333 protein-coding genes, 5 tRNA genes and 2 pseudogenes are annotated in these 336,915 nt (G+C 69.9%); 158 read left to right on the top strand and 182 right to left on the bottom strand.

Annotation, left to right across the window (positions count from 1 at the left end):
- The 5 genes from FJM51_RS06205 to bhcA form a co-directional block, all read right to left on the bottom strand.
- On the bottom strand, positions 1 to 876 hold an 876-nt coding region (locus FJM51_RS06205; RefSeq protein ID WP_140453244.1), incomplete at its 3' end, for an AMP-binding protein.
- Positions 877 to 1,094: 218 nt separating this feature from the next.
- Positions 1,095 to 2,060 (bottom strand): iminosuccinate reductase BhcD, encoded by a 966-nt coding sequence (gene bhcD / locus FJM51_RS06200; protein ID WP_140453243.1) that lies wholly within the window; start codon positions 2,058 to 2,060, stop codon positions 1,095 to 1,097.
- Positions 2,061 to 2,286: 226 nt separating this feature from the next.
- Positions 2,287 to 3,450: a 3-hydroxy-D-aspartate aldolase BhcC gene (gene bhcC, locus FJM51_RS06195; protein ID WP_140453242.1), complete on the bottom strand. Its 1,164-nt coding sequence runs from the start codon at positions 3,448 to 3,450 to the stop codon at positions 2,287 to 2,289.
- 11 nt (positions 3,451 to 3,461) lie between these two features.
- Entirely contained in the window at positions 3,462 to 4,412 is a 951-nt protein-coding gene (gene bhcB / locus FJM51_RS06190) for a beta-hydroxyaspartate dehydratase BhcB (protein ID WP_140453241.1), read from the bottom strand.
- A gap of 9 nt (positions 4,413 to 4,421) precedes the next feature.
- Complete coding sequence (gene bhcA / locus FJM51_RS06185) at positions 4,422 to 5,618, bottom strand: L-aspartate--glyoxylate aminotransferase BhcA (RefSeq protein ID WP_140453240.1); 1,197 nt, start codon at positions 5,616 to 5,618, stop codon at positions 4,422 to 4,424.
- A 148-nt stretch (positions 5,619 to 5,766) separates the two neighbouring features.
- Between bhcA and bhcR the strand changes: the two genes are divergently transcribed.
- Entirely contained in the window at positions 5,767 to 6,597 is an 831-nt protein-coding gene (gene bhcR, locus FJM51_RS06180; RefSeq protein WP_140453239.1) for an HTH-type transcriptional regulator BhcR, read from the top strand.
- A 2-nt stretch (positions 6,598 to 6,599) separates the two neighbouring features.
- Here bhcR and FJM51_RS06175 read toward each other — a convergent pair whose 3' ends face one another.
- Positions 6,600 to 6,971, bottom strand: a complete 372-nt coding sequence (locus FJM51_RS06175) for a cupin domain-containing protein (protein WP_140453238.1) — start codon at positions 6,969 to 6,971, stop codon at positions 6,600 to 6,602.
- Between the two features lie 117 nt (positions 6,972 to 7,088).
- Here FJM51_RS06175 and FJM51_RS06170 point away from each other — a divergent pair, with 117 nt between their 5' ends.
- From FJM51_RS06170 to FJM51_RS06160, 3 genes are all read left to right on the top strand, one after another.
- On the top strand, positions 7,089 to 8,426 hold the full coding sequence (locus FJM51_RS06170) for an amidohydrolase (protein ID WP_140453237.1): 1,338 nt from the start codon (positions 7,089 to 7,091) through the stop codon (positions 8,424 to 8,426).
- A complete protein-coding gene (locus tag FJM51_RS06165; protein WP_140453236.1) occupies positions 8,423 to 9,244 on the top strand; it encodes a purine-nucleoside phosphorylase in 822 nt (273 codons plus the stop codon). Before FJM51_RS06170 ends, FJM51_RS06165 begins: the two co-directional genes overlap by 4 nt.
- 266 nt (positions 9,245 to 9,510) lie before the next feature.
- Complete coding sequence (locus FJM51_RS06160; RefSeq protein WP_140453235.1) at positions 9,511 to 9,726, top strand: hypothetical protein; 216 nt, start codon at positions 9,511 to 9,513, stop codon at positions 9,724 to 9,726.
- Between the two features lie 43 nt (positions 9,727 to 9,769).
- Here FJM51_RS06160 and hslU read toward each other — a convergent pair whose 3' ends face one another.
- The gene (hslU, locus tag FJM51_RS06155; protein WP_140453234.1) at positions 9,770 to 11,077 is read right to left on the bottom strand and encodes an ATP-dependent protease ATPase subunit HslU; all 1,308 of its coding nucleotides are present in this window, start codon (positions 11,075 to 11,077) and stop codon (positions 9,770 to 9,772) included.
- A gap of 11 nt (positions 11,078 to 11,088) precedes the next feature.
- Positions 11,089 to 11,649 (bottom strand): ATP-dependent protease subunit HslV, encoded by a 561-nt coding sequence (hslV, locus tag FJM51_RS06150; protein ID WP_140453233.1) that lies wholly within the window; start codon positions 11,647 to 11,649, stop codon positions 11,089 to 11,091.
- Between the two features lie 144 nt (positions 11,650 to 11,793).
- On the opposite strand from hslV, the gene FJM51_RS06145 reads away from it, so the two are divergent.
- Both FJM51_RS06145 and FJM51_RS06140 read left to right on the top strand, forming a co-directional pair.
- Positions 11,794 to 12,510 (top strand): hypothetical protein, encoded by a 717-nt coding sequence (locus FJM51_RS06145; protein WP_140453232.1) that lies wholly within the window; start codon positions 11,794 to 11,796, stop codon positions 12,508 to 12,510.
- A complete protein-coding gene (locus FJM51_RS06140) occupies positions 12,494 to 13,708 on the top strand; it encodes a GSCFA domain-containing protein (protein WP_140453231.1) in 1,215 nt (404 codons plus the stop codon). Before FJM51_RS06145 ends, FJM51_RS06140 begins: the two co-directional genes overlap by 17 nt.
- Positions 13,709 to 13,714: 6 nt before the next feature.
- On the opposite strand, the gene FJM51_RS06135 is transcribed toward FJM51_RS06140, so the two are convergent.
- From FJM51_RS06135 to rimP, 6 genes are all read right to left on the bottom strand, one after another.
- Complete coding sequence (locus tag FJM51_RS06135; protein ID WP_140453230.1) at positions 13,715 to 14,644, bottom strand: 1-phosphofructokinase family hexose kinase; 930 nt, start codon at positions 14,642 to 14,644, stop codon at positions 13,715 to 13,717.
- Positions 14,645 to 14,730: 86 nt separating this feature from the next.
- Positions 14,731 to 15,924 (bottom strand): Shedu immune nuclease family protein, encoded by a 1,194-nt coding sequence (locus FJM51_RS06130; RefSeq protein WP_140453229.1) that lies wholly within the window; start codon positions 15,922 to 15,924, stop codon positions 14,731 to 14,733.
- Between the two features lie 181 nt (positions 15,925 to 16,105).
- The gene (infB, locus tag FJM51_RS06125) at positions 16,106 to 18,631 is read right to left on the bottom strand and encodes a translation initiation factor IF-2 (RefSeq protein ID WP_140453262.1); all 2,526 of its coding nucleotides are present in this window, start codon (positions 18,629 to 18,631) and stop codon (positions 16,106 to 16,108) included.
- Between the two features lie 63 nt (positions 18,632 to 18,694).
- The gene (locus FJM51_RS06120) at positions 18,695 to 19,342 is read right to left on the bottom strand and encodes an RNA-binding protein (protein WP_140453228.1); all 648 of its coding nucleotides are present in this window, start codon (positions 19,340 to 19,342) and stop codon (positions 18,695 to 18,697) included.
- Positions 19,343 to 19,352: 10 nt separating this feature from the next.
- Positions 19,353 to 20,963, bottom strand: coding sequence for a transcription termination factor NusA (nusA, locus tag FJM51_RS06115; RefSeq protein WP_140453227.1), 1,611 nt, complete (start codon positions 20,961 to 20,963; stop codon positions 19,353 to 19,355).
- Positions 20,960 to 21,598 carry a ribosome maturation factor RimP gene (gene rimP / locus FJM51_RS06110; protein ID WP_233712992.1) on the bottom strand — a complete coding sequence of 213 codons (639 nt, stop codon included), beginning with the start codon at positions 21,596 to 21,598 and terminating at the stop codon, positions 20,960 to 20,962. Before rimP ends, nusA begins: the two co-directional genes overlap by 4 nt.
- A gap of 285 nt (positions 21,599 to 21,883) precedes the next feature.
- On the opposite strand from rimP, the gene FJM51_RS06105 reads away from it, so the two are divergent.
- The gene (locus FJM51_RS06105) at positions 21,884 to 23,923 is read left to right on the top strand and encodes an acyltransferase family protein (protein WP_181164466.1); all 2,040 of its coding nucleotides are present in this window, start codon (positions 21,884 to 21,886) and stop codon (positions 23,921 to 23,923) included.
- On the opposite strand, the gene FJM51_RS06100 is transcribed toward FJM51_RS06105, so the two are convergent.
- Entirely contained in the window at positions 23,920 to 24,465 is a 546-nt protein-coding gene (locus FJM51_RS06100; RefSeq protein ID WP_140453261.1) for an ActR/PrrA/RegA family redox response regulator transcription factor, read from the bottom strand. The two genes, FJM51_RS06105 and FJM51_RS06100, sit on opposite strands and share 4 nt — an antisense overlap.
- A gap of 62 nt (positions 24,466 to 24,527) precedes the next feature.
- On the bottom strand, positions 24,528 to 25,163 hold the full coding sequence (locus tag FJM51_RS06095) for an SCO family protein (RefSeq protein ID WP_140453224.1): 636 nt from the start codon (positions 25,161 to 25,163) through the stop codon (positions 24,528 to 24,530).
- A 119-nt stretch (positions 25,164 to 25,282) separates the two neighbouring features.
- Between FJM51_RS06095 and regB the strand changes: the two genes are divergently transcribed.
- The 8 genes from regB to trxA all read left to right on the top strand — a co-directional run bounded on the left by regB (position 25,283) and on the right by trxA (position 37,913).
- The gene (gene regB, locus FJM51_RS06090) at positions 25,283 to 26,692 is read left to right on the top strand and encodes a sensor histidine kinase RegB (protein ID WP_140453223.1); all 1,410 of its coding nucleotides are present in this window, start codon (positions 25,283 to 25,285) and stop codon (positions 26,690 to 26,692) included.
- Positions 26,693 to 26,749: 57 nt separating this feature from the next.
- The gene (locus FJM51_RS06085) at positions 26,750 to 28,939 is read left to right on the top strand and encodes a PAS-domain containing protein (RefSeq protein ID WP_140453222.1); all 2,190 of its coding nucleotides are present in this window, start codon (positions 26,750 to 26,752) and stop codon (positions 28,937 to 28,939) included.
- Positions 28,940 to 29,034: 95 nt separating this feature from the next.
- A complete protein-coding gene (gene tsaE, locus FJM51_RS06080) occupies positions 29,035 to 29,517 on the top strand; it encodes a tRNA (adenosine(37)-N6)-threonylcarbamoyltransferase complex ATPase subunit type 1 TsaE (RefSeq protein WP_181164465.1) in 483 nt (160 codons plus the stop codon).
- A complete protein-coding gene (locus FJM51_RS06075) occupies positions 29,514 to 30,530 on the top strand; it encodes an aminoglycoside phosphotransferase family protein (protein ID WP_140453220.1) in 1,017 nt (338 codons plus the stop codon). The genes tsaE and FJM51_RS06075 overlap by 4 nt, the downstream gene beginning before the upstream one ends.
- Positions 30,527 to 31,222: a nucleotidyltransferase family protein gene (locus FJM51_RS06070; protein ID WP_140453219.1), complete on the top strand. Its 696-nt coding sequence runs from the start codon at positions 30,527 to 30,529 to the stop codon at positions 31,220 to 31,222. The genes FJM51_RS06075 and FJM51_RS06070 overlap by 4 nt, the downstream gene beginning before the upstream one ends.
- Positions 31,219 to 34,143, top strand: a complete 2,925-nt coding sequence (addB, locus tag FJM51_RS06065) for a double-strand break repair protein AddB (RefSeq protein WP_140453218.1) — start codon at positions 31,219 to 31,221, stop codon at positions 34,141 to 34,143. Before FJM51_RS06070 ends, addB begins: the two co-directional genes overlap by 4 nt.
- On the top strand, positions 34,140 to 37,517 hold the full coding sequence (addA, locus tag FJM51_RS06060) for a double-strand break repair helicase AddA (RefSeq protein WP_233712990.1): 3,378 nt from the start codon (positions 34,140 to 34,142) through the stop codon (positions 37,515 to 37,517). Before addB ends, addA begins: the two co-directional genes overlap by 4 nt.
- Before the next feature lie 75 nt (positions 37,518 to 37,592).
- Positions 37,593 to 37,913, top strand: a complete 321-nt coding sequence (gene trxA / locus FJM51_RS06055; RefSeq protein WP_140453216.1) for a thioredoxin — start codon at positions 37,593 to 37,595, stop codon at positions 37,911 to 37,913.
- Positions 37,914 to 38,034: 121 nt separating this feature from the next.
- Here trxA and FJM51_RS06050 read toward each other — a convergent pair whose 3' ends face one another.
- Both FJM51_RS06050 and accD read right to left on the bottom strand, forming a co-directional pair.
- Positions 38,035 to 39,324: a bifunctional folylpolyglutamate synthase/dihydrofolate synthase gene (locus FJM51_RS06050; RefSeq protein ID WP_140453215.1), complete on the bottom strand. Its 1,290-nt coding sequence runs from the start codon at positions 39,322 to 39,324 to the stop codon at positions 38,035 to 38,037.
- 10 nt (positions 39,325 to 39,334) lie between these two features.
- Positions 39,335 to 40,243, bottom strand: a complete 909-nt coding sequence (accD, locus tag FJM51_RS06045) for an acetyl-CoA carboxylase, carboxyltransferase subunit beta (protein WP_140453214.1) — start codon at positions 40,241 to 40,243, stop codon at positions 39,335 to 39,337.
- 240 nt (positions 40,244 to 40,483) lie between these two features.
- Here accD and FJM51_RS06040 point away from each other — a divergent pair, with 240 nt between their 5' ends.
- A complete protein-coding gene (locus tag FJM51_RS06040) occupies positions 40,484 to 41,437 on the top strand; it encodes a sulfotransferase (RefSeq protein WP_181164464.1) in 954 nt (317 codons plus the stop codon).
- Here FJM51_RS06040 and FJM51_RS06035 read toward each other — a convergent pair.
- Entirely contained in the window at positions 41,384 to 42,262 is an 879-nt protein-coding gene (locus FJM51_RS06035) for a CPBP family intramembrane glutamic endopeptidase (protein ID WP_140453212.1), read from the bottom strand. The two genes, FJM51_RS06040 and FJM51_RS06035, sit on opposite strands and share 54 nt — an antisense overlap.
- A gap of 190 nt (positions 42,263 to 42,452) precedes the next feature.
- Between FJM51_RS06035 and FJM51_RS06030 the strand changes: the two genes are divergently transcribed.
- A complete protein-coding gene (locus FJM51_RS06030) occupies positions 42,453 to 43,181 on the top strand; it encodes a hypothetical protein (protein ID WP_140453211.1) in 729 nt (242 codons plus the stop codon).
- Between the two features lie 10 nt (positions 43,182 to 43,191).
- Here FJM51_RS06030 and pip read toward each other — a convergent pair whose 3' ends face one another.
- Positions 43,192 to 44,181: a prolyl aminopeptidase gene (pip, locus tag FJM51_RS06025; protein ID WP_140453210.1), complete on the bottom strand. Its 990-nt coding sequence runs from the start codon at positions 44,179 to 44,181 to the stop codon at positions 43,192 to 43,194.
- A gap of 52 nt (positions 44,182 to 44,233) precedes the next feature.
- On the opposite strand from pip, the gene ubiG reads away from it, so the two are divergent.
- Entirely contained in the window at positions 44,234 to 44,995 is a 762-nt protein-coding gene (ubiG, locus tag FJM51_RS06020; protein ID WP_140453209.1) for a bifunctional 2-polyprenyl-6-hydroxyphenol methylase/3-demethylubiquinol 3-O-methyltransferase UbiG, read from the top strand.
- Positions 44,996 to 45,021: 26 nt separating this feature from the next.
- Here the strand turns inward: ubiG and FJM51_RS06015 are convergent.
- A tRNA-Leu gene (locus FJM51_RS06015) sits at positions 45,022 to 45,105 on the bottom strand.
- A 177-nt stretch (positions 45,106 to 45,282) separates the two neighbouring features.
- On the opposite strand from FJM51_RS06015, the gene FJM51_RS06010 reads away from it, so the two are divergent.
- Positions 45,283 to 48,231, top strand: coding sequence for a hypothetical protein (locus FJM51_RS06010; protein WP_140453208.1), 2,949 nt, complete (start codon positions 45,283 to 45,285; stop codon positions 48,229 to 48,231).
- A gap of 52 nt (positions 48,232 to 48,283) precedes the next feature.
- Here the strand turns inward: FJM51_RS06010 and gap are convergent, their stop codons facing one another.
- Both gap and glpK read right to left on the bottom strand, forming a co-directional pair.
- Complete coding sequence (gene gap / locus FJM51_RS06005) at positions 48,284 to 49,285, bottom strand: type I glyceraldehyde-3-phosphate dehydrogenase (protein WP_140453207.1); 1,002 nt, start codon at positions 49,283 to 49,285, stop codon at positions 48,284 to 48,286.
- The gene (gene glpK, locus FJM51_RS06000) at positions 49,282 to 50,805 is read right to left on the bottom strand and encodes a glycerol kinase GlpK (protein ID WP_140453206.1); all 1,524 of its coding nucleotides are present in this window, start codon (positions 50,803 to 50,805) and stop codon (positions 49,282 to 49,284) included. The genes gap and glpK overlap by 4 nt, the downstream gene beginning before the upstream one ends.
- 263 nt (positions 50,806 to 51,068) lie before the next feature.
- Here glpK and FJM51_RS05995 point away from each other — a divergent pair, with 263 nt between their 5' ends.
- The 3 genes from FJM51_RS05995 to FJM51_RS05985 all read left to right on the top strand — a co-directional run bounded on the left by FJM51_RS05995 (position 51,069) and on the right by FJM51_RS05985 (position 53,531).
- Complete coding sequence (locus FJM51_RS05995; protein WP_140453205.1) at positions 51,069 to 51,848, top strand: DeoR/GlpR family DNA-binding transcription regulator; 780 nt, start codon at positions 51,069 to 51,071, stop codon at positions 51,846 to 51,848.
- A gap of 96 nt (positions 51,849 to 51,944) precedes the next feature.
- Positions 51,945 to 52,757, top strand: a complete 813-nt coding sequence (locus FJM51_RS05990; RefSeq protein ID WP_140453204.1) for an NAD-dependent epimerase/dehydratase family protein — start codon at positions 51,945 to 51,947, stop codon at positions 52,755 to 52,757.
- Positions 52,758 to 52,835: 78 nt separating this feature from the next.
- The gene (locus FJM51_RS05985; protein WP_140453203.1) at positions 52,836 to 53,531 is read left to right on the top strand and encodes a GNAT family N-acetyltransferase; all 696 of its coding nucleotides are present in this window, start codon (positions 52,836 to 52,838) and stop codon (positions 53,529 to 53,531) included.
- 1 nt (position 53,532) lies between these two features.
- Here FJM51_RS05985 and FJM51_RS05980 read toward each other — a convergent pair whose 3' ends face one another.
- From FJM51_RS05980 to FJM51_RS05970, 3 genes are all read right to left on the bottom strand, one after another.
- The gene (locus FJM51_RS05980) at positions 53,533 to 54,444 is read right to left on the bottom strand and encodes a LysR family transcriptional regulator (RefSeq protein ID WP_140453202.1); all 912 of its coding nucleotides are present in this window, start codon (positions 54,442 to 54,444) and stop codon (positions 53,533 to 53,535) included.
- A gap of 71 nt (positions 54,445 to 54,515) precedes the next feature.
- Positions 54,516 to 55,097 (bottom strand): transglycosylase SLT domain-containing protein, encoded by a 582-nt coding sequence (locus tag FJM51_RS05975; protein WP_140453201.1) that lies wholly within the window; start codon positions 55,095 to 55,097, stop codon positions 54,516 to 54,518.
- Between the two features lie 109 nt (positions 55,098 to 55,206).
- Positions 55,207 to 56,088, bottom strand: coding sequence for an AEC family transporter (locus FJM51_RS05970; RefSeq protein ID WP_140453200.1), 882 nt, complete (start codon positions 56,086 to 56,088; stop codon positions 55,207 to 55,209).
- A gap of 135 nt (positions 56,089 to 56,223) precedes the next feature.
- On the opposite strand from FJM51_RS05970, the gene hspQ reads away from it, so the two are divergent.
- Positions 56,224 to 56,553, top strand: a complete 330-nt coding sequence (hspQ, locus tag FJM51_RS05965) for a heat shock protein HspQ (protein ID WP_140453199.1) — start codon at positions 56,224 to 56,226, stop codon at positions 56,551 to 56,553.
- 335 nt (positions 56,554 to 56,888) lie between these two features.
- Here hspQ and FJM51_RS05960 read toward each other — a convergent pair whose 3' ends face one another.
- Entirely contained in the window at positions 56,889 to 58,013 is a 1,125-nt protein-coding gene (locus FJM51_RS05960; protein ID WP_140453198.1) for an alanine racemase, read from the bottom strand.
- Positions 58,014 to 58,024: 11 nt separating this feature from the next.
- Entirely contained in the window at positions 58,025 to 59,632 is a 1,608-nt protein-coding gene (locus FJM51_RS05955) for a gamma-glutamyltransferase family protein (RefSeq protein WP_140453197.1), read from the bottom strand.
- Between the two features lie 151 nt (positions 59,633 to 59,783).
- On the opposite strand from FJM51_RS05955, the gene FJM51_RS05950 reads away from it, so the two are divergent.
- Positions 59,784 to 60,134, top strand: coding sequence for a DUF2794 domain-containing protein (locus FJM51_RS05950; protein ID WP_140453196.1), 351 nt, complete (start codon positions 59,784 to 59,786; stop codon positions 60,132 to 60,134).
- 229 nt (positions 60,135 to 60,363) lie between these two features.
- Complete coding sequence (locus FJM51_RS05945) at positions 60,364 to 60,816, top strand: hypothetical protein (RefSeq protein WP_140453195.1); 453 nt, start codon at positions 60,364 to 60,366, stop codon at positions 60,814 to 60,816.
- A gap of 294 nt (positions 60,817 to 61,110) precedes the next feature.
- Here the strand turns inward: FJM51_RS05945 and FJM51_RS05940 are convergent, their stop codons facing one another.
- Genes FJM51_RS05940 through FJM51_RS05915 form a run of 6 tightly spaced genes read right to left on the bottom strand, consistent with a single transcriptional unit; the run spans position 61,111 to position 66,932 of the window.
- A complete protein-coding gene (locus tag FJM51_RS05940) occupies positions 61,111 to 61,512 on the bottom strand; it encodes a F0F1 ATP synthase subunit epsilon (RefSeq protein ID WP_181164463.1) in 402 nt (133 codons plus the stop codon).
- Positions 61,513 to 61,528: 16 nt separating this feature from the next.
- Entirely contained in the window at positions 61,529 to 62,953 is a 1,425-nt protein-coding gene (gene atpD / locus FJM51_RS05935; protein WP_140453194.1) for a F0F1 ATP synthase subunit beta, read from the bottom strand.
- A 27-nt stretch (positions 62,954 to 62,980) separates the two neighbouring features.
- Positions 62,981 to 63,859, bottom strand: a complete 879-nt coding sequence (locus tag FJM51_RS05930; protein WP_140453193.1) for a F0F1 ATP synthase subunit gamma — start codon at positions 63,857 to 63,859, stop codon at positions 62,981 to 62,983.
- 27 nt (positions 63,860 to 63,886) lie between these two features.
- Positions 63,887 to 65,425: a F0F1 ATP synthase subunit alpha gene (gene atpA, locus FJM51_RS05925; RefSeq protein ID WP_140453192.1), complete on the bottom strand. Its 1,539-nt coding sequence runs from the start codon at positions 65,423 to 65,425 to the stop codon at positions 63,887 to 63,889.
- The gene (locus FJM51_RS05920; RefSeq protein WP_140453191.1) at positions 65,425 to 65,985 is read right to left on the bottom strand and encodes a F0F1 ATP synthase subunit delta; all 561 of its coding nucleotides are present in this window, start codon (positions 65,983 to 65,985) and stop codon (positions 65,425 to 65,427) included. The genes atpA and FJM51_RS05920 overlap by 1 nt, the downstream gene beginning before the upstream one ends.
- Entirely contained in the window at positions 65,964 to 66,932 is a 969-nt protein-coding gene (locus tag FJM51_RS05915; RefSeq protein WP_140453190.1) for a class I SAM-dependent methyltransferase, read from the bottom strand. Before FJM51_RS05915 ends, FJM51_RS05920 begins: the two co-directional genes overlap by 22 nt.
- 54 nt (positions 66,933 to 66,986) lie before the next feature.
- On the opposite strand from FJM51_RS05915, the gene gloB reads away from it, so the two are divergent.
- A complete protein-coding gene (gloB, locus tag FJM51_RS05910) occupies positions 66,987 to 67,754 on the top strand; it encodes a hydroxyacylglutathione hydrolase (protein WP_140453189.1) in 768 nt (255 codons plus the stop codon).
- A 194-nt stretch (positions 67,755 to 67,948) separates the two neighbouring features.
- The gene (gene clpA, locus FJM51_RS05905; RefSeq protein ID WP_140453188.1) at positions 67,949 to 70,273 is read left to right on the top strand and encodes an ATP-dependent Clp protease ATP-binding subunit ClpA; all 2,325 of its coding nucleotides are present in this window, start codon (positions 67,949 to 67,951) and stop codon (positions 70,271 to 70,273) included.
- Positions 70,274 to 70,351: 78 nt separating this feature from the next.
- On the opposite strand, the gene FJM51_RS05900 is transcribed toward clpA, so the two are convergent.
- Positions 70,352 to 70,615, bottom strand: coding sequence for a hypothetical protein (locus FJM51_RS05900; RefSeq protein ID WP_140453187.1), 264 nt, complete (start codon positions 70,613 to 70,615; stop codon positions 70,352 to 70,354).
- Positions 70,616 to 70,744: 129 nt separating this feature from the next.
- Between FJM51_RS05900 and FJM51_RS05895 the strand changes: the two genes are divergently transcribed.
- Positions 70,745 to 72,586, top strand: coding sequence for a glycoside hydrolase family 15 protein (locus FJM51_RS05895; protein WP_140453186.1), 1,842 nt, complete (start codon positions 70,745 to 70,747; stop codon positions 72,584 to 72,586).
- A gap of 24 nt (positions 72,587 to 72,610) precedes the next feature.
- On the opposite strand, the gene FJM51_RS05890 is transcribed toward FJM51_RS05895, so the two are convergent.
- Positions 72,611 to 73,831, bottom strand: a complete 1,221-nt coding sequence (locus FJM51_RS05890; protein ID WP_140453185.1) for a urate hydroxylase PuuD — start codon at positions 73,829 to 73,831, stop codon at positions 72,611 to 72,613.
- Positions 73,832 to 74,086: 255 nt separating this feature from the next.
- On the opposite strand from FJM51_RS05890, the gene FJM51_RS05885 reads away from it, so the two are divergent.
- The gene (locus FJM51_RS05885; protein ID WP_140453184.1) at positions 74,087 to 75,001 is read left to right on the top strand and encodes a LysR family transcriptional regulator; all 915 of its coding nucleotides are present in this window, start codon (positions 74,087 to 74,089) and stop codon (positions 74,999 to 75,001) included.
- A gap of 73 nt (positions 75,002 to 75,074) precedes the next feature.
- Here FJM51_RS05885 and uraH read toward each other — a convergent pair whose 3' ends face one another.
- Positions 75,075 to 75,440 (bottom strand): hydroxyisourate hydrolase, encoded by a 366-nt coding sequence (uraH, locus tag FJM51_RS05880; protein WP_140453183.1) that lies wholly within the window; start codon positions 75,438 to 75,440, stop codon positions 75,075 to 75,077.
- Positions 75,441 to 75,592: 152 nt separating this feature from the next.
- Here uraH and puuE point away from each other — a divergent pair, with 152 nt between their 5' ends.
- Genes puuE through FJM51_RS05865 form a run of 3 tightly spaced genes read left to right on the top strand, consistent with a single transcriptional unit; the run spans position 75,593 to position 78,359 of the window.
- The gene (gene puuE, locus FJM51_RS05875) at positions 75,593 to 77,008 is read left to right on the top strand and encodes an allantoinase PuuE (protein ID WP_140453182.1); all 1,416 of its coding nucleotides are present in this window, start codon (positions 75,593 to 75,595) and stop codon (positions 77,006 to 77,008) included.
- The gene (locus FJM51_RS05870) at positions 77,005 to 77,865 is read left to right on the top strand and encodes a bifunctional allantoicase/(S)-ureidoglycine aminohydrolase (RefSeq protein WP_140453181.1); all 861 of its coding nucleotides are present in this window, start codon (positions 77,005 to 77,007) and stop codon (positions 77,863 to 77,865) included. Before puuE ends, FJM51_RS05870 begins: the two co-directional genes overlap by 4 nt.
- On the top strand, positions 77,862 to 78,359 hold the full coding sequence (locus FJM51_RS05865; protein ID WP_140453180.1) for an ureidoglycolate lyase: 498 nt from the start codon (positions 77,862 to 77,864) through the stop codon (positions 78,357 to 78,359). Before FJM51_RS05870 ends, FJM51_RS05865 begins: the two co-directional genes overlap by 4 nt.
- 353 nt (positions 78,360 to 78,712) lie before the next feature.
- Here the strand turns inward: FJM51_RS05865 and FJM51_RS05860 are convergent, their stop codons facing one another.
- Entirely contained in the window at positions 78,713 to 80,119 is a 1,407-nt protein-coding gene (locus tag FJM51_RS05860; protein WP_140453179.1) for a helix-turn-helix domain-containing protein, read from the bottom strand.
- A gap of 167 nt (positions 80,120 to 80,286) precedes the next feature.
- Here FJM51_RS05860 and FJM51_RS05855 point away from each other — a divergent pair, with 167 nt between their 5' ends.
- The 4 genes from FJM51_RS05855 to FJM51_RS05840 all read left to right on the top strand — a co-directional run bounded on the left by FJM51_RS05855 (position 80,287) and on the right by FJM51_RS05840 (position 84,752).
- Positions 80,287 to 81,486 (top strand): pyridoxal-phosphate-dependent aminotransferase family protein, encoded by a 1,200-nt coding sequence (locus tag FJM51_RS05855; protein WP_140453178.1) that lies wholly within the window; start codon positions 80,287 to 80,289, stop codon positions 81,484 to 81,486.
- 38 nt (positions 81,487 to 81,524) lie between these two features.
- On the top strand, positions 81,525 to 82,700 hold the full coding sequence (locus FJM51_RS05850; RefSeq protein ID WP_140453177.1) for a malate--CoA ligase subunit beta: 1,176 nt from the start codon (positions 81,525 to 81,527) through the stop codon (positions 82,698 to 82,700).
- Positions 82,701 to 82,718: 18 nt separating this feature from the next.
- Entirely contained in the window at positions 82,719 to 83,615 is an 897-nt protein-coding gene (gene sucD, locus FJM51_RS05845; protein ID WP_140453176.1) for a succinate--CoA ligase subunit alpha, read from the top strand.
- A 195-nt stretch (positions 83,616 to 83,810) separates the two neighbouring features.
- Complete coding sequence (locus FJM51_RS05840; RefSeq protein WP_140453175.1) at positions 83,811 to 84,752, top strand: sugar ABC transporter substrate-binding protein; 942 nt, start codon at positions 83,811 to 83,813, stop codon at positions 84,750 to 84,752.
- A gap of 49 nt (positions 84,753 to 84,801) precedes the next feature.
- On the opposite strand, the gene FJM51_RS05835 is transcribed toward FJM51_RS05840, so the two are convergent.
- Both FJM51_RS05835 and FJM51_RS05830 read right to left on the bottom strand, forming a co-directional pair.
- Entirely contained in the window at positions 84,802 to 85,407 is a 606-nt protein-coding gene (locus FJM51_RS05835; RefSeq protein ID WP_140453174.1) for a glutathione S-transferase, read from the bottom strand.
- Between the two features lie 19 nt (positions 85,408 to 85,426).
- The gene (locus tag FJM51_RS05830) at positions 85,427 to 85,723 is read right to left on the bottom strand and encodes a hypothetical protein (RefSeq protein WP_140453173.1); all 297 of its coding nucleotides are present in this window, start codon (positions 85,721 to 85,723) and stop codon (positions 85,427 to 85,429) included.
- Between the two features lie 196 nt (positions 85,724 to 85,919).
- Between FJM51_RS05830 and FJM51_RS05825 the strand changes: the two genes are divergently transcribed.
- A complete protein-coding gene (locus tag FJM51_RS05825) occupies positions 85,920 to 86,063 on the top strand; it encodes an entericidin A/B family lipoprotein (RefSeq protein WP_140453172.1) in 144 nt (47 codons plus the stop codon).
- A gap of 27 nt (positions 86,064 to 86,090) precedes the next feature.
- Here the strand turns inward: FJM51_RS05825 and mtaB are convergent, their stop codons facing one another.
- Together mtaB and dapF are read right to left on the bottom strand one after the other, a co-directional pair.
- Positions 86,091 to 87,365 carry a tRNA (N(6)-L-threonylcarbamoyladenosine(37)-C(2))-methylthiotransferase MtaB gene (gene mtaB / locus FJM51_RS05820; protein ID WP_267901376.1) on the bottom strand — a complete coding sequence of 425 codons (1,275 nt, stop codon included), beginning with the start codon at positions 87,363 to 87,365 and terminating at the stop codon, positions 86,091 to 86,093.
- Positions 87,362 to 88,216, bottom strand: coding sequence for a diaminopimelate epimerase (gene dapF / locus FJM51_RS05815; RefSeq protein WP_140453171.1), 855 nt, complete (start codon positions 88,214 to 88,216; stop codon positions 87,362 to 87,364). The genes mtaB and dapF overlap by 4 nt, the downstream gene beginning before the upstream one ends.
- 107 nt (positions 88,217 to 88,323) lie before the next feature.
- Here dapF and FJM51_RS05810 point away from each other — a divergent pair.
- Positions 88,324 to 88,399 (top strand) — tRNA-Lys (locus FJM51_RS05810).
- 18 nt (positions 88,400 to 88,417) lie between these two features.
- Positions 88,418 to 88,492, top strand: a tRNA-Lys gene (locus FJM51_RS05805).
- A gap of 265 nt (positions 88,493 to 88,757) precedes the next feature.
- Here the strand turns inward: FJM51_RS05805 and FJM51_RS05800 are convergent.
- The 3 genes from FJM51_RS05800 to FJM51_RS05790 are packed head-to-tail and all read right to left on the bottom strand — an operon-like array spanning position 88,758 to position 91,559.
- Positions 88,758 to 90,443 (bottom strand): recombinase family protein, encoded by a 1,686-nt coding sequence (locus FJM51_RS05800; RefSeq protein WP_140453170.1) that lies wholly within the window; start codon positions 90,441 to 90,443, stop codon positions 88,758 to 88,760.
- Complete coding sequence (locus FJM51_RS05795; protein WP_140453169.1) at positions 90,443 to 90,955, bottom strand: DUF2924 domain-containing protein; 513 nt, start codon at positions 90,953 to 90,955, stop codon at positions 90,443 to 90,445. The genes FJM51_RS05800 and FJM51_RS05795 overlap by 1 nt, the downstream gene beginning before the upstream one ends.
- 4 nt (positions 90,956 to 90,959) lie before the next feature.
- Complete coding sequence (locus tag FJM51_RS05790; protein WP_181164462.1) at positions 90,960 to 91,559, bottom strand: DUF3489 domain-containing protein; 600 nt, start codon at positions 91,557 to 91,559, stop codon at positions 90,960 to 90,962.
- Between the two features lie 397 nt (positions 91,560 to 91,956).
- Between FJM51_RS05790 and FJM51_RS26020 the strand changes: the two are divergent.
- Positions 91,957 to 93,366 (top strand): annotated as a pseudogene (locus FJM51_RS26020) (Y4lR C-terminal helical domain-containing protein); the annotation flags it as partial.
- A gap of 7 nt (positions 93,367 to 93,373) precedes the next feature.
- Positions 93,374 to 93,931, top strand: coding sequence for a UPF0149 family protein (locus FJM51_RS24870; protein ID WP_140453166.1), 558 nt, complete (start codon positions 93,374 to 93,376; stop codon positions 93,929 to 93,931).
- A 326-nt stretch (positions 93,932 to 94,257) separates the two neighbouring features.
- On the opposite strand, the gene FJM51_RS05775 is transcribed toward FJM51_RS24870, so the two are convergent.
- Both FJM51_RS05775 and FJM51_RS05770 read right to left on the bottom strand, forming a co-directional pair.
- On the bottom strand, positions 94,258 to 96,078 hold the full coding sequence (locus FJM51_RS05775; RefSeq protein ID WP_140453165.1) for a S8/S53 family peptidase: 1,821 nt from the start codon (positions 96,076 to 96,078) through the stop codon (positions 94,258 to 94,260).
- Positions 96,075 to 97,139, bottom strand: a complete 1,065-nt coding sequence (locus FJM51_RS05770) for a phosphatase PAP2 family protein (RefSeq protein WP_181164459.1) — start codon at positions 97,137 to 97,139, stop codon at positions 96,075 to 96,077. The genes FJM51_RS05775 and FJM51_RS05770 overlap by 4 nt, the downstream gene beginning before the upstream one ends.
- A gap of 197 nt (positions 97,140 to 97,336) precedes the next feature.
- On the opposite strand from FJM51_RS05770, the gene FJM51_RS05765 reads away from it, so the two are divergent.
- Positions 97,337 to 98,848, top strand: a complete 1,512-nt coding sequence (locus tag FJM51_RS05765) for a tetratricopeptide repeat protein (RefSeq protein WP_140453163.1) — start codon at positions 97,337 to 97,339, stop codon at positions 98,846 to 98,848.
- A 114-nt stretch (positions 98,849 to 98,962) separates the two neighbouring features.
- Here the strand turns inward: FJM51_RS05765 and FJM51_RS05760 are convergent, their stop codons facing one another.
- Complete coding sequence (locus tag FJM51_RS05760) at positions 98,963 to 100,186, bottom strand: alpha/beta hydrolase (RefSeq protein ID WP_140453162.1); 1,224 nt, start codon at positions 100,184 to 100,186, stop codon at positions 98,963 to 98,965.
- A gap of 352 nt (positions 100,187 to 100,538) precedes the next feature.
- On the opposite strand from FJM51_RS05760, the gene FJM51_RS05755 reads away from it, so the two are divergent.
- From FJM51_RS05755 to FJM51_RS24315, 7 genes and pseudogenes are all read left to right on the top strand, one after another.
- Positions 100,539 to 101,105 (top strand): OsmC family protein, encoded by a 567-nt coding sequence (locus FJM51_RS05755; protein WP_210240214.1) that lies wholly within the window; start codon positions 100,539 to 100,541, stop codon positions 101,103 to 101,105.
- A gap of 32 nt (positions 101,106 to 101,137) precedes the next feature.
- Positions 101,138 to 101,353, top strand: coding sequence for a hypothetical protein (locus tag FJM51_RS05750; protein WP_140453161.1), 216 nt, complete (start codon positions 101,138 to 101,140; stop codon positions 101,351 to 101,353).
- A gap of 96 nt (positions 101,354 to 101,449) precedes the next feature.
- Complete coding sequence (locus tag FJM51_RS05745) at positions 101,450 to 102,685, top strand: FAD-dependent oxidoreductase (protein ID WP_140453160.1); 1,236 nt, start codon at positions 101,450 to 101,452, stop codon at positions 102,683 to 102,685.
- Between the two features lie 16 nt (positions 102,686 to 102,701).
- On the top strand, positions 102,702 to 103,925 hold the full coding sequence (locus FJM51_RS05740; RefSeq protein WP_140453159.1) for an NAD(P)/FAD-dependent oxidoreductase: 1,224 nt from the start codon (positions 102,702 to 102,704) through the stop codon (positions 103,923 to 103,925).
- A gap of 2 nt (positions 103,926 to 103,927) precedes the next feature.
- On the top strand, positions 103,928 to 104,842 hold the full coding sequence (locus FJM51_RS05735) for a DMT family transporter (protein WP_140453158.1): 915 nt from the start codon (positions 103,928 to 103,930) through the stop codon (positions 104,840 to 104,842).
- Between the two features lie 41 nt (positions 104,843 to 104,883).
- A pseudogene (locus FJM51_RS05730) lies at positions 104,884 to 105,912 on the top strand (PLP-dependent cysteine synthase family protein); the annotation flags it as partial.
- Between the two features lie 126 nt (positions 105,913 to 106,038).
- Entirely contained in the window at positions 106,039 to 106,383 is a 345-nt protein-coding gene (locus FJM51_RS24315; protein ID WP_233712996.1) for a glutaredoxin family protein, read from the top strand.
- A 10-nt stretch (positions 106,384 to 106,393) separates the two neighbouring features.
- Here FJM51_RS24315 and FJM51_RS05725 read toward each other — a convergent pair whose 3' ends face one another.
- Positions 106,394 to 108,142, bottom strand: coding sequence for a winged helix-turn-helix domain-containing protein (locus FJM51_RS05725; protein ID WP_181164458.1), 1,749 nt, complete (start codon positions 108,140 to 108,142; stop codon positions 106,394 to 106,396).
- A 175-nt stretch (positions 108,143 to 108,317) separates the two neighbouring features.
- The gene (locus FJM51_RS05720; RefSeq protein ID WP_210240216.1) at positions 108,318 to 108,773 is read right to left on the bottom strand and encodes an EF-hand domain-containing protein; all 456 of its coding nucleotides are present in this window, start codon (positions 108,771 to 108,773) and stop codon (positions 108,318 to 108,320) included.
- 222 nt (positions 108,774 to 108,995) lie between these two features.
- Between FJM51_RS05720 and FJM51_RS05715 the strand changes: the two genes are divergently transcribed.
- Positions 108,996 to 109,460 carry a histidine kinase gene (locus FJM51_RS05715; protein WP_140453155.1) on the top strand — a complete coding sequence of 155 codons (465 nt, stop codon included), beginning with the start codon at positions 108,996 to 108,998 and terminating at the stop codon, positions 109,458 to 109,460.
- A gap of 39 nt (positions 109,461 to 109,499) precedes the next feature.
- Here FJM51_RS05715 and ppk2 read toward each other — a convergent pair whose 3' ends face one another.
- From ppk2 to FJM51_RS05690, 5 genes are read right to left on the bottom strand one after another with little or no spacing between them, the layout of a single operon-like run.
- On the bottom strand, positions 109,500 to 110,342 hold the full coding sequence (ppk2, locus tag FJM51_RS05710) for a polyphosphate kinase 2 (protein ID WP_140453154.1): 843 nt from the start codon (positions 110,340 to 110,342) through the stop codon (positions 109,500 to 109,502).
- Positions 110,290 to 112,038, bottom strand: a complete 1,749-nt coding sequence (locus FJM51_RS05705) for a SulP family inorganic anion transporter (RefSeq protein ID WP_140453153.1) — start codon at positions 112,036 to 112,038, stop codon at positions 110,290 to 110,292. Before FJM51_RS05705 ends, ppk2 begins: the two co-directional genes overlap by 53 nt.
- 2 nt (positions 112,039 to 112,040) lie before the next feature.
- On the bottom strand, positions 112,041 to 113,273 hold the full coding sequence (locus FJM51_RS05700) for an HlyD family secretion protein (protein ID WP_140453152.1): 1,233 nt from the start codon (positions 113,271 to 113,273) through the stop codon (positions 112,041 to 112,043).
- Position 113,274: 1 nt separating this feature from the next.
- Positions 113,275 to 113,730 (bottom strand): hypothetical protein, encoded by a 456-nt coding sequence (locus tag FJM51_RS05695; protein WP_140453151.1) that lies wholly within the window; start codon positions 113,728 to 113,730, stop codon positions 113,275 to 113,277.
- On the bottom strand, positions 113,731 to 114,846 hold the full coding sequence (locus tag FJM51_RS05690; RefSeq protein WP_140453150.1) for an AI-2E family transporter: 1,116 nt from the start codon (positions 114,844 to 114,846) through the stop codon (positions 113,731 to 113,733).
- 317 nt (positions 114,847 to 115,163) lie between these two features.
- Between FJM51_RS05690 and FJM51_RS05685 the strand changes: the two genes are divergently transcribed.
- From FJM51_RS05685 to FJM51_RS05660, 6 genes are all read left to right on the top strand, one after another.
- Complete coding sequence (locus tag FJM51_RS05685) at positions 115,164 to 116,141, top strand: ketopantoate reductase family protein (protein ID WP_140453149.1); 978 nt, start codon at positions 115,164 to 115,166, stop codon at positions 116,139 to 116,141.
- 89 nt (positions 116,142 to 116,230) lie between these two features.
- Complete coding sequence (locus FJM51_RS05680) at positions 116,231 to 117,163, top strand: glycosyltransferase family 92 protein (protein WP_140453148.1); 933 nt, start codon at positions 116,231 to 116,233, stop codon at positions 117,161 to 117,163.
- Complete coding sequence (locus FJM51_RS05675) at positions 117,148 to 117,978, top strand: glycosyltransferase (RefSeq protein WP_140453147.1); 831 nt, start codon at positions 117,148 to 117,150, stop codon at positions 117,976 to 117,978. Before FJM51_RS05680 ends, FJM51_RS05675 begins: the two co-directional genes overlap by 16 nt.
- Complete coding sequence (locus tag FJM51_RS05670; RefSeq protein WP_140453146.1) at positions 117,975 to 118,661, top strand: putative nucleotide-diphospho-sugar transferase; 687 nt, start codon at positions 117,975 to 117,977, stop codon at positions 118,659 to 118,661. The genes FJM51_RS05675 and FJM51_RS05670 overlap by 4 nt, the downstream gene beginning before the upstream one ends.
- Before the next feature lie 74 nt (positions 118,662 to 118,735).
- On the top strand, positions 118,736 to 119,389 hold the full coding sequence (locus tag FJM51_RS05665) for a hypothetical protein (RefSeq protein ID WP_181164457.1): 654 nt from the start codon (positions 118,736 to 118,738) through the stop codon (positions 119,387 to 119,389).
- The gene (locus FJM51_RS05660; protein ID WP_140453145.1) at positions 119,374 to 120,351 is read left to right on the top strand and encodes a glycosyltransferase family 2 protein; all 978 of its coding nucleotides are present in this window, start codon (positions 119,374 to 119,376) and stop codon (positions 120,349 to 120,351) included. The genes FJM51_RS05665 and FJM51_RS05660 overlap by 16 nt, the downstream gene beginning before the upstream one ends.
- Before the next feature lie 78 nt (positions 120,352 to 120,429).
- On the opposite strand, the gene pnp is transcribed toward FJM51_RS05660, so the two are convergent.
- Positions 120,430 to 122,553: a polyribonucleotide nucleotidyltransferase gene (gene pnp / locus FJM51_RS05655; RefSeq protein WP_140453144.1), complete on the bottom strand. Its 2,124-nt coding sequence runs from the start codon at positions 122,551 to 122,553 to the stop codon at positions 120,430 to 120,432.
- 191 nt (positions 122,554 to 122,744) lie between these two features.
- On the bottom strand, positions 122,745 to 123,014 hold the full coding sequence (rpsO, locus tag FJM51_RS05650; RefSeq protein WP_140453143.1) for a 30S ribosomal protein S15: 270 nt from the start codon (positions 123,012 to 123,014) through the stop codon (positions 122,745 to 122,747).
- Positions 123,015 to 123,253: 239 nt separating this feature from the next.
- Between rpsO and FJM51_RS05645 the strand changes: the two genes are divergently transcribed.
- Together FJM51_RS05645 and FJM51_RS05640 are read left to right on the top strand one after the other, a co-directional pair.
- Entirely contained in the window at positions 123,254 to 124,156 is a 903-nt protein-coding gene (locus FJM51_RS05645; RefSeq protein WP_140453142.1) for an ROK family protein, read from the top strand.
- Between the two features lie 219 nt (positions 124,157 to 124,375).
- A complete protein-coding gene (locus FJM51_RS05640) occupies positions 124,376 to 126,874 on the top strand; it encodes an arylsulfatase (protein ID WP_140453141.1) in 2,499 nt (832 codons plus the stop codon).
- 16 nt (positions 126,875 to 126,890) lie between these two features.
- On the opposite strand, the gene FJM51_RS05635 is transcribed toward FJM51_RS05640, so the two are convergent.
- The 7 genes from FJM51_RS05635 to FJM51_RS05605 all read right to left on the bottom strand — a co-directional run bounded on the left by FJM51_RS05635 (position 126,891) and on the right by FJM51_RS05605 (position 133,757).
- Positions 126,891 to 127,949 (bottom strand): ABC transporter ATP-binding protein, encoded by a 1,059-nt coding sequence (locus tag FJM51_RS05635; RefSeq protein WP_140453140.1) that lies wholly within the window; start codon positions 127,947 to 127,949, stop codon positions 126,891 to 126,893.
- Between the two features lie 3 nt (positions 127,950 to 127,952).
- Positions 127,953 to 128,741, bottom strand: coding sequence for an ABC transporter permease (locus FJM51_RS05630; protein ID WP_140453139.1), 789 nt, complete (start codon positions 128,739 to 128,741; stop codon positions 127,953 to 127,955).
- Positions 128,738 to 129,613 carry an ABC transporter permease gene (locus FJM51_RS05625; protein ID WP_140453138.1) on the bottom strand — a complete coding sequence of 292 codons (876 nt, stop codon included), beginning with the start codon at positions 129,611 to 129,613 and terminating at the stop codon, positions 128,738 to 128,740. The genes FJM51_RS05630 and FJM51_RS05625 overlap by 4 nt, the downstream gene beginning before the upstream one ends.
- A 58-nt stretch (positions 129,614 to 129,671) precedes the next feature.
- The gene (locus FJM51_RS05620) at positions 129,672 to 130,778 is read right to left on the bottom strand and encodes an ABC transporter substrate-binding protein (RefSeq protein ID WP_140453137.1); all 1,107 of its coding nucleotides are present in this window, start codon (positions 130,776 to 130,778) and stop codon (positions 129,672 to 129,674) included.
- Between the two features lie 169 nt (positions 130,779 to 130,947).
- Entirely contained in the window at positions 130,948 to 132,243 is a 1,296-nt protein-coding gene (pncB, locus tag FJM51_RS05615) for a nicotinate phosphoribosyltransferase (protein ID WP_140453136.1), read from the bottom strand.
- 5 nt (positions 132,244 to 132,248) lie between these two features.
- On the bottom strand, positions 132,249 to 132,881 hold the full coding sequence (gene pncA, locus FJM51_RS05610) for a bifunctional nicotinamidase/pyrazinamidase (protein WP_140453135.1): 633 nt from the start codon (positions 132,879 to 132,881) through the stop codon (positions 132,249 to 132,251).
- 69 nt (positions 132,882 to 132,950) lie between these two features.
- A complete protein-coding gene (locus FJM51_RS05605) occupies positions 132,951 to 133,757 on the bottom strand; it encodes a ChaN family lipoprotein (protein ID WP_140453134.1) in 807 nt (268 codons plus the stop codon).
- Positions 133,758 to 133,921: 164 nt separating this feature from the next.
- Between FJM51_RS05605 and hemP the strand changes: the two genes are divergently transcribed.
- The gene (gene hemP / locus FJM51_RS05600; RefSeq protein WP_140453133.1) at positions 133,922 to 134,101 is read left to right on the top strand and encodes a hemin uptake protein HemP; all 180 of its coding nucleotides are present in this window, start codon (positions 133,922 to 133,924) and stop codon (positions 134,099 to 134,101) included.
- Positions 134,098 to 134,553 (top strand): hypothetical protein, encoded by a 456-nt coding sequence (locus FJM51_RS05595; RefSeq protein WP_140453132.1) that lies wholly within the window; start codon positions 134,098 to 134,100, stop codon positions 134,551 to 134,553. Before hemP ends, FJM51_RS05595 begins: the two co-directional genes overlap by 4 nt.
- A gap of 4 nt (positions 134,554 to 134,557) precedes the next feature.
- On the opposite strand, the gene FJM51_RS05590 is transcribed toward FJM51_RS05595, so the two are convergent.
- The 3 genes from FJM51_RS05590 to FJM51_RS05580 all read right to left on the bottom strand — a co-directional run bounded on the left by FJM51_RS05590 (position 134,558) and on the right by FJM51_RS05580 (position 137,227).
- Positions 134,558 to 135,406, bottom strand: coding sequence for a C40 family peptidase (locus FJM51_RS05590; RefSeq protein ID WP_140453131.1), 849 nt, complete (start codon positions 135,404 to 135,406; stop codon positions 134,558 to 134,560).
- On the bottom strand, positions 135,403 to 136,773 hold the full coding sequence (locus FJM51_RS05585) for a leucyl aminopeptidase family protein (RefSeq protein ID WP_140453130.1): 1,371 nt from the start codon (positions 136,771 to 136,773) through the stop codon (positions 135,403 to 135,405). The genes FJM51_RS05590 and FJM51_RS05585 overlap by 4 nt, the downstream gene beginning before the upstream one ends.
- A gap of 67 nt (positions 136,774 to 136,840) precedes the next feature.
- The gene (locus tag FJM51_RS05580) at positions 136,841 to 137,227 is read right to left on the bottom strand and encodes an Hpt domain-containing protein (protein ID WP_181164456.1); all 387 of its coding nucleotides are present in this window, start codon (positions 137,225 to 137,227) and stop codon (positions 136,841 to 136,843) included.
- Positions 137,228 to 137,366: 139 nt separating this feature from the next.
- On the opposite strand from FJM51_RS05580, the gene FJM51_RS05575 reads away from it, so the two are divergent.
- From FJM51_RS05575 to FJM51_RS05565, 3 genes are all read left to right on the top strand, one after another.
- Positions 137,367 to 138,020, top strand: a complete 654-nt coding sequence (locus FJM51_RS05575; protein WP_140453128.1) for a carbonic anhydrase — start codon at positions 137,367 to 137,369, stop codon at positions 138,018 to 138,020.
- Between the two features lie 112 nt (positions 138,021 to 138,132).
- Positions 138,133 to 138,570, top strand: coding sequence for a c-type cytochrome (locus FJM51_RS05570; RefSeq protein WP_140453127.1), 438 nt, complete (start codon positions 138,133 to 138,135; stop codon positions 138,568 to 138,570).
- A gap of 9 nt (positions 138,571 to 138,579) precedes the next feature.
- Positions 138,580 to 139,491, top strand: coding sequence for a cytochrome c (locus FJM51_RS05565; protein WP_140453126.1), 912 nt, complete (start codon positions 138,580 to 138,582; stop codon positions 139,489 to 139,491).
- A gap of 49 nt (positions 139,492 to 139,540) precedes the next feature.
- On the opposite strand, the gene FJM51_RS05560 is transcribed toward FJM51_RS05565, so the two are convergent.
- The 10 genes from FJM51_RS05560 to FJM51_RS05515 form a co-directional block, all read right to left on the bottom strand.
- The gene (locus tag FJM51_RS05560) at positions 139,541 to 140,587 is read right to left on the bottom strand and encodes an aspartate-semialdehyde dehydrogenase (RefSeq protein ID WP_140453125.1); all 1,047 of its coding nucleotides are present in this window, start codon (positions 140,585 to 140,587) and stop codon (positions 139,541 to 139,543) included.
- A 151-nt stretch (positions 140,588 to 140,738) separates the two neighbouring features.
- Positions 140,739 to 142,178 carry an ArnT family glycosyltransferase gene (locus FJM51_RS05555; RefSeq protein WP_140453124.1) on the bottom strand — a complete coding sequence of 480 codons (1,440 nt, stop codon included), beginning with the start codon at positions 142,176 to 142,178 and terminating at the stop codon, positions 140,739 to 140,741.
- A complete protein-coding gene (locus FJM51_RS05550; protein WP_140453123.1) occupies positions 142,156 to 142,458 on the bottom strand; it encodes a lipid-A-disaccharide synthase N-terminal domain-containing protein in 303 nt (100 codons plus the stop codon). Before FJM51_RS05550 ends, FJM51_RS05555 begins: the two co-directional genes overlap by 23 nt.
- Positions 142,455 to 143,234 carry a glycosyltransferase family 2 protein gene (locus FJM51_RS05545; RefSeq protein WP_140453122.1) on the bottom strand — a complete coding sequence of 260 codons (780 nt, stop codon included), beginning with the start codon at positions 143,232 to 143,234 and terminating at the stop codon, positions 142,455 to 142,457. Before FJM51_RS05545 ends, FJM51_RS05550 begins: the two co-directional genes overlap by 4 nt.
- Before the next feature lie 61 nt (positions 143,235 to 143,295).
- Positions 143,296 to 143,372 (bottom strand) — tRNA-Pro (locus FJM51_RS05540).
- Between the two features lie 76 nt (positions 143,373 to 143,448).
- Complete coding sequence (ung, locus tag FJM51_RS05535) at positions 143,449 to 144,123, bottom strand: uracil-DNA glycosylase (RefSeq protein WP_140453121.1); 675 nt, start codon at positions 144,121 to 144,123, stop codon at positions 143,449 to 143,451.
- 10 nt (positions 144,124 to 144,133) lie between these two features.
- Positions 144,134 to 145,243 carry a 3-isopropylmalate dehydrogenase gene (leuB, locus tag FJM51_RS05530; RefSeq protein ID WP_140453120.1) on the bottom strand — a complete coding sequence of 370 codons (1,110 nt, stop codon included), beginning with the start codon at positions 145,241 to 145,243 and terminating at the stop codon, positions 144,134 to 144,136.
- A 63-nt stretch (positions 145,244 to 145,306) separates the two neighbouring features.
- The gene (locus tag FJM51_RS05525; protein WP_233712988.1) at positions 145,307 to 146,371 is read right to left on the bottom strand and encodes an endonuclease/exonuclease/phosphatase family protein; all 1,065 of its coding nucleotides are present in this window, start codon (positions 146,369 to 146,371) and stop codon (positions 145,307 to 145,309) included.
- Between the two features lie 91 nt (positions 146,372 to 146,462).
- Positions 146,463 to 147,077, bottom strand: coding sequence for a 3-isopropylmalate dehydratase small subunit (leuD, locus tag FJM51_RS05520; protein ID WP_140453119.1), 615 nt, complete (start codon positions 147,075 to 147,077; stop codon positions 146,463 to 146,465).
- Between the two features lie 72 nt (positions 147,078 to 147,149).
- Positions 147,150 to 148,043, bottom strand: a complete 894-nt coding sequence (locus FJM51_RS05515; protein ID WP_140453118.1) for a LysR family transcriptional regulator — start codon at positions 148,041 to 148,043, stop codon at positions 147,150 to 147,152.
- Positions 148,044 to 148,135: 92 nt separating this feature from the next.
- On the opposite strand from FJM51_RS05515, the gene FJM51_RS05510 reads away from it, so the two are divergent.
- Positions 148,136 to 148,609, top strand: a complete 474-nt coding sequence (locus FJM51_RS05510) for a PACE efflux transporter (protein ID WP_140453117.1) — start codon at positions 148,136 to 148,138, stop codon at positions 148,607 to 148,609.
- On the opposite strand, the gene FJM51_RS05505 is transcribed toward FJM51_RS05510, so the two are convergent.
- The 5 genes from FJM51_RS05505 to FJM51_RS05485 form a co-directional block, all read right to left on the bottom strand.
- Complete coding sequence (locus tag FJM51_RS05505) at positions 148,557 to 149,240, bottom strand: TMEM175 family protein (RefSeq protein WP_140453116.1); 684 nt, start codon at positions 149,238 to 149,240, stop codon at positions 148,557 to 148,559. The genes FJM51_RS05510 and FJM51_RS05505 overlap by 53 nt on opposite strands.
- Positions 149,241 to 149,397: 157 nt before the next feature.
- Positions 149,398 to 150,816: a 3-isopropylmalate dehydratase large subunit gene (gene leuC, locus FJM51_RS05500; protein WP_140453115.1), complete on the bottom strand. Its 1,419-nt coding sequence runs from the start codon at positions 150,814 to 150,816 to the stop codon at positions 149,398 to 149,400.
- 252 nt (positions 150,817 to 151,068) lie between these two features.
- The gene (locus FJM51_RS05495) at positions 151,069 to 151,653 is read right to left on the bottom strand and encodes a L,D-transpeptidase family protein (protein WP_140453114.1); all 585 of its coding nucleotides are present in this window, start codon (positions 151,651 to 151,653) and stop codon (positions 151,069 to 151,071) included.
- Positions 151,654 to 151,847: 194 nt separating this feature from the next.
- Positions 151,848 to 153,026, bottom strand: a complete 1,179-nt coding sequence (gene rlmN / locus FJM51_RS05490; RefSeq protein WP_140453113.1) for a dual-specificity RNA methyltransferase RlmN — start codon at positions 153,024 to 153,026, stop codon at positions 151,848 to 151,850.
- Positions 153,027 to 153,128: 102 nt separating this feature from the next.
- The gene (locus FJM51_RS05485) at positions 153,129 to 153,725 is read right to left on the bottom strand and encodes an invasion associated locus B family protein (RefSeq protein ID WP_233712987.1); all 597 of its coding nucleotides are present in this window, start codon (positions 153,723 to 153,725) and stop codon (positions 153,129 to 153,131) included.
- 171 nt (positions 153,726 to 153,896) lie between these two features.
- Between FJM51_RS05485 and FJM51_RS05480 the strand changes: the two genes are divergently transcribed.
- Both FJM51_RS05480 and FJM51_RS05475 read left to right on the top strand, forming a co-directional pair.
- Entirely contained in the window at positions 153,897 to 154,487 is a 591-nt protein-coding gene (locus FJM51_RS05480; RefSeq protein WP_140453112.1) for a sigma-70 family RNA polymerase sigma factor, read from the top strand.
- On the top strand, positions 154,480 to 155,487 hold the full coding sequence (locus FJM51_RS05475; protein WP_140453111.1) for an asparaginase: 1,008 nt from the start codon (positions 154,480 to 154,482) through the stop codon (positions 155,485 to 155,487). Before FJM51_RS05480 ends, FJM51_RS05475 begins: the two co-directional genes overlap by 8 nt.
- Positions 155,488 to 155,517: 30 nt before the next feature.
- Here the strand turns inward: FJM51_RS05475 and FJM51_RS05470 are convergent, their stop codons facing one another.
- Positions 155,518 to 156,003: a CAP domain-containing protein gene (locus tag FJM51_RS05470; protein WP_140453110.1), complete on the bottom strand. Its 486-nt coding sequence runs from the start codon at positions 156,001 to 156,003 to the stop codon at positions 155,518 to 155,520.
- Between the two features lie 214 nt (positions 156,004 to 156,217).
- Between FJM51_RS05470 and FJM51_RS05465 the strand changes: the two genes are divergently transcribed.
- Together FJM51_RS05465 and FJM51_RS05460 are read left to right on the top strand one after the other, a co-directional pair.
- Complete coding sequence (locus FJM51_RS05465; protein WP_140453109.1) at positions 156,218 to 156,838, top strand: L,D-transpeptidase; 621 nt, start codon at positions 156,218 to 156,220, stop codon at positions 156,836 to 156,838.
- Positions 156,839 to 156,985: 147 nt separating this feature from the next.
- Positions 156,986 to 157,189: a hypothetical protein gene (locus FJM51_RS05460; protein WP_140453108.1), complete on the top strand. Its 204-nt coding sequence runs from the start codon at positions 156,986 to 156,988 to the stop codon at positions 157,187 to 157,189.
- Between the two features lie 235 nt (positions 157,190 to 157,424).
- On the opposite strand, the gene FJM51_RS05455 is transcribed toward FJM51_RS05460, so the two are convergent.
- The 11 genes from FJM51_RS05455 to FJM51_RS05405 all read right to left on the bottom strand — a co-directional run bounded on the left by FJM51_RS05455 (position 157,425) and on the right by FJM51_RS05405 (position 173,456).
- Complete coding sequence (locus tag FJM51_RS05455) at positions 157,425 to 158,108, bottom strand: YjbF family lipoprotein (protein ID WP_140453107.1); 684 nt, start codon at positions 158,106 to 158,108, stop codon at positions 157,425 to 157,427.
- Positions 158,105 to 160,198: a YjbH domain-containing protein gene (locus FJM51_RS05450; RefSeq protein WP_181164455.1), complete on the bottom strand. Its 2,094-nt coding sequence runs from the start codon at positions 160,196 to 160,198 to the stop codon at positions 158,105 to 158,107. The genes FJM51_RS05455 and FJM51_RS05450 overlap by 4 nt, the downstream gene beginning before the upstream one ends.
- Before the next feature lie 211 nt (positions 160,199 to 160,409).
- On the bottom strand, positions 160,410 to 161,273 hold the full coding sequence (locus FJM51_RS05445) for an SDR family oxidoreductase (RefSeq protein WP_140453105.1): 864 nt from the start codon (positions 161,271 to 161,273) through the stop codon (positions 160,410 to 160,412).
- Between the two features lie 779 nt (positions 161,274 to 162,052).
- Positions 162,053 to 163,156, bottom strand: a complete 1,104-nt coding sequence (gene queG, locus FJM51_RS05440) for a tRNA epoxyqueuosine(34) reductase QueG (RefSeq protein ID WP_140453104.1) — start codon at positions 163,154 to 163,156, stop codon at positions 162,053 to 162,055.
- A gap of 8 nt (positions 163,157 to 163,164) precedes the next feature.
- Positions 163,165 to 163,830 carry an FtsZ-binding protein FzlA gene (gene fzlA / locus FJM51_RS05435; RefSeq protein WP_140453103.1) on the bottom strand — a complete coding sequence of 222 codons (666 nt, stop codon included), beginning with the start codon at positions 163,828 to 163,830 and terminating at the stop codon, positions 163,165 to 163,167.
- An 89-nt stretch (positions 163,831 to 163,919) separates the two neighbouring features.
- On the bottom strand, positions 163,920 to 164,588 hold the full coding sequence (gene mtgA, locus FJM51_RS05430) for a monofunctional biosynthetic peptidoglycan transglycosylase (RefSeq protein ID WP_140453102.1): 669 nt from the start codon (positions 164,586 to 164,588) through the stop codon (positions 163,920 to 163,922).
- A 62-nt stretch (positions 164,589 to 164,650) separates the two neighbouring features.
- Positions 164,651 to 165,169, bottom strand: a complete 519-nt coding sequence (locus tag FJM51_RS05425) for an OsmC family protein (protein ID WP_140453254.1) — start codon at positions 165,167 to 165,169, stop codon at positions 164,651 to 164,653.
- Positions 165,170 to 165,318: 149 nt separating this feature from the next.
- The gene (gltB, locus tag FJM51_RS05420) at positions 165,319 to 169,845 is read right to left on the bottom strand and encodes a glutamate synthase large subunit (protein WP_140453101.1); all 4,527 of its coding nucleotides are present in this window, start codon (positions 169,843 to 169,845) and stop codon (positions 165,319 to 165,321) included.
- 176 nt (positions 169,846 to 170,021) lie between these two features.
- Positions 170,022 to 171,467, bottom strand: a complete 1,446-nt coding sequence (locus FJM51_RS05415) for an NAD(P)-dependent oxidoreductase (RefSeq protein WP_140453100.1) — start codon at positions 171,465 to 171,467, stop codon at positions 170,022 to 170,024.
- Positions 171,468 to 171,638: 171 nt separating this feature from the next.
- The gene (locus FJM51_RS05410; RefSeq protein ID WP_140453099.1) at positions 171,639 to 172,448 is read right to left on the bottom strand and encodes an undecaprenyl-diphosphate phosphatase; all 810 of its coding nucleotides are present in this window, start codon (positions 172,446 to 172,448) and stop codon (positions 171,639 to 171,641) included.
- Positions 172,449 to 172,451: 3 nt separating this feature from the next.
- On the bottom strand, positions 172,452 to 173,456 hold the full coding sequence (locus FJM51_RS05405; protein ID WP_140453098.1) for a complex I NDUFA9 subunit family protein: 1,005 nt from the start codon (positions 173,454 to 173,456) through the stop codon (positions 172,452 to 172,454).
- A gap of 202 nt (positions 173,457 to 173,658) precedes the next feature.
- On the opposite strand from FJM51_RS05405, the gene FJM51_RS05400 reads away from it, so the two are divergent.
- A tRNA-Leu gene (locus tag FJM51_RS05400) sits at positions 173,659 to 173,744 on the top strand.
- A gap of 132 nt (positions 173,745 to 173,876) precedes the next feature.
- Positions 173,877 to 175,184 carry a phage integrase gene (locus FJM51_RS05395; RefSeq protein ID WP_181164454.1) on the top strand — a complete coding sequence of 436 codons (1,308 nt, stop codon included), beginning with the start codon at positions 173,877 to 173,879 and terminating at the stop codon, positions 175,182 to 175,184.
- 172 nt (positions 175,185 to 175,356) lie between these two features.
- Here FJM51_RS05395 and FJM51_RS05390 read toward each other — a convergent pair whose 3' ends face one another.
- From FJM51_RS05390 to FJM51_RS05370, 5 genes are all read right to left on the bottom strand, one after another.
- Positions 175,357 to 175,749, bottom strand: coding sequence for a hypothetical protein (locus tag FJM51_RS05390; RefSeq protein WP_140453096.1), 393 nt, complete (start codon positions 175,747 to 175,749; stop codon positions 175,357 to 175,359).
- A gap of 175 nt (positions 175,750 to 175,924) precedes the next feature.
- Positions 175,925 to 176,158: a hypothetical protein gene (locus tag FJM51_RS05385; RefSeq protein ID WP_140453095.1), complete on the bottom strand. Its 234-nt coding sequence runs from the start codon at positions 176,156 to 176,158 to the stop codon at positions 175,925 to 175,927.
- Entirely contained in the window at positions 176,159 to 176,344 is a 186-nt protein-coding gene (locus tag FJM51_RS05380) for a helix-turn-helix domain-containing protein (RefSeq protein WP_140453094.1), read from the bottom strand.
- Positions 176,341 to 176,592: a hypothetical protein gene (locus tag FJM51_RS05375; RefSeq protein WP_140453093.1), complete on the bottom strand. Its 252-nt coding sequence runs from the start codon at positions 176,590 to 176,592 to the stop codon at positions 176,341 to 176,343. Before FJM51_RS05375 ends, FJM51_RS05380 begins: the two co-directional genes overlap by 4 nt.
- Positions 176,593 to 176,711: 119 nt before the next feature.
- Positions 176,712 to 177,356: a helix-turn-helix domain-containing protein gene (locus FJM51_RS05370; protein ID WP_181164453.1), complete on the bottom strand. Its 645-nt coding sequence runs from the start codon at positions 177,354 to 177,356 to the stop codon at positions 176,712 to 176,714.
- A 289-nt stretch (positions 177,357 to 177,645) separates the two neighbouring features.
- Between FJM51_RS05370 and FJM51_RS05365 the strand changes: the two genes are divergently transcribed.
- From FJM51_RS05365 to FJM51_RS05325, 10 genes are all read left to right on the top strand, one after another.
- The gene (locus tag FJM51_RS05365; RefSeq protein WP_140453091.1) at positions 177,646 to 177,984 is read left to right on the top strand and encodes a hypothetical protein; all 339 of its coding nucleotides are present in this window, start codon (positions 177,646 to 177,648) and stop codon (positions 177,982 to 177,984) included.
- Positions 177,981 to 179,288: a DNA methyltransferase gene (locus tag FJM51_RS05360; RefSeq protein WP_140453090.1), complete on the top strand. Its 1,308-nt coding sequence runs from the start codon at positions 177,981 to 177,983 to the stop codon at positions 179,286 to 179,288. Before FJM51_RS05365 ends, FJM51_RS05360 begins: the two co-directional genes overlap by 4 nt.
- 7 nt (positions 179,289 to 179,295) lie before the next feature.
- Positions 179,296 to 179,595, top strand: coding sequence for a hypothetical protein (locus tag FJM51_RS05355; RefSeq protein WP_140453089.1), 300 nt, complete (start codon positions 179,296 to 179,298; stop codon positions 179,593 to 179,595).
- A gap of 249 nt (positions 179,596 to 179,844) precedes the next feature.
- Entirely contained in the window at positions 179,845 to 180,411 is a 567-nt protein-coding gene (locus FJM51_RS05350) for an HD domain-containing protein (RefSeq protein WP_140453088.1), read from the top strand.
- Positions 180,408 to 181,595 carry a DUF7146 domain-containing protein gene (locus FJM51_RS05345; protein ID WP_140453087.1) on the top strand — a complete coding sequence of 396 codons (1,188 nt, stop codon included), beginning with the start codon at positions 180,408 to 180,410 and terminating at the stop codon, positions 181,593 to 181,595. Before FJM51_RS05350 ends, FJM51_RS05345 begins: the two co-directional genes overlap by 4 nt.
- A 7-nt stretch (positions 181,596 to 181,602) precedes the next feature.
- Positions 181,603 to 183,639 (top strand): DNA primase family protein, encoded by a 2,037-nt coding sequence (locus FJM51_RS05340; RefSeq protein ID WP_140453086.1) that lies wholly within the window; start codon positions 181,603 to 181,605, stop codon positions 183,637 to 183,639.
- A gap of 116 nt (positions 183,640 to 183,755) precedes the next feature.
- On the top strand, positions 183,756 to 184,355 hold the full coding sequence (locus tag FJM51_RS23715) for a hypothetical protein (RefSeq protein WP_181164452.1): 600 nt from the start codon (positions 183,756 to 183,758) through the stop codon (positions 184,353 to 184,355).
- 113 nt (positions 184,356 to 184,468) lie between these two features.
- Positions 184,469 to 185,218: a DUF1441 family protein gene (locus tag FJM51_RS23710; RefSeq protein WP_181164451.1), complete on the top strand. Its 750-nt coding sequence runs from the start codon at positions 184,469 to 184,471 to the stop codon at positions 185,216 to 185,218.
- Positions 185,211 to 187,379: a terminase gpA endonuclease subunit gene (locus tag FJM51_RS05330; protein WP_140453084.1), complete on the top strand. Its 2,169-nt coding sequence runs from the start codon at positions 185,211 to 185,213 to the stop codon at positions 187,377 to 187,379. The genes FJM51_RS23710 and FJM51_RS05330 overlap by 8 nt, the downstream gene beginning before the upstream one ends.
- Before the next feature lie 247 nt (positions 187,380 to 187,626).
- Complete coding sequence (locus FJM51_RS05325; protein WP_233712986.1) at positions 187,627 to 188,478, top strand: sugar ABC transporter substrate-binding protein; 852 nt, start codon at positions 187,627 to 187,629, stop codon at positions 188,476 to 188,478.
- A 56-nt stretch (positions 188,479 to 188,534) separates the two neighbouring features.
- Here FJM51_RS05325 and FJM51_RS05320 read toward each other — a convergent pair whose 3' ends face one another.
- Complete coding sequence (locus FJM51_RS05320; RefSeq protein ID WP_140453082.1) at positions 188,535 to 189,551, bottom strand: LacI family DNA-binding transcriptional regulator; 1,017 nt, start codon at positions 189,549 to 189,551, stop codon at positions 188,535 to 188,537.
- Positions 189,552 to 189,565: 14 nt separating this feature from the next.
- Between FJM51_RS05320 and FJM51_RS23705 the strand changes: the two genes are divergently transcribed.
- From FJM51_RS23705 to FJM51_RS05285, 7 genes are all read left to right on the top strand, one after another.
- Positions 189,566 to 189,817: a hypothetical protein gene (locus FJM51_RS23705; protein WP_181164450.1), complete on the top strand. Its 252-nt coding sequence runs from the start codon at positions 189,566 to 189,568 to the stop codon at positions 189,815 to 189,817.
- A 26-nt stretch (positions 189,818 to 189,843) separates the two neighbouring features.
- Positions 189,844 to 190,398 carry a hypothetical protein gene (locus tag FJM51_RS05310; RefSeq protein ID WP_140453081.1) on the top strand — a complete coding sequence of 185 codons (555 nt, stop codon included), beginning with the start codon at positions 189,844 to 189,846 and terminating at the stop codon, positions 190,396 to 190,398.
- A complete protein-coding gene (locus FJM51_RS05305; protein WP_140453080.1) occupies positions 190,388 to 191,929 on the top strand; it encodes a phage portal protein in 1,542 nt (513 codons plus the stop codon). Before FJM51_RS05310 ends, FJM51_RS05305 begins: the two co-directional genes overlap by 11 nt.
- Before the next feature lie 11 nt (positions 191,930 to 191,940).
- A complete protein-coding gene (locus FJM51_RS05300) occupies positions 191,941 to 193,860 on the top strand; it encodes a phage major capsid protein (protein ID WP_140453079.1) in 1,920 nt (639 codons plus the stop codon).
- A gap of 75 nt (positions 193,861 to 193,935) precedes the next feature.
- Positions 193,936 to 194,355, top strand: a complete 420-nt coding sequence (locus tag FJM51_RS05295) for a hypothetical protein (protein WP_140453078.1) — start codon at positions 193,936 to 193,938, stop codon at positions 194,353 to 194,355.
- A 1-nt stretch (position 194,356) separates the two neighbouring features.
- Positions 194,357 to 194,674 carry a head-tail joining protein gene (locus FJM51_RS05290; RefSeq protein ID WP_140453077.1) on the top strand — a complete coding sequence of 106 codons (318 nt, stop codon included), beginning with the start codon at positions 194,357 to 194,359 and terminating at the stop codon, positions 194,672 to 194,674.
- Between the two features lie 5 nt (positions 194,675 to 194,679).
- Positions 194,680 to 195,078: a hypothetical protein gene (locus FJM51_RS05285; protein WP_140453076.1), complete on the top strand. Its 399-nt coding sequence runs from the start codon at positions 194,680 to 194,682 to the stop codon at positions 195,076 to 195,078.
- A gap of 65 nt (positions 195,079 to 195,143) precedes the next feature.
- On the opposite strand, the gene FJM51_RS05280 is transcribed toward FJM51_RS05285, so the two are convergent.
- Positions 195,144 to 195,743 (bottom strand): hypothetical protein, encoded by a 600-nt coding sequence (locus FJM51_RS05280; RefSeq protein WP_140453075.1) that lies wholly within the window; start codon positions 195,741 to 195,743, stop codon positions 195,144 to 195,146.
- A gap of 180 nt (positions 195,744 to 195,923) precedes the next feature.
- Between FJM51_RS05280 and FJM51_RS05275 the strand changes: the two genes are divergently transcribed.
- From FJM51_RS05275 to FJM51_RS05220, 12 genes are all read left to right on the top strand, one after another.
- A complete protein-coding gene (locus tag FJM51_RS05275) occupies positions 195,924 to 196,271 on the top strand; it encodes a hypothetical protein (protein ID WP_140453074.1) in 348 nt (115 codons plus the stop codon).
- Positions 196,272 to 196,408: 137 nt separating this feature from the next.
- On the top strand, positions 196,409 to 198,274 hold the full coding sequence (locus FJM51_RS05270) for a phage tail length tape measure family protein (protein ID WP_140453073.1): 1,866 nt from the start codon (positions 196,409 to 196,411) through the stop codon (positions 198,272 to 198,274).
- Between the two features lie 13 nt (positions 198,275 to 198,287).
- Positions 198,288 to 198,923: a DUF2460 domain-containing protein gene (locus FJM51_RS05265; RefSeq protein ID WP_140453072.1), complete on the top strand. Its 636-nt coding sequence runs from the start codon at positions 198,288 to 198,290 to the stop codon at positions 198,921 to 198,923.
- Positions 198,920 to 199,810, top strand: coding sequence for a phage/gene transfer agent baseplate hub protein (locus FJM51_RS05260; protein WP_140453071.1), 891 nt, complete (start codon positions 198,920 to 198,922; stop codon positions 199,808 to 199,810). Before FJM51_RS05265 ends, FJM51_RS05260 begins: the two co-directional genes overlap by 4 nt.
- A gap of 110 nt (positions 199,811 to 199,920) precedes the next feature.
- Entirely contained in the window at positions 199,921 to 200,505 is a 585-nt protein-coding gene (locus FJM51_RS05255; protein WP_140453070.1) for a hypothetical protein, read from the top strand.
- A gap of 46 nt (positions 200,506 to 200,551) precedes the next feature.
- Positions 200,552 to 200,980 carry an NlpC/P60 family protein gene (locus tag FJM51_RS05250; RefSeq protein WP_140453069.1) on the top strand — a complete coding sequence of 143 codons (429 nt, stop codon included), beginning with the start codon at positions 200,552 to 200,554 and terminating at the stop codon, positions 200,978 to 200,980.
- 12 nt (positions 200,981 to 200,992) lie between these two features.
- Positions 200,993 to 204,883, top strand: coding sequence for a baseplate multidomain protein megatron (locus tag FJM51_RS05245; protein ID WP_140453068.1), 3,891 nt, complete (start codon positions 200,993 to 200,995; stop codon positions 204,881 to 204,883).
- Between the two features lie 12 nt (positions 204,884 to 204,895).
- Entirely contained in the window at positions 204,896 to 205,594 is a 699-nt protein-coding gene (locus FJM51_RS05240) for a DUF2793 domain-containing protein (RefSeq protein ID WP_140453067.1), read from the top strand.
- A 10-nt stretch (positions 205,595 to 205,604) separates the two neighbouring features.
- Positions 205,605 to 206,084, top strand: a complete 480-nt coding sequence (locus FJM51_RS05235) for a hypothetical protein (RefSeq protein ID WP_140453066.1) — start codon at positions 205,605 to 205,607, stop codon at positions 206,082 to 206,084.
- 19 nt (positions 206,085 to 206,103) lie between these two features.
- Positions 206,104 to 206,718, top strand: a complete 615-nt coding sequence (locus FJM51_RS05230; protein ID WP_140453065.1) for a hypothetical protein — start codon at positions 206,104 to 206,106, stop codon at positions 206,716 to 206,718.
- Positions 206,715 to 207,506 carry a hypothetical protein gene (locus tag FJM51_RS05225; protein WP_140453064.1) on the top strand — a complete coding sequence of 264 codons (792 nt, stop codon included), beginning with the start codon at positions 206,715 to 206,717 and terminating at the stop codon, positions 207,504 to 207,506. Before FJM51_RS05230 ends, FJM51_RS05225 begins: the two co-directional genes overlap by 4 nt.
- A gap of 69 nt (positions 207,507 to 207,575) precedes the next feature.
- A complete protein-coding gene (locus FJM51_RS05220) occupies positions 207,576 to 207,869 on the top strand; it encodes a hypothetical protein (RefSeq protein WP_140453063.1) in 294 nt (97 codons plus the stop codon).
- A gap of 18 nt (positions 207,870 to 207,887) precedes the next feature.
- Here FJM51_RS05220 and FJM51_RS05215 read toward each other — a convergent pair whose 3' ends face one another.
- The 3 genes from FJM51_RS05215 to FJM51_RS05205 form a co-directional block, all read right to left on the bottom strand.
- On the bottom strand, positions 207,888 to 210,491 hold the full coding sequence (locus FJM51_RS05215; protein WP_140453062.1) for a DEAD/DEAH box helicase: 2,604 nt from the start codon (positions 210,489 to 210,491) through the stop codon (positions 207,888 to 207,890).
- Positions 210,492 to 210,494: 3 nt separating this feature from the next.
- On the bottom strand, positions 210,495 to 212,294 hold the full coding sequence (locus FJM51_RS05210) for a site-specific DNA-methyltransferase (RefSeq protein WP_140453061.1): 1,800 nt from the start codon (positions 212,292 to 212,294) through the stop codon (positions 210,495 to 210,497).
- 525 nt (positions 212,295 to 212,819) lie between these two features.
- Positions 212,820 to 214,271: a mechanosensitive ion channel family protein gene (locus FJM51_RS05205; protein ID WP_140453060.1), complete on the bottom strand. Its 1,452-nt coding sequence runs from the start codon at positions 214,269 to 214,271 to the stop codon at positions 212,820 to 212,822.
- Positions 214,272 to 214,437: 166 nt separating this feature from the next.
- Here FJM51_RS05205 and FJM51_RS05200 point away from each other — a divergent pair, with 166 nt between their 5' ends.
- The 8 genes from FJM51_RS05200 (at position 214,438) to ptsN (ending at position 220,568) form a co-directional block, all read left to right on the top strand.
- Complete coding sequence (locus FJM51_RS05200) at positions 214,438 to 215,052, top strand: ribonuclease D (protein ID WP_140453059.1); 615 nt, start codon at positions 214,438 to 214,440, stop codon at positions 215,050 to 215,052.
- 33 nt (positions 215,053 to 215,085) lie between these two features.
- Positions 215,086 to 216,084, top strand: a complete 999-nt coding sequence (locus tag FJM51_RS05195) for a KpsF/GutQ family sugar-phosphate isomerase (protein WP_140453058.1) — start codon at positions 215,086 to 215,088, stop codon at positions 216,082 to 216,084.
- 8 nt (positions 216,085 to 216,092) lie between these two features.
- Positions 216,093 to 216,728, top strand: a complete 636-nt coding sequence (locus tag FJM51_RS05190) for a hypothetical protein (RefSeq protein WP_140453057.1) — start codon at positions 216,093 to 216,095, stop codon at positions 216,726 to 216,728.
- A gap of 9 nt (positions 216,729 to 216,737) precedes the next feature.
- Positions 216,738 to 217,250, top strand: a complete 513-nt coding sequence (locus FJM51_RS05185) for an LptA/OstA family protein (protein WP_140453056.1) — start codon at positions 216,738 to 216,740, stop codon at positions 217,248 to 217,250.
- Positions 217,247 to 218,011: an LPS export ABC transporter ATP-binding protein gene (lptB, locus tag FJM51_RS05180; protein WP_233712985.1), complete on the top strand. Its 765-nt coding sequence runs from the start codon at positions 217,247 to 217,249 to the stop codon at positions 218,009 to 218,011. Before FJM51_RS05185 ends, lptB begins: the two co-directional genes overlap by 4 nt.
- Before the next feature lie 25 nt (positions 218,012 to 218,036).
- Positions 218,037 to 219,362, top strand: a complete 1,326-nt coding sequence (gene rpoN, locus FJM51_RS05175) for an RNA polymerase factor sigma-54 (RefSeq protein ID WP_140453055.1) — start codon at positions 218,037 to 218,039, stop codon at positions 219,360 to 219,362.
- 126 nt (positions 219,363 to 219,488) lie between these two features.
- Complete coding sequence (gene hpf, locus FJM51_RS05170; protein ID WP_140453054.1) at positions 219,489 to 220,070, top strand: ribosome hibernation-promoting factor, HPF/YfiA family; 582 nt, start codon at positions 219,489 to 219,491, stop codon at positions 220,068 to 220,070.
- Positions 220,071 to 220,103: 33 nt separating this feature from the next.
- Positions 220,104 to 220,568 carry a PTS IIA-like nitrogen regulatory protein PtsN gene (gene ptsN, locus FJM51_RS05165; protein WP_140453053.1) on the top strand — a complete coding sequence of 155 codons (465 nt, stop codon included), beginning with the start codon at positions 220,104 to 220,106 and terminating at the stop codon, positions 220,566 to 220,568.
- Positions 220,569 to 220,770: 202 nt separating this feature from the next.
- Here ptsN and galU read toward each other — a convergent pair whose 3' ends face one another.
- The 3 genes from galU to cysQ form a co-directional block, all read right to left on the bottom strand.
- Positions 220,771 to 221,682 carry a UTP--glucose-1-phosphate uridylyltransferase GalU gene (gene galU / locus FJM51_RS05160; RefSeq protein WP_140453052.1) on the bottom strand — a complete coding sequence of 304 codons (912 nt, stop codon included), beginning with the start codon at positions 221,680 to 221,682 and terminating at the stop codon, positions 220,771 to 220,773.
- Between the two features lie 140 nt (positions 221,683 to 221,822).
- Positions 221,823 to 222,623, bottom strand: coding sequence for a 3-deoxy-manno-octulosonate cytidylyltransferase (locus tag FJM51_RS05155; RefSeq protein WP_140453051.1), 801 nt, complete (start codon positions 222,621 to 222,623; stop codon positions 221,823 to 221,825).
- Between the two features lie 6 nt (positions 222,624 to 222,629).
- A complete protein-coding gene (cysQ, locus tag FJM51_RS05150; protein WP_140453252.1) occupies positions 222,630 to 223,430 on the bottom strand; it encodes a 3'(2'),5'-bisphosphate nucleotidase CysQ in 801 nt (266 codons plus the stop codon).
- Between the two features lie 142 nt (positions 223,431 to 223,572).
- Between cysQ and FJM51_RS05145 the strand changes: the two genes are divergently transcribed.
- A complete protein-coding gene (locus FJM51_RS05145; RefSeq protein WP_140453050.1) occupies positions 223,573 to 223,956 on the top strand; it encodes an acyl-CoA thioesterase in 384 nt (127 codons plus the stop codon).
- A 38-nt stretch (positions 223,957 to 223,994) separates the two neighbouring features.
- A complete protein-coding gene (locus FJM51_RS05140; RefSeq protein WP_140453049.1) occupies positions 223,995 to 224,627 on the top strand; it encodes an SH3 domain-containing protein in 633 nt (210 codons plus the stop codon).
- Positions 224,628 to 224,705: 78 nt separating this feature from the next.
- Here the strand turns inward: FJM51_RS05140 and FJM51_RS05135 are convergent, their stop codons facing one another.
- Together FJM51_RS05135 and FJM51_RS05130 are read right to left on the bottom strand one after the other, a co-directional pair.
- Complete coding sequence (locus tag FJM51_RS05135) at positions 224,706 to 225,302, bottom strand: alpha-ketoglutarate-dependent dioxygenase AlkB family protein (RefSeq protein WP_140453048.1); 597 nt, start codon at positions 225,300 to 225,302, stop codon at positions 224,706 to 224,708.
- A 4-nt stretch (positions 225,303 to 225,306) separates the two neighbouring features.
- Positions 225,307 to 226,548, bottom strand: a complete 1,242-nt coding sequence (locus FJM51_RS05130) for a DUF2254 domain-containing protein (protein ID WP_140453047.1) — start codon at positions 226,546 to 226,548, stop codon at positions 225,307 to 225,309.
- A 264-nt stretch (positions 226,549 to 226,812) separates the two neighbouring features.
- Between FJM51_RS05130 and dnaK the strand changes: the two genes are divergently transcribed.
- The 4 genes from dnaK to FJM51_RS05110 all read left to right on the top strand — a co-directional run bounded on the left by dnaK (position 226,813) and on the right by FJM51_RS05110 (position 233,332).
- A complete protein-coding gene (dnaK, locus tag FJM51_RS05125; RefSeq protein WP_140453046.1) occupies positions 226,813 to 228,729 on the top strand; it encodes a molecular chaperone DnaK in 1,917 nt (638 codons plus the stop codon).
- Between the two features lie 76 nt (positions 228,730 to 228,805).
- The gene (gene dnaJ, locus FJM51_RS05120; protein ID WP_140453045.1) at positions 228,806 to 229,942 is read left to right on the top strand and encodes a molecular chaperone DnaJ; all 1,137 of its coding nucleotides are present in this window, start codon (positions 228,806 to 228,808) and stop codon (positions 229,940 to 229,942) included.
- Positions 229,943 to 230,072: 130 nt separating this feature from the next.
- Positions 230,073 to 232,730 carry a DNA mismatch repair protein MutS gene (gene mutS, locus FJM51_RS05115; protein ID WP_140453044.1) on the top strand — a complete coding sequence of 886 codons (2,658 nt, stop codon included), beginning with the start codon at positions 230,073 to 230,075 and terminating at the stop codon, positions 232,728 to 232,730.
- Complete coding sequence (locus tag FJM51_RS05110; RefSeq protein ID WP_140453043.1) at positions 232,727 to 233,332, top strand: DedA family protein; 606 nt, start codon at positions 232,727 to 232,729, stop codon at positions 233,330 to 233,332. The genes mutS and FJM51_RS05110 overlap by 4 nt, the downstream gene beginning before the upstream one ends.
- Positions 233,333 to 233,383: 51 nt before the next feature.
- Here the strand turns inward: FJM51_RS05110 and grpE are convergent, their stop codons facing one another.
- The gene (gene grpE / locus FJM51_RS05105) at positions 233,384 to 233,965 is read right to left on the bottom strand and encodes a nucleotide exchange factor GrpE (RefSeq protein ID WP_140453042.1); all 582 of its coding nucleotides are present in this window, start codon (positions 233,963 to 233,965) and stop codon (positions 233,384 to 233,386) included.
- An 11-nt stretch (positions 233,966 to 233,976) separates the two neighbouring features.
- Complete coding sequence (gene hrcA / locus FJM51_RS05100; RefSeq protein WP_140453251.1) at positions 233,977 to 235,020, bottom strand: heat-inducible transcriptional repressor HrcA; 1,044 nt, start codon at positions 235,018 to 235,020, stop codon at positions 233,977 to 233,979.
- Positions 235,021 to 235,244: 224 nt separating this feature from the next.
- Here hrcA and rph point away from each other — a divergent pair, with 224 nt between their 5' ends.
- Genes rph through hemW form a run of 3 tightly spaced genes read left to right on the top strand, consistent with a single transcriptional unit; the run spans position 235,245 to position 237,829 of the window.
- The gene (gene rph, locus FJM51_RS05095) at positions 235,245 to 235,958 is read left to right on the top strand and encodes a ribonuclease PH (protein ID WP_140453041.1); all 714 of its coding nucleotides are present in this window, start codon (positions 235,245 to 235,247) and stop codon (positions 235,956 to 235,958) included.
- On the top strand, positions 235,955 to 236,572 hold the full coding sequence (locus tag FJM51_RS05090; protein WP_140453040.1) for a non-canonical purine NTP pyrophosphatase: 618 nt from the start codon (positions 235,955 to 235,957) through the stop codon (positions 236,570 to 236,572). The genes rph and FJM51_RS05090 overlap by 4 nt, the downstream gene beginning before the upstream one ends.
- Positions 236,573 to 236,599: 27 nt before the next feature.
- On the top strand, positions 236,600 to 237,829 hold the full coding sequence (hemW, locus tag FJM51_RS05085) for a radical SAM family heme chaperone HemW (RefSeq protein WP_140453039.1): 1,230 nt from the start codon (positions 236,600 to 236,602) through the stop codon (positions 237,827 to 237,829).
- A gap of 62 nt (positions 237,830 to 237,891) precedes the next feature.
- On the opposite strand, the gene FJM51_RS05080 is transcribed toward hemW, so the two are convergent.
- The 7 genes from FJM51_RS05080 to hemJ form a co-directional block, all read right to left on the bottom strand.
- A complete protein-coding gene (locus FJM51_RS05080; protein WP_140453038.1) occupies positions 237,892 to 238,782 on the bottom strand; it encodes a ParB/RepB/Spo0J family partition protein in 891 nt (296 codons plus the stop codon).
- 10 nt (positions 238,783 to 238,792) lie between these two features.
- Positions 238,793 to 239,593 carry a ParA family protein gene (locus tag FJM51_RS05075; protein WP_140453250.1) on the bottom strand — a complete coding sequence of 267 codons (801 nt, stop codon included), beginning with the start codon at positions 239,591 to 239,593 and terminating at the stop codon, positions 238,793 to 238,795.
- 7 nt (positions 239,594 to 239,600) lie between these two features.
- Positions 239,601 to 240,212, bottom strand: a complete 612-nt coding sequence (gene rsmG, locus FJM51_RS05070) for a 16S rRNA (guanine(527)-N(7))-methyltransferase RsmG (RefSeq protein ID WP_140453037.1) — start codon at positions 240,210 to 240,212, stop codon at positions 239,601 to 239,603.
- On the bottom strand, positions 240,209 to 242,080 hold the full coding sequence (mnmG, locus tag FJM51_RS05065) for a tRNA uridine-5-carboxymethylaminomethyl(34) synthesis enzyme MnmG (RefSeq protein WP_140453036.1): 1,872 nt from the start codon (positions 242,078 to 242,080) through the stop codon (positions 240,209 to 240,211). Before mnmG ends, rsmG begins: the two co-directional genes overlap by 4 nt.
- 4 nt (positions 242,081 to 242,084) lie before the next feature.
- Positions 242,085 to 243,383, bottom strand: coding sequence for a tRNA uridine-5-carboxymethylaminomethyl(34) synthesis GTPase MnmE (mnmE, locus tag FJM51_RS05060; protein WP_140453035.1), 1,299 nt, complete (start codon positions 243,381 to 243,383; stop codon positions 242,085 to 242,087).
- Positions 243,384 to 243,413: 30 nt separating this feature from the next.
- The gene (gene rho, locus FJM51_RS05055; RefSeq protein WP_140453034.1) at positions 243,414 to 244,697 is read right to left on the bottom strand and encodes a transcription termination factor Rho; all 1,284 of its coding nucleotides are present in this window, start codon (positions 244,695 to 244,697) and stop codon (positions 243,414 to 243,416) included.
- A 114-nt stretch (positions 244,698 to 244,811) separates the two neighbouring features.
- Entirely contained in the window at positions 244,812 to 245,264 is a 453-nt protein-coding gene (hemJ, locus tag FJM51_RS05050) for a protoporphyrinogen oxidase HemJ (RefSeq protein ID WP_140453033.1), read from the bottom strand.
- A gap of 567 nt (positions 245,265 to 245,831) precedes the next feature.
- Here hemJ and FJM51_RS05045 point away from each other — a divergent pair.
- From FJM51_RS05045 to dnaQ, 4 genes are read left to right on the top strand one after another with little or no spacing between them, the layout of a single operon-like run.
- Positions 245,832 to 246,443, top strand: a complete 612-nt coding sequence (locus FJM51_RS05045) for a Maf family protein (protein WP_140453032.1) — start codon at positions 245,832 to 245,834, stop codon at positions 246,441 to 246,443.
- Positions 246,440 to 247,279 (top strand): shikimate dehydrogenase, encoded by an 840-nt coding sequence (locus FJM51_RS05040; RefSeq protein WP_140453031.1) that lies wholly within the window; start codon positions 246,440 to 246,442, stop codon positions 247,277 to 247,279. Before FJM51_RS05045 ends, FJM51_RS05040 begins: the two co-directional genes overlap by 4 nt.
- Entirely contained in the window at positions 247,276 to 247,887 is a 612-nt protein-coding gene (gene coaE, locus FJM51_RS05035) for a dephospho-CoA kinase (protein WP_140453030.1), read from the top strand. Before FJM51_RS05040 ends, coaE begins: the two co-directional genes overlap by 4 nt.
- Positions 247,880 to 248,569, top strand: coding sequence for a DNA polymerase III subunit epsilon (gene dnaQ / locus FJM51_RS05030; RefSeq protein ID WP_140453029.1), 690 nt, complete (start codon positions 247,880 to 247,882; stop codon positions 248,567 to 248,569). Before coaE ends, dnaQ begins: the two co-directional genes overlap by 8 nt.
- Positions 248,570 to 248,593: 24 nt before the next feature.
- On the opposite strand, the gene secB is transcribed toward dnaQ, so the two are convergent.
- Together secB and FJM51_RS05020 are read right to left on the bottom strand one after the other, a co-directional pair.
- Positions 248,594 to 249,091, bottom strand: a complete 498-nt coding sequence (secB, locus tag FJM51_RS05025) for a protein-export chaperone SecB (protein WP_140453028.1) — start codon at positions 249,089 to 249,091, stop codon at positions 248,594 to 248,596.
- Between the two features lie 207 nt (positions 249,092 to 249,298).
- Positions 249,299 to 249,823 carry an FxsA family protein gene (locus FJM51_RS05020; RefSeq protein WP_140453027.1) on the bottom strand — a complete coding sequence of 175 codons (525 nt, stop codon included), beginning with the start codon at positions 249,821 to 249,823 and terminating at the stop codon, positions 249,299 to 249,301.
- A gap of 130 nt (positions 249,824 to 249,953) precedes the next feature.
- Here FJM51_RS05020 and FJM51_RS05015 point away from each other — a divergent pair, with 130 nt between their 5' ends.
- The 4 genes from FJM51_RS05015 to tsaA all read left to right on the top strand — a co-directional run bounded on the left by FJM51_RS05015 (position 249,954) and on the right by tsaA (position 252,589).
- Complete coding sequence (locus FJM51_RS05015; RefSeq protein ID WP_140453026.1) at positions 249,954 to 250,616, top strand: Tim44/TimA family putative adaptor protein; 663 nt, start codon at positions 249,954 to 249,956, stop codon at positions 250,614 to 250,616.
- A 15-nt stretch (positions 250,617 to 250,631) separates the two neighbouring features.
- Positions 250,632 to 251,243 (top strand): Smr/MutS family protein, encoded by a 612-nt coding sequence (locus tag FJM51_RS05010; RefSeq protein ID WP_140453025.1) that lies wholly within the window; start codon positions 250,632 to 250,634, stop codon positions 251,241 to 251,243.
- 75 nt (positions 251,244 to 251,318) lie between these two features.
- Positions 251,319 to 252,137, top strand: coding sequence for an inositol monophosphatase family protein (locus FJM51_RS05005; RefSeq protein ID WP_233712984.1), 819 nt, complete (start codon positions 251,319 to 251,321; stop codon positions 252,135 to 252,137).
- Positions 252,134 to 252,589 (top strand): tRNA (N6-threonylcarbamoyladenosine(37)-N6)-methyltransferase TrmO, encoded by a 456-nt coding sequence (tsaA, locus tag FJM51_RS05000; protein WP_140453024.1) that lies wholly within the window; start codon positions 252,134 to 252,136, stop codon positions 252,587 to 252,589. The genes FJM51_RS05005 and tsaA overlap by 4 nt, the downstream gene beginning before the upstream one ends.
- A 5-nt stretch (positions 252,590 to 252,594) precedes the next feature.
- Here tsaA and FJM51_RS04995 read toward each other — a convergent pair whose 3' ends face one another.
- Positions 252,595 to 252,927, bottom strand: coding sequence for a hypothetical protein (locus FJM51_RS04995; protein ID WP_140453023.1), 333 nt, complete (start codon positions 252,925 to 252,927; stop codon positions 252,595 to 252,597).
- Between the two features lie 128 nt (positions 252,928 to 253,055).
- The gene (locus FJM51_RS04990; RefSeq protein WP_140453022.1) at positions 253,056 to 253,454 is read right to left on the bottom strand and encodes a hypothetical protein; all 399 of its coding nucleotides are present in this window, start codon (positions 253,452 to 253,454) and stop codon (positions 253,056 to 253,058) included.
- Between the two features lie 330 nt (positions 253,455 to 253,784).
- Here FJM51_RS04990 and FJM51_RS04985 point away from each other — a divergent pair, with 330 nt between their 5' ends.
- A complete protein-coding gene (locus FJM51_RS04985) occupies positions 253,785 to 254,831 on the top strand; it encodes a LacI family DNA-binding transcriptional regulator (protein ID WP_140453021.1) in 1,047 nt (348 codons plus the stop codon).
- A gap of 32 nt (positions 254,832 to 254,863) precedes the next feature.
- Here FJM51_RS04985 and FJM51_RS04980 read toward each other — a convergent pair whose 3' ends face one another.
- The 6 genes from FJM51_RS04980 to FJM51_RS04955 form a co-directional block, all read right to left on the bottom strand.
- Entirely contained in the window at positions 254,864 to 255,235 is a 372-nt protein-coding gene (locus FJM51_RS04980; RefSeq protein WP_140453020.1) for a PRC-barrel domain-containing protein, read from the bottom strand.
- 460 nt (positions 255,236 to 255,695) lie between these two features.
- A complete protein-coding gene (locus tag FJM51_RS04975) occupies positions 255,696 to 258,827 on the bottom strand; it encodes an efflux RND transporter permease subunit (RefSeq protein WP_140453019.1) in 3,132 nt (1,043 codons plus the stop codon).
- A gap of 122 nt (positions 258,828 to 258,949) precedes the next feature.
- A complete protein-coding gene (locus FJM51_RS04970; RefSeq protein WP_140453018.1) occupies positions 258,950 to 260,116 on the bottom strand; it encodes an efflux RND transporter periplasmic adaptor subunit in 1,167 nt (388 codons plus the stop codon).
- Positions 260,117 to 260,317: 201 nt separating this feature from the next.
- On the bottom strand, positions 260,318 to 260,566 hold the full coding sequence (locus tag FJM51_RS04965; RefSeq protein WP_140453017.1) for a hypothetical protein: 249 nt from the start codon (positions 260,564 to 260,566) through the stop codon (positions 260,318 to 260,320).
- A 98-nt stretch (positions 260,567 to 260,664) separates the two neighbouring features.
- A complete protein-coding gene (locus FJM51_RS04960) occupies positions 260,665 to 260,952 on the bottom strand; it encodes a DUF2934 domain-containing protein (protein ID WP_140453016.1) in 288 nt (95 codons plus the stop codon).
- Positions 260,953 to 261,039: 87 nt separating this feature from the next.
- A complete protein-coding gene (locus FJM51_RS04955) occupies positions 261,040 to 261,930 on the bottom strand; it encodes a transglutaminase family protein (protein WP_140453015.1) in 891 nt (296 codons plus the stop codon).
- Between the two features lie 132 nt (positions 261,931 to 262,062).
- On the opposite strand from FJM51_RS04955, the gene FJM51_RS04950 reads away from it, so the two are divergent.
- From FJM51_RS04950 to FJM51_RS23700, 4 genes are all read left to right on the top strand, one after another.
- Positions 262,063 to 262,974 (top strand): LysR family transcriptional regulator, encoded by a 912-nt coding sequence (locus FJM51_RS04950; RefSeq protein WP_140453014.1) that lies wholly within the window; start codon positions 262,063 to 262,065, stop codon positions 262,972 to 262,974.
- A gap of 158 nt (positions 262,975 to 263,132) precedes the next feature.
- Positions 263,133 to 263,945, top strand: a complete 813-nt coding sequence (locus tag FJM51_RS04945; protein WP_140453013.1) for a VOC family protein — start codon at positions 263,133 to 263,135, stop codon at positions 263,943 to 263,945.
- Positions 263,946 to 264,007: 62 nt separating this feature from the next.
- Positions 264,008 to 264,508 (top strand): pyridoxamine 5'-phosphate oxidase family protein, encoded by a 501-nt coding sequence (locus FJM51_RS04940; RefSeq protein WP_140453012.1) that lies wholly within the window; start codon positions 264,008 to 264,010, stop codon positions 264,506 to 264,508.
- A gap of 165 nt (positions 264,509 to 264,673) precedes the next feature.
- Complete coding sequence (locus FJM51_RS23700) at positions 264,674 to 264,847, top strand: hypothetical protein (RefSeq protein ID WP_181164449.1); 174 nt, start codon at positions 264,674 to 264,676, stop codon at positions 264,845 to 264,847.
- A 44-nt stretch (positions 264,848 to 264,891) separates the two neighbouring features.
- Here FJM51_RS23700 and FJM51_RS04935 read toward each other — a convergent pair whose 3' ends face one another.
- From FJM51_RS04935 to FJM51_RS04925, 3 genes are all read right to left on the bottom strand, one after another.
- Positions 264,892 to 265,152, bottom strand: coding sequence for a hypothetical protein (locus tag FJM51_RS04935; RefSeq protein ID WP_140453011.1), 261 nt, complete (start codon positions 265,150 to 265,152; stop codon positions 264,892 to 264,894).
- A gap of 106 nt (positions 265,153 to 265,258) precedes the next feature.
- Complete coding sequence (locus FJM51_RS04930) at positions 265,259 to 266,245, bottom strand: sensor histidine kinase (protein WP_181164448.1); 987 nt, start codon at positions 266,243 to 266,245, stop codon at positions 265,259 to 265,261.
- 139 nt (positions 266,246 to 266,384) lie between these two features.
- Positions 266,385 to 267,179 carry a response regulator gene (locus FJM51_RS04925; RefSeq protein ID WP_140453009.1) on the bottom strand — a complete coding sequence of 265 codons (795 nt, stop codon included), beginning with the start codon at positions 267,177 to 267,179 and terminating at the stop codon, positions 266,385 to 266,387.
- Between the two features lie 143 nt (positions 267,180 to 267,322).
- Between FJM51_RS04925 and FJM51_RS04920 the strand changes: the two genes are divergently transcribed.
- Both FJM51_RS04920 and FJM51_RS04915 read left to right on the top strand, forming a co-directional pair.
- The gene (locus tag FJM51_RS04920) at positions 267,323 to 267,505 is read left to right on the top strand and encodes a NepR family anti-sigma factor (RefSeq protein WP_140453008.1); all 183 of its coding nucleotides are present in this window, start codon (positions 267,323 to 267,325) and stop codon (positions 267,503 to 267,505) included.
- Positions 267,495 to 268,049: a sigma-70 family RNA polymerase sigma factor gene (locus tag FJM51_RS04915; RefSeq protein ID WP_140453007.1), complete on the top strand. Its 555-nt coding sequence runs from the start codon at positions 267,495 to 267,497 to the stop codon at positions 268,047 to 268,049. Before FJM51_RS04920 ends, FJM51_RS04915 begins: the two co-directional genes overlap by 11 nt.
- Before the next feature lie 56 nt (positions 268,050 to 268,105).
- Here FJM51_RS04915 and FJM51_RS04910 read toward each other — a convergent pair whose 3' ends face one another.
- The 13 genes from FJM51_RS04910 to pqqA all read right to left on the bottom strand — a co-directional run bounded on the left by FJM51_RS04910 (position 268,106) and on the right by pqqA (position 281,173).
- Positions 268,106 to 268,447 carry a DUF883 family protein gene (locus FJM51_RS04910; RefSeq protein WP_140453006.1) on the bottom strand — a complete coding sequence of 114 codons (342 nt, stop codon included), beginning with the start codon at positions 268,445 to 268,447 and terminating at the stop codon, positions 268,106 to 268,108.
- Positions 268,448 to 268,503: 56 nt separating this feature from the next.
- Entirely contained in the window at positions 268,504 to 270,168 is a 1,665-nt protein-coding gene (locus FJM51_RS04905; RefSeq protein ID WP_140453005.1) for a sensor histidine kinase, read from the bottom strand.
- A gap of 660 nt (positions 270,169 to 270,828) precedes the next feature.
- Positions 270,829 to 271,290, bottom strand: a complete 462-nt coding sequence (locus FJM51_RS04900; protein WP_233712982.1) for an MgtC/SapB family protein — start codon at positions 271,288 to 271,290, stop codon at positions 270,829 to 270,831.
- 41 nt (positions 271,291 to 271,331) lie between these two features.
- Entirely contained in the window at positions 271,332 to 273,416 is a 2,085-nt protein-coding gene (gene glgX, locus FJM51_RS04895; RefSeq protein ID WP_140453003.1) for a glycogen debranching protein GlgX, read from the bottom strand.
- 245 nt (positions 273,417 to 273,661) lie between these two features.
- Positions 273,662 to 273,901, bottom strand: coding sequence for a hypothetical protein (locus FJM51_RS04890; RefSeq protein ID WP_140453002.1), 240 nt, complete (start codon positions 273,899 to 273,901; stop codon positions 273,662 to 273,664).
- A gap of 118 nt (positions 273,902 to 274,019) precedes the next feature.
- Positions 274,020 to 275,495, bottom strand: coding sequence for an NAD-dependent succinate-semialdehyde dehydrogenase (locus FJM51_RS04885; protein WP_140453001.1), 1,476 nt, complete (start codon positions 275,493 to 275,495; stop codon positions 274,020 to 274,022).
- The gene (locus FJM51_RS04880) at positions 275,485 to 276,303 is read right to left on the bottom strand and encodes a copper chaperone (protein ID WP_140453000.1); all 819 of its coding nucleotides are present in this window, start codon (positions 276,301 to 276,303) and stop codon (positions 275,485 to 275,487) included. Before FJM51_RS04880 ends, FJM51_RS04885 begins: the two co-directional genes overlap by 11 nt.
- Positions 276,300 to 277,817, bottom strand: coding sequence for a tyrosinase family protein (locus FJM51_RS04875; RefSeq protein WP_140452999.1), 1,518 nt, complete (start codon positions 277,815 to 277,817; stop codon positions 276,300 to 276,302). Before FJM51_RS04875 ends, FJM51_RS04880 begins: the two co-directional genes overlap by 4 nt.
- 98 nt (positions 277,818 to 277,915) lie before the next feature.
- Positions 277,916 to 279,013: a pyrroloquinoline quinone biosynthesis protein PqqE gene (gene pqqE / locus FJM51_RS04870; RefSeq protein ID WP_140453248.1), complete on the bottom strand. Its 1,098-nt coding sequence runs from the start codon at positions 279,011 to 279,013 to the stop codon at positions 277,916 to 277,918.
- Positions 279,014 to 279,051: 38 nt separating this feature from the next.
- Positions 279,052 to 279,372: a pyrroloquinoline quinone biosynthesis peptide chaperone PqqD gene (gene pqqD, locus FJM51_RS04865; RefSeq protein WP_140452998.1), complete on the bottom strand. Its 321-nt coding sequence runs from the start codon at positions 279,370 to 279,372 to the stop codon at positions 279,052 to 279,054.
- The gene (gene pqqC / locus FJM51_RS04860; protein ID WP_140452997.1) at positions 279,369 to 280,151 is read right to left on the bottom strand and encodes a pyrroloquinoline-quinone synthase PqqC; all 783 of its coding nucleotides are present in this window, start codon (positions 280,149 to 280,151) and stop codon (positions 279,369 to 279,371) included. The genes pqqD and pqqC overlap by 4 nt, the downstream gene beginning before the upstream one ends.
- Entirely contained in the window at positions 280,148 to 281,047 is a 900-nt protein-coding gene (pqqB, locus tag FJM51_RS04855; protein ID WP_140452996.1) for a pyrroloquinoline quinone biosynthesis protein PqqB, read from the bottom strand. The genes pqqC and pqqB overlap by 4 nt, the downstream gene beginning before the upstream one ends.
- Positions 281,048 to 281,080: 33 nt before the next feature.
- Positions 281,081 to 281,173: a pyrroloquinoline quinone precursor peptide PqqA gene (gene pqqA, locus FJM51_RS04850; RefSeq protein WP_140452995.1), complete on the bottom strand. Its 93-nt coding sequence runs from the start codon at positions 281,171 to 281,173 to the stop codon at positions 281,081 to 281,083.
- A 374-nt stretch (positions 281,174 to 281,547) separates the two neighbouring features.
- Here pqqA and FJM51_RS04845 point away from each other — a divergent pair, with 374 nt between their 5' ends.
- From FJM51_RS04845 to FJM51_RS04835, 3 genes are all read left to right on the top strand, one after another.
- Entirely contained in the window at positions 281,548 to 283,116 is a 1,569-nt protein-coding gene (locus FJM51_RS04845; RefSeq protein ID WP_140452994.1) for a Re/Si-specific NAD(P)(+) transhydrogenase subunit alpha, read from the top strand.
- A gap of 16 nt (positions 283,117 to 283,132) precedes the next feature.
- On the top strand, positions 283,133 to 284,569 hold the full coding sequence (locus FJM51_RS04840) for an NAD(P)(+) transhydrogenase (Re/Si-specific) subunit beta (protein WP_140452993.1): 1,437 nt from the start codon (positions 283,133 to 283,135) through the stop codon (positions 284,567 to 284,569).
- A gap of 115 nt (positions 284,570 to 284,684) precedes the next feature.
- Entirely contained in the window at positions 284,685 to 285,113 is a 429-nt protein-coding gene (locus tag FJM51_RS04835; protein WP_140452992.1) for a Fur family transcriptional regulator, read from the top strand.
- On the opposite strand, the gene FJM51_RS04830 is transcribed toward FJM51_RS04835, so the two are convergent.
- The 3 genes from FJM51_RS04830 to FJM51_RS04820 form a co-directional block, all read right to left on the bottom strand.
- Positions 285,103 to 285,654, bottom strand: a complete 552-nt coding sequence (locus tag FJM51_RS04830; protein ID WP_140452991.1) for an invasion associated locus B family protein — start codon at positions 285,652 to 285,654, stop codon at positions 285,103 to 285,105. The two genes, FJM51_RS04835 and FJM51_RS04830, sit on opposite strands and share 11 nt — an antisense overlap.
- A 122-nt stretch (positions 285,655 to 285,776) precedes the next feature.
- Positions 285,777 to 286,751 (bottom strand): HpcH/HpaI aldolase/citrate lyase family protein, encoded by a 975-nt coding sequence (locus FJM51_RS04825; protein WP_140452990.1) that lies wholly within the window; start codon positions 286,749 to 286,751, stop codon positions 285,777 to 285,779.
- Between the two features lie 120 nt (positions 286,752 to 286,871).
- Positions 286,872 to 288,044, bottom strand: coding sequence for a MalY/PatB family protein (locus FJM51_RS04820; protein ID WP_140452989.1), 1,173 nt, complete (start codon positions 288,042 to 288,044; stop codon positions 286,872 to 286,874).
- Positions 288,045 to 288,176: 132 nt separating this feature from the next.
- Here FJM51_RS04820 and flhA point away from each other — a divergent pair, with 132 nt between their 5' ends.
- Genes flhA through FJM51_RS04800 form a run of 4 tightly spaced genes read left to right on the top strand, consistent with a single transcriptional unit; the run spans position 288,177 to position 292,568 of the window.
- Positions 288,177 to 290,297, top strand: coding sequence for a flagellar biosynthesis protein FlhA (gene flhA, locus FJM51_RS04815; RefSeq protein ID WP_140452988.1), 2,121 nt, complete (start codon positions 288,177 to 288,179; stop codon positions 290,295 to 290,297).
- Positions 290,294 to 291,079 (top strand): flagellar biosynthetic protein FliR, encoded by a 786-nt coding sequence (locus FJM51_RS04810; protein WP_140452987.1) that lies wholly within the window; start codon positions 290,294 to 290,296, stop codon positions 291,077 to 291,079. Before flhA ends, FJM51_RS04810 begins: the two co-directional genes overlap by 4 nt.
- The gene (locus FJM51_RS04805; RefSeq protein WP_140452986.1) at positions 291,076 to 292,158 is read left to right on the top strand and encodes an EscU/YscU/HrcU family type III secretion system export apparatus switch protein; all 1,083 of its coding nucleotides are present in this window, start codon (positions 291,076 to 291,078) and stop codon (positions 292,156 to 292,158) included. Before FJM51_RS04810 ends, FJM51_RS04805 begins: the two co-directional genes overlap by 4 nt.
- Positions 292,155 to 292,568, top strand: a complete 414-nt coding sequence (locus tag FJM51_RS04800; RefSeq protein WP_140452985.1) for a hypothetical protein — start codon at positions 292,155 to 292,157, stop codon at positions 292,566 to 292,568. Before FJM51_RS04805 ends, FJM51_RS04800 begins: the two co-directional genes overlap by 4 nt.
- 12 nt (positions 292,569 to 292,580) lie before the next feature.
- On the opposite strand, the gene FJM51_RS04795 is transcribed toward FJM51_RS04800, so the two are convergent.
- From FJM51_RS04795 to FJM51_RS04750, 11 genes are all read right to left on the bottom strand, one after another.
- Positions 292,581 to 293,072, bottom strand: a complete 492-nt coding sequence (locus tag FJM51_RS04795; RefSeq protein WP_140452984.1) for a hypothetical protein — start codon at positions 293,070 to 293,072, stop codon at positions 292,581 to 292,583.
- Between the two features lie 77 nt (positions 293,073 to 293,149).
- Positions 293,150 to 293,317: a hypothetical protein gene (locus FJM51_RS23695; RefSeq protein WP_181164447.1), complete on the bottom strand. Its 168-nt coding sequence runs from the start codon at positions 293,315 to 293,317 to the stop codon at positions 293,150 to 293,152.
- 109 nt (positions 293,318 to 293,426) lie between these two features.
- Positions 293,427 to 293,897, bottom strand: coding sequence for a flagellar basal body-associated FliL family protein (locus tag FJM51_RS23690; RefSeq protein WP_181164446.1), 471 nt, complete (start codon positions 293,895 to 293,897; stop codon positions 293,427 to 293,429).
- A 20-nt stretch (positions 293,898 to 293,917) separates the two neighbouring features.
- Positions 293,918 to 294,637 carry a flagellar basal body L-ring protein FlgH gene (gene flgH, locus FJM51_RS04785; RefSeq protein ID WP_140452983.1) on the bottom strand — a complete coding sequence of 240 codons (720 nt, stop codon included), beginning with the start codon at positions 294,635 to 294,637 and terminating at the stop codon, positions 293,918 to 293,920.
- Positions 294,634 to 295,059: a flagellar basal body P-ring formation chaperone FlgA gene (flgA, locus tag FJM51_RS04780; protein ID WP_140452982.1), complete on the bottom strand. Its 426-nt coding sequence runs from the start codon at positions 295,057 to 295,059 to the stop codon at positions 294,634 to 294,636. Before flgA ends, flgH begins: the two co-directional genes overlap by 4 nt.
- Positions 295,060 to 295,064: 5 nt before the next feature.
- Positions 295,065 to 295,850 (bottom strand): flagellar basal-body rod protein FlgG, encoded by a 786-nt coding sequence (gene flgG, locus FJM51_RS04775; protein WP_140452981.1) that lies wholly within the window; start codon positions 295,848 to 295,850, stop codon positions 295,065 to 295,067.
- 16 nt (positions 295,851 to 295,866) lie between these two features.
- Positions 295,867 to 296,589 carry a flagellar hook-basal body complex protein gene (locus FJM51_RS04770; RefSeq protein WP_140452980.1) on the bottom strand — a complete coding sequence of 241 codons (723 nt, stop codon included), beginning with the start codon at positions 296,587 to 296,589 and terminating at the stop codon, positions 295,867 to 295,869.
- A gap of 68 nt (positions 296,590 to 296,657) precedes the next feature.
- On the bottom strand, positions 296,658 to 296,963 hold the full coding sequence (locus tag FJM51_RS04765) for a flagellar biosynthetic protein FliQ (RefSeq protein ID WP_140452979.1): 306 nt from the start codon (positions 296,961 to 296,963) through the stop codon (positions 296,658 to 296,660).
- A 33-nt stretch (positions 296,964 to 296,996) separates the two neighbouring features.
- Positions 296,997 to 297,290 (bottom strand): flagellar hook-basal body complex protein FliE, encoded by a 294-nt coding sequence (gene fliE / locus FJM51_RS04760; protein ID WP_140452978.1) that lies wholly within the window; start codon positions 297,288 to 297,290, stop codon positions 296,997 to 296,999.
- A gap of 32 nt (positions 297,291 to 297,322) precedes the next feature.
- Entirely contained in the window at positions 297,323 to 297,715 is a 393-nt protein-coding gene (flgC, locus tag FJM51_RS04755) for a flagellar basal body rod protein FlgC (RefSeq protein ID WP_140452977.1), read from the bottom strand.
- Positions 297,716 to 297,726: 11 nt separating this feature from the next.
- Positions 297,727 to 298,122: a FlgB family protein gene (locus tag FJM51_RS04750; protein ID WP_140452976.1), complete on the bottom strand. Its 396-nt coding sequence runs from the start codon at positions 298,120 to 298,122 to the stop codon at positions 297,727 to 297,729.
- Positions 298,123 to 298,207: 85 nt separating this feature from the next.
- On the opposite strand from FJM51_RS04750, the gene FJM51_RS04745 reads away from it, so the two are divergent.
- Entirely contained in the window at positions 298,208 to 299,542 is a 1,335-nt protein-coding gene (locus FJM51_RS04745; protein WP_140452975.1) for a FliI/YscN family ATPase, read from the top strand.
- On the opposite strand, the gene FJM51_RS04740 is transcribed toward FJM51_RS04745, so the two are convergent.
- From FJM51_RS04740 to FJM51_RS04725, 4 genes are all read right to left on the bottom strand, one after another.
- Positions 299,517 to 300,362 (bottom strand): DUF1217 domain-containing protein, encoded by an 846-nt coding sequence (locus tag FJM51_RS04740; protein ID WP_140452974.1) that lies wholly within the window; start codon positions 300,360 to 300,362, stop codon positions 299,517 to 299,519. The two genes, FJM51_RS04745 and FJM51_RS04740, sit on opposite strands and share 26 nt — an antisense overlap.
- A gap of 21 nt (positions 300,363 to 300,383) precedes the next feature.
- Entirely contained in the window at positions 300,384 to 300,791 is a 408-nt protein-coding gene (gene flbT / locus FJM51_RS04735) for a flagellar biosynthesis repressor FlbT (protein ID WP_140452973.1), read from the bottom strand.
- Positions 300,788 to 301,168 carry a flagellar biosynthesis regulator FlaF gene (gene flaF / locus FJM51_RS04730; RefSeq protein ID WP_140452972.1) on the bottom strand — a complete coding sequence of 127 codons (381 nt, stop codon included), beginning with the start codon at positions 301,166 to 301,168 and terminating at the stop codon, positions 300,788 to 300,790. The genes flbT and flaF overlap by 4 nt, the downstream gene beginning before the upstream one ends.
- A 93-nt stretch (positions 301,169 to 301,261) precedes the next feature.
- On the bottom strand, positions 301,262 to 302,065 hold the full coding sequence (locus tag FJM51_RS04725; protein WP_140452971.1) for a flagellin N-terminal helical domain-containing protein: 804 nt from the start codon (positions 302,063 to 302,065) through the stop codon (positions 301,262 to 301,264).
- A 349-nt stretch (positions 302,066 to 302,414) separates the two neighbouring features.
- On the opposite strand from FJM51_RS04725, the gene FJM51_RS04720 reads away from it, so the two are divergent.
- Positions 302,415 to 303,377, top strand: coding sequence for an acetyl-CoA carboxylase carboxyltransferase subunit alpha (locus FJM51_RS04720; protein ID WP_140452970.1), 963 nt, complete (start codon positions 302,415 to 302,417; stop codon positions 303,375 to 303,377).
- A gap of 16 nt (positions 303,378 to 303,393) precedes the next feature.
- Here FJM51_RS04720 and FJM51_RS04715 read toward each other — a convergent pair whose 3' ends face one another.
- The 3 genes from FJM51_RS04715 to FJM51_RS04705 are packed head-to-tail and all read right to left on the bottom strand — an operon-like array spanning position 303,394 to position 305,724.
- Positions 303,394 to 304,152: a lysophospholipid acyltransferase family protein gene (locus FJM51_RS04715; protein WP_140452969.1), complete on the bottom strand. Its 759-nt coding sequence runs from the start codon at positions 304,150 to 304,152 to the stop codon at positions 303,394 to 303,396.
- Between the two features lie 4 nt (positions 304,153 to 304,156).
- On the bottom strand, positions 304,157 to 305,050 hold the full coding sequence (locus FJM51_RS04710; protein ID WP_140452968.1) for a cell division protein FtsX: 894 nt from the start codon (positions 305,048 to 305,050) through the stop codon (positions 304,157 to 304,159).
- On the bottom strand, positions 305,047 to 305,724 hold the full coding sequence (locus FJM51_RS04705; RefSeq protein WP_140452967.1) for a cell division ATP-binding protein FtsE: 678 nt from the start codon (positions 305,722 to 305,724) through the stop codon (positions 305,047 to 305,049). The genes FJM51_RS04710 and FJM51_RS04705 overlap by 4 nt, the downstream gene beginning before the upstream one ends.
- A 166-nt stretch (positions 305,725 to 305,890) precedes the next feature.
- Between FJM51_RS04705 and FJM51_RS04700 the strand changes: the two genes are divergently transcribed.
- On the top strand, positions 305,891 to 306,706 hold the full coding sequence (locus tag FJM51_RS04700; protein WP_140452966.1) for a zinc-ribbon domain-containing protein: 816 nt from the start codon (positions 305,891 to 305,893) through the stop codon (positions 306,704 to 306,706).
- A 4-nt stretch (positions 306,707 to 306,710) separates the two neighbouring features.
- Here the strand turns inward: FJM51_RS04700 and FJM51_RS04695 are convergent, their stop codons facing one another.
- The 4 genes from FJM51_RS04695 to argH all read right to left on the bottom strand — a co-directional run bounded on the left by FJM51_RS04695 (position 306,711) and on the right by argH (position 312,189).
- Entirely contained in the window at positions 306,711 to 309,245 is a 2,535-nt protein-coding gene (locus FJM51_RS04695) for a TIGR02302 family protein (RefSeq protein WP_140452965.1), read from the bottom strand.
- Positions 309,246 to 309,297: 52 nt separating this feature from the next.
- Entirely contained in the window at positions 309,298 to 310,566 is a 1,269-nt protein-coding gene (gene lysA, locus FJM51_RS04690; RefSeq protein ID WP_140452964.1) for a diaminopimelate decarboxylase, read from the bottom strand.
- Positions 310,567 to 310,663: 97 nt separating this feature from the next.
- Positions 310,664 to 310,798, bottom strand: coding sequence for a hypothetical protein (locus FJM51_RS24670; RefSeq protein ID WP_267901368.1), 135 nt, complete (start codon positions 310,796 to 310,798; stop codon positions 310,664 to 310,666).
- On the bottom strand, positions 310,795 to 312,189 hold the full coding sequence (gene argH, locus FJM51_RS04685) for an argininosuccinate lyase (protein WP_140452963.1): 1,395 nt from the start codon (positions 312,187 to 312,189) through the stop codon (positions 310,795 to 310,797). Before argH ends, FJM51_RS24670 begins: the two co-directional genes overlap by 4 nt.
- Here argH and FJM51_RS04680 point away from each other — a divergent pair.
- Complete coding sequence (locus FJM51_RS04680; protein WP_233712980.1) at positions 312,188 to 312,817, top strand: TlpA disulfide reductase family protein; 630 nt, start codon at positions 312,188 to 312,190, stop codon at positions 312,815 to 312,817. The genes argH and FJM51_RS04680 overlap by 2 nt on opposite strands.
- 61 nt (positions 312,818 to 312,878) lie before the next feature.
- Here FJM51_RS04680 and FJM51_RS04675 read toward each other — a convergent pair whose 3' ends face one another.
- From FJM51_RS04675 to FJM51_RS04665, 3 genes are read right to left on the bottom strand one after another with little or no spacing between them, the layout of a single operon-like run.
- Positions 312,879 to 313,520, bottom strand: coding sequence for a class I SAM-dependent methyltransferase (locus tag FJM51_RS04675; RefSeq protein ID WP_140452961.1), 642 nt, complete (start codon positions 313,518 to 313,520; stop codon positions 312,879 to 312,881).
- Between the two features lie 3 nt (positions 313,521 to 313,523).
- On the bottom strand, positions 313,524 to 314,336 hold the full coding sequence (locus FJM51_RS04670; protein ID WP_140452960.1) for a CDP-alcohol phosphatidyltransferase family protein: 813 nt from the start codon (positions 314,334 to 314,336) through the stop codon (positions 313,524 to 313,526).
- Between the two features lie 3 nt (positions 314,337 to 314,339).
- Positions 314,340 to 315,053: a phosphatidylserine decarboxylase gene (locus FJM51_RS04665; protein WP_267901367.1), complete on the bottom strand. Its 714-nt coding sequence runs from the start codon at positions 315,051 to 315,053 to the stop codon at positions 314,340 to 314,342.
- A gap of 124 nt (positions 315,054 to 315,177) precedes the next feature.
- On the opposite strand from FJM51_RS04665, the gene FJM51_RS04660 reads away from it, so the two are divergent.
- The 4 genes from FJM51_RS04660 to FJM51_RS04645 all read left to right on the top strand — a co-directional run bounded on the left by FJM51_RS04660 (position 315,178) and on the right by FJM51_RS04645 (position 318,404).
- A complete protein-coding gene (locus tag FJM51_RS04660; RefSeq protein ID WP_140452958.1) occupies positions 315,178 to 316,005 on the top strand; it encodes a lysozyme family protein in 828 nt (275 codons plus the stop codon).
- A gap of 65 nt (positions 316,006 to 316,070) precedes the next feature.
- On the top strand, positions 316,071 to 316,586 hold the full coding sequence (gene def, locus FJM51_RS04655) for a peptide deformylase (protein ID WP_140453247.1): 516 nt from the start codon (positions 316,071 to 316,073) through the stop codon (positions 316,584 to 316,586).
- Between the two features lie 61 nt (positions 316,587 to 316,647).
- A complete protein-coding gene (gene fmt / locus FJM51_RS04650; protein WP_140452957.1) occupies positions 316,648 to 317,565 on the top strand; it encodes a methionyl-tRNA formyltransferase in 918 nt (305 codons plus the stop codon).
- A gap of 71 nt (positions 317,566 to 317,636) precedes the next feature.
- Entirely contained in the window at positions 317,637 to 318,404 is a 768-nt protein-coding gene (locus tag FJM51_RS04645) for a hypothetical protein (protein WP_140452956.1), read from the top strand.
- Positions 318,405 to 318,421: 17 nt separating this feature from the next.
- On the opposite strand, the gene rnhA is transcribed toward FJM51_RS04645, so the two are convergent.
- From rnhA to FJM51_RS04625, 4 genes are all read right to left on the bottom strand, one after another.
- On the bottom strand, positions 318,422 to 318,895 hold the full coding sequence (gene rnhA / locus FJM51_RS04640) for a ribonuclease HI (protein WP_140452955.1): 474 nt from the start codon (positions 318,893 to 318,895) through the stop codon (positions 318,422 to 318,424).
- Positions 318,888 to 319,346 (bottom strand): DUF3429 domain-containing protein, encoded by a 459-nt coding sequence (locus FJM51_RS04635; protein ID WP_140452954.1) that lies wholly within the window; start codon positions 319,344 to 319,346, stop codon positions 318,888 to 318,890. Before FJM51_RS04635 ends, rnhA begins: the two co-directional genes overlap by 8 nt.
- The gene (gene ispH, locus FJM51_RS04630) at positions 319,343 to 320,293 is read right to left on the bottom strand and encodes a 4-hydroxy-3-methylbut-2-enyl diphosphate reductase (protein WP_140452953.1); all 951 of its coding nucleotides are present in this window, start codon (positions 320,291 to 320,293) and stop codon (positions 319,343 to 319,345) included. The genes FJM51_RS04635 and ispH overlap by 4 nt, the downstream gene beginning before the upstream one ends.
- 157 nt (positions 320,294 to 320,450) lie before the next feature.
- Positions 320,451 to 321,029, bottom strand: coding sequence for a LabA-like NYN domain-containing protein (locus FJM51_RS04625; RefSeq protein ID WP_140452952.1), 579 nt, complete (start codon positions 321,027 to 321,029; stop codon positions 320,451 to 320,453).
- A gap of 150 nt (positions 321,030 to 321,179) precedes the next feature.
- On the opposite strand from FJM51_RS04625, the gene folK reads away from it, so the two are divergent.
- The 6 genes from folK to FJM51_RS04595 all read left to right on the top strand — a co-directional run bounded on the left by folK (position 321,180) and on the right by FJM51_RS04595 (position 326,341).
- Complete coding sequence (gene folK, locus FJM51_RS04620) at positions 321,180 to 321,761, top strand: 2-amino-4-hydroxy-6-hydroxymethyldihydropteridine diphosphokinase (RefSeq protein WP_140452951.1); 582 nt, start codon at positions 321,180 to 321,182, stop codon at positions 321,759 to 321,761.
- A gap of 136 nt (positions 321,762 to 321,897) precedes the next feature.
- Positions 321,898 to 322,245, top strand: coding sequence for a DNA-directed RNA polymerase subunit omega (gene rpoZ, locus FJM51_RS04615; RefSeq protein ID WP_140452950.1), 348 nt, complete (start codon positions 321,898 to 321,900; stop codon positions 322,243 to 322,245).
- Positions 322,246 to 322,308: 63 nt separating this feature from the next.
- Positions 322,309 to 324,453, top strand: coding sequence for a RelA/SpoT family protein (locus FJM51_RS04610; RefSeq protein WP_438502747.1), 2,145 nt, complete (start codon positions 322,309 to 322,311; stop codon positions 324,451 to 324,453).
- Positions 324,454 to 324,513: 60 nt separating this feature from the next.
- The gene (locus FJM51_RS04605) at positions 324,514 to 325,161 is read left to right on the top strand and encodes a DUF2062 domain-containing protein (protein ID WP_140452949.1); all 648 of its coding nucleotides are present in this window, start codon (positions 324,514 to 324,516) and stop codon (positions 325,159 to 325,161) included.
- A gap of 68 nt (positions 325,162 to 325,229) precedes the next feature.
- Positions 325,230 to 326,003: a pyridoxine 5'-phosphate synthase gene (locus FJM51_RS04600; protein WP_140452948.1), complete on the top strand. Its 774-nt coding sequence runs from the start codon at positions 325,230 to 325,232 to the stop codon at positions 326,001 to 326,003.
- A 44-nt stretch (positions 326,004 to 326,047) separates the two neighbouring features.
- Positions 326,048 to 326,341 (top strand): DUF1330 domain-containing protein, encoded by a 294-nt coding sequence (locus tag FJM51_RS04595; RefSeq protein ID WP_140452947.1) that lies wholly within the window; start codon positions 326,048 to 326,050, stop codon positions 326,339 to 326,341.
- Between the two features lie 12 nt (positions 326,342 to 326,353).
- On the opposite strand, the gene FJM51_RS04590 is transcribed toward FJM51_RS04595, so the two are convergent.
- Positions 326,354 to 326,887 carry a GNAT family N-acetyltransferase gene (locus FJM51_RS04590; protein ID WP_181164445.1) on the bottom strand — a complete coding sequence of 178 codons (534 nt, stop codon included), beginning with the start codon at positions 326,885 to 326,887 and terminating at the stop codon, positions 326,354 to 326,356.
- A 73-nt stretch (positions 326,888 to 326,960) separates the two neighbouring features.
- Between FJM51_RS04590 and acpS the strand changes: the two genes are divergently transcribed.
- Positions 326,961 to 327,386, top strand: a complete 426-nt coding sequence (gene acpS / locus FJM51_RS04585) for a holo-ACP synthase (protein WP_140452946.1) — start codon at positions 326,961 to 326,963, stop codon at positions 327,384 to 327,386.
- A gap of 10 nt (positions 327,387 to 327,396) precedes the next feature.
- Here acpS and FJM51_RS04580 read toward each other — a convergent pair whose 3' ends face one another.
- From FJM51_RS04580 to FJM51_RS04565, 4 genes are all read right to left on the bottom strand, one after another.
- The gene (locus FJM51_RS04580) at positions 327,397 to 328,413 is read right to left on the bottom strand and encodes an AbrB family transcriptional regulator (protein ID WP_140452945.1); all 1,017 of its coding nucleotides are present in this window, start codon (positions 328,411 to 328,413) and stop codon (positions 327,397 to 327,399) included.
- Entirely contained in the window at positions 328,406 to 329,923 is a 1,518-nt protein-coding gene (locus tag FJM51_RS04575) for a tripartite tricarboxylate transporter permease (protein ID WP_140452944.1), read from the bottom strand. The genes FJM51_RS04580 and FJM51_RS04575 overlap by 8 nt, the downstream gene beginning before the upstream one ends.
- Positions 329,924 to 329,936: 13 nt before the next feature.
- Positions 329,937 to 330,374, bottom strand: coding sequence for a tripartite tricarboxylate transporter TctB family protein (locus tag FJM51_RS04570; RefSeq protein ID WP_140452943.1), 438 nt, complete (start codon positions 330,372 to 330,374; stop codon positions 329,937 to 329,939).
- A 93-nt stretch (positions 330,375 to 330,467) separates the two neighbouring features.
- Positions 330,468 to 331,436, bottom strand: a complete 969-nt coding sequence (locus tag FJM51_RS04565; RefSeq protein WP_140452942.1) for a Bug family tripartite tricarboxylate transporter substrate binding protein — start codon at positions 331,434 to 331,436, stop codon at positions 330,468 to 330,470.
- A gap of 183 nt (positions 331,437 to 331,619) precedes the next feature.
- Between FJM51_RS04565 and FJM51_RS04560 the strand changes: the two genes are divergently transcribed.
- The 3 genes from FJM51_RS04560 to FJM51_RS04550 are packed head-to-tail and all read left to right on the top strand — an operon-like array spanning position 331,620 to position 334,715.
- Positions 331,620 to 332,291, top strand: a complete 672-nt coding sequence (locus tag FJM51_RS04560; RefSeq protein ID WP_140452941.1) for a response regulator transcription factor — start codon at positions 331,620 to 331,622, stop codon at positions 332,289 to 332,291.
- Entirely contained in the window at positions 332,278 to 333,672 is a 1,395-nt protein-coding gene (locus tag FJM51_RS04555) for a sensor histidine kinase (RefSeq protein ID WP_140452940.1), read from the top strand. Before FJM51_RS04560 ends, FJM51_RS04555 begins: the two co-directional genes overlap by 14 nt.
- The gene (locus FJM51_RS04550) at positions 333,669 to 334,715 is read left to right on the top strand and encodes an ABC transporter substrate-binding protein (protein ID WP_140452939.1); all 1,047 of its coding nucleotides are present in this window, start codon (positions 333,669 to 333,671) and stop codon (positions 334,713 to 334,715) included. The genes FJM51_RS04555 and FJM51_RS04550 overlap by 4 nt, the downstream gene beginning before the upstream one ends.
- Before the next feature lie 547 nt (positions 334,716 to 335,262).
- Here FJM51_RS04550 and FJM51_RS04545 read toward each other — a convergent pair.
- Entirely contained in the window at positions 335,263 to 335,439 is a 177-nt protein-coding gene (locus FJM51_RS04545) for an amidohydrolase family protein (RefSeq protein ID WP_233712994.1), read from the bottom strand.
- 194 nt (positions 335,440 to 335,633) lie between these two features.
- On the opposite strand from FJM51_RS04545, the gene FJM51_RS04540 reads away from it, so the two are divergent.
- Together FJM51_RS04540 and FJM51_RS04535 are read left to right on the top strand one after the other, a co-directional pair.
- Entirely contained in the window at positions 335,634 to 335,822 is a 189-nt protein-coding gene (locus tag FJM51_RS04540; protein ID WP_140452938.1) for a hypothetical protein, read from the top strand.
- Positions 335,823 to 336,453: 631 nt separating this feature from the next.
- The coding region (locus FJM51_RS04535; protein ID WP_140452937.1) for a hypothetical protein at positions 336,454 to 336,915 on the top strand (462 nt) is incomplete at its 3' end.

The following is a 336,915-nucleotide window of genomic DNA, read 5'->3' as shown; positions in this document are numbered from 1 at the left end:
GTGGTAGTCGAACACGTACTGGTGCGTCATCGCCGCGTAGACGAGATAGCCGCCGGTGGTGTGCAGCACGCCCTTCGGCTTGCCGGTCGAGCCGGAGGTGTAGAGGATGAAGAGCGGATCCTCGGCGCCCATCGGCTCGGGATCGCACTCGGGCGCCACGCCCGCCATCGCCTCGTGCAGCCAGATGTCGCGGCCCTCGGTCCAGGCGATCGCGCCGCCGGTGCGCTTCACGACGAGCTGCTTCACGCCGTCGAGCCCCTCGAGCGCGCGGTCGGCGTTGCTCTTCAGCGGCGTGTTGCGGCCGCCGCGCGGCGCCTCGTCGGCGGTGACGATGAGCTTGGCACCGGAATCCTCGACCCGGCTCCTGAGCGCGTCGGGCGAGAAGCCGGCGAAGACGATCGAATGGATCGCGCCGATCCGCGCGCAGGCCAGCATCGCATAGGCCGCCTGCGGGATCATCGGCAGGTAGAGCACGACCCGGTCGCCCTTCGTCACGCCGAGCGATTTCAGCACATTGGCGAGCTTGCAGACTTCCGAGTGCAACTCGCGGTAGCTGATCGCCCTCGAGACCTCCGGATCGTCGCTCTCCCACAGGATCGCGGTCTGATCGCCGCGCGTCGCGAGATGCCGGTCGACGCAGTTCGCCGAGACGTTCAGCACGCCGTCCTCGAACCATTTGATCGACACGTCGTGATAGTCGAACGAGGTGTTCTTCACCTTCGTGTAGGGCGCGATCCAGTCGAGACGCTTCCCCTGCTCGCCCCAGAAGCCCTCCGGATCGGCCATCGAGGCCGCGTACATCGCCGCGTACTGCTCCGCGTCGACCAGCGCGCGCGCAACGGTCTCCGTCGAAGGCTCATGCATGTCGTTTGGCATTGGCGTTCCCACTCCATGGTCTGTGCTTTTGCCCAAGGACAGCACGCGCGATCGCCCGGTGCAAGCCGGGTACCCCGGCGCCTCCTTGGGGAAGCTTCTCTTTCGCACCGCAACATAGCCCGCGCGCCCGCCGCGGGAACAAGACCGACCATGGTCTGGAAACGGGAAGGGCCGGCCCCCTCGGAGCCGGCCCTTCGGAATCGCGCGGTGGCGCGACGTCAGATCGCGACTTCCGTCGCCTTGCCTTCGGCCTGCGCCCGGGCCACCACGGCGCTCGCCACGGCGAGGTCCTGCAGCGCGACGCCGGTGCCGTCGAAGAGCGTGATCTCCTCCGCGGAGACGCGGCCCGGGTGCTGACCCGCGATCACCGCGCCGACGGGGGTGATCGCGCTTTCGGCGATCAGGCCGGAGGCGACCGCGTGCTGCGCCTCGCCGATCGAGACCGATTGCGCCACCTCGTCGGTGAAGACCGTCGCCCGGGCGAGCAGTTCCGGATCGACCTCCTGCTTGCCCTTGGTGTCGGTCCCCATGCAGGCGAGATGCACCCCCGGGCGGATCTGGTCCGCCTTCAGGATGGGCGCGAAGCTCGAGGTGATGGTGATGATCACATCCGCCTCGGCGCCGAGCCGGTCGAGTTCGACCGCCTCGAACGGCAGCCCGGCCTCGGCCGCGGTGTCGGCGAGGCGCGACAGCATCTCGGGGTGGAAGTTCCAGCCGATCACCTTCTCGAACTTCCGCTGGCGCAGCGCCGCGCGCATCTGGAAGGCCGACTGGTGCCCGGCGCCCACCATCCCGAGCACCTTCGAGTCCGGGCGCGAGAGATGCTTGATCGAGACCGCCGAGGCGGCGGCCGTGCGCGCGGCGGTGAGATAGTTGCCGCCGACCGCGGCCTGGACCCGGCCGGTATCGGGATCGAAGAGGAAGATCGTCGACTGGTGGTTGATGAGGCCCCGCGCCTGGTTGTTCGGCCAGTAGCCGCCCGCCTTCAGCCCGAGCGCGGACCCCGCGCGGTCGAAGCCGCCCTTGAAGCCGTAGAGCGCGTCCTCATGGCCGATCGCTTCGCGGATCACCGGGAAATTGTAGGCCTCGCCCCGCGCCATCGCGGCGAAGACCGCCTCGACCGCGTCGAAGGCGGCGTCGAACGGCAGGAGGTCGGGGCAGGCGGCTTCGGGGACGATCAGCATTCAGGGCTCCGTGTGTTCCGGGGCGCCGCTTCGCGGCGCGGCCGCCTCCGCGGCCAGGAAGAGCGCGCGGGTGCGCGCGAGTCTTTTCGAGTGGAGCCGGGCCTGTTGGCCCGGCTCCCGACTGCTCTCCAGGTCGGCTAACCTGTATGGGAACGGGCGCCGTAGGGCGGACCTTTGTCCGCCCCTTGCGGGCGCCGGAACAAGGCGGACAGATGTCCGCCCTACCTCAGTACGCCTTGCCGCGGGCCGAGACCGGCCAGAGCGTCTCGACCTTGCCGCCCCTGACGCCGACGTACCAGTCGTGCACGTTGCAGGTCGGGTCGCAGTGGCCGGGGACGAGCTTGAGCTTCTCGTTGACCTTCAGGACGCCGCCCTTGTCCTCGATCACGCCGTGCTCGTCGGAGCACTTGATGTATTTCACATCGTCGCGACCGTAGATGAAGGGCAGGCCGGAGTCGACCGACTGCGCCTTGAGGCCGGCGTCGCAGATCGCCTTGTCGGCCTTCGCATGGCTCATCACGCTCGTCAGGATGAAGAGCGAGTTCTCCCATTCGCCATGGTCGATCCGGTTGCCGTCCTTGTCATGGATCCGGCCGTAGTCGGCGTCCATGAAGGCGTAGGAGCCGCACTGGAGCTCGTTGTAGACCCCCGAGTTCGACTCGAAGTAGTAGCTGCCGGTACCGCCGCCGGAGACCAGCTCGGGCCTGAGCCCCTCCTTCTCCAGCGCCGCGACCGCGTCCTTCACCTGGGCGATCGCCGCGTCGAGCTTCGCCTTGCGATCCTCGTAGGAATCCATGTGCTGCATCGCGCCCTGGTAGGCCTGGATGCCGGTGAATTTCAGCCCCGGCGCCGCGTCGATCGCCTTGGCGATCTCGACCACCGCCTCGGACGTCGTCACGCCGCAGCGCCCGGCACCGCAGTCGATCTCGACGAAGCACTCGAGCGTGGTGCCATGCTTCTGCGCCGCCGCCGAGAGATCGGCCACGTTCGCCACGTCGTCGACGCAGACGATCACGCGGGCGCCGTATTTCGGCAGCCGGGCGAGGCGGTCGATCTTCGCCGGGTCGCGCACCTGGTTCGAGACGAGGATGTCCTTGATCCCGCCGCGCGCGAAGACCTCGGCCTCCGAGACCTTCTGGCAGCAGACGCCGACCGCGCCGCCGAGCTTCTGCTGCAGCAGCTGCACGTCGACGGACTTGTGCATCTTGCCGTGGCTGCGGTGGCGCATCCCGTGCGCCTTCGCATAGTCACCCATCTTCTTCACGTTGCGCTCGAGCGCGTCGAGATCGAGGATCAGGCAGGGCGTCTGGATCTCGTCGATCGACATGCCGATCGCCGCCGGGATGTCGTAGCCGACCTCCAGGCCCGCGATATCTTCCTGTTTGGTCATCTTTCTCCCCTTCACTTCAGCCAGGGCAGTTTGTCCAGGTCGACGTTTCCGCCTGTTATGATCACGCCGACGCGCTGCCCCGCGAAGACGTCCCGGTTCTTCAGGATGGCGGCGAGCGGCACGGCGCTCGACGGTTCCATCACGATCTTCAGCCGCGCCCAGATCAGGCGCATCGCGTCGATGATCTCCTGCTCGGACACGGTCAGGATATCGGTGACGTGATTGCTCACGAAATGCCAGGTCAGATCCTTCAGCGGCACCTTGAGCCCGTCCGCCACCGTGTTCGGCGCGTCGTCGGCGATGATATGCCCGGCCTTGAAGCTGCGATAGGCGTCATCGGCCTGTTCCGGCTCGGCGGCGTAGACCCGCGTCTCCGGCGCGACGTTCGAGATGGTCAGGCAGGTGCCCGAGACCATGCCGCCGCCGCCGATGGGTGCGATCACCGCGTCGAGACCCTCGACCTGCTCGATCAGTTCGCGCGAGCAGGTCGCCTGCCCGGCGATCACGCGCGGATCGTTGTAGGGGTGGACGAAATCCGCCCCGGTCCGCGCCTCGACCTCGGCGAAGACCGCCTCGCGCGAGGTGGTCGAGGGTTCGCATTCGGTGATCGTGCCGCCATAGCCGATCACCGCGTCCTTCTTCGCCTGGGGCGCGGTGCGCGGCATCACGACGTGGCAGGGAATGCCGCGCCGGCCGGCGGCGTAGGAAAGCGAGAGCGCGTGGTTGCCCGAGGAATGGGTCGCGACGCCCTTCTTCGCCATCTCCTCCGACAGGCCGAAGACCGCGTTGGAGGCGCCGCGCACCTTGAAGGCGCCGGCCTTCTGCAGGTTCTCGCATTTGAAGAACAGGCTCGCCCCCGCCATCTCGTCGATGAACCGCGAGGTCAGCACCGGGGTGCGGTGGATGTAGGGGGCGACGCGCTCGTGGGCCACGAGCACGTCGTCATAGGTGGGAATGCGCATTTCTTGTCCTCAGGCGGCGTGGGCGGCTTCGGCCGGGGCGCCGGCCGTCGCGCGGTAGTAATCCTGCGCCGCGGCGACGCCGGAGCCGAGGCGGACGGGCAGGCCGAGATCGGCCATGCACATCTCGGCGCAGCCGAGGCCCGAAAGCATCATCACGTCGGTCAGGCTGCCGAGATGGCCGATCCGGAAGAGCTTGCCCGCGACCTCGCCGAGCCCGACGCCGAAGGCCACGCCGTACTTCTCCGCCGCGAGCGTGACGACGCGGGTGCCGTCGAAGCCCTTCGGCACCATCACGGCGCTGACCGTGTCGGAATAGACGTCGGGCGACTGCGCGCAGAGGCTCAGCCCCCAGGCGGAGACGGCGCGACGCACGCCCTCGGCGATCCGGTGGTGGCGCGCGAAGACGTTCTCGAGCCCCTCCTCCTCGATCATCTTGAGCGACTCGCCGAGGCCATAGAACAGGCCGACCGCCGGCGTGTAGGGATAGCCGCCCTTCGGGTTGGTGTTGAGCATGTCGCGGAAGTCGAGGAAGGTGCGCGGCAGCTTCGCCGTCTCCATCGCGGCGAGCGCCTTCGGGCTGACGCCGACGATGGCGAGGCCGGTCGGAAGCATGAAGCCCTTCTGGCTGCCGGTGACGGCGAGATCGACGCCCCATTCGTCGAAGCGGAAATCCATCGAGCCGATCGAGGAGACGCCGTCGACCATCAGGAGCGCCGGGTGCTTCGCCGCGTCCATCGCCGCGCGGATCGCGCCGACGTCGGAGCGGACGCCGGTCGCGGTTTCATTGTGGGTGACGAGAACCGCCTTGATCTCGTGGTCCTTGTCCGCCTCGAGCGCCGCCTGGAAATCGGCGGCCGGCGCGCCGGCGCCCCAGGGCGCGGTCAGCACCTGGACGTCGAGCCCGTGGCGCTGGCAGAGGTCGATCCAGCGGTGCGAGAACATGCCGTGACGGCAGGCCAGCACCTTGTCGCCCGGCGAGAGCGTGTTGGTGACCGCCGCCTCCCAGCCGGCGGTGCCGGTCGCGGGGAAGAAGACGATCTCGCCCTTCGTCATCTTCAGGACGCGCTTCACGCCCGGGAAGAGCGGCGCGAAGATCTCGCCGAAGGCGGCCGAGCGATGGTCGATCGTCGGCACGTTGCAGGCGTGACGCAGGCGCTCGGGGATGTTGGTCGGGCCGGGAATGAAGACCGGGTTCTGGCTGGACATGGGCGTTACCTCTTCCGTTTGCGTGGTTCCTAACAGCCCGCTGGCGAATCGGCAATTTTTTTGAAATGATTTTTCATGCGGCGCAGCATTTCAATATGCCGCTGATCCTCAAAGGTTTTTCTTTTTTCGTGAACGCGGGACCGGAAGAATGGAAAAAATTTTCAACGCGCCGAAGCGCGCCCGGGGCCGGCCCAAGGCTTTCGATCCGGCGCCCGAGCAGACGACGGTCCAGGCGCTCGACCGCGCGCTCCTGATCCTCAAGGCGCTCGCGGCGGCCGATGGCGGGCTGTCGCTGACCGAGATCGCCGAGGCGACCGGCCAGGCGCCGGCGACGGTCTATCGCGCGCTCTCGACCTTCGCCCTGCACGGGATCGTCGAGACGCAGGGCGCGACGCAGCTCTGGTTCATCGGCCCCGAGGCGTTCCGGATCGGCAACGCCTTCCTTGGCCGCTCCGGCCTCGTCGAACAGGCCCGCCGTGCGATGCGCGAACTGATGGCGCGGACGGGCGAGACGGCCAATCTCGCGGTCGCGGATGGCTCGCAGGTGATCTTTCTCTCCCAGGTCGAGACGCATCACCCGATCCGCGCCTTCTTCCGCCCCGGCACGCGCGGGCCGATCCACGCCGCAGGGATCGGCAAGGCGCTGCTCGCCTATGCCACGCCGGAGCAGGTCGCGCGCCTGCTCGGCGACGCGCCACTTGAGGCCTATACCCCGCGCACGATCACCGACCGCGCCGCGCTCGACGCCGATCTCGCCGCGAGTCGCGCCCGGGGCTGGGCGATGGACGACGAGGAACGCACCGAAGGCATGCGCTGTGTCGCCGCGCCGATCTTCAACGAGTTCCGCGAGCCGGTCGCCGGCATCTCGATCTCCGGTCCCACGGTGCGGGTGACCCCCGACCGGGCCGAGGCGATCGGCGCGGAGGTCCGCGCCGCCGCCGACCGGGTCACGCGCGCCCTCGGCGGGACACCGGCGTAACGTCATTCCACGTCGACGTAGTTCTCCGGCAGGAACCGCGGCGCGCAGAGGCAGTGGAACACGAGATCCCCGGCCCCGATGTTGGTGATGCGCTGGGGCGTGTCGGCCGGGATCACCACGCGGTCACCCGGCCCGACGTCGCGCGCCGCGCCGCCGACCTCGACCCGCCCCCTTCCCTCGCGGATCACGTAGCATTCGATCGTGCCGCGCAGCAGATGAAGCCGCGTCGTCACGCCCGGCGCCACCCGGGCCCGTGCCAGCGAGGTCCCGGGACAGGCGGGATCGTTCAGCTCCTCGACGATGAAACAGCGTTCCTCCGTCGCGAATTCCGGCGGAAAGGGGCCGGGCAGCAGCCAGGCGGGATCGTCGTGCATCGCAACCTCCACCGGGCCAGACTGCGGCGGAAGCGCGTCCGGTTCAACCGGCCGCGGGCGATTGACCGGAACCGCCGGCTGTGCGAGCGCTGGAACCCCGCCAGCACGGAGCCCGAGATGCCCGACGCCGCCGCCCCCGCCGCGCCCCGCGCCGACCTCATCGTCACCAACGCGCTGATCGTCACCGCCGACGCGGGTTTCTCGGTCATCCCCGACGGCGCCCTCGCGGTCCGCGACGGGAGGATCGCCGCGATCGGCCCGGCGGCGGAGATCGGGCGCGACGCGGCCGAGGTGATCGACGCGGGCGGCGCGATCCTGATGCCCGGTATCGTCAACACCCACTGCCACGCGGGCGACAGCCTGTTCCGCGGCCTCGTCGAGGATCTGCCGCTCGAACCCTGGCTCCAGACCGTCTGGAAGGCCGAGAAGGCGATCCTGACGCGCGAGACCACGCGGCTCGGCGCGACGCTCGGCCTCGCCGAACTGCTGCTCTCGGGCGTCACCACGGCGATGGACATGTTCTGGTTCCCCGAGGAGACCGCCCGCGCCGCGCGCGACCTCGGGATGCGCGTCGCGACGGGCGGCATCTTCATCGACTTCCCCGGGGTCGATTTCGTCACCATGGACGACCGGATCGCCGCCGCGAAGGACTTCTTCGCCGAGTTCGAGGGCGCCGACGACATCCTGCCCACCATCATGCCGCACGGCACCTATACCGTCGGGCCGGACAACCTCGCCGCCGCCAAGGCGCTCGCCGAGGATCACGGCGCGCTCTTCTGCACCCACGCGGCCGAGACCGTGGCCGAGCAGGCCGACATCGCGAACCGCTATGGGCGCTCGGTGATCCGCCACCTCGACCATCTCGGATGCCTCGACGAACGCACCGTGCTTGCCCATTGCGTCTGGCTCGACGACGAGGAAATCGCGATCCTCGCCCGGACCGGCGCGACCGTCTCGCACAACCCGGTCTCGAACCTGAAGCTCGCCTCCGGCATCGCGCGGGTCCCCGACATGCTCGACGCCGGCGTCCGGGTCACGGTCGGGACCGACGGCGCGATCTCGGGCAACGATCTCGACATGTGGATGGCGCTTCGTCTCGCCGCGACGCTGCACCGGGGCGCGACGCGGCGGGCCGACGCGGTCTCGACCCAGGCCGCGCTTGCGATGGTGACGCGCGAGGGCGCGGCGGCGCTCGGCGCGCTCGACCGGATCGGCTCGCTCGAGGTGGGAAAGTTCGCCGACATGATCCTGATCGACACCGGTCCGGTCCATGCCGCGCCGCTCTTCGACCCGATGACGCATATCGTCTTCTCCACGGCGAAATCGGATGTGCGCGACGTCTTCGTCTCCGGCCGCCGGGTGGTCCGCGACGGCGTGCTGACCGCGATCGACATCGGGGGCACCCTCGCCCGCGTCCGCGCGCTCGCCCCCGCCATCGCCGCGAGCATCGCATGACCCAGGCCGAGCGGGTGGCGCGGGCGCGCGCCTCGATCGCCGCGCGGGCCGGCGAGCCGGTCGAACTGGCGCTCATCCTCGGCTCCGGCCTCGGCGATCTCGCCGACGCGGTGGAGGGCGCGGTGGCGATCCCCTACGCCGAGATCGCCGGCATGGCCGTCTCGACCGCGCCGAGCCACGCGGGCGAACTCGTGCTCGGGCGCCTCTTCGGGCGGCGCGTCGCCTTGATGCGCGGCCGGCTCCATCTCTACGAGGGCTGGCCCGCGCGCGACATCGCCATGCCGGTCTATCTGATGCGAAGCCTCGGCGCGCGCTCCCTCGTCGTCACCAACGCGGCCGGCGCGCTCAACCCGGAGTTCCGCCCGGGCGAGGTGATGCTGATCGAGGATCACCTGAACCTGACCGGCGCCAACCCGCTGACCGGGCCGGACGAACCCGCGCTCGGGCCGCGCTTCCCGGACATGAGCCGCGCCTATGCGCCGGAACTCCGGACGGCGACGCTCGACGCGGCGGCGGCGGCTGGCATCGCGCTTCGCCGCGGGATCTACGCCGGGATCGCCGGCCCCTCGCTCGAAACCTCCGCCGAACGGCGCTGGCTCCGCGCGACCGGCGCCGACGCGGTCGGCATGTCCACCGTGATCGAGGTGATCGCGGCCCACCACGCGGGTCTCTCCGTCCTCGGCCTTTCCGCGATCACCAATTCCGCGACCGGCGGGCCGGAACAGCTGCCGGACACGATCGAGGAAGTCCTGGCACACGCGAAAGTCGCAGGTGGCGAGATCGCCGGGCTGCTCGAGGCCACCTTCCCTCGGCTGTGACCGGACCGGGACGGGGGATCCGCGCGGCGGAGACCGCCGGTTTCCATCGCCTTTTCATCATTCGCCATTCCCGTGGCGAATGGAGGGAGAACCGTGTTTTCCCGGCGATCCCAAGACGTTCACTTCGCGGAGAGGTATATTGAAGCAAAAGCGGCGGATCGCATGTCTATCCTGTGCCGCCAGGGCATGGCATGCGAATCCGGCAACCGGCGGCCTTGGCCGCGCGTTCAGGAAGGCAGGTCAGTGATGGTCGGAAGGAGCGTATCGTGAACCCGAGACTCGTGGGCTGCATGTTCGCGTCGATGCTCGTCGGGGGCGCCTGCGCCGGAACCGCGATCTGCGCGGGCTGGGGATTGCTCGCCGCGCTCGGCCTCTACAGCGGCGCCGGTTCGGCGACCCTCGTACCGCTGTCCTTCCTGATGGCGGGGAGGCCCCGCGTCGCGACCCGCGCCGCCGCGAAACCCGGCGCCGCCGTCGCCTGAGCTTTCCGGCGCCCCTCTCGGGGACGCCGGGAGGCCGCGATGCTCAGAGCACGTAGCGGCTGAGGTCGGTCGAGCGGGCAAGCTCGCTCAGATATTTCTCGACGAAGGTGGCATCGACGGTGACCTTCTCCCCGTCGCGATCGGGCGCGGTGAAGCTCAACTCCTCGAACACCCGCTCGAGCACGGTATAGAGCCGGCGCGCACCGATGTTCTCGACCGTCGAATTCACCTCCGCCGCGATCCGCGCCAGCGCCCGGATGCCATCGTCGGTGAAGTCGATCCCGACCCCCTCCGTCGCCATCAGCGCCTTGTACTGCCGCGTCAGCGCGTTGTCGGTCTCGGTCAGGATCCGCACGAAATCCGCCTCGGTCAGCGCGCGCAGCTCCACCCGGATCGGCAGCCGGCCCTGAAGCTCCGGCAGCAGGTCCGAGGGTTTCGCGATGTGGAACGCGCCCGAGGCGATGAAGAGCACGTGGTCCGTCTTCACCGGCCCGTGCTTGGTCGAGACCGTGGTGCCCTCGATCAGCGGCAAGAGGTCGCGCTGCACGCCCTCGCGGGAGACATCGGCGCCGCGCGTCTCGGCGCGGGCGCAGACCTTGTCGATCTCGTCGATGAAGACGATGCCGTTCTGCTCCACCGCCTCGATCGCCTCGCGCGTGACCGCCTCGGTGTCGAGCAGCTTGTCGGCCTCCTCGGTGATCAGGAGCTGGTAGGAAGCGGCCACGCTCATCCGCCGCCGCGTCTTGCGCCCGCCGAAGGCCTTGCCGAAGATGTCGCCGAGATTGACGCCGCCGCCCATCATCCCGGGCTGGCCGGGGATGTCCATCATCGGGAAGGGGCTCGACGTATCCGCGACCTCGAGCTCGATCTCCTTGTCATCGAGCTCGCCCGCGCGGAGCTTCTTGCGGAACATCTCCCGCGTCTGCTCCCGCGCATTGTCGCCCGCGAGCGCGTCGATCACGCGGTCCTCGGCGGCGGAATGGGCCGTGGCCTTCACCTTCTCGCGCATCAGCTCGCGCGTCATCGCGATGGCGGCGTCCACCAGGTCGCGGATGATCTGCTCCACGTCGCGGCCGACATAGCCGACCTCGGTGAACTTCGTCGCCTCGACCTTCAGGAACGGCGCCTTGGCGAGCTTCGCGAGCCGGCGCGAGATCTCGGTCTTGCCGACGCCGGTCGGGCCGATCATCAGGATGTTCTTCGGGTAGACTTCCTCGCGGATGTCGTCCGAAAGCTGCTTGCGCCGCCAGCGGTTGCGGAGGGCCACGGCGACCGCGCGCTTGGCATCCTTCTGGCCGATGATGAACCGGTCGAGTTCGGAGACGATCTCGCGGGGGGTGAGGTTGGTCATGATGTGCTCCCTCAGCCCTCGAGGCTCTCGACCGTGAGGTTTCCGTTCGTGTAGACGCAGATGTCGGCCGCGATGCCGAGCGCCTTGCGCGCGATCGCCTCGGCGTCGAGATCGGTGTCGATCAGCGCCCGGGCGGCGGCGAGCGCGTAGTTGCCGCCGGAGCCGATCGCCGCGATGTCGTGCTCGGGCTCGAGCACGTCGCCCGCGCCGGTGATCACGAAGAGCTCGCGCCCGTCGGTCACGATCAGCATCGCCTCGAGATTGCGCAGGTACTTGTCCATGCGCCAGTCCTTCGCGAGCTCGACGCAGGCGCGGGCGAGCTGGCCCGGCGCCGCCTCGAGCTTCTTCTCCAGCCGCTCCAGCAGCGTGAAGGCGTCCGCCGTCGAGCCGGCGAAGCCGCAGACCACGTCCTGGCCTCCCGGTGCGATTCGTCGGACCTTGCGCGCCGTGCCCTTGATGACCGTCTGCCCGAGGCTCACCTGCCCGTCGCCCGCGACCACCACCCGGCCGCCCTTGCGCACACCGATGATCGTGGTTCCGTGCCAGCCGGGGAAGCTGTCTTTCTCGCTCATGCGTCCTCCAATCCTGAGCGGTGATATATGAGCCCGCGAGACCCTTGCCTAGAGCGACGACGACGAGCCGAATGGTCACGGCTCGCGCCCTGCGCTAATCTCCCACGACCGGGCCAGAGGTCGCGGACAACGATGAGGCGGGACTTGGCCAAACTAACCATCGCAGGCAACAGCCATATCAGAAGCGTGAAGAGCGTCGGCAGGGATTCGGGGCCCGCGCGCCAGTTCTTGTGGTCGTCGAACCATGTCATCGATGAACCCGACGGCGGCAAGCGCCTCAAGCCCGAAACGATTGCGAAGGTCCGCGAGGCTGGCGGGCCGATCTTCTCGCTGATCGGCGGCAACGGGCACAACGTCTTCGGGCTCGTCTATCCGGTACAGCCTTTCGATTTCCATCATCCTGACCATCCGGAGCGTCCGCCGGCGGCCGGCGCCTGGATCATCCCGTACGAGCAGGTCTGGGACTCCGTGATGCGCCGGTCGCTGACCCGCATCAACGAGCTGCGCGCCTTCGTCGCGGCCTTTCCCGGGCGGGTGATCCATCTTGAGAGCCCGCCACCGATCCCGAGCCAGAAATGGCTGACCGCGCAACTCGCCGAGCGAATGGCGAGCGCCGGCATCCCCGACTATGAGGTCGCCGCTCCTTCGGTGCGTTACAAGCTCTGGCGGGTCAACAGCGCGATCTTCCGCCAGGAATGCGCCCGGCATGGCATACCCTTCATTCCGGCGCCGACCGAGGCCTGCGACGCGGAAGGCTTTCTGCTGCGGCGCTTCTGGGCCGACCCCACTCATGCCAACGCCAAGTACGGCGCCTTGCTGTTGCGCCAGATGACGGAGCATCTCGATGTCACACCCGTATAAGACGATCCCGGCCTATCAGCGCTGGAGCAAGGCGGTCGCGGCGCCCAAGGCGAACGAGGTCGATCCCGTCGTCGCCTTTCCATATCGCATCACGCCCGACGATCGGATCGTCACGGCGGGAAGCTGCTTCGCCCAGCATATCGCGCGCTATCTGGCGAATTCGGGCTACGGCTACTACGTGGCGGAGCAAGGCCACCCGGGCCTGCATCCCGCGATCCGCGAGAAGCACGGCTACGGGCTCTTCAGTGCCCGCTATGGCAACATCTACACGTCGCGCCAGTTCCGGCAGCTCTTCGAACGGGTGCTCGGCACGTTCGAGCCCGAGGAGGACGTCTGGACCAACGCCCAGGGTCGCTTCGTCGATCCGTTCCGGCCGACGGTCCAGCCCGGCGGGTTCCACTCCGTCGAGGAACTGCGGGCCGATCGCGCCCTGCATTTCGAGGCGCTGCGCGACCGGGCCTTCCCCAAGGCCGAGATCTTCGTCTTCACGCTGGGGCTGACGGAGACCTGGGTCAGCCGTCGCGACGGCGCCGCCTTTCCGCTCTGCCCAGGTGTCGAAGGCGGAGAATTCGATCCCGAGCGGCACGCCTTCGTCAACCTGACCGTCGACGAGGTCGTGGCCGACATGGAGGCGGCGATCGGCTACCTGCGCGGCTTCAACCCCAGGGCGCGGGTCATCCTGACGGTCTCGCCGGTGCCGCTGGCGGCGACGGCGGTCGACCGGCACGTCCTCGTCTCGACCACGCTGTCGAAATCTGTGCTGCGGGTGGCGGCCGACATCCTCAGCCGGACGATTCCCGACGTCGCCTATTTCCCCTCCTACGAGATCATCACCGGCACCTATTCCCGGGGCGCCTATTTCGCCTCCGACCTGCGTTCGGTGACCGACGCGGGTGTCGACCACGTGATGCGGCTCTTCTTCGAGCATGCGACGGTCGGGCGCGCGGAGGTTCCGGCGGCGGCCCCGGCGGCCATGCCCGCCGCCGCCATGCCCGCCGCCGCCCCTTCGCGGAACCACGGGCGCGCGAAAACGGGCCTCATCGACAAGGCAAGGCGCCTGTTCCGCCGCGCCGCGCCCGCCACGGCGGCCCCCGCGGCGGCGGCGGCGACAACAGCCGCCGCGACGCCGCCGAGCTTCGTCGACCGCATGGAAGAAGTCACCGAGGCGATCTGCGAGGAGGCGATGCTCGACCGCTGAATCCCCTCAGCCCGCCACCAGCGCCGCGTGCAGGCGCTCGACATCGGCGCGGCGGCAGAGGTCGGTGCCGGGGTGCATCACGCTGGCGCTGCCCGCCGCCATGCCGACGAGGAAGGCGGTGCGCGGCCCCTTGCCCTCGGCAAGCGCGAGCGTCATCGCGCCGACGAAGCTGTCCCCCGCCCCAGTCGCGCTCCGGACCGGCACGTCGGGGGCGGCGCGGGAGAGGTTCGCCTCGCGGCTCGCGAGCAGCGCGCCCTCGTGGCCCATGGTGACGGCGACGATCTCGGCCCGGCCCGACTCGACGATCTCCCGCGCCACCTCGGCCACCTCGTCGCGGTCCTCGAGCGGGAGACCGGTCAGCGCGCGCAATTCGCCGAGGCTCGGCTTGATCAGCGTGAGCCCGCCCGCCTCCAGCGACGCCTTGAGCGCCGGCCCCGAGGAATCGAGCACCACCCGCGCGCCCCTGTCCCGCGCGCGCTGGGTCAGCGTCACGAAGCAATCCGGCGGCAGGCCGCGCGGTCCGCTGCCCGAGATCACCAGCCAGTCGAAATCGAGCTCGTCCACCGTCTCGAGACAGGCGAGCCATTCCGCCGGGCTCACCTCCGGGCCCTCGGGGACGAAGCGGTATTCCTGCCCGGTGCTGGCCTCGAAGACCGTCAGGCTGATCCGCGTATGCCCCGCGATCGGCACGCGCGTGCCGACGAGCCCCGCCCCGGCCATCAGCTCGTCGAGCACGCTCCCGGTCGCCCCGCCCGCGAGATAGACCGCCGTCGTCCGCCCCCCGAGCTCCCGGATCACCCGCGCGACATTGATGCCGCCGCCGCCCGGATGATACGCGTCGCCCCGCGTCCGAATCTTGTGCGTCGGCCGCACCAGATCCGTCTCGCAGGCCCCGTCGATCGCCGGGTTGAGCGTGAGTGTGACGATGGGTTTCATGCGAACCTCGGAGGACAGGGCATACTGTCCTTAGCAGATGCGCCATGGCTTCGCGACGGGCGGCAATCCTTGATCAATGGATGAGATCACCGCTCGACCGGAGGCTCCGAGCAAGTATTGTCTCGCGTGATGAACCTCGCCCGCTCCAGAAGTTCGTCGAATGTCACGATGTCAATGGATCGAGTCTCTCGGCGGAACAGCTCAAATGTATCTCGAAGCACCTGCGCGGCCCGTGGGTCGCCGGCGGCTTCAAACTCCGCCCGAGAACCAACCACGAGGATGGTTCTCGCGTTGCGAGTTCGAGCTTCCAGCCGTCGCCGGCCGTCGCGGGTAAAGTGCTCCCCGGCCGCAGCGAAAGCCAGCCATTCCGCCTTCTGCTCAAGAACTTGCGACACCGCGCCCGTGAACTCGGGGCTGAACGCGCGTGTGCCCGCCCGGCTACCTGCTCCGCTTTGCCTCGCGCGAAAGATAGGGGTGTCAGGTCGTTTAATCTCCACGAGCACGGTGTAGTCCGTAAAGCTCATTAAGAAGTCGACCACGGGTTTATCACGGTTATCCGTGCCGCCGCCGGATAAGGTCATCTCACGATCGAACGTCCGCATGACCCGGTAATCGAGTCCGTAGCCAAAAACCCATGGTTCACAGGCGAAGAAATTTTGCCAATCCTTTTCAGACCAACCTCCGGCCGCAATCTTTTGCTCAAACACGCCCAGCGCGTCGCGGCGACCGAGTAGAATATTGATTTCCTCCGCCGAGATGGAACCCCGGAGCGCTCGAAAGAAAGCCTCGCGGGCGTCAGCTTCCATCGCCCGGACCCGTTCAACTATCCCGCGGTCGGCTGCATCGATGATGGTTTTTCGGCCGGTCCCGGTCGAAATATCTTCTATATCGAATCGATCCTCGTTCCGAAGGTCGATGAATGCGATCTGCTGGAGGAACTCCAGAAGGCGCTGAAACTCCTCGCCCCGAAAGGTGAAGGCGTGTTGTTCATAACCCTGATACCAGTTCCCCTTGCGTGACTGGAAGCTCTGTAACGTTATGCGACGCACCGCCTTGTCATCTTGGGTAATAACGGCCGTTACCTGCGTCTTGCGCTTATCACCCGACAAGCGGAGGCACATTGCGCCCTCAACTTCACCAAGATGAAGTATGTCTGAGCCTTCCATCACCATGCGGACGTTGCGAAGGCGCTCCGTAGCTTGGCCGCCGTAGGTGAAGACCTTGGAGATATATGTCCTAGCCGCCTTGCGCAGACGGAAAAAAGTGTACTCGTCGTCCATCGCTACAGACTGCTAGGTAACGTGCAAGCTGACAAGCGAACGTTTTGCTACCCGATTACGTCGCTACCTATTGGTGGCAAGACTAGGCCCATCTCGAGCCTGGGATTCCATTCAGCGCCAACACGAAAATGGGGCGGGTACCACCATGCCCGCCCCTTCGCAAATCCCGAAGCCAGAAGCCTCACGCCAGCTGGCGTTCGACCTCCTCGGTCTCGAAGATCTCGATCACGTCGCCCTCGCGGATGTCCTCGTAGTTCTCGAAGGCCATGCCGCATTCCTGCTGGACCTGCACCTCGCGGACCTCGTCCTTGAAGCGCTTCAGCGTCTTCAGCTTGCCCTCGTGGATCACGACGTTGTCGCGGAGCAGGCGGACGCCCGCGGCGCGGCGTGCCACGCCCTCGGTGACGATGCAGCCCGCGACCTTGCCGACGCCGGTGATCCGGAAGACCTCCTTGATCGTGGCATAGCCGACGAACTTCTCCTTCACCTCCGGCGAGAGCAGGCCCGAGGCCGCCTTCTTCACGTCGTCCACCAGGTCGTAGATGATCGAATAGTAGCGGATCTCGACACCCTTCTGGTTCGCAGACTCGCGGGCGGGCGCGTTGGCGCGGACGTTGAAGCCGATGATCGGCGCGTTCGAGGCCTCGGCCAGCGTCACGTCCGATTCGGTGATCGCGCCGACACCGGAATGGAGCACGCGCACGCGCACCTCGGCGTTGCCGACCTTCTCCATCGCCTGGACGATCGCCTCGGCCGAGCCCTGCACGTCGGACTTGACCACGATCGGCAGTTCCTTGACGTCCTTGTCGGCCTTGGCCTTGGCGAGCAGCTGGTCGAGCGTCGTCGCCGAGCCGGCCGCCGCGCGCTTGTCGCGGGCGAGGCGGGCGCGGTAGTCGGCGATCTCGCGGGCGCGGGATTCCTCCTCGACCACGTTCAGCACGTCGCCGGCCTCCGGCGTGCCGTTGAGGCCCAGCACCTCGACCGGAACCGAGGGGCCGGCCTCGTCCACGCGCTCGCCCTTGTCGTTGATGAGCGCGCGGACCTTGCCCCACTGCTCCCCGACGACGAAGATGTCGCCGCGCCTGAGCGTGCCCTTCTGCACGAGGACGGTCGCGACCGGGCCGCGGCCCACGTCGAGCTTCGCCTCGATCACCGCGCCCTCGGCCTGACGGTCGGGGTTGGCCTGGAGATCGAGGATCTCGGCCTGCAGCGCGATGTTCTCGAGCAGCGAATCGAGCCCCTTGCCGGTGACGGCGGAGACCTCGACGTCGAGCACGTCGCCGCCCATCTCCTCGACCACGACCTCGTGGTTCAGGAGCTGGGTGCGCACCCGGTTCGGATCGGCGCCCGGCTTGTCGATCTTGTTGATCGCGACGATCATCGGAACGCCGGCGGCCTTCGCATGGCTGATCGCCTCGATGGTCTGCGGCATCACGCTGTCATCGGCCGCGACGACGAGCACGACGATGTCCGTCACCTGCGCGCCACGGGCGCGCATCGAGGTGAAGGCGGCGTGGCCGGGCGTGTCGAGGAAGCTCACCAGCGCGCCGTTCGGCGTCCTCACCTGATAGGCGCCGATATGCTGGGTGATGCCACCCGCCTCGCCCGAGACCACGTTGGTCTTGCGGATCGCGTCGAGTAGCGAGGTCTTGCCGTGGTCGACATGGCCCATGATGGTGACGACCGGCGGACGCGACGCCAGATGCGCCTCGTCGTCCTCGGACGCCTGGACGATCACGTCCTCGACATCCGAATCGGAGACGCGTACCACGCGGTGGCCGAATTCCTCGACGATGAGCGCGGCGGTCTCGGCGTCGATCGTCTGGTTCTGCGTCGCCATGATGCCGTTCTGCATCAGCGTCTTGACCACGGCGGCGACCCGCTCGGCCATGCGGTTGGCGAGCTCCTGCACGGTGATCGCGTCGGGCACGTTGACCTCGCGCACGATCTTCTCGCGCTCGCCCGAGCGGCTCGCCATGCGGCGGCGGTCGCGCTCCTGACGGCGCTTCATCGCGGCCATCGAGCGCTGGCGGCCGTCCTCGTTGGTCGCATTGGCGATCGTGAGCTTGCCGGAGCGGCGGCGGTCGTCGTCGCCCTTGGCGCGGGTGGTCTTCTTCTCCTCGACCACGGCCTTGGTCAGCTTCTTGCCGCCGACGGGGGCGCGGCCGGCCTCGGCGCGGGCGGCCTCGGCCTGGGCGGCGGCCGGATCGACCGGCGCGGCCTCGGCGCCGCGCGGCGTCTTGGAGCGCGCGGTCGCGGCGGCCTTGGCCTCGGCGGCGCGGGCGGCCTCGGCGGCCTGCTCCTCGGCGAGGGCGGCGGCGCGCTGCTCGCGGATCTCGGCCTCGCGCGCGGCGCGCTCGGCGGCCTCCTTCTCGGCGCGGAGCCGGGCGAGCTCGGCCTCGCGGGCCTCGGCCGCTTCCTTTTCCTTGCGCTGGCGATCGGCCTCCTGCGCCTTCGCGGCCTCGACCGCCTTCAGGCGGCGATCGAACTCGGCCTGGCTCAGGTTCTGCGCGACGGCGCCGCGCGGATTGGCGGCGGTCGCGGCCGCGCCGCTCTTCGGAACGACGACGCGCTTGCGCTTGTGTTCCACGGTCACGGACTTGGTCCGGCCGTGGCTGAAGCTCTGACGGACGTGACTCGTCTCCGTGCCGCCCGAGGAGCCCCCGCGCGCGCCCAGAGATTTGCCCTTGCCGTCATTGTCCTTGATATTCGTCATCCCGATCTAGCCTTTCCCGCGAGGGCCTTCCCCCGCCATACCGACGCGCGCGCCTCAGTCCATCGACACGCTATCCTCGCCATCCGCCGCGGCGCTGTCCGCCCCGGCCCCGGCCGCCCTGAACCCCGCCAGCCGCGAGGCCTCGATCCTGATCCGCTCGCTCAGTCCCCCCCTGAGCACGGCAGCGTGTATCACACTATCGCGCCCGAATGCCAAACCCAATTCGTGCCCGGAAAGGCACGAAACAAGGCTTTCCGCGCCATCGGGCGGGCGCAGTTCCGACCGGCCCCGGGCGGAACCGTCGGCGGCCTGGATCAGGAGAGCCACCTCGTCCGCGACCAGAGCCGCCTTGACCTTCTCGAATCCGGCGATCCCCTCGCCGGCCTTGCGGGCCAGCGCGATCAGATCGACCACCCGGCCCGCCAGCATCGCCTCGACCCGCGCCACCAGATCGGGCGGCGCCTTCACCGGGCGTTTCGCGCCCCGCGAGAACGCGCCGCGCTTCACCGCCTGGGCGAGCACCGCCGCCTCGGCCGTGACCCAGAGCCCCCGGCCCGGCAGCTTCTCCGCCAGATCCGGGACGATCTCGTCATCGGGGCCGACCACGAAACGGATCAGCCCCGCCTTCGGCCCGGTCTCCCGGGTGACGAGGCAGCGCCGTTCCGGCTCGTCCCGCGTTTTCACCCGGCCGCCGCGCGTCATGGAGCCGGCCTCAGGCCTGCTCCTCCTCCGCGCCCTCGGCGGGGGTCTCTTCCTCCCCGGTCGCCAGATCCTCGGGGCTGACCCAGCCGAGCTGAACGCGCGCGTTCATGATCAGCGTCTGGGCCTCCTCGAGGCTCATGTCGAACTTCTCGAGCAGGCCCTGGTCCTTGACCCGCTTGCCGTCGACGGTCGTGTAGCCGCCGGCGAGTTCCCAGTCGGCGCAGGTGGCGAAATCCTCGAGCGTCTTGACCCCGTCCTCGGCGAGCGCCTCGATCATCTGGGGAGTGAGACCCTCGAAGTCAAACAGGCTCTGCTCCACGCCGAGCTCCTTCGCCCGCTCGATCGCCTTGGCATTGATCTCGTCGAGCGATTCGCGCGCCCGCGCCTGAAGTTCCTCGGCCGTGGTCTCGTCGAATCCGTCGATGCTCAGAAGTTCGTCGAGATCAACATAGGCGATTTCCTCGAGAGTTGCAAAACCCTCGGCCACGAGCAGCTGCGCGACCATCTCGTCGACGTTCATCGTCTCCATGAAGAGGTTGGTGCGCTCGGCGAATTCGGCCTGACGCCGCTCGCTCTCCTGCGCCTCGGTCAGGATGTCGATGTCGAACCCGGTAAGCTGGGAGGCGAGCCGCACGTTCTGGCCGCGGCGGCCGATCGCGAGCGAAAGCTGCTCGTCGGGCACCACGACCTCGATCCGCTCGCTGTCCTCGTCGAAGACCACCTTCGAGACCTCGGCCGGCTGCAGCGCGTTCACGAGGAAGGTCGCCGGATCCTGGTTCCACGGGATGATGTCGATCTTCTCGCCCTGGAGCTCGCCGACGACGGCCTGCACCCGCGATCCGCGCATGCCGACGCAGGCGCCGACCGGATCGATCGAATTGTCGTAGGAGATCACGCCCATCTTCGCGCGCGAGCCGGGGTCGCGGGCGACCGCCTTGATCTCGATGACGCCGTCGTAGATCTCGGGCACTTCCATCTTGAAGAGCTCGGCGAGGAATTCCGGCGCGGTGCGCGAGAGGAAGATCTGCGGGCCGCGGGTCTCGAGCCGCACGTCGCGAATGAGCGCGCGCACCCGGTCGCCGTTGCGGAAGGCCTCGCGCTGGATCAGCTGGTCGCGGCGCAGGATCGCCTCGCCCCGGCCGACGTCGACGATCACGTTGCCGTATTCGGTCCGTTTCACCACGCCGTTGATGATCTCGCCGACGCGGTCCTTGAATTCCTCGTACTGCCTTTCGCGCTCGGCCTCGCGGACCTTCTGCATGATGACCTGCTTCGCCGACTGCGCGGCGATGCGGCCGAAATCCATCGGCGGCAGCGGATCGGTGATGTCGTCGCCGATCTCGGCGTCGGCCTTGATCACGCGGGCATCCGCGAGGCTCAGCTCGGTGAAATGATTCTCCGGCTCCTCGACCACCTGGCGGTGGCGCGTCATGAAGAGCTCGCCCGACTTGCGGTCGATCTTCGCGCGGATGTCGTATTCGGCGCCGTAGCGCGAGCGCGCGGCCTTGCCGAGGCTGTCCTCCATCGCCTCGATGACGAGGGTCGGGTCGATCATCTTCTCCCGGGCGACCGCGTCGGCGATCTGCAACAGCTCCAGGCGGTTGGCGGAGGTCACGCTCATCGTTTGTCCTCGTCTTCGTCGGAAGTTATGGCGCCCGCGGGGCCGTCCGCCCCGTCCTCGCCAGCCTCGGTGTCCTCGGTCTCGATCTCGTCGAAATCGGCCGCGTCGATGTCCTCGGAGAAGCCCTGCTCCTTGCGCGCGGCGAGGCTCTCGGCGATGAGCTCGTCGGTCAGCACCAGCTTCGCGTCGCTCAGCCAGTCGAACTCGAGCCCGATCACCCCCTCGGGAATCTCGATCAGCACTTCGTGATCCTCGACCCCGCGCAGCACGCCCTTGAAGCGGCGGCGGCCGTCGATGAGTTCGGAGGTCTCAAGCTTCACCTCGTAATCGGCGTAGCGCTCGAAATCCTTGAGCCGGGTCAGCGGCCGGTCGATACCGGGGCTCGACACCTCGAGCGTGTATTCGCCCGAGATCGGATCCTCGACGTCGAGCACGGCGGAGACGGCGCGGCTGATGCGCGCGCAATCGTCGACCTCGATCCAGCCCTCGGGCCGCTCGGCCATGATCTGCAGGATCGCCCGCTTGCCGCTCATCAGGCGGATGCGCACGAGTTCGAACCCCAGACCCTCGATGGTCGGGGCGACGATGGCGGCGAGGCGCCGGTCGATCGCGGCCTTTGCGACAAGATCGGCCAAGTCGGACTCCTCAAGGCGGGGTGACCGCGCCGGGGCGCCGGGCACAAAAAAACGGGCCAGCGGCCCGTGCGAATTTCCGGTGGTGAACCGACCCATGGGCCGATCCGCCGCTGATGGCGCCCATATAGGCGCGCAATCCATGCGATGCAAGCCCAAAAGCCGCGCGCGCCCGAAGTCGGGCGAAGGATCCGGGTCGCGATCATTTTCTTGCGACGCAACAACAAACCGTGTTCAGATCGCGGCGCATCGCGCGTGGCCTTGCGACAGGGAGTTCAGGGGTATCGGATGCGACCGGACGGAGCCGACGCCTATCGCCGCGACATCGACGGGCTGCGCTGCCTCGCCGTCGTCTCGGTCCTCCTCGCCCATGCCGAGATCCCCTACGCCGCCGGCGGCTTCGTCGGGGTCGATGTCTTCTTCGTCATCTCCGGATACCTGATCACCGGAATCATCACCCGGGCCCTGCGCGACGGCGGCAATTCCATCGTCGATTTCTACGAGCGGAGGGCGCGGCGGATCCTGCCCGCCCTCTTCGTCGTCATGCTCGCCACCCTCGCGGTCGCGGCGGCCGCGCTCAGCCCGGGGCAGTTCGAAAGCCTCGCCGGATCGGCGGTCGCGGCCACGCTCTTCGCCTCGAACATCTACTTCCGCCAGACCGGCGCGGGGTATTTCGGCGCCGACCTCCACAACGCGCCGCTGCTTCACACCTGGTCGCTCGGGGTCGAGGAGCAGTTCTACATCGTCGTGCCCTTCCTGCTCTGGCTCGCCCACCGCCGCGCGCCGCGGCTGCTCGCGCCGCTGGTGGGGCTCGTCGTCGCGCTCTCCTTCGCCTGGGCCTGCTATCTGCTGCTGAGGCGCGACGCCGCCTCGGCCTTCTTCCTGCTGCCGCCCCGGGCCTGGGAACTCGGGATCGGCTCGCTGCTCGCGCTGGCGCCCCCTCCGCTTCCCCGGGGCCGGACGCCGCGGGCCACGATCGCGCTGCTCGCGCTCGCCGCGATCCTCGTTCCGGTCATGGTCTACAGCGAGGCGACGCCTTTCCCCGGCCCCGCGGCCCTGCCGCCGGTCCTTGGCGCGGCGGGGCTCATCTGGGTCAACCGGGAAGGCGGCAATCCGGTGCGCCGGCTCCTGTCGACGCGGCTCTTCGTCGGCGTCGGCCTGATCTCCTATTCGCTCTACCTGTGGCACTGGCCGGTCATCGTCTTCCCGCGGGTTTATCTCGGCGCACTCACCCCGGCGCTCTCGGCCGTCTGCCTCGCGCTGTCGCTCGTGCTCGCCACGCTGTCCTGGCGCTTCGTCGAGCGGCCCTTCCGGGGCCGGGGCGCGCTGCTGCCCGGCCGGGGCGCGCTCTTCGGCGCCAGCGCGGCGGCGATGGGTGTCATGGCCGCGGCCGGGCTCGCCGTCGTCGCCTCGGCCGGCTTCCCCGGCCGGCTGGACGCCACCGCGACCGCGGCCTTCGCGGCCGCGGAGGATCTCGATCCCCGGAGCGAGCTCTGTATGAAGTTCAATTCCGACCCGTTCTCCCCGACCTGCCGGATCGGCGCGGCGGGGGAGGGGCGGGCGGATTTCCTGCTCTGGGGTGATTCCCACGCGGCCGCGGCGCTGCCGGGCATCGATCTGGCCGCGCGCAAGGCCGGCAGGACCGGCTACGCCGCCACGCGTCCGGCCTGCGCGCCGCTGCTCGACACGCTTCGCATCGACCAGCCGATGTCCGAGCGATGCGCGCGCTTCGGCCGCTCCGTGATCGAGGCGCTGCGCGGGCGCGACGACATCCCGCTCGTCATCCTCGACGCGCGCTGGCAACTCGCCACCGAGGGCACGGATATCGGCGCGAACCGCTCGCAGCCGTCCCAGCCGGCGCTGCTGCGGGACCTGACCGGCGCGCTGCCCTCAGGCGACGTGTCGCGCAACTACGCCATCTTCGAAGCCGCCTTCGCCCGGACCGTCGATGCGATCACGGCGACGGGGCGCAAGGTCGTGGTGCTGGGCGCGGTGCCGGAAGTGGGCTGGCTCGTTCCGGACCGCGTCGGCTACGGCCTGATGCACCATCTGCCGCCGCCCGCGGCGCCGGCCCCGGAGCAGGTCGCGGCCCGCATGGCGCGGTCGGACGAGCTCTTCCGGACCTACGCGGCCGCGGGCCGGATCGACTACCTGCCGCTCTTCGCGGCCTTCTGCGCGGAAAGCTGCGCCGTGGTGAACGCGGCCTCGACGCCGCTCTATCGCGACGACGACCACCTGAGCCGGACCGGAAGCATCGAGCGCGTCGGGCCCGTGGTCCTGGCGGCGATCCGGGGCGCCGGGCAGGCGACGGCGCGGGCCGAACCCTAGCGCGGGCTCCGCTTCGCGAGGATCCGCTGCAGCGTCCGGCGGTGCATGTTGAGCCGCCGCGCCGTCTCGGAGACGTTGCGGTCGCAGAGTTCGTAGACACGCTGGATGTGCTCCCAGCGCACGCGGTCGGCGGACATCGGATTCTCGGGCGCGGGCGGCTTTTCCGCGAGGCGCGAGAGCAGCGCGTCGGTCACGTCGTTCGCATCGGCGGGCTTGGCGAGATAATCGGTCGCGCCGAGCTTGACCGCGGCGACCGCCGTCGCGATCGCGCCGTAGCCGGTCAGCACGACGATCCGGCAGTCGGGGCGCAATTCGCGGATCCGTTCCACCACCTCGAGCCCGTTGCCGTCCTCGAGCCGCAGGTCGACCACCGCGTAGGCGGGCGGGCGCTCCTCGGCGGCGCGCCGGCCCTCGGCCGCGCTCGCCGCCGAGCGCACCTCGAAGCCGCGCTTCTCCATCGCGCGGGCAAGGCTGCGCAGGAAGAGATCGTCGTCGTCGAGGATCAGGAGCGAGCGATCCGGCCCGATCTCCTCCTCGGTCATGAAAACCCCGCCTTCGCGCACGTCCCGCTCCTCCCGCCCGTCATCCGCCTCCGGACCGGCCATCACGATTTCTCCGCGAAACAGGCGACGGAGTCCGCCACCTGCTCCGGTAAGGCGTCGGAGCCGTAGAATTCCAGGAATTTCCCGCCCGGCGCCATGAGATAGGTGAAGGTCGAATGATCCATGAGATAGGTCTCGGGATCGTCTCCGGCCTTGCGGTAGTAGATCTTGTAGTCGCGCGCCACCCGCGCCACCTGCTCCGGCGTTCCGGTCAGGCCGATCAGGTCGGGATGGATCGAGCGCGTGAAGTCGCGCACCACCTCGGGCGTGTCGCGCGCGGGATCGACCGAGATGAAGACCTGGCCGACCCTGATCCCCTTCTCCGCGAGTTCGTCCGCCGCCAGCGCGTTGCGCGACAGGTCGGTCGGGCAGATGTCGGGGCAGAAGGAATAGCCGAAATAGACCAGCGTCGGGCCGGTGATCGCCTCCTTGTCGGTCTCGGGCGCGCCCGCGCCGTTCACGAGTTCGAAGGGGCCGCCGATCGTCGCGACGCCACCGGCGACCTGCCCGGAGCGGCAGTCGGCGAAGGGATCGGCCTCCGCGCCGGGGAAGAGGGCGAAGTAGCCCGTGACGCCAAGCGCCACCACCGCCGCGATACCCGCGGCGAGCGCGTAGGGACGGGCCCGGTCGGTCTTCATCGGCATCCTCCTTCTTGCCCGGCTTCTCGCACGGGGTGCCGGGGGGAGCAAGGCGTCGGCCTCGCGCGCCGGTCAATTCCGTTTGAGCCCCGGCCCGGCCGCTGCTATGCCCGAGCCGCATGGAACATCGCGACACGCCTCTGGTCGCCAAGGACGCGCGCAGTTCCTGGCTGCGGGCCCGGACGCTGCTGCTGCTGCGCTGGCTCACGATCCTCGGGCAGACGGCGGCCGTGATCGGCGCCTCGGCCTTCGGCGTGGAGATCCCGCTGCGCGCCTGCCTCGCGGTGATCGCCGCCGCGGTTCTGGTGAACGGCATCGCAATGGCCGCGACCACGCAGAACCGCCGGTTGAGCGCGCGCGAGGCGATGGTCACGCTGATGTTCGACATCATCCAGCTCGGCGCGCTGCTGGCGCTGACGGGCGGGCTCAACAATCCCTTCGCGCTGATGATGATCGCGCCGGTGATGATCAGCGCCTCGGTCCTGTCGCTGCGCGCGACCGCCATCATCGCCGTCGCGGCGGTGGTGGTCGCGACCCTGCTCGCCTTCGCGGCGATCCCGCTCCGGTTCCACGAGCGGGTGCTGGCCGACCCGCCGCTGCTCGTCCTCGGCAACTGGGTCTCGCTGGTGATCGGGATCGGGTTCTTCGCCTTCTACGCGCGCCGGGTCAACGACGAGACCTTCCGGATGAGCCAGGCGCTCGCCGCGACCCAGGCGGCGCTCGGGCGCGAGCAGAAGCTGACGATGCTCTCGGGCGTGGTCGCGGCGGCGGCGCATGAACTCGGCACGCCGCTCGCGACGATCAAGCTGCTCTCGGCGGAGCTCGCGGAGGAGCTCGAGGCGCCTGAACAGCGCGAGGACGCGCTGCTGATCCGCGCCCAGGCCGACCGCTGCGCCGAGATCCTGCGCTCGATGGGGCCGCGCGGCTACGCCGACACGATCATGAGCTACGCGCCGGTCTCGAGCGTGGTGGAGGAGGCCGCGGCGCCGCATGCGAACCGGGGCATAAGGATCATCACCCGCGTCCAGGGCGGGCTGCCGGAGGAGAGCGCCGCGCCGCAACCGGAGCTCGCGCGGCAGCCGGAGATCATCCAGGGCTTGCGGAACCTCGTGCAGAACGCGGTCGATTTCGCCACCTCCACCGTCTGGATCGACATCGACTGGACGCCAGGCATGATCGCGATCGAGATCGGCGACGACGGCCCGGGCTATCCGCCCGAGGTCCTGCGGCGCATCGGCGTGCCCTTCGTGCGGAGCCGGGGCGCGCAGAAGGAGCGGCCGGGCTACGAGGGGATGGGGCTCGGCCTCTTCATCGCCAAGACGCTGCTCGAGCGCTCCGGCGCGCGGCTGAGCTTCGGCAACGCCGCGCCGCGCGCGCCGGCGGGCGAGGGCGAGGCGGAGCCGCCGGAATTCGGCCGGCCGAGCGGCGCGGTCATCTCGGTCACCTGGTCGCCGGAGGAGGTCACGCGCCCCGCCGCCTTCCGCGCCGAGCCGCGGGAAGGGACGGCCGAGCCGGAGATGTGGGGTTAAGACTTCCTTAAGCGTTCCGCGATCCCCTGCCCGCTCAACGAGCGTCCGGATCGGCCCATGGATGTCCTTTCCCTTCTCCCCGCGGACTGGATCGCGGCGCCCGGATGGGCCGGCCCGCTTCCGGCGGTCATGCTCGCCGCGCTGGTGAGCGCGCTCGCCACCCTGGCCCTGCTGCTCTGGCTCGGCCCGGCCTGGCTCGCGCCGTCGCTCCGCGCGACCGGCCGCGCGGGACAGGAGGCGGCGGAGGCCGAGGAGGCCTGCGAATTCCTGCTGCGGGGGTCGCTCGCGCGCCCGCTGACGGAGGCCGCGCGCGGGCTCATCGGTACGCTTGACCCGAGGTCGGGGCGGCTCTCGGCGCTGATCGCGCATCTCGAACGCGACTGCCCGGGGATCCGGGCGGATCTGGAGGAGCTGATGCTCCACGGCACCGCCTTCCGCCATCACTGCCAGCGCCGCGACGGCGGCGCCTACGAACTCGTGGGCTGGCCGCGCGACGGGGCGGCCCATCTGGCGATCCGCCCGGCGAGCGAGGACGCGACGGCGCTGCGCGGCGCGCGCGGCGCGCTCGAACGGGCGGAGGCCGAGGCGGCGCTGCTGCGCGGGCTGATCGACCGCGCCCCGCTGCTCGCCTGGACGGTCGGCGCCGACGGCCAGATCGACTGGTGCAACCGGCCCTATCGCGAGCGCTTCGGCGCGGCGGAGGCGCCTCTGGCCGAGCCCGGGGGTCCGAGTGCCTTCGCCCATGTGCCGGAACAGGTGCCGTTGACCGCGCGCGGCGAATTCCTCCGGCGCCGGGTCGGTGTCGCGGGAGCCGCCGGCGACCGGGACTGGTACGAGGTTTCCGAAGCGCCCAGGGCGGGAGGCGGCTGGATCGGCTTCGCGCTGGCCGCCGACGACCTCGTGATGGCCGAGGCCGCGCTCCGCCGCTTCATCGAGACGCTGACCGAGACCTTCGCGCATCTGCCGATCGGCCTCGCGGTCTTCGACAGGAACCGCCGTCTCGGCCTCTTCAACCCCGCGCTGACCGATCTCGTGAGGATCGACGCGGTCTGGCTCGCCGGCCGGCCCTCCCTGCGCGACTTCCTCGAGCGTTTGCGCGAGACTCGGCAGATGCCGGACCAGAAGGATTTCACCTCCTGGCGGCGCAAGCTGAGCGAGCTCGAGGAAGGCGCGCGGGAGGGCACCTACGAGGAGAACTGGGTGCTGCCCTCGGGCAAGATCTTCCGCGTCACGGGCCGGCCGCATCCGCAGGGCGCGCTCGCCTTCCTGTTCGAGGACATCTCGACCGCGATCCAGATCGAGCGGCGCTACCGCTCGGAACTGGAACTCGGCCAGGCGACGCTCGACCGGATCTCGGAGGCGGTGGCGGTCTTCGACGCGGCGGGGGAGCTCGTCTTCGTCAACGCGGCCTTCCGCGCGATCTGGGATCCCGAGGGCGCGGAGGAGCCCCGCGGGCTCGGGGTCGCCGAGATGGCGCGCCGCTGCGCCGGGCGTTCCGCGCCGAGCGACCTCTGGACGCGGCTGACCGATTTCGCCACCGGCGCGGAGACGCGCGCCTCCTTCACCGGCCGCGTCGCGCTCCTCGACGGGCGCGGGTTCGACGTACTGGTCGCGCCGCTGCCCGACGCCGCGTCGCTCGTCGTCTTCCGCGACCGCGGCGCGGAGCGGGGGCGGGACGCGCGCGAGGAAACGGCGCTCCTCGGGGAATTCGCCTTCGAGCGGCTGCGCGTGCCGGCCGAGCAGGCGGCCCGCCGGATCGCCGCGACGATCCCGGCGGCGACGGGCGAGGCTTCCCGCGCGCTGGAGGCGACGGCGCGCGACCTGCGCGACGGGCTCGCCGAGGCCGCGGCCCTCGTCGCGCTCGGGGACGGCGGCGACGACGGTCCGCTCCCCCTGCTCGCCCGCGCGCTCCGCCGCCGCGGCCTCGCGCTCGAGGTGAGCGGCGACGAGACGCGCTGGCCCGGCGCGCGGCGCCGCCTCGCACTCGCGCTCGGCCTCGCGGCGGCGGATCTGGCGCGGCCGGGCACGACGCTCTCGATCCGGCAGGCGGCGGAGGGGCTCCGCGCCGAGGTCGAGCCCGGCACGCCGAGGGAGGAGGGCATCGCCGGCGCGATCGCCCGGCGGATGACGGAGGCGGCCGGCGGCGGGCTGGCCGTGACGCGGGAGGAAACCCGCCTGGTGCTGACGATGACGCTTCCCGACGCCGCGAGACCCGCGGACGCGCCCGGACGCGCGCGCGGTGCCTGAGGTTCGGCCCCGGATCCCGCGCGAGGCGCCGGGGCCTTGCGCTGGCCGGTCGGGGCGATAGAACAGCCGGGTTCGCATTGTCTCAGGATCGGCCCTTGCAGCGCATTCTCGACCTGCCGGATCCCGACGCCACCGAGGCGCTCGCCCGCGCGCTGGCGCCCCGGCTCGGCGCCGGCGATCTCGTCGCGCTCTCGGGTGGGCTCGGCGCGGGCAAGAGCCTCTTCGCCCGGGCGCTGATCGCCCACCGCCTCGCCGCGCTCGGCCGGGCCGAGGACATCCCCTCGCCGAGCTTCACGCTGGTCCAGACCTACGATCTGGGTCCGGTCGAGCTCTGGCACGCCGATCTCTACCGTCTGGGCACGGTCGACGAGATCGCGGAGCTCGGGCTGGAGGAAGCCTTCGGAAGCGCGATCTGCCTCGTCGAATGGGCGGAACGGCTCGGTCCCGCGCTGCCCGCCCGCCGGATCGACCTGCGGCTCGATTTCGCCCTCGAAGGCGAGGGACGCCGCGCGACGCTCATCGCGCGCGGGGCCGGCTGGGACTGGCTCCCGGCGGCGCTCGCGGAGATGGCGCGATGACGCGCGGGGCGGAGATCGCGGCCTTCCTGGAGGCGGAGGGCTGGGGCGCCGCGCGCCGCGCGCCACTCGCGGGCGACGCCTCGGCGCGGCGCTACGAGCGGATCGCGGCGCCCGGGCGCCGGGCGATCCTGATGGACGTGCCGCCGGAGAGCGGGCTCGACACCGGCCCGTTCCTCGCCGTCGCGCGCTGGCTGCGCGCCAACGGGCTCTCCGCGCCCGAGATCCTCGCCGCCGCGCCGGAACGCGGGCTGGTCCTGCTCGAGGATTTCGGCGACGACCTGATCGCGGGCCTCTGCGCCCGCGAGCCGGGGCGCGAGCCGGAGCTCTACTCCGCGGCGGTGGAGACGCTCGCCCGGATGCAGGAGCTGAGCTGGGACGGAGTACCCGGCTGGACGCCGCCGGCCTATGACATGGCCGTGCTGATGCGCGAGGCACGGCTGATGGCGGAATGGTACCTGCCCGCCGTCGCGGGCCCGGTCCCGCCCGACCTCGCGGCCGAGTACGAGGCCCGCGCCGAGGCGGCCTTCGCCCCGGTCCTGCCCGGCTCGACCGTGCCGATCTATCGCGATTACCACGCCGAGAACCTCGTCTGGCTGCCCGCGCGGTCGGGGCCGGCCCGGATCGGTCTGCTCGACTTCCAGGACATGCTGATCGGCCATCCCGCCTACGATTTCGTCTCCCTCGTCCGCGACGCGCGCCGGGACATTCCCGAGCCGCTGGCGGCGCTGGCCCGCGCGCGCTACCTCGCCCGCGCGGGCCGCGCGGCGGAGGAATTCGACGCGGCGGCGCATATCCTCTCGGCGCAGCGCAACCTGAAGATCCTCGGCCTCTTCACCCGCCTCTGCCGGCGCGACGGCAAGCCGCGCTACCTCGACCACCTGCCCCGCGTCTGGCGCTGGCTCCAGGGCGATCTCGACCATCCCGCGCTCGACGGGCTGCGCGCCTTCGTCGCCGCGCATGTGCCCCCGCCCGACAAGGGCGCGCGGGCGCGGATCGCGGGGGCGGCGCGATGAGGCCCCGGGCGGCGATGATCTTCGCGGCCGGGCTCGGCACGCGGATGGGGGAGCTGACGCGCCACAGGCCGAAGCCACTGATCGAGGTCGCGGGCCGCCCGCTGCTCGCGCGCGCGCTCGACCTGACGCGGGCCGCGGGGGTGGCGCGCACGGTGGTCAACATCCACGCCCATCCGGACCAGATGCGCGCCTGGCTGGCGGCGGAGGCGCCCGAGGCGGTCGTCTCGGAGGAGCCGGCGCTGCTCGAGACCGGCGGCGGACTGCGCGCGGCGCTGCCGCTCCTTGGCCACGGCCCGGTCTTCACGCTCAACGCCGACATGGTCTGGCGCGGACCGAACCCGCTCGACAGCCTCGCGCGCGCCTGGGATCCGGCGCGGATGGACGCGCTGCTCTGCCTCGTCCCGCGCGAACGGGCGGCTGGCCACACCGGCGTGGGCGACTTCTTCCGGGACGCGGAGGGGCGGCTGACCCGGCGCGGCGCGGCGCCGGAGGCGCCCTTCGTCTACGCCGGCACGCAGATCATCGAGCCCGCCCGGCTCGGCGAGATCCCGGAGCGGATCTTCTCGCTGAACCGGCTCTGGGATCTCCTGCTCGCCGGCGGGCGGGTCTTCGGCGCGGTCCATGACGGCGGCTGGGTCGATGTCGGCCGGCCCGAGGGGATCGCGCGCGCCGAGGCGGAGCTGGCCCGATGAGTTTCTTTCCCCCGAGCGACGGCCCACGCGTCTTCCACCTGCCGCCCGGCGTCGATTTCGCCCGGGCGCTGGTCGCGGGGCTCGACGCGCGGCTCGCCGGCCAGCCGCCCGAGGCGGCGGCGCGGGTCGAGATCTGGGTGAACACGCAGCGGATGCGCCGCGCGCTGCTCGCCGAGCTCGGGCGCGGGCCGGCGCGGCTCCTGCCCCGGATCCGGGTGGTGACGGAACTGGGCGAGGATCCGCTTGGCCCGCTCGATCCGGCGCCGCCCGTCTCCTCCCTGCGCCGCAAGCTCGAACTCGCGCGGCTCGTCTCCGCGCTCATCGCCGCGGATCCCTCGCTCGCCGCGGAAACGGCGGCCTATGACCTCGCCGACAGCCTCGCCGACCTCTTCGACGAGATGCGCGGCGAGGGCGTGCCGCCCGAGGCGCTGGAGGCGATCGACGCCGGGGAACATGCCGAGCACTGGCGGCGCGGCCTCGCCTTCCTGCGCCTCCTCGCCGATTACGAGGCGGCGAGCGGCGACGTCGGCGGCCAGGGGCGGTTGCGCGCCGCCGCGGAAGCCTGGGCCGAGCTCTGGCGGCTGGCGCCGCCCGCGCATCCGGTCATCGTCGCGGGCTCGACCGGCTCGCGCGGGGCGACGCGGCGCTTCATGGCGCATGTCGCGCGCCTGCCGCAGGGCGCGCTGATCCTGCCCGGGCTCGACGCGACGCTGCCCGGCCACGTATGGGACCGGCTCGATCCCGAGGCGGAGGGGGCGGTGGACCATCCCCAGCACGGCTTCCGCCGGCTCGGCCGCGAGATCGGCTTCGACCCCGGCGCCTCCGAGCCCTGGGCGTCGATCCCGCCGCCCGCGCCGGAGCGCGACGCGCTGATCTCGCTCGCGCTCCGCCCCGCGCCGGTGACGGACCAGTGGCGAAGCGAGGGCGCGGCGCTGCGCCCGACGCTGGCGGCGGCCTGCGCCGATCTTACCTGGATCGAGGCGCCGGACCCACGCGGCGAGGCGCTCGCGATCGCGCTGGCGCTGCGCGAGGCGGCGGAGCGGGAGCGGCGCGCGGCGCTGATCACGCCGGACCGGACGCTGGCGCGCCGCGTGACGGCGGAACTCGAACGCTGGGGCCTGATCCCGGACGACAGCGCCGGCCGGCCGCTCGCCCTCACGCCGCCGGGCGTGCTGCTGCGCCGGATCGCGGCGCGGATGGGAGAGCGGCTGACGCCCGGAGCGCTCCTGACGCTGCTGAAGCATCCGCTCGTCAACAGCGGCGAGGGTGCCCGCGGGCGCCACATGGAACTCACCGCGAAGCTCGAGCGCGGCAAGCTGCGCGGCGGCGCGCCCTGGATCGACTGGGCCGATCTCGGCCAGTGGGCGCGCGCGGAAGGCGCCGAGGAGTGGATCGGCTGGCTCGCGGCGGCGCTCGACGCGACACCGCCCGAGGGGCCGGTCCCGCTCGCGGAGCGGGTCGCCTGGCATGTCGCGACCGCCGAGGCGCTGGCGGGCGGGCCGGCGGGGGCCGGCCACCGCCTCTGGGACCGGAGCGCGGGACTGCGCGCGCGCGCGCTGATGGAGGATCTCTCCCGCGACGCCGAGGCGGGAGGGCCGGTCACGCCGGTGGAATACGAGGCGCTGCTGCGCTCGATCATGGCCGCGGTCGACGTGCCGGAGGAGGCGGTCGTCACCCATCCCGGCATCGCGATCTGGGGCACGCTGGAGGCGCGGGTGCAGACCGCCGAGCTCGTGATCCTCGGCGGGCTCAACGAGGGCGTCTGGCCGAGCCTGCCCGGCGCCGACCCCTGGCTCAACCGCGCGATGCGCGCGGAGCTCGGCCTGCCGAGCCCAGAACGGCGCATCGGCCTCGCCGCGCACGACTTCCAGCAGGCGATGGGCGCGGGCCGGGTGATCGTCTCCCGCGCGCTGCGCGACGCGGAAGCCCCGACCGTCGCCGCGCGCTGGCTGACGCGGCTCGAGAACCTGCTGCGCGGCCTGCCGCCGGATGGCGAGGCGGCGGTCGAGGCCGCGAAGGCGCGGGGCAAGGCGCTTCTCGCCCAGGCGGCGCGGCTCTCCCGGCCGGAGACGCGGGAGGAGCCGGCGCGGCGTCCCTCGCCCCGGCTCGCGCCCGGGCAGTTCCCCGCCGAGCTTTCGGTTACCCAGATCGAGACCCTCGCGCGCGATCCCTATGCGATCTACGCCCGCAAGGTGCTGCGGCTCCGCCGGCTCGACCCGCCGGGGCGCGAGGCGGACGCACTCGCCCGGGGCACCGCGCTGCACGCGGTGGTGGAGAAGTTCATCCTCGACACGCGGGACGCGCTGCCCGCGGACGCGCGCGCGGCGCTGATCGACGCGGCGGAGCGCGGCCTCGAGGAGACGACGCCCTGGCCGGCGGTCCGCGCGATCTGGCTCGCCCGGCTGGCCCGGACCGCCGAGCGTTTCGTCGACGGCGAGGCCGAACGGCGGCTCCGCGCCGAGCCGCTCGCCCACGAGATCCGGGGGCGGCGCGCCTTCGAGGGGCTGCCCGCGCCCTTCGCCGTGACCGCGAAGGCGGACCGGATCGACCGCGCCCCCGAGGGCTACGTGATCTACGACTACAAGTCGGGCGGGCTGCCGAGCGACCGGACCCACCTCCAGCTGCCGCTCGAGGCGGCGATCGCGGAGGCGGGCGGGTTCGAGAAGCTGCCGGCGGCGCCCGCCTGGCATCTGGAACTCATCAGCATCGGCACCGGCGACTCGCGCGCGCTCGGGGAGGTCGCGGAGCGGGTCGAGGCGACCTGGACCAGGCTCGCAGCGCTGATCGCGCGCTACCAGAGCGGGGAGGTCGGGTTCACCGCCCGGCTGCGCCCGGCGCAGCTCGTCTATGCGAACGACTACGACCATCTCGCCCGCTACGGCGAATGGGCCGATGGCGAGGAACCGGAGGGGATGGCGTGACCGAGCAGAGGCCGATCGCGAAGCCGGAACCGGCCGGGGCGCCCACCGACGCGACGCTGGCGCAATGGCGCGCGGCCAAGCCCGACGCGTCGAGCTGGGTCTCGGCCAACGCGGGTTCGGGCAAGACGCGCGTGCTGACCGACCGCGTGGCGCGGCTCCTCCTCGCCCGGACCGACCCCAGGCGCATCCTCTGCCTCACCTATACCAAGGCCGCGGCGGCGGAGATGCAGAACCGGCTCTTCGCCACGCTCGGCAAATGGGCGATGCTCGACGACGACGCGCTGCGCGCCGAACTCCTGAAGCTCGGCGAGGAGGGCCCGCCGCCGAGCGCGGAGGAACTCAACGAGGCGCGGCGGCTCTTCGCGCGCGGGCTCGAGACGCCGGGCGGGCTGAAGATCCAGACGATCCACGCCTTCTGCGACGCGCTGCTCCGCCGCTTCCCGCTCGAGGCGGGGGTGGCGCCGAGCTTCCAGATGCTGGACGACCGCGCCGCGCGCGCTCTCCGCGAGGAAGTGCTAGACACGCTCGCCGGCACCGACCCCGCCGCGGTCGCGGGAATGGCCATGTATCTCTCCGGCGACGATCCCGATCCGCTGATGCTCGAGATCGTCCAGCGGCGGGAGGATTTCGCCGCGCCCTTCGACGCCCTGGAACTCGCCCGCGCGCTCGAGGCCGAACCGGGGCTGACCGCCGACGGGCTCCGCGACGAAGTGCTGAGCGAGCCCTCGGTGGCCTGCCTGCGCGAATGGATCGCGATCCTCGCGCCCCGGGAGAAGAACGACGGCAAGCTCGGCGCGGCGCTCCGCGCGGCGCTCGGGCTTCGCGACGCCGAGGCGTGCCTCGCGGCGCTGGAAGGCTGCCTGCTGATGAAGAGCGGCGCCAATCCCTTCACCGCGAAGGCCGGCTCGATCCCCACCAAGGCATTGCGCGAGGCCCATCCCGCGCTGACGAACGCGCTCAACCATCTGATGCGCAAGGTCGAGGCGGCGCGGCCCCGGCGGCTCGCGCTCGCCGCCCTCGCGCGGTGCGAGGCGCTGCACCGTTTCGCCCGCGCCTTCCTCGGCCTCTACGAAAAGCGCAAGCGCGCGCGCGGCCTGCTCGATTTCGACGACCTGATCGACCGCGCGCGCGACCTGCTCTCGCGGCGGGAGACCGCGGCCTGGGTGCTGTGGCGGCTCGATGGCGGCCTCGACCATATCCTGGTCGACGAGGCGCAGGACACCAGCCCGCGGCAGTGGCAGGTCATCAAGGCGATCTCGGACGAGTTCTTCGTCGGCCTCGATGACCGGGGGATCGAGCGGACGATCTTCGTGGTCGGCGACGAGAAGCAGTCGATCTACAGCTTCCAGGGCGCGGACCCCGTCGCCTTCGGCGAGATGCGCCGGAGCTACGACGCGATGCTCTCGGGCATGGGGCGGGAACTCCAGCGCTGCGACCTGCTCCATTCCTTCCGCTCCGCGAAGCCGGTGCTGCGGCTCGTGGATGAGGTCTTCGCGGGACCCGGCGGCGCCGGGTTCGAGCGTGTGGAGCATCGCGCCTTCCGCGAGGAGATGCCGGGCCGGGTCGAGCTCTGGCCCTTCCTGCCGAAGCCCGCCAGGGCCGAGGAACCGCCCTGGGAGAGCCCGGAGGCGACGGTCGCGCCCGACGATCCGGTGGCCGAACTCGCGCGCCGGGTGGCGCGGCGGATCCGGGGCTGGCTCGACGAGGGGAAGCTCCTGCCCGGCGAGAACCGCGCGATGCGGCCGGGCGACGTGCTGATCCTGGTCCAGCGCCGGGCGGAACTGTTCCACGCGATCATCCGCGCGCTCAAGATCGAGCGGGTGCCGGTCGCGGGCGCCGACGTGCTGAAGCTCGAGGGGGAGCTCGCGGTGCGCGACCTGCTCGCCCTGCTGCGGGTGGCGGCGACGCCGGGCGACGATCTCTCGCTCGCCGCGCTCCTGCGCGGGCCGCTCGGGGGCATGAGCGAGGAGGCGCTCTTCGATCTCGCGCATGACCGCGACGGCTCGCTCTGGGCCGCGCTCCGGGCGCGGGAGGCGGGCTCGGCCATCGTCGGGCTGATCGACGACATCCGCGGCCGCGCCGATTACGAGCGTCCGTTCGAACTGCTGGAGCGGATCCTGATCCGCCACGACGGGCGCCGGCGGCTGGTCGCCCGGCTGGGCCACGAGGCGGAGGATGCGATCGACGCGCTGCTCGATCAGGCGCTCGCCTACGAGACCGGCGAGGCGCCGAGCCTCACCGGGTTCCTCGACTGGATCGACCGCGAGGAGATGAAGGTCAAGCGTCGGCTCGAGGATACCGCCGACCAGGCGCGGGTGATGACGGTGCATGGCTCCAAGGGACTCGAGGCGCCGATCGTGATCCTGCCCGACACGGCGCCCCGGCGGGACGGGGGCAACCCGCCGCAGCTGCTCCGCCTCGATCCGGCCGGCGCCGCCTGGCGCGCGCGCGCCGATGCCACGCCCCCCGCGCTGGAACGCGCCGAGCGGGAGCGCCGCGGGCTGGTGCGCGCGGAGAACCTGCGGCTGCTCTACGTCGCGCTGACCCGCGCGCGGTCCTGGCTCATCGTCGCGGGCGCGGGCCAGCCGCCGAAGGAGGGCGACGGGAGCTGGTACGGGCTGGTCGAGACCGCGCTGCGCGGCCTCTCCCCGGAGGAGACGGAGGATGGGCTGACGCTGGCCAAGGGCTGGGAAGAGGGCGTGGCGAAGGCGCCGGAACCCGAGGCCGAGCCGCCCGCGCCGCCCGACTGGGCGCTGCGCCCCGCGCGGATCCCGGAGGAGGCGGAGGCGGTGTTCCTCACCCCGTCCAACCTCGGCGGCGTCCATGCCCTGCCCTTCGAGGCGGAGGCCTTCGCGGAGGAGGGCGACCCGCTCGCCCGCGGCGAGGCGGCGCACCTGCTGCTCGAACGGCTGCGCGGGCGGGCGCGCGCGGACTGGCCCGCCCTCGCCGCGCGCCTCCTGCCCGGCCGCGACGACCTTCCCGCGCTCCTCGCCGAGGCGGAGGGGGTGCTGCTGGCGCCGGAACTCGACTTCCTCTTCGGACCGGACACGCTCGCCGAGGTGGAGATCGCGGCGCCGATGCCCGAGGCGCGGGGCCGGCGGCTGATCGGCCGGATCGACCGGCTGGTGGTCGGGCCGGAGCGGGTGCTCGCGGTCGATTTCAAGTCGAACCGCGGCGTGCCGGAGGCGCCGGAGCAGGTGCCCGAGGGCATCCTGCGGCAGATGGGCGCCTACGCCGCCGCGCTCGCCCCGATCTGGCCGGGCAGGCGGATCGAGACGGCGGTGCTCTGGACGCGGAGCGCGCGGCTCATGCCGCTGCCCGGCGCCCTGACCGCGGCAGCGCTCGCCCGGGCGCTGGCGGAATGCCGGGCATGATCCGGCGGGCGCTCCCTTGACCCCCCGGGGGGTGCTCCATAGGTTATGCTCCAACTTCATTCGAGGAGCCGAGCAATGGCGACGGTCAAGGTGACGGACAGCAATTTCCAGGACGAGGTTCTCTCGTCCGACGTGCCTGTCCTGGTCGATTTCTGGGCTGAATGGTGCGGCCCCTGCCGCATGATCGGCCCGGCGCTGGAAGAGCTTGCCACCGAATACGAGGGCAAGATCAAGGTCGCGAAGGTGAACGTGGACGAGAACCCGGGGATCCCGGCGCAGTTCGGCGTCCGCGGCATTCCGGCGCTCTTCATGTTCAAGGGCGGCGAGGTCGTCTCGAACCGCACCGGCGCCGCGCCGAAGGCGAGCCTCAAGGGCTGGATCGAGGATTCGGTCTGAGACGGCGGCGCGGGCGGATGGCGGACTGAAGTCCGCCCTACATGTTCGATCGGGTTGAGGGGGCGGGCCTTGTGGTCCGCCCCTCTTCGCAGGGCGGACATCTGTCCGCCCCCCCCGGCGTTCAGCCGTTCTCCCGCAGCACCCGCCCGGCGAGGTAGAGCGATCCGCAGATGAGAATGCGCGCCCCGGGATCCCCGGCGCGGATCTCGGCGATGGCGTCCGCCACGTCCGCCGCCGGCTCGGCCTTCATGCCGACGCCCCGCGCCACCGCGACCGTCTCGGGGCCCGAGAGCGTCGCGGCCTCGCCCGGGATGCTCACCCCGCGCAGATCGCGGGCGAGCGCGGCGAGCGGGCGCAGGAAGCCCGAGATATCCTTGGTGTTCAGCATCCCCGTCACGAGGTGGAGCGGGCGTTCCGGCAGGCGCCCGAGCGCCTCGGCCAGCGCCTCGCCCGCCGCCGGGTTGTGCCCGCCGTCGAGCCAGAGTTCGCAGCCGCCCGCCGCCTCGACGAGCGGTCCCCGGCGCAGGCGCTGCAGCCGCGCAGGCCATTCGGCGCGCGTCACCGCCGCCTCGCAACCCGCCTCCGAGACGCCGAGATGGCGCAGCGTCGCAAGCGCCGCGCCGGCGTTAGACACCTGGTGCGCGCCGATCAGGTTCGGCCGCGGCAGATCGAGAAGCCCGCGCGCGTCGAGATAGGCGATCCGCCCGCGCTCCTCCCAGACCTGCCAGTCGCGGTTCGCGACCGTGAGCGGCGCGCCGATGGCCGCCGCCCGCGCCTCGATCACGTCGAGCGCCGCGGCCTCCTGCGGGCCGATCACGCTCGTGACGCCGGGCTTCAGGATCCCCGCCTTCTCGCCCGCGATTTCGCCGAGGGTCTCGCCGAGATACTGCTGGTGGTCGATCGAGACCGGCGTGATCACCGTCGCCGCCGGCTCCGCGATCACGTTCGTGGCATCGAGCCGGCCGCCGAGCCCGACCTCGAGCAGCGTGTAGTCGGCGGGGGTCTCGGCGAAGGCGAGCAGGGCGGCGGCGGTGGTGATCTCGAAGAAGGTGATCGGCGCGCCGCCGTTCGCCGCCTCGCACCGCTCCAGCAGCGCGATCAGCGCGTCCTCCGCGATCAGTTCGCCCGCGACGCGCACCCGCTCGTGGAAACGGGCGAGATGGGGCGAGGTATAGACGTGGACAACCTTGCCCTCGGCCTCCAGCCCCGCGCGGATCATCGCGAGTGTCGAGCCCTTGCCGTTGGTGCCCGCGACGTGGATCACCGGCGGCAGGCGGCGTTCGGGATGGCCGAGCGCGGCCAGAAGCCGCTCGACCCGGCCGAGCGTCAGGTCGATGATCTTGGGGTGCAGCGTCATCAGACGTTCGAGCACCCGGTCGGAACCGGGCGCCTCCGGCGCGGCGCGGGTCATGGGGCGGACCTCAGGAAGGCTCGGCCGGCATTTCGACCGGGGCGGCGGAAAGCTCCCCCAGCACCGCCGGCGGCTGGTCGGTCAGGAGCCGCAGGAGCCGGGTCAGCACCTCGCGCATTTCGCCGCGTTTCACCACCATGTCGAGCATCCCGTGGTCGAGCAGGTATTCCGAGCGCTGGAACCCCTCGGGCAGCGTCTCGCGGATCGTCTGCTCGATCACGCGCGGCCCGGCAAAGCAGATGAGCGCGCCGGGTTCGGCGATCTGCACGTCGCCCAGCATCGCATAGCTCGCGGTCACGCCGCCGGTGGTCGGATCGGTCAGCACGACGACATAGGGCAGCCCCGCCTCGCGCAGCATCTGCGCCGCGACGGTCGCGCGCGGCATCTGCATCAGGCTCAGGATCCCCTCCTGCATCCGCGCCCCGCCCGCCGCGGCGAAGAGCACCAGCGGGCACTTGCGCTTCAGCGCGCGCTCGGCGCCTGCGACGATCGCATTGCCGACATACATGCCCATCGAGCCGCCCATGAAGGCGAAGTCCTGGCCCACGCAGACGGTCTTCAGCCGGCCGATCTCGCCTTCGGCGACGAGCATCGCATCTTCCTCGCCGGTCTTCTTGCGCGCCTCGCGCAGGCGGTCGGGATATTTCTTCTGGTCCTTGAAGCCCAGCGGATCCGCGATCGGCTTCGGCACGTCGACCTCGACGAAGACCCCGCCGTCGAAGAGCGCGCGGAAACGGTCCCGCGGGCTGATCGCCATGTGATAGCCGCAGTTCGGGCAGACGTTGAGATTGTCCGCGAGCTCGCGGTGAAACAGCATGGTTCCGCAGCCGTCGCATTTCACCCAGAGATTCTCGGGCACCTCGCGCCGGGCGAAGAGCGAGTTGATCTTCGGGCGGACGTAGTTGGAAATCCAGCTCATTGCGCGACAGATCCTCCCGTCGTCGATCCGCTGGCCTAGATATTCCCGGCGCGGCGCGAATGCAATCTTCGCCACCCCGGCCGCCCGGCGCCCCGCGACGGTAGCCGGTCCTCGAGTCCGGGGAGCCTTCCGTCGGAGATCCGCGGCGGCCCGCGCGGTTTCCGGGACCGCGTTGACGCCCTTGCCCGAAATCGCCCACAATGGCGGCGGAGTACCTGTGCGCGGCGAGGAGATTGGCGAGTGAGTGGCGCCGGACCTGTTTTCATTCTCGGACTTCAGCGGGGCGGCACGAATCAGCCGCTCAACATCTTCCGCTCCCACCCCGCGACCCTCTGGCCCCAGGGCGAGTTCCATGAGCCGTTCCGGCCGCGGACGCTGCGGAAGGAGCCGCTGCGCCAGGCGCGCAAGCTGCTGCGCTACGCGCCGATCTGGCTGACGCGGGGCGATGTGCTGAACCTCGACGCGCCGCTCCGGCGGGAGCGGCCGCTGCGGGGCCTCGCCGGCCGGGCGCTTCGCGCGGGGCTGGCGGATTCGGTGCGGGCCAACGCGGGCAAGATCGCCTCCTACAAGGCGGTGCTCCGCGAGCGGGGCTTCTATTCCGACGACCTGCCGCCCGACCGGATGGTCGTGAAGGTGATGAACTACAATGTCGGGCTGGTTCCGGACCTGCTGGAACTCTATCCGGACGCGCGTTTCGTCGGAGTCATCCGCGACGGGCGCGGCGTCTGCGAGGGGCAGATGGCGCGCCGGGCCGGCGTCGCGCAGGCGACCGCGCTCTACGACCGGTTCGGCCGCTGGCTCATGGAATACGAGGCGGCGGGCCTGCCGGTCCGGACCTGGCGGTTCGAGGATCTGCTGGCGGACCCCTGGAAGGTCAGCCTCGAGATGTTCGGCTTCTGCGGCCTCGATCCGAACAGGACCCGGGGCGTGATGCTCCAGGACAAGCACCGGATCATGGACGGGGACCGGATCGTCGGCATCGAGAAGATCAACCGCTGCTACACCTTCGCAGAGATGGCCGGGCACATGCGCGCCGATGCGAACGCGACCTCGCTGGCGCGGCTCGACCCGGCGGCGCGGGCCGAGATCGAGGCGCGCTGCGGCGAGGTGCTGCGCCATTTCGGCTATCTGCCCGACGCCTCAGCCACGCCCGCCGCGCCGGTTCCACCCGAGCCAGAGCGCGTAACAGGCTAGCGTCGCGCCGAGGCCGACGAGCAGCAGGCGCCCGAAGGCCGCCGGCTGATCCGGCCCGGTCGAGGAGACCCAGAGCGCGAGGCCGCTCAGCGGCCCGGGCGCGGCGACGAGCAGCAGCGCCGCGGCGTTGTTGGCGAAATGCATCCCCATCGCGAGCGAAAGGTTGCCGCGCCGCGCGGTGACATCGCCGAGGATGAGTCCGATCAGCGCGGCGTTCGCGACGACGAGCGGCGCGTTCGGCCCATAGGTCGCCGGATCCCAGTGCAGCGCGCCGAAGACGAGCGCGGGCAGGCCGAGCCAGACCGGGGGCGCGCGGAAGCGGGCCGCGAGGCCCTGCAGGAGAAAGCCCCGGAAGGCGAGTTCCTCGGCCGCGGTCTGGATCGCAAGCGCCGGGAGGGCGAGCGGCAGCGCGCGGAGCCAGGGGCCGAGGGCGAGGCTCCGGCGGAGCGGATCGTCGAACAGCGCGCCGGCGAGCGCCCCGGCGGTGGCGAAGCCCGCCACCACCAGCGCGCCCCAGGCGAAGGCGCGCGGTTCGAAGCCGCCGGGGCCGATCAGCGTGGCAGGCCCCCGGCCGCCGAGAAGCCGCGCGGCGAGCGCGGCGCCGCCCGCGAGCCCCGCGAAGGAGAAGAGATAGGCGATGACGAGGCCGGGATCTCCCGGCCCGAGGCCCCGCGCCAGCGCGAGCCTGAGGCAGAACGCCACGGTGGCGAGCCAGACCGCGCCCGCGAGGACCCCGCCGAGCATCAGCCGCCAGAGCCGGGGACGCCGCCGCGCTGGGGCGACGAAGGCCTCGAAGGCCGGACCGTGCAAGGGGCTGGGCCGCATTCCATCCCCTCCGCCGGGACCGCGTGTATCGACCCCGACCCTGCGCCGGGCGGAGCTCCGAACGCAAGCGCGCGGAGCCGGGGTTGCGCCCCCTCCGGCGAGCGCCTAGGACGGGTCACGCGCGCCGGGCCCCGCCGTCCCGTCCGCCGGGACCGCCGGGAGGCGCGCGCGAGACAGAAGAGGCGGATTCATGCGTATTTCCAAGGCGGCGGGCATCGCCGCCCTGTTCCTGCTCGCGGCCTGCGAGCAGCCTGGCGTTTCCGGCACCACGCCGACCCGGACCACGGTGACCACGGGCGGCCAGCGGCTGACGATCGCGGCCCCGGCCGGTTTCTGCGTCGATTCCGACAGCACGAGCGTGACCTCGACCGGCGCCTTCGTGCTGGTGACCGACTGCGCGCTGCTGGCGCGCGGCCCGGGCGCGGGTCCGCGCCTCACCGGCGCGGCCGCGAGCGCCGGCTCGCCACCGGCGCCGGCACCGGTGGCGGAGGCGGCGCGCGCCAAGCCGCCGGTCGGGGCGGCGATGACGGCGAGCGTCTCGCCGACCGGTCTCGGCGACGACGGCCCCGCGACCCGATCGCTCGCCGATCTCGCCCGCTATGCGCGGACCCCACAGGGCCTCGCGCTGGTCGGGCGCGGCGGGCAGCCCCAAGGGGTGCGCCTGCTCGAAAGCGCGGAGCGCGACGGCGTGCTCTATCTCTATGTGGAGGACCGTGGCCCCCAGCCGATCGCCGGGCTGGAGCCGCGCTTCTGGCGGGCCTTCTTCGAAGTGAACGGCCGGCTGACGGCGGTGTCCGAACTCGGCTTCGCGGGCGCGGGGCTCGACAAGCAGAGCGGGCTCAACCTCGTCACCGCCTTCACCCGCGCGATCAAGGCGGCCAACCCGGCCCGGCCGGCGGCCCCGCCCGCCGCGGGCTGAGGCCGGCGGCTCAGCGGCCGGGGCGACCGGCGCGCAGCTGGTCCATGATCGCGACCAGTTCCGCGCTAATCCCCGGCTCCGAGAGCGCATGGCCCGCGGTCGGGATCATGCGCAGCGACGAGCCGGGCCAGGCGCGATGCAGCGCATGGGCCGTGTGCGGCGGGCAGATCATGTCGTAGCGGCCCTGGACGATGTAACCGGGCACGGCGGCGATCCGCCCCATGTGGCGCAGGATGTGCCCGTCGCCGTCGAGAAAACCGCCGTTGATGAAATAGTGGTTCTCGAGCCGCGCGAAGGCGAGCGCGTAGGCGCCGGAAGGCGAGCCGCGCCCCTCGCCCGGGTCGAGCACGGCGAGCGCGCTTTCCCAGCCCGCCCAGGCGCGGGCGAAACGCGCCTGCTCGGCGGTGTCGCCGGAGAAGAGCCGGCGGTGATAGGCGGCGATCAGGTCCGAGCGTTCCTCGCGCGGGACCATGCCGGAGAAGGTCGCCCACTGCTCCGGCCAGAAGGCGCCGGCCCCGCCGCCGTAGAACCAGTCGAGCTCGCCCTGGGTCATCGTGAAGACGCCGCGCAGCACGAGCGCGGCGGCGCGCTCCGGATGCGTCTGCGCGTAGACGAGCGCCAGGCAGGCGCCCCAGGATCCACCGAAGACGATCCAGCGGTCGATCCCGCAGGCCTCGCGGATCCGCTCGATATCGGCGACGAGATCCCAGGTGGTGTTGTTCTCGACCGAGGCCGAGGGCTGCGAGCGGCCGCAGCCGCGCTGGTCGAACAGGATCACCCGATAATGCGCGGGGTCGAAGAAGCGGCGCATGCCGGGTGAGCAGCCGCCTCCGGGGCCACCATGCAGCACGACGACGGGAACCCCGTCGGGGTTGCCGCATTGCTCCACATAGATCCGGTGTCCGCCAGGCATGTCCATGACCTGCTGACGAAAGGGCTCGATGGGCGCGTAGAGGCCGCCACGCTGGCCGGGGCCGCCCGGGTTCAGGTTTTCTTTCATGGGCGTGTTGGTGTATCCGGTCGAGGCCCGTGGATCATCGCAGGTTGGAAAGATGAGTGCAACGCCCTCAGGGGAAACGGTAGATCCGGCCGAGGTCGCGAAATTCGAGGCGATGGCGGCGGAATGGTGGGATCCGGCGGGCAAGTTCAAGCCGCTCCACATGATGAACCCCTGCCGTCTCGATTATGTGATCGGCCAGATCGCGGCGCAGTTCGGCCGCGACCCGAAGGGAAACCGGCCCTTCGCCGGGCTGCGGCTGCTCGACATCGGCTGCGGCGGGGGGCTGCTGAGCGAGCCGATGGCGCGGCTCGGGGCGAAGGTGACCGGCGCGGACGCGGCGGCGCGCAACATTCCCGTCGCGCGGATCCACGCGGAGCAGTCGGGGCTCGAGATCGACTACCGCCACACGACGGCCGAGGCGCTGGCCGAGGCGGGGGAGGTCTTCGACGTCGTGCTCAACATGGAGGTGGTCGAGCACGTGGCCGACCCGCCCGCCTATCTGCGCGCCTGCCATGATCTGCTGCGACCGGGCGGGCTGATGATCTGCTCGACGATCAACCGCAACCCGAAGAGCTACGCGGTCGCGATCCTCGGGGCGGAACATGTGATGCGCTGGCTGCCCAAGGGCACGCACGACTGGCGCAAGTTCCTGACGCCCGACGAATTGCGCGCGCTGATCGAGGGCGCCGGGCTGACGCCGGTCGACGCGAAGGGCTTCGTCTTCAATCCGCTGAGCTGGAGCTGGCGCGTCTCGGACCGGGATCTCTCGGTCAACTACGTCACGGCGAGCACCCGCGAGCCGGAGAAGCGCTGACCGCGCCGGCCCGGCCCGAAGAACCCTGGTGCGGGCGGTCGGAGTCGAACCGACACGCCTTGCGGCGGGGGTGTTTGAGACCCCTGCGTCTACCATTCCGCCACGCCCGCGATCCATGGTCCCAGGTTCCGGGGAGCCCGAACCGCCGGCACCCTAAGGGCGCGGCGGGAGCAAGTCCAGAGCCGGAAGGCCGGCCCGATTGAACGCACGCGCCGATTCATGTATCCTGCCGAAGTCACGGCATATTTCAACGCGTGCCTCTCCGCGCATCGTCCCGGAGTCTTCCCATGGTCGCACATGGACCGTCCCCTTCGGCGAAGGGCGACGCCCCCGACGGGCTGGGCGCGGTCGTCAGATGGCTGGTGCGCGGGTGGCGCCGGTGGGACGCGCGCCTGCTCAGGCCGCTGTCGGAGGCGCGCCCCCTCCCGTGGCAGGTGGTGGCCCCGGCGGATCATCCCTGGTTCATCCCGTTCCTCGCCGCCTGGATGGTCGTGGGGGTGACGCTCGGCCCGGCCCTCGACTGGTCGGCCACCAATGTCGCGCTGTGCCTGCTCGGCTTCGCGCTTCTCGCGGGGCTTCACGCCTTCGTCGCGGGCTCCCGGCGGCGGCGGGCCTATCTGCTGCTCGGCTACGTGGCGATCCTGCTCCTGCTCGGCGCCCTGCTCATCGCATCGACGGCGATGCCGGAATTCGCCCTGTTCCGCCCCGCGCGGGTGCATGTCGGCCCCGTGCTCGTGGTCCAGCTTTCGGTCGGGCTTCTGGTCGCGGAACTGAGCAGCCGCTGGTCGACGCGGCCGATCCCCGACGATCCGCTGCCCTCGACGCTCGGCCAGGCGGAGCTCTTCCCCCCGAACGACCGCTACGACTATGGCGGCGGCCGGAGCGCGCTGGCCTTCCTCGCAAGCCTCGCGCTGACGCCGCTGCGCTATCCGCTGCAACTGCTGCTGCCGGGGGCCTTCGTCGCGCTGATCGTGCCGGAGGCGTCGATGTGGTGGTGGTTCGTCACGCTGACCCTCGTCACCTGGGCTTTCCTGCTGCTCGGCGCGCTCTACGAGCGGTTGATGGAAATCCTGAACACGCTGGGGCGGCTCTGCTTCGTCGGTCCGCAATGGACGGTGAGCGCGGTCGTCGTGGCGCTGGCGCTCGCGCGGCTGATGGGCGTGCATTACATCACCTATGTCTTCGCCGCGCCTGCGACGGGCGGAACCCTCGTCGGCTATCTGCTCTTCGCCTACGCGCTGGCCTGGTTCTACGGGTTCTGGGCCGACATCCTGCTGGCGCGGCGCTTCCTGCGGCTGCTGGCCGGGAGCGACGGATTCGTCACCGCGATCCCCTACGATTTCGCACCGGCGGCGGGCGCGAAGATGGATCTGAGCCCGATCCGGAACCACGACCGGCTCATCGCGCTGCATGGCGCCGGCCGGCTGCGGCTTCAGGGCGCCTACGAATCGCTCTACGCGGAGCCCCGGGACCAGATCGCGCTCTATTTCCTCACCCCCGCGGAGGCGCTGGCGAGGATCCGCGCCCAGATCGAGACGATGCCCCGGCCCGGTCCCCGCGATCCGCTGCCGAGGGTGCGCGACTTGCTCCGGGCGGCGCTCGCCTATCCCGGCATCACCGGAGGCGTCGCACTCGTCTGCATCGGCGCCCCGGCGGCCTTCGGCTTCCTCTCGACCACGCAGCCGGCCGAGCTCTCGATCGTGAAGGAGGCGCATCTCAACCTCGACCCGACGCCGCTCCTGCTGGGCGACGGGCGGCTCGACGCGGACTGGAAGGGCCTGGATGGCGTCCCGGGCTGGGAAACCTCGCAAGGCGCCGAGGATCTCCGGAAGAGGCTGCGCGCGGTGGCGGAGGCCGATCCCTGCCCCGCGCTCGGGCCGGAGGATCCGCGGATCGCCGTCGCGGCCTCGGGCGGCGGCACGCGCGCCGCGCTCTACACCGCCTCGGTGCTGCGCGGGCTGGCGGAGCGGGATCTGATCTGCCGGGTGGTCTTGGCGAGCGGCGTCTCGGGCGGCAGCGCCGCGCTCGCCTATTTCGCGCTGCGCGCGGACGAGCTTCGCAGGCCCCTGCCGCCCGGTGGCGAGCTCGGCCCGGCCTGGGACGTCTTCGAGACGGCGATGGCCGAGCCCTACATCGCCCAGGTCGCGCGGGGCGCGAGCGACGCGAACGTCGCCTTCGCCGGCTGGCGCTGGCGGACCCACGTCGGGAACGAGCCCGCGGAGCCGGGGACGGTCGGGGCCTCGGAGGGGTGGATCCCGGCCCGGGTGCGTTTCGGCAGCCTGCTCGCGGAAAGCTTCGTGCGCGAACTCGGGGCCGGCGGGATGGAGAAGGTGCCTTTCGGCCTGATCCTCAACACCGGGATGCTCGGCCAGTGCACGACGAAGGAGAAGGGCAGCCTCGCGGAGATCGCGCGAGACGCGCCCTGCTCCACGGACGGCGTCGGAGGACGGCTGGTGCTGACCAACCTGCCGGCCGCCGCGGACTCCCCGGAACAGCGACCCGGCGACCTGCGTTTCGCGACGATCAACGATCCGGAGATGTCGGTCGCCCGCGCCGCCGCGTTGAGCGCGAACTTCCCGCCGGTCTTTCCCGACGCGGCCATCGACGAGATCGGGCCGAAATACCAGAACCGCTTCTACGTGACGGACGGCGGCACGGTGGAGAACCGCGGGACGGTGACGCTCTACCTCGCGCTCCGGGACGAGCTCTCGCCCCGGCCCGGCGGAACCGGGCCCTGGCCGGCGCTGCATGTCGTCATCGCCGACGCCTCGGCGGGGAACGGGGCCTACGAGGAGAGCTTCGGGCTGCAGTCGGTGCAGGCGGCGGGGGGGCAGATGGGGCTGGCGCTGGAGGCCGAGATCCTGCGCGACCTGATCCCGCTCTACCATGAGCACCAGTCCGAGATCGTGCCGCACGAGATCGCGATGCCCCCGGTGCTGCGCGACGGCATCGGGACGCACTGGCTGCTGCCGGGCTCCCTGGCCTTCAGGAATCCCGCCGACAGGGAGCAGCGCCGGACGCTGACGGATTCCGACACCCGGCGTCTCCTGACCGCTCTGCATGCGCGTGACCCCGTGCCTTTCAAGGGCGATGTCGGGACGGTCTGGGACTGGACGCTGGCGGAAGGCCCGGAACAGGGCGTCGCCTCTACCCATTGCGCGCGCTGGCAGGCGCTGCTCGGGGCCTTCGGCAAGGAGGATCCGACGCGCTGCCCGCCACCCGCCGGGCGGAAATAGAAAGGGCCGCGTCGCGCGGCCCTTCCCGGTCCGGAGGCGAGGCCCCCTGCCGTCAGATCAGCTTGCCGAGCGCGACGGCGGTGTCGCCCATGCGGTTCGAGAAGCCCCATTCGTTGTCGTACCAGGTCAGGATGCGGACCATGGTCCCGTCCATCACCTTGGTCTGGTCCATGTGGAAGACCGACGAGTGGCTGTCGTGGTTGAAGTCCGAGGAAACGAGCTTCTCGGTCGTGTAGCCGAGGATGCCCTTGAGCTCCCCGTCCGCCGCTTCCCTGATCGCGGCGTTGACCGCCTCGACCGAGGTCGCCTTCTTCGCGATGAAGACCAGGTCCACGACCGAGACGTTCGGGGTCGGCACGCGGATCGCCACGCCGTCGAGCTTGCCGTTCAGTTCCGGCAGCACGAGGCCCACTGCCTTGGCGGCGCCGGTCGAGGTCGGGATCATCGAGAGCGCGGCGGCGCGGGCGCGGTAGAGATCCTTGTGCATCGTGTCGAGCGTCGGCTGGTCGCCCGTGTAGCTGTGGATCGTGGTCATGAAGCCCTTCTCGATCCCGAACTCACGGTCGAGGACATAGGCGACGGGCGAGAGGCAGTTCGTCGTGCAGGAGGCGTTGGAGACGACGAGGTCGTCCTTGGTCAGCGTCTTGTCGTTCACGCCGAAGACGATGGTCTTGTCGGCGCCCGCGGACGGGGCGGAGACGAGGACGCGCTTCGAGCCGTTCTCGAGATGGACCTTCGCCTTCTCCTTGTCGGTGAAGATGCCGGTGCATTCCAGCGCCACGTCGACGTCGCCCCAGGGCAGTTCGGCCGGGTTGCGGATCGCCGTCACCTTGATCGGGCCGCGGCCGACGTCGATCGTGTCGCCCGAGACGGAGACGGTGCCCGGGAAGCGGCCGTGCACGGAGTCGTAGCGGATCAGGTGCGCGTTGGTCTCGACCGGGCCGAGGTCGTTGATCGCCACCACCTCGATGTCGGTCCGGCCGGACTCGATGATGGCGCGCAGAACGTTGCGCCCGATGCGCCCGAAGCCGTTGATTGCAACCTTGACCGTCATGTTTCCTCTTCCCTCGCCTCGGGGCGCTTCACCAGAACGCGGGAAACGGCGTCGCGCCAGCCCGCGTATTTGCTCTCGCGCCGGTCCTTCGGCATCTCTGGCTCGAAGCGGCGCTCGAGAGCCCAGGACGCCGCGAATTCGGCCGGTCCCGGATACAGCCCCGCGCGCATGCCCGCAAGCCATCCCGCCCCGAGCGCCGTGGTCTCGATGACCTTCGGCCGGTCCACCGGCGCGCCGAGGATGTCGGCGAGCGCCTGCATCGCGAAATCGGAGGCGGACATGCCGCCGTCGACCCGGAGCGTCGCGGTTCCGGCCGCCGCGCCGGTCGAGGCCCAGTCGTCGCGCATCGCCTCCCAGAGGTCGCGCGTCTGGAAGGCGACGCTCTCGAGCGCGGCGCGGGCGAATTCGGCCGGGCCGGTGTCGCGCGTCAGCCCGAGGATCGCGCCCCGCGCCTCCGGATCCCAGTAGGGCGCGCCGAGCCCGGTGAAGGCGGGGACGAGGTAGACCGCCGCCTCCGGATTGGCCCGTTCGGCGAGCGGCTGCGTCTCGGCCGCCGTCCGGATGAGGCCGAGCCCGTCGCGCAGCCATTGCACGACCGCGCCCGCGATGAAGATCGAGCCTTCGAGCGCGTAGGTCGGCTTGCCGTCGAGCTGGTAGGCGATGGTGGAGAGCAGCCGGTTCCGGCTCGGCACCAGCGTCTCGCCGGTGTTGAGCACGGCGAAACAGCCGGTGCCATAGGTGGATTTGAGCATGCCGGGCCCGAAACAGGCCTGCCCGACGGTCGCCGCGTGCTGGTCGCCCGCGACGCCGAGGATCGGGATCGGGCGGCCGAAGAGATCGGCCCGCGTCGTCCCGAAATCGGCGGCGCAGTCGCGCACCTCCGGCAGCATCGCCGCCGGCACGCCGAAGAGCGCGAGCAGGTCGGGATCCCAACGCCCTTTCCGGATGTCGTAGAGCATGGTCCGGGCCGCGTTGGTCGCATCGGTCGCATGGACCGCGCCGTCGGTGAGCTGCCAGATCAGGTAGCAGTCGACCGTGCCGAACAGAAGATCTCCCCGCTCCGCCCGCGCCCGCGCCCCCTCGACGGTGTCGAGCAGCCACTTGAGCTTGGTCGCGGAGAAATAGGGATCGAGCAGGAGGCCGGTGCGCTCCGTGACGAGCCCGCCCATGCCCTCGGCGGCGAGTCTCTCGCAGAGTGGCGCCCCGCGGCGATCCTGCCAGACGATGGCATTGTGGATCGGCCGCCCGGTCGCGCGATCCCAGACGAGCGTCGTCTCGCGCTGGTTGGTGATGCCGATCGCGGCGATGTCGGCGGGGCGCAGCCGTGCGCGCTCGATCGCGGCGCGGCAGGTGGCGGCGGTGGTCGACCAGAGATCGGCGGGATCGTGCTCGACCCAGCCGGAGCGGGGGAAGATCTGCGGAAACTCCTCCTGCGCCGAGGCGCGCGGCGCGAGCTTCGCATCGAAGACGATGGCGCGCGTCGAGGTCGTGCCCTGGTCTATCGCGAGGATGTGGCTCATCGATGGTTCCCCCCCTGGTCGCGCGGGCTCTGGCGGCCGCGTCACTCCTCTGATACGGCGAAAGCGGCCCGGCGTCAGCCGAAAGAACAGCCGCGCGCAGGCGCGATGTTCCGCGCGGCGGATTGACGCGACCGGACCGCGTCGTCCATCTTCGGAAAGGGACGGGCCTGTCCGACCCGCGCAAGGATTTTCCCGCGCCGAGGCCGGCGCTTGTGCGTGGCAGGCTCGCGAATTATGACAGTTTCAGCAATCGCCGGGAGCCCATGGCCCAGAACTTTCGCCATTCCGAGATCCTGACCATCGCGCGCGAGGCGGGCAAGGTCACGGTCGAGGGGCTCGCGAGCCACTTCAACGTCACCGCCCAGACGATCCGCCGCGATCTCGCCGAGCTCTGCGACGTGGGCCAGCTCACCCGCGTCCATGGCGGGGCGATGATCCCGTCGGGCGTGATCGCGCTCGGCTACGAGGACCGCCGCTCGCTCGCCTCCGTCGAGAAGGACGAGATCGCGCGCATGGTGGCCGAGCAGATCCCGGACGGGGTCTCGATCTTCATGAACATCGGGACCACCACCGAGGCGGTGGCGCGCGCGCTGCTGAAGCACCGCAACCTGATGGTGATCACCAACAACCTCAACGTCGCGAACATCCTCGCGACCTCGCCCAATTCCGAGGTCATCGTCGCGGGCGGCATCCTGCGCCGGGCGGACGGGGCGCTGGTCGGCGACGTGACGGCGGAGTTCATCGGCCAGTTCAAGGTCGATTACGCGATCATCGGCTCGGCCGCGGTCGATCCCGATGGCTCGCTGCTCGACTACGACTTCCGCGAGGTGCGCGTGGCGCAGGCGATCATCAAGAACGCGCGCAAGAGCTACCTCGTCGCCGACCACACCAAGTTCAAGATGGCCGCCCCGGTCCGGATCGCGAGCCTCGCCGATCTCAACGGCTTCTTCACCGACATCACCCCGCCGAAATCGATCGCGCAGCTCTGCGCGGACAACGACGTCTTCATCCGCACGGTCGAGAACTTCGCCCGCGGACGGTAGCCGCGCGACTTTCCGGGGCGAAGCGCCCATGCCCGCTCTACCATCGCCGCGCGATTTGTGATCGGCTGCTAGCCGTCGGCGGCGGAGGAGAGCGACATGGGCCACGAATTCGAGCGCATCCTGATCACCGGCGCCGCGGGCAACCTCGGCGACCACCTGCGCCGGGGCCTCGGCCCGCTGGCTCGTCGGCTTCGCCTGCTCGACGTCAGGCCAATGGGCGAGGCGGCGCCGGGGGAGGAACTGGTCCAGTGCGACCTCTCCGACCGCGAGGCGGCCTTCGCCGCGATCCGCGGCTGCGACGCGATCGTGCATTTCGCGGGCCATCCGCGCGAGATGAGCTTCGACGAGATCCTGCGCGACACCCTGCCCGCGAGCTACAACGTCTATGAGGGCGCGCGGCAGTTCGGGGTGAAGCGCGTGGTCTATGCGAGTTCGATCCACGCGGTGGGGTTCCACCCCGTGGAGGACGTGCCCGATACCCGCGCACCGCACCGGCCCGATACCTTCTACGGGCTGACCAAGACCTTCACCGAGGATTTGGCGAGCCTCTACTGGGACAAGTGGGGGATCGAGAGCGTCTGCCTCAGGATCTGTTCCTGCTTCCCGGAGCCCGCCGACCGGCGGATGCTCTGGAGCTGGCTCAGCTATTCCGACTGCCTGCGGCTGACCGAGGCGGCGCTGCTCGCGCCCCGGGTGGGATTCTCGGTGATCTACGGCACGTCCGACAACGCGCGCGCCGCCGTGTCGAATGCCCGGGCGAGCCATATCGGCTACCGCCCGCGCGACAGCGCCGACGTCCACGCGCCGCGCGTCCTGTCGCGGATCGACCGCGACGACCCGGCAAGCACCGCGGCGCGGGTCGTCGGCGGCGGCTTCGCGGCGGCGCCCCATCCCGATGACCCGCGTTAGCCCTTCGGCCGGCTTGCCCGGAGCGTGGCATCGCGCTAGCCCGGCAGGCAACCGACCGGGCAGAAAGGCGATCTTCCGATGGACTATTTCGCGACACTGTCGGCGACCTGGCCCGGCCTGACCGAACGCCGCGACGGCTGGACGCTGCGCCGGGCGACCGGCGCGGGCAACCGGGTCTCGGCCGCCACGCGGGAAGCCCCGGACGCGGGTCCGCGCGCCGCGGAGGCGGCGATGCGTGCGATGGGCCAGTCGCCGCTCTTCATGATCCGCCCCGGCGAGGACGATCTCGACGCCGCGCTGGCCGCGATGGGCTACGCGGTCGAGGATCCCTCCGCGCTGCTCGGGGCCTCGGCGGCGGAACTGAGAGCCGAGGGCGTGGAGCGCGGCGTGATCCGCTGCGACGCGCCGCTGGCGCGGATGGCGGAGATCTGGGCGGAGGACGGCATCGGACCGGCCCGGCTCGCGGTGATGGAGCGGGTGACGGGACCGAAGCTCTACCTGCTCGCGCGCGACGGCGACCGGCCTTGCGGCGCCGCCTTCGTCGCGGCGGCGGGCGGGGCCGCGATGATCCACGCGCTGACCATCGCCCCCTTCGCCCGGCGGAAGGGTCTCGGCGCCCGTGTCACGCGGGCGGCGGCGGCCTGGGCGCTCGGGGCGGGCGCCGACACGCTCGCGCTGGCGGTCAGGGACGACAACGCGCCGGCGCGCGCGCTCTACCGCGGTCTCGGCTTCGCGGAGGTCGCGCGCTACCACTACCGCCGCGCGCCGGGATGACTCAGCCCGGCCAGTCCTCCGGGCCGACTCCCCTGAAATGCTCGGCGAGGAAATCGATGAAGGCGCGAAGCTTGGGCTGGGCGAAACGCCCCTCCGGATAGACGGCGAAGACCCCCAGGGACTCCACCGCCCGGTCCGGCAGAAGCTCGACGAGCCGGCCCTCCCGGATCGCGCCCCGGATGATGAAGCTCGGCAGCAGCGCGATCCCGAGCCCCATCTCCGCCGCCCGCATCAGCGAATCGCCGTTGTTGACGGTCAGCCGCCCGCCAACCCGGATCTGCCGCTCCTCCCCCGAGGGCGCGCGCAGCCGCCAGAAGTTCCCGGTCGCGAGATTGGAATAGTGGAGCAGCTGATGCCGGTGCAGGTCGTCGAGCGTTTTCGGCGCGCCCATCCGCGCCACGTAATCGGGCGCCGCGACGAGGCGGCGCGTCGTCTCCGCGAGCTTGCGCGCCTTGAGCGAACTGTCCTCGAGTTGGCCGATCCGGATCGCCAGATCGAACCCCTCCGCCACGATCTCGACGTAGCGGTCGTCGAGGACCATGTGCGCGTCCACGTCGGGATAGGCGCAAAGAAACCGGGCGATCGCGTCGGAGAGATGCGAGATCCCGAAACTGACCGGCGCGGAGATCCGGAGCGAGCCTTTCGGCGTCGCCTGCATCGCCGTCACCATCTCGTCCGCCTCGGCCGCGTCGGCCAGCACGGTGCGCGCGCGGTCGTAATAGGCGAGCCCGACCTCGGTCGGGCTGACCCGGCGCGTGGTCCGGTTCAGCAGGCGCACGGCGAGCCGGGCCTCGAGCGCCGAGACATGTTTCGAGATGGCGGATTTCGACAGCCCCATCTTGCGCGCCGCCTCGGTGAAGCCGCCGTGGTCCACCACCTGGACGAAGGCTTCCATCTCGGTCAGGCGGTCCATCACGCTCCCCGCGATTGTTTCGGAAAGCGGGACGTTAGGGGTCAGCCGGAGGAATTGTCAACCGGCCCCGGTCAGCGCGCCGGACAAAGACGCAACTGCTGCTCATAGCGCTCGGCCCAGGACTGCACGTCGCGCGCCACCGCCGGCAACCAGGCCTTGCGGCGCCAGGTGCCCTTCGCATAGCCGGTCTTGCCCTCGTGATAGGCGAGATACTGGTTGTAGGCGTCGTTGAGGGGCACGCCGTTCAGCCGGCTGTTGAGGTTCATGTACCAGCCGATGAAATCGGAGGAATCGGCGAAATCCTCGCGATCGGCGCCGGAGCGTCCGGTGTCGCGCATGTACCACTCCCAGGTGCCGTCGAGCGCCTGGCTGTAGCCATAGGCGCTCGAGCGCGGCACCCTCCGGGAGAAGATGCCCGAGCCGACCTTCTTCATCGGCTGCGCGTCGTACTGGAAGCTCGACTCGCGCGAGATCGTCGCGAGCTGGACCGAGACCGGAACCCCCCAGCGGGCCTGGGTGTCCTTCATCGCCGAGAACCAGTGCGGACGCTCCTGCTGCATCCGGCAGGCATCCGCCACCGTACTCGGAGGCGCGTCATGGCCGGAGCACGAAGTCAAAATGAGTATCGCCGCGATCGAGGCGAAACGCCGCATGCGTGGAAACCTGCCCTACGATGACTGCTCGCGTGTCTTTTCGCACGTCTACGCGGGAATATCGCAGCGATTCCCCGTTTTCGCAAGCGAAAGCTCGGAGCGGCGCCGGTCAGACGAAGAAGTAGAGCGTGGCCGGGATCGCGACGACCGACATCAGGGTGGAGACGACGACGAGCCCCGCGACCTCGTCGGGCCGCGCGTCGTATTTGGCGGCCAGCATGTAGGAGGTCACGGCGACCGGCGTCGAGAGCTGCAGCACCAGCACGCCGAGCGGCAGCCGTCCGAGGCCGAAGGCGAGGCCGACCGCGAGCGGGACGGCGAGGCAGAGCGCGAGCTTGGCGAGGCTGACCCAGAAGGCGAGGCCGAGCGAACGGGGCCGCAGCCGCGAGATCGCGACCCCGAGCGTGAGCAGCATCAAGGGGATCGCCATCTGGCCGACGAGATCGAGCGAATTCCCGAGCCAGACCGGCACATGCCAGCCCATCGCGAGAAAGAGCGAGCCGAGGATCGTGCCCCAGACCAGCGGCTCGCGGAAGGCCCGGCTCGGCGGACCGCCGCCCGCCACGACCCAGACCCCGAAGGTGAAGCTCAGGATCGCCATCACCGCGAAGACGATCACCGCCAGATCGAACCCCGCCTGGCCGAAGGCGAAGAGCGCCACGGGCAGGCCGAGATTGCCGGTATTGCCGAAGGTGACGGGCCCCCAGTAGGTGGCGAGATCGAGCCCGAGCAGGCGCAGCCCGAACCAGGCGACGAGGCCGAGCAGCACATAGGCGACGAGCGCGGCCAGCACGGTCGCCCGCAGCACCGCCGGATCGACGTTGGAGCGCATCAGCGCCATGAAGATGAGGCAGGGGACGGACAGCGTCATTGCCAGACGGGTGACGAATTCGACGTCAAAATTCCATCCCGCCCGCACCCAGACATAGCCGATGGCCGCGATCACGAAGACGGGAGACACGCTCGCGGCGACCTGTAGGAAGAGAGACATGGGCGGGTCCGTCACGCTGCTTCGGGGCTTTCCGCTCGCCGGGGCGGGGCCTTGGCTCTCGGCCTCTGTGGACTTAATGTCAACCGGAGGTTATGATGCAACGCAGTGTGAACGGTAAGTGGGGGGCATGGTTGGATGTTGACGGCATCGGCTAAATTCACCGTGGGACAGGTTGTCCGCCACCGCGTGCATCCGTTCCGGGGGGTGATCTTCGACATCGATCCCACCTTCAGCAATACCGAGGAATGGTGGGAATCCATTCCCGAGGAGAACCGTCCGAGCAAGGACCAGCCGTTCTACCACCTGCTGGCGGAGAACGAGACCTCCTATTACGTCGCCTATGTCTCGGAGCAGAACCTGGTCCGCGATGATTCGGGCGAACCGGTCGAGCATCCCGAGGTCGCCGAGATGTTCGGACCGATGCTCGAGGGTGGACGCTACGGCATCGGCGCGCATCTGCACTGATCCCGGCGCAAACGCGTGAAGCCTTCCGGGCGGTGGCGCCGCGTCGGGCGCCGCGCCGCTGGCAAGGCCGCGCCCGCGGCGCGCTTCACGACCTCCGCATCTCGGGGCGCTCCGCCCGGGGGCGCCGCGCCTCGTCGCACCCGCCGGCTGTTCGGGCGGCCGGGTGCTCGGCCCGGACCTTGCTTCTTCCCCCGTTTCATATGGGCATGAAATCTATCAGGCAGTCCGTCCCGGCGAACGGGCCGGGACGAGGGACCCCGCCAACAGGCGGGGAGAAGGAGACCCGCGGCCAAAGGGCCGCTCCGCCGCCTGCTCCAGGTACGTGCCGGCATCCGTCACCAGCCGCCGAACCGCGGCCATTCGGCGATGATCTCACCCGTCTCGGCGCCAACCACCAGATAGCGGTCATATTGCGCGGCCGTGGCGCAGGCGTGGTTCGGCAGGACGCGGAGGCGGGCGCCGATCGGCGGCGCGGGCGCCGGGGCACCGGATCCGGGGCGGGCGGCGACGATGCCGTGCTCCTGGTTCGCCGCGATCACGATCGTTTCACCAAGAGGGCGGCCCGCGATGTCGAGCACGACGCCGTATCCCTGATCGACCGCCTGGCTCGCCGTGCCCCGGTCGCGCGACATCGCCATCCAGCCAGCGTCGGTGATGGTCCAGCCCTTCGCGGACTGATGGCCGATCACCTCCGTCAGGACGGAGAGCGCGATCTCCTCCGGGCCGCAGACACCGACGCCGGCCTGGAACAGGTCGAAGAACACGCTCACGCCCGCGCGGAATTCGGTCAGCCCCTCGAAGCTTTCGGCGGCGAGGAAGGTCGGCGTGGAGCCGGCGCTGACCACCGGGCAGGCGAAACCCGCCTCGCGCAGGATCGCCGCGGCGCGGACGACGGCGAGCCGCTCGCCCTCGGCGGCGGCCCTGAGCGCGGCGGCGCTCCGGGCATTGTAGCTCTCGCCGCCATGGGTCAGCACGCCACGCGGCCCGCCCGGGGGCAGCGCGCGGGCGATGGCGAGCAGGCGCGCGGCATCCTCGGGAACCACGCCGGACCGGTGGCCGTCGCAGTCGATCTCGATCAGCGCCGGAATGCAGTCGCCGCGGCGGGTGAGCGCCTCCGCCTGTTCGACGCTGTCGATCAGCACCGCGAGATCGCAGCCGCCCGCGCGGATCGCCGCGACGCGGTCGAGCTTGTCGGGTGCGATGCCGACGCCATAGGTCAGGTCGACGACGCCGGCGGCGGCGAATTCCTCCGCCTCCCTGAGCGTCGAGACCATGGCGGGCCCGGCGGGCGAGGTCATCAGCCGCCGCGCGACCTCGATGCATTTCGCGGTCTTCAGATGGGGGCGGAAGACGACGCCGGTGCCTTCGAGCCGGGCGTGAAGCCGGGCGATGTTGCGGTTCATCCGCGCCTCGTCGAGCACGAGGCACGGGGTCGGCGCGGTGGCAAGCGTGGGGATCATGGGCTTCTCCGTCAATATCCGAGCGCGCAGCCGTCCTTGCGCGGATCGCTGGCGCCGATCAGCACGCCATCCTCGGCGTCGATCACGATGGCCTGCGCCCCCCCGATCGGCGCGGCGGCCCGGACGACGCGGTGGCCGAGCGCGGCCAGCGTTTCCGCCGTCTCCTCCGCGTAGCCGCGTTCGAGGGAGAGGGTTCCGTCATGGCAGAAGGCGCGCGGGGCATCGATCGCGGTCTGCGGGTCGAGCCCGTAGTCGATCACGTTCGAGAGGAGCCGGGCATGGCCGGCGGCCTGATAGGCGCCGCCCATCACGCCGAAGGGCATGGTGAGCCGGCCATCGCGCCGCAGCATGCCGGGAATGATCGTATGCATCGGCCGCTTGCCACCGCGCGCCTCGTTCGGATGGCCGGGGGTGAGCGAGAAGCCGGCGCCGCGGTTGTGGAAATTGATCCCGAACTTCGCCGAGGCGAGGCCGGAGCCGAAGCTGTGGAAGATCGAATAGATCAGCGAAACCGCCATCCTCTCCGCGTCGACCACGGTGATGTAGATCGTCTCGCGATGCACGCTGGCCGCGGCGATGGTGGCGAGGCCGGCCTGGGCGCGGTCCGGATCGATCAGCGCGGCGAGCCTGTCCGCGGTTTCCGGCGCGAGGAGATGGTCGAGCGCGCTTCCGACCGTCTCCGGATCGGAGATGAACCGGTCGCGCGCGGCATAGGCGAGCCGCGTCGCCTCGGCCTCGACATGCGCCCGGGCGGGTCCGAAGGGGTCCATCGCCGCGATGTCGAACCGCTCGAGGATCGCGAGCAGCAGCATCGCCGCCGCCCCCTGCCCGTTCGGCGGCAGTTCGACCAGTTCGTGGCCGCGGTAGCCGCTCCGGATCGGCGTCACGTATTCCGCGCGCGCGGCGGCGAAATCGTCGGCGGTATGCGCGCCGCCGAGCGCGGCGAGCGAGGCCACCATGTCCTGCGCCACCTCGCCCTCGTAGAAGCCCGCGCGGCCCTCGCGCGCGATCCGGCGCAGGACCTCCGCCTGGCCCGGGGCGCGGAAGAGCTGTCCCGCGCGCGGCGGCAACCCGCCAAGAAGGTAGAATTCGCGCGCATCGCCGCGCAGCCGTCCCGCGGCCTCCGCCCAGTCGAGCGCGACCCGGGGCGCCACCGGCACGCCTTCCGTCGCGTAGCGGATCGCGGGGGCGAGGCAGGCTTCGAGCCCGAGCCGACCGTGGTCGGCCGAGAGCCGGCAGAAGGCGTCGACCGCGCCGGGCACGGTCACCGCGGCGGGCGTGTCGATGGGCATTGCGATCCGCCCCTCGCCCAGAAGCGCCTCGACGTCGAGCGCGGCCGGCGCGCGGCCGGATCCGTTCAGGCCGATGATCTCCTCCGATCCGGCCGGCTTCACGAGGGCGAAGCAGTCGCCGCCGAGCCCGGTCATCTGCGGTTCGCAGATGCCGAGCAGGACCGCGGCCGCGATGGCGGCGTCGACGGCATTGCCGCCGGCGCGCAGCGTGTCGATCGCGACGGCCGAGGCGAGCGGATGGGAGGTCGCGCAGAGCCCGTTGGCCGCGTAGACGAGCGACCGGCCGGGCGTCTGGAAGTCGCGGGCGAGGGGAATGAGTCTGGGCATGCGGCGTTCCTCCGGCGGCCCCCGGCTTCGCGCCCGGGGTATCCCGGGCCGGATTGAACCGGGGCCGGCGACCGGACGCAAGGGCAACCGCCGCCTCCGGCCTTCCGGGCGCCGGCGGATCGGGCGCTTGCCAAAACCGGCGGGGGCGGCCATGCTCGTTTCCATGGCGCATTCCGCGGATATCGCGACCTTTCCCACTCCGGGCGACCGGGTCAGCTTTCACCGCCTCGAGCTTTCGGTGATCCTCGGGCTTTATGGCCGCATGGTCGCGGCCGGTTTCTGGCGGGATTACGGCATCTCGATGCTGCGCGACGTCGCGGTGTTCTCCGTCTTCCGGCACACCGCCGAGCAGCCGCTCTACCGGATCGAGAAGCGGCCGAAACTCGCGGCGCGGCAGGGTCAGTACGCGGTGATCGGGCTCGACGGCCAAATCCTGAAGCGCGGCAACGACCTCGCGACCGTGCTGCGGATCTTCGACCGGAAGCTGATCCGGGCGGTCTGAGCCCCGAATCCGCGCGAGCGGTTAACCCTGCCGGGAATGGGCGGCGTGGCGCCTTCGGCCCGGGCGAAATAATGCTTCGGAGACCGCGGAAACTGTCATACTCTCCAGACGGGTCGGGTTCCCGGCGCCTTCGCGGGCGGCGCATCGTGGAGTGGGGTGTGGTTCTGTGAGCCGATATGTCGCAACAAGGTCCGCGGCGGGTGGTGCCCCGTCGGCGGACGATCGATCAGTGGACGAGGCTCCGCCGCGTCGCGCACCTGCCAGGGTGGTCACGGAGGACGAGGTCTTCGTTCCGCACTGGAGCCTTCCCGATGGCGAGGAAGATCTGCGGGCTCCGTTCTTCGGCCCCGGCGGCGTCGCCCTCGCCGAGCCGTCTCCGCCAGCCGCCGAGGCCGAGGCCGCGCCGGTCTTCGGCCCCGGCCAGGCGGGCGCCGCGCGGGGGGGGGAGGCTTCCCCCGTGCCGGACGAAGGGGGCGGCGAGCCCGCCTTCGTCCCGACCGCGCCGGCCATGAGCGACTGGCGTCCTCCCCGGCCCGCGTCGCGGCCGGAGGATCTGCCGCGCGTGATCAAGGGCGACCCGCCGGAACCGCGGGGAATGGGTCCGGTGATTCTCGCCTGCGCGATCGGCGTCCTGATCGCCGCGCTGATCGTCGCCGCCGCCTTCATGTTCCGTCCGGGTTAGGCAGCGGCTCTCGCGAGCGGCGTCGGAGCGTATGCCGGATCGCCGGTTCCATGAGGCGCGTCATCTCGTCGAAACCGCCCCGGGTGGCGCGCGGCCGATGGTTGCGCTCGGGTTCAGGAGCGATCGCGTGTGCCAGGTCGAGAATCGGGCTCGCCGACCCGGCGCGCCTTGACCGCGGCGGACATGACCCCGGGGAGCGACTTGGGTGCCTTCTTCGCCCTCCGTCGCGGAGATCGAAACGAAGAAGGCCCCGCCTTGGCGGGGCCTCTTGAACGGCTGCGTCCCTTTCGGGAGTCAGAGGCGGAGCGTGCGCTTCAGCTGCGCGATGTCGCGCAGGCGCGTGTCGGCTGCGCCCTTTTCCTCATCGCCCGAAGTCTCGGCCAGCGCGGCCTCGGCGCTCTTCTGGAGCTGGTCCAGAAGATCCGCCGTGACTTCCTCCCTCGGCATCGCCTGTTCCGCGAGAATCGAGGTCGCGGTCGGGGAAACCTCGGCGAAACCGCCGGTGACGACGTATTCGCTGACCTGCCCCGCGGCGGTCACCTTGACCACGCCCGGACGGAGCGTGGTCAGGAAGGGCGCGTGATTGGGCATGGCGGTCAGATCGCCGTCCGCGCCCGGGATCTGCACCATGCTGGCCTCGACCGAGACGACCTTGCGCTCGGGGCTGACCAGATCGAAATGCATCGTGGTGGCCACGTTCGGCGTTCCTTCCTCAGGCCGCGGCCGCGGCCATCTTCTCGGCCTTGGCGATCACCTCGTTGATGCCGCCGACCATGTAGAAGGCCGCTTCCGGCAGATGGTCGAACTCGCCCGCGACGACGCGCTTGAACGAGTCGATCGTCTCCTCGAGCGGCACCTGCACGCCGGGCGAGCCGGTGAATACCTGCGCCACGTCGAAGGGCTGCGAGAGGAAGCGCTGGATCTTCCGGGCGCGGGCCACGGTCAGCTTGTCCTCTTCCGAAAGCTCGTCCATGCCGAGGATGGCGATGATGTCCTGGAGCGACTTGTAGCGCTGCAGGATGCCCTGCACGGCGCGCGCCGTCTCGTAATGCTCCTCGCCGATCACCATCGGGTCCAGCAGACGCGAGGTCGAGTCGAGCGGGTCCACCGCCGGGTAGATGCCGAGCTCCGAGATCGCGCGCGAAAGCACGGTCGTCGCGTCGAGATGGGCGAAGGAGGTCGCCGGCGCCGGGTCGGTGAGGTCGTCGGCGGGCACGTAGATCGCCTGGACGCTCGTGATCGAGCCGTTCCGCGTCGAGGTGATCCGCTCCTGCAGCGCGCCCATGTCGGTCGCGAGCGTCGGCTGGTAGCCCACGGCGGAGGGAATGCGGCCCAGAAGCGCCGACACCTCGGAACCCGCCTGGGTGAAGCGGAAGATGTTGTCGACGAAGAAGAGCACGTCGGTGCCCGACTGGTCGCGGAACTGCTCGGCGAGCGTCAGGCCCGAGAGGGCGACGCGGGCGCGGGCCCCCGGCGGCTCGTTCATCTGGCCATAGACCAGCGCCACCTTCGACTTCGTCAGGTCGTTCGCGTCGATGACGCCCGATTCGATGAACTCGTGGTAGAGGTCGTTGCCCTCGCGGGTGCGCTCACCGACGCCGGCGAACACGGAATAGCCCGAATGCACCTTGGCGATGTTGTTGATGAGCTCCTGGATGAGCACGGTCTTGCCCACGCCGGCGCCGCCGAAGAGGCCGATCTTGCCGCCCTTCGCGTAGGGCGCGAGCAGGTCGATCACCTTGATGCCGGTGACGAGGATCTCGGATTCGGTCGACTGGTCGGAGAAGTCCGGGGCCGCGCGGTGAATCGGGCGGTATTCGGTCGCCTCGACCGGACCCTTCTCGTCCACCGGCTCGCCGACGACGTTGAGGATGCGGCCGAGCGTGCCGTCGCCCACCGGAACCTGGATCGCCTTGCCGGTGTCGGTGACGACCGCGCCGCGCACCAGGCCCTCCGTCGAGTCCATCGCGATGGCACGGACGGTCGACTCGCCGAGATGCTGCGCCACCTCGAGCACGAGGCGGTTGCCGCGGTTGTCCGTTTCCAGCGCGTTCAGGATCTCGGGCAGATGGCCGTCGAACTGAACGTCGACCACGGCGCCGATGACCTGGGTGATCTTGCCGACTGGTTGTGTCATTTGCGCGGTTCCCCGTCTTTCCGTTCCTTAGAGCGCCTCGGCGCCCGAAATGATCTCGATGAGCTCGCTCGTGATCGCCGCCTGGCGCGAGCGGTTGTAGAGGATCGTCAGCTTGCCGATCATATCGCCCGCGTTGCGTGTCGCATTGTCCATCGCGCTCATCCGCGCGCCTTGCTCGGAAGCCGCGTTCTCGAGCAGCGCCGTGAAGACCTGGGTCGCAACGCCGCGCGGCAGGAGATCCGCGAGGATCGCTTCCTCGTCGGGCTCGTATTCATACTGCGCCGCCGCGCCCATGTCCCCGGCTCCGGCCTCGAAGCTCGCCGGGATCAGCTGCCGCTCGGTCGGGACCTGGCTGATCACCGAGACGAAGCGGTTGAAGAAGATCGTGCAGACGTCGAACTCGCCGTGATTGAAGCGGTGCAGCAGATCCGTGGCGATCCGCTGCGCGTCGAGATAGCCGAGCTTCTTGACCTCCGAGAGGTCGACGTGACCGACGAGATAGTCGCTCATGTCGCGCCGAAGCTGCTCGCGGCCCTTCTTGCCGACGGTCAGGATCTTGACCGTCTTGCCCTGCGCGAGCAGCGTCCGCGCCTTCGCGCGGGCGAGCTTGACGATCGCGCTGTTGAAGCCGCCGCAGAGACCGCGCTCGGAGGTGGCGACGACCAGGAGATGCACCTGATCGCCGCCGGTCCCGCCAAGAAGCCGCGGCGCCGTCGGGCTCGAGGCCACGCCGGCGGCGAGGTTGCCGAGCACCGCTTCCATCCGCTCGGCATAGGGACGGGCCGCCTCGGCCGCTTCCTGGGCGCGGCGGAGCTTCGCCGCCGCGACCATCTGCATGGCTTTGGTGATCTTGCGCGTCGACTTGACGCTCTCGATCCGGATTTTCAGGTCCTTAAGGCTCGGCATGGGCCGCGCTCTCCTCTAGGTCGCGGCTCAGGCGAAAGACTTCGCGAAATTGTCCAGCGAGGCCTTGATCTTGTTCTCGATCTCCCCGGCGATCTTCTGATCGTTGTCCCGAAGCTCCTCGAGCAGCGCCGAGTCGGTACCGCGCAGATGGCTGAGCAGCCCCCGCTCGAACCGGCCGACATCCTTCACCGGCAGCTTGTCGAGATAGCCGTGCGTGCCCGCGTAGATCACGACGACCTGCTCGGCATTGGTGAGCGGCGAGTACTGCGGCTGCTTCAGGAGCTCGGTCAGCCGCGCGCCGCGGTTCAAGAGGCGCTGCGTCGCCGCGTCGAGATCGGAGCCGAACTGGGCGAAGGCGGCCATCTCGCGGTACTGCGCGAGTTCGAGCTTGATCGAGCCCGCGACCGACTTCATCGCCTTGGTCTGCGCCGAGGAGCCGACGCGGCTGACCGAGAGGCCGACGTTCACCGCCGGGCGGATGCCCTGGTAGAACAGCTCGGATTCGAGGAAGATCTGGCCGTCGGTGATCGAGATCACGTTGGTCGGGATGTAGGCCGAGACGTCGCCGGCCTGGGTCTCGATGATCGGAAGCGCCGTCAGCGAGCCGTTGCCGTTGTCGTCGTTGAGCTTGGCCGCGCGCTCGAGCAGGCGCGAATGCAGGTAGAAGACGTCGCCCGGATAGGCTTCGCGCCCGGGCGGACGGCGGAGCAGCAGCGACATCTGGCGATAGGCCACGGCCTGCTTGGAAAGGTCATCGTATACGATGAGCCCGTGCATCCCGTTGTCACGGAAATACTCGGCCATCGCGCAGGCGGCGTAGGGAGCGAGATACTGCATCGGCGCCGGCTCGGAAGCGGTGGCGGCGACGACGATCGAATATTCGATCGCGCCCGTCTCCTCGAGCTTCTTCACGAGCTGCGCGACCGTGGAGCGCTTCTGGCCGACCGCGACGTAGACGCAGTAGAGCTTCTTGCCCTCGTCGGCGCCGGCGGCCTCGTTGTAGGACTTCTGGTTCAGGATCGCGTCGAGCGCCACGGCGGTCTTGCCGGTCTGGCGGTCGCCGATGATCAGCTCGCGCTGGCCGCGGCCGATCGGGATCAGCGCGTCGATGGCCTTGAGGCCGGTCGCCATCGGCTCGTGCACCGACTTGCGCGGAATGATGCCCGGCGCCTTCACGTCGGCGATCCGGCGCTCGGTGTACTCGACCGGGCCCTTGCCGTCGATCGGGTTGCCGAGCGCGTCGACCACGCGGCCGAGCAGGCCCTTGCCGACGGGGACGTCCACGATCGACTGGGTGCGCTTGACGACGTCGCCCTCGCCGATGTCACGGTCGGTGCCGAAGATCACGACGCCGACGTTGTCGGCCTCGAGGTTCAGCGCCATGCCGCGGATACCGCCCGGGAACTCCACCATCTCGCCGGCCTGGACGTTGTCGAGCCCGTGCACGCGCGCGATGCCGTCGCCTACGGACAGGACGCGACCCACCTCCGCGACCTCGGCCTCCTGGCCGAAATTCTTGATCTGCTCCTTGAGGATCGCAGAAATTTCAGCGGCTTGGATCGTCATTATCCGACCTCTTTCATGACATTCCGCAGATGAGCCAGCTTCGAGCGGATCGAGGTGTCGATCATGCGCGAGCCGACCTTCACCACCAGTCCGCCGATGAGGCTCTCATCGACTGTTACATTGAGCTTGACGTCCTTGCCGACGCTCGCCCGGAGCTTCTCGCTGAGCGCCTCGGTCTGACCCTTGGTCAGCGGCTTGGCCGCCGTCACCTCGGCGGTGATCTCGCCGCGATCGTCCGCGATCAGCGCGCGCACCTGCGAGATGAAGCCTGCGAGGACGAAGAGGCGGCGATTGTGCGCCATGAGCCGCAGCGTGTTGGTCACCGCGGGCCCGAGGCCCATCCTGGCGGCGAGCGCCGTCACCGCGGCGCCGAGATCCTCGCGGCTGAAGACCGGCGAGGTCACCGCCTCGCGCAGATCGGCGCTCTCCGCGAGCGCCGCGTCGAGCGCGACGAGGTCAGCCTCGACCTGATCCAGGGCGTTTGATTCCTTGGCGATTTCGAACAGCGCAGTCGCGTAGCGTCCCGCTACTCCCGAGGTCAGTGAAGCTGAGCTGGCCACAAACCACCCTTTCGTTCCAGTGTCTTCCGGCCCCCCGGGGCGGAGGGCGCGAAAACGCCCCGCCGGTCTGGATCCCGCCCTTGCCAAGCCGGCGCGGTGATAACAGAGCGGTGAAGTGGTGGCAAGTCGGGGATCCCCGCCGAAACGCCCTTTGAACGCGGCCGCGGCGGGCCGTCGCGCGCGGCCGCCGCGCGGCCGGCCACCGGCTCCGGACTGGGCCGCGTCAGCCCGCCGAACACGTCGAGCGGGCGGGGAACGGCGACGCGCGCGCCCTCCGGCGGCGGGCGTCCGTAGACCTGCTTCGTCGCCTCGACGAGCAGCGCGCCGCCCATGAACTGGGCGTTGAAGCGGCGGCCCAGCATCTCCCAGAAATGCGCGGTCTGCAGCCAGAAGCGCCGGTGCGACGGCGGGCTGTGGAGCGCGGTTGCGTGGCGCTCGGGCAGGAAGCGGTTGCGGCCGAGCAGCGTCTCGAGCTGCCCGAAGCTGTAGGGCCGGCCGAAGCCGAAGGGCGTGACATCTCGCCGCGCCCAGAGGCCGGACCGGTTCGGGACGATGAAGACGACCTGCCCGCCCGGCGCGAGTACCCGCCAGATCTCCGCGAGCAGCGCCGGGGGGCTGTCGCAGGCCTCCAGCCCGTGCATGACCACCAGCCGGTCGACGCAGCCCGCCTCGATCGGCCAGCGCGTCTCCTCGACCAGCGCGCTGACGCTCGGCCCGCCGGCGGGCCAGGGCATCACGCCCTGCTGCGCCGGCATGAGCGCGAGGACCCGCCGCGCCTCGCCGAGGAAGGGGCGCAGCACCGGCGCGGCGAAGCCGAAGCCCGCGACGGTCAGCCCCCGGGTATCGGGCCAGAACCGGCGCAGCGCTTCCTGCAGGCCCCGCTGCGCCGAACGGCCCAGCTTGGTCCTGTAGTAGAACGCCCGCAGATCCAGCACATCCAGATGCATTGCCGGACCTTAGCCGATCCGCCAGACTGGCGCCAAGCCAAGAAGGAGGCCGCCATGGCGCTCGAAATCGTCACCGTTCCCTGCCGGACCGACAATTACGCCTATCTGCTGCGCGACATCGCGACCGGCACCGTCGCGCTCGTCGACGCGCCCGAGGCGGCGCCGATCCGCGCGGCGCTCGCGGCGCGGGGCTGGACGCTCGACATGATCCTCATCACGCATCACCACGACGACCACGTCGCCGGGGTCGAGGACCTGCGCTCCGCCTTCGATCCCGAGGTCGTCGGCGCGGAAGCCGACCGCTACCGGCTGCCCCGTCTCGACCGGGCGGTGGTCGGGGGCGACACCGTCGCCGTCGGCGAGGCGCTCGGAAACGTGATGGAGGTTCCCGGTCACACGATCGGGCATATCGCCTACTTCTTCCCGGACGGGCCGGCGCTCTTCTCCGCCGACAGCCTGATGGTCATGGGCTGCGGGCGGCTCTTCGAGGGGAGCCCGGAGCAGATGTGGGACAGCCTCGGGCGCATGGCGGCCCTGCCGGGGGAGACTTTGGTCTATTCCGGCCACGAATACGCCGAGGCCAACATGGCCTTCGCGCGCGCACTAGACCCCGGCCACGCCCCGACCCGCGACCGGGCGGCGGAGATCGCCCGGGTCCGGGCGCGGGGCGAGCCGACGGTTCCCGCGCGCCTCGACCTCGAGCGCCGGACAAACCCGTTCTTACGCGCGGTTGACCCGGCCTTGAAGGCGGAGCTCGGCATGCCTAGTTCATCGGATGCACAAGTTTTCGCCGCGATCCGGCGCCGCAAGGATTCATTCTGAGCAGCCGCAGCATTTCTTCGCGCAGCCCCTCCGGCGAACTGCATTCTTTTTGCGCTTTCGTCGTCAAGCCGTCATACTCGACCCTTGAAGCGCATGGACTAAAACCGAAGTTTAACAGGTGACGGGTAGGACCTCCTCTACCCTGCCCGAGCTGGCCGGGAGGTCGGCGGGAACATACCGGAAGGACGCGGACTATGCCCTCTTTCTCGAGCACTCTGGAAGCCGCCATCCACAATGCCCTCGGGCATGCCAACCAGCGTAAGCACGAACTCGCCACGCTCGAGCACCTGCTTCTCGCGCTTCTCGACGAACCCGAGGCCTCCCGCGTCATGAAGGCCTGCGGCGTCGACATCGAAAAGCTCAGGAAGACGATCGTCGCCTTCCTCGACGAGGAGCTCGAGGCGCTCATCTCGGACATCGAAGGCTCCGAGGCCGCGCCGACGACGGGCTTCCAGCGGGTGATCCAGCGCGCCGCCATCCATGTGCAGAGCTCCGGACGCTCGGAGGTGACGGGCGCGAACGTGCTCGTCGCGATCTTCGCCGAGCGGGAGAGCCACGCGGCCTACTTCCTGCAGGAACAGGACATGACGCGTTACGACGCGGTCAACTACATCAGCCACGGCGTCGCCAAGGATCCGTCCTATGTCGAGTCGCGGCCGGTCAAGGGCGCCGAGGCGGCGCCCGAACCCAAAGCTCAGGCACAGAGTGGCAAGGAGGCCGAGGAGACCGCGTTGCAGAAGTATTGCGTCGACCTGAACGAGAAGGCCCGCAAGGGCGACGTCGATCCGCTGATCGGCCGTGACCTCGAAGTGGAGCGCTGCATCCAGGTGCTGTGCCGCCGCCGCAAGAACAATCCGCTGCTCGTGGGCGACCCGGGCGTCGGCAAGACCGCGATCGCGGAGGGCCTCGCGCGCAAGATCGTCGACGGCGAGACGCCGGGCGTGCTCGCGGACACGACGATCTACTCGCTCGACATGGGCGCGCTGCTCGCCGGCACCCGCTACCGCGGCGATTTCGAGGAGCGGCTGAAGGCCGTGATGAAGGAGCTGGAGAACCACCCGAACGCGATCCTCTTCATCGACGAAATCCACACGGTGATCGGCGCCGGCGCGACCTCGGGCGGCGCGATGGACGCCTCGAACCTGCTGAAGCCCGCGCTTCAGTCGGGAACGCTGCGCTGCATGGGCTCCACGACCTACAAGGAGTACCGCCAGCATTTCGAGAAGGATCGCGCGCTGGCGCGGCGCTTCCAGAAGATCGACGTGAACGAGCCGAGCGTCGAGGATGCCTTCCGGATCCTCAAGGGCCTGAAACCCTATTTCGAGGAGCACCACGACATCCGCTACACGCTCGACGCCATCAAGTCGGCGGTGGACCTGTCGGCGCGCTACATCCATGACCGCAAGCTGCCCGACAAGGCGATCGACGTGATCGACGAGGCGGGCGCGGCGCAGCACCTGCTGCCCGAGAGCAAGCGGCGCAAGACGATCACCTCGAAGGAGATCGAGGCGGTGGTGGCCAAGATCGCCCGGATCCCGCCGAAGAACGTCTCGAAGGACGACGCCGAGGTGCTGAAGGATCTCGACAAGACCCTGAAGCGGCTCGTCTTCGGTCAGGACAAGGCGATCGAGGCGCTGGCCTCGGCGATCAAGCTCTCCCGCGCCGGCCTGCGCGAGCCGGAGAAGCCGATCGGCAACTATCTCTTCACCGGCCCGACCGGCGTCGGCAAGACCGAGGTTGCGAAGCGGCTCGCCCAGACCCTCGGCGTGGAACTGCTGCGCTTCGACATGTCGGAATACATGGAGAAGCACACGGTGAGCCGCCTGATCGGCGCGCCTCCGGGCTATGTCGGCTTCGACCAGGGCGGGCTTCTGACCGACGGCGTGGACCAGCATCCGCATTGCGTGCTGCTGCTCGACGAGATGGAGAAGGCGCATCCGGACGTCTACAACATCCTGCTGCAGGTGATGGACAACGGGAAGCTCACCGACCACAACGGCCGGACCGTCGATTTCCGCAACGTCGTCCTGATCATGACCTCGAACGCGGGCGCGACGGAGCAGGCGAAGAACGCGCTCGGCTTCGGCCGGGAGCGGCGCGAGGGCGAGGATACCGTCGCCGTCGAACGTACCTTCTCGCCGGAGTTCCGCAACCGGCTCGACGCGGTCATCAGCTTCGGCTCGCTGCCGAAGGAGGTGATCCTGCAGGTGGTCGAGAAATTCGTCCTCCAGCTCGAGGCGCAGCTTCTGGACCGCAACGTGCAGATCGAACTGTCACCGGAAGCGGCCGAATGGCTCGCCGACAAGGGCTATGACGACAAGATGGGCGCGCGCCCGCTCGGCCGTGTGATCCAGGAGAACATCAAGAAGCCGCTGGCCGAGGAACTGCTCTTCGGCAAGCTCGCCAAGGGTGGTCTCGTCGAGGTCGTGGTGCGCGACGGCAAGCTGGAACTCGAGATCCATCCGACCGGCACGCCCCGGATCGGCTCGAAGAAGCCGCCGCTTCTCACCGCGGAGTAAGCGCGGCGCGCGCGAGGATCGAAGGCCGGCCCCTCGGGACCGGCCTTTCTTCTGTGCGGGGCGCTCCGCCGCGCCCACTCAGGACGGGAACCGGCCGGCGAAGCCGCGCGCCGCCTCGATCACGCGGCGCATCTCCTCCGCCACGGCCGCCTCGAACGCGTAGGCCTCGCTCGGGACGACGCCGGGATCCTCCTCCCCGCCCTGAAACACCTCGCGCTCCTCCAGATGCTCCCAGAGCCGATCCGCGCCGCCCTGCCTGTCGAGTTCCGCGATCACCATCGCGATGAGCCTCGTCTGGGCGGCGGCGCGCGCCTCGATCATCATCAGCCGCTTCTCATCCATCTCCGCTCTCTCCCGTCCTGCCCGGGAGGCGGTCCCGGGCCCCTCATCTCGCCTCGGAGCGGAAACCCCTCGGCGGTCCGCGTCGTTCCAGAGAGAAGCGGCTGAAACGAAGCGAAGAAAGGGTGACGAATGTCCGCGCCAATCGAAAGCTACGGGATGATCGGCGATTGCCGGACAGCGGCCCTGGTCGGGCGGGACGGCTCGATCGACTGGCTCTGCCTGCCGAGGTTCGATTCCGACAGCGTCTTCGCGGCCCTGGTCGGGGGCCCCGAGAACGGCCGCTGGCTGATCGGGCCGCGCGATGGAGGCGAGGCCGCCTCGCGCCGCTACCTCGACGGCTCCCCGATCCTCGAGACCCGGTTCGAGACGGAGGAGGGCGTGGTGGAGCTGATCGACTTCATGCCTCCCGGCGCCGCCGGCTGCGACCTGACGCGGCTGCTGCGGGGGCGCCGGGGCCGGGTCCGGATGCGGATGGAGCTGTCGCTGCGCTTCGACTACGGCAAGATCGTGCCCTGGGTGCGCCGCGCCGAGGTGGCGGGCCGGCGGGTGCTTCTCGCGATCGGCGGGCCGCACATGACGGTGCTGAGCACCGCGGTCGAGACCCGGGGCGAGAACGAACGCACCATCGCCGAGTTCGAGGTCGGCGAGGGCGAGGAGATCCCCTTCACGCTCAGCTACGCGCCCTCCTACCAGGAGGTGCCGGCTCCGGCCGACCCGCGCGAGGCGCTGCGCGCGACGGAGGCCTTCTGGCGCGACTGGTCCTCCCGCTGCGAAGCGGCCGGCAAGGTCCGGAAGGCGCTCGGCGAACGGGCGGGGGAGGCGGTGACGCGCTCGCTCGTCACGCTGAAGGCGCTGACCTACGCGCCGACCGGCGGCATCGTCGCCGCCCCGACGACCTCGCTCCCCGAGGCGATCGGCGGGGCGCGGAACTGGGACTACCGCTACTGCTGGCTGCGCGACGCGACGCTGACGCTGATCGCGCTGATGGACGGCGGCTATTACGACGAGGCCCGCGCCTGGCGCGACTGGCTGCTGCGCGCGGCCGCCGGCCGGCCGGATCAGCTCAGCATCATGTACGGGCTGGCGGGCGAACGGCGCCTGCGGGAATGGGAGGCGCCCTGGCTCGCCGGCTATGCCGGCTCCAGGCCCGTCCGGATCGGCAACGCCGCGCATGCGCAGCTCCAGCTCGACGTATTCGGCGAGGTGATGGACGCGCTGCACCAGGCCCGCGCCGGCGGCCTGCCGGAGAGCGAGCCGGGCTGGGCGCTGCAATCCGCGATGATCGCGCATCTCGAGAAGATCTGGCGCCAGCCCGACGCCGGCCTGTGGGAAATCCGCTCGGAAAGGCGGCAATTCACCTATTCCAAGGCGATGGCCTGGGTCGCGGTGGACCGCTGTATCCGCAGCGTGGAAAACTTCGGCCTCCCCGGCCCGGTCGAACACTGGCGGCGGCTGCGTGACACGATCCACGCTGATGTCTGCCGCCGCGGCTTTGATTCGGCGCGGAACTGCTTCGTTCAGGTCTATGGCGGCCAGGAACTCGACGCGAGCCTGCTGCTCCTGCCGGCGCTGGGCTTCCTTCCCGCCTCGGATCCGCGGTTCCGGGGCACCGTCGCCGCGATCGAGCGCGAACTGATGGTCGACGGGCTCGTGCGCCGCTACGACACCCAGGAGACCGACGACGGGGTGGCGGGCCGGGAGGGCGTCTTCCTCGCCTGCAGCTTCTGGCTCGCGGACGCCTATGGCATGCTCGGCCGGCGGCGGAAGGCGCGCGCGCTCTTCGAACGGCTGCTCGATCTGCGCAACGATCTCGGGCTTCTGGCCGAGGAATACGATCCGGAGGCCGGGCGACAGCTCGGCAACTTCCCTCAGGCCTTCTCCCACGTCGCGCTGGTCACCTCGGCGATCCGTCTCGCGAACGAGGCGGGAGCGGAGGAACGCTCGCCCAGCGCCGCGCCGGCCGAGGCGTGAGCCCGGACCGCCCGCGGCCCCGTGTCACCCCGCGGTCGCGGCGCGGTACCACTCGACGATCAGCTTGCGCTCTTCCGGCTGGATCTCGGTGATGTTGGCCGGGGGCATCGCATGGCTGACGCCCGCCTGCAGGTAGATCTCGCGCGCGTGCTGAGCAACGCGCTGGGGCGTGTCGAGCACGACGTCCTTGGGCGCGCGGTGGATGCCCTCCCATCCCGGCTCCGGCGCGTGGCACATCGAGCAGCGCGTCAGCACCGTGTCGGCCACCTGATCGAACCCCTGGGCCGAGGCGAATTTCTGGTCGAGCGGCGACATCGCGAGTTCCGGCCGGTCGCTGCCGGGCTGGCTCGAGAGCCACATGATGAGGACGAAGATGATCGCGGCGACGAGCCAGGTCCAGGTCGGATTGCCCTTATGGGCATGCACAGTGTTGAAATAGTGCCGGATCAGCACGCCCATCAGGAAGACGAGACAGGCGATGATCCAGTTGTATTCCGTGGCGAAGGCCAGCGGATAGTGGTTGGACAGCATCAGGAACAGGACGGGAAGCGTCAGGTAGTTGTTGTGCGTCGAACGCAGCTTCGCGATCTTGCCGTATTTCGGATCAGGGGTACGGCCCGCCTTGAGGTCCGCCACCACGACGCGCTGGTTCGGCATGATGACGAAGAACACGTTCGCCGTCATGATCGTCGCGGTGAAGGCGCCGAGATGAAGCAAGGCCGCGCGGCCGGTGAAGAGGTGCACGTAGATCCAGGCCATCACGACGAGCACGCCGAAGAGCAGGATCATGAGCGTGGTCGGCGTCTCGGCGAGCTTCGACTTGCAGAGGAAGTCATAGGCCAGCCAGCCGACGCTGAGCGAGACCATCGAGATCAGGATCGCCACCGGCGCCGAGACGTCGAGCACCGCGGGATCGATCAGGAAGAGGTTCGCGCCGGCGTAGTAGACGACGCAGAGCATCGCGAAGCCGGAGAGCCAGGTCACGTAGCTTTCCCACTTGAACCAGACGAGCCGCTCGGGCAGCCGCTCGGGCGCGACGAGGTATTTCTGGATATGGTAGAAGCCGCCGCCATGGACCTGCCATTCCTCGCCATGGGCGCCCGGTGGCAGGTCGGGTGTCTTGCGCAGCCCGAGATCAAGGGCCACGAAGTAGAAGGACGACCCGATCCAGGCGATGCCGGTGATTACATGGAGCCAGCGCACGGCGAAGGCGAGCCAGTCCCAGACAATGGCGAAATCGTACATGCATACCCTCCAGCTTGCCCCACCACCTTGACAGAAACCGGTTCTCTCGCAAGCGCGGTAAAATTCGCGGCAGTTTCAGCCATTCCCTGAAGATCCGCCGGGCAGCGGGTACGCGGGCCGCGAGGCGCGGCCGGATCTCGCCTCCCGATCCAGCCATCGCACGCCGCGGGCCGGATGGGGAGCGGCCCTGAAATCTTGCGCGGACGGCGAACGAGGTCCACGAATGGAAGCAAGATCCGAGAGCGTGCCAGACAGATGTCCTATATCAACAACCTCAAGACCTTCGTGCGCGTCTACGAACTCGGCAGCATGTCGGCGGCGGCCCGCGACCAGCGGGTTTCGGCGGCGGTGGCGAGCGCGCGGATCGGGGAGCTCGAGAAACATCTCGGTACGCGGCTCTTCTCGCGCACCACGCGGAGCCTGCAGCCGACCGAGCAGGGCGGGATCTTCTACAAGGGCGCGCGGCGCATCCTCGAAGCGATCGAGGAGGCGGAAACGGCGATCGCCGACGCAGCGCGCAATCCGCGCGGCTCGCTCCATGTCGCCGCGCCGCTCGGCATCGGCAAGCGCCTGGTCGCGCCGCTCATTCCCGACTTCCGCGCGCGCTATCCCAATGTCGACATCCGGCTGCGGCTCTCGGACCGGCGGCTCGACCTGACGGCGGAGGCGCTCGACCTCGCCTTCTTCCTCGGCACGCCCGAGGAATCGAGCCTGCGCATCCGCCCGATCGCCGAATGCCCGCGGCTCCTCTGCGCCTCGCCCGCCTATGTGGCGCGGCGGGGAATGCCGAGAAACGGGCGCGAACTGGTCGAGGGGGGGCATGACTGCCTGCTGCTGCGCTTTCCCGGCGCGCAGGAATTCGTCTGGACGCTCTCCACACCGGAGGGGCCGCGCCGGTTCGAGGTCGGGGGCGCCTATGAATCGGACGACGGCGACGTGCTGACCGGCTGGGCGCTCGCCGGCCACGGCATCATCCTGAAACCCCGGTTCGAGGTCGCCGCCCATCTCGAGGCCGGCCGGCTGGTCCCGGTCGCGACCGAGACGCCGCCCTTCGACGTGACGCTGGCGCTCCTCTACCCGCACAAGCGCCTGCAGGATCCGAAGGCCCGCGTCTTCATCGACTTCATGGTCCGCGCCTGCCGCGCCGAACTCGCCGCGGGCGGGGGGTGACGGAGGATGGCGGACAGATGTCCGCCCTACCCGACTTGTAGGGCGGACATCTGTCCGCCCCTCCCCCGGCGCCTCAGCTGCCCCGGTAGGTCGAGTAGCTGTAGGGCGAGAGCAGCAGCGGCACGTGGTAATGCGCGGCGGGATCGGCGACGCCGAAGCGGATCGGGATGAGGTCGAGGAACTTCGGGCTCTCCGTCGCCACGCCCGCGGCGTCGAGATAGGCGCCGGCGTGGAAGACGAGCTCGTAGACGCCGCGTTCCGCCTCGCCCTTCGGAATCACCGGCGCGTCGGTCCGCCCGTCCGCGTTGGTCACCACCGTCCGGAGCAGCGCGCGGGTCTCGCCCGCGATCCGGTAGAGTTCGATCGTCATCCCCTCCGCGGGGCATCCGCGCGCCGCGTCGAGCACATGGGTCGTCACATAGCCTTCGCTTCCCGCCATCGCGCTCCCTCCGCTGTCCGGACCGAGCCTGCCCCGGCGCGCGCCCGAGGGCCAGCCCCGGCTCGCCGAAAATTGCTTCAAGAACTTTTTGAAAGGCAAGGCCGATCGGATTCATTAAGAGGGACCGGAGAGGACAGGCATGGGGGCCAGGCATGAATCGTTATCCCAGGAACATGCGGGGCCATGGCGCCCACCCCCCGAAGGCGCAGTGGCCCGGCGGCGCGAAGATCGCGGTCCAGTTCGTCCTGAACTACGAGGAAGGCGGCGAGAACTGCCTGCTGCACGGCGACGCCGCCTCCGAGGCGTTCCTGAGCGACATCGCCGGCGCCGAGCCCTGGCCGGGGCAGCGGCACTGGAACATGGAGTCGATGTACGAATACGGCGCGCGCGCGGGCTTCTGGCGGCTGCGCGAGATGTTCGTCTCCCGGGGCGTGCCGCTCACGATCTACGGCGTCGCCGAGGCGCTCGCCCGCTCGCCGGAGCAGGTCGCGGCGATGAAGGAGGCGGGCTGGGAGATCGCCAGCCACGGGCTGAAGTGGATCAACTACCGAAACCACACGGCCGAGATGGAACAGGCCGACATCGCCGAGGCGATCCGGCTGCACACCGAGGTCGTGGGCGCGGCCCCGCGCGGCTGGTACACCGGCCGGACCTCGATCCAGACGGTCGACCTGGTGAGCGAGACCGGGGTGTTCGACTATGTCTCGGACACCTATGACGATGACCTGCCCTACTGGCGCGAGCATGTCGGGCGCGCGCAGCTCATCATCCCCTATTCTCTCGAAACCAACGACATGCGGTTCTCCGCGGGCACGCTGAGCACTTCCGAGGATTTCTTCCGCTACCTCAAGGACACGTTCGACGTGCTCTACGCCGAGGGGGAAGCGGGATCGCCGAAGATGATGTCGGTCGGCCTGCACTGCCGCCTGGTCGGCCGACCGGGCCGGGCCGCGGGACTCGCGAAGTTCATCGACTACGTGCTGAGCCACGAGAAGGTCTGGACGCCGCGCCGGATCGAGATCGCCGAGCACTGGGCGAAGGTCCATCCCGCCCCCACCCGCCGGGACCTGCCGAGCCGGCTCGATCGCGACGCCTTCGTCGCGCGGTTCGGCGGCGTGTTCGAGCATTCGCCCTGGATCGCCGAGCGCGCCTTCGAATTCGAACTCGGCCCGGCGCACGATTCCGCCCTCGGGCTGCACAACGCGCTGGCGCGCGCCTTCCGCTCCGCCTCGGAGCAGGAGCGGATGGCGGTGCTGACCGCCCATCCCGATCTCGCGGGCAAGCTCGCCCAGGCGAAGCGGCTGACCGCCGAATCGACCGCCGAACAGGCCGGCGCCGGGCTCGATTCGCTGACCGACGCCGAGCGCGCGGAATTCACCGCGCTCAACGAGGCCTATGCGACCACCTTCGGTTTCCCGTTCATCATCGCGGTGCGCGGCCTCGGCAAATCCGACATTCTCGCCGAATTCAAGCGCCGGCTCGGCAACGACCAGCCCACCGAATTCGCCACCGCCTGCGAACAGGTCGAGCGGATCGCGCTCCTGCGTCTCAAGGACATGCTGCCATGAAGGATATCCCCACGAAGCCCCTGCCGCGCTACTGGGCGCCCTATGGCGGCCTGCCCGGCCAGCACGAACTGCTCTCGGGCCGCGCGGTCTTCACCGAGGCCTACGCCTTCATCCCGCGCGGCGTGATGACCGATATCGTGACGAGCGCCCTGCCCTTCTGGGAAAAGACGCGCGCCTGGATCATCGCCCGGCCGATGTCGGGCTTCTCCGAGACCTTTTCGCAATACATCATGGAGGTTCAGCCCGGCGGCGGCAGCGACCGGCCGGAGCTCGATCCGGACGCCGAGGGATGCCTCTTCCTGCTACAGGGCGGCCTCGACCTCACGATCGGCGGCGAGACGCACCATCTGGAGCCGGGCGGCTACGCCTTCATCCCGCCGGGCGCCGACTGGAGCGCGCGCAACCGCGAGGACGAGCCGTCGCGCTTCCACTGGATTCGCAAGGCCTACGAGCCGGTCGAGGGGCTCGGCCTCCCCGATCCGATCGTGGGCAACGAGCGCGACGTGAAGAACACGCCGATGCCCGACACCGACGGACGCTGGACCACGACGCGCTTCTTCGACCACGACGACATGCGCATGGACATGCATGTGACGATCGTGAACCTGATGCCCGGCGCCGAGATCCCGTTCACCGAGACCCATGTGATGGAACACGGGCTCTACGTGCTCGAGGGCAAGGGGGTCTACAAGCTCAACCGCGACTGGGTCGAGGTCGAGGCCGGCGATTTCATGTGGCTCCGCGCCTTCTGCCCGCAGGGCTGCTACGCGGGCGGGCCGGGGCGCTTCCGCTACCTGCTCTACAAGGACGTGAACCGGCACGCGCGGCTGCGCCCCCAGGGGATGCTCCCCCGGTGAGCCGCGAGATCGCCGCCGAACCGCTGACGCCGGAGGCCTTCGCGCCCTTCGGCGACGTGATCGAGGCGCGGGGCGCGCCGAGCTTCCGGATCAACGGCGGCATGTGCGACCGCCACCACGACCTCGCGCGGCTCGACTTCACCGGCCCGGGAAACCCCCGCGCCAACATCTCGATCGGCTTCGGCCGCCCCTACGCGCTGCCGCTGCGACTCACCCTGGTCGAGCGGCATCCGCTCGGCAGCCAGGCCTTCGTGCCGATGACGGAGGATCCGTTCCTTGTCATCGTCGCGCCGGACGAGAACGGCGTCCCCGGCCGGCCGCGCGCCTTCCTGACGGCGCCCGGGCAGGGGGTGAACTATCTGAGGAACACCTGGCACGGCGTGCTGACGCCGCTCGGCCGCGCGTCGAATTTCCTGATCGTGGACCGGGTGGGAGGCGGGAACAACCTCGAGGAATTTTCCTACGCGGAACCCTGGATCGTGAACGCGGTCTGAAGCAAGGCCCCCCCTGTCCTCAGACCGCTTCACAACTGGCACTTACGCCGCACAACACGACCATTCACACACAACTCGGTACTACACCCCAACCCCTGAACGGCGCTGGTTCACACAAACCGCCGAGCCACACACCGCTCGGTCATACTCTGGTTACCGTGAATTGATGTCACCGCCGTGACAAGGACAAACTCGCACCACGACAATCGCATGTCTAGGGGATTCGCCAGCGACACCACGCGACCGTCGATTTTTGTGTGCGCCGCGGCAAAAATGCCGATTAGACCGGCGGCATTTCGCTCATGTGATGAGCCGCTAGGCAGATGCTCCGCGAAAGTTGAAGGCAGACCGGCTCAACTGTCGAATCGCGTGGCACCACGTCGCATGGCATCGACGGGTTGGGTCAGGATCGCGGCCTGATAGGCGCGCTGATCACAGTTCTGCCGCGGACACACGCGACAGTTGATCCCGATCGGGGTCATGCGGGTGTGGCCGTCGACATGGAACCCCTCGGCGTAGCAGATCTCGGGCGCGTGCTCGATGGTGCAGCCGAGTGTGACGGCCAGCCGGTTGTCCTGGTTGTGCCGCTCGAAGGACGGCCGGTCCACCGTGCGGCTGAAGGTGAAATACTGGCTCTGGTCGGGCATCTCGACGAACTGGGGCATGATCCGGCCCGGCACGCGGAAGGCGGTGTGGATGTCGAGCCTGGGGCAGGCGCCGCCGAATTCCGCCAGATGGAAGTCGGTGGCGTTGAACCGTTTCGAGACGTTGCCCGCCTTGTCGATCCGGAGGAAGAAGAACGGCACGCCCTGCGCCCCCTCCCGGTTGAGCGTGGTCGCCCGATGGCAGGCCTGTTCGAAACTGACGCCGAATCGGGTGGCGAGGTGGTCCATGTCGTATTTCGACGCCCGCGCCTCGCGCAGGAAGGCGTCGTAGGGCATGAGCACCGCCGCCGCGAAGTAGTTGCAGAGCTCGACCCGGCAGCGGCCGAGTTCGCGCTTCCCGGTCATTTCCGTCCGGCTCAGGATCTGGTCCAGCACCGGACCGAGCGCCAGCAGCCCGTACATATGCGCGAGCTGGAACACCCGATTCGGATGGTCGAGCGCCATCGAGAGCTGGATCTCCCCGATTCGCTCCTCGTACTGGCGCAGCGTATGCGGCAGATCCTCCACCGCCACCACCCGGACCGACAGGCCGAGCGACTTCCTGAGCCGGTACTTCAGGTAGGAATAGATCTCGTCCGGCTCGGGAATCGTGCCTTCCCAGAAGGCATCCGCCGCTTCCTCGAGTTCGCGGAAATGGTTGCGGTTGCGCCGGAAGAAGTTGTGCACCGAGGTTTCCGGCGGCGCCGCGACGAGCACCCCGCCCTCGCCGCCGTCGCCGATGCTCAGGAGCTGGTCGGAGGCGGTCCGGTAGAGGCTGTGCAGCTTCAGGAAGGCGCTGGCGAGCGTCGGACAATGGACGAGCGCGGCGCGGAGCTGTCCCAGATCGGGCCGGCAGCTTTCGAAGACCGGATCCTGCACCATGGCCCGCAGATCGGCGAGGACGGTCGCCGTGTCGTCCTCCGCGATGTCGCGCCAGTCGACGCCATAGGCCTCGAAGAGCCGGAGCAGAACCTGGACCGAAACGGATCTCTGGTTGTTTTCCAACAGGTTGACATAGGCGGGGCTGATCCCGAGGTTACGCGCCATCTGCGTCTGCGTCTCGCCCCGGTCGGTCCGGAGCCGCCGGAGACGGGGTCCTACGAAGGTCTTATGCACCGGGAAAAGCTCCGAAATTTTGTTGCTTTACATTATTACAGAATAGCAAACTTGTAAATTCTCGCATTTACAACATGACCCGGATTCCCTTTGGTCCCGAGCGTTTTGCGCGCAGAAGTCTCCCCAGACAGTCCCCCGAGTGAGTGGGTCGACAGGAGGAGATAGAGATGAGAACCGGCATCACGCATCTGGCGATTCCCGGCCCGACGAACGTTCCGGAAGCGGTCCGGCAGGCGATGAACGTGCCGATGCAGGACATGCGCGCCCCTGATTTCGGAGACCTGACCATCGGTCTCTTCTCCGACCTGCGCCGTGTCTTCAAGACGGCCAATGGTACCGTGATCCTCTACCCCGGCTCCGGCACCGCCGCCTGGGAAGCCGCGATGATGAACACGCTCAACCCCGGCGACCGCGTGCTGATGTGCCGCAAGGGCCAGTTCTCGATGCTCTGGGCGCGGATGGCGGAGCAGCTCGGCCTCGAGGTCGAACTGGTCGATGTTCCCTGGGGCGCCGGCACGCCGGTCAGCGAATTCGCCCGCATCCTCGGCAACGACGCCGAGGGCAGGATCAAGGCGGTCTTCGTCACCCACAACGAGACTGCGACCGGCGTCACCTCCGACGTGGCCGCGATCCGCGCGGTGATGGACGACGTCTATCACGAGGCGCTGCTCTTCGTGGACGGCGTGTCCTCGATCGCGTCGATCGACTTCCGCATGGACGAATGGCGGGTCGATCTCGCCGTCACCGGCTCCCAGAAAGGCCTGATGCTGCCCGCGGGCCTCGGCATCCTCGCCGTTTCCGAGAAGGCGATGGCCGCCTCGCGCCGCGCCACGCTGCCCCGCGCCTATTTCCGCTTCGAGGACATGACGGCGGTCAACGGCGACGGCTACTTCCCCTACACGCCGCCGACCCAGCTGTTCCACGGGCTCCGCAAGTCGCTCGACCGGCTGTTCGAGGAGGGGCTCGAGAACGTCTTCGCCCGCCACCGTCGCCTCGCCGAGGGCGTGCGCCGCGCGGTCCATGCCTGGGGCTACGACCTCGTGGCCGAGCATTGCAAGATCTACTCCGACACCGTCTCCGCGATCCGCGTGCCGCCCGAGGTCGACGCGCGCGACGTGATCCGGGGCGCCTACGTGAACTACAACACCTCGCTCGGCACCGGCCTCGGCCCGCTCGCCGGCAAGGTCTTCCGCATCGGCCATCTCGGCGACCTGAACGAGGTCATGTGCCTCGCCGCGATCTCGGCGGCGGAGATGGCGCTGGTCGACGCGGGCGCCACGATCGACCTCGGCTCCGGCGTCGCCGCGGCCCAGTGCTGGTATCGCGAGAGCCGCCAGGTGCGGCAGGTCGCCCTCGCCGCCGAATAATCGCCCCGCACCGAAAAAGACGACGAAGGGAGCACCCGATGGACATCCACGAGTATCAGGCCAAGGAAATCCTCTCGCAGTTCGGCGTCCCCGTGCCGCGGGGGGGCCTCGCCTACAGCCCGGAGCAGGCGGGTTACCGCGCCCGCGAGATCGGCGGCTCGGCCTGGGTCGTGAAGGCGCAGATCCATTCCGGCGGCCGCGGCCAGGCCGGCGGCGTCCGTGTCTGCAAGTCCGAGGAGGAGGTGCGCGACTTCGCCTCCACGCTCTTCGGCCGCAACCTCGTCACCAAGCAGACGGGCGCCCAGGGCAAGGCGGTCTACCGCGTCTGGATCGAGGAAGCCTCCGACATCGCCCGCGAGCTCTACCTCGGCTTCGTGCTCGACCGGAAATCGGAGCGGATCATGATCGTCGCCTCCGGTCATGGCGGCATGGAGATCGAGGAACTGGCCGAGACCGATCCCGAGAGCCTGCGGCGGATGACCGTCGATCCGGCCGTCGGCCTCGCCGACTTCCAGGCGCGCGAGCTCGCCTTCGCGCTCGATCTTTCCTCGGCGCAGGTCTCGCAGATGTCGACGGTGCTGAAGGCCTGCTACCGCGCCTACCGTGATCTCGACGCGACGATGGTGGAGATCAACCCGCTCGTCGTCACCGGCTCGGGCGAACTCGTCGCGCTCGACGCGAAGATGTCCTTCGACACCAACGCGCTCTTCCGCCGGCCGCAGGTCAGCGAGTTGCGCGACCGCAGCCAGGAGGAACCGCGCGAGAGCGCCGCGGGCGATTACGGCCTCTCCTATGTCGGGCTCGAGGGCAATATCGGCTGCATGATCAACGGCGCGGGCCTCGCGATGGCGACGATGGACATGATCGGTCTCGCCGGCGGCCAGCCCGCGAACTTCCTCGACATCGGCGGCGGCGCGAGCCCCGAGCGCGTGGTCCGCGCCTTCCGCACCGTGCTCGACGACAAGAACGTCGAGGTGATGCTGGTCAACATCTTCGCCGGCATCAACCGCTGCGACTGGGTCGCGGAGGGCGTGGTGAAGGCGTTCAGGGAAGTGGACGTGAAGCTTCCCGTCGTGGTCCGGCTCGCCGGCACCAACGTCGAGGAAGGCAAGAGGATCATCGAGGACTCCGGCCTGCCGATCATGACGGCCGACAGCCTCGAGGACGCGGCCCGGAAGGCCGTCGCCGCCGCCGAGCGCAGGGCGGCGGCCTGAGGGAGGGAAAGAAAGATCATGGCAATCCTGATCACCGAGAAGACCCCGGTCATCGTCCAGGGCATGTCCGGCCGCATCGGCCAGTTCCACGCGGCCGACATGATCAAGCACGGCACCAATGTCGTGGGCGGCGTGACCCCCGGCAAGGGCGGCGACCGGGTGCTCGACCGGCCGATCTTCGACACCGTCCGCGAGGCGGTGAGGGAAACCGGCGCCGAGGCGAGCCTGCTCTTCGTGCCGCCGCCCTTCGCGGCGGACGCGATGATGGAGGCGGCGGACGCCGGCATCCGGACGGCGGTCTGCGTCACCGACGGCATCCCCGCCCAGGACATGATGCGGGTGAAGCGGTTCCTGCGCCGCTACCCCCGCGAGCAGAAGATGCGGCTGATCGGCCCGAACTGCGCCGGCGTCATCTCGCCCGGCAAGGGCTTCATGGGCATCATGCCGCCCTCGATCTACATGGAGGGCCGCGTCGGCGTCATCGGCCGCTCGGGCACGCTCGGCTACGAGGCGGCGAGCCAGATGAAGGCGCTCGGCATCGGGGTCTCGACCTCGGTCGGCATCGGCGGCGACCCGATCAACGGCTCGTCCTTCCGCGACATCCTCGAACTCTTCGAGGCGGATCCGGAGACCGACGCGGTGATGATGATCGGCGAGATCGGCGGCCCGCAGGAAGCCGAGGCGGCGGCCTGGGCGGCCGAGAACATGACCAAGCCCGTCGTCGCCTATATCGCGGGCCTCTCCGCGCCCAAGGGCCGCAAGATGGGCCACGCCGGCGCGATCATCTCCGCCTTCGGCGAGAGCGCGCAGGAGAAGGTCGAGATCCTGAGTTCCCACGGCATAACGGTCGCGCCCAACCCCTCCTCGATGGGCGTCACCATGGCAAAGGTGCTGGGGCTCCGCGAAGCGGCCTGAGTCCCACCACCCACCTGTTCTCCCCCAAGAACTTGGCCCGGGCGCGTCCTGGGCCATTTTTTTCACCGCGGCGATCACTGCGGAATATCCGTTGCGCGGAAACGGCCCGCGCCCTAGTCCTTCGCCTCAACAGCGCGACAGCGCGGCCAGTTCCGCCGAAGGCGGGAACCAGCGGGAGAGGAGGAACATCACCCCATGAAGAAGCTTGCCCTCGCCACCATTCTCGGCGCCTGCGCCGCCCTGCCGGCCTCGGCCCAGACGATCGGCGTGACGCTGCCGAATTTCGACAACATGTTCCAGACACTGATCAAGAACGCGATGACCGACTACGCGGCCACGCTCGACGGCGTGACCCTGCAGATGGAGGACGCGCAGCTCGACATCGGCCGGCAGCTCAGCCAGGTGCAGAACTTCATCGCCTCGGGCGTGGACGGGATCATTGTCTCGGTGGTCGATTCCGACGCCACCGTGGCGATGACCAAGGCGGCGCAGGAGGCGGGCATTCCGCTCGTCTACGTCAATACCGGCCCGAGCGACCCGAGCGGCCTGCCCGAGGGCCAGGCCTTCGTCGCCTCGAACGAACTCGACTCCGGCACGCTGGAGGCCCAGGAAGTCTGCCGCCAGCTCAAGGCCGCCCGCAAGTCCGAGGCGAAGGCGGTGATCCTGATCGGCGACCTCTCGAACGAGGCGGCGCGGCTCCGGACCCAGGACGTGCACGACGTCTTCGCGACGCCCGAATGCTCCTTCATCACCATCGTCGACGAGCAGACCGGCGCCTGGCAGCGGCAGAACGCGGCCGACCTCGTGACCAACTGGCTCGCCGCCGGCACCCAGTTCGACGCGGTGGTCTCGAACAACGACGAGATGGCGATCGGCGCGATCCAGGCGCTGAGGGGCGCGGGCGTCCCGATGGAGGACGTGGTGGTGGGCGGCATCGACGCCACCGCCGACGGGCTCGCCGCGATGCAGGCGGGCGATCTCGACGTGACCGTGTTCCAGGACGCCGCCGGCCAGGGCCGGGGCTCGGTCGACGCCGCGCTGAAGCTCATCAAGGGCGAGAAGCTCGACACGCAGATCTACATCCCCTTCGAGCTCGTCACGAAGGACAACATGGACAAGTATCTGCACATCAACTGACCGGGCCGGCGCCTTCGCCCCGCCCGGATCAGCCGAGACCGCCCCGCTCTCAGTCGGCCGGGGCGGTCTCCCGCATCGAGGGCCGCTCCGCGAAGCGGCTGGCCCAGGTCGCGAGCGCGGGCCACCTCTCACGCCAGCCGAGATCGGCGAGGCGGAAATCGAGGTAGCCGAGCGCGCAGCCGACCGCGATCTGTCCGCAATCGAGCGGCCCGGCGAGATGCGCCATCCAGCGCGCGTCGAGCGCCTCGAGCGCGCGGGTGATCTTGCCGCGCTGCGCCTCGGTCCAGGCCGCCGACCGGCTCTCCTCGCTCCGCAGCACGCTCTCGTAGCGCGTCAGGACCGCCGCCTCCATGATCCCGTCCGCCGTCGCCTCGAGCGTCAGCGTCTCCCAGATCCGCGCCTGGGGATAGAGCCCGCCGCCAGCCATCTCGGCGAGATAGCGGCAGATCACCCGGCTGTCGTAGAGCGCCGGACCCTCCGGGCGCTCCAGCACCGGGATCTTGCCGAGTGGGTTGCGTTCGAGCGGGATGGTCCCCGGAGCGACCGGGGTCCCGCCCGCGGGCACCAGTTCGACCTGCCCGATGAGCCCGGTCTCGCGCAGCACGACCATGACCTTCCGCGCGAAGGGGGAAGTCGGCGAATGATAGAGCCGCATGCTCACGCCCGGACCCGCCTCACCTGACCCGCCGCAGCCGGAACCGGCCGAGCAGCGCGCCGTCGAATTCCATGCCCGGCCCGCCCCGGCGCAGCCTCAGCACGCGGCGGAACTTGCCGTGACCATGCACGGAATTCTCGCCCTCTGCGCGATGGGTGCGCGCATGCACCCCCTCCGGCAGATCGTCGAGCACGGTCTCGTGCGCCGGATCCTTCGGTTGCGAGGGCCGCAGGCGGCTCGCGGCCATGGTCGCCGCGGCGACGGCGCCGTAGCGAAGGACCATCCAGGCGAGGGGGGACAGGGGAAGCGCGGGCATCGGCGGGGCTGTTCCTTTGGCGAGAGGGACGCGAGTCATCCCGAATATAGGGACGACGCGCCCGCGCGCAAAGCGTGCCTCCCGAACCCGGTCGCCCCTTCGGCGGCGCCCGGCCGACGCGGCGCGCCATTGCGCGCCGCCCGCGAGATGCTAGTCTCGCCGCACTGCTGTCTTCATCCTGAAAGGACCACCGCGAATGACCGCGAAGACCCTCGCCCTGCTGCTCGCCGCCGCCGCCGCGCTCAGCGCCTGCAACACCATCGCCGGCGCCGGCGAGGACGTGTCGGCCGCCGGCTCCGCCGTGACCAACAGCGCGGACAACGTCCAGCAGAAGATGTGATCGCGAGGGGCCTTCGCGCGGCGGGGGTCAGATCGCCTCGGCGAGCAGCGCGCCATCCGCGCTGCCCGTCACCCGAGCCTCGATCAGGCTGCCCGGCCGCGCCGCGCCGGCGATCCGCGTCGGTGCGAAACCCTCGGTCCGGCCCAGATCGGCGCGCTCCATCAGCAGCCGGACCTCGCGCCCCAGCATGCCCGCGAGATGCGCCTCGACCCGTTCGGCGCCGAGCGCGCGCAGCCGCGCCGCCCGCTCCTTCGCCAGCTTCGGCGCGACCTGCGGCATCCGCGCCGCCGGCGTCCCGGCGCGGGGGCTGAACGGGAAGACATGCAGCCAGGTCAGGCCGCATTCCTCGACCAGCCGCAGCGAATTCTCGAACATCGCCTCGGTTTCCGTAGGGAAGCCCGCGATGATGTCGGCGCCGAAGACGATGTCGGGCCGCGCCGCCCGGGTCTCCGCGCAGAAGCGGATCGCATCGTCGCGCAGGTGCCGCCGCTTCATCCGCTTCAGGATCATGTCGTCGCCCGCCTGCAGAGACAGGTGCAGATGCGGCATCAGACGCGGCTCGAACCGGATCGCCTCCGAAAGCGCCGGATCGACCTCGATCGAGTCGATCGAGGAGATGCGCAGCCGGGGCAGGTCGGGAACCGCGCGCAGGATCTCCGCGACGAGATCGCCGAGCCGGGGCGTCCCCTCGAGATCGGCGCCCCAGCTCGTCAGATCGACGCCGGTCAGCACGACCTCGTTGAAGCCCCTGCCGCGCAGCCGGGCGATCTGCTCGGTCACGGTGGCCGCGGGGACGCTGCGCGAATTGCCCCGGCCGAACGGGATCACGCAGAAGGTGCAGCGGTGGTCGCAGCCGTTCTGGACCTGGACATAGGCGCGCGCGCGGGTGCCGAGCCCGTCGATCAGCGGCGCCTCGGGCCGGCGCTCGGCCATGATGTCGCCGACCTGGACCCGCGACGCCGCGTCCCCGCTCCCGCCGAGCGCGGCCCAGGCGGCGGGCCGGAGCTTCTCGGCATTGCCGAGCACCGCGCCAACCTCGGGCATCGCGGCGAAACGCCCGGGCTCGGTCTGCGCCGCGCAGCCTGTGACGACGACCTTGGCGCCCGGATTTTCCCGCGCGAGCTTGCGGATCTGCTGGCGCGCCTGGCGCACTGCCTCGGCGGTCACGGCGCAGGTGTTCACCACCACCACCTGCCCGGCGATGCCGGAGCGCGCGGCGAGCGCCTTCATCGCCTCGGTCTCGTAGGCGTTCAGCCGGCAGCCGAGCGTGGCGAAGACCGGCGGCCGGCTCGGCGCGTTCACGCCCCCGCCCCCGCGAGGATCTCCGGCGCGAGCCGGCCCTCGAAGACCAGCGTCGCGGGCCCGGTCATCCAGACCCCGTCCTCGCGCCAGTCGATCCCGAGATCGCCGCCGTCGAGCTTCACGGTCACGTTCCGTTCCGTCAGGCCGCGCCGCGCCGTCACCACCGCGGCCGCGCAGGCGCCGGAGCCGCAGGCGAAGGTGACCATCCCGCCGCGCTCCCAGACCCGCATCCGGATCGTCCGGCGATCGAGCACCTGGACGAATTCGACGTTGGTGCGCTCCGGAAAGAGCGGATCATGCTCTACCGCGGCCCCCCGGACACAGATATCGACCGCGTTCACGTCCGGTACGACGAAGACGCAATGCGGGTTGCCCATCCCGGCCGCGCCGGGTCCGCCCGCGATCGGCAGCGGGTCGAGCGCCATCTCGCGCGCGAGCGGCACCCGGTCCCAGGATAGCTCCGGCGGTCCCATGTTGACGCGGATGAGCCCGTTTCCCGCGTCCTCCACCCGAAGAATCCCGCGTCCGGTCCGCACGTCGAGCCCAGCGGCGCCGCTCTCGGCGAGGAGCAGCCGCCCGACGCAGCGCGTGGCATTGCCGCAGGCCGCGGCCCGGCTGCCGTCGGAATTCCAGAAATCGACGGCGGCCGCGGTCCCGGCGTCGTCGCGGATCACCGCGAGCTGATCGAATCCCACGCCCCGATGCCGGTCACCGAGCGCGCGCGCGAGGGCGGGCGTCACGGGGTCGGGCCGGCCGCGCGCGTCGACGACGACGAAATCGTTGCCGAGTCCGTGCATCTTGAGGAAGCGCAGGCCCTCGGGCCCCGCCAAACGGGAAGAATCACCATCCATGGGCGCTATATATGTGAGCCGCGGCGCCTCGGCCAGATTCCCCGCGAGATTCGTCGAATTCCCGCTTGACCATCGCCGCCGGGACCCCTAAAGACGCCGCAGCCTTGGGGCCCGTAGCTCAGTTGGTAGAGCAACTGACTTTTAATCAGTGGGTCGTGGGTTCGAATCCCGCCGGGCTCACCACGGCGGTTCGTTGGTGTCGGGCTGGTAGCTCAGCGGTAGAGCAGTTGACTCTTAATCAATTGGCCGAGAGTTCGAATCTCTCCCAGCCCACCAACACCCCTTCAGCGAAACGCGGCCCAATTCGCGCCTGGTGAATAGCGCCGACATTCCCGAGACTTAGCGCGAGCTCGAGCCGGGACGCGTCTCACCGCGGCTGAATTCGAGCCCGTTTCTGAGGGCTCCGCGCCTTCCCCGCGCGGCGTCTTAGGCGAAAGCCAAGATAAATTCCGATGCCGAGAAATGGTCGAAATTCCGGTCGCTGATCCGTTCACCCCGGGTTTGTGGATGGGCTGAAGATCGAAGGGATCCGGCGTCACGCTCAGTTCAGCGCGGCGACCTGCTCGTCCCAGAGCAGCGGCAGATCGCCGATCCGCTTTAGCCTGGTCGCCGTGAGAGCCACCGGCTGCGATCCGTCGAGGATGCGCTCGACCGCGGCGGGGGCGAGAAACGCCAGTTGCGTCAGCCGCGAGACATCGCCCGCGTCGACGCCCTCGCGCGCGGCGATCGCCGCGAGCGCGACCGGTGGCTCGGCGTCGCGCCACTCGGTCAGCCAGAGCCGCGACCGGATCAGCATCCGGATCAGCGCCGCGTCGGGCCGGGCGGCGCCGGCCGATGCCCCGCTCAGCAGCAGCCGCAGTTCGCCGCCGCGCCGGATGAGCCTGAGCGGATGCTCGATGGTGATCGGCTCCAGACCGGCGAGCGAGGTGCCTTGCTCCGCTTCCCCAAGCTCGATCGAAGCGCGCAGCCGGTCGGCGCCGACATCGACCCGGCGGACGATCCGGCGCAGCGTCGCGCTGGCCTCCGGCGAGCCGGTTGCCCCAAGCCGCCGCCGCGTCTCTTCCAGGGCCAGGAGGCGCTGGGCGGTCACGGCGGGATCATCGGAGTTCGTCGCGAGCAGCTCGCCGGTGAACTCCGGATCGCTGATCCTGGCGACAATGGCCCGCGCGACCGCTGCCTCGACCTCCTCGGCCGGGATGCGCCAGCCCTTCGCCCCGGCTGCCACCGCCGTCTCGATCAGCGCGCGGCCGACGTAGTAGCGGTAGCGCCGCTTGCAGGTAGTAGCATGGCTTGGCCGCATCGGCTGGCCGTCCGGATCGAACAGCCGTCCCGCGAGCGCGCTGGGCGCTTGCCCGATCGGCGTCTCGCGCCGTTCCACCCGGTTCGCCGCCAGCCGCGCCTGCACCTGATGCCAGAGATCAGGCCCGATAATCGCCGGATGCTGCCCGGGATGCACCTCGTCGCGATGGCGGATGTGCCCGATCAGCAGCGGATTGGTCAGCAGCGCGTCGAGCGCGCCGCGCGAGAAGATCGCGCCCCCGGAGCGCTTGCCAGAGGCGCTCACGCGGATCGGTGTCCGCTCCCCCGATCGCTCCAGCGCGACCTGGAGCCTCGGCACCGTGCCGAGTTCGAGATACTGCTCGAAGATGGCGCGGACCTGATCCGCCTCTTCACGATGGGGCACCAGCTTCCGGGCCTCGACCCGGTAGCCGAACGGTACCTGGCCGCCCATCCACATGCCCTTCCGCTTCGAGGCGGCGATCTTGTCGCGGATGCGCTCGGCGGTGACCTCGCGCTCGAACTGCGCGAAGGACAAAAGCACGTTCAGCGTCAGCCGCCCCATCGAGGTCGTGGTGTTGAACGCCTGGGTCACCGAGACGAAGGAGACCGATCCCGCGTCGAAGATCGCGACGATCCGGGCGAAGTCGGCCAGCGCCCGCGTGAGCCGGTCCACCTTGTAGACCACGACCACGTCGATCCGGCCCGCCGCGACATCGGCGAGCAGCGCCTTCAGAGCCGGCCGCTCCATCGAGCCGCCGGAGAAGCCGCCGTCGTCGTAGCGTTCCGCGAGCGCGCTCCAGCCCTCGTGCTTCTGGCTTCGGATATAGGCGGCGCAGGCTTCGCGTTGCGCGTCGAGCGAGTTGAACTCCTGCTCGAGCCCTTCCTCGGTCGATTTCCGGGTGTAGATCGCGCAGCGCAGCCTGCGCGGTTTTTCCGCGCCGGCCATCAGCCTTCCTCGCCCTTCACGCCGCGCAACCCGAAGAAGGCCGGGCCGTTGCGGTTGCTCCCGGTGATGGCCTTCGCGACCGCCGAGAGCGAGCCGAAGCTCCGGCCCCGCCAGAGATAGCCGTCGTGCGTCGCACGCACCTCGTGCCGGGTGCCACCCCAGTCGCGGATCAGCCGCGCGCCGGGACGTGGCCGCGCCGCCGCCGCGATGTCGCCGGCGGCGATGCCGGCGTCGCGGCGCGCGGCCTTCTCGAGCGCCGCCAGCCGGCGCGCCGTCTCCGGGCGAAAGCCTCCGAGCGCCTCGGCCTGCCAGCGCCAGGCGATGCCCAGCATCAGCAGCCGCCGGCGCGCGGCCTTCGGCGCCGCGACGCCCCAGGCGGCGAGCCAGGCCGTCCGAAGCTCCGGCGTCGGCAGCGTTTCGAGCGCCGCGATCCGCTGGCGGAGGTCCGCGACCATCGCCGACGGCTGCGTGTCGGGCGCCACGGCGACGCGTCGCGCGGAGGTGGCGCGCATGGGTTCAGGCCTCCGCGTCGAGGTGATAGGCCTTCCGTCCCTCGGTCGACCGCAGCGTCACCGCATGGCCCCGGGCGCGGAGCCGCGACAGCGCCGCCCGCGTGGTGTGCGGCAGCCAGCCCAGCAGCGCGCTTAGTTCCTCGAGCGACGCGCCTTCCCGCCTGCCGACCGCGTCGAGCAGCTGACCGAGCTTGCCACCCACCCGATCCATCGGGGCGCCGCCTCCCTCAGCGTCGGTCGCTTCGGCCGCCCCGCCGGACGCTATCTCCTCGGGCTTCGCGGCGGGATCGACATCCGGGTCAATCTCACTGACGGTGACATCGGGCGACGCCTCCACCGGGGCGATGCCGAGCGCGGCGCGCCCGGCGGCGGTGATGACGAAGCGGGCCGTCGCGTCCCCCAGGGTGGCGTTGCCCGGGGTCTCCGCCGGATCCCCGGCGGCGGCGACCGCGGCGACGAGCCCTTCGCGGTGGAGGACGCGGAGGCTGCGCTGGAGCGCGGCGCCGCGCGCCTTCACCGAGGCCGGCGGCGGCAGGAGCCGGCCGTCCTCGCGGTTGGCGGCGGTCGCGAGCAGCATCGTCTGGGTATCGGAAAGGCGGAGCATGATCGGGTCCCTTCGGGTTCGAAGGCGGCCCGGGGTGGGCCGCCTGGTACGACCCGAAGGCCCGGTCGAGCGACCCGGGCTGGCGGGCGGCGCAGGCGGCCTCCGCGCGACCACTGACGCTCTTCCGGGCACGGAAGTCCAGCGAGGCGCGCCAAGAGAAGACGACATGGTGTACGGGGCTCGGGGCCGCCGGGGCCGCCGCCGGCCAGTCGAGGACGATTACTTTGCGAGGCAAGGCAGAAGCGCCCAGGCCGGTCTCGCAGTGCCGGCGATCCGGATTCCGCGCTATTCGTCGGGCGGCTTGGCAGCGCGCTCGAGGTGCCGTAACCCTGCCGGCATGACCTACGCGCTCTCCACCCTGATCCCCGCCATCGCCGATGAGGGCGCATAAGCCCGCCTGGTAAGGGATGGCGGCCTCGCGCTGCTCGCCGATCCGACCTCCGTCGCGGATGTCGCCGGCGCCGCCGCTTGCCCCGACGACGAAGCGGCGACGCGCGCGGCGATGGCGCTGCTGTCCCATGCTCTCGACGAGGCGCGCATGGCGATGGAGAACGACGCGCCCGAGGGCGGGGCGCTCATCACCGCCGTCGCCGACGTGCTGGTCGCGCGGGACGCGGCCCGGCCGTTCGCGCCGGCCGCGCGCCTGCGCCTGGCCCAGGTCTACGCCCGCGCCGGCCTGCTACCGCCGCCCTTCGCGGTCCTGACCCCGGAGACCATGGCGAGTACCGAGGCGGCGCAGGAGATGCCCGATCTCGGCGCGCTGCTCGAGCCGATCCTGAAGGAGATCGGCGACGCGCCGCTTCAGGTCCATGCCGCGCTTGGCGAGCTCTTCGCCGGGATTCCGCCCGAACTCGCCGCCATGCTGGTTTCGATGACGATCGCCCGACCCGGCGCGCTCGAGCCGCGGCTCGGGCTCTACTGGCTGCTCGACCCGCGTCCCGAGATCCGCCTCGCCGCCACCACCGCGCTGCTGAGCCGGGCCGAGGCCGGGACGCTCGCCCCGGACCTCGCCGCGCTCCTGCCGGCGCTCCGCAAATGGCTGCCCGACGACCCCGCCCGCGCCGCGCTGGACGCGGCGATCCGGCGGCGGATGCGCGATGGCGGGTCGAGGCCCGAGATCGCGGCGGAGATCCCGGCCGTGACCATCCACCGCGCCGCCGCCAGCCTGGCCGACGGCGCCGGCGCGCAAAGCCTGGTCGCCGCGATCCAGCGCGGCGGCCGACGCGGCGTCGCGATGGCGATGCTGAAGCAGGGCCAGGCGGTTAAGGACGCCTTCGTCATTCCCTGCGCCAGCGCCAGCGAACAAAGGCGCATGCTGGCCCGCGTGCTCGACGAGATCGAGACCTTCGACCTGCCGCCCGCCGCGCTGGCCGAGGCGCTGGCGCGAGGTCTCGGCGAGGGCCTGGCGCTCGGTCTCCTCCCGGCGCCCGGGCTGGTCGACCTCGCCGAGATCTGGGGCCCGGAGGCACTGGCCCCCGCCGCCGGCGATACCGAGGCGATCCTCGCCGCGATCGGCGGGCGCGACGCGCTGGAAGCGCTGCCCGCCGCCCGCCGCGCCGCTCTCGTCAGGGAGAGCATCGACTGGATGGATTGCTTCGGGCACGCCGACAGCTGGTTCGAGGACACCGCCGCGCTCCGCGCCGCGATCGCGCGGGCGCGAACCGACAAGGGCCGCGAGACCGCTGTCTGGACGCATCTCGAGACCCGCCGCGACTGGTGGGCGCGACACTTCACGGTTTCGGCGGCGGTGCTCAGATCCGCGCCCGAGCCGGCGCCCTGGCTGTCCTTCGTGGCGGTGGCCCAGGCCCTGCTCGATGGGCCGATCGCTCAGGCGGATCCCGATCATGGCCGGCATCGTGGACCAGAGCCTGGAGGCATTCGAAGCCCGGGACAGCGGCGCCCGGCCGCGCGAGGCGGGCGAGGCAATTGGTCCGCTGCTGGCGCGGGCCGGGATCGGCGAGGCCCATCTCCAAGGCTGCCTCACGGCGCTCGCGATCGCGCCGCTCGCGCCTTCGCCAGGAGCCTGGCTGGGTCCCCTGCTCGGCGGGATCGAGTTTCCGGGCGACGGCGCGCTCGACCGCGTTCTGGAGTTCGTCCTGCTGAACGCCGACCGCGTCGAGGACGAGGCAGGCGACCCCGAGACTGTGGCACGTTGGCTCGCGCCGCTCGACGCGGACGGGCTGCGGGACTGGGCGGCGGGGTTCGACGCCCTCGTCGCGGTGACCCGGCGCTGCTGGCCGGCGAAATCGCTCAACGCCGATGACAAGCGCGTCCCGCGCGACATCGCGCTGGTCGCGAAGGGTGCCGACGGCGGCGCGCCGCGCGCGGTGCTGCCCGCCTGGGTCGCCCGGCGCCATGCCTCGCGGCGATAGGTGCGCCGCCGCGAGGGAGCGGGATCGGCCCAAAGCTGCCTCTCACATGACCCGCGACTGCAGCAGCGCAGCAATCGCAATCTTATATTTGGCGGGTGCGCCTGTAAGCTATAGAATGACAATCGAAGGTGTGGCGAAGTGCTGTTTTGCAGGGGTCAGCGTGCTCATTTTCACCTATCTATGGTGGCCATCCAGCTTGAATGGGATTTTTTAAATTGTTGAAAGAAGAAGAACGTAGCCATCTTATTGTTCTGAACCTGTTGATTCAGAATTTTAGAGGTGTGAAAAATGGAACAGTTGATTTCCATGTCCACATACTTCTTGTTTCACGGCACTGATCCATCCGCCCAACGCCGCCAGTCCGCGCGATACCGGAAAAGCAGATCCTTGGCGAGCTTGCGCGTCACCCGGGCGCAGGCGATGCTCGTTCCGGCGATCGGCTGCCGCGCCCCGCTCCGCGATCCGGCGGCGAGCACGCCTTCGAGCCAGGGGCTCCGTTCGCTCGAGGCGAGGCGGCTCACCCGTTTCCAGCGCGGCGCGTCGGATGTGATGTCCGCCTCCGCCAGGCCTCCGTAGGCGACTTCCGTCCGCGACTGGCGGAACCTGCCGCCGACGACGATCGCGGCCCGCGACGTCGCCAGGCTGTTCATCGTGCCGGAGCGGCGGATCACGCCCGGTCTCCCGGGATCGTCGCGCAGCACGACCCGACCCTCGTCATCGTAGTCGACGTAATCCGGATCCACGAAATAGGACTGCCGTCCCCTGCGGCGGCCTCCCGGCAGCGTGTCGTCCCGCTGTACGTAAAGATTGACCGGCGCGTCGAAGATTCCTGCCTCGGCATCCACCCTGATGCACCACTCCCCTGGAAACGCGCGGCGTCCCTCGCCCGCGGTCGGCGGTACCACGAGCACGACGCGCTCCCGACCGCACGCCTGGTTTCCGATCCAGTCGCGGTAGGCCCATGCCAGCGACTCGCCCCCGTCGGTGAGCAGGTAGACACAGCCAAAGGGCGTCGCCGGGATGGGCGCGCCCTCACCACCTCCCGGCGGAGTGAGAGAGACCGAGAAGCCGGGCCGTTCCGGCTTCTCGCGGCAGCCCCAGATTTCGACGAAGCTCGGGGTCAGGTCGTCGGGCGGGAGCCGCCATGTCACCTTTCCTGGAGCGTCGAGCACCGCGTGGGTCATCCATTGCCGATGGTTCCCCGCCGGAAGCACGAAACGGACCGGGGCGCGACCTTGCCGCCTGTTCGTGATCTCGTCGATCAGCCGGTCGAGAACCGAGCCGCCGTCCTTCGCCCCGGCGGTCAGGGCGAGGCTGATGTTGATCACGAGCGGGTAATCGACCTTCTCTCCCCACCTTTCGATCGCCTCGGCGCGCCGGGCCTCGACATGCGCGTAGATGTGTTCGATCGCCAGCGAGACGACGGGTTCGGTGAAGACGCCGAGCGTATCGGAGGTGACCCGGGGAGGCAGCGCGACGCCGAGGATCCGGACACGCCGGCCACGCGGGCGCCCCGGCCGGTAGCCGGCCGCGGCATCGGCCACGGCGGTTCCGTGGCTTCGGGCCAGCGCGAGCATCTGGACCTCGTCCTCCACCCCGCCCCGCCCGAAATCGATCATCCCGACGGCGGGATCGCGGTAAAGCGCGTCCTCGTCGATCCCGGCGCCGGTCCGGTAGCGCGCGAGCAGTTCGTCGATGTCGGGCCCGGTCAGTCGCCGCCCGAGGGGAACGTCGCGCCGGCCATCGCATGGCACGCCCTGGAGCCAGAGGTCGTCGAAGCGCGTGAGCGGCGCCTCTCCCGGCTGTTCCAGCCGGAAGCGTTCGTGCGCGAAGGCGAAGCCGTCGTCGATGATGCCGACGAACACCGTTCCCGGCGGCGGCGGGCCGCGCCGGTCCCTGCCGGGCAGCCTCGCGGGATTGATCGTATTCTCCGGCAGCAGATCGATGATCTCGTCATCGAATTCGCCGAACAGCGCGGCGAACTCCTTCATGGAGATCATCTCCGACCAGGCCGCCGTCCCCAGGTTTTTTCGCAGCGGGTAGAGATGCCGCGGGCCCGAGGTCGGCTCCGCGAGGCAACGCGCGAAATGCGCGTAGGGAGAAATGGGCTTTCGCTCCAACCCGGTCAGCGCCGTCCATTCCATCATTCCCACTCCCCCCGCGCGCGTCTCCAGAGCGCGCCGAGCAGCGGAACCTCGTCCGGCAGCGCTTGCCCACCCGGGGCCCTCTTCCCCCAATGCTCCTCTGGGACGTCTTTCCGGAACGTTTCATAGTGGAAGTCGAACTTCACCCCATCGCCCTCGGGTGGGGCGAACCGGCGCGCCAAGCACTTTCCATCCCCGGCGGCGGCGGCCAGCCACTCGGCCAGCGCCACACCCAGCACCGCGCCCGCGGCGCTGTCGACCGGAAAGTGCACGCCGGCGATGGTCCGGTTGACGGCGATCCGCGCGGCGATGCGATACCGCTGGCAGGCAGCGGTGCGCTCACCCTCGCGGTCGATGAGCTTGCCAAGGATCGCCGCCGTGATGAAGGCCTCCGTCGCATGCCCGCTCGGAAGGGTCGAATGGGTCGGCGTCGGGATCACCGGCTGGATCTGCGACGAAAGATCGATCGGCCGCGGACATCCGAGCAGATGCTTGACGCGCTGGGCCACGATGGTGCTGAGCGCCTCCGCGAGGTAGAGGAGTTCCAGCGTGCAGGGGCAGCGCGCCGGGCTCAGCCGGTCGACCGCTCCGAAGAAGGGGATGATCTCCGTCAGCTGGACGTTGATCTCGATCAGACGCTCCGCTCGCAGATCCGCGTATCCGCGCACGACCGCGAGCTGTCCGCGAAAATAACCGGCATCGGGCGGAACGAACTCGATGAGCTCCTTTTCTTCGCCCCGGCTCCGGAACCGGACGGCCGCTCCCGCCTCCGTCCGACCGACCGACAGCCCTTCGAGAACCAGGCCCAGAAGCACCACCTGTCTCCACTCGGGGTCGAGGGCCAGGAGGCTCGCGAGATCCTCATCGTCGATTGCGGTTTGCAGTCGGGGCCGGCTGTGGTTTATTTCTTCTTGGTCGAGCGACTGCGACGCGACCACCCCATCGTATGTCGTGGCGATCGCCGCCGACAAGGCCGCCTCGCCGACGGCCGCCGCCGTATCATCCGGCGTCTTGCCTGACCTGTTGGATCTGTTGGATCGATTTGATCTGTTTGAAATTGCCATATCAATACCCTCGGAGTTCACAGTTGTCAGTGGAGTATCAATCGGAAATCTGAGCGAGAACCGGGCAGCACCGCGGAGGTGTCGCATTGGAAAAGGCAAGGATCGAAATTCGACTCATTGGTCCCGTCCGCGTCCTTGACGAGCACGGACAGGAGTTTACTCCGAATTTTTCGAAGGCGCTCGCACTTCTCGCGTTCATGGGCACCTCTCCCGACCTGCGACGGCCGCGGATCTGGCTGCAGGACAAGCTCTGGAGCGACAAGCCGGCGAAGCAGGGGGCGGGAAACCTGCGCCAGACGCTGCTCCGTCTGCGCCGGGCCTTCGGCGCGCACGAGGATTGCCTTGTCGCGCATGCCGACTGGCTGGGTCTGGATCCGGCCCGGGTGCGCGTCGTGCTGGAGCCCCCGGCCACCCTGCCGGCCGAGGAGCGGCCCGAATTCGCCGAGGGCCTCTCGATCGAGGATCCGGAAGGAGAGGACTGGCTCCGGGAGCGGCGTTCCGCTTTCGCCGATCATCTGGAAGCGACGCTCGCGGGTCGCGAGGACGCGGGCGCCGAGGTCACCGAGATCCGGCCGATCCTGCTTCTCGAGCCTCCCGACGCCGAGGCTGGCGACCCGAAGCGCCTCGGCGAGATGCTCACCACCGACATCGGCGCGCTGGTCGCGGAGACCGGGAACGCGCTCGTTCTGGCGGAGCGACCGCATACCGGGCTGCCGATCGTCCGGGCGCTCCGGCTTCGGCTGCGGGTGGTGCTGATCGGGACCACCGCGGTATTCCGCGCACAGGTCTACGAGGCGCGCGGCGCGCGGCTGGTCTGGAACGGGCGCCACGCTCTCGATCTGCGTGTCGATGGCGGGGCCGCCTCCCTGGACGACTTCGCGGCGGCGATCTCGGATGTGATCGTCCATGAACTGGCCCGGTCGCGGCCGGACGAACTCGAAACCTCGTCCGGCCTGTCATATCGCGCCATCGAGAAGTTCATGAGCTTTACCCGGGCCGACATGTCGGAGGGGCACCGGCTGCTCGCGACGGCCTATGCGATCTGTCCCTCGCCCGTGATCCTCGCCTGGCAGGCATATCTGCGGACCGCCCAGTACATCGAGCGCGCCGCGCCGGACGAGCGGGGCGCCCGCGAGGACGCGCTGGAGGCGATCCAGAAGGCCCTGGTCTCGGACCCGTTCAATCCCATCGTTCAGTCGGTCGCCTCGGACGTCTTTTCCCTGTTCGACGGATCGACCGTGCTGGCGCTCGAACTGGCACGGCGCGCCGTCGCAAGCAGCCCCGCAAACGCATTCGCACGCGCGAGCCTCGCCTACCGCCTGGCCTGGACCGATCGCGCCGAGGAGGGGCATGATCAGGCGCTTCGCGCCCTCGACCTCGCCGCGTGCCATCCCAACCGCGCAACCTGGTTCATGCTCTGCTGCGTCACCGCGGTCCGGACCGGCCGCTTCGCGGAGGCGCTCCATTTCGGCGCGCGGGCGCATGAACTCGCGCCCAACTACAAACCGCCGCTGCGCTTCCTCGCCGCGCTCCATTTTCACGGCGGGCGGGAGGCGGCCGCGCATCAGGCGCTGAGGGCGCTGCGCCGTCTGGAGCCCGATTTCGACCTCTCTTCCTTCGAAGACCCCGATTATCCCGTCGCCTCGCTCCGCGGGACACCCCTCTTGCGCATCACGCGGAGCGGGTTGCTTTCGGGATCCGCTCCGTGAGGCCCCGCGTTGCCCCGCCGCCGGGGGCATCGCTCCGGACCGTGCCGACCATCGACACCTCCTCTGGCACCTTCCGGAGCGTCGTTTCTCCGCCGCGTTCATTCCGGACCCGGGTCATTCGGCCAGGAACTCCCGGATCAGGCGCGCGCAGCGGTGCCACGCCGGATCGGTCGCCGGCAGGATATGGTTGGTGGTGTCGAGCACCGCGAACCGCGCGCCGGGGATGCCCGCGGCCAGTTCCTGCCCCTGCTCGAACGGCACGCCGCCGTCGTGCCGCGAATGGATGACGAGCGTCGGCGCCTTCACGAGCGGCAGGACGTCGCGGATGTCGACGCCCCCATGCGCCTCGAGTACCGCCGCCGCGTTTTGCGGGCTCGCCGTCTTGCGCTGAAGGTCCGAGAACCAGCGCTGGCTGTCCGCGGGCGCGTCGGGCATGTAGAGCGATGTGAACATCTGCCGCACGGCCGGATTGTCCCGCCCCCAGCCGACGCGGATCATCTCGATCGCGGCCCGGCGCAGGACCGCGCCCGCCGGATCGCCCCTCCGGTTCCACCCCCGCGCATAGCCTCCGAGCAGCACGAGCCGGGTCACGCGTTCCGGGTGCCGCGCCGCGTAGACCAGGGCCTTCGCGCAGCCCTGCGAGAGGCCGAGCAGCGCGAACCGGTCCAGCCCGGCCGCGTCGACGACGGTCTCGAGATCCTCGATCTGGCGCTCCAGTCCGAAATCGCTCACGTCCCAGGCGGAGAGCCCCATTCCCCTGCCGTCGTAGCGCAGGAGCTGGTGCCTGCTCGCAAGTTCCTCGAAGATGTGGCGCCAGACCGGGCTTTCCCAGTCGAATTCGAGATGATGGAGCCAGTTCGCCGCCTTGACGAGCGGCGGGCCGGCGCCCGCGCGCGCATAGGCGATGCGTGTGCCGTCAAGGCTGTGGCAATAGCGGATCTCCTGCCGGAGCGCCTCGCGGGCCGGCGCGCGGCCTCGGTCTCCCCCCGGCTGGTCGACATGGTGGCTTTCCTCCGCCGCGCCGGAGCCGAGTTCCACCAGCGGCCCCACGAAGCGGAACCCGCGGCCATGCATCGTGCGGACGTAGCGCTGCCCATGGCCGTCGTCGCCGAGCACGCGCCGCGCGGCGCTGACCGCGCTCGATATCGCGGCGTCGGAGACGCAGCGGCCCTGCCAGACCGCCTCGACGAGATCGTCCTTGGACACGACCCGGTCACGGCGCTCGATCAGCTGGATGAGCAGATCGAGGACCTTCGGTTCGACACGCACGGGCATCCCTGACGCGCGCAACTCCCGCGCCGCCGCGTCGATCACGAAGGTGTCGAAGACATACCGCATCGCGCCGATCCTACGCCACTCCCCGGCCGCGTCATAGCGCGATGCCCCCCGGGACGCGCGGGTGCCCGCCGCGAAGATCAGGAAAGGATCAGGCGCCGGTAAGGACGCCGCGGGCGCGCCGGCGGTAATGTGCCTCCTGTCGGGCGAAGGGTCCGAGCCCGGCGCGGGCGAGACAGATCGGCCCGCCCCCGCGCTTCCACAAGGTTCCCCGGGATTTCTCCAGAGAGTCCCGAGGAAATCCGCGGGAGCCCGGAAAGCGCGGGGCGGGGCGACGGCCTATCCTGATCGCACGGTCCGGAATTCGCTTCGACCGGAGGCCCCGCGGGGCCTGTTCAGCAAGGGAGAGAACAAGATGACCATCCAGACCCAGATGAAGACCGCCGACAACGGCGTCGACGTCGAGGCGCTGCGCGAGATCCGCCAGGCGCTCACCGACATGCCGCCCGCCGCCCTCTTCACCTGGCGCGCGACCTGCGCCTGGCTCGGCGGCGTGCACAGCCGCTCGACCGTCGAGACCTTTCACGGCGCCTGCGCCGAACAGGCGCACAGGACGCCCTATTCGGTCGAGGCGGACCATCCCGGCGTCTTCGCCGCGACGGACAACGCCGCCACCCCGGTGGAGATCGTGCTCTCGGCCCTCGCAAGCTGTCTCACCGCCGGCGTGGCGGCGATCGCCCAGCATCGCGGCGTCCAGCTTCGTTCCGTCACCGCGCGCGTCGAGGGCGACATGAACCTGCACGGCATCCTCGGCATCGACGCCGATGTGCGAAACGGCTTCGAGGCGATCCGCGTCGGCTTCGACATCGACGCCGACGCGACCAGGGAAGAGATCGCCGCGATCGTCGCCCAGTCGCAGAAGCGCTCGGCGGTGTTCGACATCATCACCAACCCCGGCAACGTGAAGGTCGCGCTCGAGTAGCCGCGCCTTCCCCGACAAGAGGAGAAAGGGCCATGTACGCCGACACGAATGCCCTGCGCGCGGCCCCGCGCCGCTCGCTCGGCGACCGCCTCCGGTCACACCTCGCCGCGCGTCTCGCCCATTTCCGGGCGCGCCGCGACATGGACCGGCTGCTGGCGGCGGAAGAACATATCCTGCGCGACATAGGCATCGGCCGCGACGAGATCCTTTATCGGCGCCGGCTTCCATTTTCCGAGTTCATTCTCTGACCGGCCGGGCGGCGCGCCGCGCCGCCCGGCCCATTCCCGAAGAACCCCGATTTCATCCGCCCCGCGCGCGCGCGGGGCGAGGGAAGGAGCAGTCCCATGCAAAGGATCACGACCGTCGTGGTCGGCGCGGGCCAGTGCGGCCTCGCGATGAGCCGCGAACTGCGCCGCCGCTCCGTGGATCACGTCGTGCTCGAACGCGGCGCGATCGGCGAGAGCTGGCGGAGCGAACGCTGGGACAGCCTTCGCCTGCTGACCCCGAACTGGATGAACGGCGTCGCGGGCCATCGCTACGCCGGTTCCGATCCCGACGGCTTCATGAGCGCCCGCGAATTCACCGCCAGCCTGACACGCGCCGCCCGGCACGATGGCGCGCCGGTGATGGCCGGGACGCGGGCGCTGTCGCTCGACCGGGCCGGGGGCGGTTACCGGCTCGCGACCGACCGGGGCGATTTCGCCTGCGCAAGCGTCGTGATCGCGACCGGGGCCTGCGCGCTGCCGCGGATCCCCCGCTTCGCGGCGGATCTTCCCGCCGATGTCGTCCAGCTGACGCCCCGGAGCTACAAGCGGCCCTCCGATGTGCCGGAAGGCGCGGTTCTCGTCGTCGGCGCCTCCGCGAGCGGATTGCAGATCGCGCGGGAACTGGCCCTGGCCGGCCGGCGCGTGACGCTCGCCGCCGGCGGCCACCAGCGCCTGCCGCGGCGCTACCGGGGGCGCGACATCCTGTGGTGGATGCACCGCGTCGGCGTGCTCGACCTGCCCTACACCAGGGTCGACGACCTCGACCGGGTCCGCCGCGCGCCCTCGCTGCCGCTTCTCGGCGATCCCTCGGGGGCGGACATCGGCCTCGACGGGCTGCGCGATCTCGGCGTCGAGATCGTCGGGCGCCTCGGCGCGGTGCGCGACGGCGCCGCCTGGTTCTCCGGCGCGCTGGCCCATGTCTGCGCCTCGGCGGATCTGAAGCTCGGCCGGTTGCTCGACCGGATCGACGCCTGGGCCGAGGCGATGGGTTACGCGGGCCCCCCGCCCCACCGCCCGACGCCGACGCGGGTGCCAGACGCGCCGCGGCTCTCGGCGCGGCTCGGGGGCGGGGGCATCGGCGCGGTCGTCTGGGCGACCGGCTACACGCCCGACCACGCCTGGCTGCGCCTGCCCGTCTTCGATGGGCGGGGCCGCCTGCGGCACACCGGCGGGGTCGTCGGCGACGGGCTTTACGTGATGGGCCTGAACTATCTGCGGACCGCGCGCTCCACGCATATTGCAGGCGCCCCGCGGGACGCGCGCGCGCTGGCGCGTCATCTGGTTGGCGCCACAACCCGCCGGGCGGCGGCGTGAAGAAGGAGAAGTCCCGATGAGAACGGACCATTACGACGCCATCATCGTCGGCGCGCGGGTCGCCGGCGCCGCGACCGGGCTCCTGCTGGCCCGGGCGGGGGCGCGGGTGCTGATCCTCGACCGCGAGGCGGAGATCGGCGACACCCTCTCCACCCACGCGCTCATGCGTCCCGCGGTCGAACTGCTGGGCGAATGGGGGCTGCTCGGCCGGCTGCTCGGCGCGGGTACGCCCGTCGTGCGCCAGGCGCTGGTCCGCTACGGGGCCGGGGAGATCACCGTTCCGGTCCGGGGCGACGCGGCCGTGCCGGGCCTCTGCGCGCCGCGCCGCCGGCTGCTCGACCGGACGCTGCTCGAAGCCGCCGCCGCGGCCGGAGCCGAGGTCGCCCTTGGCGCCGCGGTCGAGGCCTGCCTCGTCGGACCGGCCGGGCGGATCACCGGCGTCTCGGCGGTCTCGCGCGACGGGAGGAGCCGCGCGATCCGCGCGGATCTCGTCATCGGCGCCGATGGCCGGGGATCGCGGATCGCGGAGCTTGCCGACGCGCGGACGCTCCGCGCCACGCCGTCGCGGGCGGTCACGACCTACGGCTATTTCGCCGGGATCGAGAACCGCGGATACCGCTGGTATTTCGGGCCGCGCGTCATGGTCGGGGTCATTCCGACCAACGACGATCTGCATTGCGTCTGCGCGAGCTGCCCGCCGGAGGACTACCGTGCCCGCTTCGGAGCGGGCGCGCGGGCCGGGCTCGCCGCCATCGCCGGAGCGTTGGACCCCGAACTCTCGGATCCCACCCGCGCCGCGCCCGCGGAGCGGTTGCGCCGCTTCGCCGGCGCGCCCGGGCACATGCGCGCCCGCGCCGGGCGCGGCTGGGCGCTGGTCGGGGACGCCGCCTGCTTCAAGGATCCGATGACCGCGCTCGGGATCAGCGACGCGCTGCTCGACGCGCGGCATCTCGCCGGCACCCTCGGCCGCGCCGGCAGTCTCGCCTCCTACGCGCGGGAGCGGAACGCGCGTGTCGCGGAGCTTTTCGAGGCGACCGAGAGGATCGCCAGCTTCGACTGGGATTACGAGACGCTGGCAAGCCTCCACGCCCGCGTGAACGCCTGCCTGCGCCGCCCGCGGGACGCCGCCGGCCTCGTTCCCGCTCCGGGCACCACGCTCCGCGTGGTAGTCTGGGCGCCGCGAGGCGCGCGCGGAGAACCGTTCGACAACCAAACCCTCACGATGAACGCCGGAGAATGACCATGGCCATGCGTTACTGGCTGATCCTCGTCGCGATCGGCGCCGCCTTCGGCGTCTCCTTCGCCTTCAACCACGTGCTTCTCGCCCATTACGGGCCGCTGACCGTCTCGGCGCTCCGCGTCGGGATCGGCGCCGCCGGCTGCTGGACCTGGGTGCTTGCGACCGGGCGGTCGGCCGCGCTCCCCCCCATCACCGTCGCGGGCATCGCCCTCTTCGGCGTCTTCCAGTTCGCCGCGCCCTTCGCGGTGCTGCCGCTCGCGCAGCAGCACATCACCTCCGCGACGGCGGGCATCGCCAATGCGATGACCCCGGCCGCCGTGGTGATGATCTCCCACCTCTGGCCCGGCGGCGAAAGGGCCACGCTCGGCAGGCTCGCCGGGGTAGCCTTCGGCATCGCCGGCATCGCGATCCTCGCGACCCGCGGCGGCGCGGAAACGCATTCGGACCCGCGCTTCGTGCTGCTCGCGCTCGGGGCGCCGGCCTGCTACGCGATCGCGCTGAACCTCGTCCGGCGCTTCCGGGGGCTCGATCCGGTGGTCCTGACCGCCTGGGCGCTGACCGGCGGCGGGCTCGCGATCGCGCCCCTCGCCCTCGCCGCCGACGGACTTCCGGCCGCGCCGGGCGCGAGCACGCTCGCCGCGCTCCTCGCGGTCGGGATCGGGCTCACCTCCGTCGCCTTCATCGCGATGTACGCGATCCTGCCCCGCGTCGGCGCGACAAACCTCTCGCTCGTCACCTTCGTCGCGCCGATCTCGGCGACCTGCGTCGGCGCGCTCGCCTTCGGCGAGGTCATCGGCGGCGGGCACCTGATCGGGATGGGCCTGATCCTCGCGGGCCTCGTCACGATCGACGGCCGCCTCCCGCGCCACCTCGCCCGCCGCGCCGCCGGCCTCTCCGAACCCGGGAGCGCGGCGTGATGACCGCCCCAAACAATCAGAAACAAGGAAGGAAACCCCTCATGTCCAGACTCCACGACTCGATCCTCGAGACCGTCGGCGACACCCCCGTCGTCCGCCTCGCGCGGCTCGCCCCGGAGGGCGTCGAGATCTACGCCAAGCTCGAGGCCTTCAACCCCCTCGGCTCGGTCAAGGACCGGCTCGCGCTCGGCGTCATCGAGGCCGCCGAGCGCGACGGCCGCCTGAAGCCCGGCCAGACCGTCATCGAGGCGACGAGCGGCAATACCGGCATCGGCCTTGCGATGGTCTGCGCGCGCAAGGGCTATCCTCTGGTGATCGTGATGGCCGAGAGCTTCTCGGTCGAGCGGCGCCGGCTGATGCGCTTCCTCGGCGCCCGGGTCGTGCTGACGCCCGCGGCCGAGAAGGGCACCGGCATGGTCGAGAAGGCGCGCGAGCTCGCCGCCGCGCATGGCTGGTTCTGGACCCGCCAGTTCGAGAACGAGGCCAACGCCGAGGTCCACAGCCGCACCACCGCGCGCGAGATCCTGCGCGACTTCGGCGGAACCGGTCCCGACTACTTCGTCACCGGCGCGGGCACGGGCGGCACGCTGAAGGGCGTGGCCCGCGTGCTGCGCGCCGAGAGCCCGGGCACGCGGATCATCGTGGCCGAGCCCGAGAACGCGCCGATGCTCGCGAGCGGCGTCGGCCAGCGCTACAATTCCGACGGCACACCCGCCGGGAGTCATCCGCTCTTTCGCCCGCACCCGATGCAGGGCTGGTCGCCCGACTTCATCCCGCGGCTCACGGGCGACGCGTTCGGGGACGGGCTCGTCGACGCGGTCCAGCCGGTGAGCGGCGCCGAGTCGCTGCGCCTCGCGCGCGAACTCGCCCGTCAGGAGGGGATCTTCTGCGGCGTCTCCGCCGGTGCGACGCTCGCCGCCGCGCTCGAGGTCGCGAAGACCGCGCCGAAGGGCAGCCGGATCCTCTTCATGGTGCCCGACACCGGCGAGCGGTACCTCTCGACCCCGCTCTTCGAAAAGATCGGGCAGGAGATGGACGACGAGGAACGCGCGATCTCGGACTCGACGCCGCTCTGCCGGTTCGGCGCGCCCGCCGCTCGCCCGACACCGGCGCCGGCGGCGCCCGCCGCGCCGTCGCCGCTCCAGGCCCGCGAGTTCGTGACGCGGGCAATCGGAGATCAGGACCAGCCGGTGGTGATGTTCGCGCTCGAATGGTGCGAATTCTGCTGGGCGGCGCGGCGGTTCCTGACGGACCTTGGCGTGCCGTTCCGCTCGGTTGATCTCGACTCGGTCGCGATGCAGGCCGACGACCTCGCCACCGGCGTGCGCCAGGCGCTGCGCGAGCGGACAGGGGAGCCGACGATCCCGCAGATCTTCATCGGCGGCGCGCGAGTCGGCGGCGCGGTCGACCTGCTCTCCCTGCACGACCGCGGCGAACTCGAACCGCTGCTGCGCGCGGCCGGCCTCGCGCCGACGGGCGACACGGCGATCGTCGGGCGCGGCTATCTGCCGAAATGGCTGGCGGCGCGCCCCGCGGCCTGAGGGGGCGCGGTCAGGCGGCGGGCGCGAGGTCCGGTTCCGCCGCCCGGTCCGCGAGACGGCGGGATCCGATCCGCGAGGCGGTCATCCGGGCGGCGGCGAGTTCGATGGCCGCCCCCGCCCGGTCGCCGTCCGCGAGCAGGCTTCGCGCCAGTTCGACGCGGACCCGGCCCGCCTGATATTCCATTCCGGCGCTGGTCCAGAGTTCGCGTGCCAGAAACAGGAACCGGCGCGCCTCCGGATCCCCGGGCTCCGCGAGCGCCGCGCGCGTCTCGGCGATCAGCGCCCGGATCGCGGGCTGCGGCCAGCGCTCCGGCTCCCCCTCGATCTCGGCGAGCAGCGCGGTCGCGATCTCCCGCCGTCCGCCGCGCGCGGCGATCCGCGCCTTGTGGATCATGAGATGCCCGCGGCGCTGCAGATGGAACCAGGTCATCCCGCCGAGCGCGCGGTCGAGCGCGGCGAGCGCCGCGTCGATCTCTCCCTCCTCGAAGAGCAGGACGGCGTTGCCGGGCTCGGCATCCCAGCCGAGCGCGGCGGCGGCCGCGTAATCGGCCCGCGCCGCGGCGAGATCGCCGATCATCGCCTGGATGTCGCCCCGGATCCGGTGGCCTTCGCCGATCGTCCAGGCCTCCTCGACGGCGAGTTTCCTCAGCGCCGTCTCTATGCTCCGCAACGCCTCGGGCAGCGCCCGCTGCGCGCCGAGGATCTCGGCCCGGTGCAGGTCGCAGGCGCCGGGAGGTTCCGCGAAGCTCGCCTTGCACCAGCTCTCGAACCCGGCGCTCCACTGGCGTGCGCGCTCCCAGTCGGCGAAGGTCCGGCAACTCCAGAGGATGTTGCAGTAGACGGTGCTTCCGGTGACCGGATCCACCTGGCTGGAGAGCGCGATGGCAGCGGCGTGGTTCTGATCGGCCCGTCCCGCGCCGACATGGCCCAGCGCGAGATTGTAGAACCCCCTGTAGGCGAGCGTCAGCGCGACCAGCCCCTGGTCGCCCCGCCGCTTGGCGAGATCGAAAGCGGCGGAGGCGAGGCCGAGCGCCTCCTCCGTCCGCCCCTCGAACGTCGCGAGGCGGGACCGCATCCAGAGGAGAGAGGCGCGGACCGCGTCGTCATCCTCCTCCGCGAGCAGCGATTCCGCCCGGTCGAGCCAGCCTCCCGCGACCGCCGGCGCGGCGCGCTCGATCTCGATCCGGGCGAGCGCCACGGCGCCGCGCGCCGCGCCGACGGGATCGCCCGCGCCCAGATGCGCGGCGACGGCGCGCGAATGGATCGGCAGCGCCGCCGCGGGCCGCCCCTGGCACTCGACCGCCCCCGCCCAGACGTCGATGTCGGCGGGTTCCAGCGCCTCGGGGGGCAGCGCCTCGAACAGGGTCACCGCCCCGGTCCAGTCGCAGGCCCGCGCGCGGCGCCGGGCCTCCGCGACATCGGGTGTCCCGCCGGGAGCCTCGGGTTCCGGCTCCGTCAGATCCGGATCGAGGCCGAAGCGGTAGCCATGCCGGACAAAGCTCCGGATCGCCCGTTCCAGCCCGTCCGCGGCGAGCGCGCGGCGGGCGAGGCTCACCGCGCGCTGGAGCGACGCCTCCGTCACCGTCAGGTCCGGCCAGAGCGCGTCCATGAGCTCGTCCTTCGGGACGACCCGCCCGGCGTTGCGCACGAGATAGGCGAGCAGATCGAAGACGCGCGGCTGAAGGGACTGCGGTGCCCCGCGGAGGGTCAGGCTCCGGGCATTCTCGTCGAGCTCGAAATGACCGAACCGGGTGGGCATGAAATACCCAGCGCCTCGCATGGCGGAAAAGCCGGCGAATGGTACGCGCGTCGGCCCGGGCTGACAATGCCCGATCCGTGACGCCCGACCTCAAATCGCCCTGGCTCGATCCGGCCGCGCGGCTGCCCGGGGCCGGGACAGGCCGCGCGGTCGGCGCCCGCGGGTCCGCGCGGGGCTATTGCGCGTCGGGGTGCATGAAGGCTTCCATCTCTTCGGACGTCAGCTTTCCATCGCCGTCGGTGTCCATCGCGGCGAATATCCGGGCGTGAACCGCCTGCACCTCGTCGAGCGAGAGCGCGCCGTCGCCGTTCGTATCCATCAGGATCACCATCATCCGCGTCATGCCGGGGCCCATCATCCCGGGACCCGTCATGCCGCCCCAGTCGCCTCCCCGCGCGCCGTGGGGCAGACCGGGACCGGGGCCGGGATGCCCCATCCATCCGGGCTTGCCTTCCATCATCCCCATGTCGCAGTCCCCCGCCGGACCCGCCCCGGGGCGGCCGGGCTGGCCGGCCCCCGGGCCCGCGCCCATCATCGGCCCGCCACCGGCCGGTTGCGCGGCGGCCATGGTTCCGGCCGCGACGGCGACGCAGGCCGCCAGTACCGTTGTCTTCATCGAAACAGGCATCATCTGCTTTCCTCCCGGCCCCCAGCGTGCCGCGCGGAATCAGGGGCGGCCTTGACCTCGGTCAATGCGCGCGCCCGCGCGCCGGAAAGTGCCGGGGATGTGATCGCCGCGCGAAATACTGGCATCGTGCTATTTCGGACGATACAGTTCCAGTCGACGACTGTTCCTTCGGAAGCCGCTCTCCTTCTAAGAGCGGAACCATGGTCTCGCGAAAAGGCTGTTACGATGAGCGACAAGATCGATCCGGGCGCGGCGCCGCTTTCGGCGGAAGCGCTGCGCATGTCCATGCTCCGGAAGGAGATGGAAAAGATGGACGCCGAGCGCACGGCGCGGGAGGCCGAGGAGAAGAAGCTCGCCGCCTTCACCGAGGATTTCCTGCACAAGCACGTTGGCGAGGAAGAGATCGCCATGGTGCGGCGGCTGGTGATGAACGCGGTCAAGGACGGCAAGATGGAGGCGATGGTCTACAGCTTCCCCTCCGACCTCTGCACCGACAGCGGGCGGGCGATCAACAACGGCGAGCCGAACTGGCCGGAGACGCTGCGCGGCAAGGCGAAGGAATTCTTCGAACGCTACGAACAGTTCGGCAAGCCGCAGGGCTACCGGCTGAAGGCGATGGTCATCAACTTCCCGGGCGGCATTCCGGGAGACATCGGCTTCTTCCTCAACTGGGCGCCGCCCGCGGTCTGATGGCAAAGGGTGGCCCGCCCGGGCGAGCCACCCCGCGACTCAGAACACGCCCGGCACCATGTTGCGCGCGATCCGGTCCGTGACGTAGTCGGCGGGTTTCTTCTGCCGCTTGCCGAGCTTCGGCTCGTCGTATTCCACCTTCTCGTAGGGGATCTGCGACAGGAGGTGCGTGATGCAGTTGATCCGCGCCGCCTTCTTGTCGTTCGAATCCACGATCCACCAGGGCGCGTGCGGCGTGTCGGTCATGCGGATCATCTCGTCATAGGCCTTGGTGTAGTCCCACCAGCGGCGGTAGCTCTCGAGGTCCATCGGCGAGAGCTTCCACTGGCGCACCGGATCGTCGATGCGCTGGCGGAACCGGCGCTCCTGCTCCTTCTCGCCGACGGTCAGGAAGTACTTGAGGAGCGTGATGCCGGATTCGGTCAGCAGCGCCTCGAGATGCGGGATCTCCTCCAGGAAGCGCCGGGCGGCGTGTTCGGTGCAGAAGCCCATCACGCGCTCGACGCCCGGACGGTTGTACCAGGAGCGGTCGAAGATCACGACCTCGCCCGCCGCCGGCAGCTGCTCGACGTAGCGCTGCATGTAGATCTGGGTCTTCTGCCGGTCGGAGGGCGAGGGGAGCGCGACCACGCGAAAGACCCGCGGGCTCACCTTCTCGGTCAGGCGCTTGATCATCCCGCCCTTGCCGGCGGCGTCGCGGCCTTCGAACAGGATCACGATCCGGGCGCCGGTCTCCTTCACCCAGGCCTGGAGATGGGCGATCTCGACCTGGAGCCGCGCGAGTTCGGCCTCGTAGGCCCTGTTGCGCGCCTTCTTCGCCGCCTTCGGGTCAGACTCCGCCGACACCTCCGCGGCCTTGTCCTTCCTCTGCCTCTTGCTCATGCGTCTCCTCCGCTATTGGCGCCGCCTCGAGGGCGCGCAGCGCGTCGTCGAGATCGTCGAAGATCATCCCCGTCCCGAGCGCGTCGAGAAAGCCCGCCCGTTCGAGCAGCGCGCGCACCTCCGCGTGCACCTCGGCGAGGCCGAGCCTGACGCCCCGGCGCGCGAGATCGGCGCGGACCTCCTCCAGCATCGCCGCGCCGGTCGAGTCGATCTGCGTGACCGCGCTCGCGTCGATGACGAGCCACCGCGTCTCCGCCGGCATCGCCTCCGCGATCGCATGCAGCCGGGCATGGACGTGGTCGGCGTCGAAGAAGAGCAGGTCGCCCTGGACGAGCGCGATGGTCATCCCCGGCACCGGCCGCGCCTCCGGATGGCGGTGCAGCTTGTAGAACCCCTCGTGCCCGGCCACGCGGCCGAGCAGCGCGTCGCGCGGATACATCATCTTGCGCAAGAGATAGGCGAAGGTCGCGCCGATCGCGACCACCACGCCGTTCAGAACCCCGAGGCTGATCGGCGCGAAGAGCGCGATCATCGCGAAGACGAATTCGATCCGGCTGATGCGCCAGATCTCGCGCAGCGCCGGGACGTCGATGAGGCTCACCGCCGCGGCGATCAGGATCGCGCCCAGCGCCGGGATCGGCAGGATCGCGAGCGCGGGCCGGAGGAACAGGACGGTCACGAGCAGCGCCAGCGCCGCCACGATACTCGCGAGCTGCGAACGCCCGCCGATGTTCGCGTTGATCGCGGTGCGGGAATCCGAGGCGGTGACGGGGAAGGCCGAGAACAGGCCGGCGGCGAAGTTCGCCGCGCCGAACCCGATCATCTCGCGGTTGGCATCGACCGGATAGCCGCCGCGCTGGCCGAAGCTCCGCGCGGTGACGATGCCCGCGGCGAAGCTCACCAGGAAGATCGCCCCCGCGCCGAGCAGGAGCTGGTCGAAGGTGGCGCCGGACGGCGCGGGCAGCGCGAGGCGCGGGATGCTCGACGGGATCTCGCCCACGACCGCGATCCCGTGCCCCTTGAAGTCGAAGAGCGCCGAGAGAACGACCGAGACGACGACGACCGCGACCGGCCCCGGGATCGGCAGGCGCGACGCGCTCGTCGCCTGGAGCAGGACGAACATCGCGACCGCGAGCGCGAGCGAGGGCCAGTGGATCGTGGCCGCCTTGCGCGCGAAGTCGATGAAGGGCGCGATCAGTCCCTCCGCCTCGACATCGACGCCGGTCACGCGCTTGAGCTGGCCGGTGATGATCGAAAGCGAGATGCCGGCGAAGAAGCCGACGAGGATCGGCCGCGACAGGAAGGTCGAGAGCACGCCGAGGCCGAGCAGCCGCGCGCCGATGTAGAAGCCGCCGACGATCAGCGCGAGCATCGCCGCGACCGCCGGCCGGTCGGCGGCCGCGAGCCCCGGCATGGTCGCGAGCGCGGCGGCGAGCACCGTGATGGTCGCGGCGTCGGGGCCGACGACGAGCTGGCGCGACGGCCCGAACGCCGCGTAGGCGAGCAGCGGCGCGATCGAGGCGTAGAGCCCGGTCTCGGGCGGCAGTCCCGCGATCGCCGGATAGGCGATCGCGCTCGGCAGGCCGACCGCGGCGATTGCGAGACCGGCGGCGATGTCGGGCCGGATCCAGCGCCAGCGGTAGCCCGCGAAACTCGCGAGCACCGGCCAGCCGGCGCGGGGAGCGGCCTCCGCCATGCTCAGTGCCCGCCGCTCAGCACGAGGGTCCGCACCGGCAGGATCAGCGCCTGCATCCGGAGCAGCGCCGCGTGGACGAGGCCGGTCGCGTCGATCGCGTGAAGCACGAAGGCGTGGAAGGCGCCGATCTCCGGATCCTGGAGCGCGTCGTGATTGCTCGTATAGGCGTTCGCGACGCAGGAACTGCCCTGCGGCAGCCGGTCGAGCCCGCCTTCGAACAGCGGCTCCATGATCGCGGTGATCGTGCCCGGCCGGGCGAAGGAGGTGGCATCCTGAAGCTGGTCGGTCGGGCGGATCTGGCCCGAGGCGATCACGTCCTGCACGTCGGTGATCACCACCGGCACGACGGTGAAGGGGATCGCCGCGCAGGCGACCTCGCCCACCATGCCGACCTTGATCACCTGCGCCTCGATCTGGCCGAAGCCGGCGACGAGCCCGGTGACGTGGCGGTCGGGAACGAGGATGCCCGCCGGACGCAGCATCGGGTTCACCACGTCGCCGGGACGGAGCGCGAACTGCTGCACCACCCCGTCGGTGCCGGCGACGACCAGCGCCTTGTCGCGCGCGACCTCCGCCTCGCGCAGCGCGGCCTCGGCGCTCGCCTTCTGCGCCGGCAGCGCGAAATCGATCTGCGACTGCGCCGCCGCCTTCGCCGCCAGCGCCGCGTCGACGGCGCCCTGGGCGGTCTCCATGGCGACCCGCACGCGGTCGACCTCGCGCTGCGAGATCGCATTCGGATTGCGCCGGATCAGTTCGGCGCGGGTCTCGTACTCGTCCGTCGCCTGCTTGAGCGAGCCCCGCGCCTGGGTGATGCGGCCGTCGGCCTCGGCGAGCTGCGCCCGGGCCACCTCCATCCCCGCCTCGACCTCGGCGATCCTGCGCTTCGCGGTCTCGATCGCCGCCTCTTGGGCGCTGGTGTCGAGGCGGAAGAGCGGCTGGCCGGCGGTCACGTGCTGGTTGATGCCCACGTAGGTCTCCGCCACCCGGCCGCCGGTCTCGGGCAGGATCGTGACGGTGCGGAAGACCGAGACCGCGTTGTTGGTCGCGGGATGGAAGTAGAAGATCGTGGTGATGAGCGAGACCGTCAGGATCACGCAGAAGGTGATCCCCCAGCGGAGTTCGTACCAGACGGAGAAGAGCGTGATCTCGCGCCCGATCCGCTTGCCCTGGACGAAGCGCCGGTAGAGGAAATCCGGCAGGATCGTGATGGCCGAGCAGAGGAGGAGTTCGAGCATGTCAGGCCTCCCGGTCCGGGGCGGCGGGCCGCGCCGGCCTCTCCGCCGCCGCGCGCTCCGGATCGTCCGAGAGCAGGTCGTTCCAGCGCGACGGCGGCTCGCCCGGCCGATCCCGCCCGGAGAGCCGTTCGAGCGAGAGGGCGATCGAATTCATCGGCGTCGAGAAGTCCGGCAGCTCGACGAGCGCGAGCAGCAGCGCCGCGATCCAGAAGACGGCGTTGTGCGTGAAGAGCGCGAGCAGCGCGAGCACGGCGACGAACTGGAGCTGCACCTTGTTCGCGCGATGCGCCATATGCTCGGGCAGCGCGTGGAGCTTGAGGTATATGAGCCCGGCCGAGACCACGGTGACGAGGAGGAAGACGAGCATCACCGTCATGAGCCAGTCCGACTGTCCGGGCCCGGTGACGAAGGAGGGCAGGTAGTGCGGCGCGGCGGGATTCACGGGTGGATGGTCCATTCAGGCTCCGGAGCTGGCATCTGGATCGCCCGGGCCGGCGGGCGCGGCGCCGAGGCGTGTCCAGGCGACGACGAGATCATAGAAGACGGAGAGCACGACCGGGCCGAGAAACAGCCCGACGAGTCCGTGGGTCAGCGTGCCGCCGATGACGCCGGTCAGGATGACGAGCATCGGCGTGGTCAGGCCCCGCGCCATCAGCACGGGCTTCAGCACGTTGTCGAGCAGCGCGACGGGCAGGAGCAGCAGCGTGATGACGAGCGCGAAGGTCGTCGCATGGGTCATCCAGATCCAGATCAGCACCGGCAGCAGCACGGGCGCCGGGCCGATCTGCACGACGCAGAGCAGCAGCACGCCGAAGGCGATCAGCCCCGCCCCGGGGATGCCCGCGAGATAGAGGATGATCCCCGCGAGCAGCGCCTGGAGCAGGGCGACGCCGATCACCCCGCGCGAGACGTTGCGGATCGTCGCACCGGCGAGATCGACGAACTGCGCGCCGCGCGGCGCGATCAGCCGGCTTGCGAAGGCCCGGGCGCCCGTGGCGAGCCGCGGGCCGGGCAGGAAGAGGAAGCCGGCGATGACGACCGAGGCGACGAACTTGACCACGTCGACGCCGATCGCGGCGATCTTGCCGAGCACGACGCCGCCCGCGGGCAGGAGCGCGGGCCCGTAGCGCGTCACCGCGTCGTCGAGATTGCCCGCGGCCAGTTTCCAGGCCTCGTCGACCGGCTCGCCGAGGACGGGCCAGTCCTTGAGCGCCGCCGGCGGCGGCGGCACCCGGAGCGATCCGGTCCGCAGCCCCTCGGCGAGCCAGTGCACCGAATCGACGAGGCTCGCCGCCAGCACGCTGACCGGGCCGAGCACGGTGGCGAGCGCGACGATGGTGAGAAGCGTCGCGGCGAGGCCGCGGCGGCCGCCGAGCCAACGGGCAAGCCCGGCATAGGCGGGATAAAGCGCGACCGCGAGCAGGATCGCCCAGATGACGATCGGCAGGAACGGCCGGACAAGGTCCAGCGACCACCACGCGAAGAGCCCCAGGAAGGCGAGGCGGACGGCGAAATCGGTCGCGCGCGCCTCGATCCTCCCGTCTCCCGGCGGTGGCGCGGACGGGGTCATCATGTCCGGGTTCCGGCGCGGGGCGGCGTCTCCCCACCGCGGGTGAGCGCGCGATGGCGGTCGGCGACGCGCTCGCGCCGCCGCGTGAACGGCTTCCGCCGGAACGGCGAATCTCCCCGCCCCATTCCCATGATGTCCGCCCTCCTCAGACAGCACCATGGATAGCGCCCGGGCAATCCGGACGCCAGCGCGACATGCGGCCGGACGCGTCACGAACCGCGGCGCTTGCCTTCCGATTTCTCCCGCGGGTACCTGAGCCACAGGCCGCGCGCGGGCGCGCGGAGGATCGCCCGCGACCGCGGGAAACCGGGGGGAGCGGCATGCGCGTCATCGTCTATGGAGTCGGAGCGATCGGGGGGACCGTCGCGGCGGCGCTGGCGCTCTCGGGGCAGGAGGTCGTCGGCGTCGCGCGCGGCTCGCAGCTCGCGGCGATCCGCGCCGGTGGCCTCTCGCTCCTCACGCCCGACCGGCGGCTTCACGCCCGTTTCGACTGCCTCGCGGATCCCGGAGAGATCGATCTCCGGCCCGACGACGCGGTCCTGCTCACGATGAAGACCCAGGACACGGTCGCGGCGCTCGAACGGCTCCGCGCCGTCGGTCTGCGCGGGCAGCCGGTCTTCTGCGTCCAGAACGGCGTCGCGAACGAACGCTTCGCGCTGCGCCGGTTCGCCAATGTGCACGCCGTCACCGTGATGATGCCCGCGAGCTTCACGAAGCCGGGCGAGGTCGCGGCCTTCGCCTCGCCCCGGCACGGCATCTTCGAGATCGGGCGCTATCCCGAGGGCTGCGACGCCGACGACGAGGCCCTGGCGGCGGCGCTCGAACGGGCGAACATCGCGACCTTCGTCACGCCCCGGGTGATGGAGAGCAAATACGGCAAGCTCATCGTGAACCTCTCCAACGCGGTCGAAGCCGCCGTCGGCCCCGGCGCGCGCGAGACCCGCTATCCCGCCCTGCTCCGCGCCGAGGCCGAGGCGGTGCTGGAAACGGCCGGCATCGCCTGGCGCGACGTCGGCGCGGGCGATCCGCGGCGCGAGGCGCTGATGCGCTGGCAGCCGATCCCCGGCGTCGAGCGGATCGGCGGCTCCTCGGTCCAGAGCCTCGTCCGCGGCACCGGCTCGATCGAGACCGACTATCTCAACGGGGAGATCGCCCTGCTCGGCCGGCTGTTCGGCGTCCCGACGCCCGTCAACGCCGCCTTCGTCGAGATCGGCGCGCGCATGGTCCGCGACGGCCGCGCCCCGGGAACCCTCGGCGAGGCGGAGGTCGCGGCGGCCCTCGCCGCCCAAGGCGCCTGAGGGCCGGGGGCGCGCGCCCGTTGACTTCCCGGCGCCGGCGCGATGGTCTAGGACCGGCCGGGGTGAAGATCAGCGCGGGGCGCGGGAGCATGTTCTGGAAACTGCCGATGTTCGGCAAGATCAGCAAGATCGGCATCCGGCCCCCGAAACCGGAGCCGGGGCGCGACGGGCTCGCGATCACGCTGATCGTCCGGAACGAGGCACGTCACATCGGGGAATGGGCGCGGTTCCACCACCGCGCCGGCGTCGCGCGCTTCCTCGTCTATGACAACGGCTGCGAGGACGCGACCCTGCCGATCCTGCGCGAAACGCTGCCGCCCGAGGCGCTGGTGATCGTGCCCTGGAAACAGGTGTTCTCCGACGCGCGGATGGGGCGCGAGATCCACAACCAGGTGCTGGCCTATGCCCACGCCGCCAGCAATTTCGGCGGCGCCCACCGCTGGATGGCCTTCATCGACGTGGACGAGTTCCTGATCCCGAAACGGGCGGGGAGCCTGCCGGAGGCGCTGGCGCCGCTCGGCGAGGCGCGCAACCTGTCGCTGCCCTGGCACATGTTCGGGCGAAACGGGCACGAGACTCCGCCGGAGGGCGGGGTGATCGCGAACTACCTGCGCCGCGCCGCCGATCCGATGAGCGACCGCCGGGGCATCCGCGCGTTCAAATGCGTCGTCGATCCCTGCCACCTGACCGCCCTCAGGGTGCATTCGATGGAGACCGACGGAACGGATCTCACCTGCAACGACCGGGGCGAGAGCGCGCGCGGAGCGGAGCGGGAGAAGCCGGGCTTCTATTCGGCGGACCACATCCAGCTCAACCACTACTATGCCCGGTCGGAGCAGGAACTGCGCGAGAAGATCGGTCGGGGGCCCAATCTCGTCGCCAAGTCGCCGGAATACGAGCGCAAGGTGCGCCGCACGGTCGAGGCGATCGAGGCCGAGGAGGTCGAGGACCGCGCCGCGCTCGATTTCCTGGCGCGGCGGGACGCGGTGGAACCGGCGGAGGCGTCATGCGGACGGAGCTGATCCTCAGCACCTACAACAGCGTGCGCCCGCTGCTGCTCTGCCTCGCCTCGGTAGCGCGGCAGGATGTCCGGCCCCACTCGATCTGCGTCGCCGACGACGGATCCGGGCCCGAGACCGCGGCGGCGGTGGCGGCCTTCGCCGCGCGGCATCCGGAGGTGCCGGTCCGCCATGTCTGGCACGAGGACCGGGGTTTCGAGAAGAACGTGATCCTCAATCGCGCGATCGCGAGTTCGGAGGCGGATTTCCTCGTCTTCATCGACGGCGACGTGCTGATCCATCCGTGCTTCGTCGCCCGCCACCTCGAACTCGCCCGGCCCCGGCGGTTCTGCACCGGAAGCCTGATCCGGCTCGACGCGGAGGCCACCGCCTCGGTCACCGAGGAAATGGTGGCCGCGGGCCTCGTGTTCGAGCGGGCCTGGCTCCGCGAGAACCGCGCGATCGACCGGATCGGAACCTGGCTCAAGACGATGCCCTTTCCGAAGCCGGTGATGAACTTCCTCGAGGTCACCTCCCCGGTCCAGAAGGCGCTCTGCGGCGCAAATGCCTCCGCCTTCCGGGAGGATATCCTGCGGATCAACGGCTATGACGAGGGCATCAAGTACGGCGGCGGTGACAAGGAATTCGGCGCGCGGCTGATCAATTCCGGCGTCGAGGGGCGGCATGTGCGCTTCACCGCCCCGCTCGTCCATCTCGACCATCCGCGCGGCTACGCCGATCCGGAGCGGATCCGCCGGCACAAGGCGATGATCGCGGAGATCCGGAAATCCGGCCGCTTCTGGACGCCGGACGGCATCGCGAAGCGGAACGCGCCGTGACCGGGCGGGGCGTCATCTACGTCGCGACCGGCGCCGCGCATATCGAGGCCGCGCGGGACTCGGCGCGGTCGGTCCGGCGGACCAATCCGGATCTCGGCCTCGCGATCTTCGCCGATTCCGCCGATGTCGGACCGGAATTCGACATCGTCGAGCCGGTGGCGGGGGCGCATGTCCGCTCCAAGATCGACTACCTGCCCCGCACCCCCTTCGCCGAGACGCTCTATCTCGACGGCGACACGCGCGTGCTGGGCGATCTCGGCGAGATGTTCCGGCTGCTCGACCGCTTCGCGGTGGCGGCGGCGCACCGGGTGCGCGATACCGACCGCGTGCTGCGGCCGAAGGAATACGATCCGGTGCCCTCCGCCTTCCCCGAGCACAATGGCGGCGTGCTGCTCTATCGCGCGAGTCCCGAGGTGATCGCCTTCTTCGAGACCTGGCGGGAGGCCTATCACCGGGCGGGCTTCGTCGCCGACCAGATCTCCTTCCGCCGGGTGCTCTGGGAGAGCGATCTCAGGGTCGCCGTGCTGCCGCCCCGGTTCAACACGCGGCGCTACACCTGGATCGACCGCTTCCTGTCGCGCCGGCCGCCGCCGGTGATCCTGCATGCGAACCGGTTCCACCCGACCAAGCGGGGCGGGCCGATCCGGCGCCGGCTGGAGGCGCTGCTCGGCCCCGGCGTCTGACCCGCTGGCGGGGGGGCGCGGGCCGCGGTATCTGTGGAACCGGGGCGATGCGCCGGATGGGAAAGACACGAGAGATGACCGAAACCGCGGGCGGACCCGTCCTGACCCTGCCGGAGGCGGAGGCCGCCGCGTTGCGCCGGATCTATTCCGGCGCCGAAGTGATCCTCGAATACGGCAGCGGCGGCTCGACCGTGCTCGCGGCCGGAATGCCGGGCAAGACCGTCACCTCGGTCGAGAGCGACGCCGCCTGGGCCGCGATGGTCGCGACCCATGTCGCCGGCATGAAGCGCGCCGAGAGCGTGGCGGTGCGCCACGTCGACATCGGACCGACGCGCAAATGGGGCGCGCCGACCTCGCGCCGCGCGGCGCCGAAATTCCCGGACTACCCGCTCGCGGTCTGGAGCGACCCGGGCTTCCGCCATCCCGACGTCGTGCTGATCGACGGCCGGTTCCGCCCGGCCTGTTTCGCGACCGTGGCGATGAAGACAGAGAAGCCGGTCACCGTGCTCTTCGACGATTACGAGACGCGGCCCCGCTACCGCGAGGTGGAGCGCCTCGCGCCGCCCGCGGAGATGATCGGCCGGATGGCCCGGTTCGAACTGACGCCGGGACCGGTGCCGAAGCAGCATCTGGACTGGATCATCTCGACCTTCGTGGAGCCCGACTACGCGCACCGGCACGGCCTCTCGCGGCTGATCGAGCGGATGAAGCTGTGGCTGCTGGACTGACGCCGCTCACGATCCGGGGCCGGTCGCTGGAGGATAGCCCCGGCCTCTCGCTCTGCGCCATCGTCCATGACGAGATGTTCTTCCTGCCGGCCTTCCTCGAACATTATCGCCGGCTCGGCGTCGCGCGTTTCGTGATCCTCGACGATGCCTCGACCGACGGCACGGCGGACTTCCTCGCGGAGCAGGAGGACTGCATGGTCGTCACCTCGCCCGTCCGGTATTTCGAGGATGTCGGCGGCCACCGCGCCGTCCATGCCTGGCGGCAGGAGCTGATGGACCGGTTCTGCCGCGACCGCTGGGCGATCTTCGCCGACGCGGACGAATTCCTCGTTCCGCCGCCCGGGCATACGCTCGCCGGGGTGATCGCCGGGCTGGAGGCGAAGGGCAGCGACGCGATCGGCGGGATCATGATCGACGTCTATCCCGCCACGGTCGGGGAAATCCTCGCGGATCGCCCGTTCGATCCGGACGGCCCGTGGTTCTTCGACGCCGCGCCGCACCTCCTGTCCCTGCCCGGCGTGACGAAGCCTGTCTGGATCTACCGCGGCGCGCGCGCCCGCCTCTTCGCGGAGAACGGCGCCCGCCCGAACCGCGACGCGGGCCGGATGCTCGCCGCGAAGCTGGGGCTCGAGCGGTTCGTGAAGGCGAACAACCTCGGCAAGGTGCCGCTGGCGCGCTGGCGCGCGGGCACGCGCTGGGACGGATCGCACCGGATCGCGCCGGCGCCCAGCACCCGCGACATGCTGGCGATCCTGCATTTCAAGTTCACCGCCGATCTCGGCCGCAAGATCGGCTACGCGCTGGAGACGGGCGGTTATTCGGGCGGGTCGAGACAGTACCGGCAGCTCGCGGAACTCTTGGGCGAGATGCGGGAGCGGGGCCGCGGTTTCCTCGGACCCCGGAGCGCGCCGGTCTCGCCGGAGGCGCTCTACCGGCCAGGCCTGGGGCGCTGGCGGGACTGAACGGCGCCCTTCCCAACGGAAAGACCCCGCCGCGAAGGACGCGGCGGGGTCTCGATCTTCGAGGGACAGGGGAAGGGCTCAGGCGTCTTCCTTGACTTCCTCGCCCGTGGTCTGGTCGACCGCCTTCATCGAAAGGCGCACCTTGCCGCGGTCGTCGAAGCCCATGAGCTTCACCTTCACCGACTGGCCTTCCTGGACGATGTCCTTCGGATGGCTGACCCGGTCGCTCGAGAGCTGGCTCACGTGAACGAGGCCGTCGCGCTTGCCGAAGAAGTTCACGAAGGCGCCGAAATCCATGATCTTCACCACCTTGCCGGTGTAGACCTTGCCGACCTCGGGCTCGTCGACGATCGAGGAGATCATCTCGCGGGCCTTCTCGATGGCTTCCGCGTTGGCGGAGGCGATCTTGATCACGCCGTCGTCGTTGATGTCGACCTTGGCGCCCGATTCCTCGACGATGCCGCGGATGACCTTGCCGCCCGAGCCGATGACTTCGCGGATCTTGTCGGTCGCGATCTGCATCGTCTCGATCCGGGGCGCGTGGGCGGAGAATTCCGCGCGGCCCGAGGTGAGCGCTTGGCCCATCTCGCCGAGGATGTGCATCCGGCCGTCCTTCGCCTGGGCGAGGGCCTGCTCCATGATCGCCGGGGTGATGCCCGCGACCTTGATGTCCATCTGCAGCGAGGTGATGCCGTTCGCCGTGCCCGCGACCTTGAAGTCCATGTCGCCGAGGTGGTCCTCGTCGCCGAGGATGTCGGTGATGACGGCGTATTTCTCACCTTCGAGGATCAGGCCCATCGCGACGCCCGCGACCGGCGCCTTCAGCGGCACGCCCGCGTCCATCATCGAGAGCGAGCCGCCGCAGACGGAGGCCATCGAGGAGGAGCCGTTCGACTCGGTGATCTCGGAGACCACGCGGATCGTGTAGGGGAAGTCGGTCGCCGCCGGCAGCACGGCCTGGAGCGCGCGCCAGGCGAGCTTGCCATGGCCGATCTCGCGGCGCCCCGGGGAGCCCATGCGGCCGGTCTCGCCCACCGAATAGGGCGGGAAGTTGTAGTGCAGCAGGAAGTTCGAGCGGTACGTGCCGTGCAGCGCGTCGATCATCTGCTCGTCGTCGCCGGTCCCGAGCGTGGAGACGACCATCGCCTGGGTCTCGCCGCGGGTGAAGAGCGAGGAGCCATGGGTGCGGGGCAGCACGCCCACTTCCGCGACGATCGGCCGGACGGTAACGAGATCGCGCCCGTCGATGCGGCGGCCGTGGTCGAGGATGTCCCAGCGCACGACGTCCGATTCGAGCTTCTTGATGACCGCGTCGAGACCCGCGTCGGCCTGCTCCTCCTCGCTCAGGCCGGCGAGGATCTGCTCCTTCGCGGCCTTGACGGCGGCCTGGCGCTCCAGCTTGTCACGGACCTGGAAGGCCGCGCGCATCGCATCGCCGCCGAGCGTCTTCGCCCGCTCGTAGAGCGCGGAAGTGTCGGCGGGCTGGAAGTCGAAGGGCTCCTTCGCGGCTTCCTCGGCGAGGCCGATGATGAGGTCGATCACCGGCTGCATCTGCTCGTGGCCGAACTTCACCGCGCCGAGCATCTCGGCCTCGGAGAGCTCGTAGGCCTCCGACTCGACCATCATCACGGCGCCCTTGGTGCCGGCGACGACGAGATCGAGGCGCTGCTCGGGGTTCTCGCGCAGCTTCTCCATGTCGTCCACGGCCGGGTTCAGCACGTAGGATCCGTCGACGAAGCCGACGCGCGCGGCGCCGATCGGGCCGAGGAAGGGCGCGCCCGAGAGCGTCAGCGCCGCGGAGGCCGCGATCATGCCGACGATGTCGGGATCGTTTTCCATGTCATACGACAGCACCGTCGCGATGACCTGGACCTCGTTCTTGAAACCCTCGACGAAGAGCGGGCGGATCGGACGGTCGATCAGGCGGGAGGTCAGCGTCTCCTTCTCGGAGGGCCGGGCCTCGCGCTTGAAGAAGCCGCCGGGGATCTTGCCGGCCGCGTAGTACTTTTCCTGATAGTGGACGGTCAGCGGGAAGAAATCCTGGCCGGGCTTCGCCTTCTTCTCGAAGACGACGGTCGCGAGCACGCTGGTCTCGCCATAGGTGGCGATGACGGCGGCGTCGGCCTGACGGGCAACCTTGCCCGTTTCGAGCGTGAGCGTGTCATGGCCCCACTCGATCGATTTCGTGACGGTTTTGAACATCTCTCTTCCTTGCAAGACGGCCGGACCCCCTGGCCCGGCCGCGTGACGCGGGGGGATTTCGGCCCCGCGGACCCCGGTTTTCATCGGACAGGCCATCCCGCGGGGTCGGGCGGAAGGCTGGCATGCGGCCGGCGGAACGGTCCGCCGGATGGAGAAGGGGCGCGACCGGTCCGGCCGCGCCCCTCGAAAACTCAGCGGCGGATGCCGAGGCGGCCGATCAGCGACTGATAGCGCGACTCGTCCTTGCCCTTCACGTAGTCGAGCAGCTTGCGGCGCTGCGAGACCATCTTGAGAAGCCCGCGGCGCGAGTGGTTGTCCTTCTTGTGGGTCTTGAAGTGCTCGGTCAGCGTGTTGATCCGGCTGGTCAGGATCGCGACCTGCACCTCGGGCGACCCGGTGTCGCCGGACTTGGTGGCGTAGTCGTTGATGAGCTGCTGCTTGAGCTCGGGCGTGATCGACATCGTGGAACCTCGTGTCATAAGGGTTGCAAACCTTCCGCCTCGGCCGCGGCCGGGATGTCGTCCAGCGGGGTCGAAAAACGGAAAGGCCGCGCGGGCGGGCTCGCCCGGCGGCGCCGTGCGCTATACAGCCTTTTCCGCCCGAAGAAAAGAGCGCGCCCGCGCCGCCCGAGGGCCGGCGCCCCGCCGTTGCGCGCGGGGCCGGGCCTGCCTAATACTGCGCCGAAAGGGGAGGGACGGGCATGCGGATGGGTGTCGATTACGGCGGGACGAAGATCGAAGGTATCCTCCTCGCCCCCGACGGAAGCGAACGCGCCCGCGCCCGCGTAGCCACGCCGCGCTTCGACTACGAAGGTGGCGTGGCGGCGATCAAGTCCCTGATGGAAAGCCTCGAATCCGAGGCGGGCGGGCGGGTCGAGCGCGTCGGCATCGGCGTGCCCGGCTCGGTCGACCGCGGCACCGGCCATGTCAGCATGGGCAATTCGATCTGGCTGCATGGCCGCGACCTGCGCGGCGACCTCGCCCGCGCGCTCGACCGGCCGGTCAAGATCGCCAACGACGCGAACTGCTTCGCCCTCTCCGAGGCGGTCGACGGCGCGGGCGCGGGCGCCCCCGTGGTCTTCGGCGTCATCCTCGGCACCGGCGTCGGCGGCGGCATCGTCGTGAACGGCGCGCTCGTCGAGGGGATCAACGCCATCGCCGGCGAGTGGGGCCACATTCCGCTGCCCGCGCCGCTCGACGACGAGCGGCCGGGGCCGGTCTGTTCCTGCGGCGTGCCGGGCCACACCGAATCCTGGCTCTCGGGGCCGAGCCTCGCCGCGGATTTCGCACGCCGCGCCGGGCTCGCCGCCGGGACCGGCCCGAGCCCGGCCGAGATCCTCGCCCTGGCCGAGGCGGGCGACACGCTCGCCGAGGAGACGCTCATCCGCTTCGAGGACCGGCTCGGCCGGTCGCTCGCCTCGATCGTCAACGTGCTCGATCCGGACGTGATCGTGCTCGGCGGCGGGCTCTCGAACATCGACCGCTTCTACCGGACCGTCCCGCCCCGGATCGAGGCGCATGTCTTCGGCGACCGGTTCCTGACCCGGCTCGCGCGCAACGTCCATGGCGACAGCTCCGGCGTGCGGGGCGCGGCCTGGCTCTGACGCGGCCTGGCGTTCGCCTCGCATTCGTAATCGTTTCAAGATGCAACTTCAGGTGAAGTATCGCTTCCGTTGAAGCTGATTCAACTCAAGTCATCGTAAAACCGGGACCAGATCCGCCGGGCACCTTCCCGTTGGATTGAATTCCCGGAAATTGTATCATCCGCCGTGCCGAATCCGTGAACCGCAGATCTTCTTGCTTCACTGCGAAGGACGCACGCCATGACACGATCAACGCTCGCACCGCTCGCGCTCGCCGCCGTCGGATTCCTGCCGCTGCTCTCCGGCGCGGGCCTCGCGCAACCCGCGCCGGGCAGCGCGGATGCGACGGCGACCATCGACGGTCGGCAGCTTCCCGCGCCCGCCCCGCCGTTCGGCGGCGTCATCAAGGACAGCGCCATCGACTCGACCCCGTGGTGGCCGCCGCGCATCGTGCCGCCGCGGGACGCGCCGAACGTGCTCCTGATCATCACCGACGATTCCGGCTTCGGCGTGCCCGGCACCTTCGGCGGCGTGATCCCGACGCCGACCATGGACCGGCTGGCCGAGAAGGGTCTGCGCTACACCAACATCCATTCGACCGCGCTCTGCTCGCCGAGCCGCGCCGCGCTCATCACCGGGCGCAACCACCATTCGGCCGGTTTCGGGGTGATCTCGGAACAGTCGACCGGCTATCCGGGCTACAACAGCATCATCGGCCAGGACAAGGCGACCATCGGGCGGATCCTGCTCGACAACGGCTATGCCACCGCCTGGTTCGGCAAGGACCACAACACCCCGGCCTTCGAGGCGAGCCAGGCCGGACCCTTCGACCAGTGGCCGACCGGCATGGGCTTCGAGTATTTCTACGGCTTCGTCGGCGGCGACGCCAACCAGTGGCAGCCGAACCTGTTCCGGAACACCACGCAGATCTATCCCTTCGACGGCAAGCCGGGCTGGAACCTCGTCACCGGCATGGCCGACGACGCGATCGACTGGGTCACGCGTCTGCGCCAGATCCAGCCCGACAAGCCGTTCCTGATCAAGTACGCGCCCGGCGCCACCCATGCGCCGCATCATCCGACGAAGGAGTGGGTCGACAGGATCCATGAGATGCATCTCTTCGATGGCGGCTACAACGCGCTCCGGCGGACGATCTACGAGAACCAGAAGAAGCTCGGGATCATCCCAGCGGAGACCGACCTCTCGCCCTGGCCCGACGACGTGCTGAAGCCCTGGGACCAGCTGAGCGAGGAGGAGAAGAAGCTCTTCATCCGGCAGGTCGAGGTCTTCGCCGCCTATGTCGCCTATAATGACCACGAGATCGGCCGGGTGATCCAGGCGATCGAGGATCTCGGGGAGGCCGACAACACGCTGATCTTCTACATCAACGGCGACAACGGCACGAGCGCCGAGGGCGGGCCGCTCGGCACGCCGAACGAGGTCGCCTTCTTCAACGGCATCAACGAAATGCCGGTGGCCGAGCAGATGAAATGGTACGACGTCTGGGGCACGGAGCAGACCTACAACCACATGTCCGCCGGCTGGTCCTGGGCCTTCGACACACCCTTCGACTGGTTCAAGCAGAACGCGTCGCGGCTCGGCGGCATCGGGCAGAACATGGTCGTCTCCTGGCCGGCGAGGATCAAGGACGCGGGGGGCATGCGCGACCAGTTCACGCATTTCATCGACGTCGTCCCCACCATTCTCGAGGTGACCGCCATCCCGGCGCCCGAGGAAGTCGACGGGATAAAGCAGGCGCCGATGGAGGGCACGAGCTTCGCCTATACGTTCGACGCCGCGAACGCCCATGCGCCGTCGCGCCATCAGACCCAGTATTTCGAGATGTTCGGCGCCTGGGGGCTCTACCATGATGGCTGGTTCCTCGGCACCAAGGTCGAGCGCGCGCCGTGGCAGGTCTATGGCGCGGGCAATCCGGATCCGCTGAACAACCAGACGCTGGAGCTTTACGACCTGACCAGGGACTTCTCGCAGAGCCACGACCGCGCCGCGCAGTATCCGGACAAGGTGAAGGAGATGAAGGCGCTCTTCGTCGAGGAGGCGAGGAAGTACCAGGTCTTCCCGATGGACGGATCGGTGGCGACCCGGCTCGTCGCGCCGCGGCCGAACATCACCGCCGGGCGGAGGGAATTCACCTATACCGCGCCGATGGTCGGCCTGCCGCAGGGCGACTCGCCCTCGCTGCTCAACACCTCCTACACGATCACGGCCGATATCGAGGTGCCGGAGGGCGGCGCGGAAGGCATGATCCTGACCTCTGGCGGGCGCTTCGCGGGCTACGGCTTCTATCTCGTCGAGGGCAAGCCGGTCTTCCTCTGGAACCTCGTCGATCTGAAGCGGATCAAGTGGGAAGGTTCCGACGCGCTCACCCCCGGCAAGCACAGGCTGGAATTCGACTTCAGCTACGACGGGCTCGGCGCCGGCACGCTGGCCTTCGCGGATTCGAGCGGGATCGGCCGTTCGGGGACCGGCACGCTCAGGGTCGATGGCAAGGACGTCCAGAGCCAGAAGATGGAGCACACCCTGCCCTTCATCCTGCAATGGGACGAATCCTTCGACATCGGCTCGGACACGCTGACCGGCGTGAACGACGCCGACTACGCGCCGCCCTTCCCGCTGACGGCGAAGCTCGACAGGCTGACCATCAAGGTGGATCGCCCGGTGCTGACCGAGGCCGACAAGGCGAAGCTCGAGGAGGCGATGAAGCGCGCGAAGGACTGACCGGCGCCGGCGCGGGTCAGTCCTCGATCACCAGCACATCGGCGGCGGCGAAGCTGATCGGCACCGTCGCCCCCACCTCCGGTGGCCGGGTCGCCGCGTTGTTGAAGAGGTCGAGCGAGACGAGCTCGGCGCCGAGCCCAGCCTTGATCCGGATCACCGAGCCGAGGAAATTCATCTCGCGCACCGGCGCCTCGATCGTCACGTCGTTGCCCGGAAGCGCGCCGAGCGCCACCGCCTCGGGCCGGATCGCGAGCGAAACCTCCCGCCCGGCGGGTCCGGGGATGGGCCGGCCAAGCGTCACGGGCTGGCCGCCCAGATCGACGGTGCCCGCCGCCGGATCGACCAGCCGGGCGCGGAGCGTGTTGAGCTGGCCCACGAAATTCGCGACGAACCGCGTCGCGGGCCGGCCGTAGATCGCGAAGGGATCGCCGATCTGCTCGGCGACGCCCGCGTTCATCACCACGATCCGGTCCGACATGGAGAGCGCTTCTTCCTGATCGTGCGTCACGTAGATCGTCGTGATGCCGAGCGATTTCTGGATCGCCCGGATCTCCTCGCGCAGCGACACCCGGATCTTCGCATCGAGCGCCGAGAGCGGCTCGTCGAGCAGCAGCACCTTCGGCCGCGCCGCGAGCGCGCGGGCGAGCGCCACGCGCTGCTGCTGGCCGCCCGAGAGCTGGAACGGATAGCGCTCGCCGAGGTCGGGCAGGCCGATCAGGCGCAGCATCTCGGCCACGCGCGCCTCGATCTCCGCCTTCGGCCGCCGCGCGACCTTCATCCCGAAGCCGACGTTGCGCGCCACCGTCATGTTGGGAAAGAGCGCGTAGGCCTGGAAGACCATGCCGATGTCGCGCGCGTTCGGCCTGAGCCGCGACACGTCCCGCCCGTCAATCCGGATCACCCCCTCGGTCGGCGTCTCGAATCCCGCCACCATCCGGAGCGTCGTGGTCTTGCCACAGCCCGAGGGGCCGAGGAAGGAGATGAACTCGCCCTGCTCGACGTGGAGGTTGAAATCCTTCACCACCTCGTTCTCGCCGTAGAATTTCCGCAGATGCTCAAGTTCCAGGAATGCCATCGGCTAGCGGCTCGCTCTCGTGGCTTGGGAAAAACGGGTGACGAGCTGGATCAGCCCCATGCAGGCCCAGGTGATGCCGAAGGAGATCACCGCGAGCGCGGCGGGCTCATAGGCGCGGTTGGCGCCGATGAGCTGCATGTAGGGGCCGAAGGCCGGGCGGTTCAGCAGCGCCGCGAGGACGAATTCTCCGATGACGATCGCGAAGGTCAGGAAGGCGCCGGAGAGCACGGCCACCAGCACGTTCGGCAGGATGATCCGCGTCATGATCGTGAACCAGCCGGCGCCGAGGCTCTGCGCCGCCTCGGTCAGCGTCTGCACGTCGATCGCGCGCAGCCCCGTGTCGACCGCGCGGTACATGTAGGGCAGCGACAGCACGGTATAGCCGGCGACGAGCAGCGCGTTGGTGCCCGTGATCGTGCCGGTCAGCGGCAGGAGCGAGGACGTGTTGTAGAGCCGGATGTAGCCGAAGACGATCACGATCGGCGGCACGACCAGCGGCAGCAGCGTGACGAACTCGATCACCGGCCGCCAGCGCGGCATTCTGAGCCGCACCCAGTAGGCCGTGGGCACCGTCAGGCAGACGCTGAGGATGATGGTCAGCACGGCGAGCGTCACCGAATAGGAGAAGGTCGCGCGGAAGTTCGGATCGGCGAGCACGACGCGGTAAGCGTCGAACGAATACTCGCCGCGCCGCATCCGGAACGAGAATTCGGTCATGCCGATGAGCGGTAGCGCGAAATAAATGAGCCCGAAGATCAGCGCCGACCAGGCCCAGAAGCGGTTCCCCTTCATCGGATCCATTTCTCCGACCGGGCGCGCATCCACATGTAGATCGCGTTCGCGACCCCGGTCACGAAGATCATGCCGAAGGCGAGCGCGTAGCCGAGATGCGGGTCGCCGAGCACGTCGCCCCGGATCTGCGCGTAGAGCAGGATCGGCACGATCGAGAGCGAGGAGCCGGTGAGCGCGTAGGCCGTCGCGACCGCGCCGAAGGAATTGGCGAAGAGAAGCGCGAGCGTGCCCAGCAGCGTCGGCCAGAGGATCGGCAGCGCCACCATGCGCCAGTACTGGAACCGCGTCGCGCCAAGGATCTGCGCCGCCTCCGACCATTCGCGCCGGAGCCCGTCGAGCGCCGGGGTGACGATCAGGATCATGAGCGGGATCTGGAAGAAGAGATAGGTGAGCGTCAGCCCGGCGAAGCTCAGCAGGTTGAACCCGGTCGCATAGAGGTTGATCCCGAACCATTCGCGCAGCAGGATCGTGACGAGCCCGACCCGGCCGAGCGTCGCGAGGAAGGCGAAGGCGAGCGGCACGCCGGCGAAGTTCGAGGCGACGCCGGAGAAGGTCAGGAGCGGCGAACGCGCGCCGTTCGGGAGCCGCCCCACCGTGATCGCCGCGGCCATCGCGAAGCCGATCAGGCAGCCGATGAGCGCGGACCAGAAGCTCACCCGGATCGAGATCCAGAAGGCGGCGAGGATCGAGGGCGTGAAGAGCCCCCGGACATTGGCGAGCGTGAAGGCGCCCTCCGGTGTGCGGAAGGCGCCGACGACGATGAACATCGTCGGCAGGATCAGGAACAGGAAGGCGAAGAGCGCGAAGGGCAGCAGCCCGACCCAGGCAAGGGAGATCGAGGCTTTGGCAGGGGCCGCGGGGCGCGCGCTCATCGCTGTCCTTCGTTCTGGCATATGGGCCGGTCCGGCGGCGTGGCCGGACCGGCGGGGATCACTGCACGTTCGCGCCGACGACCTTGTCCCAGCCGCCGGTGACGACGCCCTTCATCGCCTCCTGCTCCCCGATCGTCGGGAAGACCGCCGTCTCGTAGGCGTCCGCCGCCGGGAGCTTGTCGAGCAGCTCGTTCGGGACCACGTCCCGCTTGACCATGTCGTTGAACCGGATCGGATGACAGTAACCGCCGAGCCACCCGAGCTGGCCTTCGTCGCCGTAGAGGTATTCCATCCAGAGCTTGGCCGCGTTCGGATGCGGCGCGTAGGCGCTGATCCCCTGCACGTAGACGCCCGCGACCACGCCCGACTTCGGGATGACGACCTCGATCGGCGGATTGCCGTTCAGCGTGTCGCGGCCCGCGAGCGCGTTGTAGTCCCACCAGATCACGATCGGCGTCGCGCCCTGGGCGAGCGTGCCGGCCTTGCCGATCACGGGCACGAAATTGCCCGCCTTGTTCATCTCGGCGAAGTAGTCGAGCCCCTTCTGCCCCGCCTCCGCCCCGGGGGCGCCGCCGGCGGCGAGGCCCGCGGCGTAGACGCCGAGGATCGCCTGGTTCGAGGCGCGCGGATCGCCGGCGAGCGCGACGGCGTTGGCGTATTCGGGCGCGAGCAGGTCGGACCAGTCCGCCGGCGCGTCCGGCATCAGGTCGCTGTTCACCGCGAAGCTCAGCACGCCGTAATAGTCGCCGTACCAGTAGCCCTCCGCGTCCTTCACGTTCTCGGGGATCGTGTCCCAGGTCGAGACCTTGTAGGGCATGAGCAGCCCCTCTTCCTTGGCCGCCGGGCCGAAGGAGAAGCCCACGTCGATCACGTCGGGGGCCTGCGGGCCCTTGTTGTCCTTGTTCGCGCGGATCGCCTCCAGCTCGTCCGCGGAGCCGGCGTCGGGATTGAGCTCGTTGACCGTGAGCCCGTACTTGGCCTTGAAGCCGTCGATCACCGCGCCGTAGTTGCACCAGTCGCGCGGCAGCGCGATCGTCGTCAGCTGCCCCTCGGCCTTGGCGGCGGCGACGAGCTCCTCGCTCGGCTCCGCGCTCGCGGGCTGGACCATGGCAAGACCGGCGAAGGCCAGGCCGATCACCGCGGCGGTGGATTTCAAGTCTCGCATGGAACCCCTCTCCAGAGCGGGGCGGCGCGGCGGCCGCCCGAGGAAAAACGCATGGCGCCCGCGCCACTGCGTCGCAAGTTAACGGGGAATTTCGACAATCTGACAACAGAAATTGATCGCCGGATCAAGAATTCGGCGGCGCGCCGGCGAGGGCAAGCCCCTCTGTTCGTCATACGAGCACCGGCTGCGCGGTCTGCGCGCCGATCCCGAACACGCGCTTGTAGCGTTCGACCTGATCGGCCGGGCCGACCGCCTTGCCCGGATTGTCGGAGAGCTTCACCGTCGGCCGGCCGTTCGCGCTCACCGCCTTGCAGACGAGGCTGAATGGCGCGAGGGAGTCGTCCGGCCCGAGGCCGCGGAAATCGTTGGTGAGCAGCGTGCCCCAGCCGAAGCCGATCTTCACCCGGCCGTGGAAGCGGGCGTAGAGCGCCTCGATCCGGTCGACGTCGAGCCCGTCGGAGAAGATCACCAGCTTCTCGCGCGGATCCTGGCCGCGGGATTCCCACCAGGCGATCGCGGTCTCCGCGCCGACCTCCGGCTCGCCGGAATCGATCCGGATCCCGGTCCAGGAGGAAAGCCAGTCGGGCGCCTTCCGGAGGAAACCCTCGGTCCCGTATGTATCGGGCAGGATCACGCGCAGGTTGCCGTCGTAATCCTCGTGCCAGTGCTCGAGCACCTTGTAGGGCGCCTCGGCGAGCGCCGCGTCGTCCTCGGCCAGCGCGGCGAAGACCATCGGAAGCTCGTGCGCGTTGGTGCCGATCGCCTCGATGTCGCGGCGCATCGCGATGAGGCAGTTGGACGAACCCTGGAACTTCGTCGTTCCCAGCCCCTCGATCATCGCCGCGACGCACCAGTCCTGCCACAGGAAGGAGTGCCGCCGCCGCGTGCCGAAATCCGAGATCCGGAGATCGGGCAGCGCGCGCAGCCGCTCGATCTTCTCCCAGACGCGCGTCATCGCGCGGGCGTAGAGCACCTGGAGCTCGAAGCGCCCCATCCCCTTCAGCACCGCGCGCGAGCGGAGCTCCATCAGCACGGCGAGCGCGGGGATCTCCCACATCATCACCTCGGGCCAGGAGCCCTCGAAGGTCAGTTCGTACTGGTCGCCCCGGCGTTCCAGCCGGTATTCCGGCATCCGGAATTCCTCGAGCCAGGCCATGAAGTCCGGCCCGAACATCCAGCGCTTGCCGTAGAAGGTGTTGCCGCGCAGCCAGGTGGACTCGCCCCGGCTCAGCCTGAGGCCCCGGATGTGGTCGAGCTGGGAGCGCAGCTCGCCCTCGTCGATCAGGTCGGCGAGCGGAACCGAGGTGGTCCGGTTGATGAGGCTGAACTTCACGCGCACGTCCGCGTGGCGGCGGAACACCGTCTGCAGCATCAGGAGCTTGTAGAAATCGGTGTCGAGCAGCGAGCGCACGATCGGGTCGATGCGCCAGGCATGATCGTAGACGCGGGTGGCGATATCGACCATCTGACTTATCCCGGAATATCGGTGGAGGCGAGCACGCGCACCCCGGCCGCGCGCAGATCGGCCATCGCCCGCCCAAGCGAGCCGTCGAGATCGATGGCGCGGGTCGCATCCTCGATCAGGGTCACGTCGAAGCCGAGCTTCGCCGCGTCGAGCGCGGACCAGGCGACGCAGAAATCCGTGGCCAGTCCCGCGAGCCAGACCTCGTCCACCCCGCGCTCGCGCAGATAGCCGCCGAGGCCGGTCGGGGTCCGCCGGTCGTTCTCGAAGAAGGCGGAATAGCTGTCGATCGCCGGATCGGTTCCCTTGCGGATCACCACGTCGGCGACGTCGAGCGCGAGTTCGGGGTGAAAGCCCGCCCCCGCCGTGCCCTGGACGCAATGGGCGGGCCAGAGCACCTGCGTGCCATAGGCCATGTCCACGGTCGAGAACGGCTCCCTCTCCGCGTGGTTCGCCGCGAAGGACAGGTGCTCCGCCGGATGCCAGTCCTGCGTCAGCGCCACGGTGCCGAAGGCGGGCGCGATCCGGTTGATCGGGGCTATGACCGCGTCGCCACTGGCCACGGCCAGCGCGCCGCCCGGGCAGAAGTCGAGCTGGACATCGACCACGACCAGCGCGGATCGCGGAGAGGGCTGAGCCATCGGCGAGAGTTCCTTCCCAGGCGCGGGGCGTCCGCGCATCGCGAGACTGGCACGCCCGGGCGGATCCTTTCAACCTCCCGGCGGTTCGGCGCGGTCGAAGACCAGATCCGCGATCGGCCCCTCGCCCGGAACCGCGCCCCCGTCGCCCGGCAGCGCGGTCGCCGCGGAGCCGGCGCCGAGGTGGCGCAGCTGCGCCGGAACGCCGAAGCCGTATTCGAGATGCCCGCGCCCGATCACGCCGACGAGGCGCCGCGTCGGATCGCGCCCGCGCGCCTCGGCGAGCGCGCAGGCGAAGGCCCGGTCCCACACGCCTTGGGCGCGCGCGAAGGAATCGAAGGCCGGATCCTCCGGCGCGCGCGCGGCGCGGCCGGGCCGCGCGCCGCCGGTCATCGCGAAGAGATAGCGGCGACAGGCGCCCGAGGCGGGGGCGGCGGGCGAGAGCCAGACGCGCTCGCCCTCCGGCAGCGCGTCCCAGCCCTCCGCGCGGATCCGTTTCACCAGCGCGCGCGGAACATTGAGCCCGAACATCGGAATGCCCCGGGCGCGGCAGACGTCGAAGATCGGCCGGTAGAGCCCGGGATCGAAACCCCAGACGCGCGCCCAGTCCGAGACCTCGACGAATTGCGCGAACGAGAGCGACCCCGCGACGAGGGCGTCAAGCTGGGGCCGCGCCGACCTCGGGAGCATCTCGAGCCCCACCGCGAGCGGCCCGCGCGCCGCCAGCGCCGCGATCACCCCGGCCTGCCAGCGGTGATCCTCCGCGCTGTCGTGCCGCTCGCCGAGCAGCGCGATATCCGCCGCGGCGAGCCGGCCGATCGCCTCCGCCTCGTCGAGCACGCCGCCGGAGGCGGGATCGCGCCAGCGCCCCGCGCTCATGCGCCCGCCGTTACATGACTTAATTTATCAGGATTGACGAACCTGAGTGATTTTGTCATCGTCCCTCCGTAGCCAGTCCCCGGACAAGCGAGATCACCCATCCTCATCGCGACCGTCGGAGAGACCCCGAACCGACGCTTCGCCCCACGCCTGGGAGACATCGCATGAATGCCCCGTTTCACCCCCGCCGCGACACCGCCCAGCGCGTCGTCGAGATCAAGCCTCGTCCGACGCATGACGCGCGCCTGCTGACCGGCGGCGGCGCCGAGGCGACCATCGTGCTCGACGGTACCCTCTATGTGCTGCGCATCACGCGGCAGGGAAAGCTGATCCTCACCAAATGAACGCTCATCGCACGCCGGGGGCGGCGCCGGTGGCGCGCCTCGCCGAACTGCCGCCGCTCGAGCGGCGCGTGGTGCTCTACGCGCGCCTCTGGAGCGCGGGGCGGCTCGGCCAGGCCGAGGTCTGGAAGGACCTGATCGAGCGGCACGGCCCCGCGGGGGCGACCTGCGCGGCGGGCCATCTCGACGCGCTGCTCCGGGAGACGCTCGCATTCGCGCGGCGACCGCTCCAGTGCCACGCGCCCTCCTGCCCCTGCGCGGGCGGCGACGAATGCGTGCTCGCCCGCTTCGTCGCGCTGGCGGCGGAAGGGGCGCGCGAGGATGCGATCCTGATGGCGACGCTGATGGTGCGTCCCGACATGTCGCTGATCCTGGCCGCGATCGCGGAGGATCTGGGCCTGTTGCTGATGCGCGGGATCGCCGCCGCGCCGCCCGTGTCGCGGACGCGCCATTGACCCCTCAGCGCGCGGGAACGGGCCGCCGGCGGGCGATGACGCCGCCGCCGCCCGCGGCGGCGATGCGCTCGATCGCGAGGCCGAGCGGTTCGCGCGCCACCGCCATGTGATGGCCGTTGGCGTGGAGGAGCGTCTCGGGATCCGTGAGGATCCCCACGTGCCCCTTCCAGAACACGAGATCCCCGCGCCGCGCCGGCGCGTCCGGCGCCAGCGCCTCGCCGAGCAGCGCCGCCTGCATGTCGGAATCGCGCGGCGCCTCGATACCCGTCGCCAGCAGGGCGAGCTGGACCAGCGCCGAGCAGTCGAGCCCGCGCGCGCTCCGTCCGCCCCAGAGATAGGGCACGCCGAGAAAGCGCGCCGCCTGATCGACGAAATCCCCCTCGACCGGCGCCAGATGCGGCCGGGGCACGTGGCGTCCGTCGCGCAGCCGGGCGAAATCCGCGCTGGTGCCGGCGACCGGCACCTCGGCGAGGAAGGGCAGTTCCAGCACCGGCTTCGCCCGCGTCAGCGGCGCCGGGTAGCAATGGCTCCAGAGCGCGGTGATCCGCTGGCCGCGCGAACGGGGGGCGACGAGTCCCTCAGCCGCGACATAGCCGACATAGCCGTCGAGTTCCGCCTGGCCCCAGGCCAGCCCGTCCTCCCGCGTTTCGTAGACGACGAAGCTCTCGCCATGGAGAAGCTGGGTATCCCGCCCCGCCTCCGGATCGGGCGTCAGGCTGAGATCGAGCAGCGGCGCGCCGACCGCGTAGCGGGTGCCCGGAACATACCGCTCCGCCGTCACCGAGCCGCGCAGATGATCGGCGGCGAGATCGGGGCGGGCCGGGACCAGACGGCGGGCGAAACGGGTGCTCAATACCGGTCCTCCAGCACCTCCAGGATCGCCCGCGCCGCCTGGAAGGCGCCGCCCTTCGGCCGGCCCGGCTTCGCCGCGGGAACCCAGCCGTAGATGTCGAAATGCGCGTAGGCGCCCGCGCGCTCGACGAAGCGGCGCAGGAAGAGCGCGGCGGTGATCGCCCCGGCCATCCCGCCGGCGGGCGCGTTGTCGAGATCGGCGATGCCGGGTTCGATCTGGCTCTCGTAGGGGGTCCAGAACGGCAGCCGCCAGAGCGGGTCCGCGACCGCCTCCGAGGCGCGCGCGAGGGCGTCCGCCAGCGCCTCGTCGTCGGTGAAGAAGGGCGGTACGTCGGGACCGAGCGCCACCCGCGCCGCGCCGGTCAGTGTCGCGAGACTCACGATCAGGTCGGGCTCCTCCTCGTCGGCGAGCGCGAGCGCGTCGGCGAGCACTAGCCTGCCCTCGGCGTCGGTATTGTTGACCTCGACCGTCAGTCCCTTGCGGCTCGTCAGGATGTCGCCCGGCCGCATCGCGGGGCCGGAGATCGCATTCTCGACCGCCGGCACCAGGAGCCGCAGCCGGATGTCGAGGCCGAGCCCCATCACCATCGCCGCGAGCCCCATCGCCGTCGCCGCGCCGCCCATGTCCTTCTTCATCAGCCCCATGGAGGCGCCGGGCTTGATGTTGAGCCCGCCGGTGTCGAAACACACGCCCTTGCCGACCAGCGTGACCTTCGGCGCCGCGTCGCGCCCCCAGCGCAGGTCGAGCAGCCGCGGTTCCTCGGCGGCGGCGAGCCCGACCGCGCGGATCATCGGGAAATTCTGCGTGTCGAGATCGGCGCCCCGGATCACCCGCGCCTCGGCGCCGTGGGTATCGGCGAGGTCGAGGAAGGCCTGTTCCAGCGCCGAGGGCCCCATGTCGCGCGCGGGCGTGTTGATAAGATCGCGCGCGAGCCCCGCCGCCCCGGCGATCACGCCGACCCGCCGCGGATCGCAGCCGGCCGGACACACCAGCTCGCGCGGCTTCGCCTTCGCCGGCTTGTAGCGGTCGAAACGGTATTCACCGAGCAGCCAGCCGAGCGCCTCGGCCTCCGTCACCCGCGCATCCGTCACGCCGTAGCGCCCGGCGGGAAGGCGCCCCCCGGCCGCGGCGAGATGAAAGCGGTCCCGCGCCCGCGCGCCCGCGCTTCCCCAGCCGACGAGCACGCGCGCGATTCCCCCGCCCTCGCCCGGCAGCGCCAGCGTCTCGCCGAGCCCGGCCTCGAAGCCGTTCGCGGCCACCCAGGCCCGCGTCGCCGCGTCCTGTGTCACGAGCCATTCGGAGAGTTCGCCGGGGTCGAGGATCAGGAGCGGAATCGCCGCCGTATCGCTCGTGTGAATAATTGGCATGGAAAATCGGGCCTTGGTCAGTGCGATCACGCGAGACTAGGCAGTTTCCCCGGCGCTGGAAAGCCCGTCAGATCGCCTCGGGATCGGCGTGGCGCATCACGCCGCGCAGGGAGTCCTCCGCCAGCCGGCCGAGCCGCGCCGCCACGGCGGAGACCGCCACCGGATCCTCCGCCCGCAGGCAGTCGCGCAGGGACCGCGCCACCCGGGCGAATTTCGAGAGTCCGACCTGCTCCGCGAGCCCCGCCAGCCGCGACGCGAGCACCCCCGCCTCGGCCCCGTCGCCGGCGTCGAGCGCCGCGTTCAGGAGCGTCAGCCGGTCGGTGAGATGAAACACCACCTCCGCGAGAATCTCGCGGCAGCGCTGGTCTCCAAGCGAACGGCGCAGCAATTGTATGCGCCCGTCATCCAGCGCCGCCGCCTCGCATGCGTCGAAAATGATGAGTTCCGCGCCCACCGCCGATCCTTCCCACGATACCACCCGGGTGCCAGAATGGCTCGGTTGCGTGAAGGGAAGCTTATCGCTAAGGCAGTCTTGTGCGGCGCGTCATGCCAGAAATCCCGCCGGTTTAGCTCAAATTCCGAGGCACGGTCCGATGCAATTCGCCAGACCCCTTCCGCCCTTCCTCATCGCCCGCCATCGCGACCGCCGTTCCGCGCGGACCGCCGACGAACTCAGGCGCCTGCGCGAACTGGCCGAGCACGGGCAGAACCCGCGGGCGATGGTGATCGCCTGCTGCGACAGCCGGGTGATGGAGAGCGAGGTCTTCGGCTCGGAAGCGGGCGAGTTCTTCGTCCACCGCAACATCGCCAATCTCGTCCCGCCCTATACCGACGACGGCCAGCAGCACGGTACCTCGGCCACGATCGAATACGCGGTGAAGGTCCTCAAGGTGCGGCACCTGATCGTCATGGGACATTCGCGTTGCGGCGGCGTCGCGGGCTGCTACGACCTGCACACCGGCAACACCGCCCAGGCGCCGGATCCGGACAGTTTCGTCGGCCACTGGCTCGAGATCCTGGAGCCGAGCGTGAAGCCGCTGATCGCGGAAGGGCTGAGCCGCGAGGTGGCGCTGCGCCGGCTGGAGCAGCAGGCGGTGCTGCGCAGCCTCTGCAACCTCATGACCTTCCCCTTCGTCGCCGAGGAGGTCCATGTCGGCCGCCTCCAGCTCCACGGCACCTGGAAGGACATCGGCGACGGTGATCTCGAAGTCTACGACGCGGAGACCAACGCCTTTTACCGCCTCTGAATTCAGCCCCTTGGCAGAATTCGCCTTCTGTAGGAGGATCCCCGCGGCCGGCCACGCCGCCGGCCGGAATCCGGGACGTGCCGGCCAGCGGGCGGGCGACAGGAGGCAATTGATGAGAACCGTGATCCTCGCCATCGGACTGACCACCACGCTCGGCGCGCCGGCCTTCGCCGAGGGCGTCGTCGATGCCCGCGCGGCGCAGATGAGCGCCAACGGCGCCGCGGCGGCCGTCTCCGGCGGAATGCTCAAGGGCGAGATCCCCTATTCCCCCGCCGTCGGCAAGGCCGCGATCGCGGCCTTCGACGCGACCGCGCTCAGCTTCGGGCTGATGTTCCCCGACGGGGCGACCAGCAAGGAGGCCTCGCCGAAGATCTGGGAGGACCGCGCCGGATTCGACGCCGAACTCGCGAAGTTCCAGGAGGCGACGGCGGCGGCGGTCAAGGCCGCGGGCAAGGCGGGCCCGGCCGATCTCGACGCCTTCAAGGCGGCGGTCCAGCCCGTGCTCGGCACCTGCAAGAGCTGTCACGAGCATTACCGCCTCGACAACTAGGCACCGGCGATGCGCCGGATCCTCCTCGCCCTCCTGGCGCTGGCCTGTCTGGGCCTCGCCGCGTTCTACGCGCTGACGATCCCGCGCGCCCTCGCCGCCGTCGAGATCGCCGCGCTGCCCCGGGGCGAGGCGGCGCGGGGGGAGCGGATCTTCTGGGCCGGCGGCTGCGCCTCCTGCCACGCCGCCCCGGGGGCCAAGGGCGACGACCGGCTGCGTCTCGGCGGCGGCCGCGTGCTCCGGACCGGTTTCGGCGATTTCGTCGCGCCGAACATCTCGAACGACGCGAAGGACGGGATCGGATCCTGGAGCACCGCGGACCTCGCCAATGCGATGCTCCGGGGCGTCTCGCCGGAGGGGCGGCACCTCTATCCGTCCTTCCCCTATACCTCCTACGCGCGGATGCGGCCGGCCGATATCGCGGATCTGCGCGCCTATCTCGCGACCCTTCCCGCCGTCGCGGGCCGCCAGCCCGGCCATGATCTCCGCTTTCCCTTCAACCTGCGCCGCGGCCTCGGCCTCTGGAAGCTCGCCTTCCTGTCCCCGGAACCGGTTCTCGATCTCGAGACGGCGGACCCGGCGGTGAAGCGGGGGCAGTATCTGGTCGAGGGGCCGGGCCATTGCGGTGAATGCCACACGCCGCGCGGCTTCGCGGGCGAACTCGACTATGCCCGCTGGCTCGGCGGCGCGCCGGCGGCCGAGGGAGAGGGTAAGGTGCCCGACATCACCCCCGCCGGCGATCTCGGCGGCTGGTCGGCGGGCGACATCGCCTACTACCTCGAATCCGGCTTCACCCCCGACTACGATTCGGTCGGGGGCGCGATGGTCGAGGTGCAGGAGAACATGGCAATGCTGCCCGGCGAGGATCGCGACGCGATCGCCGCCTATCTCGAGGCGGTGCCGCCGGTCGGAAACCCGCGCTGAGCGGCGGGCGCGGGTCCGCGCGCGGCGGCGCGGACCCCTGTCACGGGGTTCAGTTCGCGGCCTCGGCCGGAACGTCGCCCTTGCGGAGCACCCGGCGGCCGAGCAGTTCCGCGATCTGCACGGCGTTGAGCGCCGCGCCCTTGCGCAGGTTGTCCGAGACCACCCAGATGTTGAGCCCGTTGTCGATCGTCGGATCCTGCCGGATCCGGCTCACATAGGTCGCGTATTCGCCGACGCATTCGACCGGCGTGACATAGCCGCCCGGCTCGCGCTTGTCGACGACGAGGATGCCCGGCGCCTCGCGCAGGATGTCACGCGCCTCGGCCTCGTCGAGATCCTCCTCGAACTCGATGTTGACCGCCTCCGAATGGCCGACGAAGACCGGAACCCGGACGCAGGTCGCGGTGACCTTGATCGCCGGATCGAGGATCTTCTTCGTCTCGGCGACCATCTTCCATTCTTCCTTGGTCTGGCCGTCGTCGAGGAAGACGTCGATATGCGGGATCACGTTGAAGGCGATCTGCTTCGGATAGACCGAGGGCTCGACCTCCTGACCCGGGACATAGAGCCCCTTGGTCTGGTTCCAGAGCTCGTCCATCGCTTCCTTGCCCGAGCCCGAGACCGACTGGTAGGTCGAGACCACGACGCGCCTGATCCGCGCGCGGTCATGCAGCGGCTTCAGCGCCACGACCATCTGCGCGGTGGAGCAGTTCGGGTTGGCGATGATGTTCTTGCGCGCATAGCCCTCGATGGCATCCGGATTCACCTCCGGCACGATCAGCGGCACGTCGGGGTCGTAGCGGTAGAGCGAGGAATTGTCGATCACGACGCAACCGGCCCTGGCGGCCGCGGGCGCGTATTTCTTCGTCGCATCCGAGCCGATCGCGAAGAGCGCCATGTCCCAGCCGGTGAAATCGAACGTGTCGAGATCCTCGGTCCTGAGAGTCCGGTCGCCGAAGGAGACTTCCGTGCCGAGGCTCTTGCGCGAGGCAAGCGCCACGATATCGTCGACCGGGAATTCCCGTTCGGCGAGGATGTTCAGCATTTCGCGGCCCACGTTGCCCGTGGCACCGACGACGGCGACTCGGTAGCCCATCTCGATCAATCCTTCTGACAACCGGCGCCTTCTGAACCGTCCCGCGGAAAATGTAAACATTCCGCTTCGCGCGGATCCCGAAGCGCGCCGCGGGCGCTCTCGCCGCCGGAGGCGCGGCGCCGCCGCGGCGCCACCGCCCGGAGGGCTTGCCTCAGTCCGGCGCGAAGAAACAGGCGCGCGGCACCCGCCAGGCGTGGAATTCCCGCGTCGAATAGCCGGAGGCCCGCCAGCGCGCGACCTCCTCGCCCCGCGCCGCCGGATCGCGGCAGTCGGGGCCGGTCGGGGAGGTGCCGACGAAGAGCACGTCGCCCGGACCGGGCGGCAGCGGGTGCTTCTGCGCGTAGTGATGCGGCGGGAAGCCCGCGACCGGCTCCGCGTAGATCGAGAGGCCCGAGTCGCGCAGCGTGTAGAAGGCGTCGGCCAGCGTCGAGCGATCGCCCGAGACGATCGTGTCGAGCCCCGCCTCGCCGGCGACCTCCGCGATGTGGCGGCTCACCTCCGCCCGGCCGAGATAGCGCCTGAAGACGAGGTCGTCGCCGATCCGGAACGTCGTCGCGAAGAGGCTCGCCGCCGGCAGGGCGAGCGTCAGCGCGAGGTTGATCGCAAGCCCCGCCAGCGTCCAGCGCGGCCGGTCACGGAGCATGAGGCCCGCGAGAAGGAAGGCCGGCACATGGGCCGCCGCCGCCCAGTTCGCATTCGCGTCGCTCCGCAGCGCGACGAGGAACAGGACCACCAGCGGCGGCAGCGAGAAGAGCGCGAGGTAGCCGACGCGCGGATCGCGCCGGACGCGCCCGAGCCCGATCAGGTAGGCGCCGAAGATCACCGGTCCCGCCACCGCGAACTGCGCCGCGAGGAGCCCGAGCGCGCGGCCGAGGTCGTAGCTCGCCGCGTGGCCGAGCCCCGCGTTGTCGTCGACCACATGCGTGACCGCGGAGAAGGAGTTCACGTAGTTCCACCAGAGGTTCGGCGCCACCAGCGCGAGTCCGACGCCGAGGGCCAGCAGCGCGTCGCGCCACGCGATTCGCCCCGCTTGGGTCAGCGCCGCGAGCACCGCGGAGAAGGCGAAGTAGAGCATCGCGTATTTGGCGAGCATGCCGAGGCCGGCCGCGAGCCCGAGCACCACCGCCCAGCCCGCCGAGGAGACCCGCGTCAGCCGCCAGTGCGCGCCGAGCGCCAGCGCGATGCAGAGCAGCATCGGCGTGTCGGTGGAGACGAGCAGGCTCGCCACCGCGACGGCGGGCGCGGTCACATAGGCGGCGCCCGCGATCGCCCCGGCGCGGGGGCCGAACATCGCCCGGCCGGTCGCGAGGATCGCGAGCGCGGTCGCCGCGTGGAGAAGCGGCAGCGGCGCGCGGATCGCGATCATCCCGTCGCCGCCGATCGCGGTCGCGAGCCGCAGGATCCAGCCGATCAGCGGCGGTTTCGAATAATAGCCCCAGGCGAGCTCCTGGCCCCAGAGCCAGTATTGCGCGTCGTCCGTGTAGAGATCGGCGGCGTCGAAGGGCAGGAGCGCCAGCCGGTAGAGCGTGACGAGCGCGACGCAGGTCAGCGCCCAGGTCGTCGCCCGGTCAGACGGGGCGGCGGACCGCATGGATGAGCCAGAGGTTTCGCGCATAGATGAAGAGGCCCGCCGCCTGGCCGAGGATGAACACCGGGTCGCGGCGATGGATGGCATAGGCGAGCAGGATCACGCCCCCGGCGATCGAGAAATACCAGAAGGCCACCGGCATCACCGACTTGCGCGCCTGCTCCGACTTTATCCACTGGATGATGAACCGCGCCGAGAAGGCGACCTGACCGAGCAGGCCGATGATGACCCACCAGAATTCGCCCCAGTGATCGACGTGAAAGAACTCGAAAAGCGGATTCAAACTTCCATCCCTTCCCCATGCGTGGCCCCGCCGAGCGGCCTTGCCTTCTTCCGGCGGCGGATCAGCCACATCACACCGAAGAGATCGTAGACGCCGACGAGCGCCCGGCCAAGGTTCGCGTAGTTCGACTTGCCCGCGTGGCGCGCCGCGTGGGCGACGTCGACATGCAGGATCTTCCAGCCGTCGCGGGCGAAGAGCGCCGGCAGGTAGCGGTGCATGTGGTCGAAATAGGGCAGGCGCAGAAAGGCGGCGCGGTCGAAGAGCTTGAGCCCGCAGCCCGTGTCGCGCGTGCCGTCGCGCAGCAGCGCCTGGCGGAGGCTGTTGGCGCCCTTCGACGCCCAGCGCTTCGAGAGCGTGTCCTGCCGGCCGACGCGCTCCCCCGCGACGAGCGCGACGCCCGGCGGGAAGGCGTGGCCCTCGAGCCGCGCGAGGAGCTTCGGGATCTCGGCCGGCGGATTCTGCCCGTCGCCGTCGAGCGTGCAGATGACGCTCCCCCGCGCGGCCAGCACGCCCGTCTGCACGGCCGCCGACTGGCCACCGCTTCGGTCATGGCGGATCAGCCTGAGAAAGGGATGGCGCGCGCGAAGGTCCTCGATCGTGGCGGCGGTCGCATCGGTCGAGCCGTCGTCCACGTAGATCGCCTCGAACGGCCAGACATCGGCGCAGGCCGCCGCGATCGCCTCGGTCAGGAAGGCGACGTTCGCGGCTTCGTTCTTCATCGGGACGACAATCGACAGCCAGGGTTCTCCGCTGGCACCTTCCGGCTCTGTCGACACTCTCGGGATCTCCTCTCCGTGGCGGCGGACGGCCGCGCGACGGAGACCGATCGCGAGATGATGGTCGGAGTGAGAGGATTCGAACCTCCGACCCCCTGCTCCCGAAGCAGGTGCGCTACCAGGCTGCGCTACACTCCGAACACGGCGGGCATTTACGCGGTTATTTCAGCCGCCGCAAGCCCATGCGAACACGCGAAGACGGAAAAATCGCGGCTCAGTCCAGCGACCAGTCGATCGGCCCGGCGCCCGCGGCCTCGAGGAAGGCATTCGCCTGCGAGAAGGGCCGGGAGCCGAAAAATCCGCTGTGCGCCGAGAGCGGCGAGGGATGCGGCGCGGTGAGGACGAGGTGGCGCGAACTGGTCAGGAGCGGCGCCTTGGCCCGCGCCTGCGCGCCCCAGAGCAGGAAGACCACGGGCTGGTCAAGGCCCGCCACATGCGCGATCAGCCGGTCGGTGAAATCCTCCCAGCCACGACCGCGATGCGCGCCCGCCCTGCCCTGCTCGACCGTCAGCACGGTGTTGAGCAGCAGCACGCCGCGCCGCGCCCAGGGTTCGAGATGGCCGGTCGCCGGGACCGGCGACCCCAGGTCGGAGGCGAGTTCCCTGAAGATGTTCCTGAGCGAGGGCGGCGGACGCAGGCCCTCCGGCACCGAGAAGCTCATGCCCTCGGCCTGGCCCGGCCCGTGATAGGGATCCTGGCCCAGCAGGACGACCCGCGCCGCCGCGGGCGGGGTGAGTTCCAGCGCGCGGAAGGTCAGCGGCGCGGGCGGATAGACCACGGCGCCCGCCGCGCGGCGGGCGGCCGCGTAGGCGAGCGGCGCGGCGGGATCGCCGCCCGCGGCCGCCCAGGCGGGCGGGACGGCCGGCGCGGGCGGCTCGGCGCGGATCAAGCCCGCCCGCTCAGAGCGAGGCTTCGAGCGCGGCGACGATCGCGTCGCCCATTTCGGAGGTCGAGACCGTCGCCCCGCCGCCCGGCCCGACGAGATCGGCGGTCCTGAGCCCGTCCGCCAGCACCTTCTCGACCGCGGCCTCCAGCCGGTCGGCCTCGGCGCCCGCGTCGAAGGAATAGCGCAGCGCCATCGCGAAGGAGAGGACGCAGGCGATCGGGTTCGCCTTGCCCTGGCCCGCGATGTCCGGCGCGGAACCATGCACCGGCTCGTAGAGCGCCTTGCGCCGCCCGGTCTTCGGATCCGGCGCGCCGAGCGAGGCGGAGGGCAGCATGCCGAGCGAGCCGGTCAGCATCGCCGCCACGTCGGAGAGCATGTCGCCGAAGAGATTGTCGGTGACGATCACGTCGAACTGCTTCGGCGCGCGGACGAGCTGCATCCCGCCCGCGTCGGCCAGCATGTGGGTGAGCTGGACATCGGCGAAGCGCGCGGCATGCGTCGCCTCCACGACGTCGTGCCAGAGCAGGCCCGACTTCATCACGTTGCGCTTCTCCATCGAGCAGACCCGGTTGTCCCGGAGCCGCGCGAGTTCGAAGGCGACGGCCGAGATGCGCTCGATTTCGAACGTGTCGTAGACCTGCGTGTCGACCGCCCGCTTCTGGCCGTTGCCGAGGTCGGTGATCTGCTTCGGCTCGCCGAAATAGACGCCGCCGGTCAGTTCGCGGACGATGAGGATGTCGAGCCCCTCGACGAGCTCGCGCTTCAGCGAGGAAAAGTCGGCGAGCGCGTCGAAGCATTTCGCGGGGCGCAGGTTCGCGAAGAGTTCGAGATCCTTGCGCAGGCGCAGGAGCCCGGCCTCGGGGCGCGCGTCATAGGGCACCTTGTCCCATTTCGGCCCGCCGACCGCGCCGAGCAGCACCGCGTCCGCGGCCTGGGCCCTCTCCATCGCCGCGTCGCTGATCGCCTGGCCATGCGCGTCGTAGGCGCAGCCCCCGACGAGATCCTCATCGACGTCGAAGGGGCGGCCGTTCCGGCCGAACCAGTCGACCACCTTGCGCACCTCGGCCATCACTTCGGGGCCGATCCCGTCGCCGGGCAGGATCAGGAGGGTCGGGTTGGCCATGGCGGATTCCTCGGTCGTTTGTCTCGTTCCGGGGGCACCCGCTAGCGCCCGGCGGGCGCCGGGTCAAGGATCGGGGAAGCGGAGGTCCACCCAGACGAGGCGGTGCGCGGGCCCCGCGGCGACGAGTTCGGCGAGCGGTTCGCCCGGCTCCGGCCAGAAGACGGCGGCGTCCGGCGCGTCGAGCTCCCGCGCGGGCAGCGCGTAGTCGAGCCGGAGCGCGCGTTCACCCGCCCGGGCGGTCGCGCGGGGCGGGTTCGGATCGCGGAGCGCCGGATGCGCGAGCAGCGCGGCGATCGCCGCCCGGTCCCCCGCCCCCGCCACGGGATCGGTGTTGAGATCGCCGAGCAGCACGAAGGGGCCGTCGAGCCGTGCCATCCGGCCCACGCTGTCGGGGAAGGCCGCTCCATCGAGATAAAGGCGCCAGAAGCGGATCTCGTCGGCGTTGCGGAGCAGGTTGAACTGTTCCGGCCCGTCGAAGAGCGGCGGTGTCGGGTTGGAGGCCAGAAGCCTGAGGCGCCGGCCTCCCGGCAGTGTCACGGCGACGTCCCAGAGCGCATTGCTCGCGAGCGGCCATCCCGAGCGCGCCTCCGGGTCGAGCACGGGCGCGCCGTGGGGCCGGATCGGCAGGCGCGCGCCCGGCAGGTCGGCCCAGGGCAAGCCGCTGAAATCATGGCTCGCCTCCGCGTCGACCGGCAGGCGGGACAGGAGCGCCATCCCGCCCTGCCCCGGAAACCGGCCCCAGCCGAGCGCGTCGCCCGCGCCCCGAAGCCGGCCATCGCCATCGAGGTCGAACCCCGACTCGACTCCCGCGTTGCCCGGCGGGGCGTAGGCGAAGGGGTAGTCGATCCCCCCGGCTCCGGCCGCCAGCCGCGCGCGCAGCGCCGTGAGCGCCACGCCCCGGAAATCCTGGTCGAACCCGGTCAGGAGCAGGATGTCGGGCCGCGTCTCCCGGATCACCGCGAGCACGGCGGCGATGTCGGCGGGTGGCTTTCGCGCGCGCAGGTCGAAGAGCAGGAGGCCGGGACCGGAGCGCGAGAGGCCGACGTCATAGGCCGCGACGCGGATCCGCTCCGCGCGGACCGGGCCGGCGACGAGAAGAACGAGAAGGAGGACGAGCGCGCGGATCACGGCCGCGAGGCTCGCAGCGGGGCGTTAAGCCCGCATTAAGCGCATCCCCGCGGCCGCGATGCGCGGGGATGATCGGGATGTCGCGGGTGGCTCAGCTGGCCTTCAGCCAGGGGGCGCGGCTCTCGTAGGCGCTCTCGAAGGCGTCGATCTCGCCAGCCTTCTCCATCGTGAGCCCGATGTCGTCGAGGCCGTTCAGCAGGCAGTGCCGCCGGAACTCGTCGAGCGTGAACGGGATCTGGCCGCCGTCGGGACCCGAGATGGTCAGGTTCTCGAGATCGACGGTGACGACCGCGTTCGAGCCGCGCTCGGCATCGTCCATCAGCAGGTCCACCTGCTCCTGGGGCAGCACGATCGGCAGGATGCCGTTCTTGAAGCAGTTGTTGTAGAAGATGTCCGCGAAGCTCGGCGCGATCACGCAGCGGATCCCGAAGTCGAGCAGCGCCCAGGGGGCGTGCTCGCGGCTGGAGCCGCAGCCGAAGTTCTCGCCCGCGACGAGGATCTTCGCCTCGCGATAGGCGGGCCTGTTCAGCACGAAATCCTCGATCTCGTTGCCCTCGCGGTCGTAACGCATCTCGTCGAAGAGGTTCTTGCCGAGGCCGGAGCGCTGGATCGTCTTCAGGAACTGCTTCGGAATGATCATGTCGGTATCGACGTTGATGAGCGGCAGCGGCGCCGCGACTCCGGTCAGTTTGGTGAATTTCTCCATGGGCCAGGCCTCCGATATGACGCGCCCGGGATAAACCACGCGGAACCGCCCTTCGCAAGTCTCGCCCGCGGCTCAGCGCCCGCGCCCGGCCAGCCGCCCCGCCCGGATCAGTTCGACATAGCGCCGCGCACCGAGCCCGAGCGGCCGGTCGCGCCGCCAGACGAGGTCGATCCAGAGGCTGAGTTCGTTCGAGATGTTCTCGAAGGCGATCTCGGTCACGGCCCCGGCCTCCGCGAGCGGCTGGATCAGCGCGCGTGGCAGGAAGCCCCAGCCGAGGCCGGCGCGCACGAGGCCGAGGGCCGCGAGGTGATTGTCGGTGTGCCAGACCTCCCGGGAGAGCAGCACGCGCGAATCGGCCGTATCCCGGCTCGCCACCGCGATCTGGCGTGTCTCGATCAGATCCTCCATCCGCGGCCGGTCCGGACCCGCCGCCAGCCGATGGAAGGGCGCGGCGACGGCGACGAAGATCTCCTGCCCGAATTCCTGGAAGGCCTCGTTCTCGTCGAGCCCCGGCCGCTCGAAGATCAGCGCGAGATCGACCTCCCCCGCGCGCAGCCGCCGGGTCAGGTCGCCCCCCGTCCCCGAGACGACATCGACCATCAGCGCCGGAAACTCCTCCGCCAGCCGGGCGAGCGGCGCGTTCCAGCCCGCCGAGAGCACCTCGGCCGCGACGCCGAGCGTCAGGCGCTCCTCCAGCCCCGCGTGCAGCGCCAGCGCCTGGGCGTCGAGCCCGCGCAGCGCCGCCGCCGCCCGGCGCGCCGAGGGTTCGAGCGCCCGCGCCGCCGCCGTCGGCCGCGGCTCGCGGCCCGAGCGGTCGAAGAGCACCAGATCGAGCTCCGCCTCGAGATTGGCAATGGCCATGCTGACGGCCGAGGGCACCCGGCCGAGCGCCCGCGCCGCCGCGGAGAAGGAGCCGCGGTCGAGCACGGCGAGAAACGTGGCGACCGCTTCCCCGGAGAAGGCCATGGCGCTTCGCCTTTCAGAATTCCTGACAGCTCCTGACTTCTTGTATCAGGAAGAATCGGTTAGTCCCAGCGCCGGAAAAGGAGCAAGGGACCATGCAGGGAATTCGCAGGCGCGTCGTCTATCTCACCCTCTACGAGGCGCTCGCCATCGCGCTGAGCTCGAGCGGGCTCGCGGTGCTGTTCGGGATCCACGTCACGGAGGCGGGCTCGATGGCCGTCACCGCCTCGGTGATCGCGGTGCTGTGGAATCTCGCCTACAACGCCGGTTTCGAGGCCTGGGAGCGGCGCCGGACGACGAAGGGACGGAGCCTCGCGCTCCGGGTCGGGCACGCGGTCGGGTTCGAGTTCGGGCTGACGCTGGCGCTGGTGCCGCTCTTCGCCCTCATGCTCGGCATCTCGCTCGTCGAGGCCTTCGTGCTCGACCTCGGCATGATCGTCTTCTTCCTGTTCTACACCTTCCTCTTCAACCTCGGCTTCGACCGGGTCTTCGGCCTTCCGCTCTCGGCGCGGGAGATCAGGACGGAGGCGTGCGAAGCAGGCGGTAGTCCGCTGGCTCGCGCCGGCTGAGCCAGACGCCGATCGGCCACATCAGGAGCCAGGAGGCGAGCGCGGCCGTCGTGTTCCAGAACGCGAGCGGCAGCGAGAGCAGCATGACGGCGACCGGCGCGCAGGCTCCCACCATCTCGTGCCGAAGCGCCGCGCGCGAAACCGCGACGCGGATATGCCCCCGCCGCGCCGCGTAGCCGAACATCACCGCCTCGAGCAGGCTGATCGACGCCATGGAGAGGGCGAAGAGCCCGAAGCTGAACCGGTTGGCCTCGAAATGGCTGAGCAGGCTGACGGGGAAGGGCATGAAGGCCACCATCGCCAGATAGACGAGGTTGAGCGAGACCAGCCGCCCGTCGATCGATCCGAGCGCGCGGAAGAAGCGGTGATGCGCCACCCAGTAGCGCCCGAGCAGCGTGAAGCCGAGAAAGAAGCCGAAGGCCCCGCTCTCGATCCCGGTGAGCCCCCGCAGCAGCTCCGCCGTGCTGGCGTCCTTCGGCAGGTGCGACGGCACGCGCAGGTCGAAGACCAGCAGCGTCATCGCGATCGCATAGACCGCGTCGGAGAAATTCGCGACCCGGTCGAATTCGAGACCACCGCCGTCGCGGCGAAAGCCCCCGCCGGGCGTCGGCCGCCCGGGATCCTCGGTCATGCGCCTGCCTCCGCGCTCGTTCCCGCCGGACACGTTGGTAGGCGCATGCGTCCGTTCCGTGAAGCGATTCCCGGCGCCGCGCAACCGCTCGTGAGAAGCGGTCGCGGCGCCGGGATGCGTGGCCGGGGCGCGCGACGGTCGCGCACCCCGGAACGCCTTACATCAGTTCGCGCACATCCGTGAGCCGGCCGGTGATCGCCGCCGCCGCCGCCATCGCGGGCGAGAGCAGATGCGTGCGGCCCTTGTAACCCTGCCGCCCCTCGAAGTTGCGGTTCGAGGTCGAAGCGCAGCGCTCGCCGGGCGCGAGCTGGTCGGGGTTCATGCCGAGGCACATCGAGCAGCCGGCCATGCGCCAGTCGAAACCCGCCTCGATCAGCTTCGCCGCGATCCCCTCCTCCTCGGCCTGGGCGCGCACGAGGCCCGAGCCCGGCACGATCATCGCGCGCACGCCGTCCTTGACCCGGCGGCCTTCCATGATCTTCGCGACCTCGCGCAGATCCTCGATCCGCCCGTTGGTGCAGGAGCCGATGAAGACCGTGTCGATCGCGATGTCCGAGAGCTTCTGCCCCGGCGTCAGCCCCATGTAGTCGAGGCTGCGCCGCGCCGCCTCGACCTTGCCGCCCTGGAAATCCTCCGGATTCGGCACGGTGGCGGTGATCGGCAGCACGTCCTCGGGGCTCGTGCCCCAGGTCACGACCGGGGCGATCTTCGCGGCGTCGAGGATCAGCTCCTTGTCGAAATGCGCGCCCTCGTCGGTGAAGAGCGTGCGCCAGTAGGCCTCCGCCATCTCCCACTGCCCGCCCTTCGGCGCGTGGGGGCGGCCCTTCACATAGGCGAAGGTCACGTCGTCGGGCGCGATCAGGCCCGCGCGGGCGCCGCCCTCGATCGCCATGTTGCAGACCGTCATCCGGCCTTCCATCGAGAGCGCGCGGATCGCCTCGCCCATGTATTCGATCACATGGCCGTTGCCGCCCGCGGTGCCGGTCTCGCCGATGATCGAGAGCGTGATGTCCTTCGCGGTGACGCCGAGCGGGAGCGTGCCCCGGACCTCGACCTTCATGTTCTTGGACTTCTTCTGGATCAGCGTCTGGGTGGCAAGCACGTGCTCGACCTCCGACGTGCCGATCCCGTGCGCGAGCGCGCCGAAGGCGCCATGCGTCGCGGTATGGCTGTCGCCGCAGACGATGGTCATGCCGGGCTGGGTCAGCCCCTGCTCCGGGCCGATGATGTGGACGATCCCCTGGCGGACGTCGGCCACGTCATAGATCTCGACGCCGAAATCGGCGGCGTTCTTCCTCAGCGTCTCGACCTGGATCCGGCTCTCGGGGTTCTCGATCCCCTTGGCTCGGTCGATGTCGGTCGGAACGTTGTGGTCGGGAACGGCGGTGGTCTTTTCCGGCGCGCGGACCTTGCGGCCGGCCATGCGCAGCCCCTCGAAGGCCTGGGGGCTCGTCACCTCGTGGACGAGATGGCGGTCGATGTAGAGCAGGCTGGTGCCGTCGGGCGCCTCGTCGACGAGATGGGCGTCCCAGATCTTGTCGTAGAGCGTCCTGGGGGCGGAGGGATTGGCGGACATGGATGTCTCCCGCTGTGGCATTGGCTAGGACAGGCGAGTCGCGGACAGGGGGCCGGGGCCCGAAGCGTCAGGCCCCGCGCGTAAGTCGGATCCCTCCGGCGTAGAATCGCCAGGGCAGCCGCCTGTGGTCGTCCATGTCGAAAAGCCGCGTCATGCGGGTGCAGATACGCCCGATTCGTCCGCCGGGCAAGATCCCGCCCCGGGGTGGAGTCCGGCGGCGGGATCCGGAGAGTTCCCGGCGTCTCCCGAGGCTCAGGCGAGGATCACGATCGGGATGCCGGTCGGCACCATCGACCAGATCTCCTCCATCTCCCCGTCGGTCACGGCGATGCAGCCCGCCGTCCAGTCCTTCTTGTAGCGGTCGGCGCGGCGGGTCGGGCCGCCGTGGATCATGATGTCCCCGCCCGGCTCGACGCCGAGCGCGAGGCAGCGCGCCACGTCGGTCGCGTTCGGATAGCTGATGCCGAGGCTGAGATGGAAATCGCTCAGCGGATTGCGGCGGTCGATGTAATAGACCCCCTCGGGCGTGCGGCCGTCGCCGGACCGCTGCTTCGGCCCGACCGGGGCGAATCCGAGATTGATGCGATAGGTCCGGAGCGTCTCTTTCCCGCTCATCAGCGCCATCGCCCGGTTCTTCTTCGAGACGACGATCTGCGTCGCCCGGGGCTGAAGCCGCTGCGTATAGGCCGAGGCGCGGGCCGGCGCGGCCAGCGCGACGCCGAGAAAGCCCGCCGTCACGGCGAGCGCGTTGCGCCGCGTCCACAACCGATCGGCCGTGGCGCGTTCCAATACGTCGTCGACCGGCGTGGCCGGCCCCTTTCCTGTCCACTCGTCCATGTGCCTGCTCGTTCTTGTCGTTGTGCCCGGATCCTTACGGATCGCTTAATTACTGCTTGATAAGGTTGATAGAACCCTAATCAGGGGGATTCGTGAAGGGGCCTCGGACCGCGGGCGCGCGAAATCGATCCGGATCCGGGATGCCGGAAGCCATGGGAATGAAGTCGGGGAGATCCGGACCGACTTGCGCCGGATCAGGCCGGGGCCGCGGCCTCGCCGCCCCGGGCGCGGCGCGCGCGTTCGCTCGCGCTCTTGAGCTGGCCGCAGGCGGCCATGATGTCCTCGCCCCGGGGCGTGCGGACGGGCGAGGCATAGCCCGCCCGGTTCACGATCCGCGCGAAGGCCTCGATCCGGTCGGGGTCGGAACGCTCGTAGGGGGAGCCGGGCCAGGGGTTGAACGGGATCAGGTTGATCTTCGCCGGGATGCCCGAGATGAGCTTCACGAGCCGCCGCGCATCCGCGTCCGAATCGTTCACCCCCTTCAGCATCACGTATTCGAAGGTGATCCGCTCGGCGTTCGAGAGCCGCGGATAGGCGCGGCAGGCGTCGAGCAGCTCGGCGATGTTCCACTTCCTGTTGATCGGCACCAGCTTGTCGCGCACCTCGTCCGTCGTCGCATGGAAGGAGATCGCGAGCAGGCAGTTGATCTCCTCGCCCACGCGCGCGATCTCCGGCACCACGCCCGAGGTCGAGAGCGTGATCCGGCGGCGCGACAGCGACAGCCCCTCGTTGTCCATCGCGATCCGCATCGCGTCGCGGACGTTCTCGAAATTGTAGAGCGGCTCGCCCATGCCCATCAGCACGATGTTCGAGATCAGACGCCTGTCGAGCGGCCCCTTGCCCCATTCCTCGAGATCGTCGCGCGCGACGAGGATCTGGCCGACGATCTCCGCCGCGGTCAGGTTGCGCACCAGCCGCTGCGTGCCGGTGTGGCAGAAGGAGCAGGTGAGCGTGCAGCCGACCTGGCTCGAGACGCAGAGCGTGCCGCGGTCGGTCTCGGGGATGTAGACCGCCTCGATCTCGGACCCGCCCGCGACGCGGAGCAGGTACTTCCGCGTGCCGTCCGCCGAGATCTGCCGCGTGACGATCTCGGGCCGCGAGACCCGGAAATTGCGCGCGAGCAGGGCGCGGTAGTCCTTGGCGAGATTGGTCATCGCCTCGAAGTCGCGGACGCCGCGGTGATAGATCCACTGCCAGACCTGCCCGGTCCGCATCCGCGCCATCTTCTCGGGCGTCCCCGCCTCGATCAGCGCCAGCCGCATCGCCTCGCGGTCGAGCCCGACGAGATCGGGCAGGCCCTCCTCGGCCGCCCTGCGCGGCAGGGCGACGACCTCGGGCGTGATCGGAACGGCTTTAAGCGGAACGGCGGACATCTCGGGGCTTTCGGCAACGGGCGGATCAGCCCGCCAATGCCGGCGAGATAGCAGATTTTCGCGATTTTTCCACCCCCCGGCCGCGCGGGCCGGGACCGCGCGTCACTGGCAGCGCTTGGCCGCGTCCTCGACGGCGGCGGTGAAGCCCGAAAGCGAGATCGTGTCGATCGTCGTGGTCCCCCGGCTCGAGACACCGGTCACCGTCGCCGAGGATCCCGCGCGGAAGGCCGCGACGATCTGCTTGTCGACGTCCGGGGAGGCGGGCCAGGCCCAGCTGTCCGCGTCCTTCGAGCCCGGATTGAGCGTGAAGTTCTGCGAGCCGACCTGCAGCTTCACCGGCGTCCCGTCGCGGAACGGATAACCACCGGAGAAGCTCACCTCGCCGGAGACGTTCTCGGCCGGGCGGTAGGTGACGAAGAGGCGGATGTCGCCCCGGTCCACCTCGACCGGCTTGCCGTCGCGCAGCGCCTTCGAGCTCTTCGGCGGCGAGACGACGTAGCATTCCTTCGGGCTGCCGGCGACGAACACGCTCCAGTCCGTATGCGAGGCCACCCGCTCGGCCGCCGCCTGCGCCCCGGCGGGCAGGGCGGCCCCGCCGGTCAGGCCGAGCAGCACGAGCGAAAGGCCAATCGTGGTGCGATAATTCGACATCATGTCCCAGGTCTCCTGCTCGATCGCCGGTACCGTTACCACCGCCATGAGCTTCGCGCCCCAGGGCCAAGGTCCGGCTTGTTTTTGTCAGCGTCCTTGCCGTACTCTATCGCGACAAGCGGGATTTGATCCACCCCATTTGCGTGTCTTCCATCCCGCCTGGCGGACGCGCCTTCCGCACAGCCTCAACCCCGCGCCTCCGAGACGAGACCGAGCCCCATGTCCGCCGTTGAGCCCGATGGCCTGCCGGAGGCCGGCGACGCCGAGCTTCTCGCGCGCGTCGCACGGCGCGACAGGACCGCCTTCGTCGCGCTGTTCGACCGCTTCGCCGCCCGGGTGAAGGCCTTCATGATGCGCGGCGGGGCCAGCGAGGCGGATGCCGACGAGATCGCGCAGGACGTGATGGTGCAGGTCTGGCGCCGGGCGGAGACCTTCGATCCGGAGCGCGCCGCGGCCGCGACCTGGATCTTCACGATCGCGCGAAACCGCCGGATCGACATCCTGCGCCGGACGCTGCGGCCGGCGCCGGATCCCGACGATCCGCTGTTCCAGCCGGAGCCGGAGCCCGACGGCTACCTGCGGATGAACGCCGCCGAGCGCGAGCGCCGAATCCGCGAGGGGCTGGCGGGGCTGGCCGAGGATCAGCGCGCCGTTCTGGTCGCCGCCTTCTACGACGGGTTGAGCCACGCGGAGATCGCGGCCAAGCTCGGCCTGCCCCTCGGCACGGTCAAGTCCAGGATCCGGCTTGCCTTCCGGCACCTGCGCGGGGCATTGGGCGATACGCTGGCGGAGGAACTGAGCGATGGCTGACGCGGTACCGATGGTCGAGATCCGGCGGGGGCGATTCGCGGAATCCGTCCATCGCGGGCACGCGGTGATCTGCGACGCCTCCGGCGCGATCCGCGCCGCCTGGGGCGATCCCGAGGCGGTGATCCTGCCCCGCTCCTCCTGCAAGATGCTCCAGGCGCTGCCCCTCGTCGAAAGCGGCGCCGCCGCCGGGCTCGGCACGGAACAGCTCGCGCTCGCCTGCGCCTCGCACCAGGGGGCGGACATGCATGTGACGCGCGTCGCGCACTGGCTCTCCGAGATCGGCCTCGGCGAGCGGGACCTGCGCTGCGGCGCCCAGGTGCCCGACGACCGGATCGAGCGGGGCCGGCTGCGCGAGACGCTGGAGGCGCCCTGCCAGCTCCACAACAACTGCTCGGGCAAGCACGCGGGCTTCCTGACGCTGAACCGCCATCTCGGCGGCGACAGCGAATATGTGGAGCCCGATCACCCGGTCCAGCGCGCGGTGCGCGCCGCCTTCGAGGAGATGACCGGCGCCGACAGCCCGGGTTTCGGGATCGACGGCTGCGCCGCGCCCAATTTCGCCACCACGATGCGCGGCCTGGCCTGGGCGATGGCCCGGATGGCCGATCCGGCCGGGCTGGGCGAGGCCCGCGGGGCGGCGGCGGAGCGGCTGGTCGCGGCGATGATCGCGCATCCGCTGCTGGTCGCGGGCGAGGGCCGGGCCTGTTCCGAACTCATGGCCGCGGCCGGCGGATCGGTCGCGGTGAAGACCGGGGCCGAGGGCGTCTTCGTCGCGATCTGGCCGGAAAAGGGACTGGGCCTCGCGCTCAAGATCGAGGACGGCACGACCCGTGCCAGCGAATGCGCGGTGGCGGCGCTGCTCACCCGGCTCGGCGCGGTGAAGGCGGGCGATCCGCGCGTGCTGCGCCGGATGACGCCGCCGATCGCGAACCGCCGCGGCATGGTCGTGGGAGAGATCGCCCCGGCCCCCGGGCTCTGGGAAGACGGCGCGGCGCTCTGACCGCGGCCCGCCCGGCGCGCGCGCCCCGGCTCACTTGCCGACGAGCTGCACCCACCAGATCTTGCCGGTCGCCGGCTCCTCGTACCAGCCGAAGCCGAAGCCGCGGCCCGCGGGATCCATGATGATCTCGCGGGTATCCTTGAAATCGAGCCAGCTCCGCAGCACCGCGAGATCGCTGTCGGTGCCCTCGGCGATGTTCTCGCCGACGAGTTCGGCCTGGTAGCCGGCGCGGAAGGCGCGCTCGCGCGGGGAGGTCAGGTCGGAGCCGAAATGCCAGGCGCGGCCCTGCACCGACATGTCGCGCGCATGCGTCTCAGCCGCCGCGTTCAGCTCGGCCGAATAGCGCAGCGGCGTCAGCCCCTCGCCCTGGCGCACCGCGTTCACCGCGTCGAGCTGCCGGGTCAGGATGTCGTCCGTCTCGGCGGCGGAGATGCGCGGCGCGCCCCCCGTCCCGCTCGAAGTGCAGCTCGCGACGGCGAAGAGGATGGCAAGGGCGGCGAAGCAAAGGCGGATCATCGCGGGTCCGTCGTGATTGGGGCGTTCGGCTCCGACGGTGCTACCGGCTTTGCCACCTTCGTTCAAATCCAATCGCGATCCGCGCCTCCGAGGTCCCGGATGTGTTGCAGAGGAGTCGCTTTCAGAACTGTGAGTTGCGGGCTTTCGCTCATGCCAATACCATCGTCCGCCGACGTCCGAGCGGCGGCGAGGGGTGCCAAGGAGGCAAGTCGAAATGCGTGACAAGGAGATCAACCGGCGGGCCTTCACCCGCTTCGCCGTCGGCGCGGCCATGGCCGGCGCCGCGACCGCGATCGCCGGCCGCGGATTCGCCGCGACGGAGGAGGACGCGCTGGCGAACGACTTCGTGCCCGATTCGCAGGACACGCCGATGCTGCTGCGCCGAATCTCGAGCCTGAAGATGCGCCGGTGGGAAGATTATTTCAGTGACCTCAACAGGGATGCGATTCTCTGCGACACGAATGACCGCGTGCTGCACTACTGGGGCGCGGACGGCTTCTACCGCGTGTATCCGACCTCGGTGCCGCTCACGGAGGAGATGACTCGCCGCGGCCGCACCTCGGTCACGCTGAAGCGCCCCGCGCCGGACTGGCGGCCCACCGCCTCGATGCTGGAACGCCATCCCGGCCTGCCCAGCTACGTCGAGCCCGGACCCGACAACCCGCTCGGAATCCGCGCGCTGAACCTTGGCTGGCCGGCCTACCGGATCCACGGAACCAACGACATCCGCAAGATCGGGCGCCAGTCTTCGAGCGGATGCATCGGCCTTTTCAACGAGCACATCGTCGAGGTTTACGATCGCGCGCAGGTCGGAACGCCAGTGTTGCTCATTTGACAACACCGCCCCTTTCGTGAACCGCGCCGGTTTCGATGATTGAAAACGCGAGGGAAAACTGGTTATCGTTCAAGCATTAGCTTGTCCGCTCGCAGGTCCGGGCGAGCTATCGGTTTCGCAGACCCGCACTCTCTGAGGAGGACAACAATGAAGCTTATCGTTTCGACCGCGGCGGCGGCTCTCCTGCTGGCCGGCCAGGCGGCCTTCGCCGGCAACCTCGTGTACGAAGCGCCGGCCGAGCCGGTGGTCGTCGCCGAGCCGGCGCCGATGGGCGGTTCCAACGCTGCCTGGCTGATCCCGGTGATCGGCCTCGCCGCGATCGCCTACGCGATCTCCAACGACGACTCCTGATCGGGTCACGATAACACGCCGCCGGGCAGTCGGCCTCCCGACACCCGGCGGCGACGAGACCTAGCGAAAGAGGGCGGCGCTTTCCGGCGCTGCCCTTACTGATTTGCGGAATGCGCGTCCGCGCGGGGAATATACGAAATGCGCCCAGGCGCGCCCGCTGCGAGCGGGTTCTCCGGCTTCTTCGCTCTCGCAAAAATACCTTCGGCACACGCGCGCCCGGCGGCGCGGCCGGATCTCAGCGGGGAGATCCGGTGTAGGGCAGCACGATCTCGATATCGATCAGCCCCTGCCGGGGGCCGAGCCAGCTCAGCGTCCGCCAGACGAAGCCGGTCGCGAGATCGGCGAAATGCAACTGTTCGAACGAGCCGGTCGGCCCTTCGCAGTATTCGCTGACCTCCTGCCCGCGGTGCGGCTGGTCGAGGATCACCATCTCCTTGACCGGGCCGCGTTCGAACCGGCAATCGAAGGTCTCGATCTCCCCCCGGGGCGCGTTGGCCGGAAATTCGTAGCTACGCTGGACGAGCGCCGGCCATTGCGAGACCGGCATCGGCGTCGCCAGCGGATCGGGCGTCGTCGACTTGGCCGACAGCAGGTCGTGGCCGAGGCCGCGGGTGCCGGTGACCTGCGAATTACGCATCACGACGAGCTGGCGCAGGCCCGAGGCATAGGTGATGTAGCCGCCGTTGTTCGCCGCGGCGACCAGAAAGGTCGGCGACTTGTCCGAGACGAGGCGGGCGCGGATCGTCGCCACGTCGGCCCTGTCGATCTGCGCGCGCGTGACCGGCGCCCCCGGCTTCGGCGCGGAGGCGTGGAACGGGTTCACCTCATCGATGGCCTTGGAGACGATCGGGTTCAGCCCCTCGTCCGTGCAGCCGGCGAGCGCGGTCAGAAGCAGCGTCGCGAGAACGGTCAGCCTCATTGCCAGTACGAGCCCCAGTTCCACTTCATGTGCTGGCGGTCGAACTCCTTGACCGTATCCCAGAGGTGGTTGGCCACGTCGAGCTGCGCCCCGCCGTCGCGCGAGATCGAGGTGAGCTGGATCGAGTTGCGCGCGTCGGTCTCGAAGGGCACGGTCCAGCGGAACGGGATGGTGATCATCACGCCCTTGTCGAAACTGCCCTCGCCGTAATCCTCGGCGGTGACGTCGGTCAGCGTCGCATAGGCGCCGACCGCCCAGCCGTTGGGGAATTCGCGCGTCACCGTCAGCGTGCCGCCCCAGTCGCCGGCGAGATAGCGGCCGGCGTCGAGTTCGACCTGCATCCCGTACCAGCCGGTCTCCCAGTAGGCCGAGCCGAAGCCGGTCACCACGTCGTAGTCGGTGAGCCCCAGCGGCGCGTCCCACTGGCGCTGCTTCACATAGGCGAGGTCCGCGCCGAGGCCCCAGCTCTGGTCGACCGGCTTCCACAGCACCTCGGAGTAGATGCCCGCGAACTGCCGCTCGAGATAGCCGGCCGAGACCTGGCCATAGGTGTTCTCGTTCAGCTTGAAGACGTAATCGCCGGTCAGGTTCGTGAGCCGCGGGTTCTTGCCGGAATAGTAGCGCGAGGTGTTGGAGCGGACATGCGGCAGGGTGCTGTCGGAATCGCCCGGATCGTCATAGGTGCCGAAGAGCGGCTGGCTGACGCCGATGTTGAACGAGGCGCCCTGCGAGAGGCGCAGCGTCACGTTGGCGTCGAGGTTCAGGCCCACCCGGATCGGCTCGCCCGGCGTGAGCAGCACGAGATAGGGCTGCGGCAGCACGGTCCAGTCGACGGAAGGATAGAGGTTCGGGCGCGTCCAGACCGGATAGCCGGCCGGATCGTCCCAGGCGCCCGCGAGGCCGACCGTGTCCCAGCTGCTCTGCCCGGCGTCCCAGCGCGAGATCTGGCTCTCGTACTCGGCGCGATCGATCGTGACGGTCGTCGTTTCCAGACCATCGGCGATCAGGGTGACGTTGAAGGTTTTCACATTCGCCGGCATGCCGACCTGCAGTACGCGGGTGGCGCGGCCGATGGCGCGCGGCTGCTGGTTGTAGCGCCGGTTCTGGATCACCACGTCGACGACGGAGCCCTTGAAGGTGATCCGCTCGAGCCGGATGCCCTCGACGTCCATCGCCTTGGCGAGCGCGTCGGAGAGGCGGGTCCGCTTGGCCGGGTCGTTCTGCCAGCCCTCGCCCATCGGCGCGTCGTCCGGCCGCGCCGTGGTCGGGATCGGGCCGACGCCGAGATCCTGCGGCGTCAGCGGCTTGTTCGGATTGCCGCTCAGCGCGATGTTGAAGCCGAGCGCGTCGCCGTACATGTAGTAGCCGCCGACCGTGATCCCCTCGGTGATGTTGTATTCGGCGCCGAAGTTGAACGGCGACTTGCGGTCGAAATGCGCGTTCGGCCCGGACTGCTCGCGCGTATAGGCGTCGGAGGAATATTCCGCCTTCAGCGTCAGCCCGTCATAGGGCGTGCGCCATTCGACACCGCCGAAGAGCGCGGCGTCCTCGCCGCGGAAGAACCGGCCGAAGGCGGGCTTGCCGCCCTCGCCGTAATCCTCGTCGCGCGCGCACATGCCGTTCGAGATCGCGCAGAACGGGTTCTTGAACCCGTTCACCCCCGCGAACCGGCCCCAGCCGACGCCGCCCGTGACCGTGACGCTCGGCACCACGCGCTTGGAGGCGACGAGATATTCGCCGGAATAGACGCCGGTCCCGAGGAAGTCGCGGAAGCCGAGCGCCAGGCTCGGTTGCCAGCCCGGCTTGTCCTCGAGGATCTGCAACCGGAAATCGAAGCTGCGGTCCCAGAGATCGTAATCGGGATCGTCCGGACGGCCCCAGTTGTCGATGGTGGAATAGCGCAGCGTACCGCTGAGCCGGGGCAGGATCTGGAAGTTGAACTGCCGCCGGCTCATGCCGTCGAACTTGCTCCAGGAGAGCGTCATCTGCCCGTCCGGCATCATCTCGGCCGAGGGCATGTCGATGAGGCCGGCGTTGCCGTAAAGGTTCACGCTCGGCCGCGGCCGCGGCGCTTCCTGCGCGAAGGCCATCACGCCGAGCGCCAGGGCCGAAACCGAGGCCAGAGCAGCCGGGAGCAAAACCGCGCGCGGTCGCCGGTGCGACATTCAACCTACCTCAAAGACCCGGTTTTTCAGGGCCGGTGCCAGATTTTGCGACGGACATTGTCGGATTCGCTCCCGAAGCGCCAGCCTTGATCAGCCGCCGGCGCGACAAAATTGCCCCCGGTGTGGCACCGATCCCTCACAGCGCCCCGAGCCGCTCGGCCGCCAGCACCGCCGCGAGGCCCGCGCGGTAGTCGGGATAGCGCGGCGCGTAGCCGAGTTCCTCCCGCATCCGCCGGTTCGAGACCCGCTTGGACTCGTTGTAGAAGCTTCGCGCCATCGGGCTGAGATCTGCCTCGTCGAAGGCGATCCCGGGCGGCGGCTCCATCCCGAGCAGCCCCGCGGCGTAGAGGATGACCTCGCCGGGCGGGGCGGGCGCGTCGTCGGCGAGATTGACGATCCGGCCCGGCGCCGGCCGCGCCACCGCGGCGCGGAGCGCCCCCGCGATATCCTCGACATGGATCCGGCTGAACACCTGGCCCGGCTTCACGATCCGTTGCGCCCGCCCCTCCCGCAGCCGATCGAAGACGCTGCGCCCCGGCCCGTAGATCCCGGCGAGGCGGAAGATCTCGACCGGCAGGCCGGATCCGAGCCAGGCCCGCTCCGCCTCCACCCGCCGCGCGCTCCGCGCGTTCACCGGGGCGAGCGCGCCCTCCTCGTCGACCCAGCCGCCGTTCCGGTCGCCATAGACGCCCGTGGTCGAGAGATAGCCGACCCAGGCCGGCCGGGCCGCGGCCAGCGCCGCCCCGTGGCGCCCCAGCACCGGGTCGCCCTCCTCCCCCGGCGGCGCGGAGATCAGCAGATGAGAGGCCGCGGCGATCGCGCGGCGCATGGCGGCCGCGTCCCCGGCATCCACCGGTTCGACGCCGGCCGCCGCCATGGTCGCGGCCTTCTCGCCCGATCGTGTGGCCCCGATCCGCCGCCAGCCCTCCGGCAGGCTTGCCGCGAAGGCCGCCGCCGAGTAGCCATGGCCAATCGTCAGGAGCACGGGTCCGTCCGTCATGGGCCCTCCTCATTCATCCCAGCCAGACCTCTAGGGGAAGGCCGCTGCCATGCGAAGGCATTTCCTCACTCTCGCCCTCCTTCTCGCCGCGGGCGCCGCGCCCGCGCAGGAAACCATGCCGGCCGCCGGACCGGACGCGCCCCCCCGGCCCGATGTCTCGCCCCGGCCCGCCGATCCCGGCATATCCTCGGCCGAGCAATGCGAGGCCGAGATCCGGACCGATCCCGCGACCGCGCGGGAGAAGGCGGCGCTCTGGTACCGTCTCGGCGGCGGGGTCGAGGCCCGGCTCTGCGAGGCGTCCGCGCTCGAGGCGATGGGGGCCGACGCGACCGCCGCGCAGATGCTGACCGCCGTGGCGCAGAACCCGAACCGGGCGATGGACATGAACCTGCGCGCGACCACCTACGAGGACGCCGCGCGGCTCTGGCTCCGGGTGGGCCGCCCCGATCTCGCGCGCGAGGCGCTCCTGTCGGCCAACCGGCTGACGGAGCCCGGCGCGGATCGCTGGATCGACCTCGCCCGCGCCCAGGCGGGGGAGGAGGACTGGACGAGCGCGCGCGCTTCGCTCGACAAGGCGCTGGCGCTCGAACCCGGGGATGCGACGGCCCTCGCGCTCCGCGCCGCGACGCTGCGTCACCTCGGCGACGGCGACGCCGCGCTGGCCGAGGCGCGCCGCGCGCTCGCGATCACCCCCGACCTGCCGGAGGCGCTGTTCGAGGAGGGCGCCGCGCTCGCGACCGCCGGCGACAGGGACGCCGCGGCCGAGGCCTGGATGCGCCTCATCGAGACCCATCCGGAGAGCGATCTGGCCGGCCCGGCGCGGCGGAACCTGCAGATGCTGACCGAAGCCGCGCCAGCGCCCACTCCCCCGCCTCCCGCGCCACGGGATCCGCGTCCGCGGCCAGCCCCTCCGCGACCGGGATGAGCGCCGCCTCGCCGGAATTGCCGACCGCGTAGGCGACGTTGCGCGCGAAGCGGTTCCGGCCGATCCGCTTGATCGGCGAGCCGGAGAAGCGCGCGCGGAAGCCCGCGTCGTCCAGGCCCGCGAGTTCAGCGAGGGCGGGCGCGCGAAGGTTTTCCCGCGCGTGATAGGCCGCCTCCCGGGCCACCCCGGCGAACTTGTTCCAGGGACAGACCGCGAGGCAGTCGTCGCAGCCATAGATCCGGTTGCCGAGGAGCGGGCGCAGCTCCGGATCGACCGGCCCCGCGTGCTCGATGGTGAGATAGGAGACGCAGCGCCGCGCATCGAGCTGATAGGGCGCGGGAAACGCGCCGGTCGGGCAGATGTCGAGACAGGCGCGGCAGGAGCCGCAATGATCCCGCTCCGCCGCGTCGCGCGGCAGGTCGAGCGTCGTGAAGATCGCGCCGAGGAAGAACCAGCTCCCGAGCCGCCGGCCCACCAGGTTCGTGTGCTTGCCCTGCCAGCCGAGCCCCGCGGCCTCGGCCAGCGGCTTCTCCATCACCGGCGCGGTGTCGACGAAGACCTTGATCTCCGCCCCGGTCTCCGCGACCAGCCAGCGGCCGAGCCGCTTCAGCCGCTTCTTCACCGTGTCGTGGTAGTCGCGCCCGCGCGCGTAGACGCTGACATTGCCCCGGTCGGGCCGGGACAGCAGCGCCAGCGGATCCTCCTCGGGCGTGTAGACCTCCGCCAGCATGATGACGGAGCGCGCCTCGGGCCAGAGCGCGGCGGGGTCGCCGCGCCAGGCCATCCGCTCGGCCATGTAGCCCATCGTGCCGTGACGGCCGGCGGCGACGAAGGCGGCGAGCCGCGCCTTCGCCAGCGGGATCGCATCGGGCGCGCAGATGCCGGAGGCCGAGAACCTCTCCGCGAGCGCCCGCGCCCTGATCCGCGCGGCGATCTCCTCCGGCCCCGCGTCCAGCATGGCCTCCCTCAGAAATCCAGATCCGCGTAATGCTGCGGCGGCGTGAAGCCCGGCACGAGGTCCGCGAGGATCGAGCGGAAGGCCGGGCGCGACTTGATCTTCGCATACCAGTCCCGCACGCCCTGGCCGCGGGTCCAGTCCACATCCGCGACATAGTCGAGACAGGAGAGATGCGCCGCCGCCGCGAAATCGGCGATGGTCATCTGGTCGCCCGCGAGCCAGCCGCGGCTCTCGAACAGCCATTCCATGTAGTCGAGATGGTACTTGATGTTGCGAAGCCCCGCCTTGATCTTCTCGCTTTCGGGATAGCCGGCCTTCATCAGCTTCTTGTTCACCCGCTCGTAGAGCAGGTTCGCCGTCACCTCGTGGTGGAACTTGTCGTCGAACCAGGCGGCCAGCCGGCGCGCCTCGGCCCGGGCCGCGGGCTTGCGCGGCAGCAGCGGCGGTTCGGGATGGGTTTCCTCGATATATTCGAAGATCGCGCTCGATTCCGCGAGCACGAGATCGTCGATCTTCAGAAGCGGAACCTTGCCGGCGGGGTTCATCCGCAGGTAGTCCATCCGCCGCTCCCACGGCTTTTCCTCGGCCAGTTCCACCTCGATCTTCTTCTCGGCGAGGACGAGCCGGACCTTGCGGCAGAAGGGCGACAGGGGCATGTGATAGAGACGGCGCATTTTCGCGGCCTTTCCTTGCTCGATCCTCCCTTATCGCCGCGAATCCCCCGCGCTTCAACCGCCCGGCCTCCCCCCGGGCGCAGCCGCCTTCACAGGAAACACGCCGCCCGGCCGTCGACCCGCAGCGTCTGGGCGCCATGCTCGATGGCCCGGCCGCGGCTCCGGATGTAGCCCGTCCCGCTCACCGGCGAGCGGTTCTTCGGATCCGGCAGCACCGCCATCAGCCGCGCGGAGGCCCGCGGCGTCATCCTCGCCGCGCCGGTATCGAAGTAATGCCGCGAGGCCGCCTCGACGCCGAAGATCCCCTCGCCGAACTCGGCGATGTTGAGATAGACCTCCATGATCCGCCGCTTCGGCCAGGTCAGTTCGATCAGCACGGTGAACCCGGCCTCGAACCCCTTGCGGAGCCAGCTTCGCGACGGCCAGAGGAAGACGTTCTTCGCCACCTGCTGGCTGATCGTGCTCGCGCCCCGCAGCCGCCCGCCATCGGCCAGCGCGTCGCGGATGCCGTCGAGGTCGAATCCGCTGTGCGCGCAGAAATTCGCATCCTCGGCCGCGGCCGCGGAGAGCGGCAGCCAGGCGGACATCTCCGCGAGCGGCACCCAGCGCCGTTCGACCGCGCCGAGCCGCAGCCGCTCGGACATCATGTAGAAATTCGTCGGCGGATCGACGAAGCGGAACAGCAGGACGAGCAGCACAGCCGCCAGCGCCGCGAGAACGAGAAGGCGGCGCAGGATCGCCCAGAGAAGATTGATCACCGGCTCTCCCGTCTTGTCCGGCCGCCCGTCCCGCGGGGATCGCCGCCCGCGCGCGAGGCCGCCTATTCCGCCGTCACCCGCGCCAGGGTCGTGGAAAGCTCCGGCCCGCGCCGCAAGGTCTGGTAGACGACGCAGTAGCGCTCCGTCAGCTTCATGAGCTGGTCGAGCTGTTCCGCGGGCGCGTCGGTATCGAGGTCGAAGGCGAGCCGGATCGCCCGGAATCCCACCGGCGCCTCGCGGTCGACGCCGAGCGTGCCGCGGAAATCGAGATCGCCCTCGACCCGGATCTCCGCGTCGCGAAGCTCGACGCCGATCGCCGTCGCCACGGCCTTCAGCGTGACGCCGGCGCAGGCCACGAGCGCCTCGAGCAGCATGTCGCCCGAACAGGCCTCGAGCCCGCCGCCCCCGGTCGCGGGATGCAGCCCCGCGGTCACCAGCGCGCGGCCGGTCTCGACCTTGCAGGCGATTCCAGCCTCCGCGAGGCTGCCCCGGGCCTTCAGCGTGGCGAGCGCCGCGCCGGGTTCCGCGCGATAGCGATCCTTCAGCGGCGCCTGAAGCGCGCGCAGTTCCTCCGCGTCCATCAATCCGATGTCCTCCCGTTCGTTCTTCCCGCCGAGCCTAGCGCGCCACGCGCGCCGCGCCAGCCCCTTCCGCGCGCAAGTGCCGGAAAGGAAAGGCCCCGCCGGTGAAATGCCGGCGGGGCCGTGTCGGATGGCGCTGGTCGGAAGCGTCAGGCGGTCGCCGCCGCCGGACGGTCGCTCAGCGGGTACTTGAGCCGGCTCAGCATTTCCTTCGGGACGATCTGCCGGAACTTCGGCAGGCTGTCCTCCCAGTGGCGCAGGATCTCGGCGGCGCGGGGGCTGCCGGTCTCCCTCAGATGCTCCGCGATGATCCCGCGCAGTTCCTCGGCCCATTCCTCGGATTCGATCGCGACCGAGATCACGTTCTCCGGGTTTAGCCGCGTGTCGATCTCGCCCTCCGGATCCCACAGGAAGGCCATGCCTCCGGTCATGCCGGCGCCGAAATTGTCGCCGAACCGGCCGAGGATCACCGCCGTGCCACCGGTCATGTATTCGCAGCCGTTCGAGCCGCAACCCTCGATCACCACCGTCGCGCCGGAGTTGCGCACGCAGAACCGCTCGCCCGCGCGTCCGTTGGCGAAGAGCTTGCCCGCGGTCGCGCCATAGAGGACCGTGTTGCCGATGATCGCGTTGTCATGCGGCACGAGCGGGCTGCCGAGCGGCGGCTTCACGACGATCGTGCCGCCCGAGAGCCCCTTGCCCACATAGTCGTTCGCCTCGCCCGAGACCTCGATCTTGAGCCCCGGCGCGGCGAAGGCGCCGAGCGACTGGCCGGCGGAACCGGAGAGCTTGATCGTCAGATGGTCGGACTGAAGGTTGTTCTTCATCCCGAACCGCTGGACGATGTGGCTCGACACCCGCGTGCCGATCGAACGCAGCGTGTTCTGCACCGCGTAGCTCAGCTGCATCTTCTCGCCGTCCTTGAAGAACGGCTCGGCGTCGGCGACCACCTGCTGGTCCAGCGTGTCGAGCACGGCCTGCCGCGGCTGCGCCCGGTCATAGACCTGACGCTCCCCCTGGTCGACGTTGATGAGCAGCGGATTGAGGTCGAGATCGTCGAGATGCTCGGAGCCGCGGCTCACCTGCGTCAGCAGGTCGGCCCGCCCGATCACCTCGTCGATGGACTTCGCGCCGACGCTCGCCAGCACCTCGCGCACTTCCTGCGCGTAGAAGCTGATGAGGTTCACCACCTTGTCGGCGGTGCCGGTGAACTTCGCCCGCAGGTCCGGGTTCTGCGTGCAGACGCCGACCGGGCAGGTGTTCGACTGGCACTGCCGCACCATGATGCAGCCCATCGCGATCAGCGCCGCGGTGCCGATACCGAATTCCTGCGCGCCGAGCATCGCGGCGATCACGATGTCCCGGCCGGTGCGGAGCCCGCCGTCCGTGCGCAGCGTCACCCGGTCGCGGAGGTTGTTGATCGTCAGCACCTGATGCGCCTCGCTGAGGCCCATCTCCCAGGGCAGGCCCGCGAACTTGATCGAGGTCACCGGGCTCGCGCCCGTGCCGCCGTTGTGGCCCGAGATCAGGATCACGTCGGCCTTGGCCTTGGCGACGCCCGCCGCGATCGTGCCCACGCCCGACTGGCTCACGAGCTTCACGCAGACCTTCGCCCGCGGGTTGATCTGCTTCAGGTCGTAGATGAGCTGCGCCAGATCCTCGATCGAGTAGATGTCGTGGTGCGGCGGCGGCGAGATCAGCGTCACGCCCTGCGTCGAATGCCGCAGCCGCGCGATGAGCTCGGTGACCTTGATGCCCGGAAGCTGGCCTCCCTCGCCGGGCTTCGCGCCCTGGGCGACCTTGATCTCGAGTTCCTCGCAGTGATTGAGGTAATCGGCGGTGACACCGAAGCGTCCGCTCGCCACCTGCTTGATCTTGGCGGAGGGATTGTCGCCGTTCGATTCCGGCGTGTAATGCGCCGGATCCTCGCCGCCCTCGCCCGAATCCGACTTCGCACCGATCCGGTTCATCGCCACGTTCAGCGTCTTGTGCGCCTCCGGCCCCAGCGCGCCGAGCGACATGCCCGGCGTCACGAAGCGCTTGCGGATCGCGGTGATCGATTCCACCTGCGCCAGTGGCACGGCCGGGGTCTTCGGCTGGAAGTCCAGCAGGTCGCGCAGCTGGATCGGCGGGCGCGACTGCATCGCCTTGGAATACTGCCTCCAGAGATCATAGGATCCCTTGTCGCAGGCCGCCTGCAGGATGTGCATCGCCTGCGCTTCCCAGGCATGGGTCTCCCCGGAGCGGCGCGCCTTGTAGAAGCCGCCGATCGGCAGCACCGCCTCGCCGCGCAGCCAGGCCCGCGCATGCACGCCCTCGACCTGCTTCTGCACGCCGGAGACGCCGATGCCCGAGATCCGGCTCAGCATGCCGGGGAAATATTCCGCCACCATCGCGCGGCTGAGGCCGACGGCCTCGAAGTTCAGCCCGCCCCGGTAGGACGAGATGACCGAGATCCCCATCTTGGCCATGATCTTCAGCAGACCCTGGTCCACCGCCTCGCGGAAGCGCCGGACCGCCTCGGTCAGTGTGCCGGGCAGCAGGCCCCGCGCGATCCGGTCGGCGATCGAATCCTCGGCGAGATAAGCGTTGACCGTGGTCGCGCCCGCGCCGATCAGCACCGCGAAATAATGCGGGTCGATGCATTCCGCCGAACGGACATTGAGCGAGGTGAAGGTCCGGAGCCCCTTGCGGGTCAGCCAGGAATGCACCGCGCTGGTCGCGAGGATCATCGGCATGCCGACGCGCTCGGCCGACTGATGCTCGTCCGTCAGGATGATGTGGTTCGCGCCGGCGCGGACCGCCTCCTCGGCCTCGGAACGGATCCGGGCAAGGCCGTCCTGCAGCGCGTTCGCATCGCTGCCGACCGCGAAGGAACAGTCGATCTCGGTCGCCGCGTCGCCGAAATACTTCGCCATCGCCGCGAAGGCGGCATTCGAGACGAAGGGGCTGTCGAGCTGCAGGATCTCGGTCTGACTGTTGTTCTGGTCGAGAACGTTCTTGAGGTTGCCGAACCGCGTCTTGAGCGACATCACCCGATGCTCGCGCAGCGAGTCGATCGGCGGGTTGGTCACCTGGCTGAAGTTCTGCCGGAAGTAGTGGCTGAGCGGCCGGTACTTGCCCGAGAGCACGGCGGGCGGCGTGTCGTCGCCCATCGAGCCGATGGCTTCCTTGCCGTCCTCGGCCATCGCATGGACGATGACCTCGAGTTCCTCGACCGAAAAGCCGGCCGCGATCTGGCGCCGGCGCAGTTCCGCGCCGTCGAAGATCGCCTTCTCCTCGACATCCGAGGTCAGCTTCTCGAGATCGGTGATCGAGCCGACCCATTCGCCGAAGGGCTGGCTCGCGGCCAGCATGTCCTTGATTTCGCCGTCGTGGTAGAGCTTCGCCTCGCCCATGTCGACAGCGAGCATCTGCCCCGGCCCGAGCGCGCCCTTCTCGCGCACCGTCATGTCGTCGGTCGGGACCATCCCCGCCTCGGAGCCGGCGATCACCAGCCCGTCGCCGGTCACGACATAGCGCATGGGCCGGAGCCCGTTGCGGTCGAGCCCGCCGCAGACCCAGCGCCCGTCGGTCATCGCGAGCGCGGCCGGCCCGTCCCAGGGCTCCATCACCGCGTTGGAATAGGAATACATGTCGAGCCAGGCCTGCGGCATCTTGGTCGCGAGCTTCGACCAGGCCTCGGGCACCAGCATGGTCTTGGCCATCGGCGCGATGCGGCCGGCGCGCACCAGCACCTCGAACACGTTGTCGAGCGCCGCGGAATCGGAGGATCCCGGCAGGACGATCGGCTTGATGTCCTCCGCCTGCTCGCCGAAATAGTCCGAGGACATGCGGATCTCGTGGCTCCGGAGCCAGCCGAGGTTGCCCTTCAGCGTGTTGATCTCGCCGTTATGCGCGAGCATCCGGAACGGCTGCGCCAGCCACCACCGCGGGAAGGTGTTGGTCGAGTAGCGCTGGTGATAGATCGCGAAGGCGCTCTCGAACCGCGGATCCTTCAGGTCCGGGTAGAAGACCGAGACATGCTCGGCCAGCATCATCCCCTTGTAGATCACCGAGCGGCAGGAGAGCGAGCAGACGTAGAAGTCGCGGATACCGGCGGCCGCCTTCTCGATCCGGCGGCGGATCACGTAGAGTTCGCGCTCGAAGCTCTCCTCGTCGATGCCCTTGGCGTTCGAGATCAGGATCTGCTCGATCTCCGGCCGGGTCGCGTTCGCCTTCAGGCCGAGGCAGGAGATGTCGAGCGGCACATGGCGCCAGCCGTAGATGTAGTGGCCCATCCGCAGCACTTCGGTCTCGACGATCGTGCGGCAGGTCTCCTGCGCGCCGAAATCGCTGCGCGGCAGGAAGATCTGGCCGACCGCGAGCTTCTCGCCGCGCGGCGCGTGGCCGGTGCGGCGCACCTGATCCTCGAAGAAGGCGGTCGGGATCTGGACATGGATGCCCGCGCCATCGCCGGTCTTGCCGTCGGCGTCGACCGCCCCCCGGTGCCAGATCGCGCTCAGCGCCTTCAGCGCGCTCTCGACCACCTGCCGGCGCGGCTTGCCGTCGATCGCGACGACGAGGCCGACGCCGCAGGAGGAATGTTCCTGCTCGGGATGATAGAGACCCTCCGCCTCGAGACGGGCGAACTCGGCCTCCATCCTCGCAACCCAGGCCTCATCGTAAACGGTCATGGCGGTTCTCCTGGCGAGGGGACGCTTCGCAGCGCCCGGGCGTGGTAGGCTTCTGGTATCGGTCGCGGCGAAATTCGCCGCTTCGCAATCCGCTCCCTCCGGCCGGACGGTCTCCGGCGGGGGCGTGAAAGTCCGGCTTCGTGGCGACGGGGACGGGCGCCCCCGCCGCGGCGCGTCTATTCCGCGGCGATGCTGGCGCCGCTGCCGCGCGTGTCGAGATAGTCGATGATGCTCGCGGCGGCCTCGCGGCCGTCGCGGATCGCCCAGACGACGAGGCTCGCGCCGCGCACGATGTCGCCGACCGCGAAGACCCCGTCGAGGCTCGTCTGCTTGGTGGTGAAATCGGCCTTCACCGTACCCCAGCGTGTGACCTCGAGCCCTTCGACGTCCCAGAGCCGGGGCAGGTCCTCCGGCTCGAAGCCGAGCGCCTTGATGACCAGTTGCGCGGACTCGGTGTAATCCGCGTCCGGGATCTCCTCCGGCGACTGCCGGCCGCTCGCGTCGGGCGCGCCGAGCCGCATCCGGCCGACGCGGACCCCGGCGACGGCGCTCTCGCCCGTGAAGCCCTTCGGCGCGGTGAGCCAGGCGAATTCGACGCCTTCCTCCTCGGCATTGGCGACCTCCCGCTGGGAGCCCGGCATGTTCGCCCGGTCGCGACGGTAGAGGCACTTGACCGACTTGGCGCCCTGGCGGATCGCGGTGCGCACGCAGTCCATCGCGGTGTCGCCACCGCCGATCACCACGACCTCGCGCCCGTCGGCGTTGAGCTCGCCGCTCTCGAACTCGGGCACGAGATCGCCAAAGCTCTTGCGGTTGGAGGCGGTGAGATAGTCGATCGCGCGCACGATCCCGTTCAGCCCGCTGCCGGGGCCGCCAAGGTCGCGCGTCTTGTAGACGCCGGTCGCGATCAGGACCGCGTCGTGCTTCGCGCGCAGTTCGGCGAAGGTGATGTCCTTGCCGACGTCGCAGTTCAGCACGAATTCGACCCCGCCCTCGGCGAGCTGCCGGTTGCGCCGGACCACGACGTCCTTCTCGAGCTTGAAGCCCGGAATGCCGTAGATGAGCAGCCCGCCGGCGCGGTCATAGCGGTCGTAGACCGTGACCTTGAACCCCGCGCGGCGCAGCGCGTCCGCCGCCGCGAGCCCGCCCGGACCCGCGCCGATCACGCCGATGCTCTCCTCGCGCTCGGCCGCGGGCACGATCGGCGCCACCCAGCCCTCTTCCCAGGCGGTGTCGGTGATGTATTTCTCGATCGCGCCGATGGTGACGGTGCCGTGGCCCGACTGCTCGATCACGCAGTTGCCCTCGCAGAGACGGTCCTGCGGGCAGATGCGGCCGCAGATCTCGGGGAAGGTGTTCGTCGCCTGGCTGATCTCGTAGGCTTCGCGCAGCCGGCCCTCGGCCGTCAGCTTCAGCCAGTCGGGGATGTTGTTGTGCAGCGGGCAATGCGACTGGCAGTAGGGCACACCGCACTGCGAACACCGGCTCGACTGCTCCGCCGCCTTGGCATCGGCGAATTCGCGATAGATCTCGTGGAAGTCGCCGCGACGCTCCTCCGCCAGCCGTTTGGAAGGCATGTCCCGTGCGACCTTGACGAATTTCAGCATCCGCTGTTCGGCCATCCACTTCTCCCCCGTCGGTAGGCCCAGGTCGGGCGTGCGTAGTTCTATTTCATCCCCGGGAACATAAAAAGTCAGTCTTGCTGACCTTTTTTCATGTTTTCCCTCTCCCGGCCCTCTCCGGCTCGAATTTCCGCGCGAATTAAGGTCAGCATCGCTGACCTACTCCCCTGATCACGCGCCGACACCGGCCCAGAGCGCCACCAGAGCCACCAGGCCGACGACGATTCGCCACCATCCGAAGATCGCGTAGCCGCGCCGCGAGACGAAATCGAGCAGGTGGCGCACGACGAAGACGGCGGCGATGAAGGCGCAGACGAAACCGACCGCGATCAGCGTCGCGTCGTCCCAGGTGAGCACGTCGCGGTTCTTGAAGAGGTCGTAGGCGAAGGCGCCGGCCATGGTCGGCATCGACAGGAAGAAGGAGAATTCCGCCGCCGCGCGCTTGTCCGCGCCCATCAGCAGCGATCCCACGATCGTCGCGCCGGAACGGGAAACCCCGGGGATCATCGCGAGGCACTGCACGAGGCCGATCTTGAACGCGAGGGGCAGCGGGAAGTCCATTACGTCGTGATATTTCGGCTCCGGTGCGAAGCGGTCCACCACCAGCAGGACGACGCCCCCGACCACCAGCATCGCCGCGATCAGCGAGGGCGTCTCGAAGAGCACCCGCTTGATGAAATCGTGCGCGAGCACGCCCACGACCACCGCGGGCAGGAAGGCGAGCAGCACCGCGAGGATGAAGCGCCGCGTCTTCGGATCGCGCGGCGCGTCCTTGACGAGCTGGATCAGCCGGCCCGCGTAGACCGACAGGATCGCGAGGATCGCGCCGAGCTGGATCAGCACCTCGAAAGCCTTGCCCGACGAATGGAAGCCGAGGAAATGACCCGCGAGCAGGATATGGCCGGTGGAGGAGACGGGGATGAACTCGGTCAGCCCCTCGAGCACGCCGAGGAACGCGGCGACGAACAGCGAATGCTCCATGCCTCAGTTCCAGAGCCGGGCGGCGGATTCCTGGATCGCGTCGTATTGCCCGTGCGGGCGATAGACGTAGAGATAGCTGTCCAGGACCGCCTCCATCGGCGTCGGCTTGATCCCGAGCTCGGCGAAGCCCTTCGCATCGGGGGCCACGACATTGTCCTTCGCGAGCATGCGGAGCTGGTCGCGCGTCATCAGCGTGTTGGTGAAGAGGCCGAAGCTCGCCTTCTGCGCCGTGTCGCCCGCCCAGGCCTGGAGCGAGGCCATGCTCCGGGGCATCGCGAAGAGCCAGCGGCGGCGGCGGATGACCGCGAGCATCTCGTGGACCAGCCGGCTCAGCCGCGCGACCCGGGGTCCGCCGAGTTCGTAGACGCCGGGCGCCACGTCGCCGGTGATCGCCAGCGCGGCGGCGGCCGCGACGTCGTCGACATAGACCGGCTGGAATTTCGTGTCCGGATTGGGGATCAGCATCAGCGGCGCCACCCGGGCGATGCCCGCGAACTTGCGGAAGAACCCGTCGCCGTCGCCGAAGACGACCGAGGGGCGCAGGATCACCGCGGAGGGAAAGGCCGCCGTCACCGCCGCCTCGCCCGCGGCCTTGGCCCGGCCATAGGCGCTGTCGCTCTCGGGATCCGCGCCGATGGCGGAGACATGAACGAGCTCGCCCACGCCCTCCTCCGCCGCGATCCGCGCGATGCGCCCCGCGCCATCGGCCATCACCGCCTCGAAGGTCTGCTTGCCCGACTCGCCGAGGAGGCCGACGCAGTTCACCACCGCGCTCGCCCCGGCGATCGCCGCGCGGGTCGAGGCGTCGTCGCGGATATTGGCCTGGATCGGCTCGACCTGGCCGACGACGCCATAGGGACGGACGAAACCCGCCTCATGCGGCCGGCGCACCGCGACGCGCACCCGCCACCCGGCCCGCGCCATCCGCTGGGCGATGTAGCGGCCGATGAAGCCGGAACCGCCGAAGATCGTGACGATGGGCACCGTGACGGGCAATGGCTGGGACATATTCGATTCTCCTTGCGGCGCACCATTTCGCAATAGTGCCGGAAACCCCGCCGGACAAGTTGCAATTGGCCGCGAGACCCGCCCCGCGGAGCGCCCGCGGGCGCCAGTCGCACATGATACCGCGGCCATTCACGCGTTCCTGATCGCGCAACCCCCGTTGACACTTCCCGGAGGCATCTGTACATGCGCGCCATCGGCACCTGCCCGGGTGGCGGAATGGTAGACGCGCTGGTTTCAGGTACCAGTGACTTAACGGTCGTGGAAGTTCGAGTCTTCTCCCGGGCACCAGTCGCCGAGCACGGCAGGCGAAAAAGCCTAGTAAAAACAGCGCATTAACCGAATGCGCTGGCTAACCCTTGAAAAATTCGGCGAAAAATGCGCCCCATTATGCGCCACACTGGCGCGATGGGAGCGGTTCGGATGGGACGGAAATCGGGGGCCGGCGGGGTCTACGCACGCGGCGGAAACTGGTATTTCAAGCAGCGAGTCCCGCGCCGCTTCGAGGCGCTCGACCCGCGCCGACCGGTCAGGATCTCCCTCAAGACTGATTCCGAGCGCGAGGCGCACGCGAAGGCGCCCGTCGTCGCGGCCGAGCTCTGGGCCTATTGGGAGGCACTCGAGGCGGGCAACGGCGCCGACGCGAAGGCGCGTCACGCCTCGGCCGTGAAGCTCGCGAAGGCGCGCGGCTTCGCCTACCGGCCGGCCGAGGATCTCGCCGCCGGCGACCTCGTCGAGCTGGTTGATCGCCTGAAGTCGCTCGTCGGCTCGGGCGGGGTCGTGGCGACCGGCCCGGAGGCAAAGGCGGTCCTCGGCATGATCGCCGCGCCGCGTCCGCTGGTGTCCGAGCTGCTCGCCGATTTCTTCACGCTCACGACCGACCGGCTCAAGGGGAAGAACGAGGCGCAGGCGAAACGCTGGCGCGGCATCCGCGAGGCGACGATCGCGGATCTGATCGGGGTCCTCGGCGACGTGCCGATCAACGAGATCAGTCGCGAGGACGTGCTGCGCTTCCGCGCCTGGTGGCAGGCCAAGGTCGAAAAGGGCCACGCGCCGAACACGGCCAACAAGCAGTTCGGGCAACTGTCCGACATATTCCAGACCGTGAACGACCTTCGGCACTACGGGCTCGAAAACCCGTTCAAGGGGCTCCGGTTCAAGGACGCGGGCCACGCCAAGCGCGACCCCTACTCCGCCGAGTTCATCCGCGACGCGATCCTCAGGCCCGGCGCGCTCGACGGCATGAACACCGAGGCCCGCGACATTCTGCTCGCGATGATAAACACCGGCGCCGGGCCGAACGAGATCATCGGCCTCGCCGCCGAGGACTATCGCCTCGACCATGCGATCCCGCATATCCGCATCCGGCCGAACGAGCTTCGCGGGCTCAAGACGACGCACGGGCTCCGCGAGCGCGAAATCCCCGCCCTCGGGGTCTCGCTCCAGGCGCTCCGCCGGCTCCGCGACGCGGGCGGCTGTTCGCGCTACGTGGGGAAAAACGATAGCTGGTCGACGGCGGTCAATGCCTACATGCGCGAGAATGGCCTGCGCGAGAATCCCCGGCAGACCGCCTATTCGCTGCGCCATGGTTTCGAGGACCGGCTGCTCGACGCGGGCTGCGACGATCGCATCCGGGCCGACCTCATGGGCCACAAATACGCCCGGCCGAAATATGGCGCCGGCGGGCGGCTCGCGCGCGTCGCCGAGGAAATCGGCAAGATCGCGCTTTGAGCATTTACCCTTCGGGGCGGGAGCCATTGAAGGCGGACGGCTAGATTCTTCGCGCCGCCTGGCTCCGCCGCCTTCAAGGCGACGACTGGCGCCAGCCCGCCGAGCCGAATCAAGGAAAGGGCCGCTCCGCCGGGAGCGGCCCTTTCGGCGTTTCAGGAGGCTCGGCTGGCGGCTAGAGGGCCTCGCGGCCGTCGAGCGCCAGGATCTCGCGGGCGATGGCGGCGCGGACCTCGGCGCGAATGTCCTCGGCCCGCGCGCGAACCGTCGTGCTCGGGAGGATCGCCGCCTGTTCGCCGGCGCGCGGCTCGCCCGCGTCGATCCGGGCGACCATGCGGCCCGAGGCGGGATCGCGGCCGAGGTAGCGGCCGAGATCGACGCCCGCGACCGGACCGCAGGCGGCGAAAAGGACCGGATCGCCGGGTTCGACCTCGCGGCCGCGCTTGTCGAAGGCGCGGCCAGCGGCGGGGACGCGGGCAATCGGAGCGGGGCGCTCCGCCGGCGGGACGAGGCGGACCCCGGCGCGGAGGTCCTGGGCGAGCTGGGCGGAGGCATCGATATCGAGCATGAGCGGGTCTCTTTCTGGCGATGGGGCCTGGCCGCTTCCTCGAAATCGTCGCGATGGACGTCGAAATGCGCGGCCGCGTTTCGGAACGCGTGGCGGGTTCCGTGTTTCATGACGCGGCGCGCGAGCCGAGCGCGCCGCTCCTGTTTTCGGGGCGAGCGGGATGTTCCCGCCGGCTTTACGCCGCAGCCCGGGACGCCGCCCGGAAGCGGCCCCCCGTAGCGATCAGCCGCGCGCGCTCAATGGCCCGCGCCTCGGCTTCCGCGCGGGCGATCTCGGCCTCGATCCGCTCGAGGATCGGAAGCGCGGCGGCGCCGTCCTCTGCGATCACGATCGCGACGATCTCGCGGGCCTCGATCAGATCGGCGAGCGTGACCGCTCGCCGCCGCGCCGGCTGACCGGGCGCGGGCATTCATCCGCCTTTGGCGATCCGGCGATGGAGCCGGTCCAGCGAGATCCCGAGGAAGCGCGCGGCGCCAACCTTGCGATAGCGGTTCGCCCGCATCGCCTCGGCGATCAGCCGCGACTCGAATTCACGAATGGCTTCATCGAAGGTCTTTCCCGCGACGTCGACCTTGACCACGCACGGGGCACTCATGCCGCGAGATCCCGCGGCAACATACGCAGCACCGCGACCGGAGGGATCGCGAAGGTCTGGCTCCACCGGGAAAACCGGACGAGGACCTCGGCGGGGTGCGCGCCCATCACCAGAGCCTCGATCTGCTGCCCCGCGTCATGGGTCTGGACGATCACACGATCGCCCGCGCGGAGGTCGGTCGTGTTGCGGCGCGCGAGGAAAAGCGCGCTGGTTTCGATTGAAATACTCTGCTCGAGCGGGCCATTCATGGCCGTATTCCCTTTTAGGTTGTTTGGTATGCCAGCATCTGCCCGTTATGCGCGAAGCGATCAAGCGAAATATCGGAAAAAACCGTCAAGAGACAAAAATTTTCGCCGGCGGCCGCGCCTTAGCCTTCCGGCGCGGGGAATCGTGCCTCGGCCCCCGCGTTCACGGCCCTCGCGCCGCTGATCGCGCCGACGACCTTCAGGCCCGGCCGCTCCATGAATTCGTGCGACGGCGCGGCTCCGGGGTGAAACTCGACCAGCCAGGGGGGGAGGCAATAGCGCAATGTCGCCTCGCCGGATTCGGAGGTGACGACGACGAGCCTGCCCGAATAATCCCTGAGCGGGATGATCGCGACACGCTCGCCCGGGAGAATGCCGAAAATCATCGCATCCGGTCCGATCGCGACCGCGATCCTGATCCGCTCGCGCTGTTCGGGCGGATAGGCTTCGAGCTGCGCGCGCTCCCCGGCCGTGAATTCTCCTTGTTCTACAATGGTGACCGCGCCACGGGCGGAAACGGCGCCGGCAGGAGGCGGGGGCGTCTCGGGACGCTCCGGGCCTTCCGCGCCCTCGAGCAACTGCCATAGCGTGATATCGAGGGCCGCCGCGATCTGCTCGACCGTTTGCAACCTGGGGGAGCGATCCGGGGTCCTGAAGATGTCATTGACCGCGGTCGCGGAAAGCCCTGCGCGTTGACTGAGCTGGGACTGGCTGTAACCCCGGATCTGACGCCAATGCTCGATGTTCTGGGCGAGTCGCGAAAGCATGGCGCGGGAGGACCTCACGGGATCAGGGGACCAGATTTCCGTTCGAGAAATCACGCGATTCGTGAAAACGCAACGCTGATCGCGAAAACGCCGAAAAAAGCTATACCAGCGTCGCTTGTTTGATCCGGTTTTTCCGGCGACTATGTACCGGCTTCCACCGAAAAAACCGATAGTTGTCGCCTTGAGCAAAACCACCTCGCCCAACCTGGGCGCGGCGCGGACCCCTGCTCGCGTCCGCGTCATACAACCCTTGATTGATCGCTCCGTCGCGCGCTGGCTTAACCGGATCATGATCGCGCACCGCCTCGACACCTGGGCGGAGGCGGCGGCGCTCGTCCTCCGCCGGATCGCGGAGGACGCCGCCGATCCCGTCAACGCGCATCGCTTCTCGGCCGAGGACGCCACGACTCGCCGGGGCCTCGTCCGGGGCTGGGATGCCCGCGCGGGGCTCCCTCTTCGGATCTACACCGGGGGGGCCGCGATCTGCCTCCGTGTCCCCGCGCTGACCGGATGGCTCCACGCCTTGACCGGGCTCGACCCGCAACGCGGCGCCTCGGCGGTCCTCGCGGTCGCGCGGCGGATCGACCCGGCGGCCGCGCGCTACCTTCCGGCGGAGGCGGACGAATGAGAGCGGCGCCGATCACGCTCCACGCGGGCGACTGCCTCGAGGTCGCAGCCGGGCTCCCGGCCGATAGCTTCGACGCGATCGTGACGGACCCGCCTTATCACCTGACCTCGATTGTCCGGCGTTTCGGCGGGCCAACGGCCGCGCTGGCGGGGGAGGAATCGGACGGCCCTCTCGCGCGCGCCTCGCGCGGTTTCATGGGCAAGGAATGGGACGGGGGCGATCTCGTCTTCCGCCCCGCGACCTGGGCGACGCTCGGCCGCGTCCTGAAACCCGGCGGCCACCTCGTCGCCTTCAACCACAGCCGGACCTTTCACCGGATGGCGGTGGCGATCGAGGACGCGGGTTTCGAGGTCCGCGACTCCATCCTCGACCTCTACGCGACCGGGCCGCTCTGGGGCGATTTCCTCGACGGTCTCTCGCCGGATCAGGGGCGCGCCTTCGCCCGCGCCGTCGCCGGTGGCGGCGGGCCACTACTCGCCTGGCTCTATGGCTCGGGCATGCCGAAGTCGCACAATGTCGCCGCCGCGATCGACAAGGTGCTCGGGGTTGAGGGTGAGATCATTGGGCGGCATAGCCCCGTCGCGAGATGGGCAAGCGACTACGCGGACGGTATGCGTGACGTCTCGGCGCGCGAGATCCGCGGCATCGTTTCCGAGGCGGCCAAAGCCTTCGACGGTTGGGGCACGGCACTCAAGCCGGCATTCGAGCCGATCGTCCTTGCCCGCAAGCCGCTCGCCGAGTCCTCGATCGCCCGGCAACATCTCGCGACCGGTACCGGCGGGCTCAATATCGACGCCGCGCGGATCGGCGCGAGCGGAGGAACCGTCTCGGGCCGGACACGAGGGGCAAGCGCGGGCATTCTCGGCAACGGATTGAACGGGGGCGGCGCCTATCCGATCGACGCGGGGCGCTGGCCGGCGAATGTCACGCATGACGGGTCGGTTGAGGTCCGCGCGCGCTTCCCCGTCGACGCCGAGGGATCGGTCGGGCGGTTCTTCTATTCCGCCAAAGCCGACGCGGCCGACCGGCGCGGCTCGAAACACCCGACCGTGAAGCCGCACGCGCTCATGCGCTGGCTGGTCCGGCTCGTCTCGGCGCGCGGCGGGCTGATCCTCGACCCGTTCGGCGGCTCGGGCGCGACCGGCTGGGCCGCCGCCGCCGAGGGTCGCCGCGCCGTCCTGATCGAGCGCGATCCCGATTACGCGGCGCATATCGCCCGCGTCATCGCGGGGCTCGAGGACCCGGCCGGGCCGCACTCGCCCGACGATTCCGACCCTTCCGACCGTCAACCCTCGCTTTTCTGAGGCCCCCATGAGCGACACGCCCCGCCCCGATTTCGAGGCGCAGCACCGGCCCGACCGGGCCTTTCCGATCTATGACTGCCGCGTCCTTCGCCTCGCCGAGGACGCGCCCGATTTCGCGGTCCTCTCCGCGCGTGAGCTGGCCGCGCTCGCCGCATCCTATGCGCTCGACGCGCTGATCTACGCGCACGCGGCCGCGCGCGCCGCGACTCCGATCGCGCGCGACATCGCCGAGGCCGGGGCGCTCACCGCGCGCCTGCATGGGCATTGCGCACGCGCCAGGCTCGGCCGCCGGGCGCGTTCCGCGTGACGCGGCCTTGCGCGATCTGCGGGGCGCCCGGCGCGACGCGGGGGCTTCGGCTTCCCGGGCCGCGCTCGGCGCTCCCGGTCGCGCGGCGTGGCTATCTCTGGCACTGCGCCGCCCCCCACTGCGGCCGGGCCGCCGAAGCCCGGCGCGTGCGCGCGACCGGCGCCCCCGCGCCCCGTCCCGATCCCCTTCCCGCGAAACCGCCGGCGGACGAGACGCCCCGGCAAGGGTCCCTGTTCGGAGACTGATCCCATGCTGACACCCGAGGATTTCGACGCGGCCCCACGCCCGCGCTGGCAGGAGGGGGACCGCTCCCCGATCTGGGGCGCCTTCGATCTCGAAGCGCCGTCGCCGATCTTCGTCGCCTCGATCCCCGAAATCGCGACCGCGCTTTCCCGCCTGGTCCGGTTCAATGGCTGGGGACCGCGATTCTATTCCGTCGCCGAGCATTCGATCTTCTGCGACGAGATCGCGCGCGAGGCGGGGATCCCGGCCCGCTTCCGCCGCGCCGTCCTCATGCACGACGCGGCCGAGGTCTATTGCGGCGACAATATCCGGCCCCTGAAGGCGCTGATCCCCGACCTCGAGCGGCTCGAGCAGGGGGTCGCCCGGGCGATCGCTGAACGCTTCGATCTTCCCCTCGGCTTCTCGGCCGCGCCCTTCGATAACGCCGCGCTCGCGGCCGAGCTTCGGGAATTCTTCCCCTTCGCGCCGCGCGATCACCTGCCCGACCCGGGACCTTGGCAACCGCCGCGCCTCGCGCCGGACGTGGCCGCGCTGGAATTCCTCCGCCGCGCCGAGGGGCTTGGCATCGGATGACCCGACTTTCCGAGCAGGTCAAGGCGAGCGTCTCGCTCCGCCGCCTCGCCGAGCGCGCGGGCGTGGCCTGGGACCCGCGCAAATCGGCGCCGAGGCGGGGCGACTGGTGGGCGCCCTGTCCCTTCCACGCGGAGCGGTCCGCGTCCTTTCATGTCCTCGAGCCGGCCGGGGCGGGCGGCTTCTTCAAATGCTTCGGCTGCGGCCGCAAGGGCTCGGCGATCGACTTCGTGATCGAGGCCGAGGGCGTCCCCGTCCGCGAGGCGCTCCGCCGGCTCGCGTCCTCGGCCGGGATCGACCGCGAGGACACGGCCGCCGCCGCCCGCCGCGCCGAGGCGCACGCCCGCGCCCGCGCCGCCGCCGAGGCGGAGGACGCGGAGCGCGCGGCGCGTGGGCTCGAGGCGGCGCGCTGGATCTGGCGCCAGACCGAGCCGGCGGGGCCGCTGCTCGAAAGCTACCTCGCCGCGCGCGGCGTCGACCTCGCGGCGATCGGGGGGGTCCCTGCCTCGCTCCGCTTCGCGCCCGCGCTCGAGCATTGGGCGCACGGCGCGGACACCCGCCGCGCCCGGCCGCTGCATGTCGGGCCGGCGATGGTCGCGGCGATCGGCCGGGGCGCGCTGGTCGGCGTGCATCGGACCTGGATCGCGGCGGAGGGCCGCGCCCGGCTCCCCGATGGCGCCAAGGTCGGCAAGAAAATGATCGGCCGGACCGGGGCGATCTTCGGCGCGCCGGTCCGCCTCTCGACCTCGCGGCTCGGGGTCGTGGTCGGCGAGGGGATCGAAACCACGCTCGCCGCCTGGTCGGCGCTGGTCCGCGCCGGGCTCGGCGGCCGCTGGGGCGCGGAGGCGGCGCTTTCGCTCGGCGCGCTCGCCGGGCCGGGCGATCCGCGCGGCAAGGGGCCGGCGGGGCCGGACGGCTATCCGCTCCCCTCCCCGCGCCCCGACCTCGGCGCGCGCGTGCCGCACTGGCTCCCGGCCGAGGGCGTCCGCGCGGCGCTGATCCTCGGCGAAGGCTCGGCGAAGGGCGGGGGCGAGGCCGCGCGCCGCTTCGCCGAGCGCGCCCGCGCGAAACTCGCCGCGCGCGGGTTCGAGGCCGAGGTCCGCGTCCCCGGCGGCCGCTGGGACCTCGAGGCGGATTTCGCGGACCTCGCGGCGGCGGAAGCGGCCCGGGTCGCGCCGGAAAGGTAGATTACGCATGAGCCTGATTTCCGAATTGATGGGGCTCCCCCCGGACGGGGAGCCGGCGCCGGCCTTCGTCGCCGGGGATGAGAACGACCGATGGAACGCGGACCGGCTCGCGGCGGCCCATGGCGAGCGCATGATCTTCGTAGGCGGCAAGGGCTGGGGGATCTGGGATGGCGCCCGCTTCGACTTCTCGGATGGGGACCTCCGCGCGGCTGCGATCGCGGAGGAACTGCAAGCCCTCGTGAACGCGGACGCGGAAAAGGCGTGGCGCGCCGATTTCGATGAAATCGCCATCGCCCGGCGGATGGCAATTCAGCCGAGCAGCAACGCGCCGCGCGTGAAGGATCCGGCCGAGGCGCTCAAGGCGCTTCGCGCGGAGGGCTGGCTGGCGCTGCGTAAGCACGCGGTCAAATGCGGGAATGTCGACAAGATGGAGAAGGCTCTAAAGGTCCTGCGCCACCGGCTGCGCGTCGCCATCGACACGCTCGACGCCGATCCCTGGTCGTTTACCGTGCCGAATGGCCGGATCGACCTCCGCGCGGCGGCTTACGCGGATCTCCAGCCCGAGCTGGGCCGCGCCGCGCTGGTCGAGGCGCGGGCGCGCTGGCTCAAGCCGCACGATCGCGAGTCGCTCCCGACCAAATGCGCGGGCGTTGAATACGATCCGGCGGCCGACTGCCCGGAATGGCGCGCCTTCCTCGAGCTGGTGCTGCCCGATCCCGAGGTTCGGGCCTGCTTTCATCGCAGCATGGGGGCGACGCTGTTCGGCCGGAATGAACCGCAATGCGCCTTCCTGTTCCGGGGCTCGGGCGGCAACGGCAAGTCGACGGCGGTCAACATGATCGCGCATGTGCTGGGCGAGTCGGGCGGCTACGCGGTCCCGTGCAAGATCGAACTGTTCCTCGCGACCGCGAACGAAAGCGCGGGGAAGGCGACGCCCGAGGAAGTCGATATTCCGGGCGCGCGGGCGCTGATCGCCTCCGAGCCGGACCCGACCGACGAGCTGAGCGCGAAGCGGATCAAGGCTCTGACAGGGGGCGACCCGCGCCCGGCGCGCGGGCTCAATCAAGGGCAGTTCTACTACCGCCCGACCGCCTTCCCGATCCTCTCGTTCAACCGGACGCCCCGGATCAAGAACGAGGACGAGGGCACGCGGCGGCGGCTGGTGTTCATTCCCTTCGAGGTCAACCTGCGCGCGCTTCCCGAGGACAGGCGCCGTTCGCCGATCGAGGTCGAGCGGGCCTTGAAGGCCGAGGGGCCGGGCGTCCTCAACTGGATGCTCGAGGGCTGGCGGGCCTATCGCGAGCGGGCAGACGCCGGGATCGGCGCGCCGCCCGGAATCGACCCACCCGAGGCAATGCGCGCGCTGAAGGATTCGCTGCTCGAGCACGCGGACCCGATCGGCGAGTTCATCAAGGATTGCTGCCGGTCCGACGCGGCCGGACCCGGGATCAGGTCCTCGGCCTTCTTCCGGGTCTACTCGGAGTGGTGCGACTGGCGAGACGTTCCTCCGCGAGGGCGAGAACGGCGGCGAGGCTGTCGAGCTGGTCGCCCGCGTCAACCGCCGCCCGGGCTCACCCCTCCTGGCCTCGCTCGACCGGCACCGGCGCGAGGCGGCGGCGACCTACGCGCTCGCGGTCGAGATCGTGACGGTCGGAGGAACCTCGGGCGACTTCGCGGCGGAGCGAGTCGGCGGCGGCCGCGCCTCGGCCGAGGGGCGCCAGTTCGGCGCGCTGATCTGGGCCGAGAGGCTCCGCGCGCTCGAGGCGGCGATCGGGCGCGACTTCGTCCGCGTCACCCGCGAGGGCGATTCGATCGCGACCCGCGACCTGATCCGCGCGATCGTGGTCGGTGGCCTCTCGCTGCCGCGCATTCTCGCCGGGCTCGGCCTCAAGCGGTCGCCCGCGCGGGAAGCGGCGCTGAGAGGCGCCGCGCTGGCGGCTTTCGATCGCATGGCGCGGGCCTTGCCGGACGGGGTTTCAACGCGCGCCGCACAAAACCGTTGACAACATCACGCGGAGGCTGCACCTACGCGGCATGGTCGTGATTTGCGCCCATAATATCCTCCCAAGGTTGTATCGACTTCCGCCGCGCCTCGGCCCGTTCCCCGGGACCCGAGCGCGGCGGCTCTCGTTCCAAGGCTCCGGTTTCCTGCGAGGTTCCATGCACGTCTCCTTCGAGCACAACCTGCGCGGCTTCGAGCGCGATCTCTCCGACCTCGCCCGACGCCAGCTGCCCTTCGCCACCGCCTCGGCGCTGAACGAGACCGCGCGGGCGATCGCCGACAACGCCGGGCGCGCGCTCGAGAAGCGGCTCGACCGGCCGACGCCCTTCACCCGGCGCGGCCTCGCGGTGTTCCGGGCCGGCAAGGCGCGGCTCTGGGCGGATGTGTTCTTCAGGGACCGGCAGGCCGGCTATCTCGCCTGGGCCGAGCGGGGCGGCGAACGCAAGCCGGCGAGGAAGGCGATCCCGGTCCCGGTCGGGATCCGGCTCGATCGCCACGGCGGCATGCCGCGCAACGCGCTGGCACGAGCGCGCGCCCGGGCCGACACCTTCGCCCCGGCGCCGGGCACGCGCCTGCCGGCCGGGCTCTATCAGCGCCTCAAGGCCGGGCGGCTGCGGATGCTCGCGGCCTTCGAGCCGGTCGCGCATTACACGCCGCGCCTGCGCTTCGGCGTCGACGCCGAGAAGACCGCGCGGGCCTATTTTCCGATCGCCCTCGAGCGCGCGTTCCGCCGCGCCTGGGCCACGGCGCGGCGCTAGACGGCGGCGCGGGTCCTTCCGCCGGGATCGCGCGCGGGGATATTCGCGGCCGCGTTTGGTTCGCGAAGTCTGGCGCCGAGCTGGGCGGCTTATCGGTTGAGGTTGTTGGACTCGTGACGGATCGGACGCTCGGGGAGGACGGCGCGGGCGGGCCGCTTCGGGCGCTCACGGCGGAGGAAGGCGCGCTGACGGCGCGCTATCCGTTGCCGGCCGGGGTGCCGGACGCGGTGGTGAACCAGTACCAGCTCGCCGACGCGCTCGACACCTCGCAGACCACGCTCGCCAACTGGCGCCGGCTCGGGCTTCCGGTGGAGGTCGAGGGGACCAACGGGCGGAGTTATCAGTTTCGCCTGTCGCTCTGCTTCGCCTGGATGCGAAAGCGCGAGGCCGACGATCGCACGGCCCGCCTCGCGGCGGAGGACGCGACGCAGCAGCTGCGGCTCGCGCTGACCGGCGGCACGGTCGCGCCGGGGGCCGAGCCCGGGCTTTCCAGGCGCGACGCGATCGAGACGCTGCAACTCGAAAAGGCCTGGACCGATGCCGCGCGGGCGCGGGGCGAGCTGATCGCGGCCGCCGAGGTCGCGGAAGCCTTGCAGGCGGTCTTCGCCGAGATCCGCGACGGGCTCGACGCGGCGCCCGACCGGCTCGCCCGCGACCTCGGGCTCGACGGCGCGGGCGTCGAGGCGGCGCAGATGATTTGCGATGACATCCTCGAGGGCGCCCGAAGGCGGATCGCGGACCTGTTCGGCGCGGGGCGCGGGACCGGAGAGGACGGCGCCGCCGCCCTCGATCTCTGTCCGCCGAACGACCTCGGCCCGAATGACCTCGACCGCATGACCTCGGGGGGAGACCGCCTTGCTTGAAGATCGCCCGCTTCGCTTCCGGCCCGGGGCCGCGCTGCCTCCGCTCCGCTCGGCGGGCGAGGTCGTCCGGGCCGCGCTTCCGGCGCTGGCGCCGCCGGCGCGGATCTCGATTTCCGAGGCGGCGGCCCGGCGCATGGTCGAGGCGGGCGGGCATTGGGTCCCGTGGCGCAATGACGTTGCGCCCTACATGGTCGAGCCGATGGATATGGTCGGATCGCGCCGTTTCGAGGCGCTCGCCTTCGCCGGCCCGGCGCGGTCCTCGAAAACCGAGGCGCTGATCCTCAATCCGATCGCGCATGCGATCCTGGCCGCGCCGCGCCTGGTGCATGTCGTGCACATGACGCAGGCGGCGGCGCGCGAGTTCTCGATCGAGACGGTCGACAAGCTGATCCGGCGATCGCCCGAGCTCGGCGCGCGGGCGGCGAAGGGCAAGGGGGCGGATTCGACCTTCGACAAGCGTTTCGCCGCCGGGGCGCGGCTGACGATCGGATGGCCGGTCGTGACGCAACTTTCCGCGCGGTCGATCCCGCTCGTGCTGCTGACCGATTACGACCGGATGCCGGCGGATCTCGGCGGCGAGGGCTCGGCCTTCGCGCTGGCGCGCAAGCGCACGCAATCGAGCGGCTCGCGCGGGATGACGGTCGCGGAAGCCTCGCCGGGCTTTCCGATCGCAAGGGAGGGCTGGAAACCCGAGACGCCGCACGACGCTCCGCCCTGCGACGGCATTCTCGGGCTCTACAATCAGGGGACACGGGCGCGCTGGTACTGGCCTTGCCCGTCCTGCGAGGTCGAATTCGAGCCGGCTTTCGAGCGGCTGCACTATCCGGCCGAGGGGACCCCGGCCGAGCGCGGCGCCGTGGCCTACATGGTCTGCCCGCATTGCGGCGGCGTGATCGAACATGGCGCTAAGGCGGGGCTCAACCGGCGCGGCCGCTGGCTGCATGAGACCGCCGGGGGCGAGGTCGCCCCGCTCGGCCCGCTCACGCGGCGCGCGGCGATCGTGTCCTACTGGCTGCAAGGCCCGGCCGCCGCGCTGGCGAGTTGGGCGCAGATCGTGACGCGCTTCCTCGAGGGCGAGGCGCAATTCGAGGCGACCGGCGACGAGACGCTCCTGCGCGCCGCGGTCAATCTCGACCTCGGCCTGCCCTATCTGAGCCGCGCGGCGAGCGCGGGCGCGGGGCTGGACGAGGCGGGGCTTCGCGCGCTGGCGGTCGATCGGCCCTGGCGGATCGCGCCGCAGGCCACGCGGTTCCTGACCGTCGCGGTCGACGTGCAGCCGGGGCGCTTCGTCGCGCAGGTCGAGGCTTGGGGCGAGGGGCTCGAGCGAACGGTTATCGACCGTTTCGACATATTCGAGCCTCCGGAGGGGGCGCCGGACCGCGAGGGGCGGCGGATCGACCCGGCGCGCCGGCCCGAGGATTGGGCCGCGCTGCTCGGCCTCGCCGATCGCTCCTGGCCGGTCTTCGGGGGGGCCTGGCGGCTGCGGCCGCTGGCGATCGTGATCGACGCCGGCGGCGAGGCGGGCGTGACGCCGAACGCCTACGCCTTCTGGCGCAAGGCGCGGATCTCGCACCCGCGCCGCTTCCACCTGGTGCGGGGAAAGGGGGGCGCGCGGGCCAAGCGCGCCGAGGTCTCCACGCCCGAGACCGCCCACAAGGGCAAGCGGCACGTCGCCCGCGACGTCCGGCTGATCTGGGCTTCGACGGACCGGCTCAAGGACGAGATCTCGGCGAGTCTCACGCGCGGCGCGGAAGGCGAGCGGGCGCTGCTGGTCCCGAAGGCCGCGCCGGCCGAGATCTGGGCGGAATACGCGGCCGAGCGCCGCGACGCGACCGGGCGCTGGGACAAGCGGCCGGGCGTCAGGCGGAACGAGGCGCTCGATCTCTCCGTCTACGCGCTGGCGCTCGCGATCGTGCTCGGCGCCGAGAAAATCGCATGGGACCGGCCGCCGCCCTGGGCGGTCCTCGGCCCCGGCAATGCCTTCGCGATCGTCTCCGCCCCCGCGCCCGATGGCGCGGCGGGCGCGGGCGAGGCCCCGGGCGCGGACGAGGCGCCGCCGCTGGCGGAACCGCCGCCCGCGCCCGGGGGGAAGGCGCCCGGGCGCGCGCCCGGCAACTGGAAACGCCGGCCGGGGCGCCGGGCGGACTTTTCGGGATGGTGATCCACGCCTTGATCCCGAAGCTGTCTCGCTCGAAGCACTGATCAAATTTGATCAACAGCTATGTTGTGAGATTTCAGGGGGCGCAGTAACCGTTGCGGCGAGCATCGACCCCGCGATCAACGAAAACAACCCGAAGATGCCCCTGAGAAACACCGGAGGATACGCTTTGAGATACCCGACGCTCGCAGTGACCGCTCTCTGCCTGTCGATTTCGTCCGCCGCCGGCGCGGCCGAGATCGGAGTCAGCATGGCGGCTTTCGATGACAGCTTCCTGACCGTGCTGCGCAACGGCATGATCGACTATGCGAAGGAAAAGGGCGACGTCACGCTGCAGATGGAGGATGCGCAGAATGATGTTCAGCGCCAGCTCAGTCAGGTGCAGAACTTCATCGCGCTCGGGGTCGATGCGATCATCGTGAACGCGGTCGACACGGACGGAACCCAGGCGCTCACTCAACTCGCCGAGGATGCGAAGATCCCGCTGGTCTACGTCAACCGCCAGCCGGTAAACGTCGATGAACTGCCGTCCGATCAGGCCTTCGTCGCCTCCGACGAAGTGGAGTCCGGCACGCTGCAGACGAAGGAGGTCTGCCGACTGCTCGGCGGCAAGGGCAAGGTCGCGGTCATTGTCGGGGAGCTCTCAAACCAGGCGGCGCGCCAGCGCACGCAGGACGTTCATGACGTGATCGGTACCGGCGAGTGCAAGGGGATGGAGATCGCCGCCGAACAGAGCGCGAACTGGACCCGGATCGAGGCTTACGACCTGATGACGAACTGGCTCTCCAACGGGCTTCAGGTCGATGCGATCATCGCCAATGGCGACGAATCCGCGATCGGCGCGATCCAGGCGATCCGCGCGGCGGGACAGGATCCGCAACCTCTGGTGATCGCGGGGATCAACGCGACCAAGGAGGCGCTCGTGTCGATGAAGGAGGGAGACCTCGACGTCACGGTATTCCAGGACGCTTTCGGTCAAGGCAATACCGCGATCGATGTGGCGCTAAGGCTGATCGACGGCGAGCCGGTCGAGCAAAAGACTTACGTCCCTTTCGAACTCGTCACGCCCGAGAACATGCGGGAATACGAAACCCGAAATTGAACCCCGGAATGTAAAGACCGAATTCGGCGCCCGGCCTTGGCCGGGCGTTTCGCGTGTCAGGATCGTTGAACCCGGTGTACGTTTTCCGCGGTAAGGGTGATGAACTGGATCGGCGCCGTGTCGGGGGGAATATCCAGCAGCCCGAGGCGATTCATCATCAGGTCAATCGCCCGCCGCGCCTGGGCTTCCGGCGCCTGATCGAGAACCACATGCATGACCCCATCCCGCAGCGCGGCGGCCGTGAACTCGGTCAGTTCGTGGCCGACGTAGAACAGGCCAGGGCGGGGTGCGCGGCGCAGGAGGTCGATCAGCGCGGGGTTCGCCGCGCCGACATTGTAGAGACCCGCCAGACCCGGATCGGCGCGCAAAGCCTGAAACAGCAGCTCGCTCGCGGTTTCCGGATTGTCACGTCCGAAAGCGGTCCACGAGAAGGCGAGATCCGCGCGAGGATGCTCGGCGAAATAATCCGAGAAGCCGCGCATCCGCTCACGGTGGACATGGTAAATCGGATGACAGATCGCCATGACGTTGCCGGGCCGGGTCTGCATCCGCGAAATGAACATCGCCGCCGAGCGGCCGGCCGCGTAGTTGTCGATCCCAACCAGATCGCCAATCGTGTCATGCGCGCGTGTCACGACATGAATGAGCGGGAGTTCCGGCGCGCTCTCAGCGACGGCGGCGCGGATGAGCGGATCATCGGGTACGCCTAGGATCAGCCCCGCTCGGCGATGTTCCCTTGAGGCGATCAAGGCGGCCGTGCCCGCCGGATCATTCTCTTTTGCAAAGGTGCGATGTATCCGAACAATCGGATCGAGTGTCGCACTGATCCGCTCGAATGCGCGGGTGAGCCGGCGGAACAGCGCCGTCTCGGGACGGGCGAAGATGATCTCGATCCGGACGAGACCTCGATGTACCTCGGGCAGGCGCCGCGAATATCCGAGCGCGCGGGCCGCGGTGATCACCCGCTCCGCCATTGCCGGACGTACGCCCCCTCGGCCGTTCAGGACACGTTCGACCGTCGCGGTTCCGACCCCCGCTTTCCGCGCAATATCGGCGAGAGTCGGCTTTCGCACGAGGACATGCTCCGGTGAAACACTTCTTCGGGAAGCTAGTCTGGCGCCAACCGGCCAAGCAAGACGAGACCCGTCCGGATTGGTCCGTTCTCTTGGCGTTGATCGACCCCGACGCCAACGCGGCGCTTGACGAATGGCGACGCCTCGGCGGCCGGCCTGATCCCGCCGCGCCGGCCCCGGCCGCGCCGCCGGCGCCGCCCGCCGCCTCCCCGGGCGAGATCGCCGCCTTCCTTCGCGCCCTCGCCGCGATCTTCGCGTGGCGCTGATCCACCCTTTCCCGCATGGGGGCTTGATGGCCGTTTCCACGCCCTGCGCGCCGCCGGCGCGCCTGACCGCCGGCGATTCCTGGGTATGGGAAATCGCCGATCCCGCCGACTATCCTTCCGCGCAATTCGTCCTCTCCTACGCGCTGGCGCCGCTCTCGGGCGGCGCGGTCGTGACGATCGAGGCCGAGGCGCCAAGCCCGGTCGCGGTCGCCTTCCGCTTCGGCGCGACAGCGACCGCGAGCCTCGCCCCCGGGCGCTGGCGCTGGTCGCTGGTCGCGGCGGATCTCGCGCTCGACCTCCGCGCGACGCTCGCCTCGGGCGTGCTCGAGGTCCTCGCCGATCCGCTGGCCTCGGGCGACACGCGCACGGCGGCGCGGCGCATCCTCGAGGCGATCGACGCGACGATCGCGGGCAAGGTGACGAAAGACGCGCAAAGCTACGCGATCGAGGGCCGGACGATCAGCCGCATTCCGCTTCCCGAGTTGATGGCGGCGCGCACCCGCTACGCCGCGATCGTCCGCCGCGAGGACGGGAGCGGCCCGATCAGCTATCGCCCGATGAGGTTCGCCGATGACGTCTAAGCGCGAATGGTGGCGCCTCGGCCGCGCCGCGCCGAGCCTGGCGCCGATGACCCGGACCCCGCCGGCCCTGACCGCCGAGGCCCCCGAGCCGGTCGCCGCGCCCGCCGCCCGCGCCTTCAAGGCGGCGCGGCCGGGGCGGCTCACCTCCGGTTTCTTCGCCGGGGTCGGGGTTTCGAGCCGGGACGAGACGCGGCGCGACCTGCGCGGGCTGCTGGCGCATGCCCGCTACGCCGCGCAAAATATCGACTACGTGCGATCCTATGAAATGATGGTCCGCCGGCATGTGATCGGCCGGGCCGGGATCGCGCTGCAAATGGACGTTCGCGACCCGGGCGGCGCGAATGACAGGGTTGCGAATGACCGCATTGAGTCCGCCTGGACGCGCTGGGGCCGGCGCGGGAGCGTGACGCCCTGCGGGCGGCTCTCCTGGTGGAATATCGAGAATATCGCCGCGACCATGGTCGCGCGCGAGGGCAACTGCCTGCTCCGCGTCCATCGCGGGCCGGGCTTCGGCCCGTTCGGGTTTCAGGTCGCGCCGATCAGTTTCGACCTGCTCGACCTCGACCATTCCGAGGACCTCCGCGACGGGCGTTTCGTCCGGGGCGGGATCGAATGCGACGGCTTCGGCCGGCCGCTCGCCTATCACCTCTGGACCGCGCACCCGTCCGAGGCGCAGGGGATCGGCCGGCGCCGGCGGGTCCGGGTCGCGGCGGAGGATATCGTTCACGTATGGCGCCCGAACGAGGCCGGGCAGGAATTCGGAGTTCCGCAGTCTCACACGGCGCTCCGGCGGTTCAACATGCTCGCGCGCTACGAGGAATCGGCCCTCGCGGCCGCGCACTATGGCGCGGCGGTCGCGGCCTTCTTCAAGCAGGAGGCGGACGATTCCCCGATCGGCGCGCCGGACGCGGCGGAGATCCCCGACGAGATCACGCCGGGCATGACGGCGATGCTTCCGCCCGGGGTCGATATCGCCAACTGGTCGCCGAATTATCCCGATGGGGAAATGCCCGCGTTCAACAAGGCGATGCTCCGGGGCGGCGCGGCCGGGCTCGGGGTCTCTTACGCGGGCCTCACCTCTGACATGGAAGGCGCCAACTTCTCGTCCTTACGCGACGGGCGCGGCGAGGAACGCGACGAATGGCGGATGTTTCAACGCGACGTGGCCGAGACGCTGCACGCGGAAGTGTTCCGCCGCTGGCTTCCCTTCGGCCTCGCCGCCGCCGGGCTGCCGCTCGTCAAGATCGACAAATTCGACGCGGCGCTCTGGCGGCCGAGGTCCTGGCCGAGCGTCAATCCGAAGGATGACGCGGCGGCGAACGAGGCGGATCTTCGCAACGGGCTCAAGGCGCCGAGCCAGATCGTCGCCGAGCGCGGCGAGGATTTCGAGGGCATGGTCCGCCGGCTCGCCGCCGATATCGCCATGCTCCGCGAGGCCGGGGTCCCGATCCCCGCCGTCCTGACCGGCGCGGCCGGGTCATCGGCCGCGCCCGCTGACCCGGCCGAGCCGATCACGCCGCCCGAAGAATAGGAGACTTCGATTTGGCTGAGATCAGCATCCCCGCCCGGCTCTACCGGGCGGGCGGGATCCTGCGCGCCGATGACCCGGCCGCCCCGGCCAAAGCCGATGGCCCCGGGGCCGCCGATGACCCGGCTGACCTGGCCGGCGCCGATGACCCGGCCGAAAGGCGGCTGCGGCTGTCCTTCTCGTCCGAGCTTCCGGTCGCGCGCGACTTCGGGCTCGAGATCCTCGGGCACGGGGCGGGCGAGGTCGACCTCAGTCGTCTCGCGGCGGGCGTCATGCCGCTGCTGACCGATCACCGGGCCTCGCTCGCGGATCAGGTCGGAACGGTGGAATCCGCCGGGATCGAGGGCGGGCGGGGGATCGCTGTCGTGCGCTTCGGAAAAAGCGCGCGGGCGGCCGAGATCCTCGCCCGGGTTCGCGACGGCGAGATCACCGGCGTTTCCGTGGGCTACCGGATCGACCGCGCGACACGCGCCGGCGAGCGCGACGGGATCCCGGTCTTCCGCGCGACGCGCTGGACCCCGCTCGAAATCTCGCTCGTCGCGATGCCGGCCGACGAGACGGTGGGCATTGGCCGCGCCGCCTCGACTGACACCATCACTCTCACCCTCGAAGGGGACCGCATGACCACCGAGACCATTCCCGCCGCCGCCGAGACCGTCGCGACCCGCGCCGCCGAGGCAACGGCGCCCGATCAGGTCGGCCCGGAGCGCGCGCGCATCCGCGATATCTCCGCGCTCGGCCGCCGGTTCAAGCTGCCCGAGGCCGAGGTCGAGCGCGCGATCGACGCCGGAACGCCGGTCGCCGAGTTCCAGCGCAAGGTTCTGGACCATCTCGGCTCGGGCGATCAGACCGCGATCCGCGACACCGCCGCCAAGGTCGGGCTGACCGAGCGCGAGGCGCGGCGCTATTCGCTGGTGAATGCGATCAACTATCTCGCGGCGCCGACCGACGCGCGGGCGCGCGCGGCGGCGGCCTTCGAGATCGAGGTCTCGGAAGCGGCGGCCGAGCGGTCGCGCACCACGCCCAAGGGCCTGCTGGTCCCGGCGGACGTCCTGAGCCGGGCCGACTTCGCCGCCGGCAAGCGCGCGGCGGACCTGACCGCCGGCACCGCGAGCGCGGGCGGCGCCACCGTCGCGACCGAGCTGCTCACGGGCTCGTTCATCGACCTGCTGCGGCGGAAGTCGGCGATCATGCGCGCCAATCCGACCGTGCTCGGCGGGCTCTCGGGGAACGTCGCGATCCCGCGCCAGACCGGCGGCGCCACCGCCTATTGGGTCGGCGAGGACACCGCGCCGCCGCAGTCGGGCGCGGCCTTCGATCAGGTCACGATGACCCCGAAAACGGTCGGCGCGATCTCCGAGATCTCGCGCAAGCTGCTCCTGCAGTCGAGCGTCGACGTCGAGGCGATGGTCCGCCGCGACCTGGTGACGGGCGTGGCGCTCGAGGTCGACGGCGTGGCCATGAACGGCTCGACCGATACCGACGCGCCGAGCGGGCTCAAGGACTACGCCGCGAATATCAACGCGGTGGACTTCGCCGCCGCCGGCGCGCCGACCTGGGCGGAGCTGGTCGCGATGGAAACCGCCATCGCGGCCGACGACGCGGACGTCGAGTCGATGGCCTATATCTTCAACGCGGGCCTGCGCGGCTACCTCAAGCAGACCCCGAAGGTCGCAGGCCACCCGATCTTCCTCATGGGCGACGACAAGCTGGTGAACGGCTACGGCTCGATCGTCTCCAATCAGGCGGAGGCGGGCGACCTCTGGCTCGGCAACTGGGCCGATTTCGTGATCGGCATGTGGTCGGGCCTCGACCTGACGGTCGACCCCTACACGGCGGCGGCGACCGGCGCGGTCCGCGTGATCGCGCATCAGGACGTCGATTTCGCGATCCGGCATCCGGAGTCGTTCTGCTACGGCCGCGCGATCGCGTAAGGCCCGCCCGCGAGGCAATCCGGCTCGCCCTTCGGGGCGGGCCTCCCCCTTCCATGCTCCGGAGGGCTCGCCCCCATGCTCTCGAATTTCTCGACCGTCCGGCGCGAGATCGCCGCCGTCCTGGTCGGAATCCTCGGCCTCGCCGCGCATTTCGTCCCCGGGCTCGCGGCGCTCGATCCGCTCTGGATCGACACCGCCGCCGGCGCGCTCGCCCTTGTCGCGCTCGCCCTTGTCGAAAACCGGATCGACGGCCTGCCGCTGCGCGACCTCGCCCGGATCGCCGCCGATCACCTGATAAGGGACGACAACGTGCTCGAGGCGATCCGCGCCGCCCGCGTCCTTCGCAGCGATCCACCCGATCCCGATCCCGCCGCCGGGCCTGTCCCCTACGCCCCCGGGCCACGGCAGGCGGTCGCGACCTATCCGCCGCTCTGGTCGGGCGCGCCGCCGGCCGACCGGCGGATCGGCGCCGCGCCCGCGACCCGGGGCGGCTGAGATGGCCGCGATCGAGGGCGAGGACGAGTTCGACGTCTTTTTCGATCCCGAGGACTTCGGCGAGGTCGGGACCTACGCGCACGATGGCGCGGCGGTCGCGCTCGCCGGGATCTTCTCCGCCGCGCAGGCGGAGACCGCGCCGCTCGGCGACTGGCCGGGCGTCTCGACCGTCGCCCCGCGCTTCACCTGTCGCGCCGCCGCGCTGCCCGAGGGCGCCGCCGCCGGCGATACGCTGACCCTTGGCGGGGTCGCCTGGACCGTCCGCGACATCGAGCCGGACGGAACCGGGCTCGCCCGCCTGATCGTTGAGAGGACCTGATCCCTATGGCTTTCCATACCGGCAAGAATGGCGCGGTGAAGATCGGCGCCGGGACCTCCGCCGCCGTCGCGGCCGTGCAATCCTGGTCCCTCGACGAGCAGGCCGAGACCGTCAAGGGCTGGGGGATGGGCGACGCCTTCACCACCTCGGAAACGCTCATGCGCTCCTGGTCGGGGAGCGTCGAATGCTACCTCGACCCCGAGGACGCGGCGCAGACCTCGCTCGCGGTCGGCGCGACCGTCGCCCTCGCGCTCTATCCGCACGCGACCGCGAGCGGGGCGACGTACTACTCGGGCAACGCGGTCATCACCGGCCGGCCGATCTCCGCCTCGAAAGGCGATTTCGTCTCGATCACCTTCAATTTCGAGGGCCAGGGGGCGCTCACGACCGATACGGTCGCCTGAGCTCTGCCTCCCATCTCCCGCGAGCCGCGTCAGCGATCCCGCTGAACGCCGCCGTGCGCGCGGAGCTAATGAGCCTGTTCGAGGCCAAGGCGGTCGTGCACCTCCTGACGATACATGCTCGGAGAAATGTAGTGCGAATAATGCGTTATGCGCAGAAGCCTATATTCATTGGCAAATCCGCTCCTCAATAGATCATACGTCAAGCCGCCCATCGCTATGATGTTTGGCTTTTCTTCGCAAAGAATGTCGATTTCCTCTTGGAAATTTTCGAATTGTTCTTTTAGAGTCTGAGGATTATTTCGAACATGTTCCCGCACCTTCGCGCTGCTCATCTCTGGAAAATTCTTGAGGATGTCCGTCATATAGGCTCCCCAGAGCGGAGTACCTCGAAAGGCATGGCGCATCTTATAGTCTTGAGACCTTTTTGAATCGCTATGGAAATTTGAGAATGAGCCTCGATTTATTTCTCCAGATACGTTTAATCCGACCAGAAAATACCTAGAATGTATTATTTCTCGATGGTCAGGATGCTTCTGGAAGTCGAATACCGAAATATCCTCGATGCCACTCTTGGCGGTACCATCCGGGTCCGCCCAAATCGCCCAACTTGAACACCATCCGAAGCGGTCTTCTATACTGCGCAGAGCTTCGTCGGTGATGTTCATGGTCTAATCCGTCCGGTGCGAACTATCGATAACCGGATCCACATATCACGGCCCACTGTTCTCGGCGACGAAAACATCCGACCGCCCCGATCTCGGAATCGGGGAGAGTGGCCCGCAGATCTGTGCGCGGCCAAGCCGATCACCGCGCGAGAATTTCCCCCTCACACCCCCGGAGACCCCATGTCCGACATTCTCACCCATGCCCGCGCGCACTATGGCCGCATGCGCGATCAGACGATCGAGATCCCCGAATGGTCCGCCGAGGACGGCGCGCCGCTCGTGGTGCATTTCTCGCCGCTCACGCTCCGCCAGCGTCAGAAACTCAACGCCCGCGCCGGGACCGACAATCCGGGGCGGCTGATGGCGCTGGCCGTGATCCTGTTCGCGCGCGACGCCGAGGGGAAACCGCTGTTGGAGGATACCGCCCCGACGCTCGCCGCGCTCGAGGGCGAGGTCGCGCCGGTCGTGATCGCGCGGATCGCCGGCGCCATGCTCGGCACGACCGAGGCGGACGAGCTGGGAAACTGATCGCGGGGGACGAGGAAACCCGCAACCTCTACGCCCTCGCCCTCGCGCTTCACAAATCGCTCGGCGAGATCCTCGACCTGCCCGCCGAGGAAATACGCGGCTGGATGGCCTACCTATCGCGGAAGGAATGACCCCGCATGCGCGACCTGTTCTTTCGGATCAAGGCGAATGACGAAACCGCCGCCGCCTTCGCCAAGGTCCGGGGCAACGTGAAGGGACTCGACGGCGCATTCGCCGGGCTCGGCGCGCGGATCGACCGCTCGACGCGGAAGCTTAAAGCCCTCGCCGCGGCGACCGGCGCCGGGCTCGGGCTCGGGATGACCTTCCGCGACTCGCTTCAACTCTGGGATACGCAGATTCAGGCCCAAACCAAGGTCGAGACCGCGATCCGCTCGACCGGCGGCGCGGCGGGCTACACCGCCGAGCAGCTTTTCCGGATGGCGAGCGGGCTGCAGAACGCGACGCGCTTCGGCGACGAGGCGATTTTGGGCGACGTGACGGCGCAGCTTCTGACCTTCACGAACATTTCGGGCGAGGTCTTCGCGCGGTCGCAAAAGGCCGTGCTCGACATGTCCACCCTGCTCGGCTCCGACCTCAAGGGCTCGGCGATCATGGTGGGCAAAGCGCTCAATGATCCGATCGCGGGCGTCTCGGCGCTCGGCGAGGCGGGGATTCAGTTCTCCGCCGATCAGAAAGAGGTTATCAAGCAGCTTGTCGCGACGGGCCGGATCGCGACCGCGCAAGGCATGATCCTGGCCAAGCTCGAAAAGCAGTTCGGCGGGCAGGCGGAGGCGGCGGCGCGCTCGGGCCTCGGCTTCCTCGATCAGTTCCGCAACGCCTGGGGCGACCTGAAAGAGATCGTCGGCGGGAATCTGGTCGACCTCGCGCGGCCGCTGGTCGGGGCGCTGCAAGGGATCGTCAACGCCTTCGCCGGGCTCCCCGCGCCGGTTCAACGCTTCACCGTGCTGCTTGGCCTGCTGGCGGTCGCGGCCGGGCCGGTCGTGGCCGGGATCGGGCTGCTTGTGGCGGGGGTCGCGGCGATCGGCGCGCCGGCCGCGATCGCGATCGGCGCGGTCGCCGCGCTCGGCGCCGGGGTCCTGGTCCTCTGGGATCAGATCAGGCCCGGGATCGACTGGCTCGCCGCGACCGTGCAAGGGCTCTCGGGCCTCGAGCTGGCATTCGCCCCGGTCGCGGTCGCGGCGCACGCCCTTACCGACGCCTTCGCGGCGGTCTTCCCCGAGGCGGCGGCCCTGGTCGAAAAGACGGTCGCGGAAATCGTCGGATGGCTGACCGGCAGACTCGGCGCCGCCTTCGATTGGGTGACGGCGAAGGTCGGCGCGGTCGGAGATGCCTTCTTCGACCTCTACGATCGAGTCGTCGGGCATTCCTACATCCCCGACATGGTCGACGGGATCGCCGATCACATGGCGCGCCTCAAGGGCGAGATGGTCGATCCCGTGACCGCGGCGACCGAAACCGCCGGGGCGCGGTTCGAGGATCTCGCCTCGGGCGTCGGCTCGGCGCTCGGGAGCATGATCCGCGACGGGGATTTCAGCTTCCGGGGCTTTACCTCGCGCATGGTCGACCTCGCGGGCCAGATGGCCGATTCCATCGTCTCCGATTCCTTCGCCCGCGTCGCCGAGGCCGCGAAGGCGCTCGGGTCATCGAGCGGCTCGCCCGGGTCATCGGGGGGCGGGCTCCTGTCGGGGCTCGGCTCCTTCGTCTCGGGGCTATTCGGGGGCGGGTCCTCCGCCGCGATCCCGGGCTTCGCCTCGGGCGGATCTTTCGAGGTCGGCGGGCGCGGCGGGGTCGATCGGAACGTCGCTGTCATGCGCGTCTCGCGCGGCGAACGGGTCTCGATCGACCGGCGCGGCGACACGCGCTCGGGCGCGATCACCAACGTCTATATCCAGACGCCCAATCCTGCCGCCTTCGACCGCTCGAGGGGGCAGGTCGCCGCGACGATCTCCCGCGCGGTCGCGCGCGGTTCGCGCAATCTCTGACCGGGGCGACCAAATGGCCTTCTTCGACCTCTCCTTTCCGCGCGACGTCGCGGCGGGCGTCTCGGGCGGACCCGAGCGGCGGGTGAATATCGCGTCGCTCGGCTCGGGCTACGAGGAACGCAACGCGCGGTGGAAGCATTCGCGCCGCTCCTGGCAGGCCGGGCTCGGGATCAGGACGGCCGACGATCTCGCGGCCGTGCTCGCGCTCTTCGAGGAAATGGGCGGGCCGCTCCATTCCTTCCGCTTCCGCGACTGGTCCGACTTCAAGAGCTGCGCGCCCTCGGCGACGCCGGCCGCGACCGATCAGCTGCTCGGCACCGGCGACGGCGCGGCCGTCGCCTTCCCGCTTCGCAAGCGATACGGGAGCCTCTCGCCCTACTGGCGCGACATCACCAAGCCGGTTCCGGGCACTGTGACGGTGGCGCTGGACGGCGCCATGACCGGCGCCGGCTGGGCGGTCGACAACCTGACCGGGGTTGTCACCTTCGCCACGCCCCCCGGCCCGGGCGTCGCGGTCCGCGCCGGGTTCGAGTTCGACGTCCCGGCGCGCTTCGCGGCCGACGCGCTCGCAATCGACATGGCCTTTTTCGCGGGCGACCGCGGGATCGGCTCGATCCCCGAGGTCCCCTTGATCGAGGTCCGCGAATGAGCGCAGCCGAGTACCAGGCGCATCTTGCCACCGGCTCCACCACGCGGGCGCTCTGCTGGCGGCTCGAGCGGGCGGACGGGACCGTCTTCGGCTTCACCGATCACGACGAGCCCTTGAGCTTCGGCGGGCTGACCTACGAGGCGCGGGCCGCGCTCGCCGGGTCCGAGGTCTCGGCGAGCCTCGGGCTCGCGGTGGACGATCAGGACGTCGCCGGCGCGCTCGCCTCCGACAGGATCACGCCGCGCGACCTGATCCGGGGCCTTTATGACGGGGCTCGGGTGCTCGTCTATGACGTCAATTGGCGGGACGTCGCGGCGCGGCGGCTCATTGGCGACTTCACGATCGGCGAGGTCGAGCGCGGCGAGGTCGAATTCCGCGCCGAATTGCGCTCGGCCGTGGCACGGCTCGCCGCGAAGGCGGGCGGGCGGTTCGCCCCCGAATGCTCGGCCCGGCTCGGCGACGCGCGCTGCAAGGTCGCGCTCGGGCTTCCCGCGGTCACTGGCGCGGGCGCCGTCACGGCGCTGACCGGCGACGGCTTCCGCGTCTCGGGGCTCGGCGCCTTCGCCGGCGGCTGGTTCGCGCGCGGGGTTCTCACCTGGACCTCGGGCGCCAATGCCAGCGCGGTTTCCGAGGTTCGTGCTTTCACCCTCGCCGGCGGCCGCGCGCTCTCGCTCTGGCGCGATCCGCCGGCGCCGGTCGCGGTCGGGGACGGCTTCACCGTCTCGGCCGGCTGCGACAAGTCCTTTGGGACCTGCCGCGCGAAATTCGGCAACGGCGACAATTTCCGGGGCTTCCCGCATATGCCGGGCGAGGGCTTCGCGGCGGAATACGCGGTCGCGGGGCATGCGGGGCTGGATGGAGGTCCGAGGCATGGCTTAGCAGGTTAGGGCTGACACGCGAATAACGCTACAATTGCCACGAACGCCCTCATGTCGCCAGATAGGGATGCCGCACAACCCCAAATCAACTATGAGCCGGCGGCCATGAGGTAACGAACGTGCAAACAAGTTCCGACGAAAAATATTCGCCAATGCAGCTAGGAAAGCTAAAAATATTCAATAGTTTTAAAAGTGAATACGCGACGTACGGCTTTGCAATTTCTCAATTTACTGGTATAGAACAAGGTTTACTTTTTTTATTTAACCACCTTGACGATAGAGATGCACAGCAATCTATTACTGCATACTGGCAAATTGGATCCGTTCGCGCTCGATTTGATTGGATTGACAGCCGGATGCGAATTCGGGAGTCAGGAGATGAGCTCGCATCGTCGTGGGCATCAATTCGCGACAGATTGATTGATGCGATTGAGACCAGAAACCACCTAGCACACGGAGAATTTACACCCATCTCAATTTCTCCTGACAAGGCAATTATAGGATATTGGTCTCGCTTGGCAAAAACCGCTTCCACCGGAAAGCTAACATTCAACGCTGAAACCCAGATGATAGATGGCGGAATATTTTTTTCGCCTAAACAACTCATTGCGCAAGGACTTGAGTTCATCAATGTATGGGAAGCACTGTGGGGCATGCACACCCTTGCGAGTGCCTCGAGCGACAGGCGGGTTCGCGAACCATAGCGGGCTCTTGTAATCTGCCTCACGGCAAAGCTTCCAGGATGCCTTCATGGTCGGCAAACGCAACGACGTCGTTCAAGCGTCCCGCCGCTGGCTCGGCACGCCCTACGCCCCCGGCGCCGCCCTTCGCGGGATCGGCTGCGACTGCGTCGGCCTCGCCCGGGGCGTCTGGTCCGAGCTGACCGGCCGGCCGCCGCCGCCGGCACCGCCCTGGTCGCCGGACTGGCCGACCTCCTGGCCGCGCGCGCTGATCGCGCTCGGCGAGGCGCACATGATCCCGCGCCGCCCGGCCGAGGCCGGCCCCGGCGATCTCGTCGCGATCCGCCGGCTCGGCGGGCGCGAGGCGCACGCGGGCATTCTGACCGAGAACGGCCGCTTCATCCACGCGACCGAGCGCTTCGGCGTGGTCGAGGTGCCGCTGGCTGGCTGGGCCGGGCGGATCGCCTGGGCCGCGTCCTTCCCCATTTCCCCTCCGTAGGAGTCTCCCGACATGGCCACGCTCGCCCTCACCGCCGCCGCATCCTCGCTGACGGCGGGGATCGGCGGGTTCGGCGGCGCGCTCCTCGGCGCCGCCGCCGTCGCTGGCGCGCAGGTCGCCGGCGGGTTGATCGACGGCGCGCTCTTTGGCGGGACGAGCACGACGCGGCGCGAGGGCGCGCGGCTCGGCGATCTCGACGTCATGTCCTCGACCGAGGGGGCGGGGATCCCCTGGGTCCTCGGCCGCGCCCGGGTCGCCGGCTCCGTGATCTGGGCGACGCGGATCCGGGAGGTCGCGCGGACCGAGGCGGAGACCTACCGCACCGGCAAGACCGCGTCGCAGCGGGTCGAGACGACCGATTACAGCTATTCGGTTTCCTTCGCGCTCGCGGTCGCGGAGACGCGCGGCGCGCCGGTCCGGCATTTCGGGCGGGTCTGGGCCGATAACCGGCTGCTCGACGTCTCGGGGCTCGAGGTCCGGTTCTATCACGGCACCGAGGATCAGGACCCCGATCCGCTGATCACGGCGGTCGCGGGCGCGGCGCCCGCCTATCGCGGGATCGCCTATGTCGTGTTCGAGGATCTCCCCCTCGCGGACTACGGCAACCGCATCCCTCAAATGGCGGTCGAGGTCTTCGGGGCGACGGGCGAGGCCGAGGATCTGATCCGGGGCGTCGACCTGATCCCGGGATCGACGGAATGGGGCTACATGCCAACGCCGGTCAAGCGGGTCGCCTATGACTCGCAAGGCGAGATCATTTCGGAGCTGGCGGAGAATTCGCACCGGCTCGAGGACGTCGCGGACTGGTCGATCTCGCTCGACACGCTGCGAGGCACGCTCCCCAATGTCGGGACCGTCGCGCTTGTCGTGAGCTGGTTCGGCGACGACCTCCGCGCCGGGCGTTGCACCATCGCGCCCCGGGTCGAATTCCGCGACAAGGAAACGCTGCCCGCCTGGTCCGCCGGCGGGCTCGACCGCGCGGCGGCCCGGCTCGTCTCCCTCAAGGAGGGCCGGCCGGTCTATGGCTCGACGCCGGCCGATATCTCCGTTGTCGAGGCGATCCGCGACCTCCGCGCGCGCGGGCTCCGCGTGGTGCTCTATCCGTTCATCATGATGGATATCCCGGCGGGCTCCCTCCCCGATCCGTCCGGCTCGGGGACGCAACCGGAAAACCCGTGGCGCGGGCGCATCCGGGCGACCGCCGGGGCCAGCGTCGCGGCCGAGGTCGCGGCCTTCCTCGGCGCGGCGGCGGCTTCCGACTTCGGGATCTCGGGCGACGCGGTTTCCTATTCCGGCCCGGCCGAATGGTCCTATCGCCGCTTCGTGCTCCACCTCGCGCACCTCGCCAAAGCGGCGGGCGGCGTCGACGCCTTCCTGATCGGCTCGGAAACCGTCGGGCTCACGCAATCGACCGAAAGCGGCTCGGGCGTCTATCCCTTCGTGACCGGGCTTGTCGATCTCGCGGGCGAGGTCGCGGGCGTGCTCCCCTCCGCGCTGATCTCCTACGCGGCCGACTGGTCGGAATATCACTCGCACCGGCCGGGCGACGGCTCGGGAGACGTGTTCTTCAACCTCGATCCGCTCTGGTCCTCGCCTCATGTCGATTTCGTCGCGATCGACAACTATCTGCCCATGGCGGACTGGCGCCCGGGGGTCGATCATCTCGATTACGACCCGGCGGCGGGCCGCGTCTCGATCTACGACCTCGAGTATCTCAAGGCGAACGTCGAGGGCGGCGAGTTCTTCGATTGGTATTATGCCAGCGACGCGGATCGCGCGGCGCAGGTCCGGACCCCGATCGCGGACGGGGCGCACGGCGAGGACTGGATTTTCCGGCAAAAGGCGATCCGCGACTGGTTCGGCAACGCGCACCGTAACCGCCCGGGCGGGGTCCGCTCCGCCTCGGCGACCGGCTGGACCCCGAACGCGAAACCGCTCTGGTTCACCGAATGCGGCTGCCCGGCGGTCGATCACGGCGCCAATCAGCCGAACATATTCGCGGCGATCAATACCTCGGAAAGCGGCTTGCCGCGGTTCTCGGGCGGGGTCCGCGACGACTTCATGCCGCGCCAGTATCTGCGCGCGCTCATTGAATGGTGGCGCGACAACGGCGCGGCGATCCTCGATCCCGCGAACGTGCTGGTCTGGGCCTGGGACGCGCGGCCCTGGCCGGAATTCCCGAATTTCGCCTCGGAATGGGCCGACGCCTCGGCCTGGCGGCGCGGGCACTGGCTCAACGGCCGCGCCGGGGCGATCCCGGCCGCCGACGCGATCAAGGCCCGGCTCGCCACCTTCCACGACTGGCCGGCCGAGGCGCTCGACCTCGCGCGCTGTCACGGGCAGGCGGACGGCTACGCGGTCGCCGGCCCGCTCGCCTTCCGCGACTGGTCGCAACCGTGGGAAATCGCGCTCCGCCTCGACGCGAGCCTCGAGGGCGGAACGCTCGCCTTCGCGAGCCGCGCCGCCGCGCTCCCGGCCGGGGCGCTCACGCCCGACGCGCTGATCGACGCCGAGGGCTCGCGCTTCACGCTCACCCGCTCCGCGCTCGAGGACGCGACCCGCGCGGTCGTGCTCTCCTACGTCGACGGGCTCCGGAACTACGAGACCGGGGCGGCGCTGGCGGCGATCGAGGCGGGGGTCGAGGACGGCACGGCCGAGGCGAGCCTGCCGCTTGTGCTCGACGCGGATCGCGGCCGCGCGGTCGCCGAGACGATCCTGCGGACCTCGGCGGCGGCGCGCGAGCGGATCGCCTTCGCGCTCCCGCCCTCGGCCGACGCGATCCGGCCGGGGATGCTCGTCTCGCTCGACCTTCCCGAGATCGGGCCGACCGTCTTTCTTGTCGAAAAGGTCGCGCGCGGCGAGACGCTGGCGATCGAGGCGACGATCTACGACCGCGCCGCCTTCGCCCCGTCCGAGGGCACCATGCGCGGCGCGCCGGCCTGGGTGACGCCGGCCGCCTCGCGCGTGCTGCTCGCCTTCCTCGATCTGCCGATCCTCCCGGGGGTCGCGGCCGAGCCGCACGCGGGATTGATCGCCGCGCACGCGCAACCCTGGCCGGGCGGGGTCGACCTCTATCGCTCGGCCGAGGCGGGCTCGGGCTACGCGCTCAATCTCCGCGAGGGCTTGCGCGCGACGATCGGCGAGACCGTCTCGGCGCTCGCGCCCGGGCGGCTCTGGTCCTGGTCGGGCGAGACGGTCGACGTCCGGATCTTCTCCGGCTCGCTCGTCACGCGGACCGAGGCGGCGGTCCTCGACGGGGCGAACATGCTCGCGATCGAGCATGCGCCCGGGGTCTGGGAGGTCGTGCAGTTCGCCCGCGCCGAGCTGGTCGGCGATCAGACCTGGCGGCTCTCGCGGCTCCTGCGCGGCCAGCGCGGGACGGAAGGCGCGCGGGGCTCGGCGCCGCTTCCCGCCGGCGCGCGGGTCGTGGTCCTCGATCTTGCGGTCGCCCCCGTGGCGATGACGGCGGCGGATGTGGGGCGGTCGTGGTCGTGGCGCTACGGGCCGGCCGGGCGCGATCCCGAGGGCGCGGGCTTCCGGACCCGGGCGCATGCCTTCGCGGGGATCGGGCTTCGGCCCTTCGCGCCGGTTCACCTGACCGCGCGGCTCGGCGCCTCGGGCGATCTCGCGATCGGCTGGACGCGGCGAACGCGGACCTTCGGCGACGCCTGGCCGGATGAGGGCGACGTCCCGCTCGGCGAGGTCGCCTCGGAATGGCGGATCGAGATCCGCGACGGGGGCGGGCTCAAACGCAGCTGGACCGTGACCGGGGCGACGGCCGCGACCTACACGGCCGCCATGATGGCCGCCGATGGGGTCGCGGCGCCGTTCCTGATCCGGGTCGCCCAAGTCTCCAACACCTTCGGCCGGGGCACCCCGGGCGAAATCACCTTCAACGGATAAGGGCTCGACGCCATGGCAACCGAGCGTTTCGGCTTCCCCTACATCGCGGCCGATCAGGCACAAAAGCACGTCACCCATAACGCCGCGCTCGACGTGATCGACGCGACGCTGGGCGGGCTCGTCGCCTCCGCGAGCGTGACCGTCGCCCCGACCGCGCCGGCCGAGGGCGAGGCTTACATCCTCCCCGCCGGGGCCTCGGGCTTCGGCGACGCGGCGCCGGGCGACGTCGCGATCTGGTCCGGCGGCGCCTGGACCGTCTCGCCGCCCTTCTTCGGCCGCCGCGCGCTCGCGCTCGATACCGGCCGCCGCCATGTCTACGCCGGGTCCTTCGGCTGGCGCGAGGGCGACGCGGCCGGGCTTCTCTCGGGCGCGACGCTCGGGCTCGCGATCCGCGAGGCGACCTTGACGCTCACCGGCGCGAGCGTGACCGCCGCCGGGCTGATCCCGGCGCGGGCGATCGTGCTCGGGGTCGCCTCGAAAACGACCGCCGCGATCACCGGCGCCAGTTCCTACAATGTCGGGGATTCGGGCGACCCCTCGCGCTATGGCGGGAGCCTCGGGATCGGGCTCGGCTCGAGCAATATCGGGGTTGTCGGCCCGTTCGCGACCTATGCCGCGACCGATGTAACCGTCGCGGGCAACGGCTCCGACTTCACCGGGGGACAAGTCCGGCTCGCGGCCTTGCTGCTGCTCCCGGGCATGGCTAGCTGAGGGTGCGCGCATGTCTGTCCGTAGCCAGATCTTCGGCGCCGTCCGCTCGCGGCTCGCGCTCAATCTGACCGGCGCGCTCGATCTCACCGGCTCGCCCTTCCCCGCCCCCTCCGCCCGGCTTCCCGCCTATGCGATCAGGATCGCCGAGCAATCGGCGGAGCCGGCCGACATGGGTTCAAACTGGCTGATCGTCCGCGACCGGCTCACGCTCCACGGCTGGGCCGAAGGCGATCAGTCGCTCGCCCCCGCGATGCTCTCCTTCGCGGGTGAGCTGCGCGACCTCATGCTCGCGGCGCCGGTCGACCTCGGCGGCCTCGCCGAATCGATCACGCCCGCCGGGCTCGACGTCGCGCAGCACGCGGGCGAGCGGCGCGTCCTCGGCTGCGAGGTCGCGTTCGATCTCCTGTATCTCGAGGCGCCGCCGGCCGCCCCGATCGCTGGCGACGCCGGCGCCTTCTCCGCCGGCTTCTCGCTCGGCTTCCTCTCCTGATCCTGAAAGGTCTCCCGCCATGCCCAGGACGCGCGCGGAGATCGCGGCGCTTGTCGCCTCGAATCTCCCCGACAATACCTCGCGCTTCATCGAGCCGGGCCATATCCGGGCGCTTGTGACCGCGCTGCTCGACGCGGCCGCGATCACCACTGAGGCCCCCTGGTCGGGCGCGATTTCCTCGGCGATCGCCGCCGCCGCCTCGGCCTATGCCACCGCCGCGCAAGGCACCCTCGCCGCCTCGGCCGTGCAGCCGGCCGCCATGTCGAGCGCGATCGACGCCGCGATCGCCACGGCGGTCAACGGGATCCGGCCGCTCGCGGGCGTCCGGCAGGTCGCGGCGACCGCCTGGACCGTCGCGCCCGGGGATCTCGAATATCTGATCGAATGCGTGGCCGCCGGCGCCGTGACCGTGACGCTCCCCGCCGACGCGGCCGCCCCCGTCCCGGTCGGGGCGTCGGTTCATGTCTGCGGCGCCGGCGCCGGCGGGCTCACCTTCGCCGCCGGCGCCGGCGCGACGCTCGCGCGGCCCGCCGCCGCCGCGCTCGCGCTCGCCGGGCCGGGAAGCGTCGCGACCGCGATCAAGGTCGCGGCCGACAGCTGGCGCCTGATCGGCGACCTCGGGGCGGCGGCGTGATCCCGGGCGTGATCGCGGCCGCGTTCCGCCCCGCTCCCCCCGTCTCGGGCCTCTCGATCTGGGCCGAGGTCCTCGCCGATCGCTGGGGCTGCGCGATCCTTCCCGGAACCGGGCACACGGTCTGTTACGTCGAGCGGACCGGCGCCTCGGCCGCGACCGTCGCCGGCGACGGCGATCCGGTCGGCACGATTCACGACCTGATCACCGGGCGCCGGATCGTGATCGGCGCCGACGACGCGCGCCCGCTCTACCGCGCCGCCGGCGGGGTCGCCTGGCTCGAATGCCGGCCGGACGCCGCGCCGGCCTGGTCGCATGTGGTCTGCCCGACCGAGGTGTTCACCGGCGCGACCGTCTACGGGCTCGCGGCCGCGCGGCCGGCGAATTACGGGCGCCTCGTGAGTGTCGGGATTCAGGACCCGTGGACGGCCGATTGGGATTCCTTCGCCCGCGCCGAGCTGATCGGGAATTCCGAAAGCGGGGTCGGGCTCTACCGCAACGCGATCGCGCTGCGGGCGCCGGGCGTCGCGCTCGGCTCCGACCTGGTCGCCGAGACGCTCGCCGGCCCGACCTCGGCAGAGGTCTCGATCGACGGCGGCGCGCCGCTCGCGACCTCCTACGCGGACGCCGGCGCCTTCGCCCTCTCGGAAATCGGCTTCATGACCGCCGCCGGCTCGGATCGGGAATGGACGGCCGGCCGGCTCTACGCGGCGCTCGTGGTCGGCGCCGCGCCGAGCGCGAGCCAGCGCGCGGCGCTGATCGCCGCCGCCAGGGAGCGCGCGGGGCTCTGAGCCCGCCGCGCCGCCCGCGTCCCGCGCGAATGGCGCGGGGCGCTTCCGCTCCTTCGAACGAGGTCCGCCATGTTCTTCCGCAATGCGCCGCTCGGGCGGATCGACTCGAACCTGATCGCCACGCTCGCGGGCGTGACCGCGGTCGATCGCACCGTCCGTCTCGTCGCGCAGGTCGCCGATCCCGGCTCGCTCGCGCTCGCCGCGCGGCGCTTCGTCGAGGTCGAGGTGCTCCGCTTCGCCTTCGACGGCGGCGAGGTATTCGTGACGGTGACCGATCTGATCGCGCTCGGGACGGCGGGGATCGTGCTGGTCCGGTTCGGAGCGTGGCTGCTGGCGCCGTTGGCGGGGCTGTTGCGTCGATAAAACCGGGCTTTCCAACTCCTACTTCGCGATTAGCCCGGGTAACACGGTCGGAACGTCCTGCATCAGAACCAGCGCGCATTCGACGGTCTCGCCGGTCATCTCGATTGCCAACTGTCCGGCCGGAACGGCCTGATCCCAGGCGAAGCTTTCGGTCAGAAAATTTAGCACGTCGCGCTTGTAGTCGGTATCAGGGTTGCGCAGGTGATCGCCCTTCGTCTCGAGTACGACGATCCGACCGGCGCCGGCGGTTCCCCCCGTGGCGAAGATGAAGTCAGGGTAGATGCGGCCCCGCTTCCAGCCTTGCAGGCCGTAGTTCGCCTTTGCGACGTTGCGGTGCCACCACTTGACCGCCCCCTCGCCGTCGAGATGAACGGCGACGTTTTGTTCCTCCCCGTTCAGCTCGTTTCGAAAAACCGGCGAGAACAGGCTGCGGACCAAGGCGCCGCCATCGGCGCCGGTGAGGTGGGGAGAGCGTGGCCCCTCGGTCGTTGTGATGGTGTCGGGCATCCGCCAGTTGTCGCCGTCCAGGCGCAGCCGGAACTGGATGCGACCCGCTGCCACTTCGGCGCGGAAAAGGGCCTCGGCCCGGGCGTCCTGCTCGTCCGCCAGGGCGAGGCGCAGGGCGTCGATGATCACACCGGATGCGCGGCCAAGCTTCTCCCGATCGAAGCCGCGCGCCTTGAGCGCCGCGAGTAGCTCCCCGATAATCCCGCGCGCAACGAACGGGTTCGGCACCAAATCGGAGATCACGCGCACGGCGTAGGACGCATCGAAGCGCAGCGTTTCCGCCGCCGCCGCCAGCGCCTCGCCCTTAAAGAATTCATCCTCCCCGGCATCCGTCAGAGTGATGCGCTGCAGCTGGGCCGCCGCTTCCCTCGGGTTTTCTGGGATCGCGGCGGCGACCTTAGAGGGCGAGTAGTCCCGCCAGTCGATGCCCGCGAGAATGTCCGTTTCGTAGTCCAATTCGCGGTGCCGCTCGCCATCCTCCCGAAGCACCTTCGGCAGGTAGATTCGCAGGCTCCGGAGTTCCGGTCGCCGTTCCACCTTGCGCGCGGTGCCCGGATCCGGCGCCCCGCCGCCCTCCGGCACCTCGATCACCAGATCGGCGAGGCCGTCCTTCTCCAGTCCTCTCTTGATCGCCTCCACGACGTCCCGCGTGCCCGCGTGATGGGTGACCACGTAGCACTCGTCCAGAGCGGGAACGCCGGTCTTCATCGCATAGGGCTGGCGCAGGATGCGGCCCACGAGCTGCGTCATCGCGGAGAGGTTCGACGCCGCCGCGAGCGAGCAGAGCACATAGGCGAAGGGGCAATCCCAGCCCTCCTGCAGCGCGGCTTTCGTCACGATCACGCGCACCCGATTCGTGGGCGCGAGCAGGTCGAGGTTCTCAGGCTGGTTCAGGTCATTCTGTTCGGCTGTCTTGATCGCGACCTCGGCCTCGTCCAGCCCGGATCGCAGCAGCCATTCCTTCACGTCTTCCGCGTGGATGTGCGCGCCGTCGCGCTGCTCCTTCCCGGTCCGCTCGACCTGCACGAGCATGATCGGCCGGATATAGCCCAGCTCGCCCTTATCCGCCCCGTATGCCGTCGCCTCGGCCTGTAAAGCGTTCAGCCGGCGCAACGCCGCCGTCAGCGTAGCGCGCCAATCCACGCCCTGCCGGGGGTCGAGGTTCAGCGGCATCTTGATCATATCTTCGGCGTGCAACTCGCGGCCCGTCACCTCGACCAGCAGGTTCGCATAGCGGGCGGGGCGCGGATTGGGCGGGCGGCGTTCGCCGACGTCCTTAGGCGTGGCGGTCAGCTCAAGGACAAAGATCGGATTGAAGCCATAGAGCGTGTCATGGGCGAGGTCGGACGTCGCCTTCTGTCCCTCGTCCATTACCACGACCGGCCGGATCTTCCGAAGCGCGTTGCCGAGGCTGTCCTTCACCATCGGCAACATGTCCTGATAGCCGTCGAGGTTCGGGATCGCCTCGAACTCGCGCAGATGGGCCGCCTGATCACCCTCCGGCGCGAAGAAGCCGTGCACGTCGCCCCGGTCGCGAAACATGCGCAGCGCCTCCTGCGTCTGCCGGTTCGCCGCCTGCAGCATCAGCACCATGACGCAGAGGTTCGCGTCGACGTCGCGGGCGTCGAGCCGGTCGCCCTTCTCCATCACCTTCACCCGCCCGGCTGCGGCGCGGTCGAGCGCCTGCCGGTAAGGGTGCTGCCGGTCCCGCAACCGTTTCAGCGTCTGGGAGTAGATCGCCTCGTTCGGAACGATCCACAGCACGAAGCCGGTATTGCGCGCCAAATAGCGCCCCATGATCCGGCTAACCGCGTTAACTGCGAGCCAAGTCTTCCCGCCGCCCGTGGGCACCTTGAGCGTCACGTTCGGCACCGCCCGCCCGATGCCGTCCTTCCGCGGCGAGAAGGGAACGGCGCCGCGAGAAGGCGGCAGACGACCGGCGCCCTTTATCTTCGCCCAAGCGCGCGCTGCGTAGTCGGGCACCTCAAGCCCTAAGTCAGGCTCGGCCTCGGCCATCGCGGCGACCTTGTCCGCGCGAAACTTCTCAGCCTTCAACTCGTCTAGATAGGCGTCGATCGTGTCGAGCACCCGTTGCTGGTAATCGAGCGTCCGCATCGCCTATTCCCGCTCGACGCGATAGAGCGCAAACGGCAAGGGCACGAATTCCACCGCCAACCCCTCGGCGTCGAGCAGCCGTTGCGAGACGTAGCGGGCGGGTGCGAAGACAAGGTGACGCTCGTTCGGATGCGCCTCGGCGATCCGCCGGGCGAAGCTCAGCGATAGCGCGGCCTCGGATGATTTCAGCCATTCCAGATCGGGTCGGTAAATCAGCCAGACGCGGGTGCCGTTCACCTCGCCGACGTGGAAGCGCTCGGCATCCGTCTCGCCCGGCGGCACCGGCTGCGAGGTTGCCATGTGGAACAGGATGCCGGCCAGCGCGTCGAAGGCGGGCAGCTCCTCCCCCGTCAGGATGGCGTCGAGTTCGACAGGCTCGCCGAGCGTGCAGTAAGTGAATTCGCCGCCCGCCCCCTCGGCGCGCTCTGCGACGGCCTTCTCGCCGGTCACGACGAGTTCACCGTCCTTCACCTCCTTCTTGATCCGGTCGAATTCGTGACCGTGCAGGTTCTCGATCCCCTGCACCTCGTGGACCAGCGCGTCGGCCTTTTCGAGCGCCCGCCAGTTCAGCCGTTCGCGGAGGAGTTCAGTCTTTTGCGTGCCCGTGAAGTCATAGCCCTTGATGACGCGCCGAACCCGCTCGGCGGTCAGCCGATCAGCATAGTCTTCCATCTCGACAAGTATGAAGCGACGATCTCCCCCGTCGAATTTATTCGCCTCGACTACCGCGTGGGCGGTTGTTCCGGTGCCTGCAAAAGAATCCATCACGATGCTATCTCTTCTGGTAGCAATTTCGATGACGCGACGGACAAGATCGACGGGCTTTGGGGCGTGGATTTGGAGATCCTGTGCTTCGTATTCCTTGAAGATGCTCAATAGTTGCTTCTTAGATTCCTCGGTGCTTCCGACTTCGGCGGCGGGCCACAATGTCATCGGAACAAGTCCCTTCGCTTCATCCGGGAATTGCTTGATCCTCGGCTTTCCGTTTCCGCCCTTCGGCCAGTAGACGAGATCAAGCTCTCGAAGCCTGTCGAACTCCGGCTCCGTTGCACCCCAGCAGCGGCCCTTTGGAGGTCGATGCTGCACCCCGGTTGGCGTTGTAATCACGTAAACTTGCTTTTCCCGATAGCCTTGCGCTGAAAATGGGATTGAAGCCCAAGGGCCACGCGGATCATCGTCGGGGTTCGCGTATCCGCCGTCCGTAGGGAGAAGCCTGTTGCGTCGAAGCTTCCAAGTATCTCTTAGGGCCTTCGAATAGACGAGTACATGATCGAAGCTCGGGGATAAAACCGCACGATTTTCACGAGATGTTCTCTTCTGCCAAACTATTTGCCCGATTGCACAATCTTCTCCAAATATCTCATCGAGAATCAATCTCGCTCTATGAACTTCATTGTCGTCAAGAGTGATCCAAATACTGCCGTCGTCTGCCATCAGTTCGTACAATAATCGAACGCGCGGCCACATCATAGCGCACCATTTGTCGTGCCGGAGGCCGTCGTCGATACCAACCGGATTCGCGTCCAACCATTCCCGGATCATTGGCCCGTTCACATTGTCATTGTAAGACCAGCCCTCTTCGCCCGTGTTATACGGCGGGTCGATGAAGACGCAGTCCACCTTGCCCGCGTACATTGGCAACAGGGCCTTCAGCGCGTGCAGGTTGTCGCCCTGAACGATCAGGTTGCCGTCGAGCCGCGCTTCACCGATCCCCTTCTCGGGATGCGGCACCAATGGGCGCGCGGGCACGGCGAGGTGGTGGTTCCACACGAACTCCTTGCCCTTGAACATCAATTCAGTCACAGCGCCTGCCCCTGCCTTCGCATCTTTTCGCCGTTAGACCATCTCTGCGCCCCGCCCGGCAAGCGCGGAAGCCGCCGAAGGACCTGGCTCGAGCTTCGCCTTGTCGCAGCGCGGCTCCAATGAGGCGCAGATCGACAATTCTGAGAGCACTTCAGGCGACGATCCGAGGGAGGTTATCGCATCGCTCGGGCGCGGATAGATATGGCCGATCCGGGCGGAAAAGTACGAATTCACCTCGGGAATCAAAGCTCGGTGAGTCGCGAAAATGCGCCACATAATGAGCCCCAAATGCTCCATAGATCACGAAAAAAATATAATTAAATCAATTATATAACGGACGATATTTGGTGCCCTCGTCCCTCTCCCGGGCACCAGCCGAGCCAGACGCGGCTCGATGGCTCGATCGGTTTTGATCGCATCGGTCGCGCGCAGTTTTCAGGATCAGTCAAGAACGTGTCCCGCGCCGAGGCGCCGGTGACCGGCGATCGCGCCGGGGCCGCCACGCGGACGGCCCCGGTCCTCCGGTCACCGGTCGTCGTCCTCCGGGTCGTGCCCCTCGTCGCCCGCGGCGTAGTCGGGCGCGCCGGCGGGCCGGCCCCGCGCCGGAGGGGCGGCGGGCGCCGGAGGGGCGGCGGGCGCCGGGGGGAAGGACGCGGCGGCGGATCCGGCGGTGGCCGCGGCCGGGACGCGCAGGTGCATTTCGGTCTGCGGATAGGGGATCGAGATGCCGGCCTCGTCGAAGGCGAGCTTCACCTGCCGGAGCAGATCCCAGTAGACCGTCCAGTAATCGGCGCTCCGCGCCCAGGGGCGGACGACGAAATTGACCGAGCTGTCGCCGAGTTCGTTCACCCGGATGACAGGCGCGGGATCGCGCAGCACCAGCGGATGGGCCGCCACCAGCCGTTCGAGCACGCCCTGCGCCGCCTCGATCGAATCCTCGTAGGAAATGCCGAAGGTCAGGTCGACGCGGCGCGTGGCGCTCGCCGTCACATTGGTGATCACATTGCCCCAGACCTTGGAATTCGGGACCACGATCACCTGGTTGTCGGGCGTCGTCACCGTGGTCGAGACGATGGAGACCGCCTTCACCGTGCCCGCGACGCCGCCGATGTCGACATAGTCGCCCTCGTCGAAGGGCCGGTTGATCATGATCATGATGCCCGCCGCCAGATTGCCGAGCGTGTCCTGCAGCGCGAAGGCCATGATGAAGGAGGCGCCGCCGATCAGCGCGAAGACCGGGGTGATGTCGATCCCGAGCATCGAGAGCACGATCATCAGGCCGAAGGCGATCACCAGCCAGTAGATCACCATCAGGATGAAGGATTGCAGCAGCTTCGAGAGGTTCGGAATCCGTCCGATGGCGCGGCCGACGATCCGGCGCACGATCCGCGCGAGCGTCAGGAGCACGACGAGCGCGCCCACGAGGGTCGCCGCGCGGACCGCGAGCCTTACCCCGCCGTCGCGCCGCGTGAGCCAGTTCAGCGCCTCGATCGCGAGCGTTTCCCAGCCGGCGGTGCGTTTCTCCTCGATGATGACCGAGTTGCGGTAGGTCCGGTAGGGCAGGATCGTCTCCGACGTCGCCCCCTTCTTCTGCCAGCCGTCGAGCACCACGGAGAAGCGTTCGAAGAGCCTGTTGCGCTCCTCCGTCAGCGTGGCGAGCCGCCCGCGCGCGGCCTCCTCGTCCGCGGCCTCGCCGTGATTGAGGATGATCTGCTGGTCGATCACCTCCTCGGTCTTGGCCTTGACGATGGAAAGCCAGTCGTCCGCGAGCGCCTTCAACTCGTCCTGGGTCAGCGGGATGAGGCGCAGCTCCAGATCGCCGAGATCGATCCCGGGCCGCGTGAGGGCGGGATCGATCTCGACCGCCGCCGCCGTCTCGGGGGGCGCGTCCTGCGCCGGGGCCGCGGGCGCGCCGAGCCAGAGCGCCGCGACGACGAGCGGGATCGCGAGCAGGATCCGCGGCAAGTACCTGGGCATGTTTCCCTCCTTGTCACTGGAGGGGGCCGTGTAGCAACCCTCTCCGCCGGAGGGCAACCCGCGCGCCCGGTCGGAGCCGAACCGGCTGGACATCCGGCCGGGCGCGCTCGAAATATGCGCCAGGGCCGCGCGCGGGCGCCGGGGCCCGGGACGCGGGGGGTGATGAATGGCGAATTTTCTTCACAAGGGCGACCTGCCCGACGGGCTGGACCTCGGTCCCGAGGTCGCCGTCGATTGCGAGACCATGGGGCTCGTGCCCGGCCGCGACCGGCTCTGCCTCGTCCAGCTCTCCTCGGGCGACGGCGACGCGCATCTCGTCCAGATCGCCAAGGGCCAGACCGAGGCGCCGAACCTCTGCCGGATGCTCGGCGATCCGGCCCGGCTGAAGCTCTTCCACTTCGGCCGCTTCGACATCGCCGCCCTGCTCCTGACCTTCGGCGTGCTGACGGCCCCGGTCTATTGCACCAAGATCGCGTCGAAACTGGTCCGCACCTATACCGACCGGCACGGGCTGAAGGATCTGCTGCGCGAGATGCTCGAGGTCGACATCTCGAAACAGCAGCAGACGAGCGACTGGGGCGCCGAGACGCTGTCGCAGGCGCAGATGGACTACGCCGCCTCCGACGTGCTCCATCTCGGCCGGCTCCGCGCCGCGCTCGACGAGCGGCTGGCGCGCGAGGGGCGGAGCGAGATCGCGCGCGCCTGTTTCGACTTCCTCCCGCACCGCGCCGCGCTCGACATCGCCGGCTGGCCCGAGCAGGATATCTTCGCCCACAGCTGAGCGGAGCGCCGCTCGCCGACCAGGGACAGGTCCATGGATCTCATTCCGCACCCCGCCGACGACGCGAAGCTGATCGCGACCGGCCGCCGCGTGATCGCGATCGAGGGCGCGGCGCTCGGCGCGCTCGCCGAGACGCTGGGCGCCGATTTCGCCCGCGCGCTCGGGATCATCCTGCGCGCCCGCGGCCGGGTCATCGTCTCGGGCATGGGCAAGTCGGGCCATGTCGGGCGCAAGATCGCGGCGACGCTCGCCTCGACCGGCACGCCCGCGATGTTCGTCCACCCCGCCGAGGCGAGCCATGGCGATCTCGGCATGATCACGGCGGCCGATGTCGTGCTGCTGCTGTCGAATTCCGGCGAGACACCGGAACTCGCCGACATGCTCGCCTATGCCAAGCGCTTCCAGATCCCGATCATCGGCGTCTGCGGCCGGGCGGAATCGACGCTGACGCGGCAGGCGACGGTCGGAATCGTGCTCCCGCCCGAGGCGGAGGCGTGCCCGGTCGGCCTCGCCCCCACGACATCGACCACGATGACGCTCGCGCTCGGCGACGCGATGGCGGTGGCGCTGATGGAGCATCGCGCCTTCACGCCCGAGGATTTCCGTGACTTCCACCCCGGAGGCCGGCTCGGCGCCCGGCTCGCCACCGTGGGCCAGCTCATGCACAAGGGCGGCGAACTGCCGCTGATCGGCCTCGACACGCCGATGTCGGAGGCGCTGATCGAGATCACGCACAAGGGCTTCGGCGTCGCGGGCGTGCTCGACGCCGACGGCAGGCTCGTCGGCGTGATCACGGATGGCGACCTGCGGCGCCACATGCTCGGCCTGCTCGACCGGGTGGCGCGCGAGGTGATGACGCCGGGGCCGCTCACCATCTCCGCCGGCGCCCTCGCCTCCGAGGCGCTCGGCATCATGAACGCGCGCAAGATCACCACCCTCTTCGTCACGCCGGCCGGCGCGGCGCCGGGCACGCCCGCGCTTCCGGCGGGGATCCTCCACGTGCACGACTGCCTGCGCGCCGGGATCACCTGAGGTCGCGCATGGCCGCCCCGCACGAGCATGTCCCCGACTTCCGCTCCCGCCTCGTCGCGATCCTGAAGCTCGGCCTGCCGCTGGTCGCCCTCGGGATGCTGGGGGCGCTCTTCCTGATCCAGACCGACGACGGCCTGCCCGGCGGCGGGATCACCTTCACCGAGGGCGACATGGAGGCGCTCGGCGAGGGGCTGAGCGTCACGAACCCGATCCTGACCGGGACGAGCCAGGGCGACGACCGCTTCCGCTTCACCGCCGACCGCGTCGTGCCGGACGCCGCGCCCCCGACGCGGGCCGACATGACCGAGGTCGCGGGCGAGATCAATCTGGTGGGCGGACCCCGGATCGACCTCTCGGCGCCGAGCGCGGCGCTGGACCTCGAGACCCAGCGGATCGCGCTCGGCGGGCCGGTGCTGATCGACACCTCCGACGGCTATCACATGCGCGCGGCGACGATGGATGTCGATCTCGCCCAGGGCGTGCTCGAGGCCGGCCAGTCGGTCGAGACCGACGGCCCGCTCGGCACGATCACCTCCGGCACGCTCCGGATCGAGCCGAGCGATCCGAAGACACCGGATGCGCGGCTGATTTCTTTCGGAAACGGTGTGCGCCTGATATACCTTCCCACCGCCGCTCCGAAGTAAGGACCCCAGATGCGATTGCTCCCGCTGGCTGCGACGCTGATCGCCGCGACCGCGCTCCAGGCCGCCGCCCAGGGAACGACCGTCCCCTTCGGGCGAAGCCACGACGCGACCCAGCCGGTCGAGATCACCTCCGACGCGCTCCAGCTCGACCAGGCGGGCGGCACCGCGCTCTTCACCGGGACGGTCAAGGTCGGCCAGGGCGAGCTGCGCCTCGCCGCGGACCGGCTGAAGGTCTTCTATGTCGCGGGCACCGCCGGCGCCCAGGGCACGGTGGAGCGGATGGAGGCGGAGGGCAACGTGACGCTCGCGAACGGCAGCGAGGCCGCGTCGGGGGACCGGGCGGTCTACGAGGTCGCGACCGGCCTCGTCGACATGTCGGGCGACGTGCTGCTGACGCAGGGGCCGAACGCGCTGTCGAGCCAGACGCTCCACATCGATCTCAACGGCGGCACCGCCCAACTCGAGGGCCGGGTGCGGACGATCTTCACCCCCGGATCGACCTCGCCGGGAAACGGCCGGTGAACCGCCCCGCACCCATCGCCGCGGCGAGCGCCACCCGGGCCGAGGGGCTCGAGGTCATCAACCTCGGCAAGAGCTACAAGCGCCGTCCGGTCCTGCGCGACGTCTCGCTCAGCCTGCGCCGGGGCGAGGTCGCGGCGCTGCTGGGGCCGAACGGGGCGGGCAAGACCACCTGTTTCTACGCGATCGCGGGGCTGGTGCCGCCCGACGCGGGCACGGTGCTCGTCGACGGCCAGGACGTGACGCTGCTGCCGATGTTCCGCCGCGCCCGGCTCGGCATCGGCTACCTGCCGCAGGAGGCCTCGATCTTCCGCGGCATGACGGTCGCCGACAACATCCGCGCCATCCTCGAGATCGCCGTCGATGATCCGGAGAAGCGGCGGGAGATGCTGGACGAACTGCTCGGCGAATTCTCGATCACCCATCTGCGCCGCGCCCGCGCCATCGCGCTCTCGGGCGGCGAGCGGCGGCGGGTCGAGATCGCCCGCTGTCTCGCGACGCAGCCCAAATACATCCTGCTCGACGAGCCCTTCGCCGGCGTCGACCCGCTCGCCGTGGCCGATATCCGCAAGCTGGTGCGCCACCTGACCGAGCGGGGCATCGGCGTGCTGATCACCGACCACAACGTGCGCGAGACGCTGGAAATCGTCGACCGGGCCTATATCCTGCACGACGGCACCGTATTGATGTCCGGCACGCCGGACGAGGTCGTCGAGGACGAGGACGTGCGCCGTGTGTATCTGGGCGAGAGCTTCCGCATCTGACCCCGCCGCTCGGGAGGCATGACGGATGCTCGCGCCCAGGATCGAGCTCCGGCAGAAGCAGAGCCTCGCGCTTACCCCCCAGCTGCGCCAGTCGATCAAGCTTCTGGGCATGTCGAACCTCGAACTCGGCGACTATGTCGCCGCGGCCATCGAGCGCAACCCGCTGCTCGAACTCGCCCCGCCGCGCGAGCGGGAGCGGGGCGGCCCCAGGATGGCCTCGGGCGGGGGCGGCGTCGATCCGGCGATCCTCGAAGGTCTCGCCGCCGGCGTCACCCTGGCCGATCATCTCGCCGAGCAGATCCGGGCGATGCGCGCCCCCTCGGCGGTGATCGAGGCGGCGCTGATCCTCGCCGAGGAACTGGAGGAGGACGGCTATCTGCGCGCCACGCCGGAGGAGCTGATCGCCCGCCACCGCCTGCGCCCGTCCGAGATCGCGCGCGGTCTCGCGCTGGTGCGGGCCTGCGATCCCGCCGGCGTCGGCGCGCGCTCGCTGCGCGAGTGCCTCGCGCTCCAGCTGCGCGAGCGTGACCGGCTCGACCCGGCGATGGAGGCGCTGCTCGGCAATCTCGGCCTCGCCGCCTCCGGCCAGCGGGCGGAACTCCGGCGGATCTGCGGCGTCGACGACGAGGATCTGACGGAGATGCTCGACGAGATCCGCGCGCTCGATCCGAAACCCGGGCTGCGCTTCTCGACGCCGGAGCTCCAGGTCGCCGTGCCCGATGTCTTCGTGACCGCGGCCCCGGGCGGCGGCTGGTCGGTCGAGCTCAACACCGACACGCTGCCCCGTGTGCTGACCAACAACCAGTACAGCGTCGATCTCGGACCGAAGGACGCCGCGACCCGGGCCTTCATCTCCGAATGCGGCGCCAATGCGAACTGGCTGGTCCGGAGCCTCGAGCAGCGCGCGCGCACCATCCTGCGGGTCGCGACCGAGATCGTCGCCCTGCAGGGAGATTTCTTCACCGCCGGCGTCAGCCGGATGCGGCCGCTGACGCGGCGCGCGCTCGCCGACCGGCTCGGGCTCCATGAGTCGACGGTCAGCCGGGTGACGGCGAACAAGTACATCGCCTGCGCGCAGGGCAACCTGCCGATGCGCTTCTTCTTTTCCTCGGCGCTCGAGGCGCTCGGCGGGGGGGAGACCTTCTCGGCCGCGGCCGTGCGCGAGCGCATCCGCCAGATCATCGAGGCCGAGCCTCCCGCCCGGACGCTCTCGGACGACCGGATCGTCGCGCTGCTGCGCGCCGAGGGGATAGATATTGCGCGGCGGACGGTTGCGAAATACCGTGAGGGGATGGGTATTCTGTCGTCTGTCGAACGCCGGCGCCGGAAAAGCAACCTGGCCCGGGTGTGAAAGGCCCCGGATTTCAAGCCCGCCGGGCGCGTTGACAAGGGCCGCGTACCCGTCCTAAGGCTCCGCCCGGCAAGGCGGACCGTCTGGAATCCGTCGGGAAGAACCGACGTCAACAAGGGGCAAATCATGCGCATTCAGGTCAGCGGGAAGCAGATCGACATCGGGGACGCGCTGCGGACTCACGTCGAAGACCGGCTGGCGGAGGCGGTCGGCAAGTACTTCGATCGCCCCGTGGACGCGGTGGTAACATTCTCCAAGGACCGCCATGAATTCGTCGCCGACGCCTCCGTGCATCTGACGACGGGCATGCTCGTCCAGGCCAAGGCGCGCGCGGGCGAGGTCTACGCCTCCTTCGAAGGCGCGCTGGAGCGGATGGAGAAGCAGCTGCGCCGCTACAAGCGCCGGCTGCGCGACCACCACCGGTTCCGGGAAGAGCCCATTCTCGCGATGGAGGCGCAGAGCTACATTCTCGAGGGCGGACAGGCGGACGAGGCCGATTACAGCGAGCCCGACAGCCTGCAGCCCGTCATCGTGGCCGAGATGGAAACCAAGGTTCCGCATCTTTCCGTCGGCGAGGCGGTCATGCAGATGGAACTCGCCGGCGCGCATTTACTTGTCTTCCGGAATGACGCGCATGGCGGGGTGAATGTGGTATATACCCGTGACGATGGCAACATCGGCTGGATCGACCCGCGGAATACCCAGTAACCACGCGTTCTCATCGTTCAGGGAGACCCCGTTGTGGAGCTTTCGGAGATCATCAACGTCGAGGCGGTGCGGGCGCCCGTGAAGGCGACCAGCAAGAAGCGACTGTTGCAGGACCTCGCCGACATGGCCGAGCAGGTCTACGAGCTTCCATCCGCGCTCGTCTACAAGTCACTGATGGACCGGGAGGCCCTCGGGCCGACCGGCGTCGGACGGGGCGTGGCCATCCCGCACGCGCGTTTCGCGGGCGTGCGGCGCATGGTGGGTCTGTTCATGCGGCTGGAGAAGCCCGTGGATTTCGATTCGATCGACCGGCAGCCGGTCGATCTCGTCTTCGCCCTCTTCGCGCCCGAGAACGCCGGCGCGGAGCATCTGAAGGCGCTCGCGCGCGTGTCGCGCACGCTGAAGAACGAGGCGGTCTGCGCCAAGCTGCGCTCGACCTTCGATCCGTCGGCGATCTACGCGATCCTGACGGAAGGCAAGGCCGAGAAGGCGGCCTGAGCCGCCGCGGACCGGCCGGAAACGGCGGATAGCGGCGGCGCCGCGCGCGGGCCGCGCCTCCCCGACCAGACCTTCGTGAAATCCGGCCCGGCGGTTCCCCCGCCGGGCCGTTCCGCTTTCCTCGCCCGCGCCTCGTCCCGCCTCCAACTGGAAACGGCCCCGCCCGGGGGGCGGAGCCGTTTCCATTCAACCTGAGCGGGTCTCAGCGGCCCGCCGCCACCTTCGCCCGCGGCGCTTCCAGTTCGACGAAGGAGCGCAGGAACTCCAGGAACTCGTCGCGCAGATCCGGCCGGGCGAGGCCGAAGGACACCGTCGCCTGCAGATAGCCCGCCTGGCTGCCGCAGTCGAAGCGGCGGCCCTTGAAGCGGAAGCCGTGGACGTTGTCGCTCCTGGAGATCTCCGCGGCGATCGCATCCGTCAGCTGGATCTCGCCGCCGGCGCCTTCCTTCATGTTGTTGAGGTTGTTGAGCACGTCCGGCGACAGGATGTAGCGGCCGATCACCGCGAGGTTGGACGGCGCCACCTCCGGCTTCGGCTTCTCGACCATGCCCCGGACCTTGACGGCCGAGCCGTCATCCTCGGCCACGTCGAGAATGCCGTAGGAGGAGACGTTGGCGGCCGGAACCTCCATCGCGGCGACCATGTTGCCGCCAAGCTCCGCGTAGGCCTCGATCATCTGCTTCAGGCAGGGCGTCTCGGCGTCGATCACGTCGTCGGGCAGCAGCACCGCGAAGGGCTCGTCGCCGATCAGCCGCCGCGCGCACCAGACCGCGTGGCCGAGGCCGCGGCGCTCCTGCTGGCGGACATAGGCGACCGCGCCGCTTTCCATGTCGGTCTGCTTCAGCACGTCGAGCAGCTTGGTCTTCTTGCCCTCGCGCAGCGCGGCCTCGAGTTCGGGCGCGCTGTCGAAGTAATCCTCGAGCGCGCTCTTGCCGCGGGAGGTGACGAAGATGAACTCGGTGATGCCGGCCGCGCGGGCCTCGTCGATCGTGTACTGGATGAGTGGACGGTCCACGAGGGGAAGGATCTCCTTCGGGACCGACTTGGTCGCCGGCAGAAACCGCGTCCCAAAGCCAGCCACGGGCAGCACCGCCTTGGTGACTTTATTCTTCATAGGAGATCCCATACCACACCTGATACCCCAAGAGCGGAGCTGACCTCCGCGTCAAATTGCTTCTGTCCTACCACAGATTTCTCCGCGGCGACAATTCCTTCGCGATCTGGCTAACGGCGGATCGCCGCCGGCCACGCGTTCTAGGCGATTCCCATGTCCCTGAGGATCGCCTCGATCCGGGGAACGTCCGAAGGGTTGTTCAGTTCCCAGAAAGCCTGTCCGCGCCCCTCGACCTCGACGCAGCGCACCGGCAGGCCGTTCTCCATGAAGCGGAGCTGCTCCAGCCCCTCCCAGGTCTCCAGCGGACCGACCGGCCAGCCGGGATAGGCGGCGAGCGCGTCGGGCCGGTAGGCGTAGACGCCGACGTGATGGAAGACCGGGATCTCCTCCTCCGGACGGAGCGGACGGCCGGTATAGGGCAGCACCTCCTTGGAGAAATAGAGCGCGTCGCGATTGACGTCGAAGACCGCGGTCGTGCCGCCGACCCGGCCCTGGCGCCGGTCCTCGAGAAAGCCCTCCAGCGCGGCGGTGTCGCAGCGCAGGACCGGCGTCGCCACCCGCGCCGCCGGATCGGCCCGCATCGCCGCGACGAGCGCGGAGACGAACCAAGGCGGGGTCAGCGGCGCGTCGCCCTGCAGGTTGACGACGATGTCGTAGTCCCCGCCCAGCCGCTCGATCACCGCCGCGCAGCGTTCGGTGCCGTTGCGGCAGGTGTCGGGAGTCATCACGACCTCGGCGCCGAAGGCCCCGGCCGCGTCCGCGATCCGGTGGTCATCGGTCGCCACCACCACGCGGTCGACTCCCTCGACCTGGCAGGCGGCGTCCCAGCTGCGGCGGATCAGGCTGCGCGGCACGCCCGAGGCGCCCCGCAGTTCCGCGAGCGGCTTGCCCGGATAGCGCGTGGAGGCATAGCGCGCTGGGATGACGATCAGGACCGGCATGGCCTGTCAGCTGGCCTCGGCGAGCTTCACGCCCGGGACATAGGCGATGAAGAAGGGATTCTCGAACCCGCCCTTGCCATAGCCGAGCGGCTTGAGATCGTCGAAACGCACCACCTTGCCGCCCGCGCCGAGCAGCACGGCCTGCCCCGCGGCGGTGTCCCATTCCATCGTCCGGCCGAGCCGCGGATAGAGATCCGCCTCGCCCGCGGCCACCAGGCAGAACTTGAGCGAGGATCCCGCCGAGCGGAAGTCGCTCACCGGGTAGCGCGCGATGTAGTCGTCGGTCGCCTGGTCGCGGTGCGATTTCGACGCGACCACCACGAGCCCGTCGGGATCGGGCACCGAAACCTTGAGCGCGCTGGTCTCGCCCGTCGTATCGACGCGATGCGGCCCCGCCTCCTCGACCGAGCGCCCCTTGGCGTCGGTGTAGAAGAGCCGGCCCTTTGCGGGGGCGTAGACCACGCCCCGGGTCGGCACGCCCTTCTCGATCAGCGCGATGTTCACGGTGAAATCTCCGCGGCGCTGGATGAATTCCTTGGTGCCGTCGAGCGGATCGACGAGGAAGAACACGTCCGCGGCGATCGCGTGGCTCTCGCTCTGCTCCTCGGTCACCACCGGGATCTCGGGGAAGGCGGCGGCGAGGCCGGCGGCGATCAGCGCGTCCGCCCGCTCGTCCGCCTCGGTCACCGGGGAACTGTCCGATTTCGACTTCACCTCGAAATCCGGACCCTCATAGACCGTCATGATCTCGGCCCCGGCCTCGAGCGCCAGAGCGCGCAGCGTCGCGGTGATCTTCTCGTAATCCATGTACTCAGTCTCCAACACCGGGCGATCCTCGGCGCCCTTCGGATTGGTATGACGCCTCGCGACGCGAGTTGCAAACCGAGACACGCTTGAAATCCGCGCCCCGATCGGTTGCATGATGGCCCGGGGGATCAGGAAAGCGGACATGTCGGAAACGCCCAGGGGCACGCTCGCGCTCCAGACCATCGCGATGCCGGCGGACACCAATGCCAATGGCGACATCTTCGGCGGGTGGCTGATGGCGCAGATGGATCTTGGCTGCTCGGTGCTCGCCCGGGCACGGGCGCGGGGCCGGGTCGCGACCGTCGCCGTGGAGGCGATGACCTTCCACCGGCCCGTCCGGGTCGGCGATCTGGTCTCGCTCTATGCGACGCTGGTGCGCGAGGGCAGGACCTCGATGACGATCGAGATCGAGGCCTGGATCCGGCGCCAGCCCGGTAACGAACTCGCCAAGGTCACCGAGGCGCGATTCATCTTCGTCGCCATCGACGACTCGGGCGCGAAACGTCCGTTGCCCGCCCCGGAATGAGCCCGCGGGCTCGCGAACATCGCCTCGGAGGACCACGCATGCGCCGGCCGCTCATCACGATCGCCCTGACAGGCGCCCTCGCAGGCCTCGCCTTCCCCGCCGCCGCGGAGGACTCCCTGCCCGGCCTCTACCGGGTCACCGGAGTCGAGACGAAGCTCAACATCCGCGCCGAACCGGACATCGGGGCGCCGGTGATCGGCGCGCTGGGACGCGACGCGGCGGATGTCGAGGTGGTCGCGCGCGATCCCGGCGGCGCATGGGGACAGGTCAACGCCGGCGAAAGGGCGGGCTGGGTCAGCCTCGACTATCTGCGCTCCGAGGGCGATCTCTGGGCCGAGGGCGGCGAACTGCCCCCGACGCTGCGCTGCTTCGGCACCGAACCCTTCTGGGAGATCCGCCACGAAGGCGACCGGCTGATCCGGAGCGGCATGGATACCGAGGAGCGGACGCTCACGATCGACAGGGTGACGGGCGCGGCCGGGTCCGGCTCGCGCGTCGTCGTCGCCCGCGACAAGGAGGGCGCCGTGACGCTCGGCATCGCGCCGGAACAATGCGGCGACGGCATGTCCGACCGCGCCTTCGGCCTCGGCGCGCGGCTGAGCGAGGGGGACGCCCCCGCCCTCACCGGCTGCTGCTCCGTCGCGCCCCGGGGTGACGCGTCCGGGCAGTGACGGCGAATATGCATTTGCATATTCGCTTCGAGCAGCCCGGGCCGCGCAAATATGCAAATGCATATTCGCGCCGCGGCTTCAGTCCACGACACGGCAGGTGAGGTTGATCCGGCCGCCCTTCGGGAGCAGCGTCGAGCCGCCGAAGCGGATCCGGTCCACCCCGTGATGGACGAGCCGCGCCGGGCCGCCCATCAGCACCACGTCCCCGCTCTCGAGCAGGACCGAGCGCGTCGGATCGCCCCGTTCCGTCCCGCCGATCCGGAACAGCCCGGGATCGCCGAGGCTGATCGACAGCACCGGCCAGGAGAAATCCGCCTCGTCCGCGTCGCGGTGCAGCCCCATCCGCGCCTTCTCGCCGTAGTAGTTGACGAGGCAGCAATCGGGCATCCGCTCCGCCGAGACGAAGCGCCGCCAGACCGCGAGCACACTCTCGGGAATCGGCGGCCAGGCCACGCCGGAAGGGTGCCGGGCCGCGTAGTGATAACCGCCCTTGCCGGTCATCCAGCCGTATTTCCCCGCGGCGGTCATCCGGACCGACATCGGCTTGCCCCAGGGCGTGACGGGCTGGAAGAAGGGCGCGGCCAGGGCGACGCGGCGCAGATCCCCGGCCATCGCCTCCTGGGCGGCCCGGTCGAGCCAGCCCTTGTGAACCTCCACCCCGTTGATCTCGATCATCCGGTCACCCCTCGAAGCCGAGCTCGCGCCGCGTCAGCGTGAGCGCGTCGCGGTCGGAGGCATGCGGGAGCATCGGGCGCGCGCGTTCGGCGCAGTCGTCGGCCATGACGCGGAAGACCCCGGGATCGGAGGCCGATTCGGCGAGCGAGGCCAGGGTCTTCTGCAGCCGGATCTGCACCTCGATCACGCCCGCGCCGTCGCGCGCGATCGGACGGTAGGTCGAGATCACCATGTCGCGGAGCGGGATCCCCGGCACGAAGAGCCGCGGGCTGGGCTTCGGCGGGTCGCTCGTCTCCGGATCGAGCAGCGCCATGAACACGCGCCGGGTCGCGTTCAGCACCTCGATCGCCGTGCCCGGGTCGTTCACCGCCGGCGAGAGCGCGCGCGAGGCGATCTCGGCGAGCGCGATCACGCCGAGGCGCGGATCCTGCTCGAAGGTGCGGTGCGGCTCCACGGTGAAGGCCGAGGCGAGGGCGTCCCGCGTCGCCGCCTCGACCACGCCTTCCGCGCGCAGGAGCGGCCGGCCCTGATGGATCAGCGTGCCCGGCAGCGCCTCGAGATGGAGATCGAGATCATGCGCCTCGGACAGGCGCGCGAGCTTCGCGACGTCGATCAGCGTGACATAGCCCGCCTCCGCCGCGCGGACCGGAATCGCGTCGGGCGCCGGGATCCGGGACGGCTGGCCGCCCAGCAGCGGCGCGGCCGCGTGGGCCCGCATCGCCCGCGTCGCCGCCGCCTCCACCCGGTCGATCACATCCCCCATCCGGCCGAATCCCGTCACATGGTCGATCCAGCGCAGCAGCGTGATCACGATGAGCGCGATCACGACGATCGTGCCGAGGAAGAGCACGGTGCGCCCCTGCCCGCCGTAATAGCCGGTCGAAAGCGCGATGATGCCGACGATCGAGAACAGGAATCCGCCGAGGAAGGTCGAGAGCGCGTTCTGCGAGGTCGGGTCGGCCAGCATGAGCTGGGTGGCGCGCGGCGTGCCCTGGGTCGTCGCCGCCGAATAGGCCTGGACCATCGCCGTCAGCGAGAAGGTCGTCACCGCGAGCATCGAGGAGGCGAGGATCCTGAGGATGCTGTCGACCGAATCCTGGCCGATGTTGATCGCGAGCATTTCAGGCATCGCGACCGTCAGGAGCCGCGACACGAGCGCGAGCAGCACCCCGCCAAGGCTGAAGAGCGCGGCGCGGAACCAGATCTTGCGGACGATCCGCAGAAGGAAATGCCGCCACCAGTTCATGCCGTCTCCCCCCTCCGCGCCGCGCGGAAAACCCTTGCTTCCGAGAGCCTTGTTCGACCCTCCGTGAGCCGCCAGGGGCGGTCCGCCAGCTTCCCGGCACGCGCCATTTTTATCCTCCCCCGGCTGCTTGCAGGCTTTTCGCCCGCTCCCTATATAGCTGCCAGCATCGCGGCCGCACACTCAGAGCGGCCGGGAATTGGGATCCGAGCCCGGGGGCCTCTCAGGGGACCCGGCACTTGAAATCGCCGCTTGAAAGGAAGCTTCATGTCCAAAGTCATCGGTATCGACCTCGGCACGACCAACAGCTGCGTCGCGATCATGGACGGCAGTCAGGCGAAGGTCATCGAGAATTCCGAGGGCGCCCGTACGACTCCCTCGATCGTCGCCTTCACCGACGATGAACGGCTGGTGGGGCAGGCCGCGAAGCGCCAGGCCGTCACCAACCCCGAGAACACCCTCTTCGCCATCAAGCGCCTGATCGGCCGTCGCACCGACGACCCGATGGTCGCGAAGGACAAGGAGATGGTCTCCTACAAGATCGTCCCCGGCCCGAACGGCGACGCCTGGGTGGAGGTGAAGGGCGAGAAGTACTCCCCGTCGCAGATTTCCGCCTTCGTCCTGCAGAAGATGAAGGAAACCGCCGAATCCTATCTCGGCGAGAAGGTCAGCCAGGCCGTCATCACCGTCCCCGCCTATTTCAACGACGCCCAGCGTCAGGCGACGAAGGACGCCGGCAAGATCGCCGGTCTCGACGTGCTCCGGATCATCAACGAGCCCACGGCGGCGGCGCTCGCCTACGGGCTCGACAAGTCCGGCACCAAGACGATCGCGGTCTATGACCTCGGCGGCGGCACCTTCGACATCTCGATCCTCGAGATCGACGACGGCCTCTTCGAGGTGAAGTCGACGAACGGCGACACCTTCCTCGGCGGCGAGGACTTCGACATGCGCGTGGTCCAGTACCTCGCGGACGAGTTCAAGAAGGAGAACGGCGTCGACCTGACGAAGGACAAGATGGCGCTGCAGCGGCTGAAGGAGGCCGCGGAGAAGGCGAAGATCGAGCTCTCCTCGTCGAGCCAGACCGAGATCAACCAGCCGTTCATCTCGATGGATCCGAAGACGCACCAGCCGCTGCACCTCGTGCTGAAGCTGACCCGCGCCAAGCTCGAATCGCTCGTCTCCGACCTGATCGCGCGCTCGATGAAGCCTTGCCAGGCGGCGCTGAAGGATGCCGGCCTCTCTAAGTCCGACATCGACGAGGTGGTTCTCGTCGGCGGCATGACCCGCATGCCGAAGGTCATCGAGGAAGTGACGAAGTTCTTCGGCAAGGAGCCGCACAAGGGGGTGAACCCGGACGAGGTCGTCGCCATGGGCGCCGCGATCCAGGCCGGCGTGCTCCAGGGCGACGTGAAGGACGTGGTCCTGCTCGACGTGACCCCGCTCTCGCTCGGCATCGAGACGCTGGGCGGCGTCTTCACCCGCCTCATCGACCGCAACACGACGATCCCGACCAAGAAGAGCCAGATCTTCTCGACCGCCGAGGACAACCAGAACGCGGTGACGATCCGGGTCTTCCAGGGCGAGCGCGAGATGGCCGCGGACAACAAGCTGCTCGGCCAGTTCAATCTCGAGCAGATCCCGCCGGCGCCGCGCGGCGTGCCGCAGATCGAGGTGACCTTCGACATCGACGCCAACGGCATCGTGTCGGTGAATGCCAAGGACAAGGGCACGAACCGGGAGCAGAAGATCACGATCCAGGCCTCGGGCGGGCTTTCCGACGCCGACATCGAGAAGATGGTGCGCGAGGCCGAGGAGAACGCCGAGGCGGACAAGGAGCGGCGCGAGCTGGTCGAGGCCAAGAACGAGGCCGAGAGCCGGATCCACTCGACCGAGAAGGCCGTGGCCGATCATGGCGACAAGGTCGATCCGACCACGATCGAGGCGATCAACCTCTCGATCAAGACGCTGAAGGAAGCGATGGAAGGCGACAGCGCCGAGAAGATCCGCGCCCGCAGCCAGGATCTGGCCGAGGCGGCGATGAAGCTCGGCGAGGCGATCTACAAGGCCGAGCAGGAAGCCGCCGCGAAGACGCAGGATTCCGGCGAGGCCGCGCCGAGCCAGGACGACGACATCGTGGACGCCGATTTCGAGGATCTCGGCGACTCCGGCAAGAAGTCCTGAGCCCGGACACAGTGCTGAGTAGGATGGCCCGCCCGGGTGGCGGGCCATCCGCCGTTTAGCGAGAGACGGATTTCGGATGGCCAAACGCGATTACTACGAACTGCTCGGCGTCGGACGCGACGCGTCGGAGGCGGAAATCAAGAAGGCCTATCGCAAGAAGGCGATGGAGCATCATCCGGACCGCAACGCGCAGGATCCGAAGGCCGAGGCGCATTTCAAGGAAATCAACGAGGCCTACGACGTCCTGAAGGACGGCCAGAAGAAGGCCGCCTACGACCGGTTCGGCCACGCGGCCTTCGAGAACGGCGGCGGCGCGGGCGCGCGGGGCTTTCACGGCGGCGGCGATTTCGCCTCGGCCTTCTCCGACGTGTTCGAGGATCTCTTCGGCGATTTCATGGGCGGCGCGCAGGGCCGGACGCGGCGGGCGCGCGGGTCCGATCTGCGCTACAACCTGCGGATGTCGCTCGATGACGCGTTCCACGGCAAGCAGGCGACGATCGACGTGCCCGGCAGCGCGGCCTGCGAGGTCTGCGAGGGCACCGGCGCCGAGGGCGGCGCGGAGCCGCTGACCTGCCCGACCTGCTCCGGCCATGGCAAGGTGCGGGCGCAGCAGGGTTTCTTCACGGTCGAGCGGACCTGCCCGACCTGCGGCGGCCGCGGCCAGATCATCAAGAACCCCTGCCGCGGCTGCGGCGGCTCGGGCGTGGTGCGCAAGGACCGCACGCTCAACGTGAACATCCCCGCGGGCGTGGAGACCGGCACCCGGATCCGGCTCGCCGGCGAGGGCGAGGCCGGGCTGCGGGGCGGACCGCCGGGCGATCTCTACATCTTCATCGAGGTCGAGGCGCATCCGATCTTCCAGCGCGAGAACCAGGACCTGCATTGCCGGATCCCGGTCTCGATGACGACCGCGGCGCTCGGCGGCGAGATCGACGCGCCGACGATCGACGGCGGCCGGACCCGGGTGAAGGTGCCCGCGGGCGTGCAGTCGGGCAAGCAGCTCCGCCTGCGCGGCAAGGGAATGCCGGCGCTGCGCGGGGCGACGGTGGGCGATCTCTACATCGAGCTCGCGGTCGAGACGCCGGTCAATCTCTCGCACAAGCAGAAGGAACTGCTGCGCCAGTTCGACGAGGAAGGCCGCGACAACTCCCCGGAGACGCAGGACTTCTTCTCGCGGGTGAAGGGGTTCTGGGACGGGATGAAGGGGGCCTGAGGCCCCGCCGCCCGAAAGGCCGCGAACGGCCCCCGCCGGATGATCCGGCCGGGGCCTTTTTCATGCGCGCGCCTTCCGCGGCCGGGCGCGGCCCGGTATAGATCGGGCTTCGCCTCGCCTGGGAGCGCCGATGAACGAAAGCACCCCCGTCTCGCCGATGATGGCGCAGTATCTCGCCATCAAGGCGGATCATCCCGACGCGCTGCTCTTCTACCGGATGGGCGACTTCTACGAGATGTTCTTCGACGACGCGGAGGCGGCCTCGGCGGCACTCGACATCGCGCTGACGAAGCGGGGGCAGCACCTCGGGCAGGACATCCCGATGTGCGGGGTGCCGGCGCATTCCGCGGAAGGCTACCTGCTCACGTTAATCCGCAAGGGCTTCCGCGTCGCGGTCTGCGAGCAGATGGAGGATCCGGCGGAGGCGAGGAAGCGCGGCTCGAAATCGGTGGTGCGGCGCGAGGTGACGCGGCTCGTCACGCCGGGCACGCTGACCGAGGAATCCCTGCTCGAATCCCGCCGCCACAACTTTCTCGCCGCTTTCGCCGAGATCCGGGACGAGGGGGCGCTCGCCTGGGTCGATGTCTCGACCGGGGACGTGACGGTCGCGCCCTGCGCGCGGCTCGGCCTCGGGCCGATGCTGGCGCGGATCGCGCCGAGCGAGCTGCTGCTGCCCGACCATCTGGAGCCGGAGCTCCGCGGCCTCGTCTCCGAGATGGGCGCGGTCGCGACGCCGCTCGCCCGGGCGAGTTTCGATTCCGCGGCCGCGGAGGCGCGGATCGCGCGGCTCTACGGCGTCCGGTCGCTCGAAGGGTTCGCGGCTTTCGAGCGGGTCGAGATCGCCGCGCTCGGCGGCGTCGTCGACTATCTCGAACTGACGCAGAAGGGCCGGCTTCCGCTGCTGCGCCCGCCCGCCCGGGAAAGCGCCGGCGGGCTGATGCGGATCGACGCGGCGACGCGCCGCAATCTCGAACTGACGCGGGCGCTCTCGGGCGGGCGCGAGGGGTCGCTGCTCGCGGCGATCGACCGGACGGTGACGGGCGGCGGGGCGCGGCTGCTCGAGATCCGGCTGAACGCGCCCTCGGCCCATGTCCCGACGATCCGGGAGCGCCAGGCGGCGGTCGCGCATTTCGTCGAGGCGCCGGAGGTCGCGCGGGCGGCGCGCGAGCGGTTGCGGCGGGTGCCGGATCTCGAGCGCGCGCTCTCGCGCCTCGCGCTCGACCGCGGGGGACCGCGCGATCTCACCGCGATCCGCGACGCGCTCGCCGAGGCGGCGGCGCTCCGCCGCGACTTGGACTCGCCCGATCTGCCGGGCGCGCTCGCCGAGGCCGTCGCGGCGCTCGGAGGGCACGAGGAGCTCGCGGAGCTGCTCGACGCGGCGCTGGTCGCGGAGCCGCCGCTCATCCTGCGCGACGGCGGCTTCGTCGCGGCGGGGTTCGACCCGGAGCTCGACGAGACCCGGCGGCTCCGGGACGAGGGCCGGGGTGTGATCGCGGGATTGCAGGCGGAATACGCCGCGCTCGCGGGCGTCAACGCGCTGAAAGTGAAGCACAACAACGTGCTCGGCTATTTCATCGAGACGCCGGCGACCCACGCGGCGAAGATGCTGGCCGAACCGCTCAACGCCACCTTCATGCACCGCCAGACCACGGCGAACGCGGTCCGCTTCACGACGCTCGCCCTCGCGGAGATCGAGACGAAGATCCTGAACGCGGGCGGCCACGCGCTGGAACTGGAGCGGCGCGTCTTCGAGACGCTGCGCCGGGCGGTGCTCGACCGGTCGGGGCCGGTGGCCGCCGCCGCCCGCGCGCTCGCCGAGACGGATCTGGCCGCGGCGCTCGCCGATCTCGCGCTCGCGCTCGACTGGACGCGGCCGGAGGTGGACGACAGCCGCTGCTTCGAGATCGTCGGCGGCCGGCACCCGGTCGTGGAGCAGGCGCTGGCGCGCGAGGGCGGCGCCTTCGTCGCCAACGATTGCGACCTCTCCGCGGAAGGCGCCGGGGCGCGGCCGATCTGGCTGCTGACCGGGCCGAACATGGCGGGCAAGTCGACCTTCCTGCGCCAGAACGCGGTGATCGCGCTTCTCGCGCAGATGGGCGCCTATGTTCCGGCGACGGCGGCGCGGATCGGCGTGGTGGACCAGCTCTTCAGCCGGGTCGGCGCCGCGGACGACCTCGCCCGCGGCCGCTCCACCTTCATGGTCGAGATGGTCGAGACGGCGGCGATCCTCAACCAGGCGGGTGAACGGGCGCTCGTCATCCTCGACGAGATTGGCCGGGGCACGGCGACCTATGACGGGCTCTCGATCGCCTGGGCAACGCTCGAACACCTGCACGACGCCAACCGCTGCCGCGGGCTGTTCGCGACGCATTATCACGAGCTGACCGCGCTCGCGGAGAAGCTTCCGGGCCTGCGCAACGCCACCGTCGCGGTCCGGGAATGGGAGGGCGACGTGATCTTTCTCCATGAGGTGCGCGAGGGGGCGGCGGATCGCTCCTATGGCGTGCAGGTCGCCCGGCTCGCGGGACTGCCGAGGGCGGTGGTCGAGCGGGCGCGGGTCGTGCTCGACACGCTGGAACAGGGCGACCGGGAGCCGGGCGGCAAGGCGAAGACGCTGGTGGACGACCTGCCGCTCTTCAGCGTCGTGGCGCGATCTCCCTCCCCCGTGGCCGCGGCCGCCCCCCCGGCTTCGGCCGCGGAGGAGCGGCTTCGCGCCGTTCATCCCGACGAGCTCTCGCCGCGCGAGGCGCTGGCGCTGGTCTACGACCTGAAGGCGCTGATCGCATGAGCGCCTTCGCCGCCACCATCGAGGGCCTGCTCGCGCATTACGGCGCGGCGGCGCTCTTCCTCGTCGTGACGCTTGAATCCTTCGGCGCGCCGCTGCCCGGCGAATCCGCGGTCATCGCCGCCTCTGCGGCGGCCGCGGCCGGAAAGCTCCCCCTCGCCTGGGTGGCGGTCGCCACCTTCGCCGGCGCGGTGCTCGGCGACAACATCGGCTATCTGATCGGCCGCGACCTCGGCCGCCCAGTGATCCTGCGCCACGGCGCCCGGTTCGGGGTGACGGAGGGCGCGCTGGCCCGGGTCGAGGACATCATGCGCCGGCGCGGTCCGATCATCGTCGTCGTGGCGCGGTTCGTCGCGCTGCTCCGGCAGCTGAACGGGCTCGTCGCGGGCACGACGGGCATGCCTTGGCCGCGCTTTCTCGCCGCCAACATGCTCGGCGCCGCGCTCTGGACCGGATTCTGGGTGACGCTCGCCTACAAGCTCGGCCGGGAGGCCGATGTGCTGCCCTGGATCTGGCACCATCTCGGTCTCATCGCGAGCGTGGTAGCGCCGCTGCTGATCCTCGGGCTGGTGGTCGCGGGGATCGTGGGGCGGCGGCGCGGGTAGGGCGGACCGAGGTCCGCCCTACCGGGTTCGGGAGGGGGGCAGGTGTCCGCGCTACTGGACGGCGGGGCCGCCGGAGGAGACGCCGACCTGCGCCGGGCGCAGCAGGCGCTCGCCGATCATGAAACCCTCGCCCATCACCTGGATGATGTCGCCGGCCTTGGTGCCGGGCACGGGGGCCTCGAACATCGCCTGATGCAGCTTCGGGTCGAAGCGGTCGCCGGCGGCGGGGCTGATCTTGGTGATCTTGTTCTTCTCGAAGGCGGAGAGCAGGCCGCGCTGGGTGAGCTCGATCCCCTCGATCAGTCCGGGCGCGGCCTCGCGCACCGCGTCGGTCACATTGCCGAGCGCCCGGTCGAAATTGTCGTGCACCGCGAGAAGATCGCGCGCGAGCCGCGTCGCGCCATAGACCTCGGCGTCGCGCCGGTCGCGCTCCGCGCGCTTGCGCATGTTCTCGGTCTCCGCGAGGCTGCGCAGCAGGCGGTCCTTCAGCTCGGCCACCTCGACGCGGAGCGCGGCGATCTCGTCGGCCTCGATCTCCTCGGCGTCCGGTTCGTCCTGGTCCTCGTCGAAGAGGTTTTCCGGATCGTCGAGGAACTGCTCCTCGAGATCGTGCTTGTTCTTGTCTTTCGCCATCATGTTCCGTCCTAGCCCTTGCTCCGGCTCGAGACCAGCCGGCCGACCAACTGGGCGGTGTAGTCCACGATCGGCACGATCCGGCCATAGTTGAGCCGGGTCGGTCCGATCACCCCCACCGCGCCGATGATCTTGCGGTCCGCATTCATATAGGGAGAGACCACGAGAGAGGAACCGGAAAGTGAAAAAAGCTTGTTCTCCGAGCCGATGAAGACGCGCACCCCGTCGCCGCCCTCGGTGAGCTCCAGGAGCTGCGCCAGATCGCGCTTGCGCTCCAGATCGTCGAAGAGGCCGCGGATGCGTTCGAGCTGCTCGGCATCCTCGGTGCCTTCGAGCAGATTGGCGCGGCCGCGCACGATCAGGCGGTCGCGGCCGCCGTCGCCATCGGTGGCCCAGACGGCGGTGCCGTCCTCGATCAGATGCGCCGCGAGCGCGTCGAGCTCCGCCCGGCGCCGGACGATCTCCGCGGCGACGACGCCGCGCATCTCGCCCAGGGTCCGGCCCTGCAGGATCGCGTTCAGGAAATTCGCCGCCTGACGCATCGCCGAGGGCGTTAGCCCGATCGGGGGCTCGAACACGCGGTTCTCGACCTGGCCGTCGGCGGTGACGAGCACGACGAGCGCGCGATCCGGGCCGAGCGAGACGAATTCGATGTGCCGGATCGGCGCCTCCGCCTTCGGCGAGAGCACGAGGCTCGCGCCATGGGTCAGGCCGGAGAGCATCTCGCCGGCGCGATCGAGGATCGTCGGCAGGTCGCCGTCGCCCCGGCCGAGGCTGCGCTCGATCTCCGCGCGTTCGGTGACGCCGACGTCGCCGACCTCGAGGATGCCGTCGACGAAGAGCCGCAGGCCCATCTGCGTCGGAACGCGCCCGGCCGAGACATGCGGACTGTCGAGAAGCCCGAGCAGTTCGAGATCCTGCATCACGTTGCGGATGGTCGCGGGCGAGACGCTCTCGGAGACCGAGCGGGAGAGCGTGCGCGAGCCGACCGGCTCGCCTGTCTCGAGATAGGCCTCGACGAGACGGCGGAAAACCTCGCGGCCGCGGTCGCTCATCTGGCTCAGGGGCGAAGCGTTCGGGGGCGCGGCGGACACCGGGATTCCTCTGTTGCGCCGGCGAAAGGTACGGGGCGAAGCGGGGCGCGGTCAATCGCCGCGCAGACCCCGCGGGCCGGAGGGGCGCGCCGGCGCTGGACGCCGTCCGGCTCAGGGGATATGAGGCGCCGATCGCGGTCCGGCAAGCCTTGTCCGGGCCCCCGAGCTGTTCAAAGGAGACTGCCATGCGTCCCTCCGGCCGCGCCACCGACGCGCTGCGCGCGATCACGATCGAGACCGGGGTGTCGCGCCACGCCGAGGGATCCTGCCTGATCCGGATGGGCGACACGCATGTGCTCTGCACCGCCTCGGTCGAGGAGAACGTCCCGCCCTTCCTGCGCAAGACCGGACTCGGCTGGGTCACGGCGGAATACGGCATGCTGCCCCGGGCCACGACCTCGCGGAACCGGCGCGAGGCCTCGGCCGGCAAGCAGTCGGGGCGCACGCAGGAGATCCAGCGGCTGATCGGGCGCAGCCTGCGCGCCGGCATCGACCGCGTCGCGCTCGGCGAGCGGCAGATCACCGTCGATTGCGACGTGATCCAGGCCGATGGCGGCACGCGCTGCGCCTCGATCACCGGCGGCTGGGTCGCGCTCCGGCTCGCGGTCAACAAGCTCCTGAAGGCGGGCGACGTGAAGAGCGATCCGATCACAACGCATGTCGCCGCGGTCAGCTGCGGCGTCTACGGTGGACAGCCGGTGCTCGATCTCGACTATGCCGAGGACAGCGTGGCCGGGACCGACGGAAATTTCGTGATGACGGGCGAATTCGGCCTGATCGAGGTGCAGGGAAGCGCCGAGGGCGCGACCTTCTCCCGCGGCGAGCTCGGGCAGCTACTCGATCTCGCGGAGAAGGGTATCTCGGATCTGGTGGCCGCGCAGAAGGCCGCCATCTCGTGACGCGGCGGCTGACCGAACCGCGGATCGTGGTCGCGACGCACAATGCCGGCAAGCTCGCCGAGATCCGCGCGCTGCTCGCGCCCTTCGGGATCGAGGCGGTGTCGGCGGGCGAGCTCGGCCTGCCGGAACCGGCGGAGACCGAGGAGAGCTTCCTCGGCAACGCGCGGATCAAGGCGCATGCCGCCACCGCCGCGACCGGGCTGCCCGCGCTGGCCGATGACAGCGGCATCGCGATCGACGGGTTGGGCGGCGCGCCGGGCGTGCGCACCGCCGACTGGGCCGAGACGCCGACGGGGCGCGACTTCACCCTGGCGATGACCCGGGCCTGGCGGGAACTCGAGGCGGCGGGGGCGCCGGAGCCCCGGACGGCGCGCTTTTTCTCGACGCTGGTGCTGGCCTGGCCCGACGGGCACGACGAGGTGTTCGAGGGGGTGCTCGAAGGCCGCTGCGTCTGGCCGATGCGGGGTGCCGGGGGACATGGCTACGATCCGATGTTCCAGCCCGAGGGGCATGAGATCACGCTCGGCGAGATGGATTTCGCCGACAAGAACCGGATCAGCCACCGCGCCCGCGCGCTGGCAAGGCTCGTCGAGGCGTGCCTCGCCCCGGCCTGACCGGGCGAGAGACGCGGGAGCACGCCGATGAACCTCTCCTTCCTCGGGCCTGACCGGGTGGCGGCGCCTCCGGACACCGCGGGCCATGCTCCGGCCGAGGACTGGCGCGCCGGCGGGTTCGGGATCTACGTCCACTGGCCGTTCTGCGCGGCGAAATGCCCCTATTGCGATTTCAACAGCCATGTCCGCGCCGGGATCGACCAGGACCGCTGGCGCGACGCGCTGGTTCGCGAGCTTCGCGCCGCGGCCAGGGACACCCGCGGCCGCGCGGTCGGGAGCATCTTCTTCGGCGGCGGCACGCCGAGCCTGATGCCGGCGGAGACGGTGGGTGCCGTGATCGACACGATCGCCGCGGAATGGCATCTGGCGCCGGAGGCGGAAATCACGCTCGAGGCAAATCCGACCTCCGTCGAGGCCGAACGCTTCCGCGGCTATCGCGCCGCCGGGGTGAACCGGCTCTCGATGGGAATCCAGGCCCTGAACGACCGGGATCTCAAGGCGCTCGGTCGGCTGCACAGCTTGAGCGAGGCGCTGGCGGCCTTCGACATCGCCCGCGCCACGTTCGAGCGCGTGAGTTTCGATCTCATCTATGCCCGGCAGGGGCAGGATCTCGACGACTGGCGGCGGGAACTCGGCCTGGCGCTCGGCCTCGCGGCCGATCATCTGTCGCTCTACCAGCTGACGATCGAGGACGGCACGCGGTTCGGTGAACTCGCCCGCCGCGGGCGGCTGCGCGGATTGCCGGACGAGACGCTGGCGGCGGATCTCTATTTCGCGACGCAGGAACTGTGCGAAGCCGCCGGGCTTCCCGCCTATGAGACTTCCAACCACGCCGCGGCGGGGGCGGAGGGCCGGCACAATCTCGTGTACTGGCGCTCGGGCGACTATGTCGGCATCGGACCCGGTGCTCACGGGCGGCTGACGCTCGACGGCACCCGATGGGCGACCGAGACGCCTCTGGCGCCCGAGGCATGGCTGACGGCGGTCGAATCCGGCGCGGGCGGAATATCGATGCGCGAGCCGGTCAGTTCGACCGACCGGGCGGTCGAGCTGTTGCTGATGGGGCTGCGGCTCGAAGAGGGGATCGATCCGCGGCGGTTCCGGGCGCTCGGCGGGCAGCCGCTCGACGCGAAGGCACTCGAGGAACTGCGCGCGGAGGGTTTGCTGAGCGTCGCGCCGGACCGGATCAAGGTGACGGCCGCCGGGCGGCCGGTCCTGAACGCGATCCTCGAAAACCTATTTTTAACAATAGGTTAGATTGTCCCTGAGCCACAACAGCCTCGGCCGCAGAGGGTCAGGGACATTCCCGGCGGGGAGCCTCAACTCGCGGAAAGAAGCTGGCAGAGCCCGTCCAGTTCCTCGAGATTGCGGTAGCGGATCCGCACCTCGCCGGCCTGTTTCCCCGCCTTGTGCTCGATCGAGACCTTGAGCCGCAGCGAGGCGGTCAGATCCTCCTCGAGCGCCCGCGTATCGGCGTCCTTCGTCCTGGTGCGCGGAGGCGCGGCGCCGGCGGGCGTGGCCGCGCCCAGCACCGAGCGGGCGAGCTGCTCGGTCTGACGTACGGAGAGGTCCTTCTCGATCACCTGGCGGGCCAGCGCTTCCGGATGGGCGGCGGTCACGAGGGCGCGTGCGTGGCCCGCGCTCAGCCGTCCGGTTCGAACGTGGTCGAGCACCCCCTCCGGCAGCGTCAGGAGACGCAGCAGATTCGCGATGTGGCTGCGGCTCTTGCCGAGCCCTTCCGCGAGGCGTTCCTGCGTGTGACCAAAACGGTCCATCAGCTGCCGATAGGCGAGGGCCTCCTCGATCGCATTCAGATCCTCGCGCTGGATGTTCTCGATGATCGCGATCTCGAGCACCTGGGTGTCGTCGAGTTCGCGCAGGATCGCGGGCAGTTCATGCAACTGGGCGATCTGCGCCGCGCGCCAGCGGCGTTCGCCCGCGACGATCTCGTACATCTCCGGCTCGGAGGGATGGGTACGCAGGATCAGCGGCTGGATCACGCCCTGTTCGCGGATCGAGGCGGCGAGATCGTAGAGATCCTTGTCCGGGAAATCACGGCGCGGCTGGTTCGGGTTCGGCTTGATCCGCTCGATCGGAATTGCGCGCGGTCCGGATCCGGCGGCAGCGCCCGGCTCCGCCACGCGCTCCGGTTCCGGCGCGACATCCGCGAGCAACGCCGACAGGCCGCGGCCCAAACCCTTCTTTTCCATTTTCCGCTCCCTAAGCCGGCTCGACCAGATCCCGGTTGCCGCGCATGCGTGCCAGAACCTCGCCCGCGAGACGCTGATAGGCGATGCTGCCGCTCGACGTATAGTCGTAGATCAGCGCCGGAACGGCATGCGACGGCGCCTCACTCAACCGCACGTTGCGAGGGATGACCGTCTCGTAGACCAGACTTCCAAGATTGTCCCGGACGTCCATCGCGACCTGCCCGGACAAGTTGTTGCGCCGGTCATACATGGTCAACACAATACCTTGTATACGGAGGCTCGGATTCAGCGCTCCTCGGACCGACTGCACCGTGCGCATCAACTGCGACAGACCTTCCAGCGCGAAGAACTCGCACTGCAGCGGCACGAGGACCGAATGCGCCGCCACCAAGGCGTTCAACGTCAGCAGGTTCAACGACGGAGGACAGTCGATCAGCACGTAGTCCAACCGCTCGGGCAGTGCTCCGGGAATGGCGAGAGAGTCACGCATCTTCTGGAGACGACGCGGATCGGACACGAGATCGACATCCGCGGAACTCAGGTCCGATGTGGCGGGGATGAGATAGAGATCCGGCACCATGGTCTGAACCGCGAAATCCCGCGGTTCCGTCGCCACGATGAAGTCATAGGCGGTGAGACCGCGGGAGGCGACCGGCAGACCGAGGCCTGTGGAGGCGTTTCCCTGCGGGTCGATGTCGATCAGCAGCACCCGCTTGCCGAGCGCCGCGAGCGCCGTGCCGAGATTGATGGCGGTCGTGGTCTTGCCCACGCCGCCCTTCTGATTGGTGATCGCCAAGACATGCGGACGCATGGCGGTATCAGACACGGGCGAACGCTCCGATCTCAACAATCGCCGCTTTCTCGTCGGTGCGGCTTGGGTGGATATGGTACTCGAATTGCCAGGCGCAGGCGGCGTCTTCCAGTTCCTTATGCACCTGCTCGCCCTTCGGAAACAAGCAAATACCCTCGGGACGCCGCAGTTTTTCCGCGAATGCCAACAAAGCAGGCAACGGCGCCAGAGCGCGCGCGGAAAGAACATCCGCGGCGGGGGGCATGGCCTCCTCTATCCGCTCGGCGTGGACGACCGCCCGAAGCCCACACTCGCGGATAACGGTGGAGAGGAAGGCGCATTTCCGTGTATCGCTTTCCACGAGGTGGAGGTCTAGGTCCGGTTGCCGCTCGCGCGCGAGGATGCCGATCACAAGGCCCGGAAAGCCCCCGCCCGAGCCAATGTCGCACCAAACAGCGGGATCCGCGGGGGCGAGGGTCCAGAGCTGCGCGGAATCGGCGATGTGCCGGGTCCAAAGGTCGCTCAAGCTCGCCTTCGAGACCAGGTTGATCCGGGCTGTCCATTTCGTCAGAAGTTCCGCGTAGCGCTCCAGACGCTCCTGTGTTTCACGTGAAACATCGAGCGGCACCCCATCCCTCATGACGCCTCCCGCAGCCGGCGGGCCCGCATCAGCAGAAGCGTGAGCGCGGCCGGGGTCATCCCCTCGATCCGCCCCGCCTGTGCCAGCGTCCGAGGCTGAATCCGGGCCAGTTTACCCCGCAGTTCGTTGGAAAGGCCGGGCATCGCGGCATAGTCCAGACCCTCCGGCAATGTCATCTCGTCGTCTCGCCGAAGCTGTGCGACCTCCGCCCGCTGCCGCTCCAGATAGGGAGCGTAGATCGCCTCCCGTTCCAGCTGACGCAGGGTTGGCGCGTCGATGGCGGCAAGATCGGGAAAAGCGGCGCGGATCCGGTCCCGGTCCATGTTCGGCAGCGCGAACAGCGCGAGGACGTTCCGCCGCGCGCCGTCCTGATTGACCTCGAGTCCCCGCATTCGCGCCTCGTTCGGCGTGAATTCGATGGCCTTCGCGCGAGACCGGGCGTTGTCCAGCTTCGCCATCTTCTCTTCGAAGGCGCGGGACCGCGCCACGGACACGCACCCGAGGCGAAGACCAAGCGGAGTGAGGCGCTGGTCCGCGTTATCTGCCCGGAGCTGCAGCCGGAATTCCGCCCGCGAGGTGAACATGCGATAGGGTTCCGTCACGCCTTGGGTGACGAGGTCATCGATCATCACGCCGATGAGCGACTCTTCTCGGCCGAAAATGACGGGTTCTCCCTCCCCGCTCGCCGTGGTGGCCGCGTTCAAACCCGCCACCAGCCCCTGCCCGGCGGCCTCCTCGTAACCCGTGGTCCCGTTGATCTGCCCCGCCAGGAACAGATTTCTCAGGGCTTTCAGCCCGAGGGCCGCGGTCAGAGCGCGGGGATCGACGTAATCGTACTCGATCGCATAGCCGGGCCGCAGGATCCGCGCCCTCTCCAGGCCTTCCATGGCTTGGACAAGCTCCTCCTGGACCTCCGCCGGGAGCGAGGTGGAGATACCGTTGGGATAGACGGTGAAATCCGTAAGCCCTTCCGGTTCCAGAAACACCTGATGCCGATCCTTGTCCGCGAAGCGGGTCACCTTGTCTTCGATCGATGGACAGTAGCGAGGTCCGACGCCCTCGATATGGCCGCCGAAAAGGGCGGAACGTTCCAGGTTCCGCCGGATCAGGTCGTGTACCGCGGGCGATGTGTGCGTGATTCCGCACGAGACTTGGCGCGCAGCCACCTGGTTGGTCAGGAAGGACAGAAATTCCGGTGTGTCATCGCCCGGCTGAACGCCCACCCGCGCCCAATCGATGCTGCGGCCGTCAAGCCGCGGCGGGGTTCCGGTCTTGAGCCGCCCCAGCGGCAAGCCAAGGGCTTCAAGTCGCGCCCCGAGCCGCGCGGCGGCCGGATCGCCAGCTCGGCCGGCGGGAGTGGCCTGGTCGCCGATATGGATGACGCCTCGGAGAAAGGTTCCCGTTGTCAGAACCACCGCCCTCGCCGCGATCTCCGATCCGTCGGAAAGGACGACGCCGCGAACGGCCCCCGCCCGCACGAGAAGATCGACGACCTCTCCTTCGATCACCTGAGTCCGCTCTTGGCGGAACACGGCCTGAACGGCGGCGCGGTAACGCGCACGATCCGCTTGCAGCCGCGGCCCCTGCGCGGCAGGTCCCTTGCGCCGATTGAGGAGGCGATACTGGATCCCGGCATGATCCGCCGCGCGTCCCATCAGCCCATCCAGCGCATCGATCTCGCGGACGATGTGGCCCTTGCCCAGCCCCCCGATCGCCGGATTGCAGGACATTTCGCCGAGACGCTCGAAGCGGTGCGTCACCAGCGCCGCCCGCGCGCCGACGCGTTGCGCCGCCAGCACGGCTTCGGTCCCGGCGTGACCGCCCCCGACCACGACAACATCGAAGTGCCGATGTTTCACGTGAAACACCTCCCTACTTGCCGAGGCAGAAGCTCTCGAAAACCTTGTCCAGAATGGCGTCCACATCCACCTTTCCAACCAGAAAATCAAGCGCCCTCACCGCTCGGTGGAGTTCGGCGGCGCCAATCTCGGGCCGGTCGTTCCGGATCTGCGCAAGGCCTTGGTCCACCGCCTCCGCCGCCCGCCCGATCGCCACCGCTTGCCGGCGGTGCGAGATGCCGGAGGAAGCCTGAACCCGCTTTTCCAGCTCCTGGCGCACGGCCGCCAGCAGGTCTCGGATCCCCGCCCCGGTCACACCCGAGACGGCAAGCGCCCCCGGCCGCGCCCGCGCCAGATCCGCCTTGGCCCGAACAACCACGTCGCCCGGCTGCGATGCAACCCCAAGTTGTTCTACCTCACCCGACGCCTCGACGAGAAACACCCGAAGATCCGCGCGATCCGCCCGTCCTCGGGCCCGGTCGACCCCCATCCGCTCCACCGTATCCTCGGTCACGCGGAGCCCGGCCATATCCAGCAGCGTGACGGGAAGGCCCCCAAGATCCATCCGGACTTCAATGACATCGCGGGTCGTGCCCGCGACGGCGGAGGTGATCGCGGCCTCCCGCCCGGCGAGCGCGTTGAGCAGCGTGGACTTCCCGACATTGGGCGCGCCGACCAGAGCGATCTCGAACCCTTCACGGATCCGCTCCGCGATCCCCGCCCCCTTCACGGCCGCGCGAAGATCAGCCGACAGGCCTTCGAGATCAGCCATCACCGCTTGGAGCACATCGTCCGGCACGGCGTCGTCGACGAAATCGATCGAAGCCTCGACGAAGGCCAGGGCGCGGACCAGCGCCTCACGCCATCGCGCCGCCTGACCGGACAACGCGCCGGACATCAGCCGCGCCGCCTGCCGCCGCTGGGCTTCGGTCTCCGCGGCCAGCATGTCGCCCAACCCTTCGACCTGAGCGAGATCGAGCCGTCCGTTCAGCAGCGCGCGCCGCGTAAACTCTCCCGGCTCCGCGAGTCGCGTTCCGGGACGACCACCGATGAGATCGAGGACAGCGGCGCAGATCGCCGGGCCGCCATGGACCTGCAGCTCGGCGACATCTTCGCCGGTAAAGCTCGCAGGGCCCGGGAAGCACAGCGTCAGCGCGTGATCCACCACCTCGCCATCGGGCGCGCGGACGCGCCGCAGCGCGGCGGTTCGGTCGGCGGGCCGCGGCCCGGTCAGATCTTCAAGGGTGGCAAAGGCTCCGGGGCCGGAGATCCGGATGACCGCGACGCCCGCCCGCCCCCTGGCCGAAGCCTGAGCGTAGATCGTATCGGTCATCCGTTTCAGTATACCTCAAGTAATGGCCGCTTAGCTGTTCATCGAGTCGAAGAACTCGCCATTGGATTTGGTCTGCTTGAGCTTTCCGATCAGGAACTCGATCGCATCCGTCGTGCCCATCGGATTGAGAATCCGCCGAAGAATGAACATTTTGGTAAGATCGGTTTTCTCAACCAGAAGTTCTTCTTTCCGGGTGCCGGATTTCAAGATGTCGATGGCCGGGAATACACGCTTGTCCGCGATCTTCCGGTCAAGGACGATCTCGGAGTTGCCCGTCCCCTTGAACTCTTCGAAGATGACCTCGTCCATGCGGCTGCCGGTATCGATCAGCGCGGTGGCGATGATGGTGAGCGAGCCGCCTTCCTCGATGTTGCGCGCCGCGCCGAAGAACCGCTTCGGCCGCTGCAGCGCGTTCGCATCGACACCGCCGGTCAGCACCTTGCCCGAACTCGGCACCACCGTGTTGTAGGCGCGCCCGAGCCGGGTGATGGAATCGAGCAGGATAACCACGTCCCGCTTGTGCTCTACCAGCCGCTTGGCCTTCTCGATCACCATCTCGGCCACCGCGACATGCCGTGTCGCCGGTTCGTCGAAGGTCGAGGCGATCACCTCGCCCTTCACCGAGCGCTGCATGTCCGTCACTTCCTCGGGCCGTTCATCGACCAGAAGGACGATCAGATAGCATTCGGGATGGTTCTTTTCGATCGAGGCGGCGATGTTCTGCAGGATCACCGTCTTGCCCGACCGCGGCGGCGCGACGATGAGCCCGCGCTGGCCCTTGCCGATCGGCGCGACCAGATCGATGATGCGCGCGGTACGGTCCTTGATGGTCGGGTCGTCCAGCTCGAGCTTGATCCGCTCGTCGGGATAGAGCGGCGTCAGATTGTCGAAATGAACCTTGTGCCGGGCCTTCTCGGGATCCTCGAAATTGATCTTCGAGACCTTTACCAGGCCGAAATACCGCTCGCCTTCCTTGGGTGCGCGGATCACGCCCTCGACCGTGTCACCGGTGCGCAGCGAGAATTTCCGGATCTGGTTCGGACTTACATAGATATCGTCGGGTCCGGCGAGGTAGTTCGCCTCGGGCGAGCGGAGAAAACCGAAACCGTCCTGCAGAACCTCGAGGACACCGTCGCCGGAGATCTCGACCCCCTCCGCGGCCATGTCCTTGAGGATGGCGAACATCATGTCGCCCTTGCGCATGTTCGAGGCGTTCTCGATCTCGAGTTCCTCGGCGAGGGTCAGCAAATCGGCCGGGCTCTTGGCTTTCAGCTCGGCGAGCGAAAGCTGCTGGAAATCAGAGGATAAATCCATCGGAGCAGTCAAACGTCCTTGATGGGAGGGATATCGGGGAGGCGGCCAGCCGTGAATCGTGACCTTCTGTCTTCCCCTTTGCACAAACTGTCACGACTGTCAAACTTGGAGAGGTCAGAACGGCCGGACCACCACCATGATTGCAATCACGATGAGCGCCAGCGTCGGTATTTCATTGGCCAGACGATAGGTCCGGCCGGAGATCCGGTTGCGATCGGAGATGAAATCCCGGCCGCGGGCGCCGAGCCAACCCTGAAATCCGCTCAGGATCAGCACACAGGCTATCTTGATATAGAACCAGCCGGCCGTCCAATCAACCACCCCAGGGGTGAGAGCGAGCAGAACCCCGAGAAACCAGGTCGCACCCATGGCGGGATTCATAATATATCTCAGAAGCTTGGTTTCCATGACCTTCAGCGTTTCGGAGAGTTCGCTGCCGGAAACGCCGCGTTCGGCGTGATAGACGAAGAGTCGGGGCAGGTAGAAGAGACCTGCCATCCAGCTCACCATCGCGACGATGTGGAAGGCCTTGATCCACGGATAGGCGCTGATGAGCAGGTCGCGCATGAGGAGGTATCCTTCGGTGCCGTTTCCGGGGTCCTAGCAGGAGTGGGCGAGGACGCAAGCCGACCCTCTCCCCATCGGTTCAGGGTCTGGATTCTTGAAAATGGGTGAAGAAGGTAAGCCGGTGAATCCTGGGGATTAATCTTCGCGCAGTTTTTCCCACACAGTTTTCCACAGATGGGGAAGAAGCCGGGCGGCGTTCGGATTTCAACTGAAAGTTGTTACGGTGAGAAAAAAGTCCTTTGAGATCAGAATATTCCGGCGTGGGGCCGCGGCAATCCACAGGCTGTGAATCTCGTTGGGAACTGACTTGGCACGCGGAGGTGCGAAGTTATCCCGAGCCGGGCGAAAATTAACGCACAGCGGTGATCGCTTGTGCGTGACTCCCGAGGGAACGGGTACGGATCGACTCCGTCCCCGGCTTTCCCGCGTTCGGCCCCGCGATTTACAGAGGTTATCCCCAGAACAGTCCCCGGGATTCCGCGGGACGCTCCGCCGATCGCCGCTCTTGCACTCCGTCTCCCGAGGCTTCAGAACACGGGCCGACCCACCGGAGCGCGATTTTCGCCGATGCCAGACCAGCCGGAAGCTCCCCTGATTCTCGCGTCCAAGTCCGAGGCGCGCGCCGCGATGCTGCGCGCCGCCGGCGTCGCGGTGGAGGTGGTTCCGGCCGCGGTCGACGAGGCGGCGATCAAGCAGGGGCTGCTCGCCGAGGGCGCGGCGCCGCGCGACATCGCGGACACGCTGGCGGAATACAAGGCGCGCCGCGTCGCAGGGCGCGCTCCGGCTGCGCGGGTGCTCGGGGCGGATCAGGTTCTGGTCTGCGAGGGCCGTCTCTTCGACAAGCCGGCTTCCGCCGCGGAGGCGCGCGACCATCTCGGTTTCCTGCGCGGGCGCACGCACGAACTGCTCTCGGCCGCCGTCGTCTACGAGGGCGCGGTTCCCGTCTGGCGCCATGTCGGCCGGGCGACGCTCCGGATGCGGCCCTTCAGCGACGCCTTTCTCGACGACTATGTGGCCCGCCAGGGCGAGGGCCTCACCTCGACGGTCGGCGCCTATCGGCTGGAGGCGGAGGGCGCGCAGCTCTTCTCCCATGTGCAGGGCGACCATTTCACCATTCTCGGGCTGCCGCTGCTCGAGCTTCTCGGATTCCTGCGCACGAGGGGTTTGTTACTCGAATGAACGCGCATCGCCCGCCTCTCGCGGGGGTTATCGGCTGGCCGATCGGTCATTCCCGCTCGCCCCGGCTGCATGGCCACTGGCTCCGCCGCTACGGGATCGACGGTTATTATGTCCCGATCGGGCTCGCCCCCGAAGATTTCGCCCGCGGGCTCGCCGGGCTGCCGCTGCTCGGGTTCCGGGGCGTCAATGTCACGATCCCGCACAAGGAGGCGGCGCTCGCCGCGGCGTCCGAGGTGACGGAGCGGGCGGCGCGGGTCGGCGCGGCCAATACGCTGACCTTCCTGCCCGACGGCGGGATCGAGGCCGACAATACCGACGGCTACGGTTTTCTCGAGAACCTGCGCCAGGGCGCGCCGGGATGGGCGGCGGATCGCGGGCCCGCGCTGGTGCTGGGGGCGGGGGGTGCTTCCCGCGCGGTGGTCGCGGCGCTGCTCGAGGCCGGCGCGCCGGAGATCCGCCTCGCCAACCGCACCCGCGCCCGCGCCGAGCGGCTGGCCGGGGATCTCGGCGGGCCGGTCCGCGTGATCGACTGGGCGGACATCTCCGAGGCGGCCGACGGGGCGGCGCTGATCGTCAACACCTCCGCCCTCGGCATGGTGGGCCAGCCGCCGCTCGATATCCGGCTCGACGGGGCTCCGGGCCACGCGCTCGTCACCGACATCGTCTATGAGCCGCTGGTGACGCCCATTCTCGCGGCCGCGGCCGCGCGGGGCCTTCGCGTGGTCGACGGGCTCGGGATGCTGCTGCACCAGGGGGTTCCGGGTTTCGCGCGCTGGTTCGGCAAGACCCCGCTGGTCGACGCCGATCTGCGCGAGGCGGTGCTGGGCCGGCGATGACGGCGCGGGACCGGCCCTTCCTTCTCGGCCTGACGGGTTCCATCGGCATGGGCAAGTCGACGACGGCGGAGATGTTCCGCGCGGCGGGCGTCCCGGTCTGGGACGCGGACGCGGCGGTGCACCGGATCTACCGCCCCGGCGGACCGGGCGCCGCCGCGCTGGCGCCGCTCGTTCCCGGGGCGGTCACGCCCGACGGCGGGGTCGAGCGCGGCGCGCTTCGCGGCGCGCTCGCCGAGGATCCGGGATTGCTCGGCCTGATCGAGGAGCGGATACACCCGCTGGTCGCCGAGGATCGCGCGGATTTTCTCGCGCGCGCCGCGGCGCCGCTCGTCGTCTGCGACATTCCGCTGCTCTTCGAGACCGGGGCCGATACCTGGCTCGACGCGGTTCTCGTCGTCACCGCGCCGCCGGAGGTCCAGCGGGCGCGCGTCATGGCGCGGCCCGGAATGACGGCGGCGGAATTCGACCGTTTCCTCGCGCGCCAGATGCCCGACGCCCGGAAGCGCGCGCGCGCCGATTACCTCATCGACACCTCGCTCGGCCTTGATCATGCCCGCGCCGAGGTCCACTCCCTGATCGCCCGGCTGAGCGGATCCCGACATGCGTGAAATCGTCCTCGATACCGAAACCACCGGCTTCGATCCCGAATCCGGCGACAGGATCGTCGAGATCGGCGCGGTCGAACTGCTGAACCATCTGCCGACGGGGCAGGTCTTCCACGTCTACGTCAACCCTCAGCGCGACATGCCCGCGGAGGCTTTCGCCGTTCACGGCCTCTCCGCCGAGTTTCTCGCGGACAAGCCGGTCTTCGCCGAGGTCGCCGCCGATTTCCTCGCCTTCGCCGGCGATGCCCGGCTGGTGATCCACAACGCCGCCTTCGACATGAAATTCCTGAACGCGGAGCTTCGCTGGGCCGGGCACCGGGAGATCGCCGTCGCGCGCGCGGTCGATTCGCTCGACATGGCGCGCCGCCGCTTTCCCGGGGCGAACAACACGCTCGACGCGCTCTGCCGCCGGTTCGGCATCGACAATTCCGCGCGCGAGAAACACGGCGCGCTGCTCGATTCCGAACTGCTGGCGGAGGTCTATCTCGAACTCGTCGGCGGGCGGCAGCCCGGGCTTGTGCTGACCGTCGGGGGCCGCGGCGCCGGGGAGACGGTCGCGACGGTTTATACGCCTCCGCCGCGGCCCCGGCCGCTCCCGCCCAGAATCACCCCGGAGGAGCGCGCCGCGCACGCGGCCTTCGTCGCCGAACTCGGCGAGGCGGCGCTCTGGTCCCGGCCCGGCTGAGCCGGGACGGGCTTGCCCGGATGATCAGGCCTGCGCGGGCGTGGCCTGGGCCGCCTGCCGCCGCGCCAGTTCCGCGCGGTAGAGGCCGAGGAAGTCGATCGGCTCGAGATTGAGCGGCGGGAAGCCGCCGTCGCGCGTGACGTCGGAGATGACGCGCCGCGCGAAGGGGAAGATGAGCCGCGGGCATTCGATCATCATCAGCGGATGCAGCTGGTCCTGCGGCATGTTCTGGATCAGGAACAGCCCGGCGTAGTCGAGCTCGACGATGAAGACCGGCGCGTCCTGGATCGCGCTGTTGACCGTCAGCTTGATCGCGACCTCGTAGCGATCCTCGCCGCGGCCGGTCGCCTCGACATTGACCTTGATCGAGATCTCCGGCGCGCTTTCCGGCGAGGCGACGCCCTTCTGGGCGGCGATGTTCTCGAAGGACAGGTCCCGGACATACTGGGTCAGGATGCTGAGGCGCGGCTGCGCCTGGGCCTGCTGGGCCGCGTTGTCCTGGGCGCCGTTTTCCTCGGCCATGGCAGTTCCTTTCTTCTGGCAGGGCTTGTCTGCGTCGCGCCGGGTCTAGCATGCCGCCCATGGCGTCACAACGCGGGGAGCCCGGGGGAATCGCGCCGAGCGGCCAAGGGGCGCCCGCCAGAGGCGCGGATCGCGAAACGCGCCGCGGGCGCGCCGTTGGCCACGATCGCGGCCGCCGACGCGGCGCCCCCGCCCGGAGGGCCATCCTCAGTGCGGGCGGGTCCAGCCGGAGGCGCCCCGGCGCGGGTGATCCCCGCCATCCGTCTCGTGTTCCTCGATCACCTCGTATTCGGCGTCGATCGTGCCGGGCTGGCCCGGCCGGCCCGGCCGGGAGGCGCCGGGGCGGGGGGGCATCGGTCCGGCCCGGCGGAAGCGCGCCGCGCGGACCGTCATCCCGCTCGCGCCCCGGCCGATCAGCCAGCGCCGGATCGGGGGGATCAGCAGCAGGATCCCGCAGGCGGAGGTGAAGAAGCCGGGGATGATGAGCAGGATGCCCGCGATCATGACGAGCGCGCCATGGGCGAGGGGACCGGCGGGGTCGCCGCCCCGTTCCATGCTCTCGCTCAGCCGCATGAGCGCCTGTGTTCCCTGGCGGCGCATCACCGCCATGCCGCCGAGGCTCGAGGCGATCACCAGTGCCAGCGTCGGCCACAGACCGATGGCGCCGCCGATCTGGACGAACAGCGCGATCTCGATGAGCGGCAGGCTGACGAGCAGAAGCAGGAGCGGCATGAACTTGGGTTCCCCCTTGGCTGGTTGGCCGGCGCATCGGTGGACTCGGCGCCTGGCAGTCCCTACATAAGATCGGCACCGCGCCGACGCCACGCCCGGCGGTGAATTAGAATGAAAGGTCACTACCCGGATGGGTTCGCAGATGATCCAGATCATAATCCTCGCGGCGATCGCGCTGTTCCTCGTGCTGCGCCTTCGCAGCGTCCTCGGAACGCGCGCGGGCTACGAGAAACCGACGGAGCCGCTGCCGACCCCCGCGCCGAGGGAGCGTCCGTCGCTCGACGTGATCGAGGGCGGCGGGCCCGACCGGGACATCTCCGATTTCATCGAACCCGAGAGCGACGCGGGCAAGGCGCTGGCCGAGATGAAGCGCGTGGACCGTTCCTTCACCGTCGCGCAATTCACCCACGGTGCGCGCCAGGCCTATGAAATGCTCGTCATGGCCTTCGAGACGGGCGATATCGACACGTTGCGCCAGTTCCTCTCCCCCGAGGTCTTCGCCACGTTCGAGGGTGCGATCAAGGCGCGCGAGGCCCGTGGCTACGTGGTCGAGGCGAACTTCCAGGGCGTGAGCGAGGTGAAGCTCGCCGACGCGCGTTTCGATCCCGCGACGAAGGAAGGCGAGATCACGATGCGCTTCCTGGGCGAGCTGACCTCGGTCGTGCGCGACAAGGAGGGCCGCGTCGTCGAGGGCGCGCCGAACGAGCTCCGGCGCCAGCGCGACATCTGGACCTTCGGCCGGGTGATGACCTCGGACAATCCGAACTGGCTTCTGACCGGCACCGCCGGCTGATCCGGGACCCGATCGATGGGGCGCGGGCGGCGCGATCTGACCGAGGGCGAAAGGGCCCTGTGGCAACAAGTCGCGGACAGCGCCCGGCCGCTCCGCTCGGGCACGAGCCTGCCCGCGCTCGAGAGCGCGGAGGCGACGCCGCTTCCCGATCCCGTCGCGCCGCGCGCCGCCGCGCTGCCCGCCGTCCGGATGCCGGCGGGGCGGCGCGTCGCGCGGCCCCAGCCGCCCTCGGCCACCTTCGACCTCGCGCCCGACCCGCATGCCGCGCTCGACCGGGCGCATCCGGACATGGATCGGCGCCGCTTCGAGAGCCTGCGCCGGGGGCGTCTCGCGCCCGAGGCGCGGCTCGACCTGCACGGAATGACCGCGGAACGCGCGCATGGCGCGCTGATGTCCTTCATCCTCGGCGCTCAGGCGGGCGGATTGCGGCTCGTCCTCGTCATCACCGGCAAGGGGCGGCCGCCCGAGGAAAGCGGCTTCCTCGAGCGCCGGGGCATCCTGCGTCACAACGTGCCGCACTGGCTGAACGCCCCGCCGCTCGGCCCCTGCGTGCTTCAGGTCGCGCCCGCGCATCGCAAGCATGGCGGGGGCGGGGCCTATTATGTCTATCTGCGCCGCCGACGCTGAGGGCGGGGATTGACGCCTCCGGCCGGATTGTGAAGCTCACGGGCGCGCCGGCGGCGTCGCGGGCGGGTGACAGGCATGCGAGACGAGCTTGTGGAGTACGAGATGATCGATGAGGCGTTGAACGAGCGCTATGTCCAGGCGCGGGAGATCGCCGCCCGCGCCGGCGCGCTCGCGCTGGTCTACTGGCAGAGCCGTGACCAGCTGGTGATCGAGTCGAAGGCCAGCCTGCAGGACATCGTCTCCGAGGCGGATCGGGCGGTCGAGAGCAAGATCCGCGAGGATGTCGCGAAGAGCTTCCCCGAGGACGGTTTCCTCGGCGAGGAATTCGGCGATACGCCCGGAACCTCCGGCTTCACCTGGGTGATCGACCCGATCGACGGCACCTCGCCCTTCCTGCACGGCATGCCGAACTGGTGCGTCGCGATCTGCCTGCTGCGCGACGGCGAACCGGTGGTGGGAGTGATCTCCGTGCCGACGCAGGCGGAGGATTTCGCGGCGCTCGCCGGGGGAGGGGCGACGCTGAACGGGGTCCCGCTCCGGATTCCCGCCGATGTGACCTTGGGCAATGCGACGACCGGCGTCGGCGCGAGTCAGTACAGCGAGCCCGGGCGAACAGCCGAGATCGTGCGCGAGCTGACGGCGCGCGGCGGGGTGCTGTTCAACAACGGCTCCGGCGCGCTGATGCTCGCCTATGTCGCCGCGGGCCGGCTGGCGGGCATCGTCTCGGAATACATGAATGCCTGGGACTGCCTCGGCGGCCTTCTGATCGTGCGCGAGGCCGGCGGCAGGACCGCGAAGTTCCGCGCCGACGGCGACTTCTCGAAGCCGGACCGCGTGCTCGCGGCGGTCCCGGCCGCCTGGGAGCCGCTCGCCGCGATCATGGACCGGCGATGAGCGGCGCGGCCCGTCCGGGAGAGACCCTCGCCGAGGGTCCGTTCGCGCGGGACGCGTGGCTCACCTTCATCGGCCGGTTGCGCACGCCCTGGACGACGCGGGGCGACTGCCCGCGGCAGGGATCGCTCGACGGGCCCGAGTGCCGGGTGGAGGTCTTCCCGCGCTGGCAGCCGGCGCTGGAGGGGCTCGAGCGATTCGGGGAGATCGAACTGCTCTACTGGATGGACCAGGCGTCCCGCGACCTGTTGACGCAGTGCCCCGCCCATCTGCCGGAGCCGCGCGGCACGTTCGCGCTGCGCTCCCCGGCGCGGCCAAATCCGATCGCGACCTCCCGGGTCCGGCTGGTCGGCGTGGCGGGCCGGGTGCTCACGGTGCGGGGGCTCGACTGTCTCGACGGCACCGCGCTCCTCGACATCAAGCCCGACCGCTGCGCCTTTTCTCGGAAGGGCTGAGCGCGTCAGCCGGGCGTGACGTCGTGCCGCGCCAGCGGCGCCCAATCCCGGATCGGGCCGATCGCGGTCGCTCCGGTCCCGGCGGGGTCCGCGCGGGACGGCCAGGCGCGGATCGGCGCCACATCCGCCCGGGCGGTCGTCTCGGTGCGCGGTTGCTCGCAGGCCGCGCCGCTGGCGCAGGGCCTGGGGAAGAGGCGTGCGTCGACCTGCTCCATGCCACCCTGGAATGCCGGCGCGCCGTGCCTCATTCCCCCTCCGCTCATCGAGAGCATGGCGACGAGGAGGGCGGTGGAGGCGAATCCGAAGGCGTAGCCGCGGACGAAGGTCGCGTCGGTCATGGGATCATTCCTTCCTGTCTCGGTTCTGATTGAAGGGCGGCGGCGGGGCCAACCCCTTGGGAATGCGGACGGAGAGGCTTGAAATCGCCCGGGGCGCGAGGGCGGACGCGGGATGCCCCGGAGCAGGGTCAGGACTGGGCGGCCATGCTGTCGCCGAGGCGGGCGAGCAGCGTCTCGTAGGAGGACATGACCGGCCCGAATCCGGGGTCGAAGAAGTCGCGGTAGAAATAGGGCATCCGGTAGAGGCGTCCGGAGCAGTCGTCCATCATCTCCTCGACGCGCTCTCCGAGCAGCGCCTCCTCTGGGAGACGGACGTACAGCGTTTCCTCGTCGTTCTGGACGAAGGCGATCCGCTTCACGCGGCGCGGGATCACCGCGATGCCGGCCAGCTGGCGGGCGAGTTCGGCGACCGAGGTCGGGCGGCTCGTCGGATCGCGCGTCCATTCGACCATGAGCTTGCCGAGCTCGATATAGTCCGCGACTTCGATCGTCGGGCGTTCGGGCTGCTTCACATTGATGTCGAACACGGGGGTAGGCTCCATTCACGGGGTTGTTCGGACCGGCTCCGGGGCCGGATCTGCTCAGCGGAGAAGAGACCGCCGGCTCACGGCCAGGGCTCCGGTCGCGGGGCGTTCTCCGGGAGCGGCGCGGTCGGCGAAGAGGTTCGGTTTCATCGAGGTCTCCTTGTCTCTGAAACAAGAAAACCATGGACGCCGTTACAGCGGCGTGACACGAATCAGGAGTTGGAATCAGGCAATGATGGGGAGGGATCATTGCGCCAGAGGACACATTCATTCATAATTATTGAAAAGCACTAAGCGCCAGGGGACACTGGCGCCTCTCGGGGAAGAAACGCAATGGGTATACGCTCGCTCGCGCGCGAGTTGAATCTGTCCATTGGGACAGTTTCACGCGCGCTCAATGACAGACCTGACGTGAACGAGGGGACCCGCGCCCGGGTCAAGGAAGCCGCGCGGCTGCGCGGCTATGTACCGGACCAGTCGGGCCGCAGCCTGCGCAAGGGCCGCACCGGCATCGTCGCCGCGATCATTCCCGCGAGCGGGATCGGCGGCCAGTCCGACAGCGGGTTCTTCCGGACCCTGGAAGGCTGCCGCCGCGGCCTGCTCGCGCAGGAACTCGATCTCATCGTACTGTTTCGCGGCGCGGAGGAGGATCCGCTCGAGAGCCTGCGGCGCGTCGTGTCCCGCAAGCTCGCTGACGCGGTGATCATCAACCAGACCCGGCCGAACGACCCCCGGCTCGACTATCTGCGCGCGGCGGGGATCGAACATGTGGCGCTCGGCCGCGCCGGACCGGACGATCTCGGCAACTGGGTCGATTTCGATCACGCCACCGCCGGCGCCGAGGCGGCGCGGCTGTTCCTGCGCGCGGGCCATCGCGAGCTCGCGCTGGTGCTGAGTGCGTGGGAAATGCATTACGAACTGCTTCTCGCGGAGGCCTTCCGGGCGGAGGCGGCGCGATACGGGCTCGGCCCGGATTCCGTGCGGGTGGTCCGGTCCGGCCCGAACGGCCATCTGGTGGAGGAGGGCCGGGCGCTCTTCGCCTCGGCCCGGCGGCCGACGGCGGTCCTCGCGGGACACGAGAGCGTCGCCGCCGCGCTCTACGGCGATCTGGGCGGCCTCGGCCTGCGTCCGGGGGTAGATATCGGGCTCATCAGTGCCTCGCCCACCGTCGACAACCAGTCGCTTTCGCAGACGCTGACGCATTTCGACGCCGATCTTGAGGCCGCCGGGGGGGCGGTGGCGGAGCGGATCGTCGCGCTGCTGTCGGAGCCCGGCATGGCGCGCAAGCCGCTCGGCCCCGCGCTCATGCCGATGCGGCTCCGGATCCGCGACAGCCATCTTGGCGGGGTCGATGCCCGCGACCTCGCGCATTCGGCGTGAGAAAGGCTGGCGCCCGCCGGGCGCCAGCCGCTTCAGAGATAGGGGAAGCCGTAATAGCCGGCGATCCGCTTGTCGAATTCGGGATCGTTCCAGTCCGGATCCACGCCCCGCTGATAGCTCGGCGCGGCCTGAAGCTGGTCCCGCGACACGTTGACGACGTAGCCGGCCAGCTTGTCGTCATAGTGCAGGCTGGCCCAGGGCAGCGGATGGTAGCGCTCGCCAAGGCCGAGAAAGCCGCCGAAGGACAGGACGGCGTAGATCGCATTGCCCTTCCGTTTCGACAGCACGATGTCGTCGATGTGACCGATATGCTCTCCGTCGGGGCTGAACACATCGGTGCCGTTCACGGTCGTCGCGCGGATATGGTCATGCGCGTTTGTCAGCGCGGTTTCGTCTTCCAGCATCGGACTGCTCCGTTCGTTCGCATGCCCGGAGAACGCCGTCGGCGCGACGGGGGTTCCGCGCGGGAAACACGCCCCGAAGGCGCCGCGTCAGCCGGGCGAGCGGTCCCGGGGCCGGGACGACGGGGCGCGGCGGCGCCGGCGGAGCGCATTCCACCACATCCGGCAGCACCGCGTCCGCCCAGGCTCCCGCCGGCAGACGCGGAGCTTGCGCGGCGAGGGGGGGTACGGCCGCCGCGCGCTCCGGAGAGGAAGCGGAGCGATCCCGGCGCGCCATCATCGCAAGCGCCGCCTCGGGGATGGATCCGGCCTGATGCTCGAAGCTTTCCATAGCGAAACTCCCGATACAATAGGCGACTAATACGACAGATTTTATCGTGATTTGCAAGCGCGGCGCCCGGCTCGGCGGAAATCGGCTTCGGGCAGGCGGGGGGCCGGCCGCGCCGGAGCGCGGCCAGCGGTGTCACGCCTCGGCGGGGACGGGATCGGCGCCTCGGCGGCGGCCCGCGCCGAAGAGCCGGGTCACCAGGACGAAGAAGGTCGGGACCAGCAGCACGGTCAGCAGCGTGCCGGTGACCGTGCCGCCCAGCGTCGCCACGCCGATCGCCCGCCGGGCGCCGGATCCCGCGCCGGTCGAGAGCACGAGCGGCAGCACGCCGAGCGAGAAGGCCATCGAGGTCATCAGGATCGGCCTGAACCGGGTCCGGGCCGCGTGGATCACCGCGTCGAAGACCCGGGCGCCGGCCTCCACCTGTTCGCGGGCGAATTCGACGATCATGATCGCGTTCTTGCCGGTAAGCCCGACGACCGTCAGCAGGCCGACCTGGAAATAGACGCCGTTCGCCGATCCGCCGAGCCGCGCGCCGATGAGCGCGCCGAGGATGCCGACCGGCAGCGCGAGGATGACCGCGAAGGGGATCGACCAGCTCTCGTAGAGCGCCGCGAGGCAGAGGAAGACCGCCGCGATCGAGAGCGCGTACAGCATCGGCGCCTGATCGCCCGATTCCCGCTCCTCGAGCGACAGGCCGGTCCAGGCGATGTTGTAGCCCGGCGGCAGCTGTCCGGCCAAGCGTTCGACCTCCGCCATCGCCTCGCCGGTCGAGACGCCATCCGCCGGCGTGCCCTGCAGTTCCATCGCGGCGAGGGCGTTGTAGCGGTTGACGCCCTGCGGCCCCGAGGTCCAGTCGCTGGTGGTGAAGTTCGAGAAGGGCACGAGATCGCCCGACTGGTTCGGGATGCGCCAGCGGTTGATGTCCTCCGGGATCGCCCGCGCCCAGGGCTCGCCCTGGATGTAGACGCGCTTGATCCGGCCGCGGTCGACGAAGTCGTTCACATAGGTGCCGGCCCAGGCGGTCGAGAGGAAGGCGCCGACATCCGCCGCCGTCACCCCGACCGCGCCCGCCTTGCGCCAGTCGATGTCGAGCTGGTACTGCGCCGCGTCCTCGAGCCCGTTCGGGCGGATCGACTGGATGAGCGGGCTCTGCGACAGGAGGCCCATCAGCTGGTTGCGCGCGGTGAGGAGCTGCTCGTGGGTCTGGCCGCTCCGCGCCTGCAGGAAGAAGTTGAAGCCGCTGACGTTGCCGAGCTCGGTCACCGCCGGCGGTACGACCGGGAAGACCATCGCGTCGCGGATCTGGCTCAGGGCGCCGAAGGCGCGGCCGGCGATCGCCTGCGCCGACTGGCCGGGATCGGGCCGCTCCTCCCAGTCCTTCAGCTTCACGAAGGCGAGGCCCATGTTCTGCCCGGATCCGCCGAAGGAGAAGCCCGTCACGCCGAAGACCGAGGAGACGTTCGCCGCCTCCTTCTCGAGGAAATAGTCCTGCACCTGGCTGACGACATTGTCCGTGCGCCCGGCGGTGGCGCCGGAGGGGCCCTGGATCAGCGTCAGCAGGATGCCCTGGTCCTCGTCGGGCAGGAAGGCGGTCGGCGTCTTCACGTAGAGATAGCCCATCGCGCCGACGAGCAGCAGGTAGACGAGCATGATCCGGAACGGCCGGGCCACGGTCCAGCGGTTGGTCCGCGAATACCGGCGCGTCACCCATTCGAAGAAGCTGTTCCACCAGCGGAACGGCGCCAGCGGCCGATGGTCATGCGCCTTCGGCTTCAGGATCGTGGCGCAGAGCGCCGGGGTGAGGGTGAGTGCCACGAGCACCGACAGTGCCATGGCGGAGACGATGGTGACCGAGAACTGGCGGTAGATGACGCCGGTAGAGCCGCCGAAGAAGGCCATCGGCACGAAGACCGCCGAGAGCACGAGCGCGATGCCGATCAGCGCGCCGGTGATCTGGTCCATCGACTTGCGCGTCGCCTCGAGCGGGCCGAGCCCCTCCTGCTCCATGATGCGCTCGACATTCTCGACCACGACGATCGCGTCGTCGACGAGCAGGCCGATCGCGAGCACCATGGCGAGCATCGTCAGCGTGTTGATCGAGAAGCCGAAGGCGGCCATGATCCCGAAGGTGCCGAGCAGCACCACGGGGACCGCGAGCGTCGGGATCAGCGTCGCGCGGATGCTCTGCAGGAACAGGAGCATCACCAGGAAGACGAGCACGATCGCCTCGATCAGCGTATGCACCACCGCCTCGATCGAGATCGAGATGAAGGGCGTCGTGTCGTAGGGGATCACGTAGTCCACGCCGTCGGGGAAGAACGGCTTCATCGCCTCGAGCCGCTCCTTCACGAGGTCGGCGGTGTCGAGCGCGTTGGCGCCGGAGGCGAGCTGGATCGCCATGCCGCTCGCCGGCCACTTGTTGAAGCGCGAGATCGTGTCGTAGCTCTGCGCGCCGATCTCGACGCGGGCCACGTCCTTCACGAGGACGAGGCCGCCGTCGGTCTCGGCCCGGACCACGATCTGCTCGAAATCCCGGGGCGTGGAGAGGAGCGACTGCGCCTTCACCGTCGCGTTGAGCTGCTGGCCGTCGGGCGCGGGCAGCGAGCCGAAGGAGCCGGCGGAGATCTGCTGGTTCTGCGCGGAGACCGCGTTGATCACGTCCGAGGGCGCGAGATCGTAGGCGGCGAGCTTCGAGGGATCGAGCCAGATCCGCATCGCATATTGCGAGCCGAAGACCTGGACGTTGCCGACGCCGGGCACGCGGCTGAACTCGTCCACCATGTTGGAGACGAGATAGTCGGCGAGATCCGCCTGGTCGACCGAGCCGCTCTGCGAGGTGAGGCCCACCACCATCAGGAAGCCCTGCGCGGCCTTCTGCACCGTCACGCCCTGCCGCTGCACCTCGTCGGGCAGGAGCGCGGTCGCCTGGCTGACCTTGTTCTGCACCTGCACCTGGGCGATGTCGGGATCGGTCCCGGTCTCGAAGGTGAGCGTGATCGTCACCCGGCCCTGGGAGGTCGAGCTCGAACTCATGTATCTCAGCCCGTCGATCCCGGTCATCTGCTGTTCGATGATCTGGGTGACGGTATTGGTCACGGTCTCGGCCGAGGCGCCGGGATAGGTCGCGTTGATCCGGACCGAGGGCGGGGCGATCGTCGGGTACTGCGAGACCGGCAGGGTCATGATCGACAGGATGCCGGCGCCCATGATGATGATCGCGATCACCCAGGCGAAGATCGGTCTGTCGATGAAGAAGCGGGCCATCGGCTACTCCGGGATCGGGTCGGGGACGGATCGCGCCCGGGCGGGCGGAAACCGGGAAGCCCCGGATTGCTGTTTCACGGGAGGGAGCGGCGCGGGGTCTCTCGGGATCCCCGCGGACGCGCTCAGGGCTTTGCCGGGGTGGCGTCGGCCGCGTCGGTATCAGCGGGCGCGGCCGCGCGTTCCTCCGGCGTCACCGTGGCGCCGTTCGCGATCTTCTGGACGCCTTCGACCACGACGCGGTCGCCGGGTTCGAGCCCCGCGGTGACGATCCACTGGTTGCCTTGGGCGCCCTCGATGGTCAGCTGCCGGGTCTCGATCACGTCGTTCTCGCCCACCACATAGGCGAGCGGCTGGCCGCGGCTGTCCCGGCTCACCCCTTCCTGCGGCGTCAGGATCGCGCCCGCCGCCGTGCCGAGCGGGATCTCCACCTGGACGTACATGCCCGGCAGCAGCAGCCCCTCGGGATTGTCGAACTGCATGCGCAGCACGACGACGCCGGTGCTCTCGTTCACATAGGGCTCGGCGGCCGAGAGGTGGCCGGTGTGGCCGTATTTCGAGCCGTCCGCGAGCGTGAGCGAGACCATCGGGTCCGGGTCGGGACCGGAGCCGGGCCGCTGGCCGCGGCGCCAGCGCAGGATCTCCGCCGCCGACTGCGTCACGTCGACATTCACCGGATCGAGCGTGCGGATCACCGTCAGCGCGTCGCTCTGGCCGGCGGAGACGAGCGCGCCCTGCGTGGTGAGGGAGAGGCCGATCACGCCGGAGAGCGGGGCGCGGATCGTCGTGCGGTCGAGATTGATGTTGGCGGCCATGAGCTGCGCCTTCGCAAGTTCCAGCGCCGCGTTGGCCGCGTCGCGCGTCGCCAGGCTCTCGTCCCGGGTTTGCTGGCTGATCGTGTTCCGCTGCAGCAGTTCCTCGTTGCGATCCGCGTCCTGCTGCGCGGTGCGAAGCTGGGCCTCGGCCTGGGCCACCTGCGCCTCGGCCTGGGCCACCTGCGCGCGATAGGAGGCGTCGTCGATCTTGTAGAGCGGATCGCCGAGTTCGACCGGGGTGCCCTCGGTGAAGAGACGCTCCTTGATGATGCCGTCGACCTGGGGCCGGACCTGCGCGACGCTCGATGCGACGACGCGGCCGGGCAGGAGACTCGTCAGCGCCACGTCGGAGGCCTGGACGGTGACCACGGTCACGGGCACCGGCCCGCGCGCCTGTTGCTGCGCGCCCGCCGGCGCCGCCACCGCCACCACGAGGCCGAGCGCCCCGGCGAGGAAGGATTTCAGGCGGAAGGACATGCGTCGGGCTCTCCTGGCGCGAAGACTGGTCACAAAGCGAAACTGTTCGGTTTCATAAATCGCACTCCGCTGGCGACCGCAAGTCCTTTCGGCGCGGCGGAATGCGACGCGTCGCCACGGACCCTATCGGAAAACGCGCGAAAAGGAAGGGTCGCGCCTTCCGGCGCGACCCTTCGACGGGGCACGGTGGCGGGAGCGGGCTCAGCGACCGCGGCGGGTGTCGTAATCCTCCGGCACTTCGTCGGACTGGTCGCCCTGCAGACGCGCGCCGGTTTCGAGCGCCTGGATCGCCCCGTCGATCTCCTCGATGTCGGGGGAGGGCGCGGATTCGCTCACGAGCCGGGCGCGCCATTCCTGCAGGATGCCGAGCCGCTCCTCATAGGGCATGTCGGTATGATCGACGACTTCCAGCGGATCGGTGAAGCCGCGGCTCCGGACATTGGATTGCATGGCACATCCCGTGCGACAGTTTCACATCTCCGTGGAACGCGGGCACGCCACGATCGGTTCCGCCGCCGTCGGCCGCGCCTGAAGCCGCCCTTGGCGGATCAGCCCGCCGGCGTCGTCTTTCTCGTCCGCGGCGCCCGCTTCGGGGCGGCGGGGGCATCGGGATCGGCCGGGGTCTTCTTCGCGCGGGGCGCGCGCTTCTTCGGGGCCGGCGCGGTCTCCGGCTCCGGGGCGGTCTCGGCGACGTCCGGCGCGGCGCCCGCGTCCTCGGCCTCGACCGCGGCGGTCGCCATCTCCCAGTGCCGGGCCTCGGAGCCTTCCGGGCATCCCTCGCTCAGCCAGATGTCGTGGGCCTTGGCCCTGATCCGTTCTTCCTTGTCGCTCGCCATTGTCCTCTCTCGCTCAAGATCGCGGTTTTCCAAAGCTGACAGCTTGCGCGCAAAAGTAAACAGCGCGTCGGCGCCGGTCCCCGGTGTTCATTCAATCGGTTGGAGCGCGCCTGGTTCCGTCGTTACCTGCACGCCGACCTCCATCTCGAGAAAATCCTCCGCCGCGCCGGTATAGGTGCCCGAGAGCGGGATCGCCTGGGAGGGATCGCGCGCCACGGCGACGCGGATGAGGTCGCGGCTGCCCACGATGCCGTTGGTCGGGTCGAATTCCACCCAGCCCGCGCCGGGCAGATAGACCTCGCACCAGGCGTGAGTGGAGCCGCCGCCCCGGACCGCGCCGTCGTCGCGGTCGGGGACGTAGACGTAGCCGGAGACGAAACGCGCCGCGAAGCCGAGCGCGCGGAGGCATTCCATCATCAGGAGCGCGAAATCCCGGCAGGTGCCCCGGCGCAGGGCGAGCGTGCGCGCCGGCGACTGCGTGCCATGCTCGTGCCGCCGCGCATAGGCGAAGCCCTCGTGGATCGCGTAGCACATCGTCATCAGGAGATGGCCGGTCTCCGTCCTGCCGTCGGCGCGCACGAACTGCCGGGCCCAGCGGGTCACGCGATCGTCGGGATAATGCGGCCGCATCGTGCTGGCGAGATCGCCCGCCTCCTCCGCCGCGTAGGAGAAGGGGTAGCGCAGCGCCGCCGGATCGGTGTCGAAGGCAAGCTCGCCCCTCGGCGTGTGGTCGAGCCGGATCCGGCTTTCGAACCGCAGTTCCCGGGCCGGACCCTCGAAGGAGACGATCGCGACGCAATTGCCGAAGACATCGTGGATCCAGCGCAGCCGCGCCGGCGCGGGATCGGTGACGAGTTCCGCATGGAGCAGCATCTGGTCGTGGCTGTCGCGCGGGCGGAACAGCAGCCGGTGGTCGCCGAATACCACCGGCCTTCGGTATCTGTAGGTGGTGACGTGGCGAACGTTGAATATGGACATCTTGCGGAGCCGGGCGACTCACCGACGTTAGCGAGGCGCGGGGTGCGAGGCCAGCGGCATTCGAAGGCGCGCGCGGCCCGTTGACGCGGCCCTCGCGCCGGGCCAGCCTCGCTCTCCGGAGGGCGAGGGCGCATGGATCGGCTGGAATGTGACCGGATGTTCGTCGCTGTGCTCGACCTCGGCAGCTTTTCCGCCGCCGCGGCCCGGCTCGGCACATCGGCGAGCCAGGCGTCGAAACTGGTTTCCCGGCTCGAGACGCTGCTCGGGGCGCAGCTGCTGAAGCGGACCACCCGCGCGCTGGCCCCGACCGAGCAGGGCCTCGCCTATCACGCGCGCGTCAAGGCGCTGATCGAGGAATACGACGCGCTTTCGGCCTCGGTGCACGAGGCGGCGGGGACGCCGGCCGGGCGGATTCGCCTCTCGGTCCCGGTGAGCTTCGGCGCGCGCGAACTCGTGCCGGTCCTGCTCGACTTCGCCCGGGCCTGGCCGGGGATCGAGCTCGACGCCCGGTTTAGCGACCGCCATGTGAGCCTCGTGGACGAGGGGTTCGACCTCGCGGTCCGCGTCGGCGCGCCCGTCGACAGCGCGCTGATCGCCCGCCGGCTTTGCGCCATGCGCATCGTCACCGCCGCCGCGCCCGATTTCATCGCACGCCATGGCCCGATCGGAGCGCCGGGCGACCTGCGCGATCTGCCCTGCGTCATCGATACCCAGCCGCGGGAGCCCAATTCCTGGCGCTATCGCGATCCGGGCGGCGGCGAGATCGTCGTGCCCGTCGCGGGCCGGGTCCGCTTCTCGGATGCGAGCGCCTGCGTGGCCGCGGCCGAGGCGGGGCTGGGCGCGCTGCGCGGCCCGAGCTTCCTCGTGGGCGAGAGCCTGCGCGCCGGCCGGCTGCGGATCCTTCTCGACGCCTACGAGCCGGAACCGCTCGCGGTGATGGCGCTCTATCCGCCCGCGCGCCACCTCGCCTCCAAGGTGCGGGTGCTGGTGGATCACCTCGCCCTGGCCTTCCGCGGCGAACCGGCATGGGACGCGGGCTGGTGAGCGCGGGCATTCTGTCCGGTCGGGAAAGGATCTCCTTCGATCCCTCCGGCTAATCCCCGGGCGCCGCGGGGGGCATATCGACGCCAAGGCGGGCGCCCGGAGGCGCGCCGCGGCCTCTCCCCTCGATGGGGCGGGGTTCTTGCGAAAGGCAAACGATCATGGCTACCAGTGATGCGCCGATCGAGATTGGACATGTCGCCCTGACCGTCCATGACCTCGGCAAGCTCTCCGGCTTCTATCAGCGGAGCGTCGGGCTCGATCTGCTCGGCTCCGATAGCGAGACCGCGCGTCTCGGCGCCGGGGGAAGGATGCTCGTCGAGTTGCGCCGCGACGCCGCGGCCCGGTTCCGCTCCCCGCGCGAGGCGGGACTGTTTCACACCGCCTTCCTGCTGCCGGACCGCGCCGATCTCGGCGCGCTGCTCGACGCCTACGCCGAGCGCGGGGCGCGCCTTCAGGGCGCCTCGGATCACGCGGTGAGCGAGGCGCTCTACCTGAGCGACCCGGAGGGCAACGGGATCGAGATCTACGTCGACCGCCCCAGGGAAGCCTGGCCGCGGGGCGCGGGCGGGATCGGGATGACGACGGAGCCGCTCGACATCGCGGATCTGCGCCGCGCGGCGACCGGCCGCTGGACCGGGGCGCCCGCGGGCACGGTCGTCGGCCACGTCCATCTCCAGGTCGGCGCGATCCCCGAGGCGGAGGTTTTCTATACCGGCCCTCTCGGCATGTCGCTCGTGACGCGCTATCCGGGCGCGAGCTTCTTCGCCACCGGAGGCTATCACCACCACCTGGCGACGAATGTCTGGAACAGCCGCCACGCCGGGCCGCGCGACTATCCCGCGACCGGCCTCGCCGAGGTGGCGCTGCGCGCCGAGGATGCGGAATACGAGAGGCTCGCGGCGCAGGCGGGCGGCGAGGGATTGCGCGACCCGTGGAACACCCGGTTCAGCGTCGCGCCGAAGGCCGCCTGAGGCGAGGGAACCCCTCGCCCGGGGATTGGTTGGTCTGCGATGAAACAAGCAGGAGACCGATCATGTCCGATCTGAAAGCCGCGCGCGAACATCCCGAGGATCTTCTCTGGGACAATCTCAAGGCAGCCCACGCGGGCATGCTGGGCGTGGAGGGCGGACCGCGGCACATGCAGCCGATGGCGCATTTTCCCGATCCCGACAACCGGCGCCTCTGGTTCCTGACCCGGCGCGATACCGAACTCTACGAGCGGCTGCGGAGCGGGGCGGCGGCGCATTTCGTGCTGGTCTCGAAGTCGCAGGACTTCCACGCCTGCCTCGACGGCGAGATCAGCGAACGCTTCGACCGCGAACGCCTCGATGAGATCTGGGGCCCGGCCGTCTCCGCCTGGTTCGAGGGCAAGGACGATCCGCAGCTCAAGATGCTGGCGCTCGACCTGAAATCGGCGGGGATCTGGGCCTCGACCGGAAGCTCGCTCGCCTTCTTCTGGGAAACCGCGAAGGCGAACATGCAGGAGAACACCACGCCCGACGTCGGCGTGCACCGGGAACTCGCCTTCACCTGAGGACGGGTACGAGCGACTAGGGGGCGGGCGCGCGGACCCACCGCGCGCCCTTCTTCATTCCTCGCGCCGCCTGTGTCTTTCCGGCGACAGCGGCGCGGCTCCGGCGGCGGAGCGGGGAACCTCCGCTCGGCGTCGCGCATTTTCTTTTCAGGAGGTGGACGTGAGATGTCCGAGAGCAAGGATCATGAAGCGCGACTGGATCGCAAGGAAAGTCAGGCCGCCGCGGCCCGGATCGGGGCGCGTCTGCGGCGTTATCACGCGGCTTCTCCCGAGGCTCCGTTGCCCCCGGAGTTCGTCGAACTGCTCACCCGGCTGGAACGGGTGGAGCGGCTGGCCTGAGTTTCGGGCGAGGCGCCCGGCACGGCGTGCCTCGCCCGCGTGCCTCAGCGGGTGATCACCGCGAAGAGATAGCCGGCGGCGAAGGTGATGGCCAGGGTCTGGAACGGCTTCTCGCTCAATCGGCTCCCCAGATTGCCATCCATATCAGCGATATTCGCCTTGGCGCGGTTCACCTGGTTTCTGCCGACCGCGGCGACATCGGATTTCAGCATCTCGATATCCTCGCGCAGCGTCCGCAGATCCGACCTGAGCTGAGAGGCGTGGCTTTCCGCTTCGACCTTGGCCATGGTGTTGGTCGTCTCCATCCGTTTCGTCTCCTGGCTCGCGGGCGGCGGAATCTCTCCCGGTTTCGCCCTCGGGTACGCTCTCCGTTAAATGCCGCGCATGGCCGCGGGTTCCATCCGCCAGACGCTACACGATCACGGCTTCCGGCCAGTCGATCCGGTAATGGATCCGGTCCGGTTCGATCTCGAGTTCGACACTCCCGTTCAGCGCGCGCGGCACGATCTGGCGCAGGATCGCCTGGCCGAAGCCCGCGCCGGGCGCGGATTCGCGCGGAACCTCCAGCCGTTCCTCCCAGCACATCATCTGGCCCTCGCGCGTGGTGTCGGTCCGGATCACGATCTCGCCCCGCCCGCGGGCGAGTACGCCGAAGGTGGCGGAGTTCACCGCGAGTTCGTGCAGCGCGAGGCCGAGATGAAGCGCGGTATTGGGTCCGATCAGCGGGTCGGTTCCGAGCATGAGCGGCGGCGCGGCGCCGGGTCCGACATGTTCCGAGACCTGGTTCAGCGCCAGCCGGTGGAACCGGATTCCCTGCCAGTTCGAGCGGGTGATCAGATCCTGGCTGTGGGCGAGCGCCGCGACCCGGCCGCGGAACTTTCGTTCGAACTCGGCCACCGAGGCCGAATTGCGCGCGGTATGGCCGAGCACGCTCTGCATGATCGCGAGCAGGTTGCGCGAGCGATGATTCACCTCGAAGAGCAGCGAGCGCAGCGCCTCCTCGCGGTTCTTCAGTTCGGTGATGTCGATCGCCGAGACGAAGAGCCCGCGGGCGCCGTCATGCTCCTCGCCCTCCGCCGGAGGCAGGGGGTCCGCTTCGATATGGAGTTCGTACCAGGCCTTTTCGCGCAGCGCCTCCCGCCGCGCCACCTCGAGCCGCGCCGGGGCGCCGCTCGACAGCACCTGCCGCTTGGTCTCCATCACGCGCGCGAAGGTCTCCGGCTCGAAGATCGCCGCGTCCCCCTCCGCGAGGATGACTTCGGAAGGCGGCCAGCCGGGCGGCGGATTCTCCACCATGCGCACGGCGAGTTCGGCGTCGTGATACATTATGCAGAGCCCGCTGTTCCGGAGGCCCCGGAGCAGGGTCTTGATACGATCGACGGAGATCTCCCGTGTCATCGGCGCGCCGCCCGTTCGGTTCGGCGGATCCATGCCACGCATACCGCCATCGTCGCGCGGCCAGGCGACCTCGCGAATGTCCCTTGTCAGTCCTCGGCCCAAACCGCCGTCCGCCCCCCCGGTTCCGCGGGAAGCCGGCTCATGCCGCCGCGCTCGCCGCTTCGTTGAAGAAAAGGGCCTGCCCGATCAGCGCCTTGACCATGTTCTCGTCGAAGGGCTTCGTGACGAGGAAGGCCGGCTCGGGCCGCTCGCCCGTCAGCAGATGTTCCGGGAAGGCGGTGATGAAGATGACCGGCAGCACGCGGTTGCGCAGGATGTCGTTCACCGCGTCGATCCCCGAGCTGCCATCGGCCAGCCGGATGTCGGCGAGCACCATGCCCGGCGGATCCGCGCGGTAGAGCGCGAGCGCCTCGCTGTGGGTGCGGGCGACGCCGGTCACGCGGTGGCCGAGGGAATGGACCATCTGCTCGATATCCATCGCGATCAGCGGTTCGTCCTCGATGATGAGGATCGAGGTCGCGACCTGCCGCGAGATCTCCTCGGCCGCCTTCGCCATCAACGCGCGCGTCTCGTCCTCCTCGAGGCCGAGGATCTCCGCCACCTCGCGATCGTCAAAACCCTCGACGGCGCTCAGGAGGAAGGCCTGGCGGGCGAGGGGGGAGACGAAGGCGAGGTTGCCGGCCGCGCGCTGCTCCCAGGCGAAGGGCGAGGAACTGGCGTCGATATTGACCTGGAGGCTCGAATAGAGGCTCGCGAAGAGCTTGTAGATCCCGATGCGGTCGCTGCTCGCCTTCGGGAAGATGTTGACGTCGGCGATCAGCGCCTGGAGCATGGCCGCCACATAGGCGTCTCCGGACGTCTGGGAACCGGTGATGGCCCGGGAGTATCGCCGCAGGTAGGCAAGGTGTGGGGCGATGCGGGTAGAAAGGCTCATCTGTGGCTCCTGATCGACGACCCAAATGTGGCGAAAACGCCGCCGGGTGCGAAAAGTTCCCGGCCCGGCGGAACCTTCCGCCGAGGCCGGAATTGACGGTCTGAGCATCCTACGAGAGCGCGAACCATTCAAGAGTATACGGAATGACCAAATCCCCCCGACACCGGGGCCCTGTCGGAGGGCTGCTGGACGCACACGGCGAGATCGCCGCGAGGCTTCGGGCGTTGTACGCCGAGGTCGAGCAGGAGCCGATCCCCGCCGAACTGATCGATCTTCTCGAACGTCTCGACGAAGCCGAGGCAAAGAGGGCGGCGCATGACAAGTGAGATCCCGACGTTCAAGCAGGCCATGCTGGCCGCGCTGCCGTCGTTGCGCGCCTTCGCGCTCTCGCTGAGCGGACGGGCCGACCGCGCCGACGATCTGGTGCAGGAAGCCGTGATGAAGGCCTGGGCGAAGCAGAGCGACTTCAAGCTCGGCACCAACATGCAGGCCTGGCTCGTCACGATCCTGCGCAACACCTACTACAGCCAGATGCGCAAGCGCGGACGCGAGGTGCAGGACACCGAGGGTACCTTCACCGCGCGGCTGAGCGTCGCGCCCGAGCATGACGGCGTGATGGACATGGCCGATTTCCGCCGCGCCCTCGCGAGCCTGCCGGACGACCAGCGCGAGGCCCTGCTGCTCGTCGGCGCCTCGGGTTTCTCCTACGAGGAGGCGGCGAACATCTGCGGTTGCGCGGTCGGCACGATCAAGAGCCGCGTCAGCCGGGCGCGGAGCCGGCTGCAGGACATCCTGCGGATCTCCGGCCCCGGCGATTTCGGTCCGGACCGGGTCACCGCCGGCACCGTTTCCCGCGCCTTCGCGGAATAGAACGAGCGGCGAGGCGCCCGCGGGCGAAAGCCTCCGCGGGCGCCTCGCCGCGCAACTCAGCGCCGCCAGAGCAGCGCGAGCAGAAGCCCCACGCCGACGAGCGCCACCGCGGCGGACTGGGCGGGATGATCGCGCACCGTCGTCCGTGCCCGGCGTTCGACGAGACGGAACTCGCGGCCGAGTTCGCCGAGCAGCGCCTCCGCGTCGGCGTAAAGGTCATCCGCCCGCGCCGCCGTCCGGTCCCTCAGACGCCGCGCCTGGCGCGACCCGTCGACGAGCGCCCGGCTCGACATCTTGTCCATTTGCCGCCGCAAGAGGGCGATCTCGTCTCGGATCTCCTCGAGATCCGGAAGATCGGAGAGAGCGGCGCGGGTCTTTTCGCGGATCGTGCTGGCCATGCGAGACTCCTGTCATGGGCGAGCGGCCGCCGCTCGGCGGGGCCCGGCTTCGGTCGTCAGTCGGCTAACGTGCCGTCCCGGCGATGGTTCCGCGGCCGCCGGCCGTCGATCACGCCGCCGCGAAGCGGGATCGACAGGGTAACGCGAAGCCCGTCCGCGGCATAGTCCCGCTCGATCGCGCCCCCGAGCTCGTGGCGGATGTTCGCGTCGATGAGCCGGGTGCCGAAGCCGCTCCGCGCGGGCGGCGCGATCGGCGCCGTGGCGCTTTCGCACCAGCGCAGGACCAGCTCCTCCCCGTGGCCGATCCGGGGTGCTACGTGCCAGGAGACGTCGATGTCGGGATCGCAGCCCGCGTATTTGAGCGTGTTGGTCGCAAGTTCGTGGAACGTCAGGCCGAGCGCCTGCGCGCCGCGCTCGTCGAGTTCGACCGCGGGGCCGCTCAGCCGCCCGTCCTCGAAATCCGCGCCGAACACCTGGGCGAGTTCGCGCCGCAGCAGTTCGCCGAGATCCGCGCGCTGGTAGCGGGAGCGGGTCAGCATGTCCTGGGCGTTCGACATCGCCTGCAGACGCTGCGTGAAGGACTGGATGAAACCGTCGAGATCGGAGGCGTTCGCCGCCGTCTGCCGGGCGATCGCGAGGATGCGGCCGATGGCGTTCTTGATCCGGTGCTTCATCTCCTGAAGCATCAGATCCTTTTCTTCGAGGTTGCGCTGGCTCGTCTCGGCGAGCGCCGCGGTGGCCGCGTGGGCGCGCGCCTGTTCGCGCAGCGTCGCCGCGACCGCGCAGCCGAGCAGGAGCGAGAGCACCCCGAGCGCGAGGGCGAAGGGCGCCGCGCTGCGGGGGTGGAACTCGGTGCTCGGCCGGGATGTCACGAGCCAGGTCCGTCCTCCGACGTCGAGCCTGTCGCGGACAACGAGCTGGCCGCCGAAACGCGGGTCCGCCGGCGCGCCGATCTCGGCGAGCGGCAGGTCGGGCATCTCCGCGTCCGCGACGACGATGTTGGCGGGCAGCGCGCCCGGGGCGAAGGCGGCCTTGATGAAGGCGTTGGCGCGAAAGACCGCCGCGACGAAGCCGGCCGGCCGCGGCGGCGACCCCTCGCCCGGCCTGATCCCGAAGAGCGAGGCATAGACCGGAAGGTAGACGACGATCGAGAGCGGTCCCTTGCCCGGTCCGGTGACGGGTTCGAGCGGGCCGGTCGCGCTCGGCAGCCCGCTCGCGGTGGCGCGGTCGATCGCCTCCCGGCGCGGCGGATCGGAATAGCTGTCATAGCCGCTCGCCCGCGCGCTCTCGCCCGCCACCGCTTCGAACAGCACCGCCACGGCCAGGCGCTCCGCCTTCGTGTCGGGCCAGAGGTTCAGCGGCCGGCCGCTGTTGCGCGCATAGGCGTCGCCGAGTTCCGGCAACTGGGCGCGGTCGGCGAAGACCAGATAGCCGAGCCCGACGCTGCCCGGCGCGCGCTCGGGCAGGTCGAGATGCTCGAAGAAGGCGCGGAAGTCCTCCGCCGTGATCCAGCCGCGCGCGGCCTCGAAATGCGCGGCCGTCGCGGCGAGCAGCAGGAGATGCTGCCCGGCCTGTTCCCGCAGCCGGGTCGAGGCCTGCTCGGCCACCGCCGCGAAGCCGAGTTCCCGGTTGCGATGGTCGAGCCGCAGCACCAGCGCCGCCGCGACGAGACCTGATGTCGCGATCAGGATCAGGGCGAGGAGAGGAAGCAAGCGTTTCATGTCGCCGCGCCCGATCTGGAAACTCGAGGATACTGCGGGGGTAGATCCGAAGGCGCGCTCACTCTTGCCAAAGTTGAGGATGGGGGCAAGTCAAACGCGGGGGAGGTGTGAGGGCGCCTGCCCGCGGGTGCGCGGCCCGCGGGCCGATTGCGAGCGCCGGAAACACGGGGAAGTTGTTCAGGTCGATGATCGGCGCATGACGCCCGAGCCTGCCCGTGGGCCGGATCACATCCCCCTCGTGTTCGGAGCGAAGCGCGCCGCGCGGCCGCCCTTCGCCATCGCGGCGGCACGGGCCATCTCCGCCCATTGTCTTTCCCCTGTCATGCCTTGAGCAGCGCCATGCCCGGCGCCGCGAAACCGATGCCTGAATCCGAAAATTCCCTCGGAGCGATCCTTGCCCGAGCCCGAACGGGTGTCAAAGCGTTTTGAACGTCAATTCCCACGCTCTGAAGCCGGAACGAAAAAATGGGGCGCCAACCGGCGCCCCAGTTGGGACAGACTTCGGGGATGGAGGCCGGCGCGGCGCATGGGGAGGGAAGCGCCTCGGTTGCCCGCATGTGCGCGGGCGCGCCGGTCCATCGATTCCAGGGGCGGCACCCAGCCGCCATATGGTGACAACGAGCGGCGTCCGTATCGGTTCCCGATTATATCGCCGCCGCGTCAGCTGTCGAGGTCGAGTCTCGAGAGCACCGCCGAGATGATGAGGGCGAGCACCGTGGTCGCGAGCGCGAGGATCCAGAGGCCCAGCCCCACGCTGAGGCCGATGGCGGCGGAGACCCACATCAGCGCCCCGGTGGTGACGTTCTTCACCCGCCCCTGGCTCAGCACGATGGTCCCGGCGGCGAGAAACGCCACGCCGGCGGTGGCGGCTTCGATGAGGCGGATCGGGTCCATCCGGACGCTGTCGCCGGAGGAGGAGAAATGCTCCACCATGTATTGCGCCGCGATCGTGAAGACCGCGGCGCCGAGGCCGATCAGCATGTTGGTGCGCAGGCCGGCCGCGTGACTCTTCACCTCGCGCTCCAGACCGATCAGGCCGCAGAAGATGCTCGCCCCGACCAGCCGGAGCACCACGATCTGCCACGGGATCGGCATCGCCGTCAGGAACTCGTTCTCCAGCATGGTCATCCTGCTACGCGCGAGGCGGCCCGCGGGTTCCCGGATCAGACCGCCGAGAAGAGCAGGATGGCCCGTCCCGGCATCGCGATGCCATCGCCCGCCACCACCGGCGGCGTGTCGGGATCGATCTTGCCCGTGCCGCTGTCGAGCCGCAGGCGCCACGCGCGGCCCTCGCCCGCCTCCGGCGCGATCACGGTGATTTCCTGGTCGGAGGAATTGGCGATGATGAAGACCGCGTCGCGCGTGTCGCGCAGCACCACGGCCACGTCGCGGTCCTCGGTGTCGGCCCAGTCGGCATGGGTGGTGTCCTTGCCGTCGCGGCGCAGCCAGCGCACGTCGGGGGGGCCGCCCTCGCCGCCCACCGGGTCACCATGGAGGTAGCGGTAGCTCCGCAGCGGCGCGAGTTCCCGCCGCAGGCCGAGCGCCCCGGCGACGAATTCCTTGAACGACATGGCCCGCTCATCGAGCTCCCATGTCATCCAGGTGAGCTCGCTGTCCTGGCAATAGGCGTTGTTGTTGCCCTGCTGGGAATGGCCGATCTCGTCGCCCATCAGGATCATCGGCGTGCCGTTGGAGAGGATCAGCGCGGCCATCGCCATCCGCCGCATCCGGTCGCGAAGCGCGATCACGGCGGGGTCGTCGCTCGGCCCCTCGACGCCGCAGTTCCAGGAGCGGTTGTCGTTGTGGCCGTCGCGGTTTTCCTCGCCATTCGCCTCGTTGTGCTTCTCGTTGTAGCTGTAGAGGTCCATCAGCGTGAAGCCGTCGTGGGCGGTCATGAAGTTGACCGAGGCCCAGGGCCTGCGTCCGCGGCGGTCGAAGATGTCCGAGGAGCCCAGCAGATGGGTCGCGAGCGCCGGGATCGCGCCGGGATCGCCCTTGACGAAGCCGCGCATGCTGTCGCGGTACCGGCCGTTCCATTCCGCCCAGCCGGGCGGGAAGCCGCCGACCTGGTAGCCGTTCGGGCCAAGATCCCAGCTTTCCGAGATCATCTTCACATGGGCGAGCACCGGATCCTGCGCCACCGCGTCGAGGAAGGGGCTGTTGGTGTCGAAATTGTCGCGGTCGCGCGAGAGCGTCACCGCGAGGTCGAAGCGGAAGCCGTCGATATGGCAGTCCTCGACCCAGTAGCGCAGCGAATCCATCACCATCTGCAGCACGCGGGGGTGGCGGATGTTGAGATTGTTGCCGCAGCCGGTGGTGTCGTAGATGTAGCGCGGATCGTCCGCGGGCACGTAGTAGCTGAGGTTGTCGATGCCGCGGAAGCTCAGCGTCGGCCCGAGGTGGTTCCCCTCGGCGGTGTGGTTGTAGACCACGTCCATGATCACTTCGATCCCCGCGCCGTGAAGCCGCTGCACCATCAGCTTGAAGTCGTGCAGGTTGTGGCCCGGCGCGATGTAGCGCGGCGCCGGGGCGAAGAACCCCAGGGTCGAATAGCCCCAGTAGTTGTGCAGCCCTTTCTCGGTCAGGTAGCGGTCGTCGAAGAAGGCGTGGATGGGCATCAGCTCCACGGCCGTCACGCCGAGCGAGGCGAGATGCTCGATCACGCCCGGGGTCGCGAGCGCGGCGAAGCTGCCGCGCAGCTCCTCCGGCACGTCCGGCTTGCGCGCGGTGATGCCCTTCACATGCGCCTCGTAGATCACCGTCTCCGCCCAGGGACGCCGCGGCCGGTCGTCATGACCCCAGGTATGGGCCGGGTCAATGATCCGGCATTTCGGCATCGCGCGCGCGCTGTCGCGCTTGTCGAAGGAGAGATCCTGCTTCGAATGCCCGATCCGGTAGCCATGGAGCGAATCGTGCCAGCGGATCTGGCCGCGGATCTCCTTCGCATAAGGGTCGAGCAGGAGCTTGTTGGGGTTGAACCGGTGCCCCGCCTCGGGCGCGTAGGGACCGTGGACGCGCAGCCCGTAGAGCTGGCCGGGGTGGAGATCCGGGAAATAGCCGTGCCAGACCTCGTGGGTATATTCCGGCAACGGGATCCGAGCCGTCTCGCGCTTGCCGTCATCGTCGAACAGGCAGAGTTCGATCTTCCGGGCATGGGCGGAGAATACGGCGACATTGACGCCGCTGCCGTCCCAGGTCGCGCCAAGGGGATACGGGAGGCCGGCGGTCACGCGGATGGATTCAGGCATCGGATTGGCGCGCCTCGCTGTTTGGTGAATGGCGGGGGTGCAACGCCCCTAGCCGGGGCCGGTTCCGCCGCGGCCAGGTTCCGTTCATGCGACCGGGGTCGATTGCGCGTTTTCGAGGCAGGGTGGCGCGGCGTCCGGGCAGTCTGCGACACGGCCGCGGGGACCGGGAACCCGCCGCCGCTCCGGGATCAGGGGCCGGACGGGCCACTGACCCGCGGAGGGCACCGTGCCCGCCCGGTCGCCTCTCACTCGCTTTCGAGCTTCTCGTGGATCTCGTCGAGCGTCTTGTGGGCGCGGGCATAGATCTCCTCGCGCTTCTCGTCGGGATGCCCTTCCATCTCGTGGATCTCTTCCGACAGACCTTCGAGCAGGGTGCCGAGCTCGGCCCATTCCATGTTCTCGTTGTCGGCGAGCCGACGGCGCGCGGCGTTGATGCGCGCCTGCAGCGCGGCGTGAGGATCCGAGGGATCGTCGGTGACAGCCATCTGGCAGCCCTCCTATCTGTTCGCCCGTGGTGATGGGCCAAGACTGAAACTGCGCCATCGGGGCGCGGGTTCCCAGCGGATTCTCGCCCGCGCCGCCCGGAAACGCCGCGCCGGCCGTTCAGATTCCCATGCAGAGATACTTGATCTCAAGATAATCCTCGATTCCGTGCCGCGAGCCCTCGCGGCCCAGCCCCGACTGTTTGACGCCGCCGAAGGGGGCCACCTCGGTCGAGATGAGGCCGGTGTTGATCCCGACCATGCCATATTCCAGCGCCTCGGCCACGCGCCAGACGCGGCCGAGATCGCGGGCGTAGAAATAGGAGGCGAGGCCGAAGATCGTGTCGTTCGCCTGCTCGATCACATCCGCCTCGTCCTCGAAGCGGAAGAGCGGCGCGACGGGGCCGAAGGTCTCGTCGGTCGCCACCATCATGTCGCGGGTGACCCCGGTCAGCACGGTCGGCTGGAAGAAGGTGCCGCCGAGCTTGTGGCGCTTGCCCCCGGTCAGCACCTTCGCCCCCTTCGAGAGCGCGTCGGCGATATGAGCCTCGACCTTGTCGACGGCCTTGGGCGTGATCAGCGGGCCCGCGGTCACGCCCGGCTCGAACCCGTCGCCGACCTTCATGGCCGCGGCCCTGGCGGCGAGCTTCTCGGCGAAGGCGTCGTATACGCCGGACTGGACGTAGATCCGGTTGGCGCAGACGCAGGTCTGGCCGTTGTTGCGGTATTTCGAGATCATCGCGCCCTCGACCGCGGCGTCGATGTCGGCGTCGTCGAAGACGATGAACGGGGCGTTGCCGCCGAGTTCCATCGACATCTTGAGCACCTGGCGCGCGCCCTGGGCGAGCAGGGTCCGGCCGACCTCGGTGGAGCCGGTGAAGGTCAGCTTGCGGACCTTCGGATGGGCGCAGAAGACCTTGCCGATCGTGGAACTGGCGGTCGAGGTGATCACGCTCAGCAGGCCCTTCGGCACCCCGGCGCCTTCCGCGAGCACGGCCATGGCCAGCGCGGAAAGCGGCGTCTCGGCCGCGGGCTTGGCGACGAAGCCGCAGCCGGCGGCGAGGGCGGGGGCGACCTTGCGCGCGATCATCGCATTCGGGAAGTTCCAGGGGGTGATGGAGGTCGCGACTCCGATCGGCTGCTTCAGCACGACGATGCGCTTGTCCGGCTGGTGGCCCGGGATCGTCTCGCCATAGACCCGCTTCCCCTCCTCGCCGAACCATTCGATGAAGGAGGCGCCGTAGAGGATCTCGCCCTTGGCCTCCGCGAGCGGCTTGCCCATCTCCGCGGTCAGGATCGCGGCCAGATCGTCGGCGTTCTCGATCATCAGATCGTACCACTTGCGCAGGACCTGCGCGCGCGCCTTCGCCGTCTGGCGGGCCCAGTCGCGCTGGGCGGCGTAGGCGGCGTCGATCGCGCGCGCGGTCTCCGCCTCGCCGAGGTCGGGCAGGGTGCAGATCACGTCGCCGCGCGCCGGATTGGTCACGGCGAAGGTGCCACCCTCGTCCGCCTGGACCCATTTGCCGGCCACGAAGGCCTGGGTCCGCAGCAGATCGGGGTTGCGCAGCAACGACCGGAGATTGGTTTCATCGAGCATCGTTCACCTCCCGGGCCAGGGCCCTCGCTGGCGCAAAGGTGGAGCGGGCCGCGGAGGGCGTCAACCGCCCTCGCCGGAACGGGGCGAGCCGGGCAAGGGCGGCGCGCGCGAGCCTGGTCGGGGGCCGGAACGACCAGCGCGGCGGGAACGGCCGCTCGATCCGCTCGGCTCCGAGCCAGGCCGCGGCCAGCGCCATCGCGAGAAGATGCCCCGCGGGGACGAGCAGGGTGACGAGCATGAGCGGCGCGCAGGTCGTGGCGCACCAGAGCCCGTGCCGGATCCCGAAGTCGGGCGGCGCCAGCGCCGCGGCCGCGCCGAAGGCGGGAACGGGCGGCAGGCGGTGACAGCGGTTCAACGCCCGCCGCCGCGCCGGCGCGGCCTGCCAGAGCGCGGCCCCGGCGAGGCAGAGCAGCGCGGGCGCCCAGTCGCCCGGCGCGGCGAGGCGCAGGGTCAGCGCCAGCGCGACCAGCGGGACGCCCGCCGCCGCCCAGACGAGGCCATAGCCCGCGAGAAACCCCGCGCAGGCGCGGGTCCGCGCCCCCGCGAAGCTCCGCGCCCTGAGATGCGCGAGCGGCGCGGGCAGGAGCGGCGCCATCATGGCGACGATCATCAGGCCCCAGGCGAGGGCGAGGGCGGCGAGCGGGGTCACCGTCAGCGTCGCCTCGAGCGCGGCGCCGGGCGGGAGGACGGCGCCCGCGGCGCAGAGCGCGGGAACCGACACCGCGCCCCCGCCGAACAGGAGGACGGCCCAGGCGAGCGCCGAGGCGGCGGCGAGCGCGGCGCCGGGGCCGCGATCCGCGCCGGTCATTCGCCCTGGCGATAGACGCTGACCCGGCCGACGCTCACCTCCGCCTCCTTCGCGATCGGGCGGACAGGCACGATGTCGACGTGGAGCTTGTCGGTATCGAGGCCGAGCCGGGTCACGATCGGGGTGATGTCGAGCACGTAGGTCAGGCCGGATCCGGCGTGTTCGCCCTCCGCCTCGGTCGCCTGGCTGACGCCGAAGAGCGCGACGCCGCCGGCCATGTGGTCGGGATGGTCAGCCGGCCGCGCCCCTTCGGGCAGGCCGACATAGACCTTGAACGCCGCGGCGTCGGCGAGGCCGCGCACGTTCTCGAGGTTGAGGAATACCTTCTCCGCTCCGCCCTCGGGCCCCGCCGCGGCGAAGGCCGAGCGGCTTCGCGCCCGGGGCTCCGGCGCCATCCTGACCGCCGTGCGGGTCGCCGTGTCGCCGCTGATCGGCAGCGCCCCGGTATTCGCGCCGAGAAGTTCGGTCGTCTTCGTATCCGCGGCCATCGCCATCATGCCTCCCCGGGCCGTTCCGGCCCGCGCGCCTGCCTGGGCCGCGACGAGCATCGCCGCGCCGTCGGGAGTGAGATCGTCGTATTCGTAGTCGAGCGCCGCCATGTCGCGCATTTCGCCCGGCGTGTAGGTCCAGGCGGTTCCGTCCGGCATCGGCAGGGTGAAGGCCCGCTCGCCGATGCTGGCCGGCCCGTTCAGCCAGCGGGCATCGGTCGGATCGCCGCCGACGCCCGTCTCGTTCACCCAGGAGGCCCAGAGCCGGTCGATATTGGCGTGATGAAGCCAGAAGATCGGGTCGAGCGCCGCGGCGGGCGGCGTGGACATGAGGCCCGGGAGCCTCGGGTCGTTCGGATCCCCGCCGCCGATCAGCCCGTGCACGAAGTCATGTGGCTGCGTCTCGATCCCGCCATGGACCGCGCCGCCATGGGCGAAGCCGGTATCGACGCCGCCGAAACCGGGACTGCCGCCATTCGCCGTGCCGGTGAAATCGGTCAGTCCCATGGCCGAGAGGTTGATGAGCGAGAGGTCAAGCACGATCGGCAGGCCCGGCCCGTCGCCCCAGCGCTGGACGACGAAGAGGGGATTGTCCCCGGTCCCGTCCGGCCAGTCGGGCGAGGCGAATTCGTCCGGCAAACCGTTCTGCCCGGTCTTGAAATAGTTCCAGTAGGGCAGCGCCCAGGTGTCCACCGGGCCGCCGAGCTTGCCGATTTCGGAGCGAACGTTGGCCTCCAACGCCAGCACATAGCCGCGGTGCCAGGGCAGGAAGTACCAGCTGCCGTGCTGGCACTGGTTCCAGTAGGTGTCCTGATCGGCCTGGCTCGGATCCGGATCGCCCGGCTGCGTGATGCCGTAGAAATTCCACAGGCCGCGGTGGATGCCGTGGATCGCCCCGTAGAAGGTCCAGCTCGTAGGATCCGCGAGCGGCCGGGCCTTCATCGCCTTGACGCCCCGCGCATACCACAGGAGCTCGTCGGCCCAGGGCTGGCCGAGTTCGTGCACGTTCCGGCGAACGAATGTCATGACAAACGCCTTCCTGGAATAGGTTCTCGAAATGCGCGCGATGATACGCCTTCCGCGAGAGTCGCGGAAGGGTCGGGGCCGGCGGCCCGGCGGCGGGCTCAGCCGGCGCGCGCGGGCGCCGGGAAGGCGCGGTAGACCAGCGGCGCGTCGGGATCGGAGGTGAAATCCTCGGTCAGGTCGCGCAGCCGGGCATGGGCGGGCGCCTTCTCGCAGACCGGGTCGGCCGCGGCCGGATCGCCCGCGATCGCCATCGCCTGGCAGCGGCAGCCGCCGAAATCGACGAGCTTGCGCTCGCAGGAGGAGCAGGGCTCCTTCATCCACTCCGTGCCCCGGAAGGCGCGGAAGGCGGGCCCCTCGGTCCAGATCTCGGCGAGCGGCGCGTGTCTGACCGACTGGAATTCGAGCGAGGGAATCGTCTGCGCCGCGTGGCAGGGCAGGACGAGCCCGTCGGGTGCGACGTTGAGTCCGGTCGAGCCCCAGCCGCCCATGCAGGGCTTCGGGTAGCGCGCGTGATAGTCCGCGGGCACGTAGTCGATCACCAGCCGGCCCCGGAGCGCCGCGCGCGCCTCGGCGACGATCCGGCCCGCCTCGCGCGCCTGCTCCCGCGTCGGCATCAGGCTCGCGCGGTTCGCCATCGCCCAGCCGTGGAACTGCACCGTCGCCACCTCGATCCGGCGGGCGCCGTATTCGATGGCCATCTCGAGCGCGCGGGGCAGCTGGCGCAGGTTGCGCCGATGCATGACGAAGTTGAGCGTCAGCGGAAAGCCGATTTCCGCGATCCAGCCGAGCACCTTGATCTTGCGGTCGAATCCGCCGCGGTAACCGCCAATGGCATCGGCCATGGCCGCGTCGGTGCCCTGCAGCGACAGCTGGACATGATCGAGCCCGGCCGCGTCGAGCTCCCGCAGGCGGCGGTCGGTCAGGCCGATGCCGGAGGTGATGAGATTGGTGTAGAGCCCCGCCTCCCGCGCGCCCGCGACGAGCGCCACGAGGTCGGGCCGCGACGCGGGTTCGCCGCCGGAAAGGTGCAGTTGCAGCACGCCGAGGGCCGCGGCCTGGCGGAAGGTCGCGAGCCAGGTCTCGGTATCGAGTTCCGCCTCCTTGCGCGTGAGTTCCATCGGGTTGGAGCAGTAGGGGCAGGAGAGGGGGCAGCGGTGGGTCAGTTCCGCCAGCATCGCAATGGGCGGCGCGGGCATCGGCGTGGCGGGGCGGTGCGCGGCGGGATCGTGCAGGGTCATGGGCGGAGCTCCAGGACGCGGCGGTCGAGCAGGGCGGAGAGATAGCCGGCGCTGTCGGCGAGGATCTGGTCGAAGGGGGCGTTGAAGGTCGCCGCGAGATCGCGGGCGATCGCGCCGAGGCTCCGCTCCCCGTCGATCCGGCTCAGGATCGCATGGCCGACCGTGTCGAGCCGGAGGGCGCGTTCCGGCGCGAGCAGCACCCAGGCCCCGCGCACCGTGTCGAAATGGAGCCGGACGCCGCGCGGCAGGAACGGCACCGCCTCCGGCGCGAGCGTCGGCGCGGCCCCCTCGGCCGCGGGGGCCGGCGCGGCGGTCATTCCGCCGCCTCGGTCGCGCGCGCGGGCGCCAGTCCCTCGCCCGGCCGCCAGCCGCCGGGCGGGATCCGGCCCGGGGTGACATAGGCGCCTTCGAGCGCGTCGAGCTGCGCCCAGAGCACCTCGGTCTTGAAGGTGAGCGCAGCCGCCGCCGCGTCCTGCTTCTCGAGCGTGTCGGCGTGATCGAGCACCCAGGCGAGGCCGAAGGCCACGTCCTTCGGCGCCTCGGTCAGCCGGTTGCGGAAATAGGCGAGGCTCGAATCGTCGGCGAAGGCGTAGTTCGCGAGCAGTCCCTCGATCCTCTGGGCATGGATCTTCGGCGCGAAGAGCTCGGTCAGCGACGAGGCGACCGCCTCGAGCAGCGTCTTGTCGCGCACGAAGCGCACATAGGCGTCGACGGCGAACCGCGTCGCCGGCAGTACGCCCTTCGTGCTCGCCACGTAGTCGGGATCGAGCCCGACCGCGCTGGCGAGCCGGAGCCAGCGGCGGATGCCGCCTTCGTTCGCCGCCGTGCCGTCGTGATCCTCTATCCGGCTCCGCCACGCGCGGCGCAGGTCCGGATCCTCGACGCGGGACATGAAGGCGGCGTCCTTCATCGGGATCCGCGACTGGTAATAGTAGCGGTTGATCACCCAGGCCCGGACCTGATCGGGCGCGCAGCCGCCCGAATGCAGCCGGGCATGGAACGGATGAAGGTCGTGATACCGCTCGGCGCCGATGCGGCGCAGGCGCGCCTCGAAATCGGCGCGGCCTTGGGGCGGGGGGACGACGCGGTCGGTCATGGGGTGATCTCCATCCCGTCCCGACCGATGGTCCAGCCTTGGCGCTCCGCCTCGGAGCGTTCGGCGGAGCCGGGGCGCAGCACGGGGTTGGTGTTGTTCATGTGGACGAAGACGCGCCGGCCGATCGCGAGCGGCGCGAGCGCGGCGATGGAGCCCTCCGGGCCGCTCATCGAGATATGGCCCATGCGTTTGCCGGTCTTGGTCCCGACGCCGGTCCGGACCATCTCGTCGTCCCGCCAGAGCGTGCCGTCGAAGAAGAGCGCCGCCGCCCCGTCGATCCGGGCCGCGAGTTCCGGCGTCACGCGGGCGCAGCCGGGAATGTAGAAGACGTCCTCACCCCCCGCGCGCAGATGCGCGCCCACCGTGTTCTCGCCGAGGAGATCGGTCCTCACCTCCGCCTCCGCGCCCTCCATGTAGAGCGGCACCTTGCCCGGCACGGCGAAGAGTTCGGCCGTCAGGCCGGGCGCGATTTCCCGCTCGACATCGAGTGGAAGTGGCGAGCGAGACACCTTTCCGGGTGCGAGGGCGTCGAAGATCGGATTGGCCGCGATCACGGCGAGGATCTCCGGTGTGGCGAAGAGCGTGAACGGCTGCTGCTCCCGAAGGGTGAGCAGGCCGGCGACATGGTCGATATCGCCATTGGTGAGAAGGACCGAGCGGATCGGAACCTCGCGAAGGCCGGTCGGGTGCAGTTCGGGCGTCGCGGCCAACTGGGCGCGGATGTCGGGCGATGCGTTCAGGATCGCCCAACCAACCCCGTCCCCGCTGACCGCCAGAGACGATTGCGTCAGGGACGGAATCTCGCCGCGACGTGCCGCGCGGCAGTTATCGCAACCGCAGTTCCATTGCGGAAGACCACCGCCGGCGGCCGCTCCGAGAATGCGCGCGCGGAACATGGCAAATCAGGCTCTGCTCCACGCGTCGATCCGTCAGAACAGAACCCCTTCGTCCTCCGCCGGGCCGTACATGTTGATTTCCATGCCGCAGTTGACTTCGAGCAGCTCGGGCTTGGTCCAGGCCATACGCAATTCCTCCAAGTTTGTTGTGTTCTGGTCCGCGAAACGTGCGGCGAATCGGATCACGTGTCAATTGTACCTTCGGTCACGAACCTGAAAACGCGGCGTTCACAATACTTTAGTCGTAGGTCGCGCGCTCGGGCGGCCCCGGGCGGGCAGGAACGGGGCGAGGCTTTGCCCGGGGGTCCGCGACGAAGGATCGGCGGCCCGACGCGCCGTTTTACATGGGAAACGGCGGGCGCTTCCTATTGCACAATGTGATTGGACCTTCGCAGCGTTTGACAGAAGGCGGGGTGCCTCCTTACAAGCCGAGCAAGAAACGACAAATCGGCGTGATCGCCACCCGCGCCCCCGCGGCCCGGCAGTACAGGAGGATGGCCTTGATAATCGGAGCGCCCACCGAAATCGTTGAAGGGGAGAAGCGCGTCGCGCTGACACCGCAATCCGCGCTCGCGCTCAGGAAGCTTGGCTATGACTGCGTGGTTCAGGCCGGCGCGGGCGAGGCGGCGCGGTTCACGGACGCGGCCTATGCCGAGGCCGGGGTCGAGGTGCTTCCGACCGCCGCCGATGTCTGGGCGAAGGCGGACGTGGTCGCGAAGGTCCGCCCGCCCGAGCCCTCCGAGGTCGAGATGGCGCGGTCGGGCCAGATCCTGATCTCCTTCCTCTATCCCGCGCAGAACGCGGAGCTGCTCGAGGCGCTGAAGGGCAAGGGCGTGACCACGCTCGCGATGGACATGGTGCCCCGCATCAGCCGCGCGCAGAAGATGGACGCGCTCTCCTCGATGGCGAACATCGCGGGCTACCGCGCGGTGATCGAGGCGGGCAACAACTTCGGGCGCTTCTTCACCGGCCAGATCACGGCGGCGGGCAAGGTGCCGCCGGCGAAGGTGCTGGTGATCGGCGCGGGCGTCGCGGGCCTCGCGGCGATCGGCACGGCCACCTCGCTCGGCGCGATCACCTACGCCTTCGACGTGCGGCCCGAGGTCGCCGAGCAGATCGAGTCGATGGGCGCGGAATTCGTCTATCTCGACTTCGAGGAGGCGCAGCAGGACGGCGCGGCGACCGGCGGCTACGCGGCGCCCTCGAGCCCCGAGTTCCGCGAAGCGCAGCTCAAGAAGTTCCGCGAGCTCGCCCCCGAGATGGACATCGTGATCTCGACCGCGCTCATTCCCGGCCGGCCGGCGCCGAAGCTCTGGCTCGAGGACATGGTCGCGGCGATGAAGCCGGGCTCGGTCGTGGTCGACCTCGCCGCCGAGCGCGGCGGCAACTGCGACCTGACCGTCGCGGACGAGGTGGTCGAGAGCGCGAACGGCGTCAAGATCATCGGCTACACCGACTTCCCCTCCCGGATGGCGACGCAGTCCTCGACGCTCTACGCGACCAACATCCGTCACATGATGGACGATCTGACGCCGGGCAAGGACGGCGCGCCGGTCGTGAACATGGAAGACGACGTGATCCGGGGCGCGACCGTCACCCACGAGGGCGCCGTCACCTTCCCGCCGCCGCCGCCGAAGGTGCAGGCGATCGCGAAGCAGCAGCCGAAGAAGGTCGAGGAATCGGCCGAGGAGAAGGCCGCCCGCGAGGTGGCGACCCTGAAGGCCGCGAACAACCGGCAGACCTGGATGCTCGTGATCGGCGCGATCGTGACCTTCCTCGTCGGTTCGGTGGCGCCGGCGAGCTTCATGCAGCATTTCATCGTCTTCGCGCTCTCGGTATTCGTCGGCTTCCAGGTGATCTGGAACGTGGCGCATTCGCTGCACACGCCCTTGATGGCGATCACCAACGCGATCTCGTCGATCATCATCCTCGGCGCGCTGCTGCAGATCGGATCGTCGAGCGCGATCGTGGTCATCCTCGCGGCGCTGTCGGTGCTGATGGCGTCGGTCAACATCTTCGGTGGCTTCCTCGTGACGCGCCGTATGCTCGCGATGTTCCAGAAGAGCTGAGCGGGAGGGAGCAAACATGAATCCAGGTCTGGTCACGGCCGCCTATCTCGCGGCGGCGGTTCTCTTCATTCTCGCGCTCGGCGGGCTCTCCAATCAGGAGAAGGCCAAGCGCGCCATCTGGTTCGGCATCGTCGGCATGTTCCTCGCGGTCGGCGCGACGATCGCGGGCCCGGGCGTCGGCGCCTACTGGCTGGTCGGGCTGATGATCCTCGTCGGCGGCGTCGGCGGCTGGTTCGTCGCGAACCGGGTGCAGATGACGCAGATGCCCGAACTCGTCGCGGGCTTCCACAGCCTCGTCGGCCTCGCCGCCGTCTTCATCGGCATCAACGCCGACATCGAGGCGGGCCGGGCGATGCGCGCCATCGCGGAAGGCTCGACCGAGCATCTCGCGGGCTTCGCGGCCGCCGTCGCGCACAAGACGCCGGTCGAGCTCTCGATCATGCGGGTCGAGATCTTCCTCGGCATCCTGATCGGCGCGATCACCTTCACCGGCTCGATCGTCGCCTATGGCAAGCTCTCGGGCAAGATCAACTCGAAGGCGCTGACGCTGCCGGGCCGGCACGCGATCAACATCGGCGCGGCCCTGCTCTGCCTGCTGCTCGGCATCCTCTACTTCAACGGCGCCGGGCTCTGGACGATGATCCTCGTCGCGATCATCGCGGGCGCGATCGGCTGGCACCTGATCATGGCGATCGGCGGCGCGGACATGCCGGTGGTGATCTCGATGCTGAACAGCTACTCGGGCTGGGCGGCGGCGGCGATCGGCTTCACGCTCTCGAACGATCTGCTGATCGTCACCGGCGCGCTGGTCGGCTCCTCGGGTGCGATCCTCTCCTACATCATGTGCAAGGCGATGAACCGCAACTTCATCTCGGTGATCCTCGGCGGCTTCGGCGCCTCCACCGGTCCGGCGGCGGAGATCGAGGGCGAGCAGATCGCGATCGACGCCGAGGGCGTGGCGGCGGCGCTCGAGGACGCGGATTCGGTGATCTTCGTGCCCGGCTACGGCATGGCGGTGGCGCAGGCGCAGCAGTCGATCTCCGAGCTCACCAAGCGGCTCCGCGCCAAGGGCAAGGAAGTGCGTTTCGCGATCCACCCGGTCGCGGGCCGTCTGCCGGGCCACATGAACGTGCTGCTCGCGGAAGCCAAGGTGCCCTACGACATCGTCATGGAGATGGACGAGATCAACGAGGACTTCCCGGAGACGGACGTCGCGATCGTCATCGGCTCGAACGACATCGTGAATCCGGCGGCGCAGGAGGATCCGAACTCGCCGATCGCCGGCATGCCGGTGCTCGAGGTCTGGAAGGCGAAGCAGGTCTTCGTCTCCAAGCGCGGTCAGGGCACCGGCTATTCCGGCATCGAGAACCCGCTCTTCTACAAGGAGAACACGCGGATGTTCTACGGCGACGCGAAGAAGTCCGTCGACGAGCTCCTCCAGAAGATCCAGTAAGCCCGAGCCTTCGGGCCCGCGGATCGAACGGCGCCGGACCCCCGGCGCCGTTTGCCGTTCGCGCACCCGGCGAAAGCCTCTTCGCTTCATCCCTGGCGAGGTCTATTCTCAGAAGATGAAATCCGCCGCGAAACAGTCGAAATACGAAACCGTCCTGCGCGACGCCGGCCTGCGGATCACCGAGCCGCGGCGGGTCATCCTCGAGGTGCTGGACAAGACCGAGGGTCATCCGGACGCGGCCGAGATCTTCGAGCGGGCGGTGGCGATCAACGGCCGGATCTCGCTCGCCACCGTCTACCGGACGATGAAGGCGCTGGAAGAGAGCGGGGCGATCGAACGGCACGCCTTCGCCGGCGGCCCGGCCCGGTTCGAGCAGGCGCGCGAGGGCGAGCATCACGACCATCTGATCGACCTCGACACCGGGCAGGTGATCGAATTCGCGAATCCCACGATCGAGGCGCTGCAGGAGGAGATCGCGGCGAAGCTCGGCTACGAGATCGTGCACCACCGGCTGGAGATCTACGGGCGCAAGCTCAAGGAGTGACCGGCGGTGGCGACAGCGTCCCGAGCGCCCGCAAGGCGGCGGTGAGGCCGAGCAGCGACAACCGCAGCCGCGCGCGGGATCCGTCGACGAGCGTGAATTCGACCGTCGCCGATCTTCCGGAGCGCAGCGTGTCGATCAGTTCCGGCCCCGTCGAAAGCCGCGCCTCGCAGCCGCGGGGGCCGCAGGTGAACCAGGGGATCGCGACGGCGCTACCCTGGTCCGGAGACAGGATCGCCGGGTCGGGAAGATAGAGCGGCGCGGGCGTCCGGAGGGTGAGGGCGAAGATGTCCTTGCCCGTGAGCGCCACGGAAAGGCGCAACACCTCGGGCGCGTCGGAGGCCGCCGAGCGCAGCCGGGTCAGTGCGCGGCAGCCGCCGGCGCAGGCAAGCGACCAGTCCCGGAACCGCGCCTTGGCGGGCGGCGGCGCGGGCACGGGGACGAGCGGCGGCACGATGGGCGGCGCGGCCGCGGCCGGCGCCGCGAGCAGCGGCGCGAGCAGGAGCGCCCAGGCGGTGCGCCGGAGCCGCGATGATCCGCGCATTGCCGGGTCTCCCTTGCCGAACCAGGTTCCCATAGCGGGATCCGGGCCGAGCGGGAAGGGCGCGTGGGACAGCGGGCGACCGCGCCCCGGAGAGGGGCGCGATCATTTCGGGAGACCGGGGCTCAGACCCCCATCATCTCCGCCTGTTTCACGATCACCTCGGCCTGCTTGATCGAGGCGATGTCGATCAGGCGGCCCTTGTAGGTGGTCGCGCCCTGGCCGGTGCGGGTGGCCTCCTCCATCGCGTTGAGGATCTCGCGCGCCTCGGTGACCTGCTTCTCCGAGGGGGTGAAGACGGAATTGGCGAGCGCCACCTGCTTCGGGTGGATCGCCCATTTGCCGACCATGCCCATCGTCGCCACGCGCCGCGCCTGGGCGACGAAGCCGTCATCGTCGGAGAAGTCGCCGAAGGGTCCCTCGACCGGCAGCACGCCGTTCACCCGGCAGGCGGCGACGATGGCCGAGACGACCGAATGCCAGACATCGCCATAGGCCGGCGCGCGCGGCCCTTCCGCGTCCTTCGGCGGCAGGGCGTAGTAGCCTTCCTGGGTGCCGCCGATGCCGGTGGTCTGCATCCCCATCGAGGCGGCGAAATCCGCGGCGCCGAGGTGCAGCGACTGGAGGCGCTTCGAGGCGGCGGCGATGGCGTTCACATTGGCGAAGCCCATCGCGGTCTCGATGATCGCCTCGAATCCGATCCGCTTCTCGCTCTTCCGGGCGAGCTCGATCGAGGAGACGAGCGCGTCGACGGCGTAGAGGTCAGCGGCGACGCCGGCCTTCGGGATCATGATGAGATCGAGCCGGCCGTTGGTCTGCTCCATCAGATCCACGACGTCCTTGTACCAGAACTCGGTGTCGAGGCCGTTGATCCGGACGGAGAGCGTCTTCTTCCCCCAGGCGATCTCGTTGATCGCCTTGATCGTGTTCGCCCGCGCCTGGGCCTTGTCCGCCGGCGAGACGCTGTCCTCGAGGTCGATGTTGATCACATCGGCCTCGGAACTCGCGAGCTTCTCGAAGAGCTCCGGGCGCGATCCCGGTCCGAACAGCTGGCAGCGGTTCGGGCGGGCGGGCGGGCTGGGGGGGATCGTGAAGCTCATGCGCGGTCCTTTCGGGATGTCTCGCAACAATCTTTCGCGAGATTCAGTAGAGGGCCGTTCCTGAGCCGTCAACGCGTCCAAACGTGGAGCCGTACCTTTGGAGGATCCCGGTCGCGCCTGTCACTGGAGGTCGGCGAAGGCCTCCCTCAGGCGGCCCACCGCGTCGAGGACGCGCGACCGCGGCGTCGCGAGATTGAACCGCAGGTATCCCTCGCCGCCCGTGCCGAAGGTCGGGCCGTCGTTCGCGGCGACGCGGGCCTGACCGCGCACGCGCGCCTTCACCTCCTCCTCCGCCATCCCGAGGGCGCCGAAATCGACCCAGGCGAGGTAGGTCGCCTGGAGCTTCATCGAGCGCGCGCCCGGGATCTTCGCGATTCCCTCGTCGAAAACCTCGGCGTTGCCGGCGATGTAGCCGCGGACCTCGTCGCACCAGGCGTCGCCATGGGCATAGGCGGCGGTGGACATGATCATGCCGAAGCGGTTCGGCGAGGCGCCGGCCGCGGCCTGGACCTTGTAGAACCGCTCCTTCAGCGCCGGATTCTCGATGATCACGTTGCCGGTCATCCCGCCCGCGAGATTGAAGGTCTTGCTCGGCGCGGTCAGCATGACCATCCGGTCGCGGTGTTCCGGCGCCGCGAGCGGGGTGACGGTGTGACGGCCGCCCGGCAGGATCAGGTCGTGATGGATCTCGTCCGCGACCAGCAGCAGGTCATGCGCGGCGCAGAACTCCGCCAGCGCCTTCGTCTCCGCCGGCTCCCAGATCCGCCCGCCCGGATTGTGCGGCGAGCAGAAGATCACCATCCTCTCCCGCCCCGTCAGGCTCGCCGCGAGCGCGTCGAGGTCCATCTCGTAGCGGCCATCGCGCTCGACCAGCGGGCTCTCGACCACGACGCGGTCGTTCGCCGTGATCATCCGGGCAAAGGCGTGATAGACCGGCGTGAACAGGATCACTCCGTCGCCCGCCTCGCTGAAGGCCTTTAGGCAGAGCGCGACGCCGGCGACCAGCCCGTGCACGGTGCTGATCCAGTCCGGATCGACCTCCCAGCCATGGCGGCGCCCCATCCAGCCCTGGATCGCGGCGCGATAGGCGCGGTCGTCGCCGTAATAGCCGAAGACGCCGTGCTCCACCGAGGCGCGCAGCGCGTCGATCACCTCGACCGGGGGGCGGAAATCCATGTCCGCCACCCACATCGCGATCCCGTCCTCGGCCGGAACCCCGAAGATCGGCTCCATCATGTCCCATTTCGCGCAATGCGTGCCGCGGCGGTCGATGATCTTGTCGAAATCGAACATGGGTCCGGTCCTTTGCCTCAGGTCGCAGCCATCTTCACGACCGGCGATCCGGGCGCAAGCCCCGGAGGGTAACGCTTCGTCAACCCCGCCCGCCTAGACCGGCGGGCGGCACGTTTGAGGAGAAACCCGAGCATGGCGCCCGAGAGCCTGGCAGATCCGCGCCCCGGCGGGGGGATCAAGCTCGACATCCGCGCGCTGTTCCAGCCGACCGTGCTGCTCGCCATGGCGCTGATGGCGGTCATCGTGATGATGATCCTGCCGATCCCGCCCTTCGTGCTCGACATGGGGCTGGCGGTCAGTTTCGCGCTCGCGATCCTGATCTTCACCATCACGCTCTTCATCAACCGGCCGCTCGACTTCTCGACCTTCCCGACGGTCCTGCTCGCGAGCCTGATGCTCCGGCTCTCGCTCAACGTCTCGACGACGAAGCTCATCATCGGCCACGGCCATACCGGCCCGGCGGCGGCGGGCCATGTGATCGCGGGATTCGCACGCTTCATCATGGGCGGCTCGGTCTTTCTCGGCCTCGTGATCTTCTGCGTGCTGCTGATCGTCAACTTCATCGTCATCACCAAGGGCGCGGGGCGCATGGCCGAGGTCTCGGCCCGTTTCGCGCTCGACGCGATGCCCGGCAAGCAGCTTGCGATCGACGCCGACATGGCGGCGGGCGCGATCAGCCACGCCGAGGCGCGGGAGCGGCGGCGGATCGAACAGGAGGAGACGACCTTCTTCGGGTCGCTCGACGGCGCGTCGAAATTCGTCAAGGGCGACGCGATCGCGGGCCTGCTCATCACCACGCTGAACCTCGTGGTCGGCCTCGCGCTCGGCGTGCTGGTCCACGGGCTGCCGGTCTCGACGGCGTTCGAGACCTATTCGATCCTGACCGTCGGCGACGGGTTGGTGACGCAGATCCCCGCCGTGATCATCTCGATCGCCTCGGCCATGCTGCTCTCGAAAGGCGGCACGGTGGGCTCGACCGACCGGGCGCTGGCCCGGCAGCTCGGCGGGCATCCGGTGGCGCTCGCCACCGTGGGCGTACTGATGGCGCTCTTCGCCTTCGTGCCCGGCCTGCCCTTCATCCCCTTCATGATCGCCGCCGCCGCGCTCGGCGCCGCCGCCCATTTCGCGAGGCAGGCGGAGGCGAGGGCCGCGGCGGAGAAGGCGGCGCCGAAGCCCGAGGCGGCCGCGGCGCCCCGGAAGTCGCTTGGCGACCTGCTCGATCTCGACGAGATCCACATGGAATTCGCGCCGAACCTCGTGCCCGTGGTGATGGACGCGGCCACCGGCCTCGACGCGCGCATCCTCAACATGCGAAACCACATCGCGCAGAGCTTCGGGCTGATCCTGCCGGAGATTCGCCTGACCGACAATCCGGGGCTTCCGCCCGGAACCTACCTCATCCGCATCCAGGGCGTGGAGGCGGCGCGGAGCCGGATCGAGACCGACATGGTGCTCGTGCTGCTGCCCGAGGACGACGCGCCGGCGCCCCCAGGGATCGGCGTGGCCGAGCCGGTCTACGGCGCCCCGGCGCGCTGGATCGCGCCCTCGGCGCAGGAGGACGCGGCGCTGATGGGGCTCTCGGTCATCACCCCGACCGAGGTGGTGGCGACCCATCTGCTCGAGATCGTGAAGCAGAACTTCGGCCGGCTCTTCACGCGGCGCGCGCTGCGCAAGCTGATCGACGAGTTCACCGCGCCGAGCGACACGAAGCGGGCGGAGGCGAACCGCAGGATGCTGGACGAATTCGTGCCCGAGCGGTTCCCGCTCGACACGTTGCAGTCCGTGCTCCGCCTCCTGCTCGAGGAACGCGTCTCGGTCCGCAACCTGCCGTTGATCTTCGAGGCGATCGCCGAGGTCCATGCGCCGCGGACGAGCGCCGCGGTCATCACCGAGCATGTCCGCCACCGGCTCGGCTTCCAGCTCGTCGCGGAGATCCGCGAGGAGGACGGGGTCCTGCCGCTGATCCAGCTCGCGCCCGCCTGGGAGGAATTGTTCGCGAAGTACCAGCTTCCGGAAGGCTCGGGCGTCGTCGATGTCGCGCTGCCCCCGAACGAGTTCAACCGGCTCGCCAATTCGGTCGCGGAGAAGATCGCGAGCGCGGGGGCGCGGGGGCGCTATCCGGCGGTCGTCACCTCGACGAGGCGGCGGCGGTTCCTGCGGACGGTGCTGAGTTCGAAGGGCATCCGCAATCCGGTGCTGAGTTTCGAGGAAATCGGCGCGACCGCCCGTCCGGCGGTGCTGGGGCTCGCATGATCGCGGAAATCGGCCGGTTCCTCGATCTGACCGAAGCCGGGCTGGCGGGGTTCATCCTCGTCTTCGCCCGTGTCGGCGGCGTGATGGCGCTGCTGCCGGGCTTCGGGGAGCAGATGATCCCGGCCCGCGTCCGCCTCGGCCTGACCGTCGCCTTCGCCATGGTGGTCTGGCCGATGGTCGCGGCGACCAGTCCCGGCGCCCCCGCGGAGGCGTCCTGGCCCTTCCTCGCCATGCTGCTCGTCGAGGCGCTGATCGGCCTCCTCCTCGGCCTCGGCGCGCGGCTGCTCCTGCTCGGGTTGCAGTTCGCGGGCACGGTGATCGCGCAATCGACCTCGCTGGCGCAGCTCCTCGGCGGCGGGGTGACGCCCGAGCCGATGCCGGCGATGGGCGCGCTGCTCGCGCTCGGCGGCATGACGCTCGCGGTTGCGACGGGGCTGCATGTGAAGGCGGCGCTGCTGATCGCGCGGAGCTACGAGGTCCTGCCGATGGGCCTCGTGCCCGCGGGCACCGATGTCGCGACCTGGGGCGTGGCGCGGGTCGCCTCGAGCTTCGCGCTCGGCTTCTCGCTCGCGGCGCCCTTCGTGATCGCGGCCTTCGCCTACAATCTCGCGCTCGGCGCGATCAACCGGGCGATGCCGCAACTCATGGTCTCCTTCATCGGCGCGCCCGCCGCGATGGGGGGCGGGATCCTGCTCCTGATGCTGGCGGCGCCGGTGATCCTGCGGCACTGGAACGCCGCCTTCGACGCGCTGCTCGCCGATCCGCTCGCGATGCCGCGATGAGCGGGGAGGGCGAGAGCGCCGGCGAGAAGAGTTTCGAGGCGACGCCCCAGCGCCTGGCCGAGGCGCGGGCGAAGGGCGATGTGCCGAAATCGACCGATGCGACCGCGGCCGCGGGCTACCTCGCGCTTCTCGCCGCGCTCTCGCTGAGCGGAGCGGCGGCGGTGACGGGCGCGGGCTCGGCGCTGATGACCTTCCTTGCCAATGCCGACCGGCTCCACCTGCTCGCGCCCGGCGGTCCCGGCGTGGCGGCGGGGCTTCTCGGCGCCGTGCTCGTCCCCCTCGCCCCGCTCTTCCTCGCGCCCGCGGGGGCGGTCGCGCTCTGTCTTTTCGCGCAGCGGGCCGTGGTGCTTTCCGGCGACAGGATCAGGCCGAAGGCCGCGCGCCTCTCCCTCCTGGCGAATGCGCGGAACAGGTTCGGCCCCGACGGTCTGGTGGAATTCGCCAAGGGGCTCGTGAAGCTTCTCGCCATCGCGGGCGCGCTGCTCTTCTATCTGTCGCGGGAGGCGGACCGGATCATCGGCGCGGCGGCGGCCGATCCGCGCGTGCTGGGCGGGCTGATGGCGCGGACGCTCGTCGCGTTGCTCGCGATCACCGCCGCGATCGCGACGGCGATCGGCGCCGCCGATCTGGTCTGGCAGCGGCTGAGCCACGCGCGCAAGCTTCGCATGACGCTCCAGGAGGTGAAGGAGGAGCACCGACGCTCCGAAGGCGACGCGCATGTGAAGGGCGAGCGCCGTCGCCGCGGGCAGGACTTCGCGCTGAACCAGATGCTGATCGAGGTGCCGAAGGCCGCCGTGGTGATCGTGAACCCGACCCACTACGCCGTCGCGCTCCGCTGGAGCCGGGCGAAAGGCAGCGCGCCCGTCTGCGTCGCGAAGGGCGTGGACGCGGCCGCGGCCCGGATCCGCGAGGCGGCGGAGGCCGCGGGGGTGCCGATCCACGACGATCCGCCGACCGCCCGCGCGCTGCATGCGACGGTGGAGATCGGCCAGGAGATCCGGCCCGAACAGTACCGCGCCGTCGCCGCGGCGGTGCGCTTCGCCGACCGGATGCGCGCGGCGGCGCGGGGGCGGCCGTGACCCCGGACCAGCTGGAGGCGCTCCGAAAACTCGCCGAGGCGCGCGGGCGGGCCGATCTCGCGGCGCTCGAAGGGCTTCTGCGCGCGCGGCGGGAATGCGCGGCGGAAGCCGAATCGATCCGCGCGGCCCGCGCGGCCGAGGACGCGCTCCCGCTCGGCGCCTGCCCGCCGGAACTGCTCGGGGCGCGGGGGCGCTGGGCGGATCACCGGATCGCGGAACTCGACGCGCGAATGGCCGAACTCGACCAGCGGATCGACGCGGCCAGGGGGCGCGCGGCGGTCAGCCTCGGCAAGGACGAGGCGCTGCGCGCGTTGCGCGACCGCGCGCTTGGCGAGGCGGCGCGGCTTCGCGACGCGCGCCGTGAACGCGACGCGCCGCCCCCGGAGGAACGGCCCGCGAAATCGGGATGAGGAAACGGCGGCTCAGGCGAGGACGGAGTCGATCTTGTCGAGCGTGGCCTTCTCCGCCGCGCTCACCTTCTCGCCGCCGAAGCCGAGGAATCCGCCCTCCGTCCCGGCTTCCGCCACCTTGTTCGCGATCTCGCCGAGCCAGGCCTTGAATCCGGCGGCCTCGTCCGGCGCCTTCTCCGTGACCAGCCGCGACACGTCGGTGAGTTCGGCGATCGCCGCCTCGACGATTTCCGGCGGCTTGCGGCCATAGGCCTCGTGTTTCAGCACTCCCCGGGCGAGATCCCGCCCCTCGGAGGTCTCGTAGGCGGCCACGACCGCGTCGATCAGGGCGTTCTGGCCCCCCTGACTCTTGGCCTTGCCGATCGCGCCGGCGACGGCGAGGCTTTCCTTGACGGCGCCCCAGAGCCCGCCCGGCTCCGCGGCGGTGACCGCGATTCCCGCGATCATCGGAGCGCCCAGAACCCGCGCCCATTCCTCAGACGTGAAGCTGTCCTTGAGACTCATGGCTTCCTCCCCGGCGTTTTCCGCGAGTGTAGAGGAGGAGGCCCGAGCTACCAAGTGCCAAGCGATGGCGCCCGTGATCAGACGAGCGGCGCGGTGTCCTTGCCCCAGATCCCGGCCAGGAGCGAAGCGTAGTGCGCGAACCAGGCGCTGGCAGTATTGTCCGTGCGAACCTTGGACTGCTGCGCCGGCTTCCGGGAGACGAGTTCGCTATTGCGCAGGACTTGCTGATAAGCATCGACGATCATTTGTTTTACCTTTCCGTTTCATTCTTCGTCGATGATTTAGGTATTTGGCATGCCTGTGGAAAGAGACAGGTTCGCAATCTCGCCATGCATTCGCCGCATGGCTTGCCGGTCAGCTCTCCTGGCGGGCGATCTCGGTGACGAGCACCGCGCCGGTCGGCGGGAGAGGCAGGAGGGTGCGCAAGGTCTTGCGCAGCGCCGCCCTGAGATCGTCCATCTTCGGGCCGGTCGTGAAGTCGCCGTCGAATCCGCCGGAATTGGCGTGGCGGAACATCACCTTGAGGAAACCGTCGCGCAGCTTCGGCTCCGCCGCCCTCACCTCCTCGGCACCCTCGGGCTCCACCTCCACCGCGAGCGAGATCACGACCAGCGCGACGGTGGCGCCGTCGCGGAAGACCGGGACGACGAAGGGTCCGGCGAAGGGCACGGCGACGAAGCCGGCGGCGCTCTCCTCCGGCTCCGCCGTTTCCTCCCCCGCCGCCTCCTCCGCCACCGGCGCGGGGGAGGGGCGCAGCGTCAGGCCGGCGCCGATCCCGACGACGAGGCCGGTCAGGGCGAGAAGGAGGGGAAGGATCTTCTTCATGCGAGGTCTCCGGAGGCGGGTCAGTAGGGCAGGATCTGGTCGGCGATCTGCTGTCCCCACCGCGGCTGCTGCGCGCTGGTGAGCTGGCCCCTGCCGCCATAGGAGATCCGCGCGCCCGCGATCCGGTCGTACTCGATCTCGTTGTGGCGCGAAATGTCCTCCGGCCGGACGATGCCGGTCACGCGCAGGTCGCGCAGCTCGTTGTTCACGCGCACTTCCTGATCGCCCTGGATCACCATCTGGCCGTTCGGCAGCACCTGGATCACCGTCGCCGCGATCCGGAGCCTGAGCTTCTCGTCGCGCCGGGTCGCGCCATTGCCCCTGAAACTCGAATCCGAGGAAAGATCGAGCGAGGGCGAGAGTCTGGTGGTGTCGAACGGCAGGACGTTCTGGATCGCGAAGGCGGCGTTCAGACCCGCGCCGTCGCCGCCGGAGCGGGTCCGGCTCGTCGTGTTCTTCATCTCCGCCGACTCGTCGATCTCGATCGAAACCGTGAGCAGGTCGCCGAGGCCCCGGGCGCGGCGGTCGCCGAGCAGCCCCTTCGGTCCGGTGTTCCAGAGCGAGGCCTGCTGATATTCGTAGCGCGCGGCCTGTGGCGCCGGCACGGCGAGGGCGGCGCGGTCGGAGGTCACGAGTTCCTGGCCGGGATCGCTTCCGATCGCGGTCATCTCGGGGGGGCGCATGATCGGCGCGCAGCCCAGGGCGAGCAGCGGCGCCAGCAGGATCAGCCGGCGGGTCATCGCGCCACCATGACGCCGCCCCGGGGCGTCACCTGGCCCGTCACGACCTGGCGGGACGTCAGGTTCATCACGCGCACCTCCTCTCCGACGCCTGCGCGATCGAGCGCGCGGCCCTCGGCTGTGATCGACAGCCGTCCGTCCGCGTAGGTCATCCGGACGAGCTGGTTGCGCTCGACGAGCGCGGGCTCCCCGATCTGGTTCACGAGGATCGGGCGGCCGGTATAGAGCGTGACCTTCGCCTCCTTGCCGACCGCCTCCTCGATCGAGGAGAGGGCGCCGGGCGTGTCGGCGTCGCTGAGCGTCAGGTCGCCGGCGGTCAGGATCGACTGGCCGCGGATCGGCCGCGCCGGGACGACGGTACCCGCGCGCGCCGGCGGAGCGGCGAGAAACGCGGCGAGGCAGAGAAGAACGAGGCGCTGCATCGGACCTACCGGATATCGACCGTGGCGGAGAGCATCTGGTCCGCCGCCGTGATGACCTTCGCATTCATCTCGTAGCCGCGCTGGGCCTCGATCAGGCCGGTGATCTCGCGCACCGCGTCGACCGAGGAGGCTTCGAGATAGCCCTGGCGGAAGGTGCCGCGTCCGTCCTCGCCCGCCGCCCCCACGGTCGGGGCGCCGGAAGCCTCGGTCTCGCGGTAGAGATTGCCCCCCGTCGCCTCGAGCCCCTTCTCGTTCGCGAAGCTCGCTATGTTGAACTGGCCGAGCAGTTGCGCCTGGGTCTCGCCGTCGAAATAGGCGTAGACCTCGCCGGCGGCGTTGACGGTGATCTCCTTCGCATCCTCCGGGATCGTGACCCGGGGTTCGACCGGAAAGCCTTCCGAGGTGACGATCAGCCCGTCGCCCGTCCGCTTCAGCGCGCCGTCGCGGGTATAGGCGGCCTCTCCGGAGGGCAGGGTCACCTCGAGATAGCCCCTGCCCTCGATCGCGAGGTCGAGCGAGCCGCCGGTCTCGTTGAGCGTGCCCTGCCGGATGTCGACCGAGACCGCCGCCGCGCGCACGCCGAGGCCGAGCTGCACGCCCGCCGGGAGGACCGTGCCGTCGGTCGCGTTGATCGTGCCGGGCCGCGCCACCTGCTCGTAATGCAGGTCGGCGAATTCCGCCCGCCGCGGGCTGTAGGCGGTGGTGCTCATGTTGGAGAGGTTGTTCGAGATGACCTCGACCCGCGTCTGCTGGGCCGCCATGCCCGTCGCCGCGATGTTCAATGCACGCATGGTTATCCTTTCGGGATCAGCTCTGGCCGCCGAGGGTCCGGACGACGAGGCGGACGCGGGCGTCCTCCTGGTCCATCAGCTTCTGGCCGTATTCATAGGCGCGCTGCACCTCGATCATCCGGGCGATCTCGAGCACCGGATTGACGTTCGAGCCTTCGAGAAAGCCCTGAAGCACCTTCGCGCCCGCGGCCGGCGCGGGATCGGCGTCGGCGCGGAAGAGGGTGCCGGATTCGCGGAAGAGCTTCGTCCGGTCCTCGACCGTCACGACGCCGAGCCGGGCGAGCGGCTGGCCGTCGGCGGAGACGGTTCCGTCGGCGGCGATGCCGATCGTCTTCGCCTCGAACGGGATCGTGATCGCGCCGCCGCCCTCGTCGAGCAGGGGCGCGCCGTCGGGCGTCACGATCTGGCCCTCCGCGTCGCGTCCGAAGGCGCCGGCGCGGGTGAGGCGCGGGCCGCGCGGCGTCATCACGGTGAAGAACCCGTCCCCCTCGATCGCGAGGTCAAGCGTGCCATCGGTCCGTTCGAGCGCGCCCCGCGCCTCGTCGGTGTAGCGCGCGCGCGCCGAGGTCATCGCGACCGCCCCGCCCTCCAGCGGCAGCGCCTTCACCTCCTCGGCGAAGATCACGCCCTCGCGCCGGAAGCCCGTGGTGGAGATGTTGGCGATGTTGTTCGCGACGGAGCGCATTTCCCGGGAAAGACCCGCCTGACGCGTCAGCGCGACATAGCCTGCGAGATCCATCGCGATACTCCCGTGTTCGAGGCCCGGGGGCCGTGGCGGACCTGTCGGGCCCCTGAGTGAAAATCCGCTCAATCCGCGGAGTGAGGCGAAGGCGGGCCGAGATCCGCCCCGCGGCCGATCACTCTCGGAATGATCTCGTCCTGATAGAATTTCGTCAGCGTATGGCCGGAGAAGCTCATCGTGATCCAGAAGACCGCGAGGATCGCGCCGAGCTTCGGCACGAAGGTCAGCGTCGTCTCCTGCACCGAGGTCAGCGCCTGCGCCAGGCCGATCACGAGCCCCACGACCAGCGCGACCGTCAGGATCGGCGTCGAGACGGTGAGCGCTGTCCAGAGCGCCGAACGCAGGATGTCGAGAATCTCCGCCTCGCTCATGCCGGCTTCCCCCGGGCCGGAGCCCGCTCCGCCCTAGACCGGCATGCGCAGGATTTCCTGATAGGCCTCCACGACCTTGTCCCGCACCGCGACGGCGGTCCGCACCGCCATCTCGGTCGCGGCCAGCGCCTCCACCACGGCCTGGGGATCGGCGCGTCCGGCGAGGCCCGCCGTCACCGTGTCCTCGCCCGCGCGCATCGTGTCGAGAAAGTCGGAGCCGGTGGTGGCGGAAGTCCGGGCCGGCGTCTCCGTCAGCTTCGGCTCGGGCCGGGCGAGGGCGGGGGTCTGGCCGTAGAGCCGGGCCGCGAGGGTCGCGCGAATATCCATGACGTGCCTTTCTGGCTGGGGAAGAAGAGGGGTCAGCGCCGCAGCAGGCCGAGCAGCGAATCGGCCATCCGCCGGGCCTGGTCGAAGACGCGGAGGTTCGCCTCGTAGGAGCGGTTCGCCTCCCGCGAATCGGCGATCTCGACCATCAGGTCGACATTGGAGCCGTGAACGTAGCCGTCCCCGTCGGCGAGCGGATTGTCCGGTTCGAAGCTGCTCCGCGTCTCGCTCTGGTCGAGCATCACCGGGCCTGTCGTCACCGTGACCGGATCGCCGGCCCGGGCATGGGCTTCCTCGAAACTCACCGTCTTGCGGCGGTAGCCGGGCGTATCGGCGTTGGCGATGTTCTCCGCGCCGAGCCGGACGCGCGTCGCCTGCGCCCGCATCCCGCTCGCGGCGGTGGCGAGGGTTCTCAGCAGATCATCCATCGGGCTTCTCCCTATTTCGCACCGAGCGCGGCGCGCAGGATGTCGAGCGACTTCGAATAGACGCCGAGCGCGAGGTCGTGGCTCTGGCGCGCATCCGCGGCGCGCATCATCTGGTCCTCGATCGAGACGGAATTGCCGTTGGGCGCGTCCGCGCCCTCGACGGCGTCGGGCCGGGGCTCGGCGCCGAGGATCGCGTCGGCGCCGAAGGGGATGTGCCCCGCCCGGGTCGTTTTCGCGGTGAAGGGCGGCGCGGACTGATCGAGGAGCGCGCCGAACCCTGGCAGGTCGCGGGCGCGGAAGCCCGGCGTGTCCGCGTTCGCCACGTTCTCCGCGATCAACGCCTGGCGCCGGCCCGCATGGCTCGCGAGCCCGCTCGCAAGGCGCAGAACATTGAGGTTCAGGTCCATGGCGGGCGGTGCTCCTCGGCTTGGCAACCGAGCCTTAACCACGAGGAGTTGAGGAAAGGTAATCAAACTCGCGCGGATCACACCGATGGAAACCGACTTCTCCGCCCTCGCCGCGGAATTCTCCCGACTCTCCAACACCCGCCGCGTCGGCCGCGTCGCAAGCGTCGGCGCCGCCACGATCGAGGTCGAGGGGCTGACGCGTCACGCGCGGATCGGCGATCAGGTCGAGGTGGCCTCGGCGCGGGGGGAGCGGCTGGGGGGCGAGGTGGTCGCTCTCGACGCCGCGCGCGCCCGGGCGATGGCCTATGGGCCGATCGACGGCGTCGCGGTGGGCGACGCCGTCGCGCTGACCGGCCGGGCGGGGGTTCATCCCGACATCTCCTGGACCGGGCGCGTCGTGGACGCCTTCGGCCAGCCACTCGACGGCCGGCCGCTCCGCGCCGGCGCGGCGAGCGCCGATCCGCGGGCCGCGGCGCCGGCGCCCGCGACGCGGAAGGGGCTCGGCGCGCGGCTCGCGACCGGGCTCGCCGTCTTCGACACCATGCTGCCGCTCGCTCGCGGCCAGCGTATCGGCATCTTCGCGGGTTCGGGGGTCGGCAAGTCGACGCTCCTCGCCGACCTCGCCCGCGGGATCGAGGCGGATGTCGTCGTGCTCGCACTCATCGGCGAGCGGGGGCGCGAGCTGCGCGACTTCGTCGATCACGTGCTCGGGCCCGAGGGAATGGCGCGCTCCGTCGTCATCGCGGCGACCTCCGACCAGGCGCCGCTCATCAAGCGGCGCGCGGCCTGGATGGCGATGGCGGTGGCGGAGACGTTTCGCGATCAGGGCCGGCACGTGCTCTTGCTGATCGATTCGCTCACCCGCTTCGCCGAGGCGCATCGCGAGATCGCGCTCACGACCGGCGAGGCGCCGAGCCTCAGGGGCTTTCCGCCCTCCGTCGCCAATCTGATCGCGGCGCTCTGCGAGCGGGCGGGGCCGGGTCCCTCCGGAAAGGGCGATATCACCGGCGTCTTCAGCGTGCTGGTCGCGGGCTCGGACATGGAGGAGCCGGTCGCGGATATCGCGCGCGGCGTGCTCGACGGCCATGTCGTCCTCGACCGCGACATCGCCGAGCGCGGGCGCTTCCCGGCCGTCGATGTCCGGCGTTCCGTCTCGCGCAGCCTGCCCCGGATCGCGAGCGCGGAGGAAAACGTCCTGATCCTGCGGGCACGGCGCATCCTGACGACCTACGAGAACGCCGCGCTGATGATCCGGACCGGGCTCTATGTCGCGGGCAGCGATCCCGCGATCGACGAGGCGGCGCGGCTCTGGCCGGCGCTCGACGCCTGTTTCACCGAGAGATCGCCCGGCGTCGACCGGAGCTTCGCGCGGCTTGGCGAGATTCTCGAGGGAACTACCGCCGTGACAGGAGCAGGTTGAGGATTCCCTCGGATCCGCTCGACCCGTCCGACCGGAGCAGCGTCAGCGCGGGCGAGCTTCCGGCGGTGCTTGTCGAGCCGTTCTCGAGCTGCGAGCGCGCGAGGAAACGGTCGATCAGCTTGCCGACATTGGCGGGATCGCGGAACACCGAGAGATCGCTCGACCCGAAGACGGCTTCGCATTTCTTCATCAGGATGTCGCGCTGCCGGTCCACGTCCAGCGCGCCGAAGGAGGCGGTCGGCAGCCCGAACGCGTATTGCGCCACCTGGCTCAGCGTCCTGGAGCCGATGATCGAATACCAGCTTCCGCCCTTTTCGCCTTCCGATCCGGCCAGATCCGCGATCTCGCGCCGGAAGTTCAGCGCGAGCCGCATGTCTTCGTCGGCCTCGCCCACGGCCGCCTCGAAGGCGCGCGTCTCGTAGGCTTCCGCGATCTTCGCCGCGAAGCCTTCCGTGGCGGTCCGGGCGCCCGAGGCGTCGCCGAAGCCGAAGGCGGCGGAGAGCTTCCGGAAATTCGGCTCGGTCAGCCGGACCGCCAGCGCGTCCTTCTCCGTCGTGCCTTCCTCGAGAACCTTCCGGACGAAGGCCTTCCTGTCGATCCACTCGCCGAGCCCGAAGGCCCCGAGCGCGACCTTCAGGAGCCGCCGGTCCGCCATGAGTTCCTCGGCGCTTCCGACCGAGCCGACATGTTCGGCGAAATAGGCGACATCGGCCTTGATGTCGGCGCTGTTCCCGAAGGCGGCGCGCTGCGCCGCCTCGGTCCGCCCGAGGAGGCGCCAGCCGGCGATGCCGGAGAGCGGAACCTGTGGCGTGTAGCTCATGGCGCCTTCCTCCCCGCGGCCTCAGCCGGCCGGCCGCGCCGCGAGCAGCCGTGCCTCGCGGGGCAGCAGATTCCTCAGACCGCGCATCGCCTGGTAGAAGCGGCCCTCGATCACCGCCTCGGTCGCGCCGCTGAGATGCGCGCGGCTGTCGGGATCCTGGAACACCTGGCTCAGCTGCTCGATCCCGCGCAGCAGCTGGCGGCGCGCCTCGCCCGGCTCCGCCTCGCCCGCGAGCACGAGCTGGGCGATGTAGCAGACGCGACGCACCGGCGTGTTCGCCTCCTCCGGGTGGATCGCGTCGCGCAGGCGCAGCACGTTGGCATCGGGCGTGAGCACGTTCAGCCGGGCGCGGCGGTCGCCGTTTTCCATCACGACGCCGTTGATCATCACCCGCTCCCGGGGGCCGAGCTTCAGGACGAGCCCGCTCACGCCGCGGCCTCCGCCTCGCCGCGCAGGCCCCGCATGATGGCGGTGTTGATGTCGATGAGCGGCAGGAGAGAGCCCTCGCCCGCCAGCACCTTCAGGCTGTGGCCGCGCACGAATTCCGCGAGCCCGATCAGCCGCGCGCGCAGGTCGATCGGCAGCCCGTTGCCCTCGCTCATCAGATCCTGGCGCAGCGCGCCCCAGAGCCGCTGGTTGTCGCAGACCGCGGCGGCGAGCTTCGGAAAGGCGTTCTTGTCGCTCTGCTCCGCCTCGCTCAGTCGGTGGGTGATCTTCGCGAAGATCGCGTATTCCGCGCCGCGATCGGTGCGGATCGGCGCCGCGGCGGCGCCATAGCCGGAACGGGCCCGGGCATTCAGGTTCATCTGGAAACCCCTTGGGAACCCCGCGCGGCGGCGGGGGGCAGGTTACGCCGATGGAGGGGGAGGGGCGGGCCGGAGGGCGCCGCCCCGGGAGGCTTACCTGAACAGCGACATCACCGTCTGCGGCGCCTGGTTGGCGATCGACAGCGCCTGGATGCCGAGCTGCTGCTGGGTCTGCAGCGCGGTCAGCCGGGCGGATGCCTCCTCCATGTCGGCGTCGACCAGCGCGCTCACGCCTTCCTTGATCGAATTGGCCTGTTTCGACAGGAAGGCGTTCTGGGCGTCGATGCGGGCCTGGGCGGCGCCGAAGGCGGCGGCGGCGGTGTTGGCCGAGTCGATCAGCGTGTCGAGGTCGTCGACCGTCGCGGTGCCGACCACGAGCGCCGCGCCGAGCGTCTCCAGGTCCTGGGCGCCGACGCTGAAGGTCTCGGTCGTGAGCGCGCCGCTCGAGTCGCGCATGATCGAGACAGTGATGTCCTGCGCCGTCGCGCCGGATTCGACCAGGTTGATGCCGTTGTACTGGGCCGACTTGGCGATCGAGGTGATCGTGTCGGTCAGCGCGGTCACCTCGGCCTGGATCTTGGTCGTGTCCGAGTCCGGGTTCTCGGCCTGGACGATCTTGGTCTGGATGTCCTTCAGGATTCCGGAGATCTGCTCGGCCGCGGAGCGCGCGGTGCCGACCATCGCGGAGGCGGAGGTCAGCGAGCCGCCGAGCGATTCGTAGCTCGCCACGTCGGAGGACATGGTCGAGGCGATCGACCAGTTCGAGGAGTTGTCCTTGGCGGTGGAGACCTTCAGACCCGTCGAGATCTGGTCCTGGACCTTGTTGAGGCCCTTGTTGACCGACTTCAGGGTCTGGAGGGCGACCATCGACCCGGTGTTGGTCAGGATGCTGGACATGCGGTGATTTCCTTCGGCGAGCGGCGCTTTCGACGCCGCGGTTTCATGTGCCGGCCCCGCCGCGCGGCGGCGCCGATGATCGCCCTTCTGAGGTCTGCGGCGCCGGGCTGTTCGCCCCCCGCCGCGCCGGCCGTTTTGGCCGCGTGAGCCGCACTCTCGCGCCGCGAGCCTAAGCAATGGCTAACGCGCGGGCGCGATCATGGTTAAGAAGCGGTTGATCCGGTCCGGGCGCGCGGTACGATTTCGCGCTTGCGTCCGGCGTCCCGGCTCCGCCGCCCGGGGCGCGCGCGCGGCTGTTGCAATCCCCCTCGCGCCACTCAATATACGGCCCCGAACCGACGGAGCGGACATGCAGAACTATCTCGACTTCGAAAAGGGCCTCGCCGAGATCGAGGGCAAGGCCGAGGAGCTGCGGGCGCTCGGGCGCAAGAATTCCGAGATGGATGTCGAGGAGGAGGCTGCCGCGCTCGACAAGAAGGCGGCGACGCTGCTGGAAGAGCTCTACCGGGGGCTCGACCCGTGGCGGAAATGCCAGGTGGCCAGGCATCCGGACCGGCCGCATTGCCGGGACTACATCGACGGGCTTTTCACCGAATGGACGCCGCTCGCGGGCGACCGCGGCTTCTCCGACGACCACGCGGTGATGGGTGGCCTGGCGCGGTTCAACGACCGCGCGGTGATGGTGATCGGGCTCGAGAAGGGCCATGACACCAGGACCCGGCTCGAGCACAATTTCGGCATGGCCCGGCCCGAGGGCTATCGCAAGGGCATCCGCCTCATGGATCTCGCGGACCGGATGGGGCTTCCGGTGATCACCCTCGTCGACACGCCCGGCGCCTATCCCGGCAAGGGCGCCGAGGAACGCGGTCAGGCCGAGGCGATCGCGCGCTCGACCGAGAAATGCCTCCAGCTCGGCGTGCCGATCGTCTCGGTGATCATCGGCGAGGGTGGCTCGGGCGGGGCCGTCGCCTTCGCCACCGCGGACCGGCTCGCGATGCTGGAACATTCGATCTATTCGGTGATCTCGCCAGAGGGCTGCGCCTCGATCCTCTGGAAGGACGCGGAGAAGATGAAGGAGGCGGCCGAGGCGCTGCGGCTGACCGCGCAGGATCTGCTGGCGCTGGGCGTGGTCGACACGGTCGTGCCCGAGCCGCGCGGGGGCGCGCAGCGCAACAAGACCGAGACCGTGGCCCGCGTCGGCGCGGCGATCGCGGATCTGCTGGGTCAGGTCTCGGGCCGGAAGCCGGGCGAGCTGCGCAAGGCGCGCCGGAAGAAGTATCTCGACATGGGGCAGAAGGCGCTGGTCGCCTGAGCGTTCCGCCCGCGCCTCACATGGCTTCCGGTTTCTTCGCCGGCCCGGCCTCCGGGGCGGGCAGGGCGAAGCCCGCCTCCCGCATCAGCCGGTCCGAATTCTCCTCCACCGTTTCCTCGAGCCGGCGCATGAATTCGGAGATCCTGAGCCCCGGGGCGATCGGCGGCAGGAACTCCACCACGGCGACGCCGGGGTCGCGGTAGCGGCTCCGCCGGGCCCAGAACACGCCCACGTTGGTCGCCGCCGGCACGCAGGTCTTGCCGAGCCGTTCGTAGAGCACGCCCGCCCCGACCTTGTAGGGCAGTTTCGCGCCGGGCAGCGTGCGCGTTCCCTGGGGATAGATGACGAGCTGGTGCGGCGTGCCGCTGTCCTTCTCCACATCCGAGACCATCGCCTTCATCGCCGCCGCGCGCTTGCCCCGGTTCACCGGCGTCGATCCGATCCGGAGCGCGTAGAGGCCGAGGATCGGCGCCCAGCGGAGCTGCTGCTTCATGATGAAGCGGACGCGGGGCAGGTGGTAGGAGAGGATCATGATGTCGAGGAAGGACTGGTGCTTCGAGGCGACGATCACGTCGCCGGTCGGGATCTCGCCCCGGACCTCGACCCGGAGCCCGCAGATCACCCGCAGAAGCCAGAAAACGGCGCCGCAATAAGCCTTGATCGCGCGATAGGCGCCATCGACCGACCAGAGCGCCATCGGCGCGCAGAGGATTCCCATGATCGCCATGAGCCCGTACATGGCGATGTCGAAGATCAGGGAGCGGATCAGGCGCATCGCATCAGCTCCAGCGGCGCAGGCTCGCCCGCGTGGCGAACCGGGTGACGGCCCAGGCGACAAGGCCCGCGATCAGGGGAACGAGCACCGGCAGCGCCCAGTGCCAGCCCTGGAGGCCGATGCCGACGAGGAAGAAGCCCTGCTCGCTGGCCTGGGGGAGCGCGGCGAGAAGCGCGAGCCCCGCCGCCGTGCCGATGACCGCGCCGCCGAGGGCGCGCAGGGTGAAGCGCCGGGTGAAGGCGTGGCTGATGTAGCTGTCGCGCGCCCCGATGAGCCGAAGGGTCTGGATCACCTGCCCGTTCGCCGCCACCGCCGCCTGCGCGGCGAGCCCCACCACCGCGGCGAGTGCGAGCGCCGTCAGGCCGAGGCAGACCAGCGCGAAGAGCCGGAGCCGCTCCGCCGTGGTGACGAGGGGCAGGCGCCAGGCGGCGTGATTGTCGAAGACCGCGCCCGGCGCCTCCGCTCCGAGGCGCAGGGCGAGGCTCTCCTCGTTCAGTTCGGCGCGGTCCGTCGTGACCGCGATCAGGAGCGGCAGCGGCAGCGTCTCGACCGCGAAGCCGGGCCCGAGCCAGGGTTCGAGCAGCGCCTTCTGCTCGTCGAGCGTCACGACGCGCACGGAAAGGATGCCCGGCGTGGTGCGCAGCACGTTGAGCGCGGCGCGCGCCTGCGCCTCCACCTGATCCTTGGGGGCGAAGATCTGCAGCGTCGCGTCGCGTGCGAGTTCGCCCGACCAGTTCTCGGCGAGCCGCCCCGCGGCGAGCGCGAGGGCGAGGGCGAGCACGGCGAAGAAGGCCATCACCCCGGCGAGAAATCCGACCGAGACGGCCGCGCGCGCGCCCCTGGGGACGACGCGGCCCGCGCCGGGGTCACCCCTGAGAAACCGGCCCGCCGCGCTCACAGATCCGCCCCCGCGAGCTGCACCCGCCCCTGCGCGATGCGCAGCACGCGGGCCTGGACCCGCGCCTTCGCGGCGCGGATCAGGTTCAGGTCGTGGGTCGCGATCAGCACGGTCTTTCCCATCCGGTTGAGCTCGACCAGCAGCGTCAGCACGCGCTGGGCCATGTCCCAGTCGAGATTGCCGGTCGGCTCGTCGGCGAGGATCACGTCGGGGCTGAGGATCACCGCCCGCGCCACCGCCGCCCGCTGGCGCTCGCCCCCCGAGAGGAGCGGCGGCGCGGCGTCCACGCGCGCGGTCAGATCGACCCATTGCAGCAGCGCGCGCAGATCCTCCTCCCGCTCCCGCGGGTCGATGCCGTTGACCGTGAGGGGCAGGGCGATGTTCTCGGAGATCGGCAGGTGGTCGAGGAACTGGCAATCCTGATGCACCACGCCGACCCGGCGGCGCAGATCGGCGATCGCGTCGCGTTCCGACGGCGCGATGGAGCGGCCGAAATGGCGCACCTCGCCCGTCGTCGCCGCGAGGTCGAGGTAGCACAGCCGCAGGAAGGTCGTCTTGCCGGCGCCCGACGGGCCGACGAGAAACTGGAACGAACCAGGCGCCAGGGTCAGGCTCATGTCCCGGAGAATGGCATGGTCGCCGTAGCTGAACCCTGCCTGCTCGAATTCGATCACCGGGTCCTCCGCCGATAGTGGCGACGAGTTATACAGCCGTCGCCGGGCAGCGCAACGCCCCCCTCCGCCGGATCGCGCGCCCCCCGGCTCCTTGGAATGCGCCGGGGCCGCCGCTAGAAGGGAGAAGCCGATTCGCGCGTGGCGGGCGGCTCCGAAGAGGCTTCCGATGCGTGTCACCTGCCCCAATTGCGGCGCCGAATACGACGTCCCGGAGGGGCTGATCCCGCCCGCCGGCAAGCATGTGCAATGCACCGCCTGCCACACCCGATGGTTCATGCATGGCGAGGCCCGGGAGGCGCTCAGCGAGGAGCAGATCCTGCGCAAGCTCGAGACCCGCTCGGTCCGGCCGGTGCCCGGCGCGGGAACCGGCGGCGCGGAACCGATCCCCTTCCCCGGCGCCGCCGCGGCGCGTCCCGCCCCTCCCCGGCCGGCCGAGCCGGTGGCGAGACCGGAGCCCGGGGGCGAGGCGGACGGCCCCGACGAATCGCCGGCCTCCGTCCCGGAGCCCGAGGCACCGGAGGAGCGCGCGCGGGAACCGGAACCCGAAACGGCGGAGCCGGAGGCCGCCGCCCCGCCGGACCTCCCGCCAGAGGAGGAGGCCCCGCTCTCCGAGGCACGGCCGAGGATCGTGGCGCCGCGGCCCGAACCGGCGGCGGAACCCGCCGCTCCCGCGGTCCCGGAGGCGGGGGAGCCCCGGATCGCGCTCCGCGAGGCGCCGCGCGTCCCGCCCCGGATCGAGGTCGCGGCCGCGCATGCGGAACCGCCCGCGCCCGTGAAGCCGAAGCGCCGCTTCCTGCCGGGCTTCATCCTCGCGCTGCTGGTGGCGGGGCTCGCCCTCGAGATCTACGTCTGGCGCGATCCGCTCGCCGAGCAGATACCGGCGGCGGCCCCCGCGCTCGGGAGCTACGGCGACGCGGTCGACGGCGCGCGGGAATGGCTGCGGGACCGGTTCGAGGGCGCCTCCGGCAAGCAGCCGGGCTGACCCGTCAGAACTGGTCGAGCAGCCGCCGCAGATAGTCGAGTTCGAGTTGCGGACGGAACTGCTCGCCCGCGCGCCGGCGGATCTCGTCGAGCAGGGCACGTCCCCGGGCGATGGCATCGGCGTTGGGCAGCATGTTCTCGCTCCCGCCGATTCCGCCGCGCGAGCCGAGCGGCCGACCCAGCGGATCCCGGCCGTTCTGGGCGCGGGACTGGCTGTCCTGCTCTCCCTCGCCGACCTGCTGGCCGTCCTGGCGCATGTCCTTCGACATCTCGCGCATGCCCTCGCGCAGCCGGTCGATCGCCTCGGCCTGCCGGTCGAGCGCCCCGGCGGCGTCGCCCTGGTTCAGCCGGTCGCGCGCGTCGCCCATGCTCCGCTCCGCCTGGCGCATCGCCTCGCGGGCGGCTTCTCCCGCCTCGCCCGGCAGATCCCCCTGCATCCCCTCCATCAACTGGCGCAGCGCCTCCTGGCGGCGCGCCAGGTCCGACGCGCTCGGCCCGCGCTGGTCGCCCTCGGCCCCCGGCTGGGGTGAGCCGTTCTCGCCCTGGCCGCTCTCGGCCTGGTCCCGGTTCTCCCGGAACTTCCGCTGGAGCTCCTGGAAGGAATCGTCGGCGAGCCCCTGCTGTTCGCGCAGCGCGTCGGCGAGCCCCTGCATCGTCCGCTGGCCTTGCCCGCCCTGGCCCTCGCCCCCCTGGGTGACCTGCATCCGCATGCTGTCGAGAAGTTGCTGCAGCATGCCGAGCAGCTGCTCGGCCTCGGCCTTGCGGCCCTGTTCCGACAGTTCCTGGATCCGGCGCATCAACTCCTGGATCTGGTCCTGGGTCATCGTCTGGCCCTGGGGCGCGTTGTCGGCCTTCTGCTGCTCGCCACGCTCGATCGCCTCGCGGGCCATCTGCTGCATGTAGTCCTGCGTCGCCTGGCGGAGCTCGTCCATCAGGCGCGCGATCTCCTCGTCCGACGCGTCGTTGCGCAGCGCCTCCGACAGCCGTTCGCGCGCGCGGTCGAGCCGGGCCTTCGCCCCGGTCAGCCCGCCATCCTCGATCAGGAGCGCCGCGCGCCAGAGCGCCTCGGCCACGTCGTCGACCACGTCGGCCGCCTTGCCCCGGGCGTTCGCCCCGGCGAGTTCGCGGATCGCGGCGCGGGTGATCAGATAGGCGCGGGGACTGTCGAACACTTCGTCCGGCTGGACCGTCACCGCGCGCAGGACGCGGGTGACGCGGGTGGCATTCTCCGGCGACCAGAGCAGGTCGCGGCGCTGTTCCACCAGCGCGGCGGCGAGCGGATCGTAGAAGGGCCGCGCGGGCAGCAGGGTCGCGATCGGCCCGCTGTCGCCGCGTTGTCCGATCGCATCCTCGGCGCTCAGCGTGAGAAGGACCGGCAGGCCGGCGAAGGGACTCTTCGAGAAATCGTCGACCAGCGCCTCGTTCACCTCGGCGCCCGCGCCGGTCATCGGCATCGGCAGGTCGATGACGAGCGGCGGCCGCGCCACCGGCTCGACCGCGAGCCCGTAGCGGCGGTCCGCGCGGGACGGGTCGAGCGCGATCTCGGCCCGCGCCTTGGCGATGCCGTGGTCATCCTTCGCCAGATAGGCGATCCGGGTCTTGCCCTCCTCGACCATCGTCACCGGCTCGGCGAGCGCGATGGTCGGCGGCAGGTCCGGTTCGACGGCGAAGCTCCAGTTGCCGAGCGCGCCGCCGCCCCGGGTCAGGCTGACCGCGCCGTCGCGGCGCACCTCGAATTCGGCGCTGGCGATGCCGGGCGCGCTCTCGGCCAGCGCGGCGGGCGTTCCCTCCGAGACGCTCTCGTCCAGAGCGAAGTCCGCGCCCTCGCCCCCGTAGACACGGATCGTGATCCGGGTGCCCGCCGGCACGCTCACGGGCGTGGCGGAGTGGATGTCGGGGAGATAGAGCGTCGGGCGGCCGGTATAATCCGGCGGCTCGGCCCAGCCCTCGAAGCTCGGCCCGGTTGCGACCCGGGACGGGCCGGCCGGCCGGATCGCCGCGCCGACGCCCCTCAGCCCCTCGCCGCCGGCGAAGACGAGCGCGGCGCCGAGCAGGACGAGCGCGGCGAGGCGGAGCGCGAAGGGATCCCGGCTCGCGAGGCGCAGGTCGGGGGCCACCGGCCGGGCGGCGGTCGCCGCGCGGCGCATCCGGGCGAGATGCGCGGCCCAGACCGCGCGGGAGCCCGGATCTCCGGTGCCGAGCGCCTGCGCGTCCTCCAGCGCCGCGAGCGGCGCGCCCGGGAGCGTCGAATCGACCCGGTCGCGCGCCTCGCGCGGGCTCGGCCAGCGGAAGGCGCCGACCCCGCGCCAGCCGAGCCAGAGCGCCGCGAGGCCGGTGGCGACCAGCACGGCGATCATCTGGCCGCGCGTCAGCAGTTCGGGCAGGCCGAAGGCGAGGACGGACCAGAAGGCGGCGGTCAGCGATCCGAGGGGCCAGAAGGCGCGCAGCAGCCGTTCCACGATCATTCCGGCGCGGGTGCGCCGAATCGTGCCAGCCAGCCTGTCGTCGCGCGGAATCTCGTCCTCTGGGCTCTGCCTCATCCGCCTCGCTTCCGGGGCGCGCCGGGTCGGAACATCCGCCGGCGCGGGAATCTCAGTCGATCCAGTCCGGGATGGTATCGCGGTTCAGCATTTCGTCAAAGCTCGGTCGCGCGCGCACCACGGCGAAGTGATCCCCGGAGACCAGCACCTCCGGCACCAGCGGGCGGGAATTGTATTCCGAGGCCATCACCGCGCCATAGGCCCCGGCGGAGCGGAAGGCGACCAGATCGCCCTCGCCGAGCGGGGGCATCGGGCGTTCGCGGGCGAAGGTGTCGCCCGTCTCGCAGACGGGGCCGACGATATCGACCGGATGACGCTCGATCCCGGGCGCGGCTTCCGCGACGGGGACGATCTCGTGGAAGGCCTCGTACATCGCCGGCCGCACCAGGTCGTTCATCGCCGCGTCGAGCACGAGAAAGTCGCGCCCCTCGCCGTGCTTGAGCCAGATGACCGAGGCGAGGAGGATCCCCGCGTTGCCGACGATGAGCCGCCCCGGCTCGATCTCGATCTCGCAGCCGAGATGGCCGAGCGTCTCGCGGATCACGCCCCCGTAGTCGAAGGGGAGCGGCGGCGCCTCGTTGTCGCGGCGATAGGGGATGCCGAGACCGCCGCCGAGGTCGAGCCGGCGGATGTCGTGCCCTTCGGCCCGAAGCGTCCCGGTGAGATCGGCGACCTTGGCGAAGGCGGCCTTGAACGGCGCGAGGTCGGTCAGCTGGCTGCCGATATGGACGTCGATCCCCACCACCTCGATCCCGGGCAGCGCCGCCGCCTCGGCATAGACCTCGCGGGCGCGCGCGATCGGAATGCCGAACTTGTTCTCCGACTTGCCGGTGGCGATCTTCGCATGGGTTCTGGCATCGACGTCCGGATTGACGCGGATCGCGATCGGCGCGCGGGTGCCGAGCGAGACCGCGACCTCCGAGAGCGCGCGGAGTTCCGGCTCGGACTCGACGTTGAACTGGCGGATGCCGTGGCGGAGCGCGTCGCGCATCTCCTGGCGCGTCTTGCCGACGCCGGAGAAGACGATCCGCTCGCCCGGCACGCCGGCGGCGCGGGCGCGGATGTATTCCCCGCCCGACACGACGTCCATCCCGGCGCCGAGATTGGCCATGACGCGGAGTACCGCCTGGTTCGAATTCGCCTTCATCGCATAACAGATCAGGTGATCCATCCCCGCCAGCGCCTCCTGGAAGACACGGTAATGGCGGGTGAGGGTCGCGACCGAATAGACATAGACGGGCGTGCCGACCGCGCGGGCGATCTCGGTCAGGGGCACGTCCTCGGCGTGAAGGATGCCTTCGCGGTAGAGAAAATGATCCATCGGGCACCTTTCGCGCAGCCGGTCCGGCGGCGCGTGCCTATCCGGCGCGGCGGCGGGAATCAAGCTGACAGCCGCCTCGCGCTAGGAGCCCGCCTCCTCAGTCGGTCGGCAGGTCGGCCTGCGGGGGCTGGGGTTGCGGGACGGGGAGCGGCTGGCCGCCCGGAGTTCCGGGCTGGCCCTTGATCCCGCAGCCCGCGAGGAGAAGCGCGAGGATCAGCGCGGCGCGGCTCATGCCGGAAAGGTTTCGCGCCAGCGGGCGATCTGGGCGCGGACCTGCGTCGGCGCGGTGCCGCCGTAGCTCGCCCGGCTCGCGACGGAATTCTCGACCCCGAGCACCTCGTAGACATCCGCCGTGATCCCGTCATGGACCGCGCGCATCTCCTCGAGGCTCAGTTCTGGCAGGTCCACGCCGCGGTCCTCGGCGCGCTTCACCAGCGCCCCCGTCACGTGATGCGCGTCGCGGAACGGCAGACCCAGCGCGCGCACCAGCCAGTCTGCGAGATCGGTCGCCGTCGAGAAGCCGCTCGCCGCCGCCTCGCGCAGCCGGTCCACGTTGGGGCGCATGTCGCCGACCATGCCCGTCATCGCGGCGAGCGCGAGCATCAGGCTGTCGGCGGCGTCGAAGACCTGCTCCTTGTCCTCCTGCATGTCCTTCGAATAGGCGAGGGGCAGGCCCTTCATCACCGTGAGCAACGCGACCAGGGCGCCGTTCACGCGCGCGACCTTGGCGCGGATCAGCTCCGCCGCGTCGGGGTTCTTCTTCTGCGGCATGATCGAGGAGCCGGTGGAGAAGCGGTCGGACAGCGTCACGAAGCGGAACTGGGCGGTCGACCAGATCACGAGCTCCTCCGCCAGGCGGCTCAGATGCGTCGCGGTCAGGCTGGCGGCCGAGAGAAAATCGAGCGCGAAGTCGCGGTCGGAGACGGCGTCGAGCGAATTGGCCATCGGCCGGTCGAAGCCGAGCGCCTGCGCCGTGAAATGCCGGTCGATCGGGAAGGACGTGCCCGCGAGGGCCGCGGCGCCGAGCGGGCTTTCGTTCATCCGCGCCCGCGCGTCCTCGAATCGCGAACGGTCGCGGGCTAGCATCTCGACATAGGCGAGCATGTGATGCCCCCAGGTGACGGGCTGGGCCACCTGCAGGTGGGTGAAGCCCGGCATGACCGTCTCCGCCCCGTCCTCGGCCTGGGCGAGAAGCGCGCGCATCAGCGCCTCGATCCCTTCGATGGCCGCGTCGCACTGGCCGCGGACCCAGAGACGGAAGTCGGTGGCGACCTGATCGTTGCGCGACCGCGCGGTATGAAGCCGCCCCGCGGCCTCGCCGATGAGTTCCCGCAGCCGGCTCTCCACGTTCATGTGGATGTCCTCGAGCGCGGTCGAGAAGCGGAATTCGCCGGAGTCGATCTCTGACAAGACCGTGAGCAGACCTTCCCGGATGAGTTCGGCGTCGGTATCAGTCAGGATGCCCCGCCGCGCCAGCATCGCGGCATGGGCGCGGCTGGCCTCGATGTCCTGGGCCGCGAGGCGCTTGTCGAAGCCGATCGAGGCATTGATCGCTTCCATGATCGCGTCCGGTCCGGCCGCGAACCGGCCACCCCACATCGCGTTCGAGGTCTTTTCAGTCATGCGCCTGCCCATCCGCCGCTTCGCCGCCCCAAGCTCGCGCGCCGTCCCGGCCCCGCTGCTCGCGGCCCTGCTATACGCCGCCGCCCTCATCGGCGCAAACCCCGCCGCGGCCCAGAGCCTGACGCCGGACCAGCGCGGCGAGCTCGAGGCGCTGAGGGCCGGGGAAATGCGGAAGCTGGTCGTCCATCCGGAGCCGGTTCCGGTTCCCGGCGATCCGGTCTTCGACCGCGACGGCGGCGAGCACAGCCTCTCCGAAAGCGACGGGAAGATCCGGGTCGTGAACTTCTGGGCGACCTGGTGCGCGCCCTGCCGGGAGGAATTCCCCGCGCTCGACGCGCTCGAGAAGACGCGGGGCGGCCCGGATTTCCAGGTGATCCCGATCGCCACCGGCCGCAACGACCCCGCGGCGATCGACCGGTTCAACAGGGAGGTGGGGATCACCGCGCTCGCCGACGGCTATCTCGATCCGAAGAGCAAGCTGGCGCGGGGCATGGATGTGATGGGCCTGCCGGTCACGCTCATCCTCAACCGCGAGGGCGGGGAAATCGCCCGGCTCATGGGCGGCGCCGACTGGAGCGGCGCGGATGCGAAGGTGATCTTCGACTATCTCGCCGCGCTGCCGGGCTGAGGCGGGGGGGGGGAAGGCGGACCCGCCGGTCCGCCACCAGGCTGGCGCCCGCCCGCGGGCGTCAGACCGCCTCGGCCAGGGCCTCGGCCGGCCGCTTGCGGAGCCGCAGGAAGGTGAACATGCCGAAGGGCGGGAAGTCGCGCCGCTCGACCACCTCGAGATCCTCGCTCCCGAGCACGCGCTCGATCGGGAAGTCCGAATGCCAGCCGAGCAGGTCGGCGAAGGGGGCGAACCCGCGCTCCAGCCGGGCGAGCGGTCCGTCCTCGCGGGCGAAATGGTTGACGATCACCACCTCGCCGCCGGGCTTGCAGACTCGGGCCATCTCCGCCACCACCTTCTCGGGCTCCGGCACGACGGAGACGAGATACATCGCGACCACGGTGTCGAACGTGTCGTCGGGGAAGTCGAGCGCGCGCGCGTCCATCCGGCGCAGCTCGGTCACGTGGCTCAGCCGCTGTTCCTCGACCTTGGCCCGGGCCTTCTCGAGCATCTCGGGGGAGAAATCGACGCCCGTCACCTCGACCCCGTCCTTGTAATGGCGCAGCGCGAGGCCGGTTCCGACCCCGACCTCCAGCACCTTGCCCTGCCGGGCGTTGACGTGGCTGACCGCCTTGGCCCGTCCGGCGCGCGTGATCGCGCCGAAGGTCTGATCGTAGACCGGAGCCCACCGGCGATAGGAAGCGCCGACTGCCTTCAGTTCCATAAGCTACCCTCGGATTGTTTTGTCTTCGTTCTCAGGGTTCGGATCGGGCCCCTCCCCGGGCCCGTCCCGCGGGTCATCTCCGCCCCGCGCGGTGGTCCCGCGCAGCCGGATCGCGGCGTGGATGAGCGTCGCGACATAGGCGAGCGCCACCAGCACCATCAGCAGCCAGAACCGCGTCGCGGCGAGGCCGACGACGATCGCGGTTCCGATCAGGAGGAAGCGTACCTTGTCGCGCGGGATCCGGATCGCCTTCGGACTGAAGGTCGGCAGCCGGCTGACCATCAGCAGGCCGACGAGGCCGAGCCAGGGGGCGACGAGCGCGGGCAGGTCGCGCGCGTCCCAGAGCCCCGCGAAGGTCGCGAACATCGGCAGCAGCGCGAGCAGCGCGCCGGCCGGGGCGGGGACGCCGACGAAGCGGGGCACCGCGCCGCCGGTCGGCGCGTCGCGGTTCACGTTGAACCGCGCGAGCCTGAGGCAGCAGCAGACGATATAGACGAGGACCAGCACCCAGCCGAGATCGACCGCGTCCGCCAGCGCGAACTGGTAGACGATGATTCCGGGCGCCACCCCGAAATCAAGGAAGTCGCAGAGCGAATCGAGTTCCGCGCCGAAGGGGCTGACGCTGTTCAGCCGTCGCGCCAGGAGCCCGTCCACCCCGTCGAGCGCGGCGGCCACGAGGACCAGCAGGACCGCCAGCGCGTATTTCTCGGCATAGGCGAAGCGGATCGCCGTCAGCCCGGCGCAGAGCCCGATGATGGTCACGAGGCTCGGCAGCAGATGGAGGAAGGGGAGCTTTTCCCGGCGCGGAGAGATCATCGCTCAGCGTACCTCCCCCAGCCGCGCCGGCTCGCTTCCCGCGAGATCGGCGATCACCGTCTCGCCCGCGATCGTGCCTTGCCCGATCGCGACCAGCGGCGCCACGCCATCGGGCAGGTAGACGTCCACGCGGGAGCCGAAGCGGATCATCCCGAAGCGCTGGCCGGTCGCGAGCGTGGCGCCCTCCTTCGTCTCGCAGAGGATGCGCCGGGCGACGAGGCCCGCGATCTGCACCACCGCGATGTCGCGTCCGTCCGCGAGCCGGAGCGCGAGCGCGTTGCGCTCGTTGTCCACGCTCGCCTTGTCGAGCGAGGCGTTCAGGAACTTGCCCGGCCGGTAGGCGACCTTCGTGACGGTGCCCGCGATCGGCGTCCGGTTCACGTGGCAGTCGAAGACGTTCATGAAGACGCTGACCCGGGTCCGCGGCTCCGGCCCGAGGCCGAGTTCCGGCGGGGGCGCGGCCGGTTCGATCAGCGAGACGACGCCGTCGGCCGGGCTGACGAAGAGGCCGGGCCGGGTCGGGGTGACGCGTTTCGGATCCCGGAAGAAGTAGTAGCACCAGACGGTCAGCCCGAGGCCGAGCCAGCCGAGCGGCTCCCACACGAGGAAGAGCAGCAGCGCGACGATACCGAAGACAGGGATGAACTTCCATCCCTCCCGGTGGATCGGCTTCACGACCGTCGAAATCATGTCCATTCGGCGGTCTCTCCGCTCCACCGTTTCCGTTGTGATGGTTAATTAGGGCATGCGAGGCTCCGTTGAAAGCGCCTTGGCGACCTTCGGACGCAACCTCCCGATAACCTTCCCGTGGCAGGCAGGTTCCGTTCGTCGGAGGTGCCGGATGATGATGGCCACTGTCGCGCGCGTGCTCGCGCTCTGCCTCGCGCTCCTCGCGGCCGGCCCGGCCCGCTCCGAGAGCGATCCCGACGCCGCGCTCTGTGAGGCGGCGATCGCGGACGGGGCGCGCCGGGGCGGGGTGCCGGTCGAGGTGCTCCACGCCGTGGCGCTGACCGAGACCGGCCGGAAGTCCTCGGGGCGTATCCGGCCCTATCCATGGGCGATCAACCGCGAAGGCCAGGGCCACTGGTTTCCGGATCGGCAGGCCGCGATCGCCTTCGCGCGCCGGAGCCTCGCGGAGGGGCGCGACAGCTTCGACGTGGGCTGCGCGCAGATCAACTACCGCTGGCATGGCCATGCCTTCCCGAGCCTCGAGGACATGTTCGACCCGCAATGGACCGCGACCTACGCCGCGCAGTTCCTGCGCAACCTCTACGAGGAGCGGGGAAGCTGGTCCGAGGCGGCGGGCGCCTATCACTCGCTGTCGCCGGACCTCGCTGCCGTCTACCGCCAGCGATTCGACCGGATCCTGGCGGGCCTCGGGCCGGAAGACGTGCTCGCGACGCCGGGTCGGGGGTGGCGCGCCGCCGGCGCCCCCCCGGAGACGCGTCGCGCCGGCCGGGCGGAGCGGCGCGCGGGCCGGGCGCGGGCGAAGATGGCCGGCGCGGGTCCGGCCGCGCCGGCCTTGCCCGGCTCGGTCGCGCGCATGCCCGCGGAAGCCGTCGCCGGCGCGATGCCGGGCGCGGGCGGGCGCCCGCTCCTCACCGGCGGACGGCCGCTCACCGGCGCGGCGCGGCCGCTCCTCGTCAGCCCCGGGGCATGGCTCTACTGAGGCGCCGCCCCCGGCGGGCGGTGCTTGTCAACGCTGTCCTCATCCCCTATCTCGCGACCATGGCAATGCTTCGTCCGATCCTGATCCACCCCGACCCCCGGCTCCGCAAGACGGCGGCGCCGGTCAGGGGCGTCGACGCCTCGGTCCGGCAGCTGGCCGACGACATGCTCGCGACCATGTACGACGCGCCCGGGATCGGCCTCGCCGCCACCCAGATCGGCGTGATGAAGCAGGTCTTCGTGATGGATTGCGCCGGCAAGGACGAGACGCCGGATCCGATGGTCTTCCTCAATCCCGAGATCACCTGGGCCTCCGACACGCTCGTCGCGAGCGAGGAGGGGTGCCTGTCGATCCCGGACATCTTCGAGGACGTGACCCGGCCCGACCGGGTGCGGCTGCGCTGGATGGATATCGACGGGCATGTGCGGGAGGAGGAATTCTCCGAACGTCCCGCGACCTGCGTGCAGCATGAACTCGACCATCTGCGCGGCAGGCTCTTCATCGACTACCTGAGCCCGGTCCGTCGCGCGATGATCACCTCCAAGATGAAGAAGCTGAAGCGCGAGAGAGCCCGGGCCTGACCCGCCGCGACCGGAACGGGCGCCGCCCGGCCTCCGGACCGGCCGACCGAACGGAGGCCCGATGCGGCTGATCTTCATGGGCACGCCCGATTTCGCCGTCCCGCCGCTGCGCGCGCTCGTCGAGGCCGGGCATGAGGTCGCCGCCGTCTACACCCAGCCGCCGCGGCCCGCGGGACGCGGACAGAAGCCGCGCCCGAGTCCGGTGGCCCGCGCGGCGGAGGAACTCGGGATCCCGGTCCGCGCGCCGCTGAACTTCCGCGATCCGGCCGAACGCCGCGCCTTCGCCGACATCGGGGCCGAGCTCGCGGTCGTCGTCGCCTATGGGCTGATCCTGCCGCCCGAGGTGCTCGCGGCGCCCGCGCGGGGCTGTTTCAACATCCACGCCTCGCTCCTGCCGCGCTGGCGCGGCGCGGCGCCGATCCAGCGCGCGATCCTCGCCGGCGACGCCGAGACCGGGGTGGCCATCATGGAGATGGAGGCGGGGCTCGACACCGGCCCCGTCTGGCTCGAAGGGGCGATCCGGATCGGGCCGGAGGACACGGCGGGCTGCCTGCACGACCGGCTCTCGATCATGGGGGCGCATCTCATCGTCGAGGCGATCGACCGGATCGACGCGCTGCGTCCGCTGCCGCAGGCCCTCGAGGGGGTGACCTACGCCTCGAAGGTCGACAAGGCGGAGGCGCGCATCGACTGGACCGCCTCCGCGGCCGAGATCGACCGGCGCATCCGCGCCTTTTCGCCTTTCCCGGGCGCCTGGTGCGAGATCTCGGGCGAGCGGGTGAAGCTGCTGGCCTCGGTCCTGGTGCCCGATTCGCCCGGCGGGGCCGCGCCCGGCACCGTGCTCGACGACGCGCTGACGATCGCCTGCGGCGACGGCGCGCTGCGCCTCCTGCGGCTGCAGCGGGCGGGCAAGGGTCCGGCGGCGGCGCAGGATTTCCTGCGCGGCTTCCCGGTCCGGCCGGGCGCGCATCTCGTCTGACCCCGCGGAACTCCGCTTCGGGATTTCCCTTCGCCAGACTGTGATATGGTCTCCGGAACCGGAGGGATATCATGAAGCATGCCAGGGCGTTTCCGCTCGCCCCCGCTGGTCTGGCCCTCGCGCTGGCCTGGGCTTTCCCGTTCGCGGCCGCCGGCGAGGAGGCCCCGATCCGCTTCCGGCACGTCCTTCAGACCGGGCGGGGCCCGGTTCCGGTCAGCATGGAACTCTATCTCGAGGCCGTGAACGACGATGTCATCGCGCTGAAGGTCGCCGGCGACCTCGCCCCCCTCCAGGAGGCGCTGCCCGGACTCCTCTCGAAGGTCGTCGAGGATACCTGTACCCGGCGGATCGGCGTCGAGGTTCAGAGCGTCCGCGCCGAGGTCGATTCGCTGCGCCTTCTCGGCCGCGTCCAGATCATCACCTACCGCTGTCCGGACCCGTCGGATCTCGGGAGCCGCCAGCGGCGCCTCGGCAACATCACGGCGTTCGACGCGCTGGTCGGCGGCAGGATCGAGGACAACTGCCTCGGCGGGGAGGTGGCCGAGCTTTCGCTCGATCCCAAGGGGCTCGTCGGCGGCATCCTGAATCTTCTCGGGCTCAGCGAGCGCATCGCCCGCAGGGCGCGGGAAACGATCAACGAGACCCTCGGGAACGAGATGAAATGCATCGAGCTGCCCGAGAAGCTGAGGATCCTCCACACCAACCTGTCGAGCGGCGGTTTCCGCGATTTCGGGGACGGAAAGATGGGCTTCGTCGTGAAGGGGTCGATCAACGTGCGGGCCGGCAACCTCGTCTCTCTGGTCAAGGTTCTGGCGGAGGAGGGGGAACTGCGCGACTGACGGCGGGGCGGTCCGGCCTATGCCCCGGCCGTCGCCCGGACCGGCTTGAACGGCGCCATGCCGCGCCGGGCGAGTTCGTCGGCCCGCTCGTTCTCCTCGTGGCCCGCGTGGCCCTTCACCCAGTCCCAGCGGATCCGGTGCCGCTCCGCCGCGGTGTCGAGCCGGCGCCAGAGATCCTCGTTCTTCACCGGCTTTCTGTCCGCGGTCTTCCAGCCGTTCCGGCGCCAGCCGTGGATCCACTTCGTGACGCCGTCGCGCAGATAGTTCGAATCCGTGACCAGCGTGAGCTCCGTCGGGCGCGACAGCGCCTCGAGCGCAGAGATCGCGGCCATCAGCTCCATCCGGTTGTTCGTGGTCATCGCCTCGCCGCCCATCAGCTCGCGCGACTTCACGACCTTCCCGGCATCGCGCGCGACGAGAAGCGCGCCCCAGCCGCCGGGCCCGGGATTGCCCGAGCAGGCGCCGTCGGTATAGGCGAAGAGTTCAGCCATGAACCGCCCCGATCAGCAGGCAGGTCATCACCCCCGCCGTCAGCGGCAGGCGCAGCGTCAACCAGTAGTCCGGCGCGACGCCGAGCCGCTGGAACACGATGTCGATCCCCTGCAGCGCCACGAAGCCGAAGGCGAGGAAGACGCAGCTTCGCGCCGGATGCGACTGGATCGCGAAGTAGGACGCGATCACCGGCACGCCAGAGGCGAGGAGCAGCGTCCAGCGCGGCACCCGCGGCGGCGCGGAGGCGAAGCCCCAGAGGCAGCCGCCCATGAAGGCGAGGATCGCCGCCCCGAAGGATTCGAGCACATGGAGGCCCCCGGCGGGCCCGGTCGGCGCGACGCCGAAGGTCGGCAGCGTGCCGGGCGTGGCGAAGAGCAGCGCCACCGCGTAGACGAAGGGCACCAGCCCGAGCCAGCCGATGACCAGCGCGGGCAGCGGAACCCGGCTCATGCGACCTTTTCCCGCAGCACGCGCGGCACCTTGAACTCGACATCCTCGCGCGCGGTCTCGACCAGTTCCTCGGTCACCTCGTAGCGCTCGCGGAAGGCCGCGATCACCTCGTCCACCAGCACCTGCGGCGCCGAGGCGCCGGCGGTGATGCCGACCGCGCGCGCGCCCTCGAGCGCGCGCCAGTCGATGTCCGCGGCGCGCTGCACGAGTTGGGCATAGGCGCAGCCGGCCCTGCGGCCGACCTCGACCAGGCGCTGCGAATTCGAGGAATTCGGCGCGCCGATCACCAGAAGCGCCTCGATCATCGGCGCCATCGCCTTCACCGCCTCCTGGCGGTTGGTGGTGGCGTAGCAGATGTCCTCCCGGCGCGGCCCCGCGATGTTGGGGAAGCGCGCGCGCAGGGCGGCGACGATCTCGGCCGTGTCGTCGAGCGAGAGCGTGGTCTGGGTGATGAAGGCGAGACGGTCGGGATCCTCCGGCGCGAGCCCGGCGACGTCCGCGACCGTCTCCACCAGCGTGACCGCGCCCTCGGGCAGCTGGCCCATCGTGCCGATCACCTCCGGATGGCCCCGGTGGCCGATCATGATCATCCTGAGCCCGTTCTCGTAATGCCGCTCGGCCTCGATATGGACCTTGGAGACGAGGGGGCAGGTGGCGTCGACATAGAGCATCCGCCGCGCCTCGGCCTCCGCCGGCACCGATTTCGGCACCCCGTGGGCGGAAAAGACCACCGGGCGGTCGGGCGGGCAGTCGCCGAGCTCCTCGACGAAGACCGCGCCCTGCGCGCGGAGCGTATCGACCACGTACTTGTTGTGGACAATCTCGTGCCGGACGTAGACCGGCGCCCCCCATTTCCGGAGCGCCATCTCGACGATCTTGATGGCGCGGTCGACCCCGGCGCAGAAGCCCCGGGGCGCGGCGAGATAGAGGGTCAGAGGCTCGGGCATGGTGTCTCGCGGATCATCGGCCCGGCATGGGCCATCCGCGGCAATATAGAGGCGACGGGCGCCGGATGACAGACCCCGGCGGCGCGTCCGTCCCGCTGTCCGGGACGGAGCGATTATCGTCACGCGAGCAGCCGGGCCGCGATCCGGGGCCAAGGGCTCAGTCGTCTTCCTCGGCCAGCACGCTCGCCTGCTGCTGCGCCTGCTCGCCCCGCGGCGGGCGGCCGATCACCTCGCGCAGTTCGTCGAGCTCGATGAAGTTGTCGCACTGGCGCCGCAGTTCGTCGGCGATCATCGGCGGGCTGGAGCGGATCGTCGAGACGACGGAGACGCGCACGCCCTGCCGCTGTAGCGACTCGACCAGCGGCCGGAAATCGCCGTCCCCCGAGAAAAGAACGATGTGATCGACATGCGGCGCCATCTCCATGGCATCGACCGCGAGGTCGATATCCATGTTGCCCTTCACCTTGCGCCGGCCCATCGAATCGGTGAACTCCTTCGCGGGCTTCGTCACCATCGCGAAACCGTTGTAGTTCAGCCAGTCAACGAGCGGCCGGATCGGGGAATATTCCTCGTTCTCGAGAAGCGCGGTGTAATAGAACGCCCGAACCAGCTTCCCGCGACGCATGAATTCCGTGCGCAGGAGCTTGTAATCGATATCGAACCCGAGGGACCTGGCCGCCGCGTAGAGATTCGCACCGTCGATAAACAGCGCGAGGCGCTCATCGCGATAGAACATGCCCTATTTGCCTCCTTGAAAAGATCAACAGCATTCGTATCACTGTCCGGAGGTGGGCGCCCCTCCGGGCAGGCAGTTATATGTCGTTGCTTGCGCGGGCGAAAGCCCCACGAACGGGCAGTCGCCGATCACGCCGCGAGATCCGTCAAAATGCCGAAAAACACGTACCTGATCGCCATGGGAGCCAACCTGCCTTCTCCCGTCGGCGGCCCCGTCGCCACCCTCAGGGCTGCGATCGACCTCCTGGGCAAGGACCATAACATGGTCCTTGGATTCAGCCAATGGTTTAGCACGCCCGCCTTTCCGGCCGGGTCCGGGCCGGACTATGTCAACGCCGCCGCGCGCGTCGAAAGCGACCTCGATCCGGAGGCGTTCCTCGCCCGGCTCCATGCGATCGAGGCGAGTCTCGGGCGGCGGCGGGACCGGCGCTGGGGGCCGCGGGTCTGCGATCTCGATCTGCTCGCGGCCGGCCAGCGGGTGCTGCCCGACCGCGAGACGGTGGAACGCTGGATGAACCTGCCGCCCGGGGAACAGGCGCTGATGGCGCCCGACCGGCTGATCGTCCCCCATCCCCGGCTGCGGGAGCGGGCCTTCGTGCTGGCGCCGCTCGCCGAGGTGGCGGCGGACTGGCGCCATCCGCTGCTCGGCCTCTCGGTGCGCGAGATGCTGGAGGCGCTGCCGGAGGAGGAGCGCGCCTCGGTCCGGCGGCTGCGGCCGCGCGACATCGTGTGAGGCATCTTGTTCCGGGGCGGCGGGCGTGATTTGATGCTCCGAGTGCCTCGGGCGTTTTCGCGACCCCCCTTGCCATCATGGCCGGAGGGGGATACGTAATGTTTTTCCGCGCTCAGGATGATCTGGAGGCTGCCCTATGGCCCGCGTTACCGTTGAAGACTGCGTCGACAAGGTGCCGAACCGGTTCGAGCTCGTGATGCTCGCCGCGCACCGTGCCCGCGCGCTCGCTTCCGGCGTGCCGCTGACCGTGGACCGCGACAACGACAAGAACCCGGTGGTGGCGCTGCGCGAGATCGCGGAGGAGACGCTGACCGCCGACCAGCTGCGCGATTCGGCGATCGAGAGCTTCCAGCGGCAGATCGAGGTCGACGAGCCGGAAGAGGACAACATGGCGCTGCTCATCGGCAACGACGCGCCCGTCGAGGACGACATGTCCGAGGAACGGCTGCTGCGCGCGCTGATGGAAGCGCAGGGCGAGAACTGACGAAGACCCGGGGGCCCGACCGCCATGGCGGAGATGATCCCGGTCAAGCCGGGCCCCGACGGCATCATCCCGGTCACGAGCCTCACGGATCTCGTCCGCTCCTATAATCCCAATTCCAGTTCGGCGCTGCTCGCCGAGGCCTATGAATACGGCCGGGAGATGCATTCCGGCCAGCTGCGCTCCTCGGGCGAGCCCTATTTCAGCCATCCGGTCGCCGTCGCCATGCTGCTCGCCGAGCAGCGGCTCGACGACGCGACGATCATCACCGCGCTGCTGCACGACACGATCGAGGATACGGGCTCGACCTATGGCGCGATCGCCCGCCGCTTCGGGGAGGAGATCGCGCAGCTCGTCGACGGGGTGACGAAGCTCACCAATCTCGAGCTCTCCTCGGTCGAGAACGCGCAGGCGGAGAATTTCCGCAAGCTCCTGATGGCGATGTCGCGCGATCCGCGCGTGCTCCTGGTGAAGCTCGCCGACCGGCTGCACAACATGCGCACGATCCGCCACCTGCGGCCCGAGAAGCAGGCCCGCAAGGCGCGCGAGACGATGGAGATCTTCGCGCCCCTCGCGGGCCGGATGGGCATGCAGTGGATGCGCGACGAGCTCGAGGACATCGGCTTCCGCATCCTCAACCCGGAAGCGCGCAAGTCGATCATCCGCCGCTTCGTCACGCTTCGCAACGACAGCGGCGACGTGATCCCGAAGATCACCGAGGACATCCGCGTCGCGCTCGACCAGGCTGGGGTCGAGGCGGTGGTCTTCGGCCGGGAGAAGAAGCCCTATTCGGTCTGGCGCAAGATGGAGGAGCGCAAGGAAGGCTTCTCGCGCCTCTCGGACATCTACGGCTTCCGCATCATCACCGATTCGGTCGCGGACTGCTACACCGCGCTCGGCGCGGTGCACCGGCGCTGGACGGCGGTGCCGGGGCGGTTCAAGGACTACATCAGCCAGCCGAAGTCGAACGGCTACCGCTCGATCCACACCACGGTCTCGGGCCGCGACGGCAAACGGGTCGAGGTGCAGATCCGCACCGCCGAGATGCACGCGGTGGCCGAGACAGGCGTCGCCGCGCACTGGTCCTACAAGGACGGGGAGCGGTTCGAGAATCCCTTCGCGGTCGATCCGTTCCAGTGGCTCCGCGCGATCACCGAGCGATTCGACGGCAATGAGGATTCGAGCGATTTCCTCGAGCATGTGAAGCTCGAGATGTTCACCGACCACGTCTTCTGCTTCACGCCGAAGGGTGAGGTGGTGAACCTGCCGAAGGGCGCCACGCCGATCGACTTCGCCTATGCGATCCATACGCGGATCGGCGACAGCTGCGTCGGCGCCAAGGTCGACGGGCAGCGCGTGCCGCTCTGGACCAAGCTCAGGAACGGCCAGCAGGTCACGATCATCCGCGCCGAGGGGCAGCGGCCGCAGCCCTCCTGGGAGGACATGGTCGTCACCGGCCGCGCGAAATCCGCGATCCGCCGCTCGATCCGGGGCGAGCAGCGCGCGACCCAGGTGCGGCTCGGCCGCGAGATCGCCCGCGTCAGCCTGGAGCGCGTGGGCAAGAAGGCGACCGACAAGGCGCTCGAGACCGCCGCGCGCCGGCTCGGCCTCGAGGAGGCCGACGACGTGCTGGCCCGGCTCGGCGGCGCGGAGATGACGGGCAAGGATCTGGTCGCCACGCTCTATCCCGAACTGATCCGCGAGGCCGGGCTGCCCCGGACGCCCGATCCGAAGCAGTCGGTCGTCATCGGCCTCGGCTCCGGCCAGACCGCGCATCCCGCGCCCTGCTGCAACCCGATCCCGGGCGAACGGATCGTCGGCATCGCCGTGCGGGGCAAGGGCGTCGTGATCCATGCGATCGACTGCGCGAGCCTCGTCGCCTACGAGGATACGCCCGACCGCTGGATCGACCTGCGCTGGGCCGAAGGCAACGCCCATGCCGAGCATATGGTGCGGATCGAGGTGGTGATGGCGAACGACGCCGGCGTGCTCGGGCGGATCTGCACCCTGCTCGGAGAGCATAGGGCCAACATCACCAACATCGTCTTCGCCGACCGCAAGCCGGATTTCTATCGACTGCTGATAGACGCGGAGGTCAGGGATATGGAACACCTGACGCACATCCTCACGGCGCTCGAAGCCGATTCGGATGTGGCCGAGGCGCGGCGCTACCGCGCGCCCTCGACCGAGGAAGCAGCCGCGGGCGGCTGACGGCTTCGGCGCGGCGGGGCCGTCGCGCCGGTCAGGAAGGGAAGGCGGCGGTCACGCGCGATGGTCTTCAAGCGACGCGACAAGCCGCCGGTGCTGGTCCGGCTGCGCGAATGGGTCTATCCGCGCCGGGGCTACCGGCGCGGGATCGAATATCTCGGGCACAGGGTGCGCCGCCTGCCCGACACGCCGCACCGGATCGCGCTCGGCTTCGCCTGCGGCGCCTTCATCTCCTTCACGCCGCTCTTCGGTCTGCACCTCGTCTGCGGCGTCGGGCTGGCCTGGCTTCTCCGATGCAACGTGATGGCGAGCCTGATCGGCACGCTGGTCGGCAATCCGCTGACCTTTCCCTTCATCGCGGGGCTGAGCCTGACGCTCGGCCGCCGCATCCTCGGCCACGGGGTTTCCGGCCGCGACTTCGGCCGCATCGCCGAGGCCTTCAGCCAGGCGGCGTCCGGGCTCTGGGAAAGCTCGCTCAGCCTCTTCGGCTTCGGCCATCCGCAATGGCAGAAGCTGAGCCTCTTCGTCTACGACATGGCCTGGCCCTACATGGTGGGCGGCCTGCTGCCGGGGATCGTCACCGGCATCGCCTCGTACTACATGGTGCGGCCGATCGTCACCGCCTACCAGGCGCGACGGCGGACGCGGATGCTCCGGCGGGCGAAGACGCGGCTCGACGCCGCGCCGACCCACGCCGGCGAGGCCGAATGAGCGCGGGCTGGCAAGTGGCGCGGCCGGGCGTATAACCTGCGCGCGGCTGACGGAAAGGACCTCTCATCATGACCGGATCAGATGGACGGCTCAGGCTCGGGGTGAACATCGATCACGTGGCGACCGTCAGGAACGCGCGGGGCGGGCCGGTGCCCGACCCGCTGCGCGCCGCGCGGCTCGCCGAGGCGGCGGGCGCCGACGGAATCACCGCGCATCTGCGCGAGGATCGCCGCCACATCACCGACGCCGACATCGAGGCGCTGGCCGCGAACCTCACCCTGCCGCTCAACATGGAGATGGCCGCGACCGAGGAGATGCGCGCGATCGCGCTGCGGCTCCGGCCCCATGCCGTCTGCCTCGTGCCGGAGAAACGCGAGGAGCGCACGACCGAGGGCGGGCTCGACATCCTGCGCGACGAGGCCCGGCTCGCGGATTTCGTCGCGCCGCTCGCCGAGGCCGGCTGCCGGGTCTCGATGTTCATCGCCGCCGACCGGGGCCAGATCGAGGCGGCGCGGCGCATCGGCGCGCCGGTGATCGAGCTTCATACCGGCGCCTATTGCGACGCCGAAGTCGCGGGCGAGACGGCGGCGCGCGACGCGGAACTGGCGCGCATCGTCGAGATGGCCGCCTTCGCGCGCGGGATCGGCCTCGAGGTGCACGCGGGCCACGGGCTCACCTATGACAGCGTCGGCCCGATCGCGGCGATCCCGGAGCTCGCCGAACTCAACATCGGCCATTTCCTGATCGGGGAGGCGATCTTCGTCGGACTCGAGGCCTCGATCCAGCGGATGCGCGCCGCGATGGACGCGGCCCGCGCCCTGGTCCGGAACCGCGCGGACTGACCGCCCCGCCTCCGGAGCGGAAGGGGCATGATCGGGAGGATCGAATGAAAGGCTACTGGCTCATCCTTGGCACCGAGATCACGGACCAGGCCGCGCAGGCGGAATACGGGGCCCTCTGGGCGCCGATCGCGAAGCGGTACGGGGCGCGTCTCGTGAGCGTCTCGGAAGCCGCGCGGCTTCTGGAGGCCCGCGACGCGAGCCGGATGCTGCTCGTCGAGTTTCCGAGCCACGAGGCGGCGCGAGCCTGCTACGAGGATCCCGCTTACGAGGCGGCGCGGGTCTTCGCGGCGAAGGCGGCGAAGCGGAGCCTGGTCCTGCTGCGCGGCGAGCTCGGCTGAACCCCGAAGGCGCTAGCGCGCAGCATCCCCGGGCCGCTCGCGCGCGTCGAGCGTGAGCTGCAGGAAGACGAGGTCCAGCCAGCGGCCGAACTTGGTCCCGACCTGGGGCATGAAGCCGACCCGCGCGAAGCCGAGCCGCTCGTGCAGCGCGATCGAGCCGGCATTGCCCGCCTCGATCCCCGCGACCATCACGTGCTTGCCCAGGTCGCGCGCCTCCGCGATCAGCGCCCGCATCAGCCGCGGGCCGATCCCGGCTCCGCGCGCGTCGGCCCGGACATAGACGGAATGCTCGACCGTGTGGCGATAGCCGTCGAAGGCGCGCCAGTCGCCGAAGGAGGCGTAGCCCGCCACCCGGCCCGCCGGATCGACCGCCACCAGCACCGGATAGCCGGCCGCCCGCCGGCCGCGGATCCAGTCGATCCGGTTGGCCGCGTCGACGGTCGCCTCGTTCCAGATCGCCGTCGTATGCTCCACGGCGTCGTTGTAGATCGCGGCGATGCCCGCCGCGTCGGTTTCCTCCGCCGCCCTGATCGTGATGTCCGCCATCGTGTCTCTCTGGTTGGACCCGGTCCCGCTTGCCGCTAGAACGACCGGACGAACACCCGGCGGGAGCGGCGGCATGATCCTCGGCATCGGCAACGATCTTTGCAATATCGAGCGGATCGGCCGGACTCTCGAACGCTTCGGCGACCGCTTCCTCGACCGGGTCTACACGCCGATCGAACGGGCGACCGCCGAGCGCCGCGCGAACCGGGTGGAGACCTATGCGAAGCGCTGGGCGGCGAAGGAGGCCTGTTCGAAGGCGCTCGGCACCGGGCTCCGGATGGGCATCGTCTGGAGCGACATGGGCGTGGTCAATCTCGCCACCGGCCAGCCGACGCTGATGCTGACCGGCTGGGCCCGGGAGCGCGCCGCCGCGCTCACCCCGCCGGGCCACGTGCCGGTCCTGCACCTGACGCTGACCGACGATCACCCCTGGGCCTACGCCGTCGTCATCCTCGAGGCGATCCCGGATCCCGGGCCGCCGCCGAGCGTGGTGGTGTGACCGCCGGGCCTCACCGGCTCCGCCCGAGGATCAGGGGCAGGGCGACGATCAGGAACAGGATCCGCACCAGGTGGTGGATCGCGACATAGGCCGGATCGTAGCCGAGGCCGAGGCCGATCGCGGCCATGGCTTCGACCCCGCCGGGCGCGAAGGCGACCCAGGCCTGGCCGAGGGGCAGGTCCGTGAGTCGCGCCGCGGTGGCGGCGAAGAGGGCCGAGACGACGGCCGCCGTGCCCGTGGTCGCGACCGCCGCGCCGACGAGCGACAGGATCGCCCGCGCCGAGATGCCCGAGAAGCGCGTGCCGATCACCGAGCCGGTGATCGCGAAACAGCCGAAGATCGCCCAGGGCGGCAGCCGGCCCTCCGCGAGGCCGAGCGCGTGGGCGAGGCCCGAGAGCAGCATGCCGGCGACGAGGAACGAGGCCGGCAGCCCCGCCCGGCCGAGCGGAATGCCGAGGCCGATCGCAAGTGCCACGAGCACCGCGCTCGCGACCAGCCCCATCACGAGCGGCGGGGCCAGCTGCGCCGGGGGCGAGATCGCGAGGAAGATCGCGAGCGGCAGGGCGGAGGCGAGGATGAGCAGCCTGAGGCTCTGCAGGATCACGATGGTGATCATGTCGCCCCGGCCCCCCTGCGCGACGGCGACGGCGTAGGACATCGTGCCGGGGCTCGAAGCCAGCACCGAGGTCGCGAAATCGTAGCGGAACACCCGGCGCAGGATCAGCGCGGCGACCGCGAGCGTCGCGACCAGCGAGAGGCAGAGCAGACCGAGGCTCGTCGCCCAGGTGGCGACGTCATGCAGGATGCTCGGCTTGATGCCGGACCCGAGCGAGACCCCGATCCCGGCGAAGGCGATCTCGCGCGGGAGCGGCGGCACCGCCACCCTGATCCCGTTCCAGGCCGCGATCGAGACGGCGAGGCTCGAGCCGATCAGCGCGCCGGCGGGCAGGCCCGCCGCCGCGGCGAGCGCGGCCCCCGCCCCGCCGATCGCGAGCGTGCGGAGCGGGAGCGCGAAGGCGTCATTCATCTTCGGCGACGGCCGCGAACCGGCGGGAGCGGCGCGACAGCCAGATCGGCACCACGACCACCGCGACCGCGAGCGCGTAGAGCACGAGGCTGTCCACCGTCGAGAACAGGATCCGCCAGTCGCCGCCGGAGATCGAGAGCGCGCGGCGCAGGTTGTTCTCGAACAGGCTGCCGAGCACGAAGCCGAGGATGACGGGCGCGAGCGCGAAGTCGAGCTTGCGCAGGATCCAGCCGAAGACGCCGAGACCGATGATCATGTAGAGGTCGAACGGATTGCCCACGATCGAATAGATGCCGATGAAGGCCAGAATGGCAATGAGCGGCGTCAGGTAGTGCTGCGGGATCGTCAGCATCCGGGCGAAGAGCCCGACCAGCGGCAGGTTCAGCACCAGAAGCGCGACATTGCCGATGTACATCGATGCGATCAGGCCCCAGGCGATCTCCGGCCGCTGCGCGAAGAGCATCGGCCCCGGCGTCACATTGAACATCAGGAGCGCGCCGAGCAGGATCGCCGTGGTGCCCGATCCCGGGATGCCGAGCGTCAGCATCGGCACCAGCGCGCCGCCGGCGGAGCCGTTGTTCGCCGCCTCGGGCGCCGCGAGGCCCCGGATGTCGCCCTTGCCGAAATTCGCGCCGCCCGCGCCCGCCATCCGCTTCTCGGTGCCATAGGCGACCGCCGAGGCGACCGAGGCGCCGGTGCCGGGCAGCACGCCGATGATGAAGCCGATCAGCGAGGAGCGCAGGATGGTCCATTTCGTCCGGGCGAGATCGGCCCAGGTGACGAAGCTCTTGTCGATCGGCACGGTGGAGAGCCGGCCCCGGACCTGGCTTTCCACGAGGTGGAAGAGTTCCGCCATGCCGAAGAGGCCGATCACCACGATCAGGAAATCGATCCCGGCGAGCAGGTCGGGAATGCCGAAGCTGTAGCGCTGCACGCCGGTATTCGCATCGACGCCGACGGTCGCGAGCATCAGCCCGATCAGCGCGCCGATCAGCGTCTTGACCGGGCTGGAGCCGACCAGCGAGGCGAGGCAGGCGAAGGCGAAGACCATGAGCGCGACGTAGTCCGAGGGCTGGAACTTCACGCCGAAACTCGCGAGCACCGGCCCGAAGAGCGACATCAGCACCACCGAGACCGTGCCGCCGACGAAGGAGGCGACGGCGGAGAGCGACAGCGCCTTGCCCGCCTGGCCGTTCCTGGCCATCGGGTTGCCGTCGAGCGTCGTCATCACCGCGCCGGCGTCGCCGGGCACGTTCAGCAGGATCGACGAGATCCGGCCGCCGTATTCGGCGCCGTAATAGATGCCCGCGAGCAGGATCAGCGCCGATTCCGGCGGAAAGCCGAGCCCGTAGGCGATCGGCAGCAGGATGGCGACGCCGTTGATCGGGCCGATGCCGGGCAGGGCGCCGATCAGCGTGCCGGCGAAGCAGCCGCCGAGCACCAGCATCAGGTTGAACGGGGTCAGGGCGACCGAGAAGCCGGTGCCGAGCCCGGAGAGCACTTCCATCATCGGAAAGGGTCCTTCAGAGCCGGGGCAGCGGGCCGGCCGGCAGATTGAGGTCGAGCAGCCCCACGCAGAGCAGGTAGCCGCCGGCGCCGATCAGCACGCCGAAGAGCGCCGCGCGCGGCCAGGCGGCGCCGAGCAGGCGCGAGGTGATCGCCGCGAAGAGCGCGGTCGAGAGGATGAATCCGAGCGGCTGGAACAGCACCGCGTAACCGACCAGCAGCGCCAGCACGAGCGCGAGCCGCGCCCAGCTGGGGCCGTCCACGTCGAAATCCCGCGTGGCCGGGCGCCAGAGCAGCCCGATCAGGCAGAGGAGCATCGCGACCGAGAGCAGCCGCGGCCAGGCTTCCGGGCCGAGAGGGTCGTACTGGAACGGCGCGGAAATGACGAAGAAGGCGAGCGCGCCGTAGATCAGCGTGACGACGGCGAGCGCCGCGGCGAAGATCCGGTCAGGCATGGGAACCTCGGGAAAGATGGGCCGCCGCGCGGGCGGGGGAAGGATCGGCCGGCGCGGTCCGGGACTTGCGCGCCCCCGCGCCGGCCGGAGGCGTCAGTTGGCGATGAGCCCGGTCTCGACGGCGAGGTCGTGAAGCTGGCGGGTCTGCTCGCGCACCGCCGCGTCGAATTCCTTGCCCGACAGGTTCAGCGGCAGCAGGCCCTTCTCGGCCTGCGCCTTGTGGAACTGGTCGCTGGCATGGGCCTTCTCGAAGACGGCGACCCAGGCCTGGAAATCCTCGTCCGGGACGTCCTTGCCCATGTAGAAGCCGCGCATGATCGGCCAGGTCGCGTCGTAGCCCTGTTCCTTCAGCGTCGGCACCTCGTCGAAGGGCGGGTCCAGCCGCTCGTCGGACATGACGCCGAGGATGCGCAGGCTGCCGTCCATATGCGCGGACATCTCGCCGATATCGCCGGTATAGGCCTGGATGGCGCCGCCGATCAGGCCCGCGAGCGCCTCCCCGCCGCCGTCGAAGGCCACGTAGCGCATCTTGCGCGGGTCACCTTCGACCGCCTTCAGGAGCAGCGCCGCCTTCATCCAGTCCTGCGAGCCGACCGACCCGCCCGCGCCGACCGTGACGCTGGCCGGATCGTCCTTGAGCGCCGCCATCAGGTCGCCGAGCGTCTGATAGGGGCTGTCCGCGCGCACGATCACAGCGCCGTAATCCGTCCCCGCCGTCGCGAGCCAGCGCGCGTCGTCGACCGTCCATGCGCCGTACTTGCCGGTGACGAGATTGAGCAGCGACCCGGTCGAGAAGGCGACGATGGCGTTCGGATCGTCGGTGCGGGTGGTGTTGAACATGTTGAACGCCACCGCGCCGATGCCGCCCGGCATGAAGGAGACTTCCAGCGGCCGGTCGAACAGCCCTTCGAGACCCTGCTGCGCCACGCGGCAGGTGAGGTCGAAGCCGCCGCCGGGCTGGGCGGGGGCGATGCATTCGGGCCGGTCGATCTCGGCGGCCGCGGGCAGGGCGAGCGTGGCCGCGAAGGCCGCGGCGAGGGCGAGAGAGGTGAACTTGGACAAGGGTTCCTCCGGATCTTCTCTTGATCTTTTCGTTGCAAGGCTCCCGACGGAGCGGGCCTTCCGCCCTGACTAGAGGGGAAACCTGTCATGAGCCTGTCGCATGGCTTTCCCGCCCGGCGCGCCGGGGATATGCTCCGCCCCGTGACCGACCCGCGGTCGAACAAGCGGGCGGAAGGGGTTGGAATGCGTGTCTTGCTGCTCGAGGATGCCCTGGATGTCGCGGAGGCGGTGGAGGCGAGTTTCTCCCGGCGCGGCGACGCGGTGGACCACGCCGCGCGCGTCGCCGATGCGCTGGAACTGATCGCGGTGCAGGATTACGACGTCGCCATCCTCGACGTCGGCCTGCCGGACGGCAGCGGCACCGACGTGCTCGCCGCGCTGCGGGCGGCGGCCAGCCCGACCTTCGTGCTGATGCTGACCGCGCGCTCCAAGGTGGACGATCGCGTCTCCGCGCTCGACGAGGGCGCCGACGACTACCTCGTGAAGCCCTTCGACCTGCGCGAGCTGCACGCGCGGGTGCGCGCGCTGACGCGGCGGGCGGGGGAGTCGCGCGCCGCGCTGATCGAATTCGGCGACATCGTCTTCGACCCCGCGCAATGCGCGCTCAGCGTCCAGGGCGTGCCGGTCACCCTCACCCGGCGCGAATTCAGCCTGCTCGAGATCATGCTGGCGAACCGCGGCCGGGTGATCCCGAAGGAGCGGATCCTCGACCGCATGTTCTCCTTCAACGAGGAGGAGGTGGGCGTGAACGCGGTCGAGACCTATGTCGCGCGCCTGAGACGCAAGCTCGAAGGCAGCAGCGTCTCGATCCGGACGCTGCGCGGCCTCGGATACCAGCTCGTTGCCGAGCGTTGACGGACCGGCGGCGCCGCTCGATCCGCCGCGCAGCGTCTCGCTGACCGCGCGGCTCGCCGGGGCGCTCGCCCTCCTGCTCGCCGCGGGCGGCCTGCTCGTCGCGGCGCTCGCCTTCGCCTATGGCCGGGGCGCGGCCCGGCAGGCCTATGACCGGCTCCTCGTCGGCGCCGCGCGCCAGATCGCCGATTCGACGGCGCCGCGGGACGGGGCGATCAGCGTCGACCTGCCGGTCAGCGCGTTCGAACTCCTGGCGCTCGCCCCCGACGACCGGGTGATCTACGCGGTCTTCGCCCCGGACGGACGCATCGTCACCGGCTACGACCTGCCCCGGCCGGAACCGGGGTTCGAGGGTTTCTACAACGGCGATTTCGGCGGCGAGCCCGCGCGCTTCGTGGTGACGGACCGCCTCTTCGCCGAGCGCGACCTGAGCGGGCCGGTCGCGGTCGTCGTCGGTCAGACCACCCGCGCGCGAGGCGAGCTTGCCCGCGACATCACCGAGCACGCGCTCGTGCTCGTGGCGCTCGCGGGCCTGCTGATGACCGCGCTCGCCGCCTTCGCCGCGCGCTCCGCGCTGGAACCGCTGCGGCGGATCGAGCGGGCGATCGCGGGGCGGCCACCAACGGACCTGACCCCGATCGGCACGCCGGTCCCGCGCGAGATCGCCGGGCTCACCGGCGCGCTCAACCGCTTCATGGACCGGATCAGCCGCCAGAGCGCGGCGACGCGCACGCTGATCGCCGATGCCTCGCACCAGCTGCGGACCCCGATCGCCGCGCTGCGCGCCCAGGCAGAACTCGCGGCGGAGGAACCCGACCCCGCCCGGCAGCGAGCGATCGTCGGGCGGATCCACGACCGCTCCGTGACGCTGAGCCGCCTCGCGGACCAGCTCCTGAACCACGCGCTCATCATCCACCGCGCCGACGCGGTCCCGCGCGAGCGGCTCGACCTGCGCGAAGTGGCGATCCGCGCGACCGGGGAGGCCGACCGCGACCTCTTCGCCTCGGCCGCGGAGCTTCATCTCGATCTGCCGGAGGAGGAGGTGCCCTGCCTCGGCGACGCGCTGTCGCTGGTCGAGGCCTGCAAGAACCTGCTCTTCAACGCGCTCCGCCACGGCAGGCCACCGGTCACCGTCTCCGTCCGCGCCGAGGCCGGCCGGGCCGTGCTCGCGGTGGAGGACGCGGGGCCGGGCATGCCGAGGGAGCACTGGGCGGACGCGACGACGCGCTACGCGCGGGGCGCCGGCGTCTCGGCGCGGAGCGCCGGGCTCGGGCTCGCGATCGTCGACGCGGTCGCGCGCGCCCACGACGGCGCGCTACGCTTCGGACACACGGGCGAGGGGCATTTCATCGTCGCGCTGGAACTGCCCGGGGTGGTGCGATGAGGCGGGCCGTTCTCGCCTGCGCCGTCCTGGCGGGCCTCGGCTCCGGCGCGGCCGCCCAGCCGGGGCCGGAGGCCGTCGCGCGCTATGGCGCGGCCGACGCGGCCCATCCGATCCTGATCCAGGGCGCGCTCGACATCCCCGCCTTCGCACCGGCGCTCGAGGCCTTCGTCGCCTCCCATCCGGCGGTCGCGGTGACGCTCGAGCAATGGAACACCAACGATCTCTTCGCGGCGATGACGGTCGCCTGCGCGGGCGCCGCGCCGGTCCCGGACCTTGTGATCTCCTCGGCGGTCGACCAGCAGGTGAAGCTCGTCAACGACGCCTGCGCCCAGCCATATCGCTCGGCCGGGACCGCGGCGCTGCCGCCGGAACGCAACTGGCGCGACGAGCTCTTCGGCCTGACCTCGGAGCCCGCGGTGATGGTCTACAACCGCGCGCTGCTGCCGCCGGGCGACGCCCCCGCCTCGCGTTTCGACCTGCTCGACCTGCTGCGCCGCGAGGATGGCGTCTATGCCGGCCGGATCGCCACCTACGATATCGAGCGATCCGGCATCGGCTATCTCTTCGCCTTCCTCGATTCGATCCAGGCGACGACCTTCGGCGGGCTGATCGAGGCCTTCGGCCGGGCCCGCGTCGTCGCCACCTGCTGTTCGGCGGAGATCGTCGACGCGGTCGCGCGGGGCGAATACCTCGTCGCGTACAATATCCTCGGTCCCTATGCGATGGTGCGGGCGGCGACCAACCCGGATCTCGCGGTGGTGACGCCCTCCGACTACACGCTCGTCCTGTCGCGCGGAGCCTTCATTCCGAAGGGCGCGCGCGACCCCGGCGCGGCGGGCGCGTTCGTCGATTTCCTGCTCTCCGAACCGGGACGGCGAGCGCTGGCCGAGACCTATCTCACCCCCGGCCCCGGAAATCCGCCCGAGGACGCGCAGTTCACCCGCCCGATCCCGCTCTCGCCCGTCCTGCTCGTCGGCCTCGACCGGCAGAAGCGCGCGCGGCTTCTGGCGCTCTGGCGGGAGACCTTTCCGGAAACGCGCTGAGGGGGAGCAACTGGCGGCTGGTCGGGGCGACTGGATTCGAACCAGCGACCTACGGTACCCAAAACCGTTCAACCTAACTGAGGGCATTCGGTCTTTTCGCAAACCGAGGCTGGGTCAGACATCCGTAAATCAATGAGTTACAGGCCGTTTGCAAACCGGGTCAGGGCTGCGGCGCCGGAAGGTATGCGCCAAAAAAAGGGCCGAGCCACAATGACCCGGCCTAGTCAGGGAGGAAACGCCCTGTGCTGGGCGGATATGGTGCAATGCACCATAAACGATGTTTTTACGCTGCATTGCAGCAAAGTCAAGCAATAACGCTATTGGACTGAAGAATCATGCCGCGAAGACTGTTGCGTGATTGGCATACATCTATCTCCTCTCCAGGAGATTATGGGATGCCAACTCAGTTATGCCGCAGGTGATGCCATTCGTGAGGGCGTGGCCTCCGCCTTCAGCCCGTCACCGGAAGCTGATCCCCGGCGCCCGTGCCGACGGCGCGGCCTTCGCCGCCAGGCTGCCTCCCGTGGCCACCTCATCGGGCTCGGGCCTACCGCGCCTCGAAGACGACCGCGTCCTCCTCGATCGTGGCAACGACGTCGATCGTGTCGATCGTCTCCGGATCGATGGCGGTCGGATCCGTGGATAGCACCACGAAGTCGGCGAGCTTGCCGGGCTCGATCGAGCCTTTCGTGGTGTCCTCGAAGTGTTGCCATGCCGGCCATATGGTGGCGAGTTACCTCATCTCGGCTCTTTGGGCGCTCGGGGCGGTTCAAAGCCGAAGGCGAGCTTCCCCCACCGGAAGCTATGCGCCGGCCGTCCACTTTCCCAATCGCTTTGCGACCCAGACTAATCGGGGGAGTTGTATCGTTGCTCCGGTTGGTCCAATGCTCCCCCCGAAGATCTTGGGGAGCCACCACGATGATGTGGACAAAGGAAGCCTTCGCAATCGCAGCAGCCAGATGTGAGGCTGGCAGGCTCGTGCGCAAGCACGGTCTGGCTATGGCCGTGGCGTTAGGCCGGGTCAAGTACGCCGGAAATGCGCTCCGGATCTTCGAGCTGAACGCGGAGGCCGAGGCGCGCGGGGCGACGCAGGACGAGCTTTCATGACGAGTGAGCGGCCGCGTAGCTCGAGCACGAGGCGTGAACGGCGGACCTCGATCGTCCGCGCGTTCGCAAAATCCCGTTGGTCGAATCGGTGCCGGTGCCTTTAACTGCGCGACGCCCCCTCACCGCATTTATATCTTTGGCCTGGGGTAAATCTGAATGCTTTCAAATAAACGAATATTTCGTTGCGGAACTTGCGGCCACCATATGCGCCTTGGCGCCGAGGCCTGCGGAGCGTGTTACGCGACATCGCCTCTCTGGAATCGAACGCACTTCTGGATCATCTGTGGCGGCGCGGCGGTGGTCGTGCTCGCGCTTCCGTTTCTGCTGCTGTAGGCGAGGCCCTGGGCAGATCCGACTAGCTATTGACGCGCCTGCGAAGAAGCGGATCTGCTCGCGCAGCCAGCCGCCCGGGCACCTCTGCCGGATGCCTGGTCAGGTCCCCGGCGCGGGTTGAGCAGTCGCGCCGGGGGCCGGTTGCTAGCTCACGGCCCCGAAATCCACGGACCAGAGATCACGATCGTGTAATTGACACGTTGTACGAGTGCATGGTACGAAATCTGAGTCGTTGCGGATATATATCCATAAAACGGCAATAATATAAAAATATAAGATCAAAAGGGAAGGGATCCACATGCCTACCGCCAGCATAGGTGTGCGTCGTTACAATGGACCTTTGATTGCTCCCGATCTGTTATCCGGCCAGAATACCTTGCTGCTTTCAACGTTCAGCGCGCAGACCACGGGAACCCTCGCCGACAACGAAGGCACACTGAGCAACGCTGACAGCGGAATCAGCACTTTCGACGGAAATTCTCTGACCTATGTCGGCAGCGGCACGGTTCAGGCGGGAATTAGCGTCGCCGGCGTCATCGTTCCAACCGGTCCGGCGGTGGATGTCGTGGTGTTCGACGCGGGCGGGGAGACCTACTTCCATTTCCCCGACGGACCGCCAACGGCGCTCTCGGCGGTCGCGATGATCGTCACCATCGACAGCGACCCCTACGAGGTGTTCCCCAACCCCTATCTGGGCGACGCGGCCGTCAACACTTTTCACGGCGACAACTTCGCCAACATCATGACGGGCGAGGGCAAC

Origin of the sequence: Amaricoccus solimangrovi, assembly GCF_006385685.1 — a bacterium.
Lineage (GTDB): Bacteria > Pseudomonadota > Alphaproteobacteria > Rhodobacterales > Rhodobacteraceae > Amaricoccus > Amaricoccus solimangrovi.
Note: the sequence above shows the minus strand (reverse complement) of the source record. Positions and strands in the feature narration are given on the sequence as shown.

Coding starts and splice junctions, on each gene's coding strand:
- bhcD (WP_140453243.1), bottom strand. CDS start 2,060: ATGCTGATCGTCCCCGAAGCCGCCTGCCCCGACCTCCTGCCGTTCGAC.
- bhcC (WP_140453242.1), bottom strand. CDS start 3,450: ATGACCAAACAGGAAGATATCGCGGGCCTGGAGGTCGGCTACGACATC.
- bhcB (WP_140453241.1), bottom strand. CDS start 4,412: ATGCGCATTCCCACCTATGACGACGTGCTCGTGGCCCACGAGCGCGTC.
- bhcA (WP_140453240.1), bottom strand. CDS start 5,618: ATGTCCAGCCAGAACCCGGTCTTCATTCCCGGCCCGACCAACATCCCC.
- bhcR (WP_140453239.1), top strand. CDS start 5,767: ATGGAAAAAATTTTCAACGCGCCGAAGCGCGCCCGGGGCCGGCCCAAG.
- FJM51_RS06175 (WP_140453238.1), bottom strand. CDS start 6,971: ATGCACGACGATCCCGCCTGGCTGCTGCCCGGCCCCTTTCCGCCGGAA.
- FJM51_RS06170 (WP_140453237.1), top strand. CDS start 7,089: ATGCCCGACGCCGCCGCCCCCGCCGCGCCCCGCGCCGACCTCATCGTC.
- FJM51_RS06165 (WP_140453236.1), top strand. CDS start 8,423: ATGACCCAGGCCGAGCGGGTGGCGCGGGCGCGCGCCTCGATCGCCGCG.
- hslU (WP_140453234.1), bottom strand. CDS start 11,077: ATGACCAACCTCACCCCCCGCGAGATCGTCTCCGAACTCGACCGGTTC.
- hslV (WP_140453233.1), bottom strand. CDS start 11,649: ATGAGCGAGAAAGACAGCTTCCCCGGCTGGCACGGAACCACGATCATC.
- FJM51_RS06140 (WP_140453231.1), top strand. CDS start 12,494: ATGTCACACCCGTATAAGACGATCCCGGCCTATCAGCGCTGGAGCAAG.
- FJM51_RS06135 (WP_140453230.1), bottom strand. CDS start 14,644: ATGAAACCCATCGTCACACTCACGCTCAACCCGGCGATCGACGGGGCC.
- FJM51_RS06130 (WP_140453229.1), bottom strand. CDS start 15,924: ATGGACGACGAGTACACTTTTTTCCGTCTGCGCAAGGCGGCTAGGACA.
- FJM51_RS06120 (WP_140453228.1), bottom strand. CDS start 19,342: ATGACGCGCGGCGGCCGGGTGAAAACGCGGGACGAGCCGGAACGGCGC.
- nusA (WP_140453227.1), bottom strand. CDS start 20,963: ATGAGCGTGACCTCCGCCAACCGCCTGGAGCTGTTGCAGATCGCCGAC.
- FJM51_RS06105 (WP_181164466.1), top strand. CDS start 21,884: ATGCGACCGGACGGAGCCGACGCCTATCGCCGCGACATCGACGGGCTG.
- FJM51_RS06100 (WP_140453261.1), bottom strand. CDS start 24,465: ATGACCGAGGAGGAGATCGGGCCGGATCGCTCGCTCCTGATCCTCGAC.
- FJM51_RS06095 (WP_140453224.1), bottom strand. CDS start 25,163: ATGAAGACCGACCGGGCCCGTCCCTACGCGCTCGCCGCGGGTATCGCG.
- regB (WP_140453223.1), top strand. CDS start 25,283: ATGGAACATCGCGACACGCCTCTGGTCGCCAAGGACGCGCGCAGTTCC.
- FJM51_RS06085 (WP_140453222.1), top strand. CDS start 26,750: ATGGATGTCCTTTCCCTTCTCCCCGCGGACTGGATCGCGGCGCCCGGA.
- FJM51_RS06075 (WP_140453220.1), top strand. CDS start 29,514: ATGACGCGCGGGGCGGAGATCGCGGCCTTCCTGGAGGCGGAGGGCTGG.
- FJM51_RS06070 (WP_140453219.1), top strand. CDS start 30,527: ATGAGGCCCCGGGCGGCGATGATCTTCGCGGCCGGGCTCGGCACGCGG.
- addB (WP_140453218.1), top strand. CDS start 31,219: ATGAGTTTCTTTCCCCCGAGCGACGGCCCACGCGTCTTCCACCTGCCG.
- trxA (WP_140453216.1), top strand. CDS start 37,593: ATGGCGACGGTCAAGGTGACGGACAGCAATTTCCAGGACGAGGTTCTC.
- FJM51_RS06050 (WP_140453215.1), bottom strand. CDS start 39,324: ATGACCCGCGCCGCGCCGGAGGCGCCCGGTTCCGACCGGGTGCTCGAA.
- accD (WP_140453214.1), bottom strand. CDS start 40,243: ATGAGCTGGATTTCCAACTACGTCCGCCCGAAGATCAACTCGCTCTTC.
- FJM51_RS06035 (WP_140453212.1), bottom strand. CDS start 42,262: ATGCGGCCCAGCCCCTTGCACGGTCCGGCCTTCGAGGCCTTCGTCGCC.
- FJM51_RS06030 (WP_140453211.1), top strand. CDS start 42,453: ATGCGTATTTCCAAGGCGGCGGGCATCGCCGCCCTGTTCCTGCTCGCG.
- pip (WP_140453210.1), bottom strand. CDS start 44,181: ATGAAAGAAAACCTGAACCCGGGCGGCCCCGGCCAGCGTGGCGGCCTC.
- ubiG (WP_140453209.1), top strand. CDS start 44,234: ATGAGTGCAACGCCCTCAGGGGAAACGGTAGATCCGGCCGAGGTCGCG.
- FJM51_RS06010 (WP_140453208.1), top strand. CDS start 45,283: ATGGTCGCACATGGACCGTCCCCTTCGGCGAAGGGCGACGCCCCCGAC.
- gap (WP_140453207.1), bottom strand. CDS start 49,285: ATGACGGTCAAGGTTGCAATCAACGGCTTCGGGCGCATCGGGCGCAAC.
- glpK (WP_140453206.1), bottom strand. CDS start 50,805: ATGAGCCACATCCTCGCGATAGACCAGGGCACGACCTCGACGCGCGCC.
- FJM51_RS05995 (WP_140453205.1), top strand. CDS start 51,069: ATGGCCCAGAACTTTCGCCATTCCGAGATCCTGACCATCGCGCGCGAG.
- FJM51_RS05990 (WP_140453204.1), top strand. CDS start 51,945: ATGGGCCACGAATTCGAGCGCATCCTGATCACCGGCGCCGCGGGCAAC.
- FJM51_RS05985 (WP_140453203.1), top strand. CDS start 52,836: ATGGACTATTTCGCGACACTGTCGGCGACCTGGCCCGGCCTGACCGAA.
- FJM51_RS05980 (WP_140453202.1), bottom strand. CDS start 54,444: ATGGACCGCCTGACCGAGATGGAAGCCTTCGTCCAGGTGGTGGACCAC.
- FJM51_RS05975 (WP_140453201.1), bottom strand. CDS start 55,097: ATGCGGCGTTTCGCCTCGATCGCGGCGATACTCATTTTGACTTCGTGC.
- FJM51_RS05970 (WP_140453200.1), bottom strand. CDS start 56,088: ATGTCTCTCTTCCTACAGGTCGCCGCGAGCGTGTCTCCCGTCTTCGTG.
- hspQ (WP_140453199.1), top strand. CDS start 56,224: ATGTTGACGGCATCGGCTAAATTCACCGTGGGACAGGTTGTCCGCCAC.
- FJM51_RS05960 (WP_140453198.1), bottom strand. CDS start 58,013: ATGATCCCCACGCTTGCCACCGCGCCGACCCCGTGCCTCGTGCTCGAC.
- FJM51_RS05955 (WP_140453197.1), bottom strand. CDS start 59,632: ATGCCCAGACTCATTCCCCTCGCCCGCGACTTCCAGACGCCCGGCCGG.
- FJM51_RS05950 (WP_140453196.1), top strand. CDS start 59,784: ATGCTCGTTTCCATGGCGCATTCCGCGGATATCGCGACCTTTCCCACT.
- atpD (WP_140453194.1), bottom strand. CDS start 62,953: ATGACACAACCAGTCGGCAAGATCACCCAGGTCATCGGCGCCGTGGTC.
- FJM51_RS05930 (WP_140453193.1), bottom strand. CDS start 63,859: ATGCCGAGCCTTAAGGACCTGAAAATCCGGATCGAGAGCGTCAAGTCG.
- atpA (WP_140453192.1), bottom strand. CDS start 65,425: ATGACGATCCAAGCCGCTGAAATTTCTGCGATCCTCAAGGAGCAGATC.
- FJM51_RS05915 (WP_140453190.1), bottom strand. CDS start 66,932: ATGCATCTGGATGTGCTGGATCTGCGGGCGTTCTACTACAGGACCAAG.
- gloB (WP_140453189.1), top strand. CDS start 66,987: ATGGCGCTCGAAATCGTCACCGTTCCCTGCCGGACCGACAATTACGCC.
- clpA (WP_140453188.1), top strand. CDS start 67,949: ATGCCCTCTTTCTCGAGCACTCTGGAAGCCGCCATCCACAATGCCCTC.
- FJM51_RS05900 (WP_140453187.1), bottom strand. CDS start 70,615: ATGGATGAGAAGCGGCTGATGATGATCGAGGCGCGCGCCGCCGCCCAG.
- FJM51_RS05895 (WP_140453186.1), top strand. CDS start 70,745: ATGTCCGCGCCAATCGAAAGCTACGGGATGATCGGCGATTGCCGGACA.
- FJM51_RS05890 (WP_140453185.1), bottom strand. CDS start 73,831: ATGTACGATTTCGCCATTGTCTGGGACTGGCTCGCCTTCGCCGTGCGC.
- FJM51_RS05885 (WP_140453184.1), top strand. CDS start 74,087: ATGTCCTATATCAACAACCTCAAGACCTTCGTGCGCGTCTACGAACTC.
- uraH (WP_140453183.1), bottom strand. CDS start 75,440: ATGGCGGGAAGCGAAGGCTATGTGACGACCCATGTGCTCGACGCGGCG.
- puuE (WP_140453182.1), top strand. CDS start 75,593: ATGAATCGTTATCCCAGGAACATGCGGGGCCATGGCGCCCACCCCCCG.
- FJM51_RS05870 (WP_140453181.1), top strand. CDS start 77,005: ATGAAGGATATCCCCACGAAGCCCCTGCCGCGCTACTGGGCGCCCTAT.
- FJM51_RS05855 (WP_140453178.1), top strand. CDS start 80,287: ATGAGAACCGGCATCACGCATCTGGCGATTCCCGGCCCGACGAACGTT.
- FJM51_RS05850 (WP_140453177.1), top strand. CDS start 81,525: ATGGACATCCACGAGTATCAGGCCAAGGAAATCCTCTCGCAGTTCGGC.
- sucD (WP_140453176.1), top strand. CDS start 82,719: ATGGCAATCCTGATCACCGAGAAGACCCCGGTCATCGTCCAGGGCATG.
- FJM51_RS05840 (WP_140453175.1), top strand. CDS start 83,811: ATGAAGAAGCTTGCCCTCGCCACCATTCTCGGCGCCTGCGCCGCCCTG.
- FJM51_RS05835 (WP_140453174.1), bottom strand. CDS start 85,407: ATGCGGCTCTATCATTCGCCGACTTCCCCCTTCGCGCGGAAGGTCATG.
- FJM51_RS05830 (WP_140453173.1), bottom strand. CDS start 85,723: ATGCCCGCGCTTCCCCTGTCCCCCCTCGCCTGGATGGTCCTTCGCTAC.
- FJM51_RS05825 (WP_140453172.1), top strand. CDS start 85,920: ATGACCGCGAAGACCCTCGCCCTGCTGCTCGCCGCCGCCGCCGCGCTC.
- dapF (WP_140453171.1), bottom strand. CDS start 88,216: ATGGATGGTGATTCTTCCCGTTTGGCGGGGCCCGAGGGCCTGCGCTTC.
- FJM51_RS05800 (WP_140453170.1), bottom strand. CDS start 90,443: ATGGCCGGCGCGGAAAAACCGCGCAGGCTGCGCTGCGCGATCTACACC.
- FJM51_RS05795 (WP_140453169.1), bottom strand. CDS start 90,955: ATGCGCGCCACCTCCGCGCGACGCGTCGCCGTGGCGCCCGACACGCAG.
- FJM51_RS05790 (WP_181164462.1), bottom strand. CDS start 91,559: ATGCTCCGCCTTTCCGATACCCAGACGATGCTGCTCGCGACCGCCGCC.
- FJM51_RS24870 (WP_140453166.1), top strand. CDS start 93,374: ATGGGCCGATCGCTCAGGCGGATCCCGATCATGGCCGGCATCGTGGAC.
- FJM51_RS05775 (WP_140453165.1), bottom strand. CDS start 96,078: ATGATGGAATGGACGGCGCTGACCGGGTTGGAGCGAAAGCCCATTTCT.
- FJM51_RS05770 (WP_181164459.1), bottom strand. CDS start 97,139: ATGGCAATTTCAAACAGATCAAATCGATCCAACAGATCCAACAGGTCA.
- FJM51_RS05765 (WP_140453163.1), top strand. CDS start 97,337: ATGGGCACCTCTCCCGACCTGCGACGGCCGCGGATCTGGCTGCAGGAC.
- FJM51_RS05760 (WP_140453162.1), bottom strand. CDS start 100,186: ATGCGGTATGTCTTCGACACCTTCGTGATCGACGCGGCGGCGCGGGAG.
- FJM51_RS05755 (WP_210240214.1), top strand. CDS start 100,539: ATGACCATCCAGACCCAGATGAAGACCGCCGACAACGGCGTCGACGTC.
- FJM51_RS05750 (WP_140453161.1), top strand. CDS start 101,138: ATGTACGCCGACACGAATGCCCTGCGCGCGGCCCCGCGCCGCTCGCTC.
- FJM51_RS05745 (WP_140453160.1), top strand. CDS start 101,450: ATGCAAAGGATCACGACCGTCGTGGTCGGCGCGGGCCAGTGCGGCCTC.
- FJM51_RS05740 (WP_140453159.1), top strand. CDS start 102,702: ATGAGAACGGACCATTACGACGCCATCATCGTCGGCGCGCGGGTCGCC.
- FJM51_RS05735 (WP_140453158.1), top strand. CDS start 103,928: ATGGCCATGCGTTACTGGCTGATCCTCGTCGCGATCGGCGCCGCCTTC.
- FJM51_RS24315 (WP_233712996.1), top strand. CDS start 106,039: ATGTTCGCGCTCGAATGGTGCGAATTCTGCTGGGCGGCGCGGCGGTTC.
- FJM51_RS05725 (WP_181164458.1), bottom strand. CDS start 108,142: ATGCCCACCCGGTTCGGTCATTTCGAGCTCGACGAGAATGCCCGGAGC.
- FJM51_RS05720 (WP_210240216.1), bottom strand. CDS start 108,773: ATGATGCCTGTTTCGATGAAGACAACGGTACTGGCGGCCTGCGTCGCC.
- FJM51_RS05715 (WP_140453155.1), top strand. CDS start 108,996: ATGAGCGACAAGATCGATCCGGGCGCGGCGCCGCTTTCGGCGGAAGCG.
- ppk2 (WP_140453154.1), bottom strand. CDS start 110,342: ATGAGCAAGAGGCAGAGGAAGGACAAGGCCGCGGAGGTGTCGGCGGAG.
- FJM51_RS05705 (WP_140453153.1), bottom strand. CDS start 112,038: ATGGCGGAGGCCGCTCCCCGCGCCGGCTGGCCGGTGCTCGCGAGTTTC.
- FJM51_RS05700 (WP_140453152.1), bottom strand. CDS start 113,273: ATGCTCGAACTCCTCCTCTGCTCGGCCATCACGATCCTGCCGGATTTC.
- FJM51_RS05695 (WP_140453151.1), bottom strand. CDS start 113,730: ATGGACCATCCACCCGTGAATCCCGCCGCGCCGCACTACCTGCCCTCC.
- FJM51_RS05690 (WP_140453150.1), bottom strand. CDS start 114,846: ATGATGACCCCGTCCGCGCCACCGCCGGGAGACGGGAGGATCGAGGCG.
- FJM51_RS05685 (WP_140453149.1), top strand. CDS start 115,164: ATGCGCGTCATCGTCTATGGAGTCGGAGCGATCGGGGGGACCGTCGCG.
- FJM51_RS05680 (WP_140453148.1), top strand. CDS start 116,231: ATGTTCTGGAAACTGCCGATGTTCGGCAAGATCAGCAAGATCGGCATC.
- FJM51_RS05675 (WP_140453147.1), top strand. CDS start 117,148: ATGCGGACGGAGCTGATCCTCAGCACCTACAACAGCGTGCGCCCGCTG.
- FJM51_RS05665 (WP_181164457.1), top strand. CDS start 118,736: ATGACCGAAACCGCGGGCGGACCCGTCCTGACCCTGCCGGAGGCGGAG.
- pnp (WP_140453144.1), bottom strand. CDS start 122,553: ATGTTCAAAACCGTCACGAAATCGATCGAGTGGGGCCATGACACGCTC.
- rpsO (WP_140453143.1), bottom strand. CDS start 123,014: ATGTCGATCACGCCCGAGCTCAAGCAGCAGCTCATCAACGACTACGCC.
- FJM51_RS05645 (WP_140453142.1), top strand. CDS start 123,254: ATGCGGATGGGTGTCGATTACGGCGGGACGAAGATCGAAGGTATCCTC.
- FJM51_RS05640 (WP_140453141.1), top strand. CDS start 124,376: ATGACACGATCAACGCTCGCACCGCTCGCGCTCGCCGCCGTCGGATTC.
- FJM51_RS05635 (WP_140453140.1), bottom strand. CDS start 127,949: ATGGCATTCCTGGAACTTGAGCATCTGCGGAAATTCTACGGCGAGAAC.
- FJM51_RS05630 (WP_140453139.1), bottom strand. CDS start 128,741: ATGAAGGGGAACCGCTTCTGGGCCTGGTCGGCGCTGATCTTCGGGCTC.
- FJM51_RS05625 (WP_140453138.1), bottom strand. CDS start 129,613: ATGAGCGCGCGCCCCGCGGCCCCTGCCAAAGCCTCGATCTCCCTTGCC.
- FJM51_RS05620 (WP_140453137.1), bottom strand. CDS start 130,778: ATGCGAGACTTGAAATCCACCGCCGCGGTGATCGGCCTGGCCTTCGCC.
- pncB (WP_140453136.1), bottom strand. CDS start 132,243: ATGGTCGATATCGCCACCCGCGTCTACGATCATGCCTGGCGCATCGAC.
- pncA (WP_140453135.1), bottom strand. CDS start 132,881: ATGGCTCAGCCCTCTCCGCGATCCGCGCTGGTCGTGGTCGATGTCCAG.
- FJM51_RS05605 (WP_140453134.1), bottom strand. CDS start 133,757: ATGAGCGCGGGGCGCTGGCGCGATCCCGCCTCCGGCGGCGTGCTCGAC.
- hemP (WP_140453133.1), top strand. CDS start 133,922: ATGAATGCCCCGTTTCACCCCCGCCGCGACACCGCCCAGCGCGTCGTC.
- FJM51_RS05595 (WP_140453132.1), top strand. CDS start 134,098: ATGAACGCTCATCGCACGCCGGGGGCGGCGCCGGTGGCGCGCCTCGCC.
- FJM51_RS05585 (WP_140453130.1), bottom strand. CDS start 136,773: ATGCCAATTATTCACACGAGCGATACGGCGGCGATTCCGCTCCTGATC.
- FJM51_RS05575 (WP_140453128.1), top strand. CDS start 137,367: ATGCAATTCGCCAGACCCCTTCCGCCCTTCCTCATCGCCCGCCATCGC.
- FJM51_RS05570 (WP_140453127.1), top strand. CDS start 138,133: ATGAGAACCGTGATCCTCGCCATCGGACTGACCACCACGCTCGGCGCG.
- FJM51_RS05565 (WP_140453126.1), top strand. CDS start 138,580: ATGCGCCGGATCCTCCTCGCCCTCCTGGCGCTGGCCTGTCTGGGCCTC.
- FJM51_RS05560 (WP_140453125.1), bottom strand. CDS start 140,587: ATGGGCTACCGAGTCGCCGTCGTCGGTGCCACGGGCAACGTGGGCCGC.
- FJM51_RS05555 (WP_140453124.1), bottom strand. CDS start 142,178: ATGCGGTCCGCCGCCCCGTCTGACCGGGCGACGACCTGGGCGCTGACC.
- leuB (WP_140453120.1), bottom strand. CDS start 145,243: ATGGCCAACCCGACCCTCCTGATCCTGCCCGGCGACGGGATCGGCCCC.
- leuD (WP_140453119.1), bottom strand. CDS start 147,077: ATGGAGAAATTCACCAAACTGACCGGAGTCGCGGCGCCGCTGCCGCTC.
- FJM51_RS05515 (WP_140453118.1), bottom strand. CDS start 148,043: ATGGCCTTCTCCGGGGAAGCGGTCGCCACGTTTCTCGCCGTGCTCGAC.
- FJM51_RS05510 (WP_140453117.1), top strand. CDS start 148,136: ATGCAGGGAATTCGCAGGCGCGTCGTCTATCTCACCCTCTACGAGGCG.
- FJM51_RS05505 (WP_140453116.1), bottom strand. CDS start 149,240: ATGACCGAGGATCCCGGGCGGCCGACGCCCGGCGGGGGCTTTCGCCGC.
- leuC (WP_140453115.1), bottom strand. CDS start 150,816: ATGTCCGCCAATCCCTCCGCCCCCAGGACGCTCTACGACAAGATCTGG.
- FJM51_RS05495 (WP_140453114.1), bottom strand. CDS start 151,653: ATGGACGAGTGGACAGGAAAGGGGCCGGCCACGCCGGTCGACGACGTA.
- rlmN (WP_140453113.1), bottom strand. CDS start 153,026: ATGTCCGCCGTTCCGCTTAAAGCCGTTCCGATCACGCCCGAGGTCGTC.
- FJM51_RS05485 (WP_233712987.1), bottom strand. CDS start 153,725: ATGGCGGTGGTAACGGTACCGGCGATCGAGCAGGAGACCTGGGACATG.
- FJM51_RS05480 (WP_140453112.1), top strand. CDS start 153,897: ATGTCCGCCGTTGAGCCCGATGGCCTGCCGGAGGCCGGCGACGCCGAG.
- FJM51_RS05475 (WP_140453111.1), top strand. CDS start 154,480: ATGGCTGACGCGGTACCGATGGTCGAGATCCGGCGGGGGCGATTCGCG.
- FJM51_RS05470 (WP_140453110.1), bottom strand. CDS start 156,003: ATGATCCGCCTTTGCTTCGCCGCCCTTGCCATCCTCTTCGCCGTCGCG.
- FJM51_RS05465 (WP_140453109.1), top strand. CDS start 156,218: ATGCGTGACAAGGAGATCAACCGGCGGGCCTTCACCCGCTTCGCCGTC.
- FJM51_RS05460 (WP_140453108.1), top strand. CDS start 156,986: ATGAAGCTTATCGTTTCGACCGCGGCGGCGGCTCTCCTGCTGGCCGGC.
- FJM51_RS05455 (WP_140453107.1), bottom strand. CDS start 158,108: ATGAGGCTGACCGTTCTCGCGACGCTGCTTCTGACCGCGCTCGCCGGC.
- FJM51_RS05450 (WP_181164455.1), bottom strand. CDS start 160,198: ATGGCCTTCGCGCAGGAAGCGCCGCGGCCGCGGCCGAGCGTGAACCTT.
- FJM51_RS05445 (WP_140453105.1), bottom strand. CDS start 161,273: ATGACGGACGGACCCGTGCTCCTGACGATTGGCCATGGCTACTCGGCG.
- queG (WP_140453104.1), bottom strand. CDS start 163,156: ATGCTGGACGCGGGGCCGGAGGAGATCGCCGCGCGGATCAGGGCGCGG.
- fzlA (WP_140453103.1), bottom strand. CDS start 163,830: ATGCGCCGTCTCTATCACATGCCCCTGTCGCCCTTCTGCCGCAAGGTC.
- FJM51_RS05425 (WP_140453254.1), bottom strand. CDS start 165,169: ATGGACGCGGAGGAACTGCGCGCGCTTCAGGCGCCGCTGAAGGATCGC.
- gltB (WP_140453101.1), bottom strand. CDS start 169,845: ATGACCGTTTACGATGAGGCCTGGGTTGCGAGGATGGAGGCCGAGTTC.
- FJM51_RS05415 (WP_140453100.1), bottom strand. CDS start 171,467: ATGGCCGAACAGCGGATGCTGAAATTCGTCAAGGTCGCACGGGACATG.
- FJM51_RS05410 (WP_140453099.1), bottom strand. CDS start 172,448: ATGGAGCATTCGCTGTTCGTCGCCGCGTTCCTCGGCGTGCTCGAGGGG.
- FJM51_RS05405 (WP_140453098.1), bottom strand. CDS start 173,456: ATGTCCCAGCCATTGCCCGTCACGGTGCCCATCGTCACGATCTTCGGC.
- FJM51_RS05395 (WP_181164454.1), top strand. CDS start 173,877: ATGGGACGGAAATCGGGGGCCGGCGGGGTCTACGCACGCGGCGGAAAC.
- FJM51_RS05390 (WP_140453096.1), bottom strand. CDS start 175,749: ATGCTCGATATCGATGCCTCCGCCCAGCTCGCCCAGGACCTCCGCGCC.
- FJM51_RS05385 (WP_140453095.1), bottom strand. CDS start 176,158: ATGCCCGCGCCCGGTCAGCCGGCGCGGCGGCGAGCGGTCACGCTCGCC.
- FJM51_RS05380 (WP_140453094.1), bottom strand. CDS start 176,344: ATGAGTGCCCCGTGCGTGGTCAAGGTCGACGTCGCGGGAAAGACCTTC.
- FJM51_RS05375 (WP_140453093.1), bottom strand. CDS start 176,592: ATGAATGGCCCGCTCGAGCAGAGTATTTCAATCGAAACCAGCGCGCTT.
- FJM51_RS05370 (WP_181164453.1), bottom strand. CDS start 177,356: ATGCTTTCGCGACTCGCCCAGAACATCGAGCATTGGCGTCAGATCCGG.
- FJM51_RS05365 (WP_140453091.1), top strand. CDS start 177,646: ATGATCGCGCACCGCCTCGACACCTGGGCGGAGGCGGCGGCGCTCGTC.
- FJM51_RS05360 (WP_140453090.1), top strand. CDS start 177,981: ATGAGAGCGGCGCCGATCACGCTCCACGCGGGCGACTGCCTCGAGGTC.
- FJM51_RS05355 (WP_140453089.1), top strand. CDS start 179,296: ATGAGCGACACGCCCCGCCCCGATTTCGAGGCGCAGCACCGGCCCGAC.
- FJM51_RS05350 (WP_140453088.1), top strand. CDS start 179,845: ATGCTGACACCCGAGGATTTCGACGCGGCCCCACGCCCGCGCTGGCAG.
- FJM51_RS05345 (WP_140453087.1), top strand. CDS start 180,408: ATGACCCGACTTTCCGAGCAGGTCAAGGCGAGCGTCTCGCTCCGCCGC.
- FJM51_RS05340 (WP_140453086.1), top strand. CDS start 181,603: ATGAGCCTGATTTCCGAATTGATGGGGCTCCCCCCGGACGGGGAGCCG.
- FJM51_RS23715 (WP_181164452.1), top strand. CDS start 183,756: ATGCACGTCTCCTTCGAGCACAACCTGCGCGGCTTCGAGCGCGATCTC.
- FJM51_RS05325 (WP_233712986.1), top strand. CDS start 187,627: ATGGCGGCTTTCGATGACAGCTTCCTGACCGTGCTGCGCAACGGCATG.
- FJM51_RS05310 (WP_140453081.1), top strand. CDS start 189,844: ATGGCCGTTTCCACGCCCTGCGCGCCGCCGGCGCGCCTGACCGCCGGC.
- FJM51_RS05305 (WP_140453080.1), top strand. CDS start 190,388: ATGACGTCTAAGCGCGAATGGTGGCGCCTCGGCCGCGCCGCGCCGAGC.
- FJM51_RS05295 (WP_140453078.1), top strand. CDS start 193,936: ATGCTCTCGAATTTCTCGACCGTCCGGCGCGAGATCGCCGCCGTCCTG.
- FJM51_RS05290 (WP_140453077.1), top strand. CDS start 194,357: ATGGCCGCGATCGAGGGCGAGGACGAGTTCGACGTCTTTTTCGATCCC.
- FJM51_RS05285 (WP_140453076.1), top strand. CDS start 194,680: ATGGCTTTCCATACCGGCAAGAATGGCGCGGTGAAGATCGGCGCCGGG.
- FJM51_RS05280 (WP_140453075.1), bottom strand. CDS start 195,743: ATGAACATCACCGACGAAGCTCTGCGCAGTATAGAAGACCGCTTCGGA.
- FJM51_RS05275 (WP_140453074.1), top strand. CDS start 195,924: ATGTCCGACATTCTCACCCATGCCCGCGCGCACTATGGCCGCATGCGC.
- FJM51_RS05270 (WP_140453073.1), top strand. CDS start 196,409: ATGCGCGACCTGTTCTTTCGGATCAAGGCGAATGACGAAACCGCCGCC.
- FJM51_RS05265 (WP_140453072.1), top strand. CDS start 198,288: ATGGCCTTCTTCGACCTCTCCTTTCCGCGCGACGTCGCGGCGGGCGTC.
- FJM51_RS05260 (WP_140453071.1), top strand. CDS start 198,920: ATGAGCGCAGCCGAGTACCAGGCGCATCTTGCCACCGGCTCCACCACG.
- FJM51_RS05250 (WP_140453069.1), top strand. CDS start 200,552: ATGGTCGGCAAACGCAACGACGTCGTTCAAGCGTCCCGCCGCTGGCTC.
- FJM51_RS05245 (WP_140453068.1), top strand. CDS start 200,993: ATGGCCACGCTCGCCCTCACCGCCGCCGCATCCTCGCTGACGGCGGGG.
- FJM51_RS05240 (WP_140453067.1), top strand. CDS start 204,896: ATGGCAACCGAGCGTTTCGGCTTCCCCTACATCGCGGCCGATCAGGCA.
- FJM51_RS05235 (WP_140453066.1), top strand. CDS start 205,605: ATGTCTGTCCGTAGCCAGATCTTCGGCGCCGTCCGCTCGCGGCTCGCG.
- FJM51_RS05230 (WP_140453065.1), top strand. CDS start 206,104: ATGCCCAGGACGCGCGCGGAGATCGCGGCGCTTGTCGCCTCGAATCTC.
- FJM51_RS05220 (WP_140453063.1), top strand. CDS start 207,576: ATGTTCTTCCGCAATGCGCCGCTCGGGCGGATCGACTCGAACCTGATC.
- FJM51_RS05215 (WP_140453062.1), bottom strand. CDS start 210,491: ATGCGGACGCTCGATTACCAGCAACGGGTGCTCGACACGATCGACGCC.
- FJM51_RS05205 (WP_140453060.1), bottom strand. CDS start 214,271: ATGCCCAGGTACTTGCCGCGGATCCTGCTCGCGATCCCGCTCGTCGTC.
- FJM51_RS05200 (WP_140453059.1), top strand. CDS start 214,438: ATGGCGAATTTTCTTCACAAGGGCGACCTGCCCGACGGGCTGGACCTC.
- FJM51_RS05195 (WP_140453058.1), top strand. CDS start 215,086: ATGGATCTCATTCCGCACCCCGCCGACGACGCGAAGCTGATCGCGACC.
- FJM51_RS05190 (WP_140453057.1), top strand. CDS start 216,093: ATGGCCGCCCCGCACGAGCATGTCCCCGACTTCCGCTCCCGCCTCGTC.
- FJM51_RS05185 (WP_140453056.1), top strand. CDS start 216,738: ATGCGATTGCTCCCGCTGGCTGCGACGCTGATCGCCGCGACCGCGCTC.
- rpoN (WP_140453055.1), top strand. CDS start 218,037: ATGCTCGCGCCCAGGATCGAGCTCCGGCAGAAGCAGAGCCTCGCGCTT.
- hpf (WP_140453054.1), top strand. CDS start 219,489: ATGCGCATTCAGGTCAGCGGGAAGCAGATCGACATCGGGGACGCGCTG.
- galU (WP_140453052.1), bottom strand. CDS start 221,682: ATGAAGAATAAAGTCACCAAGGCGGTGCTGCCCGTGGCTGGCTTTGGG.
- FJM51_RS05155 (WP_140453051.1), bottom strand. CDS start 222,623: ATGCCGGTCCTGATCGTCATCCCAGCGCGCTATGCCTCCACGCGCTAT.
- cysQ (WP_140453252.1), bottom strand. CDS start 223,430: ATGGATTACGAGAAGATCACCGCGACGCTGCGCGCTCTGGCGCTCGAG.
- FJM51_RS05145 (WP_140453050.1), top strand. CDS start 223,573: ATGTCGGAAACGCCCAGGGGCACGCTCGCGCTCCAGACCATCGCGATG.
- FJM51_RS05140 (WP_140453049.1), top strand. CDS start 223,995: ATGCGCCGGCCGCTCATCACGATCGCCCTGACAGGCGCCCTCGCAGGC.
- FJM51_RS05135 (WP_140453048.1), bottom strand. CDS start 225,302: ATGATCGAGATCAACGGGGTGGAGGTTCACAAGGGCTGGCTCGACCGG.
- FJM51_RS05130 (WP_140453047.1), bottom strand. CDS start 226,548: ATGAACTGGTGGCGGCATTTCCTTCTGCGGATCGTCCGCAAGATCTGG.
- dnaK (WP_140453046.1), top strand. CDS start 226,813: ATGTCCAAAGTCATCGGTATCGACCTCGGCACGACCAACAGCTGCGTC.
- dnaJ (WP_140453045.1), top strand. CDS start 228,806: ATGGCCAAACGCGATTACTACGAACTGCTCGGCGTCGGACGCGACGCG.
- mutS (WP_140453044.1), top strand. CDS start 230,073: ATGAACGAAAGCACCCCCGTCTCGCCGATGATGGCGCAGTATCTCGCC.
- FJM51_RS05110 (WP_140453043.1), top strand. CDS start 232,727: ATGAGCGCCTTCGCCGCCACCATCGAGGGCCTGCTCGCGCATTACGGC.
- grpE (WP_140453042.1), bottom strand. CDS start 233,965: ATGGCGAAAGACAAGAACAAGCACGATCTCGAGGAGCAGTTCCTCGAC.
- hrcA (WP_140453251.1), bottom strand. CDS start 235,020: ATGAGCGACCGCGGCCGCGAGGTTTTCCGCCGTCTCGTCGAGGCCTAT.
- rph (WP_140453041.1), top strand. CDS start 235,245: ATGCGTCCCTCCGGCCGCGCCACCGACGCGCTGCGCGCGATCACGATC.
- hemW (WP_140453039.1), top strand. CDS start 236,600: ATGAACCTCTCCTTCCTCGGGCCTGACCGGGTGGCGGCGCCTCCGGAC.
- FJM51_RS05080 (WP_140453038.1), bottom strand. CDS start 238,782: ATGGAAAAGAAGGGTTTGGGCCGCGGCCTGTCGGCGTTGCTCGCGGAT.
- FJM51_RS05075 (WP_140453250.1), bottom strand. CDS start 239,593: ATGCGTCCGCATGTCTTGGCGATCACCAATCAGAAGGGCGGCGTGGGC.
- rsmG (WP_140453037.1), bottom strand. CDS start 240,212: ATGAGGGATGGGGTGCCGCTCGATGTTTCACGTGAAACACAGGAGCGT.
- mnmE (WP_140453035.1), bottom strand. CDS start 243,383: ATGACCGATACGATCTACGCTCAGGCTTCGGCCAGGGGGCGGGCGGGC.
- rho (WP_140453034.1), bottom strand. CDS start 244,697: ATGGATTTATCCTCTGATTTCCAGCAGCTTTCGCTCGCCGAGCTGAAA.
- hemJ (WP_140453033.1), bottom strand. CDS start 245,264: ATGCGCGACCTGCTCATCAGCGCCTATCCGTGGATCAAGGCCTTCCAC.
- FJM51_RS05045 (WP_140453032.1), top strand. CDS start 245,832: ATGCCAGACCAGCCGGAAGCTCCCCTGATTCTCGCGTCCAAGTCCGAG.
- FJM51_RS05040 (WP_140453031.1), top strand. CDS start 246,440: ATGAACGCGCATCGCCCGCCTCTCGCGGGGGTTATCGGCTGGCCGATC.
- coaE (WP_140453030.1), top strand. CDS start 247,276: ATGACGGCGCGGGACCGGCCCTTCCTTCTCGGCCTGACGGGTTCCATC.
- dnaQ (WP_140453029.1), top strand. CDS start 247,880: ATGCGTGAAATCGTCCTCGATACCGAAACCACCGGCTTCGATCCCGAA.
- secB (WP_140453028.1), bottom strand. CDS start 249,091: ATGGCCGAGGAAAACGGCGCCCAGGACAACGCGGCCCAGCAGGCCCAG.
- FJM51_RS05020 (WP_140453027.1), bottom strand. CDS start 249,823: ATGCCGCTCCTGCTTCTGCTCGTCAGCCTGCCGCTCATCGAGATCGCG.
- FJM51_RS05015 (WP_140453026.1), top strand. CDS start 249,954: ATGGGTTCGCAGATGATCCAGATCATAATCCTCGCGGCGATCGCGCTG.
- FJM51_RS05010 (WP_140453025.1), top strand. CDS start 250,632: ATGGGGCGCGGGCGGCGCGATCTGACCGAGGGCGAAAGGGCCCTGTGG.
- FJM51_RS05005 (WP_233712984.1), top strand. CDS start 251,319: ATGCGAGACGAGCTTGTGGAGTACGAGATGATCGATGAGGCGTTGAAC.
- tsaA (WP_140453024.1), top strand. CDS start 252,134: ATGAGCGGCGCGGCCCGTCCGGGAGAGACCCTCGCCGAGGGTCCGTTC.
- FJM51_RS04995 (WP_140453023.1), bottom strand. CDS start 252,927: ATGACCGACGCGACCTTCGTCCGCGGCTACGCCTTCGGATTCGCCTCC.
- FJM51_RS04985 (WP_140453021.1), top strand. CDS start 253,785: ATGGGTATACGCTCGCTCGCGCGCGAGTTGAATCTGTCCATTGGGACA.
- FJM51_RS04980 (WP_140453020.1), bottom strand. CDS start 255,235: ATGCTGGAAGACGAAACCGCGCTGACAAACGCGCATGACCATATCCGC.
- FJM51_RS04975 (WP_140453019.1), bottom strand. CDS start 258,827: ATGGCCCGCTTCTTCATCGACAGACCGATCTTCGCCTGGGTGATCGCG.
- FJM51_RS04970 (WP_140453018.1), bottom strand. CDS start 260,116: ATGTCCTTCCGCCTGAAATCCTTCCTCGCCGGGGCGCTCGGCCTCGTG.
- FJM51_RS04965 (WP_140453017.1), bottom strand. CDS start 260,566: ATGCAATCCAATGTCCGGAGCCGCGGCTTCACCGATCCGCTGGAAGTC.
- FJM51_RS04960 (WP_140453016.1), bottom strand. CDS start 260,952: ATGGCGAGCGACAAGGAAGAACGGATCAGGGCCAAGGCCCACGACATC.
- FJM51_RS04955 (WP_140453015.1), bottom strand. CDS start 261,930: ATGTCCATATTCAACGTTCGCCACGTCACCACCTACAGATACCGAAGG.
- FJM51_RS04950 (WP_140453014.1), top strand. CDS start 262,063: ATGGATCGGCTGGAATGTGACCGGATGTTCGTCGCTGTGCTCGACCTC.
- FJM51_RS04945 (WP_140453013.1), top strand. CDS start 263,133: ATGGCTACCAGTGATGCGCCGATCGAGATTGGACATGTCGCCCTGACC.
- FJM51_RS04940 (WP_140453012.1), top strand. CDS start 264,008: ATGTCCGATCTGAAAGCCGCGCGCGAACATCCCGAGGATCTTCTCTGG.
- FJM51_RS23700 (WP_181164449.1), top strand. CDS start 264,674: ATGTCCGAGAGCAAGGATCATGAAGCGCGACTGGATCGCAAGGAAAGT.
- FJM51_RS04935 (WP_140453011.1), bottom strand. CDS start 265,152: ATGGAGACGACCAACACCATGGCCAAGGTCGAAGCGGAAAGCCACGCC.
- FJM51_RS04930 (WP_181164448.1), bottom strand. CDS start 266,245: ATGACACGGGAGATCTCCGTCGATCGTATCAAGACCCTGCTCCGGGGC.
- FJM51_RS04925 (WP_140453009.1), bottom strand. CDS start 267,179: ATGAGCCTTTCTACCCGCATCGCCCCACACCTTGCCTACCTGCGGCGA.
- FJM51_RS04920 (WP_140453008.1), top strand. CDS start 267,323: ATGACCAAATCCCCCCGACACCGGGGCCCTGTCGGAGGGCTGCTGGAC.
- FJM51_RS04915 (WP_140453007.1), top strand. CDS start 267,495: ATGACAAGTGAGATCCCGACGTTCAAGCAGGCCATGCTGGCCGCGCTG.
- FJM51_RS04910 (WP_140453006.1), bottom strand. CDS start 268,447: ATGGCCAGCACGATCCGCGAAAAGACCCGCGCCGCTCTCTCCGATCTT.
- FJM51_RS04905 (WP_140453005.1), bottom strand. CDS start 270,168: ATGAAACGCTTGCTTCCTCTCCTCGCCCTGATCCTGATCGCGACATCA.
- FJM51_RS04900 (WP_233712982.1), bottom strand. CDS start 271,290: ATGCTGGAGAACGAGTTCCTGACGGCGATGCCGATCCCGTGGCAGATC.
- glgX (WP_140453003.1), bottom strand. CDS start 273,416: ATGCCTGAATCCATCCGCGTGACCGCCGGCCTCCCGTATCCCCTTGGC.
- FJM51_RS04890 (WP_140453002.1), bottom strand. CDS start 273,901: ATGGCTGTCACCGACGATCCCTCGGATCCTCACGCCGCGCTGCAGGCG.
- FJM51_RS04885 (WP_140453001.1), bottom strand. CDS start 275,495: ATGCTCGATGAAACCAATCTCCGGTCGTTGCTGCGCAACCCCGATCTG.
- FJM51_RS04880 (WP_140453000.1), bottom strand. CDS start 276,303: ATGACCGGCGCGGATCGCGGCCCCGGCGCCGCGCTCGCCGCCGCCTCG.
- FJM51_RS04875 (WP_140452999.1), bottom strand. CDS start 277,817: ATGACATTCGTTCGCCGGAACGTGCACGAACTCGGCCAGCCCTGGGCC.
- pqqE (WP_140453248.1), bottom strand. CDS start 279,013: ATGCCCGCGCCGCCCATTGCGATGCTGGCGGAACTGACCCACCGCTGC.
- pqqD (WP_140452998.1), bottom strand. CDS start 279,372: ATGACCGCCGCGCCGGCCCCCGCGGCCGAGGGGGCCGCGCCGACGCTC.
- pqqC (WP_140452997.1), bottom strand. CDS start 280,151: ATGACCGACCGCGTCGTCCCCCCGCCCCAAGGCCGCGCCGATTTCGAG.
- pqqB (WP_140452996.1), bottom strand. CDS start 281,047: ATGTTCCGCGCGCGCATTCTCGGAGCGGCCGCCGGCGGTGGTCTTCCG.
- pqqA (WP_140452995.1), bottom strand. CDS start 281,173: ATGGCCTGGACCAAGCCCGAGCTGCTCGAAGTCAACTGCGGCATGGAA.
- FJM51_RS04840 (WP_140452993.1), top strand. CDS start 283,133: ATGAATCCAGGTCTGGTCACGGCCGCCTATCTCGCGGCGGCGGTTCTC.
- FJM51_RS04835 (WP_140452992.1), top strand. CDS start 284,685: ATGAAATCCGCCGCGAAACAGTCGAAATACGAAACCGTCCTGCGCGAC.
- FJM51_RS04830 (WP_140452991.1), bottom strand. CDS start 285,654: ATGCGCGGATCATCGCGGCTCCGGCGCACCGCCTGGGCGCTCCTGCTC.
- FJM51_RS04825 (WP_140452990.1), bottom strand. CDS start 286,751: ATGAGCTTCACGATCCCCCCCAGCCCGCCCGCCCGCCCGAACCGCTGC.
- FJM51_RS04820 (WP_140452989.1), bottom strand. CDS start 288,044: ATGTTCGATTTCGACAAGATCATCGACCGCCGCGGCACGCATTGCGCG.
- flhA (WP_140452988.1), top strand. CDS start 288,177: ATGGCGCCCGAGAGCCTGGCAGATCCGCGCCCCGGCGGGGGGATCAAG.
- FJM51_RS04810 (WP_140452987.1), top strand. CDS start 290,294: ATGATCGCGGAAATCGGCCGGTTCCTCGATCTGACCGAAGCCGGGCTG.
- FJM51_RS04805 (WP_140452986.1), top strand. CDS start 291,076: ATGAGCGGGGAGGGCGAGAGCGCCGGCGAGAAGAGTTTCGAGGCGACG.
- FJM51_RS04795 (WP_140452984.1), bottom strand. CDS start 293,072: ATGAGTCTCAAGGACAGCTTCACGTCTGAGGAATGGGCGCGGGTTCTG.
- FJM51_RS23695 (WP_181164447.1), bottom strand. CDS start 293,317: ATGATCGTCGATGCTTATCAGCAAGTCCTGCGCAATAGCGAACTCGTC.
- FJM51_RS23690 (WP_181164446.1), bottom strand. CDS start 293,897: ATGAAGAAGATCCTTCCCCTCCTTCTCGCCCTGACCGGCCTCGTCGTC.
- flgH (WP_140452983.1), bottom strand. CDS start 294,637: ATGACCCGCCGGCTGATCCTGCTGGCGCCGCTGCTCGCCCTGGGCTGC.
- flgA (WP_140452982.1), bottom strand. CDS start 295,059: ATGCAGCGCCTCGTTCTTCTCTGCCTCGCCGCGTTTCTCGCCGCTCCG.
- flgG (WP_140452981.1), bottom strand. CDS start 295,850: ATGCGTGCATTGAACATCGCGGCGACGGGCATGGCGGCCCAGCAGACG.
- FJM51_RS04770 (WP_140452980.1), bottom strand. CDS start 296,589: ATGGATCTCGCAGGCTATGTCGCGCTGACGCGTCAGGCGGGTCTTTCC.
- FJM51_RS04765 (WP_140452979.1), bottom strand. CDS start 296,963: ATGAGCGAGGCGGAGATTCTCGACATCCTGCGTTCGGCGCTCTGGACA.
- fliE (WP_140452978.1), bottom strand. CDS start 297,290: ATGGATATTCGCGCGACCCTCGCGGCCCGGCTCTACGGCCAGACCCCC.
- flgC (WP_140452977.1), bottom strand. CDS start 297,715: ATGGATGATCTGCTGAGAACCCTCGCCACCGCCGCGAGCGGGATGCGG.
- FJM51_RS04750 (WP_140452976.1), bottom strand. CDS start 298,122: ATGGACCTGAACCTCAATGTTCTGCGCCTTGCGAGCGGGCTCGCGAGC.
- FJM51_RS04745 (WP_140452975.1), top strand. CDS start 298,208: ATGGAAACCGACTTCTCCGCCCTCGCCGCGGAATTCTCCCGACTCTCC.
- FJM51_RS04740 (WP_140452974.1), bottom strand. CDS start 300,362: ATGAGCTACACGCCACAGGTTCCGCTCTCCGGCATCGCCGGCTGGCGC.
- flaF (WP_140452972.1), bottom strand. CDS start 301,168: ATGAACCTGAATGCCCGGGCCCGTTCCGGCTATGGCGCCGCCGCGGCG.
- FJM51_RS04725 (WP_140452971.1), bottom strand. CDS start 302,065: ATGTCCAGCATCCTGACCAACACCGGGTCGATGGTCGCCCTCCAGACC.
- FJM51_RS04720 (WP_140452970.1), top strand. CDS start 302,415: ATGCAGAACTATCTCGACTTCGAAAAGGGCCTCGCCGAGATCGAGGGC.
- FJM51_RS04715 (WP_140452969.1), bottom strand. CDS start 304,152: ATGCGCCTGATCCGCTCCCTGATCTTCGACATCGCCATGTACGGGCTC.
- FJM51_RS04700 (WP_140452966.1), top strand. CDS start 305,891: ATGCGTGTCACCTGCCCCAATTGCGGCGCCGAATACGACGTCCCGGAG.
- FJM51_RS04695 (WP_140452965.1), bottom strand. CDS start 309,245: ATGAGGCAGAGCCCAGAGGACGAGATTCCGCGCGACGACAGGCTGGCT.
- lysA (WP_140452964.1), bottom strand. CDS start 310,566: ATGGATCATTTTCTCTACCGCGAAGGCATCCTTCACGCCGAGGACGTG.
- FJM51_RS24670 (WP_267901368.1), bottom strand. CDS start 310,798: ATGAGCCGCGCCGCGCTGATCCTCGCGCTTCTCCTCGCGGGCTGCGGG.
- FJM51_RS04680 (WP_233712980.1), top strand. CDS start 312,188: ATGCGCCTGCCCATCCGCCGCTTCGCCGCCCCAAGCTCGCGCGCCGTC.
- argH (WP_140452963.1), bottom strand. CDS start 312,189: ATGACTGAAAAGACCTCGAACGCGATGTGGGGTGGCCGGTTCGCGGCC.
- FJM51_RS04675 (WP_140452961.1), bottom strand. CDS start 313,520: ATGGAACTGAAGGCAGTCGGCGCTTCCTATCGCCGGTGGGCTCCGGTC.
- FJM51_RS04670 (WP_140452960.1), bottom strand. CDS start 314,336: ATGATCTCTCCGCGCCGGGAAAAGCTCCCCTTCCTCCATCTGCTGCCG.
- FJM51_RS04660 (WP_140452958.1), top strand. CDS start 315,178: ATGATGATGGCCACTGTCGCGCGCGTGCTCGCGCTCTGCCTCGCGCTC.
- def (WP_140453247.1), top strand. CDS start 316,071: ATGCTTCGTCCGATCCTGATCCACCCCGACCCCCGGCTCCGCAAGACG.
- fmt (WP_140452957.1), top strand. CDS start 316,648: ATGCGGCTGATCTTCATGGGCACGCCCGATTTCGCCGTCCCGCCGCTG.
- FJM51_RS04645 (WP_140452956.1), top strand. CDS start 317,637: ATGAAGCATGCCAGGGCGTTTCCGCTCGCCCCCGCTGGTCTGGCCCTC.
- rnhA (WP_140452955.1), bottom strand. CDS start 318,895: ATGGCTGAACTCTTCGCCTATACCGACGGCGCCTGCTCGGGCAATCCC.
- FJM51_RS04635 (WP_140452954.1), bottom strand. CDS start 319,346: ATGAGCCGGGTTCCGCTGCCCGCGCTGGTCATCGGCTGGCTCGGGCTG.
- ispH (WP_140452953.1), bottom strand. CDS start 320,293: ATGCCCGAGCCTCTGACCCTCTATCTCGCCGCGCCCCGGGGCTTCTGC.
- FJM51_RS04625 (WP_140452952.1), bottom strand. CDS start 321,029: ATGTTCTATCGCGATGAGCGCCTCGCGCTGTTTATCGACGGTGCGAAT.
- folK (WP_140452951.1), top strand. CDS start 321,180: ATGCCGAAAAACACGTACCTGATCGCCATGGGAGCCAACCTGCCTTCT.
- rpoZ (WP_140452950.1), top strand. CDS start 321,898: ATGGCCCGCGTTACCGTTGAAGACTGCGTCGACAAGGTGCCGAACCGG.
- FJM51_RS04605 (WP_140452949.1), top strand. CDS start 324,514: ATGGTCTTCAAGCGACGCGACAAGCCGCCGGTGCTGGTCCGGCTGCGC.
- FJM51_RS04600 (WP_140452948.1), top strand. CDS start 325,230: ATGACCGGATCAGATGGACGGCTCAGGCTCGGGGTGAACATCGATCAC.
- FJM51_RS04595 (WP_140452947.1), top strand. CDS start 326,048: ATGAAAGGCTACTGGCTCATCCTTGGCACCGAGATCACGGACCAGGCC.
- FJM51_RS04590 (WP_181164445.1), bottom strand. CDS start 326,887: ATGGCGGACATCACGATCAGGGCGGCGGAGGAAACCGACGCGGCGGGC.
- acpS (WP_140452946.1), top strand. CDS start 326,961: ATGATCCTCGGCATCGGCAACGATCTTTGCAATATCGAGCGGATCGGC.
- FJM51_RS04580 (WP_140452945.1), bottom strand. CDS start 328,413: ATGAATGACGCCTTCGCGCTCCCGCTCCGCACGCTCGCGATCGGCGGG.
- FJM51_RS04575 (WP_140452944.1), bottom strand. CDS start 329,923: ATGATGGAAGTGCTCTCCGGGCTCGGCACCGGCTTCTCGGTCGCCCTG.
- FJM51_RS04570 (WP_140452943.1), bottom strand. CDS start 330,374: ATGCCTGACCGGATCTTCGCCGCGGCGCTCGCCGTCGTCACGCTGATC.
- FJM51_RS04560 (WP_140452941.1), top strand. CDS start 331,620: ATGCGTGTCTTGCTGCTCGAGGATGCCCTGGATGTCGCGGAGGCGGTG.
- FJM51_RS04550 (WP_140452939.1), top strand. CDS start 333,669: ATGAGGCGGGCCGTTCTCGCCTGCGCCGTCCTGGCGGGCCTCGGCTCC.
- FJM51_RS04540 (WP_140452938.1), top strand. CDS start 335,634: ATGATGTGGACAAAGGAAGCCTTCGCAATCGCAGCAGCCAGATGTGAG.